The following is a 337,706-nucleotide window of genomic DNA, read 5'->3' as shown; positions in this document are numbered from 1 at the left end:
TTGCATGTAAGAGCAAAGTTGTAATGTCGTACCTGGGCAAAGTTGAAATGTCGTGTTTTGGCTTGTAGTTTGAGCGCCGACACCCCTCAGCGAGCGCCGGCGATGAACCCGACTGGGACGATCACGATGACGATGCGCGAGCTGGATAGGTTCAAGGTGATTCAGGACGTGGCGGACGGCAAGCTCAAGCCGTGGCGTGCGGCGGAACGGTTTTCAGCTATTTCGAAGTGCCTCCTGCCAATTCGTCGCCCGGCGACCAGACCGGCACGCTGAATGCGACGTGCTCGGCACGTTCGGCCGTTGCGAAGATCGGCACGTTCATATTCCAGCGGCCTTCCCTCACACCGGGCAGAAGTTCTTCGAACGAGGTCAATCGGTATTCGATCGCAGACACCCCGATTGCGCGAAGCACGACCTCGGCCAGTTCGATGTCCGCGCCCGTTGCGGATCCCTCTTCGCCAGTCCAATAGAAAGGCGGCTCTTCGATATATGCGATTCTCACCTTCATGATGTTCGTCATTGGGCAGCGGCGTCCAAAGTCAATGACAGTGCAGACAATGCCGGGCCGAGGCTTGCAGGCGGCAGATAGCCGAAGCCGAGCCGAAACACACGGTCGCTTTCGCCGAACCAGGCCCCCGACGCAAGCTGCAAGTCATGACGGGGCAGCAGATTCCAGAAGCGCGCAACGGCGTCGTCGTCCAGCGCATCGGAACGCAGACGTACGCAGCACAACGCACCGGCATTCGGCCGCACCCACTCGATACGCTTTGCTTCCGTCGTACACCAGCTTGCCACTTCGTCGAGGGCGCCAGCGAGCAGCCGCCGCCGCGGTGCAAGTACCGCCTCCCGGTTACGCAGCAGCGCTGCGGCGAGCGTCTCGTCGAGCACCGAACCCGATATGACGGTGTTCATCTTGGCGACGGTCAGGCGTGCACGCAGGTCGGCGTCGGCCACCGTGATCCAGCCCGTCCGCAAGCCGGGCGCGCCGAGCGCCTTCGAGACGGACGCGCCGGTGACGATCCGCGAGTCGAGCCCCGCAACACTGTCGACTACGACATTGTCGCCATAGGTGGCCTCCCGATAGGTCTCGTCGACGAACAGAATGGCTTCCGGAGCGCGCCGCGCCATCAATGCAAGAAGCTTCTCGATCTCGGCACGAGAAGTCTGAATGCCGGCAGGATTTTGTGGCGAGGCAAGACTCACCAGTCTTGTCTTCGGCGACAGGCTTGCCTCTATCCGATCCAGGTCCAGCCGATAGCCGCTTTCGAACGACAACCGGACCTCACGGACCGTCACGCCGGCGCCGAGCAGGCTGTCACGGCACGGCGGAAAACATGGCGTGACCAGCACGGCCTCGTCACCGGGTCGGCAGACTTCGAATGCGAGCAGAAAGAGTCCGAGCGCCGTGCCTTGCGTCGTAATGACCTGCCCCGCCGGAATCTTGCAGGCATCCGCGATTGCGTCGCGAAGCACATCGGCGCCGGCCGATTTGCTATAGCCGAGCTTGAGATCGCGAATGTGCTCGAGGCCGGCGAGGTCAAGGACCTCTCCGACCGTCAGGTCTTGAGACGTGCTCTCCGCCAGGTTGAACGGTCGATTCACGTCGAGGAGCGAAATGATTTCGTTGTACGGAAATCTCCCCAGCCATGCGTCGGCATCGGTTCCGCCGAAGCCTGACCGTCGTTTTCCGTCGGAATCCTGCTGGAAAGCCTTCATGTTCGTGCCCCTCGTTTGCGCCCGGAATACATGCATCGTAGCGTTCGGGCATCGACCATAACAGCCACAATTTTATGCAGAATGGACCAATACAATTCCGTGTAGCGCGCTACGGATTCCGGACCGATAATCGCGACATTCTTCGACACGAGGTCATCCCGTGGACACGCACGCTTCATACCGATACAAGCAGTTGGCCGACCTCATCGTCGGGATGATCGACAACGGCACGCTCGCGCCGGGCACGCGCCTGCCATCGGTGCGCGCGGTCAGCGAACAGCACCGCATCAGCGTCTCGACGGCGTTGCAGGCGTACCGGCTGCTCGAAGATCGGGGCGTCCTTGTCGCGCGGCCGCAGTCGGGCTTCTACGTCGCGGCCGCACACCGCGGCACACTCGCGTTGCCGTCAGCTTCGCGCCCGCGCGCGAAAGCATCGACCGTGTCGATCAGCGGTGCCGTCGCGGCGCTGCTCGAGCACGCGGCCAACTCGGCGCTCGTTCCGCTCGGCTGTGCCGTGCCCGATCCGGCCTTGCTGCAATCGCAGCGACTGGACCTTGCGCTTGCACGCGCCGCGCGCCAGCACGGCATGCGCTACAACGTTTATTCCCCGCCGTACGGCGACCCGCGTCTGCGCCGGGAAATCGCGAAGCGGGCGATGCGTTTCGGGCATGCGCTATCGCCGGACGACATACTCGTCACGAGCGGCTGTACCGAAGCGCTGACACTCGCGCTGGGCGCGGTCGCGAAGCCCGGCGATACGATCGCGGTCGAATCCCCGACCTATTTCGGCTTGCTGCATACGCTGGAAGCGCTCGGCCTGAAGGCGCTGGAACTGCCAACCGACCCGACACACGGCATCGACATCGGCGTGCTCGCGCGCTGGCTTGAAACCAGATCGGTCACGGCTTGCGTGCTGTCGTCGGCGTTCAACAACCCGCTCGGGTCCGTGATGGAAGAAGCAGACAAGATCGCACTCCTGAGGTTGCTCGCGCGGCACCGCGTGCCGCTGATCGAAGACGACGTGTACGGCGATATTCATTTCGGCCGCGAACGGCCCAAGCCGTTCATCGCGCTCGACGGCGGCGCCAATACGATCTACTGCAGCTCGTTTTCAAAAAGCCTCGCGCCTGGCTACCGGATCGGCTGGGTCGCTGCGGGCGCCCGTGCGCAGCAGGTGATGGAACGCAAGCTCGCGTTCAGCCTGTGCGGCGCTGCCCTGCCGCAGGTCGCGCTCGCGGATTATCTGGCGAGCGGCGCCTACGAAACGCACTTGCGCCGCGTCCGCCGCATCCTCGAAGAGAATCTCGCGCGCATGACGCGCACGATAGAGGCGAGCTTTCCGCCCGACACGAAGGTGAGCCGGCCCGCCGGCGGATTTGTGCTCTGGCTGGAATTGCCGAAACGATTCGATTCGCGCGTGTTGTTCGACGAAGCACTGGAACACGGAATTTGCTTCGCGCCCGGCGATGTGTTCTCCGCGACTCGGCGCTTTCGAAACTGCTTGCGCCTGAGCGCCGCATACGCGTGGAGCAGCCGTATAGAAGATGGCGTCCGGCAGTTGGGAAAACTCGCGCATGCTCAGCTCGCTCGCTGAACGCGACAGCTCGAGGCCGGCTCAGTATTAACCCGTAATGCGTTCGATCATCGCACACATTTGAGCGATATCCGCTCACGACGTGCGTCAAGGCACTGTGCGGGCCGTGGTGCGGACTCTATGCTCCACTCACCGAATGCCATTCATGCAGCATCGGACGCGGCGCCGCCACCATTCCACGATGCGCCGTGCCAGGAGACACCGCCATGCCCCCCGCTTTTGACGCATCGTCCGGCGCATGGCCGCCCCATTGCGGCGGCCGTCCGTGCGACACACGCACGGCGCACCCGGATTCGCGTGGCGCCCCTCCCCGACCACTCATCATCAGGAGATCGACATGAGCTCACCCTGCATCATCACCGTCGCGATCACCGGGTCCGTGCCGCGCAAGAAGGACAACCCGGCCGTGCCGATCTCGGTCGCCGAGCAGATCGAAAGCACGCACGAAGCCTACGACGCGGGCGCCACGCTCGTGCATCTGCACGTGCGGGACGAGGAGGAAAAGTCCAGCTCCGACCGTTCGCGTTTCGCCGAGCTCCAGGACGGCATCCGCAAGCACTGCCCGGGCATGATCGTGCAGTTCTCGACGGGCGGCCGCGGCCGCTCGTTCGAGCAGCGCGGCGCCATGCTCGACCTGCGTCCGGACATGGCATCGCTCGCCACGGGCTCGGTCAACTTCCCGACCATCGTGTACGAGAACCCGCCCGACTTCATCCGCTCGCTGGCATCGACGATGCTGAAGTACGACGTCAAGCCGGAGATCGAGATTTTCGATCTCGCGATGCTGTACAACACCGTCGATCTCGTCCAGCAGGGCCTGCTGAAGTCGCCGGTGCACGTCCAGTTCGTGTTCGGCGTCAAGCATGCGCTGCCCGCGCGACGCGAAATCCTCGAGTTCGAAGTCGAGCAGCTCCGCGCGTTGCTGCCCGACGCAACCTGGACCGCCGCCGGCATCGGGCGGCACCAGCTCGAGGTGAATCACTGGACGTTGCAGATGGGGGGGCATTGCCGCACGGGCCTGGAGGACAACGTGCGCTGGGACAAGGACACGCTCGCGTCCAGCAATGCGCAACTGGTCGCGCGGGTGGCGGCGCTTTGTGCCGAATACGGCCGCCCCGTCGCAACGCCGGCCCAGGCCCGCGCCATTCTCGGCCTGAGTGCCGCCTGAACGCACGGTGCATCGATATCGACGCGGACTGGCAGACCACCGGTCCGCACCGAAGCGGTCCTGCACGCACTCCCCGAATGCCGGGTCGACAGCATGCCTTCGAACGATCCGGCCGCCTGCGATCTCGTCGTCAACGCGTCGCCGTTTGGCCTGCCAGGTGGTCAGTCGCTCGACGGTCTCCCGCGATGAACCAAAAAAAAGCCCGCATTACGCGGGCGAGCTTCGCTCTGAGAATCCTTTGTCCAAAAAGGATGACTGATCCTACTCCTTGAAAATCCAGCGTTCGAGACGCGTAAACCCGCTTGCCGTTTACCCGCCCGGCGCAACGATTGCCGGGGATGGCGCGTGCCGCGTGCCGACGGGCAAGCTGCAGGGGCGGCCCCGGCGGCCTGCGCCGGGGCGGTCGGCACACTCAGTGCAGTTGTCGCTGGAGATCGGATAGCTCCGAGTGCATCGAACTCACAGCGTTCTTGATCCTGGCGTCGAGGCCGCCGGCTTGCTGACAGGCGCGCTCGGCACGATCGCCGATCCGTTCGAGATCGTCGACCCACTGCCGGATGCGGCCTTCGTCATGGGATGACATGACCTTCTTTGCCGACTTGCATTCCCTGTCCAGCTCGTCCATCCAGTTCATCAGATCCTTGGGGATCGTCTTGTCCGAGTGGCATGTCCGTGACGCGTCGCTGATCGTTTGCTGAAGATGCGTGAAGCGTTGCTGAAACTCGCTGGCTTGCAACATGATGTCCTCCTTCTCGCCGATCGCGGGCCGTAGCCGGGGCGGACGAATGTTGCATTGCGCCAGAACGGTTTTCCGGCCCGCGAAGAACGGGCTTCTAGTGTAGGTCATGAGCGCCCGTCCGTTCGCCGCGCGAGCATGCAGCCGCGCCCCGGGCGCGATTGGACCGTGTTACCGGTTACGGATCCGACCGCTCGCCGTGGAATGCAGTGGCGGGCGGCTTCCCGTGTCCGGGTCGGAACCCGGTGCAGCCTTCGCGCCCTGCGCGTTCCGACGCCACCCGTCAATGCAGGCCGCGCGGTGTCTGCCCCGGCAGGTACCCGCCCGCGAATCCGGACAGGCTCGGAGCGCTGGCCGCCTGATCGGGCGCGGCCGCCGCCGCTTCGCTGGCCGGCATGCTCAGTCCGGGCGCAAGGTAAAGAAACTTCCACTTCCTGTACGTCTCATCGCCCTCGAAATCCGAGTAGCGCTGCGGAAATCCGGCGCGCTTGATCGTCGCCTGATCCGAGCTGCTGTAGACGCCGTAAAAACGATCGGCTCGCCACAAGAAGAACCAGTCGTTCTGTCCGGTGATCGGATCCGGATATGCGCGGCGCAGATGGTGCATCGGCTTCGGAAAGCGGGTGTCGTCCAGCAGATCGTCGACGGTTGCCGGGTACGCGCGAGCCAGTTGATAGTACCGAATGATCGCCCTGCGGTACTGGTCGCCGGCGAACAGCAACTGCTTCTCCTGATCCCGACGCCGTTGCAGCGTCCAGACATCCAGCGCGCCCGCCAATGCGATCGACATCAGCATCAGCGCGATCATCAGGGCCAGCAGCACGAGCCCGCGCTGACGCGCAGCACGCGGGCGGCCGCGAATCGCGGACACCTGCGCGTGCGCGACGCCGCACGCAGCCCGGCGGGCCCGGCTCATTTTGCCGCCCCTGCCGTGTGCGGCGGCTCGCCCTGCGGGCTGCTCGCAGGCGCGATGTCGTAGACACCCGGCTTGGTCTCGTCCGGCGACGCGATCACCGCCCATTTGTCGTCGCCATTCACGGGATCGAGCGGGATCGCGCGCAAGTAATGCTTCGCAACCAGTTCGTCGAGCGTCTCGGGGTACTGGCCGTTGTCGCCGTAGTACTGGTCGATCGCATTGCGCATCACGGAGACGTTCTGCTGCCGCACCTGCTCCTTGCCGCGTTCGATGGCATGCATGTAACGCGGCACCGCCAGCGTCAGAAGCAGGCCGATGATGGCCATCACGACCACGATTTCGATCAGCGTGAATCCGCGAGGTTTGCACATGCGTCCGGGTTTCATGATGCATCGTCACCATTGTTTGTACGGGATGCCGTTGATGCCGACGCGCTCGGATTTCGAGGTGACGTCGAATACGTCGTTGCCGGCCTCCGGGCTCGCGGACGCGTCGCCGGCCGCCGCCGGATCCGGCGGCGTTCCGTAGGCGCGCATGTTCCAGGTCTCCTCGGCCGGCGTATCCGGGTCGCCGGCGAAGAACGGGTCGCGCGGCACCCGGCGCAAGAACATCAACAGGCTGCCGTTGGGATCCCGCGCGTCCTTCACGCCGGTGACGAGCACCGTCAGCGACGGCGGATAGCCGGATGCCTCCGCCTTCTTTTCGATCTTCCCGGCATCGCTTGCGTCCTTGTACGCGTCGAGCGCGGTGCGGATCTCGCGCAGCGCGGCACTCAGCTCCTGCTCCTTCTGTCGCTGCACGATCAGTTCGGAAAACGGCATGATCGCGAGCGCGAGGATGCCCACGAGCGCCAGCGTGATCACCATCTCGATCAGCGTGAAGCCACGGTGGCCGCGCCGACGTCGGCCTCCGGCGCGCATCGTAGCGTTCGGCGTAGCCACGGTTCAATTCCCGTTCTGAATCGGGTGAAGCGGGTTTTCGCTCGGGATGTCGCCCGCGGGCATCTGCAGCGTCGCAGGCGGCGGTGCTGCCGCAGCGGGCTGCACGGCCGGCTGAGGCGGCGCCACCGGCGTCACGGTGGTGCCCGGGGCCGGCTCCACTTCGTTGCCGGCCGATTCCGCCGCCTGCGGCGCGGCGCTGGCCGGCGCCGCGCCTTGTGCAGGCGTTGCCCCCGCTGCGGGCGCCGCCGCGGGCGCGGGCAGCGCCGGCTGCGGTCTCGAGAAGCGCCCGCCGTACGGTTCGGGCGGCGGCACCGTGCGAGGTGCCGGGGGCAACTGCCCGAACGCGCCGTTCTCCGGCGACGGCTGCGCACGGTTCGCCGCCGCGTTCAAGGCCGGCGACGGCCCGGCGCCCGACGTGCCGCCGCCCACACGGCCGGGAACCGCCCTCACGGCCGGCTTTGCGGCATCAGCCGCCGCTGCGGGGGCTTCCGCGTTCAACGCGACAGGATCGAGCCGCAACTGGTCGGCATGCACGTTGACGTCGGTGCCCGACCACACCTCCTGCGTGTCCGCATCCGCCGCGACCTGCGGCCGAACGATGTGCGGCGTGATCTGCAGCACGATCTCGGTCTTCTTGTGATCGCCGCCATGATCCGAGAACAGGCGGCCGAGCAACGGCAACTGGCCGAGGCCCGGCACCTTGTTCGCGTTCTGGCGGTCCTCGTCCGAAATCAGCCCGCCGAGAATCTGGGTTTCACCATCCCGCAGACGCAGGCTCGTCGCCGCGCTGCGCGTGCCGATCTGATACGCGAGCGAACTCAGGCCCTGCGAATTGCTGGTCGAGATCGTATTGGTGATGTTGCTGACTTCGAGATTCAGCTTGATGCCGACGTCGCCGTCGCGATAGACCTGCGGCTCCACTTCGAGCTTGATGCCGACGTCGAGGTACTGGATCATCTGCGTGTACGACGGTCCGCTCGTGCTCGGCGTGCTCGAGCTCGAGATCACCGGCACCTTGTCGCCGATCATGATGCGCGCCTTCTCCTTGTTGCGCGTGCGGATGCGCGGGCTCGCGAGCAGATTCGCGTCGGTATCCGTGAGCTTGAAGTCGGCGGTGGCGGAGAGCCCGCTGACATTCAGCGCATTGACCGGCAGATGGTGCAGCGCGCCCCACGTATCCACCGAGCTCGGCGTCGATACCGTGAAGGAATTGGGCCAGTCGATGCCGAGCTGCGACATCCGCTCGTGCGACACCTCGAGCACCTGGACTTCGAGCATGACCTCCGGCTCCGGCAGGTCCTGCGCGGCGATCATCTCGTCAGCGACCTTGATCATGTCCGGCGTGCCGCGGATCGTCACCGTGTTCGCGCGCTCGTCGATCACGGCTTCCTTCACTTTCAGCAGCCCCTTCAGCAGCGACTGGATCTGCTTCGCGTCGACGTTCGACAACTGGAACGTGCGCACCTTGAGCTCCTGATACTCGAGTTCCTTCGCGGGGGTCGCCGGGTAGATGAACAGCGTGTTCGCGTTCATCTGCTTCTTGTCGAGCTGGTTCTGCAACAGGATCATGTCGACCGTGTCCTGCAGCGACGCGTTCTGCACGAAGATCGTCGTCTTCAGGTCGGCACGCACATCGCGGTCGAAAATGACGTTCAATCCCGACGTGCGCGACAGCGCCTCGAACACCATCCGCACGTTCGCGTCGCGGAACTGCAGCGACACCGGCGTGCGCATGATCGACGAAGCGGCGAGCTTGTCGTCCCGCTCCGCGTGCTGCTGCCGGCGCTTTTCGTCGAGCTCCCTTTGCATCCGCAACGCCATCGCATTGGCCGGATCCTCGATCAGCACGCGGTGCACGCGATCGGCCGCCTGCGCGTACGAGCCGCGCTTCATCATGCGATCGGCTTCCTGCAGGATCGCCAGATGCTTGCGGTCCTGCTCGACCATCGCGCCGAGCTTGCGCGCGCGTTCGCTGGTCGGATCGAGCTCGGTCGCCATGTAGACGGAGCGGGCCGCGTCGTCGAACTGGTTGTCCTGGCGAAACTTTTCGGCGTTGTCGAGGAGTTCGTTGACTTCGGCGTCGCGGTCGTGCATCGCGTCGATCTTTACCTGCGCATTGGTCGGATCGTCGTGAAGGTTCGGTACGTGTGCGCAGCCGCCGCACGCGAGCAGCGCCGCGGCAATCGCCAGCGCGCGTTTCGTCGCGTTCCGGCTTGCCGCCATGCGAGGGGGATCGACCGGGATGACGGGCGAAAGGCGTGTCGATGGGCCGCTGTCCCCGCCGCGGCACGCACCCCGTGTGCTTGAGGTTTTCATCTACTTTCCTTCGACTGGAATGGACACCACCTGCACCTGGTTCAGCGGCAGATAGGTGAGGACCACGTTCGACTCCGAAACGGAGTCGACGCGATACTGGCCATCGATCACGTCGCCTGGCGAAACGATCAGCAACTGATCGCCGTTGCTGAGAAAGACCTGCGGCTTCTCCGCCTTGGCGTCCAGTTCGCCCAGATAGGTGAACGGCACCGGGGGCGCCGTCGGCGGAGCCGGACGCGTTTCGGGAAGCGTCGGCGCCACGACCGGGGGCGGCGGCAGCCACGACGAAGCCGTGAACGGATCGTTCGCCGCTTCCACGGCAACCGGCGCGCGCAGCGCGGCGAGCTTTTCGTTCGGCGTTGCCACCGCCGCTGCCGTGCCGGCCGACGCGGATTGCGATGGAGATTGCGCCGCAGATTGCAATGCGGATTGCGATGCAGGCGCCGCAGCCGCAGCGTGCTCGTCCGCCCGAGACGGCAGCGCGCGATGCACGGGGGCCGGTTTTGCACGCGCAACGTCGAATGCCGCGACCGGCATCGGCACCCGCGTCGCCGCGACAAGCACGCGATAGCCGACGCCGGCCACGACGACGCAACACAGCGCCAGCACGACGCGCCGGCGCGAAGCCCGTTTCACGGCCGTGGAATTCATGGCTGCGCGCTCCGATAGATGAGTTCGAAACGCACGCGCGCGTCGAGGATGTCGCCGCTCACGGCGGGACGTTCGACGTGGATTTCCTGAAGCGCGGCATTCGGCACGTTGTTGAGCACCGACGCAAGGAAATGGCGGATCGCGCCGTACTGGTCCTTGACGGGCAGCAGTACCTGATAGCGGGCGAAGCGCGCGCCCGACACGGTCGTCACCTGATACTCGGCGGATCCGAGCGTCAGATGGCTGTCGCGCGCCTGCGCGAAGATCGATGCGATGTCGTCCGCGCTTTGCGACATGCGCGGGAAAAGGTCGGGCAACGCGTCGAGCGCCACGGCATCCGCCGCCACATCGCGCGCGTCGACCTGACCATGGCGCTGCGCCGCCCGCACGAGCCCGGCGGGATCCCGCATCGCGCGGGTATCGGCTTCGACGCTCGCGATCGCCGCGGCCATGATGGCCGCCGCGCCGATCATCAGCATGCCGGCGAATCCCGGCAGACCGAACGAGCGCTGCAGCTCGAAACGCAGCGTGAGCAGCATGTCGCGCAACCGGTCGGCTTTCATGGCTTCCTCCACACGGCCGTGATCTGGAAACGCACCGGCTTTCCCGGCACGTTGTTCTCGACGAGGTGACCGTTGAGCACCGCTTCGCGCAGCAGCACGCTCGCCTGCAGATACTTCAGGTAGACGATCATCGCGTCGAGATCCTTCGCTTCGGCCGTGATGCGGATCTGGCCCTGTGCCGGGTTCTGGTCGATGCCGATCAGGGCGACGTCATGGTCCGGATAGTCCTCGACGATCGAAAAGAGCGCCTGCCACGGCACGGTCAATTCACTCAGAACCGCCTTGCTCTGTTTTTCCGCCAGCTTGGCGGCCGCCGTCGGCGGTGCCTTCGCGACGTGCCGCTGCGCGAGCGTCCGATGCCGGACGGCGTCGACCGACGCCTGCGCGCGCGCGTTTTCCGCGTACACGTCCCACAGCCGCGCACCGCACGCGAGCAACAGCAGCGCGGCGGCGCAAAGCAGGATCATGCCGCTCGTCCCGGTGCGGGCACGGCGCCGGCAGAAGTCGATATCGAGGGTCCGCATCATGGCGCATACTCCATCAGACGATGCGCGGGCGAGCGGTCGTTCGCGGGCGCCGCCAGTCGTATCGCGGCCGCGAAACGCGCTTCGAACGGTGCCGGGTCCGTGTCGATCCCGGACAGACAGATCCTGCAGTCCTCTCGCCTCAGGCCGACCTGCGTCGCCGAACGCTCGAACAGTTGCTCCGCGAGTTCGGCCAGCCGCATCGCGTTGCCGGAATCGCCCGGGAAGAGCCGCTGCGCATCGTAAGCGGCCCAGCGGCCGTGCTCGATCTTGACCGCCTGCATCAACTCGTCGGCGACGAACAGCAGCAGCGCATCGTCGTTGGCCTTCACCGCAACGCGATTCAGCATTTCCGGAAGACACAGTCTCAAGCTGCGGATGCGGATCTCGCCGGATGCGCCCGCCTCGTGCATGCCGTCATGCAGCGAGCGCGATATCGCGCTCGCAAAGAGCGCACGGCCGCCACGTTGCACGCAGAAGCGCACGACCAGCGCTTCGCTGTCGACGTCGTACGTGTCGGAGAAATGGGCGAGCGCGACTTCCTCGAGCTCGCGCATGCGCAGCGTGCGAAAGTCGCCGCGCAATATCGCGTGGTGGCACCAGAAATCGTCGAGGACGATGTGCGCGGTCCGCTTCGACGGCGTCGCACCGCCCTCTTTCGCCTGCGCGGCATCGGCGCCGGGCGTGCCCGCGAGCGCGGCGCGCAACGCATCGAGCACGCCCGGCTCGGTGCCGAACCGCTCGTCAGGGATCGCGACGCTGATCGGATCGATGGCGGGCAAATGCTTGCGCGCGTGCCATCGTCCGGGCGCACGGATCCCGACGACGATCTCGCGCGCGCCGACGCCGATCGCAACCGGACTATTCGACCATCGTGACACGGTTGATCTCCTCGAGCGTCGTTTCGCCGCACCTGACCAGCTCGATTGCCGCCGAGCGCAGCGTCTTCATCCCGTAGCGCATCGCGGCCGCCTTGATAGCCCCAAGCGGCGCGCGCTCCGACAGCAGTTGCCTCAACTCGTCATTCATGCGCAGGGCCTCCGCGATGGCGCGCCGTCCGCGATAGCCGCTGCCGCGGCACATCGCACAGCCCGCGCCGCGCCGGAACAGATAGCTGCCGGTCGTGTCCGGGTCGATGCCAGAGCGAACGAGCGCATCCGCATCGACCTTGTCCTCGATTGCGCAATCCGGGCAGCACTGACGCAGCAGCCGCTGCGCGACCACGCCGTTGAGCGCCGACACGAAGCTGTACGGATCGACCTCCATGTTCGTGAAGCGGCCGATCACGTCGAACACGTTGTTCGCGTGGACGGTCGTGAACACCTGGTGGCCGGTCAGCGCGGCCTGCACGGCGATCTGCGCGGTCTCCGGATCGCGGATCTCGCCGACCATGATCTTGTCCGGGTCGTGCCGCAGGATCGACCGCAGCCCGCGCGCGAATGTCAGCCCTTTCGCTTCGTTGACCGGAATCTGCAGGATGTCGCCCAGCTGGTATTCGACCGGATCCTCGATCGTCACGATCTTCTCGAGGCCGTTGTTGATTTCCGTGAGAATCGCGTACAGCGTCGTCGTCTTGCCGCTGCCTGTCGGCCCGGTGACGAGCAGCATCCCGTACGGCATCGACGCGATCGAACGCATGAAGCGCGTGTCGCCCGGCTGGAATCCCAACGCCTCGAGCGTCAGGCCGCCCGAGGCCTGGGAAAGCTGGTAGCGGTCGAGGATCCGCAGCACCGCGTCCTCGCCGAACTGGTTCGGCATGATCGACACGCGAAAATCGATCTCGCGCCCGGCGTACATCGCCTTGAAGCGCCCGTCCTGCGGCACGCGGCGCTCCGCGATGTCGAGTTCGGAAATCACCTTCACGCGCGACAGCACCTGGTCCGCGACGTCACGCCCGTCGGCGCGCCCCACCACGGTGAGCACACCGTCGACACGGCACTTGATCGTCAACCCGTTCGCGCGGCATTCGAGGTGGATGTCGCTCGCGAGCATCTTGAGTGCGTCGTAGATCGTCGAATTGAGCAGACGCACCACCGGACTGTCGTCGCTGCTGATGCCCTGCAGCGTCAGCGGAAGCGCCGCCGGATCGGGCGTGCTCTGGACCGGATCGTCGAACGCGAGCGCGTCCATCGCGCGGATGTCCTTCTCGCGGACGGTCAGGTACGCGCTGAGGTCCCCCGCGCACGCAAGCGCCCACGTGTATGGCACCGCCGGCCGCGAGCGCATCCGGTGTTCCGCCCAGCCGCGCGTACGTGCATCGAGCGGATCGGCGATCACGAACAGCAGCGCGCTGCCGTCGTCGGGATCGCGGAAACAGACACACAGGCGCGTCGCCGCCTCGACGAACGGCACCACGTCGAAATCCGGTTCGAGGCGGCTCAGTTCACGCATCCCGATCGGCTTCATCCGGAACTGCGCGGCGAGCTGCGTGCGCATCTCGTCCGCACTGAGCGCCGTTTGCTCCATCAGTACCTCGAGTGCGCGAATGCCCGAACCGTGCCGCTCGCCGAGCGCACGAAGGGTGTCGCGCAGCGCCACGCCCGTGTCAGGGACGTTCTCCGGTGTAGCGATGACGGTGTCCACGCGCTTTCCCCCAAACGGTCTACTGAATGCTCGACGCGATCTCGAAGATCGGCAGATACATCAGCACGACGATTCCGCCGATGACCACGCCGATCACGATCATCATCGCGGGCTCGATCAGTCGCGAGATCAGGTCGATCGTGCGCGACACCTGTGCTTCCTGGAACGCGGCGATCCGGTCGAGCACGGGCCCGAGGCCGCCCGTCTTTTCGGCTACCGTCAGCAGACGGTAGGCAATCGCGTTCGCGAGGCCGGCCTGCTGGAACGCCTCGGAAATCCTCGCGCCGTTGCGGACCTGCTGCAGCGCGCCCGCGAGCGCGGCCTGGTCCGTGTGGCCGACGAGGCCGCGTGCCAGGTCGAACGCGCGGACGGCGGGTATGCCGCCGTCGACCAGCATCGCGGTCGTGCGATAGAACTGCGACTGGCGAAATACGCGGAAGTGTTGCCCGATTCCGGGCAGCGCAAGCAGGCGATCGGCGATCCAGATCCGCAGCGCCGGCCGGCGCAATGCGATGCCGGCTGCGATGGCCAGCACCGCAAGGCCGGCGCCCAGCCCGGCGCCATGCGCGTGCACCATGCTGCCCCACCCCATCAGCAGGCGCGACATCAGCGGCAGTTCGCGTCCGCTATGTTCGAGGAGCGTCGCGAACCGGGGCACGACGAAGCCGAGCAGGAACAGCACGACGGCCGCGCCGACGAACAGCAGGACCGTCGGATAGATCGCGGCGGACACGACGCGGGCGCGCAGCTCATGGAGCGTCGCGCTATTGCGCGAGTAGCGGGTCAGGCTGTTGGCGAGACCGCCGGTCTGCTCGCTCGCCTTCACGCACGCAACCAGCACCGGCGGGAAGATGTGGCTCGCGTGCTCGAGCGCCGCGGACAGCGACTGCCCCTCTTCCAGTTGCCGCAGCAGTTCGCGATACACATGCGCGGACGCTTCGCGTCGTGCGTTGCCGCCGAGCGTGCGCAATGCGTCGACCACGCCCACGCCCGCATCGAGCAGCGCCGCGAGCTCGCGCGCGAACATCTCGACGTTGAACCGCGCGCCGGGCATCCCGAGCCGGTTCGCGCCGCGCCGCTGGCGCCGCGCGTCCGCGCTCACCGATACGACACGAAGGCCGCGCGAGCGGGCGAGCGCGGCCGCACTCGCCGGTGAGTCGCTGTCGAGGCGAAGTGTCTGGACCGAGCCATTCGTATCGAAGACACGCAGCACGAACTTCACGTCGACTCTCCTTGCAGACTTGCTTACGACTGGCGCGGCTGCCTCGCCACGCCCCCTACCACGACGAGATCGTCACGTTCTCGCCGGTGCCGCCGCCGCGCCCGTCCTTGCCGAGCGAATACAGGTCGTAGTCGCCATGCTCGCCCGGCGAACGATACTGATACGGACGATCCCACGGATCCGCGGGAACGGCCTTCTGCAGGTAGGGGCCGCTCCACCGCGGCTCGTTCTGCGGCTTGCTCACGAGCGCATCGAGGCCTTCTTCGGTCGTCGGATAGGAACCGACATCGAGCCGGTATTGATCGAGGGCCTGGCCGAGCGACACGATCTGCGCCCGCGCGACCTTCACATTCGACTTGCCGACCTGCTCGAAATACCGGGGTGCGACAAGGCCCGCCAGCAACCCGATGATGACCATCACGACGAGCAGTTCGAGCAACGTGAAGCCGCGGCTTGCGCGTGCGCGGCAAGCGAGCCGGGCGCAACGCCATGGATGTTCCGGCACGCCGGACCGGATCGAGGACAATTCGTCGCGCACGGCCGCCTCCCTGTATCGACCCACCGCTTCAGCGTCGCTGAAGCCGTTGATTGCATTCTTGTTCAGGGCGATACGGGCCAGAAGTAGGGAGTGCCGTCCATCGACATGGGTAAAGCCCCCCCAGTTGCGCTGTCAGTTTATGGCGGGTTTTCACACCCGGTCGTCGTCGCTCAATGCGAGTACGCCGATGTCGATCGCGAAGTGGACGAGGCCGGTCAGGTTCGTGATGCCGAGCTTGTGCATCAGGTTAGCGCGGTGCTTTTCCACCGTTTTCGGGCTGAGCTGCAGGCACTCGCCGACCTGCCGGCTCGTGTGCCCTTCGATGATGAGACGCAGCACCGTACGCTCGCGGCTGGTCAGCGTGCTCCACAGCCGCGCCTTGTGTGCGTGCTCGTCGTGCATGCCGTGCAGGCCCGCACGGGCCCGGTACGCGTCGAGACTGACCACGCACTTGCCCTGCATCACGAAACGCATCTCGCGGACCAGATCGGCGAACGACGTGTCCTTGACCACGTATCCGTCCGCGCCGGACGCGAACGACTCCCGCACGTTGTCTTCGCTGCGATGGACGGTGAGGACGATGATCCGCGTGTGCGGCGCATTGCGCTTGATCGCGGCGATTGCCTCGAAGCCGCTGCCGCCCGGCATCGACAGATCCATCAGGATCAGATCGGGGAGCGTCAGCGCGGCGAGACGACAGGCCTCGATCCCGCCGCTCGCTTCGCCGACGATGCAGTAGTCGTCCAGTTCGGACACCATGCGGCTCAGGCCGACGCGCAGCAGATGCTGGTCCTCGACGATCAGCACGCGATGCTTCTTTTCCAATTTCGCCACTCCTTGCCGGGCGCGTTGTACCTAGGGCCTGTTCACGCTAATAACGGGCTTGCGAACGTGCCTTAGTTGGACGCGACGACGTCGTGATAGGCGTCGAGCAGCTCCGACGGCGTCGCGAAGCCGTCGATGCGCATCCACGGCTGGCCGGGTGCGGCCCGCAGGAACGTCACCGGCGTGTGATTCATCTTGTCGCCGCGGTAGACGTTGAACGCGCGCTGCGCGGCGATGCTCGCCTCGACCGTGCCGGTGTAGTGCTGCCACTCGGGGCCGGCTTCGAAGTGCGCCGCGTAGGCCTTGAGCCGAGCGGGGGTGTCCTCTTCAGGGTCGATCGAGATCGACACGATGTGCACCTTGTCGCGGTCGGGGCCCAGCTCGCTCTGCAGCCGCTCGAGCGTCTGGCTGATCATCGGGCAGATGGTCGTGCAGGTGGTGTAGACGAACGTCAGGACCACCGGCCGGCCGTCGTTCACTTCATCGACCAGCGACACGGTCTTGCCGTCGTCACGCACGAGCTCGACCGGCGGCAGCGTGTATTCGACCATCGTGTGCGTCGTGCCGGGCATCACGAGGTGATGCATGTGCATGCCGGTGTTGTCGGTCGTACTTACGGTGGTGCTTTCGGCGGCGCTGTCGTGGGAAGCCCCGGTGGCGTGCTCGGCGGCTTTGTCGATGACACCCTCGGTGGGGTTCTGGATGGTGTGCTCGGGGGCTTTGTCGGTGGCGCCCTCGGTGGGGTTCTGCGTGGCGTTCTCGGGGCCTTTGTCGATGGCGCCCTCGGTGGGGTTCTGCATGGTGTGCTCGGGGGCCTTGTCGGTGGCTCCCTCGTCGGGGTTCTGCGTGGCGCTCTCGGGGGCCTTGTCGATGGCGCCCTCGGTGGAGTTCTGCATGGTGTGTTCGGGAGCTTTGTCGATGACGCCCTCGGTGATGTTCGGTGTGGCATTCTCATCGGCGCTTTCGGTCGATTGCGTCATCCCCGGCATCGCATCGTGATGCATGGGCATGGCGGCGGCGTCGGTCGCGTTCCCGGTGGTGCCTTCCGTGGTGCTGTCGGTGGCACTCCCGCCGGAAAGCCCGGCGGCGCTCTCGGTGACGTTCTCCGCGGCTTTGTCGATGACGTTCTCGATGGTGCTCTGCGCGGCGTTCTCGCCGGGGCTCATGGTCGCGTTTTCGGCAGCGGTCCCGGTGGCTTCCTCGCTGGCGCTTTCGATGGCGCTGTCGACCGGTGCGCACCACGCGGCACTCGCGGCGAGCGTGATGCCCGCGACCACGAATGCACCCATCGTCGATTTGGCAATCCTCTTCATGTCGGTCTCCCTGGCGAAAAAAACACGCCGTGATGGCGCCTCTACCTCGCCAGTGCAGTGTCTTGAATTCGGTTGCAAGCGTCATTGGATGACGCCCCCCAAAGGCAGGTAGGGTATGTCCGCTTGCTGGAATACCCGCAGTATGTTGCGGGGGAGACACCCACGCCATGACTCCGCATTCACCCCGATGCGGCGTGCGTCGATCGCGTTCTAGAATGGGGGAAACCTTACGATTTCCTGATAATCGCGCGCAGGGGGCTCCCATGAATGAACGCCAGCCTGGCGGGCCGCAGATAAGGCTGCTCGATCTGATCGACGCGATGCGCAAGCTTCGCGGCACGGTCAGTCGAAGCGATCGCGACGCCGTCGTCACCGATGCGCGCGGCGCGGCGCTTGCCATTCTCACGGCTGACGGAACGTTCGTCTCCGCGAATCACAGCACCGCGACGCTGTTCGGCTATTCGAGCGCCGATCTCGTCGGCAAGCACCTGTACGACATGGCGCCCGACGACGCGCGCGCTGAACTGGCAGGCGAATTGTCGACGAGCGCCGCCCGCCAGTGCCATTCGTTCGGCGCGATGTTCAGCGGCCGAACCGGCAATCCCGCGCAACTCGTGCTGCATCAGCAAGCGCTTCCCGCCACGGAGACGGGCGTCTGCCTGCTGCTGACGCTGTTCGAAGAGCCGCTGGCTTTCGAACTCGGGCCGCGCGACGCAGCCGACGCGCTCGATGCGAGCGCACGCATGCGTCAGGCCTGTCTGCTGATGGGGCAACAAAAGGAGCGCCATCGGCTTGCGGCGGAACTGCACGATGGTCTCGGCCAGGCGTTGACGCTGATCAAGCTGATGAACGAGGACGCACTGATGCGCCTTCGTCGCGGCGAGATCGGCGAGGCGGCGAATCTGCTCGACGCAACCGTTCTCCGGATCCGCGAGACGATTGGCGAAGTGCGGCAGATATGCGGCGAATTGAGGCCGCCGATGCTCGACAAGCTCGGACTGCCCGCGGCATTGGCGTCGCTGTGCCGGCGCATCGAGCGCGACACGGAAACGCTGTCGATCGAGTTCAATTGCGACGTCGACGACGACGACGTGCCTGAGCATCTGAAGGCCGACATGTTCAGGGTCGCGCAAGAAGCGCTCAACAACATCGTCAAGCACGCGCAGGCCACCGAGATCCTGCTCGGCTTGCGACACGACGCGGGCCGCGTGCTGCTGACGATCCAGGACAACGGCATCGGCTACGAAACCCGCCCGCTGACGACAGGAGACGCGCACACGACGGGGCTCGGCCTGATCGGGATGCAGCACCGCGTCGAGTCGCACGGCGGCACGTTTTCGATCCGGTCGTCGGCGGCCACCGGGACGCTCGTCTCGGCGGCCTGGGCGCTCTGACGCGTGCGATCGCGCTCAGCCCTTCGCCTCGCCGAGCGGATAGTCGTCCAGCCGCGCATGCGCGCCGGCGTCTCCCGCGTGTCCGCCGTCGTCGATCGGGTGCGTGTGCGCGTCGTCCGAATTCGGCTCCGCGCACTTCGCCGCAAGCGTCGTCAGCAGGCCCATGTTCATCGCGACGAGCACCAGCTCCGTCAGGTTCGCGATGTGGAGCTTGTGCATCATGCTCGCGCGATACTTTTCGATCGTCTTCGGACTCAGATTCAGGTATTGGCCGACCTGCCTGTTGGTGCGCCCTTCGGCAATCAGCTTCAGCACGCTGCGCTCGCGCGCGGTCAGGACGTCCCAGGCCTTTCTCGGTGCAGGCATTTCCCGGCCGCTCACGAACGAGTCGACCATGTACCCGTATACGTCCGCGCTCAGATGCTTCTTGCCCAGCATGACCGTTCGCATCGCAAGCAGCAGCTCGTCGAACGAAACGTCCTTGAGCACGTAACCATCGACGCCCGCACGCAGCGCCTCCCGCACGTACTCCTCGCTCTGGTGAACCGTGAGCGCGACGATCCGCACGTTCGGCGATCGTCGTTTGATCGTTGCGCTTGCATCGATGCCGTTCATCCCGCGCATCGACAGATCCATGAGGATCAGATCGGGGGCGAGCGACATCGCCTGCTGACACGCCTCCTTGCCATCCCGGGCTTCGCCGACGACCTCGTAGTCGCCTTGTGCGCAAAGCATCGAGCGCAAGCCATTTCTCAGAAGATCATGGTCCTCTGCAATAACCACGCGACATTTGGTATTCACGACTTCCACTCCCGGTTGTCACCCCCCGGTGACTGTGCAGCGTTCAGCGCCGACACGCTTTTGCGCAGTTCCGGAAACTCTCGCCGGGTGTTTTCCCGGCTCAATTTAATAAGTGAAATTTCCGACAACCGACTGCTATATGGCCGCCTTCCGCAAGCTTCGTGCCATTTCTCGGCCGCGCATAAGCAGCGCGGACCGAGCTTCGGCGTGTCAATCGTGATACAACGCGACCTGTGCGAAATGTTTCAGATTTGAATCGGCACGACATTTTCCGGTGCGTCAGTGCGAATACGGATGGCGGGAAAATCTCTCTTCTTTCACGATCGCTGACAACGATCTGGTCGAGACGATGTCGGAATTGGAAAAATCCAACGATCCACCGTAAGGTTTGTCATTTTTCTCTGATCGCCGACAATTACCAATCATTACCGGCGTAACAATCTTGCACTGTCGTTTTCGGCGGCCGCTTCGGAATTCAAGTGTAGGGAGGTGCCCCATTGGCGATTCGATTTTTCATCGCCCACAATCCAGGTGCAGGAGACCTGGAAGATGCACCGCGGCATTTCATTCCGATCGGGAAGCGCAATCGTTGCCATATGCGTGTGGCTCGGCTCGACATGGCCTTGCATTGCCGACGCGCAGATATTCGGCACGGTCATGAGCAATGGCGCAATCGTTTTAACGAACGAACCCGGTAAAGCCGGCATGAAAACGATTGTCGCAGGCGACCCGCCCGCCGAGACCGGTGCCAGGCATGCGCCTTCGAAGCTGGCCGGCGGCGCCGGCGCCGTGCTGTCCTCGTTCGCGGACGTGATCGAGGAAGCGAGCCGCGCATTTCACGTTCAGCCCGAACTCCTTCGCGCGGTGATCGACGTCGAATCGGGATACAACCCGAGGGCGGTGTCGGACAAAGGCGCGCTCGGCCTCATGCAGTTGATGCCCGACACCGCGCGGCGTTTTTCGAGCGGAGACATGTTCAATCCACGCGACAACGTGCTGGCCGGCGCGCGTTATCTACGCTTCCTTCTGGACCTGTTCAAGGAGAACGTCGAGCTCGCGTTGGCCGCATACAATGCCGGGGAAAACGCGGTGATTCGCGCCGGCTATCGCATTCCGTCATTGCCGCAGACGCGCCTGTACGTCCCGCGCGTGCTCGCGCGCTACAAGCAGTTCCTCGCTGCAAGTTGACGATTCGACGGTTCGATGATTCGCGCAGTCCGCGCAGCGTGCCGCAGCGGATGTCGCGCACAGGAACGCGTTGTCGAACGTCACGAGCGAGGGACGTTCGACAACGCGTGTCAGTCGGCTCTCGCCGACTGATGGCTCAAGGAAACGCGGGAACGGCCGGGTCCTCTCCTTCGAGATGCGCTTCCGCATGATGCTGCGTGATCAGGTGCTCGATCTCATGGACGCGGTCCTTCGGGATATCGATCATCATCAGCAGTTCGCCGCGCTCGATCCCTTCCTCGAAACGCTTCAAGCGTGTGTTCGGCACGTCGATGCCGATCATCGACGCCGCCCACGCACCGAAGCCGGCGCCGGACAGCGTGATCGTCACGACGGCGCCGCCGGCGATCGGCAGGCCCGCAGGCGGAAACGCCAGCGCAACCAGTGCCACCAGCATCCCGGTCGCACAACCGACCGCCGTGCCCCGGGCGAGCGAGGGCAGCAGGTCGCTGCGTTGCGTCAGCGAGGCCTCCGGCAAGCCGTCGAGCACGATGTTGTGGTTCGCAATGACGTGGATATGCCGCCATTCGACTCGGTGCACCAGAAGCTCGGTCACGATCGACTGCGCGCATTGCGGCGTCGGCAACAGAAAATAGACGCGTCTCATGGCTCCCCCTCCTCCTCCCTTGCGTCAGGAATGCATGGATGTTCCTGCTGACATTCTTGTCCGGCGCACGACCCGTTTGAAGTGGGAACACTCGCCGAAATGCATGGGGGGAAAGCAGTAGGTGCCGTCTTGCTCGCGCATGTGTCAAAGCCGCCCGTAGCTGTGCAGTCCGGACAGGAACAGGTTGACGCCGAGGAACGCGAACGTCGTGACGACGAGCCCGGTGAGCGCCCACCACGCCGCGAACGTGCTGCGCAGGCCTTTCATCGGCCGCATGTGCAGCCACGACGCGTAGTTCAGCCACACGATCAGCGCCCAGGTTTCCTTCGGGTCCCAGCTCCAGTAGCCGCCCCACGCCTCGGCCGCCCACAGCGCGCCGAGGATCGTCGCGATCGTGAAGAACGCGAAACCGACCGCGATCGACTTGTACATCACGTCGTCGAGCACGTCGAGCGTCGGCAAACGATCGGCGAGCACGCCGCGCTCCTTCATCAGGTACGCGACCGACACCATCGCCGACAGTGCGAAGCTGCCGTAGCCGATGAAGTTCGCAGGCACGTGGATCTTCATCCACCAGCTCTGCAGCGCCGGCACGAGCGGCTGGATTTGCTGCGCGTCGCGGGCGATCGAATACCACATCAGGAAGCCGACCGCCGCGCTGATGACCAGCAACACGAACGCGCCGAGCGCGCGCGTGCCGTAATGGCCTTCGTAGTACAGGTAGAGCAGCGCGGTGATCAGGCTGAACAGCACGAACACTTCGTAGAGGTTCGAGATCGGAATGTGGCCGACGTCGGCGCCGATCAGGTACGACTCGTACCAGCGCACCATCATCCCCGTGAAGCCCAGCAGCACGGCGACCCACGTGAGCTTCTGCCCGATTGCGCCACCTGTCTCCGAGCGGGTCAGCGTGCCGATCCAGTAGAAGATCGTCGCGAGCACGAACAGCGCGCTCATCCACAGGATTGCCGACTGGCTCGACAGGAAGTACTTGAGGAAGAACGCCGATTCCGCGCGCGCGAGGTCGCCCTGGTAGATCTGGATCGACAGCAGCGACAGCACCGCGATCGACGCCATCAGCAGCCGGGCCGGATTCCAGCGCCAGCCGAGCGTGACGAGCGCCGGGACGGTGCAGATCAGCACCGCCTTGTCGTAGTAATCCATGTGCGCGTTGTAATGCACCAACGCATAGCCCGCGCCAAGCACCAGCTCCAGCGCGAACAGCAGGTTGACCGGAGGCAGGTATGCGATCGGTTGAAGCGCGTCGTCCGACGCAGATGGTCGAACGGGGCCCGACACGGCTCGACGCTGATGCGCCGGTTTCGCAACACACGCGACGCCTCGACGAGAGGCTTGAATCAGTTTCATGGTCGTCACCTCGATCGAACCGCGTGCTTCAGGAAAAAAAAGCGGTGCCCCGCCCCGGGGGAGACGGGACACCGAAATAATCACCGTCAGCGTCGGTTTGCCCGTACGGCCTGCCTCGCATGCCGCAGGCGACGCTGGTCCGGTGCCATGTGCTCATTGATCGGCCTGCGGACTAGCCGAGACCTCTGCCTCTTGTGGAAATGCCTCGACATAGGCTGCGACGGCACGCATGTCCTGCTCCGACATGTTCGCGCACACGCCCTTCATGATCGCGCCGCGCGGCCGTGTGTCGGTTTCGCGGAAGACCTTGAGCTGCTTCATCACGTAGTCCGCATGCTGCCCCGCGAGACGCGGAAACCGCTCGACCCCCTCCCCATGCTGGCCGTGACACGCGATGCATGCCGCAACGCCCTTGTCGGGCAGGCCCGACACGAAAATCTGCCTGCCCTCGTTGACGAGCGCGGCATCGCCGACTTCACCGAGGACCGCAGGCTGACTCGAAAAATACGTTGCGAGGTCGTCGATCTGCGCGTCGGTCAGATGCGTGAAGCCCCACATGAACCGCTTCGCATTCGGATCGGTTCGCGCATGGTTCTTGAAGTCAGTCAGCTGATCGACGAGGTATTCCTTGCGTTGTCCGGCGAGCTTCGGAAACATCGGCGATACCGACACACCGGTCGCGCCGTGGCAGTTCGAGCACACCTGCAGCGCGATGGTCTTGCCCGACACGGCCGGGTTGTCGATCTGCCGCGACCGCTCCAGGTCATGACAGGCCGACCCGGCCAGCAGCATCGCAAGCGAAACGATTTGAGCCACCTTGTTCATGTCAGGAACCTCCTTGGCGCAATCTTTGCCGCCCTCTGAATCGATTCCGTTCGGCGGCGGTGCGCATCTGCATCGACACGCGATGCGAGATGCGCGCCGCCCGCTCGTTACGCATGCTCCAGTCGGGCGCGCGAACGGGAAACGCCGGACGCGATGTCAGAACGAAGCGACCCATAGGTACAGGAACAGCGTGTCGTTGTCTCGCGCGTTGCGTCCCATTCCGTCGTAGTTGGTCGTCGCGCCGAGGAACTTGGTGAAGTGCGTGTATTGCAGGCCGACACGGACGTACTGAACCGGTATCCAGAATATTTCCGGCGTCCAGCCCTGCGTGTTCGGATGGAAATTCGCGCTGGCGGAATACAGCGTGCTGTCCGGCGTGCCTGTCGTGTTGAAGAACGAAAGGCTCACGCCGTATTTGGCCTGGTAGATGTACGACGCCTTGAGCCGCAGGGAATTGAGATTCGCCGCGGTGTTGTCGCTCAGCACGAAGTTGTTCGGGTCATGGATGTTCTCGCGCACGTAGCGCGCCTGCGCGGTGACCGTGTGCGGTTCCAGCAGGTACTGGTACTGCGCGTCGAAACCGTAGTCGCGATAGCGTGTCGCGCCCGTGCCGAAGATCGGGAAGTTGTTCGGGTCGTTCGGATAGACGTTGACGCTGAAGCCGAACGCACCAACCATCAGGCTGTGAGGCCCCCAGTCGTGCGTCAGCGCGATGCGCGCATAAGGGTTGTAGCCGCGCAGATAGACCTGCGGGTGGTCCGGGTTCCCCTCTTTGTTCCCGTGACTCAGGAACGACCAGATGCCGTCGGCCGTGCTGTATGCGGTCATCTCGGCGTAGAACGTCTTGTTCCAGTACAGGTATGCACCCGTGCCGACGACCTGCATCGAGAGGCTCCCTTCGATCACCGGCAGGTTCGGGATCTTGGCAACCGGGCTGATCGTCGACGAAATATATGGGTAGCCCCATGCGGGCGCCGTGTTGAAGACGTCCTGCACCGTCGGGTTGTTGTGCAATGTCACGCCGAGGATCAGGTCGTTCGCGGAGGATATGATCCGGTCGACGAAGCGGAAGTCGGTATTGTCCGATGACCAGTGGCCTTTCCATTTGCCGCTGCTGGGGTCCTGGTGGTCGTAGTTCGTATAGGTGAACTGCGCGAAGCCGCCGATCTTGTCGGTGATCTTCCCGGCGAGAAAGACGCTCGCGAAGTCGAACATCGGCAGGCCATCCTTGGTATTGATGGGGTTGCCGGTGGCGTCGCTGTTGAATCTCGTCTTGCTCAGATCGCCAATCGCCATCGCTGCGAGCGGAAATGTGCGCTCGCCGATCGTATAGCCGTTCAGCTTGAACATGCGCCCATACGGCGTGAGTTCCGGGAATTGTCCGCCGGCATGGCATGCGACACAGCTTTGTCCGGTCTGGCGCGCGAAGATCGGCAGCGCCTGTACGGCCGAAACCTGCAGCAACGCCAGCGTCGCGAGCACGAGCGTCAACCCGCGACGAAGCCAGTGATGACGTGTGCCATGGCCGACCACGATCGGTGTCATGACTGTTTCCCCCTGCACCTTATTCCGCCCCTACCCGACGCGACATCCGAACGTCGCGCGATGCCTTCATTGTGCGAACCGCCAGTGAAAACCGGCATGGGGCGATCCCCTCTTATCCCGCTCTGATCCCTCCTCCATCTCGACGCGTACAGTTGCTTAGGGGACGAGCCAGCCCCCATCGGCGACGAGTTTCGATCGATCCGGCCCGGCGAACCGCACGATATAGCCGCCCTTCGACGCGACGTGCTGCCCGGGGGCGAGCGTCAGGCGCGGATAGTAGCCGGTCAGGATGCGGCGTTCGAGCATGTCCTGGATGCGTTCGACGAGGTACTCGCGCACGAACACGTCGACCACGTGGCTGAGCGTTTCGGCGAGCAGGCCGCACGCGAGATACGTGTCCGCCTGCACCTGCGGCGCAACCATCGGAATCTGCCGGATCGTGAACCAGCCGAACGCATAGTCGACGCGCACGCGCCGCCCTTCCGGCAGGTCGAACGGATACGCGATGCGCGTGACGTCGCGCCAGCTCGCGGGCAAAGGCGTGTTGTCGAGCCCGCCCAGCAGCCCGGACATGAAGACCGTGTCCGACCCGGGCGGCACATGGCCGAGCGCCGCGATGTCGGGCGGCCGCAGCCACAGCACGAGCACATCGTCGCGCGGCATCCGATGCAATGCGTGTGCGACGCTGTCGCCCGGCGCGAGCGCATGATTCGACACCGCGATGCCGCGCCCTTTCAGCGCGGCGGCTAGCGCCTGTGCACCCCGCTCGCCGTTGTCGCCCGTGCGATAGACCTGCCAGACCGTCTTCACCGCTTTCGACGCAGGCCTCGCACCGGCTTCATCCAGAATGCGCTTCGTGATCAGATCCGCCTCGAGCAGCACGCCCCTCGAGAAGTACACGGAATAGAAATCGTGATCCGTTTCGACCGGCACCTCGACGTTCGGGAAGAGGCAAGGCACGGCCTCCTCCTCGCAGAAGTCGTGGACGGGCGCCCAGTTCCTGCCGCCCAGTCCCGACACGACGGCCAGTACGGGCTGCCGCGCGAGATCCTCTCTCAGTTGCTCACGCCACGTGTCGGGGGGGCCCTTGAGCTCCCATACATGCAGTTCCCAGTGGCGATTGACCATGAACATCATCTTTCGCGTCGAGCGCAGCGCCGGCGTCGCGCCGATCGGAAACGCGTTCTTGTCCGCGAAGTAGTGCTGCAGCACGTCGAGCATGCCTGCCCGCTTCACGGGGTCTGCATCGGGCGTGACGATCGTCGCGAAATGCAGCACCGTGTCTGTCACGCCCGGCAGCTTGCGTTGATCGAGGCGCTTCAGATAGCCGGTCAACGCGGCCATGTCGGCGTCGCTGAGCGCGTAGTGCGGCATCAGTCTGCTGAGCGGTTTGCCTTCCGAATCGATCCCTTCGCGCACGGCTCTCGCGAGCAATGCCTCGGTGTACGGTTCACGATCGGTGCGCATGCTGGGAACGTAGGGGATGTCGAGATCCTCTGCCGATCGCGCACGAGGATGGACCAGGTAGCGCCACGTGATCGGCGGGATCGTGTTGTTGCCTTCCTTCGTGCCCAGGCCGCTGTGCTGATGGCAATTGATGCACGCGGCCGCAGCGCCTTGCAGGCGCACGCCGTCCTCATGCACCGCGACGAGCGGTTCGCCCGAACCCAGGATGCCGCGCTGGAAGATCGCTTTTCCCGCGTCTGCCAATGCGACGGGCACTGCTGCCTCGCCGCAGGCCGCCTCGCCCGCGGGCACGCTCAGCGCCGCCAGCAGGAGGCACCGCACGAGCATGCGCGGCGCGAACGGGCGCGCGCCCACGAGGGCGCGCAGTCGCCCCAGAATGGCGTTCATGGCCGTGGCGTCGGTCGGCCGCCGGTGCCAGGCTGCGCCGGCGACACGTTCGCATCGATCGACACCGGACGGCGCTGCCCCGGCGATGCGGGCCTGCCGAAGATCGCATCGTCGAGCGGCGGGTTCAGCGACACCTTGTCGATGAACAGCGTGTCCTTGGTCGGCGACGCCGCCGTCCCGCTTTCGATTTTCAGCGGTATCTGCAACCCGTCGATGCTCTTGTAGTTGCTGTAATTCACCTCGACGGTGATCAGGCCGCGCGGGCTGCGCACCTGGCGGTCGGCCTTCACGTCCAGAAACGTCTTGCCGTCGACCCACACATGGCGGACCGCACCGGAAGGCAGCTTCACCGCAAGTCGGTACGCATCGTGCCCGCCCAGCTGATCGACACCGTCCAGCGTCACGCCGACGCCCTTCGCGTCATGGTCGATCAGCAACCCGTCGATCACTTGCTCGTCGCGCGCGGACGTCAGCTCGTCCACCGTATACGGCCGCACGTTCGCGTTGCCGCCACTGCTCGCGCCCAGCTTCCAGCCTGCGTGGCCGTCGAATACGCGCACGGCCTTCTGGTTGAGCACGGTGATCTCGAAACGCGTCTTGTTCGGACGTTTCATCGCGAGAATGAACGGCATGTCCCGCACGGGCGCGTTCACGCTGTCCACGTGGCCGGACCAGACCATCGTCTGGATCTTGCGCCATGCGTCGAGCCCGCCTCTCGCCGCGATATTCTTCTCGACGATCTGGTCCGCACTCAGACTCTGCCCCGGTAATTGCTCGCAGGCACACAAGGCCGCCATCACGCAGCCGGCGAGCATCCACGATCCGATTCGTCTCATGGTCTTCGCCCTCCCCCGGTTGTCCGGCTAGTGGCTCGTCACCTTGGCGATGCTGAGGGGCGGCTTGCCGAACATCGCATCGTCGGCCGTCTCGTTCACCGCGACATGCTCGATCGTGATCTTGCGCGTCTGCTTGACGCCATTGACGACGGTCTCGAGCGTGTGCGGCACGACGAGACCGTTGTCCTTCTTGTAGTCGCGATAGAAAATGGCGACGCTGTGCGGCTTGCCGTCGAGCACGCGCGGCTCGCCTTCGATCTTCAGTTCGAGATAGCTCGCCGCATCGACCCACAGGCGGCGCTCGGCGCCGTCCTTCGTCGTCAGCTTCAGCACGTATGCGCGGTGTCCCTCCACCTGTTCCGTGCCGAGCGCCTGGATCGTCGTGCCCTTGTTCGCGTAATCGATCAGCGGGCCGTCGAGCTCGGCCGATTCCGCGGCGGACTTGAGCTGCGCCGGCGTATACGGCACGACTTCGTTGCGTCCGAGGTACGGCCTGACGGTCCAGCCTTGCGCGCCGTCGAACACCTGCAGCGCCGTCTGCCGCTCGAACACGATCTCGAGCCGGCTCTTGTGCGGACGCTTCAACGTCATCGTGAACGGCAGCTTCGTATTCTTCGTGCCGCCCGCATCGAGCTGCCCTGTCATCTTCATCGTCGACACGGCGCGCCACGCCTGCAGCCCGCCGCGGGCCGCGACATTGCGCTCGACGATCTGCGCCGCGCTCAGGTGCGATGCCGATGGCGCCTGGGCATTCCCCGCTGCCGAAGCCGCGAATGCGGCCTGGCCGAAAGTCAGAAAGCCGGCGGCACAGGCCGCCGTAATCGACTTGAAAAGAAACCGGTTCATGACTTTTCTCCTCGCATGCAGGCCGCCGGCCCCCGCCGTACGGCACGCTGCGCCTGTGTGTGATTACTCGACCACCAGCCCGTCGATATGAAGCGTACCGATCAGCACGCTGACCCGGTCGCCGCGCTTGATCGGCTCTCCCTTGTTGGAAAACACCATCCAGTATTCCTGGCCCGCCTCCAGCTGACCCGACTGCCGCAGTGCGCCGATCTGGTCCATCACCGGAACCGTGAGCACCGCGTGGCTCGCGTCCCCGTACAGGTACGCGGTCGCCTTGCTGTCGGCGAGCGGCCGGGCCCTCTGCGGATCGGTCACGCGGTAGCTGAAGCGAATCAGGTTGCCCGACGCGGTGCTGCGCACGTGCAGGTCACGGATGCCTTTCGCGAATTGGTAATACGCCTTCGCCTGTCGCGGCAGGCTCACGGGCGAGTACGGCGAGTGCACGCGAGCGGCCGGCGTGCCCTGCCCGGCCGCGGCCGGCTGAGGCCGGACCGCGGCGAGGCAGGCGCCGCCCGCGAGCAGCAGCGCCGCTGCCGTGCGGACGGTCGACCGCTTCATGGCTGGCTCCAAAGCGCGAGCGGATCGATCAGCGGGGTGGCGGTCATGCCGCCCGAGCTGGTCGACATGAACTCGACCGCGCCGACGTCGTATCCGCTGCCCGAGGTTTTCGCCTGGGTCTGCGCGCCTTGTTGAACCTGCGGCCTCGGCGTGCCGAAGATGTCGTGATCCGGCGCACCGGTTGCCGTGGCCTTGCCGATCGCAGGCGACGTGCTCTTGATCGCGTAGTTGCCCATCACCACGTTGTAGCCCGTCTTGCCCGCGGTGAGCGCCGCGTTGAACAGCGACAGCGGCCCGTACGACATGTTGATCCACTGGTTGCCTTCATCGGGCGTCGCCGTCGGCATCAGGCCGAACAGCGGGTTCGGCAACACCGCGTCGGCAATCCCGGGCGGCACGGCAAAGCCGTTTCCGCCGGCTTCCGGCGGCACGCGCGAGCCGTTGCAGTACTGGCCCACCGTCTGCGGATTCGCCGAGAAGTTGGTCGCGCCGTAGCCTGACGTGCTGCTCATGATCGAATACTGCGGGTTCATCGTCAGTCCCGATTCGTGAGTGGTGGACGAAAGGTCGCCGTACGCGCCGATATCCCAATACATCGGCGAAGTCGCGGAAGTCGTGCCACCCGTCACGCAGGCGCCGTTCGTCAGCCCCTTCTGGTTCAGCACCGGGTTCAACGTGACCGCGTTCTGCACGCCGGGGATGTTCGGGTTCGGGTTCGCGCTCACCGTGATGTAGAACGAGCGGTTCTGCCAGAACACGTTGTTGGTCAGCACCGGGTTCGAGAACTGCATGCAGTTCGGCTCGTTCGCGGGACACGTGACCTTCCCCGTGAAGTTCGCGGGCGGGATGAACGCCGTGATCAGGTTCTGCGTGTGGCTTGCCGTCTCCAGCCCGGCCGGCTGCGGCGTCGACGTCTCGATGTAGCTCGTGCACGTCGAATCCGCGCTGTTCGGGCTGCTCGTGCATCCCGGCGGCGGCACGTTCGATTGCGACGCAGCCGGCGTATTGAACAGCACCCCGGCCGACGCCGTCGAATCGTTCGCGATCACCGTGTTGTTGACGAAGTTCACGCGCACCGCATCCTGCAGCGATACGCCGCCGCCCGACCAGCCGGCCACGTTGTCCGCGATGATGTTGTTGGTCACGTTCACCTGGTACCACTTGTCCGGGTTGGCGAGGTTGCGCTGCACGTCGGTGCCGTTGATGCTCTGCAGCCGCAGGCCGCCGCCCTTGCCGCTTTCCGCGGTGTTGCCCATGATCAGGTTGCCGTCGATCACGAGACCCGGGCCGACGCCGTCGGAAAGCTGCGGCGCGCAATCGACGTCGACGGTGGAGTTCTCGCAGAACGTGCCGTCGGGCGGCACGCCCTGCGCGATGATGCCGCCGCCGTAGGTCGGGAGCGTCGGGTTGTTGCTCTGGTTGAACAACACCACGTTGTGCGAGATGTCGCCGTTGTAGCTGAACCCGAAGTGCGACACGCCGCCGCCGTCACCGCTGCTGATGTTTCCGCATACCCAGTTGTAGTTGAAGCGGTAGTTGTCGGACCCGGAGCAGAAGGTCACGCCGCCTGCCGCCGATGGCGTGGTCGAATTGATTTCGTCGCCATACGACGCGTTCGACGTGACCGCGTTGTGATGCACGTTGACATTCGTGTTGTAGTTGAATGCCAGCTGCGTCACGCCGTCCGTCGGCGAGATCGTCCCGTCCGGAACCTCGACCTGACCGATCGTGATGCCTCCCGTGAGCGTGCCTGCGTTGCTCGTCACGCGGTTGTTGGATACCTCCGTGAAGTGGTTCCAGCCGTGCAGGAAGATACCGCCGCCGCCTTGCGAGCTGTTGGTGAACGTGATCCCGTCGATGCGCGACGGATTGCACAGGAAGTTGCTGTAGTTCGGGTTGTTCGGATCCGTCGTGCAATCGCTCACCGTGAGCGGCGTGCAGATGCCGTTCGCGGTGCAGTTCGTGCTCGGCTGCACACCCTTGGCCAGCACCGTGATGCCCGCGCCCTCGTACGCACCCATCAGCGACGGCTCCATCAGCAGTTCGCCCAGGTTGCCGTTGAGGTTCTGGTCCCAACCGACGGTCGGCTCGAACGGTATCGCGTCCGCGTGGCTCTGCATCTGCGACGTGCACTGGTAGGCGTTCGTCGGATCGTACGGGTTGTTGGTCGGCGAGATCGGCTTCGTCGGGTCGTAGGCCGTGATCAGGCCGCCGTCCAGCGACACGCCGAACAGGCAGTCGACCAGCCTGCGCCACGGATCCAGCTTGCCCGACGGATGCGTGTTCGCGTTGACGATCACCGACGGTGCGCCGACGCCTTGCAGCCGGACCGGCTTCCACATCACCAGCATCTCGTTGTACGTACCCGGCCCCACGACGATCATGTCGCCGGCGCTCGCGCTGTTGATCGCTTTCTGGATCGCGTCGTTCGTGCCGTTCTCTCCGCTGACGAGGGTCGGCGCCTTGCCGCCGACCGTGACGGTCACCGTGTCGATCGACCGCTTGCCGCTGTCGGTCGAGATCACGAGCTCGCCGCACTGGGTCGGCACCGTGCCGGCCGGCAGCGTGCCCTGCAGCGCAGGCATCTGCGGGATCGTGCAGGTCGATGCCGACGTCTTCGTTGCCCCGGGCGGATTGCTCAGGTCAGGCACGCTGACGACGATCTTCGAATCGCTCCACGACTGCACCGGTGCATTGACGCCGGCAATGGTGACCCGTCCCTTGCCCTGGCTCGCTCCGAAGCCATAGTGGCGCGTAATGAACTTCTGGTTGAACGGCGCGCTCGTCTGGCTCGGTCCCGTGTAGGCGTTGTTCGGCACCTGCTGGTCGCCCAGCGCGTTGATCGTCAGGTTGTGATGAGGCGCCATGACCCACGGGCCCGCGAACGTATCGCCGGTCACGCTCGAGATCGCGGGCGTCGCGTCCGGATACGCGCAGTCGGGCTGGTTGTAGCCGTCGGCGAACGCCTGCACCGGCACCACCGGCGTGTCCATGTATTGCGTCTGTCCAGGCATGAACGGAATCTCGTAGCAGAACTGGCTGTATGCCGGGTTGTACAGCGGATCGGCCATCGTCTTGCCGGGATTCTTCGGATCCGGAATCGGACCCGGATCGTTCATGCACGCGACCATCATCGTCGGCGCATAGCCGGTCGGGTTCGGAGGATTCACTTCCCAGGTCGAGAACGTCAGCCCGTTGTAGATGCCCCATTGATCCGAGTAGGTGCGCGAGATTTCATTGCCGGAGAAATCCTTGAACGAAACCGGCACGTTCGGCACCGCGAACTTCTCGCCGAACTGCGGCGAATACGGGTCGAACTCCGACGAGAAGTCGTCGAGCATGAAGCCCGTGTAGTGCGCGCTGACGTGCGTCGAGCTGAAGATCCAGAACTTCGCGAGCACCGACTCCTCGTTCGTGAGCGCCACTTCCTTGCGATCGCACAGATGCCGCGACGCGCCCGCGAACGGTGCGACTTCCTTCGAGCCCGGGAACAGGCTGATGTAGTCGGGCACGATCCGCAGCTCGCCGACGCACGGCCAGAACCGCTCGACGCTGCCGGTGTCGCCTTCGGCATGCGGCGTCGAACCGAGGTCCGTGGTCATGTTCTGCGCGTTGTTCGGGTTGTAGCTCGAGTTCACCGCCGCCTGGTCGGGAAGAATGTAGACGTTGCCGATCCCGCCGAACTGCTGCGTCACCGGCGCGATGTAGTTGTCGCCGATCAGGATGTTCTTGTCTTCCTCCTTCACCAGTTCGTAGCCCGGCGGCACGATGATCTCGACCACGTACTTGCCGGGAGGCAGCATCGGCGTGCCGTCGACGGGATTCGTCCCGAGCGTCCCGACGCAGATCTTGCAGTTCGTCCCCGTCGCGGTCGGCTTGCCGTTCGCGTCCACCGCGGTCACGCTCGGGAACTTGTACGCTCCGTCATACGGTGCCGGCTGGATCTGATTGAACACGTGCATGCCGTCATAGCACTTGTACTGGCCGTTACCGCTGCCGCCGCTCGCGGTTTTGCCGCTCGAGGGCATTTGACGTTGCAGCGGATCGAGCCAGTAGGTGGTGTTCTGCAGCGTGTAGAAGAACGGGTCGCTCGGATCCTGTCCCGGGCAATTCATGTTCGGCGTCTTGCCGTCGGCGCGGAAGCCCTGCGCCCAGCTGTCCCAGCTCGACGTCTTGGTCGTGTCGACGAGCGTCAGGTTCGTGGTGCCGTCCGCAGCCGTACCCTCCTGGTACAGGTTCACCGTGACGTTCGGCACGTCGGGCGTCCACTTCGTGTGGATGAGCAGTGTCGGATCGTCGAACGGCCGCGTCGACGCGTAGATCACCTCGCCGCGAATCCCGCCGTTCTCATTCTTCGCAAACTGCCTCTTGCCGTACTCGATGAACGAGTTCTGGCCGGAGAAGCCTTGCCACGCCTCCGACGTCACCCACGGCGGATCGACCCGGCCCGTCGAACCAGTGCCGGTGTTCTTGCAGTCCGCGTCCGCGCAGTACCGGGCACCCGGCACCTGCAGGTTCGGCGGCAGGGAGAAGTTCTCGGCCGTGTTCGCGAGGTTCGCGGCAATCGTCGACGTCCGGGCGCCCTTCACCGTGGTGTTGTCGACCGCGCCACCCGCGTCATAGACCACGTGTGTGCCTGTCGGCGCGTAGCGCGTCATGTCGTCGTCGACCACGTACCAGTTGAACAGCGGAAACACTTCGTTGAACGGCGCGATGCCGTTGGCGTCCGTCACGTTGAAGTTCGAGAAGCTGCCGTCGCGGAACCGCATATTGACCGAGGCCAGTGCGATGGGGGCGTCGTTCGTGCCGCCGTCCCAGACGCCGGTTTGGTTCTTGTCAATGAAGGTCCGCGTATAGAGGTTCGTCTGCCACTGAAGCACGGGAATCTCGCCAAGGTCGACCGTCGTATTCCCTTTGGCATCAGGAAGCGCCACCGCCTTTGCAAGCCCGTCGACGATCTGGTCGTTCCATTGGTCGAAGATCGTGATGCGCGTCGTGCCGTTGGGCAGGCCGCTGAGCGTGAACTTGCCCTGGGCGTCGCATTTCGTGAAGCCGTAATCCTCGCCGTCCGGGTCGCCGACGCTCACGTAGCACTGCGAGAAGGCCAGTGAATCGTGCGTCCCGCTGCTGTACAGGTTTTCGTTCGGCGGACGGCTGTAGTGCAGGTTCGTGACGGTGCCCGTGATCGTGTTCGGGCACGGGCCCGTGTCACATATCCCCGACTTCGCCGCGTTCGTCCTCCGCGCATTGATGATCTGCGGATTCGCGAAGCCGATCGACACGTGATAGCCCGCCGGGCCGAACTCCTGGAAGTACGCGGGCCCGCCGACCTTGATGAACGCGTCATGCGCCTTCTGTCCGTCGAGCGTATTGGTCTGCAGCCATTCCTCCCCTCGGCCGATCCGGTCGGCCGCCGGCGTCGCAATCACGCCGTAGCGGCCCGGCATCAGGTTTGCAATCACGGCCTGACCGACGAGCGGCGACAGCGTCTTGCCGTCCGATTCGTATTTCGGGCAGGTCGGGATCATGCCGACCAGGCCGTCGGTCGCCGCCGTGATCGGGCACGCGTTGAGCCCGGTGAGCGGGTCGACGGTGCCCTGCAGCGAATTCGACAGCGGCATGTTGAACATGTCGTAGGTCATCTGCCCGGTCGGGTCGCCCGTGCCGCCGGCGTCGTCCCAGAGCTTGATCTCGAACCCGCCGAGGCCCGGCTCACGCGCCGTGCCGAAGCCGTCGGTCCCGCCGCTGACGTCCACTTCGCCGTTGAGCGGTGCATCGTCCTCGAACACGAACACCGAGAGCTTGGCCGTCGGATACGGCGTTTCAGTCAGCAGCACGTTGAGTTGCCCTGCTTGTCCCGCCGCGGTCTGTCCTGCCTTCGCGGCCGCGATCTGCGCGGGCGCGATCGTCGCGCCACCCATGCTGTGCCCGCACTTGCCGGTTCCCGCTGCAAAATCCGCGCCGCTCGGGCCCGACTTGCAGTCCTGCGCGATGCTGAATTGCCTCGTGCCGTTGTACGGCGCGCCGCCACCGTTCGAGAACGTGTTGCCGGCGTCGCCAGGCAGGATCGAGATGTAGTAATGCTTGGTCGGATCGAGCGCCACGTACTTCGGATCGACCTGCACCTGTTTCGTGGGGTCCGTGCCGGTAGTGCGGCACACGCCGTTGCCGACGTCGCACACGGCCGCCTTGTGCGTGTTGGACGCCGGGTCGTACACGGTCTGTCCGGATTCGCAGGCGACCACGCCAACGCAGCCCGCGGCCACCACCGGCATGTAGCTCGTATGGAAATTCGTGCCGAGGCTCGGGACCGGCAGCGGCGGGCAGTATGACGGCCGCACCGTCGTATTCGTCGAATTCACCTGGCAGGCCGGATCGATCTGCATCGTGCGGTCTTCTTCGATGATCCAGCGATAGTCGGTGAGCTTGACATTCTTGTTGGGCGACACTGCATCCGGCGCCATGCTCGGCGCATCCATCACGTTGACGACGAGCCCGCTGCCGGGATTGAAGGTCACGGTCACGGTGCCGGGCTTGGTCGGATCGCTCGTCTGGTTTTGCGTATTGGTGACTGTGTACTGGAACGTCACCGTCTGCGGAGTCGGATTGGTGCTGGCCAGTTGCGGATTCGTTGGCGCCGCGGTAAACGATCCGTCCGGATTCAGCGTCACGGTACCGTTCTTGGCACTCGACGCAACGAGCTTCGCGTTGAGCGGCAGTCCTGCCGGATCGTTCGCGCTGGCGAGCACGCCGGGCGCGCCGACCTGCATCTGGAATGCGTTGTTGCTCGTGAAGCCGGCGTTACCCGCCGTTGGCGTCGACAGGCATTTGTTGCTCGTCGTGCAAGGGGTCAGTGTCACCGTCGCGCTTGCTGCGGACATACCACCGTTCGTCGACTGATAGGTAAAGCTGTCGTTGGTTGCACTAGTCGAAAGATAGGTGAACGTGCCGTCATTGTTCAGCGTGAACGTTGTGCCGACGACTGCGTTGGCAGGCGGGGTCACGAGCTTCACACCATATACGCCGGAGTCGTTTGCGATCACGCCCTTGGCCGGGTCCGACACGGTCAGGGTCGTGCCCGGCACGAACATGTAGTTCGCGCCCACGGCAGTCGGCGTTTCGCCGATGCCCGCGGTCGCCGCCGGCAGCGCGTTGTTGACCGCGATGTAGCCTTGCATGCCGCCGTCGCGCTGATTGTTGGTCGACAGGCTCAGCTGCCGGTCGTACACGGGCAATGCCCCGGCGGCCGGCGCGTTCACCAGCACGTCGTAGGTCTTGCCGGCGGCCATGAACACGGAGTTCTGGATGCGCGGGTTGCCGGGCAGCGCATTGCCGTCCTCGGCGATGAGCGAGAACCCGGGCACGGCCGGATTGCCCGTTTGCGCGCCGACCACAGCGGGAATGTGCATGCGCAGGCCAGCGTTCACGAGGCGCACGAGGATCTGTCCCGTCAACGGCGACACAGTCGCGCTCGGCGGGAAGGCCGACGCATTCGGGGCCGTGCGATCGAAGGCGACGCCGTTGATCAGGTAATAGCGCGGATCGTAGTTCACCGCCGGCGGATAGCAGGTACCGAACGAGGTGGACGCCGAATTGCCACATCCGCCGGGCTGGCCCGACCACGCTGCGGTTTCGCTGAAGCCCGGCTTCGCGACGGCCGCGGCGACCGCCGCGTTCTGCACGGGATCGATCTCGCTCATCAGCATCGGCACATCGGCGTCATAGCAGCTCGCCGCATTCGGATAGGCCTGCTTCGTCGAGGTGCAGGTCGAAGCTAGGACGCTCGGGCTCGTCACGACCAGCACGCCGTAAAGGCCCATCGGCCCCTGGATCGACGGGTGCGTGCCCGACTCGAGCAGATAGGTGCCGGGCTTGAGGTTCGGCCACGTGAGCATCGTGTACGCCGTCGGATCGGTCGACGGCGCGACTTCGGTCCCGAACGACTGGATGCGCGGCCCTTGCGGGGGCGGCGTAAATGCCGCGGGCGGCGCCGTATACGGCGTCGGGGCGGCCGTGGAAGACGAGACAATCGGCCAGGTCGTTGCGGTCTGCGTCGGATGCGGCGGACTCGGCATGGTCGTTGGCGCGTTGCCCAACCCGCCACCCAGCTGCCCGACGATGACGAGCGAAGTCGGCACCGGCGTCGGCAGGTTGTTCGTCAGGTTGATCTGAAGCTGCCCGGCCGGCACGGTAATCACCACCGGCGACCAGTTCGCGCCAGCGGCCGGATTCGCCGGCACACAGGTGGCATTCGCGGCAGCCACCTTCGCGACGGTGGGCGGCGTGCACGTGTAGCCCCACATCGGCACGGACTGCCCGTCCGGCAACAGCGCCGTGGAAGCCTTCGCCGTCAGATTGACAACCGCTTGAGCGAAACAGGCCTCGCCGGCCGTCAGCAACATGGATGCCGCGACCCCTGCCTTGAACAGGCCGAACAGCGTCGCTGTGAGCTTGGTGGATCTCATCGCCTTTCTCCCCACCCCTAATTGGATTCGTCGATCGGAAATACCGGTGGATCGACGAGCATCATCATCATCATTCCGCCCGGGAAGATGTTGTTCGTCGTGATCTCGCGTTCGTTATGCGAGTGCCACATGAATGCAAAGCCCGCTTCCGTTGCTGCCGGGTTCAGTTGCGTGCCGCTGGGTGGCGTCGTTCCCGTCGGGGACGTTGCGCGCATGGTCGCGTCCGGTCCGAGATAAGGGCTGCCGCCGTACCAGAAACCGTTCGTCAGGATGTTCGAGTCCGGCAGCGTGACCGGCCCGCCGCTGGCAACCTGGCCGAACGGCGCCTTCTCGAGCGCCTTGCCGTGGTCCTGGCACCACTCGTAGTAGTTCGGCGCGCTGCGCGGAGCCCCGGAAGCTGTCGTGTAGTAGCCGTTAGCGTCCGGGATGCATACGCTGCCGTCCCCCGGGTAGTGCCCGTAGACGTCCCAGTTCAGGCCCTTGCCGGTCCAGTAGAAGATCCCGTCCATCGTGAGGCCCGGTGTCGTGGTCGTCGTGAACAGCAGCGGGCCGGCCGGCAATTGCGGCTTCGTCGGGTTGTTCGGGTCGACCGGGCTCAGCAGCAGGTTGCCGTCGCGCGCGAGCACACGCACGTGGTTGCCGTGCTCGTGGAACGGGTGCTGCCAGCGGCCCGTGCCGATGATCCGCAACAGCACCAGTTCGCCCGGATGCATGTGCGGGTTGCCGTTGTACGGCTGGTGCGGGTACTGCTGCGCGTAGTTCGGATCCATGTCGTCCGGCATCGAGCGGCCGTTGACCATGAAATACGCCGGGTGATAAGGCTCCGTCTCGACGGTCATGCAGCCGTTCGGCTTCGTGCACGTCGTGTTCGCCGCGACCTGCTGCTCCGCCTGCTGATGGATGCGCGGATCCATTTCGGAGAACTGAAACAGATACTCACGATCGTAGCAGGCCGCGCTGTTGTCGAAGGCCGCCGGTGCGTTGCGGAAATCGTGCTGGCCGAAGGGGCGGCCCGAATCAGGGAACGCCATGCAGCCTGCCGTGTTGGCCGACGTGTTCGGCAGCACGATGATCGCGCCGTAAAGCCCCATCTCGATCTGCAGGTCGCCCTGCGTGCCGCTGTAGTACGTATGCGTGCCGGGCGTCGACGCGACGAACGAGTAAGTGACCGTCTTGCCGTTCGGTACCTCCTGCGTCAGCAGACCGGTCGTGCTGTTACTGTCCGGCGTGCATGTCTTGCCATCCGGACTCAACGTCCCGGCGCACACGTTGAACCCCGGAAACAGGATCGACGTGTTGCCGGCCGCTACCGGAAGATTATTGGTGAGCGTCACGGTGATGATGTCGCCCTGCCTGACGATCAGCGTCGGACCGGGGATCTGCATCGTCGGACAGGTCGCGCCGGCGATCGTCGACGGCGAGAAGACGGGCGGCGTCAAGCTGTTCGCCGCGCAACCGTAGCCCCACGAATAGACGCTCGAACCATCGGGCTGCGTGATGCGCGCCTCCTGGACGGTCAGGTTGAAGACCTTGCCGGTGATGCCCGGCGCTGCGGCTTGTGCATGCAGCGACAGCAGCGCGGCAAGCGCCGCGACGCCGACGCGTGCTAGCTGTCGAAGGTGCGCGAGTGTCGCGGCCCACGCGCGGTGAGTGATGTGTCCCACGGCTTTTCTCCTCAGTGCAGGACTTCCCGGTCAGGCCCGCCCACTGAAGCAGGCGGGCCTTGATCATCAAGGATTGCAAATCTTCGTGCTCGGATCCACCGAACCGCAGATGTGGACTTCGGTCATCAATCCCCCGAAGTTCTCCTGATCGTTCGACAGGTGATCGAGGTTCGGCGTGTACAGGTAGAAAATCTGGCCCGAGCGGTACTTCGTCGTATCGCTCGCATCGAGAATCAGGTCGAGTGATTCCCCGCCGCCGAGCGTGATCGAGTTCGTGTCGTAAGCCATGTTGTTGCCGGCCATGTCACGCAGCATGCGGGCATTGATCGCGATCACGTGCATCGGGATGCCGAGCGACGCGAGCGTCTGGTATTCGGTGACGTCGAGATCCGAGATCCGCAATAGCGCCCTGCCGCCGGCCGGGATGTTGATCAGCGTCGGCAGCGGCTGCGAAGGATGCATCACGCCATCCGACGACGGCGTCTGGATCGAGCCTGTTTGGCCCGGAGGCACCGTGTTCACCGTGTCCGGATAGCTGCGGCCGTTCAACATGAAGAACTTGTCCTTCATGTCGGTGAACGGCTCCGGATTGAACGTCATGCCGACGAAGTGGAAGTTCGGATCGAAGCCGTGTATCTGGACCGGATATTCGACGTCGTACGCAGTCGAGCCGTCGCCGTCGTTGTACGCGTAAAGCGGCAGCTGCGGCTTCGGAGCCGTCGGGGCCACGGTGATGTTGCCGTTGGGCATTCGCATGAGCCCGGTGTCCTTCGGAGGCAGCGGCGTCGAGCACAGAATGTCGTTGCCGCAGCGGGTCCGCAGGTCGGCCTGCTGCGTGACCAGCGACTGGTATATCGACTGGCCCTGGGGCACGCGGTCCTGGCGCGGCCGCACAAAGAGCTGGCCGACCATGCCCATCTGCAGGTGCTCCGGCGGCGTGATGTGGCAGTGAAAGAAATAGGTGCCCGCATCCGGCGCGAGGTAGTAGTAAGTGAAGCTCGCGCCGATGTTGATCGCGACCGACGCATCCGGCACGCCGTCATAGAACGACGACGCGTTCGGATAGCCATGGAAGTGCACCGTGTGCTTCTCGAACAGGTCCGGGCGCATGATCATCCCGACGTTCGTGAGCGTGAGGAAGAACTCGTCGTCTTCGTCGATTGCCATCAGCGGCGCCGGCTCATTGCCGTTCATCACGCCGATATCCATGATCTGACGCGGATCGACGTGACCGTCCAGCGCACCGCCGGCATCCGGATCGGGCGCGAGGCCCACCGCGCCGTTGTAGGTCGAATCCGTTCTGGGATCGCCGACGGTGTTGAATACCGATGCGAGTTCCGTGCCGGGCAGGCCGGCCTTGATGTCCGCGAGCCCGGACAACGGTCCGAAAGCGAACAGGTAGGTCTGCACGCCATTGGCCATCGTCGCGTAACCGTCGCCGCCCGAGATCTGCTGGCACTTGATCGCGCCATTCGGGCCATTCGGGTTGGGATAGGCGGGCTCGCCGACTCCGGGCGCCAGCGCCGTCGGATGGGACGGCGTGGTGAACGGGCATTGGACGCGAAACGATTGTGCGAACGACGGCGCGGCGGACAACAGGAGCAGCAGTGCCGCCACACTGCTGCAACACATGCGGGTACTGAACATATGACCTCCATCCTTGGGGTCAACCAGCGATACGCGCTGGACGCCATGCTCTGCTGCGAACGCGGGCCGACGACGTCTTCGCATTGACCCGTATCTGGATTTTGCAGATCCGCGCGAGAGGCCGGGATGGGTCACCCCCCTACTTTTGCGTGGGGGGAGGCCTAGCGCAGTGGGGGGCGTTTTGCTCCGCTCGGCGGTGCGTGCCGGGTTGTCGCGAGCGGGCGGCAGCGAGTCGGTCTTTCGTCACGCCAAGATGGGCGCGTCACTCGGGCCCGAATGCACCGCGGTTGGAGAGCAGACGCGCGAACAACGCGGGAGAGCAGCAGCGAGTCGGTCTTTCGTCACACCAGGACGGGCGCGTCACGCGGGTTCGAATGGGCTGCGCTTGCGGAGCGGACGCGCGAACGTCGCGGGTGAGCAGATTCGAAAGCGAACTGTCAGAAAAGGTTGCAGACGGAGGTTGGATGACTGATGTGCTGCGCGACGATTCACGCGCCGATGTCGTCCGTATCCCATTCGATCCTGTCGAAGATCGCCTGCAGCTTCGCTCCGCGCGGCTCGTTGAGCTTCCTCGAGCATGAGGGCTGAAAGGCGGAGCGATGAGCCAACGTGCCGGGTGCAGCGAGAGCTGTCTTGCGCAACGCGCAATCCAGGCTCTTGCGACGCATCGGGGAGTCGATTTCATCCACGGGGTAACCCCGTAGTCCGGGAACATCAGTTGCCTGTTCCAGGGGTGTGCTTGACCCACCGCCCCGCGACGGCACTGTAGCGGCCGCGCTGCGGCGGTGTCAATCGCGGCCGGGTGTGCACGGGCGAAAGCGTTGCTTTCCGGTGCACCTCCAACAGTGGCGGTGACGCCCTTCCCTGCACAAGGTGCCTGATCTGTCTCTGTCGGATCCGGCATGCGTGGCGCATGCCTTTCGTCGACGCAGGATCCGTGCGATTCCGGGATGGTCCAGATTGCGATTGAATCGCTCTCTCAGGATAAGTTTTCTTATCATAACGATGTTATTTTCATTCAAAACTCAAACATCGAAAAACGCGTCTGCACCGACGCGATCGGTGACACTTGGATTTGGTCACGAAGACCAAGTGCACATGCATCAGGAAGACGCAATGCCGCCCGCGCCGGGTGTCTTGACATGTGCTTATAGACCACGAGTACGATGTCCGAATGCAACGTCTCCAGGCCTTCAAGTTCGAACTGATGCCAACTGGCGAGCAGCAGCGCGATATGCGCCGCTTCGCCGGATCGTGCCGGTTCGTCTACAACAAGGCGCTGGCGTTGCAGAAGGAGAATTACGACGCGGGCGGCACGTTCATCGGCTACGTGGCGATGGCAAAGCACCTGACTGCGTGGCGTAATGGGTCGGAGACGCCGTGGCTCAAAGATTCGCCCGTTCACCCGTTGCAGCACGCGCTCAAGGACCTGGAGCGGGCCTACAAGAATTTTTTCGGCAAGCGTGCAGCATTCCCGCGCTTCAAGAAGAAGGGCAAGAGCGACCGCTTCCGCTACCCCGACCCGAAGCAGATCAAGCTGGATCAGGGTAACAGCCGAATCTTTCTGCCCAAACTCGGTTGGCTGCGCTACCGCAATAGCCGGGACGTATTGGGTGAGTTACGCAATGCCACGGTATCCCGGAGTGCCGGGAAGTGGTTCGTCTCGATCCAGACACAACGCGAGGTCGATCCGCCCGTGCCGCAAGCCGCCCGCGCGGTTGGCATCGATGTGGGCGTAGCTCGCTTCGCAACGTTGAGCGACGGCACGTTCCTCGCACCGCTCAATAGCTTCAAGCGGCACGCAGGTCGGTTGCGCCGTGCGCAACGGGCCATGAGCCGCAAGGTGAAATTCAGCAGCAACTGGAAGAAGGCGAAAGCCCGCATCCAGCGCATCCATTCCCGCATCGGTAACGCCCGCCGCGATTACCTGCACAAGGCCACGACCACGATCAGCAATAACCACGCGATGGTGTGTATCGAGGATTTGCAGGTGCGGAACATGTCCAGATCAGCAGCGGGCAACACCGAGAATCCTGGTAAGAACGTTCGGGCCAAGTCCGGCCTGAACAAATCCATCCTCGATCAGGGCTGGTTCGAGTTCCGTCGCCAACTGGACTACAAGCTGGCATGGAACGGCGGCTGGCTGATTGTGGTGCCGCCCGCGAACACGAGCCGGACGTGTCCGGCGTGCGGTTGCGTGAGCGCGGAGAACCGGCTTACGCAGGCGCAGTTCGCCTGTATCGAATGCGGTTTCGAGGAAAACGCCGATGTGGTCGGCGCGATCAATGTTTTGGCGCGGGGACACCGCGTTGCAGCCTGTGGAGAGCCGGCGCAGTCGGGCCGCTCTGTGAAGCAGGAACCCGCTGAGGCGATCTGAAGCAAGCGTCATCGCTTTAGGAGCGGTAGGAATCCGCTGCCTTCCGGCAGGGGAGGATGTCAACATGATCGTCGATCCCGCCACCCAGGTCGTCGCCGCGGTCCAGGGCCTGTGCTTCGGCGGCGGCTTCGAGCTGGCGCTGCGTGCGGACGTGATCTTTGCGGCCGAATCGGCGACATTCTGGCATCCTGAACAGACGCTCGGGATCGTCACCGTCCTCGGCGGCATCTATCGCGTCGCCGAGCGCGCGGGGCGTGCGCGCGCGTCCGAGTGGGCGCTGACGTCGGAAAAGGTGCCGACCGCAACGATGGAGCGCTTCGGCATCGTGAACCGCGTCGTCGCCGATGCGGACCTGCTGACCGAAGCATCCGCTTTCGCGCGCAAGGCCGCATCCGGGCCCACGCGCGCGTATGCCGCACACAAGGCGCTGTTGCGGGCATCGGCAGTCGGCGGCGTCGCAGCGGCGGTCGTCGCGCTGTTCGAGCGCGACGAACACCTGAAGCGCTAGGTGACGATCGAGCGTCGCGCGCAGCGTTTGGTCCAGTTCCGTCGGTTTACATGTGGAACGCGCATGCGTTGCCACGACCTGGTGGCCTTCAGGCCTCCTTACCCTGCCTGCCCGCCTCGTCCGCGGCGCGTATCGCGCGGCGCAGGCGCTCGATGCCGACATCGCGCAGGCCGAGGCGCTCGAGCGTCGCGACCGTCGCGTCGAAATACGCGCGCGACGTGCCCAGCGGCCCGCACCCGGTGCGGATCAGATGCGCGACGCGCTCGGGCGGCCAGCCGGCGAGGTAGCGGTCGTGCGTGCGGTTGACGACGAAGGTCAGCGCCCGGATCTTCTCGCCGCCGGCCGTCGCCGCGATCCATCGCGGGTCGTACGAGCCGGCCAGCATCTCGCGCCGCCACAGCAGCCGCAATTCGGCTTCGGCCTTCGCCGCGTCGATCCGGTACAGCACGCCGTTGCACGCGCCGCCGCGGTCGAGCGCGAGCATCGCGCCGGGCTGCTCGGGCGTGCCGCGCCCGATGACGAGCCGCAGGCAGAAGCGCCGGTGCCAGCCGTCGACGCGCGCCACGCGCCGGTCGGCCGCGTCGAGTGCCGGGTTCCACATCAGCGATCCGTAACCGAACACGTACAGGTCGCGGTCGCGATCGTGACGATCGAGCGTCGCGCGCAGCGTCTGGTCCAGTTCCGCGTCGCTGCGCACCGTCACGCCGGCCGGCGGATTCGCACGCAGCGCGTGCAGCAGCGTGCCCTTCGCAAGATGCTCGCGGGTCACTGCGTAGGTCGGAGTGGGGTCGTCAGCGTGGATCGGATCGTCGGACATGGGAAAAAGGTGGACACACGTCGATGTGGCACGACGACTGTAAGCCGCGATGCCGGTTCGGGGAAGCCGGCCGCATGCAACGCTGCGTTGTCGCAATTGAAATGCTCCCGGCGTTCGCGCACGAATTCTCGATGACGGAGACGGGCCGGGATCGCGCCCCGCTTCTGCGGCGCTGCTGCGCAATTCCACGTTGACAATATGCATATGCATAGATAACTTTCCATCACATGAAGCCCGTGATCCGGGAATCGAATGCAACGGCGACACGCATTGCGCAGCGTGCGCCGTTCGTCATCGTCTGTCCGCGCAAATGTCTACGCGATCGAGGAATGCATCATGAGTACACGTGAAGTCGTCATCTGCCACCCCGTCCGGACGCCGATCGGCACGTTCAACGGATCCCTGAAGGACACGCCCGCGACCGAGCTCGGTTCGATCGCCGTGCGCGAGACCCTGCGGCGCAGCGGCCTCGACGGCACGACGGTCGATACGGTCGTGATGGGCAACGTCATTCAGGCCGGCAACAAGATGAACCCCGCACGGCAGGCGTCGATCGGTGCCGGCGTCCCGGTGCAGGTGCCCGCGCTGACGGTCAACCGCGTCTGCGGCTCCGGCGCGCAGGCCATCGTCAATGCCGCGCAGGAGATCCTGCTCGGCTACGCGAACGCGGCAGTCGCCGGCGGCATGGAAAGCATGGAACGTGCGCCCTACTTGCTCGGTGGCGCCCGCTGGGGCTACCGGATGGGCGATGCGCAGATCGTCGACAGCATGCTGCGCGACGGCCTCGTCGATGCGTTTTCCGACCAGCATTCGGGCTGGCATACCGAGGATCTCGCCAGCCAGCTCGATATTTCGCGCGACCGCCAGGACCGCTGGGCACTCCGCTCGCAACAGCGTTTCTCCGCCGCGCTCGCGGCCGGCAAGTTCGACGCCGAGCTCGTACCGGTCGAGCTTCTGCAGCGCAAGGCGCGCGTCGCGTTTGCGCGCGACGAGACGCCCCGCCCCGATACGACGCTCGACACGCTCGCGAAACTGAAGCCCGCCTTTCGCCCCGATGGCACGATCACGGCGGGCAATGCGCCGGGTCTGAACAGCGGCGCAGCGGCGATGCTGGTTGCGGATCGCGCGTTCGCCGACGCGCACGGCATCGCGGCGAGCGCGCGGCTGGTTGCGTTCGGCGTCGCCGCCGTCGAACCGGGCATGTTCGGGCTCGGTCCCGTCCCGGCGGTGAAGATCGCGCTCGATCGTGCCGGCTGGACATTGGGCGACGTCGAGCGTTTCGAGATCAACGAAGCGTTCGCGGTCGTGCCGATCGCGGTCGCGGGCCAGCTTGGCATCGCCGAGGAGATCGTCAACGTCGAAGGCGGCGCAATCGCGCACGGCCATCCGATCGGTGCGACGGGCGCGGTGCTGACGACTCGCCTGATTCATTCGATGCAGCGCGACGGCATCAAGCGCGGCGTCGCGACGCTGTGCATCGGCGGCGGCCAGGGCATCGCACTCGCGATCGAAGTGCTCTGAGCCTGACGTGCAGCCTGCGCCGGCATTCCTCCGTTTCCCTGATTGACGCACAAGGCCGCGGCCCGATCCGGGCGCGGCCTTGCCACGTGTTGGCCGTAGTCGGGCATTCGGACGACGGGCACGACGGGCGAACCCGATCGGCGGCCCGTCGCACGGTCGCCCGCCCCGGCGCATCGTTCAGTGCGCGGCCGCCGCCGCGTCGCTCGCGCCGCCGGCCTTGCCCGGCTTGGTGATCCAGATGAGCGGGATGATGACGATCATCACGATCGCCGCGCCGTAGAACACGTCGTTCAGCCCCAGCATCGCGGCCTGCGTCTGCACGACATGGTCGAACAGCGCATACGACGACCCCTGGCCGAGACCCAGCACCGAATGGTAGGCATCCATCTGCGCATTGAACATCGGGTTGGTCGGGCTCGACTGCTGGGTCAGGATTTCATGGTGCATGATCGTCCGGTTGTTCCACACGACGCCCGCGAGCGACGTGCCGATGCCGCCGAAGAACATGCGTCCGAAGGTGGACAGGCCTGCAGCGGCCGGCACCTTTTCTGGCGGCTGCCCGGACAGGATGATCACGGTCAGCGGCGCGAAGAACAGTGCCATCGGAATACCCTGCAGCAACGTGGGCAGGATGATGTACCCCTCGCTGATGTCCGTGTAGAAGAACGAGCGCATGTAATAGACGATCGCGAAGCCGATGAACGCGAACGTGCCGATGACGCGCGCGTCCGAGCGCGGCAGGAGCTTGCCCATGATCGGTGCGCCGATCACCGCGAAGATGCCGAGCGGCGCCGTCGCGAGCCCGGAATCGACCGCCCGGTAGCCGAGGTACTCCTGCATCCACTGCGGCAGCAAAACGAGCGTGCCGAAGAAGATCCCGTACGCGATGGCAATCGAAATCGTGCCCCCGAGGAAATTGCGCTGCTTGAAGAGTGTCAGGTCGACGATCGGATTCTTGTCGGTCAGCTCCCAGATCACGAACAGCACGAGCCCCACGGCCGCGACGATGGTCAGGATGACGATCGTGTTCGACGAGAACCAGTCGAGGTCCTTGCCCTTGTCGAGCATCACCTGCAGCGAGGCCACCCAGACGATCAACAGGGTCAGCCCGACGTAATCGATCGGCAGCTTGCGGGTCGGCGTGTCGCGCTTGCGATAGAGGATCCAGACCATCGCCGCCGCGAACAGCCCGACCGGGATGTTGATATAGAAGATCCACGACCACGCATAGCTGTCCGTCACCCAGCCGCCGAGCGACGGCCCGACGATGGGCCCGGTCACCACGATCATCGAGAACAGCGACAAGGCCAGCGAGGATTTCGCCTTCGGCCACGAGCTGAGCAGCAGCGCTTGCGACATCGGGATCAGCGGCCCGGCCACGGCGCCTTGCAGCACGCGCGCGAACAGCAGGATCGGCAGCGACGGCGCGATACCGCACAGCCACGATGCCAGCACGAACAGCAGGATAGAACCGACGAACAGGCGCACCTGGCCCAGTCGCTGGGTCAGCCAGCCGGTCAGCGGGATTGCGACCGAGTTGGCCGCGGCAAACACGGTAATGACCCAGGTGCCCTCGTCGACCGATACGCCGAGGTTTCCCGAGATGGTCGGAATCGCGACGTTGGCGATCGATGAATCGAGCACGGTCATGAAACCCGCGAGGCCCACGCTCAACGAGCCCAGCGCGAGTGTCGCGCCGGTGAGCGGAGGAGGATTCGAATGGTTGTCGGTCATGGTGATAATCCGGTTACGGTAGGTCGGGCGAGATGAGCGCGCGGTGATTCGCGCGCCGGCTCGCCGGGCGATGGGCGGTCATTCGTTTTCGGCGATGATGTGTGCGATCGCGGCGTCGGCCTTGTCGCCGTAACTCGCGAATACGTCGGTCTTGTAGGTCGACGGCGGATCCGTGTCGACGCGCGCGCCGGCGCGATCCTTCACGTCGACATCCACGTTCATCGACAGCCCCACGCGCAACGGATGCTTCTCCAGCTCCGCGGGCGGGATCTCGATCCGCACCGGCAAGCGCTGCACCACCTTGATCCAGTTGCCCGTCGCGTTCTGCGCCGGCAGCAGCGCCAGCGCCGATCCGGTGCCCGGCGTGAAGCCCGCGATCCTGCCGTGGTAGACGACCGACGAGCCGTACACGTCGGCGATCAGTTCGACCGGCTGTCCGATCCGGATCTGACGGAGCTGCCACTCCTTGAAGTTCGCATCGACCCAGACCTGGTTCAGCGGCACGACCGACATCAGCGCCGCGCCGGGCGACACGCGCTGCCCGACCTGAACCGAGCGCTGCGCGATGTATCCGGTAACCGGCGCCGGCAGTGTCGTGCGCGAATACGCGAGGTACGCGTCGCGAACGTGCGCGGCGCTCGCCAGCACGTCCGGATGCTTGTCGACGGACGTATTGGACGTCAGCGCCCGATTGGCGCCGAGTTGCTGCTTCGCGCCGTCGAGCGCAGCCTGTGCCGATTTGACGGCGTCCCGCGCGTGCGAGATCTCCTCGTCCGACACGGCGCCCGTCATGCCGGTGGACAGGCGCCGACGCAGGTCGTCTTGCGCCTTCGCCAGATCGGACTGCCGCTGCGCGATATCGGCCCGGTACTTGTCGTCGTCGACATACAGCCCGTGGACGCGGCGGACGGTCTGGCCAAGATTCGCCTCGGCCTGCTGCAGTGCGATCTTCGCGTCGGCGGGATCGATCTGCACGAGCGGCTCGCCCGCCTTGACGATCTGCGTGTTGTCCGCATCGACCCCGATCACCGTGCCCGATATCTGCGGCGTGATCTGAACGACGTTGCCGTTCACGTACGCATCGTCCGTATCCACGTGGTAACGGGCATCGAGGAAGTAGTAGGCGCCGTATGCGGCGCTTGCGATCGCAAGCGAAGCGGCGAGCAGCGCAATCAGGGTCTTGCGTTTTCCGGGGTTCTTGGTCGGCTCGTCGGCCGGCTCGGATTGGGGGGTAGTCATCGATAGCTCCAACAAGGTTTGAACAAGGGTTTGAATCGCGCCGTCCGGCATTCGCGCCGGGCGGCCGATTGGATCGTTCAGTGACTGGGTGCGCCGTCGGACAGCGCGGCAACAGGCGCAGAAACAGGCGCAGGAATCGGCGTCTCGGCAGTCGCCGCGAGGCCGGCGCGCGACGCATCGAATCCGCCGCCGAGCGCCTTGATCAGCCCGATCTGCAGGTTGCGGCGTCCCATCTCGAGGTTGACGACGGCCGTCTCGGCCGCGAGCCGGTTGTCGTCCGCGTTCAGCACCTGCAGTTGCTGGTTCAGCCCTGCCTGGTAGCGGACGACGGCCAGCTGGTACGCACTGGTCTGCGCATCCAGTGCCTGCCGCGCATCGACGAGCTGGCGATCGGTCGAGCGGATCTGCGTGACCTGCGTGGCGACGTCGGACAGTGCGCCGATCAGCGTCTGGTTGTACGTGGCGACGTCGTAATCGAAGTCTGCGTAGCGGCCCTTCAACTGTGCGCGCAATGCGCCGGCGTCGAAGATCGGGAGATGAATCGCCGGCGCCGCGGAAAGCTGCCGGCTGCCGGCCGTCAGGAGCCGCCCCCAGCCGAACGCGTCCAGCCCGGCCGCGAGCGACAGATTGACGTCGGGATAGAACTCGGCCTTTGCTTCCTTCACGTCGTGAAGGGCCGCGTCCACCTGCCAGTACGCGGCGACGATGTCCGGCCGGCGCGACAGCAGGTCGGCGGGCAGGTTGTCGGGAAGCGCGACGCTGTCGCCCTCCCGCAGCGACGGATTGGCGATCTGCAGGCCACGGTCCGGCCCCGCGCCGAGCAGCGCGCCCAACTGGTAGCGCACCGTCTTGATCTGTCCGTCGAGATCGCTGACGCTCGAGCGGCTCGTCGCGGTTTCGCCGTTGGCGGTCTGCCGTTCGACATTGCTGTCCAGCCCAGCATGAACGCGGCCGTCCGTGATGTGCGCGATGTTCTCGCGATTGCTGACTTCCCGGACCTGGATATCGCGCAGCGCATAGAGTTGCGCCAGGTGGTTGTACGTGCTCGCCACCGATGCGGCGAGCGAAATGCGCACCTCCTCGGCTTCCGCGTCGGCCACCTTTTGGTCGGAGATGGCCTGACGCAGCCGCTCGCGGTTCTTGCCCCACAGGTCAAGGTCCCACGACACGCTCGCGAGCAGGCTGTTCTCGCTCTGCCACGAGCCGCCGTACGGCGGCGGCACGATGCCGTTGGCGGTGTAGCGCTGGCGCGTCCACGTGTAGCTGCCGTTTGCATTCGGATAAAGCGCGGAATTGGCGGTGCCGACATACGACGATGCCTTCTCGATCCGGGCGCGTGCCTGATCGATCGTCGGATTGCCGCGCAACGCCTCGTCGATCAGCGCAGACAGTTGCGGATCGCCGAACTGCGCGGCCCAGTTCATCGCCGGCCACTGTCCGCCCTCGGCGGGCAAGCTCTGCGTCGTCTCGAACTTTGCCGGGGCTGCGATCTGCTTGTCGCTCTTGATGCCGGCGTAGTTCACACATCCGGCCAGGCTCAACGCCAGCACCGCCGCGGCTATCAATCCCTTCCGTGCGCCGGGTTGCGGTTGACGGAGCGGGTGGATCCTCATCGTTTCCATGTCCTTTTATCCATTGGGTTATCAAGGGTTCGCACGATCATTTAGTGCATATGCACACGTTAGCCAGCGGGTGTTCGGGCATCAATGCGCAGGACTGCATGAATCTGTTGCCTGGTTGACTAACTGTCGGACACGTCGCCCGTCATGCGAAACAACTCGCTTCGCAAATGAGCGGCCTGCTCCCGCCCGAACTTGCGTTCGAAGCTGGCTTGGGCGGACGCCCAATGAACGGCTGCTTCGTCGAGCTTCGTCGCCCCGTGCGTGGTCAGCACGACCCGCAGCCGCCGCTGGTTCTTTCCTTCTGCAGGAGCAGCCACGAGGCCGCGCCGAAGCAGCGGCTTGAGGACGCGCACGAGCGTCGTCCTGTCCATCACCATCGCCCTGGCCAGTTCGACCATGGTCAGGCTCGACCAGCGGCCGAGCGTGCTGAGGATGCTGAACTGCGTGGGTGTGATGCCGACGGCGGACAAGTGATGCTCGTAAAGCTTCGAAATGTGCCGGGAAGCCTGACGGAGCGCGAAACAGTCGTCGTTCAGGAGGTCAGTTGAGTGCATGCGCACAGAGTAGTGCCCGGCTCGCCGATCAACGATGGCGGCCGGGTTATCAGATTATTGTCGCTTTGCGCAGTAATCGCGCGCGGAATGCGGGTTGAATGCGGGTTGAATGCGGCTTAGCGGGTTTTCGACTTGTCGAAGAAGTCGACCGCGTGGTCGATGAAGGCGCGCACCTTGGCCGGCAGCAGCGTGCGGTTGCTGTAGGCGAGCTGAAGCTCGATGCTGTCGTCGACCAGCGGGAAATCGGCGAGCAGCCGCAGCAGCGCGCCGGACGCCAGGTCCTTTTCGACCAGCGCCAGCGGCGTGATGCCGATGCCCAGCCCCTGCAGCACCATCTCGCGGTTGAACGCGGGGCTGTTGGACGACACGCCGAAGCGCAGCGCAACAGCGAGTTCCTGCCCGTCGATCCGGAAGCGGAGGTCGGGACGGCGGATCGACGGCGACAGCGGCACGAAATGGTGCTCGGCCAGATCCGACGGATGCGCGGGGGTCGATGTGGTCTTCAGGTAATCGGGCGTCGCAACGATGACCACCGGAATCCGGTCGAGCACCCGGATGACGGTCGTCTCGCTCACCAGCATGAACGGCACGACGATCCCCAGGTCGTATCCTTCACCGACCAGGTCGACCGGCCGTTCCGTCAGCGTCACGTCCAGCGTGACCAACGGATGGGCGCGTTTGAATCCCGCAATCAGCGGGACGAGCCGCTGTATCGTCGCGGTCGCATGCGCGACCAGGCGCAATACGCCGCGGGCCTCCCGCGTCTGGTTCGCGACCTCCGCCTCGACCGTATCGACCTCTTCGAGAATGCGCACGCAGCTTTCGTAGAACCGCTCCGCGGCTTCCGTGAGCGATATCCGGCGAGTCGTCCGGTTCAAAAGCCGGCATCCCATCCGCTGCTCGAGCGCCGCGATCGTGCGCGACACGGCCGGTGGCGCCATGCCGTGCACATCCGCCGCACGGCTGAAGCTCTTCAATTCGACCACCGTCCGGAAAATGCGCATGCTTTCGATGTAATCCATGGTCACATATCCAGGGCGAGGAAAAATCAGACTGGGAGGCGCGATGCAAAGGACGGGCCTGCGGTATCCGCCGCGAATCCGGCGGCGACCGGGCACGCGGCGTTCGAACAGGCCGCATTTCAGTCTATACCAACGACTATTTGGCGAATGACCCTGGAATAGGCTCAAGGCAATGGGCGCCCGCGCTGGACAATCGCGTCACATGTTTCGCAGCCACCGCCCTGCCCCAGCCCCTGCCCCGGCGCTGGCGAAATCGTCCCGTCACCCGCCCCGTTGCGCGAGCCATTGCGTCGGCGTCATGCCGACGCCTTGCGCGAACGCGCGCGCCAGCGCGCTGGCGCTGCCGTAGCCGACTTCGGTGGCGACCAGCTTCACCGGACGGCCACGGCGCAGCAAGGACTTCGCGAGGCCGATCCGCCATTGCAGCAGGTATTCGCCGGGCGGCACACCGACGATGTCCGCGAAATGCGCGGCAAAGCGCGATCGCGACATGCCGGCCGTCCCGGCCATGTCCTCGAGGGTCCAGCTACGCGACGGGTCCGAGTGCATCGCCGTCAGCGCCTTGCCGAGCCTCGGATCCGACAGGCCGGCGAGCGAGCCGCTGTCGACGACTTGTCGGCGCATCGCGAAGCGGAGCAACTGCACCATCAGCACTTCGATGAGCCGGTTGACGACGGCGTGATGGCCGCACGCGGGCTCCACCGCTTCGGCAAACAGGATCTGCTGGACCGCGTCGAGCGACGGCACGCAGGTCAGCGGCGCGACCAGCAGGTCGGGCAGGCTGTGCAGCAGCGGGTTTTCGTCACGGGTGCCGAATTCGATCGTCGCGGACACGAGATCGGCCGGGTCGCGCGCGCCCGTGTCGACCCGGAACGACTGCGGCCGCGGCAGGAACAGCACGCTCGGCCCGTCGATCACGCTGCGCCCGATCGAACCGCCGGTCACGACGATCTGCCCGGCGCGCAGCAGGTGCAGATGGCCGGCCCCGTCGGCGGCGACGGCATCGTCGACGCCGCATCGGCTGTTGTCCGGAAACACGCGCGCGTGCAGATCGAAGCGGCTGATGAGATTGGAGAGTCGGTCTGGCATGGGACGATCGGTGGCGATTTAAGGACGAATTGTAACGTATCATCCCGGCGCTTCCGGTAAATTGGGGCCCCTTGACGCCAACGTCATGTCAACCGAGGAAACCCATTCATGATCAAGTTCTATTACCACCCGTCCCCGAATCCCGCGAAGATCGCGTTGTTCCTCGAGGAAGCCGGGTTGCCGTACGAACTGGTGCCGGTCGATACGCGCAAGGGCGAGCAGCACAGTGCCGAGTTCAAGGCGATCAACCCGAACGCGAAGACGCCGGCGCTCGTCGACGGCGACGCCACGGTGTTCGACAGCAACGCGATCCTGCTGTATCTCGCGGAAAAGACCGGGAAGTTCCTCCCCGACGACACGCCGGCCGCACGCGGCGCCATGCTGTCGTGGCTGATGTTCGTCGCGACCGGCATCGGCCCGTATTCGGGCCAGGCGGTGCACTTCAAGCACCATGCGCCGAAGCCCGACGCCTACGCGGTCAACCGGTATGACTTCGAGGCGTGGCGACACTGGCGCATCATCGACGAGCGTCTCGCGACGTCGCGCTACATGCTCGGCGACACGTATACGCTGGTCGACATGGCGGTGTGGGGCTGGGCGCGCGCGGTGCCGTACGTGCTGGGCGAAACGGCCTGGGACGAGCTGCGTCACGTGAAGCGCCTGCTCGACGAAATCAACGCACGGCCGGCGGCGCAGCGCGCGGAAGCGCTGAAGGCGCGCCAGGCATTCAAGACCGACATGGACGACGACGCGCGCCGCGCGATGTTTCCGCAAAACGCGCGGCTGAAGGGGCTCGAGGCCGGCGCCGCCGCGCAGGCCTGAGATGCTCGACCTCTGCGCGTATATCGCCGGCGATTACTCGATCGCCGACATCGCGTGCTACCCGTGGATCGTGCCGCACGAACGCCAGCGCCAGAATCTCGACAATTTTCCGCATCTCGCGCGCTGGTTCGAGCGGATCGCCGCGCGGCCGGCGACGATTCGCGCGTATGCGCTTGCGCAGGAAGTCAATGTGGCGCCCGTCGTCGATGCGCAATCGCGCAGCATCCTGTTCGGGCAGACGGCCGAGACGGTTCGCTGATCCGCGACTGATCCGCAATTGATACGCCGCGGGGATGCGGGGGCTTGAGCGGCCCCCGCATCGATCTCGCCGAGGATCCCGACGGGTACACCGCTGCCCGTCGGCCAGCGCCTTTTCACGGGCTTCTCCAGCACGTGCTCGAAATGCGGCCTTCCCACTCTTCCCGCCCGCCGCGTTGACTCGCGGTGCCCGCCCCGCCTTCCAATCGCCCCCGCCATTTGTTACCGCGACGCAAGACTGTTGCTCCATGGTGGGTGTTCGAAGCCGGACGGAATGCGCCTACAGTCGCCTCCATCGGATCCGTCGATCCGGTCGGCACCGAAGCCGAATCCCATTGAACATTCGAGGCAAATCATGAGCGCATCCAAAGTCATCATCGTCACCGGCGCATCGCAAGGCATCGGCGCTGCAACCGTCGACGCGTTCCGCGCACGCGGCCATCGCGTCGTCGCGACGTCCCGTTCGATCGAGCCTTCGCACGATCCCGATGTCGTCACCGTCGCCGGCGACATCGGCGACCCGGACACCGCGCGGCGTGTCGTGGCGGCCGCGATCGAACGCTTCGGCCGCGTCGACACGCTCGTCAACAACGCAGGCATCTTCATCGCGAAGCCGTTCACGCAGTACACGGCGGAAGAATACGCAGCGATCAACAACGTCAACCTGAACGGTTTCTTTCACATCACGCAGCGCGCGATCGACGCGATGCAGAAGAACGGCGGCGGCCACGTGGTGAGCATCACGACGAGCCTCGTCGATCATGCGAACAGCAACGTGCCGTCGGTGCTCGCGTCGCTGACGAAGGGCGGCCTGAACGCCGCAACGAAATCGCTCGCGATCGAGTATGCGAAGGACGGCATTCGCGTCAATGCGGTGGCGCCGGGCGTCATCAAGTCGCCGATGCACGCGGTCGAAACCCATGCGACGCTCGCGGCGCTGCACCCGGTCGGCCGGATGGGCGAGATGAGCGATATCGTCGATGCGATCCTCTATCTCGACTCGGCGTCGTTCGTGACGGGCGAAATCCTGCATGTGGACGGCGGCCAGAGCGCCGGCCACTGAGCGCGACGCGGCGTCGTTCGATCGCGGCATGAACGGCTGCATGAGCGGCGGGACGCAACAGGCGGGGCGGCAGCCGGTATCGGCGGTTCGTTGCCCCGCCGCTCAGCGCGACCGCCTGGCCGGCGCGTGTGCGTGCGCCAGATGCTCGACGAGGTAATCGACGAACACCCTGACGCGCGACGACAGGTAGCGTGCGTGCGGGTACAACAGGATGAACGGCCGCGACCGGCCGCCGCGGTCTGCCAGCACCTCCACGAGCCGCCCGTCGCGCAGGTCCTGGTCGACGATGAAGCGGTATGTCTGGAACAGGCCCGCGCCGCTGCGCGCGAGCGTTACGCCGGACAGCACGTCGCCGGACGTTCCGTACCCGCCCTGGGTCGCGACGTCGAGTTCGCCGTTCGCATCCTGGAATGCCCACAGCAGGTTGCGGCCACTGCTCGCCAGCTCGAACTGGATGCAGTCGTGCGACTGCAGGTCGTCGACCGATTTCGGCACACCGGCGCGTTTCAGATAGCCGGGCGTGGCGACCACGACGAGTTCCGCGTCTTCCAGCTTGCGCGCGATCAGGCTCGAATCGTCGGGCGCCCGGCCACGAATCGCCAGATCGAAGCCCTCTTCCGCAAAATCGATGTTCCGGTTGCTCAAGTGCACGTCGACCTCGACTTCCGGATACTGCGAGCGGAACGCCGGCAGCAGCGGCAGCACGCGGTAGTGCCCGTATGGCGTCGGCATGCTGATCCGGACGATGCCGGCGGGCGTCGTCTGCTGGCCCGTCACTTCGCGCTCCGCGTCGACGAGCTGCGACAGCGCCTGCCGGCATTGCTCGAAGTAGCGCCGCCCGGAGTCGGTCAGGCGGATCTGCCGCGTCGTGCGGACGAACAGGCGCACGCCGAGGCGCTCCTCGAGCCGCGCGACCGAGCGGCTCACGGCGGCCGGCGTGACGCTCGCGGCGGTCGCCGCCAGCGTGAAGCTGCCGAGTTCGGCCGCGAGGCAGAACAGCTCGATGCTGCCGAGCAGCAGGTCGTCGAATTTTCGTTGCATGCGCGGTTCCCTGCTGTCTCGGGGGCGTTGCGGGATGCTGACGCACGCCCGTCGGTGGCGCGATGCGGGTGCGCGTGATCGATGCCTTGAATGCGGTGAGTGTGCACGAAGATCGTGCGGGAATAAAGACGGCGACAGTGCCGGCGTGGTTGCGGCGACACCGGCATCGGCATCGGCATCGGCATCGGCATCGTATTCATGATGCATTCCGTAACAGCGTTCGCGGAGGGCGCGACGCGATCGCAAGCACGTGCCGTTTGTGCATTTGCACGGCCCCGTGGCATTCGTTACATCGCGTCCCGATACCTTTGCGCCGACGGCATTTACCGCCGGTGATCGCGTGACTACAGTGACTGACAGGCATGCGGGGTGCAGCAGACCGCTCGATCCCGATCACGCTCACTCTCACGCTTACTCTCACGTTTCGACACGCAAGGAGAACGACATGACAGTCCAGCAGAAACTCGCCGAACTCGGCTACACCCTGCCCGTACCGCCACAACCGATGGGCAACTATACGGCGGTCAGCGAAGCCGGCAACCTGTTGTTCATTTCCGGACAGGTGCCGCTCGCGGACGGGAAAATGGCCTATGCGGGGCGTGTCGGCGAACAGTTGAGCGTCGAAGAAGGCCAGCGCGCCGCGCGGCTTGCCGCACTGAACGTGCTCGCGCAGCTCGATCGGCATCTGGGCGGCTTCGACCGCGTGCATCACATCGTGCGTGTCGAAGGCCATGTGAGCTCGGCGGACGGATTCCATGGCCAACCTGCGGTGCTCGACGGGGCGTCGGACCTGTTCGCCGCCGTGCTGGGCGACAAGGCCGGGCATGCGCGTTCCGCGTTCTCGCACAACCAGCTACCCGGCAACGCGGCCGTCGAGATCGTCGTGATCGCGCAGATCCTGCCGGCTTGAGCCCCGCGCACTCACGCCGGATACCACTGCTGCGGGCGCGCGACATGGTTCGTTTCGGGGCGTCGCCAATGCATACGTTGGCGGCGTACCGCAACGCAATCTTCAGACGGGTTGCGATCCCCGTTTATATCGCATGCGATTTAATCGAAAGCGCTTGACACAAGCGCATCGCCCGATCAAACTGCATCGCATGCGATCGAATCGCATAAGCCAAACATGCTTTCACCACCCACGGAGTTCGAGATGAGCAAGATCGAGAAAGTGCTGTACACCGGCAAGACCCATACCTCCTCCGGCGGCCGAGACGGCACGGTGCGCAGTTCCGACGGCCGGCTGGATCTTCAGCTGTCGTCCCCGGGCAGCGCCGGCACCGGCACCAATCCGGAGCAACTGTTCGCCGCGGGCTGGTCGGCCTGCTTCATCGGCGCGATGCAGCTCGCCGCGCGTGCTTCGAAAGTCGCGCTTCCGGCGGATCTCGCAGTCGACGCCGAAGTGGATCTCGGCACGGCCGGCGGCGCGTATTTCATCCAGGCGCGCCTGAACGTCAGCCTGCCCGGTCTCGATCGGGACGTCGCGCAGCGCATCGTGGACACCGCGCACCAGACCTGCCCGTATTCGAAAGCGACGCGGGGCAACATCGACGTCGCCATCCAGATCGTCTGACCACGTTCGTGAACCCGCCTGACGACCGATGCCCATCGGCCCGGCACGTCGGCACCCATCCAATTGAATTTTTCCTGTCGAGGTTAATGATGAAGACCCAACTGATTGCCGCCCTTCTCGTCGCCGCTACGGCGGCCGTTGCCACGCCGGCGTTCGCCAGCGGCGAAAACGCGTCGTCCGGCGCCGTCACTCGCGCGCAAGTCCGCGCGGAGCTGGCTCAGCTCGAACAGGCAGGCTACCTGCCGAACCGGGCGAACGATCCGCACTATCCGGACGACATCCAGGCGGCGCTGAAGCGGATTCACGGCGACGACGCGTCCGCGTCCGGCTATGGCGGCAATGGCGCTGCCGTCGCGGAAAGCGGCAGCCGGAACGTGATCCGCAGCGCCGAGCGCTCGATCTATTTCGGTCATTGAGCGGATCGCGTGTCCGACCGATGCCGTCAGGACGGTTTGCGAGTGACCGATCGGGGTTACTCCAGGATGCGTCAGCGTCGTGAAATTCCATCAAATACATCGCATCCGATTTAATCATATGCGATGTATTTATGATCTCTTTGCTGTATGAATGTCCCCGGTTGGCCGTCAGCAAGACCGGGGACACCCCTCTCTCCCGCCTTCCCCACTGTGGTCCCTGTCCCTCGGGAATCCTTGCGCGTCACGCGTCGATGTGTTCGCGTGCGAGCGTGTCCAGCACGTAGCAGCCGAATGAAGCGCGCACCAAGGTGTCGGCCGGGCACGCGCATGATGCGCGATTCCGCCCGCGCACGAACAGCGGTCAATCAGTGAGCGAGTTTGCACCGGCGGCGGCTGCACCGCCGCGCGGCATCACGCCTGTTCCTGTTCTTCGACGGAGCGAATGAGGTTGCTGCGCAGCGTCACGATCGCCTTCTGCATCTTCGCGAATTCGTCGGGCTTCAGTCCGGTGGCTTCGACGAGATCCATGTTGAGGCCCTTTTCGCGCAGGCGCCGCCCGCTTTTCGTCAGGCTGACGAGAACCTGGCGCTCGTCCGACGGGTCGCGGTGCCGTTCGACGTAGCCCATCGCCTCGAGCTTCTTCAGGATCGGCGTCAGCGTATTGGACTCGAGGAACAGTTTTTCACCGAGACTGCCGACGGTCTGGTTGTCCTCTTCCCACAACGCGATGATCGTGATGTATTGCGTGTACGTGAGGCCCAGCTCCTCGAGGATCGGCTTGTACGCCTTGCCGAACGCGAGGTTCGCCGAATAGACGGCAAAACACAGGAAGTCGCCCAGCTTCGGGGCGGTGCGCGTATTTGTGTCGGTGGATTTCATGAGCGTGCTCCGCGGAAAAGTGGCTCGCGAATGTCGGCATTATATATCGCGTGCGATCTTATCGGAAGCAGTCGAATTGACCGTGGAGGCGGTGCTGCGGAAGCACCCCGGTGTGGCGCATCGAGAGGTCGTTTCTCGACGCCGGAAGTATGGCCATCGGCACAATGCCGCCGATGGCGCGCCGATGGCAATCGCTACGCCTGTTCGTCGTCGCGTTCGGCTGGCCTGCCGATCCGCACGCCTCGTTCCGAAATCAGCGAACACTGCACCGGATGCGCGACCTCGGCCGCGAACCCGCCGGCGACGAACAGGACGATGGCGAGCAGGCGTTTCATGCGTCCTCCACGACGGACAGGCTCGCGCCGTCCGCGACCGTCGCGTCGAGCGCGTACGGATCGACGCCGTCGAGGCAGCCGAGATTGACGCGCCAGCAGGCCGGGTCCTTGCGCGTCTGGTGAAACGGATGGATCCCGCAGTGCTTGCAGAAATAGTGCCGGGCCACGCGCGTGTTGAACTGATACAGCGTCAGCGCGTGCTCGCCTTCGAGGATCCTGAGTTCGCGGCCATCGAACATCGGACTCATCAGCACGCCCTTGCGTCGGCACAGGCTGCAGTTGCAGCGGCCGGCCGGCGTGATGGCGGTGCGGACTTCGAATTTCACGGCCCCGCAGTGGCAGGACCCTTTGAGCCAGGCAGCTTCTTGCATGATGCGCTCCGTGTCAGGTGGAGCCTGTGTTATAGCGCATGCGACGGATCGTCATGTATCGCGATGTATCTGCGCCGCGCACCGATACACCACGTTTCAATTCGACCGCTACATTCGACCGTTATGCGCGCGCAAAGTCGGCAGGGAAACGGGAAAGATGCCCATCGCCGGCCGGCGGAAACGATGCTGCCGAAGCGCGGTTCAGGCGCCGTCGGTGATCGACGCCATCTGCGCAAAGTGCTCGCGCAGGCGCGGCGCCGCGAAATCAACGAACGCCCGCACTTTGGGAACCGACAGGCGCCCGTGCGGCGTCAGCAGATGAATCGGCAGCGGCGCATGCTCGCTGTCGCGCAGCACGATCTTCAGCGCGCCGGTCTTGATCTGCTCGGCGACGTGATACGAGAACATCCGCGTGACGCCGCGGCCGGCGACCGCCGATGCAACCGCGCCGCGAATCGTGTTGACGATGAAGCGCGGCGTGAACTGGACCACTTGCGGAATCGCCGCCTGCCCCGTTTGCGGGAAACTCCACGAATCGAGCCCGAAGTGCGTCATCGAGACGATCTGGTGCTGCGCGAGATCGGCCGGCTCGTGGATCGGCGGATGCGTCGCGAGATAGTCGGGCGACGCGACCACGACGCGCCGCACCGCGCCGACGGGAATCGCGACCAGCGTCGAATCGGCCAGATGCGCGATGCGCAGCGCGACGTCGATGCCCTCGTCGATCAGGCTGACGGGACGGTCGAGCAGTTGCAGGCGGATCGACACGGCCGGATGGCGGTCGATGAATTCGTCGACGAGCGGGCGCAGCACGTCCTCGCCGGCCGCGACCGGGGCCGTCACGGTCAGCAGGCCGCGCGGCGCCGACCGCTCGTCGGCCACCAGCATGTCGGCTTCCTCGAGATCGGCGAGGATGCGGCGGCAGGCAGCCGCGTACCGCTCGCCCGCCTCGCTCAGCCGGATCGTTCGGGTCGTGCGGTACAGCAACGCGGTGCCCGTATGTTCCTCGAGAAACGCAATGGCCCGGCTCACCGCCGCCGGCGAGCGGCCGAGGCGGCGGCCTGCGCCCGCGAGGCTGCCCTCGTCCAGCGTGGCGACGAACACCTTCATCGCATCGATTCGGTCCATGTCCTGTCAGGGTCGGCAGAAAAGACGATCGTGCAGTCTACCGCACGGCAGGCGCGGTTCGATTGCCGCGTCGATCCCGATCGAATCGATAGTCACAGCCGACGGCAAGTAGCGCGGCAAAAAGCGCGTCGCGCGCGCAACGTCGGGCTAACGCCGTCGCATTCCGCCGGCGCCGCTCATTCCGCCGAATCGATGCATTCCGCCGAACCCGCTACCCGCACCGACGGGGAATGGAGCGCGATGAAAGCCCGTTCCCATTGGCACACCAAAGCGGCGATGATCCATCTGATTGAAGCGGACGAAGTGATCAAAGCGATGGAAATGGTGGAAGTGATGGAAGCGGTCGACAAAGATGAAGCTCACGCCCGCGCCGATGAACAGCGGCGGCCCCCAATACCAGGGGTCGGGGTACGGATAAGCCGCCAGCGGATACCACAGGATGCTGCCGTCGGGGCTTTGCACGATCTGCCATGTTCCGTCACTTTGCAGACACGCACGCCCGACAATCTGCTGCTCCGTGCCGTCGATTTCCGCCTGCCCGACGACCGCACGGCAATTGGTGCTGTCGGCCGGTAAATTGTCATACATCTGCGCAAAGACGGCCGCGGAAAAACCGGCGCAGACGAAACCCATCCCGAATCGAAGCAAGTTGCGCATGATCGGCTCCTGCATGGCTCGCGACCGCTTGACGCCCGGCACGTCGATTTGCTTGAGCAAATTCATGACGCGGCCGTAGCAGCTTGCCGCTTGGTACAGGGTCGCTTGTCGATTAAACGGCGCAGCACGCCCGGTTATTCCGGGGGCTTGACCGGGGACGGTCGACGATTGTTGCCGTTGGTTACCGTCGAACGACGCGGTAGATTGCAGCTGCCGTGATCCCGAATGCCAGATGGGCCGCGAGCGTAATCACGCCGCGAACCGGAATGAACCACGGGAAGATCGCAGTGAATGCGTGCAGGTTGATGCCATACAGGACGAGTCCAAACGCGCCCCCGGCGACAAGCGCCGCCCACAACGACATGCTGCGGACCACCTTCGCCAGCACAGCCGTATAGGCAAGCGACAGAGAAAAATGCACGACTGTCGCCACGCCCATGACCAGCGGATCGAAGCCGCCGGGTGACGCGAGCACGCGTCGTCCCATCACGATAGCTGCTGTGAGGCGCGCGTCGCGAATCAGGTTCCGAATGACGTCATCGCCGGCGATCGCCCATAGCAGCAGCTCGACGACGGTCGACACGACCGCCGCGCCAAACGCTGCCCAGAAAATCGGGACCGGATTACGGCGCACGTTCGCAATCTGTCCAATACGCAAACGGATCGCGATGATTGGGGTAGTTCTCGTCCAGCCATTTCAGCAATGTCGCGCGGGCACGGTCCAGATCGGCTTTCAACGACGAACTCGTCAGTTCATGCACTTCGCTGACCTTTTCCCGATCGATCACGAAGCAGTGCCAGTCGGGGCCGTCCAGTTCCGGATCATCGGCCGCCGTCCCTGATCGTCCCCAGTCAAACCCCTTGCGTGCGTCGATGTAGTAACGGGGATGCACTTTCAGATAGGACATCTCGCCGCCCTGCAAGCTGCTCTCCGCGCGCAGGACGTCGTGCCCGTCAACAATCTGCGTGACGCCCGGAAGCTGTCGGAATCGCCATCCGGCAGGCAGACTTGCCGCGGCCTGAACGCCGTCATATGCGCCCCACTCCAGGCCCCAGGCTTCGGCCATGCGCTTCATGAACGCGTCCGCATTCGGGTAGCCGCGCAGCTGGATTCTTGTCGACAGGGTGACTTCGACTCTGCCGCGAACGCCTGGCTCGACGCTGGCGCCGTCGTCCGGTGCATCGAACGGATTGCCGGAACGTGACGCGCGCTTCGTGTCCGCCGGCGGAACGCCCGAAAACAGTTGATCAAGTGCCGCGCGCGCTTTTGCCGACTTGTCTGGCCGATCCATCACTCACCTCTCGTTCATATTGGAAATCCTGCTTTGAAACACTAGCACGCATTATTGTCCGGGCCTCTTAAAGCAGATCAACGACGGACGATATGACGGCGAGCGCCGGTGAATGCGGCGAACGCCCTGCGCGCCCACTTTTCCAGTGTGCTGTGTTGTGTTGCTTGGCAGCGTCGCGACATTGCTGCTCGCGTATCAACGCTGCGCGTCATTCTGCGGGCCGTGCGGCAACGCCCGTGAGCGTTTCGAGCAGCCGGTCGCGAAACGGATTCGGCACGGCCGCGACGCGCGGCACGCATACGCGCAGGTCGCGGCGCGCCCAGGTCTCGGCCAGCTTCAGCACGACCACGTTCGCGGGCGTGCCGTCGGCCACGGCCGAACGCGCGACGATCCCGATGCCCGCTCCCGACGCGACGAGCTTGACGATCGACGCGTAGCTCGACACCTGCACCCGGACGTCCAGCAGCCCCCCGAGTGCACCCGCATGCGCCATCAGGAACGTGTGCAGCGCCGCGCCCGTCTGCAGGCTGATGAACGGCCGGCCGAGACACGCGGCGAACGTGATCTCCGCGCCATCCGCCATGTCGCTGCCGCGCGGCGCGACGACGACGAGTTCGTCCTGCCGGTACGGGACGAACTCGAGATCGGGGTGGCTGGCTTCGAGCGCCACCACGCCGATGTCCGCACGGCCCGCCGCGACGGCGGCGACGATCTCGTGGCTCGTGCGCTCCTCGAGCGAAATCCGCACGTTCGGGTAGCGCGCGAAGAACCGGCCGAGATCGTCCGGCAGATAGGCGTTGATCGCGTTGTTGTTCGCGAAGAACGTCACGTGGCCGACGAGCCCGTGCGCGAACGGTGCGAGATCGGCGTTCATCTGCTCGAGCTGCGCGAGGCAGCGGCGCGCATGCTCCATCACGATGCGCCCGGCGGGCGTCGGCGCGACGCCGCGCGCGAGCCGCTCGAGCAGCGGTGCGCCGACCGCGTCCTCCAGTCCCTTCACGCGCAGGCTCACCGACGACGGCGCGAGATGGCAGCGCTCGGCCCCGCGCGTGAGGTTGCCTTCCTCCGCGACGGCCAGGAACACCGCCAGGTCCGTCAATTCGTAGCGCATCGGTCGGCTCCGGAACGAGATCCGCCGATTGTGCGGCGAGCGTTCGGATCTGGCAAACGATTCATTTGAATCTTCCCGATGGATGTCCTTGCGACGCCGGATGATACTGCAAGCAAGCAGGCATCGTTCTGGAGACGCGAATGATTCAACCCTATCACCCCAATTCTCCGCTGCCGCTCGCCGGCTTGACCGCCATCGCGGCCGTCCTGACCGCGACGCAGGTACGCGCGCAATGGCACAGCGAGCGTTTCGCCCGAGCGCCCGTGCTCGGCCAGCACTCTGTTGCGATCCACGCCGGATGCGCGACCGCCCGCGACGAGGTGGCGCCATGAGCCGCATCGACCTCCCGCTGCTGCGCGAATGGGTCGGCCGGTCGATCGAGGACCGCGACGAGCTGTCGGTCCGCCATGCGCGACTGATGGCGGCGACAATCGGCAGCGACGCGTCGTGGCTCGAGACCGGCGCGCCGCTGCCGCCACTCTGGCACTGGCTCTACTTCCTCGAAGGCTTGCCGCCCGACCAGCTCGGGCGCGACGGCCATCCGCAGCGCGGCGGGTTCCTGCCGCCGGTGCCGCTGCCGAATCGCATGTGGGCGGGCGGACGCGTGCAGTTCCACGCGTCGCTGCCACTCGGCGCGCAGGTGTCCAGGCGCTCGACGATCCGCTCCGTCGAGCACAAACGCGGCCGCTCGGGCGACCTCGTGTTCGTGACGGTGCTGCACGAAATCTCGACGGCCGGCGAAGTCGCGATCACCGAGGAACACGACATCGTCTACAAGCAAGCGTCGCCCGGCGGCACGGTGCGGCCCGCGCCGGCACCTGCGCCGGCCGTGCCCGAGCATCGCGACACGTTCGTCGCGACGTCGACCACGCTGTTCCGTTACTCCGCGCTGACCTTCAACGGCCACCGGATTCATTACGACCAGGACTACTGCCGCGAGGTCGAGGGCTATCCGAACCTCGTCATTCACGGACCGCTGAACGCGACGCTGCTCGCCGCCTTTGCGGAGCGCGTCGCCGGCAAACCGTTGCGCGCGTTCGACTACCGCGGCGTACAGCCGGCGCTGCTCGGCAACACGCTGACGCTCAACGCGGCCCGCACGGCCGACGGGTACGCGCTGTGGACCGCGCTGCCGGACGAAAGCGTGTCGATGCGCGCTCACGCGCTGTTCTAGGCCTGCGGCCATCACAGCGGAACGAGACGGCATTGCATGTGACGGCCGCCCTTCTCGCGGCGCTGGCGCTCGTCGGCACTTGCGCGGCGTTCTTTCTCGGGCGGCCGGCACGCGAGCACGCCGGCCTGACCGCGCGCCGATGGGGACAGGTCCCGACGGGAGCCTTTCTGTCCGGGAAAGGATGCTTGAGACATCCGCAATTATCGTCAGCGGGCAAATCGCCCACACTCTGCCGGACGATCGGCGTGCACAGGATCGCCTGACCGTTCGATGGACGGCGGGCGGACCGGCGAAGCCCCGATCGGGCGACCGTCCCCGTTCAATCGCGGAACGGCCGCTTCCGGCCCGGACGTGCGCCGCGGCCTTCCGATAATCAGGAGACACGATGAACAGCCAATCTCTCGAACTGGGCGGCGACGCGGGCAGAACCGCGCCCGTCGTCCACCCCGCCGATGCCGGCACGGCGCCGCGCGCGACCCGCGACGTCACGCTCGGCGATTTCATGGACGACATGCCTGTCGGCGCGCTGCACCGGTTCGTCGTCTGGGTGATCGGCGTCGGGCTGTTCTTCGACATGTACGAGATCTTCCTCGTCAGCACGATCGGCACCGCACTGCAGCACGAATACGGGCTGAACCGGCAAAGCGGCGATTTCAAGCTGCTGCTCGCGTCCGCATTCATCGGCATGTTCTTCGGCGCGCTGTGCCTCGGCAGCCTCGCCGACCGCATCGGCCGACGCAAGGCGTTCGTGCTGACGCTGACCTGGTACAGCGCGTTCTCGCTGATCGGCGCCTTTTCGGTGAATGCCGACATGCTGGTCGCGTGCCGCTTCCTGACGGGCATCGGCGTCGGCGCGATCTACCCGATCGCGGACAGCTTCCTGTCGGAGATCCTGCCGAAGGAGCGGCGTGGCCGCCTCGCCGCGTGGGCGTACACGACGTCGTATGTCGCGGTGCCGCTCGTCGGCTTCCTCGCGGTGTGGCTCAATCCGCTGCATATCGGCGGCATCGCGGGCTGGCGCATCATCCTCGCGATCGGCAGCCTCGGCGCCGTCTACGTGCTGCTGGTCCAGCGCCGGTTGCCCGAAAGCCCGCGCTGGCTGCTCGCACAGGGCCGCGTCGACGAAGCGCATGCGATGCTGCGGCGCTTCGCGGACAGTGCCGGCGTACGCATGCCGGCACAGTTCGCCGCCTCCGCCGAACCGCAGCGCCCGCTCGCGCTCTCCGAGCGCATCGAGCTGCTGCGCCGCAAGCCGTACGACCGGCGCTACCTGATGCTCGCGATCTTCCACCTGTTCCAGGGCTTCGGCTATTACGGCTTCGGCACGCTGGCAGGCACGGTCGTGAAGAGCCGCGGCTTCGACGTGACGGACAGCACGCTGTTCATCGCGCTGTCGTTCGTCGGCTACCCGATCGGCTCGCTGCTGTCGATTCCGCTGCTCAACTGGATCGAGCGCCGCACGCTCGTGATCGGCTCGATCCTCGCGATCGCCGCGTGCGGTCTCGGCTTCGCGTATTCCGGCAATACCGTGCTGATCGTCTGCTTCGGCGTGTTGACGACCTGTGCATCCAACGTGTTCAGCAACGCGTATCACGTGTACCAGGCCGAGATCTTTCCGGCGCGCGTGCGCTCGACCGCGATCGGCAGCACCTACGCGTTGTCGCGCATCGTCAGCGGCGCGTTGCCGTTCGTGCTGCTGCCGGTGCTCGCCCAGTACGGCGCCGGCGCGATGTTCGGCGTGATCTCGGTCGCGCTCGGGATCGTCGCGATCACGCTGCGCGTGCTCGGGCCGCTGACCACGCGGCGCAGCCAGGACGAGATCAACCCGGTGTGAGGGTGACGACGGCAGCTTGCGGCGCGGCGAACGAGCGTCGCCCGCTGCCGTTCGCTTCGAAGCGCCGGGCCGGTGCGCCCGGCTTTCGTCCTGTTCGTGCGTGGCACGGCGAAGCGGCGAAGCACACGGGCTGCGCGACCGTCATGCAATGACCGCGATGCGCCCGTTCAGCGCGCCGACATGAAATCGAACAGGTTCGCGATGTCGGTCGTCAGCACGGTGCCCGCCTTCACGCCGACCCACAGCGTGCGCGTTGCCCACGCATCGTCCAGCTTCACCACGCACAGCCGCGAGCCCGCGCGTTCAGTGGTCACCGCGTCGCGCGGCAGGATGCCGATCCCGAGTCCCGCCTCGATCATCCGGCTCACGCCGTCGAAATTCGACACCTGGATCCGCAGCTTCAGCGAGCGTTCGACCGCGAAGGCGGCATCTGTCATCCGCGCGAGCAGCGAGCTGCCGTCGCTGAGTCCGACATAGTCCTCGTCGAGCGTATCGGCGAAGCGGATCGACGCGCGCCCGGCGAACCGGTGCCCGCGCGGCACGAGCAGCACGAGTTCGTCGCGCCGGTACAGCCGGCGCTCGATGCCGGGCGCCGGCACGTTGTCGGCGAACACGCCGAGGTCGGCCTTGCCGGCCGTGAGCGCATCGACGATCTCGTGGCTCAGGCGCTCCTCGAGGCTGACCTTGATGCCCGGATGCGCGGTCAGGAAACCGGCGAGATCGACCGGCAGGAACTGGACGATCGCGGACGTGTTCGCCCACACGCGGATGTGTCCGCGCACGCCGGCGACGTAGTCGCTCATCTCGTGCGCCATCCGGTTCACCTGGTCGATCACCTTCGCCGCATGGTCGAGCAGCGCGCGGCCCGCGGGCGTGAGTTCGACGCCGCGTGCGTGCCGGACGAACAGCGCGCTGCCGGTCACGCTCTCGAGTTCCGCGATCCGCTTGCTGACCGCGGACAGCGTGAGCTGGCCGTGCTCGGCCGCCTTCGTCAGGCTGCCGTGTTCCGCGACGAGCACGAACACCCGCAGCGACTGCAGATCGAAATGAAGCGGATTCACCATGTCGTGTTGCGTGTTTGCCGAGAATGGGGGCGGTGCGGTGCGCATCGCGCGGTCGGCCCGCCGTGACCGATTGTGCGTCAACCGGCCACGCGGCGAAAGTGCGGAAAGCCCGGTCGCGGCGGGACCGGGCGCGGATCGAAGGGAGAGGATCAGGCGCGCGAAGCGGCCTGATCGGCAGATACGGCGTGAGCGCGCGTCAGATCAGCTCGGATATCTCGATCAGGTTCAGATCCGGATCGCGCACGTAGACCGAGCGGATCTTCTGCGTCGCGCCGGTGCGCTCGACCGGCCCTTCGACGATCGGCCATGCCATCCGTTGCAGGTGCGCGATCACGTCGTCGAGCGGCACGGACGCGATGAAGCACAGGTCGAGCGCGCCCGGCGCCGGCAGGTGCGCCTTCGGCTCGAACTCCGAGCCGCGCACGTGCAGGTTGATCTTCTGGTTGCCGAAGCGGAACGCGATCCGTCCCGCGCCGAAGGTTTCGAGCTGCATCTGCAGCACTTCCGTATAGAAGTGCTTCGTCGCGTCGGGATCGACGCACGTCAGCACGAGGTGATCGAGGTGGTCGATCAGCGCCATGTTGTTCTCCTTGTCGTGGATGTCCGGATGTCGCGAAGTGTCGCGCGCACGGTCATGAAAACGCCTGCTGCGACGGCATCTGGCTGGCCGCGGGCACGGGATGCAGGTCCGAGCGCCGCCCGGCCTTCAGGATCTGGCTCGGCACGTCGTGCCCGATCAGCGCCGGCAGCCGCGCGGCCGCGTCGAGGGCCGCCGCGAGGTCGATGCCTGTATCGTAGCCGTCGAGTTCGAGCATGTGCACGAGTTCTTCGGTACACACGTTGCCGGTTGCACCCGGCGCGTACGGGCAGCCGCCGAGCCCGCCGAGCGACGCGTCGAAGCGCACGATGCCCGCTTCGAGCGCGGCGAGCGTATTCGCCAGCGCCATCCCGCGCGTGTTGTGGAAATGCAGCGTCAGTTCGAGCGCGCCGAAGCGGTCCGTCGCGCGTTCGCACAGATCGCGCACCTGCGACGGGTATGCCATGCCTGTCGTGTCACACAGCGTGACGCCCTGCACGCCGAGATCCGCGAAGCGCTGGATCCACGCGAGCACGGCCTCGGCCGGCACGTCGCCCTCCATCGGGCAGCCCATCGCGGTCGACAGCGACACGTTCACTGCGACACCCGTGCCGCGCACCGCGTCGATCACGTCGCGCAGCTGCGCGAACGACTGCTCGCGCGTCATCCGCAGGTTGGTCCGGTTGTGGCTCTCGCTGACCGACATCACGAGGTTCACTTCGTCGACATCACACGACAGCGCGCGCTCGGCGCCGCGCACATTCGGCACGAGCACCGTATAGACGACGCCCGGCGCGCGCGCGATGCCGTGCATCACGGCTTCCGCATCGCGCAGCGCCGGGATCGCCTTCGGCGACGTGAACGACGTCACTTCGATCTTCGCGTACCCGCACGCACTCAGCGCGTCGACGAGCGCGATCTTGTCGTCGGTGTCGACGTAGCGCGCTTCGTTCTGGAAGCCGTCGCGTGTCGCGACTTCGTTGAGGTAGAGCCGTTTGCCTTTCATCGTCAGGTCGTCCGTCAGGGTTCAGATCACGCCGCGCGCGCGCCAGCCGTCGCGGGTCGCCGCATCGATGCCGAGCGAATCGAGCACCGCGTCGGTGTGCGCGCCGAGCGCGGGCGCCGCGCGCTCGATGCGTCCTGGCGTCGCGCCGAGCTTCGGCACGATGCCCGGCACGAGAACCGGCGTGCCGTCCGGCAGCGTGTCGTCGACGATCATCTCGCGCGCACGGTAATGCGGATCGGCCGCAATGTCGGCGACGTCGTAGATCCGGCCCGACGGGATGCGCGCTTCGTTCAGCGCGGCCAGCACGTCGTCGAGCGTGTGCTGCGCGGTCCACGCGCCGATCGCCGCGTCGATGTGCGCGACCTGCGCGACGCGGCCGTCGTTGTGCGCGAGCGCGGGATCGTTGCCGAGATCCGGACGCCCGATCAGGTCCATCAGCCGTCGGAAGATGCTGTCGCCGTTGCCCGCGATCAGCGCGTACTTGCCGTCGCGGCACGCGTACGCATTGCTCGGCGCGATCCCGGGCAGGCTGCTGCCGGCCGGCTCGCGCACCGCGCCGAATGCCGAGTATTCGGGCAGCAGGCTCTCCATCATGTTGAACACGGATTCGTACAGCGCGACGTCGACCACCTGCCCGTTGCCGCCCTGCTGCTCGCGATGCCGCAGCGCGAGCAGCACGCCGATCACGCCGTGCAGCGCGGACAGCGAATCGCCGAGCGAGACGCCGACGCGCACCGGCGTGCGGCCCGGTTCGCCGGTCAGGTGCCGCAGGCCGCCCATCGCCTCGGCGACGACGCCGAAGCCCGGCCGGTCGCGATACGGCCCGGTCTGCCCGTAGCCCGACACGCGCAGCATGATCAGCCGCGGATTGAGCGCCGACAGCACGTCCCAGCCGAGCCCCCAGCCTTCGAGCGTGCCGGGCCGGAAGTTCTCGATCAGCACGTCGGCGTCGGCCGCGAGCCGGCGGATCACGTCCTGGCCTTCCGGCGTGCGCAGGTCGAGCGTCAGCGACGTCTTGTTGCGCGATTGCGCGGCCCACCAGACCGACGTGCCGTCGTGCAGCATCCGCCACTTGCGCAGCGGGTCGCCGGTGCCCGGCGGTTCCACCTTGATCACGTCCGCGCCGAACTCGGCGAGCATCCGGCCCGCGAACGGCCCGGCGATCAATTGCCCGAGTTCCAGCACGCGGATGCCGTCCAGCGGTCTCGTCATGGCTGTCTCCGAAGAAGTCGTGTTGTCCATGGCGGCGATCATGACCGGGTTCGGGCGCGCCGAATATCGATCGATGCTCAAGCAGCCTTTCCGGATTGGAAAGGCACGCATCGGCGTGCTGCGGCTCGCCGGCTGGCCGCGGCGCCCGCGACCGGCTTTCCGTTGCGGAAAGTGCGGTGGAGCAACGGGCAATGCGCGAGGTCGCGCGGCGCGCACAATCGTGTGCTTCCCGCGTCCGCCGGACGCACGTCAACCGCACGTCACTCGCATGTCACCGAACCCCACTGGCGCCGCCCTGTCCCACATGCCCCACTCGCCCTCTCCGCTGAACATCGTCTTTCTCGATCGCGCGACGCTGTCGCCGCACACAGTCCTGAAGCCGTTTCCGTTTCCGCACGAACTGCGGACGTTCGAACGGAGCGTGTCGAGCGACGTCGCCGTGCGCATCCGCGACGCTGACGTCGTGATCGTCAACAAGGTCCGGCTGGATGCGGCCACGCTTGCCGGCGCCAATCGGCTGCGGCTCGTCGCGATTGCCGCGACCGGCACCGACAACGTCGACCTGCACGCCTGCGCGGCACGCGGCATCGTCGTATCCAACATCCGCGGCTATGCGGCGCGCACCGTGCCCGAGCACACGTTCGCGCTGATCTTCGCGCTGCGCCGCAGCCTCGTCGCGTATCGCGACGCCGTGCGCGCGGGCCGCTGGCTTGACAGCGGCCAGTTCTGCTTCTTCGATTTTCCGATCCGCGACCTGGCCGGCTCGACGCTCGGCATCGTCGGCGACGGCGTGCTCGGATGTGCGGTCGCGGGCATCGCGCGCGCGCTCGACATGCGCGTGCTGTTCGCCGCGCATGGCGCCAATACCGATCCGCAAGCAGGCTACTTGCCGCTCGATACGCTGCTGCAACAGTGCGATGTGCTGTCGCTGCATTGCCCGCTGACGCCCGCGACCCGGCATCTGATCGATGCGGCCGCATTCTCGCGGATGGCGCGCCGGCCGCTCGTGATCAACACCGCGCGCGGCGGGCTCGTCGACGAAGCGGCACTCGTCGACGCGTTGCGCTCGGGACAGATTGCGGGCGCCGGGTTCGACGTCGTCACCGAGGAACCGCTGCCGGCCGCGCATCCGTTCCACGCGATCCTGTCGCATCCGGCGTTCATCCTCACGCCGCACGTCGGCTGGGCGAGCGACGACGCGATGCAGGCGCTCGCGGATCAGCTGGTGGACAACGTCGCCGCGTTTCATGACGGCGCGCCGCGCAACGTCGTGACGGCGAGCTGATCACTGCCCGCTCGACGTCGGCGCGGACGCCGACGCGTGACTGACGGTGACGCCCTGTTCGCCGTGGCCGAGCGCATACAGCTCGCGATTGCGCTCGATCGTCTGCCGGCTCGGCGGATAGTCCCAGTTCGGCGCGGGCACGGTGCCGTCGCGCTGCGCCTGGACCAGGTCGGCGATCACCTGGGCGCGCGTCACTTCGTGTTGCGAAGTCGTCTGCGCGAACACGGCGGCCGGCATGCCGATCGCGATGGTGAGCAGCACGGCGGCTGCCATCAGCTTGCGTTTCATGGTGGTGCTCCTCGATGAAGTGTCGACGTGTCGATAAGCGCGCATCGTCGATGCGCGGCCGGCAGGACCGTCGGTGCGGTGCTTCGGCCGACACGTTCATTGTGGCGAGCGGCCCCTGCGCGACGCTGACCGCAAGATGACAAATTCGCAATCTGCCGATCGGCGATTCGTGCCCCATTCGTGCAGAATTCGCGCTGCATTCGCGTGGAACGCAGATAACAGGTTCGTAATCCTCGGGTCAGACGCAGGTCAACACGCGGCCAGCACACTGCGCACTCGCCGCATCGACGCGGTGGCCGTGCCCTGCTTCGAGGAACAACATCATGTGGATCGTCCGGCTCGCATTGCGCAGGCCCTATACGTTCGTCGTGCTCGCGCTGCTGATCTTCATCGCTGGACCGCTCGCGATCCTGCGCACGCCGACCGACATCTTTCCGAACATCGACATTCCGGTCGTCAGCATCGTCTGGTCGTACAACGGCTTCTCGGCCGAGGACATGGCCAAGCGGATCACGTCGAACTACGAACGCGCGCTTACGTCCGACGTCGACGACATCGAGCACATCGAGTCGCAGTCGCTGAACGGCGTGTCGGTGGTGAAGATCTTTTTCCACCCGGGCGCCGACATCAATCGCGCGATCGCGGAAGCCGCGAGCAACTCCGCGTCGATCCTGCGAATCCTGCCGCCCGGCACGCTGCCGCCGAACATCATCACGTACAACGCGTCGACGGTGCCGATCCTGCAGCTCGGGCTGTCGAGCGACTCGCTCGCCGAGCAGCAGCTGTACGACCTCGGCAACAGCTTCATCCGCACGCAGCTCGCGACCGTGCAAGGCGCGGCCGTGCCGCTGCCGTTCGGCGGCAAGATCCGCCAGATCGTCGTCGATCTCGACACGCGCGCGCTGCAGGCGAAGGGGCTCGCGCCGATCGACGTGGTGAACGCGATCAACGCGCAGAACCTGATCCTGCCGGGCGGCACCGCGAAGATCGGCACGCGCGAATACAACGTGCAGATGAACGGCAGCACGCAGACGGTCGCCGCGCTGAACAACCTGCCGGTCAAGACCATCGGCGGCAATGTGGTCTACGTGCGCGACGTCGCGCACGTTCGCGACGGGTATGCGCCGCAGACCAACATCGTGCGCGCCGACGGCAAGCGTGCGGCGCTGCTCACCGTCGAGAAGACGGGCAGCGCATCGACGCTGACGATCATCGACCAGGTGAAGGCGATGCTGCCGAAGATCGCGGCCGGCCTGCCGAAGGCGCTGCACATCAGCGCGCTCGGCGACCAGTCGGTGTTCGTGAAAGCGGCGATCCAGGGCGTCGTGCGCGAGGCGCTGATCGCCGCGTGCCTGACCGCGCTGATGATCCTGCTGTTCCTCGGCAGCTGGCGCGCGACGCTGATCATCGCGGTGTCGATCCCGCTCGCGGTGCTGAGCTCGCTGCTCGCGCTGTCGGCGCTTGGCGAGACGATCAACATCATGACGCTCGGCGGGCTCGCGCTCGCGGTCGGCATCCTCGTCGACGATGCGACGGTGGCGATCGAGAACATCACGCACCACCTCGAACGCGGTGCGCCGCTGGAGGACGCGATCCTGACCGGCGCGGGCGAGATCGCGGTGCCGACCTTCGTGTCGACGCTGTCGATCTGCATCGTGTTCGTGCCGATGTTCCTGCTCACCGGCGTCGCGCGCTACCTGTTCGTGCCGATGGCCGAAGCCGTGATCTTCGCGATGGCCGCGTCGTATTTCTTCTCGCGCACGCTGGTGCCGACGCTCGCGATGGTGCTGATGCGCGCGCGTCGCGCCGGTGGCGAGCCGCCGCGCGGCGTGTTCGCGCCCATCGCGCAGCTGGCCCGCTTCCAGGCGGGCTTCGAACGGCGCTTCGAGGCGGTACGCGTGCGCTATCGCGCGCTGCTGTCGGCCGCGATCGCGCAACGTCGCCGCTTCGCGGCTGCGTTCCTGCTTGCGTGCGTCGCGTCGACGAGCCTCTTCGCCTTCGCCGGCCGCGACTTCTTCCCGTCGGTCGACACGGGCGAGATCCGGCTGCACCTGCGTGCGCCGACCGGCACGCGGATCGAGGAAACCGCGCGCCTGACCGACGAAGTCGAGGCACGAATCCGCTCGGTGATTCCGGCGAACGAACTGGCCGGCGTGCTCGACAACATCGGCGTGCCAGTGAGCGGGATCAACCTCACGTACGACTCGTCCGACCCGGTCGGCGCCGGCGACGCCGACGTGATGGTCACGCTGAAGCCGAACCACCATCCGACCGCCGCATACGTCGCGACGTTGCGCAACCAGCTCGCGCAGGCGTTCCCCGGCGTGACCTTCGCGTTCCTGCCGGCCGACATCGTCAGCCAGATCCTCAACTTCGGGCTGCCCGCGCCGATCGACATCCAGATCGTCGGCAACAAGCTCGACCAGAACCGCGCGGTCGCGAACCGCCTGCTCGCGCAGCTGCGCGGCGTGCGCGGCCTCGTCGACGCGCGTATCCAGCAGCCCGGCGACGCACCGGCGATCGACGTGAACGTCGACCGCACCAAGGCGATCCAGGCCGGGCTCCAGCAGCGCGACGTGTCGCAGAACCTGCTGATCGCGCTGTCCGGCAGCTCGCAGACGACGCCGAACTTCTGGCTAGACCCGCGCAACGGCGTCAGCTATCCGCTGCTGGTGCAGACGCCGCAGTACGCGGTGGATTCGCTGCAGGCGCTTGCGAACGTGCCGCTGCCGACCGACGCGCGTGCGCCGCAGACGCCCGCCGGCGGGCCGGCCGCCGGTGCGCCCGCGCAGAACCTGCTCGGCACGCTCGGCACCTTCACGCGCGCGACGCAGCAGGCGGTCGTGTCGCACTACAACGTACAGCCCGTGCTCGACATTTTCGCGTCGGTGCAGGGCCGCGACCTCGGCGGCGTCACGGCCGACGTGACGAAGCTCGTCGACGACGCACGCGCGCAGCTGCCGCCCGGCTCGTCGATCGTGCTGCGCGGCCAGGTGCAGGCGATGCACGAAGCGTTCGGCGGGCTGCTCACCGGCCTCGTGTTCGCGATCGCGCTCGTCTACCTGCTGATGGTCGTCAACTTCCAGTCGTGGCTCGACCCGCTCGTGATCGTCAGCGGCCTGCCCGCGTCGCTCGCGGGCATCGCGTGGATGCTGTTCGTCACGAACACGACGCTGTCGGTGCCTGCGCTGACCGGCACGATCCTGTGCATCGGCATTGCGACCGCGAACAGCATTCTCGTCGTCAACGCGGCGCGCGAGCGGATCGGCGACGGCGCGCCGCCGTGGCAGGCCGCGCTCGACGCCGGCTTCGGCCGCTTCCGCCCGGTCGTGATGACCGCGCTCGCGATGCTGATCGGCATGCTGCCGATGGCGCTCGGCCTCGGCGACGGCGGCGAGCAGAACGCGCCGCTCGGCCGCGCGGTGATCGGCGGCCTCGCGTTCGGCACGATCTCGACGCTGCTGTTCGTGCCGGTCGTGTTCGGCTTCGTCCATGCGTGGCTCGACCGGCGCCGCGAAGCGGCTGCTGCGCGCCGCGCGCAGGATACGCCCGCGATGCCCTGATGCGTCCCGATTCGTCCCGATTCGTCCTGACTCTGTCCTGACTCCGTCCGACTCGCCCGATCTCACCGACCATGAACGATACGACCGAACCCCTCGCTTCGCCGCCGTGCGCCGATGCGCCAGCTGCGTCCAGTACATCCAGTACGTCCAATGAATCCAATGAATCCAATGCGCCCGCGACTGCGTCAGCGCGCGCAGATGCGTCCGATGCACGACGCGAGCCTGGCGCTCCCGAATCGGCGCCGTCTCGTCGCCGCCGATCGCTGACGGCCCCGCTCGCCGCGATCGCGGCCGCCGTCGCGCTGCTCGCGATCGGCATCGTGCCGCGCATCGACGCACGCGCCGCGCAGCGCACGCAGGTCGCCGCACAGCAGGCGCTGCCGGTCTCGGTGATCCTGCCCGGCGCCGCGCCCGCGAGCCAGACGCTGACGCTGCCCGGCTCGGTGATGCCGTATGCGGAGGCGTCGATCTATGCGCGCACGAGCGGCTACATCGCGCACTGGCGCGCCGACATCGGCACGCACGTGACGGCCGGCGAGACGCTCGCGCAGATCGCCGCGCCCGATCTCGACGCGCAACTTCGGCAGGCGCGTGCCGACGCCGCAACCGCGCAGGCGAACTACGACTATGCGAAATCGACCGCGCAGCGCTGGCAGGACATGCTGAAGACGCAGTCGGTGTCGCAGCAGGACACCGACACGAAAGTCGCGGACATGAACGCGAAGCGCGCGATGCTCGCGTCCGCGCAGGCGAATGTCGCGCACCTGACCGAGCTCGTGTCGTACGAGGCGATCACCGCGCCGTTCGACGGCGTGATCACCGCGCGCAACGTCGACGTCGGCACGCTCGTCACGGCGGGCGGCACGCCGGGCAGCCCGGGGCTTTCCGGCGAGCTGTTCCATCTCGAGCAGACCGACCGGCTGCGCGTGTTCGTCGACGTGCCGCAGGACAGCGCGGCCGGCATCTCGGTCGGTACGTCCGTCTACCTGACCACGCAGCAGTACCCGGGCCGGCGCTTCGCTGCGCACGTCGCGCGCAGCGCGGGCGCGATCGATCCCGTCACGCGCACGCTGCGCGTCGAGATCGACGTCGACAACCGCGACGGCGCGCTGATGCCGGGCGCCTACGCGCAGACTCACCTGCTCGTGCCGAGCGCGGCACCCGCGTTCGAGCTGCCTGTCAGCGCGCTGCTGTACCGGCCGGACGGCGTGACGGTCGCGACCGTCGGCGCGAACGGCCGCACTGCGCTGAAGACCGTGCAGATCGGGCGGGATTTCGGCACGCACGTCGAGATCGTCGCGGGGCTTGCCGCTACCGATCGCGTGATCGACAACCCGGGGGATGCGATCGCGGCGGGCGAGACCGTGCGGGTCGTGTCGGTTGCGCACAGCGCGGTGCCGGCAACGCCGCTCGTCGCGGGATCGGCTGTCGCGCCGACTCGCGCAGCAGGCACGCTGCCCAAGCCTGTCGCGACGGTCTCTGCTGCGCGCAACGCCATCCCGTCCGCCGACGCGAGTGGCCGAGATTGACCCGTCGAACCGAACAGCAAGGAATGCAAAGCATGCGCCCGTTCCGCCCACTCCCATTCGTGCGCCGCGTCGTCGCGCTCGGTGTCGCCGCGTCGCTCGCCGCCTGCTCGACGCTGCCGCCCTATTCACCGCCCGCCGTCGCCATTCCCGCGCATTACGCAGGTGCGCCGGCTGCGCAGCCCGGCTGGAACGTCGCGGCGCCGGCCGACGCCGCGCCACGCGGCGCGTGGTGGGCCGTGTTCGGCGACGCGGACCTGAACGCGCTCGAGGCGCGCGTCGACGTATCGAACCAGACCGTGAAGAAAGCGGTCGCGAACTTGCAGGAAGCGCGCGCGATGGTCGACTACCAGCACGCCGGCTTCCTGCCGACAGTGACGGCCGGCGTCGCGCAAAGCCGCTCCCGTATCTCGCAGAACAAGCTCGGCTCGTCGCTTGCCGGCAAGACCACGCCCGATCATCTGGCCGGCCTCACCGCGAGCTGGGAGCCCGACGTGTTCGGCCGCGTGCGCGATGCGGTGGCCGGCGCGCAGGCAAACGCCGACGCGAGCGCGGCCGACCTGCAGGCCGTGAAGCTGTCGGTCGCCGCCGAACTCGCGACCGACTACTTCGCGCTGCGTTCGCTCGACACGCAAAAGCAGCTGCTCGACGACACCGTGCGTGCCTACGCCGATGCGCTAAACCTGCTGAAGCAGCAGCTCGCGGCGGGCGCGATCGATGCGTCCGCCGTCGCGCAGGCAGCGACGCAGCTCGAATCGACCCGCACGCAGGATGCCGACATCGACGTGTCGCGCGCTCAGCTCCAGCATGCGATCGCGACGCTCGTCGGCGAGAACGCGTCGACGTTTGCGCTGCCGCCGCGCGTGCAACCATTTGACGTGCCGGCGATTCCGGCCGGCATGCCGTCGCAACTGCTCGAGCGCCGGCCCGATATCGCGGCCGCAGAACGCCGCGTCGCCGCCGCGAATGCGCAGATCGGCGAGGCGCACGCCGCGTTTTTCCCCGATCTCGTGCTGTCGGCGAGCGCGGGCCTCGAGAGTTCGTTCTTTGCGCCGTGGCTCACCGCGCCCAGCCTGTTCTGGTCGCTCGGCCCGCAGCTCGTCGGCACGCTGTTCGACGGCGGGCGCCGCAGCGCGACGCTGCGCGGCGCGACCGCGCAGTACGACGGCGCGGTCGCCGACTACCGGCAGACCGTGCTTGTCGCGTTCCAGCAGGTCGAGGATGAACTGTCGGCGATGAACACGCTGGCGTCCGAAGCCGGCAGCCAGCAGCGCGCGAGCGACGCGGCGGACCTGTCGCTGCGCTTGACGACGAACCGCTTCACCGCGGGCGCGGTGAGCTATCTCGACGTCGTGACCGCACAGACGATCGCGCTGTCGAACCGGCGCCTCGCCGACCAGATCGCCGCGCGCCGGATGGAGGCCGCGGTCGCGCTGCTGAAGGCGCTCGGCGGCAGCTGGCAGGCTGCGCGCGCGGAGGCGGTCACGCCGCCGAAGTCCTGAAGAAATCGAGGATGAATCGTGTGCCCGCCGCGTCGCTCTCGACGCGCGCGGTGCCGCCGTGCAGTTCCATCACCGAGCGTACGATCGCGAGGCCGAGCCCGGCCGTGCCGCCCGGCCCGCCGCCGCTGCGTGCCGGATCGCCGCGCACGAAGCGCTCGAAGATGCGCGGCAACAGCGCCGGATCGATCGGCTCGCCGGGGTTCGCAACGACGACCTGCACCGACGCCGCGGTCTCGCGCACGCTCAACGTGATCTCGCCGCCCTTCGGCGTGTAGCGCAGCGCGTTCGCGAGCAGGTTGCTGACTGCGCGGCGGAACAGCTCGATGTCGGCGGTCAGCCGGCCGCTGCCTTCGACCCGGAGCACCGAGCCGGCTTCGTCGGCGAGCCCTTCGAAGTAGCCGGCGATGCGGGTCAGCTCGTCATGCACGTCGAACGCGCGCTGGCGCGTGACGAAGCCCGGATGCTCGGCGCGCGCGAGGAACAGCACGTTCTCGATCATTCGCGCGAGCCGGTCGTATTCCTCGAGGTTCGATTCGAGCAGCGCCTGGTATTCGTCGGGCGAGCGCGGCCGCGCGAGCGCGACCTCGGTCGCGCCGCGCATGTTGTTCAGCGGCGTGCGCAGGTCGTGCGCGAGATCCGCGCTGAACTGCGACAGGTGCCCGAACGCCTGCTGCAGGCGGCCGAGCATCGCGTTCTGCGCATCGACGAGCGAACGCAGCTCGCGCGGCGCACGCGATGCGTCGAGCCGCGTGTCGAGCTTGTCGACGGTGATCCGGCCGGTGTTCGACACGATCTCGCGCAGTGGTGCGAGCGTCGTGCGGATCAGCCAGTAGCCGAGCAGCATCGCGAGCAGCACGCCGAGCGCGCCCGCGAGTTTCAGCTTGTCGCGATAGCTGTCGAGCAGGCGCACGCGGTCGCTCATGTTGCGCGCGACCGCGATCCGGATCAGCGTATGGTCGCGCAGCGCCGCTTCGGCGACGACGCCGCGCACGGGCGTAGCGTCGTCGGCGGTCCACGTCGCGATCTGCGCGTCGCCGATCCGCGCGTCGGCGGGCACGGGCGCGACGTGCGGCGGAAACAGCTCGGCATCGGGCGGTGCGGCGTCCGGCGTGCCGGACACGGGAGATGCGGGAGATGCTGGAGATGCGCCAGACGCCCGCAGGTCCTCGAATTCAGTTCGCTCGACGTTGTGACGTGCGAGCACGTTGCCTTTCGCGTCGGCGACGGCCATCGACAGCGCCTTGTTGCCCAGCACGAGGCTCGTCAGGCGATCGGCATGCGTGCGCACGCCGTCGAGCGAGTCCAGCTCGCCCGCGAGCCGGCGCGCGTGCCGCGCGGCGAGCACGATGTCGAGATCGTCCTGCGTGCGTACCTGCCGCTCGAGCCCGACATACACGTAGGTGCCGACCAGCGCGAACACCGCGAGCGTGGTCGCGCCGAACGCCACCGCGAGGGTCGCCGTCAGCGAACGGCCGAGCGTCATGCGCTGCCCTTCGGTTCGAGCACGTAGCCGACGCCGCGCACGGTGTGGATCAGCTTGACGGGGAAATCGTCGTCGATCTTCGCGCGCAGGCGCCGGATCGCGACCTCGACGACATTGGTGTCGCTGTCGAAGTTCATGTCCCACACGTAAGACGCGATCTGCGTGCGGCTCAGCACCTCGCCGTGCCGGCGCGCGAGCAGCTGCAGCAGCGCGAATTCGCGCGGCGTCAGGTCGATCCGCACGGCGCCGCGTCGCACGCGGCGGCGCACGACGTCCATTTCCAGATCGCCGACCGTGATGCGTTCGGTCTCGCGCGGCGGCCCGCGGCGCGCCAGCGTGCGCACGCGCGCGAGCAGCTCGACGAACGCGAACGGCTTCACGAGATAGTCGTCCGCGCCGAGCTCGAGCCCGTGCACGCGGTCCTGCACGTCGTCGCGCGCGGTCAGGAACAGCACGGGGGTCGTGTGCGTCTCGCGCAGCCGCTTCAGCACGCCCCAGCCGTCGAGCACGGGCAGCATCACGTCGAGCACGATCACGTCATAGGTTTCCTCCTGCGCGAGCAACAGCCCTTCCGCACCGTCTTTCGCGAGATCGACGCTGAAGCCGGATTCCTCGAGCCCCTTCTTCAGGTACGCGCCCGTCTTCGGCTCGTCTTCGACTATCAGGATGCGCATGATCGGCTCCGGTGAACGCATGCGCCGATGTTACCGGGAAACGGCAGGCGCGAAACGCGTCGCGGCCGTGCGACGGCCGTTGATTACCGAACTGTAATCCGCGGGTCAGTTTCGCGACGGGCGCGGCAACCAGAATGGAAAACGTGGGGCACCCCCACTCATTCATTCGCCAAGGAGTCGCCATGAAAATCGTCGCTGCCTTCGTCGCTGCTTTTGTCATCGAGGCGCTCACGCTGCCGTTCGGCGCGTCCGCGTTCGCCCAGTCCACGCAGGCGCCGCTCACGCGCGCCGAAGTCCGCCACCAGTTGATCGACGCGGAAGCCGACGGGCTGCTGCCGTCGAACCGGAACGACTATCCGCCGTCGCCGGCGCAGATCGCGCGCAATCGCCAGCTCTATGCCATCCATCATGACCTGCCGATGCCGACCGCGACCGCGTCGATCGGCACGCCGGCCGACGTGTCGACGTCATCGCAATGACGCCGGCTGCCGGACGCGGCGCGATGCCGCCGCGTCCGGCAGAGGCACGCGCAGGGATTCGATGAAATTTTGCACTACGGATATCTTGATCGACCGCTTCGATTCCCGTGCCGGCGCGGTAGGTTCAACGTCTCGAAACGCGACGCCAGCCCGCGCACGGGCGATGCATCGCGTGCGGCACGGCGCACGGACGAGGCGCTTCGCATGAAGCGGTTGCTGCTTGCTGGGGGAGCTTGCTGGAGGGATGTAACGCGAGGCCCACGCCTCGCTCACCGCAACGCGTGTGCGCGTCACACGCGCACGCGAGAAATCAGGCGATCGGGATCAGTAAGCGGACATCTCGACGCACGGGTCGGCCGACGTCGGCGCGCAAACGGCCGAATACTTCGCGCTTTCGCGCATCAGCGCTTCGCCTTGATGCAACGCGGCCTTGATCTCCGGATGCTGCGCGTACGCGAGGAACGCGGAACACACGACCGCGGACATGCAGATCATCGAAAACGCAATTCTTTCAAGAGCTTGGAAACGTTCAGGCATGATTCGACCTTTCTTCAAGGTCGACATTATATCTCAAAATCAGGGTTTTCCCTTATCCGGCGATGCCGTGGTGCGACTCGGTATCTGACGGCACGCGAACAAGTGTCCGCTGTCGCGAGTTGGGCGCGGCATTATTTGTCTGATGATAGCGTGACGCTCGCGCACGGTGCCATCGCTGGCTATTCGCACCATTGATCTTGCGCGTCGCGCAACGCGAATGCGTGCCGGCGCGAGCCGGTGCTTCGACAGCCGCTCGGCTTACTGCGGCGCCGACGCCGCGCTCGCCGCGTTCCCCGGCCAGGCCTTGCCGATCCGGTCGATCATCGATTTGGCCGCGCCCGTCGCGAGCGCCGCGTCGACGTTCGACGTCTGCCATGCGCCGTCGGCGCCCTGCACGAAGGTCAGCTCCGCGCGCGTCGGCGCATTGTCGGGGTTGCGCCACGTAAACACGACGTTGCATGTGTACGTGCGCTCGCTGGCCTTCTTGCAGTCGCCGTCGGCCTTGACCGACACGACGTCGGCCGACACCGGCAGCGGCTGGCCGAGCAGCGCGTTGAGGCCGCCGTGGTTTTCAGCCTCGAGCGAGCGCCGTACGGCCGCGTCGATGTCGGTCGCGCCGGGGCCGTCATGGAACAGGTTGCAGGCGGCGACGAGCATCGTCGAGACGCCGAGCGTCAGCAGCGTGTGGAACTTCATGGCGATCCGTGATTCGGGGTGCATCGGAAAACGCGCCGCGCCTGCGCCCCGGAAGACGCCGGCCGCGCGCCGGTATGCCGCGTAGTCTGCAACGTTCGCGCCCCGTACGCGGTATCCATTTGTAACCAATTGCACGGGGCTGTCGCGCGGCACTGCCCGTCGGCGCGGCGCGGTATGCGTCCGCGGTACGTATCGCGTTGCCGCACGCCGGCGCATGGCGGCAAGCCGTCGGACGATCCGGACGAAGGGCGGCGACGGCAGACTGTCGCCACCCTGCCGGTCCCGCGTGGCGGATGAGCCCGCTACTGCCGCTCCTGCTTCACGCGGCTCACGAGCTGCGTCGGGCTCACGAACTGCAGCGCGATCACGACCCACACGAGCGTGATCGCCATGTAGATCATCGCCATCGCATCGATCGATTGCGGCGCGCGCACGCCGGTCGAGAACACCGCGTAGTACAGCGCGACGACGAGCGTCTGCGTGCTCGGCCCGGCGGTGAAGAATGTCAGCTCGAACATCCCGATCGTGCGCACCAGCACGAGCAGCCCCGCCGCGAGCATGCCCGGCACCAGCAGCGGCAGCAGCACGTAGCGGAAATAGCGCCACGTGTTCGCACCGAAGATGCGCGCGGCCGATTCGAGGTTCGGGTCGATCTGCTCGATGAACGGCGTCATCACGAGGATCACGAACGGCAGCGCCGGCACGAGGTTCGCGAGGATCACGCCGGACAACGTGCCCGCGAGCCCGACCTTGTACATCACGGTCGCCATCGGAATGCCGTACGTGACGGGCGGCACCATCAGCGGCAGCAGGAATACCAGCAGCGCGAAGCGCTTGCCCGGAAACTGCGCGCGCGCGAGCGCATAGGCGGCCGGCACGCCGAGCGCGATCGACAGCAGCACGACCGCGCCGACCACTTCGACCGTCACCCACAGCACGCTCGCGAGCTGGAAGTCCTCCCACGCCTTCGCATACCAGTGCAGCGTGAAGCCCTGCGGCAGCGGCGTGCCGAACCAGCGGGTCGCGACCGAGTTCACCGCGACGGTCGCGATCAGCAGCGTCACGTTCAGCAGGAAGAACGCCATCACGCCCCAGACGAGCGCCTTCCACGCACGAGCGGCCAGGCTGCTGCGCAGCTTTGGCGGTTTCATTGCGTTGACGGGCCGCGTGCCGTCGTCGCGTCGCGCGTCGTGCTGGCCGGACTGCGACGGCCACGTGCGCGCGGCATGATTGTCGGTCGCCATCAGCCCTTGCCTCCCGTCACCGGCCCCGTATAGAAGAAACGGCGCGCGCCGAGCATCGACGCGACCACCAGCAGCTGCACGAAACCCATCACGATCGCGATCGCCGACGCGAGCGAATAGTCGTAGCTCTCGAACGCGGCCTCGGCCGCGGCGATCGAGATCACGCGCGTCGGGCCGGCCGGCGCGCCGAGCAGCACGGCCGACGGAAACACCGAGAACGCCTGCACGAACGACAGGCACGCGGCCATCGTGAGCCCCGGCACGAGGAGCGGCAGGTAGATCTGCCGGAACTGCTGCCACGGGTTCGCGCCGAGCGTCGCCGCGGCGCGGGCGAGCGTCGGGTCGATGCCGCTGATGTACGACAGCATCAGCAGGAATGCGAACGGAAAGCCCGATACGATCAGCGACAGCAGCACGCCCCAGTAGTTGTGCGTGAGGCGCACTTCGTCCGTGTACAGGTGCAGCCCCTGCAGCGCCTGCGGGAACCAGCCGTTCGGGCCGAAGTACGTGAGCATCCCGTCCGCGACGAGCACCGTGCCGAGCGTGACGGGGATCACGAGCAGCGTCGTCACGAACTTCTGGTACGGCGAATGGCGGCGCAGCGCGAACGCGACCGGCACCGATACGCCGACGTTGATCAGCGTCGCCGGCACCGCGAGCTTCAGCGTGACGATCACGGTCGGCCACATTGCGGTGTCGGTGAAGAACTGCGCGTAGTTCGCGAGCACGCCGCCGCCGTTAATCGGCTGGAACGACAGCACGAGCCCATAAGCGAACGGATAGATGAACAGCGCGACGATGAAACCGAGCGCGGGCGTGACGAGCCAGCCTTTCGCGTCGCGTGGCGCGCCGGGCGCGAGGAGCGTGCTCATGCCGCTTCCCCCGCATAGACGAGCGTGCGTTCGGGCGCGATCCGCAGCCGCAGCCGCTCGTCTTCGGTGAACTCGCCCGCCACGCGCGCCCAGATCTTGCCGAACGGTGCGACTGCGCGGAGCAGCGAATCGCGTCCGCCGTATTCGACCGTCTCGACCGTGACGTCGAATGCATTGTCGTCGGCCGCATCGGCCAGTTCGAAATCGTCGGGGCGCAGCGCGACCACGACGTCCTTGCGGTCGAAGCCGGCCATCGGCACGCCGGTGAGCCGCACGCCTGAAGCGGCGACCGTCACGTAGTCGCCCGCCATCCCTTCGAGCGTGAACGGCAGCACGTTGCGATAGCCCATGAAGCGCGCGACGTGCAGGTTGTGCGGCCGCGTATAGACCGCCTTCGGCGACGCGACCTGCTGGACGACGCCCTCCTTCATCACGACGATCCGGTCGGCCATCGACAGCGCCTCGTCCTGGTCGTGCGTCACGTAGATCGTCGCGCGTTCGAGCTGCGTGTGGATGCGGCGGATTTCCGCGCGCATCTCGATGCGCAGCTTCGTGTCGAGGTTCGACAGCGGCTCGTCCATCAGCACGAGCGGCGGCTCGATCACGATCGCGCGCGCAATTGCGACGCGCTGCTGCTGCCCGCCCGACAGCTGGCCGGGCAGCTTGCCTTCATGGCCGACGAGCTGCACGAGCTCGAGCGCCTCCTTCGCGCGCGTGCGGGTTTCCTGCTTCGACATGCCGCGCATCTTGAGGCCGAAGCCGACGTTGTCGAGCACCGACATGTGCGGGAACAGCGCGTAGTTCTGGAACACCATGCCGAACCCGCGCCGCTCGGGCGGCAGCACGTCGATGCGCGTGTCGTCGAGCCAGATGCCGCCGCTCGTGAGCGGCTGCAGGCCCGCGATGCAGTTGAGCGCCGTCGACTTGCCGCAGCCGGACGGGCCGAGCAGCGCGATGAATTCGCCGCGCCGGATGTCGAGGTCGAGCCCGCTCAGCGCGGCGACCTGCGCGCCTTCCGCATTGGTGAAGCTGCGGCATACCGCGTCAAGGCGCAGCGTTTCGAAAGTATGCTTCATCACGTGTTCCTGACTGCCTCCGATGACGCGGGCGCCGCAGCGCCCGCCGTGTCTTGCGGTTTTTCGTTGCCTGGCTTCGGTACGTGACTTCGGTGCGTTATTTCGACTTCTGCGAACCGATCTCGCGGTCCCACTTCTGGAACGCGGCGACCATCGCCTGCGCGTTGAGCGGCTGCACGTGCGGGCGGTCGACGAGCAGCTTCGCGTACTCGGGACGGCCGAACTTCCTGATCACCTCCTGGCTGTGCGCGGGCGCCATTTCGAGCGTCACGCCCTTCACGGCCGGGCCCGGGTAGAAGTAGCCGTCGTCGTAGGTCATCGCCTGCTGCGGCGGTTCGAGCAGGAAGTTCATCAGCTTGTACAGCACGTCGAGCTTCTCTTTCGGCACGCCCTTCGGGATCACCATGTAGTGCGCGTCGTTGACCCACGTCATGTTGTCGAGCGCCTGGATCCGGAACTCGGCCGGCACGATGCCGAGCGCGCGCGGGTTCAGGTCCCAGCCGGTGACGGTCACCGTCATGTCGCGCGTGCCCTCGCCGAGTTCCTTCATCACGGCCGACGTGCCGCCCGGGTAGTACGGGACGCAGTCGTTCAGCTCCTTGAGGAACGCCCAGGTCTTGTCCCAGCCGTTGATCGGATCCTGCGGGTTCTTGTCGCCGAGCACGTACGGCAGCCCCATCAGGAACGTGCGGCCCGGGCCCGAGTTCGCCGGCCGCGCGTAGATCAGCTTGTTCGGATGCGCCTTGCACCATGCGAGCAGTTGCGCGGGCGTCTTCGGCGGATCGCTCACTTTCGCCGGGTTGTATTCGAGCAGCGGCCCGGCCGGCATGTACGTGACCGCGAGGCCGAAGCCTTGCGCGAGATCCTGCATCTTGCGCGGGCCCGGCGCGTACTTGTCGAGCACGCCGGGGAACGCGCCCGCGTTGTCGGGCAGCAGCTTCAGCCACAGGTTCTGCTCGATGCCGGCCGCGAGTGCGTCGGTGCCGGTCAGCACGAGGTCGATGTCGGAGCGGCCTGCCGCCTGCATCGCCTTGATCTTGCCCGGCAACTGCGGCGCCGGCGCGTTCGTGAACGTGACGTTCGACACGAGGTTCGGATTCTTGTCCCTGAACGCCTCGATCGCTTTTTGCGTGAGCTGCAGGTTGCCCGCGACGTCGACGACGTTGATCGATACCGGCGCGGCGACAGCCGCCGCAGCCGACAGCGTGAAGCCCAGCGCCAAGGCGATGCGGCGGACGCGGCGCGCGATCCTGGATGAGTTCATGTCTCCTCGCTTGCGGTCAGGTGGATGGGACCTTTCTTTCGGGAAATCATGACTTTGTTATACGATGTCGGTCAACAAAAAACCGTGACAAACGGGGCGGGAGTTTCCCTAACAAAACCCTTCCGCCGTATGTCGATTCGCATGCAGGGTGGAATTGGCGGGATTCCGGCTATCGGCGATTCGGCGTGTTAAGACGTCGTACATCGAAAAATGACGACGTGGAACCGGTTCGGCGTGACTGCGTGACTGCGTGACTGCGTGACTGCGCGACGTGGAGACTGGCGCGGCGACGCGGGCATGCATACGTCCGACGACAGGATGCGAGGCGGAGACGGGAAGGATGATGGGCGTCGCAGCAGACTACGCTGACTGAGCGCGGTGCGTCGGGCAGCATCGATGAGGTCGTCTGCCCACTGAGAATTCAGGTTGGGAAAAGTGGCCGGCGGCGCATGCATCTCGCCTTGCCCGGCCAGCCGGCGCTCAATCTCCGTCAAGCGCCTGCACATCGGCAATCAGCCGCTCGGCGTCCTGCCATTCGCCATACCCCGACGCCGGATTCATATGCCCGACATCCCCGAGATCGACGAGCCGGCTGCCCCATCCCGCGGCGAGCGCTTCGACGCGCTCGAAGCGCGCCAGCGGATCATTGCGGCTGGCCGCGACGATGCTCGGAAACGGCAGGCGTTCGCGCGGAACCGGCAGCCAGCCGTTGTCCCGGATTGCTTCGATCGACGGATACGGCGCGGGCATCGGCGCTTCGAGATCGCCCGGCGTGACGAGCAGCGCGCCCTGGACTGCGCGCGTCGCGTGCTGCGCCCAGTGCACGGTGATCATCACGCCCGCGCTGTGCGCGACGAGGATCACGGGGCCGTCGATCGCCGCCAGCGCCGCGTCGAGCGCCGCGACGCGCGCGGCGCGGCTCAGCTTGTCGTGTTCGAGCGGGGCGACCGACCGCGCGTTCGGCAGGCGCCGTGCGAGATGCGTTTGCCAGTGGTCTTCAACGTGATCGCGCAAGCCGGGCACGATCAGGATGGTGGGCGCTTTCGCCAGGGTCATGCAGCCTCCGTAGGGGTTCAATTCACGAATTTCAGAAATGAGCGGGCGCGCGCCGCGCGCGTTCGAGGTGTGCGAGGTCGGCCGCGTAGCTCGACCGCCCGATCGCGAACATCACCGCGGCCGCGAGCGGCACGACGGGAATCCATTGCAGCGCGCCGATGAGCCCGACGCGATCGGCGACCAAGCCGGTCAGGAGCGGCCCCGGCGCCATGCCGATCAGGTTGTTCGCGAGCGTGAGCGTTGCAAATGCCGATGCGTGGATCGCGGCGGGCGTCAGGTTCGCGACCATCGCGCCCGATGCGCCGGACGCCCCCGCGCCGACCAGCATCCCGACGCCAATCAGCGCGAGCTGCAGCGGCCCGGGCGGCAGCCGGAACGCGAGCGCGAGGCTCGCGCACGTCAGCAGGCAATAGACGATCGCGGTCAGCCACTTGCGCGATCCGTCGGCCTTGCCGAGCCGGTCGGTGACGATCCCGCAGCCGACCATCCCGATGCCGGCGAGCAGCACGAAGCCCGCCGCGAGCACCGCGGCGCGGTCGGGCGCCATCGCGTAGTAGCGGTTCAGGTAACTCGGCAGCCACGCGAACATCGCGCCCGGCACGAACAGGTGCAGCCCGCTGCCGACGTATGCGCAGATCACCGAGCGCGACGAAAACAGGCCCGTCATCAATGTACGCAGGCTGCCGCGCACGCTGCGGGATGCACCGGAATCGCGCCGGCACGGTTCCGCGCGGCAGGCCGCGAGCCGCTGCTCGGTAACGACGCAGCGGTACGCGACGAGCAGCACGAGCCCGAGCGCGGCCATCACGCCGAACGACCAGCGCCAGCCGAGATGCGCGCCGACCACGCCGCCGAGCGCCATCCCGAACACCGAGCCGAACGCACCGCCCGCCATGAATGCGCCGGTCAGCGTGGCGCGCAGATGCGCGGGGAAGATGCTGAGGATCAGCGCGACGCCGACGCTGCCGTAAGCGGCCTCGCCGAGCCCGACGAGCCCGCGCGACACGAGCATCTCCGTGTAGTTGGTCGACATCGCGCAGCCCAGCGTCGCCAGGCTCCACAGCGCGGCCATCAGCACGATGCTGCGCACGCGGCCGAAGCGGTCGGCAAGCACCGACAGCGGGAACGTCAGCACGCCGACCAGCAGCGCGACGATGCCGCTCAGCGAGCCGAGCTGCGTGTCGGACAGCCCCCACGCATGCTTGAGCAGCGGAAACACCGCGTTGAGCACCTGCCGCGACATGTAATCGGACAGCAACAGGCCGACGGTCAGCCCGAACACGAGCCACGCGAACGCGGGCGCGCGGCGGCGGGCCGCGGCGAGGTCCTGCATCGACGGCTCGACATGATGAATCAGCATGCGTGTCTCCTCCGGTGCCGCGCGCGTCGGCGCGCCGGCACGGTTTGCGTGGCCCCGCTCCGTTGGCCGGAGTCCGCCTTGCGCCACGCGCAAGGATGGGTGCCACGCCACAACGATCACGATCGTCGGGCGGCGGCCGCGACGGCCGGCCGCCCGTCAGCGCGCCGTATCAGGCCGCGCGCAGCGGCACGTTCACCTGGCCCGGCCGGCGGTTCGGCGCCATCCCGAGCTGCGCGAGCGTCTCGTCGACGCTGTCGTACTGCACGCCGATCTTGTAGATCGCCTTCGCTTCCTTGCCGGTCGCGATCTCGCGGCCCAGCTCGCGCGCGATCCGCACGCACTGCTCGATTTGCTGCACCGACGTCATCCGGTTGCCCTTCTGGTCGATGATCGTGTCCTCGATCCCGCAGCGCGGATGCAGGCCCATCGCCATCGCGATCGTGTTGATCGGCAGCACGTTCTTCATCAGCGATTCGAGCGTGATGCACGCGCCATCCGGGCAGCGCCGCACGAACTCCATGAAGTTGTACGGATTCGGGCCGTCGAAGCCGCCGCCGATGCCGACCCACGTGACGTTCAGCGGGCCGCAGTACACGCCGCGGCGGATCATCCGCTCGAGCGTTTCCAGCGAATGCATGCCGGTGAGCTGGAAGTGCGGCTGGATGCCGGACGCCTGCAGCCGGCGCAGATGCTCGTCGGCCCAGCCGGGGCCGGCCGGCACCGTCATCTCGCGATAGGCTTCCCAGTACGCGGCTTCGTTCAGCGACGTGCCGGCGATGTCCCGACGGTCCATCAGCTCGGTGATGTTCATCTGCACCGTGTTGATCGCGACCGTCACCTGGTCGGGCTTCGGCGTCAGCTCGGCGAGCATGTGGCGCGTATCGTCGGACAGCCACTTCGCGTCGGCGCCCTCGCCTTCCGGCGCGAACGAGATCGAGCCGCCGACCTGCAGGATCATGTCGGGCACTGCCTCGCGCAGCAGGCCGAGCAGCTCGTTGAATTTCGACAGCCTTTTGCTGCCCTTGCCGTCGAGTTCGCGCACGTGCATGTGCAGCACCGTCGCGCCCGCGTTGTAGCAGTCGACCGCCTTCTGCACGTGCTCGTCCATCGTCACCGGGATGTCTTCCGGGAAATCCTCGGGCATCCATTCGGGGCCGTACGGCGCGACCGTGATCACGACCTTGTCCTGGTTTTCCGGGTGCAGCGAATCGTCGAGAAATTGCATGTCGTCCTCCAGATTGAATCGTTCTGCTTGAATCGTTATGTGCGCCGCGCCGTCGTGGCGCCGCGCCGCGTTTCGCTTGTTTCGCTTGCTTCGTGTGTTGTGTCGCGCGCGTTGTGTCTTGTGTGCCGCGTCAAACGTGTGCCGATCGTTCGCTCAGAACGGCACGTCGCCGACGATCCCCGCGCGTTCCATCTTGCGCACGCACGGCGGATAGTCCATCACCGCGTAATGCTGCGTGCTGCGGTTGTCCCAGATCGCGACGCTGTTTTTCGTCCAGCGCCAGCGCACCTGGTATTCGGGGATATACGCCTGGCTGATCAGGTACTGCAGCAGTTGCCCCGCGCCCGGGTTCGCGTCCTGCCCGAAGCGCACGCGCTCCGGCGTGTGGAAGTTCGTGAAGTGCGTCGTGAACGCGTTCACGTACAGCACCTTCTCGCCCGTCTCCGGATGCGTGCGCACGACCGGATGCTCGGCGTCCGGATACTGCGCCTTCAGCGCGAGCCGCTTGTCGATCGGCATCGCCGCGCCGAAGCTCGCCTCGATGCTGTGCCGCGCGCGCAAGCCCTCGATCTGCTCCTTCACGTGCGCAGGCAGGTTCTCGTACGCGAGCACCATGTTCGCCCACATCGTGTCGCCGCCGACCGGCGGGCACTCGACGCAGCGCAGCACGCAACCCAACGGCGGCGCCACGCGCCAGCTCGCGTCGCTGTGCCACGCGTTCTCGTATCGGTCGTTCGGCTGCTCCGGCGACTTGTAGATCCGCACGAGGCCCGGGTGATCGGGATCGCTGCCCGCGACCGGATGATCCTCGAGTTCGCCGAAGCGCCGCGCGAACGCGACGTGCTCGGCGCGCGTGATGTCCTGGTCACGCAGGAACAGCACGCGGTGCTTCAGCAGCAGTGCGCGGATCTCGGCGAACAGGCCGTTGTCGTGCGCAGCGTCCGCGAGACTCACGCCGGACAGCTCCGCGCCGATCGCGCACGTCAGTGGTTCGACTCGCATGGCCGCCTCCTCAGACGTCGAACACCGACGAACCCGTGGTCTTGCCCGCCTCCAGGTCGCGATGCGCGCGCACCGCGTCCTCGAGCGCGTAGCGCTGGTTGATCTCGATCCGGATGCGTCCGGCGGCGACGTGGTCGAACAGTTCGCCCGCCAGTTCCGCTTTCTCGGCCGGATCGGCGATGTAGTCGGCGAGCGCCGGGCGCGTCATGTAGAGCGAGCCCTTCATCGCGAGCAGCTGCGGATTGAACGGCGGGATCGGGCCCGACGCGGTGCCGACGCACACCAGCAGGCCGCGGCGCTTCAGCGAATCGAGCGACGCGTCGAAGGTGTCCTTGCCGATGCTGTCGAACACGACGTCGACGCCCTTGCCGTCCGTCAGCTCGCGCACGCGGCTCGCGATGTCTTCCTGCCGATAGAGGACGACGTGGTCGCAGCCATGCGCGCGTGCGATCTCCGCCTTCGCTTCGCTCGACACCGTGCCGATCACGTTCAGCCCCAGCAGCTTCGCCCACTGCGACACGATCAGGCCGACGCCGCCGGCCGCCGCGTGCAGCAGAATCGTGTCGCCTTCCTTGAACGCGTGGATGCGGCGCATCAGGTAAGCCGACGTGAGGCCGCGCATCGTCATCGCGGCCGCGGTGTCGCACGCGATCGCGTCGGGCAGCCTGATCAGCGGCGCGGCGGGCACCAGGCGCTCGGTGCTGTATGCGCCCAGCGTGTTGATGAAGCCCGTATAGGTCACGCGATCGCCCACCGCGACATTCGTCACGCCGGCGCCGACGGCTTCGACCACGCCTGCCGCTTCGACGCCGATACCCGACGGCAGCGGCACCGGGTAAAGGCCGCTGCGGAAATAGGTGTCCGCGAAGTTGAGCCCGACCGCCGCGTGCTTCACGCGCACTTCGCCAGGCCCCGGCGCGCCGACCTCGACGCTTTCCCAGCGCAGCACGTCCGGGGCGCCGGTTTGATGGAATCGCACTGCATGTGCCATGTGTTTCTCCGTGGTAAGTCAGTCGGATGCGCGCGGCGCATCCTCGGGTTCGTCTGCGCCCGGCGTCGCGGCTGCATCGTCCGCCGGGCCCTCATCCAGTTCCGTCCAGTCGGCGTCGCTCAGGTAGCGCCGCGCCGCCGGGAAAATCACACCCTCCTTGCGCCCCATCTGCTCGAACACGCCGCGCGCGTAGCGGGCGAGCGCCGCGTCGAATTCGGCGCTCGGCAGCGCGCCATCGGCCATCCGCGCCAGCGCGTCGAGTGCCTGCGCATCGCGGCGATGCTGGCGGTCGAGTTCGTCCAGCTCGGCCGCGACGCTCTCGGTGCGCGAGCGCAACGCGGCAAACAGGCGTGCTTCGGCACCCGCGCCGAACCGCCGCGCCTGCAGGCCGGCGAGATCCGCCAGCACGCGGCGGCACGCGACGGCATCGCGCCCCGGTTCGCCCGCATGCGCCGCGCAGCGCGTCAGCGCGTGCAGCAGCGCGGCCACTGCGCGGTGCGCGTCGAGACAGCGGGCGATCACGCGCGCTGCGGCCGGCGAGTGCGGCACCGCGCACACGAGCACCGGCACGCCGCTCGCCGCGTACAGACGCTGCCGCAGCGTGCATGCGTGGGCGTCGGCGCCGGGCGGCAGCGCCGCGACGCAGACCAAGTCGCAGCCGAGCACGCTCGCCAGCTCCCAGAGCGGCGTGCGGCCGGCGGGCGCGATCGCGAACGACACGCCCTGCGCCCGCGCGGCCGCTTCCACTTTCGCACCGTGCTCCGGCGTGCGCGCTCCGGGTAAATACGAGTCCGGCGCGGCCTCAGACCGCCCATCCGGCAGCGCATCCGGCAGCACGAACGTGACCCGCGCGCTCATTGCCCGCGCAAGCTCCAGCGCATGGCCGACCGCGTCGATGCCGCCGGGCGCGCCGTCGACCGTCACGAGCAGATGGCGATACATCGTGCCGCTCCGCTTATCCGGCGAGCGGCACGCGGTGCCGCGTTCCGTTCGATGCAGTCGTCATGGGTGTCCTCTCCGTCGTGCCATTCGTGATTCGTCGGAACCGATCGATCGATGCTGCCGTCGTCGGTGCCCGTCGTGCCATGCGTGATTCGCTGGAACCGATGCTATCGGCGCCGTGCCGTTGCGGCCCCACTCGTGACGGGGGGGGATTGACGCACGAAGGGGGTTCGGTCGATCCTTCCCTCCACGTTCCACACCGGACGCTGGCCCGCACGGCAACGCCGGGAGTCCGACACTCCGACATTCCGACCCGCTCCCCTGATGGCCCACCCACCCGATCACGCCGACGCCGCCCCCACCGAGCTGGTACTGAAGACGACCGCGCCACGCGTGCCTGCGCAATTGCTCGCCCGCGCGCGGCTGAGCCTGTCGGCGCCGGGCTTCGACGAACGCGCGATCACGCTCGTGCAGGCGCCGGCCGGCTACGGCAAGACGTCGCTGCTCGCGCAGTGGCGCCGCGAATACCTGGCGCTCGGCCGCGCGGTCGTGTGGCTGTCGGCGGACGAGCGCGACGATGCGCCGCGGCTGCTGCAGGGGCTCGTACAGGCCGTGCGGACCGGCTGCGCGCGGCCCGGCTTCGGGAGGCTGATCGCACGCGGCGCGCCCGATCCGGCGCGCGCGCTGGAGGGGATGACCGCGTGGCTCGCCGAAGTCGCGCAACTGTCGATCGACGCGCTGCTGATCGTCGACGAGGCAGAGCGGCTGCCCGCCGCCGGCCTCGACGCGCTGACCTACGTGCTGCACAACGCGCCGCAGAACCTGCGCGTCGTCGTCGCCGCGCGGCGCGGGCTCGACCAGGCGGCCGCCGACCTGCTCGCGGGCGGCCAATGCCTGCTGGTCGGCGCCGACTGGCTGCGCTTCACGCTTGACGAGACGATCGCACTGGTCGGCGCGCGCTTCGCGCAGCGTGTCGATACCGACGCCTGCGCGCGGCTGTTCGAGCGCGTCGACGGCTGGCCGCTCGGGCTGCAGCTCGCGATGGCCGCAATGGCGCGCGCGGCCGATCCGCGCCAGGCTGTCGACGCGCTCGCCGCGCGCGCTGGCGGCACGCGCGACCGGCTCGTCGAACTGCTGCTCGCGAACCTGTCCGCGGACGACACGGCGTTCCTCACGCACGTGAGCGTCGTCGATCGCCTCCACCCGTCGCTGTGCGACGCGCTGCTCGACGACACCGGCGCGTCCGCGCGCCTCGCCCGCCTCGCGCGCGACACGCCGCTCTTCATCGCATCGGACGACTCGGACTGGTGCCGGTTGCATCCGCTGGTGCGCGACGCGCTGCGCGATCGTCTCGCGGCCGGCCCGGACGCCGTAGCGAGCGGCCTGCACGCGCGTGCGGCCGCCTGGCTCGACGCGCACGGAATGACGGACGAGGCGGCCCGCCACGCGTACGCGGCCGGCCAGCTCGAGACGGCCTATGCGCTCGCGCAGCGCTGCCTCGAGGATGCGATCAAGGAAGGCCGCATCAACGACGTGCTCGACTGGCTCGCGCGACTGCCCGATGCCGAGCTCGACAAGCGCCCGACGCTGCGGATCGCGGTCGCGTGGGCGCTGGCGCTCGGCGAGCGACACGTCGAGGCGCGGCGGCAGATCGCGGGCATCCTTGCCGCGCCCGACACGCCGCGCGCGATGCGTTACGAATGCGCGCTGATCCTGAGCGCCGCCGCGTATTACGCGGACGAGATCGACGGGTTCGTCGAGCTGTTCGAACCGTGGGCGGACTTCGCGCCACCGACCGAAACCTGGCTTGCGCAGATGCATGCGAACCGGCTGTCGGCGCGCGCGATCATCCTCGGCGAACCGGCGCAGGCGCGCCGCTTCCAGCAGGCCGCACCGCGCAGCGAGCGCGCTGAAAAGGCGGCCGAATTCGGCTACGTCGCGCGCTGGGGCGAACTGATCACGGGCCTCAGCTATCTGTGGGAGGGGCAGGTGCGGCTCGCGGACGACGTGCTGTCGCCCGCGCTGGTCCGCGCGGAAGCGGATCTCGGGCGCCGCCATCCGCTGACCTGCATGTTCGCGGCGATGTGCGCGGCGATCGCGTACGAGGCCGACCGCGTCGACCAGGCGGCCGCGCTGCTCGCAAACCGGCTCGACGTGCTCGAGCACGCGGGTATCCCCGACACGGTGCTGCTCGGCTACTGCACCGCGGCGCGCATCGCGATGCTGCGCGGCGTCGAGCATCGCGCGATCGACCTGCTCGAAGCGCTGGACGCGATGGGCATCGCGCGCGCGTTGCCGCGGCTGTCGGTCGCGAGCCTCGCCGAGCAGGTGCGGATCCACGCGGCGCGCTATCGCGAGGCCACCTGTCACGCGCTGGTCGAGCGGATCGATGCGATCGCCGCGGCCGAATTCCCGGCCCACGGGGCGCTGTGGCGGCGCCCCGTCGTGCTGTTGCAGGCGAGCGCGCATGCGGGCGCGGCGCTTGCCGCGCGCCGCTGGGAGGACGCGTGCGCGGCGCTCGACGAAGCGGCGGCGCTCGCTCGCGAGATGAACGTCGGTCGGGCGCGCATCGAGATCATGGCGCTCAGCGCGTTCGCGCTCGAACAGTCGGGCCACGGCGGCCGCGCGCGGCTCGTCGAGGCGATGAACCTCGCGGACGTGTTCGGCCTGACCCGCACGCTCGCCGACGCGCATCCGGCCGTCGCCGACTGGGCGCGCCGCGTCAGCGACGAGGATGCCGCGGGCGCGGGTCAGCCGCGGCATGCGCTGCCGCCGCCGCGCGTCGTGCCGCCCGCGCCGCGCAGCGCGGCCGGGCCGCGCGCGGTGCCGAGCGTCGTGCTGACGCCGAAGGAGCGCGCGATCCTCGAATTGCTCGCGCGGAACCTGTCGAACAAGGAAATCGCGGTCGCGCTCGCCGTCGGCGAGGAAACCGTGAAGTGGCACCTGAAGAACCTGTTCGGCAAGCTCGACGCCAGTTCGCGCAAGCACGCGGTGCGCCGCGCGCTGGTGCTCGGGCTGCTCGAAAGCGCGCAATAACTCCTGCTGCAGGCCCCGCAATCAGTCCTGCCAAAAGGCGCGCGATAGCGCCCCTCTTTCCCGCCGATTCTCCGTAACCCTGCCCCCCGTGCGTGGGGGGGAGCGGCCGCGCGTCGTTGCGTAGTCTTTCCCCATGACGCAACCCGGCGTCGCCCTCGCTGGCGGCCCGCCTCGCGTGACGATTTCCCCCGCTGTACCCGGGCCGGCTCGCTCCCGTCCGGTCATCACACAAGAATGGAGACTTCGATGAAGACGAAACTGGCTGCGCTTGCCGCGCTGTCCGCCTGGTCGGCGCTCGCGCACGCGCAATCCTCCGTCACGCTGTACGGCGTGATCGACACCGGCATGCTGTACCAGAGCACGTCGGCCGCGTCGTTCAGCCCGACTGCGCCGAACACCGGCAAGGTGTTCCGGATGAAGGACGGCGGGATCTATTCGAGCTTCTGGGGGATCAAGGGCAGCGAGGACATCGGCGGTGGCTACAAGGTCAACTTCAAGCTGCAGGGCTCGTTCGACAGCGGCACCGGCAAGCTTCAGCTGAGCGACACGCCGGGCGCGGTCGCGATCTTCAACCAGGTCGCGTCGGTCGGCGTGTCGGGCCCGTTCGGCAGCTTTACCGCGGGCCGCCAGGTCGTGCCGATGATCTACGCGATGGCCGACACCGACGTGCGCAACGCGGAGTTCTTCGGCAGCGTCCTCACCGCATGGCTCGGCATCAACACCGCGGCGGGCTGGCCCGGCACGAGCACGAACGGCGCGATCGGCGCGCTGTACGACAGCAATGCGCTCGTCTACCAGTCGCCGACGTTCGGCGGCGTGTCGGTCGCGCTCGAATACGCACCGGGCGGCGTCGCCGGGCAGATCCAGGGCGGCACGCGCGAGTCGGCCGTGCTCAAGTATTCGAACTACGGACTGAATGTCGCCGCCGTCTACTACAACGGCCACGACACGAACCCGGCGCCCGGCTCGACGCCGACGGGCGTCGACAACAACCGGTTCATGTACTTCGGCGCGAAGTACACGATTCACGATTTCTCGGTGTCGGCTTCGTACGGGAACGGCAAGAATCCCGCGCATTCGGACAAGGTGAATTTCGACATGATGTCGGCGGGCGTCGGGTATCGCTTTACGCCCGCGCTGCAGGTCACGTCGGCCGTGTACTACCTGAAGGACCGCAATCGTTCGGCGAACAAATCGACGGCGGTCGTGCTCGCGGCCGACTACAGCCTGTCGAAAAGCACGATGGTGTATGCGCAGGTCGGCCACGTGAACAACCGCGGCACGATGGACCAGATGCTCGTGTACGGGCAGCCGGTCGCGCCGGGCGTCGGCACGACGGCCGCGATGGTCGGGATCCGGCATAACTTTTGAGGGGGACGCCTAGTTCGGGGCGCGTAGCTGGGGACGCCTAGTTCGGGGCGCGTAGCTGGGGGCGCCTAGCTGGGGCGCGTAGCTACGGTTGCCTAGTCGCGGACGCCTAGTCGGGGGACGCCTGACTCCGTGTTCGTAGCCTGGGACACCTTGTCGAGAGCGCCCAACTGGGAACGCCTTGCGGGGCACGCGGATGCGGACACCTGGCTCCGGGCGCCGAACCCGCAGCGCCCGGTTCGCGGCTCCGATCGTCTATCGCCGGCCGGGCGACAAAGCTTTCGGCAAGTAAGCCCGGCGGCCGCTCCCAGCACCGATTGCGCGGATCGGCTACAGTGGCCCCTTTGGCGCGGCCCGCCGCGCCCGCCGGCGCAACCGCCCGTTCCGGACACGCGAAACGGGCGCCACGCGCGGCGGTGCGGCGGACACGCGGATGATCCACCCCGACAAGCGAACCCTCCATGCCCGATCTGTCCGCCTTCCCGATCACGCAAAAATGGCCGGCCCAGCATCCCGACCGCCTGCAGCTCTACTCGCTGCCGACGCCGAACGGCGTCAAGGCGTCGATCATGCTCGAGGAAACCGGCCTGCCGTACGAGCCGCATCTCGTGCGCTTCGACACGAACGACCAGCTCTCGCCCGCGTTCCTGTCGCTGAACCCGAACAACAAGATCCCCGCGATCCTCGATCCGAACGGCCCGGACGGCAAGCCGCTCGCGCTGTTCGAATCCGGCGCGATCCTGATCTACCTCGCGGACAAGACAGGCCAGCTGATCCCGAAGGATCTCGCGGGCCGCTACGAGACGATCCAGTGGGTGATGTTCCAGATGGGCGGCATCGGCCCGATGTTCGGCCAGGTCGGCTTCTTCCACAAGTTCGCCGGCCGCGAATACGAGGACAAGCGTCCGCGCGACCGCTATGTCGACGAATCGAAGCGGCTGCTCGCGGTGCTCGACGCGCACCTCGCCAACCGCAAGTGGATGATGGGCGACACGTACACGATCGCCGACATCGCGATCTTCCCGTGGGTGCGCAACCTGGTCGGTTTCTACGAAGCGGGCGACCTGGTCGGCTTCAGCGAATTCCGCCACGTCGCGCGCGCGCTCGACGCGTTCGTCGCCCGCCCCGCTGTCGCACGCGGGCTCAATATCCCGGCGCGCAACTGATCCCTGCGGCCGGTGCGGCTGCCGCCGCGCCGGTCGCTGGCCATCGGTTGCCCCGCAGCCTTGCGCGATGCGCCGATGCGGTCGATCGAAGACCGCGAAGCCTGGTCGGCTATCGGCGTGAATCGGCGTGAATGCGCGGGCACAAACCCGCACCCGCCGATTCCGCCGCCTGCGCGACCGATGCCGCCTGCCCCGCCCCGAATCGCCGCGCAAATCACCGCCGCCAGCCTTCCGGCCACACGGCCGGACTAACCGATTCCACCGCCTGTCGCGCCCAACCCCGCGAGCAGCTTCCCGAGCAGCCGCGCGAGCTGCGCCGCTTCGGCATTCGACAGCGCTGCGAGCATCGCCTGCTGGTTCTCGATATGCGCGACCACCGCATCGTCGATCAGCACGCGGCCCGCATCCGTCAGCGCGACGAGCGTGCCGCGGCCATCGGCCGGATTCGGCCGGCGCTCGACCCAGCCCGCCTTCTGCAGCCGGTCGATGCGCGCCGTCATCCCGCCCGACGACATCATCAGCGCGTCGTACAGCGCGGTCGGTGTCATCGCGAACGGCGCGCCGCTGCGGCGCAGCGTCGCGAGCACGTCGAACTCCCCCGGCTGCATGCCGTAGCGCGCAAACAGCGGATTGAGACGGTCGCGCGCGATCACGAGCGCCGCTTCCTGCAGCCGCCCCATCACGAGCATCGACGACGCGTCGAGATCCGGACGTTCGTCGCGCCATTGCGCGACCGCCTGTGCGGCTCGATCCATTAACCCTCCTCGGCGAACAAGTTATCTTGACGTCGAGATAAATCAGCAATTATCTTGACGTCGAGACAATTTATACCAAAACGCGCGGCGCCCTGCCCGGATGCCGCTTTCGACTCCGAGGCCTCTCATGAAGAATCGTTTCAACTCACCCGGATGGCGGCTCGCCGCGATCGTGCTCGTCGGGCTGAACCTGCGCCCGGCGCTCGCGGCGGTCGGCCCGCTGCTCGACATGATCCAGCGCGCGACCGGCATCGGCGACAGCACCGCGAGCCTGCTCACGACGATCCCGATCCTGCTGATGGGGCTCGGCGCGCTGTGCGCGCGGCGCCTGCAGCGCGTGCCGGGAATCGCGGGCGGCGTGGGGATCGGCATCGTGCTGATCGGGCTGGCGTGCGCGGTGCGCGTCGGCGCGCAGCACGCGTGGCTGCTGCTCGCGAGCGCGTGCTGCGCGGGCGTCGGCATTGCGATGGTGCAGGCGCTGCTGCCCGGTTTCGTGAAAGCGAACTTCGCGACGCGCATCGGCGGCGTGATGGGCGTCTACTCGACGTCGATCATGGGCGGCGCGGTGCTTGCAAGCGTCGCCGCACCGCTCGTCGCGACGCGCTGGGGCTGGCTCGCGGCGCTCGCGTGCTGGACCGTGCCGGCCGTTGCGGCCGCATGCGCGTGGCCGGTCGCGAGCCGCGGCGGCGTGACGATCGCCGCGCCGTCGGCGCTGGCGTCACGGCCGTCGCGCTCCGCGCACGCGTGGCGGCTCGCGCTGTTCTTCGGGATCGCAACGGGCGCCTATACGCTGGTGCTCGCGTGGCTGCCGCCGTTCTACATGCGGCTCGGCTGGTCGCCCGCGGCGGCGGGCGGCTTGCTGGGCGGCGTCACGCTCGCGGAAGTCGTGGCCGGCCTCACCGTCTCGGCGACGATCGATCGCGTGCCCGACCGCCGGCCGGTGCTGGTTGCGGCAATCGCCGCGCTGTTCGTCGGGCTCGTGCTGATGCTCGTGGCGCCGGAAACGCTCGCGCTGCCCGCCGCGCTGCTGATGGGCGCGGGCATCGGCGCGCTGTTCCCGCTGTCGCTGATCGTCACGGTCGACCATGCGGCGACGCCGGCCGACGCGGCATCGCTGACGGGCTTCGTGCAGGGTGTCGGCTACCTGATCGCGGGCCTGTTCCCGTTCGCGGCGGGCGTCGTCCGCCAGCATCTCGCGGACCTGACGCCTGCGTGGATCGCGATGGCATGCCTGTGCATCGCGCTGTTCGCGCTCGCGGCCGGTTTCGCGCCGCAGGTCGCGCGGCGGGTTGCGCGCGCGTGATCGAGCGTGACATGACGGCCGACCTGCGCGTGCGGCGCGCGATCGGTGCGGCGCTGCGCTGCATGCCGTTGAGCCGGTCATGATTTGCAGTTCGAACAGTTGCCGGGTGTCGTCGCGTTGCGCAACACATTGACCGAATGGTTGTCGCCGGCGCGACGACGGCTGCCGGGCCCGCGCCGCGGCTTCTGACCGCCCGGCCCTACCCTTCGCTCGCGTACAGCGTCGAATCCGCGAACCCTTGCGCATCGAGCACGCGGCCGATCAGGATCAGCGCGGTGCGCTCGATGCGCGTGCCCGCGACCTTGCCGACGATGTCGGCGAGCGTGCCGACGACGCGTTCCTCGTCGGGCCAGCTCGCGCGATAGATCACCGCGACCGGGCAGTCGGGCCCGTAGTGCGGTAGCGCGTCGTCGACGATCTTCGCGAGATGGCGCACGCCGAGATGGATCGCGAGCGTCGCGCGATGCGCGGCGAGCGAACCGAACGTCTCGCCTTCGGGCATCGTCGTCTTGCCCGCGTAGCGCGTGAGGATCACCGTCTGCGCGATGCCGGGCAGCGTCAGTTCGCAGCCGAGCGTGGCGGCGCACGCGGCGGTGGCCGTCACCCCCGGCACGATCTCATATGGAATCCCGAGCGCCTTCAGACGGCGAATCTGTTCGCCGATCGCGCCGTACAGCGACGGATCGCCGGAATGCACGCGCGCGATGTCCTGCCCCTTCGCGTGCGCGTCGGCGAGCAGCGCAACGATCGCGTCGAGATCGAGTTCTGCCGTGTTGACAACCTGCTCCGCGCGATGGCCGTCGAGCACGGCCTCAGGCACGAGCGAGCCCGCGTACAGGATCACCGGACACGTGCGCACGAGGCGCTGGCCCTTCACCGTGATCAGCTCCGGGTCGCCGGGACCCGCGCCGATGAAATACACCGTCATTGAAACACTCCGTCAATTCATGTGCGGCCGGTGGCGCGCCATCACGCCCGTGCCGCCGGATCGAGCGCGTCGAGCGCAGCGAGCAACTCGGCGGCCGAGTCGAACGCGCGATCGACGTCCGGCAACGGCGGCCGGCGCAGCATCACGACCGGCAGCCGGCGCTCGCGCGCGACGTCGAGCTTCGCTTCGGTCGCGGCGCCGCCGCTGTTCTTGCTGACGACGACGTCGATGCCCGCGAGTGCGAACAGCGCCCGTTCGCCGTCGAGCGTAAACGGCCCGCGCGCGGCGACGATCTGCGCGCGCGCGTTGCCGGGATGCGGATCGAGACAGCGCACGAGCCAGAACTGGTGCACCGGTATCGCGTCGAGATGCGCGAGCGGTTCGCGGCCGAGCGTGAACAGCGGCCGGCGAAACGGCGCGAGCGCGGCCTCGATGCCGGCCCAGTCGTCGACCATCCGCCAGTCGTCGCCCGGCTGCGGCTGCCACGATGCGCGGCGCAGCGCCCAGCACCGCACGCCCGCGTCGCGCGCGGCGGCGGCCGCGTTCGCGCTGATGCGCGCCGCATACGGGTGGGTCGCGTCGATCACGAGGCCGATGCCGGCTTCGCGAAGATACGCGGCCAGCCCGGCCGCACCGCCGAAGCCGCCGACCCGCACTTCGCACGCGAGATCGGCCGGCACCTTGCCGAGCCCGGCGAGACTGTACACATGGCGCGGGCCGAGCGCGCGGGCGATCTTCAGCGCATCGCCGGTGCCGCCGAGCAGCAGGATCCGCGCGTTCATTGCGCGACTCCGACGAAGCGGCCCTGCCGGTCGATGGCGAACATCTCGAGCGCGACCGACGCGGGCACGATGTCGCGGGCGACGCGCAGCGCATGCGCGCACACGATGTCGCCGAGCGGCACGCCGTCCGCGTGTGCGAGCTTCAGCGCTTCCTGGCTCGTGTTCGCCGCGCGCATCGCGGCCTGCAGCGCGTCGCTCGCGCCGGCCTCCGCCGCCCATTGCGCGAGCAGCGGCAGGTCGATGCTCGAATGGCGGCTGTGCAGGTCGAGATGGCCGGCCGCCAGCTTGCTGAGCTTGCCGAAGCCGCCACACATGGAGACCCGCTCAATCGGCGCGCGCCGCAGGTGCTTCAGCACCGCACCCGCGAAATCGCCCATCTCGACCAGCGCCATGTCCGACAGGCGATAGTGCGCGCGCATCGCGTCCTCGCTTGCATTGCCCGTGCAGGCGGCGATGTGGCCGATTCCGTTCGCGCGTGCGACGTCGATGCCCTGGTGGATCGACGCGATATACGCGGAGCACGAGAACGGCCGCACGATGCCGGTCGTGCCGAGGATCGACAGTCCGCCGACGATGCCGAGCCGCGGGTTCATCGTCTTCAGCGCGAGCGCCTCGCCGCCTTCGACGCCGATCGTCACGTCGAAGCCGCCGGAATAACCGTGCTCGGCCGCGAATTCGGTCAAATGCGTTGTCATCATCTCGCGCGGCACCGGGTTGATCGCCGGTTCGCCGACCGGCAGCGTGAGCCCGGCACGCGTGACCGTGCCGACGCCCGGCCCCGCATGGAAGCGCACGCCGGGCGCCGCCGCGAGCGCAACGCGTGCGAACACCAGTGCGCCGTGCGTGACGTCCGGATCGTCGCCGGCGTCCTTGATCGTGCCGGCTTCGGCACCGTGTTCCGGGCTGCTACCCATGATCCGGCAGAACTCGAGCCGCATCACGACGCGCTGGCCCTTCGGCAACACGATCTCGACCGCGTCGTCCGCGATGCCGGTCAGCAGCAGACGCGCGGCGGCGAGCGACGTCGCGGTCGCGCAGCTTCCGGTCGTATAGCCGAAGCGCAGCGGTGCGGGCTGTTCGGGCGTTTCGTCGCGCATCACGTCGCGGGATTCGTGTCGTCGGGCGCAGGCTTGCGCACGTCGTACAGCGTGACCGGCAGCGCCTGCCGCCAGCTGTCGAAGCGGCCGAGCGGCTCGGCCTGCGCGAGCGACACGCGCGTGAGCGTGCCGCCATGTCCATCACGCCATCCGGCGAGCGCCATTTCACCTTGCAGCGTGACGGCATTCGCGACGAGCCGGCCGCCGGGTTTCAGCGCCGACCAGCATGCGTCGAGCACGCCGGGCACGGTCGCGCCGCCGCCGATGAAGATCGCGTCGGGCGCGGCGAGCCCCGCGAGCGCATCGGGCGCGCGCCCGGCGACGAGTTGCAGCCCCGGCACGCCGAGCGCATCGCGATTGTGTTCGATGTAGCGTTGCCGCTCCGCATGCGACTCGATCGCGATCGCCTGGCACGACGGATGCGCACGCATCCATTCGATGCCGATCGACCCGCAGCCGGCGCCGACATCCCACAGCAGCTCGCCGGGCGCGGGCGCGAGGCGCGCGAGCGTCATCGCGCGCATGTCGCGCTTGGTAAGCTGGCCGTCGTGGCGGTAGGCGTCGTCCGGCAGACCGGGGGTCAGCGCGCGCCGCGGCGCATCGGGCGCCGTGCGGCAGTCGAGCGCAACGAGGTTCAGCGCCGCGGTTTCGTCGACCGACCAGTCGTGCGCGAGCCCGTCGATGCGGCGCTCGAGCGGGCCGCCCAGATGTTCGAACACGCTGATCCGGCTCGGCCCGAAGCCGCGCGCGGTCAGTTCCGCCGCGACCGCCGCGGGCGTGCGGCCGTCCGCGCTCAGCACGAACAGGCGCCGCCCCGGCAGCAGATGCCGCGCGAGCGTCGCGAGCGGCCGGCCGACCAGCGACGCGGCGCCGACATCCTGCAGCGCCCAGCCGAGGCGTGCCGCGGCCAGCGACAGCGACGATGGCGCGGGCAGCACGCGCCATTCGCCGGGGGCAAGCTGGCGCGCGAGCGTCGCGCCGACGCCGAACAGCATCGGGTCGCCGCTCGCGAGCACGCAGACGGGCGAATGGCGCCGCGCGAGCACGCCGGCGAGATCGAACGGCGACGGCCACGGTTCGCGCGCGGCGCGCAGCCGCGCGGGCAGCATGTCGAGGTGCCGCGGCGCGCCGACGACGAGCGTCGCATCGAGCAACGCGCGGCGCGCGCTGCGCCCGAGCCCCGCGAAACCGTCGTCGCCGATTCCCACCACCGTCAGCCACGCCGTCATGCACCCTTCCCCATCGTTCGATTTCATCGTGTCGCCGCCAGCGGCCGTAAAGCCGCCGGCGCGTCCGTCCGTGTTGCGAAAGACGGCATGGTACCGTGTTCCACCGCGCGTTTCACCTGCGGGTCGGCACGGACCGGAAGCCCGGAACGGCAAGGTTCGCAAGCGGGTTGGCGGGCGTCGCGAACCGCCCGGAAAATCGGGTATCCTACGGCGTTCGTTCGCCGGTGCCCCTTCGGGGCCGAAGAGGGAACACAGGGCGCGTGCCGCGCTGCTGTGGCTGCCCCCGCAACTGTAGACAGCGAGCCCGCCTCCACCCGACGCCACTGGTTTTACCGGGAAGGCCTGGAGCGGGCGCCGACCTGCCAGCCAGGAGACCTGCCGGCCTGAAAGTGCGTGCGTGCCAGCCAGCATCGGGCGGGGTGTACCGATGCGTTGGCCGCGGCGCGACACTGTCCCGGTGCCCCGTTGAGTTCCGCCCCCGAATCGTTCCCGGTTTCGTCCCCTGCAACGCCTGCCGTGCGGCCGTCGGCCTGCCCGGGGCTCGTGCGCGTCGTCGCCGCGGCCGACGGCGGGCTGTGCCGGATCAAGCTGCCGGGTGGCCGGCTCGACACGGCGCAGGCGCGCGCGATAGCGGCCGTTGCGCGTGCGCACGGCTCCGGCGTGATCGAGGCGACCAACCGCGCGAATCTCCAGTTGCGCGGCATCCGCGACGGCGAAAGCGACGCACTCACCCGCGCGCTGCTCGACGCGGGGCTCGGCCCGCTCGTCGACGCCTGCGGCGATGTCGCCGAGCTCGCGGCGAGCGACGACGTCCGCAACCTGATGCTGAGCCCGCTTGGCGGGCGCGATCCCGCCGCGCTGATCGACAGCTGCGCGCTGGCCGCGCCGCTGCTCGACATGCTCGCGCGCGAGCCACGCCGGTTCGAACTGTCGCCGAAATTCGCGATCCAGCTCGACGGCGGCGAGGCCGTCGCCGCGCTCGATCATCCGCACGATATCTGGCTCGCGGCGTGGCGTCGCGGCGACGGCGCGGTGCGCATCGCGGCCGGGCTCGCCGGCTGTCCGCCCGTGGCGCGCGGCGATGCGCCTGCCGTCGTCGACGTTTCGCCTGAGGAAACCGTCGCGCTCGTTCGCGCGCTGCTGCTCGCGTTCGTCGACCTCGCGCCGGCCGACGTGTCGCGGATGCGCGCGTTGCTGGCGACATGCGGCGCCCAGGCGCTGCTCGAGCGCGCGCAAACCTATGTTCCGTTTCCGCTTGCAGCCGATCCCGCGCTTTCCGACTGGCGGCGTGCGTCGTCCGATTTCGCGTTGCGCTTCGGTGCCCGTGCGTCGAACGATGCGGGCCGCTGCAGCGTCGGCGTGCAGTTCGCGCTCGGCCGTCTCGACGCTGCGCGGCTCGACGCGCTCGCAGCGCTGGCCGACGCGCATGGCGACTGCACGCTGTCGATGACGCCGTGGCAAGGCGTGTTCGTCCACGGCGTCGCGACGGCCGATGCGCACGCGGTGTGCGATGCGCTCGCCGCGCTCGGTCTTGTCGTGTCGCCGGCCGATCCGCTCGCACGGCTCGCCGCGTGCTCGGGCAGCGCCGGATGCGCGAAAGCGCGCGCCGACACGAAGCGCGACGCGCTCGCACTTGCCGAACGCGTCGGGCATGTGCTCGACGCGCACCTGACCGGCTGCGAGCGCCACTGCGCGCTGCCGCGCGCCGCGGAGCACACGCTCGTCGCGGTCGCGCCGGCGCACTACGACCTGTACCGGCGCGAAGACGCAGCGGGCCTCGGCACCCTGCTCGCGCGCCATTTGACGATCGACCAAGCCGCGGCCCGACTGGGCGATGCGCGGCAAAGCCAGGACTTCAACGATGCTTGACTACATTCGCGACGGGCAGGAAATCTACCGCCAGTCGTTCGCGACGATCCGCGCCGAGGCCGACCTGTCGCGCATCCCGCCCGACCTCGAGAAACTCGCGGTACGCGTGATCCACGCGTGCGGGATGGTCGATGTCGTCGACGACCTGCGGTTTTCCGCGGGCGCGGGCAATGCGGGCCGCTCGGCGCTGGCCGCCGGCGCGCCGATCCTCTGCGACGCGAAAATGGTGGCCGAAGGGATCACACGCGCGCGGCTGCCGGCCGGCAACCGCGTGCTGTGCACGCTCGGCGAACCCGAGGTGCCTGATCTCGCCCGACAGCTTGGCAACACGCGCTCGGCCGCCGCGCTCGAACTGTGGCGGCCGCACCTCGCGGGCAGCGTCGTCGTGATCGGCAACGCGCCGACCGCGCTGTTCCACCTGCTCGACATGCTCGACGCCGGTGCGCCGCGCCCCGCGCTGATCGTCGGTTTCCCGGTCGGTTTCATCGGCGCGGCCGAATCGAAGGCGCTGCTCGCGGCCGACAGCCGCGGCGTGCCGTACGTCGCGCTGCTCGGCCGGCGCGGCGGCAGCGCGATGGCAGCCGCCGCCGTCAACGCACTTGCGACGGAGGTCGAATGACGGCCGCGCGCGGACGCCTGTTCGGCCTCGGCGTCGGCCCGGGCGACCCCGAACTGATGACGCTGAAGGCGCTGCGCCTGCTGCAGGCCGCGCCGGTGGTCGCGTATTTCGTCGCGAAGGGCAAGAAAGGCAATGCGTACGGGATCGTCGAGGCGCATCTGCTCGACACGCAGGTGCAGTTGCCGCTCGTCTACCCGGTGACGACCGAAGCGCTGCCGCCGCCGCTCTGCTACGAGACCGTGATCGCCGATTTCTACGACACGGCCGCCGATGTCGTCGCCGCGCATCTCGATGCGGGCCGCGACGTCGCGGTGATCTGCGAAGGCGATCCGTTCTTCTACGGCTCGTACATGTACCTGCACGACCGCCTCGCGCCGCGCTACGACACCGAAGTCGTGCCGGGCGTGTGCTCGATGCTCGGCGGCACGGCCGTGCTCGGCCAGCCGCTCGTGTACCGCAACCAGAGCCTGTCGGTGCTGTCCGGCGTGCTGCCCGAGGACGAGCTGCGCACGCGGCTCGCGCAGGCCGACGCGGCGGTGATCATGAAGCTCGGCCGCAATTTCGACAAGGTGCGCCGCGTGCTCGACGCGCTCGGCCTCGCCAAGCGTGCGCTGTACGTCGAGCGCGCGACGATGGCGAACCAGCGCATCGTGCCGCTCGACGACGTCGATCCGATGGCGTCGCCGTATTTTTCGCTGCTCGTCGTGCCGGGGGAAAAATGGCAAGGATGACGACCCCGCCCGCGATCGTGATCCTCGGTGCGGGCGCACTCGACACCGCGCGGCGCATCCAGGCGCGCTATCCGGGCGCGCTGGTGCACGCGCTCGCGTCGCGTGTCGCGGCCGACGTGTCGTTCGACGAACTCGGCGCGCACTTGCGCGAGCTGTACGCGCGCGGCATGCCGATCGTCGCGCTGTGCGCGGCCGGCATCGTGATCCGCTGCGTCGCGCCGGCGCTGACCGACAAGGGCGTCGAGCCGCCGGTGCTCGCGGTCGCGGAGGACGGCTCGGCCGTCGTGCCGCTGCTCGGCGGCCTCACCGGCGTGAACGCGATCGCGCGCGAGCTGGCCGACTGGCTCGGCGTCGCGCCGGCGATCACGACGAGCGGCGAGCTGCGCTTCGGCGCGTGCGTGCTCAATCCGCCCGACGGCTATGCGCTCGCGGATCTGTCGCAGGGCAAGCGCTTCGTGTCCGACCTGCTGGCCGGCGCGTCGACGCGCGTCGACGGCGCCGCGCCGTGGCTCGACGATGTCGCGCTGCCGCGCGACGACGCGGCCGCGCATGCGATTCGCGTGACGCCGCTCGCGTGGCGCGGCGCGCGCGACGAACTCGTGATCCATCCGCGCAGTGTCGTGATCGGCATCGGTGCGCAACACGCCGCAACGGACCTGCCGCTCGATGCGCGCGTGAACGCGCTGCTGGACGCACACGGGCTCGCGCCGCAGGCGCTGGCCGCCATCGTCGCGCCGGCCGATGCGATCGGCGATGCCGCGCTCGAAGCGGCGGCGGACGCGTTGAGTGTGCCGCTGCGTTTCGTTGATTTCGTCGACTCCGTCGACTCCATCGATGCAGAAGCCGACGCCACCGCCGTGCTGCAACGTGCGCTGCGCGTGCCGCATACGTTGCGGGAAGCGCACGAAGCACATACCGGCCTGGCCTGCGCGGTCGCCACGCAACCCGTCGATCCCGCGACGCTCGGCCGCGCGCGCGGCCGCCTGACCGTGCTCGGCCTCGGCCCCGGCAGCGCCGCGTGGCTAACGCCCGCCGCGCGCACGGCGCTCGCGGAGGCAACCGACATCCTCGGCTACACGACCTACGTGAACATGGCCGGGCCGTTCCGCGCGGACCAGCGCGTGCACGGCACCGACAACCGCGAGGAGATGCAGCGCGCGCGCCATGCGTTCGAGCTGGCAGCCGGTGGCCTGCACGTCGCGGTCGTGTCGTCGGGCGACCCGGGCGTGTTCGCGATGGCCGCCGCGGTGCTCGAAGCGCTCGACGAAGCGCGCGACCCGCGCTGGGCGGCGGTCGACTTGCGCATCGAGCCCGGCGTGTCGGCGTCGCTCGCGACCGCGGCGCAGGCTGGCGCGCCGCTCGGCCACGACTTCTGCGTGATCTCGCTGTCGGACAACCTGAAGCCGTGGGACGTGATCGAGACACGCCTCGCGCATGCGGCCGAGGCCGATCTGGTGATGGCGTTCTACAACCCGATCTCGCGCGCGCGGCCGTGGCAGCTCGACCGCGCGCTCGACGTCGTGCGCGCACATCGCGCGGCCGACACCGTCGTCGTGCTCGGCCGCGACATCGGCCGCCCCGGCGCGACGCTCGTCAACACGACGCTCGGCGCGCTACGCTCGGACCAGGTCGACATGCGCACGATGGTGATCGTCGGCTCGTCGACGACACGGCGTTTTGCCGTCGGCAACGGACGGGACTGGGTCTATACGCCGCGCTGGTATCGCTGAGCGCCGCTCGGGACAAATGCGCCGCCGCGTATCGAAACGATGTCGAATCGGCAGGATCATCCGGCCGGTGCGGTTGTCGGTCTTGCGGGGCGGCGGCCCGCGCCGCGCCAATCCCGTGCGTGCTAGGCCAGCAGCCGCACCTTCGCGTCGACGAGCGTGCCCGGACAGGTATCGGCGTTTTGCCAGCCCTATCGATCGCGACCGGGTTGCCGGAATGCACCGCCGTTCGCTAAGCTTGCGGTCGCACGCCTTCCCCACGAGTCGGAGACTTCATGAAACGCATGCTGCTGGTCGCCGCCGCGCTCGCATCGACGCTGGGCGTCGCACACGCGCAGACCTACCGATTCGGCGAAGGGCAAACCCAGCCGCAAAGCACCGCGCAGCCGGCGCAACCCGCGCCGCTGCCGGGCGCCACCGAGGTTGCGCCGCTGCCGCAGGGTGCGGTGCCGGAAGCACGTCCCGCGTCGCGGCGACACCACGTGAGCCCGCATCGGCGCCATTACCGGCATGCGGTTCACAAACGCAGGCACGCGCGACACGTCAGGCATGCGCGGCACGGAACCTACCGGCACACGTGATGCGGCGGCTCATGCAGTGCAGTCGGCCTGCGCGTGAATGTTCACGCGGCCGACACACTCGAGTCACATTGATCGAGGCGTCATGATCCCGTTCGGATGACGAACGATCTGCACCTGACAAATCCGCGTGAATTCATCTATGCTTGCGGCAACACTTCGACACCCATGAGCTCGCGAACCGACACCTCTTCTTCGCTCGTCAAGGAACGGGCGACCATCGTGTGCCGCCAGGGCAGGCGCGTGCTGCTGGTCGCGCGAACGGCGGCGCGCTGGTCGTTGCCAGGCGGCTCGATCAAGCGCGGCGAAACGCCGTTGGAGGCGGCGCATCGGGAATTGTCGGAGGAAACGGCGCTGGTTGGGCTCGCGCTGACCTACGCGGTCCAGTTCGGCGGCCTCGCGAAGCTGCACCACGTATTCGTCACCGAGGTTCCTGTTGACCTGGAGCCGCGTGCGCGCAACGAGATCGTCCATTGCAAGTGGTTTGCGCCCGACCGCCTGGAGGCGCTGCGCGCCAGCATTCCGACACTGAAAATCATCGAGTTGCTACAGATCGACCGAACGTTCACGACGATGCACGCCGAGGCCGTCTGACGCCGTTCGCCGGAAATCCGTTGCCGCGCGCGTTCCCGATGCCGCGCACCCCTAGCGAGCCCGACATGAACAGCACGTACACCTATCGCGGGTACACGATCGAAGTCCGCTGCGAACATCATCCGGCCGGCGACGCCGGCGCGACCGCGCTCGCGCCCGGCTACGTCGCCGTCGTGCAGGTGCGCGAGGGCGACACATCGTCGATCTTCTTCTCGCCGGTGCGCCTGTCCGACGATACCGGGAAACCGTTCGCCGACACGCTGGATGCCCTCAGTGCCGGACGCGCCGCCGGGGAGATCATCGTCGACGATCTGCTGACGAACTAGTCGTTCCTTTGAATCGGGCGTGTCGCACCCTTCTTTCCGACGGCTCAATATATCCAGCCATAAATCCGTCAAGCCGTCGGGGCACGGAATATTCGTGATGCCGCAGGCCCGTGTTGCGGAGGACCGGGAGCGCAGGAATCCGCCGCGCTACGCCTGCAGCCGCGTCATGCTGGGCGCCGCGCCAGTCCACCGCTTGTAGGCTTGCGAAAACGACGACACGTCGCTGAACCCCAGTTCCTGCGCAATCTCCTTCATCGACAGGCGTCCCTCGACGATCAGCGCCTGTGCCCTTGCCTTGCGCACGGCATTCGATATGTCCCGGAAGCAGGCGCCCTCCTCCTGGAGCCTGCGTTTGAGCGTGCGCTCGCTCGTGTTGAGCAGCGCCGCGATGTCCTTCAGCTGCGGCGGGCTGTCGAACGTGTGCGTGGCCAGGTATTCGTTCAGGAAGGACACGATATCGAGGCGGGTCCGCCGGCGCGCGAGCAACTCGGCGCACATGCGCTCGCACATCGCCGCGGTGGCGGCATTCGCCTGCGGCAACGGCCGCTCGAGGCGGGCATGCTCGAAGGTGATCGCGTTCGCGCGCTGGCCATACCGGACCTTGGCGCCCAGCACTTGATTCTTGCCGCCGGGCTCACCGTCGCAAGCGAGGTCGAATGCGGCAAGTCCGAATTCGCTGCCGATCACGTCGCGCAGCACCCGGCAGGTGGCGCCCATGGCCCGGCCGACAAAGAAGCGCTGCAGCGCCGCGGACAGCTCCGGCGAAGGCTCGAACGTGATCACGTCGTGCTGCCCGGCGCGGCGGTATGCCATCCCGACATAGGTATAGGTCAGCGCCAGATAGCGGCCTGCGAGCGCAATGGCGTCCATGCCCGTCGCGCTGCTCAGCAGGCCGTACCCGAGCAGCCCGTAGGCCGACAGCTGGTACGACAGGCCGACCTTCAGGCCCAGATCGGCTTCGTGCCCGGTGAGCGTCAACAGGTTCGACGCAACGGTCATCTCCTGCCCGGCCAGCACCGTGAAGTCGGGGTCGGCGAGTTGCTTCAGCGTGAGTTGCGAGCCTTTGAGCAACGCCGACGGCGAGATCTTGCGGCTGCGTCCGTACGCGATCATGAGCAGGACGGAAGCCGGGCTGCGTGCAAAATTCCAGACATTCATCGGGCGCCTCGCCATGGATGTTGGCCTAGATTCTAAAGCGGTTGGCCTGCCCCAACATGGATCACGAACGGCCGCCGGACGAAGATGACGGACATCGAAGCCACCCCGATCAACCCGACCGAGCCACCCGCCATGCCGAAGACCTACGCAAGCCAGCCTGTCTGGCGCGACATGCAGAAGTTTCTCCCGCCCGAGTTCCAGTGGAATGGCGATCGGCTACCACGCGAGGAATGGTGGAACTGGCATGGCCATTGCCTCCATCTCGACACGTACCGCAACCCGCAGGCGAAGGTGAAGGTGATCCTGTTCCACGGTGTCGGCACCAACGGGCGGCAGATGTCGATGATCCTGGGCGAGCAACTGGCGCGGCGCGGCTACGAGACGATCGCGGTCGACATGCCCGAATACGGGATGACCGAGGTGGGCAAAGGCGCGCTGATCCGTTACGACGACTGGGTGCGCGCGGGCAGCGATCTCGTCGATGCGGAGCGGGCGCGGGACAGCCGCCCCATCGTGCTCTACGGACTGAGCGCGGGCGGCATGCTCACGTATCACGTGGCCGCGATGAACCGCAACGTGAAGGGCATCGTCGGCATGACCTTTCTCGACCAGCGCCTTCAACAGGTGCGTGACGAGACCGCGCGCAATCTGTTCATGAGCCGCGTCGGCGGCCCGATGGTGAGCATCGGCGCGATGACGCCGCTGAAGGCCCTGCGCATCCCGATGTCATTGGCGAGCAAGATGTCCGCGCTGGTCAACAACGAGGCCGCGCTGAAGGTGTGGCTGTCCGACAGGCGCTCCGCGGGCAATGCGATGACGATGGCCTTTCTCGGCTCCTATGTGTCGTATCGGCCGGCGGTCGAGCCGGACGAATTCGACGTCTGCCCGATCCTGCTGACCCAGCCCGCGGCGGACCGCTGGACGCCCCTGCACCTCAGCGAACCGTTCCTCGGACGCGTCAGGAAAGTACCGGTGACGGTCGTCATGCTCGAGAACGCCGGGCACTATCCGCTCGAGCAACCGGGGCTCTCGCAGATGGTCGATACGATCGACTCGTTCTATCGGGACGCGACGGCCCGGTCATCCGGGCTCGGCGCGCTTCCGTAACCGGGATGGGTGGTCTTGTCGTGCGACGCCTGAGCGACGGACGACCCTGCATGCGTGAAGAGGCCCGATTTCCAGATCATCTGGGCTGCCGCAACGAGCACGAACAGCAGCACGACCCTCCTGAATGTCCTTGGGGGCATCTTGTCGCGCAGCGGGCGAACCATCCACATTCCGGCGAGGGCCGGCAGGCTGGCAGCCGCCGAAACCGCGAGGTCGGCGCCGCTTGCGTGCGCAGCGCCGTTGAACGTCGTGATCAGCGTGACGATCGACACCACCAGGATGATCGCAATCTGCTTCGTAAATACGCGTCCCGTCGCGCCGGACGAAATCAGGTAAGTCGCGAGCAGCGGGCCCGGGACCGATGCGATGCTTTCCATCAGCGCGGCGCCAAACCCGAGCGCAAAACCGACCGGTTTTTGCCACGCTTGCGGCAGATTGAGCTTCGGCGAGCAGAGCATGAGCGTCGCGGCCACGATCAACAGTGCGCCAGACGCGGCTTGAGCGTGCCTCGCATTGAGGGAAAGGAGGATGGCGACGCCGACGACGTTGCCGAGAACGGTGCCCGCGATCGGCGCGGCGATCCGCCGTGCCGTCGCCAGTATCTCGCCGCCTTCCAGCGCCTGCGGAATGTTGCCCAGGATGATCGGCATCGACAGCAGCAGCACCGCATGCCTGATCGGCAGGAACTGACTCAGTATCGGCATGGCGACGAGCGGCACACCGATGCCCGTGACGCCCTTGACCATGCCGCCCAACAACAGGGCGACGGCGATGCCGGCCAGATCGAAGAGGTCGAGCTGCTGCAGGCTGGAGACCAACACACCTTCGGCGAGATTGAAGTGGATCATTGGGCAGTATGTCGAGCCATGACTGGCAGTGAGCGTGGGCGGTGGCCGCCGCCATCTTACCCGAGCGCAGCACAGCTCATTCGGGCCAGGCGCTTCGCGGGCCGGCTTTTTTAATGGTCGTATAAAAAATTTCGACAACTCCGGCCATTGCCGATTCAAGCAACACCGGTTCCAACAGGGCGGCACCCATATATTCCTCGACGATCAAATAACATTTCATTTCAAAACGATTGCATTGCCATGAGGGAAAATTGAAATCCATCAAGTGCTGATCTATGCTCTATCGACAGAATGAAATCATCGTTCACCTCGCTGTGAACTTTCTCGTGTCCGGGGGTAGTGTAGTTAACTAATACGAATGGCGACTATCGACCCCTGCTGCCGACACATTCTCACCAGCACCCGCCAGTAGCGCTCCAGCGCCCGCTTCGGCGCATGCACCGTACATGTCTTCCCGGCCTTCGACGCAGGTCGGCCGAGCCTGCTCGTCCGCCCGGCCGAAACCGGACCGGAGTGATCGCGCGCAGGCGCTGAAAGCGACGCGCAAGGCAATCTCGATGCCGGAATCATCCTCGGCATCGTTAAATTGCCATTTTCTCCGCCCTTCATTTAACGGCATTGATTGAGATTCATCGCTTTGACCGCACGTCCCGAGCGAATATCGGCGACGCGAGATGGCCTGTCTCGCGTGAACGTCAATTTCAATCACAACAATGCGTGCCCGTTTTCGCTTTGGACATCCTGGCTGAATCGGCAAAAAAGGAGATGAAGATGAATGGCAGATTCCTGAAAGAAGCGGCGGCCGCCGCGATTGTATTGCTGACACTGAACAGTGTGGCTCATGCAGAGAACAACGCGTGCACGATCGCTACTCTGAAAGGCGCGTACGGCACCACCGTTCATGCGCAGGCGCTCGGAATCCTCACCGGGACCGCCCCGAGCCAGGTGCTGCACCGCTATGCGACGCCCACTGAAATCGATGTCGTTGCCCTTCCGGTACTCGACGGTTCCGGAACCGGCACGCAGGAAGATTTTGCGATGTTCAACGGCACGGTCAGGCCGGGCTCGCCTCCGGAAGCGTTTGCGACCAACGAAACGATCTCGTACTCCGTGAATGCGGATTGCACCGGCCAGCTGAGCGTCACTTTTCCGAACGGGACCACGCTGACGCAAAAAATCGTGATCGTCGACCACGGGAATGAATTCTTCGGCGTCACGAGCTTCCAGCATCTTGCGAGCGGCGCTCCCGCCCTCGACGGGACGCTGTGCGACAAGGGTTGCGATGTCGCGATCCAGGCCAGCGCGCATTCCGTCAAGGTCAGAAAGGGAGGCGGGAACGAGCGCGATCAATGATCGTTGCCTGATCAAACGGCCGCAGCCAGCGTTCGCTGCGGCCTTTTTGAGTTCCATTTTGAATCGGGCGCCCAATCCAGCCAGGCAATAGGCCCCTGCGCGCAGTGGTATCGAGCGCCCGATTCGCTGGCAAGGAGATGACCGTGAAGATCAAGCATTTGAGCTTTGCGGCGGCAACAGCCGTTGCACTTCTGTCGCTCAGTGGCGCCGCGCAGGCCGGCGGCCTTTGCTCGAGCGCAACGCTAAAGGGCGCATACGGGTTTATCGGTCACGGAGACATTCTTGGATTGATCGGTGCCGATGGCAAGGTGCATCCGTACGCCGCCGCGTCGATCCTCGATGACGTCGCCCTGGTGACGTTCGACGGTGTGGGCCATTTTTCACGCACCGACTTCGGGGTGATCGGTGGGCTGCCGAAAGGCGGGCAGACGACATTCAATCCTGACCAGACCGGCACCTACACGGTGAACTCCGATTGCACCGGCACCATGAAAACCACCTATACCGCCGGCGGCCCCGTGCCGGCCGGCGTCGAGACTGATCTGAACATTGTCGTCGCTGCCGACGGGACGCTCATCGAATCCGTTGTCTACAGGGCGGTCACCGTGTCGGGCGAGAGCGCGGACGGCCTGGCAAAGTGCCCGCCGAATTGCGAGCAAGGTGTGCAAGAGCACTTCGAGGGGAAAAAGATCCTGGGCCACAGCTCCCGTTAGTCGAGTCCCTGATGGGCTCACGCTCGCCAAGGCGCTTGCCAAAGTGGCGCTGCGCCCGACCGCACGAAGCGCGCGGCGTACCACGCATGCAACGTGGCGCCGCCGCCACTGCGCAGAAGGATGTCAGAACTTCTGCTGCAATCCGACCGTGATCCCGAGCTGGTTTGCGCCCGTCGCGACCGTGCCGCCGGCCGCCACCGCGTTCGCGGCTTGCGCGCTGTTGAACATGTACCCGACGGACGCGTACACGATCGTGCGCTTCGAGAACAGGTAATTCGCGCGTCCGACGAGCAGCGTCGAGCTTGCGTCCTTCCTCCCGTCCGGCCCGCGCTGGAGATAGCGCACGCCTTGTGCGTCGAAGAACAGGGCCGGCGTGACGAAGTACGTCGCCCCGGCAAAGAAGATGTCCGTCTGCAGATGCGTCGCGGCGGCCAGGTTGTTCCTGATCCAGCCGATGCCGATCTTCGTCGAACCGAACGTCACGTAGCCGTCGACGATCGTGTGCGTATCGGTATAGGCACTGTTGCTCAGCGGTGCCGAAGCGCCCGAACCGCCGCGGAGCACGTCGTAAGACGCTGCCACACCGAAGCTCGCCGAATCGTAGGCGACGAGCGCCGTATATTGCCGGCACGCGAGCATGTTGCCCGGCACCTGCCCCGGACAGTTGGTGGCCGCCGGCCCTGCCGGACCGGCGGCATCGCGACCGAAGCTGTATGTCCCGCCGATCGTCAAGCCCGCGAACTTGCCGAGATAGCCGATGGCGTTGTCGCTGCGCGCGTTCGGCAGATACGCATCGAAAACGCTCAGCGAATGAATCGACGGGCCGATCACATCCGCATTTATCAGCGCATACATCGTCATGCCCAACTGCCTGCCGAATGTGAGCGCGCCATAGTCGCTCTTGATTCCGACGTTCGCCTGAATGCCGAACAGGCGACCGCCGTAATTCAACGTGCCGTTCGTGGGCTGAAAACCGTCTTCCAGCACGAAGAACGTCTTGAAGCCTCCACCCAACTCCTCGGTGCCTCTCAAACCCCAGCGGGATGGCAATCGCCCGGTCAGCGAGGCCATGCCGATCGACGTACCGCCGTTGGCGGTCGCATGGTTGTAGTAGGAAATTCCGGTATCGACGATGCCGTAAAGCGTGACGCTGCTCTGACCGTGTGCAAGCCCCGTCGCCGCGGCCAGCAAGGCGACACTCCACTTCAATTTCATGACGGTCATATCTCCAGTTTGGTGGCTCATCGCCTCGTTATATGATTTCGAATATTGATACGCAGTCCTGATCGCATATTCGGATCGTCGTCCGATCTGCCATCACCCCGTCAATCACGGCATGCGAATGAAAGGTCGATGACCCGTTGCAATGCGCACGAACGAGGCAGGCCGGCGTCTCGCCGTCTGAAGCCGCATGACCACGCCGCTATCGTTGCCCGATCCAGGCGCGGGAGGCAGCAGCGATCACGTGCCGTCGAGCACGGTTCGACGCGATCGGACAAGCCGACGAGGCATGGCGAAGCGATGCTCAGGTCATCGCGGCGCGGACAATGGCGAACCGGGACGACAGCGCGTCGCCGGCGAGTCAGTCGAAATGCATCAACTCGCCGTCTTCACCGTTGAACGCCTTCCACGGCGGCAATCCCGCTCCATTCGGATTACCGGATTCCACGAAGTTGAGAAAACAGGCCTGGATCCGGGCCGACAATGCACGGATGCGCTGCTCGTCGATTCCATCGAGCATCGGTGCGTCGACCCAGTTTTCGAAGTTGCCGAAGAAGAACGGCAGCTCGAAGCAATGGCCAGCGCCCACGTTCGGCTGCCTTGACTGGAAATCGAAGCGATAGGCAAATACGTCGCTTCCCGCTTCGGCGATTCTGTTCGCGAATCGGCGAGCCGGCTTGGCGAACAGTTTTTCGGAACGCAACGCCACCAGCGCGGCATAAGGCCTCTGGTCGAATCGGCCGTCGGCGGCGCTTTCGTATCGCGTTGCCCCGTTGTCGCCGAACTCGAGATCGTATGTCTTGCGCGCCTGCTCCTCAGTCACCGCCAGAACCTGCGGGCTGCTTGCAAAGAAGCTGCCTGCCTCATCGTGCGTCCACCCGATGAAGATCGGCTTCCCCGCAAAGCACGCCTGTGCGGCCGCGCCAGGATCGGCCGGCACGCCGTCGCTCGCGACCGGCATGAACGCGATCGGAACCTCGGCAAATTTCGCCGAGGCCACAACCGCTTTGGTCTGCTCCTGCAGGATGCGCTCGACAGGCAGTGCGAGCAGCGCTTCTCCGGTGGGTGCGATACCCGCGCTTTCGCACATGCGCACGGCCGTTGCATGCGCAGTCGCCGCGTCCATCGGCTGAAGACCGGGGTAGCTGAGCATGGCAAGCGCTTTGACATGCCGATGCGTCGCGGGCATCGCGGCCAGCAACTGCGCATACCAGGCGCCCGCCGACTGGCCCGCCGCCACGATCGAATCCGGATCGCCGCCGAAGTTCGCGATGTTCTGCTTGACCCACCGCAGCGCGCACTCGAGATCGGACACCGAAAGATTGCCCGGCGAAATACCTTCCATGCAGAGATTGCCGAGCACGCCGAGACGATAGTTCATGGTCACGACAACCGCGCGACCAAGACGCGCGATCGATTCACCGGAGTAGCAACGCAGCGCGCCGCCGGTCATGAATCCCCCGCCGTGAATCCAGAATACAACCGGCAGCCGGCCCGCAAGGTCCGGTGTGAAGATGTTCAGCCGGAACGCATCCTCGGACTGCCCGATGCCCCGGCAAGTCGGCCCCATCACGAAATCAAGCCGGCTCGGCATCTGAGGAAAGACCGGTCCTGGTCGAGTACAATCGCGCAGACCGCTCCAGCGCGCCGGCTCACCGGCGGGCTTGAAACGGCCGCCGTTCGACGCGTAGGGAATATCGTAGAACGTGTGAACACGTTCGTGAGTCACGCCTTCGAGCATGCCCTGCTCGCATTGGGCAAGTATGGTGCCCTTCATGCCACCCTCCTCCTGCTGTACGGTATTTCGTCGAAATCGGCCCAAAACCGGCCCGCAATCGGCCGAATCACGGCCGGTCGCTGCCCGGTTCCGCCGTCGTCTCCGGCGGCCCCAAGCCTTGCGACAACCGTGAGGTTACGGATCGCCTGCGGAAAGAAAACGGAATTCTTCACCGCCCCCTCATGACCAAAATTCAACCCGGGCTGGATCATGAACGCATTGCATCAACGCCTGAAGCTCCGGCACATCACCGTGGTCGTCGAGATCGCGCGGCTGGGCAGCCTGCAAAAAGCGGCTGAATCGCAGAATGTCAGCCAGTCGGCGATCTCCAAGACACTGGCGGAAATCGAGGCGATCGTCGGCGCGCAGTTGTTCGAACGCACACCAAGCGGCATGCGTCCCACGATCTATGGCGAAACCCTGGTGCGCCACGGTTATCTGATCGCCAGCGACGTCCAGCGGGCCGAGGCGGAACTCGACGCATTGCTGAGCGGCGATGTCGGCAATCTGTCGATCGGGATGTTCTCTCCGCTCGCCTGGTGGGGGGCGCTTTCCGATTGCCTGAACGACTTTCGGAGCCAATGGCCGCGCATGCGGCTCACGCTTCGCGAAGGTCCGATGGAAGTGTTGCTCGAGTGGCTCGACCAGGATGTCGTCGATATCGTCATCGGCCGGATGGCGAGCGGATTCGGCAGCGAACTGTACAAGCTGGACATGCTGAAGTACGACATGCCCGTTTTTCTCGCGCGGCAAGGACATCCGGCGACCCTGGCGCCCGTGGCGCTTCAGGATCTGCTGGCGTTTCCGTGGGTACTCCCCGCCCAGCCGAATATCGTCAGGCAGCAGCTCGAGTTTGCGGCGCGCGACATGGGGCTGCGACTCCCGTCCGAGGTGGTGTCGTCGCAGGTATCGCCACTGGTCTTTCGCATGGCGAGTCAGAGCGATACGCTCGTGCTGTCGTCCCAATGTATCGCGGAAGAGCTACGCGAACGGTATCGCCTGGAGCCCGTGCAATGCGAATTGCCGCTGCACATCGGTCCTTTGGTCGCGATTACGCGTAACGACAAGCCCGTCACGCATGCATCCGCAGCCTTCCTTCGGGATCTTGAAACCCTGCTCGGCCCCTGCCAACCGCCGGCGTGAGTCGGAAATGGATGCCGCGCGCCACGCGCGCTCCCGGCGTTCAAAGCCGGGCCAGCGAATCCTCGACGATCTTTCTGCCTTGCAGTGCCGCGAGCCAGCGCTCCGGTATCGCGTCTTCGCCGTACAGGGCGCCGCCGAGGCCGCCGCGCAGGCGGGTTCGGCGGGAAACGATTGTCATCGGAAGGTTGTTCTTCGTGTGGCGGGACACCGGCAAGTACGTGGCTGTATCAGCGCCCGCCAAGCATGCGGCCGCCGACGCCCATTAACAGCAGCCCTGCTGTCGTATCGAGCACGGCCTTGCGTCGAACCAGGATGCCGCGCACGACGGAATGCGACGCAAGCAGCGCCATTGCGCAGTACCACGTGCAGGAAATGACGATCGCGATGCCGACGACCACGAAGTTGAGCGCCATCGGCGCATGGGCGGGCACCATCAGCGCGAAGATGCTGCCGTAGAACGCAACGGATTTCGGGCTCGTCATGCTGACGAAATAGCCCTTTTTCGCGGCGGCCCAATCGGAGGCGGCGGCCTGGGCCGCAACGGGCAACGGCCGGCGCGCGCCCAGGATCATTTTGGCGCCGAGCCAGATCAGGTACGTGGCGCCGGCCAGCCGAAGGACCGTCTCGACCCAGGTCACGTGCGTGACGATCAGGCTCAGCCCGGCGATCGCGATCGAAGCCCAGGTGCCGGACGCGGCAGCCAGTCCGACGCCCGTCATCAGGCCCGCGCGCCGCGATGCGACCGCCGTCGACGTGACAATCACGAAATTCGGTCCGGGACTGGCGACACTCAGCAGCAGGACGCCGGCAAGCGCAAGCAGGGTGTTGACTTCGTTCATGGCGTGATCTCGGCGAGAGGCTGGGCGCGTATTCGGCAGGCGCGACGGGTTGGCGCTCCATCTTACCCGAGCCTGTCGAATCGCATTCCTGCCGTTCCCTCGGATCACGGCAATCGCTCGTCAGATTTGCGCGACGCGGTTCTCGTCCGATCTCGTCATGCGCTTCGCGATGAAGTCGTTTACATCCAGCCGCAACGTATCCGATCCGGCTTTCAAGCGTTTTCGGAATGCCTCTTTCAAGATGCACTCCAGGTTCATGTAAAAGAGATCCAGCTGTACTGCGTCGGTCGCATCGCGACCGAGATCGAACAGTGCCCGGAGCGTGTCGCGCGAAATGTGGAAGCGCTGCTGACCTCGACCCATCCGAACCTGAAACACAACGCCGTCGCTGTTGTGTGGCACCGCCGCCCATACGAGCGAAGTGCAATCCATAGATCCTCCGAACAGACCTGAGCTTGATGTCACGGTTTCGACACTTTCATGTTCGCACATGCTCGGCGCACACGACGCATTTTCAAAAATGTGACACGCAATGTGGTGCGTCGATACAACAGCCCCGCATCCTGCGACGCAGCAATCTCCGTCGTGGACCGAAGTTGTCGCGGCTCGCAGCTTGACGCCGCGCAGCCGGAAACCGTGATGTCGGCACCGGTACCGCCCGCTTCGTCACCGCTCGCGCTGCATGGGTTCGAACGGGACGGCGGATGGCACCGGGCAATTACTGTTCCTCGTGCCAGGGGGGAGCGGGTTCGAGTTCATCGCAGACAGCCGAAATGCGAATAGCGCGTGATTCGCTTGCTGGTGCTCGCTGCCGATGTGCTTCCACCCAAAGCGCGAAGTCTCCCGGCGGGAGCGGCGGCGCGTAAAGATACCCCTGATGCGTCTGGCAGCCATGCTTGTGCAGAAAGTCGCGCTGCGCTCGCGTTTCCACGCCTTCGGCAATGACAGTCAGCTGCAGCAGGTTGCCGATGTTGATGACAGTCTGCGCCAGGGATTCGGCCATTGCGTCGCCGCCTATGCCCTGCACGAAGCTTTTGTCGATTTTCAGTTCCTTGACGGGGAATCGGTGGAGAGAGCTCAGGGATGAGTAGCCCGTCCCGAAGTCATCGATCGACAGCGCAATTCCAAGTGCATGTATCGCATCGATCGACGTGCGAATGTCATCGACCGACTCGTCGAACATGACGCGTTCGGTCATTTCCAGGATCAGGTCACCGGGATCCAGGCCATGCACCTTCAGGGTGTGAGCGACAAAGGCGGGGTAATCCGGACGCTTGAAGTCTGCGGCACAGACATTCACCGATATCGTCGGCACCTCGATGCCCCGGCTCCGCCACTCGGCAAGCTGGCGGCAGGCCTCGCCGAGCACCCAGGCATCCATCTCGGCGATCAAGCCGCTCTCTTCCGCTATGGCGATGAATCGATCCGGCGGAATGAATCCTTGTTTGTCGTTGTACCAGCTGACGAGGGCCTCGGCACCGCGCAGCGCCCCCGTCATATCGACCTTGGGCTGGTAGAGAACACCCAGTGCATTCGCTTTCAACGCGCGTTGCAGCGCGATTTCCAGGTCCAGATGTTCCTTGGCTTCACGCTCGTACTCGGGAGCGTAAAAATGCACCTGGTTACGCCCCGCATGCTTCGCCTGGTACATGGCCATGTCCGCGTTTCTCAGCAGGGTATCGGTGTCCTGTCCGTCGTGCGGATAGATCGAGATGCCGATGCTGGCACTGATCGTGATGCCGGTGTCATGCTTCGAATTGATGACGATGGGCTCATACATCGCTTGCAGCAAACGTGTGGCAACGTGAGTGGCCCGGCGTACGTCGCAGTCCTGCAATATGGCGAGAAACTCGTCTCCGCCGAGGCGGCCGACCAGGTCCTCCCCCCGGACATGATCCCGGAGGCGTCTTGCGATTTCGCTCAACACCTCGTCACCGGCAGCATGCCCCTGTGTGTCATTGACGCGCTTGAAACGGTCCAGGTCGATAAACATCGTCGCGAAACTCGACGAATTCCGGCTGGCGTCCGTCAAGACGCGGTGTGCCTCTCGCTGGAGTTGCGTTCTGTTAGGCAAGCCCGTTAGCGAGTCATACCAGGCCAGTCTTTGCAACTGGCGCTCCATTGCCAGTCTCTTGCGCAGTTGTGCGCTGAACATCAGGGACAACATGATGAGGAGCGCATCGACAATGGCCGTGACGATGCCAATGGCAATCGCTCGCTTGCACCAGCCTGCGTAGATATCCTCGGTCGCAAAGCCAACGACGACGACCAGCGGATAGCTGCCGATCCGCCTGAAGCTGTACAGGCGCTCAACGTGGTCCAGTACTGCGATGTCGATATAGGTTCCGTGATCGGATTGCACGAGTGGCGGAAACGAATGCCCGCCTGCAAGCGAGCTGCCGATGTCCATCTTGCGGTACGGGTGCCGCATCAGGACTGTCCCGTCGGTGCGCAGCAGCGTAATGGTCCCATGCCGGCCGAGTATCGAATCTTCGAATAGCTGGTGGAAATAGCTCAGCTTGAGCGTACTGGCAACAATGCCTGCGAATTGGCCGTTCTCGTCCTCGAGGCGCCGGCTCAACGCGATCTGCGGCTGCTCCCGATCACCTGCGCGCGGCAGGAAGGGCTTGCTGAGATACAAGCCGCCATCTTTTTGCTGTCGCTGAATCTGAAAGAAATCGCGGTCGCTTACATTGAACTTGCGCGGCGGAACCGAATGGGAGTCGAGAACGATATTGCCTGTTGCGTCTGTCGCAAACAACAAGCCCAGGTCCTTCGCGTTGCTGGCCGTGCTGAAAGCAGCAAGCTGCCGGATTTCCGGGGGGAGATGAAAGATGCGGGGCGTCTCGATACTTGTCTCGACATCGCGCATCGCGAGTTGATAGATGTCGAGAGTGCGCTCGGTCTCCTTTTGAAGGGAGATCACGAGGTTTCGTGTCGCATCGCGCGCCTGCGCCATCGCGTCCAGTCTCATTTGGTACAACGAGACCGCAGTAACAGCTGTGGTAGCGAGCGTGATTCCAATTCCAGCAAAAATGAACAGCGCCGGTTTTGCGAGAAAGGAACTTGCGATTCGCATCATAGTCTTCCGGATTGCTTGGGACGACCTGGCCGTACGTGCCAAGGCAGACAGCGCCTCGTCAGCACGGGCTCACCAGTTCGACCGAATGACGTGTTGAACCTGCGAGCCCGATACTGCCTGCATAAGCGGGAAGACAAGCGCCAATACATGAAGGGGGCCTGTCATGCGATCGGACTGCACTTCAGACAGGTATATCGGCACGGATCGGGAAACCTTTACCCCCTGCCCGGCCGACAGCTCCCTGCTGGGCGATCGTGCTGGCAAGCGCCGATCGAAGCGCTGCCTCCCGGGGCACAGCCGCCTGCCGGCCGACAATGCAAGCTCGGTGAAAGGGTTTCGGCGTGGCGCGCGTCGGAAAATGCCTACACGCAAAATCGAAAGCGGCTACACAGTCTTCAGCAGGCGCTGACTGCGGACGGGTTGTACGGCGTTCAAACTCGTCATAGGATTGACTACAGTTGCGCGCAACGGTGCCTTCGAGTACCAGCGAGCGGATGATCGATACGGCACGGAAGGAGAGAAATCGCCCGTAGTGCGAACGAACATTTGCGAATCGGGCGCATCGGGTGCACTCCCGTGAATGTGTGTCGACGACAGGGAGCCCTCTGCATCCAATGAAGACAATTGCAAACGCAGCGCTCGCCGAACGCAAGCGGTTTCGCAACCTGGTGCTGTTCGTCATGATCGGCTTGTCGGTCATGGGTAGCATCGTGGGCCTGGAAATGCGCGGTGTCTTGCATGACGTCGCGGCTGTACGTCGGTCGACGAATGTGCTGCCAGCTGCGCACGGCCTTCTGGATGCGTTGAAGGACGCCGAAACCGGTGAGCGAGGTTATCTGCTCACTGACGACCCCAAGTACCTGGAACCGTATCGGCGAGGCACAAGGAACGTGGTGACCGCCTCAGCAGCGCTGCAGAGCGCGCTGGCCGACGAAACCGCAGGTCGACCCTTGCTTGAACGATTGATGCGCGACCGGGACCTGAAGCTGGCCGAGATGGCGCAGACGATCGCACTGCACAATGAAGGAAGCCGCGATGCCGCGCTGGCCGTTGTACGTACCGACGTGGGACAACGCGTGATGGATCGCTTGCGCGCAGACATGGCCGTCCTGATCGGCCAATGGTTCAGCCTGCGCGAGGATGCGTTCGTCGATCTCAATCGGCGCCTGATGTACATGGAGGCAGCGTTTTTTGCTTTCGGCTTGCTTGTCCTCGCTTTGCTGTTGGCGACAGCCAGGCTTCAGCGCCGGGCGATGTCCGCGATCTCCTCTCACGTGGCCGCGCTCGATGCCGCGTCGACCATGGACGCGCTGACCGGGTTGCCCAACCGCCGCGGCTTGCTCGCTTACCTCCAGGCAACGTGCGCGCCAGCGACGATTGGCGTGCGGCGCGTCGGACTGATGTACCTGGATCTCGACGGCTTCAAATCGGTCAACGACGCACTCGGACATGCTGCCGGGGACGATGTCCTCCGCGCGGCGGGCACCACGTTCGCCAGGTGCCTTCGTCAGAACGACTGCCTGGCCAGGATCGGTGGAGACGAATTCGTCGTCGTCCTTCCTGGCGTCGACTCGGACGAAGAGCTTCACAGGATCGCGAAGCGGCTCGTTACCGAGGCGCAGGTCCTCGGCCGGCACATGCACAACGGGCGTTTTCCCATCAGTGTCAGCATCGGCATTGCAACGTATCCGGATCGGATCGCGGATCCGCACGACTTGCTGTCAGGTGCCGACAGCGCCATGTATGTCGCGAAGCAAGCCGGGCGTTGCCGCTACCACTTCTACGAGGGCCAGCGGCCTGCGAACGTCGTGTGTCTCGACCGGGTCGTAGCCGACCGCCATGTACAGGGAGAGTGCCAGGCACGAAACATCGGCAACCCGACGACGGGGAATTACGGGTCCGCAGCCGGTGATGGTCATGACAATTGCTGAACAGGTGCCATCGGTCGATTGTCACCTCGATGCCTGAATGAGGAAACTCGTACAATGGCACGATCCCTGGTTTGCGATGCCCCCTCGCCATGCAGCCTGGTGCCAACCTGAACCTGATCGAAATCGCCGGCTTGCTGGTCGGCGGCCTGGCCCTGTTCCTGTTTGGGCTGGAACTCATGACAGGCGGACTCAAGGCCATCGCCGGTTCCCGTTTGCAGTCGCTGCTGGGCACGCTGACGGCCAACCGGTTTCGTGGCGTGCTCGCCGGCGCAGGCATCACGGCGCTGCTGAATTCATCGACCATTACCACCGTCCTGCTGGTCGGCTTCGTGTCCGCCGGGCTCATGACGCTCCAGCAGTCGATCCCGATGATCATGGGCGCCAATATCGGCTCGACGCTGACCGCGCAGATCATCGCATTCAATATCTCGGCGATCACGCCTTTCCTGCTCGCCGGCGGCTTCCTGCTGTACGGTTTCTCCAAACGTGAATTGGCGCGCGAGCTCGGCGGCGTCCTGCTCGGTCTGGGCCTGCTGTTTCTCGGCATCGAGTTCATGGGCAATGCCACGCGGCCCCTGCGCAATTACGAGCCGTTCATTGCCGCGACGCAGGACATGCGCAATCCGTTGCTCGGCATCGCGATTGGCGCGGTCTTTACGGCGGTCGTGCAAAGCTCGGCTGCCACGCTGGCGATCGTGATCGCGCTGGGCAGCCAGGGATTGATTCCACTTGAATCCGGCATCGCGCTTATTCTGGGTGCCAACGTGGGCACCTGTGGCACGGCGCTGCTGGCGTCGATCGGCAAATCGGCGGAAGCCGCGCAGGTCGGCATCGTCCACCTGCTCTTCAATCTGCTCGGCGTGCTGTTTCTCGCCTTCGTGATTCCGCAGTATGCCGACTTCATTCGCCAGATCTCGCCATCCGCGCCCGAACTGACGGGCGCCGCCCGCCTCGCGGCAGAAACGCCACGTCAGGCAGCCAACGCGCATACGGTTTTCAGCGTGTTCTGTACGGCAGTGCTGATCGGGTTCACGAAGCCCATCGGCAAGCTCGCCGAACGGCTTGCGCCGTCGTCCGCCAAGGGTTGGCAGGACCCCGGCGTGCCGCGTTATCTCGATGACACCTTGGTGGAAATGCCGGCGCTGGCGATCACCCGCGTGCAGCTCGAACTGGTCTCGCTCGGCAAACAAGTCCGGAATCTGGTCGAGCATGGCGCGGCGCTTGTCGTCGAAAGCGGTGCGCCGGCGCCTGGCGCACTGACGGACGAAGACAAGGCGGCGGATACCCTCAGCACGGCCATTCTCACCTACGTTGGCCAGCTTTCGGACGCCATCCATACCGATGACGAAGGAAGGCAACTGGTGGACCTGGCGCGTATCGCGACCTGCCTGGACGCGATACGGGAAGTTGCCACCACCAGCATGCTCGCACTGAGCCAGCGACGGCTGTCGCAACGCGCGGACATGGCCCAGTTGCGCAGTTCCGAAATTTCCCGGTTTGTCACGGCTGTGATCGAACATTTCGCGCTTGCCGTGAACACGATCGCGCATCCGGAAGCGGAGGTCGTGACGCGCATCCTCAACGCGAAGCCTGCGATCGACGTGCAGGCCGACCATGCGCGTCAGCACATCTTGTCCGGCCTGCAACTGCGCAGCCAGGACGATGCGGTGAATTTCCGTCTGGCGAACGACATGATCGAGCATCTCAACGAAGTCGCGCGGCTGTCCCGTGCCATCGCCAGGGCCAGTCAATCGTTGAACGATGTGCGGGTGTCCGGGCCATAGCTGCGCCGATGCGCGTTCGACGCCCGCGTCCTCCGGACGCGCCTCTCGTGAGCCGATCCCGTACGGCGGCGCTTTCCGCGCTCTGTGTGGCTGTCCTGACGGCCTGCCATCTTCCTCCGCTCGGGGAACGCCCGCAATCGACGGCGCTCACCGCCGAAGCGGTGCTGACCACCCGGCTTGGCCGGGCGGTCGAACGGGATCTGGCGCACCATTCAGGACTGACCGGCATCGATCCGCTGGCGGACCCGCTCGAGTCGTTTGCCGCGCGCGTCGATCTCGTGCGCGCGGCCGATCGCACGCTGGATGTCCAGTACTACATCTGGCGCAACGACCTGACGGGAACCTTGCTGCTCGAAGAACTGCAGGAAGCGGCCAGTCGCGGCGTGCGCGTCAGGCTTCTGCTGGACGACAATGGCATACCCTCGGCACTGGACAAGACGCTGGCTGCGCTGGCCGCCCGCCCCAACATCGAAGTGCGCCTGTTCAATCCGTTTGTCACGCGAAGACCGAAATTCATCGGTTTCCTGACGGACTTCACGCGGCTGAACAGGCGCATGCACAACAAGTCGCTGACTGCGGACAGCGTTGCGACGATCATCGGCGGCCGAAATATTGGCGATGAATATTTCGGCGCCCGCGACGGCACGGTGTTCGCGGACCTCGACGTGCTGGCAATCGGTCCGGCCGCAAGCGATGTCGCGGACGACTTCGACCGGTACTGGGCCAGCGCGTCGTCCTACCCCGCTGAATGGATCCTCGCACCGGCACCGGCAGGCCAGCTCGGCGCACTCGATGCGTCTGCGCGTGCAGTGCAACAGAACCCGGCGGCCGCTGCGTTCATTGAGGCGCTGCAACAAACGACTGACGTGCGGCGCCTGGTCGACGGGTCGCTTCCACTGGAGTGGGCCAAGACCCGTCTCGTGAGCGACGACCCGGCGAAGGTGCTCGGAGCGGCAGAGCCCGGCTCGCTCGTGTTATCCCAGTTGGGTGCAACGCTGGGCAGCCCGGCACACGAGCTCGACCTGGTTTCCCCCTATTTCGTGCCGGGTGAAGACGGCACCCGCTTCTTCACGCAGCTTGCCGCGACGGGTGTCACCGTGCGGGTGCTGACCAACTCCCTCGAAGCGACGGATGTCGTGCCCGTCCATGCCGGTTACGGCAAACGGCGCGTGGAACTGCTTCAAGGGGGCGTGCACCTGTACGAGCTGCGTCGTGCGGCAGGCGCGACGGCGCACAAGTACTTCAGCGCGGGCCACTTCGGCAGCTCTGGCTCGAGCCTTCATGCGAAAACATTCGCGGTGGATTCCGAGCGCGTCTTCGTGGGTTCGCTGAATTTCGATCCACGTTCCGCGAACCTGAATACCGAGTTGGGATTCGTCATCGACAGCCCGGCGCTCGCGCTGCGCATCGAATCCGTCTTCTGGAAGCTGGCTCCCGCACTGGCCTACGAGGTACACCTGAACAGCGACGGCAAGCTGTATTGGACCCGACAGTCCGCAGGCGTCACCCTCCGCTACGACACCGAGCCGAACTCGACATGGTTCGAAAGGCTCGGCGTGCTGTTCTTCTCGATACTGCCTATCGAATGGCTGCTGTAACGCGACGGTCGGCCGTCCAGGTCTGGATCGTGGCAAACAGCCGCCAGCCGCCCCTGAGCAGCCGTCCGGCACGGCGCCGCGCCTTCGACATGCGCCCGCAGGCCATGCGTGCACGTCCGATCGAACTGCTGCAAGCTCGCGAGATCTCGCCGCCGACGGGAATCGGAGGGAGGCGCGTGCCGACAGGTGTCGGCACGCACTAATCGACGCGTCGAACCATCAAGGTCCGGAACGCACATGTGTTGCCCTGAGAGCGACCGCTCGCGAGACGCGTGTCGACACATGCAGCACGCCGTTTCCTGCCGCGAGCGATCGCGCACCGCGCGTGGGTATCATGTGCTGGCGGCGAGACGTGGGCCCGTGTTGAGGGGAATTGCCCCGGCCTCAGTCCATTGCGACGGCTGTTTGCTTACCCAAGGATCGATGCCCTGCTTCTGCACTTCCTCGAGAAACGCCACGCGCGTGCGCCAGTAATCCGCTTGCAATTTCACATCGATGACACGCTGTTCCGCCGTGAACAATTCCATGCGCGCCGTCACCAGCATCGACGCAGCGGTCTTTTCCGGCGTGGGTGCGTGACGCAGCGACCACCGGTTGATCCAGTTCATCATGTTGATCTCCCCCGAGATAATGGACGAACCCGTATCGGGCAATTGCATTCAGCCGCGCGCCTGCCCGAACGGGTGCGGCTGCCACCACACTTCACCACCTGGATGCCACGCGCGCCGGCGCCATTCCCTCATCGTTGGCGCCGGCACACGTGTGAGCAACGAACGCGGTATCTGAAACGGCATGGCACATGCGCGCATGTTGCCGGGCGTTTGAAATGTTGGTCGCGTGGCACTTGGACCGCATCGCGCCATCGCCGTTCGGCGCCCGGCTGCCTTGCGCGCGACATGCCCTCATGACGCGCACGATCGGTACAGGCTTCCTGGTGTGCGGCTATCGCCAGGAGTCGTCGCGACGTTCGGTGAATATGCGAACCGTGTTGACGCACTTGGCGCCGACGAGGCATGGGCGCGCCGACCGCGTCATGCAATGCGTAACAGGAACAGTGATGCGAGACAGCCGCCGCATGACGGCCAATAGATATTTGGACATGATTTCCCCGATCTCGCTGAATGCTTGTTTGTCGCCCGCATCGAGCCGTCTGACCGTGCGGGTTCTGGTGTGCACGAGAAACGGAGCAAGTTGCGGACCAGCTCGGGAGATGCCAATGCATCCGGGCGGCGCGGTCACCAGCGATATCTCGGTGAAACATTCGGGAGGCAGCTTTGTTTCAATCGTGTAACGTCGGATCTACGGGGCCGGGAGGGCGAATGCCAGGCCAGACAAGGATCGGCCGGAAAAAAGCGGAACAGCGCATCGGCCGGACATATTCGATCCGACGATATGAACTCCGCCGAGCGTCAAGAAATGTTTCAACGATGCAACCCGCCCCGAATATTGTGAAGACTGCGGCCTTGGTTTTTCGGCAGGCTTCCCATGCGGAGACACCCGAACAGTTTCTTGCTGCGTTCGAAGGCAGCGAGTCCGGATCGTTCTCGCGATCAGACGGCTGAAAGTGCCCGATTCCGGTCAACGCATGCAACTCGACGGTTCGGGGTTTCAAGGCGGTCCACGGCCATCTTTAACGTGCCCGACATGCTGCCTGCTGATTTTCGTCGCTCAATCCGTCGCGGCGTGGCCGCATTGTCCGATATCAACTAGTCGCTTAACAAACTGTCATCTTGCGTCAAAGGCACCCGGTTCAGAGGTATCGCTACCACCTTCGACCGGCGATGCTGTCCACAATGATGAATATACGGACACGCATCGCCATGTACGTTTCCGCCTTTCCCGACATATGCTGGTACTGTGTTTTCCCGGTCGAGGGAGACACGACAACAGATAACCAAGATGATCGTTCAGAGGCGCTCGATCCGGCCTGCTGCGTACGGTCGACATCGCCACTCCCGTCGCCGAAGCGTCGCTGAAAGCGATGCTCGCGTTGTTCCATTTGGCCGTGCTCTCGAATCCTGAATCCCCCCACCCGCGTACCAGCCGACATTGATCACGTGCGCGACGCGTGAGATGCGTGTTCGGCTCCATGTCGTTGCGGCCGAATCCAAATCGGTCAGTACTGCTATTGGATACTCGACAAGACAAACATACCGAATCCACGAAAATATGCGCCGCATCGGTGTTTCAGGCCAGCCATGCCGTCGCGACCTGCCGGGCTTGCCCAGGTGCATCACTCGGCGAGCGGCAGCAAGCGTCGGTTTTGCGGCAGACAGGTCGTTTTCGCGCATGGATCGGCACGTGCGAGAGCCAGGTGCCGGTGATGGTCTGCCGGCAGTGCAAAAGGCGTTTTACTGCTTACGGAGGTAAGAGATGAATTTCATCTGCAGACGCCTGTCCCGTTCCGTTTCCCAGCGTGTCGCGGCCGGCAGCGTCATCGCGCTCGCATCCGCAATCGGACCGTGCGCGCAGGCTCAAGTGCTCGGCCCGCTTGTCCAGGTGGCGGCGGGCGACCCATTCAGCGGATGCACTGCCGACCAGGTGCATGCACAGGAGACCGCGTTTGGGAGCGTCCTTTATCCGGCAACGTCGATCGAGCCATGGGTGGCCGCCGATCCGACCGACACGTCTCGCCTCCTCGTCGGCCACCAGCAGGATCGCTGGAACGACGGCGGATCACGAGGCCTCGTCGGCGTCGTTTCCAACGATGCGGGCACCAACTGGGCCAATTCGATCCCGACCGGCGTGACCGAGTGCACCGGGGGCAAATTCGGTCGCGCCTCCGACCCGTGGGTGGACTTTGCGCAGGACGGAACGGCCTTCTTCTTCTCGCTGGTGCTGGACCCGATGAAGCCGACGACTGTGTTCGGCGCACGAAACAGCGCGATGCTGGTCAGCCGCTCAGTCGACCACGGCGCGACATGGCAGGCTCCCGTTACGCTGATCCGCAGCGCCTCGCCGCATGCGCTGAATGACAAGAATTCGCTTACCGCCGATCCGACCGCGAACGGTTACGTCTATGCGGTTTGGGATCAGCTGAGCGTTTTCCCGCCGAGTCGCGACGCTGATCAGTTGCTCGCGGGAAACGATGGTGTCGCGATCGCGCGCCAATTGCTGAATGCCACAGCGGGCACATCGTCGGTATGTGAGCCGTTCACGAGTCCGCCGTGCAAGGGCGGTGCGCCGGTCTTCAAGTTCAACTTTACCGGCCCGACGTTCTTCTCGCGATCCACCAACAATGGCGTGACCTGGAGCGCCGCCGCCCCGATCTACCAGCCTGGCACGAACAAACAGACGATCGACAACATCGTACGGGTGCTGCCTGACGGAACCCTGCTCGATTTCTTCACGGCGATCAATGTGACGCCGCAGGTTCTCAACATCGGCTATATCAAGTCGACGAACAAGGGCGGGAACTGGTCGGGACCGGCATTCGCCAGTGATATTCAGGTGGTCGGCGTGGTCACGCCGGACTCCGGCCAGCCGATACGAGATGCCGCCATTCTCTATAGCGTCGCCGTAAACCCGGTGACGGGGGCAATCTATCTTGCCTGGCAGGACGATCGTTTCCTGGCGGCCCAATGCACCACGCCCACCGGCACGATCCCGATCGACGCGATCGCTTTCAGCGAGTCGGATGATGGCGGGGCGACCTGGTCGAAACCGGTGATGATCAACAAGACGCCGGCGAATGCCGCGAACCCTTGCCGGCAGCAGGCGTTCATCCCTGCGGTCGTGGCGTCGGGCGACGGCAAGACAGTCGTGGTGACCTACTACGATTTCCGGAACGACAGGAACATGCCGGCCGGCTTCGAGGGCACCGACTATTTCGCGCTCTTCTGTTCGACTTCCACCGGATGCGCGAACGCCGCCAACTGGGGCAATGAGCAGCAACTGACCACGGCCTCGTTCAACATACTTGACGCTCCCGTGGCACGCGGCCATTTCCTTGGCGATTATATGGGCCTGACCGCTAGCGGACCCACGACCGTGTACCCGGTGTTCGGCATCGCCACGGGTCACAACGTGACGGCCGAATTCACGCGTCAAATCTCGGGATTGCAGTAATTTCAGACGGCGGCGACTGGAGGTCGCCGCCCTTCCGCTACATCCGCCCAATCGCCTGAAATTCTCGCTCACCATACGCCAGCGATGCAACCGTATCCGCCGCTCAACCCCGCAACAGTGCCTCCGGCGTGACCCACTCCGCCCCCCACGCGGCCGCAAGCCGCGCACCCCGCCCGACCTTCACGGCCGAATCGTCGAAATCGACGAACACGACGTGCTCGGCCGCCGCCGGCTTCGCCGGCATCTCGTGTGTGCGCCCATCGGACAGCACCCACAGCCACCGCTGCTTGTCCGGATCGCACCGCGCATCGCGCGCGAGCAGACTCGCTGCGGCGTCGATCCCGTCCGCGAGCGGCGTGCCGCCACCGCCGCCGACCGGCTCGAGCCAGCGCGCATTCCACCAGCGCGGCACTGCCGGCCCGAAGCGGCGTTCCGCGCCCGCCCCGCCGAAACAGATCAGCGCCGTCTCCGCGCGCATGCGTGCGGCCTGATCGAAACACGCGACGATCAAACCCTTCGCCGATGCGAGACGGTCGAACGACAGCATCGACGCCGAGCAGTCGAGCACGAAGCAGTGCAGCGCGCGCGACGCGGCGGCCTGCTTCCGGAAACGCAGATGTCCGGCATGCAACGGCTCGCCGCCCCTGGCCGCGAAGGTCGCCGGCCATGCAACGGCCGAACCGGCACGTGCAACGCCCGGCACGGCCGTTGCACGCCCGGTTGCGCGCTGCTGCCATCGAGGGCCGCGAACCGTGTTCGCGGCGGCGCCGTCTCGATGGCTCAGCGTTTTTTTAGCGGCAGCGGCACCACGCCCTTCACCGCGTGCAACCCGGCAGGCTCCGGCGGCAGGTAGCCCCAATCGCCCTGCGGATCGGCCGCGTCGCGCCCCGGCGTGGCGGACATGTCGGATGACGCGGCGCGTTCCTCGCGCAAGTCGCGCGACGAGCGGTCATCGTTCGTGCGCCCCTGAGGCGGGACAGCGGACGGTGCGTGCTGCGCATTGCGCCGATGCCGGAGCACGGCTTCCGCCACCCGCTCGACGTGCCCGACCGTCACCGCGTCCGCGCCGTCGAGCGCGGCCAGCGCACGCGCGGCACGCAGCATCACGAGGTCCGCGCGCAGTCCGTCGACGGCCGCCTCGATGCACAACGCGCTGACCCGCGCATGGACGGCATCGTCGAACGCGAGCGACGCAAGGCGCTCGCGGGCCGCGCGAATCCGCGTCACCAGTTCGCGTTGCGCCGCGTGATGCCGCGCGCGGAATGCGTCGGGCTCGAGATCGAACGCGAGCCGCGCCTTCACGATCTGTTCGCGTTGCGCTGCGTCGTAGCAGTTCTCGAGCGCGACCATCAGCCCGAAACGGTCGAGCAGTTGCGGACGCAACTCGCCCTCTTCCGGGTTCATCGTGCCGACCAGCACGAAACGCGCATCGTGCGCGTGCGACACGCCATCGCGTTCGACGATGTTGACGCCGCTCGCGGCGACGTCGAGCAGCGTATCGACGAGCCCGTCCGCGAGCAGGTTCACCTCGTCGACGTACAGCACGCCGCGATGCGCGCGCGCGAGCAGCCCCGGCTGAAAGCGCACGCCGTGCTCCGCGAGCGCATGCGCGAGATCGAGCGTGCCCGTTACCTGCTCGTCGCTTGCCGACAGCGGCAGCGTGACGAACTGGCCTTCCGGCAGCAGCTCGGCCAACGCGCGCGCGGCGGTCGATTTCGCGGTGCCGCGCGGCCCGCTGACGAGCACGCCGCCGAGCGACGGATCGATCGCCGCTAGCAGCAGCGCCTGTTGCAATGCCGACTGTCCGACGAGTGCGGCGAATGGAAACACTGCGCGCGTGTGGTGTGCCGGATCGGTCATCGGCGTCCTCCTTCCTGATGATGTTCGCTCGCGAGCCAGATCGCTTCGATCCGCTCTCGATAATCGCCCGGCTGCTGCCACAGCCCGCGCTGCATCGCCTCGACGAAACGTTCGCAGATGCCTTGCAGCGCGCGTGGATTGTGTCGTTCGAGGAACGCATGGGTGTCGTCGTCGAACAGGTACGCGTCGGCGACGAGCGCATATTGATGGTCGGCCAGCACGCGCGCGGTCGCGTCATAGCCGTACAGATAGTCGACGGTCGCGGCCATTTCCGCCGCGCCCTTATAGCCGTGCCGCTTCACGCCGTCGAGCCATTTCGGGTTCACGACGCGCGAGCGGATCACACGCGCGATTTCCTCGCGCAGCGTGCGCATCTTCGGCGCGGCCGGGTTCGCGTGGTCGCCGTGATAGAGGCTCGGCTGCCGGCCCGACAGATGCCGCACCGCAGCCGTCATGCCGCCCTGGAACTGGTAGTAGTCGTTCGAATCGAGGATGTCGTGCTCGCGGCTGTCCTGGTTCTGCACGACGACGTCGATCGCCGCGAGCCGCTCGCCGAACACGTCCGGCGCCGCGTCTCCCGCGCTGTTCTGCGCATACGCGTAGCCGCCCCACTGACGGTACGCGTCGGCGAGATCGGCATCGGTCTGCCAGCGACGCTGGTCGATCAGGTCCTGCAGGCCCGCGCCGTAGCTGCCGGGCCGCGCGCCGAACACGCGCCAGCCTGCGCGGCGACGCGCGTCGTCGGGCGGCACGCCTTGCGCGATCCATTTCGCACGCTCGCGTTCGATGCGCGCGCGGATCGGGTTCAGGTGCTCGGGCTCGTCGAGCGCCGCGACGGCCTGCACGGCCGCGTCGAACAGGTGCATCAGGTTCGGGAACGCATCGCGGAAGAAGCCGGAGACGCGCAGCGTCACGTCGATGCGCGGCCGGTCGAAGATCTCGATCGGCAGGATCTCGAAGTCGGTCACGCGATGGCTGCCGTGCGCCCACTTCGGCCGCACACCGATCAGCGCGAACGCTTGCGCGATATCGTCGCCGCCCGTGCGCATCGTCGCCGTGCCCCATACCGACAGGCCGATCGCGCGCGGGTAGTCGCCATGATCCTGCAGATGCCGCTCGATCAGCTGCTGCGCGGATTTCAGGCCGAGCGACCACGCGGCCTGCGTCGGTACCGCGCGCGTGTCGACCGAGTAGAAATTGCGGCCCGTCGGCAGCACGTCGGGGCGTCCGCGCGACGGCGAGCCGCTCGGGCCCGGCGGCACGAAGCGGCCGTCGAGCCCGCGCAGCAGCTGGCGCAGCTCCTCGCGACCGCATGCGTCGAGCGCCGGCATCAGCGTCGAGCGCACGCGATCGATGACAGGCTGCGTATGCGTCCACGTACCGGGCGGCGGCTCGCAGCCCTCATCCGGCGCAATCGCGCACAAACGGTCGAGCCACTGCTGCGCGAGCCGCTCGAGCCGTTCGCGCGTATCGCCAGCATGGCGCCACGGCGTATCGTCGAGGTCCGCCAGCAGTGCCGGCCGCGGCCCTTGCCACGGCGCTGCCCAGTCGGCGGCCAGCGGGTCGAAATCGTCGCCGAGCGCGAGATCGCGCGCGAGCGCGCCGATCAGCCCGGCGCGCGCGTGCTGCCCGTCGCCGATCGGGAAGCGCGCGAGCGCGAGCAGCGTGTCGCGCCGCTGGCGATCGACCGGCGACATGCCGAACACATGCAGCCCGTCGCGGATCTGCGCTTCCTTCAGCTCGCACAGCCACGCGTCGACGCGCGTCAGCAATTCGTCCTCGCCGCTCGCATCGCGCGGCGGCGCGACGCTCAGCTCGTCGTGCAGGCGATGCTCGGCGATCGTCGCGAGGATCGTCTTGCGCAGCAGCTTCGCGCGTCGCGCGTCGACCATCAACGCTTCGTAGTATTCGTCGACCTGCCGCTCGAGATCCTGCAGCGGGCCGTAGTTTTCCGCGCGCGTGAGCGGCGGCATCAGGTGATCGACGATCACCGCCTGCGCGCGCCGCTTCGCCTGGCTGCCCTCGCCCGGATCGTTGACGATGAACGGATACAGGTGCGGCAGCGGCCCGAGCGTCAGGTCGGGCCAGCACGCGTCGGACAGCGCGACGCTCTTGCCCGGCAGCCATTCGAGGTTGCCGTGCTTGCCGAGATGGATCACCGCGTCGATGCCGAACGCATGACGCAGCCAGAAATAGAACGCGAGATACGCATGCGGCGGCACGAGGTCCGCATCGTGATAGCTCGCGTAGTCGTTCTCGCCGCGCGAGCGCGACGGCTGGATTCCGACGAACACGTTGCCCGCGCGCCAGCCGGCAATCGTGAAGCGCCCGCGGCGCAGCGTCGGGTCGGCCTGCGGCGGCCCCCAGCGTTCGTTCAGCGCTTCGCGCACGGCCGCCGGCAGCCGTTCGAAATGCGTCAGGTAATCGGCGAGCGAATAGCTCTGGAACGCAGGCCGCAGCGCCTGCATCGCCGGATCGTTGGTCACGCCTTCGGTGAGCCGCGCGATCAGCGCATCGCCGTCGGCCGGCAAGCCGGCGACGCGATAGCCCGCGTCGCGCAGCGTCGCGAGCACGCCGAGCGCCGATGCGGGCGTGTCGAGCCCGACGCCGTTGCCGATCCGCCCTTCGCTTTGCGGATAGTTCGCGAGGATCAGCGCGACGCGCTTGTCGGCGTTGTCGAGCGTGCGCAGCCGGCACCAGCCGCGTGCGAGCGCCGCAACGAAGCCGATGCGTTCCGCATCGGGCTGGTAGCGCACGACGTCGACCTCGGTGTGCGGGCAGCGGTACGCGAGCCCCTTGAAGCTCACCGCGCGCGTGACGATGCGGCCGTCGACCTCGGGCAGCGCGACATGCATCGCGATGTCGCGCGCATGCAGCCCCTGGTTGTCGGCGAGCCACGCGTCGCGGTTGCCGCCGGACAGGATCACCTGCAGCACGGGTGCGTCGCCGGCGAGGATGTCGGGTTCGCGTGCATCGATCGCGCCCGCGGCGAACGCAGTCGTGTTCAGCACGAGCGCGACGTCGTGCGCGTCGCAGAGTTGCGCGACCACTTCGCGGCTCACCGCATCCTTCAGCGACGTCACCGCGACAGGCAGCGGATTCAGCCCTTCGCGGATCAGCGCATCGGCGAGCGCGTCGAACACCGCGGTGTTCGCGGCCTGCCAGTGCGCCTTGTAGAACAGGATCGCGACGACGGGCGCGCCGGGCGTCCAGCGCGGCAGCCAGTCGTCGATGCTTGCCGGGTCGCGTGCCGGGTGATACAGCGCGGCGGCCGGCAGCGGGCGCGGCGGCGCCGGCTCGTCGCCGAAGCCGAGCGTGTGAAACGCAATGCTGCGCAACAGCGCTTCGGCGTTGTGCGCGCCGCCTTCGCGCAAGTAGCGCCACCACAACCGGCACAGCTCGGGCGCAACGGTGCTCTTCGCGATCAGGTTCGGATCTTCCTGCAGGTCGCCCGAGAACATCGCGAGCCGTTGCCGGTGCCGCGACGCGAGCGACACGGCCTGCTCGATCCCGTACGGCCAGTACGCTTCGCCGCCGAGGTGGTCGATCACGACCGCCTTCGCGTGCTTCAGCACGTCGTCGACGTAGAAATCGACGGATGCCGGCTGGCGCAGGAACGTCACGTTCGCGAGCCGCACGCTCGGGAAGCCACGGGCCAAGCGCGGCACGACGCTCGCGAGCAGCGACAGCGTCGTGTCCGCGGAGCTCAGGATCACGATTTCGGCGGGCCGCTGGTCGATCCGGACGACGCCCTGCGTATCGTCGACGAAGCCGCCCGGTGTGGTGCGCAGCAGATGCATCGTGCGTTACGCCTGTTGCGTCTCGGCCGCGAGCGCCGCGTCGAACGCGCGCTGCAGCGCGGCTGCGTCGAGGTCCTCGCCGATCAGCACGAAGCGGCTCGCGCGCGCGTCGCCGTCCTGCCAGCGGCGGTCGAAGTAGCTGTCGAAGCGGCGGCCGACGCCCTGGATCACGAGCCGCATCGGTGCGTCCGGCAGCGCGGCGAAGCCCTTCGCGCGATAGATCGTGTGCGCCTCGACGACGCGCTGCAGCGCGGCGATCGTCGCGTCGCGCGAGCCCGCATCGCCGGTTACGACCACCGAGTCGAAATCGTCATGATGGTGGTCGTGATCTTCGTCGTCGGCCGAGCCGTGATGGTCGTGGCGCAGGTGAATGGTTTCCTCGGACGCCGATTCGAGCCCGAGCAGCATCGCGAGATCGAGTTCGCCGCGCGTCGCGCGAACGATCTTCACCTGCGGCGGGATTTCCTCGCGGATCGCCGTCTCGACCTGCTCGAGCTGCGCGCCGTCGACGAGGTCGGCCTTGTTGACGATCACGAGATCGGCGGACGACAGCTGATCGGCGAACAGTTCGTGCAGCGGCGATTCGTGGTCGAGGTTCGGATCGGCGCGGCGCTGCGCATCGACCGCCTGCGGGTTCTCCGCGAACTGGCCGCTCGCGGCAGCCGGGCCGTCGACGACGGTCACGACCGCGTCGACGGTGAAGCTGTTGCGAATCGACGGCCAGTTGAACGCCTGCACGAGCGGCTTCGGCAGCGCGAGGCCGGACGTCTCGATCAGCACGTGGTCGATGTCCGCGCGACGCTCGACGAGCGCCTCCATCACCGGATAGAACTCTTCCTGCACGGTGCAGCAGAGGCACCCGTTCGCGAGTTCGTACAGCTGGCCGGACGCTTCGTCCTGCGCGTCGTCGCAGCCGATGCCGCAGCCCTTCAGAATCTCGCCGTCGATGCCGAGTTCGCCGAACTCGTTGACGATCACCGCGATGCGGCGGCCCTGCGCGTGTTGCAGGATGTGGCGCATCAAGGTGGTCTTGCCGCTGCCGAGAAAGCCCGTGACGATGGTGACGGGCAGCTTGCGCATGGTCATGGAAGGTCCTGTGTCGAAAAGGAGAATCAGGCGGAGATCGTCACGTCGATGTCGTCGTAGCGCTTCACGCGGTAGATCACGGCCGACACGAGCCAGCTCGCGACGAACAGCCCGATCACGAGGTAGCCGAGCATGCCGAAATGCGCGGCCGCCATCGATGCGAAGTCCCAGACCGGGCCTTGCAGCGACAGCTTGTCGGCGATGAGCGCGAGCACCTCGATGCCGCCGATCAGCGCGGCGACCAGCACGGAGACGAACGTGATCGTGATGTTGTAGTAAAGCTTGCGGATCGGCCGCACGTACGCCCAGCGGTACGCGCCCATCATCAGGATGCCGTCGGTCGTGTCGACGAGCGTCATGCCGGCGGTGAACAGCGCGGGCAGCACCATCACGGACCAGAACGACAGCCCGCCCTGCACCTGCGTCGCCGAGATGCCGAACAGCGCGATCTCGGTCGCGGTGTCGAAGCCGATCCCGAACAGGAAACCGATCGGATACAGGTGCCAGCTGCGCGACACGAGCCGGAACAGCGGCCGGAAAATGCGCGCGAGCACGCCGCGCTTGTTCATCAGCAGGTCGAGATCCTCCTCGACGAGCGGCTCGCCGCGCTTCACCGCGCGGAACGTCCGGTACACGGAGATCAGGATCATCAGGTTCGCGGCCGCGAGCAGCAGCAGGAAGAACGCCGACACGCAGGTGCTGATCGTCCCGCCGATCGCGCGCATGCCGTCGAAGCGTGCGATCGATGCCGCCGTCAGCGCGACCACGACCGACATCACGATCACCACCGTCGAGTGGCCGAGCGAGAAGAACAGGCCCGCGCCGAGCGGGCTGCGGCCTTCCTGCATCAGCTTGCGCGTGACGTTGTCGATCGCCGCGATGTGGTCGGCGTCGACCGCGTGGCGCAGGCCGAATACGTACGCGAGCAGCGCGGTGCCGAACAGCACCGGCTGGCCGTGGAACGCGATGAACGCCCAGATCCACGCGCCGACGTTGAACGCGATCAGCAACGAATAGATGGCGACGATCTTGCCGCGCAGCCCGGACGGGCTGTCGTTGAACAGGCGGGAAAACGAGTCGAGCATGGTGCTCCCTTGCGAACGGTCGACATGATGAATGCCAACACGGCCGCCACCGGTTGCCCGGGCCCGCGCATGCCCCGGATGCTCCACCGGCCTGCGCGCAACGCGCGGCGGGTCGGGAAACGGGAAACGCTCGGATGCCGGACGCATTGCGGCTGCGGCCGTGGACGATGCGCCGCATCCCCGCGGCGCTGAACCCCTCGTCTCGGCCGGTATCCGGGCTGACGAACACGCCGCTTCGCCTTCCCGGACGCACGTGGCGTCCAGTGGCGGTCGTCCGCATGCAGGTGGCATGCGGCGAAGCGGCGCTGCTTCGCGCGTGGCGTGAAGCGTTCGCTTACCGTTGCGGGGGCAGCACAGGTTGGCGCAGCTGCGGTGCAGGCAGGCTCCCTGTTTCCCGTTTAACTGCGCGCGCCGGGGGGCGCGCGCGAGCACCGAAACGCGTGCGAGTGTAGGTGGAGCACGCGGGGGCGTCAAGGCGGCGGGCGGCCGCTCGGCGGCGCGCCGCGCATTTCAGACGAGAATGATTGTCATTTTCAACTCACGAAGATAAACTTATCTCAATGTCAAATCGATGCAGCTCACCCCGATCATTCAGTCATCCTGATATTTTCATGCCGAAATCTCCAATTTCCGGGCGGTGTCGCGATACGCTGGCCTTCGCGCTTTGCTCGCTGCTGTCGGCCCTCCCCTGCGCGTCCGAGGCCGCCGGATCCGAAGACGACCTGCCCGCGCTGGAAGTGCGTGCGCGCCGCCATCCGCACGATCCGCGTCCCGAGCGTGTGAGCACCGCGACCCGCACCGACAGTGCTCCGCGTGACGTGCCGCAGACCATCGAGACCGTGTCGGTCGACGACACGTTTTCTTACGGTGGCCGCACGCTGGCCGACGCGCTTGCAGGCGTGCCCGGCGTGTCGAACACGTCGGACACGCGCTTCGACGCGTTCCGCATTCGCGGCTTCTCCAGCGCCGGCGACCTGCTGCTCGACGGAATGCGCGACGATGCGCAGTACGTGCGCAGTCTCGGCAACATCGAGCGCGTCGAGGTGCTGAAGGGCCCGGCCGCAGCGCTCTACGGGCGCGGCAGCGGCGGCGGCGTAATTAACCGGATCAGCAAGCAGCCGCTGCCCGACGACTTCGGCAGCGTGTCGGCGACGGCCGGCAGCTTTGGCCGGCTCGGTGTATCGGCCGATCTCAACCGCGCACTGTCGCCGCACTGGAGCATGCGCGTCAACGCGGGACGCGAGTACCAGCGCAGCTTTCGTGACGCAGTCGACGGCACTCGCCAGTACGTCGCGCCATCGCTGAAATGGAAAGGCGAGCGCAGCAGCTGGCTGCTGCAGTTCGAATACGATTCCTACGCGCGCGTTCCCGATCGCGGGATGCCCGCGTCGGTCGCCGCGGTCGATCGGGCCGGCAAGCCAACCGAGTACGCACTGCCGCGCGCGTCGCGCCACACGTTCTTCGGCGTCGCGGACCGCGACACGATCCGCGACGCGAACATGAACTGGCGTTCGACCTTCACCCGGCAACTGGGCGGCGACTGGCAACTGCGCCATCTGCTGAGCGTGCTCGATCTGCACAGCACGTTCGACAACACGTACGTCACGCAGAGCTACCTGGCGAAACCGCGCGACTACGGACGCGTGCAGCGCGCCCGCTATCTGCAGGACATGCACCATTTGAACGTGCAGACCGATCTCGAGCTGAGCGGCAGCGCGACGACGGGGCCCGTCGCCCATCACCTGCTGTTCGGCGTCGAATACGGCTGGCAGCGACGCGCGCCGCGGCTGTGGAGCGCGACCGCGGCGCCGGTGTCGATCACCGGCCCCGACATCTTCGACCATGGTGGTTCCGCACCGGCGCCGTACATGATGAACCGCCACCTCGCGACCGATTACGCGCTGTACGCGCAGGACCGCATCGACGTCGGCCGCTCATGGAAACTGCTGGCCGGCCTGCGCGTGGATCGCTTCGCCGCCGCATCGACGAACCGGCTGAACGGACTGCACGCGCGGCGCGCCTCGACCGCCTGGAGCCCGCGGCTCGGTGTCGTGTGGTCGCCGCTCGAAGCACACAGCGTGTACGCGTCATACAGCAAGAACTTCGCGCCGGTCGGCGGCGACTTGATCGGCGTCACGCCGGGCGCGCGCGGCAACGCGAACGATCTCGGCCCGCAATATAGCCGCCAGCATGAAGTCGGCATCAAGAGCGACTGGCTGAACGGCAGGCTCAGCACCACGCTCGCACTGTTCCAGATCGACCTGTACAACCGCAAGGTCGCGGATCCCGTGCGGCCCGGATTGTTCGAGCTCGCAGGACTCGAACGCAATCGCGGCGTCGAATTCGGCGTCGCCGGCAGACTGGCCGGCAACTGGTTCGTGCGCGGCGGGTTCGGCTGGCAGAACGCGCGGATCGTCGAAGCCGAAGCAAACGTGGCCGGCAAGCGGTCGGCCGGCGTGTCGTCGTCGAACGGCTGCCTGTTCATCGGTTATGCGCCGTTGACCGGCTTTTTCGCGGAAACCGGCGTGGTTTATGAAGGCGCGCGCTATGCCGACCGCGACAATCTGCTCACGCTGCCCGCCTATGCACGCTGGGACGGCAAACTCGGCTACCGAACGCGCGACGTTGAGCTGACGCTCGCGGTCGTCAACCTCTTCGATCGCGACTATGTCGCGAATGCGACGAGCGTTGCGCAGATCATGCCCGGTGCGCCGCGGACGGTGACGGTCATGGCCACGTACAAGTTCTGATCCAGGGCGAGCGATCGTCGGCTCTGCGCAGACCGTGCACGCCGATGGCTCCGAATGCGCCTGGATGGGTTTGTCATGAAAAGGGCTCTTCCAATGAACTTACGCACTATCTCTCACCAAGAATCTTTTCCTGACGACCAGACTGACGAGTCAAATCCCATTCCAGCAATATGCTGAACGCAAGAAAAACCATCGTCATCAATAGCAGATTCGCTGCAGAAAATGCCCCGGGAGTGAAAAGACAGCCCAGTGCGCCAACCCAAACCCCGAAAGGAATCGCCCGGGTAGCCGCACCCAACAAGATGCCGGGCCACCCGCCGCCATATCGCTTGCTGAAAGGATCGGGAAACAGGCCGTAAAGCAAGAATCCCTTGACTGCCCTGCGCGAGATATGAAATCGCATAATCATTCCGTGAAATCCGGCTTCAGTGCTGTACGCTATCCCCGCCTCCCGTCTCAAAAAATGTGCAATTTCTCATGGTTTTCAAACTTCGGGCGCATCCGATTGACGTCAACCGGATGCAGTTGCGCGAATGGAGCGCCCGACCGGGCACTGGCGAATTGACTATTGTTCAATCTTCCGCCGGGCTTGGTTGGCGGCTGCGGCGCCTGGTGGGCCGAGGTTTGTCAATGAGCACGGCCGACGTGACGAATACGCTGCCGATTGACGTATCGGAGGGCCCTGGATACGGTCAATTCCATTGACGCGTCATTGTCGATACCCATTCGGACCATGAATATTGCCCGGTTGTACGTTGCCATCGTCGTGTGGCTGTCAATGGCGCTCTTGTTTCCGTTTGCCTTGAAGGGGGTGGATTCGCCCCTTGCGACGGTCGCGAAAGTACTGATGTGGTCGTACTGCATTCTGCAAACGCTGCGTGCATCAAAGCGGTATTTGTGAAGTTGCACGTTACGACAAGAGAACCTGACCACGGTCGCACGCCACGCCCGCGGTCGGAATCATGATCGTCAATCTACGGGGATTTATCTTGAAAAGACTCACGGCAATTGAAACAAATCGGAACGCAAGCGCGCACGGATTCCGGTCGGTGCCATGCAGCACGGGATTCCGTGCCTGACTTCCCCATCTCGATTCCTGACAACCGATTTCGCCCATGATTCGACATTGCACGCCTCTCTCGCGCATCGCGCGCTATGGCATCACCGCGTTGCTGACGCTCGCGCCGCCGATTGCTTTCGCCGCCGACTACCAGGTCGAAAAACTCGACAACACGATCAAGGTCGACGCATCCGGCAAGCGCACCGCACAGGTCGATCTGTCGATCAAGCTGCTGACGGACGCCGCGATCGCCCGCTTCGGCCAGTACGTGCTGCCGTACAACGCGCAGCTTCAGACGCTCGACGTCAACGCCGCGCAGACCGTGCACGCCGACGGCTCGACGGTGGCGGTCGATGTCCAGCACGGCATCTTCGACCGGCCGGCGCCAGTCACGGTCGCGGCGCCGCAATTCAGCGCCGAGCACCTGCGCATCGTCACGTTTCCCGCGCTCGCGAAAGGCGACTCGATCCGGCTTTCGTACACGCTGACCGACACGGATACGCTGTTCCCCGGCAAATTCAGCGTCCAGCTCGCGTTTCCGCCGATCGAGGACTACCGTACCGCGAACGTCACGCTCGACACGCCGGCCGGCATGGCCGTCGCGATCGACGCGAGGGGGATGCGCGCGACGTCCGATAGGACGCGCGGCGGACGCCGGATTCGCGCGTACCACTACGAAACGCCCGCGCCGGGCCCGATCGAAGAACAGGCAAACACGGTCGCCTGGACGGACGTCGGTCCCGTCTTCATCGCGAGCAATTTCTCGGGCTATGCGGACATCGCGCGCGCGTATCAGGCGCGCGCCGCCGACAAGCAGGCGCCCGCCGACGCGATCCGCGCGCTCGCGGACCAGATCACCGCAGGCGTCGACGACCGTCGCGAGCAGGCAATGCGCCTGTACGCGTGGGTCGCCCGCAACATCCGCTACGTCGGCGTGTATTTCGGTGCCGGGCCCGTGGTCCCGCATCAGGCCGACGACGTGCTCGCGAACCGCTACGGCGACTGCAAGGACCAGGTGACGCTGCTGTCCGCGCTGCTTGCGGCGAAGGGCATCGAGAGCCGCACGGTGCTGGTCAACCTTGGCGATCGCTACCGCCTGCCCGACGCGCCGGACGTGCTGACGTTCAATCACGCGATCGTGTGGCTGCCCGAATTCGACGTGTTCGCCGATACGACGGCCGGCGTGCTGCCGTTCGGCGCACTGCCGTTCGAGGCGAGCGGCAAGCCCGCGCTCGACACCGCGACGGGCAACGTGATCCGCACGCCGCCGCAGAACGGCCGCAACAGCCGGTCGCTCCTCGCCTACACGCTCGATCTCGACCGCGACGGCAACGCGACGATGACGGGCGACATCGCGCTCGACGGCCAGGCCGTCCAGCACGCGCGGCAGATGTTCGTGTACGTCCAGCCGAAACGGCTGGCCGACGAGATGCTGCGCCGCTCCGGTCTCTCCGGCGAACTGCAGATGACCCCGCATCATCTCGACGCACTCGACCAGCCGTTCTCGATCGCGCTGCGCGGCACGCTGAACCAGTTGTCGCTGATGCCGGGCCCTGCGGCGTTCGCGGTGCCGTCGCTGCCGAATTTCGGCCGGATCCGCGAGTTCGCCGATTTCGTCCTTCAGCAGAAGGACAAGCGTTTCGAAGGCGTATGCGCCGGAACGCGGCTCGAGGAACGCTACCGGATCACGCTGCCGGCCGACGTCGAGATACTCGCGATTCCGCCCGATGTCGACGTCCGCGCCGGCGAAATCGCGTATCGCTCGACCTATCGCCGCGACGGCCGGACCGTCGACGTGACGCGCGTGCTCGATCGCGATCTCGGCGGCAACGTATGCAGCGGCGCGAAGCTCGCCGAGTGGGCCGACGCCGCGCGCAGCATCTCGAAGGACCTGAAGCGGCAGATCCTGTATCGCTGACCGGCGCCGCGGCGGCCCGCGCATCGCGCGCCGTCGCCGGCTGGCGGGCGCCGGCCCCGCATGCGTTTGCGCTGACGCGTGTGCTATCGTATGCGCCGCGTTCGGTGCTCGCATGCGCATTCCGCACATGCAGTCAAACGGGAAACAGGAGGCGGACGACCGCCCGGCCTGTGCTGTCCCCGCAACGGTACGCCGCCCGCGCAACGCGCCTTTCGAGCGCACGCGCCCATGCCGCCCACGATGCCACTGCCCGCCTGCCTCGGGTGGGAAGGCCGCGGCCTGGCAAGCGGCCAGCCCGGATACCGGCCGACGCAAGGGGCGAGCGAGTCGCTCGCCGAACGCCCGATCCGCGGGGGACGGATCGTGTGCGCTTATGCCCGCTTCGAGCGGGCTGCTTTCATTCTGCTATGCACCGCCATTCCGCAAGCCGGCTTCGCGCCGTCCGTTCGCCGCTTTCCCCCGCTTCGACACGGTTCGCGCCGTGCTGCGCCCGATGAGCCGCGCGTGGCTGATCGGCGCCGGCCCCGGCGACGCCGACTTGCTGACCCTCAAGGCCGTGCGCGCGATCGGCGCAGCCGATGTGCTGCTGGTCGACGATCTCGTGAACCCCGACGTGTTGCAGCATGCGCGCGCTGATGCGCGGATCGAGCACGTCGGCAAGCGCGGCGGCCATGCGTCGACGCCGCAGGAAACGATCGTCGCCGCGATGCTCGCGCACCTGCGCGCGGGCCGCAGCGTCGCGCGCCTGAAAGGCGGCGACCCGTTCGTGTTCGGCCGTGGCGGCGAGGAGCTGATCGCGCTCGGCGCGGCGGGGTTTCCGGTCGAGGTCGTGAACGGCATCACGGCCGGCATCGCCGCGCCGGCCGCGCTCGGCATTCCGGTCACGCATCGCGGCGACGCACAGGGTGTGATCTTCGTGACGGGACACGGCGCGGGCGACGACGAGCCCGACTGGCAAGCGCTCGCCGCCACCCGGATGACGCTCGTGATCTACATGGGCATCCGCCGCCTCGGCGCGATCGTCGCCGCGCTGTTGGCGGGCGGCCTGCCGGACGACACGCCGTGCGCGGCGATCGAATCGGCGACGCGACCCGAGCAGCGTCACGTGCTGGCGACGCTCGCGACCGTCGTCGCAACAGTCGGTGCGGCCGGCATCGGCTCGCCCGCGATCGTCGTGATCGGCCGGGTTGCCGCGCTGGCCGCCGATCCCGCGGTGCAGGCCGCGCTGTCGGGCGGCGCAACGCCGGAGCATGCGTAATGCAGGTCGCGCTCGGTCTCGGCTTTCGCGCGGGCGTCACCGCGGCGCAGCTCGATGCCGCGATCCGCGCGGCGCTCGCGCGGCATCCGGATGCGCAGCCGGCCGTCGTCGCGACGCTCGCCGAAAAATCCCGCACACACGCGCTGCGCACGCTGTGCGCGCGGCGCGGCTGGCCGCTCGTCGCGTTCGGCGCGGCGCAGCTGGCCGCGCACCCCGAACTCGCGGCGAGCGGGCCGTCGGCGGCCGCCCTCGCCCGCTTCGGCGTGGCGGGCGTCGCGGAGCCGTGCGCGCGGCTCGCCGCGCCGCACGGCCGGCTGCTCGGCCCGAAACTCGCGCGGGACGGCGTGACGGTCGCGCTCGCCGGCCCGCTTTGAACCCTCGCGTTGAACCCTTTGTTACGACAGGACGAACTCCGATGAAAACCGATCCCGAAGCGCATCAGCGGATGACCGAACGCCGCCGCGCCGGCCACGAGAAGAAGCAGGCCGCCGCCGTCAACGAAAAAGGCCTGCTGATCGTCAACACCGGCAACGGCAAGGGCAAGAGCACCGCCGCGTTCGGCATGGCCGTGCGCGTGCTCGGCCACGGGATGCGGCTCGGCGTCGTGCAGTTCATCAAGGGTGCGCTGCATACGTCCGAGCGCGATTTCCTCGGCGCGGTCGCGCAATGCGATTTCGTGACGATGGGCGACGGCTATACGTGGAACACGCAGAACCGCGACGCCGACATCGCGACCGCGCGCAAGGGCTGGGACGAAGCGCGCCGGATGATCGAAAGCGGCGACTACCAGATGGTGATCCTCGACGAGCTGAACACCGTGCTCAAGTACGAATACCTGCCGCTCGACGAAGTGCTCACGACGCTTGCGGCCCGCCCTGCGTCGCTGCACGTCGTCGTGACCGGCCGGCACGCGCCCGATGCGCTCGTCGAAGCCGCCGACCTCGTCACCGAGATGCGGCTCGTCAAGCATCCGTACAAGGAACAGGGCGTGAAGGCGCAGCGCGGCGTGGAGTTCTGAGCGATGCCCGCCTGCCCCGCGCTCTTCGTCAGCGCGCCCGCGTCCGGCCAGGGCAAGACGTCGGTGACGGCCGGCCTCGCGCGGCTGCATCGCCGGCTCGGCCGCCGCGTGCGCGTGTTCAAGACCGGGCCGGACTTTCTCGATCCGATGCTGCTCGAACGCGCGAGCGGCGCGCCCGTGCACGCGCTCGACCTCGGCATGGTCGGTGAAGCCGGCTGCCGCACACTGCTCGCCGAGGCCGCGCGCGACGCCGACCTGATCCTGATCGAAGGCGTGATGGGGCTGTTCGACGGCACGCCGAGCAGCGCGGATCTCGCGGCGGCGTTCGGCGTGCCGGTCGTCGCGGTGATTTCCGCGAAATCGATGGCGCAGACGTTCGCGGCGATCGCGTTCGGCCTCGCGCGTTTTCGCGAAGGCTTGCCGTTCTACGGCGTGCTCGCGAACCGCGTCGGTTCCGCGCGTCACGCCGAATTGCTGCAGCAGGCGCTGCCCGGCGACCTGCGCTGGCTCGGCCACGTGCCGGCCGATGCGGGCATCGCGTTGCCCGAGCGTCATCTCGGGCTGCATCAGCCGCACGACATCGACGACCTCGACGCGCGGCTCGACCGCGCGGCCGACGTGCTCGCACAGACCGCGCTGGCCGACCTGCCGCCCGCCGTCGCGTTCGCGGCGCCGGACGACGTCGCGCCGCTGCCGCGTGCGCTGACGGGCAAGCGCATCGCGATCGCGCGCGATGTGGCGTTCTCATTCATCTATCCGGCGAATCTCGCGCTGCTCGAAGCGCTCGGCGCGCAGTTGCGGTTCTTCTCGCCGCTTGCCGACGAGCCCGTCCCGGGCGATTGCGACGCGCTGTTCCTGCCGGGCGGCTATCCGGAACTGTATGCGGCGACGCTCGCGGCGAACGCGACGAGCGCGCGGACGATCCGCGCGCATGCGGCGGCCGGCAGGCCGATCGTCGCCGAATGCGGGGGGATGGTGTATCTGTGCGAAACGTTGACCGGCGTGGACGGCGCGACGACGCCGATGCTCGGCGTGCTGCCCGGCCACGCAACGATGCAGCGCCGCTTCGCGGCATTGGGGATGCAGCAGCTCGACACGCGCACCGGGCCGATGCGCGGGCATACGTTCCATTATTCGCGGCTCGATACGCCACTTGCGCCGGTTGCGGCGGCCATCCGTCCGGACGGCAATGCTGGCAGCGGCGAGGCGGTTTATCGGACGGGATCGGTCGTTGCGACCTACATGCACATGTACTGGCCGTCGAATCCGCTTGCGGCGGCAGCGTTGTTCGACGACGCGGCGTTTTGAAGGAAGGAGGCGTCCGCCATCGAGCGGATCGCATGCGGAAAGATGCGCTGCGCCGCAATCACCGCGCGTGCGGATCGGCGTGCGCATCGTCGTGCGATGCAGGCCCGCGCACGCATTGCGTCGGGTTGACGCCGTCCGCATGGGACAAGATAGCCCGGCAAGTCGCGGCCTGACGCCGTCACGGCCTTTCCCGTCCGGGCGCCTCCGATCTCGACGTTCTGATGACCGTCCCGTCCGGCGAGAAATGCGCATTGAACATCGCATCGCCCGATACGCCGCCCTCGGCCCAGTGCCAGCTCCATACCTCTTCGTGGCTCAACGCGTATTGCGCGACCGACGTCGGTTTGCCGAGCAGTTGCCGCACATCGTCCTTCGACATGCCCGGCACGACCTTCGCGATGTTGTCCGCCGTCAATGCCTGCGTAATCGAAACGAGTCTGCCGTCGGCCCCGAAATCGAGCATGTAGGTGCTCGTGCCGAACGGGCCGCGCGGGTACTCGAAGCGCTGCGAGCCATCTTCGTTCTGCCTGACCATCTCCGGCTTGCCCGCGTCGCGGAGCACGTCCTCGACCGTCGATACGCCTGGCTGCAGCTTGCCGAACGCCAGGTTATCCGGTTTGACGGCATTGACCGCGTCGGCGACCCTCTGGTCGTCGCAGCCTGCCACGAGGAAACCGGCCGCGCACGCCGTCAGCGCGGTCAGGAAGAGTTTTCGCATTTCGTAAGTGCCGTATCGATTGAGCCGGTGCGACGCCGCGCGCCGGCCTCGCCGAACGAGGCGGCCATGCGGGCCTCTCGAGAAGGACCGGTGACGCGGCGCAGCGTAGCACGCGACCTGCCGCCGCGATGTCAAGGAGCGTCAAATCCTGCTTGAAGTCGATACGGTAGGCGCTCCGCCGATGAAGCAAGCGTGCCCGAAGCGCCGGAGGCGGTGCAGCGGGCATCCGCATCCGCATCCGCATCCGCATCCGCATCCGCATCGATCAGACGAGAAACGCCTCGGTCAGTTTCACCCAGTACGACGCGCCCGTCGGCAGCGCCGCGTCGTTGAAGTCGTAGCCGGGGTTGTGCACCATGCAGCCGCCCTCCCCGTCGCCGTTGCCGATGATCAGGTAGCAGCCCGGACGCTGCTCGAGCAAGAACGCGAAATCCTCGCTGCCCGTGAGCGGCACCATCCCGTCGATCAGGTTCGCTTCGCCGACCCATTCGCGCGCGACATCCTGCGCGAACGCGGTCATCTGCGCATCGTTGACGAGCACCGGATAGCGGCGCTGGTAGTCGATCGTCGCGGTCGCGCCGAACACGGCGGCCTGCGCGTGAATGACTTCGGTGATGCGCGTCTGCAGCAGGTCGCGCACGTCCGGCTTCAGCGCGCGCACCGACAGGCGCATCTGCGCGCGGTCGGGAATCACGTTCGGCGCGTCGCCTGAATGGATCGCGCCGACCGTGACGATCGCCATGTCGAGCGGCGACACGTTGCGCGACACGATCGTCTGCAGCGCAATGACGATCTGCGCGCACACGACGACCGGATCGATCGCCTTGTGCGGCACCGCGCCGTGGCCGCCGCGCCCCTGCACGTCGACGATGACCGTATCCGACGACGCCATGAACGGCCCGGGCAGGAAGCCGAACTTGCCCGTCGGAAAACCGGGCATGTTGTGCATCGCGAAGACTGCATCGCACGGGAACTGCTCGAACAGGCCATCGTCGAGCATCTTCTTCGCGCCGCCGAGCCCTTCCTCGGCCGGCTGGAAGACCAGGTTCAGCGTGCCCGAGAAGCGCCGCTCGCGCGCGAGATGCTTCGCCGCTGCGAGCAGCATCGCCGTGTGGCCGTCGTGGCCGCACGCGTGCATCTTGCCGGGGATCGTGCTCTGGTACGGCAGGCCGGTCGCTTCGTGGATCGGCAGCGCATCCATGTCGGCGCGCAGGCCGAGACGCTTCGTGCCGTCGCCAACCTTCAGCTGCGCGACGACGCCGGTGCCACCGAGCCCGCGATGCACCGTGTAGCCCCATGCCTGCAAGCTTTCGGCGACGAGATCGCTCGTCGCGAATTCCTCGAAGCCCAGTTCGGGGTGGGCGTGGATGCGGTGCCGGAGTTCGATCATTTCGTCGGCCAGGCCCGCGGGGATCACGCTGTGCGTCACGGTTTCGTCTCCTTTGTCGACCCGAGTTGGCGCTTTAGCGCTTACTCGGGTCCCATGCTTCGCGGTCGACCCGAGTTGGCGCTTTAGCGCTTACTCGGGTCCCAAGTTTCGCGGTCGGCCGGAGTGGGTGCTTTGGCACTTGCTCCGGTCCGGTGTCTTTGCGGGGAATGTGCGGGCAAGCATAGCCGCTCGAGCAGCAACCGGATAGACGAAGAGTCGTGGTCTCGGCAACCGATGGTTGCCGGTCGTCGAGCGCTCCGTCGAGCCCCGAGCGTGTCGCGCGATCGGATCATGACGATCGGGAGAGTTGGCCATCCGGCCGATTCCGGATCGCCCGGCACGCTGGCAGGATTGACGGGCGGGCGTCGTGTCGCGCAGTTGCGACCAGCTGCGGCGAGCACGCGTCGCCGATCGATCCATCCACGCTTGCTTCGGGAGTGAGGCATTGAACACCGCGACAATCAAATCGTTCAATATCAATGCTTTAAGTAAATATTGTTCATTTTTTGACGTTCGTTCATTTTTTGTGTACGCTGACAGAAAAGTGTACAAGCGAGGCGTCATGTCCGACACCGCCAACTTCCCGCTGTCAGAGCAGCACGTGCTCGACGAAGCCTGTGCCGCCTTCGAGCGCGCAACGCAACGCTTCGACGCGAAATCGATCCGCATCCCCGCCGCGCTCAAAGGGCACGCCGACGGCGTCGTCCGCTTCACGCTGCCTGGCCACCGGTTCGACATGCCGGCGGCCGTTTCGCTGCACGCCTCATCGGTCCAGGGCATCCTCGCGCGGCTTCGGCGCGACGCCGCCGCGCCTGCGCTCATGCTGGTCACGCGGCACGTGTCCGCCGATCTCGCCGCGCGCCTGATCGAGCACGACATTCCGTTTCTCGATGCGGCCGGCAATGCGTACCTGAACCGGCCGGAAGCCTTCGTGATGATCACGGGCCGGCCAAAGCCGGCACGCGCATCGGGCGTGCAACGGCTGCCGACTGCCCGCGCGACGACGCCGAAAGGGATGCGCATCATGTTCGCGCTGGCGACCCGGCCGGGCCTCGTCGCGCGCCCTTACCGCGCGATCGCGGAAGCGTCGGGCGTCGCGCTCGGTACGGTCAACCTCGCGATGGACGATCTCGCCGCACGCGGCCTCGTCGGGCAGCGCCGCAACGGGGAACGCGTAATCGCCGACTGGACGCGTTTCGTGCAGGAATGGGTGGCGCTCTACCCGAGCCGCCTGCGCGCGAAATTGCCAAGCCGCCGGTTCTCCGGTCTCACGCCCGACTGGTGGCGCGAGTTCGACTTCTCGGCATTCGACGCGCGGCTCGGCGGCGAGCCGGCCGCCGACCTGCTGACGCACGACCTGAAGCCCGCCGCGGTCACGATCTACACGCACGGCGCCGTCCCGAACCGCTTCCTGCTCCAGGCTCGCCTGCGTCCGGACGAGCTCGGCGACGTCGAGATCCTCGAAGCATTCTGGGCGCCGTCGCCGACACTCGAATGGCGCGTGCAGGACGTCCCGCTCGTGCCGCCGCTGCTCGTTTATGCGGATCTGGTCGCGACAGGCGACAGCCGCAATCTCTCCGCCGCCGCAACGATCCATGACCAATATCTCGCGCAACCTCGTGCTTGAAGTCGGCACGGACCGGCCGCTCGAACCTTCGACGGTCGCGATGCTCCGGCACATCGAGGCGGCCTGCACACGCGTCGACACGCAATTCGTGGTGGCCGGCGCGACTGCCCGCGACATCCTGATGTGGCACGTACACGGCATTCGGGCGGTGCGCGCGACGCGCGACGTGGATATCGCCGCGTGCGCGGTGAGCTGGACCTCACATGACCGTCTCGTCGACGCGCTTGTCGCAACCGGCCGATTCTCGCCGGTGCCGAAGGCGCAGCAGAAGTTCCTCTTTACCGGCGAAACCGGCGGCTTTCGCACGGAACTGGATCTCGTGCCGTTCGGTCCGCTCGAAGCGCCGGCCGGCGCGATCGCGTGGCCGCCCGATGGCGAGTTCGTGCTGAACGTGCTCGGCTTCCGGGAGGCGGTCGACACAGCGATCGCCGTAACTGTCGGCGACCGTTTCGACGTGCCGGTCGCGAGCCTGCCGGCGCTCGCGCTGCTCAAGCTTCTTGCGTGGAGAGACCGGCGCGCGCGCCAGAACAGCGACGCATACGATCTGCTGTTCCTGCTCACGCATTTTCACGACGCGGGCAACCGCGAGCGGATCTGGGACGTCGCGCCCGACCTGCTCGAAGCGCACGCGTTCGAGCCGGAACTGGCCGCCGCCGCGTTGCTCGCACGCGATGCGAAGCGGATTGCATTGCCCGAAACGCACGACGCCGTTCGTGCGCTGCTTGCCGACGCGGCCACTTATGCAACGCTCGGCCAGGATTTGCTCGCGCGCGCATCCGCGTTGCTGCTCGGCGAATTCGCCGACGAACCGGCCCGCTACCTCGAGGCGTTCAGAAACGAATTCCTGGCCGATTTGAAATAGCCGGTGCGACGACACGCTGCGATCGGCGTATGCATGACCGTCCGCTGCACCCATCGCATCCCGTCACATCGGGCCCGTCGCACCGCCGGATGCCCGGATCCGCGGAGTCGACGTACGGGCCGGCACCCGTCAAGTATGCCGCGCTCAGGCCGCCCAGTCTTCGAACGACAAGCCGCCGACGCGGCTGAATTCGCGCGTGTTGTTCGTCACCAGCACGGCGCCGGCCGCGATTGCATGTCCCGCGATCGACGCATCGTTGGCGCCGATTGGTGTGCCGCGCGCGGCAAGCTCGGCGCGAACGGCAGTCGTCGCGTCGATCGCCGCCGTGTCCCACGGCAGCACGCCGTCGAGCCGAGCGACGAACGCGGAAACGAGATCGGCGTGCTTCGGCGACGCCTTCCTGCCGATCGTGCCGAAGCGCATCTCCGCGTACGTGATGGCCGACACGACGATCCGATGCTGCGCGCCGACGCACGCCTGCAGCCGGGACAGGACTTCCGGCGGCCGTTCCCGCATGATGAACGAACAGATGTTCGTGTCGAGCATGTAGAGCTTCGTCACCGGCCGGACTCCGTTGGCGCATCATCGGCGCCGGACAGGTCGAAGCGGCCGGACTCGACGACGTCCGTGCGCTCGACGAGGAAATCGGCATCCGCCAGCGGTTCGCTTGCATACGACATCCAGCTGGGACGCACGGGGCGCAGCAGCAGCGTGTCGCCCTCGCGACGGATCTCGAGTTCGGTCACCCCTTCGAACTCCATGTCCTTCGGGATGCGAATCGCCTGATTGCGAGCATTCTTGAAAATGGAAACAGTGCGCATGATCCACCCCGGGGAGAAACGATGCACCCATTCTAAACATATGTTTGCATATGTCAATGTTGGCGTGCGGGGCTGGAGTGCCGTGCGCCAGTGTGTCGCGAGCAGGTTCTTTTCCATCGGGTCGCCGTTGGCCGTCGTTCGGATGATGAGCCCCATTTTTCCTGCAGTTCCGCTTCCAGTCCATCGACCGAATGGCCAACGAATGCGCATCGACCGCCCCGTTACGGCAGAGGGAACGTTGTGAAACCGCGGCCCGCGTGTGCAAGCCGCGCCGGCCGGCACACGCACCACGGTGCAAACCGTCACCAGTTGTATTTCGCGGTCGCGACCACGGTGCGTTCGTTGCCGAACATGCAGACGGACGACGACTGACAGCCGCTGATGTAGTGGCGGTCGAACAGGTTCGTCGCATTCAGCGCGAAACGCCAGTTGCGCACGTCGTAATGGATCGCTGCGTCGAACAGCGTATAGCTCGACACCGTCAGCGAATTGTCCGGCGCGCCGGCCGACGCGCTTTGATAGCGGACGCCGCCGCCGAGCCCGAAGCCCGCGAGCGGCCCCGTGTGCCACGTCCAGTCGGCCCACAGCGACGCCATCTGGCGCGGACGCGGAATGTCGACCGGCCAATTGTTCAGCGACGCGTCGTTCGCCGTCACGTTCTTCACGTCCTGGTACACGTACGACGCGATGATCGACAGGTTCGGCGTGACCTTGCCGGTCGCGCTCAGCTCGATCCCGCGCGAGCGCACCTCGCCCGTCTGCACCGACGTCGTGTTCGTATCGTCGAGATTCGACGGCGTCGGCGTGAGCACGTTGGTCTGGTTGATCTGGTAGATCGCCGCGTTCAGCATCAGGTTCTTGCCGGGCGGCTGCCAGCGCAGGCCCAGTTCGACCTGCTTGCCGCGCGTCGGCTGCGGCAGGCCGCCGCCGAACATCTTCACGCCGATCAGCGGATTGAACGACGTCGCGTAGCTGATGTACGGCGACAGCCCGTAGTCGCCCTGGTACGTGAGGCCGACGCGTCCGGTGAACGCACTGACGTCCGCCTTCGACTGCGTGCCCGCCTCGCGGTCGTCCTGCCGCAGGTTCACCCAGTCCTCGCCGCCGCCGAGCGTTAGCGTCCAGCGGTTCCACTTCACCTGGTCCTGTACGTACACGCCGAACGTGTTCATCGTCGTGTACGTGTTCGTGCGGATCGTGGTGCGTGGATCCGAGAATACGGCCGTCGTGACGGGTGTGTAGACGGGGTTGTAGATGTTCAGCACCGGCGCCGCCGCGAGCCATTCGCTGTCGGTCGCCGTCTGCCGGTTGTACTGGAAGCCGAGCAGCAGCATATGCTCGAGCGGGCCCGTGCCGAAGCGCGCCTGCGCATTGTTGTCGATGTCGAAGCGGCTGTAGTTCATCTGGAACACGCCGGCCCAGCGCGAGATGTCGGTCGTGCCGCCGCCGACGAGGCCATTGCCGAACACCGAGCCGTTGTCGAGCGACAGATGCATCCAGCGGACGTTCTGGCGCACCGTCCACATCGAATTCAGGTTGCGCTCGAACTGATAGCCGAGCGACCACTGCTTCTTGCGGTAGTAGTTGAAGTTCGGGTCGCCCGAATACACGTCGTGATCGAGCTGCCCGTTCGGATTCGGCAGCACCGTGCCCTGCGCGGGCAGGAAGTTCGACGAGATGTCGCCCCAGTCCTGCAGGTAGGTCGCCGACACCGTCAGCGACGTGTCCGCGTTCGGCCGCCAGCGAAACGATGGCGCGAGCGCGACGCGCTGGTCGTTGTTCGGGCCCGTCAGCGCGTTGCCGTCGCGCGCGACGCCGACGAACCGGTACGCATACCTGCCGTCCGCATCGAGCTTGTCGCCGATGTCGAACATGAACTGCTTGCGCGCGTAGTTGCCGATCTCGACGCCTGCTTCGCGCACGCGCTCGCCGTCGGCCGTCTTCGTCTGCACGTCGACGATCGCGCCCGGGTCGCCCGCGCCGTACAGCACCGACGTCGGCCCGCGCAGCACGGTGATGCTGTCGATCACGTACGGATCGACGCGCCAGCTCGCGAGGTTGATCGTATTCGGCACCTGCAGGCCGTTCGCATACGCCGTCGGCGTGAAGCCGCGCAGCGCCGCATACCAGTCGGAGCGGTTGTCCGAGCCGAACGACGAGAATCCCGGCACGTAGCGCAGCGCCTGATTCACGTCGGTCGCGCCCGTCATTTCGATCTGCTGCGCAGTCACGACGTTGATCGTCTGCGGAATCTCGTTGATCGGCGTGTCGGTTTTCGTGCCGGTCGTGCTGCGGCGTGCGACGAGACCGACCGTACCGTTGCCTTCCGACGCCGCGTTGACGCTGATCGCCGGCAGCGTGCCGTCGGCCTGCGCGCCGGTGTTCGCCCGGCCCGCCGAGTCCGGTGCCGCCTGGGCCATTGCATGGCCCGCCGCCGCGCAGAATGCCACGCTCACCGCGGCGGCGATCGCACGCGGGCACGTACCTCGACGCGTGCCTCGACGTGTACCTGCTCCCCACTCCATCTTTCGTTGCTCCAATTGTTTGGCGGTCTCCCGACCGCGCCTTTGTCAAAGAGCCACGGCCAGCCGGCCGGTGCTCGCCCCGTTGTCTTGTGTGGCCGGCGCGACGCAGTCGTCGAACGCGTGCGCGAACGGCGCATCGCGTGCCGCACGGCCCGCCGCGTCGACAATGCCGTGCCGCAGGTTCGCGTCACGCACGATCCAGTCGACGCGCGCGGCGCGCGAGATCGCGGATTCGGTGATGCAACGCAGCCGGGAATCTCGTCATGGGCGTGAAGTCCTTCGGGTCCGGCCGCTTCGGCCAGGTCACCGCGCCGCGCTGGGCGGCTTCATGGGTGTGACGAACGGCGCGGCCGATTTTTTACCGTTTCGCGTTCAATCCGCGCGCTACCCGGTTGCCGCGTGCCGCTAAATATTTGCGAAGCCCATTCGTCTATTCGGCAGGAAGGCCTCGCGCGCATCGCGTTCGCGTGCTTCCCGCTGTTGCCCACTTGTTGCCCGCTTGTTTTTCGCTTTCCCTGCCGTCTTTTCATTCCCCAACGTTGCCGATGACAGCCGCCCACGAGTCTTCTCCCCCGCCGTCCCGCCGGCCTGCCGCCGATACCGCCCCGCCCGGGCGCCCGGCCGCCCGCCTGATCCTCGCGTTGCTGCGCGAAAGCCGCGCCGCACTTGCGCTCGCGCTCGTCGCGTGCGTGCTGAACGGCGTCGCGAGCGTGCTGCTCGTCGCGACGCTGAACCGCACGCTCGCGCAGCCGGTCGCCGCCGACGCCGCGCTCGCATGGCGCTTTGCACTGTGCGCGGTGGTCGCACTCGTTACGCGGATCGTGTCGGGCGTGCTGTTCGCGCGGCTGTCACAGGACACGATGGCGCGATTGCGCGCCCACCTCGCGCGGCGCGTCGGCGCCGCCGAGCTGCGCGACATCGAGCGCATCGGCGCAGCCCCCGTGCAGTCGGTGCTGACCGACGACGCGACCAACGTGTCGATGCTGTTCTTCGCGCTGCCGAATCTCGTGATGCACGGGTCAATCGTGTTCGGCTGCCTCGGCTATCTCGCGTGGCTGTCTTGGCTCGTGTGCGTGCTCGCGCTCGCGGCGATCGTCGCGGGCTCGCTCGGCTACCACGCGGGCGACCGCCGCGCGATCGCGTCGCTCGAAGCGGCCGGCCGTGCGCAGGACAGGCTGTTCGGCTATCTCGGCGCGTTGTTCTCCGGCGCGAAGGAACTGAAGCTGCACGACGCGCGCGCGCGCCAGTTTGTCGACGGCCAGCTCGGCGCGGCGATCGGCGAGGTGCGCAACCACCGCCGCCGCGCGTTCAGCGCGTATGCGGTCGGCGTCGGCTGGATCATCTTCCTGTTCTATACGTTCCTCGGGGTGGCCGCGTTCTGGCCGCGGCTCGGCTTGCAGGCAGACCCGGCCGCCGCGGCCGGCTACGTCGTCGTGTTCCTGTTCATGCTGGTGCCGCTCGACGGCCTGCTGAACAACCTGCCGACCGTCAATGTGGCGCGCGTGTCGCTCGCGCGCATCGAGGACGCGATGGCCGAGTTCGGCGCGCCGCGCACGGTGCCGCCCGCGAACCCTGCGCCGGACTGGTCGCCGGATGTGGCACCCGCAGGCACGGTCGCGCTGCGCGGCGTCACGCATGCGTATTTCCACGAGCGCGACGAGCGGATGTTCCGCATCGGGCCGATCGACCTGACGCTCAATCCGGGCGAGCTCGTGTTCATCGTCGGCGGCAACGGCAGCGGCAAGACCACGCTTGCGAAGGTGCTGACGGGGCTCTACGAGCCCGAGGAAGGCATGATCGAGGTCGACGGACGCCCGATCGGCTCGCGCGAACGTGCCGCGTACCGGCAGCGCTTCAGCGCGGTGTTCAGCGATTTCCACCTGTTCGATGCGTTGCTCGGAATCGTCGATCCCGACCATCCGGCACGCGCGCAGGCCGATGCGCGCGCGAATGCGCTCGTCGCGAAGCTTGCGCTCGACCACAAGGTGCAGGTGATCGACGGCGCGTTCTCGACCCGCGCGCTGTCGACCGGGCAGCGCAAGCGGCTCGCGCTCGTCGTCGCGTACCTCGAGGATCGGCCGTGCTACCTGTTCGACGAATGGGCGGCCGACCAGGATCCGGCCTTCAAGGCCGTGTTCTATGAGCAGTTGCTGCCCGAGCTGCGTGCACGCGGCAAGGCGGTGGTCGTGATCACGCATGACGACCGGTATTTCGATCTGGCCGATCGGTTGCTGAAACTCGACAGCGGGCGCATCGTCAGCGATACGGCACCGGCGCGGCAGCGTGTCGATGTGGCGAACGCGTGACGAGCGGGCGCCGGTGAACCCGGCCCGACGCGCGAAACGAACGCGAAGCGGGGAACGAAGCGAGGTTTTCGATCGTTCACGCGCCGCGCGTCAGCGCACCGGCGGCAACCCGAGCAACGTATCGGTCATCACGTCGGCGAGCTTCAGCGCCGACATCGGGCCGCCGAAGCCCCAGATGTTGCGCTCGACGAGCGCGATCCGGTGGTCGCGCCGGGCCGGCACGTAGCGCCAGACCGGCGAATCGAGCTTCGCGTCGAGCGGCGTGTCCATCCCGGTCGCCGTTACGAACAGCACCGCGAGGTTGTGCTGCGCGAGCAGGTCCGCCGACGTCACGTAGAGCGTGCCCTCGCGGGTCGGCTTCTTCGGCCACAGGTCGAGGCCGAGCACGCGCGACAGCCCCGCCGCCGTGCTGTTGCCCGTATAGACCCAGTAGCGGTCCGGCAGCCCGAGATCCTGCAGCAGCGCGACGCGCTCGCCGCGCCGTCCGGCCGCCGCAAGCCGCGCCGCATCGCGCGCGAGGCCCGCATCGAGCGTCGCTTCGATCGCCCGCGCGCGGGTGTCGCGGCCCGTCACCGCGCCGATCGTGCGGAAGATCTGCCGCGTCCAGTCGAGCTGGGTCACGGGCACGCCGCCCGCGGTCACGTTCGGGCTGAACTGGAACAGAATCGTCGGCGCGATCCGGTCGAGCGCCGCGAAGATCGGTGCGTGCCGGAAGCCGACGCCGATGATCAGGTCCGGCTTCACAGCGGCGATCGCCTCGAGCCCAGGCTCCTGCCGCGAACCGATGTCGGTCACGTGTGCAAGCCGCGCGTTGTCGTAGCCGAGCCAGCCCGGGTACAACGCGGTATCGACCATCCCGACCGGCGTGATGTCGAGCGCCGCGAGACTTTCGGCGAACATGAATTCGAGCGCGACGACGCGCTGCGGACGCACGGGCATCGCCGCGCTCGCCTGCGAGACGACCGGGTTGCCGGCCAGCGACACGCCGGACACCGGAAGCCCGTCACGGTACGCGCTATCGCCCTGCCAGCCCAGCCTGCCCTGCCCGTGCTGCACATCGTCTGCAGCACCTGCCTGACCCGCAGCAGCCGGCGCGCCGGGTGGCCAGCAGCAGGCGGCGCCCAGCGCCGCGAGCTGCGCGAACGCATGGCGCCGGCCGGGCCGCGCGGGCGGCGTCAGCGGATCGCGTCCTGCCCGGCCAGCGCCGCGTCGTCCATCGTCAGTAGCAAGGGGCAGCTTCCACACAGTTGCGTTTCTCCAGGGATTTCGTAGCGGAGGCAGCACACGCGGCGTACGCGAAACGGCGTCGGCAGCAGCGGTGAGCGCGGCGTGGCGTCGCGCACCGGCGCGCGCAGCGGATTGGCTTCGCCATCCGCGCACGTCGCGCGGAACAGCCAAGCGGCATCGCACACGGGATCGGCCGCGCACGGCAGCGTGCGGCAGGCGTCGAGCAGATAATCGAGCACATGGCCGGCATTGCTCGACAGCACGCGCGGCGTGACGCGGCCGATTGCGGCCAGCAACTCGATCACTGCGCCGAGATGCGAGACGAGCCCCGCATGGCGCGTTGCCGGGTCGTCGCACGGCGCGCCGAGCGCGTCCGGTGCGAAATACAGCGCGGCGGGCATCCCGTCGTCGAGCGCGACGAACGTCTGTTCGAGCGACATCGCGAGAGGCCGGCCGAGCGTCAGCGCCGCGACGACGCCCGCTGGCGCCACCCGGCCGAAGTAGTACTTGCTCCATTGCGACAACAGCGCGCGCGTGTGCACGGCCGGATCGCCGCCGTAATGGCGGACCATCGCGTCGAGCAGCGCGTCGCGATGGTCCGGCAGCGCGGCGACCGGCACGATGTGCGCGCCGGGGATCCGTGCGTCGTCCGGCACGCCGAGCCATACCGTGTCGAGATATGGCACGAACACGTCAGGCGCGAAGGACGCAAAACACGTCGCGCACGCGTCGAGCGCCGCCGGCATCATCGCCCCACGCGCCGCGCGCGGCGCGCCTCGACGATCAGCAGTCCGAGCAGATATGGCGCACCGATCAGCGCGGTCAGTACGCCGGCCGGCACCTCGCGCGGCGCGACGGCCGTGCGCGCCGCAATGTCCGCGAGCCCGAGAATCAGCGCGCCGCACGCAGCCGCGAGCCACAGGCGCGTGCGATGCCGACGCGCGCCGAGCATCGTCGCGACGTGCGGCGCCATCAACCCGATGAAGCCGACCGGCCCGACCGCCGCGACGGCCGCGCACGCGGCGAGCGTCGCGACCACGAGCGCGAGCGGCCGCAGCGCGGCGACCGGCAGGCCGAGCGCGGCCGCCTGGTCGTCGCCGAGCGCGAGCATGTCGAGCGGCTGCGCGAGCAGCGCGAATACCGGCACCGCAAGCACGCACCACGGCACGAGCATCGCGACCTCGCCCCAGCTGCGGCCGTACGTGCCGCCGACGAGCCACACGACGAAGCGTGCCGGCTGCACGCTTTGCTGCGTGATCAGCCATTGCGCGAGCGTCGTCCACAACGTGCCGATCACGATCCCGGACAGCGCGACGGCGAGCGGTGCATAGCGGTGCCGGTGATTGAGACCGAGCGTGATCGCGAGCGATACGCCGCCGCCTGCCAGCGCCGCACCCGCGAGCACGCCATGCCCCGCGAGCGGCCAGTTGGTCAGCGCGAACAGCGTGACGAGCGCCGCGCCTTGCGTGACGCCGAGCACTTCCGGGCCCGCGAGCGGATTGCGCACGACGCTCTGCATCGCGACGCCGCTCGCGGCGAGCAGCGCACCGGCCAGCAGCGCGCACAGGAGCCGCGGCACGCGCAGGTCGATCAGCATCCGTGCGACCGGATCGGCGCCCGACAGCGCCGCGAGCCAGCGCGCGGGCGTCAGCCACGTCGGCCACGCCGGGCCGGCGGACGCGCCTGCGGCCAGCACGAGCGCACCGGCGCCGACGACGAGCGCCGTGCGCAGCGGCCAGCGCACACGCTCGAACCACGCGACGAAGCGCGTCGAACCGCCGCCGGCCGCGCGTTCGGGGCCCGCATGCAGCACGCCGGCCCACGCGGCGCCGCGCCGGATCATCGCGAGCATCAGCGGCGTGCCGACGAGCGCGAGCGCGACGCCGGTCGACAGCGTCGCATCGAGGCCCGACGCGAGCACCGCGCTGTCGGTCACGAGCACCAGCGCGCCGCCGGCGAGCGCCGACAGCGGCACCAGCGCGGCGAGTCGCGACGGCCGCGCGCCGCGCACCTGGCGCAGCAGGTTCGGCGCGACGAGGCCGACGTACGACAGCGGCCCGGCGATGCTGACCGCAACGCTCGTGAACGCGACCGCGACAATCGTCGCGGCGAGTCGCGCCGCATCGACGGGCACGCCGGCCGCGGCTGCCGCGTCGTCGCCGAGCGCGAGCGGGTCGAGCGGCCGGATCACGAACGGCAACGCGGCGAGCGGCACGACGAGCCAGCTTGCCGCGAGCATCAGGCCCGCCGCACCCGGTTGATAGAGGCTGCCGTTCGACCACAGCGCGGCGCCCGCGATGTTCTGCTCGAAGAACGCGAGCAGCAGCGTGGACAACGCGGCGAACATAAGCATGCACACGCTGCCCGCGAGCACGAGCCGCAGCGGCGTCGCGCGCCAGCCGCCGGCCGCGAGCAGCGCGCAGGCGGCCGCGAGCAGCCCGCAGACGAACAGCAGCGGCACCGGCGCGACGCCCGCGAGCGACGGGACGAGCATCGCGGCCAGCAGGCCGAGCTGCGCGCCGCCCGTCACGCCGAGCAGGTCGGGCGATGCGAGCGGATTGCGCGTGAGCGACTGGAACAGCGCGCCCGCGACACCGAGGCAGCCGCCCGCGACGAGCGCCGCCGCGACGCGCGGCAGGTTCAGATCGAACAGGAACACGCGCGCGAGCGCGGCCGCGTCACTGCCCGGCGCGGCGCTCCACCACGCGCGCAGGTCCGGCGCGACGCGCAGCGCCGCGACGCACGCGATCAACAGCAGCACGCCGGCCGCGAGCGCGCCGACATGGCTCGCCTGCGCGCCCCTGCCGCCGGCGAGCGCCGCGCGGCGCCTGCGCATGGCGAGCGTCGTCATACGGCGAGATCCCGGTCGAACGCGGCCGCGTGCCGCGCATCGTCGAGCGCAGGCCCATACGCGGGCACGCACATCGGCGCGCCCGTCTGCGGATGCGCGAGCTTCAGCATCTCGACGCCGAACGCCGCACGCAGCCGCACGGGATCGAGCATCGCGTCGGGCGCGCCCTGCGCGACGACGCGGCCCGCACGCATCAGCACGATCTCGTCGCTATAGGCAGCCGCCTGGTTCAGGTCGTGCAGCACCCAGACGATCGTCAGCCCGCGCGCGCGATTGAGGCCGCGCAGCGCGTCGAGAATGTCGATCTGGTGATGGATGTCGAGATAGGTGGTCGGCTCGTCGAGCAGCACGATCGGCGCCTGCTGCGCGAGCGCCATCGCGATCCACGCACGCTGCCGTTCACCGCCGGACAGCGCGCCGACGTCGCGGCCCGCGTCGCCGGCAAGCCCGCTCGTCGCGAGTGCCTCGTCGACCGCGCCGTGGTCCGCGCGCGACAGGCCCCGCAGAAAGCCGCCGTACGCATAGCGCCCGTACGCGACAAGCTCGCGCACGGTGAGCCCGGACGGAATCTGGTTGAACTGCGCGAGCATCGTCAGCTCGCGCGCGAGCGCGCGCCGCTTGAACGACGCGAGCGGCCGGCCGTTGACGTCGACGTGGCCGGCAAGCGCTGGCTGCAGGCCCGCGAGCGTGCGCAACAGCGTGCTCTTGCCGCAGCCGTTCGGGCCGCACAGCGCGGTCACGCGGCCGGCCGCGATCGACAGGTCGAGCCCGTCGAGCACGACGTGGTCGCGATAGCCGACCGTCAGCCCGCGCGCAGCGAGCGCGGCGCGTGCGGCGGAAGGTGTCATCGCGCCTCCGTGCCGTCGCGTGCCGGGCTGACGCACTGCGCCATCGCGACGACGAACATGCGCGGCCCTTCGAACGGATCGCGCGCATGCGCGGTCAGCATGTCGTCGAGCGTCGGCAACGAAAGCAGGGTCATGCAACGTCCTCTTCAGGTGTGGCGAAGTTCGGCGCCACCGGTCACGAAGGAAACGGAGCAGATCGTCCGCCCCTGTCGAATAGACGATTGGCCGGCGCGCTTTTTTACCGGCGACGCGCGCGGCCGCCGCAGAACGCCGGGCATGCGACGCCGCGGTAGCACGCGTCGAGGCATTCGGCGCAATGGCGCTCGGCGTCGCGCACCATGAAGTGCACGAGCGTCTGCGACACGTTCAGCGCGCGCGCCGCGCTCTGCAGCGTCTCGTCACGCAACCGCACCATCTCGAACGCCGCGCGGCTGCGCGCCGGCAGGTCGTCGAGCGCGGCCCACACGCGCCGCAGCGCGTCGCGCGTCATCAACGCCGCTTCGGGCGTCGGCTCGGGCGACGGCACGTCGTAGCCGTCGTCCTCCTGCACGTGATACACGTTCTCGAGGCTCAGGCGGCGGCACGCGTCGATCGACGCATTGCGCACCATCCGCGTCACGTACGCGACCGGCTGGCGCACCGCGTCCTGATTCGGGAAATCGACGAGCTTCACGAACACGTCGTGCACGACGTCCTCCGCACGGCTCGCGCAGCCGACGAAGCCGCGCGCGACATTGACGAGCATCGTGCGATGGGCGATCAGCACGTCGAGCAGCGCGCCCTGCGCGCTCGGCGCGGCGGCGCGGCGCGTGCGCCGTGCGGGTCCGGCCGGCAGGTCCGGATGACTTCCACGGAACGGGTTCGCCGTTGCCGCGACCGGTCGTTCGAGCACTTCCGCCATCGCCATCGATTCGCTCCGTCAAATTTCGAGATAGCGCAATTTAACGTAAACGCGAATCATTCTCAACGCGATTACGGAATGCCCTTGTCGATACCTCGGATTTGTATGAGCAATGGGAAGACCGACTGGAAGGCACGCGCCTGTCATGCGCCGTACTGTCTAGAACAACAGGACCCGAAGATGAAAACGCTACTGAAAACCCTGACCGTCACCGCCGTAGCAATCGCCGTGCTGGCGCCCGCGATCGCCGAAGCGCGTCCTCACAAGGAGTGCCACTTCGATCATCATCACCATCGCATGTGCCGCTGGGTGCGGTAAACGAAACGAGGCGCCAGCCGAACGCCCGGCCGCGGCGCGCGGCCTCGACTTGGACGGCATTACTGACAGACGTTGCGCGGAAAGCGCGAGACCTCGTGCGGAATCACCGGCACTGGCGTATCCTGCGCGCGCCACGTGGCCTGCCGCGCTACCTGCCGCGAGCGCAACGCTTGCGGCGAGCACCGCGGCAAGCCGTCGTCGAGCGAACGTCATTCGTTCGCCGCTCCGCCATACCGATACCTGATCCAACGCGCCGCCGCGCTCGCGCGACGACGGCGGTCAGATTACGGGATGTGACGCACGCGGCGCGACGCCGCCGTCACGCATCGACGTCGGCGGCCTCCGCGGCCTGCGACCAGCCGCCGCCAAGCGCGCGGTACAGCCCGATCGCGTTGGCGAGCCGGAGCTGCTTCAGGCGGATCAGCTCCTGCCCGGATTCATACGTGCTGCGTTGCGCGTCGAGCAGCTCGAGATAGGTCGCGACACCGCCGCCATAGCGGCGCTCGGCGAGCTTCAGCCGCGCGCCGTCCGCTTCGTAGACGGCCTGCTGCGCGGCAAGCTGCGCATCGATCCAGTCGCGCGCGGCAAACGCGTCCGCCACTTCACGGAACGCAACCTGCACGCTCTTCTCGTATTCGGCGACCGCGATGTGCTTGCGGGCGGTCGCGACGTCGAGATTCGCGCGATTGCGCCCGCCCGCGAAGATCGGCAGCGTGATGCGCGGCGCGAACGTCCACACGCCCGTGCCGCTCGCGAACAGGCCCGAGAAGGCGTCGCTGACGGAGCCGATGTCGGTCGTCAGCGCGATGCGCGGGAAGAACGCCGCGCGCGCCGCGCCGATCTGCGCGTTCGCGGCCTGCAGGCGCGCCTCGGCCTGCCGGATGTCCGGGCGCCGCGCGAGCAGTTCGCTCGGCGCGCCCGGCGCGACGGGCGCGATCGAGAGCGTGTCGAGCGTCAGCCCGTCGCCTGGCGCTTCGCGCGCGAAGTCGCCCGCGAGCAGTTGCAGCGCGCGCACGGCCTGCGCATGCTCGCGCTGCAGCGCGGCCTGCGACGCGCGCGCGGCCGCGACCAGCATCTCGGCCGAGCGCAACTCGATCGCATCGCTCGTGCCGGCCGCATAGCGGCGTTGCGTGAGCGATGCAATGCGCTCGCGTGCGTAGAGCGTGCGCTGCGCAAGCGCGAGCTGCTCGTGCAGCGCGCGCTCCGACACATAGGCGCCTGCCACCTCGGCAATCACGCCGATGCGGACCGTGCGCTGTGCTTCGGCGGTCGCGAAATACTCGGCGAGCGCGGCGTCCGACAGGTTCTTCACGTGGCCGAACAGGTCGAGCTCGTACGCACTGACGCCGACGCCCGCGCGATACAGCCCGCTCACCGCGCTCTCGCGCACCACCGGATCGTACTGGCGCGTGCGCTCATAGCCGAGGTTCGCGTCGACCGATGGCAACCGGTCCGCACGCTGCACGCCGTACAGCCCGCGCGCTTCTTCGAGGCGGCCGGCCGCGATCCGCAGGTCGCGATTGTTCGCGAGCGCCGCATCGATCCATGCCTGCAGCGCCGAATCGGTGAAATACGCGCGCCAGTCGTCGAGCAGCGCTGCGCTCGACGGCTGGGCCGCCGCGCCATCGGTCGGCCAGGCGGTTGGCCCAGCAGTTGGCCCAGCAGTTGGCCCAGCAGTTGGCCCAGCAGTTGGCCCGGCGGTTGGCCCAGCAGTCGGCCCATAGGTGGCCGGCACCGGCGCCGCCGGGCGCTCGTAGCGCGGCGCGAGCGAGCAGCCCGCCAGCGCGAGCGCGGCGGCGAGCGCGACCGGTGCGCGCAGCCCCGCGCGTGCAGTCATGCGAGACATCAAGACGTACCCTCCATCGTCGCCGGCTGCGAACCGCCGCGGCGGCGCGCGCCGACATTGAACAGCCGGCCGACGCTCACGAAAAACAGCGGGACGAGGAACACCGCGAGCACGGTTGCCGAGATCACGCCGCCGAGCACGCCGGTGCCGATCGCCATCTGCGCGCCCGACGCGGCGCCCGATGCGAACGCGAGCGGCAGCACGCCGACGCCGAACGCGAGCGACGTCATCACGATCGGCCGCAGCCGCAGCCGCGCGGCTTCGAGCGCGGCGGCGACGAGCGGCATCCCCTGCGCGACGAGATCCTTCGCCACCTCGACGATCAGGATCGCGTTCTTCGCGGACAGCCCGATCGTCGCGATCAACCCCACCTTGAAATAGATGTCGTTCGGCATCATCCGCAGCGTGACGCCGAGCACCGCGCCGATCACGCCGAGCGGGACGACCAGCATCACCGCGAACGGAATCGACCAGCTCTCGTACAGCGCCGCGAGCGCGAGGAACACGACGAGCACCGACAGCGCGAACAGCATCGGCGCCTGTGCGCCGGACAGCCGTTCCTCGAACGACTGCCCCGACCATGCGTGGCCGATGCCGGCCGGCAGCTCGGCTGCGATCCGCTCGATCGCGGCCATCGCCTCGCCGCTGCTGTGGCCGGGCGCGGCCGAACCGTTGATCGTGAACGACGGGAAGCCGTTGTAGCGCGTGAGCTGCGGCGGGCCGAGCGTCCAGTGCAGCGTCGCGAACGCCGCGAGCGGCACCATTTCGCCGCGCGCATTGCGCACGCGCAGCTTCTTCACGTCGTCCGGATCGACCCGGTGCTGCCCGTCCGCCTGCACGATCACGCGCCGCACCTGCGTGCCGTGCATGAAGTCGCCGAGGTAGTCGGATCCGAACATCACCGCGAGCGTCGTGTTGATCTCGTCCATCGACACGCCGAGCGCGGACGCCTTCGCGCGGTCGATGTCGAGCTTCAGCTGCGGCGCGTCCTGCGTGCCGGCGAACATCAGGTCGGTGAGCGCCGGATGCTTGCCGCCTTCGGCGAGCAGCCGCTCGCGCGCGGCGACGAATGCCGCGTAGTCGAGCCCGCCGCGGTTCTGCAGCCGGAAGTCGAAACCGCTCGTCGAGCCGAGGTCCGGCAGCGGCGGCGAGTTCATCGCGAACACCGTCGTGTTCGGCGTCGCCGCGAAGCGCTCGTTGATGCGCGCAACGATCGCCTGCACCTGGTCGTGCGCACGCTTGCGCTCCTTCCAGTTCTTCAGCGTCACGAAGATCATCCCGCCGTTCGGCCCCTCGCCGTACAGGTTGAAGCCGCCGAGCGCGAACGTGTACGCGGACGGCTCCTTCGTGCGCACGTAGGTCTCGACCTCGCGCACGCTCTGCATCGTTTCCGCGAGCGGCGTGCCCTGCGGCCGGATCACCATCACCATGAAGTTGCCCTGGTCCTCGTCGGGCAGGAATGCGGTCGGCAGTTGCGTGAGCATCAGCCCCGCCGCGCCCGTCAGCGCGCCGTACACGACGAGCCAGCGCAGCGGCTTCTTCAGGATGCCGCCGACGCGCGCTGCATAGCGCTGCGTCGCGCGCGCGACGAAGCGGTTGAACCAGCCGAAGAAGCCGCCCTTCTCGTGATGACCGTCGGCGACCGGCTTGAGCAGCGTCGCGCACAGCGCGGGCGTCAGCGACAGCGCGAGGAACGCCGAGAAGCCGATCGACACCGCGAGCGACAGCGCGAACTGGCGGTAGATGTTGCCGACCGCGCCGCCGAAGAACGCCATCGGCACGAACACCGACGTCAGCACCACCGTGATGCCGACGATCGCGCCGCTGATCTGCTGCATCGCCTTGACGGTCGCCTCATACGGCGCGAGCCGTTCCTCGACCATCAGCCGCTCGACGTTCTCGACGACGACGATCGCGTCGTCGACGAGGATGCCGATCGCGAGCACCATCCCGAACATCGTCAGCACGTTGATCGAGAAGCCCGCCGCGAACATCACGCCGAACGTGCCCGCCAGCGCGACCGGCACGACGAGCGTCGGGATCAGCGTCGCGCGCAGGTTCTGCATGAACAGGAACATCACGAGGAACACGAGCACGCCCGCCTCGATCAGCGTCATGACGACCTTGTTCATCGACACGCGCACGAACGACGACGTCTCGTACGGAATCTGGTACTTGACGCCCGGCGGGAAGAACGCGGACAGCTCGTCCATCGTCGCGCGCACGCGCTGTTCGGTCTCGACCGCGTTCGAGCCCGGCGCGAGCTTGATGCCCATGCCGGTCGCGACCTTGCCGTTCACGTACGACGGATAGTTGTAGTCGTTGCCGCCGAACTCGATGCGCGCGACGTCGCGCAGGAACAGCGACGAACCGTCGGGCTGCGAGCGCAGCGCGATCGCGCCGAAATCGGCGGGCGTCTTCAGCGGCGCATCGGCGAACACGGTCGCCGCGATCGGCGCGCTTTTCGGCACTGCGCTGCGGCCGATGTCGCCGACCGTCACGCGCGCGTTTTGCGCGCGCACGGCCGACGCGATGTCCGACGCGGTGAGCCCGTGGCCGGCCAGCTTGACCGGGTCGGGCCAGATCCGCATCGCATACTCGGCGCCCCAGAACTGCACCTTGCCGACGCCGTCGACGCGCCGCAGCGCCTGCACGACGTTCGCCGACGCGTATTCGCCGAGCTGCACGTCGGTCATCCGGCCGTCCTCGGAAGTCAATGACACGACGAGCTGGATGTTGTCGGCGGCCTTCTCGACCTGGATGCCGTCGCGCCGCACGGGCTCGGGCAGCCGCGCCTCAACCGTCTTCAGGCGGTTCTGCACCTCGACCGCAGCGAGATCGGCATTCACGCCCTGCTTGAACGTCAGGTACAGCGACGCCATGCCGACGCTGCTCGTCGCCGACGTATAGAGTAGCCCCGGCGCGCCGTTCATCTCGCGTTCGATCAGCGCGGTGACCGATTCCTCGACGACCTGCGCGGACGCGCCCGGATAGGTCGCGTAAATGCTGACGACGGGTGGCGCGATGTCCGGGTACTGTGCGACGGGCAGCGCGCGGATCGCGAACACGCCGCCCAGCATGATGAAGAGTGCGATCACCCACGCAAACACGGGGCGATCGATGAAGAAACGTGCCATGTTGGTTCGAACCGATCAGGTTTGACGGGCGGCCGACGAAGCAGCAGCCGCGGGTGGCTCCGCCTTCGGCGGGCGAGCCTGCTCGACGGGCGTGACCGCAGTGCCGGGCGCGAACTGCGCGGCGTTGTCGACGATCACGCGCTCGCCGCCCTTCAGGCCGCGCGACACGCGCCAGTCGTGGCCGGACAGGTGGTCGGCGGCGACCTCGACGTCCTTGACCTTGCCGTCGGCGCCGACCACCCGCACCGACGCGCGGTCCGTCGTGCGCAGCAGCGCGTCGCGCGGCACGAGGATCGCCTGGCGGTCGATCGCGCTGTCGAGCGCGATCCTCACGTACGCGCCCGGCAGCAGCTCGCGCTCGGGATTCGGAAACAGCGCGCGCATCGCGACGGTGTCGGTGGTCGGATCGACCGCGAGATCGCGGAACAGCAGCTTGCCTTTCAGCGGATACGCGGTGCCGTCCGCGCGCATCAGCGTCACCGCGATGTCCTGCTGCGCGATGCCGGTCGCATGGCCGCTTTGCACCGCGCGGCGCAGCGCATCGACGTCCGCGGCCGGCTGCGCGAAGTTCACGTAGATCGGGTCGAGCTGTTCGACGGTCGTGAGCGGCGTCGCCTGGTCCTGGCCGACGAGCGCCCCCTCGGTGACGAGCGCCCGCCGCGCGCGGCCCGAGATCGGCGCGGTGACGGTCGCGTAGTCGAGCTGAAGCTGCGCACGCGCGAGTTCGGCCTTCGCGGACGCGACCTCGGCCTTCGCCTGCGTGTCGGCCGCGACCGCCTCGGTGTGATCGCGCTCGCTGACCGCGCGGTCGCGCACCAGGTCGTCGTAGCGGCGGCGCTTGTCGGTCGCCGCGAGCGCTGCAGCCTGCGCCTTCGCCAGCGCGCCCTGCGCAGCGTCGCGCGCGGCCGTGAGCGGCGCCGGGTCGATGCGGAACAGCACCGCGCCCTGCTTCACTTCCTGGCCCTCCTCGTAGGTGCGCGCGGTGACGATACCCGCGACCCGCGCGCGCACCTCCGCCTGCCGGTAAGCCTCGAGCCGCCCCGGCAGCTCGACGGACAGCGGCACCTCGGTCGGCCTCACGGTCAGTACCGTTGCGCGCTGCACGGCCTCCGGCGCGTCGTCTCGTTCGCCCTTTCCGCATCCGGCGACGGCCAGCGCGGCCGCGAGCGCGAGTGGCGCCAGCCAGTGGCGGCGCGACAGGAAGCGATTGTTCTTCTTCATATGGCCCTCTCGGATCTTCGACCGCCTTTAAAATACGGCGGCTCAAGGTGGCCGATTATAATCAGTCACGACTGATTAATTACATTCAGCTTTAAACTTGCTGTCATGCTGTCTCAATAAAACGACAGCAAAACGTAAGGAACCCAGCAATATGGCCCGCAAGACCCGGGAAGAATCGCTTGCCATCAAGCACCGGATCCTCGACGCCGCCGAGCTCGTGCTGCTCGAGCGCGGCGTCGCGCAAACCGCGATGGCGGACCTCGCGGAGGCCGCCGGCATGTCGCGGGGTGCCGTCTACGGCCACTACAAGAACAAGATGGAAGTGTGCCTCGCGATGTGCGACCGCGCGTTCGCGCGCACGTCCGAGGGTTTCGAGGCCGGCGAAGGCCTCCCCGCGCTCGCCACGCTGCGGCACGCCGCGTCGCACTACCTGCAGCAATGCGGCGAACCGGGGTCGATGCAACGCGTGCTCGTGATCCTGTATACGAAGTGCGAACAGAGCGAGGAGAACGGCGCGCTGCAGCGGCGCCGCGTGCTGCTGGAACTGCAGATGCTGCGGATCACGAAGGCGCTGCTGCGCCGCGCGATCGCGGCCGGCGAAATCGCGGCCGATCTCGACGTGCATCTCGCGGCCGTCTATCTCGTGTCGCTGCTCGAAGGCGTGTTCGCGTCGATGGTCTGGACCAACCGCCTGCGCGGCAATCGGTGGAACGACGCCGAGGCGATGCTCGACGCCGGTTTCGACGCGGTACGCGAGTCCGCCGCGCTGCGTCGCCGTACGCAAAAATTGCCGGAATAAGGTCCGGATGCGCAAAACCTTCTGATTTATGCTGATTTTCCGCACTACGGAACGAAGAAACCGACCCTGATTTAAAATTTTTTACGATTTGCGGAACATCGGTAGACTGGCGCTGTCATCTTTATTTAGCGTCTTCGTGATAACCGGGCCTGACCCGGCAATCGCGCCGCCGTTCGAAGCGGGCTGAGTCCCGCGCCGTTGGGTCGAACGGAAACGACACGGGCCCCGAAAGGGGCCTGTTTTGTTGCACGCCCGCCATCCGTCCCGTCGTCACCCGACGCGCGACCGGCTGGCGGCTCTCGCCCACGCCCTTTCTTCGAACCGCTTTCCTGGATGTGGACACCCTTGGTCAAGTCTGCCGCATACCCTGAATTTTCCGCCGCGCGCCCCGCCCGTGCCGAGCCTCGTTCCCGGCTTTTGCGTGCGCTGCTGCCCGCTTCCGTGCTCGGCGCCCTCGCCGCGCTCGGCCTGGCCGTGACACTGCCCGCCGTGTCGCAATTACCGGGCGCCGTCGACACGAGCACAGCCGCACTGCCGCAGCGCGTGCTGTCGGACACGCCGTTTCCGACCGCGCAGCATTTCGTCACGAACGAGCTCGCGCAGACGATCGGCGAACGCACAGAGCAACCGGGCCTGTTCGCGCCGCTCAGCGCGCATCGCAACGACATGCTCGGCTATGCGAACCTGTTTACGTTCGCACCGCGCGAAGCAGAGCACGGCCTGCGCGCGGGCAACATCGAGCTGACGCTGTCCGATACGCTGAACCGCCTCGACCTGCCGCCGGAAGTGCGCATCCAGCTCGGCGATCTCGTCAGCGGCAAGGTCCCAATGCGCGACAGCGCGCATCGCGGCGACTACTACCGCCTCGCGTTCGATGCGAGCGGCGATGCGCCGCGCCTCACCGCGCTCGAGCTGCGCATCGCGGGCCGCACGTTCGGCGCGATCTGGTTCAAGCCGCCGGGCGCCGACAAGGGCGCGTACTACACGCTCGACGGCGCGCCGCTCGAAGCCGCCGCATTCACGATGCCCGTCAAGTGGACGCGCATCAGCTCGTTCTTCGGCGAGCGCATTCATCCGCTGTCGCAGGCGATGGCGTTCCACACCGGCGTCGATCTCGCCGCACCGACCGGCACGCGCGTCGATGCGGCCGCCGACGGCACGGTCGCGTTCGTCGGCACCGATCCGGGCGGCTATGGCCGCTACGTGATCGTCGATCATGCCGAAGGCTATTCGACCTACTACGCGCACCTGTCCGCGTTCGCGCACGGCCTCAAGGTCGGTGACACGGTCAAGCAGGGCGAGCGCATCGGGTCGGTCGGCATGACCGGCGCGGCGACGGGCCCGCACCTGCACTTCGAGGTGCGGATCGCCGACCAGCCGGTCGATCCGCTCGTCACGCTCGCGCAAGCGCAGACGGGCCTGTCCGACATGCAGCTCACCGCATTCCGCCAGGAAGCCGCCGAATGGCGCTTCCGCCTCGCGTCGATCAATACCGCGCCGTTCGCGTTCGCGCAGACCGACGGCCCGCTGTGGAGCGACTTCGCCAGCGACAAATCGACGCTGCGCGCGGTTTTCAACACGTATTACACGGCGTCCTGACGCACGCCGCGCCTGCCGCGCATGCGATGCGGCGGCGCGCCTGGCCATCTTCGTGACTTGCCCGCCGGGTCCGACCTGCCCGGCGCCCTCTCGTGGATGGACGCGCCGCGCAATCGCCGGCTCGGCTTCACGCATGTCGGATATTCGTCGACGATTCCGCACGCCTGCGTCCTCCCGGCACTCGCGTGTCGTGCCGCTCGTCGACGACCCGCGCGACCCGCTCAGCCGCTTCCGGTGCTGGATCCGTTCAGACCGCGCGACGGCATCAACGCGTCGCGCCGCGCGCCGGCTGCGCGCGCTCGGCCGTCGTGCGCGCGCTGCGTTCCGCGCGCGGACGACGTGACAGCAGCCAGCGCGCGGCGCCGTCGAGCGATGTGCACAGCACGAGGTAGATCGCGGCGACGAACAGGAAGATCGGTGCCGGATACACCATCAGCCGGTTGTTCACCTGCGTCGCGACGAACGACAGCTCCGGCACGCCGACGATGTACGCGAGCGACGTGTCCTTCACGAGCGCGACCCACTGGTTGACGAACGACGGCGTCATGATCCGGATCGCCTGTGGCAGCAGCACGTAGCGCACCGTCTGCCAGCGCGTGAGCCCGAGCGACAGCCCGGCCTGCCACTGCCCCGCGCCCGCCGCGACGATCCCCGCATGCACCGCGTGCGCGAGATACGCGCCGCCGATCAGCGCGAGCGCGCACACGACCGTCGCGAGTCCCGGCACGTCGGTGTGCAGCAGCATCGGCATCAGGAAATACGTCCAGAAGATCAGCATCAGCACCGGAATCGCGCGGAAGAAGCCGATGAACGCGAGCAGCAGCATGCGCGTCCACCCGCGCGCGAGCGCCATCGCGACACCGAGCACGACGCCCAGCAGCGCCGATGCGCACGCGGACGCGATCGCGAGCACCAGCGACAGCGCGGCGCCGCCGAGCGGCCCGTCCGGGAATGCGCCGACGAGCAGATACGGGAGATTGTCGGCAAGCAGCGTGATATCCATCGTCAATGCCCTGCCCCCAGGCGGTCGCGCCATTGCGCGGCCACATACCCGATCGCCTCGATCGCCGCCGCCGCGGCGACGTACAGCACGGTGGCGACGCCGAACGCGGCGAAGGTACGGAACGTCTCGGTCTCGACCTGTCGCGACGCATACGACAGCTCCGCCACGCCGATCGCCATCGTCAGCGACGAGTTCTTCACGAGATTCATGTATTGCCCGAACAGCGGCGGCAACGCGATGCGCACGGCCTGCGGCAGGATCACGTAGCGCAGCGACTGCAGCGGCGTGAGGCCGAGCGCAGCGGCTGCGTCGCGCTGCGCGTCACGCACGCCGCGCAGCCCGGCCTCGCATTCCCCGGCCACGAACGCGGCCGTGTATGCGCTCAGCCCGACCCAGCCCGCGACGAATTCGAACGACGGCCACGCGAGCGTGAACGGGCCCGCGTGCCATGCATGGCGCGCATTCAGCCAGGCGACCCACGTATCGGGCAGCAGCGACGCGACGCCGAAATACCAGAACAGCAGCTGCACGAGCAGCGGCGTATTGCGGAACGTGACGATATAGCCCGCGGCGACCGCACGCTGCGCGTGACCGCGCGCGTGGCGCAGCACGGCGAGCGCGAGCCCGCCGACCGTCGCGGCGACGGCCGACGCGGCCGCGAGGCCGAGCGTCAGCAGGAAGCCCTGCCAGAGCCATGACAGGTATTTGGGAGCCAAACCGAACATGCCGAACATGCTGTACGTACGTATCGTGCGGGCGCTGCGCGCCCGCGATCATCGGAAGAAATCGGAAGGAATCGGAGAAAATGCGGAATGCACCGCGATCCGCGCGCCGGCGTGACCGGCCGGGCCGGCCGCACAGCGCGCGAGGCGGGACGAACGGGTCAGGTCTTGTCGCCGATCCGGAAGATGCGCGTGAGCGGCGTCTTCGTCGTCGGGCCGAACCATGCGTCGTAGATCTGCACGGCGCGCCCGCTCGCCTCGAGCCCTTTCAGCGTGTCGTTGACGAAGCCGAGCAGGCGCGTCTCGCCCTTCGGCACGCCGACACCCATGTAGTCGTTCGAGATCGTAAACGGCGGGATCTCGTAGTTCTGCTTGTCCGGCACGTTCGCGAGCAGGCCGATCAGCTTCGGCCCGTCCTGCGTGATCGCCTGAACGTTGCCGGCGCGCAGCGCGGCGAACGCGAACGGCGTGTCGTCATACGCAACGATCGTCGCCCTCGGATATTTTTCGCGCAGCGTGATCTCGTTCGTCGTGCCCTTGTCCGCGCCGACCCGCAGCGTGTTCAGTTGATCGGCGGATTTCAGCACGTCCTTCTTCGCGAGGAACTGCTGGCCCGACGAGAAGTAAGGAATACTGAAATCGACCTGCTTCGCGCGTTCATCGGTGATCGTGAAATTCGCGAGCACGAGATCGACCTTGCCAGAGGTCAGGAACGGAATGCGGTTCGCGGGGTTCGTCGGCTGCAGCTGCAGCTTCACGCCGAGCGTGTCGGCGAGCGCCTTCGCGTAATCGACGTCGAGCCCGACGATGTGGTTGGTCTTCGCATCGACATAGCCGAACGGCGGGTTGCTGTCGAACGTTGCGACGCGCAGCACGCCGGCTTTCTTGATGTCGTCGAGGCGGTCCGCGTGCGCGGCGGTGCCGGCGGTGACGAGCGCGGCCCCGACGAGCCATGCAGCGAGAGTGTGGATTTTCATGAGCACGACCAGGTTGTTATGAGGGCCGCCGCGGATCACGCGGCGGCCCGGTTCGACGGACTTCGCGGCCGGTGATACCGCGAAGCCGCTAACGTACCAGCGGGTCGTGCCGATTCGAACCAACAAATGCTGCTTTGCTCAGCGGCTTTCGTGATGAAGGCCGCCGCGGCTACGCGCCGTCGCCATCCGCATCGGCATCCGCGGACGGCGCGCACCGGAACTCGCCGTCCGCGGTGTCCTGCCGGTAGTCGAGCGATCGGTCGATGAAGAGGAACGACAGCGTGCCGGCTGCGCGCAGCGCGACGAGCGTCCGGGTGTCACGCGCGAACATCACCTGCGACACGCCACCCGCGACATGCATTGACGTGCAACGCACGTGCCGCACAAAAAAAGACGCCCGCTGCAGGCAGCGGGCGCGAATCCCAGTCAAGGAGGTGTCACACGAACTACGGGCTCAGATTAAGCGGTTCGCGTTCTGCGGACAACGAAGCGATTTCGATATCCTTATCGAATACGGCGCGATGAGCTTGCGCTTGCTGGCTCTTGCTTTCGCATCGCCGCGCAATCGCCCTGCCCACCCGAAAAAAACGGCGTCCCGCGTCGCGCGGAACGCCGTTCGTGCGTCGCCAGGCGCGCGACGCGCCGGATCACGGCTCGTGACGCAGATACCCTTCCTTGCTCGGATCGCGCATCCGCCACGACACGATCAGCGAGATCGCGCACAGCACGGTTACGTACCAGTAGAACGTCTCTTCGCTGCCGATCGACTTGAACCACAGCGCGACGTATTCGGCCGAACCGCCGAAGATCGCGTTCGCGACCGCATACGACAGGCCGACACCCATCGCGCGCACTTCCGGCGGGAACATCTCGGCCTTGATGAGCCCGCTGATTGACGTGTAGAAGCTGACGATCGCCAGTGCGACCGTGATCAGCACGAACGCGGCGACCGGGCTCTGCACGTCCTTCAGCGCATGCATCAGCGGCACCGTGCCGATCACCGAGCACACGCCGAACAGGATCATCGACATGCGGCGGCCGATCCGGTCGGACAGCGCGCCGAACACCGGCTGCAGCAGCATGTAGACGAGGAGCACGACCGTCATCACGTTGCTGGCAGTCTTCGCGTGCATGCCGGCCGTGTTCACGAGGTACTTCTGCATGTACGTCGTGAACGTGTAGAAGATCAGCGAGCCGCCCGCGGTGAAGCCGACCACCGTGAAGAACGCCCCCTTGTGCTGCCACACACCGCGGATCGTGCCGGCGTCCTTCTTGTCGCGCGACGCGCTCGTCGACGTCTCGTCGAGCGACTTGCGCAGGTACAGCGAAATCAGCGCGGCCGCCGCGCCGACCACGAACGGAATGCGCCAGCCCCACGCCTTCAGCTCCGCATTCGACAGCGTCTGCTGCAGGATCACGAGCACGAGCAGCGCGCACAGCTGGCCGCCGATCAGCGTCACGTACTGGAACGATGCGAAGAAGCCGCGCCGGCCCTTCAGCGCGACCTCGCTCATGTAGGTCGCACTGGTGCCGTACTCGCCGCCCACCGACAGCCCCTGGAACAGGCGCGCGACCAGCAGCAGCAACGGCGCAAACGCGCCGATCTGCGCATAGGTCGGCAGCACCGCGATCACCAGCGAGCCGCCGCACATCATCAGCACCGAGATCATCATCGCGGCGCGGCGGCCGTGGCGGTCCGCGATGCGGCCGAACAGCCAGCCGCCGATCGGACGCATCAGGAAACCGGCCGCGAACACGCCGGCCGTGTTCAGCAACTGCGTCGTCGTGTTGCCGCTCGGGAAGAACGCGGGCGCGAAGTACAGCGCGCAGAACGAGTAGATGTAGAAGTCGAACCACTCGACGAGGTTGCCCGATGAGGCGCCGACGATGGCGAACACGCGCCGCCGGGTATCGTGCGCGGGCAGCACGGCTTGGTCGGTCTGGACGTCCATGGGATGGTCTGTTCCTTTGTAGTGCTTTTGGGCGTGGCGGCTGCGAAACCGCCGCGTGCGGAGGTGCGTGGCACCGGTTCCGGCGCATCGCGCATCGGGATTCTAGCGAAATGAAAAGAAACGGGCTTTCCGGGTTCGTCCGGATGGAGAAGATTCTTCTCCGGCCGGCGCGTCGTCAATTGAAAACGCCAGCCCGCAGGCTGGCGTCCGATGCAATGCCCGCGACCGCGCGGCCACGCTCACAGACGGATCTCCGGCGGCGTATAGCGGCACTCGTAGCGCTTGCGCACCGTGCCCGCCTCGTCGACGCTTTCGAGGTACACGTCGAACTGCCACAGCCGCGCCATGTGCTTGAGCACTTCGTCGCTGTCGTTCGACAGATGCCGGTTGTCGGTCATGAAGTGGCGCAGCGTGAGGCTGCGGTCGCCGCGCGTGTTGACCGCCCACACCTGGATGTTCGGCTCGCGGTGATGGATGTCGTACTGCCGCGACAGCGCCTGCCGCACGTACTGGTAGCCATAGTCGTCGTGGATCGCGGACACCTCGAGCGAATCGCGCATGTCGTCGTCGAGCACCGAGAACAGCCGCATCTCGCGGATCAGGTGCGGCGACAGGTACTGCGCGATGAAACTCTCGTCCTTGAAGTTGCGCATCGCATAGTGCATCGCCGGCAGCCACGGGCTGCCCGCGAGTTCGGGGAACCACTTGTAGTCCTCGTCCGTCGGCGCTTCGCAGATCCGCCGGATGTCGCTCATCATCGAAAAACCGAGCGCATACGGATTGATCCCGCTGTAGTACGGCTTCGTGACGGGCGGCTGGTAGATCACGTTGCTGTGCGAATGCAGGAACTCCATCATGAAGCCGTCTTCCAGCTTGCCCTGGTTGTACAGCGTATTGAGCAGCGTGTAATGCCAGAAGCACGCCCAGCCTTCGTTCATCACCTGGGTCTGCCGCTGCGGATAGAAGTACTGGCCGATCTTGCGCACGATGCGGATCACTTCCCGCTCCCACGGCTCGAGCAGCGGCGCGTTCTTCTCCGCGAAATACAGCAGGTTCTCCTGCGGCTCCGGCGGATAGCGGCCTTCCTGCTCCTCCATCTGCTCGGGCTTCCTGCTCGGCAGCGTGCGCCACAGTTCGTTGATCTGCGACTGCAGGTATGCCTCGCGTTCGCGGCGCAGCGCCGCTTCCTTCGACAGCGACGGCTTCTGCGGCCGCTTGTAGCGGTCGACGCCGTAGTTCATCAGCGCGTGGCACGAGTCGAGCAATTCCTCGACGCGATCGAGACCGTAGCGCTCCTCGCATTCGGCGACGTAGTTCTTCGCGTAGACGAGGTAGTCGATGATCGCATGCGCGTCGGTCCACAGCCGGAACAGGTAGTTGCCCTTGAAGAACGAGTTGTGCCCGTACGCCGCATGCGCGATGACGAGCGCCTGCATCGTCATCGTGTTCTCTTCCATCAAGTATGCGATGCACGGGTTCGAGTTGATGACGATCTCGTATGCAAGCCCCATCTGGCCGCGGCGATAGCTCTTCTCCGTCGACAGGAAATGCTTGCCGAACGACCAGTGCCGGTAGTTGACCGGCATCCCGACCGACGCGTACGCGTCCATCATCTGCTCGGCGCTGATCAGCTCGAGCTGGATCGGGTAGATGTCGAGCTCATACTGCTCGGCAACCTGCGCAATGTGCGTGTCGTATTCCTCGAGCAGCTCGAAGGTCCAGTCGGACGGACACGGCAGCGGCCTGCGATCGGCAACATTCATACGCGCTTCCTTCTGCCCGGCACCGGGCAAGTCGGCGGATGGCGTCGACGGTTCGGCCCGGCCGCGTTGCTGCGTTGCGGCATGGCCTGCGGTGTCGTCGCCGGATCGGCGCGGCTGGTAGCCGCGCGATTCGCTGTGCAGATGGCGGGAAGTCATGACGTTTCCACCTGCTTTTCGAACAATTCGCGAAACACCGGGTAAATGTCGGCAGCCGATTCCACTTTTTTCATCGCGAGATGCGGTTGCGACTGCATCAGCTGCGCGTATTCCAGCCAGAGATTCTGCTCTTCCGGCGCGACCTGGATATACGCGAAGTAACGCGTCTTCGTGAGGATATCCTCTTCCAGGATTTTGCGACACTTCGGCGAATCGTCGGTCCAGTTGTCGCCGTCGGACGCCTGCGCGCCGTAGATGTTCCATTCGGTCGGCGAGTAGCGCTCGTTCATCACCTTGCGCATCAGCTCGAGCGCGCTCGACACAACGGTGCCGCCGCTTTCGGTCGAATGGAAGAAGGTGTCTTCGTCGACCTCTTCCGCGCGCGTGTGATGGCGGATGAACACCACCTCGATGCGCTCGTAGTTGCGCTTCAGGAACAGGTACAGCAGGATGAAGAAGCGCTTCGCGAGATCCTTGCGCTGCTCGTCCATCGAGCCCGACACGTCCATCAGGCAGAACATCACGGCCTGGCTCGACGGCTGCGGCTGCTTCACGCGGTTGATGTAGCGCAGGTCGAACGGATCGATGAACGGGATGCGCCAGATGCGCCCCTTCAGGTGATGGATCCGATCCTCGAGCGTGGCGATTTCCGCTCGGCGGTCTTCGGAGTCGTTCTTCAGCGCTTCGAGCTGCGCCTCGAGCTCGTGCAGCTCGTTGACGAGCGGCGAGCCGAGCGCGATGCGGCGCCCGAGCGCGCTTCTCAGCGAACGCACGATGTCGATGTTGTTCGGCGTGCCTTCCGCCGCCCAGCCCGCGCGCACGTTCTTCCAGCTCGGCACCGTCAGCAGGTGCGTCTTCACGAGGCGCGGCAGCTCGAGATCGTCGAAGAAATACTGCATGAATTCGTCGCGCGACAGCTCGAACACGAAGTCATCCTGACCTTCGCCCTCGTTGCTGGCCTGGCTCCCGCCGCCGCCCGCACCGCCTTGCGGACGCGGGATCTTGTCGCCGCGCACGTAGTCCTCGTTGCCCGGATGCACGTATTCGCGGCGCCCGCCCGGCCCGTGCCGGAACGTCGGCTCGGCGATGTCCTTGCGCGGAATCGTGATGCTCTGCGTGCTCTGGATATCCTTGATGCTACGGTCGCGCACCGCGTCCGACACGGCACGACGAATGTAGTTCTTGACGCGACGCAGAAAGCGTTCGCGATTGGCAATGCTCTTGTTCTTGCCGGCTAGCCTGCGGTCGATGATTTGATGAAGCACGCCCGGTCTCCCGCTCGAATGTCGATATGCCGGGACGCTCGCCGCATGCCGTCTCCCGTCATGCGGGCGGCGTCTCTGAAGTTGCCCGTGCGGCCGAGCCGCACGGGCGCTGCGTGACGCAGGTCATGACGACTTGCGCACCCGCAGGTACCAGTCGCAAAGCAGCCGCACCTGCTTCGGCGTATAGCCCTTCGCGACCATCCGGTTCACAAAGTCCTCATGCTTGCGTTGCTCCTCGGCCGAGCCCTTCGCGTTGAACGAAATAACCGGCAACAGTTCCTCGGTATTCGAGAACATCTTCTTCTCGATCACGACGCGCAGCTTCTCGTAGCTCGTCCACACCGGGTTCTTGCCCGCATTCGCGGCCCGCGCACGCAACACGAAGTTCACGATCTCGTTGCGGAAATCCTTCGGATTGCTGATCCCGGCCGGCTTCTCGATCTTCTCCAGCTCCGCGTTCAGCGCGGCGCGATCGAAGCTCTCGCCCGTGTCGTGATCGCGGAATTCCTGGTCCTGGATCCAGAAGTCCGCATACGTGACGTAGCGGTCGAAGATGTTCTGGCCGTACTCCGAATACGACTCGAGGTATGCCGTCTGGATCTCCTTGCCGATGAAGTCCGCATAGCGCGATGCGAGCACGTCCTTCACGAACGACAGGTACTTCTGCTCGGTTTCCGGCGGGAACTGCTCGCGCTCGATCTGCTGTTCGAGCACATACATCAGGTGCACGGGGTTCGCCGCGACCTCGGTCGAATCGAAGTTGAACACGCGCGACAGGATCTTGAACGAGAAGCGTGTCGACACGCCCGTCATGCCCTCGTCGACGCCCGCGTAGTCGCGGTACTCCTGGTACGACTTCGCTTTCGGATCGGTGTCCTTCAGGTTCTCGCCGTCGTACACCTGCATCTTCGAGAACAGGCTCGAGTTTTCCGGCTCATGCAGGCGCGACAGCACCGAGAACTGCGACATCATCTTCAGCGTGCCCGGCGCGCACACGGCCTCGGCAAGCGACGAGTTGCGGATCAGCTTCTCGTAGATCTTGACCTCTTCCGACACGCGCAGGCAGTACGGCACCTTCACGACGAAGATCCGGTCGAGCAGCGCCTCGTTGTTGCGGTTGTTCTTGAATGCCTTCCATTCCGACTCGTTCGAGTGCGCGAGGATGATCCCGTCGAACGGAATCGCGCCGAAGCCCTCGGTGCCCTTGAAGTTGCCTTCCTGGGTCGCAGTCAGCAGCGGGTGCAGCACCTTGATCGGCGCCTTGAACATTTCGACGAACTCGAGCAGGCCCTGGTTCGCGAGGCACAGACCGCCGGAGTAGCTGTATGCATCCGCATCGTCCTGCGCATACTGCTCGAGCTTGCGGATGTCGACCTTGCCGACCAGCGATGAAATGTCCTGGTTGTTCTCGTCGCCCGGCTCGGTCTTCGAGATCGCGATCTGCCGCAGGATCGACGGATAGCGGCGCACGACGCGGAACTGGCGGATGTCGCCGTTGTATTCGTGCAGCCGCTTGACGGCCCACGGGCTCAGGATGCTTTTCAGGTAGCGGCGCGGAATGCCGTACTGTTCTTCGAGAATCGGGCCGTCTTCGTCGTAGTCGAACAGCCCGAGCGGCGATTCGTTGACGGGCGAACCCTTGAGCGCATAGAACGGCACGCGCTCCATCAGTTGCTTCAGACGCTCGGCGATCGACGACTTGCCGCCGCCCACCGGGCCGAGCAGATAGAGGATCTGCTTCTTCTCTTCGAGCCCTTGCGCGGCGTGTCGGAAGTACGCGACCACCTGCTCGATCACTTCCTCCATTCCGTAGAACTCACGGAACGCGGGATAGACCTTGATGACCTTGTTCGCAAAGATCCGCGACAGGCGCGGCTCGTTGCGGGTATCGATGTGTTCTGGTTCCCCGATTGCCGCCAGCATGCGTTCGCCGGCCGCAGCGTACGCGGATGGATCGTTCTTGCAGAGCGCGAGGTACTCCTCCAGCGAGAACTCTTCCTCTCGCGTTTTTTCGAAGCGGTTCGCGAAGCTGCTGTAAATATCCATGCTACCTCCCTCGCCTTAGTCTGAAAGCGTGCTTGCCTTCGTATGACTGCGCAGAAGCAAGCGCGTTCGAATTCATCGTAAACCCATTCTTATTTTTTTTCACGAACTCGTTGCAGGAACTTCGTGATCGACGTCACACGGCTTGGACGAACTTTTTTCGTCGCTCTACAATCGATCTCCCGAGCTGCCGAAACTGCATCCGTCGTTGCATCCGTCGTGTCTCATCGAACACCGGAACGTCTGGTGCGTTGGACGTGCCGGCCGTCGCGAATTTCACCGCCGCCTCCCCTTCCTTCCTAGACGTTCGAGCCTGCGTTTGCGACGACACGCAAAAGCCGCCGTTACAAATTTTTTTCGCGTGGAACCCCTACGGACATACCCGTATGACATATGCGACGATGCATCCGCATCGTGGCGCGAACGACACGAGTGGCGCGCGCGCAGAGATCCCGTGTCGGCCGCGCATGCGGAAACGCCCGCTTGAAGCGGGCGTTCCGGGTCATGCAAATAGGGATAGATGTGTCAGAAGGTCTCCCAGTCGTCGTCGCCCGCTGCTGCCAGCGCCGGTGCGGCTGCCGTCTTGCGAGCCGGCTGCGGCGTGACGGCTGCGCGCGGCGCGCGCATGTCGGCGCCGCTGCGCGCGGCCGTCGGCAGCGGCGCCAATGCGCGCGGCACGGCATGACCGGCGGGCAGTCCGGCAGCTTGCCGCTGCACCGCGCCGTCGTCTAGCCGGAACACCGCGACCGTCTCGCGCAGGCGCGCGGCCTGCTCGTCGAGCGATTGCGCGGCCGCTGTCGCTTCCTCGACGAGTGCCGCGTTCTGCTGCGTCACCTCGTCCATTTGCGCAACCGCGCGTGCGACCTGGTCGATGCCGCCGCTCTGTTCTTCCGATGCCGCCGCGATCTCGCCCATGATGTCGGTCACGCGCTGCACCGCGCCAATCACGTCCGTCATCGTGCGCCCCGCCTCGTCGACGAGCGTCGAACCGGAACGGATGCGCGCAACCGAAGCGTCGATCAGCATCTTGATCTCCTTGGCCGCCGCCGACGAGCGTTGCGCGAGGCTGCGCACCTCGCCCGCGACGACCGCGAAACCGCGGCCCTCCTCGCCCGCGCGGGCCGCCTCGACGGCCGCGTTCAGCGCGAGGATGTTGGTCTGGAACGCGATGCCTTCGATGATCGTGATGATGTCCGCGATCTTCGCGGAGCTCTGGTTGATCTCGCCCATCGTGCCGACCACCTGGCCGACGACGACGTTGCCCTTGTTGGCAATCTCCGACGCGTTCGCGGCGAGCGCGCTCGCCTGACGCGCATTGTCGGCGTTCTGCTTCACGGTGCCGGTCAGTTGCTCCATGCTCGACGCGGTTTCCTGCAGCGCTGCCGCCTGCTCCTCGGTGCGCGACGACAGGTCGACGTTGCCGGCCGCGATCTGCTTCGCCGCCGTCGCGATCGACTCGCTGCCGCCGCGCACCGTGCCGACGGTCTCGACGAGCCCGCGCTGCATCTTCGCGAGGCCGTCCAGCAACTGGCCCATTTCGTCGCGGCGTTCCACGACGATCCGGCGCCGCAGGTCGCCCGCGGCGATCGCGTCGAAATGCGCGAGCGCGTCCGCAAGCGGACGGCCGATCGCGCGGCTCAGCGCGATGTACGACAGCAACGCAGCGCCGAGGCCCGCCGCAAGCGCGACGATCGACACGATCCGCAGCGTGCCGTACACCGATTCCGCATGGCTGAAGCTCTTCTGCGCATCGGTGAACTGGAAGTTGCGCAGCGTCTCGCCCGACATAGCCAGGTCGTTGTAGAGCACCTGCAGCTGTTTCGCGCCGCCGGCGATCCGGTCATGATCGTTCGATGCGATCACGGGCGCGAATGCATCGAACGCGCGCTGCAGCGTCTGCCGCTTCGCGGCGACGTCCTGCGCGAGCCGATCCTCTTCCGCACCGCGCGGCAGGTCGAGATACTTCTGCCACCACGCGTCGGACTGCGTGCGCATCGTGCGGCCGCGCTCGACGGCCGCCGCCGCGTCCGGCGTGCCGGACAGCAGCGCGGCGCGATCGAGCGCAAGGCGCTCGCGCGCGGCGAACAGCTCGGCCGCCGCCACGTCGACCGCGCTCGGCATCTGGTTCGTGAATATGTCGCGGCTCGCCTCGTTCGCACGCCCCATGCCGAACAGGCCCAGTACGCCAATCACGCACAGCAGCGCGGCCAGAAACGCCATCGTGAAACCGATGCGCGCGCGGATCGTCAGGTCTTTGAACACCATCTTTCTTCCCGTCTTGCGTCGTCATTCGCGGGCGACGCCCGCCGCTCGGAAGCATTCGCTTCACTGGCCGCATTTACGACAACAAAGCACGCGACTTGATGGCATTCACAGCAATTTAATGGACAATTTGTCTATGTATTTCAAAAAAAGAAATAATCGACACACAACGGCGCACCATCGTTGAACGAAGTGACAGGAGCGGATGACGCCGGACGCACGCCAGCGGATACGCGCCGGCGGATGCCGTCGGGCGGCAACGTCCGTCGGCACGCGCGGCGCGATCCGGCGCGTCAGCCGGCCAGTTCGGCCAGCGTCGGGATCGACGGCTGCGCGCCCGGGCGCGTAACGGAAATCGCCGCCGCGCGTTGCGCGAAGCGGATCGCGGCATCGACGTCGTCGCCAGCCGCGAGTCGGGCGGAAAAGGCGCCGATGAACGTGTCGCCGGCCGCCGTCGTGTCGACGGCCTGCACCGTCGGGGCCGGATAGTGGCGCTCCGCGCCGTCCGCCGTCAGCGCCAGCACGCCACGCGCGCCGAGCGTGATCAGCACGTTGCGCGCGCCGCCCGCCTGCAGCGCGCGGGCGGCCGCCGCAGCGTCGGCCGGATCGCGGACCGGCAGCCCCGTCAGCGCGGCCGCCTCGACTTCGTTCGGAATCAGGTAATCGACGAGCGGCAGCCAGCCGGCCGGCAGCGGCGCGACGGCCGGCGCCGGATTCAGGACGACGGTGCGGCCGAGCCGCCGCCCGGCCGACAACGCGGCGAACACGGTGTCCGCCGGCGTTTCGAGCTGGCAGATCAGCACGTCCGCCGCGGCGATCGCTGCGTCGTGGCGCGCGACCGTGTCGGGCGTCACCTCGCCGTTGCCGCCCGCCACGATCACGATCGCGTTCTGGCTCGCGTCGTCGACGACGATCAGCGCGACGCCGGTCGCCGCGGTCGCGCTCGTCGCGAGCCCCGTGCAGTCGATGCCTTCCGCCTCGAGGCCGGCGCGCAGCGCAGCGCCATGTGCATCCGTGCCGACGCAGCCGATCATCGCGACCTGCGCGCCTAGCCGCGCGGCGGCGACGGCCTGGTTGCCGCCCTTGCCGCCGGCCGCCTGTGCGAACGCATGGCCGGCCAGCGTTTCGCCCGGCAGCGGCAAGCGCGGCGCCCGGACGACGAGATCCATGTTGAGGCTGCCGACCACGGCCACGCGGCCGGCACCTGTCGTGTGCGCCGTCATGGGCGGCCGCCGGCCGGCGCCGCCGGCTCGCGGTACACGGCGGTCGACTCGCGCAGCACCAGACGCGGCGACACGACACGCCGCCGGCTCGGCGCGGCACTCGGCGCGGCGCTCGTGCCACCGCCGATCCGCTCGATCAGCGTCTGCGCGGCCATCTCGCCGAGCGCGCGCACCGACTGGCCGACCGTCGACAGCGCCGGATACGTGTAGCGGGAGAATTCGATGTCGTCGAAACCGATGATCGAGCAGTCTTCCGGCACGCGGATCCCGCGCTCGGCCGCCGCGCGCAGCGCGCCGACGCCCATCAGGTCGTTGCCCGCGAAGATCGCGCTCGGCTGCACCGTTTCGAACAGCCGCGACGCCGCGTGATAGCCGCCGAGGCACGAGAAGTCGCTTTGCGCGATCGCGCCCGGCACGATCTCGATGCCGCGCTCGGCCATCGCGCGGATGAAGCCGTGCACGCGCATCGCGCTGACGGCCGTCTCCACGGGCCCCGTGATGCAGCCGATCTTCGCGTGGCCGAGCTCGAGCAGGTGGCGGGTCGCGAGGTACGCGCCGCGCTCGTGGTCGATCTGCACGAGGTCGGCCGCAAGCCCCTCGATGTTGCGATCGACGACGACGAGCGGTGCATGCGTGTCGGCAAGCGTCTGCGCGAGTACCGCGTCCTCGCCGGCCGATGCGACGATCAGCCCGTCGATGCGCTTTTCCTGCAGCACGCGCAGGTAGTTGCGCTGCTTGACGGGGTCGTCGTCCGAATTGCAGAAGAACACGCAATAGCCGTTCGCCGCGCACTGATCCTCGATCCCGCGCGCAAGTTCGGCGAAGTACGGATTCGTGCTGTTCGGCACGACGAGCCCGATAGTTGCCGTCGCGCGCGCCTTCAGCGAGCGCGCGACCGCCGACGGCACGTAGTTCAGCTCGCGAATCGCGCCTTCGACCTTCGCGCGCACGTCCGCGGACACCGGCCGCGAATTGTTCACCACGTGCGACACGGTCGTAAACGACACGCCCGCCATGGCCGCCACATCCTTGATCGTCGCCATTTCCCGTTTCTCTCTGGTCTCTTCTGTTGTTTTACCGGGCGCGAGCGCGCCGGCTGCGGTATGTGTCGAGCACAACCGCCACCACGATCACCGCCCCGGTAATGATCCGCTTCGTCGGCTCGTTCGCGCCGATCTGCGCGAGCCCCGCGGCCAGCACGGAGATGATCAACACGCCGAAGAACGTGCTGATCACCGACCCGCGGCCGCCCATCAGGCTCGTGCCGCCAATCACCACCGCCGCGATCACCTGCAGCTCGAGTCCGACGCCGGCGTTCGGATCCGCCGCCTCGAGGCGCGAGATCTGGAACAGCGACGCCAGCCCCGCGAGCGCGCCCATCAGCGCGAATACAAGGATTTTATACGGGCGCGGATTGACGCCGGCGAGCCGGACCGCCTCTTCATTCGTGCCGATTCCGACAAGGTAGCGGCCGAACACGGTGCGCGTCAGCACGAACTGCGCGACGATCATCACCAGCACGGCGATCAGGAACGCCAGCGAAATGCCGACCGCGATCGGGTTCGACAGGAAGTCGAACGCATCGCCGATGTACGCGGTGCGCGAATTCGTCAGCTGATACGCGAGCCCGCGCGCGGCTTCGAGCACGCCGAGCGATACGATGAACGACGGAATCCGCCAGCCGACCGTGACTGCGCCCGTCAGCGTGCCGGTCGCGGCCGCGACCGCGATGCCGAGCAGCGCGGCAGGCAGCGGCCCCCACTGCCACTTGAGCGCGGCGACGCTGACCACCGACGCGGCTAGCGCGAGCACCGAGCCGACCGACAGGTCGATGCCCGCAATGATCAGCACGAAGGTCATGCCGACCGACATCACGACGAGGTCGGGAATCTGGTTCGCAATCGTGCTGAACGTGTCGTAGGTCAGGAAATGCGCGCTCAGCGTCGAGAACAGCGCGATCATCGCAGCGAGCGCGCCGGCGAGCCCGAGGTAGTTCGACACGCCGAGCCGCGTGCCGGACAGCGAGCGCGCGCGGCGCCCGCTCGCGCTCTGCGCAGGCGCGTCGGCCGGAGAAACGGGGGGCTGGGTCATTGCGGTCGTCCTGTCGTCGAAGCGCCGGGTTCGGCCGGCGGTACCTGCCGGGCATCGGGATGGCGCGCGGCCTCGTCACGGCCGAAGCCGGCGAATGCGGCGGCCAGCAACGCATCCTGGGTCCAGTTGCCGCGCTCGAACACGGCGGTCATGCGGCCGGCGGACATCACGCCGATCCGGTCGCAGATCAGCATCAGCTCGCGCAGGTCGCTCGACACGACGACGAGCGCGCGCCCCTCGCGCGCGAGCGCACCCATCAAAGTGTAGATCTCGAACTTGGCGCCGACGTCGATCCCGCGCGTCGGCTCGTCGAACAGCAGCACCCCCATGTCGCGCGCGAGCCAGCGGCCGATCACGACCTTTTGCTGGTTGCCGCCCGACAGCTCGCCGACCGGCTGCGACGCCCCATGGGTGCGAATGTGCAGCGCGTCGATCTGCCGCTCGGCGAGCGCCGCTTCACGCTGGCCGTCGACAATGCCCGCGCGCGCGAGCCGGTCGAGCTGGCCGAGCGACACGTTCGCGGTGACCGACTGCGACAGCAGCAGGCCCTCGCCCTTGCGGTCCTCGGTGATCAGCGCGATCCCGTGCCGCACCGCGTCGACCGGCGAGCGGATCTCGGTCGGCTCGAGCGGTTCGCCGACCGCGATCATCCCGGAATCCGGCGTATCCGCGCCGTAGATGAGCCGCAGGAGTTCGGTCCGCCCCGCGCCGATCAGGCCCGAGATGCCGAAGATCTCGCCCGAGCGCACCTCGAGCGACACGTCCCGCACGGCCGGCTCCCGCGTCATCCCCGACACGACGAGCCGCGGCGCACCGAAATGGCGCGCCCCGAGGTCGATGTGCTCGCCGACCTCGCGGCCGACCATCAGCGTGACGAGGCGCTCGGTCGTCGTCGCGGCCATGTCGCCGAGATGCACGAGCCGCCCGTCGCGCAGCACCGCGATCCGCTCGGCGACGCGCGCGAGCTCCTCGAGCCGGTGCGAGATGTAGACGATCGCGACGCCGCGCGCCTTCAGCCGGTCGACCTGCTCGAACAGCAGCTCGACCTCGCGCGCGGTCAGCATCGCGGTCGGTTCGTCGAGGATCAGCACGCGGCAATCGCCGATCAGGTTGCGCGCGATCTCGACCATCTGCTGGTGACCGATCCCGAGCGCGCCGACGGGCGTGTCCGGATCGACGTCGTCGAGCCCGACCTGCGCCATCGCCGCACGTGCGTCGTCGCGCAGCCGCTGGCGGTCGATGATGCCGAAGCGCCGCGGCAAACGGTTCAGGAACAGGTTCTCGGCGACCGACAGCGTCGGCAGCAGGTTCAGCTCCTGCATCACCATCCGCACGCCGAGCGCCTCGGCCTGCGTGCGGCTCGCCGGCGCATACGCGCGGCCGCCGAGCTGCATCGCGCCGGCCGTCGGCGCGACGAGCCCGCCGACGATCTTCGACAGCGTGCTCTTGCCGGCGCCGTTTTCGCCCGTCAGCGCAAGCGCCTCGCCAGGCGCAAGCGTCAGCGACACGTCCGCGAGCACCGGCTCGGCATAGGTCTTGCCAATGCCGGAGACGGTCAGCACGGGGGCGGCTGAACGGGAGGGTTCGAAGGTCGGTTCCATCGCGATCCTGGTTGCGGCCGCGCGCGGGCGGCACGCGCGGGATTGACGCTCACAAGTGGCACGCTGGGGCCGTGATCGCGCTCACCCCGGATAACGGCTGCCGCGCCGGATTCTTGAGGGCGGCAGCCGGTGCGGGCAGCGTTATTTGGTCACGAGGTCGACCGGCGTCTCGACCACGCCGGACATGTCGGCCTGCTTGCGGTGCTCGGCAATTGCCTTGAGCGCGGTATCGATGCCGAACACGGCCTGCTTCGCCGCGTACTGGTCGGCGGTCGCGAGCACGCGGCCGTCCTTCAGCATCGGCTTGATCGCGTTGATGTTGTCGTAGCCGACCACGGCCACCCTGCCCTGCTTGCCGGCCGCGCGCACCGCGGACACCGCGCCGATCGCCATGTTGTCGTTGCCGCACAGCAGCGCCTTCAGGTGCGGGTATTCGTTGAGCATCGCTGAGGCGACCGCGTTGCCCTTGTCGATCTCCCATTCGCCCGACTGCACCGACACGACCTTCATGCCGCCCGCCTTCATCGCGTCCTGGAAGCCGGCCGTGCGCTGCTGCGCGTTGGTCGTCGTCGACACGCCCTCGACGATCCCGACCTGGTCGCCGGCCTTCAGCTTCTTCGCGAGGAAATCGCCGACCTTGCGCGCGCCCTTGCGGTTGTCGGGGCCGACGAACGGCACGTTCAGGTTCTTCGATTTCAGCACGTCCGGATCGAGCCGGTTGTCGATGTTGACGACGATGATGCCGGCGTCGACCGCCTTCTTCACGACCGGCACGAGCGCCTTCGAATCAGCCGGCGCGAGCACGATCGCATCGACCTTCGACACGATCATCTGCTCGACGATGCGGATCTGGTTCGCGGTGTCGGTCTCGTCCTTGATGCCGTTCGTGATCAGGTCGAACTGGCTCGCGTTGTGCTTCTGGTATTCCTTCGCGCCGGTTTCCATCGTCAGGAAGAATTCGTTGGCGAGCGACTTCATCACGAGCGCGACCTTCGGCTTGCCGGCCGCCTCGGCATGGGCGATCGGCGCCGCGGCGAGCGCGACGGCCGCGAGTGCGGCGGTTAGGAAGCGACGGCGAAAGGTGACATTCATACACATCTCCTGGCGACGGGCCCCGCGGGGCGCCTGTTGTTTTATTGTGAGCAAACGTTTGCGCCCCATGTCCCGGACAACAGCCATCGATGCTGTGGTGCCACGGAAAGAGTTGCGAGGCAGACGGCCGGCTGCCGGGCTTGCGCTGGGCGTTCACACGCCAACGCCGGCAGGCCGCCGGCGGAGTGACGGCTATGCTGGACCGTTTCGCGGCCACGCGCAACCCGTCTGATCAATATTTAAGGGTTTATTCGGAGCGCGCCGGGGACGGCATCGAGCGCGGTCGCCTTGCGCGGACGATGCGTCGTCGGTCTTCAGCGGTTCGCAGAAGCGGTTCGCGTGCGGCGCCGCGCTGCGTGACGGCGCCATCCTGAAGCTGGATGGCGCAGCCAGCCATATACGCGCGTCGCCGTCAGACGGCTTCGCGCAGTTGCCCGGCGATCTCCGCCTCGTTGAGATGCGGCGCGAACATTTCGATCAGCCGGTACGCATACGCGCGCAGGAACGCGCCCTTGCGCAGGCCGACGCGCGTCGTGCTCGCCTCGAACAGGTGCTGCGTATCGAGCGCGACGAGGCCCGTGTCGCGCTGCGGGTCGTACGCCATCGCCGCGACGACGCCGATCCCCATGCCGAGCTCGACGTAGGTCTTGATCACGTCCGCGTCGATCGCGGTCAGCACGACGTCCGGCACCGCGCCCGCCTGCGCGAACGCCTGGTCGATGTGCGAGCGGCCCGTGAAGTCCTGGTCATAGGTGATGATCGGATATTCGGCGATGTCGTCGAGCGTCAGGTTCTCGCGGCCGACGAGCGGATGGCCCTTCGGCACGACCACCGTGTGATGCCACGAGTAGCACGGGAACGTGACGATGTCCGAATAGCGGTCGAGCGCCTCGGTCGAGATGCCGAGATCCGCTTCGCCGTTCAGGATCATCTGCGCGATCTGCTGCGGGCTGCCCTGCCGCAGCGCGAGGTGCACCTTCGGGAACACCTCCTTGAACTCGCGGATCACCTTCGGCAGCGCGTAACGCGCCTGCGTGTGGGTCGTCGCGACGACGAGGTGGCCGCTGTCCTGGTCCGCAAACTGGCGCGCGACGCGGCGCAGGTTCTCCGCGTCGAGCAGCATCCGCTCGATCAGCTGGTGCACGGCCTTGCCGGGCTCGGTGAGGCCGGTCAGCCGCTTGCCGCGCCGGATGAAGATGTCGACGCCGAGCTCGTCCTCCAGGTCCTTGATCTGCTTCGACACACCCGACTGCGACGTATACAGCACGTTCGCAACCTCGGTCAGGTTCATGTTCTGGCGCACGGCCTCGCGCACGAAGCGCAGTTGCTGAAAGTTCATGGGTAGGCCTCTTGGGCTGTCTTTTATCTGGTTGTTCGATGAATCCGTTGCCTGCCTTGCCGGGCGTGCCCGGCACGCGCAGCGCGAGGCGTCAGCGCGCCGGGAACACGCGCACCGCGCGCGGCACGGCCGTCGCGCCGTCGCCGACCTGCAGCGCGAGCGCGCGCCACGCGTCGCGATCGAGTTCCGCCTCGAGCGCGCCGCCGGCGCGCGCCTCGAGCTCGACGCGCACCGAGCCGCCGAGCGGCACGACGCGGCGCACGTCGACCGCGATGCCGTCCCGATGCCCGCCGTCCGCCGGCCGGAGCTGCAGGTCATGCGGGCGCACGTATGCGTTCGCCGGCCCGGCGAAATCGGCATCGACCGCGATCGGCGCGGCGGCGCCATCGGCCACGAAGCCGCGCTCGGCGACCGTGCCCGGCAGCCGGTTCGCCGCGCCGAGGAATTCGTAGACGAACGCGCTTTCCGGATGATCGTAGACGTCCTGCGGGCTGCCGACCTGCTCGACGCGGCCGCGGTTCAGCACGACGATGCGGTCCGCCACCTCGAGCGCCTCCTCCTGGTCGTGCGTGACGAAGATCGTCGAGATGTGCAGGTCGTCGTGCAGGCGCCGCAGCCAGCCGCGCAGTTCCTTGCGGACCTTCGCGTCGAGCGCGCCGAACGGCTCGTCGAGCAGCAGCACCTTCGGCTCGACCGCGAGCGCGCGGGCGAGCGCGATGCGCTGCCGCTGCCCGCCCGACAGTTCGGAAGGATAGCGCTGCGCGAGCCAGTCGAGCTGCACGAGCTTCAGCAGCTCGTGCACCTTGTCGCGGATCGCGGCGTCCGACGGCCGCTCGCGGCGCGGCTTCACGCGCAGCCCGAACGCGACGTTCTCGAATACGGTCATGTGACGGAACAGCGCGTAATGCTGGAACACGAAGCCGACCTGGCGGTCGCGTGCGCCGACCGACGCGACGTCCTGGCCCTGCAGCACGACCTGCCCCGCGTCCGCGTGCTCGAGGCCCGCGATCACGCGCAGCAGCGTGGTCTTGCCGCAGCCGGACGGCCCGAGCAGCGCGACGAGCTCGCCCGCCGGAAAGTCGAGCGACACGTTGTCGAGTGCCGTGAAATCGCCGAAGCGCTTCTGGAGATGACGTACGGTGATGCCCATTCTGGTTGCCTCTTTACGGATTCGACGAAGTGACGGCGGGACCGGCGTGCGCGGGAACGGCGTCGCGCGCGCCGGCGAGATCGGCGGCAAGGTGGCGCTCCGCGAGGAGCTTCAGCGCGAGCGTGACGAGCGCGAGCAAGGCCAGCACCGACGCCACCGCGAACGCAGCCGCGAAGTTGTATTCGTTGTACAGGATCTCGACGTGCAGCGGCATCGTGTCGGTCTGCCCGCGGATGTGGCCGGACACGACCGACACCGCGCCGAACTCGCCCATCGCGCGCGCATTGCACAGGATCACGCCGTACAGCAGGCCCCACTTCACGTTCGGCAGCGTCACGCGGCGGAAGATCTGCCAGCCGGACGCGCCGAGCACGCGCGCGGCCTCCTCCTCGTCGCTGCCCTGTGCCTGCATCAGCGGGATCAGCTCGCGCGCGACGAACGGGAACGTGACGAAGATCGTCGCGAGCACGATGCCGGGCACCGCGAAGATGATCTGCACGTCATGCGCCTGCAGCCACGGCCCGAGCCAGCCCTGCGCGCCGAACAGCAGCACGTAGATGAGGCCCGAGATCACCGGCGACACGGAGAACGGCAGGTCGATCAGCGTCGTCAACAATGCCTTGCCGCGAAACTCGAACTTCGCGATCGCCCACGATGCGCAGACGCCGAACACGAGGTTGAGCGGCACCGCGATCACCGCAACGGTCAGCGTCAGCTTGATCGCCGACCACGCGTCCGGATCGGCGAGCGACTCGACGTAGAAGCCGACGCCTTTGCGCAGCGCCTCGACGAACACCGCGGCGAGCGGCACGACGAGGAAGAAGCCGAGAAACGCGAGCGCGACGCCGGTCAGCAGCCAGCGCACCGCACGCGGCTCGCTGACGGGATCGAGCTGTCGTGCGGTGTGCGCACGCTCGGCGGTTGACGGGGTTTTCAGCACGGCGCGGGCCTCCTGGCTCATGACTGGCCTCCTGCAGGAACGGCTGCGGCGGCTGCGATCGCGGGCGCAGGACCGCTCGCGCCCTTGCCGGACGAGCCACGGCTCGTCCTGCGCTGCAGATACCACTGCAGCGTGTTGATCAGCAGCAGCATCAGGAACGACACGACGAGCATCACGACCGCAAGCGCGGTCGCGCCCGCGTAGTCGTACTGCTCGAGCTTCGTGATGATCAGGAGCGACGTGATCTCGGATTTCATCGGCACGTTGCCGGCGATGAAGATCACCGAGCCGTATTCGCCGAGCGCGCGCGCGAACGCGAGCGCGAAGCCCGTCAGCAGCGCCGGCAGCACGGCGGGCAGCACGACGCGGCGGAATGTCAGCCAGCGCGACGCGCCGAGGCACGCGGCCGCCTCTTCCTGCTCGCGCTCGAAATCCTCGAGCACGGGCTGCACGGTGCGCACGACGAACGGCAGGCCGATGAAGGTCAGCGCGACCAGCACGCCGAGCGGCGTGAACGCGATCTTGATGCCGAATGGCGCGAGGTACTGGCCGATCCAGCCGTTGGTCGCGTAGACGGCCGCGAGCGAGATGCCGGCGACCGATGTCGGCAGCGCGAACGGCAGGTCGACGATCGCGTCGACCACGCGCTTGAACGGGAACGTGTAGCGCACGAGCACCCACGCGACGAGAAAGCCGAACACGGCGTTGATCAGCGCGCCGCCGAGCGCGGCCGAGAACGTCAGCCGGTACGACGCGAGCACGCGCGGCGACGCGACGGCCGCGATGAACTGGTCCCACGACAGCGTCGCGGTCTTCAGGAACGTGGCGGCGAGCGGGATCAGCACCACGAGGCTCAAATAGGCCACCGTGATGCCAAGCGTCACGCCGAAGCCGGGCAGCGCGCTCGGCTTGCGAAAGATGTACGTCGTCATCGGATGCTCTTGCTGGGTCGAATCTCATGGGTCCGACGCGCGCGCCGGCGCAGCGAGTCGCGCCGGCGGGCCATCGGGTGTGCGGCGCATGCCGTGGCGCGCCGCTGTCGTTATGTCTGCTAGGCTTATGCCGTCACTGCGGCTTGTAAATCGAGTCGAACACGCCGCCGTCCGCGAAATGCGTCTTCTGCGCATTCGTCCAGCCGCCGAACGTGTCGTCGACCGTGTACAGCTTCAGCTTCGGGAACTGCTTCGTCAGCTCCGCCGGCACGTTCTTCGAACGCGGCCGGTAGTAGTTGCGCGCGGCGATCTCCTGGCCCTGCGGGCTGTACAGGAAGTTCAGGTACGCGTCGGCCAGCTTGCGCGTGCCCTTCTTGTCGACCACCTTGTCGACCACCGCAACCGGCGGCTCGGCCAGGATGCTCACCGACGGCACGACGATCTCGAACTTGTCGGAGCCGAATTCCTTGATCGACAGGAACGCCTCGTTCTCCCACGCGATCAGCACGTCGCCGATCCCGCGCTGCACAAAGCTCGTCGTCGCACCGCGCGCGCCGGAATCGAGCACGCCGGCGTTCTTGTAGAGCTTCGTGACGAAGTCCTTCGCGGTCTGCTCGTTGCCGCCCGGCTTGTGCACCGCGTACGCCCATGCGGCCAGGTAGTTCCAGCGCGCGCCGCCCGACGTCTTCGGGTTCGGCGTGACGATCGACACGCCCGGCCTGGTCAGGTCGTCCCAGTCCTTGATCCCCTTCGGATTGCCCTTGCGCACGAGGAACACGATCGTCGACGTGTACGGCGACGCGTTATCGGGCAGGCGCTTCTGCCAGTCCTTGTTGACGAGCCCCTTGTTCGCGAGCGCGTCGATGTCATAGGCGAGCGCGAGCGTCACGACGTCGGCCTGCAGGCCGTCGAGCACCGAGCGCGCCTGCGCGCCCGAGCCGCCGTGCGATTGCTTGAAGTTGACCGTCTCGCCCGTCTTCGCCTTCCATTCCTTGCCGAACGCCTGGTTGAAGTCCTGATACAGCTCGCGCGTCGGGTCGTACGACACGTTCAGGAACGTCGTATCGGCCTGTGCGTGCGTCGCGACGCCCAGCACCGCCGCCGCGCCCAGCGCGAGTGTTGCGATCAAGCGGCCCACCCCGCTCGCCAGCCCCGTTTTGCGCTTCACCATCCTTGGTTCTCCAGTGTTGTCGTGTTGTCGGCATTGCGATGTGGGGCCAGTCTATCGAACGGGTTACATGATTAAAAATAATCGTTCTTCATTTTTTAATACTGAAAAGTGCTAACGCCGTCGGGATGGACGGTTGCGGCAGACAAACCGGCGCCCCGGCGTCGCGCGATCGCGCCGGAATCGCCGCGATCGCGACGAACCTCACGTAACACTTGAAATTCGCGAAGTACTGTATAAAAATACAGCTCACTGTCTATCCATACAGTTGAGCCATGACCAAACTCACCGCCCGTCAGCAGCAAGTGTTCGACTTGATTCGCCGCGCGATCGAGCGCTCCGGCTTTCCGCCTACGCGTGCCGAGATCGCGGCCGAGCTGGGCTTCAGCTCGCCGAATGCGGCCGAAGAACACCTCCGCGCGCTCGCGCGCAAGGGCGTGATCGAGCTGGCGGCCGGCGCGTCGCGCGGCATCCGCCTGCTCGGCATCGACGACATGCCGCATCAGTTCACGCTGCCGCACGCCGGCCTGATGCAGCTGTCGCTGCCGCTCGTCGGCCGCGTCGCGGCCGGTAGCCCGATCCTTGCGCAGGAGCACATCTCGCAGCATTTCGCGTGCGATCCCGCGCTGTTCTCCAGCAAGCCCGACTACCTGCTGAAGGTGCGCGGCCTGTCGATGCGCGACGCCGGCATCCTCGACGGCGACCTGCTCGCCGTGCAGAAGCGCACGGAAGCGAAGGACGGCCAGATCATCGTCGCGCGTCTCGGCGACGACGTCACGGTCAAGCGCCTGAAGCGCCGCCCCGGCGGCCTCGAGCTGATCGCGGAGAACCCGGATTACGAAAACATCTTCGTCAAGGCCGGCAGCGCGGAATTCGCGCTGGAAGGCATCGCCGTCGGGCTGATCCGCTCGGGCGAATTCTGACAATCCGTCTCGCTCAGGAGAACACCATGGAACGCCTTGCCCGCCTGCTGCCTTTCCGTCAATTCGGCCGTCTGCGTCACCTGCGCGGCCGCACGCCCTGCGCGCCGCTGTCCGCGGCGCCCGTCGGTCATGAAGAAGTCGCAGTCGAACGGCAGGCGTCCCTGCTGCCGTCGGCGCTGCCCGCGTTCGCGCGGGTATCGCTGAACGCCGGCCTGAATCACGCGGAACCCGCGCGTCGTGCGCCGGTGCGTGTCTATCACGGCCGGTCGCGCCTGATCATGGTCGGAACGATCGATGCGGTGTGCCGGATGATCGATCGCTGTATTGCGGAGGAACGTTCTGCCGCGCAGGGTGGTCTCTGATTGCGGAACGTTCCCGCGCCGGAGGCGCCGTGAATCACGCACCGGGCCGCCCGAAGCGGCTCAAGCCCCTGTTGATCGTCGCATTGGTTGCCGCCTTGCTGGCGGCGGTCGGCTACGCATACGCATCACCGTATGTCGCGCTCGGCCGCCTGAAGGCGGCCATCGACGCGCGTGATGCGCAAACGGTCAGCGAATATGTCGATTTTCCGTCGCTGCGCATCAGTCTCAAGCAGCAGGTCACCGACGAGTTGATGCGCCGGATCGACGCGAAGCGGCAGGACAACAATCCGTTCGCCGTGATCGGTGCGTTGATCGGCTCCGCGTTGATCGGGCCGCTGGTTGACGCGTATGCGACGCCCGCAGGCGTCGCTGCGCTGATGAGCGGGATACCGCCCCGCGGCAATCCGGGCGAGCGTCCGCCCGAATGGGCGGCGCAGCCGCCGAGCGGCACGGTCGGCACGCAGGCTGCCGGCGCGGCGAATCCGCCTGCGGGCAGCGCGCCGGCTGCATCGCCGCCGGCGCCGCCAACCGACCACGCGCACGCAACCGTGCCCGAGAGACGGCCAACGAGCGCCGGGTACCGGAACATCGACGAGTTTGTCGTGACCTACCAGCGCAACGTCGATGGCGCGCGCTACGCGGCGATCTTTCATCGCGAAGGCCTGTTTTCGTGGAAGCTGTCCGCAGTCGATCTGCACGGCTGAACCGGCAGCCTGCCGATCCCGGCCGCACCCCGCGCACGTCGTGAGCCGGCGCCGGTCAGGCGCTCACTTCACAGTCGCAGCTTCGCGTTCGCGAGCGATTTCGGCTTTCTGTTCTTCCGCCGTCGAGCAGGCCACGAGGATGCTGCAACTCACCCGATCGAGCAGCTGGGTGTTGCCTGACCCCATCCACCATCTCGACAGGCCGCTGCGGCAGCGGTGCCCGACCACGATCAGGTCGACCTTCAGTTCCGACGCGAGATTCGCGATCTCGTCGATCGGGTAGCCGAACGCGAAATGCCCTTCGGCCTGCAGTCCCCGGTCGCGCAACCAGTCCACCCCCTCCTGCAGGATTTCACGCGCAGTTTCCTCGAAGCGGCCGCACGCGACGTCGGTCAGCAGGCCGGCGCTTTGCGCGATGCTCGAACGCATGTCGACGACGGACAGCAGATGCGTCTCCGCCTTCAGGTCCAGCGCGAGATTGGCACCGCAACGCAATGCCTTGCGTCCCTCGAGCGTGCCGTCATAGCACAGCAGAATCTTGTTGTAGCTAGCCATGAATCCTCCCTATCGCAACAACGAACCCTACGCAATCATCATGGTGCGCCGCAATTCAGGACGCAAGGGATGGAAAACGCTGATTCGCCCCGTGCGGCTTGTTCGCGATGATGCAGTGCATGATCCGCGGCACTCAGCCCGCGTATCGTGCATGCACGCCCTGAAGAGACGCAGCCGATGCACTAGAATGGCCCGTCGGTGTCGCCTGTTCGCATCACGCATGCGTGTCGCGAAACGTCGCCGGACCGGACCATGACCGTGCGACACGCGTTCGGCCGAACCGTTCGCGCACCGATAGGCGCGCACGATTTCGCCCGACACGTTTGCTACGCTACACCTCCAACGACAATCTCGCCCATGTCCGTCGCACCGATCGATTTCCAGAACGTCGAAAAGCGCTATGGCGGCAAGCTCGTCGTCAACGGCCTCTCCTTTCGCGTGCACGCCGGCGAGTGTTATGGCCTGCTCGGCCCAAACGGCGCCGGCAAGACCACGACGCTGAAAATGCTGCTCGGCATCACCTATCCGGACGCCGGCGCGATCTCGCTGTGCGGCGAGCCGGTTCCGTCGCGCGCGCGCCATGCCCGTCAGCGGGTCGGTGTCGTTCCGCAATTCGACAATCTCGATCCGGATTTCACGGTTCGCGAGAATCTGCTCGTGTTCAGCCGCTATTTCGGCCTGTCGGCCCATGACGCGCGCGCGCTCGTGCCGTCGCTGCTGGAATTCGCGAAGCTCGAGAACAAGGCGGATGCGAAGGTCAGCGAGCTGTCGGGTGGCATGAAGCGGCGGCTGACGCTCGCCCGCGCGCTCGTCAACGATCCGGACGTGCTGGTGCTCGACGAGCCGACCACGGGGCTCGATCCGCAGGCGCGGCACCTGATGTGGGAGCGGCTGCGTTCGCTGCTTGCGCGCGGCAAGACGATCCTGATCACCACGCACTTCATGGAGGAAGCCGAGCGGCTGTGCGATCGCCTGTGCGTGATCGAGGAAGGCCGGAAAATCGCCGAAGGCGCGCCGCACGCGCTGATCGAATCGGAAATCGGTTGCGACGTGATCGAGATCTACGGTCCCGAGCCGTCCGCGCTGCGTGACGAACTCGCCGCCTATGCGGTGCGTACCGAGATCAGCGGCGAGACGCTGTTCTGCTACGTGAGCGATCCGGAGCCGCTCAACGCGCGGCTCAAGGGCCGCACCGGATTGCGCTGTCTGCATCGACCCGCCAATCTGGAGGACGTGTTCCTGCGGCTGACGGGCCGCGACATGCAGGACTGACCTGACCGATCATGGACGTACGCGACTATTCCACTTCCGCCCCGTCCGCGCCGCCGCGCGAATCGCGCTTCGCGATCGCGATGCCCGCCAACGCGACCAACTGGTTCGCGGTCTGGCGCCGCAACTACCTCGTCTGGCGCAAGCTCGCGGTCGCGTCGATGATCGGCAATCTCGCGGATCCGATGATCTACCTGTTCGGGCTCGGTTTCGGTCTTGGCCTGATGCTTGGCCACGTGGACGGCGTGTCGTACATCGCGTTCCTCGCGGCCGGCACGGCCGGGTCGAGCGTGATGATGTCCGCGAGCTTCGAGGCGATGTATTCGGGCTTCTCGCGGATGCACGTGCAACGCACGTGGGAAGCGATCATGCACACGCCGCTCGCGCTCGGCGATATCGTGCTCGGCGAGATCGTCTGGGCGGCCAGCAAGGCCATGCTGTCCGGCGCGGCGATCATGATCGTCGCCGGCCTGCTCGGCTACGCGAGCTTCCCGTCGATGCTCGCGGCGCTGCCGGTCATCGCGCTCGCCGGCCTCGCGTTCGCCAGCGCCGCGATGATCGTCACCGCGCTGGCACCGTCATACGATTTCTTCATGTTCTATCAGACGCTCGTGCTGACGCCGATGCTGCTGCTGTCGGGCGTGTTCTTCCCGCTCACGCAGCTGCCGGAAATCGCGCAGCATGCGGCGCATGCGCTGCCGCTCGCGCACGCGGTCGAACTGATCCGGCCCGCGATGCTCGGCCGGCCCGCGTCGCACGTCGGCACGCACGTCGCCGTGCTGGCCGTCTATGCGATCGGCGGTTTCCTGCTGTCTGCGTGGCTGTTCCGGCGGCGGATGATGCGCTGAAACCGGTGCGTTGCGCACCGGGAACTTCCGAGTGCGATGCGCTCGCGTATTGCACATTGCTGGGACATCGGCGGCACTTCGGTGGCACTTCGGTGGCACATTCGCGCCTCGTCTCGAGCGCCTCGCAATCATCCGGCTGTCCTGTGCGGCGACTCGTCTGCCCCGGCAATCCGGGGCTGCGGCTTCTGCCGACGTCGTCGCGCACGAAGCCGCCGGCGCGGCGCATGCGACCGTTACTCGTCGTCGTCGCTCCAGGGAATCTCGACGTCCGTCAGGAATGCGACGGTCGCGAGCGGGCCGCCCTCGTGGCGACCGAGCTTGCCGTCGGCGCGATGCCATTCGACGCGGAACTGCGTACCGGGATCGTCGGCCACCAGATAGACCGAGCGCAGCTCTTCGGGGTCCGCGTCGTCGATCGGGCCGTCGAACGACACGAGCATCTTCTGCGGCCACAGCCCGTTGACCGGATCGTAGACGCGGTCGCCCTGCGGAATGTCGATGCTGGCGTCGACGCCGATCGTTGCGGACGCCTCGACGATCATCGTACCGAGCGCGCTCAGCACGGCGGTCGCGCGTGCCGAATTGGCCTGGCGAATCGCGAGATCACCACGCGTCAGCGCCTTTTCGAGTCGAGGATGAATCTTGGGTTGGGTCATGCGTTTTCCTGATTGCTTCTTGTGGGTGGCGCCGCACGCACCAAGCGGCGGCGCCGGATGAATATGACGATTACCTGGGCCGGCCCGTCCGGCACGGCCCGGCGCGTCCGCCTGCGCGCTCCCGGGACGACGATCCCGTGCTCGATGTTCCGGACCATGGATGCGAAACCCGACGCCCGATCGGTCGTCCTTGCCAGCACGCCGCCTGCCGGGCGTCTCCTGCGACCGCATCCGAACAGGGTATCCCGGCCCATTGCGCCGGCTGCCGCAATGCAACGGCCGAACCTTGGCGACCGGGCACCCGCGACTGGCGCTCCGCTAGAACCCGAACGCCAGCGCAAGCAGCCCGCTCGCGATCCCGAACAGCACGACGAGCACCGAGACGATCACCAGCATGTACGGCTTGAACGAGCGTGCGAGCATCGCGAGCGACGGCACGCTGATCGGCGGCAGCGTCATCAGCAGCGCGCCGGCCGGGCCGACGCCCATGCCGAGCGACAGCATCGCCTGGATGATCGGCACCTCGCCTGCCGTCGGAATCACGAACAGCGTGCCGGCGATGGCGAACGCGACGATCCAGCCGATGTGGTTGCCGATCTCCGGGCCGATGTGCGGGAACAGCCACGCACGCGCGGCGCCGAGCAGCAGCACGAGCACGATGTATTCGGGCACGAGCCGCACGGTCATCCGCGCCAGTATCTTGATCCAGCGCACGAACGGATTGCCGGCTGCCGCCTGCTCGGCTGCCAGTGCCGCAAGCCGCGTGTCGTCGATGCTGCGGTCCTCGGGACGCGCAATGCGATTCAGCAGGTAGCCGATCCCGAACACCATCGCGATGCCGAGCACGAGCCGCAGCGCACTCCAGTGCCAGCCGAGCACGAAGCCCATGAACACCAGCGCCGCGGGGTTCAGCACCGTATTGCCGAGCCAGAACGCGACCGCGCCGCCCGGCGATGCGTGCCGCTCGCGCAGGCCGGCGACGACGGGCGCCGCGCAGCACGTGCACATCATCCCCGGCAGCGACAGCAGGCCGCCCGCGGCGACGCTGCCGAAACCCGTCTTGCCGAGCACGCGCGCGACCCAGTGCGCGGGCAGCAGCGCCTGCACCGCCGAGCCGAGCAGCAGCCCGAGCACCATCGCCTGCCAGATCGCCTTGCCGTACGCCCACGCGTAGTCGAGCGCAGCCTTCATCGACGGCTCCGGCGGCGCCGACGATGCGCCCATCAGGATCGACTGGCCGATCGAATGGTGCTCCGCGGCGACGAACGCCTTGTTGTAGTACGGAAACCATTTCACGTAGAACAGGCCCGCGACCGCGATCAGTAGAAAGGTCATCCAGCCGAGCGCGGGATTGAGTGCTGTGCGTTTGGTCGTCATTTTCTCTGCTCAATGCCTGTCGTGGATTCCATGCTGCCGGCTGTCGCCGGCAGTCCCGCCTGCGCAAGCTGCGCGAGCAGCGCCGTCGCCTGTTCGCGGGCATCGGCCGCATTGGGCCGGAACCGGAACGTCAGGGCCCGGCTCGGCTTGCCGAACTGCTCGCCGTAGGTGCGCGCATAGGCGGGATCGTAATGCCGGTCGATCAGTTCGCCAAACAGTTCGGCGCGCGCACCGGCGTCGACCAGCGCGCTCCAGCGGGCGACCTGGTCGCGGCTGTGCAGGCCGATCAGCCGCTCGAGCTGCGCCTTGAACGCGGCCGGTTCATCGAACAGATGGCCGTAATCGTCGAGCAGGAATGCGATGCGCTCGTCGTGCGCCGCGTCGACCTGGACCCACGGCCCGGCGTGAAACGCCTGCAGCAGCGCGAGCGGCAACTGCACGAGCCCGATCTTGCGGCTCTCGGATTCGACGAACACGGGCCATGCCGGATCGAAGCGCCCGAGCGTCTCGACGAGCCCTGAATCGAACGCCTTCTGCGACGGCTGCGGCACGCCCGGCAGCGCGCCGAGCAGCGAGCCGCGATGGCGCGCGAGCGCCTCGAGATCGAGCGTCTGCGCGCCGACGTCGCGCAGCGCCTGCAGCAACCGCGTCTTGCCGCAACCCGTGTGGCCGACGAGCGCGATGTAGCGGAATCGGGTCGGCAGCGTGTCGAGCGCCGTGCAGACCGAACGGCGGTACGCCTTGTAGCCGCCGTCGAGCTGGCGCGCCTGCCAGCCGATCAGGTTGAACCATGTCGTCATCGAGCCCGAACGCTTGCCGCCCCGCCAACAGTAGATCAGCGGCCGCCAGTTGCGCGGCCGGTCGGCGAACGTCGTGTCGAGGTGACGGGCAATGTTGCGCGCGACGATCGCCGCGCCGACGCGCGTCGCCTCGTACGGCGACACCTGCCGGTACATCGTGCCGACGAGCACGCGCTCCTCGTTGCTGAGCACGGGCGCGTTCAGCGCGCCGGGGATGTGATCCTCGGCGAACTCGAGCGGCGTGCGCACGTCGATGATCTCGTCGAACTCGCCGGCGCGATCGAGGGTGACAATCAGGTTCTTCAATTTGGCGTCAAACGAAAGCGGAGCGGCGTCGCGGGCCGCATCGGCGCAGGGGATGGATCGGTGATTATCTCACGCGGCGGCCGCGCGAGCCTCGGGCGGGCGACGGCACGGCCGGCACCGCCGTGATCGCGTCGATCAGATGATCGCGGAACGCGCGCACCGACATCGGCAGGTCGCGCCCCGCCATCGTCTGCACCTGGATGCTGCGCTCGCGCAGTTGCGGGTTTGAGAGCGGCACCACGACGAAGCCGTCCGCGTGGCAGCGGTCGCGCACCGACAGCAGGCCGGCGAACATCACGGCGCCTGTGTGTTGCGCGTACCGATATATCGACGCCGTGTTGTTGCTGGTCAGGTCGGGCTCGAGCAGCACGCCATCGAGTGCGCACGCAATGTCGATCAGCTGGCGCACCGTGGTGCCCGGCTCGGGCAGCGCGTGCGGATACCGTGCGACGTCGGCAAGTGACACCGCATCGCGTGCGGCGAGCGGGTGGTCGCGCCGCACCAGCGCGTAAACGGGCGCCCGTTCGGTATGCTCGACGCGCACGCCCTTCTCCGGCGCGAGGCTGAAGGTCAGCGCGACGTCCACATCACCGTCGCGCACGCGCCGCGTCGCGTCAGCCGGCGACACGACCCACACGGAGAAATCGACGCCCGGGTGGCGCGCCTTGAAGCTCGCGAGCACACCCGGCAGGAAGTCGATCGCGAACCCTTCCGAACACGCGATCTTCAGCAGGCTGCCGTGCAGCGCGTCGAGCCCGCCGATCTCCTTCATCACGTGCTCCGCCTCGAGCAGGCTGCGCTGCGCGAAGCTCAGCAAACGCTCGCCCGCCTCCGACAGCGCCATGCCGCGCGGCCGCCGCTCGAACAGCGGCGTGCCCAGCTCGCTTTCGAGCTTCGCGATCTGGCGGCTGACCGCCGACACCGCGACGTGCAGCCGCGCGGACGCGTCGCTGAGCGAACCGGTGCGCGCCACTTCGACGAAATACCGCAATCCGAGGCCGTGCAGGAAGGCCGCCATCGTTCTGTCCCCCGGCCATCGGCGGCCGTCTCGCTTTGCCTTTTCGGCAAAGAGAGGTTCGAAATTCGATCATTGTGACAAGAAAAACGGCTTTCTAGAATCGATCGCACCTCGGGTCGCCTGCCCGCGCGGCCCGCCGCCGGACAGCCATGCACCAGAGCCGGAGCCATTGCCGAACACCCACTCCGGTCAATCGTCTTGCCGCGGAACCACAGGAGATATGTCTTGAGCCGCACCGCCGCCCTCCAGCACGCACTGAACCAATTCGAATCCGGCGCGTTCTTCGCCACCCTGAGCCGCCGCATCGGCCTGCGCACCGAAAGCCAGGAAAGCGGCTCGGCCGCCGCGCTGCTCGCGTACCTGACCGACGAGATCGCGCCCGAGGCCGAGCGCCTCGGCTTCACGACCCGCATCGCGGACAACCCCGTCGACGGCGGCAGCCCGTTCCTGCTCGCGTCGCGGCACGAGGACGACGCATTGCCGACCGTGCTGATCTACGGCCACGGCGACGTCGTGCGCGGCTACGACGCGCAGTGGCGCGCACCGCTGTCGCCGTGGTCGCTGACCGTCGACGGCGACCGCTGGTACGGCCGCGGCAGCGCCGACAACAAGGGCCAGCACTCGATCAACCTCGCCGCGCTCGCGAGCGTGCTGGCCGCGCGCGGCGGCCGCCTCGGCTTCAACGCCAAGCTGCTGATCGAAATGGGCGAGGAAACCGGCTCGCCGGGCCTCGACGCGCTGTGCCGCCGCGAGCGCGACGCGCTGGCCGCCGACGTGCTGATCGCGTCCGACGGACCGCGCATCTCGGCCGACCGCCCGACCGTGTTCCTCGGCTCGCGCGGCGCCGTCAATTTCAGGCTGAGCCTGCGCGCGCGCGACGGCGCGCATCATTCGGGCAACTGGGGCGGGCTGCTGCGCAACCCGGCGATCGTGCTCGCGCACGCGCTGGCGAGCCTCGTCGACGCGCGCGGCACGATTCGCGTCGCCGGCCTGCGCCCGCCGCCGATTCCGGCCGCCGTGCGCGACGCGCTCGCCGATCTGACGGTCGGCGGCGGGCCCTGCGATCCGGCCATCGACGCAGACTGGGGCGAACCGGGCCTCACCGCGGCCGAGCGCGTGTTCGGCTGGAACACGCTCGAGATCCTCGCGTTCAAGGCCGGCAACCCCGAGCACCCGGTCAACGCGATTCCGCCCGCCGCGTATGCGCACTGCCAGCTGCGCTTCGTCGTCGGCACCGATTGGGACGCACTCCATGCGCACCTGCGCGCGCACCTCGACGCGCATGGTTTCGCCGATGTCGACATCGACGTCGAGCGCGGCGCGCCGGCAACGCGCGTGCCGCCCGACGATCCGTGGGTGCGCTGGGCCGTCGCGTCGCTCGCGCGCACGACCGGCAAGAAGCCCGCCGTCCTGCCGAACCTCGGCGGCACGTTGCCGAATGAAGTGTTCTCCGACACGCTCGGGCTGCCGACGCTCTGGGTGCCGCACTCGTATCCGGCGTGTGCGCAGCACGCGCCCGACGAGCACCTGCTCGGCAGCGTGGTGCGTGAGGGTCTCCAGATGATGGCGGGACTCTTCTGGGATCTCGGCGACGCCGCGCCTCCCGTTCGCCGCGCGGTGCTCGACGCCGCCGGCGCCGGTCTTTGACGCGCCGCCGCCGCGAATATCGCCTGCATCGTCAATCGTCCACACCTCCACGGGACACGCGCACACGATGAACACCACGACCCTGACCACGCCGGAAACCGTTCGCCCCACCGCCGCGAAGACGCGCCGCATCATCCTCGCCGCGTCGATCGGCAACGCGCTCGAATGGTTCGACCTGATCGTCTACGGCTTCTTTGCGGTGACGATCGCGAAGCTGTTCTTCCCCGCGACGAGCGAGGCGACGTCACTGCTGCTCACGCTCGGCACGTTCGGGCTGTCATACCTGATCCGCCCGATAGGCGGCTTCGTGCTCGGCGCGTACGCGGACCGCGCCGGACGCAAGGCATCGCTGCTGCTGTCGATCGGAATGATGATGGGCGGCACGCTGCTGATCGCCGCGATGCCGACCTATGCATCGATCGGCATCCTCGCGCCGCTCGGGATCATGCTGTCGCGGCTGATGCAGGGTTTTTCCGCCGGCGGCGAATTCGCGAGCTCGACTGCGTTCCTCGTCGAGCACGCGCCGCAACGGCGCGGCTTCATGTCGAGCTGGCAGTTCGCGAGCCAGGGGCTCGCGACGCTGCTCGCGTCGGGGTTCGGCGCGCTGCTGACGAGCACGCTGACGCCCGCGCAGCTCGAAAGCTGGGGCTGGCGCGTGCCGTTCCTGTTCGGTCTTGCGATCGGGCCGGTCGGGCTGTACATCCGCCGCTACGTCGACGAAGGCGTCGAGTTCAAGACGCAAGCGCGTTCGGAAGCGCCCGTGCGCGAACTGTTCGCAGACCAGAAGATGCGCGTGCTGCTCGCGATCGGCGCGCTCGTGATCTCGACCGCGGTCAACTACATGGTGCTGTACATGCCGACCTATGCGATCAAGCAGCTCGGACTGCCTGCATCGACCGGCTTCGCGGCGACCCTCGCGACCGGCTTCGTGCTGACGCTCGTCACGCCGCTCGTCGGCCACTGGTCGGATCATGTCGGGCGAATCCGCATGATGACGGCCGCGGCGCTGCTGATGCTCGTCACGGTCTGGCCGACGTTCGCGTGGCTTACGCATCATGCGTCGTTCGCGACGATGATCGCCGCGCTGATCTGGATCGGTGCGCTGAAAGCGATGTATTGCGGCGCGCTGCCCGCGCTGATGGCCGAACTGTTCCCGGCGCAGACACGCGCGACGGGGCTCGCGGTCAGCTACAACACGGGCGTCACGCTGTTCGGCGGTTTTGCGCCGTTCGTCATCACGTGGCTCATCAGCGCAACCGGGAACCGGCTGTCGCCGGCGCTTTACCTGATGGGCTGCGCGCTGCTGAGCCTCGCGGCATTGTTCGTCGCGCGCACGCGCCTGCGGATGCGCTGATCGACGCAGCGCTAACGCGCCCGCACGGCAACGCTTGCCGCGCGGGCCATCGGGTCGCTTATCGATCCGCTTACGGCGCCGGGTTCGGCTGCAGTTCGTGCAGCGCGTCGATCTCGGCGAGGATCTCGTCCGACAGCTTGACGTCGACGCTGCCGATGTTCTCCTTCAGTTGCTCGAGCGACGTCGCGCCGATGAGGTTGCTGGTCAGGAACGGCCGGCTGTTGACGAACGCGAGCGCGAGCTGCGCGGGCGACAGACCGTGCCGCTTCGCGAGCGCGACATAGCGCGACGTCGCCGCGACCGCCTGCGGCTTGCTGTAGCGCTGGAAGCGCTCGAACAGCGTGATGCGCGCACCGGCCGGACGCGCGCCGTTCTCGTACTTGCCGGACAGCCAGCCGAACGCGAGCGGCGAATACGCGAGCAGGCCGACGCCTTCGCGGTGCGTGAATTCCGACAGCCCGTTCTCGAACGTGCGGTTCAGCAGGCTGTACGGGTTCTGGATGCTCGCGATGCGCGGCAGCCCGAGCGTCTCGGCCGCACGCAGGAATTGCGCGACGCCCCACGGCGTCTCGTTGGACACGCCGATCGCGCGCACCTTGCCCGCCTTCACGAACTCCGCGAGCACGCCGAGCGTTTCCTCGATCGGCACCGTGTACGCGTCGTCGATCCACGGATAGGCGGGACGGCCGAACGTCGTCGTGCTGCGGTCCGGCCAGTGGAGCTGGTAGAGGTCAACGTAGTCGGTCTGCAGACGCTTGAGGCTGCCGTCGAGCGCCTCGGTCAGGTTCTTGCGGTCGAACTGGTTGCCCTCGCCGCGAATGTGGCGCGGGTTGTGCGGCTGGCGCGCGGGGCCGGCGATCTTCGTCGCGAGCACGATCCGGTCGCGCAGCGCACGGTGCTGCGCGAGCCACGTGCCGATGTATTGCTCCGTGCGGCCCTGGGTTTCGGGCTTCGGCGGCACGGGGTACATCTCCGCGGCGTCGATCAGCGTGACGCCTTGCGCGATCGCGTAATCGATCTGCTCATGCGCGTCGCGCTCGGAATTCTGCTCGCCCCACGTCATCGTCCCGAGACCGATCAGGCTGACTTCGATGCCTGAATCGCCAAGTGTGCGGTATTCCATGCTGTTCCTGTCGCATCGGTGGAAAGCAGAAACGCTACCACAATGAAGCGTTTGCTTCAGTTGGCCTGCCGGTCGCCTACAGCCAACCTTCACCGGCGGGTTTCGGTCCGGATTGCGCCGTTACTGCGGCCGCTGAATGAAACACGTCGCCGACGCGTGCGCGACGATCTTGTCGTCCGGCGTCTTCAGCGTGCCCTCGGCGACGCCGAGCGAGCGCGACAGGTGAATCACGCGGCCTTCAGCGATCAGTTCGACTTCGCGCGGCACCGGCCGCAGCATCTTCACGTGCAGGTCGATCGTGCCGTAGCCGATGCCCGCGTCGAGCATCGAATGCACCGCGCAACCGGTGACCGAATCGAGCACCGTCGCCGCGAATCCGCCATGCACGCCGCCCATCGGATTCAGGTGCCGGCCGTCGGCGCGCGCCGAAAACTTCACGTAGCCGAGTTCGACCTCCACCGGCCGCATCGGGACGGTCTCGGAAATCGACGCGAGCGGCGCGTCGCCCGCCGCCGCGGCACGCAACAGTTCAAGGCCGGAAATCGAAAGCGGATTCATCGGGTGTCTCCTGATGGCAAGCGCTGTGGCGCAGTAGTAAGTTCCAAATTGGAACCGATTATTCACAACGGAAAACCGGCTGTCAACGCCGGTGCCGGCCGATGTGTTCGAGGGTCGGTTCTATAATCGCACCCGCTCTTTCCCGAACCGCCTCACGGAACCCGACGATGAAATGGGATGACATCGGCTCGCTGAACTGCTCGGTCGCGCGCACGCTCGCCGTGCTCGGCGACCGCTGGACCATGCTGATCCTGCGCAATGCGTTTCTCGGCTGCCGCCGCTTCGACGCGTTCCAGACGCAACTCGGCGTGACCCGCCACGTGCTGGCCGAACGCCTCGCGCGGCTCGTCGACGAAGGCGTCCTCGCGAAGCACGCGTACCAGGACCGCCCGCCGCGCTTCGAATACCGGCTGACCGAGAAAGGCCGCGACCTCTACCCCGCACTGCTTGCGCTGCTCGCGTGGGGCGACCGCTGGAAGGACGACGGCCATGGGCCGCCGCTGCAGTTGCGCCACCGCACCTGCGGTCAACTGATGCACGCGGTTACGGTGTGCTCCGCGTGCGGCGAACCGCTCGATCCGCGCGACGTGCAGCCCGAGGCGGGCCCGGGATGGATCGGGTCGGGCACATCGGAGGCGCCGGCGGCATCCGCCGAGTAGCTTCTTAGCATGCGGCGGCGTACCGCTCGACGTACTGACTCCCGGGATCGCAACGTGCGCGCGCAGCACGTTGCGTCACCGCCCGGTGACTTGTGCAGACGACCGATGATCGCCGACTGACGCGAATCGTTCAACCATGACGAACGGCTAACGATTCGCGATCGCGATCCTCACGCGAGCAATCGCATGTTGGATCAGCTCCGTCAATGGATGCCGTCTGCCCGTCCGGCAGCGGGATGGGCCCTCGCCACCAGCGACGTGCATTCGCGCTGGCTCGCCTGCGCGTCGCTCGCCGGATGCCGGGTCGCATCGGCAGTATCGATCGATGCAATGCCGCCAAGGCAGGCGACGTCGGTTTCAAGAAAGCCGTGGACCATCGGATAGATGATGAAGAGCGCCAGGGCGAGATACCCGGCGTACAGAAATCGAACCATGTGGCGTTGTCGTGGGCGAGTCAGTTCGCCCTGTTTACGGCATCGCGACGCGCGACTTGAGACGACGCGCGACGTGTTGCTCTGCGCGCATGCGCTGCTCGAATTCGACACGATGGTGATACCGGATGCGCTCGACCGTTTCCACGACAATCCGCTCGTGACCGGCGTGCCGGGCATCCGTTTCTACGCAGGCCGGCCGTTGTCCCCGTCGAACGGCGCGCGGGTCGGCACGCTCTGCCTGATCGGCACGCGGCCGCGCTCGCTCGACCACGACGAACAGTCGCTGCTCGGTGATCTCGCGCACATGACCGAACGCGAGATCGCCGAGCTGCACCTCGCGACCACTGACGAGCTCACGCACTTGACGAACCAGCGCGGCTTCAAAACGCTCGCGCGCCACGTGCCGGGCCTCTGCGCGCGGCTCGACAGGCGCGCGATGCCGGCCTTCTTCGGCCTGAACGACTTCAAGGCGATCTACGACCGCTTCGGCCACGCCGAAGGCGACCGCACACTCAAGACGTTCGCGGACACGCTGACAGCCACGCTGCGCGACAGTGATGTGCTCGCGCGGCCGATTCAGCCACCGCACCCCGGCGCGCTCGCCATCGCAGCCGCAATCTGCTCGGGCGTCAGGTCGCGCTGGTGCGTCGCGAGCGACCAGCGATGCCCGAACGGATCCTCGACCTGGCCATAGCGATCGCCCCAGAACATGTCGGCAGCCGGCACCTTGAGCGTCGCGCCGGCCGCGACGGCTTGCGCGATCGCCGCGTCGACATCCGGCACGAACAGGTGAAGCGCAACCGGCGTGCCCTTCAGCGTATTCGGCCCGAGCGCGCCATGTTCCGGCATCTCGTCCACGAGCATCAGCGTCGAATCGCCGATGGTCAGGCAAGCGTGCGCGAGCATGCCGTTCGGGGCCTGCAGCCGGAACTGCTCGACCGCGTTGAATGCTTGCTTGTAGAAGTCGATCGCGTCGGCGGCGCCGGCGCAGATCAGATGAGGGGTCAGCGTGCGCATTCCTTCAGGAATCGGTTTGACGGACGTGGACATGTGCGTGGCTCCTTCAGTCGGCTGTCGGTTCGAAAAGCGGGACGGGGCGCGCGATGCGTACGCCTCCGACCATACGACGGACGAGCGGATGCGGAATCGACATGTCGGGCCGAAAATTTTTCGAATCGATTCGACGTGACGTGACGTGATGCGATGCAACGCAAGGCGCAACTGCGGTTGTCTGTAAGCGCAGCGCTGAAGGCGGGCAATCGAATTGCGCGCCGCCACACGCGCCGTCATGGCCGTGCGGACTGGCGGCACCTCGGCCGCTTGCGCGTGAGTCGAGAATCGGACCGGCTTACCGCATCGTATCGGCCTGCGACGCCGACGTCGCGCATGTGTCTCGGCAGGCTTCCATCATGGCGGCCACGGCTTCGAGCGGAAGCTCGGCAAAGCGGCCGACCGGCGAGAGCACGCCGCCCGGCACCCTCGCGCGCTGCGCATGCTCGGCAAATGGATACCGGATGAGCCTGTTGCCGTAGATGTTCGGCACGCCGAAGTCCGTGACGTCGAGCCAGCGCGTGACCGCCTTTTCGCGCACGGCACCGACCATCACGAATCCGGTTTCATCGATGCGGAGCGCCAATTCCCGTCTCGAACCGATGAAAAAACCGACGCCGGCCAGTGCCAGCAATGCGGCGAGCCCCGCAACGGGCATCGGCGAACGATCGAACGTGTTGCCCCAGAAGATCAACCCGGCGAGCACGATGCATATGGCCGCCTTTCGTTTCAGGCGGCGGTTGTCGACGGGCAACGTCAACGGCAACTGCGCGAGCAGATCGCTCGACGCGGGACCGACATGCCGTCCTGCGTCATTCGGTTCGTGTTCTGCATTCGTCGATCAAGCTCCGGAGTCCCCCGTCGCGCGCCGATCAGATCTGCGGAAGATCCCTGAGCGTGCGCGCCTCTCTGGTCGCATCCACATCGAGCTCGATGCCTTCGGTTGCGTCGCGATAAACGACACGCTTCAATTTCGGGCCAACCGCACGATTTCCCGACGCGTCGAAGATCACGTAAACCTCGTCGCCGCCGGCAACGGCACGAACCACCTCCGACACGTGCGCATCGTGCGGCCTGGCGACCCACGCGCGGCTCGCCGGATTCACCTGCCCCCATCGCACATGGGTCACGCGTCCACTGCTCAGATCGATTCTGACGCCACTGACTGCAAACACCGACATCCGGACCTCCGTGGAAAAGGCAGCGGGCGTACGAATGCGTGGGTGCCGAGCGGATTCGCATCGGGCATTCGTCCGGGCCGCGGCCAGAATCCGTGATGTGCCGCGCAACAGGCTGCGGATCTCACGGCATTTCGTCGACCAAGCATGTCGGCACACGGGGGCGACGCATTCACCGTGTGCTTCGCGCGTGGGCGACGTGCACGAGTCGATCATCTCCGAATCCCGGCGTGCTTGTCCAGCGCCGGTACGCGACAGGGACGCGCAGCACCTCCGGATCGCTTTCGCCCGTCGGCAATGAAATTTGATTGGTCAGCTCGCCGAAAGACGCGCATTCGACCGTCGCCACTCAGGCACGTGATGAATCAGATTGCAGAACGATACTCGCCGTCGTACGCCCCATCGGGTCCGCTCGACAGTGGGCTCGGCACCGTTGCGCGACCGGGCACGCTTGGTCGCGCCGCTGGCGGCCGGCAAAAAAAAACCCGACAGCGACGTGAGCCGCTGCCGGGACCAAGGCATTGCCGACACGACATCGACAATGGGCCTAAGAGCAAGCTTAGGCACGAGGATCGTTGCGAACACATGTTATTCGAATGAAAGACTGTGTAGGAATGGCGTAATCAGCCAAACACCTGTTCGATTCTGCCATTGCTGCCGGTGTGACGACCGTGCACCCTTCGCAACTCGCCAAGCGGGCCGCGATGCGTTGTGCCGGACAGGAATCGCGAGCCCAACCGCGGAAGGAGAAACACGCCGACGCGATTGCCGCATGTCCGAAACGCATTCGGAACTGGCGAAGCCGGGCACACATAAGCCATGCATCTCTTTCAATTCGATTACCGACATGGAATCCGGAAACCGATGAAACTCGCGTCGCTCGTTGTTGCCACACTCGTCATGTTTGACCTGGCCGGCTGCGCCACCGTCTCGACGCCTGACGGCGGATATCGGATCGAGCCGGCCGTGACCAGAGGCTTTTGAATTCGCTCGACAGTCTGCTCGACACGCGCCGTGCGCAATGTCGTGCGGATTGACAGACGACAGGAGCGCGCCTCCCTTTCAGCCTCGACGATTCGAACTCAATGACCGTTGCGCGCTGCGCGTAATGCTCGTTCGAGTTCCTCGTGCTTGCCACTGGTCCATGCACGAGGGCCAAAGGCCACACGTGCCGATCCGACCGACGGGGAATGCGGTTTGCTCAATGACGCCGCAACATTTCCTCGAGACTATTCAATCGCATACGTGCAGCCCTGTGATGTGTGGGTCAATCGTCGAGTGCGCGCGGAATGGGAGGATCTCGCGACCATGGATATGCGAGAATCGGAGCCTCTGATCCCCTCAACAACCAGACGCCAGGGTCGCATGACCACACACATCACAATCGAATTTACCGACCATGCCGCAGAAGCGGTAGGTGATCAAACCAGCACCAGCTTTTCCTACGACCAAGGCGCGCATCTTCCGCAACCGGGCGACTTTGTCGAACTCGACAATCTGCAGCAGACGTTTCTCGTCATCGGCCGGGTGTTTTCGCTCAAGGCAAACACGAGCAGCGTCAAGCTCGTTCTCGACCTTCCTCCATCGGACGATCAGCAAGGATTCGATCCGGAGACTTCGGCGAATCTCGGCGAGTAACGCCGCCATTCGCCCCGGAGATCGCGGCGTACCGGCACACGCACCCCCATTCACCGCTGATGACCTATGTACGTTGCGATCTATATTGCAGTTGTCGCCGTCGCGAACCTGACGGTCGCGCGCTTTGGCCCGGCAGTGACGCCGGTCATTGCCTTCCTGTTGATCGGGCTCGACCTCGCGATCCGAGACCGTTTGCATCTTGACTGGCGCGGACGCGCACTGTGGACGCGGATGTTCGGCTTGATCGTGGCGGCGGGATTCGTGAGCTTTGCGCTGAACCCTGCGTCCAAAGCAGTCTCGCTGGCGTCACTGGTCGCGTTCAGCGCGGCGGCAGTCGCCAGCGCGGCCGTCTTTCAGGCCGCACGCCGCTACCCGATATTGGCTCGCGCAAATGGTGCGAACGTCGCCGGCGCCGCTGTCGATTCGATCATCTTCCCGCTGATCGCGTTCGGAACCGTATTCCCGCTGATCGCTGCGCTGCAGTTCGTCGCAAAGGTTGCCGGCGGCGCACTCTGGTCCTGGATCGTTTTTCGCAACGCTCGCGCGGCCTGAACCGACATGTCTCGTTGGCATGACGCGATGCATGCGTTTGTCGGCGAGCGTGGTCCGGGGATTGCGAAGGAGCAGGACGTGAAGACGATGCGCGAGGTAGCGCAGCACATCAATCGTCGATGCACGCGAAGCCGGGCACGACGCAGAGCACTACGATCGACGTAAGGTGAAGGCCGCAGACGCGACAGAATGAAATTCGAAATCGTGCTTGTCGTTTCGAAATTCAGAACGTGAAAAGCAAAACAGGCGCCTAAGCGCCCGTTCTACTTGAGTATTCTGTGGGGCGGCTGATGGGACTCGAACCCACGACAACAGGAATCACAATCTTAACCGCCAACCCTTACCGGACAAGGATTGCAGCCAACATTGTGGAATATTTGCCGGAAAACTGTCATTGATTATTCATCGTTTTCCGGGGCTAGTTCCACAATTTTTCGATCTGATGGTCCCCTCTTATCCGTCAGGATGACTGTCTACCACGCGCTCAGGATTGCATCGGGGACCCATCGCGCATAGGCCGGTATGGCATGCGCAGCACTCATGCAACTGTCGATTCCAGGTTGGCGTTATACTGTACATCCATACAGTATTATTTCCGCATCATGAAACCGCGCTGGGCTTACATCTGGGAGTACACGGACCTCGAATCGGGGGAGCGCCGGCGCACTTTCTTGCCTGTCACGGCCGACGAGTTCTTCAGCTGCACCGGCCAGTTCCTCCCGGACTCGAACGCGCGCGCGCTCGAGGAAACGAAGGTCGACCGCGACCTGGTGCCGCTCCGAACACCACCGGGAAAGCGCATCCCGAAGATGCCCGACTTCGACGTGCCGACCGATGACGAACTGCGCGCACTCTGGCGCAAGTACCGTGGCGAGCCTGATGTGGAGCGCCTGATTCTGGAGATCGTGACGCTGCGGAAGTCGCTCCAGAAGATCCGGGACCGGTACGACGTCACCGAACGCTGCACCCAGGACAAAGGGGATCTCGGAGACGCGAACGGTCGTCTGCTCAGGCTGTACCACCTTCTCAGGGCGGAGATGACGCGGGCCGGCATGCTGTAGCGCTCGGCACGGTAAAGGGCTTTCCCTATGGGAGATTGAGAACGCCCCGTTTATCCAATATAAATCAGGCCACGCTGCCGAAAAACAACGAAGCGCGGGGACGGGGAATGAAAAAGACGAATGTCAGCCTCGAAGGGGTGCGGGGAGCCGCGGCGCTGCTCGTCGTCATCTACCACATGGGCGGCGAACTGCCGGGACTGAATCTGGCGCCGGCCGGCTATCTCTCCGTCGACCTCTTCTTCGTGCTGTCGGGGTTCGTGATCTGCCAGGCGTACGGCGACCGCATCTCGGACGGTTCGCAATGGTGCAATTTCATGCTGCGCCGATTCGGGCGCCTGTTCCCCGCTCAGCTCGTCGCGACCGCGTTCTACTACGCCCTGTTAAACGTCCTCATCGTGGCGGCGCACGTAATCGCGGCGCCCGCGTGGCCTTACGTCGTGCCGACGCCCGGCGAAGCGCTCGCGATTGCGACGATGACACAGGGACTGCCGCTGTTCGACCACTACGTCGGGCTGCCGGTCACATGGTCGACGAGCTGCGAATTCTGCGTGTACATGCTGTTCGGCGCGCTGTGCCTCACGGTGCGCGGACACGCACGAACTGCGACCTTCCTCACGCTGTCGATCTGCGGCTATGCCGTCGCGGTCTGGGCATCGCTCGTGCCGGCGGGATGCCTGACCCGCGGCGAATGCCTGTCGATGACATACGACTATGGCTTGGCGCGGTGCATCGCCGGATTCTTCATCGGCACGCTGATCGCCGCCTTCCGCGACCGGCCGGCCGTGGTCGCGTTCACGCGCCCGCTCACGCAGATGCTGGCGCTCGCCCTCGTTGTCATACTGATCTGGGCGAGCGGCGTGCTGAACGCGCTCGCGCTCCTTTCGCCGCTCGCGTTCGCCGTGCTGGTCGCGGCTCTGTCTTCGGACAACGGGCCGGTCGCGCGCCTCTTCTCGCGGAGCGGCTTCCGGTGGCTGGGCGCGATGTCGTATGCGGTCTATCTCGCGCACGACATGTTCAGGTCGCTCCTGCACGGCATGCGGCAGCATGTGACGGGGATCGGGACGGCGATTCTGTTCGCCGCGATCTTCCTCGCCTCATCCTACATCGCCGCGCACATGCTCCACAAATACGTCGAGGTGCCGTGGCGGGCGCGCTTCTACGGTTGGGCCGACCGCCTTCGGCGACGCGTGCCACACGCCGTGGCCGACTGAGACGTGCGCTCTTAGCGCGCGGCGAGCGCTGCTGCCGTCACCTGATACCCGTCGTCATACAGCCGCTGCCGCGTAGCGGCGGCCATGGCTCGCTGCCACGTCCGATGCTGCCACTGCAATACACGCTGCTGCCTCAAACGTCCACTCGACCAGTACTACCGGATTCCGTCCTGCTCGGTATGTGGGCGCCGCAACTGGCGCGCGGATCGTTGGATGAACCGACGCGACACAGCGAAGACCCGTTGCGACTGCTCTGGCTATTGGTTCCCGCATCGGCGCGGCCCCCTGTTCTGTTGGCACCGGGAGGAAGGCACCAGTCGCTACCCCGGAGAACCGGATTTCGCGTATAGGAACTACGACGGTCTCGCGGCTTAACCACTCCTTCAGGCGTCGCGCAAGCATTTCGGCCCTCGGATAGCGCGGCGAGCTTTGGTGGGCGGCCAGTATGGCGCCCGCTCATTTTCTGATTTGAGGATGCGATATGGCGCCAAAGCCAACATGGGAGGTTTATCCGATCACGAACGCCGGCAGGCGTTCCGGATCTGCTGATCGCAGTGGAACAGCTCGACGTACAGGCGGCGACAAAGTTCGCGCCAGCTGGCCTGCGCGGGTGGCTGCGTGGCGGCGTAGACGATCCTCCGGTCAATGCTGTTCGGAAATTGGGCTGCCCGGTCGAATTCTTGTTTGCTGACTTCCGTCCATTTCGGGTCGACGAGCACTTTCGCTTGATAGATCGGGGCCGCTTCCGGCGCTGCTGCGGGCTGCTCGACAAGGGATGCGGCGAAGGCGGACTCCGCGCGTTCCAGCCGGTCAATCAGCGCCATCACGATGGAGGGCTTCGCGGCGCGGAAATACGCCTCGGCAGCTCCGACCGCATCGCCGATGCCGAAGAACTGCACGCCGAGGGCCTCGCCGTCGTAGTTGCACAATTCGGCCTCGCGCGGCACGCTTCAGGGCGTCGATCTGGTCTTCCGTCAACGCATCTGCGCGGCTCTTTTCAGCGCTAAGTTCACCGACGCGATGCCGTTATTCTCTCCGGACAGCCGCAGTGCCTCGGAAGCTGATTCATTTTCTTGCCCGCTGGCGTTCTGCGTGAGCGGGCTATTTTCATTCTGGGTGGTCATGTCTGGTTCCTCTATGGCGTGGTCCTCAATGTCCGATTCGTACAGTTGAATGTCGGGTCGGACCGTTCCCCAACAAGCTTTCAATCTGTTAGCATTCGGCGGAGTGATCTCGCGTTTGGGTGCCTCACGCACCGTGGCCTTCCGTCGACGCCCCGTCGGCGGAACTTGATCCCGGCATGTGCCGGGATTTTTTTGCCTGTATTGCCCTCAGGCGGTCGGGATCGGGAGCGCGACGATTTTCGGCGATCTTGTAGATGTAGACCTCGACGCTGCGCAGCGAGAAGTCTTGCGCCTTGCGGCGGCTAAAGTTCTCGAACTTGGCCACCTTCGACGACGGCAGGCGAGCCGTGAACAGGTCGATCAGGATGCGTCTGTTCGCATCACTATCGACGAGGGTCCAGTCACGGTCTTCTTTCGCCAAAGCGAATCCGCGTTCACGAAGGCTGTCGTACCAGTCCGCCTTGCGGCCCTTGTCCGAAACGGGAGTATCCGAGTCGAGAATTCGAAAGCCGCCAAAAGGTGGCACGAAAAATCGACCTTGCACACGTACTGGCCAAACGAAATCTCCGAGATATGACCGAAGCCTTCGAGATCCCACCAGCGGTTGAGATGGTCGGCCATGTTCTTGAGGGCGTGCTGAGTCGCGTCAGGCGTAACGATGGCACCAAGTTGCCGTTCGAGCTCGTGCACCTTCATGTCGGCTGCGCGCAAGTCTGCGTATCGCCGCTCGCGTTCCGCTGCGCTACACCTCTGCGCGCACGTGCCGCGCCGTGCGCCCGAGCGCCCGCATCCAGTGCTTGCCGGCTGCCTCCGCGCTCCCCCGATCCCAGGCGCGCACCCAAACAGGCGATGCGTTCGACGGTAGACGAAGATGGCGAGCCTCACTGGACGCAAGGAGTGGACCGTACGCGACGTGCTGGCTGACGCAAAGGCAGCGCTCGAATCTGCCCCGCCCGCGCGGGCCGACGCTCTGGCATCCAACCAATTTGCAGATGTTCGCAATATGGTCGACGCTCGGGCAGTGGGCCAGCCGGAGCCGCGCGCCGAGGTGACGGATGACGACAAGGTCTGCGCAGCTCGGTATCGCTACGCGCGAGACAACATTTGGGAAGGACACGAGCTGCCCGGCGGCTACTGGCTTAGTGATACCGGCGATGAATGGGACAAGGCCATCGACGCCGCCCGCGCAGGAGACTGCGATGCGTGACCTCTTCCTTTACGTGCTCCTCATCGCTGCGTTCGTGGTCGGCATGAAGAGCTGCGCCGATTCGGACTGGGGACCACGTGAACAGCCCGCAAACGTAGGCGCAAGCCGATGAGCACGCGGCCCCTCAACGAGATCAACCACGACTACCTGCACATGCTGCAGCGCAATCCCGGGCTCGTGCTCCTGATTCTCGACGAGCTCGCGATGTGCCATCACAACGCGCGCATGAACAGAGCGAACGCCGACGGGCATGCGACCGACATCGGGCACGGCGTAAGGGTGGTCCATCAGTACCACCACACGACCGACGTGACTGTCAAAATGGATTACGTAGAGGTGGCGCTGTGAGCACAATCATCAGCCCATGCGGGCGATTCCGCTATCGCCTTGAACGCGAGGTTGGAATTGACGGCCTGACGTTCGCCTATTTCGGCATGAACCCGTCGACGGCCGATGCCACGGTTGACGATGCGACGGTGCGCAAATGGATCGGCTTCACGAAGGTCAACGGCGGACGGCGGTTCATCGTCGGCAACGTGTCGGCCTACCGCGCGACGGACGTCAAGGAACTGGCCGACGTCCTGATAACGCCGGATCAATGGCGGGCGAATCTCGACCACATCAACGAGATCATCGCCGATGCAGATGTGCTCGTACCGTGCTGGGGTAATCGGTCGAAAGCCCCTCGACATATGCGCAACGACTTCGATACGTTGCTCGCCATGTTGCAGACGAGCGGGAAGCCCGTGAAGCATTTCGGCCTGACAGCGAGCGGAGATCCGAAGCATCCGCTGATGCCGGCCTACGCCACCCCTCTCATCGAATGGAGCCGCCCGTGAAAGAGCGCCCGATCCTTTTCAGCGGCCCGATGGTGCGCGCCATCCTCGACGGCCGCAAGACGCAGGCCCGGAGCGTCTTCAAATTGCCTGGGAAGCGTGAGATCGACTATGTCGAGCTTGAGCGGCTTGCAGCTGAGCTGCGACCTGGTCCCGCTTGCGTCGTGCCCGTACGGTCGCAAACAAGAGTACCTCTGGGGACGCGAATTGACGGTAATCGAGACGAAACTGACGGAGCTCAAAGGCAAGAGACGAACTAGGTTCCCTGCTCGTCACACCACTGGATTGCCCAGCGCTTTGCGGAATCAAATGCCGCTTCCTCAGAAGGAAAGTCCCCTAGATCGCCTGAGTACTTTACCTCGACTGCAGTGGCTCCTGACGCCGCAGGGCGATAGATCTTTGCCCGTCCGTAAAAATGGCCGCCCTCGTCAAGAGGCGTCGCATCGATGTGAAACCCCTTGTACTCGAATTGCATAACGGTCTCCTCGAGGCAATAGCGTAAATCCTAGCATGACCGAAGCAGCACAACGCATATTGGAAGTGACCCGGACAAATTGGGGGTTGAGACGAGTAGCTACCTGACCGTCGACGAGCTCGCCGTACTAATCGGAGGCAAGCCCCCCAGCTTTGCCTGAATGAAACGGTGGCTCGAGCGCAATCGCTGGCCGTATGCCGTCAACATCGCCGGCGTGCCGCTCGTGACGCGCGAGTATCACCATGCCCGCATGAACGGCGCCGCACCGCTCGCGCCGGCGAGCATCGCTGCTGACGAAGAAGAACCGAATTTCGACGCACTCGCAGCATGATCGGATGACGAAAACGCCCGGACGGATTTCCGTTCCGGCTCTATGCCAACTGCGGGGCGCACCAGGTCAGCTTCGGATACAAGCTGCCGAACGGGCGCTGGGCGTTCCGCCTGGGCTATTGCGAAAAGCAGGCGAAGGCGCGCGGCGTGCCGTTCGAACGGTTTGCGCTGCGCGACATGCGACCGGCCGCCGTGACCGATCGGCAGGAGGAAGGCGACGATCGCATCATCGATGCGACCGGCGATACAGATGAGCGCATGGTGCGAAAGACGTACGATCGACGTCGCGCGCGGAAAGTACGGGCGACCCTCTAGTCACAATCTACCCTAGACCCTCGACAGATACGTATTCGTCGGCCTCGGGCACATAGACGTAACCGTCAGCGGTACTGTAGCGAGCAAGTTCATACACCGCACGCGGAGGCCACGGACGAAGCGACCTTGGCCGATATCGACTGGCCGCAGTAAGAAGGGGATGTGCGGACGAACGCGGCGTTGATGCTTGTATCAATCCGCCATCGTGTCAAGACCTCCGCGAATATGCACCGATCCGTGTGGCAGCATCCTGTGTCCGCGAATCCGGGGGTATTGCCGTGAATAGAGAGACCCAGAACAAACTAGACGCACAGATGAATCGCTACAGCGAGCATCTGTATGCGAATGCGCTTTCGGTTGCTGATGAATGGAGCTACTTACAGTGGATCTGCGTAGGCGACAATCGCGCCTGTGATGTATGTCGGAAGCGAGACGGGCGAGTATTCCATATCTCAGATCCAATTTGGCGGTTGCTACCGCCGATTCATCCTGGCTGCCGATGCCACTTTCGATTGCGGCGCCAGAGCGATCTAGATCGGCTCGGGTTGCTCGTTTCGTCCGGGCATGAATTTATGGACGAAACAGGCGCGCCTCGGTAAAGACAAATCGTGCGCGAAAATTTCGGACTGTTCGTGTGTGAAATCGTCCGCGAAGCCGTACCAAACGCGCACGACGCCCGACTTCTGACATTCCCCGGATGTCGGATCTACGACGCAAAAAGGCCCGCTCAATGGCGGGCCTTCTGCTCAATCCTCCAAATTTTGGAATCACATCTTCCAAAATTTGCAACACATCAGCGCTCATGCGCTGCAAGTGCTTGAATTTTTTGGGGTGGCTGATGGGACTCGAACCCACGACAACAGGAATCACAATCCTGGACTCTACCAACTGAGCTACAGCCACCACTGATACTGCTTCTTCTCCACCGCCGCGTTGTTTCGTGTTCAGCAGCAGAGAAATGAGATTATATGGGGTCTCTTTAATCTTGCCAAGCGTTTTTTTCAAAAATTTCGTCGACAGCGAAAAGATGTGCGCGCGCCTCGTCGAACACGGCCAGATCGCCGCGCGCGAGCTTCTTGCTGTCGGACAGCACGCGTCGCCAGCCGCGCGCACCCGCCACGCCGCGATACAGCCCGAGCGCATGACGCACGACCGCGCCCAGGTAGGTGCCGCGCTTGAGTTCCGCCGCGCAGTATTCGATCAGCCGCGCTTCCGCTTCCTCACGCGTCGGCGCCGCATCGTTCGCGCCATAGAACCGCGCGTCGACGCCCGCAAGCAGATACGGATTGTGATACGCCTCGCGGCCGAGCATCACGCCGTCCACGTGCTCGAGATGCTGTGCGACCTCGTCGAGCGTCTTGATGCCACCGTTGATGACGATCTCCAGCGCCGGAAAATCGCGCTTCAGCCGATACGCATAGTCGTACTTGAGCGGAGGGATCTCGCGATTCTCCTTCGGAGACAACCCTTTCAGGATCGCGTTGCGCGCGTGCACGACGAACACCTCGCAGCCCGCGTCGGCCACCGTGCCGACAAAGTCCCGAACGAACGCGTAGTCCTCGACCGCGTCGACACCGATCCGGTGCTTGACCGTCACCGGCACCGACACCGCGTCGCGCATCGCCTTCACGCAATCGGCAACCAGTTGCGGCTCGTTCATCAGGCACGCGCCGAACGCGCCGCGCTGCACCCGCTCCGACGGGCAACCGCAGTTCAGGTTGATTTCATCGTAGCCCCACTGCTCGCCGAGCTTCGCGGCGCGCGCGAGATCGTCCGGCTCGCTGCCGCCGAGTTGCAATGCAACCGGCGATTCGCTCGGCGTGAACGCAAGATGCCGCTGCGCGTCGCCGAACAGCAGCGCGCCGGTCGTGATCATCTCCGTGTAGAGCCATGTATTGCGCGTGAGCGTGCGGTGGAAGGACCGGCAGTGACGGTCAGTCCAATCGAGCATGGGCGCCACGGACACGCGGCGTGGAGGAAGCGAAGACGAAGCGGACATGGAATTCGGGCAGCGAACGGCGCGGAAACAACCCGCCATTCTACCGCAACGGGCGCCCTACCCACCCGGCGCTACGCTTCCGCGTTGCCGGCCAGTTCCGCGTCGACCGCGCGCCGCGCGGTATCGAGCACCCGTTCGAGCACGCGCCGCTCGGTCAACAACAGCCCGTCGACCTTCACGAGCCGCCAGTCGATCCGCACCGCATCGCCTTGCAGCACACGGTAGTGCACATGCTCGCCGTCCCAGACCTGCTCGGTCTTCACTTCGATCTCGAAGCCGCGGTACGGCTCGCTGTAGTCGCCGAGGTCTCTGCCCTTCAGTTCCATCGCGCGCTCCGTCGGGACACGGCGCCCCGCGCACGCCGGCAGCCCGGCGCGAGGCGCTCAGTCATATTCATCTGACAAGATGGCCTTGCCATCGGCGGTGAGATCGACCCGGTCGCCGGCCGTCTGATAGATCAGCCCTTCGTTCAGCAACACGTAGACGATGTCGCCGAACGCCGCCGGCACCGGCCGGCTGTCGCCGAACTGGTCGATCCATTTCAGCGCTTCGATGGCTTCGGGAGAAAGGATGGGGGTCATGCGCTACCTCCGGCATCGGTGTCGCTCCATCCTAGCACTTCGTCCGGGCGGCGAACACCGATGCATGCACGCATCGCAGCGGCGCCGGGCGCCGTCCCGGGCCGCGGCCCGACAACGGCATCCCGGCCAGGTCAGCCGCGCTCAGAGCCGCGCAATCGACACCTCGGTCGATTTCACGAGCGCGACGACTTCGGCACCGACCTTCAGTTCGAGTTCGTCGACCGAGCGCGTCGTGATCACCGAAGTGACGATGCCGAATGGCGTCTCCACATCGACCTCGGACACCACCGGCCCACGGATGATCTCCTTCACCTTGCCTTTGAACTGGTTTCGCACATTGATTGCAGTAATGCTCATCGGGTTGATCGCTCCGAACAAAAGGTCTCAAAACGGGCGGCCCAAGCCGCCCCGGGGGTCAACCGGTCTCAAACGGCCCAGCGGATCCGCCTGGCCGGCCGCGCATCGTCCGCCGCGCCGGCGTCATGCGCAGCACGCGCCACCGCACCCGGGCCACCCGCGAGCACACGTTGCAGCACGCGATCCTCGAGCGCCGCAAACGCGGCTGACGCGCGCGCCCGCGGCCGGTCGAGCGGTACCGGCTGGTCGAGTGCCACGCGCCCCTGCTCGATCAGCAGGATCCGGTCGCCGAGCGCGACGGCTTCCTGCACGTCGTGCGTGACGAGCAGCGCCGTGAACCGATGCTCGCGCCACAGCCGCTCGATCAGCGCGTGCATCTCGATCCGCGTCAGCGCGTCGAGCGCGCCGAGCGGCTCGTCGAGCAGCAGCAGTTGCGGACGATGTACAAGTGCCCGCGCGAGCGCGACCCGCTGGCGCTGGCCGCCCGACAACTGCGCGGGCCAGTCGTCGGCCCGTTCGAGCAGGCCCACTTCGTCGAGCACCGCACGCGCATCGTCGCGCGCGCTGCGCCCGAGGCCGAGCATCACGTTCTGCAGCACGGTTTTCCACGGCAGCAGGCGCGCGTCCTGGTACATGATCCGGGTGTCGAGCGTGTCGCCGCCCGCGCCGCGCGCGACGAGCGAGCCGGTGCTCGGCTGCTCGAGGCCGGCGACGAGCCGCAGCAGCGTCGACTTGCCGCAGCCGCTGCGGCCGACGATCGCGACGAAGCTGCCGCGCGCGATGCCGAGGTCGACGTTGTCGAGCACGGTGCGCGCACCGAAACGCTTGCTGACGCCGCTCAGCGTGACCGCGTCGTCCAGCGTGGGGCTGCCCACGCGGCGCCGAGCGAGCGGCACGACCGCCGCACCGCTGTCGCGATCGAGGATCGCGGCGTCGCGAGCGTCGCAGTCCGCGATGCGCGCCTGCGTGAATTCCGCCTCGAGGTCCGCGGCGGCGAGCGGCCCGTAGCCGGCCGCCGAAATCGTCGCATTCATGCCTGTGCTCCTGATTGATAGGCGGGGTGCCAGCGCAGCGTCACGCGCTCGAGCCATTTGGCAAGCACGTCGGCCAGCTTGCCGAGCACCGCGTACAGCAGGATGCCGACCACCACCACGTCGGTCTGCAGGAATTCGCGCGCGTTCATCGTCATGTAGCCGATGCCCGACTGCGCGGAGATCGTCTCCGCGACGATCAGCATCACCCACATCAGCCCGAGCGCGAACCGCACGCCGACAAGGATCGACGGCAGCGCACCGGGCAGGATCACGTCGCGATAGAGCGCGAAGCCGCGCACGCCGTAGCTCTTCGCCATCTCGATCAGGTTCGCGTCGACCGAGCGGATCCCGTGATACGTGTTGATGTAGACGGGGAAGAACACGCCGAGCGCGACGAGGAACAGCTTCGCCTGCTCGTCGATGCCGAACCACAGGATCACGAGCGGAATCATCGCGAGCGCGGGAATGTTGCGGATCATCTGGATCGTCGAATCGAGCGCGACCTCGGCGGCTTTCGACAGGCCAGTCGCCAGCCCGAGCGCGAGGCCGACGCCGCCGCCGAGCGCAAAGCCGAGCAGCGCGCGCCAGGTGCTGACCTTCACGTTCGCCCACATCTCGCCGGACACGACGAGCGACCACGCAGCGCGCACGACGGCAACCGGCTCCGGCAGCACGCGGGTCGACAGCCAGCCGAGGCGCGCGCCGGCTTCCCAGACGATCAGCAGCGCGAGCGGCACGAGCCACGGCGCCGCGCCGCGCCACACGCGGGCAGCCACGCCGCCCGTCGCAGACGGGTTCGTTGTTGACGCAGACGGTTTCGTTGTCATCGCAGGCCTCCTGTCGCTCAGCTCTGGCTCGCCTTCGGCAGGTAGCTGTTGCCGACGATCTCGCCGAACGGGCCGGACAGCGGACCGGTCGCCTTCGCGGCACCCTGCCCCTTGATCAACGGGAACACGAGTTCGGCGAAGCGGTACGACTCCTCGAGGTGCGGATAGCCCGACAGGATGAATGTCTCGATGCCGAGCTCCGCGTATTCGCGCATCCGCGCCGCGACCTGCTCCGGATTGCCGACGAGCGCCGTGCCCGCGCCGCCGCGCACGAGACCGACGCCGGCCCACAGGTTCGGATACACCTCGAGCGCCTCGCGGCCGCCTCGCTTGCCGCCGTGCAGCGCAGCCATGCGGCGCTGGCCTTCCGAATCCATGTTCGAGAATGCCTGCTGCGCGCGTGCGATCGTCTCGTCGTCGAGCCGGCTGATCAGGCGCTCCGCATCGCGCCACGCCTCGTCTTCGGTCTCGCGCACGATCACGTGCAGGCGGATGCCGAACTTGATCTCGCGGCCGCGTTCCGCCGCGCGTGCACGCACGTCGGCGATCTTCTTCGCGACGGCCTCGGGCGGCTCGCCCCAGGTCAGATAGGTGTCGATGTGATCGGCGGCAATCGCATGCGCGGCCGGCGACGAGCCGCCGAACCACAGCGGCGGATGCGGGCGCTGCACCGGCGGATAGAGCGCCTTGCCGCCCTTCGACTGCAGGTGCTTGCCGATATAGTCGAAGCCGCCATTGTCGTGCGACGCGGACAGCAGCCCGCGCCAGATATGAAGGAAGTCGTCGGTGATCGCGTAGCGCGTATCGTGATCGGCGAACAGGCCGTCGCCTTCGAGTTCGGCGGCGTCGCCGCCCGTCACGACGTTGATCAGCAGGCGCCCGCCGGACAGCCGGTCGAACGTCGCGGCCATGCGCGCCGCGAGCCCCGGCGATGCGATGCCGGGCCGCACCGCGACCAGGAACTTCAGACGCTGCGTCGCCGGAATCAGGCTCGACGCGACCACCCACGCATCCTCGCAGGAACGCCCGGTCGGCAGCAGCACGCCCTCGTAGCCGAGCGTGTCGGCCGCGACCGCGACCTGCTTGAAGTAGTCGTAATCCGCGGCGCGCGCGCCTTCTGCGGTACCAAGATAGCGGCTGTCGCCGTGCGTGGGGATAAACCAGAACACATTCATCTGCTGCTCCTGCGGACTGTCCTTGCCAGAATTGAGATAAAACGCGGCCCTGCTCGCGTCGCGGACGGGCGGCGCATGCATGGTGCGGGTTCGAATCGGGGTGCCTTGCCGGTCAGCCGCGCGGCGGGCGAATACACGATGGCGCAATGGCGCGGCTGTTTCTGGGAAATCAGTCTAGGGATCGGGGGTGGGCTTTGGAACGATTTTTTTGAGCTTAGGTTTTCCGCTTTCGTGATTAGCGCGACGCTGCAGCGAATATCGGATCGAGCGTCGGGGCAAGCACCCCTATAATGACGCACCATTCCGAACAATTCCGCGCGGACGGCCCCGGCCATGCGCGCTTGCGGTGCACTCATCGATGCAGAAAGTCATCCTGCCGTTCCTGTCCGGCTTCCTGGCCGCCCTCTTCTTCCGCGAAGCAACGCTCGCGCTGCTGCATACCGCCGACCTGATCGCGACGGCCGGTTTCTCGACCACGCCGTTCGCGCCGCTCGGCATTCCTGAATTTGTCGCGAACGCGCTGGTCAGCGCGTGCTGCGCGATCCCGATGGCGTGGCTGCTGCGCGTGTCGCCGGAACGCGAAGCGCCGTGGATCGGCGCGCTGGTGTTCGGCGGGATCGTCCTGACGGCTGCGCGCGTATTCGCGATCGATCCGCTGCGCGGCATCTGGCCGTCCGGCAACATGCTGCCGGTGCTCGCGGTCGGCTTCGCGGCGAACGCGATGTGGGGCTGGGGCTCGCTCGTGTTCATGCGCGCGTTCATGTCCGACGACGCGGGCGAAGACTGACGGGCGCGCCGGACGCGAACACCCGCGTCGCGCTCGGCGGATCGACATCCGCAAACGGCACGGCCGCCTGCAGATGCAGGCGGCCGTGCCGTTTTGCTTCACCGCTTCGCAAGGCCGGAAGTCGGCGGCAACCGTCGCCGCCCGCCCCGGCGCGTCAGTCCTTCAGATTCCGCAGCGGATGCGTATCCGGCGTCCACGGGCTGTCGAACATCGCCAGCACGTCCGCGCGACTGACGTCCGCAATCGACCTGAAGCGCCAGACCGGTTGTTGGTCCTTGTCGACGATCAGCGCGCGCACGCCTTCGATCACATCGCCACGCGCAAACGTCGAACGCGTCAGGTCGAGATCGCGCCGCAGGCAGTCGGCCATCGTCGCGCCGCGCGCGCGCTCGATCAGTTCGAGCGACACGGCCATCGACAGCGGCGACAACTGGCTGCGCATCGCATGCGTGGCCTTCTCGACCCATGTGTCGACGGCTGCGCAATCCTGTTCCGCATCGAGCGACGCGAGAATCGCGACGACATCGGGCTGCGCGAAATGGCGGTCGATGCCGGCGCGCGCGTCGGCGAGCGCCGACGTATCGGGTGTCGGCATGACCTTGTGCGCGGCGGCCGCCGCGGCGACGCACTCGACCGCCTGCGCACCGCTGTCGAAGCGCTCGTGGCGTAGCGCGTCGAGCATTGCCGGCAACGCGGCATCGGGCAGGTAGACATCGGCAAGTTGCGCATAGAGCGCCCCCGCCGCATCGACCGTCGCGCCGGTCACCGCGAGATAGCGGCCGATCGCGCCGGGCGTGCGCGCGAGGAACCAGCTCATCCCGACGTCGGGAAAGAGGCCGATGCGCGTCTCCGGCATCGCCATCTTCGTCGAATCGGTGACGACCCGCAGCCCGCCCGTATGCCGCGCCGCCTGCGAGATGCCCATGCCCCCGCCCATCACGACGCCGTGCATCAGCGCGATGTACGGCTTCGGATAGGTGAAGATCGCATGGTTCAGCGAGTATTCCTCGATGAAGAACGCATCGATCGCGTCGCGGTCGCCGCGCTGCCACGCGTCGTGGAAGAAGCGCACGTCGCCGCCCGCGCAGAACGCGCGCGCGTGCGGGCTGTACACGACGACCGCAACGACCTCGGGATCGTCGCGCCATGCGTCGAGCGCCGCGTGCATCGTGCGGATCATCCCGACCGACAGCGCGTTGAGCGCCTTCGGCCGGTTCAGTTCGAGAAAGCCGATGCGGTTCGCCACGTAGGCGCGCACGTCGGGCTGGGTGGAATCGACGGGAGTGGAATCGGTCATGGATGACATCCGGCGGGTTGCGGACGCACGCTCAGTGCGCCTGCATCTTCGAGAACAGGTTCAGCACGACGACGCCCGCGACGATCAGCGACAGGCCGATCACCGCCGGCACGTCCGGCACCTGACGGTACAGCAGCATCGCGACGAGCGTGATCAGCACGATGCCCGCGCCCGACCACACCGCATAGATGATGCCGACCGGCATCGTCTTCAGCGTCAGCGACAGGCAATAAAACGCGGTGGCGTAGCCCGCGACGACGAGCAGCGACGGCCACAGGCGCGTGAAGCCCTCCGCTGCGCGCAGCGCGGACGTGCCGACCACCTCCGCGACGATCGCGATCGCCAGCCATGCATAACCCGGGATCTGCATCGCTCAGCTCCTTGCGAGCGCGAGCGCCGCGTAGTCAACGCCGAGCTCCGCGCACAGCACCTCGACGACGAACTCGTGATCGGCACGTTGCGGCAGCCCCGACACCGTCACCGTGCCGATCACGCCGGCGCCCGCGACCGTCAGCGGAAACGCGCCGCCATGCGGCGCGTATTCGGCCGACGGCAGCCCGTGCTTGTCCGCGAGCGTCGTGCCGGCCTGCTGCATCCGCAGCCCGATCGCATACGAGCTGCGGCGGAAATGCGCGACGACGTTGCGCTTGCGGCGCACCCAGTCCGCGTTGTCGGGTGTCGCGCCGTTCAGCGCGGCAAAGAACAGCGTCTGGCCGAACGTGCCGATGTCGATCGCGACCGCATGGCCGCGCGAAGCGGCGAGCGCGTGCAACCGGCTGCCGAGCGTCCACGCGCGAGCAGCATCGAATTGGGGAAAGACGAGCGCCTGTTCCTGCGCGCCGATCGATTGCAGATCGAGAGCGATATCCATGAATCCGTCAGAGCGAAAAGGTAGATGCTGCGGTAGATGCAGCCGATGCCGCCGCGATCGCGCGCAGCCGTGCCGCATGAGTGACGAAACAAACCGCTCGATTCTAGCGCACGGGCTGCCGTACCGGCCCCGCAAGCCGATTGTCAAAAAGGGCTTGCGCGTGCTCGGGTATCCCCTTATAATTCATTTCTTCGACGGACGCGGGGTGGAGCAGTCTGGCAGCTCGTCGGGCTCATAACCCGAAGGTCGTAGGTTCAAATCCTACCCCCGCAACCAAGCGTCCCGATTCACGCAGAAAGCCCGGCCAAAGTGCCGGGCTTTTTGTTTTTCACGCGCCGCTGCCGCCCTTCCGGGCCGTCACGCCTGCGCCGGTACGCGTGCGACGCCACCATTCAAGAATGCTCCTCCCGGGTGATACACTCGCATCACCTCGTCCCTTCCATTCGACATGAAATTCTGCTCCGTCTGCGGTCACGAAGTCATCGCGCGCATCCCTCCGGGCGACAACCGCGAACGCTTCGTCTGCGATCACTGCGGCACGATCCATTACCAGAACCCGCGCAACGTCGTCGGCACGGTCCCCGTGTGGGGCGAGCAGGTGCTGCTGTGCCGCCGCGCGATCGAGCCGCGCTACGGTTTCTGGACCCTGCCGGCGGGCTTCATGGAGATGGGTGAGACGACGGCCGAGGCCGCCGCGCGCGAGACGCTCGAGGAAGCCGGCGCGCGCGTCGAGGTACAAAGCCTGTTCACGCTGCTCAACGTGCCGCACGTGCACCAGGTGCATCTGTTCTACCTGGCACGGCTCGTCGACCCTGCCTACGAGGCCGGCGAGGAAAGCCTCGAGGTGAAGCTGTTCGACGAGGCCGACATCCCGTGGGACGAGATCGCGTTCCCGACCGTCAGCCAGACCCTGAGATTCTTCTTTGCCGATCGTGCCGCCGGCGACTACGGCGTGCATACCGGCGACATCTTCCGCTCGCTGCGCAACGGCTGAGCCGCGGCCCATGGTCCCCTGGCTCGGCCCGGACGATCCGTTTCCGCCCGTCGAACGCGCGCTCGGCGCGGCGACCGGCGCACCGGGCCTGCTTGCCGCCAGCGCCGACCTGCTGCCGTCGCGCCTCATCGACGCGTATCGGCGCGGCATCTTCCCGTGGTATTCGGACGGCCAGCCCGTGCTGTGGTGGAGCCCCGACCCGCGAATGATTCTCGTGCCGGCCGAATTCAAGGTGTCGCCGTCGCTGAAGAAGACGCTGCGGCGCGTGCTGCGCGAACCGGCGTGGGAAGTGCGCGTCGACCACGACTTCGCGGGCGTGATGCGCGCGTGCGCCCTGGCGCCGCGCCGCGGGCAGCGCGGCACGTGGATCACCGCGGAGATCATCGACGCATACACGACGCTCTACCGCGCGGGCAACGCGCACAGCATCGAGACCTGGCGCGACGGACGGCGCATCGGCGGACTCTACGGCGTCGCGCTCGGGCGAATGTTCTTCGGCGAATCGATGTATGCGGACGAGACCGACGCGTCGAAAATCGCGCTGGCCGCGCTCGTCGCCCACCTTCGCGACTGCGGCCTGGAGATGATCGATTGCCAGCAGAACACGTCGCATCTGGCGTCGCTCGGCGGCCGCGAGATCGCACGCAAGGCCTTCGTCGCTCACGTGCGCCGCGCGGTGAGCGAACCGCCCATTCCGTGGCGATTCGACAAGCACGTGCTCGCCGCGCTGGCGAACCGCAGCGAACCGGCGGGCCCGGCCGGAAACGTGCGTTAGCGCGGCACGCCATTCATCCATTTCCCGCGGCAGTCGTGGACTTGCTGTTGTGGATGACCTCGACGCGGCACTCGCCCGGCCACGCCACGCACACCTTGAAGTCGATGAATCCGAACGTGTGCAGCAGCATCAGCAGGACGGCGATGCCGCCGATCAGCGAAACCGTGGTGCTGGCGGTTTTCACGTCAGCCCGCCGCTTGTCAGGTCACGAACTCGGCGGGTGTTGTCGATTCGGCGGAATCCGTTCGGCATGGCTGCGGCGAAATACTGTATGAATATACAGCATAGCACGACAAGCGCTTGATCGAGCCCTTTTGGTGCGACGATGGAGTGCGTCTAACGCAAAAATCGTTGTCGACACGCCAGAACCCGATCGTCGAAGCCAAAAGGCGTGCAATACCCTCGTCCCAACCCGTCACCGTCCGACAGAAAGGCGTCCCCCTTATTCCCGACTGGTTGCGCGCGTCCGATCAGCCTATTGTTGAATCTGGACATGATGCATTTAGCCCCGTTTTCATGTTAATTTTCTTGTAGCCGGTTTCGTTGCCATTCGGCGGAAAGTTGCCGAATGTCGAAACACACGCCGTTGATTCACAAGGGTTTTTGCATCAGATGATGAACTGCCAGCAGAACACGTCGCACCTGGCGCCGCGCTGGCGGGCCGCAGCGAACCGGCGGCCCCGGGCGCTGGCGCGGCACTCCATCCCTGCATCGAGAGTTGCCCATGACTCACCCGACTGAGCTGCCGCTTTCACCGCTTTCGGCGCTGCAATTCTATGCAACGGCGCCCTATCCGTGCAGCTATCTGGACGGCCGCATCGCGCGCTCGCAAGTCGCGACGCCGAGCCACCTGATCAACTCCGACATCTACACCGAACTCGTCAAGGCGGGCTTCCGTCGCTCCGGCGTGTTCACCTACCGGCCGTACTGCGACGGCTGCCGCGCGTGCGTGCCGGTGCGCGTGCCGGTCGCGGCGTTCGTGCCGAACCGCACGCAGCGGCGCATGTGGAAGCGGCACCACGAACTCGTTGCGACGGTGTCGCCGCTGCATTACGACGAAGAGCATTACGCGCTTTACATGCGCTACCAGTCCGCACGCCACGCAGGCGGCGGCATGGACCGCGACAGCCGCGACCAGTACGAGCAGTTCCTGCTGCAGAGCCGGATCAATTCGCGCCTCGTCGAATTCCGCGACCTCGACGCGCCGGGCGGCGAACCCGGCAAGCTGCGCATGGTCAGCATGATCGACATCCTCGGCGACGGGCTGTCGTCGGTCTACACGTTCTTCGAACCGGACGATCCGCACTCGAGCTACGGCACCTACAACATCCTCTGGCAGATCGAGCAGGCGAAAAGCCTCGGCCTGCCTTACGTGTACCTCGGCTACTGGATCCGCGAGAGCCCGAAGATGGCGTACAAGGCGAACTTCCATCCGCTCGAAGGCCTGGTCGACAGCCGCTGGAAGGTGCTCGATCCGCAGAGCGTCGAGCTGCCGCCCGTCGACGCGGCGCTCGCACGCGCGCCGCTGCCGGGCGGACACTCCGGCTCGCCCTGAGCACGTCTGCGCGCATCCGCGTACATCCGTGACCCGGCACGACGCGCGCTCGCGCGCCGGCCGCCCCGCCCCGTCGACCCCGTCGACCCCGTCGACCCCGTCGCCCCGTCGCCCCGTCGCCCCGCCGGCGAAGCGCGTACCAAGCGAAGCCCGCCCCTGCCGCGCAACTCCCGGTAAAATAGCGGGTTGTCATCTTTCTGGCTGTCCGCCCACTCGCCGTGTTCAGTTCCCTCTATCCGCTGGCCCGCGCATCCCTGTTCAAGATGGATGCGGAAGACGCTCACCACCTCACGCTGCGCGCACTCGGCGCGGCCGGCCGCACCGGCCTCGCCTGCGCGCTGTCGGCCCGCGTGCCCAACGCGCCACGCACCGTGATGGGGCTCACGTTCCGCAACCCGGTCGGCCTCGCGGCGGGCCTCGACAAGGATGGCGCCGCCATCGACGGCCTCGCGGCGCTCGGCTTCGGCTTCATCGAAGTCGGCACCGTCACGCCGCGCCCGCAGCCCGGCAATCCCCGGCCGCGCATGTTCCGCCTGCCGCAGGCCGACGCGCTGATCAACCGGATGGGCTTCAACAACAGCGGCGTCGACCAGTTCGTGAAGAACGTCCAGGCCGCCCGCTACCGCGGCATTCTCGGCCTGAACATCGGCAAGAATGCCGACACGCCGATCGAGCGCGCCGCCGACGATTACCTGTATTGCCTCGAGCGCGTCTATCCGTTCGCAAGCTACGTGACGATCAACATCTCGTCGCCGAACACGAAGAACCTGCGCCAGCTGCAGGGCGCAGGCGAGCTCGACGCGTTGCTCGCGGCGCTCAAGGACAAGCAGCAGCGTCTCGCCGACCTGCACGGCAAGCTCGTGCCGCTCGCGCTGAAGATCGCGCCGGATCTCGACGACGAGCAGGTCAAGGAGATCGCCAACACGCTGCTGCGCCACAAGATCGAGGCCGTGATCGCGACCAACACGACGCTGTCGCGTGCGGCGGTGCAAGGCCTGCCGCACGCGGACGAGGCCGGCGGCCTGTCCGGACGGCCGGTGTTCGAGGCATCCAACGAGGTGATCCGCAAGCTGCACGCCGAGGTCGGCAGCGCGGTGCCGATCATCGGCGTCGGCGGCATCTTCTCCGGCGAGGACGCACAGGCGAAGCTCGCAGCCGGCGCGTCGCTGGTTCAGCTGTACACGGGGTTCATCTACCGCGGCCCGGCGCTCGTCGCCGAATGCGTGAACGCCGTCGCCCGTCAGCGCGCGTCGTAATATAGGAATAAACAAACGATATTTAGAGGCCGATTGCATTTTTGCTATTATCGGCCCCGATTCGGAATCATTGGCCCGATCCGGGCAAGGAAACAGACAATGAAAACTACGCTGCTGAAGAAACTGCTGGTCGTCGGCGTGATCGGTGCTGCGCTCTCCGCTGCAACCGCGCACGCGGCCGACCTCCTCGACCAGGTCAAACAACGCGGCACGCTGCGCGTCGGCCTCGAGGGCACGTTCCCGCCGTTCAACTCGAAGAACCCGCAGGGCGAGCTGGTCGGCTTCGACGTCGACATCGCGAAGGCCGTCGCATCGAAGCTCGGCGTGAAGCCCGAATTCGTCACGACCGAATGGAGCGGCATCATCGCCGGCCTGCAGGCAGGCAAGTTCGACGTGATCGTCAACCAGGTCGGCATCACCGACCAGCGCAAGCAGACGCTCGATTTCTCGCCGGCGTACACGTACTCGTCCGCGCAGCTGATCCAGCGCAAGGACGACACGCGTGAGTTCAAGTCGCTCGAGGACCTGAAGGGCAAGAAGCTCGGCGTCGCGCTCGGCACGAACTACATGGACATGGCGAAGTCGGTGCCGGGCATCGACGTGAAGACCTATCCGGGCGCGCCCGAATACCTGCGCGATCTCGCGGCCGGCCGTCTCGACGCGGCGCTGAACGACCGCCTGATGCTCGCGTACCTGACGAAGAACTCGCAGCTGCCGCTGCGCCCGGGCGCGAACGTGGGTTCGGCGAACCCGTCAGGCATTCCGTTCAAGAAGAACAACCCGAAGTTCCAGAAGGCAATCGACGAAGCGATGGCGCAGCTCGAAGCCGACGGCACCTTCGCGAAGATCTCGGACAAGTGGTTCGGCATCGACGTGACGAAGCCGGTCAAGTAAGCACGCAGACCTTGCCCGCCTGACGCGGGCCGGAAAGGGCGGCATCCGTCACGATGCCGCCCTTTGTTTTATTCGTCCGGTTTATGATTGCGCTTTTGCGCACGCATCCGATCAGCAATTCATGTCGACCACTTCCCTGCTCGTCCAATCGATGCCGGTGCTCGCCCAGGGCGCCGTGCTGACCGTCAAGTTCGCTGTCCTGTCGATGGTGTTCGGCCTCCTCGGCGCCGTCGTGCTGGCGATGATGGGCATCCGGCAGAACGACGGGCTCGCCGGCTTCGAACGCTTCGCCGTCAACGCGCTCGCAGCGCTCGCGCGCGCGTACGTCAGCGTGATGCGCGGCACGCCGCTGCTCGTCCAGATCTTCGTCATCTACTACGGGCTGCCGAGCCTCGGCATCTCGCTCGACCCGACGCCCGCGGGCGTCATCGCGCTGTCCGCGAACGTCGCGGCTTACATGTCCGAAAGCATGCGCGGCGCGATCAACGGCATTCACCGCGGCCAATGGCTCGCGTCATACAGCCTCGGGCTGTCGTGGGGGCAGACGCTGCGCTACGTGATCGGCCCGCAGGCGCTGCGCATCGCGGTGCCCAGCCTGTCGAACAGCCTGATCAGCCTGATCAAGGATACGTCGCTCGTGTCGGTGATTACCGTCACCGAGCTGCTGCGCAGCGCGCAGGAATTGATCGCGTCGACCTACCAGCCGCTGCCGCTGTATCTCGCGGCGGCCGCCGTGTACTGGGTGCTGTGCCAGATCCTCGAATGGGTGCAGCGCTGGTATGAACGGCGGCTGTCGCTGCCGGCGCGGCACTGAGGCGTCATGTGCCAGGCTGCGCGAAGCAGCCGGATTCCGGGAACCCCGGAATCGCCTCGGCGCCGGGACGTTGAGCGCCCCGCGCCGATGGAGCCAGGTTGCCGAGCGCACCGAGGCGCCGCGCAGGCCGTGCGCCACATCGTGGCGTGCGGCCGGCAGCCGAGGCTCGGCCGGCCTGCTTCACTCCCCCGGATAACGCACGCCGAGCGTAGCGCGCGCCGCATCCGTCATCGCGATCATCTGCCGCGAGTGGTCGTGCGTCATCACCGGGCTTTCGATCGCGCCCGCCCGCAGCAGATCGCAGAAATGCGCGGTCTCGTAGTTGAGCCCGCCGCCGTCGAACGGCTCGTCGAGCTCGACCACGCGCCCGTCCTCATAGCAGATCGTCGCGCGCGCGGGGTTCCACCATTTCTCGTGAATCGTCACGTGCCCGCCCGCCGCGGCAAGCAGCGCGTCGCCCCGCCCCATCACGTCGAGCCCGCAAAAGAGCTGCGCAATGCCGCCATTCGCGTGGCGACTGTTCAGGCTCGCGAACACGTCGACGCCCGTCGCGCCGACGCGGCCGAGCGTCTGCACGTCGAGCGGCGCGCCGAGCCAGTCGACCGCGAGAAACGTCTCGTAGATACCGATGTCGAGCAGTGCGCCGCCCGCCTGTTCGAGACGGTACACCGGATGGTCACCGGGCACGCCTGACGACGCGCAGCCGGCCCGCACGAGCCGGATCTCGCCGATCGGATCGTCGCGCAGGTGCGCGCGCAGCGTCCGGTACAGCGGGTAGAACGGCGGTTTCATCGCTTCCATGAACAGGCGGCCGGCATCGCGCGCTGCGCGCAGCACGGCCTCGAGCTGCGCGGCATTCAGCGTCGCGGGTTTTTCGCACAGCACGGCCTTGCCGGCCGCAAGCGCCGCCAGCGTGAAATGCGCATGACTGGCATGAAGCGTCGCGATGTAGATCGCGTCGACGTCGCTGGCAAGAAGCGCGTCGAGACTGGTGAAAGGCGTGCCGCCGTGGTCGGCGCAAAACGCTGCCGCGGCGTCCGCGCGGCGCGCCCAGACGCCCGCGAGCGCGGCGCCGGGCACATGCGCGAGACTTTGCGCGAAGCGGCGCGCGATGCTGCCCGCGCCGACGATGCCGAAGCGCACCGTCCGTGTGTCGAGGTCGTTCATCCGGATCATCCGTGTCGGTGGTGTCACGATGGCCGACACCTTGCCGGCCGGCCGTCATGATAAACGGCAAGCCGGTGTCCGGACGAACGGGGGCGAGCGGCCCCTGCGCGCGGTCAGGCGCGCACGGGCACGTCGACGGAGAAATCCCGGGAGATCTCGTCGGCGCTGTAGTCGATCAGCGCGAGCGACGCCGCCTCGGCCTCGCGCGGATCGCGGCGTTCGATTGCATCGACGACCCGCGCATGCGCCTTGACCGCGACCTCATGCGCGCCCTCCTTCTGCACCACGCGCGGGTTCACGAGCCGCACCGCGCCGCGCACGATCGCCGCCATCTGCTGGAAGAACTGGTTGCCGCTCGCATGCACGATCCGCGTATGCAGCAGCTCGTCGGCCGCATCGTAGCCGGCATCGCCCGGCTGCAGCGCCTTGAATGCCTCGAATGCCTCGCGGATGCCGGCCACGTCGGCTGCGCTCGCGCGCACGGCCGCCTGCGCGGTCGCCCGCGGCTCGATTAGCATCCGGAATTCGATCACGTCGCGCATGAACTGCGGATCGGGTTTCGCCCGGAACCGCCAGCTCACGACGTCCTCGTCGATCATGCGCCAGTCGCGCATCGGCCGAACGCGCGTGCCGACTTTCGGACGGACGTCGAGCATGTCGCGCGCCAGCAACATCGACAACGCTTCGCGCATCACCGTGCGGCTCACGTCGAATTCTTTCGACAGCACATCCTGCGGCGGCAGGATACCGCCGTACTTGTCCTCGACGATGCCTGCGACAAGCCCATCCATCACTTTGGCGACCAGTGACCGGTCTTTGCCCTGCTCCATGACACCTCCCCGTGCGTCTATTTGCGAACACCTGCTCCGCAGTTCCGCCGGCCCTGGTTACGACTGTTCTTATGATCTATAAGTTGATGAGTTTCGGGCCCATTCCGCTATCTGGTAAACACCTGACAGGGTTATCCCTCTTTTCGATCGGGGTGAGTTATAAGGCTTCAAAAAAAGCCCGGGAAGCGCTCTGCGCTTGCCGGGCCGCGATTTCTGCAAGATTTTTGGCAGGCAGTGCGTTATGCACTGCTTTTCAATTCTTTCAGTGGGCAGGATAAACGATAGTCTCGACGCCGCTCTCCGTGCCGAGCAGGCACAGGTTCGCGCCGCGCTGCGCGAACAGGCCGACCGTCACCACCCCCGGCCATGCGTTCACCTGAGCCTCGAAGCCGCGCGGATCGGCGATTTGCAGCCCCTTCACGTCGATGATCTCGTTGCCGTTGTCGGTGATGTACGGCGCGCCGTCCTTCGTCACGCGCAGCACCGGCACGCCGCCCGCCGCCGTCACGCGGCGGCCGATCGCGGTGCGCGCCATCGGCACCACTTCGATCGGCAGCGGGAAGGCGCCGAGCACCGGCACGCGCTTGCTCGCATCGGCGATGCAGACGAACGTGTCGGCCACCGATGCGACGATCTTCTCCCGCGTCAGCGCGCCGCCGCCGCCCTTGATCATTGCGCCGCTCGCATCGATCTCGTCCGCGCCGTCGACGTACACCTGCAGCGACTCGACGTCATTCAGGTCGAACACCGGAATCCCGTGCGACTTCAGGCGCTCGGTCGTCGCGACCGAGCTGGACACCGCGCCGCGGTAGCGCGACTTGACGGCCGCGAGCGCGTCGATGAAGCAGTTGGCGGTCGAGCCGGTGCCGACGCCGATCACCGCGCCTTCCGGCACGTTCTGGATCACGTAATCGGCCGCGGCCTGGCCGACGAGGCGTTTGAGTTCGTCTTGAGTCATGGGAGGGTGATGCTCTGCGATTGCGGAAAACCGCCAGTTTACCGGAGTCGTGTGACCGTCAGCACGTTTCCGCGATGCGGCGCGGCCGCGACATGCTCAAGGCGCGCCGGCGGCCGCCCCGTCGTCCGTCGGCGCCTGCCCGGGGAAGTACTTGTCGAGCAGCGCCTGCGCGATCGCGTCCGTTTCCGCGTCCGGATTGCCCGCAGGGTCGGACGGCCGGAAATGCATCTGGAATGCGGCGAATACACGGCGCGTACGCGCGTCGAGCACGCCGTCCGTCGGCACGTCGTAGCCGTAGCGCGCGAGCTCGAGCTGCAGCTGGCGCACGTCGACGCTCGCGTGCGGATCGCGTCCGGCCAGACGCGCGGCGACCGTCGCGTCGTCCGGCCATGCGCCGACGCCGGCCTGCGCAAGCGCATGCCACGGGAACAGCGGCCCCGGGTCGATCTTGCGTTGCGGCGCGATATCGCTGTGCCCGACGACGCGGGTCGGCGGGATCCGGTAGCGCGCGACGATGTCCTTCGACAGGCGGATCAGCGCGTCGACCTGCTCGGGCGGATACGGCTGCCAGGTGCGCCCCTGCGGCGTGTCGGTCGGGCCGCCGTTGACGTTCTCGATGCCGATCGACGCCGCGTTCAGCTCCGTTGTGCCCTGCCACGAACTGACGCCCGCATGCCACGCGCGCTGCGCTTCCGGAACGAGCTGATAGACGACGGGCTTGCCCGATTCGATGGGCGGCTGCGCCGGCACGAGATAATGCGCGCTGACCGCGTCCCCCGTCAGCGTGCGCAGCGATTGCGCTTCGCCGCTTTCCGTGTAGTGCATCACGAGAAAGCGGATCCGCGAATCGGCGCCCTGCGCGTGACGGCTCGTATCGGCATAGTAGGTGCCCCGCCCGACGAGCGACGGGGACGTGCACGCGGCCAGCAGGCACAGGCCGGCGCATAACGCGCCGCGATGGAAAAGTCTCATCGATCGAAATCCGGACAGGTGGTGCGGCCGTGCCGCCCCGCCATTCTAGCCAGTCTGCCGCGCACGCGGCCTCTCGCAGGCCGCGCCGCGTCGATGCGCACCGCCGTCCGGCGCGGCCGAGCCGGCGCCGGGCCGTTAGAATCGCGTGTGTCATGCACGTCATCCCGCGACAATAAGCGTCCGTTGCAAGGCCCGGCGCCGACGAGAAGACCCATGAACCGATGCGCGTGAGAGCCGCGCCACCGAGAGAACCATAATGGAAAAAATCTGGCTGAAGTCCTATCCCGACGGCGTTCCCGCAACCATCGATCCCGACCGCTACCGTTCGCTTGCGCACCTGCTCGACGAATCGTTCGCGATGTTCGCGGCGCGCAACGCGTATGCGTGCATGGGCCGAACGCTGACCTACGCGGCGCTCGACGCGCATTCGCGCAGCCTCGGCGCGTGGTTTCAGCAACAAGGCCTCGCGAAAGGCGCGCGCATTGCGGTGATGATGCCGAACGTGCTCCAGTATCCGGTCACGGTCGCCGCGGCGCTGCGCGCGGGGTATTCGGTCGTCAACGTGAATCCGCTCTATACGCCGCGCGAGCTCGAGCACCAGCTCCACGATTCGGGCGCCGAAGCGATCGTCGTCCTCGAGAACTTCGCGACGACGCTGCAGCAGGTGATCGACCGGACCTCGGTCAAGCACGTCGCCGTCGCGTCGCTCGGCGACCTGCTCGGCCCGGTCAGGGGCACGGTCGTCAATTTCGTCGCACGCCGCGTGAAGAAGCTCGTGCCGCCGTACCGGCTGCCGGGCGCGACGCCATTCCGCAAGGCGCTCCGCGACGGCGCGCGGCAGCCGTTCCGCCCCGCCGCGCTCGATCACGACGACATCGCCTTTCTTCAATACACCGGCGGCACGACGGGCGTGTCGAAAGGCGCGACGCTCACGCACCGCAACGTGATCGCGAACATCCTGCAGAACGACGCATGGAGCCAGCCGGCGCTACGCCAGGATCCGACGCTCGACGCGCTCGTGACGGTGTGCGCGCTGCCGCTCTATCACATCCTTGCGCTCAACGCGTGCATGCTGATGGGCGCGCGCTGGGGCGCGATGAACCTGCTGATTCCGAACCCGCGCGACGTGGCGGGGTTCGTGAAGGAACTGTCGCACCATCGCGTGAACTTCTTTCCGGGTGTGAACACGCTGTTCAACGCGCTGCTCAACCATCCGGGTTTCGCGAAACTCGATTTCTCCGGGTTGCGGATCACGCTCGGCGGCGGCATGGCCGTGCAGGAAGCCGTCAGCGCGCGGTGGGCGAAGACGACCGGCTGCCCGATCCTCGAAGGCTACGGGCTGTCGGAGACGTCGCCGACGGTCACGCTGAACCCTGCGACGCTCACCGCGTTCACGGGCACGATCGGCCTGCCCGTGCCGTCGACGGAAATCACGATTCTCGGCGAGAACGACGAACCCGTGTCGCAAGGACAGTCCGGTGAGATCGCGGTCCGCGGCCCGCAGGTGATGGCCGGCTACTGGAACCGCCCGGACGAAACGGCGAAGGCGATGACGCGGGACAGCTTCTTCAAGACGGGCGACGTCGGCGTGATGGACGAGCAGGGCTACGTGCGCATCGTCGACCGCAAGAAGGACATGATCCTCGTGTCGGGCTTCAACGTGTATCCGAACGAGATCGAGAGCGTGATCGCGGCCCATCCGGGCGTCGTCGAATGCGCGTGCGTCGGCGTGCCGGACCCGAATTCGGGCGAAGCCGTGAAGCTGTATGTGGTGCGCCGCGACCCCGCGCTCACGACCGACGCGTTGATGGCCTACTGCAAGCAGGAATTCACGGGCTACAAGAAGCCGAAATACATCGAGTTCCGCGACAGCCTGCCGAAATCGAACATCGGCAAGATCCTGCGGCGGGAGTTGCGGGACGAGCACGGGCAGGCGGCGCAGGCGGGTCGGCCTACGCTCGGGACGCGCAGCGGCCAGCCCGGACAACCATGACAAAGGGCGGCGTCGTTGCCGATGCCGCCCTCTTCGGCCTGCCTTCCGGCGGGCTGTGTCGCCGGTGTGCGGAATATTGCCGCACGCCGGTCGATGCGAACACTTCAGGACGTCACGCCTTCACGCGCCGCTGCCGCACCGCCTCATACAGGCATACACCGCTCGCGACCGACACGTTCAGGCTTTCGACGCTGCCAGCCATCGGAATGCTCATCACCTCGTCGCACGTATCGCGCGTGAGCCGGCGCATGCCCTCGCCTTCCGCACCCATCACGAGCGCGACCGGACCGTCGAGCTTCGTTTCGTAAACGGTGGCCGACGCGTCGTCCGACGTGCCGATGATCCACACGCCCGCCTCCTTCAGCTCGCGCAGCGCACGGGCGAGGTTCGTCACCGTGATGTACGGCACCGTGTCGGCGGCGCCGCTCGCCACCTTCGCTGCCGTCGCGTTCAGGCCGACAGCGCGGTCGCGCGGCGCAATGATCGCATGCGCGCCAGCCGCGTCAGCGACGCGCAGGCACGCGCCCAGGTTGTGCGGATCGGTAACGCCATCGAGCACGAGCAGCAGCGCCGGGCCCTGGATGCCGTCGAGCAGCTCGGACAGGTTCTGCGCGAGCGGAATGTCCTCGACGCGCGCGACGACACCCTGGTGGCGCTCGGTGTGCGCGAGCCCCCAGAGACGCGTCTCGTCGGCCGCGATCAGCCGCACGCCCGCTTCCTTCGCGGCGTGCAGGAAATCCTGCATGCGGCGGTCACGGCGCGTCTGGTCGTACAGCACCTCCGCAACCGTCGATGCATCGTGCCGCAAGCGTGCGGTCACCGCATGAAAACCGTAAAGAACCTTCAGACGTGACATGACTGGAACAACCTTTGATCAAACGGGCGGGCGCGCAGGACGCGCGGCCGCCAAACATGGAAACGGAAAGCGCCGCGTTCCCGGCCGATGACCGGCAACGCGGCGTCTGTCGATACGACGGGCGCGGCGCGTCGACGCCGCCCCGATGCTCAATACTTCTTGCGGGCGCGCGCCTTCTTTGCGGCCGGCTTCGCCGACGTGCCCTTTTTCTTCGCCGCGGTGCGCGCCGCACGCGCCTCCTTCACTTCGGCGCTCGGCGCGCTCGCGGCCTTCTTGCGGCGCACGGCCTGCTCGTCAGCCGGCGGCAGCGCGCGCACGCGCGGGCCGCCGCGCTCGACGCCCGGAGCAGCCGGCGCGGCCGCCGGGCGCGGTGCCTTCACCGGCGTATCGCGCACGAGCCGGAAATCGATCTTGCGTGCATCGAGATCGACGCGGCTCACCTGCACGCGCACGCGATCCGACAACCGGTAGCGGATGCCCGTACGTTCGCCGCGCAGCTCGTTCTTGATCTCGTCGTACTGGAAGTAGTCCGAGCCGAGCTCCGTCACGTGCACGAGGCCTTCGATGAACAGCGTGTCGAGCTGCACGAAGATGCCGAACGACGTGACGCCGTTCACCATCCCGCCGTACTCCTCGCCGAGCTTGTCGCGCATGAAGTAGCACTTGAGCCACGCCTCGACGTCGCGCGACGCTTCGTCCGCGCGCCGCTCGTTTGCCGAGCAGTGCAGGCCGAGCTCTTCCCAGATCGCCGTGTTCGTCCGCGAGCGGCTGCGCGCTTCGTCGTCGGCCTGCTGCAGCGCGCGGGCGCGCGGCGACAGCGCAGTGTTCAGCTCGAAGCCGTCCGGCGACTTCGGCACGTATTTCTTGCCGGACAGAATCGCGTAGATCGCGCGGTGCGTGAGCAGGTCCGGATAGCGGCGGATCGGGCTCGTGAAGTGCGCATACGCCTCGTACGCGAGACCGAAGTGGCCGATGTTGTCCGGGCTGTAGACGGCCTGCTGCATCGAGCGCAGCAGCATCGGCTGCAGCATCTGCGCATCGGGCCGGTCACGGATGTGCGCCATCAGTGCTGCATAGTCGCTCGCGTGCGGCTTGTCGCCGCCGCCGAGCGACAGTCCCATCCCGCGCAGAAACGAACGCAGGTTCTCGAGCTTCTCCGGCGTCGGCCCCGCATGCACGCGGTACAGGCCAGGATGCTTGTTGCGCTTCAGGAAGTCGGCCGCGCAGACGTTCGCGGCCAGCATGCATTCCTCGATCAGCTTGTGCGCGTCGTTGCGCTGACGCGGCACGATCTGCTCGATCTTGCCCTGCGCATTGCAGACGATGTACGTCTCGGTCGTGTCGAAGTCGATCGCGCCGCGCTTCTGCCGTGCGGCGAACAGCGCCTTGTAGACGCCGTACAGGTTCTGCAGGTGCGGCAGCAGCTCGGCGCGACGTGCGGCCTCGGGCCCCTTCGTGTTCGAGAGCACCGCCGCGACTTCCGTGTAGGTCAGACGCGCGGCCGAATGGATCACGGCCGGATAGAACTGGTAGGCCTTGATCTCGCCGCGCGCGGTGATCACGATGTCGCACGCGAGCACGCAGCGGTCGACCTGCGGGTTCAGCGAGCACAGCCCGTTCGACAGCTTCTCCGGCAGCATCGGGATCACGCGGCGCGGGAAATAGACCGACGTGCTGCGCTCGAGCGCATCGGCGTCGAGCCCGCTGCCCGGCTGCACGTAATGCGACACATCGGCGATCGCGACGATCAGCCGGAAGCCGTCGCCACGGCCGACCTTGGTCGGCTCGCAATAGACCGCATCGTCGAAGTCGCGCGCGTCCTCGCCGTCGATCGTGACGAGCGGCACGTCTCGCAAGTCGACGCGGAACCGCAAGTCGGCCGGCCGCACCTTGTCGGGCAGCGCGGTTGCGTCGTCGAGCGCCGGCTGGTTGAATTCGTGCGGCACACCATACTTGCGCACCGCGATCTCGATCTCCATGCCCGGATCGTCGATGTCGCCGAGCACCTCGACCACGCGGCCGAGCGGCTGCGAATGACGGCTCGGGAAATCGGTCAGCTCGACGACGACCACCTGGCCGACTTTCGCCTTCTTCGCGTTCTGCGTGATCAGGATGTCGTGGCCGATGCGCTTGTCTTCGGGTGCGACGATCAGCGCGCCGTTCTCGTTCAGCAGCCGGCCGATCACGCGCTTGTTCGCGCGGTCGGTGACTTCGACGACATGCCCTTCCGGCCGGCCGCGGCGATCGTAGCCGACGATCCGCGCGAGCACGCGGTCGTTGTGCATCACCTTCTGCATTTCGCCGTTCGGCAAGAACAGGTCGTCCTGGCCGTCGTCGCGGATCACGAACCCGTAGCCGTCGCGATGGCCCTGCACGCGGCCGGCGACGAAGTTCGAAGGATGGGTCAGCAGGTAATGGCCGCGCTTGTCGAGCCGGATCTGTCCGTCGCGCTCCATCGCGGCGACACGCCGGAAGAACCCCTCGCGCTCCTGACGCTTGATCGACAGCGCTTCGGCGATGTCGTTGGCGGCCAGCGGTGCGTCGCTCGTACGCAGCACGCCGAGAATTTCTTCACGGCTCGGAATGGGGTACGGATATTTGCTCAAGGGCTTGTCGATGGTTGTTCTCGTTGCGTTGATTGATGGTGCACGGCATCAACATAGAGGTGTCCTCCAGACAGTTCTATATTGACGGCGGCGGGTCATTCTATCACCCGCCTGTGTTGCCAAATGCGCGAATGCCGCGTCCGCGCGCCACGGCAGCCGGTTTGCGGCTCATCGCAAAAAAGTGTTGACAGCGATAATTGGGGCGCTATAATTGCATTCTTTCGCGATGCAGCAACAAGCGAAACGTGCCCAGGTGGCGGAATTGGTAGACGCACTAGGTTCAGGTCCTAGCGGTGGCAACATCGTGGAGGTTCGAGTCCTCTCCTGGGCACCATCTGTTTTTAAAAGGCCGGCTTCATGCCGGCCTTTTTCATTTCTAGTCCACGAAGCAAAGCGCCCGCGCGCTTGTGTGGCCGAGCCCTCGCCTCGGCGCCATCCGCATGCAAAACAGGCCGGCTATACGCCGGCCTGCTTCATTTCTGGCGTCCATCGCGGACCGCTGCGTATCGTCGCGAGTCCGCACCAACGCGGTGCATGCTCCGCAGATCGAAATCCGCCCGCCTCTGGGCGCCTCATCACAACATGCGCTTCAGCACGTCGTTCTTCGACATGAAATGGTGCTTGAGCGCCGCCGCCGCGTGGATCGCCACCACTAATGCCAGCGCATAGCAGCCGAACTTGTGGAGTTCGAACCAGTGCTCGGTAACCGGGCCCGCGCTATACGGCGTCTTCATGTACCACGTCCCGAACAACCAGTAGCCGTCCGGCACCATCACGAAACCGCTGAACAGAACGAAGGCCACCAGCGCGTAAATCAACGAGTGCACCAGATGCGCGATCGAGCGCTGCTGCCGGGGAATCGACTCGACATCAGGCGGCGTGCGGCGGAAGAACGACCATACGTAGCGCAGCGGAAACAGCACGATCAGGCAGCTCGCGAGCGACATGTTGAGCGTCGACACGAAACGCCAGAGATCCGGCTGCGTGATGAAATGCAGCGAAAATCCGGCCGCCATCGTGTACAGGATCACGGCCGCGAAGATCCAGTGCAGTGTGCGGGAAAGGCGGTCGTATCGGCCGCCGCCTGATGTTTTGTTCTGCGAATTTGTTTGGGAAGCCACCCGCATGATTCATCCTTTATCGGTTGCCGGTTCATTGTTGCCATGGACAAGTGGATGAAATTATCGAGATTGAATCCCGTGTCGATAACCATTCTCAACGATTTCAAAATACCCGGCGCGGCGTCAGCGCATCTCGATCAGGAACGTCATCACGCCGTCGCCCGAGCCCGCCGTCACACGTTCGCCGTGCTGGTAGTACTGCGCGGTAAACGGCAACGTGGTCGCCCCGACCGTCGCATCGCCGAGGCTGTGCCAGGTATTCATTGTGACCGGCACGTCGTTCTTCAGCACGCGAATGCCGACGCCCTGCGCGGCGTCGTCGCCGAGCAGCTTCAGCACGTCCGTCGTGCCCGGCACCGTCTCGCCGAGCAACTGGATCGACAGCGGCGTCGGCCGCGCCTCGCCGTACGGGCTGCAGGTCAGGTCGATCGCGAAATCGCGCGACGCCTGCGTCGAGCCCGGACCGTCGAAGGCCGACGCCGGCACCGCGCCAAGGGGCACGACGAGATGCTTCGAGGCCGTATTGACGGTACACGCCACGCCCCGCACATAGCTGCTCGTAATGTGCTTGCGCACCACGTAATGGCCGGGATCGCCGCTCACGGGCGACGCCTCGACGATCAGCGCCTGGCCTAGCAGAAAGCCGGGTGTCACCGGTCCGATCTTGACGAGCTCCATGTCGACCACGAACTCGCGCGCCGTGCCGTCGCCCGGATGCGTTCCGAGCACGCCTTCCGTCTTGTTGCCGAGATCCTCGCCGTCGCGCACCATCCGCAGCGCGAGGCCGGGGAGATTGGTCGCCCACAGGTTCATGCCCGGCGCGGGGCCGAACTCGCTCGAATAGTGCAACGTCCGCGCCAGCGGCTCACCCTGGCCGTTCGGCGCACAGGTGATGGTCAACGTGAAGCGGACCGACCGGACGACACCGCCGATTTCGACGCCGTCGGCCACGATCGAACCGAACTCGATCGGATTGAAATCTTCGGGCAGGCTCAGGCACGCGGCAAACGCGGGCGCCGCGCAGAACGTCAGCGCGACGAACGCCGCCCAGCAGCGCAGGCGCGCGGCAAATCGGAATATCGTGGGTTTCATGAACGGGATGAAGTGGGTGAAGAAGCGTCGGCCCGCAGCGCTGGATGCGTGCGCGAGCAGACGACGTCGAGTTCGGGGAAATTGCTGTGCGGCGTCGACTCGCCCATGTTGTACGACAGCGCACAGCGCTCGTCCGGACGCGCGCCCCACCGCACCAACAAGTCGCCGGCCCGGCTGACGCCGGTGACGAAGCCCTGCCCGTTCGGGCCGACCATGCCGACCTCCTTGCCGTCCGTTGTCAGCACGGAAGCACCGAACGGCACCGGCTTGCCCGCATCGTCGGCCATGTCGAGCATCAGGCGGCCCGCCTCGACGTCGAACGGCGCCAGCACGACCGCACCGTATGTCGGCACGACGTGCACGATCGCGTTGCGGATCTCGAGCTGACGATCGAGCTCCAGCGTGTGCAAGGCAATGCGGTTCTGACGGTACGGCGTGACGTTCGGCACGACCGCATAACCCGCGCGGTCGGTGCGCACGCCGGCATGCGCGATCACGCCGACGTCGGCCGCGCCCTCGCTGCGCACCAGCGCGACGGTTTCGCCGAGCGGCTGCGACAGCGTAACGCCGCCGCCGTGCACGATCATGCCGCCCGCCGCACTGACCGAGGTCTGCGAGCCGGTGCGCGCCTGGTTGTGGGTGACCGCGAACTGGCCGGCCGTCGCGCGATAGTTCAGGTTCACCGCGCCGCCCAGGCCGTGCGCCGTGCGATCGGCGTCGACGCCATAGCTCAGGCGATCGTCGTCGAACAACGTGCCGAACACGCCCGCGCGCTGCTCGGTGCCCGCGGTGCCGGCGATCAGCGTCGCACTGCCGTATGCATGCGGTGTCGTCGTGCGCCCGCCGCCGAACGGAATCGACAGGTTCAGCGACACCTGTCGGCTGCTCTCGCCGCGCGCGCGCCGCTCGGCGCTCAGGCTCACGTTGTACGACACGCGCGACACGCTGCCCGAATAGCCGAGCTGGATCAGCCGGTCTTCCCCCGCACCGTCGCGGTAGGCTCGTCGGCTCGCGCTGACGTACAGCGAACCTGCGCGCCCCAGGCTCTGCGACACGCTCAGTTCACTGCGGTTGCGCTTGCCGGCGCGGTCCGCCCATATGTCGACGGAGGTCGCGTAGCGCACCACGACGTCGGACAGGCTTCGATAGCCGCCCGAGTATTGATAATGCGCCGCGCGCAGTTCCGTGCCGGTCGACGCGAACGCCTTCGCGTACATCACGCGCACCGCGCTGCCCGCGCCCGCCTGCCCCGCCTGGTCCCGATAACGGGCGTGCGTCACGTCCACCGACAGTGCGCCGATCTGTGCCAGGTTGCGCGCGACGCCGGCCGCCAGCGCCGCATAGCCGCTGGCGAACGTCAGCCCGCCGTAGATCGTCGTCTCGCCGGGCAAGCCGTAAGCGGCGCTCGCCGACGTGAACCACTGCGGGTGGTCGGAATCGGCGCGCAACCGTCCCGCGGCCGCGCGATACGACCACGCGTTCTGGCGCAGCAGCGTCGGAATGCTCGCCGACGGCTGGACGAAGCTGCGCTTCTGGCCATCCGCTTCGACGATCGTCACCTCGAGATCCGCATGCGACGCGATCGCGTACAGGTCGTCGATCTCGAACGGCCCCGGCGGCACGTAGTTGCTGTAGATCAGAAAGCCGTTCTGGCGGATCTCGACCTTCGCATGGCTTTGCGCGATGCCGCGCACGACGGGCGCATAGCCGCGCTGGCTGTCCGGCTGCATCGTGTCGTCGGACGCGAGCTGCATGCCGCGGAACGCCACGTTGTCGAATACGTTGTCGGACGTGAAGTTGTCGCCGACCGTGACGCGGCTGCGCCAGGCGGGAATGTCGCGCTCGAGATAGGTATTCATGAATTGCGTCTGCAGCCCCGACGCGTTGTGGTTCACCATCGCGCTGCTGCGCAGGCGCCAAGCGCCAAGGTTCAGGCCCGCGCGCACGCTGCCGTACGCTTCCGTCGCCTGCCCCGACGGCCCGTCGTAGCGCCGCTGCGCGGCGTTGAAGCGATAGTCGAAGCGCATCGCGTTGATGCCTTCGTCCCAGCGCGACGGATCGACCGAGCCGCGCGGCACGCGCTTCATCTTCGCCTGCGGGACCGTCAGCGCCAGCGTCTGACGCCCCGGGTCCACCGTGACGGTGGCATCCGGCATCGCGTCGCGCGGATCGACGCACACGAGCGGATCGCCTGCCACACCGTCCTGCGCGACGCGCGGATAGGCCGCGAGGTTCACGCCGAACGCGTCGAGCTGCGCGGCGCTCAGGCACGGGCGCACCGAATTGCCGTGCTCGTCGCGCGCATCGCGCTCGAAGCGGATGTCATGCGTGCCCGACACTTCGCCATTGACCGACACCTCGATCGGGTGCACGCCGGGCAACAGCACGTTCGCTTCGGCGAACACGTCGAGATCCACGTCCTCCTGCGTGTTGCCGAACGCAAGGAACGCAGGATTGAATGCCGTGTTCGCGTGCGCATGCGCGCCCGCGGTCGGCAATCCGAACGCGAAGATCGAGGCGAGCGCGAGCACGCATCGGCGCAGCGGGTCAAGGCATCGTGTCATGAATGGCGGGACGGCGCGCGCTGGATGAGCGCACGCCGCATGAAATCGAAAAAATGGAAAGGTCAAAAAAGCGGCTCGCGGAGCGGCCGCTTGCCGGCCCCGCGACCGCGTTGCGTCAGACGGCGCCGGTCGGCACCGTCACCGTGACGGACGGCGTCACGGCGCCGTAGTCGTTGATCGTGCTGAAGCGCAGCGTGACGGGCTGCGTCGGCACCGCGCTGAAGTTGCGCAGCTTATAAGTCGTCGCCTGCAGCGGCGGCACCATCTCGAGATCGACGTCCTCGGTCGTCCCGGCATTGATGCCGATCGTCGAGAACGTGACGTAATAAGGCGTCGGGTTATTCACCGTCAGCGTCGCGCCGTCGCCCGACGGCGTGATGCGCCAGGTCAGCGCCGCCGGCGCGTCGGCCGCCGAGCCGGTCAGGCCTTGCGGACGATAGAACGCCTTGATTCGCGTCTGGATCGCGATCTGCAGCACGTTCTCCTGCTTCGGCGTGGCCGGAATCTCCTTCACGTTCAGCCACAGCAGCGACTCGCGATCGGACGGCAGCCCGTGCTTGACGGGCATCACGCGCAACAGGTTTTCCTTGCCGGGATCGAGCCGCGACAGCGGCGGCGTGACGAAGAACGGCGCTTTCGCGCCACCCTTCGTCGACCCGCCGTCAATCCAGGCCTGCACGACGTAAGGCTGGCTGTCCGCGTTCTTCACGGGCACGACGGCTTCGCGCCGGTCCTCCTGCAGAATCACGCGCGTCGCCCCCACCACCACGCCCGCAAGCGCGCCGTGGGTCAGGCACAGCCCGACCACACAGGCGAGCGTACGTTGTCCGAATTGAATCGTCATCGGTCGATCCCGTCTGCTTAGCGGTAGTGCAGCGTGAACGATGCAGTGCCGTTCGCCTCGCCTGCCTCGGTCTGGTTCGACGTCGAAACGTAGTTCGCGGCGAAGTTCAGCACGTTGCTGCCCGGCGTCAGCTGGAGCGTCTCGGTCTCGCTGTTGATGCCGATCTGCTTGCCCGATTCGTCCATCAGCTGGATGCCGACGCCTTTCGCGTCGTCCTGGGCGCCGGTGCCGACCGCGAGCAGCGTCGGATCGTCGCCGTTCGACATGCCCTCGAACTGCGCACGCACGCCGCTCAGCTGGTCGTTGCACTCGCTCAACGCGATCTGGAACGGCACGCGACGGCTTTCCTGGCCTGCGGTGGCGAGCTGGTCGATACCGATCGCGCCGAGCGGCACCTGGATATTGCTGTTGTCGATCTTGCAGGTCGTCGCGACGATCTTGCCGTGGAAGTTGACCGTGCCGTCCGCCGCGAGCGCGGAAGTCGAACCGAACGCCGCCAGCAGCGCGGCCAACACAAGAGATTTCTGGTACGTTTTCATCGAGTATCTGGGTAGAAGAATAAGGATTTCCGCTGCCGGTCTCTGACAGCGGAACAACGAACCCGTCGAGTTCGCAGGCATTATTCCGATCCGGCGGTCGCGGCCAAACAAACTTAAAAAGATTCTCAACGCACAGCCGTCAGACGGACGCGACCCGATGCAATGCGACGCCTGCGACGACGCTTTCCGCCCGTCCCGGGCACGCCGACTGACGTGGCGCCGAACATCTGCACATTGTTTACGGAATCCTTATCATCAGATCTGAAGACGCACCACGCGATGACATGACCGTTGATACGAAGCACGCGCGCGAACGCGTTCTAGCGCCGGAATGACCGAGCGTGCCGCGCACAGCCGCGATGGAAGCCGACGGGTGGAAACAGCCGGGTATATCGGAGCGCGAGACGTGCTGTCGCGCCTCACGAAAGCCTCGTGAGAGCACCCCGATTGAATGCCGAACGACGGCCGACGCGGCTCGCCGCGACAGCCTCGCTGAAAAGGGAAATGCGGATGGGGATACGGATCGGCGGCGTCGATCCTGTCAGCCGAAGCGCCTCGCCGCACGGCGGCGGCTCGAAGCGTTGCTCGACGTGCGCGCGCAGCGGCTTGTCGGCCCGCGTGGCGTCACCCGTCGCGCCGGCGCGTAGCCGCCCGGCCGACTGCTCAGGTCCGCTCGAGGCGATACCCGTAGTTGTAGACCGTCGTGATCACGAGCCCGTTCTTCGGCCGCAGACCGAGACTCGCGCGCAACTTGCTCACATAGGTGGCGAGCGTCGCGTCGTACTTGCGGTCGACCACGCCCCAGATCCGCTTGATCATCATGTCCTTCGTCACGATCCGCCCGACGCTCTCGAACAGCATCAGCGCGAGATCGAACTCGCGCTGCGACAGCTCGACCGGCTCGCCGTCCACGGTCGCGGCATGCGAGTTCGTATTGAGCGCGAACTTGCCGACCTCGACGATCTTCGCGCGCTGCGTCTCCGGGTAGTACTTGCGCGCCTGCGCATTCACGCGCGCGACGAGCTCGCGCTCGCGCAGCGGCTTGATCAGATAGTCGTCGGCGCCGGTGTTGAGACCGAACACGATGTCGTTCTCGCCGTCGTGCTGCGTCATCATGATGATCGGCAGCGCGTCGGCGAACGATTCGCGTGCCCATCGCATCACGTCGATCCCCGACTTGCCAGGCACATCCCAGTCGAGCAGCAGCACGTCGACGCGCTGCGTGCGCACCAGTTCGATGAAGCTGTCGCCGTCGTGACGCACCTCGGTGTCGTAGCCCGCCTTGTTGAGCCAGCCGGCCACGACGCCCGCCTGCGTCACCATGTCTTCGAGTATTGCGACAATCATGTTCGATCCAGTCTCAGTATGCCGCCCCGCCCTCGAGCCCGTTCGCCGCGCCGTCGGCCGGAGCGGGCGGCAAGTAAACAAAGGCCCATTCGCTATAGGCGCCGCTGTCGCCGAACGTATCGTACCGCGCAGGGAAGCCCTGGCGCTTCAGCGGCTGCCCCGACGCCTCGCTGAACACGCCCATGATGCCGCCGTCCGGCGCCTTCACGAGCCCCCACTGCGTCGACCCGGTCAGCGGATCGGCATACAGACGCCGCAAGTGGCGCTGCGTCGGCAGCCCGCGGCGATCCTCGAGCAACGCATCGAGCGACTCCGGATAGCGGCTGCCTCCCGCCGCATTGTAGTAGCTTGCGATCGCCGCTCGATACTGGTCGCCGACGAACAGCAACTGCGCCTCGCGATCGCGCTTCTGCACCGTCGTCCAGATTCGCGCGGCCTGCATCAGGCTGAGCCCCAGCGCCGCGACGAGCATCAGCACGCCGAGATAGGCAATGCCGCGCTGCCCGCGCGGGCAGCGGCGTCGGTCGCCACGCCGCCGATTACCACGTCCCATACGCGCTCCCGTCGAGCGCGCGCCCTTTCGCGCCGCTCTTCACGTCCCCGACGCCGCCCGTGTCGCCGGCCTGCGGCTGCCACGAGCCGCGCTTGCCCGTGACCGGGTCGAGCGGGATCTCGCGCAGATAGCGCTGCTGGACCAGCACATCGAGCGAGTCGGGATCCCGGCCGTGATCCGCCCGGTAGTCGTCGATCGACTGGCGCAGCGTGTTCAGGTTGTGACGCAGCACCGTTTCCTTCGCGCGATCGCTCTGCTTCAGGTAGCCGGGCGCGACGAACGCGGTAAGCGCCGCGATGATCGCCATCACGACGAGCAGTTCGATCAGCGTGAAGCCGGCGGCGCGGCGTGCACGCCTACCACTGGTTGTACGGGACGCCATTGATGCCCTCCTTGCGGTTGGTCGAGCGAATGTCGAACACGTCCTCGCCGGACGAGAACGAGTTGGGGTCGCTCGCATAGCTGCGCGTTTCCCAGGTGTCCTCAGGCGCCTTGCCTTCGCATTCGCACATCGGATCGGCGGGAATCTTGCGCAGGAAGTACAGTCGCGCGCCGTCCGGCGATTTCTTGTCCTCGACGCCGTCGACGAGCGCGTACAGGTCGGGCGGATAGCCGCTCGCGTCGACACTGCGCTCGATGCGCCCGTCATCGGCCGCCGCCTTGTACGCGTCGAGCGCCGAACGGATCACCACCAGCGCACGGCGCAGTTCGGCCTCGTCCGCACGGCGCTTGACGAGGTCGGTCAGCGGCAGCGCAACGGTCGCCAGCAACGCGAGCAGCGTCAGCGCTACCATCAGCTCGATCAATGTGAAGCCGCGCGCACGTCGACGGACGCTCATGCGAGGCCCCGCGCACGCGACAGCAGCACCGGTGCGTCGGCATACCGCACCGGCGCCGGTTCGCGCTCGCCCGCGAAGCGCTCGACGAACGCCTGCAGCGTGCCGATCAGCGAGCGTACCGCGGCGGCGATGCGATGTTCGCCGCGTACCTGCGGCTCGGCGAGCGCCGCGCGCGGCGCCACGGCATCGGCCACGGTCACCGGCGCAACGGCACGCACGATGGCAGCCGGTTGCGTCGTCTGCTGCGCCGCGCCGGTATCGCCCGCACGATCCTGCTCGATCTGCATCGCGACGACTTCCGCACGCAGGTCGGCGGCGTTCGCCGGGGTGGCGACGGCCCGCATCATCTCCCCTCGCAGCGCCGCCGCACGGGGCATCGCAACCGGCACGACATGGGCGGCCACGGTCTTGATTGCCGTGGCCGGTTGCCGCCCGGCATCCGCACGCGTACGCATCATCCCGGCGCCGCGCACGCCACGGTCGGCGGCCGGGCTCGTCGCATCGCCCTGCGCGGGCGGCTCGGCGTCCGCGGGGGCTTGCGGATCCGCTTCGGCGTTGGCCGGTTCGGCGTTCGCGCCGTTACCCGCGGGCTTCGACGGCTCGATCGGCGCGTTCAGGTCCGGGCCGTCCGACGACGACACGCGCGCCGGCACGGCGTGCGCGGACTCGAGCGTCAGCGCTTCGGTGGTCACGCGCGACTCGGTGCCCGACAGGAAGGTCGTCACCGCCGACGTCGGCAGGTCGAGATTGCGTTCGATATGCGGCGTGATCAGCAGCACGATCTCCGAGCGCTCGCTGCTGCGGCCGTTCGAGCCGAACAGCCGGCCGAGCACCGGCAAGCCCGACATGCCCGGCAACCCCGCGATGCTTTCGCTTTCATTGCGCTTCACCAGGCCGGCGAGGATCTGCGTTTCGCCGTTCTTCGCGGTCATCAGCGTCTCCGCGTTGCGCGTCCCGAGCGCATAGGCGACGAGCCCGGTCTTCGTGGTTTCCTTCGACAGGATGCTGCTGACCTCCATGTTCACCTTGACGCTCACTTCCTCGTTCAGGCTGATGCGCGGTTCGACTTTCAGCATCAGGCCCACGTCCTGGTAGCTGACCGATTCGGTGACGACGCCGTTCGCGTTGGTGGTCGTGACGATCGGCACGCGCTCGCCGATCTTGATGTTGGCCTTCTCCATGTTGCGCACGCGAATCTTGGGATTCGCGATCGTCTTGGTCTTGCCCTGCTTCTGCAACATGTCGATCGCGAGTGCGAGCCCGCCCGATTCGCTCGATACGCCGACGCGATCGCGATTCAGGCGCAGCAGATCGGCGAGCGTCAGCGCGCCGCCGTCGACGCTGCCCAGCGCGTTGAACTGGACCTTGCCGGGATACTGGACGCCAAGATCGAGGCTGTCGTTCATGTTGACCTCGAGCACCTGCACGTCGAGCGTCACTTCGGATTGCGGAATGTCGAGGCCCATCACGACACGCTCCGCGACCTGGATGGTTTCCGGCGTATCGCGCATGACGACCGCGTTCACGCGTTCGTCCACGTAGACGTCCTTCGGCTTGATCATCTGGCGCAGCGCAGCCATCACCGACTTCGCGTCCGCGTGCGACAGGAAGAACGTGCGAATCGCGAACTCCGTGTAGTTGCGCGCCTTGTCCGGCTGCGACGGGTAGACGAGCAGCGTGTGCTTGTCGAGCACCTTCTTCTCGAGTTGGTTGGTGCGCAGCAGCAGGTTGATCGCGTCCTCGGCGGTCGTGCGCTCTGCGAACAGCGTCGCCGGCTGGCTGGTATCCACGTCGCGGTCGAACACGAAGTTCACGCCGGACACGCGCGAGATCACATCGAGGATATTCGCGAGCGGCTGCTGCCGGAAGTTCAGCGACACCGGCTTGCGCAGCGCGTCAGCCAGTTGCGGGCGCACCGTGCGGCCGGCCTGCGACTGATTCAGCAGCGTGTCGCGCAGGCGCTTCGCGTCCGCATGGTTCGGCTGCTCGGCAAGAATCCGTCGCACGATCTCGAGCGCTTCCTGCGGCTTCTCGCCGCCGATGCGCTGCGCGCGCGCGAGGTCGACCGACATCTGCTGGCGGCGCTTGACCTGCTCGAGCGACTGGCTGGCCTTGAAATTGCCCGGCTCCTCGCGCAGCACGTTGTTCAGGTGGTCGATCGCGGCGGCATGGTTGCCCAGCGCGACCTCGCGGTCGGCTTCCTTCAGCTCCGCGCGTACGTATTCCTGCCGGCTGCCCTCGACGGCGGTGGTGAGTGCGATGTCGTCGGGCGCGGCCTGCTTCTTCTGCTGCAGCGTGCTGAGGCGCTCGGCAGGCGTCGTGCCGGCGGCAGGCGCGGCATTGAACGGGGAACTCGCGCATCCTGTCAGCGCGAGCGCCGAGATCAGGAGCAATAGAATGGCTTTACGTTTCATGATGGTGTTCGGCACATGTTCAAATCGGGGTTCATGGAGTCGGGACGGGCGGCGACAGCTCGACATCGGTGCCGCCACGGGTCACGATCACCGCGCCCTGTTTGCCCAGTTTCTTCAGCCGGTAGCCTTCGGCGATCTCGCCGCCCGGCCGCACCGCGCCGCGCACATCGCAACGCGAATCGCACAGCAGGAAAGTCTTGCCGGCGCTTTCAAGCACGACGATGCGATGGCCGTTCTCGCGCCATTCGCCGGCAATGTCGAACGGCGCCGACGCAACCGGCGGCGCGTCGATCGGCGTGTCGAGCGGCGGCATGTCTGACGCGGGCACCGCGTCGGGCGGCGGCTCGGCGTCGCTCACCGTCTCCGCGCCGAGCGACGCCCAACTCTGCGCCGGAAAGAGGTCGACGATCGGCTCCAGCTCGGCACGTTCGTTCGCCACGCTGCCGCCCGCCATGCAGGCAGCGGCCAGCACGAACGCGGTCGCGATCGGAATCAGGGGCGCGCGCATCATGCATCCGGCCCCAGCAGGCTGACCCGCAGGTCGGCGATCACGTTGGTGCTGTCGATCCGGTCGCGCTCGACCGACATGCCCTCGATGCGCACCATCGGCTGCTCCGCGATCTCGCGAAGCGCTTCGCGCAATCCGACATAGCTGCCGGTCAGCGCGACGCTGATCGTGAGCCGACGCAGCTTGCCCTGCACCTCGATTTCACGGCGATAGGTCGCATGCTTGCGCTCCATGCCGTGCAGGGTCAGGATCTGGAAGATCGAATACGCCTGCTCGGTGCTGCGCAATTGCTGCACTTGCTGCAGCGTCATGCCGCCGTCGCCGGCCTTCTGGCCCGGCTTCGGCAGCGCGGCCAGTTCCTTCGTCCGCGCGTCGCGCTCGGCCTCGAGCTGCTCGGCGCCCGGCTGCAGGTAGCACGCGTGCACGCCGACCAGTGCCACGACGAGCCCCCCTGCCACCAGCCCCGGCATGCCGAGCTTGCGGGCCGCCGCATAGGCGCCCCAGCGCAGCCGCTCGGCGAGCGCGGTCATGTCGATTGATTTCAGGTTCTTCATGGCTGTTCGATGTTCAGGCTGAAATAGAAAATGTTCTTGCCGTCCTCCACTTTCGTGCGGTGCTGCATCAGGCGGACCCTGCGGTCGGGGTGACGGTCCTTCAGGCGGTCGACGAACATGTAGATGTGCGACAGGTGCGCGGCACCGCCTTCGAGGCGCGCCTCGCGGCCGGCCTTGTCGACCGTCAGCAACTTCAGCGCGATCTGCGGCGTCCAGGCTTGTTCGATCCAGTCGACCGCCAACGGCCCTGCGCCATTCACACTCGTGCGCTGCTCGGTGAGCACGCGTGCGATGCGGCGCTCCTCCGGCGTCAGGTTCTTCTGCCGGCGCTGCTCGCGCTCGATCGCGCGCTGGCGCTGGTCGATGCGGCTTTCGATACTGTCGACTTCGTCGCGCAACTGCTCGACGCTCGACCACTCGCTCGCGACGAACGCGCCGGCCAGCAGCGCGCAGCACAGCGCAACGGTCGCCCACGGCGTGACGCGGGTGCGCGGCGCCGCGAAATCCAGTTCGTTCAGGCGTTTCATGCCGGCTCCTCCTGCATGGGCACGGTCCGGTCCTCGTCGTCGAGCAGCGTGACGCCGTCCGCAGCCGCGCTCGGCAGCGTCCCGTCGAGCGCGCTCGCAAAGGCCGCGCCGACCAGCGGCTGTCCGGCCATCAACGCCGCGGCCGCGAACCAGTCGTCGAGACTGCGAGCGCCCGCGCGCGGCAGCGTGACCACGTCGGCCCACTCGCCTGCGCGCCGAAACACGCACGTGACGACGCGCGGCTGCAGCAGCGCGTAGCGGAAGTCGTCGCCGTTCAGGTGCCTTGCATGCGCAGCAAGCGAAGCCGACAGCGCGTCGCGCACGCTGACGAGCCGCCAGCCGGCCGCGCGGCACGTCTCGTCGAGCAACACGAGCAAGCTGTCGCAAGCCGCCACCGCGAGCTGCGCGCGGCCGCGCCGTCCACCCTCGAAGCGAATCCGCAGCGCACCGCGCTGCGCGCGCGCGGCGAACAGCGCGCGCGCGTAACCGTCCCACGCGGCGTCCGACACCAGCCCGTCCTGCCAGGGCAGCACGACGCCATGCGTCCACGGATGCCCCGCGACGACGTGCACGCGGTTCAGCATCGGCAGGCGCGCCTTCGGCAGACCGCCGAGCACCTGCGCCAGCGCTTCGGCGGGCTGGCCGTCGTGCGCGACGACAATCTGCGGCTCGCCCGCGCGTCGTGCGCGCCAGTCGCGGCTCGTCCACACGCGCAGCTGGTCGGCGTCGAGCACCGCGATGACGTTATTCCACAGCGATCGCACGCTGCACCTCCTGGAACGTGGTCAAGCGCGCGCGAATCGCGGCGAGGCCCGCATCGCGCATCGACTGGTAGTCGGCATTGTTCGCGAGCGCCTGCGCACGCTTTTCGATCGAACGCTCGAGCAACGCGGCCTTCATCGCCGCATCGAGCGTCAGCACTTCGGCAAGTCCGATCCGGCCGTGATAGCCGGTGCCTCGGCAGGTTTCGCAACCCGCGCCGGGCGTCACCACGCGCTTCAGATCGTCGAGCGACATGTCGGCCAGGTCCGCGCCGTCGGCCGCCGAGCCGCCGCAGCTTGCGCAGATCCGCCGCACCAGACGTTGCGACACGACGCCGTTCAGCGCCTCGAGAAACGTCGATGGCTCGACGCCCATGTAGATGAAGCGGTCGATCACGCTGAAGCCGTCGTTCGCGTGCACCGTCGACAGCACACGGTGGCCGGTGAGCGCCGATTGCACCGCGATCGACGCGGTTTCCTCGTCGCGGATCTCGCCGACCATCACCGTGTCCGGATCGTGCCGCAGGATCGCGCGCAGCCCGCGCGCGAACGTGAGCCCCTTGCGCTCGTTGACCGGAATCTGCAGCACACCCTTCAGCTCGTATTCGACCGGATCCTCGATCGTGATGATCTTGTCGTCGCCCGTGTTGACTTCCGACAGCACCGCATACAGCGTCGTCGACTTGCCGCTGCCGGTCGGCCCCGTCACGAGCATCAGCCCGTACGGCCGGTGCGCGAGCGCGCGCACGCGCGCGGCCGTCTGCGCGTCGAAGCCAAGCACGTCGAGGCTCACGCTGTCGCCGCGCTGCGACTTGTCGAGCACGCGCATCACCGCGTTCTCGCCATAGGTGCCGGGAATGATGGACACGCGGAAATCGATCTCGCGGCCCTGCATCACGACCTTGAAACGGCCGTCCTGCGGCACGCGCTTTTCCGCGATGTCGAGCGCCGCCAGTACCTTGAGACGCGACAGCGTCTGCGCGGCCGTTTCGAGCCCCGGAATGTGACGGATCGACTGCAGCACGCCGTCGATCCGGTAGCGGATCGACAGGCCGTCCGGTACCGCTTCGAGGTGGATGTCGCTCGCGCGGCTCTGCAACGCGTCGTAGAGAGTCGTGTTGACGAGCCGGATGATCGGGCTTTCGTCCTTCGCGATGCTCGCGAGCGAGATCGATTCGATCGCCTTTGCGAGCGAATCGCCTTGCGCATCGATCGTCACGTCGTCCATCAGCCGCTCGTTCGACTCGACTTCACCGAGCAGCCGCTCGACCTCACCGGGCACGCTCATTGCCATCTGCATCGGCTGTGCGCCGAAACGCGCGAGCAGTTCGTCGCGCACCTGGCGCGCGAACGGGTCGGCCAGGACGACGCAGGCCAGGCCGTCGAGTTCGATCGGCAGCACGCGCCAGGTCAGCGCGTCGTGCAGCGGCAGCAGGTCGAAGCGCGTCGGCGCCGCCCGCAGCGTATCGGCATCGACCGCGCCGACACCGAGGGAGGCAGCCACTTCGGCGAGCACCGCCGCGTCGCCGCACAGCAGGCCGTCGACGTATTGCGCGAAGCCGACGCCGGACGCCTCCGACTCTGACTGCCAGCGTTGAACGATGTGTTCCGTATTCATTGAATTTTCTCCTGTTGGTCAGCGGGATCGCGAAGGCCGGGTCGGCCCGGCTCGCTATCCGACGCTGCCGGCCAATTCGAAGATCGGCATGTAGAGCAGCAGGACCACCGCGCCGACCGTCGCGCCCACCGCCAGCATCAGCACCGGTTCGAACACCTTGCTGAGCATCTCGATCGCGCGGTCGAGCGCGCCGTCATGAAACTGCGCAATGTGCTCGCACATCCCCCCCAGGTCACCGCTCTGTTCGCCGACGCGCAGCAGCCGTTCGGCGACCGACGTCGTCAGCGCATACTCGGCCAGCACGGTGGCGACCGGACGTCCCGCGCGCATTTCGGTCAGCGCCGCTGCCAGCCGCCCGCGGAAATGCTCGGGCAAGACCTTGCCGGACAGCTCCAGCGCGATGATCACCGGCGTGCCGCCCGCGATCAGCAGGCCGACGGTCCGGTAGAACCGCGTGAGCGCGAACAGCGCGCAGATGTCTCGCACTTTCGGCGCGCGCCACATCAGCCGCTGCGCGGCGCGCTTGACGGCCGCCGAGCGGACCGCCAGCCCCGCGCCGATGAACGACGCCGCGACCGCCAGCCCGACCGCCATCCCGTTCTCGCGCAGCAGGGTCGCCCACCAGAGCATCGCCTGCGCGGTCGCCGGCAGCGTGGCCAGCGACTCGAACACCACCGCGAAGCGCGGAATCACGAAGAACGCCATGAACAGCAGGATCGCGATGCCGACGCCGATCACGACGACCGGATAGATCAGCGCGCCGGTGACGCGCTTGCGGACCTGTTCGATTCGCACTTCATACTGTTGATAGCGCTTCAGTACGACCGGTAACTGACCGCTGCCCTCCGACGATTCGATCGTCGCGACGAGCAGCGGCGGGAAAATGGCCGGCTGTTGCGCAAGCGCCTTCGACAACGGCTGCCCCTCGACCATCACCGCGAGAATCCGGTCGATCACATGTTTCGCGTCCTTGCCCGAATCCGCCTTGTCGCGCAACGCTTCGAGCGCCTCGATCAGCACGAGGCCCGCGTCGAGCAACGTCGACAATTCCTGCAGGAACAGCGTCAGCGCAAACTTCGGCGCGCCGCGACGGCGCCCGAAGCCCGCCTCGCGCCGGATCTCGACCACGACCGCGCCCTGCGCCGCGAGCCGTGCGCGCACGTCCGCCTCGCTCGCCCCTTCGACCGTCTGCTGCGAGACCTTGCCGTCGGCGAGCACACGTACCCGAAACGCGTTCATCGCGACTTCCTCCGCCATGCATCAAGTTTCTCGAGGCTCGCGTCGCGATCGCTCGTCAACGCGCGGTACTCTTTCCAGACCTTGGTGGCGTAAGCCTTGCGGGCCGGCGCGCGCTTCGGTGAAGATCCGGCGTTGTAGGCGCCGACCGCGTTCCAGGTGTAGCCGTGCCGATCGATGAAATCGGCGAGAATCGACGCGCCGGTGGCGATCGACGTGCACGGCTCGTCGATCAGCCGCTTGTGCGTCACGCCGACCTTGACGAGACGCGGCAGATGCGTGCTGTTGATCTGCATCAGCCCGATGTCGTAGGTGCCGTTCCGGTTCCAGTTCATCGCGCGCGGATTCATCGACGACTCCACTTTCGCGATCGCGACGAGCAGCAGCGGATCGATGCCATGCTGATCGCCTGCCCAGGTCCAGCAGTCCCTGGCGGCGGCGCCGGATGCGCTGGCGGCGAACAGCGCCACCGCGGCCACCCAGCGACGCAGGCCCTTACATGCCATAAACGAGGTCTGCATCGAGGCCACTCCCGCCAACCCGACCGTCGCGGCCGAGCGACACGATCTCCGCTTCGCCGTCGCGGCCCGGCACGTTCCACTGGTACGCTCGCCCCCAGCCGTCCTTCGGCACTGCCTTCGCGAGATACGGGCCGTTCCAGCCTTCGGCGCCCGGCGGCGCCTTGACCAGTGCGTCGAGCCCTTCGTCGGGCGTCGGATAGCGGCCCATGTCGAGCCGGAATTGCGAGACCGCGTCGCCCAGCGTCTTCATCTGCGCTTCCGTCGACTTGACCTTCGCCTTGTCGACCTGCGAGAAAAGTTTCGGACCCACATAGCCGGCCAGCAGTGCGATGATCAGCAGCACGACCAACAGCTCCAGCAGGGTGAAGCCCTTTTGGCCACGTCGTTTCGTCCACTTCAGATAGTTCGGTTTCACGTCATATGCCCTCGGTAGAGATCCCGGCGCGGCGTCGCGGCCGGAGGCCGTCGTGTTGCAGACGGCAGGTGAATGGCGCTTTCGCGGATGCGTATTCGATTGAAGGAAAGCACCGATCGATGACGTGATTTTCCCGGGGGGCGACCCACGTCACCACTTTCCTCAACGAAATATCAATAACTGTTTCAAGCCGCCGATCTGCAGTCGCCGGCAATAAAAAAGCCGCACGCTTTGCAGCGTGCGGCTCGTTTCACCTGCTCGTCAGGTCGTTACTTGGCGCAGGCACCCAGGTCCTTCCACACCTTGCCGGAGTGGTCCGCACCCGTCGAGGCCGGGTTGCCCGGAACCTCGTTCTGCGTCCACCAGCGCGCCTCGTACGTGCGGCCGTTGTGCTGCACCTTCGCGCCGCCCGTGTAGGCCGTGCCCTGCTTCCATTCGGCCTGGCACTGCGCGCCTTCGCCGCCGCCCGCGTCGCTGGTCAGCTTGAACGTGGTGGTTTCCTGCTTCAGCGTGCCGCCTTCGATCTGCGACGTCGCCACGGCCGTGTGCTTGCCTGCCTTCGCGTTCGCGATGTCGACGTTCACGTCGCCCTGCATGCGCATCGTCGCCGACTTCGAGCCGACCAGCGAGTTCGACGCGTCGTAGACCTTCACGGTGACGTTCGTGTCCTTCGCGTGATTGAACTTCAGGAAGAACTTCGCGGTCGCCTTGCCGTTCTGGATCTTGAACTCGCCGTTGTTCGAGATGCTGAAGCCTTCGTCGATGCCGTCCGGCTGGTGATCGATCGTCGTCTCGGTGCGCACGATGCCGCTGCCCTTCTTCGAGAACACGTCGTTCTTGCCGAGCGAAGGCTCGATGCGGCCTTCGCGCTCGACACCGGCCATCAGGTTAGCCGACTGCACGCGGTTGATTTCCTTCGCGAGCAGCATCGGCCACATGTTGCGTTCACCCTGCTGCGCGGAGCCGATCGTCACCGTGGTCTTCATCGCCGGCACTTCGCCGGTCGACTTGAACACGCGGTTCGTGACCTTGTCGCCAGCCTTCAGGTCCATGATCGGCGCGATGCTGCCGACGTTCGACCACGCGGGCTTGCCCGGATCGGTTGCGCCGCCGCCGTCGTCGGTGATGTTCAGGTCAGCGACGTTGTAGAACATGCCGGCCGTATCGCCGACGTGCCACGTCGTCAGCATCACGTGATGGCCCTTCTTGTCCGACGGAATCGTGCAGTTGTGCGGGCCGATCTCGTCGGCTTTCTTCATCCCGCCGTCGATCGTGCAGAACGGCGTCAGATCGAACTGGTCGCGCGTGAGCTTCGCGTTCGGATTCCAACCCTGCTTCGTCAGGTAGTACTTGAATTCCTTCGTCACGTGCGCCGCGGTGAACGTCCACTTGAACTTCTGCGCGCCCGGCTTGATGGTGTTGAGCTTCCAGCGATCGACGGACTGTTCGTTGAGTTCGCTGAACTGCGTGACGCCACCGCTCGCGATCTCGCCGTCCTTCGGGCCGGCGGCCGGGAAGCCTTGCTTGCCTTCGATACTTTGCGGTTCATAGGCGACCGAACCGCAATTGAAGTTTTCGATCTTGCCCCCCTTCGCGCTGCACAGCAGGCCGCGCGACGGCGGCTCGGACAGGTAGCCATGCGCGAATGCTGCCTGGGCGAAGAACATCGACGCGCAGGCCACGAGCGGCGACAGGGCAAAGAGGGTCTTTTTCGCAGTTCGGGTTCTCATCTGATTCCGTTTGGTTGAAAGTTGATCGGGGTTTGCTTCGTTCGACGAATCGCGATCGAACGTCAGGAATGGCGTGACGCATGTTCTGCTGACGAAACGCTGAGTGCAGTATCGGCAAGCGCCTTTCAATCGCGAATCTTCCTCAACGATCTCTAAACGATTCCCTGCTCTGTCGTCGGCCATCCCCATACACGCGTGCACGGCCTTGACCAGCCCCTGTTGAGATTGCATTGAGATTCATTGCCGCCACGCCGTCCAGACAGAAAAATGCGCCGGCAATCGCGACACTCTTTTCAACACAAGGATGGATGGCTACCAAATTGAATTCGAAGAAACCGACTCTTGACCTCGTGGTTCGACGCCGCTCGCTACGCCGTACGCACCTCGCCTATGCGGCACTCGCGGCCGCCAGCGCACTCAGCTTTGCCAACGCCGCATTCGCCGCACCCGGCAAACCCAGCCTGAAACAGTACGAAATCACGTCCCAGCCGCATGGCTTCGTCGAAATCGACATGCAGAAGGCCGGCGTCGCGCCGTACAAGGACATCGTCAAGCTGAACAAGAAGGTCGACGTGCCGCTGCCGTTCGACATCTGGAGCAACGGCACCGCGGTGAAGGCGGTCGCGCTGGTCGACGGTGTCGTCGACCCGACTTCCGAGGTGAGGATGACGCCCGGCGGCACGCAGAGCGGCCAGGTAATCGCGAACGTGAAGACGCCCGGCGTGAAGAAGATGCAGGTGCGCGTGATCGACGCGAATGGCGCGGCGACCGACAGCGCGCCGCTCGACGTGGTCGTGTTCGACACGATTCCCGAACTCGCGGACGATCTGCCGAACAACGCGAGCAAGAATCACAAGCCGTACGCGAACACGTCCGGCTCGGTGGTCGGCACGTACTTCGCGACCTGGTCGATCTACGACCGCAAGTTCAACGTCGACAACGTGCCGGTCGAGAACCTCACGCACATGCTGTACGGCTTCATCCCGATCTGCGGCGGCGCGGACGTGAACGCGTCGCTCGCGAAGGACCTGCCGGGCTCGTTCAACACGCTCCAGCAGAGCTGCAAGGGCCTGCCCGACTTCAGCGTCGCGATCCACGACACCTACGGTGAAATGGCCAAGACGTTGCCGGGCCAGACCGCGAACTCGAAGCTCAAGGGCGTGCTCGGCCAGATGATGGCCGCGAAGAAGCGCAACCCGAACCTGAAGATCCTGCCGTCGATCGGCGGCTGGACGCTGTCCGACCCGTTCTTCAAGTTGCATGACCCGGCAAAGCGCAAGGTGTTCGTCGACTCGACCGAGCAGCTGCTGCGCACGTGGAAGTTCTTCGACGGCGTCGACATCGACTGGGAGTTCCCCGGCGGCAAGGGCGTGAACCCGTCGCTCGGCGATCCGGCGAAGGACGGCCAGCTGTACGTGACGCTGATGAAGGAACTGCGGCAGATGCTCGACAAGCTGTCGCAGGAAACCGGCCGGACGTACGAACTGACGTCTGCGATCGGTGCGGGCAAGGACAAGATCGACGTGGTGAACTACAAGGAAGCCACGAAGTACATGGACTACATCTTCGACATGACGTACGACTTCTACGGTGCGTTCAGTCTGAAGGATCTCGGTCACCAGACCGCGCTGTATGCACCGGGCTGGAAGCCGGACACCGCGTACACGACGGACAACTCGATGAAGGCGCTGCTCGCGCAGGGCGTCGATCCGAAGAAGCTCGTGGTCGGCGCGGCGGCCTACGCCCGCGGCTGGACCGGCGTGCACGGCTATGCCGACGGCAACCCGTTCACCGGCACGGCGACGGGGCCGCACAAGGGTCAGTGGGAACAGGGCATCCTTGACTACAAGAAGCTCAAGGCGGACATGATCGGGCCGAACAACGCCGGCATCAACGGCTACGAGTATCACTACGACCAGAAGGCCGAAGCGCCGTACGTGTTCAACAAGAGCACCGGCGAACTCCTGACCTTCGACGACGAGCGCTCCGTTATCGCGAAGGGCGACTACGTGCGCGCGCACCAGCTGGGCGGCCTGTTCTCGTGGGAAATCGACTCCGACAACGGCGACATCCTGAATGCGATGCACAAGGGCCTCGGCCACGGCAACGAAGGCGGCGGCGGTGCGGAAAACCATCCGCCGGTCGCGAACGCCGGCACCGACATGACGATCACCGGGCCGGCGACGGCGACGCTCGACGCCTCGAAGTCGCGCGATCCGGATGGCGACAAGCTGACCTACAAGTGGGAACAGATCGGCGGCACGCCGCTGCAGATCGCCAACGCGACGAGTGCGAAGGCAAGCGTCGGCATTCCGTCGGTCAAGCAGGACACGAAGTACACGTTCCGCGTGACGGTCACCGATCCGGCCGGCCTCAAGGACAGCGCGCAAGTCGTCGTCACCGCCAAGGCGGACACCGCGGTCGAACCGCCGCCGGCGGAAAACCGTCCGCCGGTCGCGCAGCTCGGCGGCCCGGCAACGGCTCAAGCCGGTCAGGCCGTCGTACTGTCGGCTGACAAATCGACCGACCCGGACGGCGACAAGCTGAGCTTCAAGTGGAACGTCCCGACCGGCATCCAGGCCACGCCGGCAGGCGCGAAGCTGAACTTCACTGCGCCGACGCTCGCGAAGGACCAGTCGTTCACGTTCTCGGTCACGGTCAGCGACGGCAAGCTGTCGAGCACCGCGAATCACACCGTCCTGGTGAAGGCCAAGGATGCGGGCGGCGGCGAAGGCGGCGGTAACGGCGGTAACGGCGGCGGCGGCGAAGGCGGCAAGTACCCGGCGTACAAGGCCGGTACGCAGTACAACGCCGGCGACATCGTGTCGAACCTCGGCAAGCTGTACCAGTGCAAGCCGTTCCCGAACAGCGGCTGGTGCTCGGGTTCGCCGACGGCGTATGAGCCGGGCAAGGGCTTCGCGTGGAACGACGCGTGGACGCTCTACGGCAACGACGGCGGTAGCACCGGCGGTGGTGGTAACGGCGGTGGTAGCGGCGGCAACGGCGGCGAAAGCAGCGGTGGCAGCGGTGGCAGCGGCGGCGGCGAAGGTGGCAGCGGCGAAGGTGGCGGCAGCGGCGGCAATCACGCGCAGTACAAGGAAGGCACGAAGTACAACGCCGGCGACATCGTTTCCAGCAACGGCAAGCTGTACCGCTGCAAGCCGTTCCCGTACACCAACTGGTGTTCGATGGCGGCCTGGGCGTACGAGCCGGGCAAGGGCTCCGCGTGGGACCAGGCATGGGATGAGCACAAGGAGTAATGCCAGTCCAGGCCGGCGGCGCCGCCTCGGTGCCCCGGCCGATCTGAACCCGCGTCTCCCGACGCACAACGGCTGATGCCGGTATCGCCCTCGCCTCGTGCGAGGGCGTCAATGAGATGGTCAGCCCGATCCCCACGCAGCGGACTACGCTGCGTGGGGATTGTTCTTTTTGGGGACCATCATGGAGACGGTTTCGTTTGGGTTGCGGTTGGCGGAGGTTCGTCCGCGGCAATACGGACGGTTGTACATGCGCAGGCCACAAACGCAACGCACCCATGCTGATGTCGTCACGGCGTCACCGCGTCATATCGATTGCGTCCTCGACCTCCACCCTGCTTCGCCATCCGCGATGGCGCCAAGCCTGCGGGATCGGTATCCGGCCTCGCAGAAGGTCCGCTGCAAACAGCGAAACGAAGCCCCCCGCGCGCTCGCCCCTCATGCTCGCGCGGCGAGCAATCTCCCTGTCGCCCGCTATCGCGTGACTCACGGCGACGAAAACCCATCCGCGTGCTCGACAGGCCTGCGCCGCCTCGAAACGGCGCAATCGTCAGGCAGCCTGCAAGGCAAGCCGGCCTCCGCATCCCCTGCGTCGCGACAAACGCCGCGCCCGAACGCAAAAAAGCCGGGCCCTGTGCGATACAGGACCCGGCCTTTCAACCATCCGGTTTCACTCTCGACCCGACGTCAACGAAGCGTGCGACCACGCCGCCGTTGCTGCCCGGCTCAGGTCACGCGTCTTCGAGCGCTTCTGCAGCGGTTCTCGGCAAACGCACGGTGAAGCGGCTGCCCTGCCCCGGCGTCGACGTCACGTCGATCGAGCCGCCGTGGCGCTCGACCACGGCCTTCACGAACGGCAGCCCGAGGCCGACGCCGCGGCTGGGGTCACGGTGCGAGCCGTCGATCTGGAAGAACGGCTCGAACAGGCACGGCAGCGCGTCGGCGGGGATGCCGATCCCCTGATCCTGCACCGCCATCGTCACCTGCCGATCGTCGGCGTCGATCCACACGTCGACCGTCGTATCCTCGTTCGAGTACTTGATCGCGTTGTCGAGCAGATTGGTCAGCGCACGCAGCAGCATGTCGCGATTGCCGGACACGAACACGTCGTCGCCCTCGTAATGCGGGCCCTCGACGCAGATTCGCTTCGCATTCGCACAGTGCCAGAGATGATCGACCGCCTCCGCCGCCAGGTCGTTCGCCGATACCGCCACATAGGCGCTGGTGTCGAGATGCTCGGCGCGCGACAACTGCGTGAAATCCTGTGCGACGCGCAGGCTGTAGTCGACGAGCTTGTGCAGGTCGGTCAGGAAATCCTCGTCGGTCGCGCCGTCGGCGTGGTTGCGCTCCTCGAGCAGCGACAGCACCGTCGACAGCGGGTTGCGCAGGTCATGCGCCATGTGTCGCAACGTCAGCCGGTCGCTTTCGACCGCGGCCTTGATGTTGTGGATATCGACGAAGCAGATCATGCTCGCCGTCGAATGTTGCTGCTCGCCGTCGCCGAACGGCGTCACCATCATCATCTGCGTGCGCCCGTTCAGCGTCAGCTCCGCCGAGTGAATCTTGCCGCTCGCCTTCGCGATCTGCACTTCGTCGTGTGCGATCGACAGCACTTGCCGGACGGCTGCGTCGCGGTCACCGTCCGCGCCGAACGTCTCCAGCATCGCGCGGCCGCCCGCATTGCACAGCAGCAGCTTGCCGTGCTGCTCGACGAAGATCGGATACGGCAGCGTCTCGATCATGTCGACATAAGCCATCTGCCATGCGCGAATGTGCTGCATCGCGATCTCGACTTCGTCCGCGCTCGGCAGCTCGGCATCGGCACCCGCCGCGTGCGGCAAGCCGGCGAACGCGTGCTTGCCGGCCAGCTGGTGCAGCAGCCCGTATTCGTTCAGCATGAACGTCCGCAGGCTGCCGGCACGCCGCCAGCCGCAGATCGCGAAAATCAATATACACACGGCAAACACTGGCCCGATCGGCATCCAGTACGACCCATGCACGAGCAGCACCAGTGAGACGGAGACGAACGTGGCCATCCACGCGAGCGCGACGGCGTACATGCGCCAGCCCGGCACCAACATGCAGATCAGCAGCATCCCCGTCGCGACCGCGACGCTGACGCCGACCTGGATCGCCGTCGGCTCGCGCCGCAGGATGTGGCCATCGAGCAGCGCCTGCGTGACCAGCGCATCGACCTCGACGCGCCGCAGCCGGCCGCCCTCGGACGTCGACAAGTCGTATGCACCGGACAGATCCGACATCGCATCGCCGATGAAAACGACACGGCCGCGCCACGCCGACTCGGGAATGCGCCCCTTCAGCACATCGACATACGAATAGCGATCGAGGTCGAAGCGCGCCGGCAAGAACAGCGCGAGCGAGCGCGCCTCGACGTGCCCCAGATTCGACACATGGTCCTGCACCTGGTGGCGCACGTCGCCGGCCGGCAGCGACGCGCCCGCCACGCGGATCGCCTGCAGCGCGACGTGCGCCAGCTCTTCGGCCGAATTGTCTGCACGGATATACGGCACGATGCCTTGCACCAGATGGTCGCTGCCCAGCACGACGCTGCGCTGGCCGACGGCCGCCGCCGCGGCGCGCAACCGCGGCTCGGGCAGCAGCACGGTATCGGCCCGCGTGGCCTCCTGCGACACGTGGGCAGGCAACACGACGCCCCCTTGCCGCTCGATCGCGGCCGCCAGCACCTTGTCGCCGGGCGCCGAGCTGAACATCGTCATGTCGAGCACGACGCTCGAAGCGGCGCCGAGCCGATCGAGCACCTGCGCATGGGACGTCCGCGCATAGCTCTCGCCGGTACCCAGTTCCGCGATCGTCTTCTTGTCGATCGAGATGACGACGACCTCGTCGCGATCGCCGTGATCGACGCCGGTCACCACCAGATTCCAGTACAAACGGTCGAGCGGCGACAGCAACGCCTCGGCCGTCGGCGTACAGCTGAGCACCGCCAGCAATACGACGCCGGCCGTGAGCGGCCATACGGCGGGTCGCACGGATGCTGCAATTTTCCAGACTCGATTGAGCCAATCAGGCATGGTTTGGTCCACGTTATTGTTTTATTCGCCCGAGTTCGTTTCGGCTGCACGCTTCCTGCATGGTTGCGGCAATGGCCGCTTTCTTCGTCGCGCTCGCGATCCCGCCACACCACTATCGCTCAGGCGGCCCCGGGTCCCTCAAAATCCAACCGCACGGCATTCGTGCCGCTGGTTGCGAAGGCGCCATGTTGCCCGAACTATCTCGATTTATTTTAAGCACCAGGCCCAATTAAACCTTGTCCCATGGCTTTTATATTTGGTTTCGTACTTGTCTTAATTTTTACCCTCCAACACGTCGTCAGAACGCATCCGTTCTTCGTCGATGCGCGCCGTCCGAGGCTATCGTTCGCGCGTACAGAACGCGGTTGCTCGACCATGAAGTGGCCCCGCAAAACTTTGGCGAACAGCGCAAGATCCGGCAACACGATTCTCCCGACCGAACGGCTTGCCGGTGGGCGTCGATACGAAGCAGGCGTCGTGCCGGGATTTCGCCGGGATTTCGCCGGAAAACAGACGGCGCCGACCAGCGCGTGAACGGCCGTCCGATGGGGTCGATCTTTTTCATCGCTTTCGATGAAATCATGTTGACAGCCCATTGGGACACGCTATAATTGCTTTCTTTCGCGATGCAGCAACAAGCGAAACGTGCCCAGGTGGCGGAATTGGTAGACGCACTAGGTTCAGGTCCTAGCGGTGGCAACACCGTGGAGGTTCGAGTCCTCTCCTGGGCACCAGAAAAATAGATCCAGATCAGTTTGCTGGACGATGTTTGCGATGAAGCCCGCTGTTGCGGGCTTTTTGCTTTTCGGGCGCCTGAATGTGTTCGCGTTCTGCGATAAGCCGATGGCGAATGAGTACGTTTTTGAGTACATGAAAGTTCGAGTCTTGGAAATGTACTCACCGCTGCCGCGAGGCGCAGAACTAAGTTTTGCGTTCCATCTGCAAGGGTTTTCACCTCGCAATCTCAAGCACATGTGGACGTTGCTCAAGCATGGCCGACGCCGGCAATTGTGTGCAACACGCCGCTGCACAATTGCCTTGGTCTCATATCGTGACCTTGCTGGACAAAAAGAGCCGGGCGGACGCGATTGGTATGCGGCCCAATCGCTCGAGCACGGCTGGTTCCGCAACGCGCGTGCGATGCAGATCGATACCCACACTTATTCGCGCCCCGGAGCCTCCATCACCAATTTTGACGCGCGGTTGCCGCCGCCGCAACGCGATCTGCCGCACTAAGAATTGAAGGATTCGTGCATGTTCGATTTCCTGGGGCTGACGCAGGACGCTCAGGAACGCCATATCGAACAATCACGCGTGTCCACATGAGATCGCGGCCGCAAATCGGCCGAAGCCGACGGTTGGTGATCGGGAGCCGTGGCGGCTGCAAGTTCCTTTGCTGATATTCGCAAACCGGCATCGACGAATGGCAGCTCTCACCGCCGTCGAATGAGTCTTCACGACCCGTAAGAGTCTTTCATGAGAACCCGAAAACGGACACTCCGGTGCGGTAAAGAGCCCATCGGACGGGTCTTACTGACCTTGCGCCGACGCGAATGCAAATGCTCCTTGGGGATACGATTCCAATGGAGCGTCGTCCGCGCAGTACGAGAACTCGCGATTCACACGGTCGCTGTCGCCATAGATTTTGGACAGAACTTCGCACATCCTCTTCGGATGAAGACTAACCGCTCCGAACGGAGGCGCTCCACTTTGGACCTGCCGTCCCATGAGCCTGATAACCGGTGCTACGTGGTCTTTCGCAGACTCACCTGAAAAAGCGATTGCCCACGACAGCTCATAAAGTCGGTCGCGAGTCGCTAGTGGAATCGGTTTGTCGTCCGGGACCGTGGCAAGAAGTTCATTCATAAGAGACTCTATCCGCGTGAGCGCATCTGGCTGTCCACCGGCCGCTGCGACTTGTGCCGCGCCAGTGCCAATCGAGTTCTCGCTGGAAATCTGCTTGAATGCTTCGGCTGCATATCGCGCCGATTCGGGTCCAAAGCCTGCCAGAACGGTCATTGCATATGGCCGAATATCGCCGTCGACTTGTCCACCGCTGTCGTCGTCGATTACCGGCCGCGGGGAAAACGCTATTTGCGCCACGGCATCCACAACATTAGCGGGCGTAGGTTGCAAATAGGAGGCTAGCCTCAGCTCATGGCGGTCAAACCTGCCCTTGATGGCGATTCCCGCGAACGCCGCGGCAACACGGCCATAAATCGTTGCTGGAGTACACACCCTCACTCCATGGTTCCCTGGACTCCTACGATACAGGTCCTCGCTCAGCGAGCGTTCGGCTCCGATGGCGAGCCAGTCGGGCGAAGCCGGCGCTACATGCTCCAGAGTTGAAGCGGCGATTTCAAAGTGCTCGTTTTCTTTAATATTTGCTGAAACGCATTGGGGATTTTTCCAGATGGGCATGGCAGGCATCGCCCTTAGCTTCCGGATTTCCGACTTCTGCGCGACTGCCCCATGATGCCCCACCCAGAAGCCTGCAAAGAAGATCAGTACGAATCCAACCAGCACATATCTGCGGTCCATTTCCCCGTTGCTCCGACGATCGTTAGTTTTTCGTTTTTTGCAGTTCGGTCTAGCGCGATTAACGTCGTGACGGACAGCAGAACTGCTTCCTGCCCGTGGTTTTGTCGCGCGGGTGCGCGAGACAAACGGAATTGTCAGCGATTCAGGTGCTGAAGTCGAGTGACCGCTCCTGGCCGTTCGGACTCATTCGATGCGCTCTACAGAACAGACGCTGAAATGCCCTGCGGCAGCTTTCCGGTCGATCGGCCAGTAGGCGTCATTCACCCACCGCATCACGTGGATATTTATCCGTTCCGTTCGAAAACGAAAGCGGCCACTCGGGAGCGACTCATCATTCGGCAAGCACAAACGCCATCGTTTGAGTACATGAGAACTCGAGTTAGTGGAAACGTACTCGCGACACCTGTATTCAGCAATGCCTGTGTTCAATGAGCCGTCTTCGGGGCTTCGATGATTTCGATCACGTCTAGCGCGCGGAAATCATCTGGGTTGCTAGTGAGAAGCGGCAGGTGATGTTCATGAGCCTGAGCGGCGATCCAAAGATCGTTATAACGCGGACGCGGGTTACGGCCCGCCGCCTTCATCATGGTCGCGAGCAGCCCGAATGAACGAGCGGTCTCTCGCGTCACTGCAAGCACCGACATCCGTTCGATGGCACGCAGAAAGGCAGTGCGCTGTGCTCGCTCGCGGGCGTCGCTTGGAAGTTGTGCGCCGAATTCCAATTCGCCAAGCGAGATCGCGGAGACGTGGACCAATTGGGACCCAGCGACGTTGTAGATTGCTTCAGCGTCGAGAGCGCCTTTACTGAGATCGATCCATACACATGTATCGACGATTACTTCTGCCACGGATCACGCACCTCGTCGTCGAAATCGGCATTTCGGATATCAGCCATGTACCGATCGGCAACGTCGGCCGGCATCTTTGGGATGCGCTCGAAGGCGTCGCGGAGTGTGACAGCCCGCTCGGGCGGGCTGATCGTGCCAAGCACGGTGTTATTGCGGGTGATGGTGACCGATTCCCCGCGTGCCAAGGCGTCGAGCACCTGGTTCGTGCGGCGCGCGAGATCGGTGGCGGTTACAGTAGTCATGAGGACCTCCGGTCAGAACAATACGTATTTTACGTAATTTGAGTAATTTGTCCAGTCCCCCGACTTGCTTGCGCATGCACCCTGTTTTTTTACGGTTCTCCGGCAAGTACGGTCGGCTCTCTCGCGTCGGTCAAGTCTCGGCAACCTTTCATCATGTCCAAAATTATCTGCGTACACGTTCCGTGTACCGGCGGAATTTTTGTACGACTGCGACGGCTGCCCGACTAGTCGAACGACTCGTAAAGGCCACCGCGGTTGCTCAACCCATCGGACCAGGGGCCCGCTATATCCTTGCCATGCTCACCCTGCTCGCTCGTTTTGTCGCATAGATTCGGATGACCGCGAAGCTTCGTCCATCGAAGGCAGATTCCCCGTCGGTATCGCTCATCTGCCGCTCCTCCGCGCGTTGCGTTTGCGCAACCAACGAGCGTCGTTTGTAAGCCAGCCCGAAATGAGTACATCAATGAGTAAGCCGACAAGATGTCTTCAGCTTAAATCCCCCTTAAATCAATCATCTACAAATAAAGTACGAGTCCTCTCCTGGGCACCATCTGTTTTTAAAAAGGCCGGCTTCTAGCCGGCCTTTTTCATTTTCCGGCGCCGGAAGCGTCGAGCCATCGCCGGATGGCACGGAGTGCATGCGATCGTCTCGCGGCACCGCCCCCTTCACTCACCCGCCGGACAACCCGCCAAATTATTTTCGTTTGCGACCGCAAATTGTGTTGACAGCCTCTTCGGACACGCTATAATTGCGTTCTTTCGCGATGCAGCAACAAGCGAAACGTGCCCAGGTGGCGGAATTGGTAGACGCACTAGGTTCAGGTCCTAGCGGTGGCAACACCGTGGAGGTTCGAGTCCTCTCCTGGGCACCATCTGTTTCTAAAAAGGTCGGCTTTATGCCGGCCTTTTTTCATTTCCGGCCCAGGAAGCAAAGCGCCCGCGCGCTTTGCGTGAGGACTCGAAAGGCTGCGCTTGCAAGCGCAGCCGGGGTCGCGCTCGTGTGACCGAGTCCTCTCCTGGGCACCATCTGTTTGTAAAAAGGTCGGCTTTATGCCGGCCTTTTTCATTTTCAGCGCGACACCGCCAGCCTCGGCCGTCGCCCCCCTGCCCCGTCAAGCCGCGCAAAGCCGCTTGCTCATGGCTGGCCGCTCCACCTCGGGCGGGTATACGCGCCACGACCGGTCGCCATGAAGGAAGAACACGATCGCCAGCGGGGTTTGCGCGCGCGGACCGACAACGCTCACGCAGCGGCCCCCATCGCCGTTCGCATGGCCGATGCGCCGGATTTGGAGCGCCTTGCGCGAGTCGAGCCCGAACCACTTGTCTATCTGCGTCCTCAACGAAATTCTGCCCGCGCCCATAATCAGCCTCCTGCACGCTCCATGTTTGGCCGATGCGGAAGCGGCTCCCGCGCGATCGGCTTTGCTATTCATCGAGCAACTATCGCGCCAGATCTTTCATGTGCGTTGCGCCCAACGAGCGTCCGATTGCCGCGGTGTCCGGGCATGCACATGCTCAGCCGGCGAGACCGGCCGGACCGACCGTTCGATTTTCGGACACTCGATCTGACCCGAGTGTTCGAAAATCGAACGCCGACGTCGAACGCATGCCTTCAACGGGAGTAGCATTAGGAAGGCCCGCGGCTCGGGCCGGTGCAGGACGCCGGACCGGGCCGCCGATGCCCGAATGAAACCCGAAGCGGCCAGGTCATGCCACTCCAGGGGAAATGGAGATGAGCGTTCAGGATGCACCACTGCGGCGAGGCTTTCGCCCAGGCGGCCGACTGCCGGATCCTGGGCACGATCGCGACGTATGGTCTGCGTGGGAGCGGCGGCTGCTTGGACAATTGCCGGCGGCGATGGTGCGGCGGGTGGTCGACGAATCGTGGCGCCGCTGCCTCGACTTGAGCGTCGATCCTGCCGCGCGAGGCGCGCCGCCACCCGTCGACGAGCACCGCCTGCTCGATCTGCTCGAGGAAAACAACACGCTCATCCAGGCGAGCCAGCCGCTCATCAAGCAGGCACGAGAGTGTCTGTCCCAGACGGGAACCATCCTGCTGCTGACGGACCGCGAAGGCACGATCATCGAGTCAGCGGGCGATGCGCACATGCTCGAACCGCTCGGCGAGGTCGGGCTGATACCTGGCTGCAACTGGAGCGAGTTCAGCAGCGGAACCAACGCGATCGGCACGGCGTTGAGTCTCAACGGCCCGGTGCAAATTCACGGCGCCGAGCACTTCTGCGAAGGCGTGAAACGCTGGACCTGCTCGGCAGCCGCGATCCACGATCCGCTCGACGCCTCCTTGCTCGGCGTGATCGACATCTCGGGCCTCGCGAAAACCTACAGCAAGCACACGCTCGCGCTGATCGTCTCCCTCACCGCCCAAATCGAGAACCGGCTTGCGATCATGGCCGCCGAGCGCCGCTACCGGCTGCTCGAGCGCTGCATCACCCGGTTGAGCCGCGCCGACCCGGTGGCCGTCGTCGACGAACTGGGACGGCTCGTGAAGGCGAACGCACAGGCAAGCGCCACGCTGGCTCGTCTCGGCGGGCCGGCCAGACTCGAGCAGGCATTTCCGGTACCTGACGTCGCCGCCGTTGCCGAAGGCCGCACCTCGGAACACACGCCGGAGTGGCTGCGGCGCGTGCAGATCGAGACAGTGAAAGACGGAACCGGCACGCTCGGCTACGTCATCTCGATGCCACATGCGTCACGCCCGAGCCTGGACCTTGGAGACGCGCTGCGCGACGCCGCCCGGACGGGCGGCGCGTTCTCGCGGATCGTCGGCAACAGCGAGGCGCTGCGCGAATCGCTGCAAAAGGCCCGGCAGCTCGCGCGCACGGCCGTGCCCGTGCTGCTCTACGGCGAGACAGGCGTCGGCAAGGAACTGTTCGCGCAAGGCATCCACCAGGCAAGCGACCGGGCCGACGGCCCGTTCGTCGCGCTCAATTGCGGCAGCCTCTCGCGCGACCTCCTGACGAGCGAGCTGTTCGGCTACGCCGAAGGCGCGTTCACGGGCGCGCGCAAGACGGGCATGCCGGGCAAGATCGAGTCCGCCCATCGCGGCACGCTCTTTCTCGACGAGATCGGCGAGATGCCGCCCGACATCCAGCCACACCTGCTCCGCGTGCTCGAGTCGGGCGAACTCTACCGGCTCGGCGAGAGCACACCGCGCAAGGTCGACTTCCGGCTCATCGCCGCCACGCACCGCGACCTGCGCACGGCCGTGGCCGACGGCTCGTTCCGCATGGATCTCTATTACCGCATCGCGGTCACGAGCATCGCGATCCCGCCGCTGCGCGAGCGCGTGGGGGACCTGCCCCTCCTGATCGACCACTGGCTCGGCGTCGTCTGCGATCGCCACGGCATGGAACGTCCGGTCATCGACGAGGCGGCATGGCAATGCCTGCTCGGCTACGCATGGCCTGGCAACGTGCGCGAGTTGCGGAACGCGATAGAAGGCGCTGCACTGATCGCGCGCGACCGGACGATCGTCATGTCGGATCTGCCCGTCGAAATGGCGGCCAGACGCCAGGTCGAGGCCCCGGGCACCGATGCCCGGCCGCACGGGTCGCCACCTTCCGCGTCCGCGCAACCCTGCTCCCTCGAAGACGCCGAGATCCAGTCGATCCGGGCAGCGATGAGGCAGAACAAGGGCAACGTGACGCGGGCCGCGCAGCAGTTCGGCATCGCGAAGAGCACGCTCTACGAGAAGTTCAGGAAACATGGACTGATGGAGGAGCTCGGGCTCTCGAGAAGCCGGCCCAACGACTGACCTCGATGGCCGGCCCCATCCGTAATTTGGCGTCCGACGCGAGTCGGGACTCAGCCTCCGATGTCGGAATCGCGGTGGGCAAGCCAACGCGAACCGGGTCATCGCATCTTTTGAATCGTGCCCGATACCGCCTGCCGTGCGCCGTCGCCCCGCCGGACATTCGCCGCCGGCCCCCGGGCCGCCTCCCCGAACCACCCTGTGCTCCCGCCTGCTCCGCATGCCCGGGATTTCCCTAGGCTGACATCCCGCTTCCCGCGCGGTTAAATAAATCAACGTGATTTATTTAATGCGCCACCGACCGGCGCCCCATGGAAGGAGACACCATGCGAAGCCCGCACATCGGCCAGGGAAGCAATTCGGCCAACGTGCGCCGTTACAACGAGCGCCTGCTGCTGAAGGCCCTGCGCCGCGCGGGCAGCGCGTCGAAGGCCGATCTCGCGCGTCTCGCGAACATGACCGGCACGGCCGTCGGCAGCATCATCGGGTCGCTCGCCGACGCGAAGCTGATCGAGTTCACCGGCCGCCGCGTCGAGGGCCAGCGCGGCCAGCCTGCATCGCTGATCCGCCTCGATCCGCGCGGCGCGTTCGGCATCGGCGTCCACCTCGACCGGATGCGCATCGAGACGGCGCTCGTCAACTTCGACGGCGACGTGCTCGGCCGCGTCACGCACGACACCCTGCTGCCGCCGCCCGCCGAAGCGCTCGAGATCGTCCGGCGCGACATCGACGCGATGCAGGCCCTCCTTCCCGCGCACGAGCGCGAGCGCCTGACGGGCGTCGGCGTCGCGCAGCCTTACAACCTCGGCGCGTGGATGCGCGAACTCGGGCTCGCGCCCGACACGTTCCGCCCGTGGGAAGACGTCGATTTCGCAGGCGAACTCGGCCGCGCGCTGTCGCTGCCGGTGTTCGGCGAGAACGACGGCAACGCCGCCGCGATCGCCGAACTGTTCTACGGCTTCGGCCGCCAGCAGGACGACTTCATCTACCTGTTCATCGGCCCCGCGATCGGCGGCGGCATCGCGATCGACGGCGACTGCCTGCGCGGCGTCACCGGCAACGCGGGCGACATCGGCGTGATGCCGGTGCCGCCGAGCCGGCTGCCGTCGGCGCCGCCGCCGCGCGGCCCGTGGGACATCCTGCTCGCGCGCGCGTCGCTGCACGCGCTCGTGCGCCACCTGCGCTACAGCGGCGAACGAGTCGACAACCGCGCCGACCTCGAAGCGTGCATCGCGCGCGGCCTGCCCGCCGTCGACGAATGGATCGACGACTGCGTCGATGCGCTCGCCCCCGCGTTGCGCGCGGTGCTGTGCGTGGTCGACGCGCCGGTGGTCGTGCTCGACGCCGACACCGACGCGGGCCTGATCGACGCCGTCACGACCCGCCTGCGCTCGGCCCTCGTCGCGACTGCGCCGGAAGCGCGCGGCACGCCGACGCTCGTGCGCGGCACCTTCGGCGCGGACGCCGGCGCAATCGGCGCCGCGACGCTCCCGATGTTCTTCAACTTCTCCCCGCGGGCCGGCATCCTCAAGGGTGCGAGCGCGGAATCGCAGGAGGTCAACCATGTCGCGATCTGAGTCGCCCCGTCCGCTGCTCGAGATGCGCGGGATCAGCAAGACGTTCCCGGCGGTGCGCGCGCTCGACAACGTGAGCCTGACCGTTTATCCGGGCGAGATCCATTCTCTGATGGGCGAGAACGGCGCGGGCAAGTCGACGCTGATGAAAATCCTGTCGGGCGCGTACCAGGCCGATGCGGGCGGCGAAATCCTGATCGACGGCGCGCGCATCGACGTCGACGGTCCGCTCGCCGCGCGCGACGCCGGCGTCGCCGTGATCTACCAGGAGCTGTGCCTGGCGCCCAACCTGACGGTCGCCGAAAACATCTACGTCGGTCGCGAGCTGCGGCGCGGCAACCGCCGCTGGGGCACGATCGACCGCGCAGCGATGGCGCGCGGCTGCAAGGACGTGCTCGCGCGCCTCGGCGCGCCGTTCGGGCCGGACACGCTCGTCGGCACGCTGTCGATTGCCGAGCAGCAGCTCGTCGAGATCGCGCGCGCCGTCCATACGCGCGCACGCATCCTCGTGATGGACGAGCCGACGACGCCGCTGTCGTCGCGCGAAACCGAACACCTGTTCCGGCTGATCCGCCAGCTTCGCGAGGAAGGCCTCGCGATCATCTACATCAGTCACCGGATGGCGGAAATCTACGAACTGTCCGACCGCGTGTCGGTGCTGCGCGACGGCACCTACGTCGGCACGCTCGACCGCGCGTCGCTATCGGCCGAGCGGCTCGTCGGCATGATGGTCGGCCGCGACATCTCCGGCTTCTACAAGAAGGAGCATGCGCCGTACGACCGCGGCCACCTGCTGCTGTCGGTGCGCGACGTCGCGGACGGCGGCCGCGTGCGCGGCTGCAGCCTCGACCTGCACGCGGGCGAAGTACTCGGCATCGCGGGGCTCGTCGGCGCGGGCCGCACGGAACTCGCGCGCCTGATCTTCGGCGCAGAGCCGCGCATGCGCGGCGACGTGACAGTCGACGGCAAGACCTTCGGCGCGCATTCGCCGCGCGACGCGATCGACGCGGGCCTCGTCTACCTGACCGAAGACCGCAAGCGACAAGGACTGTTCCTCGACATGAGCGTGCGCGACAACATCAACATCTCGGTGTGCAGCCGCGACGCGCGGCTCGGCAAGCTCGACCTGAAACGCGGCGCGGAACGCGCGCGCGGCGCGATCTCGTCGCTGTCGATCCGCGTGCCGAATGCGAACGTCAACGTCGGCGCGCTGTCGGGCGGCAACCAGCAGAAGGTGCTGCTGTCGCGGCTGCTCGAAACGAAACCGCGCGTGCTGATCCTCGACGAGCCGACCCGCGGCGTCGACATCGGCGCGAAATCCGAGATCTACCGGATCATCAACGACCTCGCCCGCGCGGGCGTCGGCGTGATCGTGATCTCGAGCGAATTGCCGGAAATCATCGGCGTCGCCGACCGCGTGCTGGTGATGCGCGAAGGCGAGATCGCGGGCGAGCTCGGCGGCTACAGCGATGCGCCGATCACGCAGGAAGCGATCATCGCGCTCGCGACCGGCTCGCAAACGGAACTGGCGGACGCGCACTGAGCGCCGCCGCTCATTTTCCACCTTACATTTAGGCTACCGAAATGATCAACCCGACCAAGCAGCGGAACCTCGTCTCCGCGCCGGCCCATCCGGCACAAGACCGCGCACCGCAGGCGCGCGTCGCCGATCATCGCGCACGCATGCAGTCGCTGATGCGCACCGCCGGCATGCTGCCGGTGCTGCTGATCCTGTGCATCGGCTTCGGCTTCCTGACGGACGGCTTCTTCACGCTGCAGAACCTGTCGATCGTCACGCAGCAGGCATCGATCAACATCGTGCTCGCCGCCGGGATGACGTTCGTGATCCTGACGGGCGGCATCGACCTGTCGGTCGGCTCGGTGCTCGCCGCTGCGGCGGTCGCCGCGCTGCTCGCGTCGAACATCCCGAACTGGGGCTGGCTCGGCGTGCCGGCTGCGCTCGCGGTCGGCCTCGTGTTCGGCGTGATCAACGGCGGGCTGATCGCACTGCTGCGCCTGCCGCCGTTCATCGTCACGCTCGGCGCGCTGACTGCGGTGCGCGGCGTCGCGCGCCTGATGGGCAACGACACGACGATCTTCAACCCGCAGCTGCCGTTCGCGTTCATCGGCAACGGCACGATCCTCGGCGTGCCGTGGCTCGTCGTGATCGCCGGCGCGGTGATCGTCGCATCGTGGTTCATCCTGCGACGCACGGTGCTCGGCATGCGGATCTACTCGGTCGGCGGCAATCCGGAAGCGGCGCGCCTGTCGGGCATCAACGTGCGGGCGATCCAGCTGTTCGTCTATGCGGCGTCGGGCCTCCTCGCCGGCCTCGGCGCGGTGATGTCGGCCGCGCGGCTCTATGCGGCCAACGGCCTGCAGCTCGGCCAGTCGTACGAACTCGACGCGATCGCCGCGGTGATCCTCGGCGGCACCAGCTTCGTCGGCGGTGTCGGCTCGATCGTCGGCACGCTGATCGGCGCGCTGATCATCGCGGTGCTGACCAACGGGCTCGTGCTGCTCGGCGTGTCCGACATCTGGCAATACATCATCAAGGGGCTCGTGATCATCGGCGCCGTCGCGCTCGACCGCTACCGCCAGCGCGATTCGGCCCGCACCTGACGCACGCCGCGCTACCCGCTCATCCATCGGGGCGCAGGCAGGTCCTCCTGCGCCCGCCGCCTAACCGAACCCACGGACCTCACGGAGACAACGACATGTTCAAACACAAAGCTGTCCTGACCGGCATCGCCTGCGCGCTCGCATTCGCGGCATCGGCCGCCCACGCGGCCGACAAGCCGCTGAAGTCGATCGGCATCACCGTCGGTTCGCTCGGCAATCCGTATTTCGTCACGATCGCGAAAGGCGCCGAGGCGCGCGCGAAGCAGATCAACCCGAATGCGAAGGTCACGGCCGTGTCCGCCGACTACGACCTGAACAAGCAGTTCACGCAGATCGACAACTTCATCTCGGCGCACGTCGACATGATCCTGCTCAACGCCGCCGATCCGAAGGCGATCGAGCCGGCAGTGAAGAAGGCGCAGGCGGCCGGCATCACCGTCGTCGCGGTCGACGTCGCGGCCGCCGGCGCGAATGCGACCGTGCAGACCAACAACGTGAAGGCCGGCGAACTCGCGTGCGACTTCCTCGCGAAGAAGCTGAACGGCAAGGGCAACGTGATCATCGAGAACGGCCCGCAGGTGTCGGCCGTGATCGATCGCGTGAACGGCTGCAAGTCGGTGCTCGCGAAAAACCCGGGCATCAAGCTGCTGTCGAGCGACCAGGACGGCAAGGGCTCGCGCGAAGGCGGGATGAACGTGATGCAGGGCTACCTGACGCGCTTTCCGAAGCTCGACGGCGTGTTCACGATCAACGATCCGCAGGCGGTCGGCAGCGATCTCGCCGCGAAGCAGCTGAACCGCACCGGCATCGTGATCACGTCGGTCGACGGCGCGCCCGATATCGAGACTGCGCTCAAGGCCAACACGCTCGTGCAGGCATCGTCCAGCCAGGACCCGTGGGCGATGGCGCAACAGGCCGTCAACGTCGGCTACGGAATCATGAACGGCCAGAAGCCCGCCAATCCGATGATCCTGATCGAACCGGCGCTCATCACGCGCGACAACGTGAAGAGCTACAAGGGCTGGAGCGCGCCGCACTGATCCCCGCGAACCCGAACCCCGTCACCAGAACATGACTCCGATGACCCAGACGCCCGCGTGGCGTGCCCTCGCCGACCATCGCGACACGCTGGCCGGCATCCCGCTGCCCGAGCTGTTCGCGCGCGACCCCGACCGCGCCGCGCACTTCTCGCTGGAGGCGGCCGGCCTGTTCGTCGACTACTCGAAACATCCGGTCGTCGACGAGACGATCGCGCGGCTCGTCGCGCTCGCCCGCGCGAGCGGCGTCGAAGCACGGCGCAACGCGATGTTCGCCGGCGAGCGGATCAATGCGACCGAGCAGCGCGCGGTGCTGCATGTCGCGTTGCGCGACCGTTCGGGCACGCCGCGCGTCGTCGACGGCACGGACGTCGCCGCGCTGGTCGCGGCCGTTCTCGGGAAGATGCGACGCTTCGCCGATGCGGTGCGCGACGGCGCGTGGCGCGGCCACACGGGCCGGCCGATCACCGATGTCGTCAACATCGGCATCGGCGGCTCGGACCTCGGCCCGAAGATGGTGTGCGAGGCATTGAAACCGTACGCGCACGCACGCCTGACAATGCATTTCGTGTCCAACGTCGACGGCGCGGACATCGCCGAGGTGCTCAAGCATGCCGATCCCGAGACGACACTCTTCGTCGTATCGTCGAAGACCTTCACGACCCGCGAAACGCTCGTCAACGCGCACACCGCGCGCACTTGGCTGCTCGCGAGCGGCGCACCCGAGGCCGCGATCGCGCAGCACTTCGTCGCCGTGTCGACGAACGCGGATGCCGTCGCCGCGTTCGGCATCGATCCGGCCAACATGTTCGAATTCTGGGACTGGGTCGGCGGCCGCTATTCGCTGTGGTCGGCGATCGGCCTGCCGATCGCGCTGCAGGCCGGCATGGACGCGTTCGAAGCGCTGCTCGACGGCGCGCACGCGATGGACCGGCACTTCGCCGACACGCCGCTCGAACGCAACCTGCCGGCGCTGCTCGCGCTGATCGGCATCTGGCATCAGAACTTCCTCGGCGCGACGAGCCAGCTGATCGCGCCGTACGACCGCTACCTGCACCGGCTGCCCGCGTACCTGCAGCAGCTCGACATGGAAAGCAACGGCAAATCGGTGACGCTCGCGGGCGAGCGCGTCGATTACGCGACCGGGCCCGTGATCTGGGGCGAGCCGGGCACCAACGGCCAGCACGCGTTCTTCCAGTTGCTGCACCAGGGCACGGCCGTGATTCCTGCCGACATGATCGTCTGCATGCAACCGCAGCACGCGCTCGACGAACATCACGACATCCTCGTCGCGAACTGCTTCGCGCAGTCCGAAGCGCTGATGAACGGCTCGCGCGCGGCCGGCGAGCCGCACCGCGATTTCGAAGGCAATCGCCCGACCACCACGATCTGCATCGACCGGCTCGACCCCGCGTCGCTCGGCGCGCTGATCGCACTGTACGAGCACAAGGTGTTCGTGCAGGGCGCGATCTGGCAGATCAATTCGTTCGACCAGTGGGGCGTCGAGCTCGGCAAGCGGCTCGCGGTCGCGATCGAGCGCGAGCTCGACGAACCGGGCCCCGTCGAATCGCACGACGGCTCCACCAACCAGCTGATCAACCGCTACAAGGCACGCCGCGACGCTGCGGCGTGAAGCTCTGACATGACGACGAACCTCCCCCGCCTGGTCGTATTCGGCGAAGCGCTGACCGACTTCATCCGCGACGACGCACACCATTGGCACAGCGTCGCCGGCGGCTCGTGCTGGAACGTGGCCCGCGTCGGCGCCCGCCTCGGCGTGCCGACCGGCTTCGCCGGCACGGTGAGCCGCGACATCTTCGGCGACGAGCTGATCCGCAAGAGCGCGGAAGCCGGACTCGACATGCGCTTCATGCGGCAGGTCGATCGTGCGCCGTTCCTCGCGATGGTCGTGTCGAAGCAGCCGCCGAACTACTTCTTCATCGGCGAGAACAGCGCCGATCTCGCGTTCGACCCGGCTGCGCTGCCGGCCGGCTCGCTGGATGCGGCCGAGATCGTGCACATCGGTTCGCTCGGCGTCGTGCGCGAACCGCTCGCGTCGCGCCTCATCGACATCGCGCAGGCCGCGCGCGCGGCCGGCAAGCGGATCTCGTTCGATCCGAACTTCCGCGCGCCGATGGCCGCGCCGTCGTATCGCGCGACGCTGCGCCGGCTGGCCGGCCTCGCCGACTACATCAAGGTGTCGGACGAGGACCTGGTCGGCCTGTTCCCCGAACTCGACGAACCCGCCGCGCTCGCGCAATTGCTTGCGTGGGCACCCGATGCGGCCGTGCTCGTCACGCGAGGCGCATCCGGCATGCAGCTGTTCCATCGCAACGACACGGTGTTCCAGCCGGCCTTCCCGACCGATGTCGCCGACACCGTCGGCTGCGGCGATGCGAGCGTCGGCGGCTGGATGGCAAGCCTCCTCACGCGCCCCGACGCACCGGCCGCCGAACACCTGCGCTACGCGGCCGCGTGCGCGTCCGTCGCATGCGCGCATCCGGGCGCGTACGCGCCGACGGCCGCCGAGGTCGCCGAACTGCTCGACGCGTCGAGCGTTGCTGCGGGACTGTCGCGATGAGCGCCGCTCACGCGCCTGGCGCGCACGACCCGTCGGCCTTCACGTTCGTGCTGTTCGGCGGCACGGGCGACCTCGCGATGCGCAAGATCCTGCCGGCGCTGTACGCCGCGCATCGCGACGGCCTGCTTGCGGAGACCGGACGCATCGTCGCAGTCGCACAGAACCCGCTCGACGACGCCGGCTATCTGCGCTGGGTCGATGCGTCCGTGCGTCCGCACGTCGACCGCGCATCGTTCGACGAAGCGACATGGCGCGGCTTCGTCGAGCGGCTCGCGTATGTCGAGCTCGACGCGAGCCGGCCGGACGCGTTCGCGCGCCTGCGCGACGTGCTCGAACCGATGCCCGGCCGCCGCATCTTCTATCTCGCGACCGGACCGTCGCTGTTCGTGCCGATCTGCCGGTCGCTCGCGGCCGCGGGCCTCGCGCCGCCATCGTCGCGCGTCGTGCTCGAGAAGCCGCTCGGCTACGATCTCGCGTCGTCCGCCGCGATCAACGACGCGGTCGGCACGATCTTCACCGAGGAGCAGATCTACCGGATCGATCACTACCTCGGCAAGGAGGCCGTGCAGAACCTGTTCGCGCTGCGCTTCGGCAACGTGATGTTCGAACCGCTGTGGCGGCGCGAATGGATCGAGAACATCCAGATCACCGTCGCGGAGGAACTCGGCGTCGGCGGCCGCGGCCCGTTCTACGACCAGACCGGCGCACTGCGCGACATGGTGCAGAACCATCTGCTGCAACTGCTCGCGATCATCGCGATGGAGCCGCCGCAATCGATGGAAGCAGATGCGGTGCGCGACGAGAAGCTGCGCGTGCTGCGCGCGCTGAAGCCGCTCACCGTCGACGAGATTCCGCAGAGCGTCGTGCGCGGCCAGTATCGCGCGGGCGCGGTGCGCGGCAGCGCGGTGCCCGCCTATCACGACGAACCGGGCGTGACGCCCGGCAGCACCACCGAAACCTTCATCGCGCTGAAAGCCGAGGTCGACAACTGGCGCTGGGCCGGCGTGCCGTTCTTCCTGCGCACCGGCAAGCGGCTCGCAGACCGCGTGGCCGAGATCGTCGTCAACTTCCGCACGGTTCCGCATTCGGCGCTCGGCGCCGCCGCGCTGCGGCCCGGCTCGAACCGGCTGACGATCCGGTTGCAGCCTGACGAGTCGATCCGGCTCAGCACGCTCGCGAAGCAGCCGGGGCTCGGAATGTCGCTGCAAGGCGTGCACCTCGATCTCGCGTTCGACCGCTTCTTCCAGCAGAACCGGATGGAGGCGTACCAGCGGCTGCTGCTCGACGTGATCGCCGGGCGTCTCGCGCTGTTCGTCCGTCGCGACGAACAGGAAGCCGCGTGGCGCTGGGTCGCGCCGATTCTCGACGGCGCTGCACACCGCTCGCCCGCGCCGAAGCCGTACGCGGCCGGCAGCTGGGGCCCGGCACCGGCGAGCGCGCTGCTCGCACGGCACGGCACCTGCTGGCGCGAAGAAGAAAACTGACCGGCGGCGCGCCGCCCAACGACTTCTGCACTCACGCATCGACCTTATGGAATCAGTCTGGCATCTCGAATGGGCGCACGGCGCATTCGACGTGCATGCACGCGGCGGCATGCTCGGCGGCGTCACCTTTAACAGCGGCACGCGCGTCGTCCGCCCGTTTTACGAACCGCCGTGGCTCGGCGAACCCGGCGCCCGGCCCGATGGCCTGCTCGGCGCGATGCGCAGCGAGTTCGCGTGCGTGCCGTTCGGCGTGCCGTATGCGCGCGCCGGGCTGCCGGAGGACGGCCTTGCCGACGGCTGGCGCGATGCGGTCGCGACGCCGGTTGCCGCGCACGATGCGCCGCTCGACGCGAGCGACGATCTCCAGCATGGCTATGGCTGCTTCGCCGACTGGACCTGCGTGCGGCGTACGTCGCACGACATCGAGATCGCGCTCGACTACCCGGCCGGCTCGCCGATTGCGCGCATCACGCGCACGATCCGCGCCGACCCGCTGCGCCCGGCGCTCGACGTCGCGCTGCGGATCGACGCACGCACGACCGCGCGCCGCCCCGCCGGCCTGCATCCGAATCTCGCGCTGCCGGGGCTCGCCGGCGCCTTGCGGATCGATCCCGGCGCATTCCGGTTCGGCGTCGTCCATCCAGGCGGCCCCGAACCCGGCGTGTCGCGCGGCCAGCCCGGTGCGACATTCGAGACGCTCGACCGCGTGCCGCTCGCCGGCGGCGGCCACCGCGCATTCGACCGGCTGCCGTTCGCGGACGCGACCGAGGAAATCGTGCAGCTTTGCGGGATCGATGGCGGCGTGACGCTGCACGACGACGTCGCCGGCACCGCGTACCGGCTGACGTGGGATGCGGCCGTGCTGCCGTCGCTGCTGCTGTGGATCAGCAATCGCGGCCGCGCGCATGCGCCGTGGAATGGCCGCAACCTGTGCGTCGGCGTGGAGCCGGTCGCGAGCGCGTTCGAGCTCGGCTGCCATGCATCGCTCGCGCCGAACCCGATCAATGCGCGCGGCGTCGCGACCGCGGTGACGCTCGATCCGGCACGGCCGCTCGAGATCAAGTACCGCTTCGACGTGCTTGACGTGCCCGACGCAAGCTGAATCCCGTCAGGTGTGCGCTGTCACTGCACTGCCAGCCGCCAGCAGTTGCTGCAGGTTCTCGTCGACGCTCAGCTCCGACATCGCGTCGACGCGCAACGTGTCGTCCGCCGCGCGTTGCAGCGCATGCAACGCGTGCAGCTTGAGCCGCACGATCGCGAAACGCTGGCCGCGCGCCGCGCATTCCGCGGCGAACGTGCGCAGCGATTCGATCGTCGTGCCGTCGACGTCGGGCGTTTCCTCGAGGCTCAGCATCACCGTGTGCGTGTCCGGCGCCGCCTTCATGAGCGCGCGCACGCGGTTCAGCATCCGGTCGGCATTCGCGAAGAACAGCTGCGCCTCCGGCCGCGCAATCAGCACACCGGGCACCGGCTTCGCATCCTCGTGAATCGACACGTCGACGAAGTCGTGGCTGTCACGCAGCCGGCCGAGCACGCTGACGTTCGGCTCCGACAGCTTGCGCAGCGTCAGCAGCAGGTTCACGCCGATCGCGGCGAGCAGCCCGTGCAGCACGCCGAGCACCAGCACCGCGAGCACCGCGGCGATCACGACGAGCCGGTCGCGATGCCAGACCCAGTACGGCTTGAACACCGTCGGATGCAGCGAATGGCTGACCGCGAAGATCACGATCGCCGCGAGCACCGGCTCGGGCGTGCGCGCGAGCTGCGGCAGCAACAGCCAGACGATCAGCGCGATCACGCCGGCCGCCCACAGGCCGGCGAAGCGCGACTGCGCGCCGGCCGCCTCGTTCGCGGACGTCGCCGAATAGCCGGCGCCGACCGGCATCCCGTGCAACAGCCCCGACACGAGATTCGCGCAGCCGAGCGCGACGAGGTCGCGGTTCGGCGACACGCTGTCGCCGTGCTTCAGCGCGAAATTGCGGATCGACCCGTACGATTCCGCGTAGAGGATCAGCATCAGCGCGAACGCCAGTTCGGTGGTCTGCATCCACGCGTTGCGGTCGAGTGACGGCAGGCCGAATGCGACGTGCTCGAAGTCGATGTGCCCGACGATCGCGATCCCGTAGCGCTGCCAGTCGATCAGGTAGCCGGCCGCGATCGACAGCACGATCACGACGAGCGTCGCCGGCACGCGTGAGCGGCGCCCGAGCAGGAACAGCAGCGCGAGCGCGGCGCCGCCGAGCGCGACGCTCGCGAGGTTCGCGTGCGGCGCACCGACGATCAGGTCGAACGCGACGCGCGGCGCATCGCTGTGCTGCACCTTGACCGCCAGGATCTTCGGCAATTGCTTGACGACGATCGTCACCGCCAGCCCGAACGTGAAACCGCGCAACACGGGCCGCGCGACGAAGTCCGACATGCCGCCGAGCCGTGCGGCGCCCGCGAGGATGAACAGCACGCCCGTCATCGCGACGAGCGCCGCCGCGAGCGCGAGCTGCGCGGCGAGCCCCACTCCCGACTCGGCGAACACGGTGGCCGCGAGCACCGCGGCCGACGACGACGTCGACGACACGATTGCGAAGCGGCTGCTGCCCGTCAGCGCGTAGACGACGAGGCCCGACAGCAGCGCGATCAGGCCGGCCTGCGGCGGCAGGTTCGCCAGCCCCGCGTATGCGACGGCTTCCGGTATCAACAGCCCGGCGATCGACACGCCGGCCAGCGCATCGCGACCGATGCGCTGCGCGCGGGGTGGCGGCGCCGCGTCGAGCGCGGCGAAGTGGTCGGCATGCTGCGGGCCGGCATCGAGGTGGGGTTGCGGGGTCGGCATGCGGTCGGTCGGCATCGCGGGCTGGTCAGTTTTTCACGACGATCACACCCGACCAGCCGGGCAGATAGCGCGCATCCTGTTCGTGCGCACGCTTCATTGCGGCATCGAGCGCCTTGTCGAAGTTCTTGCGGATCTGGTCGAGCGTCACGTGCTGCCGCAGGTAGTCTGCCCACAGGAATTCGCTGAACGGCGTCGCGTCCTTCGCATAGCCGCCTGCGGTGCGCAGCTCGCCCGCGAGGCTGCGGTACGGATCGTCCTCGAGCCCCGTGAGCCCCGTCGGCAGATGCGCATAATCGCGGCGCGCGCCGTCCGGGCCGAACGGATGCACCCACTGGTTGTGCTCCATCATCCGCCAGAAGATCGTCTCGTCGAGCCAGGACAGATCCTTCAGCAGCATCGCCTTCACGCTCTTCTCCCCTTCCTCCATCAGCGCGAGGCCGAGATGGTGGTGATCGGTGATGAAGTGATGCCCGCCAGGGCCGACGACGGCGGGAAACCAGTGCGAATCGATCGCCGCCTTGCGCTCGCGCTTGCCGAGCGTCTTCCAGTGCTTGCGCTTCGCCTTCACTTCGCGATAGCCGACCGTCATCTGCGTCGGACGCAGCGCTTCGAGCTTGACGGGAATGAGATGAACATCGCGGCCGAGTGTCATGGTCGTACCCTATGTAACGAAATTCCGGCAACGATACTCCGGATCGCGCGCGCCGTTAATACCACGCATCCCTCGGCTGCTCCGGTTTGACGATTTCTGACGGCCGCACGCGCGCCTGTGCCGGACCGCGCCGTTCCCCCCGCTCTTCCCGCTCTTCCCGCTCGGTGCGCCAGGAGCGCTACACGCGCAGGTCGTTGCGCTCGAGCCGGTGGCGCACGTACGGAATGCCGTCCCGCACGACGCCGACGCGCCGCATCCCGAGCTTGCGCGCGACATTCAGCGAACCGGCGTTGGCCGCCGCGATGTCGGCGATCACGCGCGGCAGGCGCACGGTGTCGAACGCGTGGCGCACGACGGCCGCTGCGGCTTCGCTCGCGATGCCGCGCCCCCACGCCGTCCGCACGAGCCGCCAGCCGATCTCGACGTCGTGTGCGCCGCCGGCGTAGTCGGGAATCAGCAGCACCCAGCCAACGAACGTGCCGGGTGCCGCTTTCTCGAAAATCGACCAGTAGCCGAGCCCCGGTGGATAGTCGCGCGTGATCCGGTGCTCGACGAAGCGGCGATGCTCGACGGGGTCATGCCACGGGCCGGCGATATGCCGCGTAACGTCGGGATCGCGATCCATCGCGAGACACGCGTCGAGATGGGCGAGCACGCGCGGGCGCAACTGCAGACGGGCGGTCTCGAGCGCGGGCAGCGCAGGAAGCGCGGCGGCGGGACGTGCAGTCATCCGGACTCCTGATTCGGTGCGCTCACGCGCGATCACATTACAAAAACAATACACCGGGCCTTCCGGCGCACGACAGACAGCCGAAGCCTGCATGCGCGGCGCATGCGCGTTTCGCTTCCGGCAACAATGCATTTCGTAGGGATTATTCCCGATTCGACCGTATCGCGGGCCACATCACGCATTGCCGCGACCTACACTCGTTGAATGCCCCCGCGCCGCGCGCCTGCCGGGCGGCACGCGCACGCGAACCGTGAGGGCGCACGCCAACGAGGAGACCTCGGCCATGAGCTGGACCCCCGAGCAACGCAACGTCACGATCGCCGCCTACCTCGGCTGGACGCTCGATGCGTTCGATTTTTTCCTGATGGTCTTCGTGCTGAAGGACATTGCGGCCGAATTCAATTCGACCATTCCGGCCGTCGCGTTCGCGCTCACGCTGACGCTCGCGATGCGTCCGCTGGGCGCGCTGATCTTCGGCCGGCTCGCCGACCGCTACGGCCGCCGGCCGACGCTGATGGTCAACATCGCGTGCTATTCGCTGATCGAGCTGGCGTCGGGCTTCGCACCGAGCCTCACGTCGCTGCTCGTGCTGCGCGCCCTCTTCGGCGTCGCGATGGGCGGCGAATGGGGCGTCGGCTCCGCGCTGACGATGGAAACCGTGCCGACCCACTCGCGCGGCGTCGTGTCCGGCCTGCTGCAGGCCGGCTATCCGAGCGGCTATCTGGTCGCGTCGATCGTGTTCGGCGTGCTGTACCAGTACATCGGCTGGCGCGGGATGTTCATGGTCGGCGTGCTGCCCGCGCTGCTCGTGCTGTACGTGCGCGCGAAGGTGCCCGAATCGCCGGCGTGGACGCAGATGGAGAAACGGGCGCGGCCGAGCCTCGTCACCACGCTGCAGAACAACTGGAAGCTCGCCATCTACGCGGTCGTGCTGATGACCGCGTTCAACTTCTTCTCGCACGGCACGCAGGATCTGTATCCGACCTTCCTGCGCGAACAGCATCACTTCGAACCGCATACGGTGTCGTGGATCACGATCGTGCTCAATATCGGCGCGATCGTCGGCGGCCTCGCGTTCGGCACGATCTCGGAGAAGATCGGCCGCCGCCGCGCGATCTTCATCGCCGCGCTGATCGCGCTGCCGGTGCTGCCGCTGTGGGCGTTCTCGAGCGGCCCGCTGCTGCTGGCCGCGGGCGCGTTCCTGATGCAGATCTCGGTACAGGGCGCGTGGGGGATCATTCCAGTACACCTGAACGAGATCTCGCCCGACGAGATCCGCGCAACCTTCCCCGGCTTCGTCTACCAGCTCGGCAACCTGCTCGCGTCCGGCAACGCGACGATGCAGGCGTCGCTCGCGGTGTCGCACGGCAACGACTACAGCCTCGCGCTCGCGCTCGTGTGCGGCACCGTCGCGGTCGTGATCGCGATCCTGATCCTGTTCAGCCCGGAGCGGCGCGGCATCGACATGACGCAATCCGTCAATACGCGTAGCAGCGTCGGCTGAGCGCGCCGGTTGATGCAGCGCATCATGCCGTGCGGCCCGACCCTCCGGGGCCGCGCGGCAATCTTTCCGCGTTTGCACATCGGTCTAGAGGTTTCTGTCCAGATTCAACGCTTGCCCGCTCGGCCTGCGCTTTTTTATCTTAAGAAAAACGGTTGTTTGAATTACAAATTTGAATCGATTGTTCGCGGCCGGGCGACCGGCATGGGAGGCGGAACATGGCAGTGGGTCAGGTGGGGCGGCCATCCGTTGGGCGGCCGGCCGGCAGCCGGCAAGCCGGCGGGACGAAAGCGCGCATTCTCGACGCAGCCGAAGACCTGTTCATCGAACACGGCTTCGAAGCGATGTCGATGCGGCAGATCACATCGCGCGCGACGGTCAATCTCGCAGCGGTCAACTATCACTTCGGCAGCAAGGAAGCGCTGATCCACGCGATGCTGTCGCGACGGCTCGACCAGCTCAACCAGGAGCGCCTGCTGATCCTCGACCGCTTCGACGCGCAGATCGGCACGCACGTCACCTGCGAGCACGTGCTCGGCGCGATGTTCATCCCGGCGCTGAAGGCGTCGCGCGACCCCGAGCGCGGCGGCCGTGCGTTCCTGCGGCTGATCGGCCGCGCGTACACCGATCCGTCGCCGTTCGTGCGCAACTTCCTGACCGCGCACTACGCGAGTGTCGCGGGCCGCTTCTTCGACGCGTTCCAGCGCGCGCTGCCGAGCCTGCCGCGCACCGAACTCGGCTGGCGGCTGCACTTCGCGATCGGCGCGCTGTCCGGCGCGCTCGCGGGCGCCGAGACCGAGAGCCTGATCGACGAATTCTCGCAGGGCCGCACGATGAACGACGTGCAGATGATCGCGCGGCTGTCGTCGCTGATCGTCGCCGCGCTGAAGGCGCCGATGCCCGACAGCGCGCAGCTGGCGATCTTCGCGGCAGTGCTCGACGATGCGGGCGCGCGCGATGTGGTGAACGATCTGGCCGCTGCACCGGACGATTCCCCGGCCGATGCGTCAACCGATATACCCGCCGACGACACGACGCTGCATCACGCGAACTGACCGTCCCGCGCGCAGCGGCGCCCCGTGCGGCGCGTCGCGCTGCGCCATCAAAATTCGACTCGAGATTCAGGAGACAACCATGTCCGCTTCCGCAGCACCCGCCGCGGCGCAGGTGCCGCCGAACACCGACGGCATCTGGTACGCGTCCTACCCGCCCGGCGTACCGCGCGAGATCGACGTCACGCAGTACGCGTCGCTCGTTCAATTCTTCGACGAATGCACGACGCAGTTCGCGGACCGCGTCGCGTACGTGAGCGCCGGCGCGTCGATGACCTATCGCACGCTCGCGCAAAAGGTCGCGGCCTTCGCGTCGTACCTGCAGGGCATCGGCGTGAAGCCCGGCGACCGCGTCGCGATCATGCTGCCGAACACGTTCCAGTATCCGGTCGCGCTGTTCGGCACGCTGAAGGCCGGCGCGATCGTCGTCAACGTGAACCCGCTCTACACGGTGCGCGAACTCGCGCATCAACTGAAGGACAGCGGCGCGCAGACGATCGTCGTGTTCGAGAACTTCGCCCGCACGCTGCAGGACGCGCTGCCGGAAACGCAGGTGAAGAACGTCGTCGTCACCGCGCTCGGCGATCTGCTTGCCGATGGTTTCAATGCCAAGGGCCGGCTCATCAACTTCGTGCTGAAGCACGTGAAGAAGCTCGTCCCCGCGTACCACCTGCCGCAGGCCGTGCAACTGCGCTCGGCGCTCGCGCTCGGCGCGCGCGGCAAGCCGCAGCCCGTCGCGCTCACGCGCGACGACCTCGCGTTCCTGCAATACACGGGCGGCACGACGGGCGTCGCAAAAGGCGCGATGCTCACGCACGGCAACCTGATCGCGAACCTGCTGCAGGCAAAGGCGTGGATCGCCGACCAGGTTTCCGGCGACATCGAGACGGTGCTTACGCCGCTGCCGCTCTATCACATCTATTCGCTGACCGTGAACGCGTTCATCTTCATGGGGCTCGGCGGGCGCAACATCCTGATCGCGAACCCGCGCGACACGAAGATGGTGATGAAGATCATCCGTCATGAAACCTTCACCGGCATCACCGGCATCAACACGCTGTACAACGCATTCCTCGACAACGAGGAATTCCGCAGCCGCGATTTCTCGAAGCTCAAGCTCGCGATGGCGGGCGGCATGGCGATGCAGCGCGCGGTCGCCGAACGCTTCCAGCAGGTGACGGGCCGGCCGGTCGTCGAAGGTTACGGGTTGACCGAATGCTCGCCGATCGTCACGATGAACCCCGTGAACCTGCAGGACATGGCCGCGTTCAGCGGTTCGATCGGCCTGCCCGCGCCGTCGACCGTCGTGCGCTTCCGGCGCGAGGACGGCACGTGGGCCGGCATCGGCGAGGCGGGCGAGCTGTGCGTGCATGGCCCGCAGGTGATGCGCGGCTACTGGCAGCGCCCTGACGAAACCGCGAAGGTGATCGACGCCGATGGCTGGCTCGGCACCGGCGACATCGGCGTGATGGACGAACACGGCTTCGTGCGCCTGATCGACCGCAAGAAGGACATGATCCTCGTGTCGGGCTTCAACGTGTATCCGAACGAGATCGAGGAAGTGCTCGTCATGCATCCGGGCATCAGCGAGGCTGCGGCGATCGGCATTCCGGACGACGTGCAGGGCGAGCGGATCAAGGTGTTCGTCGTGCGACGCGACCCGTCGCTCACGGTCGACGACGTGCTCGCGCATTGCCGCAAGAACCTGACCGGCTACAAGATGCCGAAGTTCGTCGAGTTTCGCGACGCGCTGCCGCAGACCAACGTCGGCAAGATCCTGCGCCGCGCGCTGCGCGACGAGGAAATCGCCAAACGCAAGCCGGCGTCGCACGGCTGAATCCATCGCACCGGGAGACGCACTCGATGAACGAAGGAACGAAGCGGCCGCTGCGCCGGCATGCGGCTGCCGCGGCCATCGCCGGCGTGCTCGCGCTGGCCCAGGCGGCCGCGCACGCGCAGGAGGCCGCGCACGCGCAGGAGGCCGCCGCAGCGGCGAGCGCTGCGGCAGACGCCGCGCCGCTGCCGGCCGACCTCGCGAAGGTGGCCCGCGAGAGCGCCGCGCAGCAGGCGCGCTGGCTGCGCACCGCCGCGCAGCAAGGCGCGCTCGCGAAGCTCGACGACGCGACGCTCACCGCACTGTTCAAGGCGCTCGATCCGCTCGCCGTGCCCGAGTACATCCGCATCGGGCCGATCGGCTATCCGTCGTATCAGTTCACGATGCGGCGCCAGGAACGCATCAGCGGGAAGTGGCCGGACACGCCCGACCACATGCTCGTCAAGACCACGCGGGGTCCGCTCAAGGTCTACGCGAAATGGCTGCCGGACGGCGCGCACGCCGGCCAGGAAATCATCTACGACTCGACTTTGCGCAAGGACGAGATGGTTGGCCATCTCGGCGGGCTGCTCGGCAAGGTGCCGCTGTGGACGGCCATCGACGGCGCGCTCGCACGTGCGCAATCGAATCACCAGGTGAAGGATCTCGGCACCGAGTTCATCGCGAACCTTTACCTGACCGAAGGGAAGAAATACCGCGAAGCGGGCGTCGAGCGGCCGACCCAGGTGGAAGCGAAGACAGTCGACGGAGTGCGGGTCGTCGCCCTCACCTACGAGACGCCGACCGGCCGGCCGCAGTTCTACGCGAAGAAGGAAACCCTGGGACTCGACCTGCACGCGCCCTATTTCCGGACCGTCGAATCGTATGACAACGACGGACGGATCTTCGAACGCATTGTCATCGAGAAGATCGCGCCGGCGGCGCTCGACGACACCGCGTTCGATCCGAAGAATCCGGACTACAAGTTCTGATGCACGCCGGCGGCACGCGTTTCGCGATGCCGCCGGGTGAATGCGTTACTCATGCGTCACTCAATCGTCGTCGTCGTCGTGATGCTTGTGCCAATGCTTGTAGTAGTGCCTGCGCCACTTGCGATAGTGCTCGTCGTCGTCATCGCCTTCGTAGCCGTATCCGTAGCCCGGGTAGGCTACCACCGCCGGCTGCGGCGCCACATAGACCGGTGCCGGTTCGGCATAGACCGGCGCGACCGGCAAGCCGATGCCGACCGCGACGTCGACGTGTCCCGCCATCGCACTGCCGGAAGCCAGCAACGCCGCACCCCCGACCCACACTGCCATTCGCCACTTGTTCATGTTTTCGATCTCTGATGAGCCGGCTCCGCCGACGCGCGCGACGACTGTAATCGAGCGGCGCGACGGCAGGTGCAACGGCGCTGCGAGAATCGTAACGCGACGTAACAACGACGACTGGCCGGCGGCTGGCCGTTTGGCCGGATCGCCGAAACGCGCGGAACCGTCTATAGTGGGTTACGGTTCGACACAATCACGACCGCACGCAGCGGGATCGAACAAGGTAAAATCCCGCACAAACATCCTGTGGATTCGACGCCACACACACGCACAACATATTTTCTGACGCAGGCTCCTGCCGCATCTCAATGGCCAATCCCGCAGAATCCCATCCGCAAAACGACTTCATCAATTCCGCGCGCAAGGAACGTAAGCGCGTTGAAATCTATCTCGTCAACGGCATCCGCCTGACGGGTTGCATCGAGTCGTTCGACCAGTATCTGGTGATGCTGCGCACCCCCGTGGGTCTGCAAGGCATCTACAAGCGTGCGATTTCCACGATCCAGCTCGACACGGGCGGCTCGCGCCCGGGCGGCGGCGGTCCGCGCGGCCCGCGCACCGGCGGCGGCGGCCGTCCTGGCGGACGTGAAGGCGGCGGCCATAGCCCGTACGGCTCGCATGGCGGCTCCCGCGAATCGCGCGGCGACAGTTACGGGTCGCGCGAGCCGCGTGAAGGCTACGCACCGCGCGAGCCGCGCGAAGGCTACGGCGCACCGCGCGAACCCCGCGAAGGCTACGCGCCGCGCGAGCCCCGCGAAGGTTACGGCGCGCCGCGCGAACCCCGCGAAGGCTACGCGCCGCGCGAGCCCCGCGAAGGTTACGGCGCGCCGCGCGATACCGGCGACCAGCCGGCCTCTTCCGCTTCGTCGGAACCGCGCAGCAGCAACGGGCCGGTGATCGTCACCCGGCGCCGGCGAATCGTGCCGGACGGCCAATAAAGCAAAAGGGCAAGCCCGTGGGCTTGCCCTTTTTTCTGTGGCCCTCTGTCCCTGACCCGTGCCGTACGCCGGCCGCGGCGCGGCATGTCGCCACACACGCAGGGCCGGTACCGATCAGCGCACGCCCGACAACCCGGCGTCGGCTTCGCGCTGCAGCGAACGCACCTGCTGCTGCAACGCGCGCAATTGCGACTGCAGTTCCGCCTGCTGCGCCTGCAGTGCCGCGGTTTCGCTGCGCACCGTCTTCTGACGGTCCGCCACGGCCGCCTGCTGCTCACGCGCGATCGAAATATCCGCCTGCAGGCGCCGCGCCCGCTCCTGCGTCGCATCGATCTGACGATCCATCTGCGCCTTCTGCGATTCCAGCCGCGCCGCGCGCAATTCGTTCACCGCAAGACGCTCGGCCTGGCGCGAGAAATCCCGGTAGATCGCTTCAGCACGCGTCTCGTCGTAGGATTTGATCACGCGCCAGAATGCCTTCTGCTGAAACAGCGCGACGAAATACGCACCGTCCTTGACGTTGAACAGGAGGCTCGCGCCGTAGCTGCCGTTGTAGCTGGTGCGCATTTCCGTCAGCGCGTGCGCCTGGATCTGGCGCTGCAGTTCGTCGACCGTGCTCGGGCCGGTCGTGTCGCCCGCCTGCATCTGCGTCGGTGCCTGAGAATCAAGTGACGGGATCGCGACGACGGGCACCGACGCCTGCTGCACCGCTGCCGATGGATCTCCAGCCAACCCTTGCGCGTACGCGCCCTGCATGCCTCCCAACATGACGAGCATCACGCATGCCCGCCCCAACCCCGTAATCTGGTTCATGTAATGTGATTCCTGCACCGAGTCGTTGTAATTCTGCGCGCCATTATCTCATTTATTACTCGCTATCGCGGGTCTCGGGCTCCTCGTCGAAGATCTGGTATTTGCGCATTTTTTCCCACAGCACCTTGCGGCTGATGCCGAGCTGCTGGGCGGTGTCCTGACGGCGCCAGCCGTTCGCGTCGAGTGCGGCGATCACTCGGCTGCGTTCGCCCATGTCCCACTTGCTGCGGTCGACGAAGACTTCGGCCGCGCTCTCCGCCGGCACCGGCTGCGCGGCGCTGCGCGCATGCGCGACCAGCCGCTGCAGCCGCGCGGCATCCCAGCCGCCGGTCTGGCGCACCGTCACGCCGACGCGCTCGGCCAGGTTGCGCAGTTCGCGCACGTTGCCGGGGAAATAGCTGTCGGCGACGGCATCCGCGAGCCAGTACGGCAGGTCCGGAAGCTGCGCGAGCTTCTCGTCGCCGACGACCTGCGCGACGAACGACTTGAACAGCGCGATCTTGTCGACCGCGCCGCGCTCCTCGAGCGATGGAATGCTCAGCTCGATCACCGCGAGCCGGTAGTAGAGATCGGCGCGGAACTGACCGTCCTTGACGAGCTGCGGCAGCTTCTTGTTGCTCGCCGCGACGAGCCGGAAATCCACCTTGACCGGCGACGTCGCGCCGACCCGAAGCACCGCACCGTCCTCGAGCACGCGCAGCAGCTTGACCTGCTGGTAGAGCGGCAGGTCGCCAACCTCGTCGAGGAACAGCGTGCCGCCGGCGGCCTGTTCGAAGTAGCCTTTATGCGCAACAACCGCACCGGTGAACGATCCTTTCGCATGCCCGAAGAACAGCGACTCGAACAGGCCATCCGGAATCGCGCCGCAGTTGACCGGCACGAATTCGCCGAGCCGGTAGCGCAAGTGCTTCTCGTGGAGCAGTTGCGCGATGCGCTCCTTGCCGACGCCGGTTTCGCCATGCAGCAGCACATTGGTGTCGCAGTCGGCGAACGTGTCGACTTCGTGAAGCAGCGCCTGCATTGCTTCCGAATGCGCGACGAGCTCGGACGGACGCAGCGTCTCCGCGGCGTGCGCGCGCAGTTGCGTGACGAGCTTGCCGACCATCCCGCGCAGTTCCGCGCAGGTGAAATCGAGCGGCAGGATATGCGAATACTCGGGCGGATACTGCGACGAATCGTGATCGCGCGCGGCGCCGACCCACACGACCGGCATGCCGATGTTGGCCTGCCAGTCGCGCAGGAACGCGGCGCCGCTTTCGATCATCGTCACGCTGATGATCGCGAGCGACGGACGCAGTGCGGCGCGTTCGGGCGAGATTTCCGCGTTGTCGGCGCGGATCACTTCGACGTCGAAGCTCGCCATGCACCGGGCAACGCGGTCGACGATGTCCGCCTTGCCTTCCCAGACGTACAGGTCGAGCTCTTCGAATGCGGGCGTGGTTCTCATCGGATTGATCTGACTTTTCTAATTACTTACCGTTTGCGCGACACCGCAGGTCAGCGCCTGATTGTGCACCGTCGCGACACCGATCTGGGCCCCGAGCAGATTCAGCAGCGGAACGATGATCTGGTCGAGGCCGGAAAGCAAGGGGGACAGCGCATTCGTCAGCACGGTGATGAGCGGACTCAGCATGGTGCCAAGCGAAACGGAGGTCCCGCCGATATACAACGCGAGTCCGTTCGTCGAGGCGAGACCGTTCGCCACGCCTGACAATGCATTTGTCAGCACCGAACCGACAGCGTTGGAATTCGTGGTTTGGTAGTCGTCCGAATCGCCGGTCACGCCATTGAAAGTCAGCATCGGAGAATTGCTGGCCGGAACGACCGCAGGCAACGCAACGTTCGCCTTCACCTGAATGGGCGTGCCAAGCAGCGTCGCCGAGAGAATCGTTGCCGGAACGTTACAGCTGAACGGTTGCTGGGCGTTCATGTTGGGCGGCGTGTCGCCGATGCAAAGATTGGCGACGCCCGTCTGCACACCGACAACCGCACGGCTTGCGGCCTGGGCCGGCGCGCAATTTGTCGATACCAGCCACGCGGTGCCGGGGGCGACCTCGAGATAGATCGGCAGATGGACGTCCGCGCTGACGATTTGGTTAAGCAAGCTGTTCAACCAACCCAATCCGAGCAAGTTCAAGATCGTGATTTGCGTCGTCCCCAGATCGGCATTCAGAAACAGTCTGATTTGTGCCGTGGTGGCCTGCGTGCGCCACGTGCCTGTGGTGGGGTCGATGCCGCCTTCGCCGACCGCAAGCGCCGGCGGCTTGATGATCTGCACCTGCAACGTCGTCGTCCCGATCCCGAGATTCACGCCGGCATTGATATTGACTGCCGGCTGCCCTACGGCTGCCACTTCTGCCGCGACCATCAACGCATCGAGCAGCGTGATATGCGCATCGGCCGCCGCCTGCTTGTTTGCGAGCCCCACCGCCAGCACGCCGGGCGTCGAGCCGCTGCTCAATACATTCACCGTCGTCGTGCCCACCGCGACTTTCGCAATCGCATTCAATGCGCTCGTCGCGACACCCGCGTTCACGTTGGCCACCTGCGTGCGCGACAGCGCGTTGACCAGCAACTGCGCGAACCCGCCTGCCGTCACCGAAACGTTCGCGAGTTGATCGACCGTCCCGACCTTGGCCGCGGCGACGAGATCCTTCAACTGGACCTGCGTCGTCGCGAGCCCTTGGTACGACAGCGCCGTCAGGTTGAGATTCGCCCCGAGCAGCGCACCGAGCAGGTTGTTCACGAGGCCGCCTTGCAGCGATGCGAGCGACGTCCCGATCGTGAACGCATCGGGATTGACCTCCTTCCCGATCGACGTCGCGGTGACGGTGCGCTTCGGCCCGAGGAAAAAGAACGGCACGGGCTTCGACAGCGTGACCTGCACCGCATTGAGCTGGCTCGCTGCGCTGCCGAAATACGGCGGATTCGGAAAGGCCGCGATATCCCATCGGCCGCAGACGATCGACATCGAATTGCCCGTTGCCTGCGGGTTGAACCCGTTCGCCGTCGCATTCTGCGTCGCCGTGGTGGTCGGCTGCGCGCACTGGTCGTCCATGCGTTGTGCGCCAGCCAGCGCAGCCATGTCCGCGATTCGCTGCAGGTCGCGGCGCTGAAAGAAAAGATTGCCGATATCGACCGCACCCAGCACCACCACCGCCAGGAGCACCCACACGGCCGCCAGAAGCGCCACGGTGCCGCGCTGGCGGTCCATCCGCCGATGGTGGCGCCGACGGGCACAGGATCGGGTCGATCGAGCCGAACGCATCACGGCCTCAGTACGACGATTGCGCCGAGCCCTGCCCGCCCGGCATTCCCCCGCCGTTTCCGCTCAGCGGCGAGCCCATCGAGTCCGGAATCTTGTTCTTGAACGAATCGAGATACCGCTGATAGGCGAGCGACGCGGCATCGCCGAGCATCGGCAATGCCGGGCCGACCGACTGGTTGTCCCGCTGCAGCGCGAGCCACGCTTCGGTCGAGTGGCCAATTTCCGCTGCATTCTGTGCGGGCTGTTGCGCATGCGCGGTCGCGGCCGCGCCGACGAGTACGAGCAACGCGACGCCACGGCGTACACGCAGCGGGCGTTCGAGATTCATGTGGTTGTCGGTCATGTCTGTTCCCCGATTGTCTTGTCATTGCGCGAACCGCTGCAGCAGCGGCGCGGTCGGATCGAATCCCTGGATGCCCGCCACCGGCGCGGCGCGTTTCACGGCACCGCTCCCGGCGACGTCGACGACGCTGCCCGCCCCGCTCATCGCGACGACTGGCGCAGCCGCCGGCACCGCGCGCCGCCACGTGTGCGAAGCCGCGATGATCTTCGTCGCGTCGTTGCGGATGTCGTTGCGGACTTCCGGCGAAAGCTTCTGCTGGCTCATCAGCTTCTGCGCGTCGCGCGTGCGGCCGGATGCGAGCAGGTACAGCGTCAGGTTGCTGATGATCTTCGGGCTGCTCTGGTCCAGCTCGGCCGCCTTCATCAGCGGCACCCGCGCGCCCTGTATGTCGCCGCTGCGCAGCTTCGCATAAGCAAGATCGGACAGCATCGACGCATCGGTCGGCGCGAGCACCGACGCCTGCGACAAGGCCTGCGACGCGTGCTCGAAATCGCCCGCGGCGCCGGCGATCAGCCCGAGCCCGCGATACCCGCGTGCGGCGAGCGGCGTGTTCAGCAGTTGCGTATAGGCGGCCGCGCTCGCGGCCGGCTGTTCGGTCATGCGCAGCGCATCGGCACGCAGCAGGATCGACTCCGGCGACGCGCCGTACTGCTTCTCGTATGCGTCGATATGCGCGAGCGACGCGTAATACAGGCCCTGCGACTGCATCCGCTCGATCAGCCCGAGATACATGCCCGGCGTATCGGGCGCAGCCTGTTTCTGGCCGGCCGCGTCCATCAGCGCGGCGCGCTCGGCCTGTGCGCCGACGCCGTAGCCGCTTTCCTTGAACGTCGAGCACGCGCCGAGCAAGCCGACCATCGCCACCACGCCCGCCAGTTTCATGATTCCACCGATTCGGTTCATCAATGCTCCTTCCGTCCGCCACATCAGTGGCGCGCCTGAACAAGCGCATGCAGCACCGAGATAACCCCCGGGCCGGCCGTCACGATCAGCAACGCTGGCAGTAATGTCACGATCATCACGCCCGTCATCTTCACCGTCAGCCGTCCGATGCGCTCGCGCAGCATCGCGCGGCGTGTCTCGCGCAACCGATCGCCGAACTGCCTGAGCGGCTCCTGTACCGCACCGCCGTGTTTGTCGACCTGGACCATCAGCCGCACGATTGCGCGCAGATCCTCGTTCTCAAAGCCGGACGACAGCCGCTGCAGCGACTGCTCGCGCGTGCGCCCGGACGCGAACTGGCGCTGCGCGATGCCCATCTCCGACGACAGAACCGGCATCATGCCCTTGAAGTCATTGGTCACGACCTGGATGCTCTGGTCGAGCGACAGCCCCACGCCCTGCAGCAGGCGCAGCATGTCGACGAGGAGCGGCAGTTCGTCGACGACGCATTGCCGACGCGCCGCTGCACGGCGGCGCAGATAGAGCTTGGGCAGCATGAACCCGAAGACGAATGCCATCACCATGCCGAACAGCCATCGCCCTCCCACCAGAGTGGAGCCGACGAAGGCAGCGAACAGAAGCGGTACGACCAGGGCGCAGGCGATCCGCGCACTCAGGAACAGTCCGCGTGAGCGCGTGTCGACATAGCCGCACTGCTCGAGCAGCCGCCGGTCTTCGTCGGCAACAGCGTGCTGCCCGATGCCCGTTTCGAGCCAGCGCATTCCGATCGCCGACATCCGCTCGAGCAGTCGTGCCACCTTCGTATGCCGTGCCGTGGCCGGCGTACCCTCCGACAGTGGCGTTGGCGCATCCCCGCCCGACGTACTCGACAGGCGAGCCGCGTCGAGGGCCGCCGCGCGCCGGTCGAGCGCGTCGGCAAGTGCCCGCCGGCTGCGTATCTCGGCACCTGCGCGCCGCAACGCCAGGATTGCCAGAAGCACCACGCCGACAGCGCCGAGCGCCAGTGCAATCGATCCGAGTTGATTGGGAGTCATCGTGTCACCTCAACCTGGCCATCCTGTACAGCCACGCGCCACCCGCGACCTGCAGCATGAAGGCCAGGTAGAGAAGCTGGCGCCCACCCTGATCGGACCACATCGTGCGGATATAGTCGGGGCTGGTGGCAACTACGAAACTGCCGATCGCGATCGGCAGCAACACGAGAACCCAGGCTGACAGCCGTGTTTCCGCCGACATCGCCATCAGCTCGCGCTCCGCCTGCTCGAGATCGCGCATGAACGTCGACATCCGGTCGAGCATCACGTCGGCGCGTCCGCCGTAGCGGACCGACAGCCGCAGCACCGAGCCGACGAGTTCGAATTCCTTCGTGTGATAGACCTTCGCGACGTGCATCATCGCGCGATCGATCTCGACCCCGGTGCGCAGCATCCTCGAAACCTGGTCGAGACAGCCGCGAAGCGGCGCCTCGGTGGTCAACAGCGCGGCCTGGAAAGCGGCCGGCACGCTGTTGCCGAGCGTCACGAGACGCACGATGCCGTCGAGGAACGATGGCAGTTGCCGGACAATCTGCAGGCGCCGGCGCTGGATGCGCGTCGCGAGCCAGAACGCGAGCAACGCGGTGCCGCCCACGAGCGCAGCGAGACATGCGAGCCAGCCGCCACCATGGCCGGCGACGCCCCCCGCGGCAAGGAGCACCGCCAGTGCTGCGCCCGCCTTGCCGCGCGCGCCTTCGATACCTGCGCGGCTCAGCAGATGCTCGACGTATTCGGCCGTTGCCGCTCGCCAGCGCGCCCATTGCGTCGACGGTCCACCCGGCATTGCGGGGCGGGCGCCGGCTCCGGGGAGCACGCGCGCCGCCGGCGCAGACTCGCCTTTCGCCGCCGCACCCGCACGCGCAGCCGGCTCGATCCGGCTGTCGATGAAGCGCTGTGCGTCCGCACGCCTGCGCTTCAGTTCGCCGTGCCGCCACAGCATCAGCGCAGCGGCCACGCAGACGAGCGCGAGCGCAAGCGCCCCGGCCATCACGCTATACATTGAAGCCTCCGCCGCCGCGGCCGAAGCCGCCGAATCCGCCGCCGCCACTGCCGAATCCGCCGCCGCCACTGCCGAATCCGCCGCCCGCCAGCGTCTGGCGGAAGCGCGCAAGCTTCGGCGAATGCGGATGGATGCCGAGCGATTCCCAGTTGTCGATCTCTTCGCCGTCCGGCGTCACGCGCGCTTCGTAGCGGTAAAGCTCCTGCGTTGCGATGATGTTGTCCGACAGCCCGGTGACTTCGGTGATCGACAGGATCCGCCGCCGGCCGTTGGACAGCCGGCCGATCTGCACGATGAAGTCGATCGCATTCGCGATCTGGCGGCGCAGGCTCGACTCGGTGCCCTGGAAGCCCGCGAAGCCGGCCAGCATCTCGAGACGGTACAGGCACTCGCGCGGGGAGCTCGCGTGCACGGTGCCCATCGAGCCGTCGTGGCCCGTGTTCATCGCCTGCAGCATCTCGAGCACCTCGCCGCCGCGCACTTCGCCGACGATGATGCGATCCGGCCGCATCCGCAGCGTGTTGCGCAGCAGGTCGCGGATCGTCACGACGCCGGTGCCGTCGAAGCCGCCCGGCCGGCTCTCGAGCCGCACGACGTGCGGGTGGTTCAGCGACAGTTCGGCCGTGTCCTCGATCGTCACGACGCGCTCCGGCTCGGGAATGTGGAACGCGAGCGCGTTGAGCAGCGAAGTCTTGCCCGAGCTCGTGCCGCCCGACACGAGCACGTTGCAGCGCGCCTCGACCGCGGCCTCGAGCAGTGCGCCGATCTCCTCGTTGTAGGTGCCGTTGCCGAGCAGGTCGGCCGGCTTCAGCGGGTCCTTGCGGAACTTGCGGATCGACACGACCGGCCCATCGATCGACAGCGGCTCGATGACCACGTTCACGCGCCCGCCGTCCGGCAGCCGCGCGTCGACCATCGGGTTCGATTCGTCGAGACGGCGGCCGACCGGCGCAAGGATCCGGCGCACGATCCGCAGCAGGTGCGCGTTGTCGGTGAAACGCACCGGCAGCTTCGCCAGGATCCCGTGACGCGACACGTAGATGTCGTTGTAGCCGTTGATCAGGATGTCTTCGACGTGCGGATCCGCGAGCAGGTCCTCGATCGGCCCGAAACCGGCGAGTTCCTTCGTCAGCGCCTCCGCGATCGTGCGCACCTCGTTCTCGTTCAGCGGAATGCGCCGCAGGCGCACGAAGCTGTCGATCTCCAGGTCGACGAACTGGTTGATCGCCTGTCGCGACCAGCGGCCGAACTCGGCGCCCAGTTCCTCGATGCGCGTCAGCAGGTGCTCGTGCGCGGCATTCTTGATGTCGTGGAATTGCTGCGTCTGGGAGAACGGCGCGGCGCCGTCGGCAAATTGAATGTCGTGTGCCATCGCTTACGACCGCTTGGACAAAGGTTGAATGAAGCGCTTCAGCGCGGAAAGGCCCGACACGGCGCGCGGTGCCGCGGCGACGCCGGTCAGCCGTTCGGCGAGGGGTTCGAGCGCGCGCACGTACGGATCGCGCTCGGCCGTGTCGACGATGAGCCGGCCCTGGTTGGCCGCATGGCCGATCGGCACGCGGCGCGCGGGCAGCGTCGCCAGCAGGCCGATGCCGAGACGCTCGGCGATCTGGCCGGGCGTCAGGTTGAGTTCCGGATCGTACTGGTTGACGACGAGCCTGACCTTGCCGATGTCGACGCCCGTATCGCGCAGCCCTTCGAGCAGATCGACGGCCGACACGATCGACGCGACGCCCTGGTCGCAGACGAGCCACGCCTCGTCCGTCGCCGCCGCGATCTGCGCGACGAACTCGCGGTTCGAGAATCCGCCCAGATCGACGATCTGCTGGTCGAAGAACGCGCGCAGCCGGTTCAGCAGGCCGACGCTCGACGCATACGACACGTCGCGCAGGTCGGCAAGGTTCGGCGGCAGCGTGGTCAGCGCGACGCCGCTCGCGTGGCGGGTCAGCGCGGTGTTGACGAACGTGCGGTCAATGCGGCGCAGGTTGCGCACGGCCTCGACGAAATGGAACTCGCAACGCGTATTGAGGAACAGTGCACTATCGCCCGCGGGCAGGCCGAGATCGACGAGCGCGGTCTGCCGGCCGTGCGGCGCAGTGGCGCCGAACGCGGCCGCGCCGCTCGCCGCCGCGCCGGATGTCGCGCGCTTTTGCAACCACACCGCCAGGTTCGCGGCGAGCGTGCTCACGCCCATCCCGGCGCGGGCGCCGAGTAGCGCGACGAGCTTGCCGTGACGGTTCGCCGGCTCGCCGCCGACGTGTTCGAGCAATCCGCGCGTGATGCGCAGCGCGTCGTCCGCGGGCCCGGACACGTCGATGAAGTCGCGCACGCCGGCCCGCAGCGCGGCCAGCGCACTTTCGGGTTCGGCCAGCGTGCCCAGCGCGACGATCGGCAACCCCGGATGCGCGAGTCGCACAGCCGCGGCGGCCGCGCTCGCCGCCGCCTGCGCACCGGAGAAGTCGATGAAGACGATCGCGGGGTTGTGTCCCGAGATGCGCTGTGCGAGCGCGGTCGGTTCGAGCGGCGCGGCTTCCACCGCGCCGGCCGACACCAGCGTCGCGCCCAGCCAGCTGACGTGCCTGTCCTGCTGCGACGCGCACACGAAATAGTCGGTCACGGCGGGCTCAGCCAAGGAAAGGGTTCTCGCGTTCATGTTGAACACCCCCGGTTGCATTCCGCGCGACGACACGCCCCGCGTTCATTTCGAAAACCCCGGCGCCGCATCGGGCGACGCAATGCCGCCGAGGAACGACCGCCACACCGGTCCGTCGCGCTGCTCGGACAGCTCGCCCGGCGTCGCCGGCAGCGACGCGCCCTTCGCGATCGGAGCCACGAGGTGCGGCGTCACGATGATCACCAGCTCCTTGTCGTTCTGCTGATAATTCAGGGACTTGAAGAACGCCCCGATGATCGGCAGATCGCCGAGGAACGGCACCTTGTTGATGTTCGACATCGTCTCGCGATCGATCAGGCCGCCGATCACGAAGCTCTCGCCATCACCGAGCTCGACCGTCGTGTCGGCGCGGCGCGTCGTGATCGCGGGCACCGATACGCTGTTGATCGTCACGCCATGCAGGAAATCGAGCTGGCTCGATTCCGGCGCGACCTTGAGCGCGATGCGGTGCGGGCTCAGCACGGTCGGCGTGAGCGTCAGGCCGACGCCGTACTGCTTCCACTGGATCGCCGTCGACCCGAGCGCCTGCGGTACCGGCACCGGGATCTCGCCGCCCGCGAGAAAGCTCGCGCTCTGCCCGGACAGCGCGACGAGCGTCGGCTGCGCGAGCACGCGCGCGAGATTGTTCGCCTCGAGAATCGACAGGTTCCCGAAGATGCCGCGGCCTGCCGAGTTCACGACAAGGTTGAACGCGGACGCGATCGGGATGCCGGCCGTCGCCTGGAACGCCGACGTCGCGCCGCCGGTCACCGACTGCAGCCCGCCGGGCGTGAATGCGCCGAACGCGAAGCCGTTGCTCTGCTTGAAGAAGTTAAGGCCCGCCTCCTTCAGCACCGAGCGGCTGAACTCGACGACGCGCACGTCGACCTGCACGGTATTCTTGCCGCCGACCGTCGACGTGTCGATCACCGTGCCGTCCTTGCCGCTCATGCGCTTGCCGACGGCAGCGGCACGCTCATGCGCGTCGAGCGACGCCGCCGAGCCGGACACCACCGGCGTGCCGCCATAGGCCTTCACACTGGGCGTCGAATCATCGAGCACCGCCTGCGCAGCCGCATCGACGACATTGACGTTCCATACGGTCGGCTCGTCGCGGCCGCGCTCCCACAGCATCACGTTCGTCGAACCGGGTGCTTTCGCGACCAGCAGCACGGTGCCGGCGCGGCCGCCCTTCATCACGAGCACGTCGGCGACCGACGGATCGCCGACCGCGACCCGCTGCAGTGCGTGCCCGGCGGCGATCTGCCGCTGCGCGCCGACCGCGAGGTCGATCGAACCGTTCACGCCGGTGGCCCCCGCCAGCGCTGCGAACGTCATGGCCCAGAGGGCAATTGCGAAAGCAATCATTTTGTTTGTCATTGTGTCGGAGACCGTCGAGCGGCCTTCTCCCTTCCGTTGCTGCTGTCGATGATCGTGTGCGCTGTTGTTCCGCTGTTGTTCAATAGGCGACCTTCTCGGTCCGCCCCCCGCGAATCACTTCGATGCTGCCACCGCCCGATCGCGCGACGACCGGCGCCCTCGGCGCGGCCGGTGCGCGCGGCGCGTTGCGCGTACGTCCCGCAGACAGCTCGTCGAGCGACATGCCGGCAGCAGCCACGGCCGACGGACCCAGGTTACCCGCCGTGTGCATTGCTACCGTCTGCACTGCGATCTCGTCGTCATTCGGATTGCGTAGCGCCAGCGTCAGGCGGCCGCTCGCCTCGGCAAGCGTCAGCGCATCGATCTGCGCGGTCGGCACCGCGAGCACGGCCGTGCGCACCGTACCCGTCGCGCTTGCGCCACCGTCGCGATCGGGCGTCGCATCGCCGAACGACAGCACTCGCACTTTCGACAGCAGCAGGCGCGCCTGCGTCATCGGAATCTCGGTGCCCGACTGGACGCCACCGGCGCCATCGCGCCTCAGGTTCAGGAATACGTCGACGAAATTGCCGGGCCGCAGCCGGTTGCCGACCGCATTCGACTCGTCGACCTTGACCGCGACAGCGCGCTCGCCCGACGCGACCTGATCCGCGAGCCCCGACGTCAGCGCGTTCTCGAGCACCGGCGATGCGACGAGGATATTGCTTGCCGGCACGCGGCCGACGAGCACGGCCGGATCGCTGAACCCGCCCGTCGGCAATGCCGGTGCCTGCCCCAGCTTCAGCGCATCAGCCGTGATCGGCTGGCCTGCGGGCAGCAGGCGTGCGGCAACCACGATCGGCACCGCCTTCACGACCGCAGCCTGCGGTTGCGATTCAGCCGGGCGGACCTGGTGGCGCCCGAGCATCCACGCATAGATTCCGAGGAGAATCGCGATTGCGATCAGCAGCCCGGCGATGATCTTCGTCAAGTGGTTAGCCATGTCTGGGTTTCGGTGCCACGGTAGGAATTGTTATTGATATGGACTGCAAGCCAAATGCGGAATGCGCTGATTTGCTTCGTTCCTTCATAGATAGGTATCCGGGATCTGCACGGTCGCCGAACTCGTCAGCGTGTTGGGCAGCACCATGCCGAGCAACGGGATATTCGGCACCAGCGGCGAATCCTTGTACCGGTACGTTACGGTCACTGTCACGCAATGCAGACTCGCGTTGGTCGGGTCATAGCTGCACGACGCCGGCGTCGGAACCGGAACGTCCACATAGTTCTTCAACCCGGGGGCGATATAGGCCAGTGCCATTCCCTGTGCGTTCTGTGCTCTTGCGGCCAGGGCCAATGTCGTCGTGGTCCCCGGCGCGTAGTTCAACGCCGCTCGCGCCCCCTCACTCGCCGCCAGCGTAAGGTTCTGCTGAACGGCGAAGATCAGGCCGAAGGTCACGATCGCGTAGAAGATCAGGAAAAACATCGGAAACACCAGCGCGAATTCCACCGCCGTCGCGCCGTGCTGGCGCCGTCGGGTGTGCGGCAAAAGGTGTCGTCTCATCGTACGCCCCCCGATATCACGAGATAGGCAAGCCACGCAGCCGCAGGCAGCGTCAGGCACGCCGCATACGGTGTGGCGCGCCTCCCGCCGAGCACGAGCGCCGGTGCGCCGCGCTGCCAGAGTGCACCGAGCGATGTCCTCGAGAGCAGCACGAGTCCGAGTGCATGCACGCCGGCAGCGAGGCTTGCGACGACCCAGAGCCACAGCAGTGCGTTCCAGCCGCACCACGCGCCAAGCACGGCGAATACCTTCACATCCGCCGCGCCCATCACGCGGAATGCAAAAAACGGAAAGAGTCCGATCAGACCGACCACCATGCCGATCAATGCCTGCATCGGGGAAATGCCGAATGGATTGGCGTGAATCAGCGTCGAAATGAAGGCGCCGCCCAGACCGAACGCAACGAGCACGTTCGGCACGCGGCGAAACCGGATATCACCTGCGGCGACAAGCATCGCCCAGGCAAAGAACACGCCGATACCGAGAATGAGTGCCATGTGAAGACCGCCCGCAGACGCAGAGCGGGCGAATCGCCGCGACGATTCGCCCGTTGTGGCGACAAATCGCGAAACTCAGCCTGCCGCGGAAATTTGCGAACCGATCGAATTGAACAGACCGACGAGATCGGTCTTGAGCGACGTAAGAGCGGCAATGATACCGACCGCCACAAGACCCGCAATCAGACCATACTCGATCGCGGTAACCCCGGTTTCTTCCCGAAGGAAGCGCATCATCATTGATTTCATTTTATTTCCTCGTGCCTGTAACTCTGTTTTTCTGGCCGCTTATACGTTGTCGTGTCCGCATATTTGGCCATGCCCCGCGTCGTTCGCCACATCAGCCGTGACGACAAGCGAGTGCGCTTTCTTTATAGATCGTCCCGAACGGAACGGATCATCATTTGATGCAAGTTAACATTCGCGATAGGAGCCCTCCTCGAACGTCATGTACCAATTAGTACAAACCTTACACCTGAACCAAATCTTATCTCCGATCCCCGAAAAATTCCAACCCCCTTTCAACGCGGATCAAAAAAAAACGACTCGAAGCACGGCGTATTTGTACGGTGTTTCGGTACGCCTTACACATAGGATTAACGATAGGTTAGATGTGCACATCTAATCCACCAGTAAAACAAACCGACCATTCCTGCCGACTTTCCCTCGCCCACGTTACGTCACCCTCGTAACGCCAATGATGTGACGTTACGTTACGCAACGGCTGAAATCGATCCCGCCCGCACCTCCTTAAACAATTTCAACAATCTTTCAAGCCTCCTAAGTCCCTTTGCCGAAAGGAATTGTCTCGTTTAAAACAATTCGTCGAACCGACGGCCGCCGAAATGGCACGACAGTTGCAGAGTAGTCCGCGCACCAACCAACACAACACGGTTTTAATGCGAGGACGAAATGGACATTCAGGTAATCCCCCATGGCACGCTCCGGACGACTCTGATCACGGCCACCGTGGCAGCCATGCTCTCCCTCTCCGCGTGCGGCGGTTCCGGTTCGATCAGCAAGGGCCTCAGCGGCTCGGGTTCGGGTTCGGGAAGCAACGATGCGATTTCCACTTCCGGCGGCGGCACCTCGGGCTCGACGAGCGGCACGTCGGGTACGAGCGGCAGCACGAGCGGTTCGACGAGCGGTAGCACGAGCGGTAGCACGAGCGGCAGTACCAGCGGCTCGACGAGCGGCTCCACGAGTGGGACGACCAGCGGCACCACGAGCGGGACGACCAGCGGCACGAGCGGTACGTCGGGCGTGTCGTCGAACGCGGTGGGTACCGTCCTCGCCAGCGGCAGCAACCTCGTCACCAACGTCGGCTCGGCCGTGTCGGGACTCGGCACCGTCGTCGGCAGCCAGACGCTGCCGGGCGTCAACCCGCAGACGACGCAAGCCGCCGGCGGCATCCTGCAAAGCGTGGGCGGCGCGGTGTCGACGCTCGGCAACGGCATTGGCAACGGCCTCGGCCAACTTGGCGCAACGAAGGACCCGGTCGGCACCACGGTCGCCAGCACGGGTGGCGTGGTCAATCAGCTCGGCGGCGCCGTCACGCAGACCGGCAACCTCGTCACGAGCCTCGGCAGCGGTCCGCTGTCGCCGCTCGCGCCCGTCACGGGGGCCGTCGGCGGTCTCGTGTCGACGGTCGGCAACGCCGTCGCGAACGGCGGCAACACGCTCACCAACGCGCTGTCGACCGGCCCGGTCCAGCAGGTCACGCAAGCCGTCAGCTCCGCGATCACGCCGATCACGACGATGGTCGGCACGACAACCCAGACGATCGGTTCCGCGACGGGTCTCGGCGCACCGATCAATACCCTGCTCGGGACGCTCGGCCATGGCCTGAACCAAGGCGGCGCGCTCATCGCGTCGACGGGCGGCAACCCGGTCACGACCGGCCTCGGCAACACTGTCTCGTCGACGGGCAACACCGTGAAGGCAGTCGGCGGATTGCTGACCGGCGGCAGCGGCGTCACCAACCCGCTCGCGCCGTTCACTGGCGTCGTCTCGACCATCACCGGAGCACTCAGTGGCGCGACCGGCGGCAGCAGCAGCCCGCTCGCACCTGTTACAGGCCTCGTCTCCACCGTGACCGGCGCGCTCGGCGGTGCGACCGGCGGTAGCAGCAGCCCGCTCGCCCCCGTCACCGGCCTCGTCTCCACCGTCACCGGCGCGCTCGGCGGCGCGACTGGCGGTACTGGCGGCAGCAGCCCGCTCGCCCCTGTCACCGGCCTCGTCTCCACCGTCACCGGCACGCTTGGCGGCGCGACCGGTGGTGCAGGCGGCAGCAGCCCCCTCGCTCCTGTCACCGGCCTCGTCTCGACCGTCACCGGAGCACTCGGCGGCGCGACCGGCGGTAGCAGCAGCCCGCTCGCCCCTGTCACCGGCCTCGTTTCCACCGTCACCGGCGCACTCGGTGGCGCGACCGGCGGTACTGGCGGCAGCAGCCCGCTTGCCCCTGTCACCGGCGCCGTGTCAACCGTCACCAGCGCAGTCGGCGGCGTGACGTCCGGGCTGTCGGGAAGCACGGGTGCCGTCACGAACTCAGGCACGTCGTCGAATCCGCTCGCGCCCGTCACGGGGCTGCTCGGTGGCCTGCTCGGCGGCATCCACGGCAAGTAAATCCGCTCGTTTCATTCATCGACAAGACTGCGAGGAGTCAAACATGTCCCAGCAACGTTCTCTCACGTCGGCCGCGCTGCGTCAGTGGCGCATTCCCCTCACCGCATTCGCGGCCGCCTGCCTGCTGGCCGCCTGCGGCGGCAACGGCGTGAGCGCGCCGCCGGCCACCAGCAGCAACAACGGCGGCAGCACGAGCGGCCCGAACCCGGGGCCGACGCCCACGCCGACACAGACGGGCACGACCGGGGTCGTCAGCACGGTCGGCAACTCCGCCACGGATCTCGGCAGCACGGTCGGCAACGTCAGCGTGCCGGGCCTCGGCAACGGTGTGACGCAAGGCGTCGGCAACACCGTTTCCAGCACCGGCACGATCCTCGGCGCGGCCACGGACGCCGTGAGCAACGGACTCGGACAGACCGGCTCCACGCAGAACCCGGTCGGCACGACGGTCGCCGGCCTGGGCAACGTTGTCGGCGCAACGAGCAACACCGTGTCCGGCCTGAGCCAGACCGTCAAGGCGCTCGGCACCGGCCCGCTGTCGCCGCTGGCGCCCGTCACGACGCCCGTCGGCACCGTGCTCGACACGGTCGCCAACGGCCTCGGCGCCGCAGGCAGCACGGTCAGCTCGGCGCTGTCGTCGGGCCCCGTGCAGCAGATCACGCAACCGATCAGCTCGGCCATTACGCCGCTCGTGATCACCGCCGGCCAGGTCACGCAACAGGTCGGCACGACGACGGGCCTCGGTCAACCCGTGTCAGGCCTGCTCGGCCAGATCGGCGGCGCGGTCAGCTCGGCGGGCCAGCAAGTCGCGGGCACGTCGAAGCAGCCGCTCGTCGGCGACGTGGGCCAACTCATCACTGCGGTAGGCAACACCGTGACCAACGCAGGCGGCCTCGTCAATCCGAACGGCCCGAACAGCGCGGCGCCGATCCCCGGCCTGATCACGAGCCTCGTCGGCGGCACGACCGCGACCGTACAGAACGGGACGGCGTCGGGCTCCGGCTCGACCAACCCGCTCGGCGGCTTGCTGTCGGGGCTCGGCTCGCCCACGGGCACGCTCGGCGGCAGCGCAACGTCGGGTGGCGCGAGCAATCCGCTGGCACCGGCCACCGGCCTGTTGGGCAACGCGGGCGGCAGCAGTCCGCTCGCGCCCGTCACGGGCCTCGTGTCGACGGTCACCGGCGCCCTCGGCGGCGCAGCGGGCGGCACCGGCGGCAGCAATCCGCTCGCTCCGGTCACCGGCCTCGTCTCCACCGTCACCGGCGCATTGGGCAGCGCAGCAGGCGGTACAACCGGCGGCGCAAGCGGTGCAAACCCTCTCGCACCCGTCACCGGTTTGCTGAATACTGTCACCGGCACCGTGGGCGGCGCAGCGGGCACCGGGGGCACGTCGAACCCGCTCGCGCCGGTCACGTCGCTCGTCGGCGGCGCGACGGGTTCCACGTCGGGCGGCTCGACCGGTCTGCTGTCACCGGTCACGGGCCTGCTCGGCACACTGGGCAGCATCGGCAAGTAAGCACGAAGGCCGCGCGTTTCCAGCCGGAGCGAACGCGCGGCCGACAACATCACAACCGGCAATGCGGCACACGACGCGCGGCACCTCGAGTGCCGCGCGCGAGCATTAGAAGACGAGAAGCAAGGCCAACGAGGAACAACAATGAAATCCAGACTCGATACATGGATGATGCTGCTCGCCATCACGGCGGCGGCTGGCACAGTGCAGGCACAGACGCGCGTCGCAGGCAACCCGCTCGACTCCCTTCCCCAGATCAACGCCCCGAAGAAAGGTCCGAGTGTGACCGTGCAGATCGCGCCTCAGGCACCCCAGCTGCAGGAACTGCTGTCGCGGCACCTCACGCCGACCACATTCCAGGTCGAGGGTGTCAAGTCGGTGCCGTTCGAAGAGATCTCGCGCCGCTTCACGCCGCTCGTCGGCAAGGACATCACGATCGGTCAGTTGATCGAAACCGCGAACGGCGTGACGAAGCTGTACCAGGATCACGGCTATGCGCTGTCGTTCGCGTTCATTCCCGCGCAGACGTTCGAGAACGGCGTCGTGCGCGTGACCGTCGTCGAAGGCTATGTGTCGGACGTGAAGGTGACCGGCAAGCCCGGCGCGATGGAATCGAAGATCCGCGCAATCGCCGCGCACATCACCGCCGATCGCCCGCTGCGCCGTACGACGTTCGAGCGCTACGTCAACACGTTCGGCCTGCTGCCCGGCGTGTCGGTCAAGGCCAACGTGCCGCCACCGCAGACCACCGACGGCGCGACGACGCTCGAGCTGAACGTCGACCGCAAGCCGTTCAACGTCAGTACCGGGATCGACTTCAACCATCCGGGCGTGCAAGGCCTCATCACGGCGACCGAAAACGGCCTCACGTCGCTCGGCGAGCAGTTGAGCATCTCCGCGCTCGCGCCGCCGGGACGCGACAAGCAGACCTACGTCGCGTTCAGCGGCGCGGTGCCGGTCGGCAGCAGCGGCCTCGTCACGCGGCTCGACGCCAGCACGTACCGCGGCAAGCCGCAGGACAACCCCGGATTGCCGTCCTATGTCGAGCGCACCGTGAAGAACGAAAAGCTCGGTCTTTCGGCATCCTATCCGATTCTGCTGAACAACCAGCGCAGCCTGCTCGGGACGGTGTCCGGCTACGCGTCTCATAACGAGGACCGCTACCAGAACCAGATCAGTGGCGTCACCCTCGACAACCGCTCGCAAGTGCGCGTGCTGCAGTTGCAACTCGACTACACGAGCGTCGAGCCCAAGCAGGTTCGCAAGCTGAGCGTCAACGTCGCGAAGGGCTTCGACATTCTCGGCGCATCGAAGTCGCAGGACATCACGTCGGGCAGCACGGTCGTGTCGGTGCCGAGCCCGATCTCGCTGACCTTCGTGCGCACCGGCGCGACGTTCACGCAGACCAACGAATGGCCGTTCCGGATCGGCACGTCGGTCTCACTGACGGGCCAGTACAGCCCCGATTCGCTGCCGACGTCCGAGCAGATCGCGTTCGGCGCGCAGCGCTATGCGCTCGGCTACCAGCCGGGCGAGACGTCCGGCGATTCGGGATGGGGGATGTCGCTCGAGGTCAACCGCGGGTTCTCGCCGGGCTGGACCTACCTGAAGTCGATTACGCCGTACGTCGCGTACGACATGGCGCGCGTGTATCTGCATGCGGGCACGCCGCAGCCGAACCGGCTGTCGTCGGTCGGTCTCGGCGTGCGGCTGAGCGACAGCCGCTACTACAGCCTCGACCTGTCGGTCGCGAAACCGGTCGGCGACGCGCCGGTGGAGAGCGCATCGCGCAGCCCGCGCATCAACGCCGCGTTCTCGTACCAGCTCAACTGATCGCGCCCCGCACGGCCCGCGCCGCGGGCTGTTTCGATTAGAGTCCCCTCTATCAAAACGCGACACGCGGTTTCACGTATTCTGCAAAGAGCTCGCAACATGCCACCGCCCCATGCAGGCGGTCGTGCGAGCGGTTCGAAAACGACATGCGAAACAAGGAGGAAGACGATGATTCAACTGACCCGCCCGTTGCGTTCGATGGCGCTGGCCGGCGCGCTGCTGGCCTGTGCCGCTCACGCATTTGCGCAGGCCGACAGCCCTGTCGGCATGTGGCAGACGATCGACGACAGCACCGGCAAGCCGAAGGCGCTCGTGCAGATTTCCGAGGACACGGATGGTTCGCTGTCGGGCAAGGTCGTCAAGGGCCTCGGCGCGAACGACACGCCCGATCGCCGCTGCACCGCGTGCACGGATGATCGCAAGGATCAGCTGATCAAGGGCATGACGATCATCAAGGCAATGAAGAAGGATGGCGATCACTGGGATGGCGGCAACATCCTCGATCCGGAGAACGGCAAGGTCTACAAGTGCAAGATGGCGCTGGACGAAGGCGGCCAGAAGCTCGTCGTGCGCGGGTATATCGGCGTGTCGCTGCTTGGACGCTCGCAAACCTGGGTTCGCCAGCAGTAACGATGCGCGCGACGGTGCGCCCGTCAATGCAGATCGGCCTGCGACTCAGTCGTCAGGCCGATTTCATTTTGGGCAGTCGATGCGCTCATTCCGGAAGGTCATGCTGCCTGCTTCAGCGCATTCGACGCATACGTGCCACGCGTGGCCGGATGTGCAGGCAGCGCGGCGCCGCGCGCCTCTGCTGCTTTCGACTGCGTGTGCGTGCGCATTCTCGTCGCCAGCGTATTGCACAGGTTCATGCCCGCATCGCCGTACAACGTGCGCATCACCTGCATCAGCGTGCCCGTCTCGTGCCACACCTTGAAGCGGCGGTGGCAAGTCTGATACGAAGGATAGCGGCGCGGCATCGCCGACCACGTCGCGCCGCTATAGATCACCCACAGCACGCCGTTCATCACGGCGCGCGTATTGGCAAGCGGACGGCCGCGCAATTCGGTGCGGGGCTGCATTTCGGGCAGCAGCGGTGCAACGCGGCGCCACTCGTTGTCGGTCAGATCGCGATACGGTGTCATGGACATCTCCAGCCTTAGGAACCATGACACAACGATATCGGCTCACCCTCGCGTTGAATATAAGACTCGTCCGAAATTAACGAGAGATCGCATCGATTTGACCGGAATTGATCATTGAATCCGGCCAATTGACCGGCCACACGATCAGGTCAACGATGTATCGACGATGCGCCGCGGCGTCTCGATATACTCCTTCGACTGCATCTCGACGATCCGCGATACCGTCCGCGTGAATTCGTTGGCCATCGGGCCCTCGACGTACAGCTGCTCGGCCGGCACCGCCGCGGACATCAGCAGCTTGACCTTGTGGTCGTACAGCACGTCGATCAGCCACGTGAAGCGGCGCGCCTCCGACGCCATCCGCGGCGACATCTGCGGCACCTCCGACAGCACGATCGCATGGAAGCGGCTCGCGAGCTCGAGATAGTCGTTCTGCGAGCGCGGCCCGCCGCACAGCGTCGCGAAATCGAACCATACGACGCCGTCGGCCTTGCGCAGCGCCTTCAGCTCGCGTTTTTCGATGTGGAGGATCGGACTCTCGTCGGGCACCGCCGCGAGCTTCGCGAACGCGTGGCGCAGCGCGCGGTCTGCGTCCGCGCCGAGCGGCGTGTGATACATCTGCACCTGCGCGAGCGTGCGCTGGCGATAGTCGACGCCCGCGTCCACGTTCATCACGTCGAGCTTCTCCTTGAGCAGCGCGATCGCGGGCAGCATCCGGTCGCGATGCAGGCCGTCCGGATACAGGTCGTCCGGATCGTAGTTGGACGTCATCACGAACTGCACGCCGTTCGTGAACAGGCGGTCGAGCAGCCGGTACAGGATCATCGCGTCGGCGATGTCCGACACGTGGAATTCGTCGAAGCAGATCAGCCGATAGCGTTTCGCGATGCGGCGCGCGAGTTCGTCGAGCGGATCGGCCTGCCCCTTCAGTTCCTCGAGTTCGCGGTGCACTTCGCGCATGAACTCGTGGAAGTGAAGGCGCGTCTTGCGCTGCACGGGCACGACTGCGTAGAAGCTGTCCATCAGGAAGCTCTTGCCGCGCCCGACGCCCCCCCACATGTAGACGCCGCGCGGCAGTTCCGGATGGATGATGAGCTTCTTGAACGCGTTCGAGCGGCGCGCCTTGTACGCGACCCATTCGTCGTAGCAACGCTGCAGGCGGTCGATGGCCGCGCGTTGCGCGGGGTCGGACTGATAGCCGCGCGTGGTCAGCTCCCGCGCGTAGTATTCGGTGACGTTCATCGGGCAAACCAAAAAGACGAAGGCGAGCGGGAAACCCCGCCCGCCTTCGTCATGTAACGGTGGCGCCGGCCAGTCGCCGGCCGGCGCTACAACGCGCTCAGCTGTTCAGCGAGCGCTTGTCGACGGCGAGTGCCGCTTCACGCATCACTTCGGACATCGACGGGTGCGGATGGCAGATGCGGGCGATGTCTTCCGACGCCGCCTTGAATTCCATCGCCACCACGGCTTCCGCGATCAGGTCCGATGCGTTCGCCGCGATCACGTGCACGCCGAGCAGCTCGTCCGTCTTCGCGTCCGCGATCATCTTCACGAAGCCGTCCGGCGCGTTCATGCCGAGTGCGCGGCCGTTGATCGAGAACGGGAACTTGCCCGACTTGATCTCGCGGCCTTCCGCCTTCAGCTGCTGCTCCGTCTTGCCGACCCACGCGATTTCCGGGTACGTGTAGATCACCCACGGAATGCAGTTGTAGTCGATGTGCGGCTTCTGGCCGTCGATCACTTCAGCGACCAGCACGCCTTCGTCTTCCGCCTTGTGCGCGAGCATCGGGCCGCGCACCACGTCGCCGATCGCGTAGACGTTCGGCACCGCCGTGCGGCAGTGGTCGTCGACGTCGATGAAGCCGCGCTCGTTCGCCTTCAGGCCGATCGCCTCGAGGCCGAGGTTGTCGGTGTTCGGCACGCGGCCGACCGACACGATCAGGCGGTCGGCGTCGAGCGTCTGCGCGTTGCCGTCCTTGTCCGTGTAGGCGATCGACACGCCGTCCGGAGTCGCCTTCACGTCGCCGATCTTCACGCCGAGGTGAATGTCGAGGCCCTGCTTCTTGAACAGCTTCGCCGCTTCCTTCGCGAGCGCGTCGTCGGCTGCGCCGAGGAACGCCGGCAGCGCTTCGAGCACCGTCACTTCGGCGCCGAGGCGGCGCCACACCGAGCCGAGCTCGAGGCCGATCACGCCCGCGCCGATCACGGCGAGCTTCTTCGGCACTGCGTCGAACGTCAGCGCGCCTTCGTTATCCGAAACGATCTTGTTGTCGACCGGGATGCCCGGCAGGTGACGTGCCTTCGAGCCCGTCGCGATGATCACGTTCTTCGCGGTGACGACTTCGGTTTCACCCTCGCCGCTCACTTCGATCTGCACGCCGGCATCGGTCTTGCCGGTGAACTTGCCGTGGCCCTTCAGCCAGGTGATCTTGTTCTTCTTGAACAGGAACTCGATACCGGACGTCATCTTCTCGACGATCGCGTCCTTGCGGCCGATCATCTTCGCAATGTCGATCTTCACGCCGTCGACCGCGATGCCGTGGTCGGCCAGGTGGTGCGACGCGTTCTCGAACTCTTCCGACGAAGCGAGCAGCGCCTTCGACGGGATGCAGCCGACGTTCAGGCAGGTGCCGCCGAGCTTCAGCGCGCCGGCCGGGTTCTTCCACTTTTCAATACAGGCAACGGTCTTGCCCAGTTGAGCGGCGCGGATCGCGGCGATATAGCCGCCGGGGCCTGCGCCGATCACGACGACGTCAAATTCCTTGGACATGGCAATCCTTTCTTCTTGTGCGTTCGCACGGGCGCGCGATGTCGCGCGCCCGTGCGAAGCGGGTCAATGCAGAGGGTGTGGCTTACAGGTCGAGCAGCAGACGTGCCGGATCCTCGAGCGCATCCTTCATCGCGACGAGCGACAGCACGGCTTCGCGGCCGTCGATGATCCGGTGGTCGTACGACAGCGCCAGGTAGTTGATCGGACGGATCACGATCTGGCCGTTCTCGACGACCGGACGCTCCTTCGTCGCGTGCACACCCAGGATCGCCGATTGCGGCGGGTTGATGATCGGGGTCGACAGCATCGAGCCGAACACGCCGCCGTTCGAGATCGAGAACGTACCGCCCGTCATTTCCTCGATCGACAGCTTGCCGTCCTTCGCCTTCTGGCCGAATTCGGCGATCTTCTTTTCGATGTCGGCGAGGCTCATCTGGTCGGCGTTGCGCAGGATCGGCACCACGAGACCGCGCGGCGAACCGACGGCGATACCGATGTCGAAGTAGCCGTGGTAGACGATGTCGTTACCGTCGATCGACGCGTTCACGAGCGGGAACTTCTTCAGCGCGTGGACTGCCGCCTTCACGAAGAACGACATGAAGCCGAGCTTCACGCCATGTTCCTTCTCGAACTTGTCCTTGTACTTGTTGCGCAGTTCCATGACCGGAGCCATGTTGACTTCGTTGAACGTCGTCAGGATCGCGTTGGTCTGCTGCGACTCGAGCAGACGCTCGGCGATACGCGCACGCAGACGCGACATCGGCACGCGCTGTTCCGGGCGGTCGTTCAGCCACGTCGTTGCCGACGCCGGCACCTTCACTTCCGGCAGCGACGGCTTCGCAGCGGCAGTCTTCGCCGGTGCGGCGGCCGGTGCGGCCTTCGGCGCGCTGCCTGCGGACAGCACGTCGCCCTTCGTGATGCGGCCGTCGCGGCCCGAGCCGGCGACGTCGCCTGCGGCGAGGCCCTTCTCGGCCATCATCTTCGATGCGGCCGGCGAGGCCGATGCCGAGCTCGATGCGACGGCAGCAGCCGGCTGGGCGGCCGGTGCGGCAGCGGGTGCAGCCGCCGGCTGGACTTCGGCTTCGCCTGCCGCTGCGGCGACGGCACCTGCCTTCGCTTCGGTGTCGATCGTCGCGATCAGCTGATCGGCGACCACCGTGTCACCGTCGTTCTGCAGCACTTGCGCGAGCACGCCTGCTGCCGGTGCCGGCACTTCGAGCACGACCTTGTCGGTCTCGAGTTCGATCAGGATTTCGTCCTGCGCAACAGCTTCGCCGGGCTTCTTCTTCCACTGCAGCATGGTGGCTTCCGAAACCGACTCCGAAAGCTGGGGGACTTTGACTTCTACGATAGCCATGTGATTTTCCTGGATGCTTAATCTGGGTAATGACGAGGTTCTGGCGAATCTTCCGGCCGATGCGGCGCAATGCACGTCCTGCGGGCCAAAAGATTCGGGAAAGCGCGATGCGCTTTCCCGTTTCGCTTCCGTCGATTATTTCGCGATCGATGCGCTCTTCAGGCGGCCGAAAGCACCTTCGATCAGGGCCTTCTGCTGCTCGTAGTGCTTCGCGTAGTAGCCGACCGCCGGCGAGGCCGAAGCCGGACGGCCGCTGTACGCCAGCTTCTGCCCTTCCTTCATGCCTTCCTTCAGGTGGTGCTCGACGTAGAACCAGGGGCCCTGGTTCTGCGGCTCGTCCTGCACCCAGACCACTTCCGTCGCGTTCTCGTACTTCTTCATTTCAGCTTCGAACTGCTTGTGCGCGAACGGGTACAGCTGTTCGATACGGATGATCGCAACGTCGTTCGCCTTCGCTTCGCGGCGATGCGCGACCAGGTCGTAGTACACGCGGCCCGAGCAGGCCAGCACGCGCTTGACCTTCTTCGCATCGATGCCGGCGTCGGTTTCGCCCAGCACCGGCTGGAACGAACCCTTCGCCAGTTCCGACAGGTCCGACACCGCTTCCTTGTGACGCAGCAGCGACTTCGGCGTCGCGACGATCAGCGGCTTGCGGAACAGGCGGATCATCTGGCGGCGCAGCAGGTGGAAAATCTGCGCCGGCGTCGTCGGCTGGACGACCTGCATGTTGTGATCCGCGCACAGTTGCAGGAAACGCTCGATGCGGGTCGACGAGTGTTCCGGACCCTGGCCTTCGTAGCCGTGCGGCAGCAGCATCGTCAGGCCCGACACGCGGCCCCACTTCACTTCGCCCGACGAGATGAACTGGTCGATCACGACCTGCGCACCGTTGACGAAGTCGCCGAACTGCGCTTCCCACAGCACGAGCGTGTTCGGCTCGGCGGTCGAATAGCCGTACTCGAAGCCCAGCACTGCCTCTTCCGACAGCACCGAGTCGATCACCGTGAACTTCGCCTGGTTGTCGGCAATGTTCTGCAGCGGCACGTACGTGCCGTCGTTCCAGCGCTCGCGGTTCTGGTCGTGCAGCACCGCGTGACGGTGCGTGAACGTGCCGCGGCCCGAGTCCTGGCCGGTGAGGCGCACCGCATAGCCCGACGCGACGAGCGACGCAAACGCGAGGTGTTCGCCCATGCCCCAGTCGAGCGGCTGGTCGCCACGCGCCATGTTGCGGCGGTCATTGATCACGCGCTCGACGAGCGGGTGAACCTTGAAGTTTTCCGGGACCGTCGTGATGCGTTCGCCGAGACGCTTCAGTTCGGCGAGCGGCACGGCCGTATCGGCTGCGTCCGTCCACTTGCGGTTCAGGAACGGCACCCAGTCGACCGCGTACTTGCTCTTGTAGTTCGACAGGACCGGATCGATCGTGTGGTGACCGTCGTCCATCGCCTTGCGGTACGCCTTCGCGTAGCCGTCGATGTCTTCCGCGGCGATCACGCCCTGCTGCACGAGTTTCTCGCCGTACAGCGCACGGGTGCCCGGGTGCTGCGCGATCTTCTTGTACATCAGCGGCTGCGTGACGGCCGGCGTGTCCTGCTCGTTGTGGCCCAGCTTGCGGAAGCACACGATGTCGATCACGACATCCTTGTGGAACTGCATCCGGTAGTCGATCGCGATCTGCGTCGCGAGCACGACGGCTTCCGGATCGTCGCCGTTCACGTGCAGCACCGGCGCTTCGATCATCTTGACGACGTCGGTACAGTACAGCGTCGAGCGCGCGTCACGCGGGTCGGACGTCGTGAAGCCGATCTGGTTGTTGATGACGATGTGCAGCGTGCCGTGCGTGCCGTAGCCGCGCGTCTGCGCGAGGTTCAGCGTTTCCATCACGACGCCCTGGCCTGCGAAGGCCGCGTCGCCGTGGATCTGCACCGGCAGCACCTGCAGGCCGTCGTCGTCGCCGCGGCGGTCCATCCGCGCCTTCGCGGAGCCTTCGACCACCGGGTTGACGATTTCGAGGTGCGACGGGTTGAACGCGAGCGACAGGTGAACCGGGCCGCCTTCCGTCGACACGTCCGACGAGAAGCCCTTGTGGTACTTCACGTCGCCGGCCGGCAGGTCGTCGACGTGCTTGCCTTCGAATTCGGCGAACAGGTCCGCCGGCATCTTGCCGAGCGTGTTGACCAGCACGTTCAGGCGGCCGCGGTGGGCCATGCCGATGACGATTTCCTGCACGCCCTTCTTGCCCGCGTGCTGGACGACTTCGTCCATCGCCGCGATGAAGCTTTCGCCGCCTTCCAGCGAGAAGCGCTTCTGGCCGACGTACTTGGTGTGCAGATAGCGCTCGAGGCCTTCCGCTGCCGTCAGGCGGTTCAGGATGTGCTTCTTCTTGTCAGCCGAGAAGTTCGGCGTCGCGCGGGTCGATTCCAGGCGCTCCTGCCACCAGCGCTTCTGCTCCGGATCGCTGATGTACATGAACTCGGCGCCGATCGTGCCGCAATACGTGTCGCGCAGGCCCTTGACGATGTCGCGCAGCGAAGCCTGGTCGAAACCGAAATACAGGTTGCTCGCGCTGAACGTCTGGTCGAGGTCGCCCTCGGAGAAGTCGTAGAACGCGGGTTCGAGTTCGGGGATGGCGGGACGTTCGCGACGCTTCAGCGGATCCAGGTTGGCCCATTGCGAGCCGAGGAAGCGATAAGCGCTGATGAGGGACTGGACGTGGACCTGCTTGCGCGCGGTGGCCAGGTTGCTGGTGCTTTCGCGGGGGATGAAGGCATTGGCCTTCGCACGCTCTGCAAACGATTCGACGATCGGGAAATGCGCCACGTCGTTGGCGTTCGAACCGTCCGTTGCAGGCACATTCTGCAGCGCGTCGAAATACTCTCGCCAGTTCTCGGGCACTGACGCCGGATTATCGAGATATGCATCGTACAGTTCTTCAACGTACGAAGCATTGCCGCCGAACAGATAGGAGTTCAGCTGAAACTGCTTCATGACATCTGACATTTTACGCTCACCTTTCTTCGAGCTTCTCGAGAAATAGCGGGTTGCTCAACCTTCCGCGACACGGCCTGACCGTTTAGCGGATTGCGAATCAAGTCTTGCTTGGAAGGACCTAAACTTGCGTGCGCGCAGCATATCACAGAACCGTTACCGGGATTCACGCGGGAAGGCACGAAAGCACCAGGCGCGACGGGGCTCCGGCCGGATTGCAGCGGCCCCGTGAAAGATTGTTTTGCAGGCATGCCGCTTGCGTGTCGCCGAGATGCAAAAAGGCCGCCCGAAGGCGGCCCTTTTGTCGGACTCGTCGTACTCGTCGCGCCGGAATCACACCGGCGCGCAGCACGCGGGTCAGTCGATCGCGGCTTCGCGGCTCGCGCGACGGCGCTCGTGCTCCTTCAGGAAGCGCTTGCGCAGGCGGATCGACTGCGGCGTCACTTCGACCAGTTCGTCCTCGTCGATGAACTCGACCGCGTATTCGAGCGACATCTGGATCGGCGGCACGAGGCGCACCGCTTCGTCGGTGCCCGACGCGCGCACGTTGGTCAGCTGCTTGCCCTTGATCGGGTTCACGACCAGGTCGTTGTCGCGGCTGTGGATGCCGATGATCATGCCCTCATACAGCGCGTCGCCCGGCTTCACGAACATGCGGCCGCGATCCTGCAGCTTCCACAGTGCGTATGCGACTGCAGCGCCGTCGTCCTGCGAGATCAGCACGCCGTTGCGACGCTCGCCGACCGAACCGTCCTTGACCGGCGCGTACGAGTCGAAGATGTGGCTCATCAGGCCCGTGCCACGCGTGAGCGTCAGGAATTCGCTCTGGAAGCCGATCAGGCCGCGCGCCGGAATCTTGTATTCCAGGCGCGTGCGACCGCGGCCGTCCGACGCCATGTCGAGCATTTCGCCCTTGCGGCGGCCAAGCTCTTCCATCACGCCGCCCTGGTGTTCGTCTTCCAGGTCGACCGTCAGCAGTTCGTACGGCTCATGCTTCACGCCGTCGATTTCCTGCATCACGACGCGCGGACGCGACACGGCCATCTCGTAGCCTTCGCGACGCATGTTCTCGACGAGAATCGTCAGGTGCAGTTCGCCGCGGCCCGACACTTCGAACACCGTTTCATCGCCGGTATCGCGCACGCGCAGCGCGACGTTGTGGTTCAGTTCCTTCATCAGGCGGTCGCGGATCTGGCGGCTCGTCACGAACTTGCCTTCACGGCCCGCGAGCGGCGACGAGTTGACGAGGAAGTTCATCGTCAGCGTCGGCTCGTCGACGGTGATCATCGGCAGCGCTTCCGGCGCCTCGACCGCGCAGATCGTCGCACCGATGCCGACATCTTCGATGCCGTTGATCAGCACGATGTCGCCCGCTTCGGCCGACTCGACCTGCACGCGCTCAAGACCCTTGAACGACAGCACCTGGTTGATCTTGCGGTTCAGCACGTCGCCTTCCGGACCGAAGCGCATCACGACCGGCTGGCCCGGCTTGATGCGGCCGCGCGTGATGCGGCCGACGCCGATCCGGCCGACGTACGTCGAATAGTCGAGCGACGTGATCTGCAGTTGCAGCGGCGCTTCCGGGTCGGCCGGGCGGACCGGCACGTGCTGGAGGATCGCCTCGAACAGCGGGCGCATGTCGCCTTCGCGCGCGGCCGGGTCGAGCGATGCGTAGCCGTTCAGGCCCGACGCGTAGACGATCGGGAAGTCGAGCTGCTCTTCGGTCGCGCCGAGCTTGTCGAACAGGTCGAAGGTCTGGTTGATGACCCAGTCGATGCGCGCGCCCGGGCGGTCGATCTTGTTGATCACGACGATCGGCTTCAGGCCGAGCGCGAGCGCCTTCTTCGTGACGAAGCGCGTCTGCGGCATCGGGCCCTCGACGGCGTCGACGAGCAGCAGCACCGAGTCGACCATCGACAGCACGCGCTCCACTTCGCCGCCGAAGTCTGCGTGCCCCGGGGTGTCGACGATGTTGATGTGGGTGCCTTCATACTCCACCGCGCAGTTCTTCGCGAGAATCGTGATCCCGCGCTCTTTTTCGATGTCGTTCGAGTCCATCACCCGTTCGGCGACTTGCTGGTTCTCGCGGAAGGTGCCGGACTGGCGGAGCAGTTGGTCGACGAGCGTCGTCTTGCCGTGGTCGACGTGGGCGATGATGGCGATGTTGCGAAGGGCGCGGGTCATAGAAACCTGAAAATCGTTTGGGTGCGCAAACGCGCACGCCCGTTCGTCACGTGCGTGCGCGATGTAGCTTGGAAAGCGTGAGAGTATAGCACGCCCGAATGACGCGAGCCGTCCGCGCGTTGCACCGCAACAAGACGAACGCGATGCACGTTCACGCCGGTTCATGCCGGCAATGCGCCGAACGCCCTGCCAGACTGGCCCGATCCACCAAGGACTGTGCAAAGACCCTGATTCGTCTGGGGTATTCGCTCGCACCGAGCACGCCGTCGGCGGTTCGATTAACATTTGCCGAGGCAAGCAATTATACCTATACTGCTGCCTAGTCAACTATTGCAGCCTCAGGGTTTTATGTCGGATCCTTCTTCTTCCCAGCCGCAGTCCGCGACGCTGTCGACGTACCCGATGAACGACAGCGTCGGCTATCTGATGTCACGCGTGAAGTCGCTGATGACCAACCTCGTCACACAGCGCACGCAGGTGGAGCTCGGCATCACCGGTACGCAGGCGAGCATGCTGTTCATGATCGCGGTCGGCAAATGCTCGACGGCCGCAGAGCTCGCGCGCGAATACGGGATCGACGCGAGCGCCGTGACGCGCCTGCTCGACCGCGTCGAGAAACGCGGGCTGCTGTCGCGCGTGCGCAGCATCGAGGACCGGCGCGTCGTGCGGCTCGAGCTGACCGACGAAGGCCGCGCGCTCGCCGAGCGGCTGCCGCCCATCTTCCGCAGCGTGCTCGACCAGTTGCTGGACGGCTTCACGCCGGAAGAAGTCGGCTTCCTGAAGAGCATGCTGCGGCGGATTCTCAGCAACTACTGCGAAGCGGCCGGCGGCAGCGCCGCGTAATAGTTGCCATAACAATCATCTTTGACAGATTAATGTAAGGAAATCCTTGCAGTGTCCATCATCCATTCCGAGTCAGGGATCAACGCGATGAAATCCTCCCCGTTGTCCGTGCGCGCCGGGTCTTGCCGGGCCGCCGTCGCTGCCGCGGTCGCCGCGCTGGCGCTGGCGGGCTGCGTCAACTACATCGGCATCAAGAGCGACAAGCAGATCGCTCCCGCCTCGCAATTCGAAACCGCCCAGAGCCTGCCGGCCGAGGGCGGCAAGTGGCCGTCGCTCGACTGGGCCGCCCAGTTCGGCGATCCGCAACTGCCGACGCTGATCGACGAGGCACTCGCCGACAATCCGTCGATCGCGCAGGCGCAGGCGCGGATCGCGAAGGCGTCGTCGTATATCGAATCGTCGCGCTCGACGCTGCTGCCGAAGGCCGAAGCAAGCTATTCGTGGACACGCGAGCTGTATTCGGGCAATGCGCTCTTCCCGCCTCCGTACGGCGGCGCGTGGTACAGCGAGAACAACGCGCTCGCCAGCGCGTCGTGGGAACTCGACCTGTGGGGCAAGAACCGCGAGCGTCTGCGCACCGCCGTGTCGCAGGAAAAGGCTGCCGAGGCCGACATGCAGCAGGCGCGCGTCACGCTCGCGTCGTCGATCGCCCGCACCTATAACTCGCTCGCGCAGCTGTACGCGCTGCGCGACATCGCGAAGCGCGAGATCGCCAACCGCCAGGATGTCGGCAAGATCACCGACGGCCGCGTGACGGCCGGCCTCGATACGAACGTCGAACGCCAGACCGCGCGCGGCAATGTCGCGACGAGCCAGGCGTCGCTGTCCGACCTCGACGGCCAGATCACGACGGTCCGCTATCAGCTCGCCGCGCTGCTCGGCAAGGGGCCGGACCGTGGGCTGAAGATCGCCGATCCGGTGCTGAACCCGGGCGGTGCCGTCGCGCTGCCCGACAACCTGCCGGCCGATCTCGTATCGCGCCGCCCCGACATCGTCGCCGCGCGCTGGCAGGTCGAAGCCGCGATGCACGACGTGAAGGAAGCGAAAGCCGAGTTCTACCCCGACGTCAACCTCGCGGCAGGCTTCGGCTTCGACGCGTTCGGCTGGGGCAAATTCCTGAACTTCGCGAGCCGCCAGGCGCAGTTCGGACCCGCGATCCACCTGCCGATCTTCGACGCCGGCGCGCTGCGCGCGCAGCTCAAGGGGCGCTACGCAGACTTCGACCTGTCGGTCGCGAACTACAACCAGACGCTGATCGGCGCGATGAACGACGTCGCGACGCAAGTCGCGTCGATCCGCGCGATCGACAGGCAGATGGACGACGCACAGCGCGCGCTCGATGCATCGACGCGCGCCTACGACCTGGCCGTGATCCGCTACAAGGCCGGCCTGTCGCCGCAGCTTCAGGTGCTGAACGCAGACAGCAACCGCCTCGCGTCGGAACAGACCGTGACCAACCTGAAGATGCGGCGGCGCGACATGCAGATTGCGCTGATCAAGGCGCTCGGCGGCGGCTTCGATGCCTCCGGCACCCGCCTCGCCGCACCCGATGCCGATCGCGCCGCGCAGGCCAGGCCCGCGCAGCAGGCCGCCCAGCAGACAACCCCGCAGGCCGCGAACTGAATCGGCACGACCACTACTACGCAGACACTCGAAATAAACGGACGGAGAACATCGCCATGAGCGACCCTCAACAAAACGCCGCCAGCGCCCAGCCGCAAAGCAACGGGAAGCGCAAACGGATGATGACGCTGCTCGTCGCGGTCATCGTGATCGCGGCCATTGCGTACGGGCTGTACTACTTCCTCGTCGCGCGCTTCCACGAGAGCACCGACGATGCGTACGTGAACGGCAACGTCGTGCAGATCACGCCGCAGGTCACGGGCACCGTGATCGCGGTGAAGGCCGACGACACCCAGACCGTGAAGGCGGGCGACCCGCTCGTCGTGCTCGATCCGGCCGATTCGCAGGTATCGCTGCAGCAGGCCGAGGCGAACCTCGCGCAGACGGTGCGTCAGGTGCGTGGCCTGTTCGTCAACGACGACCAGTACCGCGCTCAGGTTGCGCTGCGTCAGTCGGACCTGTCGAAGGCCGACGATGACCTGCGCCGCCGCATGGCGGTCGCACAGACGGGTGCCGTGTCGCAGGAAGAGATCTCGCACGCACGCGACGCGGTGCGCGCCGCGCAGGCATCGCTCGACGCCGCGCAGCAGCAGCTCGCGTCGAACCGTGCGCTGACCGCGAACACGACGATCGCATCGCACCCGAACGTGCTCGCGTCGGCCGCGAAGGTCCGCGACGCGTACCTCGCGAATGCGCGCAACACGCTGCCCGCACCGGTCACCGGCTACGTCGCGAAGCGCTCGGTGCAGGTCGGCCAGCGCGTGTCGCCGGGCACCCCGCTGATGTCGGTCGTGCCGCTGAACGCGGTGTGGGTCGACGCGAACTTCAAGGAAGTCCAGCTCAAGCACATGCGCATCGGCCAGCCGGTCGATCTGACGGCCGACATCTACGGCTCGTCGGTCGTCTACCACGGCAAGGTCGTCGGCTTCTCGGCCGGCACCGGCTCCGCGTTCTCGCTGCTGCCGGCGCAGAACGCGACCGGCAACTGGATCAAGGT

The 337,706-nt window shown here is 66.5% G+C and carries 300 protein-coding genes, 5 tRNA genes, 4 pseudogenes and 3 riboswitches (1 of these 312 only partly in view); of the genes and pseudogenes, 109 read left to right on the top strand and 200 right to left on the bottom strand.

The features are described from left to right. Positions 1-244: 244 nt before the first annotated feature. Together ACV22Z_RS08280 and ACV22Z_RS08275 are read right to left on the bottom strand one after the other, a co-directional pair. Positions 245-508 (bottom strand): annotated as a pseudogene (locus tag ACV22Z_RS08280) (transporter substrate-binding domain-containing protein); the annotation flags it as partial. 8 nt (positions 509-516) lie between these two features. After that, complete coding sequence (locus ACV22Z_RS08275) at positions 517-1,716, bottom strand: pyridoxal phosphate-dependent aminotransferase (RefSeq protein WP_448075814.1); 1,200 nt, start codon at positions 1,714-1,716, stop codon at positions 517-519. A gap of 160 nt (positions 1,717-1,876) precedes the next feature. Between ACV22Z_RS08275 and ACV22Z_RS08270 the strand changes: the two genes are divergently transcribed. Together ACV22Z_RS08270 and ACV22Z_RS08265 are read left to right on the top strand one after the other, a co-directional pair. Next, entirely contained in the window at positions 1,877-3,310 is a 1,434-nt protein-coding gene (locus ACV22Z_RS08270) for an aminotransferase-like domain-containing protein (protein ID WP_448075813.1), read from the top strand. 337 nt (positions 3,311-3,647) lie between these two features. Next, on the top strand, positions 3,648-4,478 hold the full coding sequence (locus tag ACV22Z_RS08265; protein ID WP_448075812.1) for a 3-keto-5-aminohexanoate cleavage protein: 831 nt from the start codon (positions 3,648-3,650) through the stop codon (positions 4,476-4,478). 412 nt (positions 4,479-4,890) lie between these two features. Here ACV22Z_RS08265 and ACV22Z_RS08260 read toward each other — a convergent pair whose 3' ends face one another. The 14 genes from ACV22Z_RS08260 to ACV22Z_RS08195 all read right to left on the bottom strand — a co-directional run bounded on the left by ACV22Z_RS08260 (position 4,891) and on the right by ACV22Z_RS08195 (position 16,997). Further along, positions 4,891-5,217: a hypothetical protein gene (locus ACV22Z_RS08260; RefSeq protein ID WP_448075843.1), complete on the bottom strand. Its 327-nt coding sequence runs from the start codon at positions 5,215-5,217 to the stop codon at positions 4,891-4,893. Positions 5,218-5,497: 280 nt separating this feature from the next. Continuing rightward, the gene (locus ACV22Z_RS08255; RefSeq protein WP_448075842.1) at positions 5,498-6,130 is read right to left on the bottom strand and encodes a type II secretion system protein; all 633 of its coding nucleotides are present in this window, start codon (positions 6,128-6,130) and stop codon (positions 5,498-5,500) included. Continuing rightward, positions 6,127-6,516 carry a type II secretion system protein gene (locus tag ACV22Z_RS08250; protein ID WP_448075811.1) on the bottom strand — a complete coding sequence of 130 codons (390 nt, stop codon included), beginning with the start codon at positions 6,514-6,516 and terminating at the stop codon, positions 6,127-6,129. Before ACV22Z_RS08250 ends, ACV22Z_RS08255 begins: the two co-directional genes overlap by 4 nt. Positions 6,517-6,525: 9 nt before the next feature. Continuing rightward, on the bottom strand, positions 6,526-7,050 hold the full coding sequence (locus ACV22Z_RS08245; protein WP_448075810.1) for a type II secretion system protein: 525 nt from the start codon (positions 7,048-7,050) through the stop codon (positions 6,526-6,528). A gap of 24 nt (positions 7,051-7,074) precedes the next feature. Then, positions 7,075-9,387, bottom strand: coding sequence for a secretin N-terminal domain-containing protein (locus tag ACV22Z_RS08240; protein ID WP_448075809.1), 2,313 nt, complete (start codon positions 9,385-9,387; stop codon positions 7,075-7,077). After that, positions 9,388-9,972 (bottom strand): hypothetical protein, encoded by a 585-nt coding sequence (locus ACV22Z_RS08235; RefSeq protein ID WP_448075808.1) that lies wholly within the window; start codon positions 9,970-9,972, stop codon positions 9,388-9,390. Between the two features lie 62 nt (positions 9,973-10,034). Further along, complete coding sequence (locus tag ACV22Z_RS08230; protein WP_448075807.1) at positions 10,035-10,601, bottom strand: hypothetical protein; 567 nt, start codon at positions 10,599-10,601, stop codon at positions 10,035-10,037. After that, the gene (locus ACV22Z_RS08225; protein WP_448075806.1) at positions 10,598-11,128 is read right to left on the bottom strand and encodes a hypothetical protein; all 531 of its coding nucleotides are present in this window, start codon (positions 11,126-11,128) and stop codon (positions 10,598-10,600) included. The genes ACV22Z_RS08230 and ACV22Z_RS08225 overlap by 4 nt, the downstream gene beginning before the upstream one ends. Then, positions 11,125-12,006, bottom strand: coding sequence for a hypothetical protein (locus ACV22Z_RS08220; RefSeq protein ID WP_448075805.1), 882 nt, complete (start codon positions 12,004-12,006; stop codon positions 11,125-11,127). The genes ACV22Z_RS08225 and ACV22Z_RS08220 overlap by 4 nt, the downstream gene beginning before the upstream one ends. Then, complete coding sequence (locus ACV22Z_RS08215) at positions 11,987-13,708, bottom strand: GspE/PulE family protein (protein WP_448075804.1); 1,722 nt, start codon at positions 13,706-13,708, stop codon at positions 11,987-11,989. The genes ACV22Z_RS08220 and ACV22Z_RS08215 overlap by 20 nt, the downstream gene beginning before the upstream one ends. A 19-nt stretch (positions 13,709-13,727) precedes the next feature. Further along, complete coding sequence (locus tag ACV22Z_RS08210) at positions 13,728-14,930, bottom strand: type II secretion system F family protein (RefSeq protein ID WP_448075803.1); 1,203 nt, start codon at positions 14,928-14,930, stop codon at positions 13,728-13,730. Between the two features lie 55 nt (positions 14,931-14,985). After that, complete coding sequence (gene gspG, locus ACV22Z_RS08205) at positions 14,986-15,435, bottom strand: type II secretion system major pseudopilin GspG (RefSeq protein WP_448075841.1); 450 nt, start codon at positions 15,433-15,435, stop codon at positions 14,986-14,988. Between the two features lie 183 nt (positions 15,436-15,618). Continuing rightward, a complete protein-coding gene (locus ACV22Z_RS08200; protein ID WP_448075802.1) occupies positions 15,619-16,302 on the bottom strand; it encodes a response regulator in 684 nt (227 codons plus the stop codon). Between the two features lie 62 nt (positions 16,303-16,364). Continuing rightward, entirely contained in the window at positions 16,365-16,997 is a 633-nt protein-coding gene (locus tag ACV22Z_RS08195; protein ID WP_448075840.1) for an SCO family protein, read from the bottom strand. 872 nt (positions 16,998-17,869) lie between these two features. Between ACV22Z_RS08195 and ACV22Z_RS08190 the strand changes: the two genes are divergently transcribed. Beyond that, positions 17,870-19,000 carry an ATP-binding protein gene (locus tag ACV22Z_RS08190; protein ID WP_448075839.1) on the top strand — a complete coding sequence of 377 codons (1,131 nt, stop codon included), beginning with the start codon at positions 17,870-17,872 and terminating at the stop codon, positions 18,998-19,000. Between the two features lie 15 nt (positions 19,001-19,015). Here the strand turns inward: ACV22Z_RS08190 and ACV22Z_RS08185 are convergent, their stop codons facing one another. Further along, positions 19,016-19,801: a response regulator gene (locus tag ACV22Z_RS08185; RefSeq protein WP_448075801.1), complete on the bottom strand. Its 786-nt coding sequence runs from the start codon at positions 19,799-19,801 to the stop codon at positions 19,016-19,018. A gap of 549 nt (positions 19,802-20,350) precedes the next feature. On the opposite strand from ACV22Z_RS08185, the gene ACV22Z_RS08180 reads away from it, so the two are divergent. After that, positions 20,351-20,989, top strand: coding sequence for a lytic transglycosylase domain-containing protein (locus ACV22Z_RS08180; RefSeq protein WP_448075800.1), 639 nt, complete (start codon positions 20,351-20,353; stop codon positions 20,987-20,989). A 136-nt stretch (positions 20,990-21,125) separates the two neighbouring features. Here the strand turns inward: ACV22Z_RS08180 and ACV22Z_RS08175 are convergent, their stop codons facing one another. From ACV22Z_RS08175 to ACV22Z_RS08120, 12 genes are all read right to left on the bottom strand, one after another. After that, on the bottom strand, positions 21,126-21,635 hold the full coding sequence (locus ACV22Z_RS08175) for a DUF1269 domain-containing protein (protein ID WP_448075799.1): 510 nt from the start codon (positions 21,633-21,635) through the stop codon (positions 21,126-21,128). 144 nt (positions 21,636-21,779) lie between these two features. Then, positions 21,780-23,003: a c-type cytochrome biogenesis protein CcsB gene (ccsB, locus tag ACV22Z_RS08170; RefSeq protein ID WP_448075798.1), complete on the bottom strand. Its 1,224-nt coding sequence runs from the start codon at positions 23,001-23,003 to the stop codon at positions 21,780-21,782. A 153-nt stretch (positions 23,004-23,156) separates the two neighbouring features. Beyond that, positions 23,157-23,828, bottom strand: coding sequence for a c-type cytochrome (locus ACV22Z_RS08165; RefSeq protein ID WP_448075797.1), 672 nt, complete (start codon positions 23,826-23,828; stop codon positions 23,157-23,159). Between the two features lie 156 nt (positions 23,829-23,984). Then, positions 23,985-25,373 (bottom strand): cytochrome C, encoded by a 1,389-nt coding sequence (locus ACV22Z_RS08160; protein WP_448075796.1) that lies wholly within the window; start codon positions 25,371-25,373, stop codon positions 23,985-23,987. 156 nt (positions 25,374-25,529) lie between these two features. Continuing rightward, positions 25,530-27,227, bottom strand: a complete 1,698-nt coding sequence (locus ACV22Z_RS08155; RefSeq protein ID WP_448075795.1) for a cytochrome C — start codon at positions 27,225-27,227, stop codon at positions 25,530-25,532. After that, complete coding sequence (locus ACV22Z_RS08150) at positions 27,224-28,063, bottom strand: hypothetical protein (RefSeq protein WP_448075794.1); 840 nt, start codon at positions 28,061-28,063, stop codon at positions 27,224-27,226. Before ACV22Z_RS08150 ends, ACV22Z_RS08155 begins: the two co-directional genes overlap by 4 nt. A 27-nt stretch (positions 28,064-28,090) precedes the next feature. After that, positions 28,091-28,909, bottom strand: coding sequence for an outer membrane lipoprotein-sorting protein (locus ACV22Z_RS08145; RefSeq protein WP_448075793.1), 819 nt, complete (start codon positions 28,907-28,909; stop codon positions 28,091-28,093). A 63-nt stretch (positions 28,910-28,972) separates the two neighbouring features. Beyond that, positions 28,973-29,467 (bottom strand): hypothetical protein, encoded by a 495-nt coding sequence (locus ACV22Z_RS08140; RefSeq protein ID WP_448075792.1) that lies wholly within the window; start codon positions 29,465-29,467, stop codon positions 28,973-28,975. Further along, on the bottom strand, positions 29,464-37,932 hold the full coding sequence (locus tag ACV22Z_RS08135; RefSeq protein ID WP_448075791.1) for a choice-of-anchor Q domain-containing protein: 8,469 nt from the start codon (positions 37,930-37,932) through the stop codon (positions 29,464-29,466). The genes ACV22Z_RS08140 and ACV22Z_RS08135 overlap by 4 nt, the downstream gene beginning before the upstream one ends. A gap of 17 nt (positions 37,933-37,949) precedes the next feature. Continuing rightward, entirely contained in the window at positions 37,950-39,596 is a 1,647-nt protein-coding gene (locus ACV22Z_RS08130) for a multicopper oxidase domain-containing protein (protein WP_448075790.1), read from the bottom strand. Positions 39,597-39,662: 66 nt separating this feature from the next. After that, entirely contained in the window at positions 39,663-41,243 is a 1,581-nt protein-coding gene (locus ACV22Z_RS08125) for a multicopper oxidase domain-containing protein (RefSeq protein ID WP_448075789.1), read from the bottom strand. Between the two features lie 488 nt (positions 41,244-41,731). Next, complete coding sequence (locus ACV22Z_RS08120) at positions 41,732-41,932, bottom strand: hypothetical protein (RefSeq protein WP_448075788.1); 201 nt, start codon at positions 41,930-41,932, stop codon at positions 41,732-41,734. A 485-nt stretch (positions 41,933-42,417) separates the two neighbouring features. Between ACV22Z_RS08120 and ACV22Z_RS08115 the strand changes: the two genes are divergently transcribed. Both ACV22Z_RS08115 and ACV22Z_RS08110 read left to right on the top strand, forming a co-directional pair. After that, positions 42,418-43,620 carry an RNA-guided endonuclease InsQ/TnpB family protein gene (locus tag ACV22Z_RS08115; RefSeq protein ID WP_448075787.1) on the top strand — a complete coding sequence of 401 codons (1,203 nt, stop codon included), beginning with the start codon at positions 42,418-42,420 and terminating at the stop codon, positions 43,618-43,620. 64 nt (positions 43,621-43,684) lie between these two features. Beyond that, positions 43,685-44,128, top strand: a complete 444-nt coding sequence (locus tag ACV22Z_RS08110; protein WP_448075786.1) for an enoyl-CoA hydratase/isomerase family protein — start codon at positions 43,685-43,687, stop codon at positions 44,126-44,128. An 88-nt stretch (positions 44,129-44,216) separates the two neighbouring features. On the opposite strand, the gene ACV22Z_RS08105 is transcribed toward ACV22Z_RS08110, so the two are convergent. Beyond that, positions 44,217-44,945: a gamma-glutamylcyclotransferase gene (locus ACV22Z_RS08105; RefSeq protein WP_448075785.1), complete on the bottom strand. Its 729-nt coding sequence runs from the start codon at positions 44,943-44,945 to the stop codon at positions 44,217-44,219. Positions 44,946-45,281: 336 nt separating this feature from the next. On the opposite strand from ACV22Z_RS08105, the gene ACV22Z_RS08100 reads away from it, so the two are divergent. After that, positions 45,282-46,466, top strand: a complete 1,185-nt coding sequence (locus tag ACV22Z_RS08100) for a thiolase family protein (protein WP_448075784.1) — start codon at positions 45,282-45,284, stop codon at positions 46,464-46,466. Positions 46,467-46,643: 177 nt separating this feature from the next. On the opposite strand, the gene ACV22Z_RS08095 is transcribed toward ACV22Z_RS08100, so the two are convergent. The 6 genes from ACV22Z_RS08095 to ACV22Z_RS08070 all read right to left on the bottom strand — a co-directional run bounded on the left by ACV22Z_RS08095 (position 46,644) and on the right by ACV22Z_RS08070 (position 53,726). Continuing rightward, complete coding sequence (locus tag ACV22Z_RS08095) at positions 46,644-48,200, bottom strand: DHA2 family efflux MFS transporter permease subunit (RefSeq protein WP_448075783.1); 1,557 nt, start codon at positions 48,198-48,200, stop codon at positions 46,644-46,646. A 78-nt stretch (positions 48,201-48,278) separates the two neighbouring features. Beyond that, positions 48,279-49,439 carry an HlyD family efflux transporter periplasmic adaptor subunit gene (locus ACV22Z_RS08090; protein WP_448075782.1) on the bottom strand — a complete coding sequence of 387 codons (1,161 nt, stop codon included), beginning with the start codon at positions 49,437-49,439 and terminating at the stop codon, positions 48,279-48,281. Positions 49,440-49,516: 77 nt separating this feature from the next. Continuing rightward, the gene (locus tag ACV22Z_RS08085; RefSeq protein WP_448075838.1) at positions 49,517-51,052 is read right to left on the bottom strand and encodes an efflux transporter outer membrane subunit; all 1,536 of its coding nucleotides are present in this window, start codon (positions 51,050-51,052) and stop codon (positions 49,517-49,519) included. Positions 51,053-51,180: 128 nt separating this feature from the next. Further along, the gene (locus ACV22Z_RS08080; protein ID WP_448075781.1) at positions 51,181-51,615 is read right to left on the bottom strand and encodes a MarR family winged helix-turn-helix transcriptional regulator; all 435 of its coding nucleotides are present in this window, start codon (positions 51,613-51,615) and stop codon (positions 51,181-51,183) included. Positions 51,616-51,731: 116 nt separating this feature from the next. After that, the gene (locus ACV22Z_RS08075) at positions 51,732-52,637 is read right to left on the bottom strand and encodes a LysR family transcriptional regulator (protein ID WP_448075837.1); all 906 of its coding nucleotides are present in this window, start codon (positions 52,635-52,637) and stop codon (positions 51,732-51,734) included. Between the two features lie 261 nt (positions 52,638-52,898). Continuing rightward, positions 52,899-53,726, bottom strand: coding sequence for a cupin domain-containing protein (locus tag ACV22Z_RS08070; RefSeq protein ID WP_448075780.1), 828 nt, complete (start codon positions 53,724-53,726; stop codon positions 52,899-52,901). Between the two features lie 108 nt (positions 53,727-53,834). Here ACV22Z_RS08070 and ACV22Z_RS08065 point away from each other — a divergent pair, with 108 nt between their 5' ends. The 3 genes and pseudogenes from ACV22Z_RS08065 to ACV22Z_RS08055 all read left to right on the top strand — a co-directional run bounded on the left by ACV22Z_RS08065 (position 53,835) and on the right by ACV22Z_RS08055 (position 55,869). Beyond that, positions 53,835-54,548, top strand: coding sequence for a glutathione S-transferase family protein (locus ACV22Z_RS08065; RefSeq protein WP_448075779.1), 714 nt, complete (start codon positions 53,835-53,837; stop codon positions 54,546-54,548). A 19-nt stretch (positions 54,549-54,567) separates the two neighbouring features. Then, positions 54,568-54,807 (top strand): annotated as a pseudogene (locus ACV22Z_RS08060) (glutathione binding-like protein); the annotation flags it as partial. A 354-nt stretch (positions 54,808-55,161) separates the two neighbouring features. Continuing rightward, the gene (locus tag ACV22Z_RS08055) at positions 55,162-55,869 is read left to right on the top strand and encodes an SDR family NAD(P)-dependent oxidoreductase (protein WP_448075778.1); all 708 of its coding nucleotides are present in this window, start codon (positions 55,162-55,164) and stop codon (positions 55,867-55,869) included. A 102-nt stretch (positions 55,870-55,971) separates the two neighbouring features. Here ACV22Z_RS08055 and ACV22Z_RS08050 read toward each other — a convergent pair whose 3' ends face one another. Then, positions 55,972-56,910: a LysR family transcriptional regulator gene (locus ACV22Z_RS08050; RefSeq protein ID WP_448075777.1), complete on the bottom strand. Its 939-nt coding sequence runs from the start codon at positions 56,908-56,910 to the stop codon at positions 55,972-55,974. A 445-nt stretch (positions 56,911-57,355) separates the two neighbouring features. Here ACV22Z_RS08050 and ACV22Z_RS08045 point away from each other — a divergent pair, with 445 nt between their 5' ends. The 3 genes from ACV22Z_RS08045 (at position 57,356) to ACV22Z_RS08035 (ending at position 58,899) form a co-directional block, all read left to right on the top strand. Continuing rightward, a complete protein-coding gene (locus tag ACV22Z_RS08045) occupies positions 57,356-57,820 on the top strand; it encodes a RidA family protein (protein WP_448075776.1) in 465 nt (154 codons plus the stop codon). 243 nt (positions 57,821-58,063) lie between these two features. Continuing rightward, positions 58,064-58,483 carry an organic hydroperoxide resistance protein gene (locus ACV22Z_RS08040; RefSeq protein WP_448075775.1) on the top strand — a complete coding sequence of 140 codons (420 nt, stop codon included), beginning with the start codon at positions 58,064-58,066 and terminating at the stop codon, positions 58,481-58,483. An 86-nt stretch (positions 58,484-58,569) separates the two neighbouring features. Beyond that, a complete protein-coding gene (locus tag ACV22Z_RS08035; RefSeq protein WP_448075774.1) occupies positions 58,570-58,899 on the top strand; it encodes a DUF4148 domain-containing protein in 330 nt (109 codons plus the stop codon). 411 nt (positions 58,900-59,310) lie between these two features. Here the strand turns inward: ACV22Z_RS08035 and ACV22Z_RS08030 are convergent, their stop codons facing one another. The 8 genes from ACV22Z_RS08030 to ACV22Z_RS07995 form a co-directional block, all read right to left on the bottom strand. Further along, the gene (locus tag ACV22Z_RS08030; RefSeq protein WP_448075773.1) at positions 59,311-59,778 is read right to left on the bottom strand and encodes a MarR family winged helix-turn-helix transcriptional regulator; all 468 of its coding nucleotides are present in this window, start codon (positions 59,776-59,778) and stop codon (positions 59,311-59,313) included. 194 nt (positions 59,779-59,972) lie between these two features. Then, complete coding sequence (locus ACV22Z_RS08025; RefSeq protein WP_448075772.1) at positions 59,973-60,113, bottom strand: hypothetical protein; 141 nt, start codon at positions 60,111-60,113, stop codon at positions 59,973-59,975. After that, positions 60,110-60,484, bottom strand: coding sequence for a GFA family protein (locus ACV22Z_RS08020; RefSeq protein WP_448075771.1), 375 nt, complete (start codon positions 60,482-60,484; stop codon positions 60,110-60,112). Before ACV22Z_RS08020 ends, ACV22Z_RS08025 begins: the two co-directional genes overlap by 4 nt. Positions 60,485-60,685: 201 nt before the next feature. Then, positions 60,686-61,612: a LysR family transcriptional regulator gene (locus ACV22Z_RS08015; RefSeq protein ID WP_448075770.1), complete on the bottom strand. Its 927-nt coding sequence runs from the start codon at positions 61,610-61,612 to the stop codon at positions 60,686-60,688. Positions 61,613-61,759: 147 nt separating this feature from the next. Continuing rightward, positions 61,760-62,269 (bottom strand): hypothetical protein, encoded by a 510-nt coding sequence (locus tag ACV22Z_RS08010; RefSeq protein ID WP_448075836.1) that lies wholly within the window; start codon positions 62,267-62,269, stop codon positions 61,760-61,762. Between the two features lie 181 nt (positions 62,270-62,450). Then, positions 62,451-62,903: a sodium:proline symporter gene (locus ACV22Z_RS08005; protein ID WP_448075769.1), complete on the bottom strand. Its 453-nt coding sequence runs from the start codon at positions 62,901-62,903 to the stop codon at positions 62,451-62,453. Continuing rightward, on the bottom strand, positions 62,893-63,561 hold the full coding sequence (locus ACV22Z_RS08000; protein ID WP_448075768.1) for a nitroreductase: 669 nt from the start codon (positions 63,559-63,561) through the stop codon (positions 62,893-62,895). Before ACV22Z_RS08000 ends, ACV22Z_RS08005 begins: the two co-directional genes overlap by 11 nt. Positions 63,562-63,769: 208 nt before the next feature. After that, positions 63,770-64,672: a LysR family transcriptional regulator gene (locus ACV22Z_RS07995; RefSeq protein WP_448075767.1), complete on the bottom strand. Its 903-nt coding sequence runs from the start codon at positions 64,670-64,672 to the stop codon at positions 63,770-63,772. A gap of 140 nt (positions 64,673-64,812) precedes the next feature. Between ACV22Z_RS07995 and ACV22Z_RS07990 the strand changes: the two genes are divergently transcribed. The 3 genes from ACV22Z_RS07990 (at position 64,813) to ACV22Z_RS07980 (ending at position 67,680) form a co-directional block, all read left to right on the top strand. Further along, a complete protein-coding gene (locus ACV22Z_RS07990; protein WP_448075766.1) occupies positions 64,813-65,004 on the top strand; it encodes a hypothetical protein in 192 nt (63 codons plus the stop codon). Further along, positions 65,001-65,846, top strand: a complete 846-nt coding sequence (locus ACV22Z_RS07985; protein WP_448075765.1) for an FAS1-like dehydratase domain-containing protein — start codon at positions 65,001-65,003, stop codon at positions 65,844-65,846. Before ACV22Z_RS07990 ends, ACV22Z_RS07985 begins: the two co-directional genes overlap by 4 nt. Positions 65,847-66,231: 385 nt before the next feature. Beyond that, a complete protein-coding gene (locus ACV22Z_RS07980) occupies positions 66,232-67,680 on the top strand; it encodes an MFS transporter (RefSeq protein ID WP_448075764.1) in 1,449 nt (482 codons plus the stop codon). 167 nt (positions 67,681-67,847) lie between these two features. Here ACV22Z_RS07980 and ACV22Z_RS07975 read toward each other — a convergent pair whose 3' ends face one another. The 4 genes from ACV22Z_RS07975 to ACV22Z_RS07960 all read right to left on the bottom strand — a co-directional run bounded on the left by ACV22Z_RS07975 (position 67,848) and on the right by ACV22Z_RS07960 (position 71,539). After that, entirely contained in the window at positions 67,848-68,744 is an 897-nt protein-coding gene (locus ACV22Z_RS07975) for a LysR family transcriptional regulator (protein WP_448075763.1), read from the bottom strand. Positions 68,745-68,940: 196 nt separating this feature from the next. Then, positions 68,941-69,324, bottom strand: a complete 384-nt coding sequence (locus ACV22Z_RS07970) for a VOC family protein (RefSeq protein WP_448075762.1) — start codon at positions 69,322-69,324, stop codon at positions 68,941-68,943. Positions 69,325-69,376: 52 nt separating this feature from the next. Continuing rightward, positions 69,377-70,327 carry a hydroxymethylglutaryl-CoA lyase gene (locus tag ACV22Z_RS07965; RefSeq protein ID WP_448075761.1) on the bottom strand — a complete coding sequence of 317 codons (951 nt, stop codon included), beginning with the start codon at positions 70,325-70,327 and terminating at the stop codon, positions 69,377-69,379. Between the two features lie 21 nt (positions 70,328-70,348). Further along, a complete protein-coding gene (locus ACV22Z_RS07960; RefSeq protein ID WP_448075760.1) occupies positions 70,349-71,539 on the bottom strand; it encodes a CaiB/BaiF CoA transferase family protein in 1,191 nt (396 codons plus the stop codon). A 304-nt stretch (positions 71,540-71,843) separates the two neighbouring features. Between ACV22Z_RS07960 and ACV22Z_RS07955 the strand changes: the two genes are divergently transcribed. Next, positions 71,844-72,824, top strand: coding sequence for a D-2-hydroxyacid dehydrogenase (locus ACV22Z_RS07955; protein WP_448075759.1), 981 nt, complete (start codon positions 71,844-71,846; stop codon positions 72,822-72,824). Here ACV22Z_RS07955 and ACV22Z_RS07950 read toward each other — a convergent pair whose 3' ends face one another. Then, positions 72,825-73,112: a DUF4148 domain-containing protein gene (locus ACV22Z_RS07950; RefSeq protein ID WP_448075758.1), complete on the bottom strand. Its 288-nt coding sequence runs from the start codon at positions 73,110-73,112 to the stop codon at positions 72,825-72,827. A 323-nt stretch (positions 73,113-73,435) separates the two neighbouring features. Between ACV22Z_RS07950 and ACV22Z_RS07945 the strand changes: the two genes are divergently transcribed. The 3 genes from ACV22Z_RS07945 (at position 73,436) to ACV22Z_RS07935 (ending at position 79,703) form a co-directional block, all read left to right on the top strand. Continuing rightward, positions 73,436-76,675 carry an efflux RND transporter permease subunit gene (locus ACV22Z_RS07945; RefSeq protein WP_448075757.1) on the top strand — a complete coding sequence of 1,080 codons (3,240 nt, stop codon included), beginning with the start codon at positions 73,436-73,438 and terminating at the stop codon, positions 76,673-76,675. 71 nt (positions 76,676-76,746) lie between these two features. Next, positions 76,747-78,204 carry an efflux RND transporter periplasmic adaptor subunit gene (locus ACV22Z_RS07940; RefSeq protein WP_448075756.1) on the top strand — a complete coding sequence of 486 codons (1,458 nt, stop codon included), beginning with the start codon at positions 76,747-76,749 and terminating at the stop codon, positions 78,202-78,204. A 32-nt stretch (positions 78,205-78,236) separates the two neighbouring features. Continuing rightward, on the top strand, positions 78,237-79,703 hold the full coding sequence (locus ACV22Z_RS07935; protein WP_448075755.1) for an efflux transporter outer membrane subunit: 1,467 nt from the start codon (positions 78,237-78,239) through the stop codon (positions 79,701-79,703). Here ACV22Z_RS07935 and ACV22Z_RS07930 read toward each other — a convergent pair. Together ACV22Z_RS07930 and ACV22Z_RS07925 are read right to left on the bottom strand one after the other, a co-directional pair. After that, positions 79,684-81,186 (bottom strand): heavy metal sensor histidine kinase, encoded by a 1,503-nt coding sequence (locus ACV22Z_RS07930; protein WP_448075754.1) that lies wholly within the window; start codon positions 81,184-81,186, stop codon positions 79,684-79,686. The genes ACV22Z_RS07935 and ACV22Z_RS07930 overlap by 20 nt on opposite strands. Beyond that, on the bottom strand, positions 81,183-81,860 hold the full coding sequence (locus ACV22Z_RS07925; protein ID WP_448075753.1) for a heavy metal response regulator transcription factor: 678 nt from the start codon (positions 81,858-81,860) through the stop codon (positions 81,183-81,185). Before ACV22Z_RS07925 ends, ACV22Z_RS07930 begins: the two co-directional genes overlap by 4 nt. A 182-nt stretch (positions 81,861-82,042) precedes the next feature. Between ACV22Z_RS07925 and ACV22Z_RS07920 the strand changes: the two genes are divergently transcribed. Next, positions 82,043-82,339, top strand: coding sequence for a DUF4148 domain-containing protein (locus ACV22Z_RS07920; protein WP_448075752.1), 297 nt, complete (start codon positions 82,043-82,045; stop codon positions 82,337-82,339). A gap of 324 nt (positions 82,340-82,663) precedes the next feature. Here ACV22Z_RS07920 and ACV22Z_RS07915 read toward each other — a convergent pair whose 3' ends face one another. Beyond that, positions 82,664-82,876: a hypothetical protein gene (locus tag ACV22Z_RS07915; RefSeq protein WP_448075751.1), complete on the bottom strand. Its 213-nt coding sequence runs from the start codon at positions 82,874-82,876 to the stop codon at positions 82,664-82,666. Between ACV22Z_RS07915 and ACV22Z_RS07910 the strand changes: the two genes are divergently transcribed. Next, positions 82,824-82,964 (top strand): hypothetical protein, encoded by a 141-nt coding sequence (locus ACV22Z_RS07910; RefSeq protein ID WP_448075844.1) that lies wholly within the window; start codon positions 82,824-82,826, stop codon positions 82,962-82,964. The genes ACV22Z_RS07915 and ACV22Z_RS07910 overlap by 53 nt on opposite strands. A gap of 170 nt (positions 82,965-83,134) precedes the next feature. Here ACV22Z_RS07910 and ACV22Z_RS07905 read toward each other — a convergent pair whose 3' ends face one another. The 11 genes from ACV22Z_RS07905 to ACV22Z_RS07855 form a co-directional block, all read right to left on the bottom strand. Continuing rightward, on the bottom strand, positions 83,135-83,572 hold the full coding sequence (locus tag ACV22Z_RS07905) for a hypothetical protein (RefSeq protein WP_448075750.1): 438 nt from the start codon (positions 83,570-83,572) through the stop codon (positions 83,135-83,137). A 302-nt stretch (positions 83,573-83,874) separates the two neighbouring features. Next, positions 83,875-84,816 (bottom strand): ABC transporter permease, encoded by a 942-nt coding sequence (locus ACV22Z_RS07900; RefSeq protein WP_448075749.1) that lies wholly within the window; start codon positions 84,814-84,816, stop codon positions 83,875-83,877. Further along, positions 84,816-85,688 (bottom strand): ABC transporter permease, encoded by an 873-nt coding sequence (locus ACV22Z_RS07895; protein ID WP_448075748.1) that lies wholly within the window; start codon positions 85,686-85,688, stop codon positions 84,816-84,818. The genes ACV22Z_RS07900 and ACV22Z_RS07895 overlap by 1 nt, the downstream gene beginning before the upstream one ends. Then, positions 85,685-86,764, bottom strand: coding sequence for an ABC transporter ATP-binding protein (locus ACV22Z_RS07890; RefSeq protein WP_448075747.1), 1,080 nt, complete (start codon positions 86,762-86,764; stop codon positions 85,685-85,687). Before ACV22Z_RS07890 ends, ACV22Z_RS07895 begins: the two co-directional genes overlap by 4 nt. A 97-nt stretch (positions 86,765-86,861) precedes the next feature. After that, the gene (locus ACV22Z_RS07885) at positions 86,862-88,028 is read right to left on the bottom strand and encodes an ABC transporter substrate-binding protein (RefSeq protein WP_448075746.1); all 1,167 of its coding nucleotides are present in this window, start codon (positions 88,026-88,028) and stop codon (positions 86,862-86,864) included. A gap of 480 nt (positions 88,029-88,508) precedes the next feature. Continuing rightward, positions 88,509-89,084: an RBBP9/YdeN family alpha/beta hydrolase gene (locus tag ACV22Z_RS07880; protein WP_448075745.1), complete on the bottom strand. Its 576-nt coding sequence runs from the start codon at positions 89,082-89,084 to the stop codon at positions 88,509-88,511. Positions 89,085-89,115: 31 nt separating this feature from the next. Continuing rightward, positions 89,116-90,444, bottom strand: coding sequence for an MFS transporter (locus tag ACV22Z_RS07875; RefSeq protein ID WP_448075744.1), 1,329 nt, complete (start codon positions 90,442-90,444; stop codon positions 89,116-89,118). A gap of 169 nt (positions 90,445-90,613) precedes the next feature. Continuing rightward, positions 90,614-91,669 (bottom strand): 3-keto-5-aminohexanoate cleavage protein, encoded by a 1,056-nt coding sequence (locus tag ACV22Z_RS07870; protein WP_448075743.1) that lies wholly within the window; start codon positions 91,667-91,669, stop codon positions 90,614-90,616. A 153-nt stretch (positions 91,670-91,822) separates the two neighbouring features. Continuing rightward, a complete protein-coding gene (locus ACV22Z_RS07865) occupies positions 91,823-92,671 on the bottom strand; it encodes a TauD/TfdA dioxygenase family protein (RefSeq protein WP_448075742.1) in 849 nt (282 codons plus the stop codon). A 10-nt stretch (positions 92,672-92,681) separates the two neighbouring features. After that, on the bottom strand, positions 92,682-93,662 hold the full coding sequence (locus tag ACV22Z_RS07860; RefSeq protein WP_448075741.1) for a quinone oxidoreductase family protein: 981 nt from the start codon (positions 93,660-93,662) through the stop codon (positions 92,682-92,684). 18 nt (positions 93,663-93,680) lie between these two features. Further along, complete coding sequence (locus ACV22Z_RS07855) at positions 93,681-94,604, bottom strand: hemerythrin domain-containing protein (RefSeq protein ID WP_448075740.1); 924 nt, start codon at positions 94,602-94,604, stop codon at positions 93,681-93,683. Between the two features lie 324 nt (positions 94,605-94,928). Here ACV22Z_RS07855 and ACV22Z_RS07850 point away from each other — a divergent pair, with 324 nt between their 5' ends. The 3 genes from ACV22Z_RS07850 to ACV22Z_RS07840 all read left to right on the top strand — a co-directional run bounded on the left by ACV22Z_RS07850 (position 94,929) and on the right by ACV22Z_RS07840 (position 100,174). Then, complete coding sequence (locus ACV22Z_RS07850; protein ID WP_448075739.1) at positions 94,929-97,640, top strand: LuxR C-terminal-related transcriptional regulator; 2,712 nt, start codon at positions 94,929-94,931, stop codon at positions 97,638-97,640. Positions 97,641-97,886: 246 nt separating this feature from the next. After that, a complete protein-coding gene (locus ACV22Z_RS07845; protein WP_448075738.1) occupies positions 97,887-99,011 on the top strand; it encodes a porin in 1,125 nt (374 codons plus the stop codon). 458 nt (positions 99,012-99,469) lie between these two features. Continuing rightward, positions 99,470-100,174 (top strand): glutathione S-transferase N-terminal domain-containing protein, encoded by a 705-nt coding sequence (locus tag ACV22Z_RS07840; protein WP_448075737.1) that lies wholly within the window; start codon positions 99,470-99,472, stop codon positions 100,172-100,174. Positions 100,175-100,422: 248 nt separating this feature from the next. On the opposite strand, the gene ACV22Z_RS07835 is transcribed toward ACV22Z_RS07840, so the two are convergent. Further along, positions 100,423-100,929, bottom strand: a complete 507-nt coding sequence (locus ACV22Z_RS07835; RefSeq protein WP_448075736.1) for a MarR family winged helix-turn-helix transcriptional regulator — start codon at positions 100,927-100,929, stop codon at positions 100,423-100,425. Positions 100,930-101,056: 127 nt separating this feature from the next. Here ACV22Z_RS07835 and ACV22Z_RS07830 point away from each other — a divergent pair, with 127 nt between their 5' ends. Continuing rightward, positions 101,057-102,232 (top strand): MFS transporter, encoded by a 1,176-nt coding sequence (locus tag ACV22Z_RS07830; RefSeq protein ID WP_448075735.1) that lies wholly within the window; start codon positions 101,057-101,059, stop codon positions 102,230-102,232. Positions 102,233-102,431: 199 nt separating this feature from the next. Here ACV22Z_RS07830 and cobM read toward each other — a convergent pair whose 3' ends face one another. From cobM to cbiE, 4 genes are read right to left on the bottom strand one after another with little or no spacing between them, the layout of a single operon-like run. Further along, positions 102,432-103,160 (bottom strand): precorrin-4 C(11)-methyltransferase, encoded by a 729-nt coding sequence (gene cobM, locus ACV22Z_RS07825; protein WP_448075734.1) that lies wholly within the window; start codon positions 103,158-103,160, stop codon positions 102,432-102,434. Positions 103,161-103,201: 41 nt separating this feature from the next. After that, a complete protein-coding gene (locus tag ACV22Z_RS07820) occupies positions 103,202-103,942 on the bottom strand; it encodes a cobalt-precorrin-6A reductase (RefSeq protein WP_448075733.1) in 741 nt (246 codons plus the stop codon). Further along, positions 103,939-105,039 carry a cobalt-precorrin-5B (C(1))-methyltransferase gene (locus ACV22Z_RS07815; RefSeq protein ID WP_448075835.1) on the bottom strand — a complete coding sequence of 367 codons (1,101 nt, stop codon included), beginning with the start codon at positions 105,037-105,039 and terminating at the stop codon, positions 103,939-103,941. Before ACV22Z_RS07815 ends, ACV22Z_RS07820 begins: the two co-directional genes overlap by 4 nt. Continuing rightward, a complete protein-coding gene (gene cbiE / locus ACV22Z_RS07810) occupies positions 105,039-106,268 on the bottom strand; it encodes a precorrin-6y C5,15-methyltransferase (decarboxylating) subunit CbiE (RefSeq protein WP_448075834.1) in 1,230 nt (409 codons plus the stop codon). The genes ACV22Z_RS07815 and cbiE overlap by 1 nt, the downstream gene beginning before the upstream one ends. A 205-nt stretch (positions 106,269-106,473) precedes the next feature. Next, positions 106,474-106,665: riboswitch (cobalamin riboswitch) on the top strand. 68 nt (positions 106,666-106,733) lie between these two features. On the opposite strand from cbiE, the gene cobG reads away from it, so the two are divergent. From cobG to ACV22Z_RS07775, 7 genes are all read left to right on the top strand, one after another. Further along, complete coding sequence (gene cobG / locus ACV22Z_RS07805; RefSeq protein WP_448075732.1) at positions 106,734-108,137, top strand: precorrin-3B synthase; 1,404 nt, start codon at positions 106,734-106,736, stop codon at positions 108,135-108,137. Beyond that, complete coding sequence (locus tag ACV22Z_RS07800) at positions 108,130-108,756, top strand: precorrin-8X methylmutase (RefSeq protein ID WP_448075731.1); 627 nt, start codon at positions 108,130-108,132, stop codon at positions 108,754-108,756. The genes cobG and ACV22Z_RS07800 overlap by 8 nt, the downstream gene beginning before the upstream one ends. Further along, positions 108,753-109,487: a precorrin-2 C(20)-methyltransferase gene (locus tag ACV22Z_RS07795; RefSeq protein ID WP_448075730.1), complete on the top strand. Its 735-nt coding sequence runs from the start codon at positions 108,753-108,755 to the stop codon at positions 109,485-109,487. Before ACV22Z_RS07800 ends, ACV22Z_RS07795 begins: the two co-directional genes overlap by 4 nt. Then, positions 109,484-111,217, top strand: coding sequence for a precorrin-3B C(17)-methyltransferase (cobJ, locus tag ACV22Z_RS07790; RefSeq protein ID WP_448075729.1), 1,734 nt, complete (start codon positions 109,484-109,486; stop codon positions 111,215-111,217). Before ACV22Z_RS07795 ends, cobJ begins: the two co-directional genes overlap by 4 nt. Before the next feature lie 272 nt (positions 111,218-111,489). Beyond that, on the top strand, positions 111,490-111,795 hold the full coding sequence (locus ACV22Z_RS07785) for a hypothetical protein (RefSeq protein WP_448075728.1): 306 nt from the start codon (positions 111,490-111,492) through the stop codon (positions 111,793-111,795). 165 nt (positions 111,796-111,960) lie between these two features. Beyond that, the gene (locus ACV22Z_RS07780; protein WP_448075833.1) at positions 111,961-112,386 is read left to right on the top strand and encodes an NUDIX hydrolase; all 426 of its coding nucleotides are present in this window, start codon (positions 111,961-111,963) and stop codon (positions 112,384-112,386) included. Between the two features lie 65 nt (positions 112,387-112,451). Beyond that, positions 112,452-112,712 (top strand): hydrogenase maturation factor, encoded by a 261-nt coding sequence (locus ACV22Z_RS07775; protein ID WP_448075727.1) that lies wholly within the window; start codon positions 112,452-112,454, stop codon positions 112,710-112,712. 147 nt (positions 112,713-112,859) lie between these two features. Here the strand turns inward: ACV22Z_RS07775 and ACV22Z_RS07770 are convergent, their stop codons facing one another. Continuing rightward, positions 112,860-113,870, bottom strand: a complete 1,011-nt coding sequence (locus tag ACV22Z_RS07770; RefSeq protein WP_448075726.1) for an AraC family transcriptional regulator — start codon at positions 113,868-113,870, stop codon at positions 112,860-112,862. Positions 113,871-113,954: 84 nt separating this feature from the next. Here ACV22Z_RS07770 and ACV22Z_RS07765 point away from each other — a divergent pair, with 84 nt between their 5' ends. Further along, on the top strand, positions 113,955-114,977 hold the full coding sequence (locus tag ACV22Z_RS07765) for an alpha/beta hydrolase (RefSeq protein ID WP_448075725.1): 1,023 nt from the start codon (positions 113,955-113,957) through the stop codon (positions 114,975-114,977). Here ACV22Z_RS07765 and ACV22Z_RS07760 read toward each other — a convergent pair. Beyond that, on the bottom strand, positions 114,929-115,825 hold the full coding sequence (locus ACV22Z_RS07760; protein WP_448075724.1) for a sulfite exporter TauE/SafE family protein: 897 nt from the start codon (positions 115,823-115,825) through the stop codon (positions 114,929-114,931). The genes ACV22Z_RS07765 and ACV22Z_RS07760 overlap by 49 nt on opposite strands. A 76-nt stretch (positions 115,826-115,901) precedes the next feature. Further along, positions 115,902-116,087, bottom strand: coding sequence for a hypothetical protein (locus tag ACV22Z_RS07755; protein ID WP_448075723.1), 186 nt, complete (start codon positions 116,085-116,087; stop codon positions 115,902-115,904). Between the two features lie 509 nt (positions 116,088-116,596). Between ACV22Z_RS07755 and ACV22Z_RS07750 the strand changes: the two genes are divergently transcribed. Continuing rightward, positions 116,597-117,178, top strand: a complete 582-nt coding sequence (locus tag ACV22Z_RS07750) for a hypothetical protein (protein ID WP_448075722.1) — start codon at positions 116,597-116,599, stop codon at positions 117,176-117,178. A gap of 143 nt (positions 117,179-117,321) precedes the next feature. Continuing rightward, positions 117,322-117,891 carry a hypothetical protein gene (locus tag ACV22Z_RS07745; protein ID WP_448075721.1) on the top strand — a complete coding sequence of 190 codons (570 nt, stop codon included), beginning with the start codon at positions 117,322-117,324 and terminating at the stop codon, positions 117,889-117,891. 123 nt (positions 117,892-118,014) lie between these two features. On the opposite strand, the gene ACV22Z_RS07740 is transcribed toward ACV22Z_RS07745, so the two are convergent. Further along, the gene (locus ACV22Z_RS07740; protein WP_448075720.1) at positions 118,015-119,106 is read right to left on the bottom strand and encodes a porin; all 1,092 of its coding nucleotides are present in this window, start codon (positions 119,104-119,106) and stop codon (positions 118,015-118,017) included. Positions 119,107-119,473: 367 nt separating this feature from the next. Beyond that, positions 119,474-120,889: a carboxylesterase/lipase family protein gene (locus ACV22Z_RS07735; RefSeq protein WP_448075719.1), complete on the bottom strand. Its 1,416-nt coding sequence runs from the start codon at positions 120,887-120,889 to the stop codon at positions 119,474-119,476. 210 nt (positions 120,890-121,099) lie between these two features. On the opposite strand from ACV22Z_RS07735, the gene ACV22Z_RS07730 reads away from it, so the two are divergent. Next, positions 121,100-122,032 (top strand): LysR family transcriptional regulator, encoded by a 933-nt coding sequence (locus tag ACV22Z_RS07730; protein WP_448075718.1) that lies wholly within the window; start codon positions 121,100-121,102, stop codon positions 122,030-122,032. A 40-nt stretch (positions 122,033-122,072) separates the two neighbouring features. Here ACV22Z_RS07730 and ACV22Z_RS07725 read toward each other — a convergent pair whose 3' ends face one another. The 4 genes from ACV22Z_RS07725 to ACV22Z_RS07710 all read right to left on the bottom strand — a co-directional run bounded on the left by ACV22Z_RS07725 (position 122,073) and on the right by ACV22Z_RS07710 (position 125,953). After that, positions 122,073-122,210: a hypothetical protein gene (locus tag ACV22Z_RS07725; RefSeq protein WP_448075717.1), complete on the bottom strand. Its 138-nt coding sequence runs from the start codon at positions 122,208-122,210 to the stop codon at positions 122,073-122,075. Between the two features lie 49 nt (positions 122,211-122,259). Continuing rightward, positions 122,260-122,871, bottom strand: coding sequence for a LysE family translocator (locus ACV22Z_RS07720; protein ID WP_448075716.1), 612 nt, complete (start codon positions 122,869-122,871; stop codon positions 122,260-122,262). A gap of 120 nt (positions 122,872-122,991) precedes the next feature. After that, the gene (locus ACV22Z_RS07715; protein WP_448075715.1) at positions 122,992-123,303 is read right to left on the bottom strand and encodes a hypothetical protein; all 312 of its coding nucleotides are present in this window, start codon (positions 123,301-123,303) and stop codon (positions 122,992-122,994) included. A 286-nt stretch (positions 123,304-123,589) separates the two neighbouring features. Beyond that, complete coding sequence (locus tag ACV22Z_RS07710; protein ID WP_448075714.1) at positions 123,590-125,953, bottom strand: bifunctional diguanylate cyclase/phosphodiesterase; 2,364 nt, start codon at positions 125,951-125,953, stop codon at positions 123,590-123,592. A gap of 614 nt (positions 125,954-126,567) precedes the next feature. Here ACV22Z_RS07710 and ACV22Z_RS07705 point away from each other — a divergent pair. The 3 genes from ACV22Z_RS07705 to ACV22Z_RS07695 all read left to right on the top strand — a co-directional run bounded on the left by ACV22Z_RS07705 (position 126,568) and on the right by ACV22Z_RS07695 (position 131,266). Continuing rightward, complete coding sequence (locus ACV22Z_RS07705) at positions 126,568-127,884, top strand: diguanylate cyclase domain-containing protein (RefSeq protein ID WP_448075713.1); 1,317 nt, start codon at positions 126,568-126,570, stop codon at positions 127,882-127,884. 89 nt (positions 127,885-127,973) lie between these two features. Then, the gene (locus ACV22Z_RS07700; protein WP_448075712.1) at positions 127,974-129,668 is read left to right on the top strand and encodes a Na/Pi cotransporter family protein; all 1,695 of its coding nucleotides are present in this window, start codon (positions 127,974-127,976) and stop codon (positions 129,666-129,668) included. An 8-nt stretch (positions 129,669-129,676) separates the two neighbouring features. Beyond that, positions 129,677-131,266: a phospholipase D family protein gene (locus tag ACV22Z_RS07695; RefSeq protein WP_448075711.1), complete on the top strand. Its 1,590-nt coding sequence runs from the start codon at positions 129,677-129,679 to the stop codon at positions 131,264-131,266. 332 nt (positions 131,267-131,598) lie between these two features. Here ACV22Z_RS07695 and ACV22Z_RS07690 read toward each other — a convergent pair whose 3' ends face one another. Next, positions 131,599-131,877 carry a hypothetical protein gene (locus ACV22Z_RS07690; RefSeq protein WP_448075832.1) on the bottom strand — a complete coding sequence of 93 codons (279 nt, stop codon included), beginning with the start codon at positions 131,875-131,877 and terminating at the stop codon, positions 131,599-131,601. Between the two features lie 293 nt (positions 131,878-132,170). Here ACV22Z_RS07690 and ACV22Z_RS07685 point away from each other — a divergent pair, with 293 nt between their 5' ends. Continuing rightward, complete coding sequence (locus ACV22Z_RS07685) at positions 132,171-132,557, top strand: hypothetical protein (RefSeq protein WP_448075710.1); 387 nt, start codon at positions 132,171-132,173, stop codon at positions 132,555-132,557. Positions 132,558-133,639: 1,082 nt separating this feature from the next. Continuing rightward, on the top strand, positions 133,640-135,334 hold the full coding sequence (locus tag ACV22Z_RS07680) for a sialidase family protein (protein WP_448075709.1): 1,695 nt from the start codon (positions 133,640-133,642) through the stop codon (positions 135,332-135,334). Positions 135,335-135,437: 103 nt separating this feature from the next. Here ACV22Z_RS07680 and ACV22Z_RS07675 read toward each other — a convergent pair whose 3' ends face one another. The 5 genes from ACV22Z_RS07675 to ACV22Z_RS07655 all read right to left on the bottom strand — a co-directional run bounded on the left by ACV22Z_RS07675 (position 135,438) and on the right by ACV22Z_RS07655 (position 143,165). Then, complete coding sequence (locus tag ACV22Z_RS07675) at positions 135,438-136,037, bottom strand: vWA domain-containing protein (protein ID WP_448075708.1); 600 nt, start codon at positions 136,035-136,037, stop codon at positions 135,438-135,440. Between the two features lie 77 nt (positions 136,038-136,114). After that, entirely contained in the window at positions 136,115-137,194 is a 1,080-nt protein-coding gene (locus ACV22Z_RS07670) for an ATP-binding protein (RefSeq protein ID WP_448075707.1), read from the bottom strand. Continuing rightward, a complete protein-coding gene (cobN, locus tag ACV22Z_RS07665; protein WP_448075706.1) occupies positions 137,191-140,994 on the bottom strand; it encodes a cobaltochelatase subunit CobN in 3,804 nt (1,267 codons plus the stop codon). The genes ACV22Z_RS07670 and cobN overlap by 4 nt, the downstream gene beginning before the upstream one ends. Before the next feature lie 6 nt (positions 140,995-141,000). Continuing rightward, the gene (cobW, locus tag ACV22Z_RS07660) at positions 141,001-142,080 is read right to left on the bottom strand and encodes a cobalamin biosynthesis protein CobW (protein ID WP_448075705.1); all 1,080 of its coding nucleotides are present in this window, start codon (positions 142,078-142,080) and stop codon (positions 141,001-141,003) included. A 26-nt stretch (positions 142,081-142,106) separates the two neighbouring features. Continuing rightward, positions 142,107-143,165: a HoxN/HupN/NixA family nickel/cobalt transporter gene (locus ACV22Z_RS07655; protein WP_448075704.1), complete on the bottom strand. Its 1,059-nt coding sequence runs from the start codon at positions 143,163-143,165 to the stop codon at positions 142,107-142,109. A 187-nt stretch (positions 143,166-143,352) separates the two neighbouring features. Beyond that, positions 143,353-143,616: riboswitch (cobalamin riboswitch) on the bottom strand. 160 nt (positions 143,617-143,776) lie between these two features. On the opposite strand from ACV22Z_RS07655, the gene ACV22Z_RS07650 reads away from it, so the two are divergent. Then, positions 143,777-145,915 carry a TonB-dependent receptor gene (locus ACV22Z_RS07650; RefSeq protein WP_448075703.1) on the top strand — a complete coding sequence of 713 codons (2,139 nt, stop codon included), beginning with the start codon at positions 143,777-143,779 and terminating at the stop codon, positions 145,913-145,915. A 106-nt stretch (positions 145,916-146,021) separates the two neighbouring features. On the opposite strand, the gene ACV22Z_RS07645 is transcribed toward ACV22Z_RS07650, so the two are convergent. Beyond that, positions 146,022-146,324 carry a hypothetical protein gene (locus tag ACV22Z_RS07645; protein ID WP_448075702.1) on the bottom strand — a complete coding sequence of 101 codons (303 nt, stop codon included), beginning with the start codon at positions 146,322-146,324 and terminating at the stop codon, positions 146,022-146,024. A gap of 68 nt (positions 146,325-146,392) precedes the next feature. On the opposite strand from ACV22Z_RS07645, the gene ACV22Z_RS07640 reads away from it, so the two are divergent. The 6 genes from ACV22Z_RS07640 to ACV22Z_RS07615 all read left to right on the top strand — a co-directional run bounded on the left by ACV22Z_RS07640 (position 146,393) and on the right by ACV22Z_RS07615 (position 152,477). Beyond that, positions 146,393-146,620 carry a hypothetical protein gene (locus ACV22Z_RS07640; protein ID WP_448075701.1) on the top strand — a complete coding sequence of 76 codons (228 nt, stop codon included), beginning with the start codon at positions 146,393-146,395 and terminating at the stop codon, positions 146,618-146,620. 410 nt (positions 146,621-147,030) lie between these two features. Continuing rightward, positions 147,031-148,893, top strand: coding sequence for a DUF3857 domain-containing transglutaminase family protein (locus tag ACV22Z_RS07635; protein ID WP_448075700.1), 1,863 nt, complete (start codon positions 147,031-147,033; stop codon positions 148,891-148,893). Between the two features lie 84 nt (positions 148,894-148,977). After that, positions 148,978-149,218: riboswitch (cobalamin riboswitch) on the top strand. Positions 149,219-149,386: 168 nt separating this feature from the next. Then, a complete protein-coding gene (gene cobA, locus ACV22Z_RS07630) occupies positions 149,387-150,151 on the top strand; it encodes a uroporphyrinogen-III C-methyltransferase (RefSeq protein WP_448075831.1) in 765 nt (254 codons plus the stop codon). Further along, entirely contained in the window at positions 150,151-150,525 is a 375-nt protein-coding gene (locus ACV22Z_RS07625) for a cobalamin biosynthesis protein (protein ID WP_448075699.1), read from the top strand. Before cobA ends, ACV22Z_RS07625 begins: the two co-directional genes overlap by 1 nt. Positions 150,526-150,566: 41 nt before the next feature. Then, positions 150,567-151,169 (top strand): cob(I)yrinic acid a,c-diamide adenosyltransferase, encoded by a 603-nt coding sequence (cobO, locus tag ACV22Z_RS07620; RefSeq protein ID WP_448075698.1) that lies wholly within the window; start codon positions 150,567-150,569, stop codon positions 151,167-151,169. Between the two features lie 3 nt (positions 151,170-151,172). After that, the gene (locus ACV22Z_RS07615; protein WP_448075697.1) at positions 151,173-152,477 is read left to right on the top strand and encodes a cobyrinate a,c-diamide synthase; all 1,305 of its coding nucleotides are present in this window, start codon (positions 151,173-151,175) and stop codon (positions 152,475-152,477) included. 178 nt (positions 152,478-152,655) lie between these two features. On the opposite strand, the gene bamE is transcribed toward ACV22Z_RS07615, so the two are convergent. Both bamE and ACV22Z_RS07605 read right to left on the bottom strand, forming a co-directional pair. Beyond that, a complete protein-coding gene (bamE, locus tag ACV22Z_RS07610; RefSeq protein ID WP_448075696.1) occupies positions 152,656-153,195 on the bottom strand; it encodes an outer membrane protein assembly factor BamE domain-containing protein in 540 nt (179 codons plus the stop codon). 265 nt (positions 153,196-153,460) lie between these two features. Beyond that, positions 153,461-154,624 (bottom strand): M20 aminoacylase family protein, encoded by a 1,164-nt coding sequence (locus ACV22Z_RS07605; RefSeq protein ID WP_448075695.1) that lies wholly within the window; start codon positions 154,622-154,624, stop codon positions 153,461-153,463. Positions 154,625-155,186: 562 nt separating this feature from the next. On the opposite strand from ACV22Z_RS07605, the gene ACV22Z_RS07600 reads away from it, so the two are divergent. After that, on the top strand, positions 155,187-156,251 hold the full coding sequence (locus ACV22Z_RS07600; protein WP_448075830.1) for a type IV toxin-antitoxin system AbiEi family antitoxin: 1,065 nt from the start codon (positions 155,187-155,189) through the stop codon (positions 156,249-156,251). Next, complete coding sequence (locus ACV22Z_RS07595) at positions 156,220-157,113, top strand: nucleotidyl transferase AbiEii/AbiGii toxin family protein (RefSeq protein ID WP_448075694.1); 894 nt, start codon at positions 156,220-156,222, stop codon at positions 157,111-157,113. The genes ACV22Z_RS07600 and ACV22Z_RS07595 overlap by 32 nt, the downstream gene beginning before the upstream one ends. A 144-nt stretch (positions 157,114-157,257) precedes the next feature. Here the strand turns inward: ACV22Z_RS07595 and ACV22Z_RS07590 are convergent, their stop codons facing one another. From ACV22Z_RS07590 to ACV22Z_RS07575, 4 genes are all read right to left on the bottom strand, one after another. Further along, on the bottom strand, positions 157,258-157,674 hold the full coding sequence (locus ACV22Z_RS07590; protein ID WP_448075693.1) for a PIN domain-containing protein: 417 nt from the start codon (positions 157,672-157,674) through the stop codon (positions 157,258-157,260). Beyond that, positions 157,671-157,934 carry a type II toxin-antitoxin system VapB family antitoxin gene (gene vapB / locus ACV22Z_RS07585; protein ID WP_448075829.1) on the bottom strand — a complete coding sequence of 88 codons (264 nt, stop codon included), beginning with the start codon at positions 157,932-157,934 and terminating at the stop codon, positions 157,671-157,673. The genes ACV22Z_RS07590 and vapB overlap by 4 nt, the downstream gene beginning before the upstream one ends. Before the next feature lie 302 nt (positions 157,935-158,236). After that, entirely contained in the window at positions 158,237-160,459 is a 2,223-nt protein-coding gene (locus ACV22Z_RS07580) for a TonB-dependent siderophore receptor (RefSeq protein ID WP_448075692.1), read from the bottom strand. A 45-nt stretch (positions 160,460-160,504) separates the two neighbouring features. After that, on the bottom strand, positions 160,505-160,654 hold the full coding sequence (locus ACV22Z_RS07575; protein ID WP_448075691.1) for a hypothetical protein: 150 nt from the start codon (positions 160,652-160,654) through the stop codon (positions 160,505-160,507). A gap of 350 nt (positions 160,655-161,004) precedes the next feature. Between ACV22Z_RS07575 and ACV22Z_RS07570 the strand changes: the two genes are divergently transcribed. After that, positions 161,005-162,765 (top strand): cyclic peptide export ABC transporter, encoded by a 1,761-nt coding sequence (locus ACV22Z_RS07570; RefSeq protein WP_448075690.1) that lies wholly within the window; start codon positions 161,005-161,007, stop codon positions 162,763-162,765. 90 nt (positions 162,766-162,855) lie between these two features. Here the strand turns inward: ACV22Z_RS07570 and ACV22Z_RS07565 are convergent, their stop codons facing one another. The 6 genes and pseudogenes from ACV22Z_RS07565 to ACV22Z_RS07540 form a co-directional block, all read right to left on the bottom strand. Next, complete coding sequence (locus ACV22Z_RS07565; protein ID WP_448075828.1) at positions 162,856-163,944, bottom strand: ABC transporter substrate-binding protein; 1,089 nt, start codon at positions 163,942-163,944, stop codon at positions 162,856-162,858. After that, positions 163,941-164,741: a siderophore-iron reductase FhuF gene (fhuF, locus tag ACV22Z_RS07560; protein WP_448075689.1), complete on the bottom strand. Its 801-nt coding sequence runs from the start codon at positions 164,739-164,741 to the stop codon at positions 163,941-163,943. Before fhuF ends, ACV22Z_RS07565 begins: the two co-directional genes overlap by 4 nt. Then, a complete protein-coding gene (gene fhuB / locus ACV22Z_RS07555; protein ID WP_448075688.1) occupies positions 164,738-166,843 on the bottom strand; it encodes a Fe(3+)-hydroxamate ABC transporter permease FhuB in 2,106 nt (701 codons plus the stop codon). Before fhuB ends, fhuF begins: the two co-directional genes overlap by 4 nt. Next, complete coding sequence (locus ACV22Z_RS07550) at positions 166,840-167,691, bottom strand: ABC transporter ATP-binding protein (RefSeq protein ID WP_448075687.1); 852 nt, start codon at positions 167,689-167,691, stop codon at positions 166,840-166,842. The genes fhuB and ACV22Z_RS07550 overlap by 4 nt, the downstream gene beginning before the upstream one ends. Continuing rightward, positions 167,688-167,801 (bottom strand): annotated as a pseudogene (locus tag ACV22Z_RS07545) (TauD/TfdA family dioxygenase); the annotation flags it as partial. The gene ACV22Z_RS07550 and the pseudogene ACV22Z_RS07545, both read right to left, overlap by 4 nt. A 128-nt stretch (positions 167,802-167,929) precedes the next feature. After that, positions 167,930-168,598: an RNA polymerase factor sigma-70 gene (locus ACV22Z_RS07540; protein WP_448075686.1), complete on the bottom strand. Its 669-nt coding sequence runs from the start codon at positions 168,596-168,598 to the stop codon at positions 167,930-167,932. A 174-nt stretch (positions 168,599-168,772) separates the two neighbouring features. Between ACV22Z_RS07540 and ACV22Z_RS07535 the strand changes: the two genes are divergently transcribed. Further along, complete coding sequence (locus ACV22Z_RS07535; RefSeq protein WP_448075685.1) at positions 168,773-168,910, top strand: HHHH-motif protein; 138 nt, start codon at positions 168,773-168,775, stop codon at positions 168,908-168,910. Positions 168,911-169,229: 319 nt separating this feature from the next. Here the strand turns inward: ACV22Z_RS07535 and ACV22Z_RS07530 are convergent, their stop codons facing one another. From ACV22Z_RS07530 to ACV22Z_RS07520, 3 genes are read right to left on the bottom strand one after another with little or no spacing between them, the layout of a single operon-like run. Beyond that, positions 169,230-170,756 carry an efflux transporter outer membrane subunit gene (locus ACV22Z_RS07530; RefSeq protein ID WP_448075684.1) on the bottom strand — a complete coding sequence of 509 codons (1,527 nt, stop codon included), beginning with the start codon at positions 170,754-170,756 and terminating at the stop codon, positions 169,230-169,232. After that, positions 170,756-173,893 carry a multidrug efflux RND transporter permease subunit gene (locus ACV22Z_RS07525; RefSeq protein ID WP_448075683.1) on the bottom strand — a complete coding sequence of 1,046 codons (3,138 nt, stop codon included), beginning with the start codon at positions 173,891-173,893 and terminating at the stop codon, positions 170,756-170,758. Before ACV22Z_RS07525 ends, ACV22Z_RS07530 begins: the two co-directional genes overlap by 1 nt. 15 nt (positions 173,894-173,908) lie before the next feature. Beyond that, positions 173,909-175,114, bottom strand: coding sequence for a MexX/AxyX family multidrug efflux RND transporter periplasmic adaptor subunit (locus tag ACV22Z_RS07520; protein WP_448075682.1), 1,206 nt, complete (start codon positions 175,112-175,114; stop codon positions 173,909-173,911). A 151-nt stretch (positions 175,115-175,265) separates the two neighbouring features. Between ACV22Z_RS07520 and ACV22Z_RS07515 the strand changes: the two genes are divergently transcribed. Both ACV22Z_RS07515 and ACV22Z_RS07510 read left to right on the top strand, forming a co-directional pair. Further along, complete coding sequence (locus ACV22Z_RS07515) at positions 175,266-175,913, top strand: TetR family transcriptional regulator (protein WP_448075681.1); 648 nt, start codon at positions 175,266-175,268, stop codon at positions 175,911-175,913. 333 nt (positions 175,914-176,246) lie between these two features. Further along, positions 176,247-177,512, top strand: coding sequence for a M23 family metallopeptidase (locus ACV22Z_RS07510; RefSeq protein ID WP_448075680.1), 1,266 nt, complete (start codon positions 176,247-176,249; stop codon positions 177,510-177,512). Between the two features lie 265 nt (positions 177,513-177,777). Here the strand turns inward: ACV22Z_RS07510 and ACV22Z_RS07505 are convergent, their stop codons facing one another. The 19 genes from ACV22Z_RS07505 to ACV22Z_RS07415 form a co-directional block, all read right to left on the bottom strand. Beyond that, the gene (locus ACV22Z_RS07505) at positions 177,778-178,515 is read right to left on the bottom strand and encodes an amino acid ABC transporter permease (protein WP_448075679.1); all 738 of its coding nucleotides are present in this window, start codon (positions 178,513-178,515) and stop codon (positions 177,778-177,780) included. Between the two features lie 2 nt (positions 178,516-178,517). Next, positions 178,518-179,240 (bottom strand): amino acid ABC transporter permease, encoded by a 723-nt coding sequence (locus ACV22Z_RS07500; RefSeq protein WP_448075678.1) that lies wholly within the window; start codon positions 179,238-179,240, stop codon positions 178,518-178,520. Positions 179,241-179,398: 158 nt separating this feature from the next. Further along, positions 179,399-180,214 (bottom strand): ABC transporter substrate-binding protein, encoded by an 816-nt coding sequence (locus ACV22Z_RS07495; RefSeq protein WP_448075677.1) that lies wholly within the window; start codon positions 180,212-180,214, stop codon positions 179,399-179,401. A 169-nt stretch (positions 180,215-180,383) separates the two neighbouring features. Continuing rightward, the gene (locus ACV22Z_RS07490) at positions 180,384-180,590 is read right to left on the bottom strand and encodes a hypothetical protein (RefSeq protein WP_448075676.1); all 207 of its coding nucleotides are present in this window, start codon (positions 180,588-180,590) and stop codon (positions 180,384-180,386) included. Positions 180,591-180,861: 271 nt separating this feature from the next. Then, the gene (locus ACV22Z_RS07485; RefSeq protein ID WP_448075675.1) at positions 180,862-182,166 is read right to left on the bottom strand and encodes an MFS family transporter; all 1,305 of its coding nucleotides are present in this window, start codon (positions 182,164-182,166) and stop codon (positions 180,862-180,864) included. 239 nt (positions 182,167-182,405) lie between these two features. After that, the gene (locus ACV22Z_RS07480) at positions 182,406-184,085 is read right to left on the bottom strand and encodes a SpoVR family protein (RefSeq protein ID WP_448075674.1); all 1,680 of its coding nucleotides are present in this window, start codon (positions 184,083-184,085) and stop codon (positions 182,406-182,408) included. After that, the gene (locus ACV22Z_RS07475) at positions 184,082-185,350 is read right to left on the bottom strand and encodes a YeaH/YhbH family protein (RefSeq protein ID WP_448075673.1); all 1,269 of its coding nucleotides are present in this window, start codon (positions 185,348-185,350) and stop codon (positions 184,082-184,084) included. Before ACV22Z_RS07475 ends, ACV22Z_RS07480 begins: the two co-directional genes overlap by 4 nt. A gap of 123 nt (positions 185,351-185,473) precedes the next feature. After that, on the bottom strand, positions 185,474-187,396 hold the full coding sequence (locus tag ACV22Z_RS07470; protein WP_448075672.1) for a PrkA family serine protein kinase: 1,923 nt from the start codon (positions 187,394-187,396) through the stop codon (positions 185,474-185,476). A 522-nt stretch (positions 187,397-187,918) separates the two neighbouring features. Further along, a complete protein-coding gene (locus ACV22Z_RS07465) occupies positions 187,919-189,658 on the bottom strand; it encodes a methyl-accepting chemotaxis protein (protein WP_448075671.1) in 1,740 nt (579 codons plus the stop codon). A gap of 290 nt (positions 189,659-189,948) precedes the next feature. Next, on the bottom strand, positions 189,949-190,878 hold the full coding sequence (gene rbsK / locus ACV22Z_RS07460; protein WP_448075670.1) for a ribokinase: 930 nt from the start codon (positions 190,876-190,878) through the stop codon (positions 189,949-189,951). Next, complete coding sequence (locus tag ACV22Z_RS07455; protein ID WP_448075669.1) at positions 190,875-191,921, bottom strand: LacI family DNA-binding transcriptional regulator; 1,047 nt, start codon at positions 191,919-191,921, stop codon at positions 190,875-190,877. The genes rbsK and ACV22Z_RS07455 overlap by 4 nt, the downstream gene beginning before the upstream one ends. Positions 191,922-191,952: 31 nt before the next feature. Continuing rightward, positions 191,953-192,969, bottom strand: a complete 1,017-nt coding sequence (locus tag ACV22Z_RS07450) for an ABC transporter permease (protein WP_448075668.1) — start codon at positions 192,967-192,969, stop codon at positions 191,953-191,955. Next, entirely contained in the window at positions 192,966-194,570 is a 1,605-nt protein-coding gene (locus tag ACV22Z_RS07445; RefSeq protein ID WP_448075667.1) for a sugar ABC transporter ATP-binding protein, read from the bottom strand. Before ACV22Z_RS07445 ends, ACV22Z_RS07450 begins: the two co-directional genes overlap by 4 nt. Positions 194,571-194,711: 141 nt before the next feature. Further along, on the bottom strand, positions 194,712-195,662 hold the full coding sequence (locus ACV22Z_RS07440; RefSeq protein ID WP_448075666.1) for a substrate-binding domain-containing protein: 951 nt from the start codon (positions 195,660-195,662) through the stop codon (positions 194,712-194,714). Between the two features lie 412 nt (positions 195,663-196,074). Then, a complete protein-coding gene (locus ACV22Z_RS07435) occupies positions 196,075-197,001 on the bottom strand; it encodes a CysB family HTH-type transcriptional regulator (protein ID WP_448075665.1) in 927 nt (308 codons plus the stop codon). Between the two features lie 91 nt (positions 197,002-197,092). After that, positions 197,093-198,151 carry a sulfate/molybdate ABC transporter ATP-binding protein gene (locus ACV22Z_RS07430; protein WP_448075664.1) on the bottom strand — a complete coding sequence of 353 codons (1,059 nt, stop codon included), beginning with the start codon at positions 198,149-198,151 and terminating at the stop codon, positions 197,093-197,095. A gap of 13 nt (positions 198,152-198,164) precedes the next feature. Further along, the gene (gene cysW, locus ACV22Z_RS07425; RefSeq protein ID WP_448075663.1) at positions 198,165-199,112 is read right to left on the bottom strand and encodes a sulfate ABC transporter permease subunit CysW; all 948 of its coding nucleotides are present in this window, start codon (positions 199,110-199,112) and stop codon (positions 198,165-198,167) included. Beyond that, positions 199,109-200,023, bottom strand: coding sequence for a sulfate ABC transporter permease subunit CysT (gene cysT / locus ACV22Z_RS07420; protein WP_448075662.1), 915 nt, complete (start codon positions 200,021-200,023; stop codon positions 199,109-199,111). Before cysT ends, cysW begins: the two co-directional genes overlap by 4 nt. 133 nt (positions 200,024-200,156) lie before the next feature. After that, positions 200,157-201,194, bottom strand: a complete 1,038-nt coding sequence (locus tag ACV22Z_RS07415; RefSeq protein WP_448075661.1) for a sulfate ABC transporter substrate-binding protein — start codon at positions 201,192-201,194, stop codon at positions 200,157-200,159. Between the two features lie 272 nt (positions 201,195-201,466). Between ACV22Z_RS07415 and lexA the strand changes: the two genes are divergently transcribed. Genes lexA through ACV22Z_RS07400 form a run of 3 tightly spaced genes read left to right on the top strand, consistent with a single transcriptional unit; the run spans position 201,467 to position 203,180 of the window. Continuing rightward, positions 201,467-202,114, top strand: coding sequence for a transcriptional repressor LexA (lexA, locus tag ACV22Z_RS07410; RefSeq protein WP_448075660.1), 648 nt, complete (start codon positions 201,467-201,469; stop codon positions 202,112-202,114). Positions 202,115-202,140: 26 nt separating this feature from the next. Further along, on the top strand, positions 202,141-202,476 hold the full coding sequence (locus ACV22Z_RS07405; RefSeq protein ID WP_448075659.1) for a hypothetical protein: 336 nt from the start codon (positions 202,141-202,143) through the stop codon (positions 202,474-202,476). Between the two features lie 29 nt (positions 202,477-202,505). Beyond that, positions 202,506-203,180 (top strand): DUF2939 domain-containing protein, encoded by a 675-nt coding sequence (locus ACV22Z_RS07400; RefSeq protein WP_448075658.1) that lies wholly within the window; start codon positions 202,506-202,508, stop codon positions 203,178-203,180. A gap of 63 nt (positions 203,181-203,243) precedes the next feature. On the opposite strand, the gene ACV22Z_RS07395 is transcribed toward ACV22Z_RS07400, so the two are convergent. Further along, positions 203,244-203,735, bottom strand: coding sequence for a universal stress protein (locus ACV22Z_RS07395; protein WP_448075657.1), 492 nt, complete (start codon positions 203,733-203,735; stop codon positions 203,244-203,246). Between the two features lie 357 nt (positions 203,736-204,092). Between ACV22Z_RS07395 and nodI the strand changes: the two genes are divergently transcribed. Both nodI and ACV22Z_RS07385 read left to right on the top strand, forming a co-directional pair. After that, entirely contained in the window at positions 204,093-205,007 is a 915-nt protein-coding gene (gene nodI, locus ACV22Z_RS07390; RefSeq protein ID WP_448075656.1) for a nodulation factor ABC transporter ATP-binding protein NodI, read from the top strand. An 11-nt stretch (positions 205,008-205,018) separates the two neighbouring features. Next, positions 205,019-205,852, top strand: coding sequence for an ABC transporter permease (locus ACV22Z_RS07385; RefSeq protein ID WP_448075655.1), 834 nt, complete (start codon positions 205,019-205,021; stop codon positions 205,850-205,852). Between the two features lie 233 nt (positions 205,853-206,085). Here the strand turns inward: ACV22Z_RS07385 and ACV22Z_RS07380 are convergent, their stop codons facing one another. The 4 genes from ACV22Z_RS07380 to ACV22Z_RS07365 all read right to left on the bottom strand — a co-directional run bounded on the left by ACV22Z_RS07380 (position 206,086) and on the right by ACV22Z_RS07365 (position 210,009). After that, positions 206,086-206,508, bottom strand: a complete 423-nt coding sequence (locus ACV22Z_RS07380; RefSeq protein ID WP_448075654.1) for a hypothetical protein — start codon at positions 206,506-206,508, stop codon at positions 206,086-206,088. 318 nt (positions 206,509-206,826) lie between these two features. Next, positions 206,827-207,885, bottom strand: a complete 1,059-nt coding sequence (locus ACV22Z_RS07375) for a permease (RefSeq protein ID WP_448075653.1) — start codon at positions 207,883-207,885, stop codon at positions 206,827-206,829. Beyond that, positions 207,882-208,991 (bottom strand): tRNA 2-selenouridine(34) synthase MnmH, encoded by a 1,110-nt coding sequence (gene mnmH, locus ACV22Z_RS07370; RefSeq protein WP_448075652.1) that lies wholly within the window; start codon positions 208,989-208,991, stop codon positions 207,882-207,884. The genes ACV22Z_RS07375 and mnmH overlap by 4 nt, the downstream gene beginning before the upstream one ends. 64 nt (positions 208,992-209,055) lie before the next feature. Next, a complete protein-coding gene (locus ACV22Z_RS07365) occupies positions 209,056-210,009 on the bottom strand; it encodes a LysR substrate-binding domain-containing protein (protein WP_448075651.1) in 954 nt (317 codons plus the stop codon). A gap of 225 nt (positions 210,010-210,234) precedes the next feature. Between ACV22Z_RS07365 and ACV22Z_RS07360 the strand changes: the two genes are divergently transcribed. Further along, the gene (locus ACV22Z_RS07360; RefSeq protein ID WP_448075650.1) at positions 210,235-211,656 is read left to right on the top strand and encodes a M20 family metallopeptidase; all 1,422 of its coding nucleotides are present in this window, start codon (positions 210,235-210,237) and stop codon (positions 211,654-211,656) included. 67 nt (positions 211,657-211,723) lie between these two features. Continuing rightward, the gene (locus tag ACV22Z_RS07355; RefSeq protein ID WP_448075649.1) at positions 211,724-213,010 is read left to right on the top strand and encodes an MFS transporter; all 1,287 of its coding nucleotides are present in this window, start codon (positions 211,724-211,726) and stop codon (positions 213,008-213,010) included. Between the two features lie 70 nt (positions 213,011-213,080). Here the strand turns inward: ACV22Z_RS07355 and ACV22Z_RS07350 are convergent, their stop codons facing one another. Both ACV22Z_RS07350 and ACV22Z_RS07345 read right to left on the bottom strand, forming a co-directional pair. Next, positions 213,081-214,133 (bottom strand): NADP(H)-dependent aldo-keto reductase, encoded by a 1,053-nt coding sequence (locus tag ACV22Z_RS07350; RefSeq protein ID WP_448075648.1) that lies wholly within the window; start codon positions 214,131-214,133, stop codon positions 213,081-213,083. 120 nt (positions 214,134-214,253) lie between these two features. Further along, complete coding sequence (locus ACV22Z_RS07345) at positions 214,254-214,691, bottom strand: PaaI family thioesterase (protein WP_448075647.1); 438 nt, start codon at positions 214,689-214,691, stop codon at positions 214,254-214,256. 167 nt (positions 214,692-214,858) lie between these two features. Between ACV22Z_RS07345 and ACV22Z_RS07340 the strand changes: the two genes are divergently transcribed. Continuing rightward, positions 214,859-215,350: a winged helix-turn-helix transcriptional regulator gene (locus ACV22Z_RS07340; RefSeq protein ID WP_448075646.1), complete on the top strand. Its 492-nt coding sequence runs from the start codon at positions 214,859-214,861 to the stop codon at positions 215,348-215,350. Positions 215,351-215,553: 203 nt separating this feature from the next. On the opposite strand, the gene ACV22Z_RS07335 is transcribed toward ACV22Z_RS07340, so the two are convergent. Then, a complete protein-coding gene (locus ACV22Z_RS07335; protein ID WP_448075645.1) occupies positions 215,554-215,784 on the bottom strand; it encodes a hypothetical protein in 231 nt (76 codons plus the stop codon). Positions 215,785-215,842: 58 nt separating this feature from the next. Here ACV22Z_RS07335 and ACV22Z_RS07330 point away from each other — a divergent pair. Further along, positions 215,843-216,355 (top strand): annotated as a pseudogene (locus tag ACV22Z_RS07330) (diguanylate cyclase); the annotation flags it as partial. A gap of 5 nt (positions 216,356-216,360) precedes the next feature. On the opposite strand, the gene ACV22Z_RS07325 reads toward ACV22Z_RS07330, so the two are convergent. The 3 genes from ACV22Z_RS07325 to ACV22Z_RS07315 form a co-directional block, all read right to left on the bottom strand. Beyond that, positions 216,361-216,834 (bottom strand): VOC family protein, encoded by a 474-nt coding sequence (locus tag ACV22Z_RS07325; RefSeq protein ID WP_448075644.1) that lies wholly within the window; start codon positions 216,832-216,834, stop codon positions 216,361-216,363. Between the two features lie 298 nt (positions 216,835-217,132). Beyond that, positions 217,133-217,468, bottom strand: a complete 336-nt coding sequence (locus tag ACV22Z_RS07320; RefSeq protein ID WP_448075643.1) for a hypothetical protein — start codon at positions 217,466-217,468, stop codon at positions 217,133-217,135. A 238-nt stretch (positions 217,469-217,706) separates the two neighbouring features. After that, entirely contained in the window at positions 217,707-218,015 is a 309-nt protein-coding gene (locus tag ACV22Z_RS07315) for a phosphatidylserine/phosphatidylglycerophosphate/cardiolipin synthase (RefSeq protein ID WP_448075642.1), read from the bottom strand. Between the two features lie 1,362 nt (positions 218,016-219,377). Between ACV22Z_RS07315 and ACV22Z_RS07310 the strand changes: the two genes are divergently transcribed. The 4 genes from ACV22Z_RS07310 (at position 219,378) to ACV22Z_RS07295 (ending at position 222,474) form a co-directional block, all read left to right on the top strand. Further along, positions 219,378-219,650, top strand: coding sequence for a hypothetical protein (locus ACV22Z_RS07310; protein ID WP_448075641.1), 273 nt, complete (start codon positions 219,378-219,380; stop codon positions 219,648-219,650). Between the two features lie 66 nt (positions 219,651-219,716). Next, positions 219,717-220,202, top strand: a complete 486-nt coding sequence (locus ACV22Z_RS07305) for a VUT family protein (protein WP_448075640.1) — start codon at positions 219,717-219,719, stop codon at positions 220,200-220,202. 602 nt (positions 220,203-220,804) lie between these two features. Then, positions 220,805-221,263, top strand: a complete 459-nt coding sequence (locus ACV22Z_RS07300; protein ID WP_448075639.1) for a hypothetical protein — start codon at positions 220,805-220,807, stop codon at positions 221,261-221,263. A gap of 35 nt (positions 221,264-221,298) precedes the next feature. Continuing rightward, complete coding sequence (locus tag ACV22Z_RS07295; protein ID WP_448075638.1) at positions 221,299-222,474, top strand: acyltransferase family protein; 1,176 nt, start codon at positions 221,299-221,301, stop codon at positions 222,472-222,474. A gap of 515 nt (positions 222,475-222,989) precedes the next feature. Here the strand turns inward: ACV22Z_RS07295 and ACV22Z_RS07290 are convergent. From ACV22Z_RS07290 to ACV22Z_RS07280, 3 genes are all read right to left on the bottom strand, one after another. Further along, on the bottom strand, positions 222,990-223,403 hold the full coding sequence (locus ACV22Z_RS07290; protein WP_448075637.1) for a hypothetical protein: 414 nt from the start codon (positions 223,401-223,403) through the stop codon (positions 222,990-222,992). Between the two features lie 45 nt (positions 223,404-223,448). Next, positions 223,449-223,598 carry a hypothetical protein gene (locus ACV22Z_RS07285; RefSeq protein ID WP_448075636.1) on the bottom strand — a complete coding sequence of 50 codons (150 nt, stop codon included), beginning with the start codon at positions 223,596-223,598 and terminating at the stop codon, positions 223,449-223,451. Positions 223,599-223,722: 124 nt separating this feature from the next. Continuing rightward, positions 223,723-224,142, bottom strand: coding sequence for a hypothetical protein (locus ACV22Z_RS07280; RefSeq protein WP_448075635.1), 420 nt, complete (start codon positions 224,140-224,142; stop codon positions 223,723-223,725). 327 nt (positions 224,143-224,469) lie between these two features. Between ACV22Z_RS07280 and ACV22Z_RS07275 the strand changes: the two genes are divergently transcribed. The 3 genes from ACV22Z_RS07275 (at position 224,470) to ACV22Z_RS07265 (ending at position 225,644) form a co-directional block, all read left to right on the top strand. Further along, a complete protein-coding gene (locus ACV22Z_RS07275) occupies positions 224,470-224,805 on the top strand; it encodes a hypothetical protein (protein ID WP_448075634.1) in 336 nt (111 codons plus the stop codon). A 108-nt stretch (positions 224,806-224,913) separates the two neighbouring features. After that, entirely contained in the window at positions 224,914-225,153 is a 240-nt protein-coding gene (locus ACV22Z_RS07270) for a hypothetical protein (RefSeq protein ID WP_448075633.1), read from the top strand. Next, positions 225,150-225,644, top strand: a complete 495-nt coding sequence (locus tag ACV22Z_RS07265; protein ID WP_448075632.1) for a DUF1643 domain-containing protein — start codon at positions 225,150-225,152, stop codon at positions 225,642-225,644. Before ACV22Z_RS07270 ends, ACV22Z_RS07265 begins: the two co-directional genes overlap by 4 nt. 253 nt (positions 225,645-225,897) lie before the next feature. On the opposite strand, the gene ACV22Z_RS07260 is transcribed toward ACV22Z_RS07265, so the two are convergent. Next, positions 225,898-226,116 (bottom strand): hypothetical protein, encoded by a 219-nt coding sequence (locus tag ACV22Z_RS07260; RefSeq protein ID WP_448075631.1) that lies wholly within the window; start codon positions 226,114-226,116, stop codon positions 225,898-225,900. A gap of 160 nt (positions 226,117-226,276) precedes the next feature. Here ACV22Z_RS07260 and ACV22Z_RS07255 point away from each other — a divergent pair, with 160 nt between their 5' ends. The 3 genes from ACV22Z_RS07255 (at position 226,277) to ACV22Z_RS07245 (ending at position 227,360) form a co-directional block, all read left to right on the top strand. Further along, positions 226,277-226,447 carry a DUF4224 domain-containing protein gene (locus ACV22Z_RS07255; protein WP_448075630.1) on the top strand — a complete coding sequence of 57 codons (171 nt, stop codon included), beginning with the start codon at positions 226,277-226,279 and terminating at the stop codon, positions 226,445-226,447. Between the two features lie 146 nt (positions 226,448-226,593). Further along, a complete protein-coding gene (locus ACV22Z_RS07250; protein ID WP_448075629.1) occupies positions 226,594-226,761 on the top strand; it encodes a hypothetical protein in 168 nt (55 codons plus the stop codon). Positions 226,762-227,075: 314 nt separating this feature from the next. Next, positions 227,076-227,360: a minor capsid protein gene (locus ACV22Z_RS07245; RefSeq protein ID WP_448075628.1), complete on the top strand. Its 285-nt coding sequence runs from the start codon at positions 227,076-227,078 to the stop codon at positions 227,358-227,360. Between the two features lie 228 nt (positions 227,361-227,588). Here the strand turns inward: ACV22Z_RS07245 and ACV22Z_RS07240 are convergent. The 8 genes from ACV22Z_RS07240 to ssuD all read right to left on the bottom strand — a co-directional run bounded on the left by ACV22Z_RS07240 (position 227,589) and on the right by ssuD (position 232,734). Then, a tRNA-His gene (locus tag ACV22Z_RS07240) sits at positions 227,589-227,664 on the bottom strand. Between the two features lie 76 nt (positions 227,665-227,740). Further along, positions 227,741-228,760 carry a tRNA dihydrouridine(20/20a) synthase DusA gene (dusA, locus tag ACV22Z_RS07235; RefSeq protein ID WP_448075627.1) on the bottom strand — a complete coding sequence of 340 codons (1,020 nt, stop codon included), beginning with the start codon at positions 228,758-228,760 and terminating at the stop codon, positions 227,741-227,743. A 71-nt stretch (positions 228,761-228,831) separates the two neighbouring features. Further along, positions 228,832-229,086, bottom strand: a complete 255-nt coding sequence (locus ACV22Z_RS07230; protein ID WP_448075626.1) for a hypothetical protein — start codon at positions 229,084-229,086, stop codon at positions 228,832-228,834. 57 nt (positions 229,087-229,143) lie between these two features. Then, a complete protein-coding gene (locus ACV22Z_RS07225) occupies positions 229,144-229,341 on the bottom strand; it encodes a hypothetical protein (RefSeq protein WP_448075625.1) in 198 nt (65 codons plus the stop codon). A gap of 141 nt (positions 229,342-229,482) precedes the next feature. Continuing rightward, complete coding sequence (locus tag ACV22Z_RS07220; RefSeq protein ID WP_006400187.1) at positions 229,483-229,698, bottom strand: TOBE domain-containing protein; 216 nt, start codon at positions 229,696-229,698, stop codon at positions 229,483-229,485. Between the two features lie 68 nt (positions 229,699-229,766). Next, positions 229,767-230,732 carry an ATP-binding cassette domain-containing protein gene (locus ACV22Z_RS07215; RefSeq protein WP_448075624.1) on the bottom strand — a complete coding sequence of 322 codons (966 nt, stop codon included), beginning with the start codon at positions 230,730-230,732 and terminating at the stop codon, positions 229,767-229,769. Further along, positions 230,729-231,559 carry an aliphatic sulfonate ABC transporter permease SsuC gene (gene ssuC, locus ACV22Z_RS07210; protein WP_448075623.1) on the bottom strand — a complete coding sequence of 277 codons (831 nt, stop codon included), beginning with the start codon at positions 231,557-231,559 and terminating at the stop codon, positions 230,729-230,731. The genes ACV22Z_RS07215 and ssuC overlap by 4 nt, the downstream gene beginning before the upstream one ends. A 17-nt stretch (positions 231,560-231,576) precedes the next feature. Further along, the gene (ssuD, locus tag ACV22Z_RS07205) at positions 231,577-232,734 is read right to left on the bottom strand and encodes an FMNH2-dependent alkanesulfonate monooxygenase (protein WP_448075622.1); all 1,158 of its coding nucleotides are present in this window, start codon (positions 232,732-232,734) and stop codon (positions 231,577-231,579) included. A gap of 358 nt (positions 232,735-233,092) precedes the next feature. Between ssuD and ACV22Z_RS07200 the strand changes: the two genes are divergently transcribed. Continuing rightward, entirely contained in the window at positions 233,093-233,521 is a 429-nt protein-coding gene (locus ACV22Z_RS07200; protein WP_448075621.1) for a hypothetical protein, read from the top strand. Between the two features lie 154 nt (positions 233,522-233,675). Here the strand turns inward: ACV22Z_RS07200 and ACV22Z_RS07195 are convergent, their stop codons facing one another. The 3 genes from ACV22Z_RS07195 to ACV22Z_RS07185 are packed head-to-tail and all read right to left on the bottom strand — an operon-like array spanning position 233,676 to position 235,689. Continuing rightward, positions 233,676-234,818 carry an enoyl-CoA hydratase/isomerase family protein gene (locus ACV22Z_RS07195; RefSeq protein WP_448075620.1) on the bottom strand — a complete coding sequence of 381 codons (1,143 nt, stop codon included), beginning with the start codon at positions 234,816-234,818 and terminating at the stop codon, positions 233,676-233,678. Between the two features lie 31 nt (positions 234,819-234,849). Next, the gene (locus ACV22Z_RS07190; RefSeq protein ID WP_448075619.1) at positions 234,850-235,188 is read right to left on the bottom strand and encodes a DMT family transporter; all 339 of its coding nucleotides are present in this window, start codon (positions 235,186-235,188) and stop codon (positions 234,850-234,852) included. Between the two features lie 3 nt (positions 235,189-235,191). Then, positions 235,192-235,689 carry a heme-degrading domain-containing protein gene (locus ACV22Z_RS07185; protein WP_448075618.1) on the bottom strand — a complete coding sequence of 166 codons (498 nt, stop codon included), beginning with the start codon at positions 235,687-235,689 and terminating at the stop codon, positions 235,192-235,194. A 199-nt stretch (positions 235,690-235,888) separates the two neighbouring features. On the opposite strand from ACV22Z_RS07185, the gene ACV22Z_RS07180 reads away from it, so the two are divergent. From ACV22Z_RS07180 to aat, 3 genes are all read left to right on the top strand, one after another. Continuing rightward, positions 235,889-235,965, top strand: a tRNA-Met gene (locus ACV22Z_RS07180). Between the two features lie 172 nt (positions 235,966-236,137). After that, positions 236,138-236,683 (top strand): NUDIX hydrolase, encoded by a 546-nt coding sequence (locus tag ACV22Z_RS07175; RefSeq protein ID WP_448075617.1) that lies wholly within the window; start codon positions 236,138-236,140, stop codon positions 236,681-236,683. 10 nt (positions 236,684-236,693) lie between these two features. Further along, the gene (gene aat, locus ACV22Z_RS07170; protein WP_448075616.1) at positions 236,694-237,458 is read left to right on the top strand and encodes a leucyl/phenylalanyl-tRNA--protein transferase; all 765 of its coding nucleotides are present in this window, start codon (positions 236,694-236,696) and stop codon (positions 237,456-237,458) included. A 13-nt stretch (positions 237,459-237,471) separates the two neighbouring features. Here aat and ACV22Z_RS07165 read toward each other — a convergent pair whose 3' ends face one another. Next, entirely contained in the window at positions 237,472-237,642 is a 171-nt protein-coding gene (locus ACV22Z_RS07165; RefSeq protein ID WP_448075615.1) for a hypothetical protein, read from the bottom strand. A gap of 540 nt (positions 237,643-238,182) precedes the next feature. Between ACV22Z_RS07165 and ACV22Z_RS07160 the strand changes: the two genes are divergently transcribed. The 4 genes from ACV22Z_RS07160 (at position 238,183) to ACV22Z_RS07145 (ending at position 241,977) form a co-directional block, all read left to right on the top strand. Further along, positions 238,183-239,013, top strand: coding sequence for an arginyltransferase (locus ACV22Z_RS07160; protein ID WP_448075614.1), 831 nt, complete (start codon positions 238,183-238,185; stop codon positions 239,011-239,013). 218 nt (positions 239,014-239,231) lie between these two features. After that, a complete protein-coding gene (locus ACV22Z_RS07155; RefSeq protein ID WP_448075613.1) occupies positions 239,232-240,269 on the top strand; it encodes a quinone-dependent dihydroorotate dehydrogenase in 1,038 nt (345 codons plus the stop codon). Between the two features lie 99 nt (positions 240,270-240,368). Further along, positions 240,369-241,163: a cystine ABC transporter substrate-binding protein gene (locus tag ACV22Z_RS07150; protein WP_448075612.1), complete on the top strand. Its 795-nt coding sequence runs from the start codon at positions 240,369-240,371 to the stop codon at positions 241,161-241,163. Positions 241,164-241,284: 121 nt separating this feature from the next. Next, on the top strand, positions 241,285-241,977 hold the full coding sequence (locus ACV22Z_RS07145; protein WP_448075611.1) for an amino acid ABC transporter permease: 693 nt from the start codon (positions 241,285-241,287) through the stop codon (positions 241,975-241,977). 180 nt (positions 241,978-242,157) lie between these two features. Here the strand turns inward: ACV22Z_RS07145 and ACV22Z_RS07140 are convergent, their stop codons facing one another. The 4 genes from ACV22Z_RS07140 to ACV22Z_RS07125 form a co-directional block, all read right to left on the bottom strand. Continuing rightward, positions 242,158-243,144, bottom strand: coding sequence for a Gfo/Idh/MocA family protein (locus ACV22Z_RS07140; RefSeq protein ID WP_448075610.1), 987 nt, complete (start codon positions 243,142-243,144; stop codon positions 242,158-242,160). A gap of 113 nt (positions 243,145-243,257) precedes the next feature. Beyond that, complete coding sequence (locus ACV22Z_RS07135) at positions 243,258-243,974, bottom strand: FadR/GntR family transcriptional regulator (RefSeq protein WP_448075609.1); 717 nt, start codon at positions 243,972-243,974, stop codon at positions 243,258-243,260. Between the two features lie 262 nt (positions 243,975-244,236). Next, on the bottom strand, positions 244,237-244,932 hold the full coding sequence (gene rpiA / locus ACV22Z_RS07130) for a ribose-5-phosphate isomerase RpiA (RefSeq protein WP_448075608.1): 696 nt from the start codon (positions 244,930-244,932) through the stop codon (positions 244,237-244,239). Between the two features lie 96 nt (positions 244,933-245,028). After that, positions 245,029-245,904, bottom strand: coding sequence for an N-acetylmuramoyl-L-alanine amidase (locus ACV22Z_RS07125; RefSeq protein ID WP_448075607.1), 876 nt, complete (start codon positions 245,902-245,904; stop codon positions 245,029-245,031). Positions 245,905-246,160: 256 nt separating this feature from the next. Here ACV22Z_RS07125 and ACV22Z_RS07120 point away from each other — a divergent pair, with 256 nt between their 5' ends. Further along, entirely contained in the window at positions 246,161-247,897 is a 1,737-nt protein-coding gene (locus ACV22Z_RS07120) for a long-chain-fatty-acid--CoA ligase (RefSeq protein ID WP_448075606.1), read from the top strand. Between the two features lie 112 nt (positions 247,898-248,009). On the opposite strand, the gene rlmB is transcribed toward ACV22Z_RS07120, so the two are convergent. Next, positions 248,010-248,753 (bottom strand): 23S rRNA (guanosine(2251)-2'-O)-methyltransferase RlmB, encoded by a 744-nt coding sequence (gene rlmB / locus ACV22Z_RS07115; RefSeq protein ID WP_448075605.1) that lies wholly within the window; start codon positions 248,751-248,753, stop codon positions 248,010-248,012. A 149-nt stretch (positions 248,754-248,902) separates the two neighbouring features. Beyond that, the gene (gene rnr / locus ACV22Z_RS07110) at positions 248,903-251,359 is read right to left on the bottom strand and encodes a ribonuclease R (protein WP_448075604.1); all 2,457 of its coding nucleotides are present in this window, start codon (positions 251,357-251,359) and stop codon (positions 248,903-248,905) included. A 247-nt stretch (positions 251,360-251,606) separates the two neighbouring features. Between rnr and ACV22Z_RS07105 the strand changes: the two genes are divergently transcribed. Beyond that, positions 251,607-251,693: transfer RNA gene (locus ACV22Z_RS07105), tRNA-Leu, on the top strand. Between the two features lie 241 nt (positions 251,694-251,934). Here ACV22Z_RS07105 and ACV22Z_RS07100 read toward each other — a convergent pair. From ACV22Z_RS07100 to gbpA, 19 genes are all read right to left on the bottom strand, one after another. Beyond that, on the bottom strand, positions 251,935-252,486 hold the full coding sequence (locus ACV22Z_RS07100; RefSeq protein ID WP_448075603.1) for a cytochrome b: 552 nt from the start codon (positions 252,484-252,486) through the stop codon (positions 251,935-251,937). A gap of 117 nt (positions 252,487-252,603) precedes the next feature. Further along, positions 252,604-253,572 carry a fimbrial protein gene (locus tag ACV22Z_RS07095; protein WP_448075602.1) on the bottom strand — a complete coding sequence of 323 codons (969 nt, stop codon included), beginning with the start codon at positions 253,570-253,572 and terminating at the stop codon, positions 252,604-252,606. Further along, positions 253,569-256,136 carry a fimbria/pilus outer membrane usher protein gene (locus ACV22Z_RS07090; protein WP_448075601.1) on the bottom strand — a complete coding sequence of 856 codons (2,568 nt, stop codon included), beginning with the start codon at positions 256,134-256,136 and terminating at the stop codon, positions 253,569-253,571. Before ACV22Z_RS07090 ends, ACV22Z_RS07095 begins: the two co-directional genes overlap by 4 nt. Before the next feature lie 115 nt (positions 256,137-256,251). After that, entirely contained in the window at positions 256,252-256,980 is a 729-nt protein-coding gene (locus ACV22Z_RS07085; RefSeq protein WP_448075600.1) for a fimbrial biogenesis chaperone, read from the bottom strand. A gap of 17 nt (positions 256,981-256,997) precedes the next feature. Continuing rightward, positions 256,998-257,519, bottom strand: a complete 522-nt coding sequence (locus ACV22Z_RS07080; protein WP_448075599.1) for a fimbrial protein — start codon at positions 257,517-257,519, stop codon at positions 256,998-257,000. Between the two features lie 663 nt (positions 257,520-258,182). After that, positions 258,183-258,866: a response regulator transcription factor gene (locus tag ACV22Z_RS07075; RefSeq protein WP_448075598.1), complete on the bottom strand. Its 684-nt coding sequence runs from the start codon at positions 258,864-258,866 to the stop codon at positions 258,183-258,185. A 13-nt stretch (positions 258,867-258,879) separates the two neighbouring features. Beyond that, positions 258,880-259,419, bottom strand: coding sequence for a type II secretion system protein (locus ACV22Z_RS07070; RefSeq protein WP_448075597.1), 540 nt, complete (start codon positions 259,417-259,419; stop codon positions 258,880-258,882). After that, a complete protein-coding gene (locus tag ACV22Z_RS07065; RefSeq protein ID WP_448075596.1) occupies positions 259,406-259,801 on the bottom strand; it encodes a type II secretion system protein in 396 nt (131 codons plus the stop codon). The genes ACV22Z_RS07070 and ACV22Z_RS07065 overlap by 14 nt, the downstream gene beginning before the upstream one ends. Beyond that, on the bottom strand, positions 259,776-260,258 hold the full coding sequence (locus ACV22Z_RS07060; RefSeq protein ID WP_448075595.1) for a type II secretion system protein: 483 nt from the start codon (positions 260,256-260,258) through the stop codon (positions 259,776-259,778). Before ACV22Z_RS07060 ends, ACV22Z_RS07065 begins: the two co-directional genes overlap by 26 nt. Beyond that, a complete protein-coding gene (locus ACV22Z_RS07055; protein WP_448075594.1) occupies positions 260,255-262,672 on the bottom strand; it encodes a secretin N-terminal domain-containing protein in 2,418 nt (805 codons plus the stop codon). Before ACV22Z_RS07055 ends, ACV22Z_RS07060 begins: the two co-directional genes overlap by 4 nt. Positions 262,673-262,703: 31 nt before the next feature. Then, positions 262,704-263,183 (bottom strand): hypothetical protein, encoded by a 480-nt coding sequence (locus ACV22Z_RS07050; protein ID WP_448075593.1) that lies wholly within the window; start codon positions 263,181-263,183, stop codon positions 262,704-262,706. After that, complete coding sequence (locus tag ACV22Z_RS07045) at positions 263,180-263,734, bottom strand: hypothetical protein (protein WP_448075592.1); 555 nt, start codon at positions 263,732-263,734, stop codon at positions 263,180-263,182. The genes ACV22Z_RS07050 and ACV22Z_RS07045 overlap by 4 nt, the downstream gene beginning before the upstream one ends. Beyond that, a complete protein-coding gene (locus ACV22Z_RS07040) occupies positions 263,731-264,261 on the bottom strand; it encodes a hypothetical protein (RefSeq protein ID WP_448075591.1) in 531 nt (176 codons plus the stop codon). Before ACV22Z_RS07040 ends, ACV22Z_RS07045 begins: the two co-directional genes overlap by 4 nt. Next, on the bottom strand, positions 264,258-265,025 hold the full coding sequence (locus ACV22Z_RS07035) for a hypothetical protein (RefSeq protein ID WP_448075590.1): 768 nt from the start codon (positions 265,023-265,025) through the stop codon (positions 264,258-264,260). Before ACV22Z_RS07035 ends, ACV22Z_RS07040 begins: the two co-directional genes overlap by 4 nt. Next, positions 265,006-266,640, bottom strand: coding sequence for a GspE/PulE family protein (locus ACV22Z_RS07030; protein WP_448075589.1), 1,635 nt, complete (start codon positions 266,638-266,640; stop codon positions 265,006-265,008). Before ACV22Z_RS07030 ends, ACV22Z_RS07035 begins: the two co-directional genes overlap by 20 nt. Before the next feature lie 54 nt (positions 266,641-266,694). Further along, complete coding sequence (locus tag ACV22Z_RS07025; RefSeq protein ID WP_448075588.1) at positions 266,695-267,879, bottom strand: type II secretion system F family protein; 1,185 nt, start codon at positions 267,877-267,879, stop codon at positions 266,695-266,697. After that, positions 267,876-268,397, bottom strand: a complete 522-nt coding sequence (locus ACV22Z_RS07020) for a lytic transglycosylase domain-containing protein (RefSeq protein WP_448075827.1) — start codon at positions 268,395-268,397, stop codon at positions 267,876-267,878. Before ACV22Z_RS07020 ends, ACV22Z_RS07025 begins: the two co-directional genes overlap by 4 nt. Further along, positions 268,372-268,812, bottom strand: a complete 441-nt coding sequence (gene gspG / locus ACV22Z_RS07015; RefSeq protein ID WP_448075587.1) for a type II secretion system major pseudopilin GspG — start codon at positions 268,810-268,812, stop codon at positions 268,372-268,374. Before gspG (ACV22Z_RS07015) ends, ACV22Z_RS07020 begins: the two co-directional genes overlap by 26 nt. 269 nt (positions 268,813-269,081) lie before the next feature. Next, entirely contained in the window at positions 269,082-270,542 is a 1,461-nt protein-coding gene (gene gbpA / locus ACV22Z_RS07010; RefSeq protein WP_448075586.1) for an N-acetylglucosamine-binding protein GbpA, read from the bottom strand. Between the two features lie 308 nt (positions 270,543-270,850). Here gbpA and ACV22Z_RS07005 point away from each other — a divergent pair, with 308 nt between their 5' ends. Beyond that, positions 270,851-273,802 (top strand): glycosyl hydrolase family 18 protein, encoded by a 2,952-nt coding sequence (locus ACV22Z_RS07005; RefSeq protein ID WP_448075585.1) that lies wholly within the window; start codon positions 270,851-270,853, stop codon positions 273,800-273,802. Between the two features lie 728 nt (positions 273,803-274,530). Here ACV22Z_RS07005 and ACV22Z_RS07000 read toward each other — a convergent pair. Next, on the bottom strand, positions 274,531-276,810 hold the full coding sequence (locus tag ACV22Z_RS07000) for an ATP-binding protein (protein WP_448075584.1): 2,280 nt from the start codon (positions 276,808-276,810) through the stop codon (positions 274,531-274,533). A 689-nt stretch (positions 276,811-277,499) separates the two neighbouring features. On the opposite strand from ACV22Z_RS07000, the gene ACV22Z_RS06995 reads away from it, so the two are divergent. Further along, a tRNA-Leu gene (locus ACV22Z_RS06995) sits at positions 277,500-277,586 on the top strand. Positions 277,587-277,626: 40 nt separating this feature from the next. Continuing rightward, positions 277,627-278,088, top strand: coding sequence for a hypothetical protein (locus tag ACV22Z_RS06990; protein WP_448075583.1), 462 nt, complete (start codon positions 277,627-277,629; stop codon positions 278,086-278,088). 294 nt (positions 278,089-278,382) lie between these two features. On the opposite strand, the gene ACV22Z_RS06985 is transcribed toward ACV22Z_RS06990, so the two are convergent. The 3 genes from ACV22Z_RS06985 to ACV22Z_RS06975 form a co-directional block, all read right to left on the bottom strand. Further along, positions 278,383-279,393, bottom strand: a complete 1,011-nt coding sequence (locus ACV22Z_RS06985; protein ID WP_448075582.1) for a hypothetical protein — start codon at positions 279,391-279,393, stop codon at positions 278,383-278,385. 425 nt (positions 279,394-279,818) lie between these two features. Further along, on the bottom strand, positions 279,819-280,241 hold the full coding sequence (locus ACV22Z_RS06980; protein ID WP_448075581.1) for a PIN domain-containing protein: 423 nt from the start codon (positions 280,239-280,241) through the stop codon (positions 279,819-279,821). Then, positions 280,229-280,483, bottom strand: a complete 255-nt coding sequence (locus ACV22Z_RS06975) for a type II toxin-antitoxin system Phd/YefM family antitoxin (RefSeq protein ID WP_448075580.1) — start codon at positions 280,481-280,483, stop codon at positions 280,229-280,231. Before ACV22Z_RS06975 ends, ACV22Z_RS06980 begins: the two co-directional genes overlap by 13 nt. Positions 280,484-281,268: 785 nt before the next feature. Here ACV22Z_RS06975 and ACV22Z_RS06970 point away from each other — a divergent pair. Further along, positions 281,269-281,355, top strand: a tRNA-Leu gene (locus ACV22Z_RS06970). A gap of 240 nt (positions 281,356-281,595) precedes the next feature. Here ACV22Z_RS06970 and ACV22Z_RS06965 read toward each other — a convergent pair. Then, on the bottom strand, positions 281,596-281,916 hold the full coding sequence (locus tag ACV22Z_RS06965) for a hypothetical protein (protein WP_448075579.1): 321 nt from the start codon (positions 281,914-281,916) through the stop codon (positions 281,596-281,598). A gap of 437 nt (positions 281,917-282,353) precedes the next feature. On the opposite strand from ACV22Z_RS06965, the gene ACV22Z_RS06960 reads away from it, so the two are divergent. The 9 genes from ACV22Z_RS06960 (at position 282,354) to ACV22Z_RS06920 (ending at position 294,655) form a co-directional block, all read left to right on the top strand. Beyond that, on the top strand, positions 282,354-284,258 hold the full coding sequence (locus tag ACV22Z_RS06960) for a sigma-54-dependent Fis family transcriptional regulator (protein WP_448075578.1): 1,905 nt from the start codon (positions 282,354-282,356) through the stop codon (positions 284,256-284,258). A gap of 323 nt (positions 284,259-284,581) precedes the next feature. Next, positions 284,582-285,832, top strand: a complete 1,251-nt coding sequence (locus tag ACV22Z_RS06955; RefSeq protein ID WP_448075577.1) for an ROK family protein — start codon at positions 284,582-284,584, stop codon at positions 285,830-285,832. Beyond that, positions 285,819-287,372: a sugar ABC transporter ATP-binding protein gene (locus ACV22Z_RS06950; protein WP_448075576.1), complete on the top strand. Its 1,554-nt coding sequence runs from the start codon at positions 285,819-285,821 to the stop codon at positions 287,370-287,372. The genes ACV22Z_RS06955 and ACV22Z_RS06950 overlap by 14 nt, the downstream gene beginning before the upstream one ends. A 41-nt stretch (positions 287,373-287,413) precedes the next feature. Beyond that, positions 287,414-288,451 (top strand): ABC transporter permease subunit, encoded by a 1,038-nt coding sequence (locus tag ACV22Z_RS06945; protein ID WP_448075575.1) that lies wholly within the window; start codon positions 287,414-287,416, stop codon positions 288,449-288,451. Between the two features lie 95 nt (positions 288,452-288,546). Next, positions 288,547-289,491: an ABC transporter substrate-binding protein gene (locus tag ACV22Z_RS06940; protein ID WP_448075574.1), complete on the top strand. Its 945-nt coding sequence runs from the start codon at positions 288,547-288,549 to the stop codon at positions 289,489-289,491. Positions 289,492-289,531: 40 nt separating this feature from the next. Beyond that, positions 289,532-291,121 (top strand): glucose-6-phosphate isomerase, encoded by a 1,590-nt coding sequence (gene pgi, locus ACV22Z_RS06935; RefSeq protein ID WP_448075573.1) that lies wholly within the window; start codon positions 289,532-289,534, stop codon positions 291,119-291,121. 9 nt (positions 291,122-291,130) lie between these two features. Then, complete coding sequence (locus ACV22Z_RS06930) at positions 291,131-292,069, top strand: carbohydrate kinase family protein (RefSeq protein WP_448075572.1); 939 nt, start codon at positions 291,131-291,133, stop codon at positions 292,067-292,069. Next, a complete protein-coding gene (gene zwf, locus ACV22Z_RS06925) occupies positions 292,066-293,553 on the top strand; it encodes a glucose-6-phosphate dehydrogenase (protein WP_448075571.1) in 1,488 nt (495 codons plus the stop codon). The genes ACV22Z_RS06930 and zwf overlap by 4 nt, the downstream gene beginning before the upstream one ends. A gap of 46 nt (positions 293,554-293,599) precedes the next feature. Then, entirely contained in the window at positions 293,600-294,655 is a 1,056-nt protein-coding gene (locus tag ACV22Z_RS06920) for a hypothetical protein (protein ID WP_448075570.1), read from the top strand. A 6-nt stretch (positions 294,656-294,661) separates the two neighbouring features. Here the strand turns inward: ACV22Z_RS06920 and ACV22Z_RS06915 are convergent, their stop codons facing one another. The 3 genes from ACV22Z_RS06915 to ACV22Z_RS06905 all read right to left on the bottom strand — a co-directional run bounded on the left by ACV22Z_RS06915 (position 294,662) and on the right by ACV22Z_RS06905 (position 297,762). Beyond that, positions 294,662-296,380, bottom strand: coding sequence for a SulP family inorganic anion transporter (locus tag ACV22Z_RS06915; protein ID WP_448075569.1), 1,719 nt, complete (start codon positions 296,378-296,380; stop codon positions 294,662-294,664). Positions 296,381-296,405: 25 nt separating this feature from the next. Then, entirely contained in the window at positions 296,406-297,032 is a 627-nt protein-coding gene (locus ACV22Z_RS06910; RefSeq protein ID WP_448075568.1) for a ParB-like protein, read from the bottom strand. 178 nt (positions 297,033-297,210) lie between these two features. Next, positions 297,211-297,762 carry a GNAT family N-acetyltransferase gene (locus ACV22Z_RS06905; protein WP_448075567.1) on the bottom strand — a complete coding sequence of 184 codons (552 nt, stop codon included), beginning with the start codon at positions 297,760-297,762 and terminating at the stop codon, positions 297,211-297,213. A 283-nt stretch (positions 297,763-298,045) separates the two neighbouring features. Here ACV22Z_RS06905 and ACV22Z_RS06900 point away from each other — a divergent pair, with 283 nt between their 5' ends. The 4 genes from ACV22Z_RS06900 (at position 298,046) to ACV22Z_RS06885 (ending at position 303,120) form a co-directional block, all read left to right on the top strand. Then, positions 298,046-299,266 carry an MFS transporter gene (locus ACV22Z_RS06900; RefSeq protein ID WP_448075566.1) on the top strand — a complete coding sequence of 407 codons (1,221 nt, stop codon included), beginning with the start codon at positions 298,046-298,048 and terminating at the stop codon, positions 299,264-299,266. A 215-nt stretch (positions 299,267-299,481) separates the two neighbouring features. Next, on the top strand, positions 299,482-300,318 hold the full coding sequence (locus ACV22Z_RS06895; protein WP_448075565.1) for a TetR/AcrR family transcriptional regulator: 837 nt from the start codon (positions 299,482-299,484) through the stop codon (positions 300,316-300,318). Positions 300,319-300,397: 79 nt separating this feature from the next. Next, positions 300,398-302,152, top strand: coding sequence for an AMP-binding protein (locus ACV22Z_RS06890; RefSeq protein WP_448075564.1), 1,755 nt, complete (start codon positions 300,398-300,400; stop codon positions 302,150-302,152). A 26-nt stretch (positions 302,153-302,178) separates the two neighbouring features. Further along, positions 302,179-303,120, top strand: coding sequence for a DUF1571 domain-containing protein (locus tag ACV22Z_RS06885; RefSeq protein WP_448075563.1), 942 nt, complete (start codon positions 302,179-302,181; stop codon positions 303,118-303,120). Positions 303,121-303,180: 60 nt separating this feature from the next. Here the strand turns inward: ACV22Z_RS06885 and ACV22Z_RS06880 are convergent, their stop codons facing one another. After that, positions 303,181-303,462 carry a hypothetical protein gene (locus ACV22Z_RS06880; RefSeq protein ID WP_448075562.1) on the bottom strand — a complete coding sequence of 94 codons (282 nt, stop codon included), beginning with the start codon at positions 303,460-303,462 and terminating at the stop codon, positions 303,181-303,183. 305 nt (positions 303,463-303,767) lie between these two features. Between ACV22Z_RS06880 and hfq the strand changes: the two genes are divergently transcribed. After that, the gene (hfq, locus tag ACV22Z_RS06875) at positions 303,768-304,397 is read left to right on the top strand and encodes an RNA chaperone Hfq (RefSeq protein ID WP_448075561.1); all 630 of its coding nucleotides are present in this window, start codon (positions 303,768-303,770) and stop codon (positions 304,395-304,397) included. 114 nt (positions 304,398-304,511) lie between these two features. Here the strand turns inward: hfq and ACV22Z_RS06870 are convergent, their stop codons facing one another. The 14 genes from ACV22Z_RS06870 to ACV22Z_RS06805 form a co-directional block, all read right to left on the bottom strand. Continuing rightward, positions 304,512-305,210 (bottom strand): DUF2968 domain-containing protein, encoded by a 699-nt coding sequence (locus ACV22Z_RS06870; protein ID WP_448075560.1) that lies wholly within the window; start codon positions 305,208-305,210, stop codon positions 304,512-304,514. 55 nt (positions 305,211-305,265) lie between these two features. Then, entirely contained in the window at positions 305,266-306,657 is a 1,392-nt protein-coding gene (locus ACV22Z_RS06865) for a sigma 54-interacting transcriptional regulator (RefSeq protein ID WP_448075559.1), read from the bottom strand. Positions 306,658-306,675: 18 nt separating this feature from the next. Beyond that, positions 306,676-308,424 (bottom strand): TadG family pilus assembly protein, encoded by a 1,749-nt coding sequence (locus ACV22Z_RS06860; protein ID WP_448075558.1) that lies wholly within the window; start codon positions 308,422-308,424, stop codon positions 306,676-306,678. A 61-nt stretch (positions 308,425-308,485) separates the two neighbouring features. Further along, complete coding sequence (locus ACV22Z_RS06855) at positions 308,486-308,821, bottom strand: DUF3613 domain-containing protein (RefSeq protein ID WP_448075557.1); 336 nt, start codon at positions 308,819-308,821, stop codon at positions 308,486-308,488. 21 nt (positions 308,822-308,842) lie between these two features. Continuing rightward, entirely contained in the window at positions 308,843-309,724 is an 882-nt protein-coding gene (locus ACV22Z_RS06850) for a pilus assembly protein (protein ID WP_448075556.1), read from the bottom strand. 23 nt (positions 309,725-309,747) lie between these two features. Then, a complete protein-coding gene (locus ACV22Z_RS06845) occupies positions 309,748-310,758 on the bottom strand; it encodes a type II secretion system F family protein (RefSeq protein ID WP_448075555.1) in 1,011 nt (336 codons plus the stop codon). 4 nt (positions 310,759-310,762) lie between these two features. Further along, positions 310,763-311,758, bottom strand: coding sequence for a type II secretion system F family protein (locus ACV22Z_RS06840; protein WP_448075554.1), 996 nt, complete (start codon positions 311,756-311,758; stop codon positions 310,763-310,765). Next, positions 311,751-313,130, bottom strand: coding sequence for a CpaF family protein (locus ACV22Z_RS06835; protein ID WP_448075553.1), 1,380 nt, complete (start codon positions 313,128-313,130; stop codon positions 311,751-311,753). The genes ACV22Z_RS06840 and ACV22Z_RS06835 overlap by 8 nt, the downstream gene beginning before the upstream one ends. Positions 313,131-313,133: 3 nt before the next feature. Then, a complete protein-coding gene (locus tag ACV22Z_RS06830) occupies positions 313,134-314,411 on the bottom strand; it encodes a fimbrial protein (protein ID WP_448075552.1) in 1,278 nt (425 codons plus the stop codon). A 45-nt stretch (positions 314,412-314,456) separates the two neighbouring features. Continuing rightward, positions 314,457-315,791: a type II and III secretion system protein family protein gene (locus ACV22Z_RS06825; protein WP_448075551.1), complete on the bottom strand. Its 1,335-nt coding sequence runs from the start codon at positions 315,789-315,791 to the stop codon at positions 314,457-314,459. A 79-nt stretch (positions 315,792-315,870) separates the two neighbouring features. After that, entirely contained in the window at positions 315,871-316,773 is a 903-nt protein-coding gene (cpaB, locus tag ACV22Z_RS06820) for a Flp pilus assembly protein CpaB (protein ID WP_448075550.1), read from the bottom strand. Positions 316,774-316,857: 84 nt separating this feature from the next. Continuing rightward, positions 316,858-317,334 carry a TadE/TadG family type IV pilus assembly protein gene (locus ACV22Z_RS06815; protein ID WP_448075549.1) on the bottom strand — a complete coding sequence of 159 codons (477 nt, stop codon included), beginning with the start codon at positions 317,332-317,334 and terminating at the stop codon, positions 316,858-316,860. After that, positions 317,331-317,831 carry an A24 family peptidase gene (locus ACV22Z_RS06810; protein ID WP_448075548.1) on the bottom strand — a complete coding sequence of 167 codons (501 nt, stop codon included), beginning with the start codon at positions 317,829-317,831 and terminating at the stop codon, positions 317,331-317,333. The genes ACV22Z_RS06815 and ACV22Z_RS06810 overlap by 4 nt, the downstream gene beginning before the upstream one ends. A gap of 75 nt (positions 317,832-317,906) precedes the next feature. Then, complete coding sequence (locus tag ACV22Z_RS06805; protein ID WP_448075547.1) at positions 317,907-318,080, bottom strand: Flp family type IVb pilin; 174 nt, start codon at positions 318,078-318,080, stop codon at positions 317,907-317,909. Positions 318,081-318,896: 816 nt separating this feature from the next. On the opposite strand from ACV22Z_RS06805, the gene ACV22Z_RS06800 reads away from it, so the two are divergent. The 4 genes from ACV22Z_RS06800 (at position 318,897) to ACV22Z_RS06785 (ending at position 324,432) form a co-directional block, all read left to right on the top strand. After that, entirely contained in the window at positions 318,897-320,456 is a 1,560-nt protein-coding gene (locus ACV22Z_RS06800; RefSeq protein ID WP_448075826.1) for a collagen-like triple helix repeat-containing protein, read from the top strand. Between the two features lie 43 nt (positions 320,457-320,499). Beyond that, positions 320,500-321,972, top strand: coding sequence for a collagen-like triple helix repeat-containing protein (locus ACV22Z_RS06795; RefSeq protein WP_448075546.1), 1,473 nt, complete (start codon positions 320,500-320,502; stop codon positions 321,970-321,972). A 141-nt stretch (positions 321,973-322,113) separates the two neighbouring features. Next, complete coding sequence (locus ACV22Z_RS06790) at positions 322,114-323,802, top strand: ShlB/FhaC/HecB family hemolysin secretion/activation protein (RefSeq protein ID WP_448075545.1); 1,689 nt, start codon at positions 322,114-322,116, stop codon at positions 323,800-323,802. Positions 323,803-323,970: 168 nt separating this feature from the next. After that, positions 323,971-324,432: a DUF2147 domain-containing protein gene (locus ACV22Z_RS06785; protein ID WP_448075544.1), complete on the top strand. Its 462-nt coding sequence runs from the start codon at positions 323,971-323,973 to the stop codon at positions 324,430-324,432. A 98-nt stretch (positions 324,433-324,530) separates the two neighbouring features. Here the strand turns inward: ACV22Z_RS06785 and ACV22Z_RS06780 are convergent, their stop codons facing one another. The 6 genes from ACV22Z_RS06780 to typA form a co-directional block, all read right to left on the bottom strand. Beyond that, positions 324,531-324,944, bottom strand: a complete 414-nt coding sequence (locus ACV22Z_RS06780) for a transposase (protein WP_448075543.1) — start codon at positions 324,942-324,944, stop codon at positions 324,531-324,533. A gap of 144 nt (positions 324,945-325,088) precedes the next feature. Next, positions 325,089-326,186, bottom strand: coding sequence for a cell division protein ZapE (gene zapE / locus ACV22Z_RS06775; RefSeq protein ID WP_448075542.1), 1,098 nt, complete (start codon positions 326,184-326,186; stop codon positions 325,089-325,091). A gap of 97 nt (positions 326,187-326,283) precedes the next feature. Then, complete coding sequence (gene lpdA, locus ACV22Z_RS06770; protein ID WP_160925708.1) at positions 326,284-327,714, bottom strand: dihydrolipoyl dehydrogenase; 1,431 nt, start codon at positions 327,712-327,714, stop codon at positions 326,284-326,286. Between the two features lie 82 nt (positions 327,715-327,796). After that, positions 327,797-329,071, bottom strand: a complete 1,275-nt coding sequence (odhB, locus tag ACV22Z_RS06765) for a 2-oxoglutarate dehydrogenase complex dihydrolipoyllysine-residue succinyltransferase (RefSeq protein WP_448075541.1) — start codon at positions 329,069-329,071, stop codon at positions 327,797-327,799. 135 nt (positions 329,072-329,206) lie between these two features. After that, positions 329,207-332,071 (bottom strand): 2-oxoglutarate dehydrogenase E1 component, encoded by a 2,865-nt coding sequence (locus tag ACV22Z_RS06760; protein WP_448075540.1) that lies wholly within the window; start codon positions 332,069-332,071, stop codon positions 329,207-329,209. A gap of 345 nt (positions 332,072-332,416) precedes the next feature. Beyond that, positions 332,417-334,243: a translational GTPase TypA gene (typA, locus tag ACV22Z_RS06755; protein ID WP_448075539.1), complete on the bottom strand. Its 1,827-nt coding sequence runs from the start codon at positions 334,241-334,243 to the stop codon at positions 332,417-332,419. Between the two features lie 348 nt (positions 334,244-334,591). On the opposite strand from typA, the gene ACV22Z_RS06750 reads away from it, so the two are divergent. The 3 genes from ACV22Z_RS06750 to ACV22Z_RS06740 all read left to right on the top strand — a co-directional run. Next, positions 334,592-335,086, top strand: coding sequence for a MarR family winged helix-turn-helix transcriptional regulator (locus tag ACV22Z_RS06750; protein ID WP_448075538.1), 495 nt, complete (start codon positions 334,592-334,594; stop codon positions 335,084-335,086). Positions 335,087-335,173: 87 nt separating this feature from the next. After that, positions 335,174-336,709 carry an efflux transporter outer membrane subunit gene (locus tag ACV22Z_RS06745; RefSeq protein ID WP_448075537.1) on the top strand — a complete coding sequence of 512 codons (1,536 nt, stop codon included), beginning with the start codon at positions 335,174-335,176 and terminating at the stop codon, positions 336,707-336,709. Positions 336,710-336,765: 56 nt separating this feature from the next. Further along, a protein-coding gene (locus tag ACV22Z_RS06740) for an HlyD family secretion protein (RefSeq protein ID WP_448075536.1) crosses the window boundary here: on the top strand, positions 336,766-337,706 show its 5' portion. 286 nt of this gene lie beyond the right edge of the window; the window shows 941 of its 1,227 coding nt (coding positions 1-941); its start codon is at positions 336,766-336,768; the stop codon falls past the right edge of the window.

The sequence above is a fragment of the Burkholderia sp. PU8-34 genome, assembly GCF_053427725.1.
The sequence above is the reverse complement of the archived record's forward strand: the minus strand, read 5'-3'. Positions and strand labels throughout refer to the sequence as shown.

What these genes read in the sequence shown, in the direction of transcription:
- ACV22Z_RS07225 (WP_448075625.1), bottom strand. Translation starts at nt 229,341, where the DNA reads ATGACCCCCATCCTTTCTCCCGAAGCCATCGAAGCGCTGAAATGGATC.
- ACV22Z_RS07030 (WP_448075589.1), bottom strand. Translation starts at nt 266,640, where the DNA reads ATGAATACGGAACACATCGTTCAACGCTGGCAGTCAGAGTCGGAGGCG.
- cpaB (WP_448075550.1), bottom strand. Translation starts at nt 316,773, where the DNA reads ATGGCTAACCACTTGACGAAGATCATCGCCGGGCTGCTGATCGCAATC.
- ACV22Z_RS07060 (WP_448075595.1), bottom strand. Translation starts at nt 260,258, where the DNA reads ATGAGCGTCCGTCGACGTGCGCGCGGCTTCACATTGATCGAGCTGATG.
- ACV22Z_RS07770 (WP_448075726.1), bottom strand. Translation starts at nt 113,870, where the DNA reads ATGAATGTCTGGAATTTTGCACGCAGCCCGGCTTCCGTCCTGCTCATG.
- ACV22Z_RS07520 (WP_448075682.1), bottom strand. Translation starts at nt 175,114, where the DNA reads ATGAAGAAGAACAATCGCTTCCTGTCGCGCCGCCACTGGCTGGCGCCA.
- ACV22Z_RS07065 (WP_448075596.1), bottom strand. Translation starts at nt 259,801, where the DNA reads ATGGCGTCCCGTACAACCAGTGGTAGGCGTGCACGCCGCGCCGCCGGC.
- ACV22Z_RS06955 (WP_448075577.1), top strand. Translation starts at nt 284,582, where the DNA reads ATGCGAAGCCCGCACATCGGCCAGGGAAGCAATTCGGCCAACGTGCGC.
- ACV22Z_RS07730 (WP_448075718.1), top strand. Translation starts at nt 121,100, where the DNA reads ATGAACGCATTGCATCAACGCCTGAAGCTCCGGCACATCACCGTGGTC.
- rpiA (WP_448075608.1), bottom strand. Translation starts at nt 244,932, where the DNA reads ATGACTCAAGACGAACTCAAACGCCTCGTCGGCCAGGCCGCGGCCGAT.
- ACV22Z_RS07375 (WP_448075653.1), bottom strand. Translation starts at nt 207,885, where the DNA reads ATGACGACCAAACGCACAGCACTCAATCCCGCGCTCGGCTGGATGACC.
- ACV22Z_RS07915 (WP_448075751.1), bottom strand. Translation starts at nt 82,876, where the DNA reads ATGCCTGAACGTTTCCAAGCTCTTGAAAGAATTGCGTTTTCGATGATC.
- ACV22Z_RS06865 (WP_448075559.1), bottom strand. Translation starts at nt 306,657, where the DNA reads ATGAGAACCACGCCCGCATTCGAAGAGCTCGACCTGTACGTCTGGGAA.
- ACV22Z_RS07700 (WP_448075712.1), top strand. Translation starts at nt 127,974, where the DNA reads ATGCAGCCTGGTGCCAACCTGAACCTGATCGAAATCGCCGGCTTGCTG.
- ACV22Z_RS07505 (WP_448075679.1), bottom strand. Translation starts at nt 178,515, where the DNA reads ATGGATATCACGCTGCTTGCCGACAATCTCCCGTATCTGCTCGTCGGC.
- ACV22Z_RS07500 (WP_448075678.1), bottom strand. Translation starts at nt 179,240, where the DNA reads ATGTTCGGTTTGGCTCCCAAATACCTGTCATGGCTCTGGCAGGGCTTC.
- ACV22Z_RS07830 (WP_448075735.1), top strand. Translation starts at nt 101,057, where the DNA reads ATGAAGAATCGTTTCAACTCACCCGGATGGCGGCTCGCCGCGATCGTG.
- ACV22Z_RS06790 (WP_448075545.1), top strand. Translation starts at nt 322,114, where the DNA reads ATGAAATCCAGACTCGATACATGGATGATGCTGCTCGCCATCACGGCG.
- ACV22Z_RS07995 (WP_448075767.1), bottom strand. Translation starts at nt 64,672, where the DNA reads ATGCGCTACGAATTGACGGACCTGGCGGTGTTCCTGGCCGTCGCGGAG.
- ACV22Z_RS07895 (WP_448075748.1), bottom strand. Translation starts at nt 85,688, where the DNA reads ATGAGCACGCTCCTCGCGCCCGGCGCGCCACGCGACGCGAAAGGCTGG.
- ACV22Z_RS08125 (WP_448075789.1), bottom strand. Translation starts at nt 41,243, where the DNA reads ATGTTCAGTACCCGCATGTGTTGCAGCAGTGTGGCGGCACTGCTGCTC.
- ACV22Z_RS07510 (WP_448075680.1), top strand. Translation starts at nt 176,247, where the DNA reads ATGTGGACACCCTTGGTCAAGTCTGCCGCATACCCTGAATTTTCCGCC.
- ACV22Z_RS07900 (WP_448075749.1), bottom strand. Translation starts at nt 84,816, where the DNA reads ATGGCGACCGACAATCATGCCGCGCGCACGTGGCCGTCGCAGTCCGGC.
- ACV22Z_RS07640 (WP_448075701.1), top strand. Translation starts at nt 146,393, where the DNA reads ATGGTTTTCAAACTTCGGGCGCATCCGATTGACGTCAACCGGATGCAG.
- ACV22Z_RS07890 (WP_448075747.1), bottom strand. Translation starts at nt 86,764, where the DNA reads ATGAAGCATACTTTCGAAACGCTGCGCCTTGACGCGGTATGCCGCAGC.
- lexA (WP_448075660.1), top strand. Translation starts at nt 201,467, where the DNA reads ATGACCAAACTCACCGCCCGTCAGCAGCAAGTGTTCGACTTGATTCGC.
- ACV22Z_RS06890 (WP_448075564.1), top strand. Translation starts at nt 300,398, where the DNA reads ATGTCCGCTTCCGCAGCACCCGCCGCGGCGCAGGTGCCGCCGAACACC.
- ACV22Z_RS07455 (WP_448075669.1), bottom strand. Translation starts at nt 191,921, where the DNA reads ATGGCGACGATCAAGGATGTGGCGGCCATGGCGGGCGTGTCGTTTACG.
- ACV22Z_RS07515 (WP_448075681.1), top strand. Translation starts at nt 175,266, where the DNA reads ATGGCCCGCAAGACCCGGGAAGAATCGCTTGCCATCAAGCACCGGATC.
- ACV22Z_RS07835 (WP_448075736.1), bottom strand. Translation starts at nt 100,929, where the DNA reads ATGGATCGAGCCGCACAGGCGGTCGCGCAATGGCGCGACGAACGTCCG.
- ACV22Z_RS07345 (WP_448075647.1), bottom strand. Translation starts at nt 214,691, where the DNA reads ATGAATCCGCTTTCGATTTCCGGCCTTGAACTGTTGCGTGCCGCGGCG.
- ACV22Z_RS07255 (WP_448075630.1), top strand. Translation starts at nt 226,277, where the DNA reads ATGAAACGGTGGCTCGAGCGCAATCGCTGGCCGTATGCCGTCAACATC.
- cobO (WP_448075698.1), top strand. Translation starts at nt 150,567, where the DNA reads ATGAAAACCGATCCCGAAGCGCATCAGCGGATGACCGAACGCCGCCGC.
- ACV22Z_RS07435 (WP_448075665.1), bottom strand. Translation starts at nt 197,001, where the DNA reads ATGAACTTTCAGCAACTGCGCTTCGTGCGCGAGGCCGTGCGCCAGAAC.
- ACV22Z_RS08000 (WP_448075768.1), bottom strand. Translation starts at nt 63,561, where the DNA reads ATGGATCGGCCAGACAAGTCGGCAAAAGCGCGCGCGGCACTTGATCAA.
- ACV22Z_RS08230 (WP_448075807.1), bottom strand. Translation starts at nt 10,601, where the DNA reads ATGAAAGCCGACCGGTTGCGCGACATGCTGCTCACGCTGCGTTTCGAG.
- ACV22Z_RS06910 (WP_448075568.1), bottom strand. Translation starts at nt 297,032, where the DNA reads ATGACACTCGGCCGCGATGTTCATCTCATTCCCGTCAAGCTCGAAGCG.
- ACV22Z_RS07750 (WP_448075722.1), top strand. Translation starts at nt 116,597, where the DNA reads ATGAATGGCAGATTCCTGAAAGAAGCGGCGGCCGCCGCGATTGTATTG.
- ACV22Z_RS07655 (WP_448075704.1), bottom strand. Translation starts at nt 143,165, where the DNA reads ATGCTCGACTCGTTTTCCCGCCTGTTCAACGACAGCCCGTCCGGGCTG.
- ACV22Z_RS08055 (WP_448075778.1), top strand. Translation starts at nt 55,162, where the DNA reads ATGAGCGCATCCAAAGTCATCATCGTCACCGGCGCATCGCAAGGCATC.
- ACV22Z_RS06840 (WP_448075554.1), bottom strand. Translation starts at nt 311,758, where the DNA reads ATGTATAGCGTGATGGCCGGGGCGCTTGCGCTCGCGCTCGTCTGCGTG.
- ACV22Z_RS07270 (WP_448075633.1), top strand. Translation starts at nt 224,914, where the DNA reads ATGAGCACGCGGCCCCTCAACGAGATCAACCACGACTACCTGCACATG.
- rlmB (WP_448075605.1), bottom strand. Translation starts at nt 248,753, where the DNA reads ATGTCACGTCTGAAGGTTCTTTACGGTTTTCATGCGGTGACCGCACGC.
- ACV22Z_RS06810 (WP_448075548.1), bottom strand. Translation starts at nt 317,831, where the DNA reads ATGGCACTCATTCTCGGTATCGGCGTGTTCTTTGCCTGGGCGATGCTT.
- ACV22Z_RS08105 (WP_448075785.1), bottom strand. Translation starts at nt 44,945, where the DNA reads ATGTCCGACGATCCGATCCACGCTGACGACCCCACTCCGACCTACGCA.
- lpdA (WP_160925708.1), bottom strand. Translation starts at nt 327,714, where the DNA reads ATGTCCAAGGAATTTGACGTCGTCGTGATCGGCGCAGGCCCCGGCGGC.
- ACV22Z_RS07845 (WP_448075738.1), top strand. Translation starts at nt 97,887, where the DNA reads ATGAAGACGAAACTGGCTGCGCTTGCCGCGCTGTCCGCCTGGTCGGCG.
- ACV22Z_RS07025 (WP_448075588.1), bottom strand. Translation starts at nt 267,879, where the DNA reads ATGAACGCGTTTCGGGTACGTGTGCTCGCCGACGGCAAGGTCTCGCAG.
- ACV22Z_RS07405 (WP_448075659.1), top strand. Translation starts at nt 202,141, where the DNA reads ATGGAACGCCTTGCCCGCCTGCTGCCTTTCCGTCAATTCGGCCGTCTG.
- ACV22Z_RS07315 (WP_448075642.1), bottom strand. Translation starts at nt 218,015, where the DNA reads ATGTCGGTGTTTGCAGTCAGTGGCGTCAGAATCGATCTGAGCAGTGGA.
- ACV22Z_RS07430 (WP_448075664.1), bottom strand. Translation starts at nt 198,151, where the DNA reads ATGGGCATCACCGTACGTCATCTCCAGAAGCGCTTCGGCGATTTCACG.
- ACV22Z_RS07175 (WP_448075617.1), top strand. Translation starts at nt 236,138, where the DNA reads ATGAAATTCTGCTCCGTCTGCGGTCACGAAGTCATCGCGCGCATCCCT.
- ACV22Z_RS06825 (WP_448075551.1), bottom strand. Translation starts at nt 315,791, where the DNA reads ATGACAAACAAAATGATTGCTTTCGCAATTGCCCTCTGGGCCATGACG.
- ACV22Z_RS07615 (WP_448075697.1), top strand. Translation starts at nt 151,173, where the DNA reads ATGCCCGCCTGCCCCGCGCTCTTCGTCAGCGCGCCCGCGTCCGGCCAG.
- ACV22Z_RS07310 (WP_448075641.1), top strand. Translation starts at nt 219,378, where the DNA reads ATGACCACACACATCACAATCGAATTTACCGACCATGCCGCAGAAGCG.
- ACV22Z_RS08140 (WP_448075792.1), bottom strand. Translation starts at nt 29,467, where the DNA reads ATGAAGCGGTCGACCGTCCGCACGGCAGCGGCGCTGCTGCTCGCGGGC.
- ccsB (WP_448075798.1), bottom strand. Translation starts at nt 23,003, where the DNA reads ATGAAACTGATTCAAGCCTCTCGTCGAGGCGTCGCGTGTGTTGCGAAA.
- ACV22Z_RS07905 (WP_448075750.1), bottom strand. Translation starts at nt 83,572, where the DNA reads ATGAAGTTCCACACGCTGCTGACGCTCGGCGTCTCGACGATGCTCGTC.
- ACV22Z_RS07725 (WP_448075717.1), bottom strand. Translation starts at nt 122,210, where the DNA reads ATGACAATCGTTTCCCGCCGAACCCGCCTGCGCGGCGGCCTCGGCGGC.
- ACV22Z_RS06895 (WP_448075565.1), top strand. Translation starts at nt 299,482, where the DNA reads ATGGCAGTGGGTCAGGTGGGGCGGCCATCCGTTGGGCGGCCGGCCGGC.
- ACV22Z_RS07955 (WP_448075759.1), top strand. Translation starts at nt 71,844, where the DNA reads ATGCCCCACTCGCCCTCTCCGCTGAACATCGTCTTTCTCGATCGCGCG.
- pgi (WP_448075573.1), top strand. Translation starts at nt 289,532, where the DNA reads ATGACCCAGACGCCCGCGTGGCGTGCCCTCGCCGACCATCGCGACACG.
- ACV22Z_RS07260 (WP_448075631.1), bottom strand. Translation starts at nt 226,116, where the DNA reads ATGCAATTCGAGTACAAGGGGTTTCACATCGATGCGACGCCTCTTGAC.
- ACV22Z_RS07885 (WP_448075746.1), bottom strand. Translation starts at nt 88,028, where the DNA reads ATGAACTCATCCAGGATCGCGCGCCGCGTCCGCCGCATCGCCTTGGCG.
- ACV22Z_RS07495 (WP_448075677.1), bottom strand. Translation starts at nt 180,214, where the DNA reads ATGAAAATCCACACTCTCGCTGCATGGCTCGTCGGGGCCGCGCTCGTC.
- ACV22Z_RS08155 (WP_448075795.1), bottom strand. Translation starts at nt 27,227, where the DNA reads ATGAACGCCATTCTGGGGCGACTGCGCGCCCTCGTGGGCGCGCGCCCG.
- gbpA (WP_448075586.1), bottom strand. Translation starts at nt 270,542, where the DNA reads ATGAGAACCCGAACTGCGAAAAAGACCCTCTTTGCCCTGTCGCCGCTC.
- ACV22Z_RS06920 (WP_448075570.1), top strand. Translation starts at nt 293,600, where the DNA reads ATGGAATCAGTCTGGCATCTCGAATGGGCGCACGGCGCATTCGACGTG.
- ACV22Z_RS07570 (WP_448075690.1), top strand. Translation starts at nt 161,005, where the DNA reads ATGACAGCCGCCCACGAGTCTTCTCCCCCGCCGTCCCGCCGGCCTGCC.
- ssuD (WP_448075622.1), bottom strand. Translation starts at nt 232,734, where the DNA reads ATGAATGTGTTCTGGTTTATCCCCACGCACGGCGACAGCCGCTATCTT.
- ACV22Z_RS06930 (WP_448075572.1), top strand. Translation starts at nt 291,131, where the DNA reads ATGACGACGAACCTCCCCCGCCTGGTCGTATTCGGCGAAGCGCTGACC.
- ACV22Z_RS07340 (WP_448075646.1), top strand. Translation starts at nt 214,859, where the DNA reads ATGAAATGGGATGACATCGGCTCGCTGAACTGCTCGGTCGCGCGCACG.
- ACV22Z_RS07970 (WP_448075762.1), bottom strand. Translation starts at nt 69,324, where the DNA reads ATGGCGCTGATCGACCACCTCGATCACCTCGTGCTGACGTGCGTCGAT.
- ACV22Z_RS06760 (WP_448075540.1), bottom strand. Translation starts at nt 332,071, where the DNA reads ATGTCAGATGTCATGAAGCAGTTTCAGCTGAACTCCTATCTGTTCGGC.
- ACV22Z_RS07355 (WP_448075649.1), top strand. Translation starts at nt 211,724, where the DNA reads ATGAACACCACGACCCTGACCACGCCGGAAACCGTTCGCCCCACCGCC.
- vapB (WP_448075829.1), bottom strand. Translation starts at nt 157,934, where the DNA reads ATGCGCACTGTTTCCATTTTCAAGAATGCTCGCAATCAGGCGATTCGC.
- ACV22Z_RS07070 (WP_448075597.1), bottom strand. Translation starts at nt 259,419, where the DNA reads ATGGGACGTGGTAATCGGCGGCGTGGCGACCGACGCCGCTGCCCGCGC.
- ACV22Z_RS07480 (WP_448075674.1), bottom strand. Translation starts at nt 184,085, where the DNA reads ATGACTTCCCGCCATCTGCACAGCGAATCGCGCGGCTACCAGCCGCGC.
- ACV22Z_RS07680 (WP_448075709.1), top strand. Translation starts at nt 133,640, where the DNA reads ATGAATTTCATCTGCAGACGCCTGTCCCGTTCCGTTTCCCAGCGTGTC.
- ACV22Z_RS07765 (WP_448075725.1), top strand. Translation starts at nt 113,955, where the DNA reads ATGACGGACATCGAAGCCACCCCGATCAACCCGACCGAGCCACCCGCC.
- ACV22Z_RS07450 (WP_448075668.1), bottom strand. Translation starts at nt 192,969, where the DNA reads ATGACCCAGCCCCCCGTTTCTCCGGCCGACGCGCCTGCGCAGAGCGCG.
- ACV22Z_RS07075 (WP_448075598.1), bottom strand. Translation starts at nt 258,866, where the DNA reads ATGATTGTCGCAATACTCGAAGACATGGTGACGCAGGCGGGCGTCGTG.
- ACV22Z_RS07350 (WP_448075648.1), bottom strand. Translation starts at nt 214,133, where the DNA reads ATGGAATACCGCACACTTGGCGATTCAGGCATCGAAGTCAGCCTGATC.
- ACV22Z_RS07650 (WP_448075703.1), top strand. Translation starts at nt 143,777, where the DNA reads ATGCCGAAATCTCCAATTTCCGGGCGGTGTCGCGATACGCTGGCCTTC.
- ACV22Z_RS08020 (WP_448075771.1), bottom strand. Translation starts at nt 60,484, where the DNA reads ATGCAAGAAGCTGCCTGGCTCAAAGGGTCCTGCCACTGCGGGGCCGTG.
- fhuB (WP_448075688.1), bottom strand. Translation starts at nt 166,843, where the DNA reads ATGACGACGCTCGCCATGCGCAGGCGCCGCGCGGCGCTCGCCGGCGGC.
- ACV22Z_RS07045 (WP_448075592.1), bottom strand. Translation starts at nt 263,734, where the DNA reads ATGAAGAACCTGAAATCAATCGACATGACCGCGCTCGCCGAGCGGCTG.
- ACV22Z_RS07285 (WP_448075636.1), bottom strand. Translation starts at nt 223,598, where the DNA reads ATGACCACCCAGAATGAAAATAGCCCGCTCACGCAGAACGCCAGCGGG.
- ACV22Z_RS07055 (WP_448075594.1), bottom strand. Translation starts at nt 262,672, where the DNA reads ATGAAACGTAAAGCCATTCTATTGCTCCTGATCTCGGCGCTCGCGCTG.
- ACV22Z_RS07080 (WP_448075599.1), bottom strand. Translation starts at nt 257,519, where the DNA reads ATGAAAACGTACCAGAAATCTCTTGTGTTGGCCGCGCTGCTGGCGGCG.
- ACV22Z_RS07140 (WP_448075610.1), bottom strand. Translation starts at nt 243,144, where the DNA reads ATGAACGACCTCGACACACGGACGGTGCGCTTCGGCATCGTCGGCGCG.
- cobJ (WP_448075729.1), top strand. Translation starts at nt 109,484, where the DNA reads ATGACGACCCCGCCCGCGATCGTGATCCTCGGTGCGGGCGCACTCGAC.
- ACV22Z_RS06785 (WP_448075544.1), top strand. Translation starts at nt 323,971, where the DNA reads ATGATTCAACTGACCCGCCCGTTGCGTTCGATGGCGCTGGCCGGCGCG.
- ACV22Z_RS07275 (WP_448075634.1), top strand. Translation starts at nt 224,470, where the DNA reads ATGGCGAGCCTCACTGGACGCAAGGAGTGGACCGTACGCGACGTGCTG.
- ACV22Z_RS06845 (WP_448075555.1), bottom strand. Translation starts at nt 310,758, where the DNA reads ATGACTCCCAATCAACTCGGATCGATTGCACTGGCGCTCGGCGCTGTC.
- ACV22Z_RS07965 (WP_448075761.1), bottom strand. Translation starts at nt 70,327, where the DNA reads ATGAAAGGCAAACGGCTCTACCTCAACGAAGTCGCGACACGCGACGGC.
- ACV22Z_RS08090 (WP_448075782.1), bottom strand. Translation starts at nt 49,439, where the DNA reads ATGACTACCCCCCAATCCGAGCCGGCCGACGAGCCGACCAAGAACCCC.
- ACV22Z_RS06830 (WP_448075552.1), bottom strand. Translation starts at nt 314,411, where the DNA reads ATGAACGCGAGAACCCTTTCCTTGGCTGAGCCCGCCGTGACCGACTAT.
- cobM (WP_448075734.1), bottom strand. Translation starts at nt 103,160, where the DNA reads ATGACGGTGTATTTCATCGGCGCGGGTCCCGGCGACCCGGAGCTGATC.
- odhB (WP_448075541.1), bottom strand. Translation starts at nt 329,071, where the DNA reads ATGGCTATCGTAGAAGTCAAAGTCCCCCAGCTTTCGGAGTCGGTTTCG.
- ACV22Z_RS07775 (WP_448075727.1), top strand. Translation starts at nt 112,452, where the DNA reads ATGAACAGCACGTACACCTATCGCGGGTACACGATCGAAGTCCGCTGC.
- ACV22Z_RS07865 (WP_448075742.1), bottom strand. Translation starts at nt 92,671, where the DNA reads ATGCGAGTCGAACCACTGACGTGCGCGATCGGCGCGGAGCTGTCCGGC.
- ACV22Z_RS07540 (WP_448075686.1), bottom strand. Translation starts at nt 168,598, where the DNA reads ATGGCGATGGCGGAAGTGCTCGAACGACCGGTCGCGGCAACGGCGAAC.
- ACV22Z_RS07670 (WP_448075707.1), bottom strand. Translation starts at nt 137,194, where the DNA reads ATGACCGATCCGGCACACCACACGCGCGCAGTGTTTCCATTCGCCGCA.
- ACV22Z_RS07945 (WP_448075757.1), top strand. Translation starts at nt 73,436, where the DNA reads ATGTGGATCGTCCGGCTCGCATTGCGCAGGCCCTATACGTTCGTCGTG.
- zwf (WP_448075571.1), top strand. Translation starts at nt 292,066, where the DNA reads ATGAGCGCCGCTCACGCGCCTGGCGCGCACGACCCGTCGGCCTTCACG.
- ACV22Z_RS08175 (WP_448075799.1), bottom strand. Translation starts at nt 21,635, where the DNA reads ATGAGACGCGTCTATTTTCTGTTGCCGACGCCGCAATGCGCGCAGTCG.
- ACV22Z_RS06850 (WP_448075556.1), bottom strand. Translation starts at nt 309,724, where the DNA reads ATGAACCGAATCGGTGGAATCATGAAACTGGCGGGCGTGGTGGCGATG.
- ACV22Z_RS07440 (WP_448075666.1), bottom strand. Translation starts at nt 195,662, where the DNA reads ATGAATGTCACCTTTCGCCGTCGCTTCCTAACCGCCGCACTCGCGGCC.
- cobW (WP_448075705.1), bottom strand. Translation starts at nt 142,080, where the DNA reads ATGACCATGCGCAAGCTGCCCGTCACCATCGTCACGGGCTTTCTCGGC.
- ACV22Z_RS08085 (WP_448075838.1), bottom strand. Translation starts at nt 51,052, where the DNA reads ATGAGGATCCACCCGCTCCGTCAACCGCAACCCGGCGCACGGAAGGGA.
- ACV22Z_RS07950 (WP_448075758.1), bottom strand. Translation starts at nt 73,112, where the DNA reads ATGAAACGCAAGCTGATGGCAGCCGCCGTGCTGCTCACCATCGCGATC.
- ACV22Z_RS07195 (WP_448075620.1), bottom strand. Translation starts at nt 234,818, where the DNA reads ATGACCGATTCCACTCCCGTCGATTCCACCCAGCCCGACGTGCGCGCC.
- cobN (WP_448075706.1), bottom strand. Translation starts at nt 140,994, where the DNA reads ATGCATCTGCTGCGCACCACACCGGGCGGCTTCGTCGACGATACGCAG.
- ACV22Z_RS07875 (WP_448075744.1), bottom strand. Translation starts at nt 90,444, where the DNA reads ATGCTGATTCATCATGTCGAGCCGTCGATGCAGGACCTCGCCGCGGCC.
- ACV22Z_RS06975 (WP_448075580.1), bottom strand. Translation starts at nt 280,483, where the DNA reads ATGACTACTGTAACCGCCACCGATCTCGCGCGCCGCACGAACCAGGTG.
- ACV22Z_RS06990 (WP_448075583.1), top strand. Translation starts at nt 277,627, where the DNA reads ATGAAGCCCGCTGTTGCGGGCTTTTTGCTTTTCGGGCGCCTGAATGTG.
- ACV22Z_RS07925 (WP_448075753.1), bottom strand. Translation starts at nt 81,860, where the DNA reads ATGCGCATCCTGATAGTCGAAGACGAGCCGAAGACGGGCGCGTACCTG.
- ACV22Z_RS08255 (WP_448075842.1), bottom strand. Translation starts at nt 6,130, where the DNA reads ATGAGCCGGGCCCGCCGGGCTGCGTGCGGCGTCGCGCACGCGCAGGTG.
- ACV22Z_RS08135 (WP_448075791.1), bottom strand. Translation starts at nt 37,932, where the DNA reads ATGAGATCCACCAAGCTCACAGCGACGCTGTTCGGCCTGTTCAAGGCA.
- ACV22Z_RS08265 (WP_448075812.1), top strand. Translation starts at nt 3,648, where the DNA reads ATGAGCTCACCCTGCATCATCACCGTCGCGATCACCGGGTCCGTGCCG.
- ACV22Z_RS08250 (WP_448075811.1), bottom strand. Translation starts at nt 6,516, where the DNA reads ATGAAACCCGGACGCATGTGCAAACCTCGCGGATTCACGCTGATCGAA.
- ssuC (WP_448075623.1), bottom strand. Translation starts at nt 231,559, where the DNA reads ATGACAACGAAACCGTCTGCGTCAACAACGAACCCGTCTGCGACGGGC.
- ACV22Z_RS06940 (WP_448075574.1), top strand. Translation starts at nt 288,547, where the DNA reads ATGTTCAAACACAAAGCTGTCCTGACCGGCATCGCCTGCGCGCTCGCA.
- ACV22Z_RS08030 (WP_448075773.1), bottom strand. Translation starts at nt 59,778, where the DNA reads ATGAAATCCACCGACACAAATACGCGCACCGCCCCGAAGCTGGGCGAC.
- ACV22Z_RS07305 (WP_448075640.1), top strand. Translation starts at nt 219,717, where the DNA reads ATGTACGTTGCGATCTATATTGCAGTTGTCGCCGTCGCGAACCTGACG.
- ACV22Z_RS07215 (WP_448075624.1), bottom strand. Translation starts at nt 230,732, where the DNA reads ATGAATGCGACGATTTCGGCGGCCGGCTACGGGCCGCTCGCCGCCGCG.
- ACV22Z_RS08160 (WP_448075796.1), bottom strand. Translation starts at nt 25,373, where the DNA reads ATGACACCGATCGTGGTCGGCCATGGCACACGTCATCACTGGCTTCGT.
- ACV22Z_RS06815 (WP_448075549.1), bottom strand. Translation starts at nt 317,334, where the DNA reads ATGAGACGACACCTTTTGCCGCACACCCGACGGCGCCAGCACGGCGCG.
- ACV22Z_RS07185 (WP_448075618.1), bottom strand. Translation starts at nt 235,689, where the DNA reads ATGGATATCGCTCTCGATCTGCAATCGATCGGCGCGCAGGAACAGGCG.
- ACV22Z_RS08240 (WP_448075809.1), bottom strand. Translation starts at nt 9,387, where the DNA reads ATGAAAACCTCAAGCACACGGGGTGCGTGCCGCGGCGGGGACAGCGGC.
- zapE (WP_448075542.1), bottom strand. Translation starts at nt 326,186, where the DNA reads ATGAACGTCACCGAATACTACGCGCGGGAGCTGACCACGCGCGGCTAT.
- ACV22Z_RS08040 (WP_448075775.1), top strand. Translation starts at nt 58,064, where the DNA reads ATGAGCAAGATCGAGAAAGTGCTGTACACCGGCAAGACCCATACCTCC.
- ACV22Z_RS07740 (WP_448075720.1), bottom strand. Translation starts at nt 119,106, where the DNA reads ATGAAATTGAAGTGGAGTGTCGCCTTGCTGGCCGCGGCGACGGGGCTT.
- ACV22Z_RS08070 (WP_448075780.1), bottom strand. Translation starts at nt 53,726, where the DNA reads ATGCCAGACCGACTCTCCAATCTCATCAGCCGCTTCGATCTGCACGCG.
- ACV22Z_RS07040 (WP_448075591.1), bottom strand. Translation starts at nt 264,261, where the DNA reads ATGAAACGCCTGAACGAACTGGATTTCGCGGCGCCGCGCACCCGCGTC.
- ACV22Z_RS07625 (WP_448075699.1), top strand. Translation starts at nt 150,151, where the DNA reads ATGCAGGTCGCGCTCGGTCTCGGCTTTCGCGCGGGCGTCACCGCGGCG.
- ACV22Z_RS06885 (WP_448075563.1), top strand. Translation starts at nt 302,179, where the DNA reads ATGAACGAAGGAACGAAGCGGCCGCTGCGCCGGCATGCGGCTGCCGCG.
- ACV22Z_RS07125 (WP_448075607.1), bottom strand. Translation starts at nt 245,904, where the DNA reads ATGAGACTTTTCCATCGCGGCGCGTTATGCGCCGGCCTGTGCCTGCTG.
- ACV22Z_RS08100 (WP_448075784.1), top strand. Translation starts at nt 45,282, where the DNA reads ATGAGTACACGTGAAGTCGTCATCTGCCACCCCGTCCGGACGCCGATC.
- bamE (WP_448075696.1), bottom strand. Translation starts at nt 153,195, where the DNA reads ATGCGAAAACTCTTCCTGACCGCGCTGACGGCGTGCGCGGCCGGTTTC.
- ACV22Z_RS07735 (WP_448075719.1), bottom strand. Translation starts at nt 120,889, where the DNA reads ATGAAGGGCACCATACTTGCCCAATGCGAGCAGGGCATGCTCGAAGGC.
- ACV22Z_RS07815 (WP_448075835.1), bottom strand. Translation starts at nt 105,039, where the DNA reads ATGCGCGACGAAACGCCCGAACAGCCCGCACCGCTGCGCTTCGGCTAT.
- ACV22Z_RS07535 (WP_448075685.1), top strand. Translation starts at nt 168,773, where the DNA reads ATGAAAACGCTACTGAAAACCCTGACCGTCACCGCCGTAGCAATCGCC.
- ACV22Z_RS07760 (WP_448075724.1), bottom strand. Translation starts at nt 115,825, where the DNA reads ATGATCCACTTCAATCTCGCCGAAGGTGTGTTGGTCTCCAGCCTGCAG.
- ACV22Z_RS07785 (WP_448075728.1), top strand. Translation starts at nt 111,490, where the DNA reads ATGAAACGCATGCTGCTGGTCGCCGCCGCGCTCGCATCGACGCTGGGC.
- ACV22Z_RS07850 (WP_448075739.1), top strand. Translation starts at nt 94,929, where the DNA reads ATGGCCCACCCACCCGATCACGCCGACGCCGCCCCCACCGAGCTGGTA.
- ACV22Z_RS07710 (WP_448075714.1), bottom strand. Translation starts at nt 125,953, where the DNA reads ATGATGCGAATCGCAAGTTCCTTTCTCGCAAAACCGGCGCTGTTCATT.
- ACV22Z_RS07860 (WP_448075741.1), bottom strand. Translation starts at nt 93,662, where the DNA reads ATGGCACATGCAGTGCGATTCCATCAAACCGGCGCCCCGGACGTGCTG.
- ACV22Z_RS07855 (WP_448075740.1), bottom strand. Translation starts at nt 94,604, where the DNA reads ATGTATCGCCATCTGCTCGTGACGGTCGACGGCGCGCCCGGCGGCATC.
- ACV22Z_RS07100 (WP_448075603.1), bottom strand. Translation starts at nt 252,486, where the DNA reads ATGCGGGTGGCTTCCCAAACAAATTCGCAGAACAAAACATCAGGCGGC.
- ACV22Z_RS08015 (WP_448075770.1), bottom strand. Translation starts at nt 61,612, where the DNA reads ATGGACCGAATCGATGCGATGAAGGTGTTCGTCGCCACGCTGGACGAG.
- ACV22Z_RS08110 (WP_448075786.1), top strand. Translation starts at nt 43,685, where the DNA reads ATGATCGTCGATCCCGCCACCCAGGTCGTCGCCGCGGTCCAGGGCCTG.
- ACV22Z_RS07160 (WP_448075614.1), top strand. Translation starts at nt 238,183, where the DNA reads ATGACTCACCCGACTGAGCTGCCGCTTTCACCGCTTTCGGCGCTGCAA.
- cysW (WP_448075663.1), bottom strand. Translation starts at nt 199,112, where the DNA reads ATGAGCCAGGAGGCCCGCGCCGTGCTGAAAACCCCGTCAACCGCCGAG.
- ACV22Z_RS07685 (WP_448075710.1), top strand. Translation starts at nt 132,171, where the DNA reads ATGACGCGCACGATCGGTACAGGCTTCCTGGTGTGCGGCTATCGCCAG.
- ACV22Z_RS07465 (WP_448075671.1), bottom strand. Translation starts at nt 189,658, where the DNA reads ATGGTGTTCAAAGACCTGACGATCCGCGCGCGCATCGGTTTCACGATG.
- ACV22Z_RS07220 (WP_006400187.1), bottom strand. Translation starts at nt 229,698, where the DNA reads ATGAGCATTACTGCAATCAATGTGCGAAACCAGTTCAAAGGCAAGGTG.
- ACV22Z_RS08050 (WP_448075777.1), bottom strand. Translation starts at nt 56,910, where the DNA reads ATGCAACGAAAATTCGACGACCTGCTGCTCGGCAGCATCGAGCTGTTC.
- ACV22Z_RS07020 (WP_448075827.1), bottom strand. Translation starts at nt 268,397, where the DNA reads ATGCAGACCTCGTTTATGGCATGTAAGGGCCTGCGTCGCTGGGTGGCC.
- ACV22Z_RS07090 (WP_448075601.1), bottom strand. Translation starts at nt 256,136, where the DNA reads ATGACACGATGCCTTGACCCGCTGCGCCGATGCGTGCTCGCGCTCGCC.
- ACV22Z_RS08095 (WP_448075783.1), bottom strand. Translation starts at nt 48,200, where the DNA reads ATGACCGACAACCATTCGAATCCTCCTCCGCTCACCGGCGCGACACTC.
- ACV22Z_RS07150 (WP_448075612.1), top strand. Translation starts at nt 240,369, where the DNA reads ATGAAAACTACGCTGCTGAAGAAACTGCTGGTCGTCGGCGTGATCGGT.
- ACV22Z_RS08225 (WP_448075806.1), bottom strand. Translation starts at nt 11,128, where the DNA reads ATGATGCGGACCCTCGATATCGACTTCTGCCGGCGCCGTGCCCGCACC.
- ACV22Z_RS08165 (WP_448075797.1), bottom strand. Translation starts at nt 23,828, where the DNA reads ATGAACAAGGTGGCTCAAATCGTTTCGCTTGCGATGCTGCTGGCCGGG.
- ACV22Z_RS06945 (WP_448075575.1), top strand. Translation starts at nt 287,414, where the DNA reads ATGATCAACCCGACCAAGCAGCGGAACCTCGTCTCCGCGCCGGCCCAT.
- fhuF (WP_448075689.1), bottom strand. Translation starts at nt 164,741, where the DNA reads ATGATGCCGGCGGCGCTCGACGCGTGCGCGACGTGTTTTGCGTCCTTC.
- ACV22Z_RS06870 (WP_448075560.1), bottom strand. Translation starts at nt 305,210, where the DNA reads ATGAACCAGATTACGGGGTTGGGGCGGGCATGCGTGATGCTCGTCATG.
- ACV22Z_RS07530 (WP_448075684.1), bottom strand. Translation starts at nt 170,756, where the DNA reads ATGTCTCGCATGACTGCACGCGCGGGGCTGCGCGCACCGGTCGCGCTC.
- ACV22Z_RS07980 (WP_448075764.1), top strand. Translation starts at nt 66,232, where the DNA reads ATGAACAGCCAATCTCTCGAACTGGGCGGCGACGCGGGCAGAACCGCG.
- typA (WP_448075539.1), bottom strand. Translation starts at nt 334,243, where the DNA reads ATGACCCGCGCCCTTCGCAACATCGCCATCATCGCCCACGTCGACCAC.
- ACV22Z_RS07960 (WP_448075760.1), bottom strand. Translation starts at nt 71,539, where the DNA reads ATGACGAGACCGCTGGACGGCATCCGCGTGCTGGAACTCGGGCAATTG.
- ACV22Z_RS06915 (WP_448075569.1), bottom strand. Translation starts at nt 296,380, where the DNA reads ATGCCGACCCCGCAACCCCACCTCGATGCCGGCCCGCAGCATGCCGAC.
- ACV22Z_RS07795 (WP_448075730.1), top strand. Translation starts at nt 108,753, where the DNA reads ATGACGGCCGCGCGCGGACGCCTGTTCGGCCTCGGCGTCGGCCCGGGC.
- ACV22Z_RS07975 (WP_448075763.1), bottom strand. Translation starts at nt 68,744, where the DNA reads ATGGTGAATCCGCTTCATTTCGATCTGCAGTCGCTGCGGGTGTTCGTG.
- rbsK (WP_448075670.1), bottom strand. Translation starts at nt 190,878, where the DNA reads ATGACGGCGCACACGACAGGTGCCGGCCGCGTGGCCGTGGTCGGCAGC.
- ACV22Z_RS08075 (WP_448075837.1), bottom strand. Translation starts at nt 52,637, where the DNA reads ATGGATTACATCGAAAGCATGCGCATTTTCCGGACGGTGGTCGAATTG.
- ACV22Z_RS07600 (WP_448075830.1), top strand. Translation starts at nt 155,187, where the DNA reads ATGTCCGACACCGCCAACTTCCCGCTGTCAGAGCAGCACGTGCTCGAC.
- ACV22Z_RS07395 (WP_448075657.1), bottom strand. Translation starts at nt 203,735, where the DNA reads ATGGCTAGCTACAACAAGATTCTGCTGTGCTATGACGGCACGCTCGAG.
- ACV22Z_RS07985 (WP_448075765.1), top strand. Translation starts at nt 65,001, where the DNA reads ATGAGCCGCATCGACCTCCCGCTGCTGCGCGAATGGGTCGGCCGGTCG.
- ACV22Z_RS08045 (WP_448075776.1), top strand. Translation starts at nt 57,356, where the DNA reads ATGACAGTCCAGCAGAAACTCGCCGAACTCGGCTACACCCTGCCCGTA.
- ACV22Z_RS06835 (WP_448075553.1), bottom strand. Translation starts at nt 313,130, where the DNA reads ATGGCACACGACATTCAATTTGCCGACGGCGCCGCGCCGTTCTCCCAG.
- ACV22Z_RS07940 (WP_448075756.1), top strand. Translation starts at nt 76,747, where the DNA reads ATGAACGATACGACCGAACCCCTCGCTTCGCCGCCGTGCGCCGATGCG.
- cobA (WP_448075831.1), top strand. Translation starts at nt 149,387, where the DNA reads ATGAGCCGCGCGTGGCTGATCGGCGCCGGCCCCGGCGACGCCGACTTG.
- ACV22Z_RS06985 (WP_448075582.1), bottom strand. Translation starts at nt 279,393, where the DNA reads ATGGACCGCAGATATGTGCTGGTTGGATTCGTACTGATCTTCTTTGCA.
- ACV22Z_RS06965 (WP_448075579.1), bottom strand. Translation starts at nt 281,916, where the DNA reads ATGAATAGCAAAGCCGATCGCGCGGGAGCCGCTTCCGCATCGGCCAAA.
- ACV22Z_RS07335 (WP_448075645.1), bottom strand. Translation starts at nt 215,784, where the DNA reads ATGGTTCGATTTCTGTACGCCGGGTATCTCGCCCTGGCGCTCTTCATC.
- ACV22Z_RS08275 (WP_448075814.1), bottom strand. Translation starts at nt 1,716, where the DNA reads ATGAAGGCTTTCCAGCAGGATTCCGACGGAAAACGACGGTCAGGCTTC.
- ACV22Z_RS07470 (WP_448075672.1), bottom strand. Translation starts at nt 187,396, where the DNA reads ATGGATATTTACAGCAGCTTCGCGAACCGCTTCGAAAAAACGCGAGAG.
- ACV22Z_RS07120 (WP_448075606.1), top strand. Translation starts at nt 246,161, where the DNA reads ATGGAAAAAATCTGGCTGAAGTCCTATCCCGACGGCGTTCCCGCAACC.
- ACV22Z_RS07840 (WP_448075737.1), top strand. Translation starts at nt 99,470, where the DNA reads ATGCCCGATCTGTCCGCCTTCCCGATCACGCAAAAATGGCCGGCCCAG.
- ACV22Z_RS06950 (WP_448075576.1), top strand. Translation starts at nt 285,819, where the DNA reads ATGTCGCGATCTGAGTCGCCCCGTCCGCTGCTCGAGATGCGCGGGATC.
- ACV22Z_RS06855 (WP_448075557.1), bottom strand. Translation starts at nt 308,821, where the DNA reads ATGACCGACAACCACATGAATCTCGAACGCCCGCTGCGTGTACGCCGT.
- ACV22Z_RS08065 (WP_448075779.1), top strand. Translation starts at nt 53,835, where the DNA reads ATGATCAAGTTCTATTACCACCCGTCCCCGAATCCCGCGAAGATCGCG.
- ACV22Z_RS07720 (WP_448075716.1), bottom strand. Translation starts at nt 122,871, where the DNA reads ATGAACGAAGTCAACACCCTGCTTGCGCTTGCCGGCGTCCTGCTGCTG.
- ACV22Z_RS07005 (WP_448075585.1), top strand. Translation starts at nt 270,851, where the DNA reads ATGGCTACCAAATTGAATTCGAAGAAACCGACTCTTGACCTCGTGGTT.
- ACV22Z_RS08145 (WP_448075793.1), bottom strand. Translation starts at nt 28,909, where the DNA reads ATGAACCGGTTTCTTTTCAAGTCGATTACGGCGGCCTGTGCCGCCGGC.
- ACV22Z_RS06745 (WP_448075537.1), top strand. Translation starts at nt 335,174, where the DNA reads ATGAAATCCTCCCCGTTGTCCGTGCGCGCCGGGTCTTGCCGGGCCGCC.
- ACV22Z_RS07550 (WP_448075687.1), bottom strand. Translation starts at nt 167,691, where the DNA reads ATGACACCTTCCGCCGCACGCGCCGCGCTCGCTGCGCGCGGGCTGACG.
- ACV22Z_RS07095 (WP_448075602.1), bottom strand. Translation starts at nt 253,572, where the DNA reads ATGAAACCCACGATATTCCGATTTGCCGCGCGCCTGCGCTGCTGGGCG.
- ACV22Z_RS07085 (WP_448075600.1), bottom strand. Translation starts at nt 256,980, where the DNA reads ATGACGATTCAATTCGGACAACGTACGCTCGCCTGTGTGGTCGGGCTG.
- ACV22Z_RS07595 (WP_448075694.1), top strand. Translation starts at nt 156,220, where the DNA reads ATGACCAATATCTCGCGCAACCTCGTGCTTGAAGTCGGCACGGACCGG.
- ACV22Z_RS06795 (WP_448075546.1), top strand. Translation starts at nt 320,500, where the DNA reads ATGTCCCAGCAACGTTCTCTCACGTCGGCCGCGCTGCGTCAGTGGCGC.
- ACV22Z_RS07580 (WP_448075692.1), bottom strand. Translation starts at nt 160,459, where the DNA reads ATGGAGTGGGGAGCAGGTACACGTCGAGGCACGCGTCGAGGTACGTGC.
- ACV22Z_RS07755 (WP_448075723.1), bottom strand. Translation starts at nt 116,087, where the DNA reads ATGGATTTCAATTTTCCCTCATGGCAATGCAATCGTTTTGAAATGAAA.
- ACV22Z_RS07145 (WP_448075611.1), top strand. Translation starts at nt 241,285, where the DNA reads ATGTCGACCACTTCCCTGCTCGTCCAATCGATGCCGGTGCTCGCCCAG.
- ACV22Z_RS07135 (WP_448075609.1), bottom strand. Translation starts at nt 243,974, where the DNA reads ATGGAGCAGGGCAAAGACCGGTCACTGGTCGCCAAAGTGATGGATGGG.
- ACV22Z_RS07910 (WP_448075844.1), top strand. Translation starts at nt 82,824, where the DNA reads ATGCAGATCATCGAAAACGCAATTCTTTCAAGAGCTTGGAAACGTTCA.
- ACV22Z_RS07385 (WP_448075655.1), top strand. Translation starts at nt 205,019, where the DNA reads ATGGACGTACGCGACTATTCCACTTCCGCCCCGTCCGCGCCGCCGCGC.
- ACV22Z_RS07690 (WP_448075832.1), bottom strand. Translation starts at nt 131,877, where the DNA reads ATGATGAACTGGATCAACCGGTGGTCGCTGCGTCACGCACCCACGCCG.
- ACV22Z_RS08035 (WP_448075774.1), top strand. Translation starts at nt 58,570, where the DNA reads ATGATGAAGACCCAACTGATTGCCGCCCTTCTCGTCGCCGCTACGGCG.
- ACV22Z_RS07415 (WP_448075661.1), bottom strand. Translation starts at nt 201,194, where the DNA reads ATGGTGAAGCGCAAAACGGGGCTGGCGAGCGGGGTGGGCCGCTTGATC.
- ACV22Z_RS06905 (WP_448075567.1), bottom strand. Translation starts at nt 297,762, where the DNA reads ATGACTGCACGTCCCGCCGCCGCGCTTCCTGCGCTGCCCGCGCTCGAG.
- ACV22Z_RS07990 (WP_448075766.1), top strand. Translation starts at nt 64,813, where the DNA reads ATGATTCAACCCTATCACCCCAATTCTCCGCTGCCGCTCGCCGGCTTG.
- ACV22Z_RS07780 (WP_448075833.1), top strand. Translation starts at nt 111,961, where the DNA reads ATGAGCTCGCGAACCGACACCTCTTCTTCGCTCGTCAAGGAACGGGCG.
- ACV22Z_RS08115 (WP_448075787.1), top strand. Translation starts at nt 42,418, where the DNA reads ATGCAACGTCTCCAGGCCTTCAAGTTCGAACTGATGCCAACTGGCGAG.
- ACV22Z_RS07300 (WP_448075639.1), top strand. Translation starts at nt 220,805, where the DNA reads ATGAAACCGCGCTGGGCTTACATCTGGGAGTACACGGACCTCGAATCG.
- ACV22Z_RS07935 (WP_448075755.1), top strand. Translation starts at nt 78,237, where the DNA reads ATGCGCCCGTTCCGCCCACTCCCATTCGTGCGCCGCGTCGTCGCGCTC.
- dusA (WP_448075627.1), bottom strand. Translation starts at nt 228,760, where the DNA reads ATGTCCGCTTCGTCTTCGCTTCCTCCACGCCGCGTGTCCGTGGCGCCC.
- ACV22Z_RS07325 (WP_448075644.1), bottom strand. Translation starts at nt 216,834, where the DNA reads ATGTCCACGTCCGTCAAACCGATTCCTGAAGGAATGCGCACGCTGACC.
- ACV22Z_RS07705 (WP_448075713.1), top strand. Translation starts at nt 126,568, where the DNA reads ATGAAGACAATTGCAAACGCAGCGCTCGCCGAACGCAAGCGGTTTCGC.
- ACV22Z_RS07380 (WP_448075654.1), bottom strand. Translation starts at nt 206,508, where the DNA reads ATGACCCAACCCAAGATTCATCCTCGACTCGAAAAGGCGCTGACGCGT.
- cysT (WP_448075662.1), bottom strand. Translation starts at nt 200,023, where the DNA reads ATGACGACGTACATCTTTCGCAAGCCGAGCGCGCTGCCCGGCTTCGGC.
- aat (WP_448075616.1), top strand. Translation starts at nt 236,694, where the DNA reads ATGGTCCCCTGGCTCGGCCCGGACGATCCGTTTCCGCCCGTCGAACGC.
- ACV22Z_RS08080 (WP_448075781.1), bottom strand. Translation starts at nt 51,615, where the DNA reads ATGCACTCAACTGACCTCCTGAACGACGACTGTTTCGCGCTCCGTCAG.
- ACV22Z_RS06750 (WP_448075538.1), top strand. Translation starts at nt 334,592, where the DNA reads ATGTCGGATCCTTCTTCTTCCCAGCCGCAGTCCGCGACGCTGTCGACG.
- ACV22Z_RS07920 (WP_448075752.1), top strand. Translation starts at nt 82,043, where the DNA reads ATGAAAATCGTCGCTGCCTTCGTCGCTGCTTTTGTCATCGAGGCGCTC.
- ACV22Z_RS07445 (WP_448075667.1), bottom strand. Translation starts at nt 194,570, where the DNA reads ATGGAACCGACCTTCGAACCCTCCCGTTCAGCCGCCCCCGTGCTGACC.
- ACV22Z_RS07230 (WP_448075626.1), bottom strand. Translation starts at nt 229,086, where the DNA reads ATGGAACTGAAGGGCAGAGACCTCGGCGACTACAGCGAGCCGTACCGC.
- ACV22Z_RS07635 (WP_448075700.1), top strand. Translation starts at nt 147,031, where the DNA reads ATGATTCGACATTGCACGCCTCTCTCGCGCATCGCGCGCTATGGCATC.
- ACV22Z_RS08180 (WP_448075800.1), top strand. Translation starts at nt 20,351, where the DNA reads ATGCACCGCGGCATTTCATTCCGATCGGGAAGCGCAATCGTTGCCATA.
- ACV22Z_RS07525 (WP_448075683.1), bottom strand. Translation starts at nt 173,893, where the DNA reads ATGGCACGTTTCTTCATCGATCGCCCCGTGTTTGCGTGGGTGATCGCA.
- ACV22Z_RS06900 (WP_448075566.1), top strand. Translation starts at nt 298,046, where the DNA reads ATGAGCTGGACCCCCGAGCAACGCAACGTCACGATCGCCGCCTACCTC.
- cbiE (WP_448075834.1), bottom strand. Translation starts at nt 106,268, where the DNA reads ATGACGGCGTGGCTGACGGTGGTGGGAATCGGCGACGACGGTTTCGCG.
- ACV22Z_RS08150 (WP_448075794.1), bottom strand. Translation starts at nt 28,063, where the DNA reads ATGAGACGAATCGGATCGTGGATGCTCGCCGGCTGCGTGATGGCGGCC.
- ACV22Z_RS08245 (WP_448075810.1), bottom strand. Translation starts at nt 7,050, where the DNA reads ATGCGCGCCGGAGGCCGACGTCGGCGCGGCCACCGTGGCTTCACGCTG.
- ACV22Z_RS07870 (WP_448075743.1), bottom strand. Translation starts at nt 91,669, where the DNA reads ATGCAATTTCTCGACGATTCGCTGCACCCGGAAAACCAGGACAAGGTC.
- hfq (WP_448075561.1), top strand. Translation starts at nt 303,768, where the DNA reads ATGGCCAATCCCGCAGAATCCCATCCGCAAAACGACTTCATCAATTCC.
- ACV22Z_RS07695 (WP_448075711.1), top strand. Translation starts at nt 129,677, where the DNA reads ATGCGCGTTCGACGCCCGCGTCCTCCGGACGCGCCTCTCGTGAGCCGA.
- ACV22Z_RS06880 (WP_448075562.1), bottom strand. Translation starts at nt 303,462, where the DNA reads ATGAACAAGTGGCGAATGGCAGTGTGGGTCGGGGGTGCGGCGTTGCTG.
- ACV22Z_RS07715 (WP_448075715.1), bottom strand. Translation starts at nt 123,303, where the DNA reads ATGGATTGCACTTCGCTCGTATGGGCGGCGGTGCCACACAACAGCGAC.
- ACV22Z_RS07880 (WP_448075745.1), bottom strand. Translation starts at nt 89,084, where the DNA reads ATGACCCTGGCGAAAGCGCCCACCATCCTGATCGTGCCCGGCTTGCGC.
- ACV22Z_RS07820 (WP_448075733.1), bottom strand. Translation starts at nt 103,942, where the DNA reads ATGAACGCGCGGATCCTGCTGCTCGGCGGCACCGGCGATGCGCTGAAG.
- ACV22Z_RS07190 (WP_448075619.1), bottom strand. Translation starts at nt 235,188, where the DNA reads ATGCAGATCCCGGGTTATGCATGGCTGGCGATCGCGATCGTCGCGGAG.
- ACV22Z_RS07245 (WP_448075628.1), top strand. Translation starts at nt 227,076, where the DNA reads ATGAATCGCTACAGCGAGCATCTGTATGCGAATGCGCTTTCGGTTGCT.
- ACV22Z_RS08010 (WP_448075836.1), bottom strand. Translation starts at nt 62,269, where the DNA reads ATGCGCAACTTGCTTCGATTCGGGATGGGTTTCGTCTGCGCCGGTTTT.
- ACV22Z_RS06805 (WP_448075547.1), bottom strand. Translation starts at nt 318,080, where the DNA reads ATGAAATCAATGATGATGCGCTTCCTTCGGGAAGAAACCGGGGTTACC.
- ACV22Z_RS08025 (WP_448075772.1), bottom strand. Translation starts at nt 60,113, where the DNA reads ATGAAACGCCTGCTCGCCATCGTCCTGTTCGTCGCCGGCGGGTTCGCG.
- ACV22Z_RS07800 (WP_448075731.1), top strand. Translation starts at nt 108,130, where the DNA reads ATGCTTGACTACATTCGCGACGGGCAGGAAATCTACCGCCAGTCGTTC.
- ACV22Z_RS07200 (WP_448075621.1), top strand. Translation starts at nt 233,093, where the DNA reads ATGCAGAAAGTCATCCTGCCGTTCCTGTCCGGCTTCCTGGCCGCCCTC.
- ACV22Z_RS08260 (WP_448075843.1), bottom strand. Translation starts at nt 5,217, where the DNA reads ATGTTGCAAGCCAGCGAGTTTCAGCAACGCTTCACGCATCTTCAGCAA.
- ACV22Z_RS07645 (WP_448075702.1), bottom strand. Translation starts at nt 146,324, where the DNA reads ATGATTATGCGATTTCATATCTCGCGCAGGGCAGTCAAGGGATTCTTG.
- ACV22Z_RS07050 (WP_448075593.1), bottom strand. Translation starts at nt 263,183, where the DNA reads ATGATGCGCGCGCCCCTGATTCCGATCGCGACCGCGTTCGTGCTGGCC.
- ACV22Z_RS07485 (WP_448075675.1), bottom strand. Translation starts at nt 182,166, where the DNA reads ATGGACGTCCAGACCGACCAAGCCGTGCTGCCCGCGCACGATACCCGG.
- ACV22Z_RS07930 (WP_448075754.1), bottom strand. Translation starts at nt 81,186, where the DNA reads ATGACGCTCGGCCGTTCGCTGACGGCGACCCTCGCGGTGGCGTTCGGC.
- ACV22Z_RS07365 (WP_448075651.1), bottom strand. Translation starts at nt 210,009, where the DNA reads ATGGCGGCCTTCCTGCACGGCCTCGGATTGCGGTATTTCGTCGAAGTG.
- ACV22Z_RS08190 (WP_448075839.1), top strand. Translation starts at nt 17,870, where the DNA reads ATGAATGAACGCCAGCCTGGCGGGCCGCAGATAAGGCTGCTCGATCTG.
- ACV22Z_RS06860 (WP_448075558.1), bottom strand. Translation starts at nt 308,424, where the DNA reads ATGGACCGCCAGCGCGGCACCGTGGCGCTTCTGGCGGCCGTGTGGGTG.
- ACV22Z_RS06780 (WP_448075543.1), bottom strand. Translation starts at nt 324,944, where the DNA reads ATGACACCGTATCGCGATCTGACCGACAACGAGTGGCGCCGCGTTGCA.
- nodI (WP_448075656.1), top strand. Translation starts at nt 204,093, where the DNA reads ATGTCCGTCGCACCGATCGATTTCCAGAACGTCGAAAAGCGCTATGGC.